This window comes from Micromonospora mirobrigensis (assembly GCF_900091555.1).
GTDB classification, from domain to species: Bacteria; Actinomycetota; Actinomycetes; order Mycobacteriales; family Micromonosporaceae; genus Micromonospora; species Micromonospora mirobrigensis.
Genome location: NZ_FMCX01000006.1, coordinates 93,116 through 439,981 on the forward strand (window position 1 = coordinate 93,116; position 346,866 = coordinate 439,981).

The 346,866-nt window shown below is 73.8% G+C and carries 325 protein-coding genes, 1 tRNA gene, 2 pseudogenes and 1 riboswitch; of the genes and pseudogenes, 191 read left to right on the forward strand and 137 right to left on the reverse strand.

What is annotated here, in order from left to right; genetic code table 11:
- A partial coding sequence (locus GA0070564_RS20155; protein ID WP_176730782.1) for a transglycosylase domain-containing protein occupies positions 1-966 on the reverse strand: 966 nt, incomplete at its 3' end.
- A gap of 402 nt (positions 967-1,368) precedes the next feature.
- Here GA0070564_RS20155 and GA0070564_RS20160 point away from each other — a divergent pair.
- On the forward strand, positions 1,369-1,689 hold the full coding sequence (locus tag GA0070564_RS20160) for a WhiB family transcriptional regulator (RefSeq protein ID WP_091610591.1): 321 nt from the start codon (positions 1,369-1,371) through the stop codon (positions 1,687-1,689).
- A gap of 6 nt (positions 1,690-1,695) precedes the next feature.
- On the opposite strand, the gene bagB is transcribed toward GA0070564_RS20160, so the two are convergent.
- From bagB to GA0070564_RS20175, 3 genes are read right to left on the reverse strand one after another with little or no spacing between them, the layout of a single operon-like run.
- Positions 1,696-2,847 (reverse strand): ArsA family ATPase, encoded by a 1,152-nt coding sequence (bagB, locus tag GA0070564_RS20165; protein WP_176730761.1) that lies wholly within the window; start codon positions 2,845-2,847, stop codon positions 1,696-1,698.
- Between the two features lie 54 nt (positions 2,848-2,901).
- Complete coding sequence (gene bagA / locus GA0070564_RS20170; RefSeq protein WP_091610596.1) at positions 2,902-3,879, reverse strand: ATPase BagA; 978 nt, start codon at positions 3,877-3,879, stop codon at positions 2,902-2,904.
- 26 nt (positions 3,880-3,905) lie between these two features.
- Entirely contained in the window at positions 3,906-4,415 is a 510-nt protein-coding gene (locus GA0070564_RS20175) for an Rv0361 family membrane protein (protein ID WP_176730762.1), read from the reverse strand.
- A 221-nt stretch (positions 4,416-4,636) separates the two neighbouring features.
- On the opposite strand from GA0070564_RS20175, the gene GA0070564_RS20180 reads away from it, so the two are divergent.
- From GA0070564_RS20180 to GA0070564_RS20210, 7 genes are all read left to right on the forward strand, one after another.
- The gene (locus tag GA0070564_RS20180; RefSeq protein WP_091610598.1) at positions 4,637-5,101 is read left to right on the forward strand and encodes a hypothetical protein; all 465 of its coding nucleotides are present in this window, start codon (positions 4,637-4,639) and stop codon (positions 5,099-5,101) included.
- Positions 5,102-5,146: 45 nt separating this feature from the next.
- On the forward strand, positions 5,147-5,302 hold the full coding sequence (sp36, locus tag GA0070564_RS20185; RefSeq protein WP_013289021.1) for a Sp36 family protein: 156 nt from the start codon (positions 5,147-5,149) through the stop codon (positions 5,300-5,302).
- Positions 5,303-5,310: 8 nt separating this feature from the next.
- Positions 5,311-5,772 carry a RidA family protein gene (locus GA0070564_RS20190; RefSeq protein WP_091610601.1) on the forward strand — a complete coding sequence of 154 codons (462 nt, stop codon included), beginning with the start codon at positions 5,311-5,313 and terminating at the stop codon, positions 5,770-5,772.
- 129 nt (positions 5,773-5,901) lie between these two features.
- The gene (locus GA0070564_RS20195; protein WP_091610603.1) at positions 5,902-6,684 is read left to right on the forward strand and encodes an MBL fold metallo-hydrolase; all 783 of its coding nucleotides are present in this window, start codon (positions 5,902-5,904) and stop codon (positions 6,682-6,684) included.
- On the forward strand, positions 6,681-10,301 hold the full coding sequence (locus GA0070564_RS20200) for an adenylate/guanylate cyclase domain-containing protein (protein WP_091610605.1): 3,621 nt from the start codon (positions 6,681-6,683) through the stop codon (positions 10,299-10,301). The genes GA0070564_RS20195 and GA0070564_RS20200 overlap by 4 nt, the downstream gene beginning before the upstream one ends.
- Before the next feature lie 136 nt (positions 10,302-10,437).
- Positions 10,438-10,953 (forward strand): hypothetical protein, encoded by a 516-nt coding sequence (locus GA0070564_RS20205; RefSeq protein WP_245670126.1) that lies wholly within the window; start codon positions 10,438-10,440, stop codon positions 10,951-10,953.
- 31 nt (positions 10,954-10,984) lie between these two features.
- Complete coding sequence (locus GA0070564_RS20210) at positions 10,985-12,610, forward strand: serine/threonine-protein kinase (protein ID WP_091610609.1); 1,626 nt, start codon at positions 10,985-10,987, stop codon at positions 12,608-12,610.
- On the opposite strand, the gene GA0070564_RS20215 is transcribed toward GA0070564_RS20210, so the two are convergent.
- Positions 12,597-12,917, reverse strand: coding sequence for a hypothetical protein (locus GA0070564_RS20215; protein WP_091610611.1), 321 nt, complete (start codon positions 12,915-12,917; stop codon positions 12,597-12,599). The two genes, GA0070564_RS20210 and GA0070564_RS20215, sit on opposite strands and share 14 nt — an antisense overlap.
- 232 nt (positions 12,918-13,149) lie before the next feature.
- Between GA0070564_RS20215 and GA0070564_RS20220 the strand changes: the two genes are divergently transcribed.
- Entirely contained in the window at positions 13,150-14,091 is a 942-nt protein-coding gene (locus tag GA0070564_RS20220) for a transporter substrate-binding domain-containing protein (RefSeq protein ID WP_091610614.1), read from the forward strand.
- The gene (locus tag GA0070564_RS20225; protein ID WP_091610617.1) at positions 14,088-15,119 is read left to right on the forward strand and encodes a hypothetical protein; all 1,032 of its coding nucleotides are present in this window, start codon (positions 14,088-14,090) and stop codon (positions 15,117-15,119) included. Before GA0070564_RS20220 ends, GA0070564_RS20225 begins: the two co-directional genes overlap by 4 nt.
- Before the next feature lie 22 nt (positions 15,120-15,141).
- On the opposite strand, the gene GA0070564_RS20230 is transcribed toward GA0070564_RS20225, so the two are convergent.
- The 9 genes from GA0070564_RS20230 to GA0070564_RS20270 form a co-directional block, all read right to left on the reverse strand.
- The gene (locus GA0070564_RS20230; protein ID WP_091610620.1) at positions 15,142-16,332 is read right to left on the reverse strand and encodes an acyl-CoA dehydrogenase family protein; all 1,191 of its coding nucleotides are present in this window, start codon (positions 16,330-16,332) and stop codon (positions 15,142-15,144) included.
- Positions 16,329-18,398: an ATP-binding protein gene (locus GA0070564_RS20235; protein ID WP_091610622.1), complete on the reverse strand. Its 2,070-nt coding sequence runs from the start codon at positions 18,396-18,398 to the stop codon at positions 16,329-16,331. Before GA0070564_RS20235 ends, GA0070564_RS20230 begins: the two co-directional genes overlap by 4 nt.
- A 118-nt stretch (positions 18,399-18,516) precedes the next feature.
- The gene (locus tag GA0070564_RS20240) at positions 18,517-20,118 is read right to left on the reverse strand and encodes an acyl-CoA carboxylase subunit beta (protein WP_091610625.1); all 1,602 of its coding nucleotides are present in this window, start codon (positions 20,116-20,118) and stop codon (positions 18,517-18,519) included.
- Positions 20,115-21,308 (reverse strand): acyl-CoA dehydrogenase family protein, encoded by a 1,194-nt coding sequence (locus tag GA0070564_RS20245; protein ID WP_091610627.1) that lies wholly within the window; start codon positions 21,306-21,308, stop codon positions 20,115-20,117. Before GA0070564_RS20245 ends, GA0070564_RS20240 begins: the two co-directional genes overlap by 4 nt.
- A complete protein-coding gene (locus GA0070564_RS20250) occupies positions 21,305-22,993 on the reverse strand; it encodes an acyclic terpene utilization AtuA family protein (RefSeq protein WP_091610629.1) in 1,689 nt (562 codons plus the stop codon). Before GA0070564_RS20250 ends, GA0070564_RS20245 begins: the two co-directional genes overlap by 4 nt.
- The gene (locus tag GA0070564_RS20255; protein ID WP_091610631.1) at positions 22,990-23,802 is read right to left on the reverse strand and encodes a TIGR03084 family metal-binding protein; all 813 of its coding nucleotides are present in this window, start codon (positions 23,800-23,802) and stop codon (positions 22,990-22,992) included. The genes GA0070564_RS20250 and GA0070564_RS20255 overlap by 4 nt, the downstream gene beginning before the upstream one ends.
- Positions 23,803-23,833: 31 nt before the next feature.
- Positions 23,834-24,454 (reverse strand): TetR/AcrR family transcriptional regulator, encoded by a 621-nt coding sequence (locus tag GA0070564_RS20260; RefSeq protein WP_091610634.1) that lies wholly within the window; start codon positions 24,452-24,454, stop codon positions 23,834-23,836.
- Between the two features lie 225 nt (positions 24,455-24,679).
- Entirely contained in the window at positions 24,680-25,051 is a 372-nt protein-coding gene (locus tag GA0070564_RS20265; RefSeq protein WP_245670127.1) for a metallophosphoesterase family protein, read from the reverse strand.
- Between the two features lie 140 nt (positions 25,052-25,191).
- Positions 25,192-25,869: a Crp/Fnr family transcriptional regulator gene (locus GA0070564_RS20270; protein WP_007466162.1), complete on the reverse strand. Its 678-nt coding sequence runs from the start codon at positions 25,867-25,869 to the stop codon at positions 25,192-25,194.
- A gap of 219 nt (positions 25,870-26,088) precedes the next feature.
- Between GA0070564_RS20270 and GA0070564_RS20275 the strand changes: the two genes are divergently transcribed.
- From GA0070564_RS20275 to GA0070564_RS20300, 6 genes are read left to right on the forward strand one after another with little or no spacing between them, the layout of a single operon-like run.
- On the forward strand, positions 26,089-26,751 hold the full coding sequence (locus GA0070564_RS20275) for an adenosylcobinamide amidohydrolase (protein ID WP_091610636.1): 663 nt from the start codon (positions 26,089-26,091) through the stop codon (positions 26,749-26,751).
- Positions 26,752-26,808: 57 nt separating this feature from the next.
- Entirely contained in the window at positions 26,809-27,981 is a 1,173-nt protein-coding gene (locus GA0070564_RS20280) for a CapA family protein (RefSeq protein ID WP_091610640.1), read from the forward strand.
- Positions 27,982-28,033: 52 nt separating this feature from the next.
- Positions 28,034-28,813, forward strand: a complete 780-nt coding sequence (gene nth / locus GA0070564_RS20285; RefSeq protein WP_091610645.1) for an endonuclease III — start codon at positions 28,034-28,036, stop codon at positions 28,811-28,813.
- On the forward strand, positions 28,810-29,547 hold the full coding sequence (locus GA0070564_RS20290) for a TlpA family protein disulfide reductase (RefSeq protein ID WP_091610648.1): 738 nt from the start codon (positions 28,810-28,812) through the stop codon (positions 29,545-29,547). The genes nth and GA0070564_RS20290 overlap by 4 nt, the downstream gene beginning before the upstream one ends.
- Complete coding sequence (locus GA0070564_RS20295) at positions 29,544-30,242, forward strand: NUDIX hydrolase (protein WP_091610651.1); 699 nt, start codon at positions 29,544-29,546, stop codon at positions 30,240-30,242. The genes GA0070564_RS20290 and GA0070564_RS20295 overlap by 4 nt, the downstream gene beginning before the upstream one ends.
- Before the next feature lie 58 nt (positions 30,243-30,300).
- A complete protein-coding gene (locus GA0070564_RS20300) occupies positions 30,301-31,479 on the forward strand; it encodes a MarP family serine protease (RefSeq protein WP_091610654.1) in 1,179 nt (392 codons plus the stop codon).
- 9 nt (positions 31,480-31,488) lie between these two features.
- Here GA0070564_RS20300 and GA0070564_RS20305 read toward each other — a convergent pair whose 3' ends face one another.
- The 4 genes from GA0070564_RS20305 to eccCa form a co-directional block, all read right to left on the reverse strand.
- Positions 31,489-32,217 carry a phosphatase PAP2 family protein gene (locus GA0070564_RS20305; RefSeq protein WP_091610657.1) on the reverse strand — a complete coding sequence of 243 codons (729 nt, stop codon included), beginning with the start codon at positions 32,215-32,217 and terminating at the stop codon, positions 31,489-31,491.
- A gap of 30 nt (positions 32,218-32,247) precedes the next feature.
- Positions 32,248-33,054 carry a phosphatase PAP2 family protein gene (locus tag GA0070564_RS20310; protein WP_091610660.1) on the reverse strand — a complete coding sequence of 269 codons (807 nt, stop codon included), beginning with the start codon at positions 33,052-33,054 and terminating at the stop codon, positions 32,248-32,250.
- 70 nt (positions 33,055-33,124) lie between these two features.
- Positions 33,125-34,483: a type VII secretion-associated serine protease mycosin gene (gene mycP, locus GA0070564_RS20315; protein WP_091610663.1), complete on the reverse strand. Its 1,359-nt coding sequence runs from the start codon at positions 34,481-34,483 to the stop codon at positions 33,125-33,127.
- Between the two features lie 73 nt (positions 34,484-34,556).
- Positions 34,557-38,504, reverse strand: coding sequence for a type VII secretion protein EccCa (eccCa, locus tag GA0070564_RS20320; RefSeq protein ID WP_091610666.1), 3,948 nt, complete (start codon positions 38,502-38,504; stop codon positions 34,557-34,559).
- A 102-nt stretch (positions 38,505-38,606) separates the two neighbouring features.
- On the opposite strand from eccCa, the gene eccD reads away from it, so the two are divergent.
- Positions 38,607-39,992, forward strand: a complete 1,386-nt coding sequence (gene eccD / locus GA0070564_RS20325; RefSeq protein WP_091610668.1) for a type VII secretion integral membrane protein EccD — start codon at positions 38,607-38,609, stop codon at positions 39,990-39,992.
- A 59-nt stretch (positions 39,993-40,051) separates the two neighbouring features.
- On the opposite strand, the gene GA0070564_RS20330 is transcribed toward eccD, so the two are convergent.
- Entirely contained in the window at positions 40,052-40,558 is a 507-nt protein-coding gene (locus GA0070564_RS20330) for an inorganic diphosphatase (protein ID WP_091610671.1), read from the reverse strand.
- A 547-nt stretch (positions 40,559-41,105) separates the two neighbouring features.
- On the opposite strand from GA0070564_RS20330, the gene dacB reads away from it, so the two are divergent.
- The 6 genes from dacB to GA0070564_RS20360 all read left to right on the forward strand — a co-directional run bounded on the left by dacB (position 41,106) and on the right by GA0070564_RS20360 (position 47,315).
- Complete coding sequence (dacB, locus tag GA0070564_RS20335; RefSeq protein WP_176730783.1) at positions 41,106-42,527, forward strand: D-alanyl-D-alanine carboxypeptidase/D-alanyl-D-alanine endopeptidase; 1,422 nt, start codon at positions 41,106-41,108, stop codon at positions 42,525-42,527.
- A gap of 66 nt (positions 42,528-42,593) precedes the next feature.
- Positions 42,594-43,661: a zinc-dependent metalloprotease gene (locus GA0070564_RS20340; RefSeq protein ID WP_091611602.1), complete on the forward strand. Its 1,068-nt coding sequence runs from the start codon at positions 42,594-42,596 to the stop codon at positions 43,659-43,661.
- A 10-nt stretch (positions 43,662-43,671) separates the two neighbouring features.
- Positions 43,672-44,655 carry a tRNA lysidine(34) synthetase TilS gene (tilS, locus tag GA0070564_RS20345; RefSeq protein WP_091610679.1) on the forward strand — a complete coding sequence of 328 codons (984 nt, stop codon included), beginning with the start codon at positions 43,672-43,674 and terminating at the stop codon, positions 44,653-44,655.
- 138 nt (positions 44,656-44,793) lie between these two features.
- Entirely contained in the window at positions 44,794-45,165 is a 372-nt protein-coding gene (locus GA0070564_RS20350; protein WP_091610683.1) for a VOC family protein, read from the forward strand.
- A gap of 12 nt (positions 45,166-45,177) precedes the next feature.
- The gene (locus GA0070564_RS20355) at positions 45,178-45,636 is read left to right on the forward strand and encodes a DNA glycosylase family protein (RefSeq protein WP_176730763.1); all 459 of its coding nucleotides are present in this window, start codon (positions 45,178-45,180) and stop codon (positions 45,634-45,636) included.
- Positions 45,637-45,686: 50 nt separating this feature from the next.
- Positions 45,687-47,315 (forward strand): gamma-glutamyltransferase family protein, encoded by a 1,629-nt coding sequence (locus GA0070564_RS20360; protein WP_091610687.1) that lies wholly within the window; start codon positions 45,687-45,689, stop codon positions 47,313-47,315.
- Here the strand turns inward: GA0070564_RS20360 and GA0070564_RS20365 are convergent.
- Positions 47,303-48,271: a GlxA family transcriptional regulator gene (locus GA0070564_RS20365; protein WP_091610692.1), complete on the reverse strand. Its 969-nt coding sequence runs from the start codon at positions 48,269-48,271 to the stop codon at positions 47,303-47,305. The two genes, GA0070564_RS20360 and GA0070564_RS20365, sit on opposite strands and share 13 nt — an antisense overlap.
- Positions 48,272-48,410: 139 nt before the next feature.
- Between GA0070564_RS20365 and GA0070564_RS29435 the strand changes: the two genes are divergently transcribed.
- From GA0070564_RS29435 to folE, 4 genes are all read left to right on the forward strand, one after another.
- Positions 48,411-48,560: a hypothetical protein gene (locus tag GA0070564_RS29435; protein ID WP_218104979.1), complete on the forward strand. Its 150-nt coding sequence runs from the start codon at positions 48,411-48,413 to the stop codon at positions 48,558-48,560.
- A gap of 100 nt (positions 48,561-48,660) precedes the next feature.
- On the forward strand, positions 48,661-49,236 hold the full coding sequence (gene hpt / locus GA0070564_RS20370; protein WP_088968799.1) for a hypoxanthine phosphoribosyltransferase: 576 nt from the start codon (positions 48,661-48,663) through the stop codon (positions 49,234-49,236).
- A 430-nt stretch (positions 49,237-49,666) separates the two neighbouring features.
- The gene (gene ftsH, locus GA0070564_RS20375; protein ID WP_091610695.1) at positions 49,667-51,673 is read left to right on the forward strand and encodes an ATP-dependent zinc metalloprotease FtsH; all 2,007 of its coding nucleotides are present in this window, start codon (positions 49,667-49,669) and stop codon (positions 51,671-51,673) included.
- Between the two features lie 35 nt (positions 51,674-51,708).
- Complete coding sequence (gene folE / locus GA0070564_RS20380) at positions 51,709-52,371, forward strand: GTP cyclohydrolase I FolE (protein ID WP_091610698.1); 663 nt, start codon at positions 51,709-51,711, stop codon at positions 52,369-52,371.
- A gap of 59 nt (positions 52,372-52,430) precedes the next feature.
- Here the strand turns inward: folE and GA0070564_RS20385 are convergent, their stop codons facing one another.
- From GA0070564_RS20385 to GA0070564_RS20395, 3 genes are all read right to left on the reverse strand, one after another.
- The gene (locus GA0070564_RS20385) at positions 52,431-53,129 is read right to left on the reverse strand and encodes a hypothetical protein (protein ID WP_091610703.1); all 699 of its coding nucleotides are present in this window, start codon (positions 53,127-53,129) and stop codon (positions 52,431-52,433) included.
- Positions 53,130-53,243: 114 nt separating this feature from the next.
- Positions 53,244-55,760 (reverse strand): FtsK/SpoIIIE domain-containing protein, encoded by a 2,517-nt coding sequence (locus tag GA0070564_RS20390; protein ID WP_176730785.1) that lies wholly within the window; start codon positions 55,758-55,760, stop codon positions 53,244-53,246.
- A gap of 94 nt (positions 55,761-55,854) precedes the next feature.
- Positions 55,855-56,853, reverse strand: a complete 999-nt coding sequence (locus GA0070564_RS20395; RefSeq protein ID WP_091610711.1) for a TrmB family transcriptional regulator — start codon at positions 56,851-56,853, stop codon at positions 55,855-55,857.
- A gap of 137 nt (positions 56,854-56,990) precedes the next feature.
- Here GA0070564_RS20395 and GA0070564_RS20400 point away from each other — a divergent pair, with 137 nt between their 5' ends.
- Positions 56,991-60,692: a S8 family serine peptidase gene (locus tag GA0070564_RS20400; RefSeq protein ID WP_176730765.1), complete on the forward strand. Its 3,702-nt coding sequence runs from the start codon at positions 56,991-56,993 to the stop codon at positions 60,690-60,692.
- Positions 60,693-60,822: 130 nt separating this feature from the next.
- Positions 60,823-61,383, forward strand: coding sequence for a hypothetical protein (locus tag GA0070564_RS20405; protein WP_425412504.1), 561 nt, complete (start codon positions 60,823-60,825; stop codon positions 61,381-61,383).
- Positions 61,384-61,386: 3 nt separating this feature from the next.
- Here GA0070564_RS20405 and GA0070564_RS20410 read toward each other — a convergent pair whose 3' ends face one another.
- Genes GA0070564_RS20410 through GA0070564_RS20440 form a run of 7 tightly spaced genes read right to left on the reverse strand, consistent with a single transcriptional unit; the run spans position 61,387 to position 69,926 of the window.
- Positions 61,387-61,989 carry a hypothetical protein gene (locus tag GA0070564_RS20410; protein WP_091611606.1) on the reverse strand — a complete coding sequence of 201 codons (603 nt, stop codon included), beginning with the start codon at positions 61,987-61,989 and terminating at the stop codon, positions 61,387-61,389.
- A gap of 13 nt (positions 61,990-62,002) precedes the next feature.
- A complete protein-coding gene (locus GA0070564_RS20415; protein ID WP_091610722.1) occupies positions 62,003-63,151 on the reverse strand; it encodes a M23 family metallopeptidase in 1,149 nt (382 codons plus the stop codon).
- The gene (locus tag GA0070564_RS20420) at positions 63,148-63,702 is read right to left on the reverse strand and encodes a hypothetical protein (RefSeq protein WP_091610725.1); all 555 of its coding nucleotides are present in this window, start codon (positions 63,700-63,702) and stop codon (positions 63,148-63,150) included. The genes GA0070564_RS20415 and GA0070564_RS20420 overlap by 4 nt, the downstream gene beginning before the upstream one ends.
- On the reverse strand, positions 63,699-65,666 hold the full coding sequence (locus GA0070564_RS20425) for a hypothetical protein (RefSeq protein WP_091610730.1): 1,968 nt from the start codon (positions 65,664-65,666) through the stop codon (positions 63,699-63,701). The genes GA0070564_RS20420 and GA0070564_RS20425 overlap by 4 nt, the downstream gene beginning before the upstream one ends.
- A gap of 1 nt (position 65,667) precedes the next feature.
- Entirely contained in the window at positions 65,668-69,186 is a 3,519-nt protein-coding gene (locus tag GA0070564_RS20430) for an ATP-binding protein (protein ID WP_091610734.1), read from the reverse strand.
- Between the two features lie 49 nt (positions 69,187-69,235).
- Positions 69,236-69,598, reverse strand: a complete 363-nt coding sequence (locus tag GA0070564_RS20435; protein ID WP_088968787.1) for a hypothetical protein — start codon at positions 69,596-69,598, stop codon at positions 69,236-69,238.
- Between the two features lie 13 nt (positions 69,599-69,611).
- Positions 69,612-69,926 (reverse strand): hypothetical protein, encoded by a 315-nt coding sequence (locus GA0070564_RS20440; protein ID WP_091610739.1) that lies wholly within the window; start codon positions 69,924-69,926, stop codon positions 69,612-69,614.
- Between the two features lie 358 nt (positions 69,927-70,284).
- Here GA0070564_RS20440 and folP point away from each other — a divergent pair, with 358 nt between their 5' ends.
- The 7 genes from folP (at position 70,285) to GA0070564_RS20475 (ending at position 74,952) form a co-directional block, all read left to right on the forward strand.
- Positions 70,285-71,175, forward strand: coding sequence for a dihydropteroate synthase (folP, locus tag GA0070564_RS20445; RefSeq protein WP_091610742.1), 891 nt, complete (start codon positions 70,285-70,287; stop codon positions 71,173-71,175).
- Positions 71,172-71,531, forward strand: coding sequence for a dihydroneopterin aldolase (gene folB, locus GA0070564_RS20450; RefSeq protein ID WP_091610747.1), 360 nt, complete (start codon positions 71,172-71,174; stop codon positions 71,529-71,531). The genes folP and folB overlap by 4 nt, the downstream gene beginning before the upstream one ends.
- The gene (gene folK / locus GA0070564_RS20455; protein WP_091610751.1) at positions 71,528-72,055 is read left to right on the forward strand and encodes a 2-amino-4-hydroxy-6-hydroxymethyldihydropteridine diphosphokinase; all 528 of its coding nucleotides are present in this window, start codon (positions 71,528-71,530) and stop codon (positions 72,053-72,055) included. The genes folB and folK overlap by 4 nt, the downstream gene beginning before the upstream one ends.
- A gap of 67 nt (positions 72,056-72,122) precedes the next feature.
- A complete protein-coding gene (locus GA0070564_RS20460; RefSeq protein ID WP_176730766.1) occupies positions 72,123-72,611 on the forward strand; it encodes a DUF3180 domain-containing protein in 489 nt (162 codons plus the stop codon).
- A gap of 112 nt (positions 72,612-72,723) precedes the next feature.
- Entirely contained in the window at positions 72,724-73,941 is a 1,218-nt protein-coding gene (locus GA0070564_RS20465; RefSeq protein ID WP_091610760.1) for an ABC transporter permease, read from the forward strand.
- 113 nt (positions 73,942-74,054) lie between these two features.
- Entirely contained in the window at positions 74,055-74,363 is a 309-nt protein-coding gene (locus GA0070564_RS20470) for a hypothetical protein (RefSeq protein WP_091611609.1), read from the forward strand.
- An 88-nt stretch (positions 74,364-74,451) separates the two neighbouring features.
- A complete protein-coding gene (locus GA0070564_RS20475) occupies positions 74,452-74,952 on the forward strand; it encodes a hypothetical protein (protein WP_091610763.1) in 501 nt (166 codons plus the stop codon).
- Positions 74,953-75,015: 63 nt separating this feature from the next.
- On the opposite strand, the gene GA0070564_RS20480 is transcribed toward GA0070564_RS20475, so the two are convergent.
- A complete protein-coding gene (locus tag GA0070564_RS20480; protein WP_091610766.1) occupies positions 75,016-76,014 on the reverse strand; it encodes an ABC transporter ATP-binding protein in 999 nt (332 codons plus the stop codon).
- Positions 76,015-76,016: 2 nt separating this feature from the next.
- On the opposite strand from GA0070564_RS20480, the gene GA0070564_RS20485 reads away from it, so the two are divergent.
- The 4 genes from GA0070564_RS20485 (at position 76,017) to GA0070564_RS20500 (ending at position 81,214) form a co-directional block, all read left to right on the forward strand.
- Positions 76,017-76,697 carry an ABC transporter permease gene (locus GA0070564_RS20485; RefSeq protein ID WP_088968777.1) on the forward strand — a complete coding sequence of 227 codons (681 nt, stop codon included), beginning with the start codon at positions 76,017-76,019 and terminating at the stop codon, positions 76,695-76,697.
- A 46-nt stretch (positions 76,698-76,743) separates the two neighbouring features.
- Positions 76,744-77,466, forward strand: a complete 723-nt coding sequence (locus tag GA0070564_RS20490; protein WP_091610769.1) for an ABC transporter permease — start codon at positions 76,744-76,746, stop codon at positions 77,464-77,466.
- Positions 77,467-77,641: 175 nt separating this feature from the next.
- Positions 77,642-78,646: a glycine betaine ABC transporter substrate-binding protein gene (locus GA0070564_RS20495; protein WP_091610773.1), complete on the forward strand. Its 1,005-nt coding sequence runs from the start codon at positions 77,642-77,644 to the stop codon at positions 78,644-78,646.
- 672 nt (positions 78,647-79,318) lie between these two features.
- On the forward strand, positions 79,319-81,214 hold the full coding sequence (locus GA0070564_RS20500; protein ID WP_141714826.1) for a hypothetical protein: 1,896 nt from the start codon (positions 79,319-79,321) through the stop codon (positions 81,212-81,214).
- A gap of 56 nt (positions 81,215-81,270) precedes the next feature.
- Here the strand turns inward: GA0070564_RS20500 and GA0070564_RS20505 are convergent, their stop codons facing one another.
- Both GA0070564_RS20505 and GA0070564_RS20510 read right to left on the reverse strand, forming a co-directional pair.
- The gene (locus GA0070564_RS20505) at positions 81,271-82,458 is read right to left on the reverse strand and encodes an NADH-quinone oxidoreductase subunit D (RefSeq protein ID WP_176730767.1); all 1,188 of its coding nucleotides are present in this window, start codon (positions 82,456-82,458) and stop codon (positions 81,271-81,273) included.
- Complete coding sequence (locus GA0070564_RS20510) at positions 82,446-83,636, reverse strand: SAM-dependent methyltransferase (RefSeq protein WP_091611615.1); 1,191 nt, start codon at positions 83,634-83,636, stop codon at positions 82,446-82,448. The genes GA0070564_RS20505 and GA0070564_RS20510 overlap by 13 nt, the downstream gene beginning before the upstream one ends.
- A 215-nt stretch (positions 83,637-83,851) precedes the next feature.
- On the opposite strand from GA0070564_RS20510, the gene GA0070564_RS20515 reads away from it, so the two are divergent.
- The 7 genes from GA0070564_RS20515 to GA0070564_RS20545 all read left to right on the forward strand — a co-directional run bounded on the left by GA0070564_RS20515 (position 83,852) and on the right by GA0070564_RS20545 (position 90,826).
- Positions 83,852-84,823: a Rossmann-like and DUF2520 domain-containing protein gene (locus GA0070564_RS20515; RefSeq protein WP_091610785.1), complete on the forward strand. Its 972-nt coding sequence runs from the start codon at positions 83,852-83,854 to the stop codon at positions 84,821-84,823.
- Between the two features lie 5 nt (positions 84,824-84,828).
- Positions 84,829-85,668: a pantoate--beta-alanine ligase gene (panC, locus tag GA0070564_RS20520; protein WP_091611619.1), complete on the forward strand. Its 840-nt coding sequence runs from the start codon at positions 84,829-84,831 to the stop codon at positions 85,666-85,668.
- 36 nt (positions 85,669-85,704) lie between these two features.
- A complete protein-coding gene (gene panD, locus GA0070564_RS20525) occupies positions 85,705-86,130 on the forward strand; it encodes an aspartate 1-decarboxylase (RefSeq protein ID WP_091610789.1) in 426 nt (141 codons plus the stop codon).
- Positions 86,131-86,282: 152 nt separating this feature from the next.
- Positions 86,283-87,173 (forward strand): septum formation family protein, encoded by an 891-nt coding sequence (locus GA0070564_RS20530; RefSeq protein ID WP_091610792.1) that lies wholly within the window; start codon positions 86,283-86,285, stop codon positions 87,171-87,173.
- Between the two features lie 61 nt (positions 87,174-87,234).
- Positions 87,235-88,929: an L-aspartate oxidase gene (locus GA0070564_RS20535; RefSeq protein WP_091610795.1), complete on the forward strand. Its 1,695-nt coding sequence runs from the start codon at positions 87,235-87,237 to the stop codon at positions 88,927-88,929.
- A 232-nt stretch (positions 88,930-89,161) separates the two neighbouring features.
- Positions 89,162-90,058: a carboxylating nicotinate-nucleotide diphosphorylase gene (gene nadC / locus GA0070564_RS20540; protein ID WP_091610799.1), complete on the forward strand. Its 897-nt coding sequence runs from the start codon at positions 89,162-89,164 to the stop codon at positions 90,056-90,058.
- 9 nt (positions 90,059-90,067) lie between these two features.
- Entirely contained in the window at positions 90,068-90,826 is a 759-nt protein-coding gene (locus GA0070564_RS20545; protein ID WP_091610802.1) for a type III pantothenate kinase, read from the forward strand.
- A gap of 39 nt (positions 90,827-90,865) precedes the next feature.
- On the opposite strand, the gene GA0070564_RS20550 is transcribed toward GA0070564_RS20545, so the two are convergent.
- Complete coding sequence (locus GA0070564_RS20550; protein ID WP_091610806.1) at positions 90,866-91,609, reverse strand: class I SAM-dependent methyltransferase; 744 nt, start codon at positions 91,607-91,609, stop codon at positions 90,866-90,868.
- Positions 91,610-91,701: 92 nt separating this feature from the next.
- Here GA0070564_RS20550 and lysS point away from each other — a divergent pair, with 92 nt between their 5' ends.
- From lysS to GA0070564_RS20565, 3 genes are all read left to right on the forward strand, one after another.
- Positions 91,702-93,210 (forward strand): lysine--tRNA ligase, encoded by a 1,509-nt coding sequence (gene lysS, locus GA0070564_RS20555; protein WP_091610811.1) that lies wholly within the window; start codon positions 91,702-91,704, stop codon positions 93,208-93,210.
- Between the two features lie 111 nt (positions 93,211-93,321).
- Complete coding sequence (locus GA0070564_RS20560; RefSeq protein WP_091611623.1) at positions 93,322-93,672, forward strand: histone-like nucleoid-structuring protein Lsr2; 351 nt, start codon at positions 93,322-93,324, stop codon at positions 93,670-93,672.
- A gap of 473 nt (positions 93,673-94,145) precedes the next feature.
- On the forward strand, positions 94,146-96,686 hold the full coding sequence (locus GA0070564_RS20565; RefSeq protein WP_091610814.1) for an ATP-dependent Clp protease ATP-binding subunit: 2,541 nt from the start codon (positions 94,146-94,148) through the stop codon (positions 96,684-96,686).
- A 63-nt stretch (positions 96,687-96,749) separates the two neighbouring features.
- On the opposite strand, the gene GA0070564_RS20570 is transcribed toward GA0070564_RS20565, so the two are convergent.
- A complete protein-coding gene (locus GA0070564_RS20570; RefSeq protein ID WP_091610817.1) occupies positions 96,750-97,655 on the reverse strand; it encodes an HhH-GPD family protein in 906 nt (301 codons plus the stop codon).
- Positions 97,656-97,751: 96 nt separating this feature from the next.
- Here GA0070564_RS20570 and GA0070564_RS20575 point away from each other — a divergent pair, with 96 nt between their 5' ends.
- From GA0070564_RS20575 to GA0070564_RS20585, 3 genes are all read left to right on the forward strand, one after another.
- On the forward strand, positions 97,752-98,264 hold the full coding sequence (locus GA0070564_RS20575) for a glycine cleavage system transcriptional repressor (RefSeq protein ID WP_091610823.1): 513 nt from the start codon (positions 97,752-97,754) through the stop codon (positions 98,262-98,264).
- A complete protein-coding gene (locus GA0070564_RS20580; RefSeq protein ID WP_091610827.1) occupies positions 98,261-98,824 on the forward strand; it encodes a peptide deformylase in 564 nt (187 codons plus the stop codon). Before GA0070564_RS20575 ends, GA0070564_RS20580 begins: the two co-directional genes overlap by 4 nt.
- A gap of 135 nt (positions 98,825-98,959) precedes the next feature.
- Positions 98,960-99,823: a hypothetical protein gene (locus GA0070564_RS20585; RefSeq protein WP_091611627.1), complete on the forward strand. Its 864-nt coding sequence runs from the start codon at positions 98,960-98,962 to the stop codon at positions 99,821-99,823.
- Positions 99,824-99,873: 50 nt separating this feature from the next.
- Here the strand turns inward: GA0070564_RS20585 and disA are convergent, their stop codons facing one another.
- The 4 genes from disA to GA0070564_RS20605 form a co-directional block, all read right to left on the reverse strand.
- Complete coding sequence (disA, locus tag GA0070564_RS20590) at positions 99,874-101,058, reverse strand: DNA integrity scanning diadenylate cyclase DisA (RefSeq protein WP_091611631.1); 1,185 nt, start codon at positions 101,056-101,058, stop codon at positions 99,874-99,876.
- A 140-nt stretch (positions 101,059-101,198) separates the two neighbouring features.
- Complete coding sequence (gene radA, locus GA0070564_RS20595) at positions 101,199-102,647, reverse strand: DNA repair protein RadA (RefSeq protein ID WP_091610831.1); 1,449 nt, start codon at positions 102,645-102,647, stop codon at positions 101,199-101,201.
- A 107-nt stretch (positions 102,648-102,754) separates the two neighbouring features.
- The gene (locus GA0070564_RS20600) at positions 102,755-103,567 is read right to left on the reverse strand and encodes a hypothetical protein (protein ID WP_091610834.1); all 813 of its coding nucleotides are present in this window, start codon (positions 103,565-103,567) and stop codon (positions 102,755-102,757) included.
- Between the two features lie 139 nt (positions 103,568-103,706).
- Positions 103,707-104,546 (reverse strand): UbiA family prenyltransferase, encoded by an 840-nt coding sequence (locus tag GA0070564_RS20605; RefSeq protein ID WP_091610837.1) that lies wholly within the window; start codon positions 104,544-104,546, stop codon positions 103,707-103,709.
- A gap of 45 nt (positions 104,547-104,591) precedes the next feature.
- Here GA0070564_RS20605 and GA0070564_RS20610 point away from each other — a divergent pair, with 45 nt between their 5' ends.
- From GA0070564_RS20610 to GA0070564_RS20620, 3 genes are all read left to right on the forward strand, one after another.
- Positions 104,592-105,350 carry a methyltransferase domain-containing protein gene (locus GA0070564_RS20610; protein ID WP_091610841.1) on the forward strand — a complete coding sequence of 253 codons (759 nt, stop codon included), beginning with the start codon at positions 104,592-104,594 and terminating at the stop codon, positions 105,348-105,350.
- A 275-nt stretch (positions 105,351-105,625) separates the two neighbouring features.
- Complete coding sequence (locus GA0070564_RS20615) at positions 105,626-106,681, forward strand: type III polyketide synthase (protein WP_091610844.1); 1,056 nt, start codon at positions 105,626-105,628, stop codon at positions 106,679-106,681.
- A gap of 91 nt (positions 106,682-106,772) precedes the next feature.
- Positions 106,773-107,360, forward strand: coding sequence for a hypothetical protein (locus GA0070564_RS20620; protein ID WP_091610847.1), 588 nt, complete (start codon positions 106,773-106,775; stop codon positions 107,358-107,360).
- A 64-nt stretch (positions 107,361-107,424) separates the two neighbouring features.
- On the opposite strand, the gene GA0070564_RS20625 is transcribed toward GA0070564_RS20620, so the two are convergent.
- Positions 107,425-108,156 (reverse strand): hypothetical protein, encoded by a 732-nt coding sequence (locus tag GA0070564_RS20625; protein WP_091610851.1) that lies wholly within the window; start codon positions 108,154-108,156, stop codon positions 107,425-107,427.
- 317 nt (positions 108,157-108,473) lie between these two features.
- Between GA0070564_RS20625 and GA0070564_RS20630 the strand changes: the two genes are divergently transcribed.
- The 5 genes from GA0070564_RS20630 (at position 108,474) to GA0070564_RS20650 (ending at position 112,381) form a co-directional block, all read left to right on the forward strand.
- A complete protein-coding gene (locus tag GA0070564_RS20630; RefSeq protein WP_091610855.1) occupies positions 108,474-108,959 on the forward strand; it encodes a CarD family transcriptional regulator in 486 nt (161 codons plus the stop codon).
- 54 nt (positions 108,960-109,013) lie between these two features.
- Positions 109,014-109,709 (forward strand): 2-C-methyl-D-erythritol 4-phosphate cytidylyltransferase, encoded by a 696-nt coding sequence (gene ispD, locus GA0070564_RS20635; protein WP_091610858.1) that lies wholly within the window; start codon positions 109,014-109,016, stop codon positions 109,707-109,709.
- Between the two features lie 13 nt (positions 109,710-109,722).
- Positions 109,723-110,208, forward strand: coding sequence for a 2-C-methyl-D-erythritol 2,4-cyclodiphosphate synthase (gene ispF, locus GA0070564_RS20640; protein ID WP_091611635.1), 486 nt, complete (start codon positions 109,723-109,725; stop codon positions 110,206-110,208).
- 9 nt (positions 110,209-110,217) lie between these two features.
- The gene (locus tag GA0070564_RS20645; protein WP_091610862.1) at positions 110,218-111,243 is read left to right on the forward strand and encodes a tetratricopeptide repeat protein; all 1,026 of its coding nucleotides are present in this window, start codon (positions 110,218-110,220) and stop codon (positions 111,241-111,243) included.
- Between the two features lie 97 nt (positions 111,244-111,340).
- Positions 111,341-112,381 (forward strand): NAD(P)-dependent alcohol dehydrogenase, encoded by a 1,041-nt coding sequence (locus GA0070564_RS20650; RefSeq protein WP_091610866.1) that lies wholly within the window; start codon positions 111,341-111,343, stop codon positions 112,379-112,381.
- Between the two features lie 51 nt (positions 112,382-112,432).
- On the opposite strand, the gene GA0070564_RS20655 is transcribed toward GA0070564_RS20650, so the two are convergent.
- Positions 112,433-113,599 carry a homogentisate 1,2-dioxygenase gene (locus tag GA0070564_RS20655; protein WP_091610870.1) on the reverse strand — a complete coding sequence of 389 codons (1,167 nt, stop codon included), beginning with the start codon at positions 113,597-113,599 and terminating at the stop codon, positions 112,433-112,435.
- Between the two features lie 94 nt (positions 113,600-113,693).
- Here GA0070564_RS20655 and GA0070564_RS20660 point away from each other — a divergent pair, with 94 nt between their 5' ends.
- The 9 genes from GA0070564_RS20660 (at position 113,694) to GA0070564_RS20700 (ending at position 121,190) form a co-directional block, all read left to right on the forward strand.
- Entirely contained in the window at positions 113,694-114,551 is an 858-nt protein-coding gene (locus GA0070564_RS20660) for a hypothetical protein (protein ID WP_091610873.1), read from the forward strand.
- 53 nt (positions 114,552-114,604) lie between these two features.
- Positions 114,605-115,801: a fumarylacetoacetase gene (gene fahA, locus GA0070564_RS20665; protein ID WP_091611638.1), complete on the forward strand. Its 1,197-nt coding sequence runs from the start codon at positions 114,605-114,607 to the stop codon at positions 115,799-115,801.
- A 157-nt stretch (positions 115,802-115,958) separates the two neighbouring features.
- The gene (locus tag GA0070564_RS20670; protein ID WP_091610877.1) at positions 115,959-116,159 is read left to right on the forward strand and encodes a DUF397 domain-containing protein; all 201 of its coding nucleotides are present in this window, start codon (positions 115,959-115,961) and stop codon (positions 116,157-116,159) included.
- Positions 116,160-116,244: 85 nt separating this feature from the next.
- Positions 116,245-116,727, forward strand: coding sequence for an SRPBCC family protein (locus tag GA0070564_RS20675; protein WP_091610881.1), 483 nt, complete (start codon positions 116,245-116,247; stop codon positions 116,725-116,727).
- An 86-nt stretch (positions 116,728-116,813) separates the two neighbouring features.
- Positions 116,814-118,064, forward strand: a complete 1,251-nt coding sequence (locus GA0070564_RS20680) for an outer membrane protein assembly factor BamB family protein (RefSeq protein WP_091610884.1) — start codon at positions 116,814-116,816, stop codon at positions 118,062-118,064.
- Between the two features lie 95 nt (positions 118,065-118,159).
- Positions 118,160-118,582 (forward strand): hypothetical protein, encoded by a 423-nt coding sequence (locus GA0070564_RS28980; protein ID WP_141714827.1) that lies wholly within the window; start codon positions 118,160-118,162, stop codon positions 118,580-118,582.
- Positions 118,583-119,144: 562 nt separating this feature from the next.
- Positions 119,145-119,486 (forward strand): hypothetical protein, encoded by a 342-nt coding sequence (locus tag GA0070564_RS29440; RefSeq protein ID WP_176730768.1) that lies wholly within the window; start codon positions 119,145-119,147, stop codon positions 119,484-119,486.
- A gap of 59 nt (positions 119,487-119,545) precedes the next feature.
- Positions 119,546-120,088, forward strand: a complete 543-nt coding sequence (locus GA0070564_RS20695; RefSeq protein ID WP_091610895.1) for a hypothetical protein — start codon at positions 119,546-119,548, stop codon at positions 120,086-120,088.
- Positions 120,089-120,113: 25 nt separating this feature from the next.
- The gene (locus tag GA0070564_RS20700; protein WP_091610898.1) at positions 120,114-121,190 is read left to right on the forward strand and encodes a hypothetical protein; all 1,077 of its coding nucleotides are present in this window, start codon (positions 120,114-120,116) and stop codon (positions 121,188-121,190) included.
- Between the two features lie 50 nt (positions 121,191-121,240).
- Here GA0070564_RS20700 and hisC read toward each other — a convergent pair whose 3' ends face one another.
- From hisC to hppD, 3 genes are all read right to left on the reverse strand, one after another.
- Entirely contained in the window at positions 121,241-122,344 is a 1,104-nt protein-coding gene (gene hisC, locus GA0070564_RS20705) for a histidinol-phosphate transaminase (RefSeq protein WP_091610902.1), read from the reverse strand.
- The gene (locus GA0070564_RS20710; RefSeq protein ID WP_091610906.1) at positions 122,341-123,345 is read right to left on the reverse strand and encodes an RDD family protein; all 1,005 of its coding nucleotides are present in this window, start codon (positions 123,343-123,345) and stop codon (positions 122,341-122,343) included. The genes hisC and GA0070564_RS20710 overlap by 4 nt, the downstream gene beginning before the upstream one ends.
- Positions 123,346-123,492: 147 nt before the next feature.
- Positions 123,493-124,698: a 4-hydroxyphenylpyruvate dioxygenase gene (hppD, locus tag GA0070564_RS20715; RefSeq protein WP_091610909.1), complete on the reverse strand. Its 1,206-nt coding sequence runs from the start codon at positions 124,696-124,698 to the stop codon at positions 123,493-123,495.
- Positions 124,699-124,838: 140 nt separating this feature from the next.
- On the opposite strand from hppD, the gene GA0070564_RS20720 reads away from it, so the two are divergent.
- The 7 genes from GA0070564_RS20720 (at position 124,839) to GA0070564_RS20750 (ending at position 134,170) form a co-directional block, all read left to right on the forward strand.
- Entirely contained in the window at positions 124,839-125,345 is a 507-nt protein-coding gene (locus tag GA0070564_RS20720; RefSeq protein WP_091610912.1) for an Lrp/AsnC family transcriptional regulator, read from the forward strand.
- Between the two features lie 103 nt (positions 125,346-125,448).
- Entirely contained in the window at positions 125,449-126,906 is a 1,458-nt protein-coding gene (locus GA0070564_RS20725; RefSeq protein WP_091611642.1) for an outer membrane protein assembly factor BamB family protein, read from the forward strand.
- A gap of 67 nt (positions 126,907-126,973) precedes the next feature.
- Complete coding sequence (locus tag GA0070564_RS20730; RefSeq protein ID WP_091610915.1) at positions 126,974-128,641, forward strand: fumarate hydratase; 1,668 nt, start codon at positions 126,974-126,976, stop codon at positions 128,639-128,641.
- A gap of 267 nt (positions 128,642-128,908) precedes the next feature.
- Positions 128,909-131,890, forward strand: coding sequence for an AfsR/SARP family transcriptional regulator (locus tag GA0070564_RS20735; protein ID WP_091610918.1), 2,982 nt, complete (start codon positions 128,909-128,911; stop codon positions 131,888-131,890).
- Positions 131,891-131,925: 35 nt separating this feature from the next.
- Complete coding sequence (locus GA0070564_RS20740) at positions 131,926-133,335, forward strand: class II fumarate hydratase (RefSeq protein ID WP_176730769.1); 1,410 nt, start codon at positions 131,926-131,928, stop codon at positions 133,333-133,335.
- A gap of 63 nt (positions 133,336-133,398) precedes the next feature.
- Entirely contained in the window at positions 133,399-133,557 is a 159-nt protein-coding gene (locus tag GA0070564_RS20745; protein WP_091610924.1) for a DUF397 domain-containing protein, read from the forward strand.
- Positions 133,558-133,597: 40 nt separating this feature from the next.
- Entirely contained in the window at positions 133,598-134,170 is a 573-nt protein-coding gene (locus GA0070564_RS20750) for a GNAT family N-acetyltransferase (protein ID WP_091610928.1), read from the forward strand.
- Here the strand turns inward: GA0070564_RS20750 and GA0070564_RS20755 are convergent.
- Positions 134,130-134,675 (reverse strand): CGNR zinc finger domain-containing protein, encoded by a 546-nt coding sequence (locus tag GA0070564_RS20755; protein ID WP_091610931.1) that lies wholly within the window; start codon positions 134,673-134,675, stop codon positions 134,130-134,132. The two genes, GA0070564_RS20750 and GA0070564_RS20755, sit on opposite strands and share 41 nt — an antisense overlap.
- Positions 134,676-134,755: 80 nt before the next feature.
- On the opposite strand from GA0070564_RS20755, the gene GA0070564_RS20760 reads away from it, so the two are divergent.
- Together GA0070564_RS20760 and GA0070564_RS20765 are read left to right on the forward strand one after the other, a co-directional pair.
- Positions 134,756-135,718, forward strand: a complete 963-nt coding sequence (locus GA0070564_RS20760) for an EamA family transporter (RefSeq protein WP_091610936.1) — start codon at positions 134,756-134,758, stop codon at positions 135,716-135,718.
- Between the two features lie 258 nt (positions 135,719-135,976).
- Positions 135,977-139,525 carry a hypothetical protein gene (locus tag GA0070564_RS20765; protein ID WP_091610939.1) on the forward strand — a complete coding sequence of 1,183 codons (3,549 nt, stop codon included), beginning with the start codon at positions 135,977-135,979 and terminating at the stop codon, positions 139,523-139,525.
- Between the two features lie 95 nt (positions 139,526-139,620).
- Here the strand turns inward: GA0070564_RS20765 and GA0070564_RS20770 are convergent, their stop codons facing one another.
- Together GA0070564_RS20770 and GA0070564_RS20775 are read right to left on the reverse strand one after the other, a co-directional pair.
- Positions 139,621-140,598 carry an endonuclease domain-containing protein gene (locus GA0070564_RS20770; RefSeq protein ID WP_091610942.1) on the reverse strand — a complete coding sequence of 326 codons (978 nt, stop codon included), beginning with the start codon at positions 140,596-140,598 and terminating at the stop codon, positions 139,621-139,623.
- Positions 140,599-140,720: 122 nt separating this feature from the next.
- Positions 140,721-141,404, reverse strand: coding sequence for an IclR family transcriptional regulator (locus tag GA0070564_RS20775; RefSeq protein WP_091610945.1), 684 nt, complete (start codon positions 141,402-141,404; stop codon positions 140,721-140,723).
- Positions 141,405-141,473: 69 nt separating this feature from the next.
- Here GA0070564_RS20775 and cysS point away from each other — a divergent pair, with 69 nt between their 5' ends.
- Both cysS and rlmB read left to right on the forward strand, forming a co-directional pair.
- Positions 141,474-142,889, forward strand: coding sequence for a cysteine--tRNA ligase (gene cysS / locus GA0070564_RS20780; protein ID WP_091610948.1), 1,416 nt, complete (start codon positions 141,474-141,476; stop codon positions 142,887-142,889).
- Entirely contained in the window at positions 142,889-144,016 is a 1,128-nt protein-coding gene (rlmB, locus tag GA0070564_RS20785; protein WP_091610951.1) for a 23S rRNA (guanosine(2251)-2'-O)-methyltransferase RlmB, read from the forward strand. The genes cysS and rlmB overlap by 1 nt, the downstream gene beginning before the upstream one ends.
- 143 nt (positions 144,017-144,159) lie before the next feature.
- On the opposite strand, the gene GA0070564_RS20790 is transcribed toward rlmB, so the two are convergent.
- Complete coding sequence (locus tag GA0070564_RS20790) at positions 144,160-145,251, reverse strand: ABC transporter ATP-binding protein (protein WP_091610956.1); 1,092 nt, start codon at positions 145,249-145,251, stop codon at positions 144,160-144,162.
- A 329-nt stretch (positions 145,252-145,580) separates the two neighbouring features.
- Between GA0070564_RS20790 and GA0070564_RS20795 the strand changes: the two genes are divergently transcribed.
- Positions 145,581-145,657, forward strand: a tRNA-Thr gene (locus GA0070564_RS20795).
- 84 nt (positions 145,658-145,741) lie between these two features.
- Entirely contained in the window at positions 145,742-146,113 is a 372-nt protein-coding gene (locus GA0070564_RS20800; protein ID WP_091610961.1) for a hypothetical protein, read from the forward strand.
- A 90-nt stretch (positions 146,114-146,203) separates the two neighbouring features.
- Here GA0070564_RS20800 and GA0070564_RS20805 read toward each other — a convergent pair whose 3' ends face one another.
- Positions 146,204-146,668, reverse strand: coding sequence for a carboxymuconolactone decarboxylase family protein (locus GA0070564_RS20805; protein ID WP_091610965.1), 465 nt, complete (start codon positions 146,666-146,668; stop codon positions 146,204-146,206).
- Positions 146,669-146,787: 119 nt separating this feature from the next.
- On the opposite strand from GA0070564_RS20805, the gene GA0070564_RS20810 reads away from it, so the two are divergent.
- The 4 genes from GA0070564_RS20810 (at position 146,788) to GA0070564_RS20825 (ending at position 149,183) form a co-directional block, all read left to right on the forward strand.
- Complete coding sequence (locus tag GA0070564_RS20810; protein ID WP_091610968.1) at positions 146,788-147,648, forward strand: sigma-70 family RNA polymerase sigma factor; 861 nt, start codon at positions 146,788-146,790, stop codon at positions 147,646-147,648.
- Positions 147,645-148,049: a helix-turn-helix domain-containing protein gene (locus GA0070564_RS20815; protein WP_176730770.1), complete on the forward strand. Its 405-nt coding sequence runs from the start codon at positions 147,645-147,647 to the stop codon at positions 148,047-148,049. Before GA0070564_RS20810 ends, GA0070564_RS20815 begins: the two co-directional genes overlap by 4 nt.
- Positions 148,050-148,083: 34 nt before the next feature.
- Positions 148,084-148,503 carry a VOC family protein gene (locus tag GA0070564_RS20820; RefSeq protein WP_091610973.1) on the forward strand — a complete coding sequence of 140 codons (420 nt, stop codon included), beginning with the start codon at positions 148,084-148,086 and terminating at the stop codon, positions 148,501-148,503.
- 65 nt (positions 148,504-148,568) lie between these two features.
- Positions 148,569-149,183, forward strand: coding sequence for a histidine phosphatase family protein (locus tag GA0070564_RS20825; protein ID WP_091610976.1), 615 nt, complete (start codon positions 148,569-148,571; stop codon positions 149,181-149,183).
- Here GA0070564_RS20825 and GA0070564_RS20830 read toward each other — a convergent pair.
- From GA0070564_RS20830 to GA0070564_RS20840, 3 genes are all read right to left on the reverse strand, one after another.
- Positions 149,180-149,749 (reverse strand): TetR/AcrR family transcriptional regulator, encoded by a 570-nt coding sequence (locus GA0070564_RS20830; RefSeq protein ID WP_091610981.1) that lies wholly within the window; start codon positions 149,747-149,749, stop codon positions 149,180-149,182. The genes GA0070564_RS20825 and GA0070564_RS20830 overlap by 4 nt on opposite strands.
- On the reverse strand, positions 149,746-151,341 hold the full coding sequence (locus GA0070564_RS20835) for a succinic semialdehyde dehydrogenase (protein WP_091610985.1): 1,596 nt from the start codon (positions 151,339-151,341) through the stop codon (positions 149,746-149,748). The genes GA0070564_RS20830 and GA0070564_RS20835 overlap by 4 nt, the downstream gene beginning before the upstream one ends.
- A 200-nt stretch (positions 151,342-151,541) precedes the next feature.
- Positions 151,542-152,204, reverse strand: a complete 663-nt coding sequence (locus GA0070564_RS20840) for a type 1 glutamine amidotransferase domain-containing protein (RefSeq protein WP_245670145.1) — start codon at positions 152,202-152,204, stop codon at positions 151,542-151,544.
- A 72-nt stretch (positions 152,205-152,276) separates the two neighbouring features.
- Between GA0070564_RS20840 and GA0070564_RS20845 the strand changes: the two genes are divergently transcribed.
- Positions 152,277-153,158 carry a LysR family transcriptional regulator gene (locus tag GA0070564_RS20845; RefSeq protein WP_091610991.1) on the forward strand — a complete coding sequence of 294 codons (882 nt, stop codon included), beginning with the start codon at positions 152,277-152,279 and terminating at the stop codon, positions 153,156-153,158.
- Between the two features lie 46 nt (positions 153,159-153,204).
- Here the strand turns inward: GA0070564_RS20845 and GA0070564_RS20850 are convergent, their stop codons facing one another.
- The gene (locus GA0070564_RS20850) at positions 153,205-153,753 is read right to left on the reverse strand and encodes a protealysin inhibitor emfourin (protein WP_091610995.1); all 549 of its coding nucleotides are present in this window, start codon (positions 153,751-153,753) and stop codon (positions 153,205-153,207) included.
- A 213-nt stretch (positions 153,754-153,966) separates the two neighbouring features.
- Here GA0070564_RS20850 and GA0070564_RS20855 point away from each other — a divergent pair, with 213 nt between their 5' ends.
- The 3 genes from GA0070564_RS20855 to GA0070564_RS20865 all read left to right on the forward strand — a co-directional run bounded on the left by GA0070564_RS20855 (position 153,967) and on the right by GA0070564_RS20865 (position 157,884).
- Positions 153,967-156,372 carry a M4 family metallopeptidase gene (locus GA0070564_RS20855; RefSeq protein ID WP_091610999.1) on the forward strand — a complete coding sequence of 802 codons (2,406 nt, stop codon included), beginning with the start codon at positions 153,967-153,969 and terminating at the stop codon, positions 156,370-156,372.
- A 96-nt stretch (positions 156,373-156,468) separates the two neighbouring features.
- Positions 156,469-157,236 (forward strand): enoyl-CoA hydratase/isomerase family protein, encoded by a 768-nt coding sequence (locus GA0070564_RS20860; protein WP_091611002.1) that lies wholly within the window; start codon positions 156,469-156,471, stop codon positions 157,234-157,236.
- A 66-nt stretch (positions 157,237-157,302) separates the two neighbouring features.
- A complete protein-coding gene (locus tag GA0070564_RS20865; RefSeq protein ID WP_176730771.1) occupies positions 157,303-157,884 on the forward strand; it encodes a hypothetical protein in 582 nt (193 codons plus the stop codon).
- 426 nt (positions 157,885-158,310) lie between these two features.
- On the opposite strand, the gene GA0070564_RS20870 is transcribed toward GA0070564_RS20865, so the two are convergent.
- The 6 genes from GA0070564_RS20870 to GA0070564_RS20895 form a co-directional block, all read right to left on the reverse strand.
- Positions 158,311-159,411 carry a hypothetical protein gene (locus tag GA0070564_RS20870; RefSeq protein WP_091611009.1) on the reverse strand — a complete coding sequence of 367 codons (1,101 nt, stop codon included), beginning with the start codon at positions 159,409-159,411 and terminating at the stop codon, positions 158,311-158,313.
- Between the two features lie 151 nt (positions 159,412-159,562).
- The gene (locus GA0070564_RS20875) at positions 159,563-161,089 is read right to left on the reverse strand and encodes a hydroxysqualene dehydroxylase (RefSeq protein ID WP_091611013.1); all 1,527 of its coding nucleotides are present in this window, start codon (positions 161,087-161,089) and stop codon (positions 159,563-159,565) included.
- Positions 161,090-161,200: 111 nt separating this feature from the next.
- On the reverse strand, positions 161,201-162,502 hold the full coding sequence (locus tag GA0070564_RS20880; protein WP_245670128.1) for an SGNH/GDSL hydrolase family protein: 1,302 nt from the start codon (positions 162,500-162,502) through the stop codon (positions 161,201-161,203).
- A 38-nt stretch (positions 162,503-162,540) separates the two neighbouring features.
- Positions 162,541-163,035 carry an SRPBCC domain-containing protein gene (locus GA0070564_RS20885; RefSeq protein ID WP_091611019.1) on the reverse strand — a complete coding sequence of 165 codons (495 nt, stop codon included), beginning with the start codon at positions 163,033-163,035 and terminating at the stop codon, positions 162,541-162,543.
- A gap of 126 nt (positions 163,036-163,161) precedes the next feature.
- On the reverse strand, positions 163,162-165,876 hold the full coding sequence (locus tag GA0070564_RS20890; protein WP_176730772.1) for an ATP-binding protein: 2,715 nt from the start codon (positions 165,874-165,876) through the stop codon (positions 163,162-163,164).
- Between the two features lie 78 nt (positions 165,877-165,954).
- Positions 165,955-166,434 carry an MSMEG_6728 family protein gene (locus GA0070564_RS20895; protein WP_091611025.1) on the reverse strand — a complete coding sequence of 160 codons (480 nt, stop codon included), beginning with the start codon at positions 166,432-166,434 and terminating at the stop codon, positions 165,955-165,957.
- 86 nt (positions 166,435-166,520) lie between these two features.
- Between GA0070564_RS20895 and GA0070564_RS20900 the strand changes: the two genes are divergently transcribed.
- On the forward strand, positions 166,521-168,296 hold the full coding sequence (locus GA0070564_RS20900; protein WP_091611028.1) for an NAD-binding protein: 1,776 nt from the start codon (positions 166,521-166,523) through the stop codon (positions 168,294-168,296).
- Positions 168,297-168,299: 3 nt separating this feature from the next.
- Here GA0070564_RS20900 and GA0070564_RS20905 read toward each other — a convergent pair whose 3' ends face one another.
- Both GA0070564_RS20905 and GA0070564_RS20910 read right to left on the reverse strand, forming a co-directional pair.
- The gene (locus GA0070564_RS20905) at positions 168,300-169,547 is read right to left on the reverse strand and encodes an APC family permease (RefSeq protein WP_091611031.1); all 1,248 of its coding nucleotides are present in this window, start codon (positions 169,545-169,547) and stop codon (positions 168,300-168,302) included.
- 9 nt (positions 169,548-169,556) lie between these two features.
- Entirely contained in the window at positions 169,557-170,384 is an 828-nt protein-coding gene (locus tag GA0070564_RS20910; RefSeq protein ID WP_176730773.1) for a phosphatase PAP2 family protein, read from the reverse strand.
- Between GA0070564_RS20910 and GA0070564_RS20915 the strand changes: the two genes are divergently transcribed.
- The gene (locus GA0070564_RS20915; RefSeq protein ID WP_176730774.1) at positions 170,373-171,638 is read left to right on the forward strand and encodes a DUF4032 domain-containing protein; all 1,266 of its coding nucleotides are present in this window, start codon (positions 170,373-170,375) and stop codon (positions 171,636-171,638) included. The two genes, GA0070564_RS20910 and GA0070564_RS20915, sit on opposite strands and share 12 nt — an antisense overlap.
- 11 nt (positions 171,639-171,649) lie before the next feature.
- On the opposite strand, the gene nagA is transcribed toward GA0070564_RS20915, so the two are convergent.
- The 3 genes from nagA to GA0070564_RS20930 are packed head-to-tail and all read right to left on the reverse strand — an operon-like array spanning position 171,650 to position 174,680.
- Entirely contained in the window at positions 171,650-172,759 is a 1,110-nt protein-coding gene (gene nagA / locus GA0070564_RS20920) for an N-acetylglucosamine-6-phosphate deacetylase (protein ID WP_091611039.1), read from the reverse strand.
- Positions 172,756-173,754, reverse strand: coding sequence for an ROK family protein (locus GA0070564_RS20925; RefSeq protein ID WP_281182181.1), 999 nt, complete (start codon positions 173,752-173,754; stop codon positions 172,756-172,758). The genes nagA and GA0070564_RS20925 overlap by 4 nt, the downstream gene beginning before the upstream one ends.
- Complete coding sequence (locus tag GA0070564_RS20930; protein ID WP_091611043.1) at positions 173,751-174,680, reverse strand: SIS domain-containing protein; 930 nt, start codon at positions 174,678-174,680, stop codon at positions 173,751-173,753. The genes GA0070564_RS20925 and GA0070564_RS20930 overlap by 4 nt, the downstream gene beginning before the upstream one ends.
- Positions 174,681-174,877: 197 nt before the next feature.
- Here GA0070564_RS20930 and GA0070564_RS20935 point away from each other — a divergent pair, with 197 nt between their 5' ends.
- The 4 genes from GA0070564_RS20935 (at position 174,878) to GA0070564_RS20950 (ending at position 178,318) form a co-directional block, all read left to right on the forward strand.
- The gene (locus tag GA0070564_RS20935; RefSeq protein WP_088968702.1) at positions 174,878-175,663 is read left to right on the forward strand and encodes a DeoR/GlpR family DNA-binding transcription regulator; all 786 of its coding nucleotides are present in this window, start codon (positions 174,878-174,880) and stop codon (positions 175,661-175,663) included.
- A gap of 143 nt (positions 175,664-175,806) precedes the next feature.
- Entirely contained in the window at positions 175,807-176,781 is a 975-nt protein-coding gene (locus GA0070564_RS20940; protein WP_281182185.1) for an ABC transporter ATP-binding protein, read from the forward strand.
- Entirely contained in the window at positions 176,778-177,797 is a 1,020-nt protein-coding gene (locus GA0070564_RS20945) for an ABC transporter permease subunit (RefSeq protein WP_091611656.1), read from the forward strand. The genes GA0070564_RS20940 and GA0070564_RS20945 overlap by 4 nt, the downstream gene beginning before the upstream one ends.
- Before the next feature lie 113 nt (positions 177,798-177,910).
- Positions 177,911-178,318: a DUF3263 domain-containing protein gene (locus GA0070564_RS20950; RefSeq protein ID WP_091611052.1), complete on the forward strand. Its 408-nt coding sequence runs from the start codon at positions 177,911-177,913 to the stop codon at positions 178,316-178,318.
- A gap of 4 nt (positions 178,319-178,322) precedes the next feature.
- Here the strand turns inward: GA0070564_RS20950 and GA0070564_RS20955 are convergent, their stop codons facing one another.
- A complete protein-coding gene (locus GA0070564_RS20955) occupies positions 178,323-178,538 on the reverse strand; it encodes a hypothetical protein (RefSeq protein ID WP_088968699.1) in 216 nt (71 codons plus the stop codon).
- 238 nt (positions 178,539-178,776) lie between these two features.
- Between GA0070564_RS20955 and GA0070564_RS20960 the strand changes: the two genes are divergently transcribed.
- From GA0070564_RS20960 to GA0070564_RS21015, 12 genes are all read left to right on the forward strand, one after another.
- Positions 178,777-179,601 (forward strand): hypothetical protein, encoded by an 825-nt coding sequence (locus GA0070564_RS20960; protein ID WP_245670146.1) that lies wholly within the window; start codon positions 178,777-178,779, stop codon positions 179,599-179,601.
- A gap of 150 nt (positions 179,602-179,751) precedes the next feature.
- Positions 179,752-180,261: a GNAT family N-acetyltransferase gene (locus tag GA0070564_RS20965; protein ID WP_091611060.1), complete on the forward strand. Its 510-nt coding sequence runs from the start codon at positions 179,752-179,754 to the stop codon at positions 180,259-180,261.
- A gap of 291 nt (positions 180,262-180,552) precedes the next feature.
- Positions 180,553-181,023 (forward strand): hypothetical protein, encoded by a 471-nt coding sequence (locus tag GA0070564_RS20970; RefSeq protein ID WP_091611063.1) that lies wholly within the window; start codon positions 180,553-180,555, stop codon positions 181,021-181,023.
- 2 nt (positions 181,024-181,025) lie between these two features.
- On the forward strand, positions 181,026-182,252 hold the full coding sequence (locus GA0070564_RS20975) for an SRPBCC family protein (RefSeq protein WP_091611067.1): 1,227 nt from the start codon (positions 181,026-181,028) through the stop codon (positions 182,250-182,252).
- Entirely contained in the window at positions 182,249-182,689 is a 441-nt protein-coding gene (gvpJ, locus tag GA0070564_RS30505; RefSeq protein ID WP_091611071.1) for a gas vesicle protein GvpJ, read from the forward strand. The genes GA0070564_RS20975 and gvpJ (GA0070564_RS30505) overlap by 4 nt, the downstream gene beginning before the upstream one ends.
- The gene (locus GA0070564_RS20985) at positions 182,686-183,447 is read left to right on the forward strand and encodes a GvpL/GvpF family gas vesicle protein (protein WP_091611074.1); all 762 of its coding nucleotides are present in this window, start codon (positions 182,686-182,688) and stop codon (positions 183,445-183,447) included. Before gvpJ (GA0070564_RS30505) ends, GA0070564_RS20985 begins: the two co-directional genes overlap by 4 nt.
- 3 nt (positions 183,448-183,450) lie before the next feature.
- Complete coding sequence (locus GA0070564_RS20990) at positions 183,451-183,855, forward strand: gas vesicle protein GvpG (RefSeq protein ID WP_091611077.1); 405 nt, start codon at positions 183,451-183,453, stop codon at positions 183,853-183,855.
- Positions 183,830-184,177: a gas vesicle protein GvpO gene (locus tag GA0070564_RS20995; protein ID WP_218104973.1), complete on the forward strand. Its 348-nt coding sequence runs from the start codon at positions 183,830-183,832 to the stop codon at positions 184,175-184,177. Before GA0070564_RS20990 ends, GA0070564_RS20995 begins: the two co-directional genes overlap by 26 nt.
- Position 184,178: 1 nt before the next feature.
- Complete coding sequence (gene gvpJ / locus GA0070564_RS21000) at positions 184,179-184,544, forward strand: gas vesicle protein GvpJ (RefSeq protein WP_091611080.1); 366 nt, start codon at positions 184,179-184,181, stop codon at positions 184,542-184,544.
- Positions 184,528-185,373: a GvpL/GvpF family gas vesicle protein gene (locus tag GA0070564_RS21005; protein ID WP_091611085.1), complete on the forward strand. Its 846-nt coding sequence runs from the start codon at positions 184,528-184,530 to the stop codon at positions 185,371-185,373. The genes gvpJ (GA0070564_RS21000) and GA0070564_RS21005 overlap by 17 nt, the downstream gene beginning before the upstream one ends.
- A complete protein-coding gene (locus tag GA0070564_RS21010) occupies positions 185,370-185,606 on the forward strand; it encodes a gas vesicle protein (protein WP_218104974.1) in 237 nt (78 codons plus the stop codon). Before GA0070564_RS21005 ends, GA0070564_RS21010 begins: the two co-directional genes overlap by 4 nt.
- Entirely contained in the window at positions 185,603-185,971 is a 369-nt protein-coding gene (locus GA0070564_RS21015) for a gas vesicle protein K (protein ID WP_091611088.1), read from the forward strand. The genes GA0070564_RS21010 and GA0070564_RS21015 overlap by 4 nt, the downstream gene beginning before the upstream one ends.
- Positions 185,972-185,974: 3 nt before the next feature.
- Here the strand turns inward: GA0070564_RS21015 and GA0070564_RS21020 are convergent, their stop codons facing one another.
- From GA0070564_RS21020 to GA0070564_RS21050, 7 genes are all read right to left on the reverse strand, one after another.
- Positions 185,975-188,305, reverse strand: coding sequence for an AAA family ATPase (locus GA0070564_RS21020; protein ID WP_091611091.1), 2,331 nt, complete (start codon positions 188,303-188,305; stop codon positions 185,975-185,977).
- A 146-nt stretch (positions 188,306-188,451) separates the two neighbouring features.
- Complete coding sequence (locus GA0070564_RS21025) at positions 188,452-189,048, reverse strand: hypothetical protein (RefSeq protein WP_091611096.1); 597 nt, start codon at positions 189,046-189,048, stop codon at positions 188,452-188,454.
- Positions 189,049-189,093: 45 nt separating this feature from the next.
- A complete protein-coding gene (locus tag GA0070564_RS21030; RefSeq protein ID WP_176730775.1) occupies positions 189,094-189,864 on the reverse strand; it encodes a GTP-binding protein in 771 nt (256 codons plus the stop codon).
- A complete protein-coding gene (locus tag GA0070564_RS21035; protein ID WP_091611099.1) occupies positions 189,842-190,297 on the reverse strand; it encodes a DUF742 domain-containing protein in 456 nt (151 codons plus the stop codon). Before GA0070564_RS21035 ends, GA0070564_RS21030 begins: the two co-directional genes overlap by 23 nt.
- Entirely contained in the window at positions 190,294-190,761 is a 468-nt protein-coding gene (locus tag GA0070564_RS21040) for a roadblock/LC7 domain-containing protein (RefSeq protein ID WP_091611103.1), read from the reverse strand. The genes GA0070564_RS21035 and GA0070564_RS21040 overlap by 4 nt, the downstream gene beginning before the upstream one ends.
- Positions 190,758-193,496, reverse strand: a complete 2,739-nt coding sequence (locus GA0070564_RS21045; protein ID WP_091611107.1) for a sensor histidine kinase — start codon at positions 193,494-193,496, stop codon at positions 190,758-190,760. Before GA0070564_RS21045 ends, GA0070564_RS21040 begins: the two co-directional genes overlap by 4 nt.
- Positions 193,486-194,691, reverse strand: a complete 1,206-nt coding sequence (locus GA0070564_RS21050; RefSeq protein WP_091611111.1) for a hypothetical protein — start codon at positions 194,689-194,691, stop codon at positions 193,486-193,488. Before GA0070564_RS21050 ends, GA0070564_RS21045 begins: the two co-directional genes overlap by 11 nt.
- A gap of 374 nt (positions 194,692-195,065) precedes the next feature.
- Between GA0070564_RS21050 and GA0070564_RS21055 the strand changes: the two genes are divergently transcribed.
- Both GA0070564_RS21055 and GA0070564_RS21060 read left to right on the forward strand, forming a co-directional pair.
- Positions 195,066-197,936 carry an alpha/beta fold hydrolase gene (locus GA0070564_RS21055; RefSeq protein WP_091611115.1) on the forward strand — a complete coding sequence of 957 codons (2,871 nt, stop codon included), beginning with the start codon at positions 195,066-195,068 and terminating at the stop codon, positions 197,934-197,936.
- Complete coding sequence (locus tag GA0070564_RS21060; protein WP_091611119.1) at positions 197,936-198,823, forward strand: ABC transporter permease; 888 nt, start codon at positions 197,936-197,938, stop codon at positions 198,821-198,823. The genes GA0070564_RS21055 and GA0070564_RS21060 overlap by 1 nt, the downstream gene beginning before the upstream one ends.
- A gap of 92 nt (positions 198,824-198,915) precedes the next feature.
- Here GA0070564_RS21060 and GA0070564_RS21065 read toward each other — a convergent pair whose 3' ends face one another.
- Complete coding sequence (locus GA0070564_RS21065; RefSeq protein ID WP_091611123.1) at positions 198,916-199,221, reverse strand: ArsR/SmtB family transcription factor; 306 nt, start codon at positions 199,219-199,221, stop codon at positions 198,916-198,918.
- 90 nt (positions 199,222-199,311) lie between these two features.
- Between GA0070564_RS21065 and GA0070564_RS21070 the strand changes: the two genes are divergently transcribed.
- From GA0070564_RS21070 to paaN, 3 genes are all read left to right on the forward strand, one after another.
- Complete coding sequence (locus GA0070564_RS21070) at positions 199,312-200,304, forward strand: DMT family transporter (RefSeq protein WP_091611126.1); 993 nt, start codon at positions 199,312-199,314, stop codon at positions 200,302-200,304.
- Between the two features lie 79 nt (positions 200,305-200,383).
- A riboswitch (SAM riboswitch) is annotated at positions 200,384-200,519 on the forward strand.
- Between the two features lie 10 nt (positions 200,520-200,529).
- Complete coding sequence (gene thrC, locus GA0070564_RS21075; RefSeq protein WP_091611131.1) at positions 200,530-201,816, forward strand: threonine synthase; 1,287 nt, start codon at positions 200,530-200,532, stop codon at positions 201,814-201,816.
- Positions 201,817-202,259: 443 nt separating this feature from the next.
- Positions 202,260-203,933: a phenylacetic acid degradation protein PaaN gene (paaN, locus tag GA0070564_RS21080; protein WP_176730776.1), complete on the forward strand. Its 1,674-nt coding sequence runs from the start codon at positions 202,260-202,262 to the stop codon at positions 203,931-203,933.
- A 104-nt stretch (positions 203,934-204,037) separates the two neighbouring features.
- Here the strand turns inward: paaN and GA0070564_RS21085 are convergent, their stop codons facing one another.
- Positions 204,038-204,493: a GNAT family N-acetyltransferase gene (locus GA0070564_RS21085; protein WP_245670147.1), complete on the reverse strand. Its 456-nt coding sequence runs from the start codon at positions 204,491-204,493 to the stop codon at positions 204,038-204,040.
- Positions 204,494-204,828: 335 nt separating this feature from the next.
- On the opposite strand from GA0070564_RS21085, the gene GA0070564_RS21090 reads away from it, so the two are divergent.
- From GA0070564_RS21090 to groL, 3 genes are all read left to right on the forward strand, one after another.
- Positions 204,829-205,032 (forward strand): cold-shock protein, encoded by a 204-nt coding sequence (locus tag GA0070564_RS21090; RefSeq protein WP_091611145.1) that lies wholly within the window; start codon positions 204,829-204,831, stop codon positions 205,030-205,032.
- Between the two features lie 139 nt (positions 205,033-205,171).
- A complete protein-coding gene (locus GA0070564_RS21095; protein ID WP_091611150.1) occupies positions 205,172-206,503 on the forward strand; it encodes a hypothetical protein in 1,332 nt (443 codons plus the stop codon).
- Positions 206,504-206,777: 274 nt separating this feature from the next.
- Complete coding sequence (gene groL, locus GA0070564_RS21100; protein WP_091611153.1) at positions 206,778-208,400, forward strand: chaperonin GroEL; 1,623 nt, start codon at positions 206,778-206,780, stop codon at positions 208,398-208,400.
- An 85-nt stretch (positions 208,401-208,485) separates the two neighbouring features.
- Here groL and GA0070564_RS21105 read toward each other — a convergent pair whose 3' ends face one another.
- The 3 genes from GA0070564_RS21105 to GA0070564_RS21115 form a co-directional block, all read right to left on the reverse strand.
- On the reverse strand, positions 208,486-208,686 hold the full coding sequence (locus GA0070564_RS21105) for a hypothetical protein (protein WP_091611157.1): 201 nt from the start codon (positions 208,684-208,686) through the stop codon (positions 208,486-208,488).
- A gap of 61 nt (positions 208,687-208,747) precedes the next feature.
- Positions 208,748-209,674 (reverse strand): GNAT family N-acetyltransferase, encoded by a 927-nt coding sequence (locus GA0070564_RS21110; protein ID WP_091611161.1) that lies wholly within the window; start codon positions 209,672-209,674, stop codon positions 208,748-208,750.
- A 46-nt stretch (positions 209,675-209,720) separates the two neighbouring features.
- Complete coding sequence (locus GA0070564_RS21115) at positions 209,721-212,123, reverse strand: S8 family serine peptidase (RefSeq protein WP_245670129.1); 2,403 nt, start codon at positions 212,121-212,123, stop codon at positions 209,721-209,723.
- Positions 212,124-212,230: 107 nt separating this feature from the next.
- Between GA0070564_RS21115 and GA0070564_RS21120 the strand changes: the two genes are divergently transcribed.
- Both GA0070564_RS21120 and GA0070564_RS21125 read left to right on the forward strand, forming a co-directional pair.
- A complete protein-coding gene (locus GA0070564_RS21120) occupies positions 212,231-214,063 on the forward strand; it encodes a glycerol-3-phosphate dehydrogenase/oxidase (RefSeq protein ID WP_091611677.1) in 1,833 nt (610 codons plus the stop codon).
- Positions 214,064-214,146: 83 nt separating this feature from the next.
- The gene (locus GA0070564_RS21125) at positions 214,147-214,659 is read left to right on the forward strand and encodes a hypothetical protein (protein WP_091611164.1); all 513 of its coding nucleotides are present in this window, start codon (positions 214,147-214,149) and stop codon (positions 214,657-214,659) included.
- A 22-nt stretch (positions 214,660-214,681) separates the two neighbouring features.
- Here GA0070564_RS21125 and GA0070564_RS21130 read toward each other — a convergent pair whose 3' ends face one another.
- Positions 214,682-216,082: an FAD-binding oxidoreductase gene (locus tag GA0070564_RS21130; protein ID WP_091611168.1), complete on the reverse strand. Its 1,401-nt coding sequence runs from the start codon at positions 216,080-216,082 to the stop codon at positions 214,682-214,684.
- Between the two features lie 146 nt (positions 216,083-216,228).
- Here GA0070564_RS21130 and GA0070564_RS21135 point away from each other — a divergent pair, with 146 nt between their 5' ends.
- The 3 genes from GA0070564_RS21135 (at position 216,229) to GA0070564_RS29445 (ending at position 219,246) form a co-directional block, all read left to right on the forward strand.
- Positions 216,229-217,446 (forward strand): FUSC family protein, encoded by a 1,218-nt coding sequence (locus GA0070564_RS21135; RefSeq protein ID WP_245670130.1) that lies wholly within the window; start codon positions 216,229-216,231, stop codon positions 217,444-217,446.
- 36 nt (positions 217,447-217,482) lie between these two features.
- Complete coding sequence (locus GA0070564_RS21140; RefSeq protein ID WP_091611176.1) at positions 217,483-218,997, forward strand: PrsW family intramembrane metalloprotease; 1,515 nt, start codon at positions 217,483-217,485, stop codon at positions 218,995-218,997.
- An 81-nt stretch (positions 218,998-219,078) separates the two neighbouring features.
- Complete coding sequence (locus GA0070564_RS29445; protein WP_172880295.1) at positions 219,079-219,246, forward strand: hypothetical protein; 168 nt, start codon at positions 219,079-219,081, stop codon at positions 219,244-219,246.
- Between the two features lie 31 nt (positions 219,247-219,277).
- Here the strand turns inward: GA0070564_RS29445 and GA0070564_RS21145 are convergent, their stop codons facing one another.
- Positions 219,278-219,616 (reverse strand): GroES family chaperonin, encoded by a 339-nt coding sequence (locus tag GA0070564_RS21145; protein WP_091611181.1) that lies wholly within the window; start codon positions 219,614-219,616, stop codon positions 219,278-219,280.
- Positions 219,617-219,717: 101 nt separating this feature from the next.
- On the opposite strand from GA0070564_RS21145, the gene GA0070564_RS21150 reads away from it, so the two are divergent.
- On the forward strand, positions 219,718-221,064 hold the full coding sequence (locus GA0070564_RS21150; protein WP_245670131.1) for an AI-2E family transporter: 1,347 nt from the start codon (positions 219,718-219,720) through the stop codon (positions 221,062-221,064).
- A gap of 53 nt (positions 221,065-221,117) precedes the next feature.
- Here the strand turns inward: GA0070564_RS21150 and GA0070564_RS21155 are convergent.
- A pseudogene (locus tag GA0070564_RS21155) lies at positions 221,118-223,316 on the reverse strand (ATP-dependent DNA helicase); the annotation flags it as partial.
- A gap of 89 nt (positions 223,317-223,405) precedes the next feature.
- Here GA0070564_RS21155 and GA0070564_RS21160 point away from each other — a divergent pair.
- Positions 223,406-223,912, forward strand: a complete 507-nt coding sequence (locus GA0070564_RS21160) for a DUF402 domain-containing protein (protein ID WP_091611192.1) — start codon at positions 223,406-223,408, stop codon at positions 223,910-223,912.
- 10 nt (positions 223,913-223,922) lie between these two features.
- Here the strand turns inward: GA0070564_RS21160 and sigJ (GA0070564_RS21165) are convergent, their stop codons facing one another.
- Positions 223,923-224,882, reverse strand: a complete 960-nt coding sequence (gene sigJ, locus GA0070564_RS21165; RefSeq protein WP_091611682.1) for an RNA polymerase sigma factor SigJ — start codon at positions 224,880-224,882, stop codon at positions 223,923-223,925.
- A 138-nt stretch (positions 224,883-225,020) separates the two neighbouring features.
- Between sigJ (GA0070564_RS21165) and GA0070564_RS21170 the strand changes: the two genes are divergently transcribed.
- The 3 genes from GA0070564_RS21170 (at position 225,021) to GA0070564_RS21180 (ending at position 227,774) form a co-directional block, all read left to right on the forward strand.
- Positions 225,021-226,019, forward strand: a complete 999-nt coding sequence (locus GA0070564_RS21170; protein WP_245670132.1) for a PPK2 family polyphosphate kinase — start codon at positions 225,021-225,023, stop codon at positions 226,017-226,019.
- Between the two features lie 119 nt (positions 226,020-226,138).
- Positions 226,139-226,765: a DUF47 domain-containing protein gene (locus GA0070564_RS21175; protein WP_091611201.1), complete on the forward strand. Its 627-nt coding sequence runs from the start codon at positions 226,139-226,141 to the stop codon at positions 226,763-226,765.
- Positions 226,766-226,769: 4 nt separating this feature from the next.
- Positions 226,770-227,774: an inorganic phosphate transporter gene (locus GA0070564_RS21180; RefSeq protein ID WP_091611205.1), complete on the forward strand. Its 1,005-nt coding sequence runs from the start codon at positions 226,770-226,772 to the stop codon at positions 227,772-227,774.
- 75 nt (positions 227,775-227,849) lie between these two features.
- Here the strand turns inward: GA0070564_RS21180 and GA0070564_RS21185 are convergent, their stop codons facing one another.
- Positions 227,850-228,818 carry a Gfo/Idh/MocA family protein gene (locus tag GA0070564_RS21185; protein WP_091611208.1) on the reverse strand — a complete coding sequence of 323 codons (969 nt, stop codon included), beginning with the start codon at positions 228,816-228,818 and terminating at the stop codon, positions 227,850-227,852.
- Positions 228,819-228,888: 70 nt separating this feature from the next.
- On the opposite strand from GA0070564_RS21185, the gene GA0070564_RS21190 reads away from it, so the two are divergent.
- Positions 228,889-229,722, forward strand: coding sequence for an NUDIX hydrolase (locus GA0070564_RS21190; protein WP_091611213.1), 834 nt, complete (start codon positions 228,889-228,891; stop codon positions 229,720-229,722).
- Positions 229,723-229,814: 92 nt separating this feature from the next.
- Here GA0070564_RS21190 and pstB read toward each other — a convergent pair whose 3' ends face one another.
- The 7 genes from pstB to GA0070564_RS21225 all read right to left on the reverse strand — a co-directional run bounded on the left by pstB (position 229,815) and on the right by GA0070564_RS21225 (position 236,953).
- Entirely contained in the window at positions 229,815-230,591 is a 777-nt protein-coding gene (gene pstB, locus GA0070564_RS21195; protein ID WP_091611216.1) for a phosphate ABC transporter ATP-binding protein PstB, read from the reverse strand.
- Positions 230,592-230,611: 20 nt separating this feature from the next.
- Complete coding sequence (pstA, locus tag GA0070564_RS21200; RefSeq protein WP_091611220.1) at positions 230,612-231,703, reverse strand: phosphate ABC transporter permease PstA; 1,092 nt, start codon at positions 231,701-231,703, stop codon at positions 230,612-230,614.
- Entirely contained in the window at positions 231,700-232,791 is a 1,092-nt protein-coding gene (pstC, locus tag GA0070564_RS21205) for a phosphate ABC transporter permease subunit PstC (protein WP_091611223.1), read from the reverse strand. The genes pstA and pstC overlap by 4 nt, the downstream gene beginning before the upstream one ends.
- 48 nt (positions 232,792-232,839) lie before the next feature.
- Entirely contained in the window at positions 232,840-233,952 is a 1,113-nt protein-coding gene (pstS, locus tag GA0070564_RS21210; protein WP_091611227.1) for a phosphate ABC transporter substrate-binding protein PstS, read from the reverse strand.
- A gap of 293 nt (positions 233,953-234,245) precedes the next feature.
- Positions 234,246-235,169 carry a mycothiol synthase gene (gene mshD / locus GA0070564_RS21215; protein WP_091611231.1) on the reverse strand — a complete coding sequence of 308 codons (924 nt, stop codon included), beginning with the start codon at positions 235,167-235,169 and terminating at the stop codon, positions 234,246-234,248.
- Positions 235,170-235,205: 36 nt separating this feature from the next.
- On the reverse strand, positions 235,206-236,084 hold the full coding sequence (locus tag GA0070564_RS21220) for a polysaccharide deacetylase family protein (protein ID WP_091611236.1): 879 nt from the start codon (positions 236,082-236,084) through the stop codon (positions 235,206-235,208).
- Between the two features lie 155 nt (positions 236,085-236,239).
- Positions 236,240-236,953 carry a winged helix-turn-helix transcriptional regulator gene (locus GA0070564_RS21225; RefSeq protein WP_091611239.1) on the reverse strand — a complete coding sequence of 238 codons (714 nt, stop codon included), beginning with the start codon at positions 236,951-236,953 and terminating at the stop codon, positions 236,240-236,242.
- Between the two features lie 248 nt (positions 236,954-237,201).
- Between GA0070564_RS21225 and GA0070564_RS21230 the strand changes: the two genes are divergently transcribed.
- The 6 genes from GA0070564_RS21230 (at position 237,202) to GA0070564_RS21250 (ending at position 241,816) form a co-directional block, all read left to right on the forward strand.
- On the forward strand, positions 237,202-238,254 hold the full coding sequence (locus GA0070564_RS21230) for a hypothetical protein (protein WP_091611243.1): 1,053 nt from the start codon (positions 237,202-237,204) through the stop codon (positions 238,252-238,254).
- Positions 238,255-238,395: 141 nt separating this feature from the next.
- Positions 238,396-239,184 carry an LmeA family phospholipid-binding protein gene (locus GA0070564_RS21235; protein WP_091611248.1) on the forward strand — a complete coding sequence of 263 codons (789 nt, stop codon included), beginning with the start codon at positions 238,396-238,398 and terminating at the stop codon, positions 239,182-239,184.
- 106 nt (positions 239,185-239,290) lie between these two features.
- Complete coding sequence (locus GA0070564_RS30380) at positions 239,291-239,368, forward strand: Ms5788A family Cys-rich leader peptide (RefSeq protein ID WP_323135737.1); 78 nt, start codon at positions 239,291-239,293, stop codon at positions 239,366-239,368.
- A 204-nt stretch (positions 239,369-239,572) separates the two neighbouring features.
- On the forward strand, positions 239,573-240,421 hold the full coding sequence (locus GA0070564_RS21240) for a sulfurtransferase (protein WP_091611252.1): 849 nt from the start codon (positions 239,573-239,575) through the stop codon (positions 240,419-240,421).
- A gap of 1 nt (position 240,422) precedes the next feature.
- On the forward strand, positions 240,423-240,746 hold the full coding sequence (locus GA0070564_RS21245) for a DUF1416 domain-containing protein (RefSeq protein WP_091611255.1): 324 nt from the start codon (positions 240,423-240,425) through the stop codon (positions 240,744-240,746).
- 209 nt (positions 240,747-240,955) lie between these two features.
- Complete coding sequence (locus GA0070564_RS21250) at positions 240,956-241,816, forward strand: hypothetical protein (RefSeq protein ID WP_091611258.1); 861 nt, start codon at positions 240,956-240,958, stop codon at positions 241,814-241,816.
- Between the two features lie 37 nt (positions 241,817-241,853).
- Here GA0070564_RS21250 and GA0070564_RS21255 read toward each other — a convergent pair whose 3' ends face one another.
- The 3 genes from GA0070564_RS21255 to GA0070564_RS21265 all read right to left on the reverse strand — a co-directional run bounded on the left by GA0070564_RS21255 (position 241,854) and on the right by GA0070564_RS21265 (position 244,754).
- Positions 241,854-243,893, reverse strand: a complete 2,040-nt coding sequence (locus GA0070564_RS21255) for an amylo-alpha-1,6-glucosidase (protein ID WP_091611261.1) — start codon at positions 243,891-243,893, stop codon at positions 241,854-241,856.
- A complete protein-coding gene (locus GA0070564_RS21260) occupies positions 243,890-244,288 on the reverse strand; it encodes an SCP2 sterol-binding domain-containing protein (RefSeq protein ID WP_091611265.1) in 399 nt (132 codons plus the stop codon). The genes GA0070564_RS21255 and GA0070564_RS21260 overlap by 4 nt, the downstream gene beginning before the upstream one ends.
- A gap of 91 nt (positions 244,289-244,379) precedes the next feature.
- Positions 244,380-244,754 carry a DsrE family protein gene (locus tag GA0070564_RS21265; RefSeq protein ID WP_088968641.1) on the reverse strand — a complete coding sequence of 125 codons (375 nt, stop codon included), beginning with the start codon at positions 244,752-244,754 and terminating at the stop codon, positions 244,380-244,382.
- 12 nt (positions 244,755-244,766) lie between these two features.
- Here GA0070564_RS21265 and mtfM point away from each other — a divergent pair, with 12 nt between their 5' ends.
- A complete protein-coding gene (gene mtfM, locus GA0070564_RS30260; RefSeq protein WP_046570768.1) occupies positions 244,767-244,871 on the forward strand; it encodes a small membrane protein MtfM in 105 nt (34 codons plus the stop codon).
- Positions 244,865-245,455, forward strand: a complete 591-nt coding sequence (locus GA0070564_RS21270) for a heme-binding beta-barrel domain-containing protein (protein ID WP_091611268.1) — start codon at positions 244,865-244,867, stop codon at positions 245,453-245,455. The genes mtfM and GA0070564_RS21270 overlap by 7 nt, the downstream gene beginning before the upstream one ends.
- Before the next feature lie 46 nt (positions 245,456-245,501).
- Here GA0070564_RS21270 and GA0070564_RS21275 read toward each other — a convergent pair whose 3' ends face one another.
- Entirely contained in the window at positions 245,502-246,359 is an 858-nt protein-coding gene (locus GA0070564_RS21275) for an aminotransferase class IV (RefSeq protein WP_091611272.1), read from the reverse strand.
- Positions 246,360-246,451: 92 nt separating this feature from the next.
- Here GA0070564_RS21275 and GA0070564_RS21280 point away from each other — a divergent pair, with 92 nt between their 5' ends.
- From GA0070564_RS21280 to GA0070564_RS21295, 4 genes are all read left to right on the forward strand, one after another.
- Positions 246,452-246,856, forward strand: a complete 405-nt coding sequence (locus tag GA0070564_RS21280) for a Fur family transcriptional regulator (RefSeq protein WP_091611276.1) — start codon at positions 246,452-246,454, stop codon at positions 246,854-246,856.
- Complete coding sequence (gene ygfZ, locus GA0070564_RS21285; RefSeq protein WP_091611279.1) at positions 246,853-247,965, forward strand: CAF17-like 4Fe-4S cluster assembly/insertion protein YgfZ; 1,113 nt, start codon at positions 246,853-246,855, stop codon at positions 247,963-247,965. Before GA0070564_RS21280 ends, ygfZ begins: the two co-directional genes overlap by 4 nt.
- A gap of 112 nt (positions 247,966-248,077) precedes the next feature.
- Entirely contained in the window at positions 248,078-248,905 is an 828-nt protein-coding gene (locus tag GA0070564_RS21290; RefSeq protein WP_091611282.1) for a beta-keto acid cleavage family enzyme, read from the forward strand.
- A 95-nt stretch (positions 248,906-249,000) separates the two neighbouring features.
- Entirely contained in the window at positions 249,001-249,960 is a 960-nt protein-coding gene (locus tag GA0070564_RS21295; RefSeq protein ID WP_091611286.1) for an asparaginase, read from the forward strand.
- A 122-nt stretch (positions 249,961-250,082) separates the two neighbouring features.
- Here the strand turns inward: GA0070564_RS21295 and GA0070564_RS21300 are convergent, their stop codons facing one another.
- Entirely contained in the window at positions 250,083-250,874 is a 792-nt protein-coding gene (locus GA0070564_RS21300; protein ID WP_091611685.1) for an alpha/beta fold hydrolase, read from the reverse strand.
- 116 nt (positions 250,875-250,990) lie between these two features.
- Here GA0070564_RS21300 and GA0070564_RS21305 point away from each other — a divergent pair, with 116 nt between their 5' ends.
- From GA0070564_RS21305 to GA0070564_RS21330, 6 genes are all read left to right on the forward strand, one after another.
- The gene (locus GA0070564_RS21305; RefSeq protein ID WP_091611289.1) at positions 250,991-251,599 is read left to right on the forward strand and encodes a helix-turn-helix domain-containing protein; all 609 of its coding nucleotides are present in this window, start codon (positions 250,991-250,993) and stop codon (positions 251,597-251,599) included.
- Positions 251,596-252,270: a superantigen-like protein SSL4 gene (locus GA0070564_RS21310; RefSeq protein ID WP_091611293.1), complete on the forward strand. Its 675-nt coding sequence runs from the start codon at positions 251,596-251,598 to the stop codon at positions 252,268-252,270. Before GA0070564_RS21305 ends, GA0070564_RS21310 begins: the two co-directional genes overlap by 4 nt.
- 73 nt (positions 252,271-252,343) lie before the next feature.
- Positions 252,344-252,658, forward strand: a complete 315-nt coding sequence (locus tag GA0070564_RS21315) for a DUF2516 family protein (protein ID WP_091611297.1) — start codon at positions 252,344-252,346, stop codon at positions 252,656-252,658.
- A complete protein-coding gene (locus GA0070564_RS21320; protein ID WP_091611301.1) occupies positions 252,655-253,542 on the forward strand; it encodes an alpha/beta fold hydrolase in 888 nt (295 codons plus the stop codon). The genes GA0070564_RS21315 and GA0070564_RS21320 overlap by 4 nt, the downstream gene beginning before the upstream one ends.
- 11 nt (positions 253,543-253,553) lie before the next feature.
- On the forward strand, positions 253,554-254,291 hold the full coding sequence (locus GA0070564_RS21325; RefSeq protein WP_091611306.1) for an alanyl-tRNA editing protein: 738 nt from the start codon (positions 253,554-253,556) through the stop codon (positions 254,289-254,291).
- 68 nt (positions 254,292-254,359) lie between these two features.
- Positions 254,360-255,280, forward strand: coding sequence for an SDR family oxidoreductase (locus GA0070564_RS21330; RefSeq protein ID WP_091611309.1), 921 nt, complete (start codon positions 254,360-254,362; stop codon positions 255,278-255,280).
- Here the strand turns inward: GA0070564_RS21330 and GA0070564_RS21335 are convergent.
- Positions 255,271-256,290: a helix-turn-helix transcriptional regulator gene (locus GA0070564_RS21335; protein WP_091611313.1), complete on the reverse strand. Its 1,020-nt coding sequence runs from the start codon at positions 256,288-256,290 to the stop codon at positions 255,271-255,273. The genes GA0070564_RS21330 and GA0070564_RS21335 overlap by 10 nt on opposite strands.
- Before the next feature lie 104 nt (positions 256,291-256,394).
- Between GA0070564_RS21335 and GA0070564_RS21340 the strand changes: the two genes are divergently transcribed.
- Together GA0070564_RS21340 and GA0070564_RS21345 are read left to right on the forward strand one after the other, a co-directional pair.
- Positions 256,395-257,186 (forward strand): EI24 domain-containing protein, encoded by a 792-nt coding sequence (locus GA0070564_RS21340; RefSeq protein ID WP_091611317.1) that lies wholly within the window; start codon positions 256,395-256,397, stop codon positions 257,184-257,186.
- 1 nt (position 257,187) lies between these two features.
- Positions 257,188-257,703 carry an O-acetyl-ADP-ribose deacetylase gene (locus GA0070564_RS21345; RefSeq protein ID WP_091611321.1) on the forward strand — a complete coding sequence of 172 codons (516 nt, stop codon included), beginning with the start codon at positions 257,188-257,190 and terminating at the stop codon, positions 257,701-257,703.
- Positions 257,704-257,710: 7 nt separating this feature from the next.
- Here the strand turns inward: GA0070564_RS21345 and GA0070564_RS21350 are convergent, their stop codons facing one another.
- The 8 genes from GA0070564_RS21350 to GA0070564_RS21385 all read right to left on the reverse strand — a co-directional run bounded on the left by GA0070564_RS21350 (position 257,711) and on the right by GA0070564_RS21385 (position 265,685).
- Complete coding sequence (locus tag GA0070564_RS21350; RefSeq protein ID WP_091611326.1) at positions 257,711-258,607, reverse strand: GNAT family N-acetyltransferase; 897 nt, start codon at positions 258,605-258,607, stop codon at positions 257,711-257,713.
- The gene (locus tag GA0070564_RS21355) at positions 258,608-259,021 is read right to left on the reverse strand and encodes a RidA family protein (RefSeq protein WP_091611329.1); all 414 of its coding nucleotides are present in this window, start codon (positions 259,019-259,021) and stop codon (positions 258,608-258,610) included.
- 95 nt (positions 259,022-259,116) lie between these two features.
- Entirely contained in the window at positions 259,117-260,124 is a 1,008-nt protein-coding gene (locus GA0070564_RS21360) for a LacI family DNA-binding transcriptional regulator (RefSeq protein ID WP_091611333.1), read from the reverse strand.
- Between the two features lie 19 nt (positions 260,125-260,143).
- Complete coding sequence (locus GA0070564_RS21365; RefSeq protein ID WP_091611336.1) at positions 260,144-261,523, reverse strand: GH1 family beta-glucosidase; 1,380 nt, start codon at positions 261,521-261,523, stop codon at positions 260,144-260,146.
- Positions 261,520-262,353 (reverse strand): carbohydrate ABC transporter permease, encoded by an 834-nt coding sequence (locus GA0070564_RS21370; RefSeq protein WP_088968624.1) that lies wholly within the window; start codon positions 262,351-262,353, stop codon positions 261,520-261,522. Before GA0070564_RS21370 ends, GA0070564_RS21365 begins: the two co-directional genes overlap by 4 nt.
- A complete protein-coding gene (locus tag GA0070564_RS21375) occupies positions 262,353-263,339 on the reverse strand; it encodes a carbohydrate ABC transporter permease (RefSeq protein ID WP_091611340.1) in 987 nt (328 codons plus the stop codon). Before GA0070564_RS21375 ends, GA0070564_RS21370 begins: the two co-directional genes overlap by 1 nt.
- Before the next feature lie 72 nt (positions 263,340-263,411).
- Positions 263,412-264,725 (reverse strand): ABC transporter substrate-binding protein, encoded by a 1,314-nt coding sequence (locus GA0070564_RS21380; protein WP_091611343.1) that lies wholly within the window; start codon positions 264,723-264,725, stop codon positions 263,412-263,414.
- Positions 264,726-264,929: 204 nt separating this feature from the next.
- Entirely contained in the window at positions 264,930-265,685 is a 756-nt protein-coding gene (locus GA0070564_RS21385; RefSeq protein ID WP_091611346.1) for a maleylpyruvate isomerase N-terminal domain-containing protein, read from the reverse strand.
- Between the two features lie 125 nt (positions 265,686-265,810).
- On the opposite strand from GA0070564_RS21385, the gene GA0070564_RS21390 reads away from it, so the two are divergent.
- Entirely contained in the window at positions 265,811-266,845 is a 1,035-nt protein-coding gene (locus GA0070564_RS21390; RefSeq protein WP_425412508.1) for a UDP-N-acetylmuramate dehydrogenase, read from the forward strand.
- Between the two features lie 79 nt (positions 266,846-266,924).
- On the opposite strand, the gene GA0070564_RS21395 is transcribed toward GA0070564_RS21390, so the two are convergent.
- Both GA0070564_RS21395 and GA0070564_RS21400 read right to left on the reverse strand, forming a co-directional pair.
- Entirely contained in the window at positions 266,925-267,713 is a 789-nt protein-coding gene (locus tag GA0070564_RS21395; protein WP_245670133.1) for a class I SAM-dependent methyltransferase, read from the reverse strand.
- Positions 267,714-267,735: 22 nt separating this feature from the next.
- Complete coding sequence (locus GA0070564_RS21400) at positions 267,736-268,503, reverse strand: SDR family NAD(P)-dependent oxidoreductase (protein ID WP_091611356.1); 768 nt, start codon at positions 268,501-268,503, stop codon at positions 267,736-267,738.
- 193 nt (positions 268,504-268,696) lie between these two features.
- Between GA0070564_RS21400 and mshA the strand changes: the two genes are divergently transcribed.
- From mshA to GA0070564_RS30385, 3 genes are all read left to right on the forward strand, one after another.
- A complete protein-coding gene (mshA, locus tag GA0070564_RS21405) occupies positions 268,697-270,061 on the forward strand; it encodes a D-inositol-3-phosphate glycosyltransferase (protein ID WP_091611361.1) in 1,365 nt (454 codons plus the stop codon).
- Positions 270,062-270,204: 143 nt separating this feature from the next.
- Positions 270,205-270,756 (forward strand): type III secretion system chaperone family protein, encoded by a 552-nt coding sequence (locus GA0070564_RS21410; RefSeq protein ID WP_091611365.1) that lies wholly within the window; start codon positions 270,205-270,207, stop codon positions 270,754-270,756.
- A 183-nt stretch (positions 270,757-270,939) separates the two neighbouring features.
- Positions 270,940-271,899 carry a hypothetical protein gene (locus GA0070564_RS30385; RefSeq protein WP_342672569.1) on the forward strand — a complete coding sequence of 320 codons (960 nt, stop codon included), beginning with the start codon at positions 270,940-270,942 and terminating at the stop codon, positions 271,897-271,899.
- 393 nt (positions 271,900-272,292) lie between these two features.
- On the opposite strand, the gene GA0070564_RS21420 is transcribed toward GA0070564_RS30385, so the two are convergent.
- Both GA0070564_RS21420 and GA0070564_RS21425 read right to left on the reverse strand, forming a co-directional pair.
- A complete protein-coding gene (locus GA0070564_RS21420) occupies positions 272,293-273,549 on the reverse strand; it encodes an MFS transporter (protein ID WP_091611371.1) in 1,257 nt (418 codons plus the stop codon).
- A gap of 111 nt (positions 273,550-273,660) precedes the next feature.
- Entirely contained in the window at positions 273,661-274,989 is a 1,329-nt protein-coding gene (locus GA0070564_RS21425; protein ID WP_091611374.1) for an MDR family MFS transporter, read from the reverse strand.
- A 151-nt stretch (positions 274,990-275,140) separates the two neighbouring features.
- Here GA0070564_RS21425 and GA0070564_RS21430 point away from each other — a divergent pair, with 151 nt between their 5' ends.
- A complete protein-coding gene (locus tag GA0070564_RS21430) occupies positions 275,141-275,908 on the forward strand; it encodes a phosphoglyceromutase (protein WP_091611376.1) in 768 nt (255 codons plus the stop codon).
- A gap of 53 nt (positions 275,909-275,961) precedes the next feature.
- On the opposite strand, the gene phoU is transcribed toward GA0070564_RS21430, so the two are convergent.
- Positions 275,962-276,603 (reverse strand): phosphate signaling complex protein PhoU, encoded by a 642-nt coding sequence (gene phoU / locus GA0070564_RS21435; RefSeq protein WP_091611689.1) that lies wholly within the window; start codon positions 276,601-276,603, stop codon positions 275,962-275,964.
- 295 nt (positions 276,604-276,898) lie between these two features.
- Here phoU and GA0070564_RS21440 point away from each other — a divergent pair, with 295 nt between their 5' ends.
- Entirely contained in the window at positions 276,899-278,119 is a 1,221-nt protein-coding gene (locus tag GA0070564_RS21440) for a sensor histidine kinase (protein WP_425412510.1), read from the forward strand.
- Positions 278,120-278,135: 16 nt separating this feature from the next.
- Positions 278,136-278,819 (forward strand): response regulator transcription factor, encoded by a 684-nt coding sequence (locus tag GA0070564_RS21445; protein ID WP_091611380.1) that lies wholly within the window; start codon positions 278,136-278,138, stop codon positions 278,817-278,819.
- A 64-nt stretch (positions 278,820-278,883) separates the two neighbouring features.
- Here the strand turns inward: GA0070564_RS21445 and GA0070564_RS21450 are convergent, their stop codons facing one another.
- The gene (locus GA0070564_RS21450; RefSeq protein WP_091611385.1) at positions 278,884-279,537 is read right to left on the reverse strand and encodes an NADPH-dependent F420 reductase; all 654 of its coding nucleotides are present in this window, start codon (positions 279,535-279,537) and stop codon (positions 278,884-278,886) included.
- A 163-nt stretch (positions 279,538-279,700) separates the two neighbouring features.
- Between GA0070564_RS21450 and GA0070564_RS21455 the strand changes: the two genes are divergently transcribed.
- Positions 279,701-280,279, forward strand: a complete 579-nt coding sequence (locus GA0070564_RS21455) for a TetR/AcrR family transcriptional regulator (RefSeq protein ID WP_091611389.1) — start codon at positions 279,701-279,703, stop codon at positions 280,277-280,279.
- Positions 280,280-280,336: 57 nt separating this feature from the next.
- Here GA0070564_RS21455 and GA0070564_RS21460 read toward each other — a convergent pair whose 3' ends face one another.
- Positions 280,337-281,143 carry a DUF3109 family protein gene (locus GA0070564_RS21460; protein ID WP_091611393.1) on the reverse strand — a complete coding sequence of 269 codons (807 nt, stop codon included), beginning with the start codon at positions 281,141-281,143 and terminating at the stop codon, positions 280,337-280,339.
- A gap of 74 nt (positions 281,144-281,217) precedes the next feature.
- Between GA0070564_RS21460 and GA0070564_RS21465 the strand changes: the two genes are divergently transcribed.
- Both GA0070564_RS21465 and GA0070564_RS21470 read left to right on the forward strand, forming a co-directional pair.
- A complete protein-coding gene (locus GA0070564_RS21465) occupies positions 281,218-282,162 on the forward strand; it encodes a Ppx/GppA phosphatase family protein (protein ID WP_091611397.1) in 945 nt (314 codons plus the stop codon).
- Positions 282,163-282,237: 75 nt separating this feature from the next.
- Positions 282,238-283,044, forward strand: coding sequence for a sugar phosphate isomerase/epimerase family protein (locus GA0070564_RS21470; protein WP_176730779.1), 807 nt, complete (start codon positions 282,238-282,240; stop codon positions 283,042-283,044).
- A 39-nt stretch (positions 283,045-283,083) separates the two neighbouring features.
- Here the strand turns inward: GA0070564_RS21470 and GA0070564_RS21475 are convergent, their stop codons facing one another.
- From GA0070564_RS21475 to GA0070564_RS21485, 3 genes are read right to left on the reverse strand one after another with little or no spacing between them, the layout of a single operon-like run.
- On the reverse strand, positions 283,084-283,626 hold the full coding sequence (locus GA0070564_RS21475) for a CGNR zinc finger domain-containing protein (protein ID WP_091611404.1): 543 nt from the start codon (positions 283,624-283,626) through the stop codon (positions 283,084-283,086).
- 19 nt (positions 283,627-283,645) lie between these two features.
- Positions 283,646-284,812, reverse strand: a complete 1,167-nt coding sequence (locus tag GA0070564_RS21480; RefSeq protein WP_091611407.1) for a glutathionylspermidine synthase family protein — start codon at positions 284,810-284,812, stop codon at positions 283,646-283,648.
- A gap of 2 nt (positions 284,813-284,814) precedes the next feature.
- A complete protein-coding gene (locus GA0070564_RS21485; protein ID WP_245670136.1) occupies positions 284,815-285,084 on the reverse strand; it encodes a hypothetical protein in 270 nt (89 codons plus the stop codon).
- Positions 285,085-285,249: 165 nt separating this feature from the next.
- Here GA0070564_RS21485 and GA0070564_RS21490 point away from each other — a divergent pair, with 165 nt between their 5' ends.
- The 11 genes from GA0070564_RS21490 (at position 285,250) to GA0070564_RS21540 (ending at position 294,483) form a co-directional block, all read left to right on the forward strand.
- A complete protein-coding gene (locus GA0070564_RS21490) occupies positions 285,250-286,170 on the forward strand; it encodes a proline dehydrogenase family protein (protein ID WP_091611414.1) in 921 nt (306 codons plus the stop codon).
- 107 nt (positions 286,171-286,277) lie between these two features.
- On the forward strand, positions 286,278-287,066 hold the full coding sequence (locus GA0070564_RS21495; RefSeq protein WP_091611419.1) for an alpha/beta fold hydrolase: 789 nt from the start codon (positions 286,278-286,280) through the stop codon (positions 287,064-287,066).
- Entirely contained in the window at positions 287,059-287,634 is a 576-nt protein-coding gene (locus GA0070564_RS21500; protein WP_091611421.1) for a TetR/AcrR family transcriptional regulator, read from the forward strand. The genes GA0070564_RS21495 and GA0070564_RS21500 overlap by 8 nt, the downstream gene beginning before the upstream one ends.
- Complete coding sequence (locus tag GA0070564_RS21505) at positions 287,631-287,966, forward strand: YrdB family protein (protein ID WP_091611424.1); 336 nt, start codon at positions 287,631-287,633, stop codon at positions 287,964-287,966. Before GA0070564_RS21500 ends, GA0070564_RS21505 begins: the two co-directional genes overlap by 4 nt.
- 101 nt (positions 287,967-288,067) lie before the next feature.
- Positions 288,068-289,456 (forward strand): efflux RND transporter periplasmic adaptor subunit, encoded by a 1,389-nt coding sequence (locus GA0070564_RS21510; RefSeq protein WP_091611426.1) that lies wholly within the window; start codon positions 288,068-288,070, stop codon positions 289,454-289,456.
- Positions 289,457-289,460: 4 nt separating this feature from the next.
- Positions 289,461-290,255, forward strand: a complete 795-nt coding sequence (locus GA0070564_RS21515; RefSeq protein WP_342672567.1) for an ABC transporter ATP-binding protein — start codon at positions 289,461-289,463, stop codon at positions 290,253-290,255.
- A complete protein-coding gene (locus tag GA0070564_RS21520; RefSeq protein WP_091611430.1) occupies positions 290,252-291,436 on the forward strand; it encodes an ABC transporter permease in 1,185 nt (394 codons plus the stop codon). Before GA0070564_RS21515 ends, GA0070564_RS21520 begins: the two co-directional genes overlap by 4 nt.
- A gap of 216 nt (positions 291,437-291,652) precedes the next feature.
- Entirely contained in the window at positions 291,653-291,862 is a 210-nt protein-coding gene (locus tag GA0070564_RS21525; protein ID WP_088968591.1) for a helix-turn-helix domain-containing protein, read from the forward strand.
- A gap of 222 nt (positions 291,863-292,084) precedes the next feature.
- Positions 292,085-292,186, forward strand: coding sequence for a 30S ribosomal protein bS22 (locus GA0070564_RS21530; RefSeq protein ID WP_007465623.1), 102 nt, complete (start codon positions 292,085-292,087; stop codon positions 292,184-292,186).
- 117 nt (positions 292,187-292,303) lie between these two features.
- Complete coding sequence (locus GA0070564_RS21535) at positions 292,304-293,377, forward strand: NAD-dependent epimerase/dehydratase family protein (protein ID WP_091611433.1); 1,074 nt, start codon at positions 292,304-292,306, stop codon at positions 293,375-293,377.
- 209 nt (positions 293,378-293,586) lie between these two features.
- Positions 293,587-294,483, forward strand: a complete 897-nt coding sequence (locus GA0070564_RS21540) for a lysophospholipid acyltransferase family protein (RefSeq protein ID WP_091611698.1) — start codon at positions 293,587-293,589, stop codon at positions 294,481-294,483.
- Positions 294,484-294,496: 13 nt separating this feature from the next.
- On the opposite strand, the gene GA0070564_RS21545 is transcribed toward GA0070564_RS21540, so the two are convergent.
- The 3 genes from GA0070564_RS21545 to GA0070564_RS21555 all read right to left on the reverse strand — a co-directional run bounded on the left by GA0070564_RS21545 (position 294,497) and on the right by GA0070564_RS21555 (position 297,855).
- The gene (locus tag GA0070564_RS21545; protein WP_091611435.1) at positions 294,497-295,372 is read right to left on the reverse strand and encodes an HAD family hydrolase; all 876 of its coding nucleotides are present in this window, start codon (positions 295,370-295,372) and stop codon (positions 294,497-294,499) included.
- A 120-nt stretch (positions 295,373-295,492) separates the two neighbouring features.
- Positions 295,493-296,377 carry a DUF5667 domain-containing protein gene (locus GA0070564_RS21550; protein ID WP_091611438.1) on the reverse strand — a complete coding sequence of 295 codons (885 nt, stop codon included), beginning with the start codon at positions 296,375-296,377 and terminating at the stop codon, positions 295,493-295,495.
- Positions 296,378-296,913: 536 nt separating this feature from the next.
- Positions 296,914-297,855: an ECF subfamily RNA polymerase sigma factor, BldN family gene (locus GA0070564_RS21555; protein ID WP_091611441.1), complete on the reverse strand. Its 942-nt coding sequence runs from the start codon at positions 297,853-297,855 to the stop codon at positions 296,914-296,916.
- Positions 297,856-298,290: 435 nt separating this feature from the next.
- Between GA0070564_RS21555 and GA0070564_RS21560 the strand changes: the two genes are divergently transcribed.
- The 3 genes from GA0070564_RS21560 to GA0070564_RS21570 are packed head-to-tail and all read left to right on the forward strand — an operon-like array spanning position 298,291 to position 300,832.
- Entirely contained in the window at positions 298,291-299,916 is a 1,626-nt protein-coding gene (locus tag GA0070564_RS21560) for an AMP-binding protein (protein ID WP_091611444.1), read from the forward strand.
- Entirely contained in the window at positions 299,906-300,160 is a 255-nt protein-coding gene (locus GA0070564_RS21565; protein WP_091611446.1) for a glutaredoxin family protein, read from the forward strand. The genes GA0070564_RS21560 and GA0070564_RS21565 overlap by 11 nt, the downstream gene beginning before the upstream one ends.
- Positions 300,161-300,181: 21 nt before the next feature.
- The gene (locus GA0070564_RS21570; RefSeq protein WP_091611449.1) at positions 300,182-300,832 is read left to right on the forward strand and encodes an HAD family hydrolase; all 651 of its coding nucleotides are present in this window, start codon (positions 300,182-300,184) and stop codon (positions 300,830-300,832) included.
- 18 nt (positions 300,833-300,850) lie between these two features.
- On the opposite strand, the gene GA0070564_RS21575 is transcribed toward GA0070564_RS21570, so the two are convergent.
- Entirely contained in the window at positions 300,851-301,516 is a 666-nt protein-coding gene (locus GA0070564_RS21575; RefSeq protein WP_091611452.1) for a LuxR C-terminal-related transcriptional regulator, read from the reverse strand.
- Positions 301,517-301,607: 91 nt separating this feature from the next.
- Positions 301,608-302,900 carry a sensor histidine kinase gene (locus GA0070564_RS21580; protein WP_091611454.1) on the reverse strand — a complete coding sequence of 431 codons (1,293 nt, stop codon included), beginning with the start codon at positions 302,898-302,900 and terminating at the stop codon, positions 301,608-301,610.
- 400 nt (positions 302,901-303,300) lie between these two features.
- Here GA0070564_RS21580 and GA0070564_RS21585 point away from each other — a divergent pair, with 400 nt between their 5' ends.
- From GA0070564_RS21585 to GA0070564_RS21610, 6 genes are all read left to right on the forward strand, one after another.
- Complete coding sequence (locus GA0070564_RS21585; RefSeq protein WP_091611457.1) at positions 303,301-304,071, forward strand: redox-sensing transcriptional repressor Rex; 771 nt, start codon at positions 303,301-303,303, stop codon at positions 304,069-304,071.
- The gene (locus tag GA0070564_RS21590; RefSeq protein ID WP_091611459.1) at positions 304,068-305,492 is read left to right on the forward strand and encodes a glutamyl-tRNA reductase; all 1,425 of its coding nucleotides are present in this window, start codon (positions 304,068-304,070) and stop codon (positions 305,490-305,492) included. Before GA0070564_RS21585 ends, GA0070564_RS21590 begins: the two co-directional genes overlap by 4 nt.
- The gene (gene hemC / locus GA0070564_RS21595) at positions 305,489-306,457 is read left to right on the forward strand and encodes a hydroxymethylbilane synthase (protein WP_091611462.1); all 969 of its coding nucleotides are present in this window, start codon (positions 305,489-305,491) and stop codon (positions 306,455-306,457) included. Before GA0070564_RS21590 ends, hemC begins: the two co-directional genes overlap by 4 nt.
- Positions 306,454-308,034 (forward strand): bifunctional uroporphyrinogen-III C-methyltransferase/uroporphyrinogen-III synthase, encoded by a 1,581-nt coding sequence (locus GA0070564_RS21600; protein ID WP_091611465.1) that lies wholly within the window; start codon positions 306,454-306,456, stop codon positions 308,032-308,034. The genes hemC and GA0070564_RS21600 overlap by 4 nt, the downstream gene beginning before the upstream one ends.
- A 20-nt stretch (positions 308,035-308,054) precedes the next feature.
- Entirely contained in the window at positions 308,055-309,038 is a 984-nt protein-coding gene (gene hemB / locus GA0070564_RS21605) for a porphobilinogen synthase (protein WP_091611469.1), read from the forward strand.
- Between the two features lie 260 nt (positions 309,039-309,298).
- Positions 309,299-309,832, forward strand: coding sequence for a helix-turn-helix domain-containing protein (locus tag GA0070564_RS21610; protein WP_176730780.1), 534 nt, complete (start codon positions 309,299-309,301; stop codon positions 309,830-309,832).
- 56 nt (positions 309,833-309,888) lie between these two features.
- Here GA0070564_RS21610 and GA0070564_RS21615 read toward each other — a convergent pair whose 3' ends face one another.
- The 3 genes from GA0070564_RS21615 to GA0070564_RS21625 all read right to left on the reverse strand — a co-directional run bounded on the left by GA0070564_RS21615 (position 309,889) and on the right by GA0070564_RS21625 (position 315,757).
- On the reverse strand, positions 309,889-313,155 hold the full coding sequence (locus tag GA0070564_RS21615; RefSeq protein ID WP_091611473.1) for a lamin tail domain-containing protein: 3,267 nt from the start codon (positions 313,153-313,155) through the stop codon (positions 309,889-309,891).
- A gap of 151 nt (positions 313,156-313,306) precedes the next feature.
- Positions 313,307-314,347, reverse strand: a complete 1,041-nt coding sequence (locus GA0070564_RS21620; protein ID WP_091611477.1) for a GNAT family N-acetyltransferase — start codon at positions 314,345-314,347, stop codon at positions 313,307-313,309.
- A gap of 72 nt (positions 314,348-314,419) precedes the next feature.
- Positions 314,420-315,757, reverse strand: a complete 1,338-nt coding sequence (locus tag GA0070564_RS21625; RefSeq protein WP_425412506.1) for a lytic transglycosylase domain-containing protein — start codon at positions 315,755-315,757, stop codon at positions 314,420-314,422.
- Between the two features lie 38 nt (positions 315,758-315,795).
- Here GA0070564_RS21625 and GA0070564_RS21630 point away from each other — a divergent pair, with 38 nt between their 5' ends.
- Together GA0070564_RS21630 and GA0070564_RS21635 are read left to right on the forward strand one after the other, a co-directional pair.
- Positions 315,796-316,008 (forward strand): FmdB family zinc ribbon protein, encoded by a 213-nt coding sequence (locus tag GA0070564_RS21630; protein ID WP_091611486.1) that lies wholly within the window; start codon positions 315,796-315,798, stop codon positions 316,006-316,008.
- A 148-nt stretch (positions 316,009-316,156) separates the two neighbouring features.
- Entirely contained in the window at positions 316,157-318,994 is a 2,838-nt protein-coding gene (locus GA0070564_RS21635; protein ID WP_091611491.1) for an ATP-binding protein, read from the forward strand.
- 89 nt (positions 318,995-319,083) lie between these two features.
- On the opposite strand, the gene GA0070564_RS21640 is transcribed toward GA0070564_RS21635, so the two are convergent.
- Positions 319,084-319,557, reverse strand: a complete 474-nt coding sequence (locus tag GA0070564_RS21640; protein WP_245670148.1) for a phospholipase — start codon at positions 319,555-319,557, stop codon at positions 319,084-319,086.
- A gap of 109 nt (positions 319,558-319,666) precedes the next feature.
- On the reverse strand, positions 319,667-321,319 hold the full coding sequence (locus GA0070564_RS21645) for a glycoside hydrolase family 10-like protein (protein ID WP_091611494.1): 1,653 nt from the start codon (positions 321,317-321,319) through the stop codon (positions 319,667-319,669).
- A gap of 286 nt (positions 321,320-321,605) precedes the next feature.
- On the opposite strand from GA0070564_RS21645, the gene GA0070564_RS21650 reads away from it, so the two are divergent.
- Positions 321,606-323,111 (forward strand): amino acid permease, encoded by a 1,506-nt coding sequence (locus GA0070564_RS21650; RefSeq protein ID WP_245670137.1) that lies wholly within the window; start codon positions 321,606-321,608, stop codon positions 323,109-323,111.
- Positions 323,112-323,533: 422 nt separating this feature from the next.
- On the opposite strand, the gene GA0070564_RS21655 is transcribed toward GA0070564_RS21650, so the two are convergent.
- From GA0070564_RS21655 to arfA, 5 genes are read right to left on the reverse strand one after another with little or no spacing between them, the layout of a single operon-like run.
- Entirely contained in the window at positions 323,534-324,556 is a 1,023-nt protein-coding gene (locus GA0070564_RS21655) for a glycoside hydrolase family 43 protein (RefSeq protein ID WP_091611498.1), read from the reverse strand.
- Positions 324,553-325,377 (reverse strand): carbohydrate ABC transporter permease, encoded by an 825-nt coding sequence (locus tag GA0070564_RS21660; protein ID WP_091611503.1) that lies wholly within the window; start codon positions 325,375-325,377, stop codon positions 324,553-324,555. Before GA0070564_RS21660 ends, GA0070564_RS21655 begins: the two co-directional genes overlap by 4 nt.
- Positions 325,378-325,387: 10 nt before the next feature.
- Positions 325,388-326,350 carry a carbohydrate ABC transporter permease gene (locus GA0070564_RS21665; protein ID WP_091611506.1) on the reverse strand — a complete coding sequence of 321 codons (963 nt, stop codon included), beginning with the start codon at positions 326,348-326,350 and terminating at the stop codon, positions 325,388-325,390.
- Positions 326,351-326,356: 6 nt separating this feature from the next.
- Positions 326,357-327,691 carry an ABC transporter substrate-binding protein gene (locus tag GA0070564_RS21670; RefSeq protein ID WP_091611509.1) on the reverse strand — a complete coding sequence of 445 codons (1,335 nt, stop codon included), beginning with the start codon at positions 327,689-327,691 and terminating at the stop codon, positions 326,357-326,359.
- Between the two features lie 42 nt (positions 327,692-327,733).
- On the reverse strand, positions 327,734-329,245 hold the full coding sequence (gene arfA, locus GA0070564_RS21675) for an arabinosylfuranosidase ArfA (protein WP_091611512.1): 1,512 nt from the start codon (positions 329,243-329,245) through the stop codon (positions 327,734-327,736).
- A 141-nt stretch (positions 329,246-329,386) separates the two neighbouring features.
- Between arfA and GA0070564_RS21680 the strand changes: the two genes are divergently transcribed.
- Positions 329,387-330,391 carry a LacI family DNA-binding transcriptional regulator gene (locus GA0070564_RS21680; protein WP_091611515.1) on the forward strand — a complete coding sequence of 335 codons (1,005 nt, stop codon included), beginning with the start codon at positions 329,387-329,389 and terminating at the stop codon, positions 330,389-330,391.
- A 121-nt stretch (positions 330,392-330,512) separates the two neighbouring features.
- Here the strand turns inward: GA0070564_RS21680 and GA0070564_RS21685 are convergent, their stop codons facing one another.
- From GA0070564_RS21685 to GA0070564_RS21700, 5 genes and pseudogenes are all read right to left on the reverse strand, one after another.
- On the reverse strand, positions 330,513-331,238 hold the full coding sequence (locus GA0070564_RS21685) for a methyltransferase domain-containing protein (RefSeq protein ID WP_091611712.1): 726 nt from the start codon (positions 331,236-331,238) through the stop codon (positions 330,513-330,515).
- A gap of 55 nt (positions 331,239-331,293) precedes the next feature.
- The gene (locus GA0070564_RS30510; protein WP_245670138.1) at positions 331,294-331,395 is read right to left on the reverse strand and encodes a VOC family protein; all 102 of its coding nucleotides are present in this window, start codon (positions 331,393-331,395) and stop codon (positions 331,294-331,296) included.
- 122 nt (positions 331,396-331,517) lie between these two features.
- Positions 331,518-331,832: pseudogene (locus GA0070564_RS29645) on the reverse strand (helix-turn-helix domain-containing protein); the annotation flags it as partial.
- 3 nt (positions 331,833-331,835) lie between these two features.
- Positions 331,836-332,156: a hypothetical protein gene (locus GA0070564_RS21695; protein ID WP_091611518.1), complete on the reverse strand. Its 321-nt coding sequence runs from the start codon at positions 332,154-332,156 to the stop codon at positions 331,836-331,838.
- Positions 332,157-332,194: 38 nt separating this feature from the next.
- Positions 332,195-333,832 carry an ABC-F family ATP-binding cassette domain-containing protein gene (locus GA0070564_RS21700; protein ID WP_091611521.1) on the reverse strand — a complete coding sequence of 546 codons (1,638 nt, stop codon included), beginning with the start codon at positions 333,830-333,832 and terminating at the stop codon, positions 332,195-332,197.
- A gap of 142 nt (positions 333,833-333,974) precedes the next feature.
- On the opposite strand from GA0070564_RS21700, the gene GA0070564_RS21705 reads away from it, so the two are divergent.
- The 3 genes from GA0070564_RS21705 (at position 333,975) to GA0070564_RS21715 (ending at position 335,543) form a co-directional block, all read left to right on the forward strand.
- Entirely contained in the window at positions 333,975-334,745 is a 771-nt protein-coding gene (locus tag GA0070564_RS21705; protein ID WP_091611524.1) for an ROK family protein, read from the forward strand.
- Between the two features lie 81 nt (positions 334,746-334,826).
- Positions 334,827-335,195: a tetratricopeptide repeat protein gene (locus GA0070564_RS21710; protein WP_091611528.1), complete on the forward strand. Its 369-nt coding sequence runs from the start codon at positions 334,827-334,829 to the stop codon at positions 335,193-335,195.
- A gap of 93 nt (positions 335,196-335,288) precedes the next feature.
- Positions 335,289-335,543, forward strand: coding sequence for a Smr/MutS family protein (locus GA0070564_RS21715; RefSeq protein ID WP_091611533.1), 255 nt, complete (start codon positions 335,289-335,291; stop codon positions 335,541-335,543).
- Positions 335,544-335,565: 22 nt separating this feature from the next.
- Here the strand turns inward: GA0070564_RS21715 and GA0070564_RS21720 are convergent, their stop codons facing one another.
- Together GA0070564_RS21720 and GA0070564_RS21725 are read right to left on the reverse strand one after the other, a co-directional pair.
- Positions 335,566-336,117, reverse strand: a complete 552-nt coding sequence (locus GA0070564_RS21720) for a hypothetical protein (protein ID WP_091611537.1) — start codon at positions 336,115-336,117, stop codon at positions 335,566-335,568.
- The gene (locus tag GA0070564_RS21725) at positions 336,114-336,677 is read right to left on the reverse strand and encodes an RNA polymerase sigma factor (RefSeq protein WP_245670139.1); all 564 of its coding nucleotides are present in this window, start codon (positions 336,675-336,677) and stop codon (positions 336,114-336,116) included. Before GA0070564_RS21725 ends, GA0070564_RS21720 begins: the two co-directional genes overlap by 4 nt.
- 99 nt (positions 336,678-336,776) lie before the next feature.
- On the opposite strand from GA0070564_RS21725, the gene GA0070564_RS21730 reads away from it, so the two are divergent.
- Positions 336,777-338,201, forward strand: coding sequence for an ATP-binding protein (locus GA0070564_RS21730; RefSeq protein ID WP_176730781.1), 1,425 nt, complete (start codon positions 336,777-336,779; stop codon positions 338,199-338,201).
- A 22-nt stretch (positions 338,202-338,223) separates the two neighbouring features.
- Here the strand turns inward: GA0070564_RS21730 and GA0070564_RS21735 are convergent, their stop codons facing one another.
- Positions 338,224-338,586 carry a hypothetical protein gene (locus tag GA0070564_RS21735; protein ID WP_091611546.1) on the reverse strand — a complete coding sequence of 121 codons (363 nt, stop codon included), beginning with the start codon at positions 338,584-338,586 and terminating at the stop codon, positions 338,224-338,226.
- A gap of 92 nt (positions 338,587-338,678) precedes the next feature.
- Here GA0070564_RS21735 and sigJ (GA0070564_RS21740) point away from each other — a divergent pair, with 92 nt between their 5' ends.
- A complete protein-coding gene (gene sigJ, locus GA0070564_RS21740; protein WP_091611549.1) occupies positions 338,679-339,569 on the forward strand; it encodes an RNA polymerase sigma factor SigJ in 891 nt (296 codons plus the stop codon).
- A gap of 3 nt (positions 339,570-339,572) precedes the next feature.
- On the opposite strand, the gene GA0070564_RS21745 is transcribed toward sigJ (GA0070564_RS21740), so the two are convergent.
- Complete coding sequence (locus GA0070564_RS21745; protein WP_091611552.1) at positions 339,573-341,972, reverse strand: M28 family peptidase; 2,400 nt, start codon at positions 341,970-341,972, stop codon at positions 339,573-339,575.
- Between the two features lie 309 nt (positions 341,973-342,281).
- Between GA0070564_RS21745 and GA0070564_RS21750 the strand changes: the two genes are divergently transcribed.
- From GA0070564_RS21750 to GA0070564_RS21765, 4 genes are read left to right on the forward strand one after another with little or no spacing between them, the layout of a single operon-like run.
- The gene (locus GA0070564_RS21750) at positions 342,282-343,487 is read left to right on the forward strand and encodes a PP2C family protein-serine/threonine phosphatase (RefSeq protein WP_091611724.1); all 1,206 of its coding nucleotides are present in this window, start codon (positions 342,282-342,284) and stop codon (positions 343,485-343,487) included.
- A 55-nt stretch (positions 343,488-343,542) separates the two neighbouring features.
- Complete coding sequence (locus GA0070564_RS21755; protein ID WP_091611556.1) at positions 343,543-345,309, forward strand: sensor histidine kinase; 1,767 nt, start codon at positions 343,543-343,545, stop codon at positions 345,307-345,309.
- Positions 345,306-345,758: a response regulator gene (locus GA0070564_RS21760; protein ID WP_091611558.1), complete on the forward strand. Its 453-nt coding sequence runs from the start codon at positions 345,306-345,308 to the stop codon at positions 345,756-345,758. The genes GA0070564_RS21755 and GA0070564_RS21760 overlap by 4 nt, the downstream gene beginning before the upstream one ends.
- Positions 345,751-346,560: an inositol monophosphatase family protein gene (locus GA0070564_RS21765; RefSeq protein WP_091611562.1), complete on the forward strand. Its 810-nt coding sequence runs from the start codon at positions 345,751-345,753 to the stop codon at positions 346,558-346,560. Before GA0070564_RS21760 ends, GA0070564_RS21765 begins: the two co-directional genes overlap by 8 nt.
- Positions 346,561-346,866: the final 306 nt, after the last annotated feature.

Sequence of the window (346,866 nt, forward strand, 5' to 3'; positions counted from 1 at the left end):
CTCCCGGTCGTAGGTGGTGGGACCGAAGGTCTCCTGCGCCATCCACCAGCGGTAGAAGTAGTCGCAGAAGAAGCCCCAGCCCTTCTTGTTGGTGGCGACGCAGCCGTTGGGGGTGCGCTTGTCCCTGACCACCAGCCTGGTGGCCTTGGCCGCGTCGGCCTGCCGCTGGTCGATCGCGCCGGTGGTGACCATGTTCTGCAGCACGTAGTCGCGCCGGTCGAGGGCGAGGGTGCGCCCGCTGCGGGTGGTGGGGTCGTTCTGGCTGGGCGCCTTGACCATGCCGGCCAGCATCGCGGCCTCCTCCAGCTTGAGCTTGCTGGGCGGCTTGCCGAAGTAGACCTGGCTGGCGGCGTAGATGCCGTACGCGCCGTTGCCGAACGAGGCGATGTTCAGGTAGCGCTCCAGGATCTCGTCCTTGGAGAGCTCCTTGTCGATCTGGAGGGCGTAGCGCATCTCGCGCAGCTTGCGGGCGCTGGTGTCCTCGGTGGCCGCGACCACGTCGGCCGGGTGGGTCGCCGAGTACGCGATGGCCAGCCGCACGTACTGCATGGTCAGCGTCGAGGCGCCCTGCCGGCCGGAGCTGCCGGCCTGGTTGTTGACGAACGCCCGGGCCACGCCGTTGAGGTCGACACCGTTGTGCTTGTAGAAGTCGTGGTCCTCGGCGGCGACGATCGCGTTGCGCATGTACGGCGAGATGGCGGCCAGCTTCACGTTGCGCCGGTTCTCGTCGTACATGGTCGCCAGGGGTGTCTTGCCGTCGTTGGCGAGCAGGTAGCTGATCTGCGGCGCCTGGGCGACGGTCAGCTCTCGGGGCAGCGCGGCGAACGTCTCCGCGCCCGCCTTGGCCGCCAGTCCGGACATCGCCACCGCGGGGAAGGCGGCCGCGGCGACCACCACACCGGCCAGCAGGCCACAGATCAGCAGCGATGCGGCGTTGGCAAAGATGTTGTGGTCACGTTTCCGCATCCAGGTCACCTCGACAGGGTACGCGAGTAGGGAACGAGGGGCGCTGGGGCGTTCTTTCCCCATTTCCCGCGCGCGCCGGCCTCGTTGTGCTAAACGCACGACCCCTGGTCCGTGGTTGCGTGTGACCTGCCGGCAAGTTTCCTCCGGACGGGGGGAGCCGCGCGGCGTTTTCACGGACTCCGAAGGGGTACCCGGCCGGCGAAGGCCCGGGAAGCCGGGAGTGTCCGGAATGATGGATTTCGCCGACAACGTTGCGTAATCAGGCGACTACAGAGCATGATGATGGCGGCGACAGAGCCAGCGTCGTCCGCGCCGCCCTGGGGAGGCCGGCCGGACGACCGGGGGGAGATCGACGGCTGGTCGCACGAGGTCGGTAGGTACTGCAAGGGGGGACGTGTACAGATGGGCATGATCACTGACTGGCCGTCGCTGGCGGCGTGTCAGAACGGGGACCCGGACGCGTTGTTCGTACAGGGCGCCGAACAGAACGTGGCGAAGAGGATCTGCCGGAGCTGCCCAGTTCGGTACGAGTGCCTGGCCGACGCGCTCGACAACCGCATCGAGTTCGGCGTGTGGGGTGGCATGACCGAACGCGAGCGCCGCGCCCTGCTGCGCCGGCACCCGCAGGTCACCAGCTGGCGCAAGATGTTCGAGGCGGCCATGAGGAAGAACGCCAAGGAGAAGGCCGGCGGCAAGGACAAGATCCTGGTGCCCACCGGCTGATCCGGTTCACGGCCGGCTGATCGCCGCGCCGATCGTCCGCAGCCCGTCGACGTCGTGCACGTCGGCGGGCTGCGCCGTCACCGACACCGCCGGCACCGCCGGGAACGCCTCGGTGAACCGGGCGGCCACCCGCTGCTCCCGGGCCGCCAGCTGCATCAGCTCGGCGTGCGCCCGCAGCGCCTCCGCCACAGCCTCGTGGTCGCCCAGCCCGTCGAGGCGCTCCGCGGCGGCGAGGCTCTCCGCCGCGTCCAACCCGGCCGCCGCCGGCTCGTGCACCCGGTTGAGCACCAGCCCGGCCAGCGGCATGTTCTCCTCGCGCAGCCGGCCGGCGAAGTACGCCGCCTCCCGGACCGCGTCCGGCTCCGGGGCCGCGACCAGCAGGAAGGCCGTCTCCCGGGCCTGGAGGATGCGGTACGTCTGCTCGGCCCGCTGCCGGAACCCGCCGAACATCGAGTCCAGCGCGGCGACGAAACCGGACAGGTCGGTGAGCAGCTGCGCGCCGATCACCTTCTGCACCACCTTCGAGAACATGCCGAACGAGGCGGTGACGAAGCTGAACATGCTCCGCCCGCCGGAGCGGTCCGGCGCGAGCAGCAGCCGCAGCATCCGGCCGTCCAGGAAGCGGGAGAGCCGGGCCGGCGCGTCCAGGAAGTCCAGCGCGGACCGCGAGGGCGGGGTGTCCACCACGATCAGGTCCCACTCGCCCCGGGCGTGCAGCTGACCCAGCTTTTCCATCGCCATGTATTCCTGGGTGCCGGCGAAGGTGGAGCTCATGGCCTGGTAGAAGGGGTTGGCGAAGATCTCCGCCGCCTTCGCCGGATCGGTGTGCTGGAGCACCACGTCGTCGAAGGTGCGCTTCATGTCCAGCATCATGGCGTGCAGCTCGCCGCCGACGGCCTCGACGTCGATCCCCTTGACCTGGCGGGGGGTGTTGTCCAGCTCGCTCAGCCCCAGCGACTGGGCCAGCCGGCGGGCCGGGTCGATGGTGAGCACCACCGTACGCCGGCCGTGTCGCTCGGCGGCGCGCAGCGCGAGCGCCGCGGCGGTGGTCGTCTTGCCCACCCCGCCCGCACCGCAGCACACCACGATGCGCACGCCGGGGTCGGCGAGGATCTGGTCGACGTCCAGCCGCGGCGCCGCGTCTTCGGAAGGCACCAATCGAGCGTATCGGGCCGCCCGGCGTCGCGCGCCCGAGCCGACCGCAGGTGTGAGTCAATCCGCCCGGACGAGGGCCTCCGCCAGCGTCGCCAACCCGGCCCGGTCGACCCCGTCCGGCAGTAGCGGCAGCTCGGTCACCGGCCGCCCCAGCTCGGTCAGGTCGCCCCGGAGCGTCTCCTCCAGCTCCCGGCGGACCGCCTGGTCCCGCGCCTCGGCGTGCAGGTCCCGCACGGTGGCCCGGTCGGCGGGCAGGCCGGCGGCGAGCAGGCCCCGCTCCAGCTCGTCGCGGGTGACCGCCCGGCCCGCCGGCAGCGGCTCCCGGGTCGCGTTGACGATCACCCGGCCGACCGGGAAACCCAGCGTGGTCAGCTCGGCGATCGCGTCGACGGTCTCCTGGACCGGCATCTCCTCCAGCAGCGTCACCACGTGCACGGCGGTCATCGGCGAGCGCAGCAGCGCCGAGACGCCCTCGCTCTGGCTCTTGATCGGGCCCACCTTGGCCAGCCGGGCCGTCTCGGCGGTGACGTTGAGGAATCGGCCGATCCGCCCGGTCGGCGGCGCGTCGAGCACCACCGCGTCGTACGCCCGGCGCTGGCCGGTCGTGCGGGTGGTGGCCTCCTTGACCTTGCCGGTGAGCAGCACGTCCCGCAGGCCGGGGGCGATCGTGGTGGCGAAGTCGATGGCGCCGAACTTGCGCAACGCCCGGCCGGCCGCGCCGAGCTTGTAGAACATGTCGAGGTATTCCAGGAGGGCCTCCTCGGCGTCCACCGCCAGGGCCCGTACCTCCCCGCCGCCCGGGGCGTCGGTGAGGTGCCGCTCCTCGTAGGGCAGCGGATCGACGCCGAAGAGCTGGGCGATGCCCTGCCGTCCCTCCACCTCGACCAGCAGGGTGCGCCGACCCCCGGCGGCCAGCGCCAGGGCCAGCGCCGCCGCCACGCTGGTCTTCCCGGTGCCGCCCTTGCCGGTCACCACGTGGAGGCGCGCCGGCCATCCCGTACCGGCCGGGTCGGCCGCCCGCTCAGCTGCTCGCACCCGTCGAGCCTATCCACCCCGGCGGGTCAGCCGACCTCGCAGACCCACCAACCGGTCTTCCGGACCACGGTGAACCGCAGGTCCTGGTCGGCGACCCGCTCGTCGGCGGTGGTCACGGTGACCTTGGTGGTGACGGTCGCCCGGTCGCCGGTCTCGTTGTCCACCTTCGGGGTGGTCCACCGGAACCGGGGCTCGCGGTAGGTGTCGACGTACCGCTGGACCTCGGCCACCTTGGCGGCGATCCGCTTGGAGTCCCGGCTCGACGAGCAGACCAGCGCGGTCGCCTTGGACACGCTGCGCTGCTGGTAGACGGCGGTGAGGAAGTCGTCGACGGCGACCGCCGGCTCGGCCGCCCCGGTGCCGTCCTCGGTGTCCCGCAGGGTCAGGAACGCCGCGGTGCCCCCGCCCCCGCAGAGCAGCAGGGCGGCGACGAGCGCGACGGAGGCGATCAGCCGGCCGCGGGGTCGGCGGCCGCGCGACGGCGTGGCGGTCGCGTGCTGCGCCGGCCCGGCGGCGCCGATCGGTGCGTGGCTCACGCGGGCAGCGTATCGGTCGATGGGCGGGACGCGGGGGGTGCCGATTCCCGCTCTCCTCCGCGCTCGACGATCTGTCGCATATGTGACTCGAAGTGATCGTTCGTGCGCGTCCTGTCCGGTCCTGTCGGGAATCGGACCTACATTCTGGGCCGGTGGGGGGACCGGTCCGGCGGCGAGCCGCTCCGGACGGCCAGTTTCAGGTACGACGCCGGAGGCAGCGCATGCGCGACGCGGACAACATCCCTCGAGCCCACTTCCCGTCCGGGGACCGCTCCCGGCGGGGCGCGGCCGCGACGGAGGGGCCCTTCAACGAACGGTCGTACCGGCGGTGCGCCGAGCCGGCCGCCGAGGTGCTGCGCGGGCTGCCCTGGACCGCCGGCCGCGGCCGGGACGACGAGGAGCCCGGGTACGTCATCCACCTCCAGATCCGGGTGGCCGACCTGGCCGCGGCGACCGCGCTGGCCGGCACGGTGGCGGTGTCGCTGGGTTTCCTGCCCGAACTCGACGCCGGCGAGACCACCGTCTCCACCGCCGACGACCAGAACAACCGGCACCGGGTCTTCTGCGACCTGCTGCTGCCCGACCGCTCCCGCTGCCCCCAGCCGTACGACCACGACGGCGGCTGCGGCGAGCTGCCGGTGCCGCCCGAGCAGCGTCCCGCACCCCGTCCCGCCACCGGACCGTAGGCTGTCGTCGGAACAGTCCACGTCAGGCAAGGGAGCCTTCCACCGATGCAGAAGTGGGAATACGCCACGGTCCCGCTGCTGGTCCACGCGACCAAGCAGATCCTCGACAACTGGGGCGAGGACGGCTGGGAGCTGGTCTCCGTGGTGCCCGGTCCGAACCCGGAGCAGCTGGTCGCCTACCTGAAGCGTCCGAAGGGCTGAGGGGCGGCATGAGCAACGGACCCCACGCGAAGCTGGCCGAGCTCGGCCTGACCCTGCCCGACGTGGTGCCCCCGGTGGCCAGCTACGTGCCGGCCGTGCAGTCCGGGCAGCACGTCTACGTCTCCGGTCAGCTGCCGATGGCCGAGGGCAAGCTGCTCGCCACCGGCAAGGTGGGCGCGGGCGTCTCCGCCGAGCAGGCCAAGGACCTGGCCCAGCGGTGCGCGCTGAACGCGCTGGCCGCGGTCGACTCGCTGGTCGGCCTGGAGAACGTGGTCAAGATCGTCAAGCTGACCGGCTTCGTGGCCAGCGCCCCCGGCTTCACCGGCCAGCCCGGCGTGATCAACGGCGCCTCCGACCTGTTCGGCGCGGTCTTCGGCGAGGCCGGCCGGCACGCCCGCAGTGCCGTCGGCGTCTCCGAGCTGCCGCTGGACTCCCCGGTCGAGGTCGAGGTCATCGTCGAGGTCGGCTGACCCGGCCGTCACCCTCAGTCCCCGCGATCTTGCACGCGGTGCCCCGACGAAAGCCCTGAACGGGCACGAATGCCGGGACGGTGGAGCAAGATCGCGGGGAGTGGCCGGCGGAGTCGTACGATCGCAGCCATGGGCGGGCATGTGACGGCGCCGGCGGCGGCACTCGCCGACGAGCTGCCGGGCTGGGTGACGCTGCTGCGGGCGCCGAATCCGGGTCCGATGACCCTCGACGGCACCAACACCTGGGTGCTGCGCGCACCCGGGGCGGAACACGCGGTCGTGGTCGACCCGGGGCCGGCCGACGAGGGGCACCTGGCCGCGATCGCGGCCCACGGGCCGGTCGGTTCCGTGCTCATCACCCACGGGCACCCCGACCACACCGAGGGCGTCCCCCGGCTCGGCGAGCTGCTCGGCGGCGTTCCCGTGCTCGCCGCCGACCCCGCCCACGGCGAACCCCCGGACGCGCACCTCGACCGCGCCGGGCTGGCCTTCCGCCGGCTCGACACCCCCGGGCACACCGCCGACTCGCTCTGTTTCCTGGTCGAGCACGGCGACGAGCGGGTCGTCCTCACCGGCGACACCATCCTCGGCCGGGGGACCACCGTGGTGGCCCACCCCGACGGCCACCTCGGCGACTACCTGACCAGCCTGGAACTGCTCTCGACGTACACCGGGATCCCGGCGCTGCCCGGGCACGGCCCGGCGCTGGCCGACTGCGCGGTGGCCGCCGACTACTACCTGGCGCACCGGCGGGCCCGGTTGGACCAGGTCCGGGCGGCGGTCGCGGCCGGCGCGACCAGCGCGCCCGAGGTGGTCGCCGTGGTCTACGCCGACGTCGACCGGTCGCTGTGGTGGGCCGCCGAGTGGTCCGTCCGAGCCCAACTGGCGTACCTCGGGGTGGAGCAACCGTGACCTGCCCGGTCTGCGGGACCGTCGCCGTGCCCGGCGCCCGGTTCTGCCACAACTGCGGGGCCGCGCTGCCGGCCGCCGCCAGCCTGCCCGCCGCCGAACGGCGGGTGGTCACCGTGCTCTTCGGCGACCTCTCCGACTTCACCTCCTGGTCGGAGGACCTCGACCCGGAACGGGTCGGCGCCGTCACCGACCGGGTGCTGGCCGCCCTGGCGGGTGCGGTCAAGACCTTCGGCGGGCACGTCGACAAGCTGACCGGCGACGGGATCATGGCCGTCTTCGGTGCGCCCGTCGCGCACGAGGACGACGCCGAACGGGCCGTCCGGGCGGCGCTGTCGATGCAGCGGGCGGTCCGCCGGGTGCTCGACGACGAGCGCGGCGGCGGCGCCCCGCTCGGCCTGCGGGTCGGGCTGAACACCGGCGACGTGATCGCCGGCATCCAGGCCGCCATCGAGTACACGGTCATCGGCGACACGGTCAACACCGCCGCCCGGCTCGCCGACGCCGCCGCCGTGGGCGCCGTCTACGCCGGGGCGCGGACCTCCGCCGCCACCCGGCACGTCGCCTCCTGGCGGGCGCTGCGCCCGCTGCGGCTCAAGGGCAAACGCGAGCCGGTCGAGGCGTACGAGCTGCTCGGCCTCCTGGACGCGCCGGGCACCCGCTCCGGGCTCGGCGACGAGGCGCCCTTCGTCGGCCGGGAGACCGAGATCGGCCGGGTCGCCGGTCGGCTCGCCGAGGTGATCGACCGGGGCGAGCCCCGGGTGCTGCTGATGACCGCCGAGGCCGGGATCGGCAAGTCCCGCTTCGCCGCCGAGGTGGAACGCCTCGCCGCCGGCTACGACGTCGGCGCCGGCAGGTACGCCGCGCACACCGGCGCCCGGGTGCTCTCCGTGCGCTGCGCCGCCTTCGGTGAGCGACGCCGGCTCGCCCCCCTCGCCGACCTGGTCCGGGCCGCCACCGGCCTGCCCAACGACCCGGCCACCGCGCTCACCCGACCCGCCGTCGAGGAACGGCTCCGCCGGCTGAGCCAGCGGCTGGGCCGGCTGCGCGGCGCACCCGTCCCGCTCGCCACCGACCAGCTGCTCGCCCTGCTCGGGTACGCCGAACTGCCCGCCGCGCACGGCACCGCCACGGACAACGGCGAGTGGAGCGCCGCCGCCACCCCGCCCGCCGACGCCGAGGCCGTGCCGAACGCCGTCGCCGCGCTCCTGAGCGACCTGGCCACCGAGGCGCCCCTGGTGATCGTCGTGGACGACCTGCACGACGCCACCGCCGAGACCATCCGGGCGCTCGGCGTCACCCTGTCCCGACTCTCCGGACCGGTGCTGGTGATGCTGCTGGGCCGGCCCGAGCTGGTGCGTACCGCCGGGGCGCTGACCCGGGTCGCCGACGCCGAGGTGCACGCCCTGCCGCCGCTGCGCGGCGCGGACGCCGCCCGGCTGCTCACCACCTACCTGGCCGGCGGGAAACTGCCCCAGGGCGACGCGGACCGGCTCCTCGCCACCGCCCAGGGAAACCCCTTCTACCTCGCCGAACTGGTCACCCTGCTGATGGAGCGCGGCGCGCTGACCGTCGGGCCCGGCCGGGGCGCCACCGGCGGATGGCGGCTCGCCCCCGGCTCCCTGGGCAGCCGACTGCTCTCCCGCGACCTGGCCGCCGTGCTCGCCGCCCGGATCGACGCGCTGCCGGCCGACGCCCGCTCGGTGCTCCGCGACGCCGCCGTGGTCGGCGACGCCGTGCCCAACGGCGCCCTGGAGGCGCTGCGTGAGCAGCGGAGCGGGCGGGACGGCCGGCCCGCGGCGGTGGCCGCCGTCGAGCTGGAACGCGCCGTCGAGGAGCTGCTGCAACGCCGGATGCTGCACCGCACCCGCAGCGGGTACGCCTTCGCCACCCCGCTGATGCGGGAGGCCGCGTACGCCGGGGTCAGCAAGGCCGAACTGGCCGAGCGGCACGCCGCGCTGGCCCGCTGGGCGGTCGGCCCCGGCGAGGCATCCGGTGGCGCCCCGGTTCCCGGCGCGGCGGGGCCGGGCGGCTTCACCGACGCCGCCCGGGACGACTTCGTCGCGGAGCACGTGGAGCGGGCCGCCGCGCTCGCCGACGCGGTCAAGCTGCGACCGGACGCCTCCGCCCGTACCGTCGCCCCGCTGGGCGTGGCCGCGCTCGGCCGGGCCGCCCGCCGGTCGCTCCAGGCCGGCGAACCGGCCCTGGCCATCGAGTACGCCGAACGCGCCGCCGAGCTGGCCCGCGACGGGGTGCCCCCGGCCGACCGGGTGGTGCACGCCCGCGCCCTGCTCCAGGTCGGTCGCCCCACCGACGCGCTCGCCTACGCCGAGAAGATCGCCGCCAACGCCGGCGACGAGGCGGCCACCCGGGTCAGCGCCCTGCTCCTCGCCGGCCAGGCCCACCAGGCGCTCGGCGACCAGATCCGCGCCGTGACCTGCTGGCAGGAGGCGTTGCAGGTGGCCACCGACGGCGAGCTGCCCACCCTGCGGGCCTCCGCGATGCGCCGGCTCGGCATGGCCGACTTCGTCGCCGGCCGGCTCGGCCAGGCCAGCAGCCGGCTCGCCGCCTCCTACCAGGTCAGCCTCGCCGCCCAGGATCCGCGCGGGCAGGCCTGGTCGTTGCAGAACCTGGCCTGGGTGACCACCACCCGGGGCGACTTCGCCGGCACCGACGCCGTGCTCGGCCGGGCCGCCCGGCTCTTCGCCGAACTGAAGGACCCGTACGGGCGGGCCTGGCTGCGCGGCACCACCGCCTTCGCCCGGCTGCTCGCCGGCCGGCTCCGCGAGGCGTGCCGGATGGCCGAGGTCTTCCTGCCCTTCGGCGAACGGGTCGGCGAGGCCTGGGCGGTGGGCACGCTGCGCGCCGTGAAGGCGTTCGCCACCGCCGAACTTGGTGAGCTGGGCGACGCCGACCGGGCGGCCCGCCGGGCGTACCGGGACTTCGCCGAGGTCTCCGACGACTGGGGGCGCGGCTTCGCCCTGGTCGTCCGCGGGGTGGTCGCGCGCGGGCTCGGCGAGCCGGAACACGCCGCGGACCTGCTCACCGACGCCCTGTCGTACGCGTCGCGCACCTCCCACCCGTTGCTCACCGGGATGGCCGGCACGCTGCGCGGCTTCGTGGCGCTGGACATGGGCGACTGCGAGACCGCCGAGCAGGCCGCCCGGGCCGTGCTGACCGCCGTCGAGCCGCACAACCCGCAGGCCCCCGCCCAGGTCGGCCCCCGGGTGCTGCTCGCCACCGCCCGACTGGCCGCCGGCGACCCGGCGACCGCCGTCGGTCTGCTCGCCCCGGTGGCCACCGCCGCCGCGAACACCCCGTCGCTGCTCTTCTCCCGCCGCCAGACCATGGCCCGGTACGCGTCCGCGTTGCTCGCCCACGGCCAGCACGAGCAGGCGCTGGACTGGGCGCGACGGGCCGTCGAGGCGCCGGCCGAGGACGTCCGCAGTCAGGTGATCGCGGCCGGCGTGCTGGCCGAGACGCTCGCCGCCGCCGGCCGGTCCGCGGAGGCGCTGGCCTGCGCCGAGGGGGCCGTCCGGCTGGCGTACGCCACCGAGCAGTCCAGCGAGCGGGCGGCCGCCGACGCGCTGCGCGCCCGCCTCGCCCCCGCCCCGGTCTGACCGCCCCGCGAGTCAGGGGCCGGAGGCGGGGGACAGGACTGGCGGTTTCGGGGATGTGGGTGTCGGGGGTGGCGGCTAGCGTGTCCCCTCGAGAGCGGCCGTCCACAGTGCGGGCCGGCTGGCGGGGGAGGAACGGATGAGGCTGCCGCGGTCCGGCGCGGGTTGGACGATCGCGGTCTTCGGCGTGCTGGCGGTGCTGCTCGGCGCGTTCGGACTGGTCTGGCCGGAGGCGCAGCTGCGCCTGCTCGGCTTCCAGGTGCCGGCCGAGCGCGGGCCGGGCGACTACACGGGCACGTTCCTGATGGCGTCCTCGATGGCGTCGTTCAACATGGGGGTCTACTACCTCCTGGCCACGGCCACCGAGTGGCGGTCCTTCTTCCGGTTCACCGTCTTCTTCCGCCTGGTGACGTTCACCGTGTTCAGCATCGCGGTGCTGGCGGGGGTGGCCCCGGGCCGGTTCTTCGGGGTGGCGCTCTGGGAGGGGCTGGGCGCTGTGGCGACCGCGGTCGGCCTGTGGTGGGACGCCCGCCGTCCGGCCGTCGGAGACCCGTCCGGCCCGACCACGAGCACGCCGCCCGTCGGGGTCGCCGGCGCACCGGACCGGCCCGCCGGCGGCACGGGGTCGACCCCGGCGACCGACGCGGTCGGATGACCCGCCCCACCCATTGGGTATTTTCGAAGCTGTGACCGACACCCCGCCCGGCGCCCTCCGGTTGCCCATCGTGCCCGGTCTGACCGATCTGGAGGTCTTTGCCCGGGGCGGTTACGCGACGGTGTACCGGGCCACGCAAATCTCCGTCGGGCGTGAGGTGGCGGTCAAGGTCGAGAACCGCACGCTGGACAGCGAGCGGGACCAGGCCCGCTTCCTTCGTGAGGCGCGGGCCGCCGGCCGGATGTCGTCGCATCCGCACGTGGTGGACCTCTTCGACGTCGGGGTCACCGTGGACCAGCACCCCTACCTGATCATGGAGTTGTGCGACGGGTCGTACGCGGAGCGGATGCGGACCTCGCCGTTGGACGCGGCGGAGGCCCGCGACCTCGGGGTGAAGATCGCCGACGCGCTCGCCCACTCGCACGCGGCCGGGGTGCTGCACCGCGACGTCAAGCCGGCCAACATCCTCCACTCGCACTTCAACCCGGCGGTGCTGGCCGACTTCGGGCTGGCCGTGCTCGCCGAGGTGCGCGACGCCTCGGTGACCCTGGAGGTGCTGACCCCGGCGTACGCGCCGCCGGAGATGTTCAGCCACAGCCCACCGTCGCCGGCCGTCGACGTCTACGCGCTCTGCGCGACGCTCTACGCGGTGATGCACGGCCGCCCGCCGCGCTGGCAGTCCGAGCGCAACCCCAGCCTGGTGACCGTGCTGGAGATGTTCCACCAGCCGATCCCGGGCCTGCCGGGGGTGCCGGAGGAGCTGGTCGACGTGCTCCGGGCGGGCATGGCGAACGATCCGGAGGACCGTCCCTCCGCCGTCGAGCTGCGTGACCTGCTGGCCGCCCTGCCGCTCGCCGGCCCGGCCCACCCGATCAGCGGCGCGCCGATCAGCGGCGTCCCCACCTCCGGCGGTCCGACGTTCCGGCCACCGACCTCCGGCGGCCCCACCCACGGTGCCCGGGCCCACGGCACCCCGGCCTCCGGCGCCACCCACGGCACCCGGACGTCCGGCTGGGCCGGGCCCCGGCCACCGGCCGAGGACGGGCACCCCACCGTGCCGACGTCCGGCGCCGGTGACCAGGATCGGCCGCCGGGTGAGCAGCGGCATCGCCGGTGGCGGCGGCGCTGGTTCCTCGGCACCGTCGGGGTGCTCGCGCTGGCCGCCTCCGCCAGCGCCGGAGCCTGGGTGGCCAGCCCGGCGCCGCCGGTCACCGCCCCCACCCCGACGGCCCGCGGCGCGGTCACCCCGTCGGCCGGTGCCGGTGGGCTGCCCGGTTGCGGGCCGGCCGCGGTGAAGCTGCCCGCCGGCGCCAGCTGCGCACCGGGGCTGGAGTGCTTCGGGCCGGTCCGGGTGCGCGGCACCCAGGCCGAGGCGGCCCGGCTTCCCTGTGACGGCCGGCACACCTGGGAGACCTACGCCGAGGGCGAGTTGTCGGCCGCGCTGGTGGGCGCCGCGCACGCCACGATCAGCGCAGACCCGACGGTACGTCGGGTGTGCAGCCCGGCCACCTTCCGGCTGACCAGCGGGATCGGCTATCCGACCGGATGGCGGCTGGAGGTGTTGCCGCCCAGCGGGACGGACACCGACCGCACCTACCGTTGCCTGGCCGGGCGGGGCGTCGACGCGCTGGAGTCGCCGACGCTCACCGGTCGCTGAGCCCGTCCAGCCGGCGGTGCCGCTCCCGCATGGCGCGGACGGCCTCCTCGTTGTCGAGGGTCTCCAGGGTGTCGGCGTCCACCCCGTACAGCCCGGTCCTCGGCTGACCGGCCGGGGTCGGCTCGACCGGGCCACGGTCGTCGCCGTGCCGGGCCGCCGTCACGGCCATGGCCGCGACCATGCCCAGCAGGACGCAGAGCATGGCCAGCGCCACCGCCAGGATGCCGCGCGGGCGGCCGGCGACGAGGGCCACCAGCAGCGCCGCCGCGCACAGGGCCGCGACGACCGCTCGCGTACGTGCCTTCATCGGGATTCGCCTCACCGGTCCAGCATTGCCCGACAGCGCAACGTGTCAACCCGCGCATCGGTGCGAGGCCCCCGCCGGAACGTCCGGGCGGTCCCGGCGGATGTCCGACAACGATCAGCCGTACACCTGCCTCCACGGTGGAGCGACCGGTGTGCGGCGGGTGGCCACGGAGATGGCCAGGACCGGCTACCCTCGGTGTCCCGCAGGCCGTGACCGTCAGCGAGGTAGCCCGATGAACGACGTCGCCTCCCGGCACCGGCTCCGGTCGGTCGCCACCACCCTCGCGGTGGCCCTGACCCTGACGCTGGCCGCGGCGGCCGGCTGCGACAACCGGCGGGATCCGCCGTTGCCGTCGGTGCTGGACAAGCTCCGCGAGTCGCACGTCGACGGCCAGGCGAAGATCAGGATCGGGGTGGCGACCACCGAGCCGTTGATGGGTGAGCTGCGCAACGGGGTGCACGTCGGGTTCGACGTGGAGATCGCCCGCTACATCGCCTCCTATCTGGGGTTCGCCGGGGACCAGCGGATCGAGTGGGTGTCGCTGGCCACCGAGGACCGGATCCCGGCGTTGCAGGGCGGCGTGGTCGACCTGGTGGTCTCCAGCTTCTCGATGACCGAGGACCGGGAGAAGCTGGTGAGCTTCGCCGGACCGTACTTCGTCACCACCCAGGAGGTGATGGTGCCGGCGCGGCTCAAGGACCGGATCCGCACCATCGAGGACCTGCGCCGGCCGGAGTACCGGATCTGCACCAGCGGCGGCTCCACCACCGAGGCCGAGCTGGCGAAGCACGACGTCAAGGCGTACGTGGTCAAGGAGGTGGGGGACTGCGTGAAGGGCATCCGGGCCGGCCGGTACGACGCGGTCAGCTCGGACGAGACGATCCTCGCCGGCTTCCTCTCCCAGTACCCGAAGGACTTCGAGATCGTCGACATGCCGTTCGGCACCAGCGAGCTGCTCGGTATCGGCGTGCCGATCGGGGATCCGGCCCTGCGCGACCTGGTCGCGTTCGCCCTGCAGAAGAGCTACCTCCAGGGGCGCAACGGGATCAGCAGTCCCTGGCTGACCGCGTACAACCGGACCCTCGGGCCGTGGTTGAAGGCGGACAAGTCGCAGCCGCAGCCGCTGGACGTACCGAAGCTGGTGGACTTCGACGACAAGGCGCCGACGAGATGAGCGCCGCCGTCACCGAGGAGGCCCGCCCGGCCGGCCCGGTGCCGGCGGTCCGGGACCCGGCGGAGCGCAAGGCCCGGGCGAGCCAGTCGTTCTGGACGGCGGTGGTCGGCGTGCCGGCCATCTTCTCGGTGCTGCGGCTCGGCGTGGAGGCGGGCGGGGAGCTCCAGACCACGCTGCTGCTGGTGGCGAACGTCGGCACGGTGAACCTGCTGGCCGGCTTCCTCACCACGGCGGCCCGGCTGCTCTCCACCGGGCTGGTGGCGACCTTCGCATTGGGTGCGGTGCTGCGGGTCAGCGTGGACCGGATGCCGCCGACCGTCCGCCGGCCGCTCTTCGCCCGGTGGGTGGACGTCACCCCGGCCTGGTTCGCGGTGGCCAGCTTCCTGCTCGCCCTGGTCACCTGGCAGCTGCTCTACCTGCCGCTGCTGGTCCCGGCGTTCGTGGCCGCCTTCCAGCTCACGCCGGCGCGGCTGCACGAGCAGCGGGTGCCCCGGGTCCTGCTGCTGGTCGGCCTCCTCGGCGGGTACGCGTGGCTGCTCGCGCCCACCCTGGCCGACGCCGTGGACCAGCGGGAGTGGCTGGCGCTGCTGCTGCTCTCCGCTCCGCCGCTGCTGGCCCTGGCGATCACCGGCCCGCTGCCGGGGGCGGTGGTCCGGCCGCTGGCCTCGGTCACGGAGGCGGCGGTGCTGGCCACCCTGGTCTGGGCGGCGCTGCCGGTGATCAGCACCCCGGTCCTGCCGTTGACCGTGACCACCGTCGAGTCGGCCCCCGGGGTCACCGAGGACATCCGCGGCCACGTGGTGACCACCGACGACGTGAGCATGGTGCTGCTCCAGGAGCGCGGCGGGGTGCGGTACGTGCCGACCGGTCAGGTACGCGCCCAGGTGCTCTGCCCGAGCGAGGAAGAGCTGCCCCGACACCGGCTGCGGATCCACGACTTCCACGTGGAGGACTCGCTGCTGGAGGGGCTGGGCCGGCGGGTACGCCCGGTGCACCGGATCGACGCGGCCTGCCGCGCGGTCCGTTGAGACCCGGGCGGCAGGCACGCCGTCAGTAGGACTTCTCCTGGCCGAGGATGTGCTGGGCGACGAAGTTCAGGATCATCTCCCGGCTGACCGGGGCGATCCGGCCGGCCCGGACTGCGCCGAGCAGCGTCGCCACCCCGTACTCGGTGGTCATGCCGGCCCCGCCGAGCGCCTGCACGGCGGTGTCCACGGCGAGCGCGGCGGCCTCGCCGGAGGCGTACTTGGCCATGTTGCCGGCGACCCCGGCCTCCAGGTCGCGGCCGGCGTCGTAGAGGGCGGCCGCCTTCTGGATCATCAGGCGGGCGAGTTCCACCTGGACCGCCGCGTGCGCGAGCGGGTGCGCCACGCCCTGGTGGGAGCCGATCGAGCGGCCGCCCCAGACCTTGCGCGTCGCCGTGTACTCCGACGCCCGCTCGATGGCGTACCGGCCGGTGCCGGCGCCCATCGCGGCGACCGTGATCCGCTCCGGGTTGAGCCCGGCGAACAGGGCCGGCAGGCCGGCGTCGAGCGACTCGCCGACCAGCGCGTCGGCGGGCAGCCGCACGTCGTCGAGGAAGAGCATGAACTGGTTCTCCGGGGAGAGGATCTCCATGTCCAACCTGGACTTCTCCAGGCCGGGCGCGTCGGTGGGCACGATGAACAGCGCCGGCTTGAGCTTCTGCGGAGCCGCGTCCCCTGAGCCGGCACTGCCGTCTCCGACGGCCACGCGCGCGACCACCAGCACGTGCCCGGCCTCGTCCACCCCCGAGATGTAGACCTTGCGACCGGAGAGGAGCCAGTCGTCGCCGTCCCGGCGGGCCACCGTGCCGAGCCGGTGGAAGTTCGAGCCGGCCTCCGGTTCGGTGATCGCGAAGACGATCTTCTGGGAGCCGTCGGCGAGGCCGGGCAGGTGCCGCTTGCGCTGCTCCTCGGTGCCGTGCTTGTTGATCACCGTGGCGGCGATGGCGGGGGAGACCACCAGCAGCAGCAGCGGGCAGCCGGCGGCGGCCAGCTCCTCGCAGACGATTGCCAGCTCGGTGATGCCGCCGCCCCCGCCGCCGTACTCGGTGGGGATGTTGACCCCGAGGTAGCCGAGCCGGCCGGCCTCGTGCCACAGCTCGTCGGTGTGCCCGCCGGACTTCGCCTTCTGCACGAAGTAGGAGTGGCCGTACTTCCGGCCGAGCGCCCGGACCGCGTCGCGGAGCTGGTCCTGCTCACCGGTGAGGTCGAAGTTCATGACGATGCCTCCTCGAGGGGGTTGACCACGGCCAGCACGGCGCCCGTCTCGACCTGGCCGCCGGTTGGCACGGGCAGCTCGGCGACCACGCCGTCGGCCGGAGCTAGCACGGGGTGTTCGAGCTTCATCGCTTCCAGGGTCAGCAGCAGGTCACCGGCGGCGACCCGCTGGCCGACCTCGACGTGCACCCGGCTCACCGCGCCGGGCAGCGGCGCGAGCAGCGACCCGGCCGCCAGCTCCGCGGTGGGCAGCGGGAAGCGCGGCAGCTCGGTGAGGCTCACCGCCCCGTCCGGGCCGTCCACGAAGACCTCCGACCCCACCCGGTGTACGCGGAACGCCCGCCGCACCCCGTCGACGTCCAGCACCACCCGGTCCGCGGCGGCCGACACCAGCTCCACCGCCGGCCCGGCGTCCCCGTCCTTCGGCGGCCCGGCGTCCCCGCCCGCCGCCGGATCACTGTTAAGAGGGGGCCCCTGCTCTACCGAATGCGTTAAGCGGGGGCCTTTCCTTTCCAGCGACCACTCGGCGAGCGCGCCGGCGCGGTCGAGCCGGTAGCGCACCTCGAGTTCGCCGCCGTCGGCTGCCGTGAAGCGGGTGACCTGCGGGAACGCCGGCACGTTGCGCCAGCCCGAGGGGAGGCCGGCGAGCACCCGAGCGGTCGACCGGCGGCCGGCCGCCGAGGCCAGCGCCGCCGCCAGCGCGACCTGGGGGAGCTGTTCGGCGGGCAGCAGCGGGGCGAAGACCGCCGGATGCCGATCCAGGAAGCCCGTGTCCACCTCCACCGCACCGAACTCCCGGCTGCGCAGCACCCGGACCAGCAGGTCCCGGTTGGTGGCCACGCCGTGCAGCTCGGCCCGGGCCAGCGCGCCGGCCAGCGCGCGGGCCGCCTCGGCCCGGGTGGGCGCCCAGGCGACCAGCTTCGCCAGCATCGAGTCGTAGTGCACGCTCACCGCCGAGCCGTCCACCACGCCGGAGTCCAGCCGGAGCCCGCGCAGCGGGGCGAACCCGCCGGCCACCCCGGGGATCGCGAACCGGTGCAGGGTGCCGGTGGCCGGGCGAAAGCCCTGGGCCGGGTCCTCGGCGCAGAGGCGTACCTCGATGGCGTGCCCGTCGACCGGTGGGGTGGCCGCCAGCGGCAGCGGCTCGCCCTCGGCGACCAGCAGTTGCAGCCGGACCAGGTCCAGGCCGGTGACCGCCTCGGTGACCGGGTGCTCCACCTGGAGCCGGGTGTTCATCTCCAGGAAGAAGAACTCCCCGTCCGGGGCGAGCAGGAACTCGACAGTGCCGGCGCCCACGTACTCGACCGCCCGGCCGGCGGCCACCGCCGCGGCGTGCAGCCGCTCCCGCAGGCCCGGGTCGAGGACCGCCGGGGCCTCCTCGACGATCTTCTGGTGCCGGCGCTGGATCGAGCAGTCCCGCTCGCCGAGGGCCAGCACCGTGCCGTGGGTGTCGCCGAAGATCTGCACCTCGACGTGGCGTCCACGCTCGACGTAGCGCTCGATGAAGACCGTGCCGTCGCCGAACGCCGCAGCCGCCTCGCGGCGCGCGGAGGCCACCGCCTCGGCCAGCCCGGTGGCGTCCCGGACCACCCGCATGCCGCGGCCACCGCCCCCGGCCGACGCCTTCACCAGCACCGGGTAGCCGGTGACCTGGTCGGCGTCGGTCCAGGTCGGCAGCATCGGCACGCCCGCGTCGGCCAGCAGCGCCTTGGCCGCCATCTTGTCGCCCATCGCGGCGATCGCCTTCGCCGACGGGCCCACCCAGGTCAGCCCGGCGTCGGCCACCGCCGCCGCGAACTCGGCGTTCTCGGCGAGGAAGCCGTAGCCCGGGTGCACGGCGTCCGCGCCGGCCTTCCGGGCCGCGTCCAGGATCGCCTCGATCCGCAGGTACGTCTCGGCGGGCGTGTTCCCGGGCAGCCGGACCGCCCGGTCGGCGTCGGCGACGAAGGGCGCGTCGGCGTCCGCGTCGGAGTGCACGGCGACGGTCTGCACGCCGAGCGCCCGGCAGGTGGCGAGGACCCGGCGGGCGATCTCCCCCCGGTTGGCGACCAATAGTCTCGTGATCACTGAGCCTGCCTCTCGTTCGCGACTGCGGGACTCCGCTCCGCTGCGTTCCTCGCGCTCACATGCTGAGCTGGCCTTTCGTTCGCGACTGCGGGACTCCGCTCCGCTGCGTTCCTCGCGCTCACATTCGGAAGACGCCGAAGCCGTCGGCGCCCCTCACCGGTCCGTTGTGGATCGCCGACAGGCAGAGCCCGAGGACGGTACGGGTGTCCCGCGGGTCGATCACCCCGTCGTCGTAGAGCCGGCCGGAGAGGAAGAGCGCCCCGGACTGGGACTCGATCTGCTGCTCGACCATCATCCGCATCGCGGCGTCGGAGTCCTCGTCGTAGTCCCGGCCCCGGGCGGCGGCGGCCTGCCGGGCCACGATCGACAGCACCCCGGCCAGCTGCGCCGGCCCCATCACCGCCGACTTGGCGTTCGGCCAGGTGAACAGGAACCTCGGCTCGTACGCCCGGCCGCACATGCCGTAGTTGCCGGCGCCGTAGGAGGCGCCCAGGTTGACCGTCAGGTGCGGCACCGTCGAGTTCGACACCGCGTTGATCATCAGGGCGCCGTGCTTGATGATGCCGCGCTGCTCGTACTCGGTGCCGACCATGTAGCCGGTGGTGTTCTGGAGGAAGACCAGCGGGGTGTCGGCGGCGTTGGCGAGCTGGATGAACTGGGTCGCCTTCTGCGCCTCCGCGCTGAACAGCACACCCCGGGCGTTGGCCAGCACGCCGACCGGATAGCCGTGCAGCTCGCCCCAGCCGGTGACCAGCGCGGTGCCGTAGTTCGGCTTGAACTCGTCGAACTCGCTGCCGTCGAGCACCCGGGCCAGCACCTCGCGCGGGTCGAAGGGCACCTTCAGGTCGGCGCTGGCGATCCCCAGCAGCTCCTCCGGGTCGTACTTGGGCGGCTGCGGCACCGGGTTGCGCGGCGGCGGGCCCTGCTTGCGCCAGTTCAGCCGGCGTACGCACTGCCGGGCCAGCCGGATGCCGTCCCGCTCGTCGGAGGCCAGGAAGTCGGCGAGACCCGACGTCGAGGCGTGCATGGCGGCGCCGCCGAGCGACTCGTCGTCGGTCACCTCGCCGGTGGCCATCTTCACCAGCGGCGGCCCGGCCAGGTACACCTGCGACCGATCCCGGATCATGATGGTGAAGTCCGACATCCCCGGCACGTACGCGCCACCCGCGGTGGCGTTGCCGAAGACCACGCTGACCGTGGGGATCCGCTCGGCGGAGAGCCGGGTCAGGTCGCGGAACACCCGGCCGCCCGGAATGAAGATCTCCGCCTGGGTGGGCAGGTCCGCGCCGGCCGACTCGACCAGGTTCACCATCGGCAGCCGGTTGGCCAGGGCGATCTCGCCGGCCCGCCGGGTCTTCGCCAGCGACCACGGGTTGATCGCCCCGCCGCGTACCGTCGGGTCGTTGGCGACGATCAGGCACTCCACGCCCTCGACCACCCCGATGCCGGTCACCGTGCTGGCCCCGACCGGGAAGTCCGTGCCGTACGCGGCCAGCGACGACAGCTCCAGGAACGGGCTGTCCTGGTCGAGCAGCAGCTCGATCCGCTCCCGGGGGAGCAGCTTGCCGCGCTTGTGGTGCCGGGCCACGTACTTCTCGCCGCCGCCCGCCCGGGCCCGGTCCAGCTCCGCCTCCAGCTCGGCCAGGCGCTCCAGCAGCGCCTCCCGGTTGGCGCGGAAGGTCGGCGCGGACGGATCGATCGCAGTGTCGATCGTGCTCATAGGCCCATGCCCTTCGCGATGATCTCGTTCATGATCTCGGTCGTGCCGCCGCCGATCCCGAGGATCCGGGCGTCCCGGTAGTGCCGCTCCACCTCGGCGTCGCGCAGGTAGCCGAAGCCGCCGTGCAGTTGCAGGGCTGCGTCGACCACGAAGTCGCAGGCGGCCACCGCGACGTTCTTCGCCATCGCCACCTCGGTCACCACCGGCTCGCCCACGGCCACCCGTTCGGCCACGTCGTGCACGTACGCCCGGGCCGCCTCGGCGCGGGTGTGCATCTCGGCCAGCCGGTGCCGGATCAGCTGCCGGCTGGCCAGCGGCCGGCCGAACGTGGACCGGTCCCGGCACCAGCGGGTGGCCAGCTCCACGCAGCGCTGCGCGGTCGCGTACGCGCTCGTGGCCAGGGAGAGCCGCTCGGTGGCGAAGTGCTGCATGATCGCCAGGAAGCCGGTGCTCTCCGCGCCGATCCGGTTCGCCACCGGCACCCGCACGTCGACGAAGGAGAGCTCGGCGGTGTCCGAGCAGTGCCAGCCGAGCTTCTCCAGCCGTCGGCCGACGGTGAAGCCGGGCGTACCCCTCTCGATCACCAGCAGGGTCAGCTCCCCGCTGCCCGGGAAGTCGGTGCAGACCGCGGTGGTCACGAAGTCCGCCCGGATCCCGCTGGTGATGTACGTCTTCGACCCGTTCACCACGTAGTGGTCGCCGTCGCGGCGGGCGGTGGTCCGGATCGAGGCGACGTCGGAGCCGCCGCCCGGCTCGGTGATCGCCAGCGCGCCGATCATCGTGCCGGCGAGCGTCGGGCGGACGTACCGGTCGATCAGGTCCTGGTCGAGGGGTGGCCCGGCGCCGAGCCGGCCGCCCAGCGAGCCGCCGAGGCGGGTGCCGGCCGCCGCGACCATGTGCGGCAGCGCGATGCCGTGCGTGAAGAGCGCCGCCACCAGGCCGGACGAGCCACCCGAGCGGATGATCTCCTCGGTGACCACGATCGAGTCGAGCAGGTCGCCGCCGCTGCCGCCCACCGACTCGGGGAAGCCGATGCCGAGCAGCCCGGTCTTCGCGGCGGTCTCGTGCAGCGACCGGGGCACCTCGCCGGCCCGTTCCCAGTCGTCCAGGTGCGGCAGCACCTCCCGGGTCACGAACGCCCGGGTCAGCTCGCGCAGCTGCCGCCGCTCCGGGGTGTCCACGATGCTCACCGTCCGCCCTCCCCGCCCGGCAGGTCGGCGGGCAGGTCGACCACGCGGGAGCGGAGCAGCTCGCCGAGCGCCTTGGCCTGCGGGTCGAACCGGGTGGAGGCGGCCACCCCCTGCCCGAGCAGCCCCCGGACGACGAAGTTGACCGCCCGCAGGTTCGGCAGCTCGTACCGCTCGACGCTCAGCGGCGCGGTCTCCGGCAGCAGCTCGGCGAGGCTTTCGACGGTGAGCCAGCCGCGCAGCCAGGCCCAGGTGTCGTCGGTGCGGGCCCAGACGCCGAGGTTGGCGTCGCCGCCCTTGTCCCCCGAACGCGCCCCGACCAGCTCACCCAACGCCCCCCGCCGGGTCGGACCCGGCGCCGGCCGGCCCGGCGGTTCCTGCGGGCCACGGGCCGCCGCCGACGAGGTCACCGGCGGCGCGGCGATCGTCACCCGCTCGCCCGAGGGGAGGACGGCCACGTGCTCGACCGCGTCCTGCGGGACGGTGTCGGCGGTGAAGACCCCGTACGGGGTGGCGTCGCCGGGCAGGGTGGTCAGCGTGCAGCCCGGGTAGGAGGCCAGGGCCAGCTCCACCGCGGCGGCCGAGAAGGCCCGCCCGGCCCGCGCCTTGTCACCGTCGCGCAGGTGTACGTGCAGCAGCGCGCTCGCCACCTCGGTGTCGGCCGCGTCGGCGTGGTCGGTCCGGGCCAGGGCGAACTCCAGGCCGTCGGCGCCGACCGCCTCCTCGATCTGCCCCCGGACCAGGGCCGCCTTGGCGGGGATGTCCAGCCCGCACAGGACGAACGTCATCGAGTTGCGGAACCCGCCCAGGTTGTTCACGCCCACCTTGAGGGTGTCCGGCGGCGGGGTGCCGCGGACCCCGCCGACCCGCACCCGGTCCGGGCCGTCGGCGGCCAACTCCACCGTGTCCAGTCGGGTCACCACGTCCGGGCCGAGGTAGTCGGGGCCACCCACCTCGTACAGCAGCTGGGCGGTGACCGTCTCCACGGTGACCGCGCCGCCGGTGCCGGGGTGCTTGGTGAGCACGCAGGAGCCGTCCGGGTGCAGCTCGGCGACGGGGAAGCCGGGACGGTGAGCGCCGTCCGGCAGCTCGGTGAAGAAGCTGAAGTTGCCGCCGGTGACCTGCGCCCCGCACTCGATCAGGTGCCCGGCGACGGTCGCCCCGGCCAGCGCGTCCAGGTCGTCGCGCCCCCAGCCGAACCGGGCGATCGCCGGCCCGACGGCCAGCGAGGCGTCGGTGACCCGGCCGGTGACCACGATGTCCGCCCCGGCGTCGAGGCAGGCCGCGATGCCGAACGCGCCCAGGTAGGCGTTGGCGGTCAACGCGTCGGGACGCTGGAGGGCGTCGCCCTCGACGTACCCGATGCGGGTGCGAAGGCCGAGCCGGTCGGCGAGCGAGCCGATCGTGGCGGCCAACCCGGAGGGGTTCAGGCCGCCGGCGTTGGTCACGATCGTCACGCCCCGGTCCAACGCGGTGCCGAGGATGCCTTCGAGCTGGCGGAGGAAGGTCTTCGCGTAGCCCAGCGACGGGTCGCGCAGCCGGTCCCGGCCCAGGATCAGCATGGTCAGCTCGGCCAGGTAGTCCCCGGTGAGCACGTCCAGCTCGCCACCGTCGAGCATCTCCCGCCAGGCGGCGGACCGGTCGCCGTAGAAGCCGGAGGCGTTGCCGACCCGCAGCACCCCGCTCACCGGGTCGCCCCGGCGCGCTCGTTCACCGCGGTGGCCGCCCGCTTCGCGCCCGGCGGACCGGCGAACGCCTGCGCCACGTCCAGCCACTCGTCGGCCACCGGCCCGGTCGCCACCAGGGCCAGGTCGGCGCGGTGCCGGCGCTGGGTGACCAGCAGGCAGAAGTCCAGCGCCGGCCCGCTGACCCGGTCGGCGGCGTCCGCCGGGCCGAAGGCCCAGACCTCCCCGCCGGGGCCCGGCGCGGCCAGCTCGACCCGGACCGGCGCCGTCGGCACGTCCCGACCGTGGGCGGTGAAGCCGTGCCCGAGGGTACGAAACCCGAGGTGCGCGACGTGCCGCAGCCGGACGGTCGGGGTACGCGTCAGGCCGAGCGCCTCGGCGACGTCCTCGCCGTGCGCCCAGGTCTCCATCAGTCGGGCGGTGGCCATCGAGGTGGGTGACATCCGGGTGCCGTACCAGGGCAGCTTCTCGCCGGGCGGCGCGGCGGCCAGGTCGGCGGCGAGGGTGGCCCGCCCGGTGCGCCAGCGCTCCAGCAGCTCGGCGGGCGGGGCGAGGAAGGACTCCGCGCCGTCGTCGACAAGCCGGGTCGGGTCGGGCGCCGAGGTGACCGAGGCGTAGAAGGCGTCGGCATCGGTGGCGGCGAGGTGCGCCACGTGGTCGGTCCAGGCCAGGTGGGCGATCTGGTGGGCGACCGTCCAGTTGGGAGCCGGAGTGGATCGGGCCCACCCTTGCGGAGGCAGCGGTGCGACGAGGGCGTCGAGCTGGTCGGACTCGGCGGCGAGGTCCGCGAGCAGGGCGGTCAGGTCGACCATGGTGCCTCCGGGTGGTGGGCCGGTCAGGGGATCAGTGCCGCTCGCCGTCGGGGGTGAGCAGGGTGACGAGCTGGCGTTTCCAGGTGCCGAGCAGGGCCGTGCGCCGGGCCGTGTCGTCGCTGAGCAGGTTGGCCACGCCGAGCCCGCGCAGCAGGTCCAGGGTGGCCTGCACGGCCTCCCGTACCCCCGGGCGGCGTTCGTCGACGCCGAGCAGCTCGACGGTGAGCCGGTGCATCTCCCGGCCGACCCGCGCCTCCAGGGGGACCAGCGCGTCGCGCAGCTCCGCGTCGGTGCGGGCCGCCACCCACAGCTCCAGCGCGGCGACGAAGAGCGGTCCGGTGAAGGCGGCGGCGAGCAGGTCGACCACCCGGTCGAGCCGGCGCGGACCGGCGGGCAGCGCGTCGGCCTCGGTGCGCAGCTCCACCGCCCGCCGCTCGGCCAGGTGGTCGACGGCGGCGGTGACCAGGGCGGCCTTGGTCGGGTAGTGGTGCAGCTGGGCGCCCCGGGACACCCCGGCCCGGGCGGCCACGACGGTGGTGGTGGTGCCGGACCAGCCGTGCTCGATCAGGCAGTCGACGGTCGCCTCCAGCAGCCGGGCCTGGGTGGCGCGGCTGCGCTGCTGTTGAGGGACGCGGGTCGATGCGGCGGGCACGGGGACAGCGTGCCGCCACCGAAACAAACAGTCAAGCCTGACTTTTTCCGGGTCGGCGGCGGCCGGCGGCGCTCCGCCCCCGCCGCGCGCCCGCGCCCTTCAAGATCCGCGCAACTTCGGCGGAGTTGTGGTCTCGGCCCTGCCCGAAGCAGCAATTTCGGAGAAGTTGTGCGGATCTTGTACTGGCGTCCGCGTCCGGCGCGGGGCGTGGGCGGCGCGTGGGGGTCAGCGGCCGTCGCGGGGGCCGAAGGCGGCCAGCGCGTCGAGGTCGCTGTGTCGGGAGCGGAGGTACTCGTCGGCCCAGGCGGCGGCCTCCGGGAAGCCCGACTCCGTGGCCACCCGGGCGCAGGCGGCGTCCACGTCGTACGCGGTCCGCCGCAGCTGCACGCCCGGCCCGAGCAGCGCCCACCACGCCCCGACCCCGCCGTACGGCATGCCGACGCTGCCCGGGTTCACCACCAGGCGGCGGTCGACGAGGCGGGCGTACGGCATGTGGGTGTGGCCGCAGACGACCGTGCCGACCTCGGGCGGGAGCCCGGCGAACACTGCCGGCAGCGCGCCGTGGATGTCGGAGAGGACGGCTACCCGTTCGAACATCGGCCCAGCCTGTGCGCCGACCGGCCGGTGGGTCCAGCGATTCTGCGCCGGGCAGACGAAGCGCCGCCCGGCGTGCCGGGAAACGGGACCGGCCCGGACCGCGCGGGGCGGTCCGGGCCGGGGAGATCGTGGAGGAGCTGTCAGACCCGCGCGCGGCGGGCCAGGCGCTCCGGGTCGAGGATGATGATGCTCTTGCCGTCCAGGCGCAGCCAGCCGCGCGAGGCGAAGTCGGCCAGCGCCTTGTTGACGGTCTCCCGGGAGGCGCCGACGAGCTGGGCGATCTCCTCCTGGGTGAGGTCGTGGGTCACCCGCAGCACGCCGCCGTCGCGGGTGCCGAACCGGCCGGCCATCTGGAGCAGGTTCTTGGCGACCCGGCCGGGCACGTCGGTGAAGATCAGGTCGGCCAGCGAGTCGTTGGTCCGGCGCAGCCGACGGGCCAGCACCCGCAGCAGCTGCTCGGCGATCTCGGGCCGGTTGTTCAGCCACGGCCGCAGCGCCTGCTTGCGCAGTCGCACCAGCCGGGTGTCGGTCACCGCGGTGGCCGTGGCCGTCCGCGGTCCGGGGTCGAAGAGCGACAGCTCGCCGACCATGTCCGACGGCCCCATCACGGCGATCAGGTTCTGCCGGCCGTCCGCCGCCCGGCGACCGACCTTGATCTTGCCGGACAGGAGGATGTAGAGACTGTCGCCGGGCTCACCCTCGTTGAAGACGATCTCGCCCTTGCGGACCTCGATCGTCTCCATCTCCTTGGCGAGCGCCTCGGCAGCCTCCGGGTCGACTCCCTGGAAGATCCCGCTGCGGGCCAGTACCTCGTCCATCGCGCACCTCCGCCTGCGCGTGCCGTCCGTCGGCCCGGGTCCGCCGTCCGCTGATCCCTCGCGCGTCGCCAAGTCTAGGCGCACGTGAGTGACAATCAGCGCCGCACCCCTGGAAACTTGATCGTTGGGCGTAACCTCCGGGACTTGATCTAGCAGTACCATCCCCCACCCGATCGGGTGGTGTCGGGCGTTTCCGGCCCCCGGCCGTAGGGTCGGTCCGTGCTCGACGACCCCCAGCTCACCACCCGCGCCGAGGACGGCCGCGACATCCCCCTGCTGGTCTGGCGCGCCAACCGGCCGCTGCTCGCCGTCAGCAGCGGCCCGCTCGGCGGCGGGATCGGCGTCCGGCGCTGGGTGCTCAACGCGACCGTGCCGATGTCGTACGACCGGGACGACCCGGCCGACCACCTGGCCGGGCTGGCCGACCGGCTCGGCCTGGTCGGGCCCGGGGTGGGCCTGCTCACCGGGGTCGACGTGGCCGAGGTGGTCACCCGCTCCGACGCCGGGGTCCGGGTCTGGGCGACCGTCGGGCTGGGCACCCCGATCCCGGCCGCCGCACCCGGGCCGGCGGCGCACGCGCAGCGGGTCGGCACCGTCAACATCATCGGGTACGTCCCAGCGCGGCTCGGCGACGCCGCCCTGGTCAACGCGGTGGCCACCGCCACCGAGGCGAAGGCGCAGGCGATCGCCGAGCTGGGCCTGCCCGGTACCGGCACCCCCACCGACGCGGTCACCCTGCTCTGTCCCGCCGACGGCCCGGCGGAGCCGTACGGCGGCCCCCGCTCGACCTGGGGCGCCCGGCTCGCCCGGGCCGTGCACGCGGCCGTCCGCGCAGGTGGCGCGGGCACCGTGGTGCCCTGGTCGGACCGGCAGGCCGGCTGAACATCCGGCCGTTCGGGCGTCGTCGGGGCTGGCACCTACCCGGTAGGGTCGCGGACGATGTCCGCTCCCGCCCGCCTCCGCTCCCGCCCGCGCCGACGGCTCACCGCCGCCCTCGGTCTCCTCCTCGTGACGCTGCTCGCCGCCGGCTGCGGCGACGACGCGCCGGACGCCGTCTGGCAGTCCGGGTCCGGCTCCACCGGATCGGCCGCGCCCGCCAAGCCCGGCAAACCGAGCGCCCGACCTCCCACGCCGGCCAGCGGCGAGGCGATCTCGCTGGCCGCGACGGGCGACATCATCATGGGCAACGCGCCGTCCCGGCTGCCCGCCAACGGCGGCAAGGGCTTCTTCGACCAGGTCGCCGGCGCCCTCAAGGCCGACCTGGTGATGGGCAACCTGGAGGAGCCGCTCACCGAGGACACCGGCGCCGGCAAGTGCGGCGCCAACACCACCAGCTGCTTCCAGTTCCGGGCGCCCCCGGAGTACGCCGCGCACCTGCGCGAGGCCGGCTTCGAGCTGCTCAACCAGGCGAACAACCACGGCTACGACTACGGCCCTGCGGGCTACGAGAACACCCAGCGGGCGCTGGACGAGCACGGCCTGAAGCACACCGGCGCCCCGGACCAGATCACCGTGGTCGACGTCGAGGGCGTCAAGGTCGCGGTGGCCGGCTTCTCCTCGTACGTCTGGTCCAACAGCCTGGTCGACATCGACGCCGCCACGAAGGTGATCAAGAAGGCGGCCACCATGGCCGACCTGGTCGTGGTCCAGGTGCACATGGGCGCCGAGGGGTCGGAGAAGACCCGGGTACGCCCCGGCACCGAGATGTTCCTCGGCGAGAACCGGGGCGACCCGATGAAGTTCTCGCACGCGATGATCGACGCCGGTGCCGACCTGGTGGTCGGACACGGGCCGCACGTGCTGCGCGGGATGGAGTTCTACCGGGGTCGGCTGATCGCGTACAGCCTCGGCAACTTCGCCGGCGGCGCCCGGTCGCTGAACCCGACCGGTCGGCTCGGCTGGGGCGGCGTGCTCAAGGTGTCGCTGCGTCCCGACGGCAGCTGGGCCGGCGGCTCGTTCACCTCCACCCGGATGAGTTCCGTCGGCCGGCCCGGGATGGACCCGGACGGCCAGGGGCTCGGGCTGATCCGCGAGGTCAGCGGCAAGGACTTCCCGTCCACCGGCCCCCGGTTCGGCGCGGACGGGAAGATCAGCCCGCCGGCGGCCGGCTGAGCCCGGGCGTGGGCCCGTCCGGTCGTCGGTCCCGCGACGTAGGCTGGCCGGCGTGACCACGAGCTCCCCCGAGACGGACCTCGGTCGTACCCGTCGTGCCCGGCGGATCGGTCGGGCGCTGACCGAGGCGCACCCCGACGCGCACTGTGAACTGGACCACTCCAACGCCCTGGAGCTGGCCGTGGCGACCATCCTCTCCGCCCAGTGCACCGACAAGAAGGTCAACGAGGTCACCCCGAAGCTCTTCGTCCGCTATCCGAGCGCCGCCGACTACGCGGGCGCGGACCGGACCGAGCTGGAGGAGCTGATCCGGCCGACCGGCTTCTACCGCAACAAGACCGACTCCCTGATCAAGCTCGGTCAGGCCCTGGTCGAGCGGTACGACGGCCAGGTCCCCGGCAAGCTCGCCGACCTGGTCACCCTGCCCGGCATCGGACGCAAGACGGCAAACGTCATCCTCGGCAACGCCTTCGACGTCCCGGGCATCACCGTCGACACCCACTTCCAGCGCCTCGTCCAGCGCTGGGGGCTGACCACGCAGACCGACCCGGTCAAGATCGAGCACGAGATCGGCGCGCTCTTCCCGAAGCGCGAGTGGACCATGCTCTCGCACCGGATCATCTTCCACGGCCGTCGGGTCTGCCACGCCCGCAAGCCCGCCTGCGGGGCGTGCACGCTGGCCAGGCTCTGCCCGTCGTACGGCACCGGGCCGACCGAGGCGGCCGCCTCGGCGAAGCTGCTCAAGGGCCCCCGGGCGCGGGACCTGGCCGTGGCGGCCGGCGTCGACCCGGCCCTGGTGCCGCAGCAGGCGGTCGTGGCGGAGGCGCCGTGAAGCGCCTGCTCGCCGCCCTGGCGATCCCGCTGCTGCTGGTCGCCGGCTGCACCGCCACCGAGAAGGAGCCGACCGAAACTCGGACCGCACGGGCGGAGCGGCCCTCGCCGTTCGCCGACTGCGCCGCACTGACCAGTCCGTTGCCGGGGCCCCCGCCCCCCGGCGCGACCGCCGATCCGTCCGCCCCGGCGCGGCGGCCGGCCGGTCCGGCACCCACCCGGCAGCCGGCCGAGCCCACTGCCACCGCGCCGGCCGAACCCACCGCCGGCCAGCGGCCGGCCGGGCGGGCGAGTGGGCCCGCGCCGGTCGGTGAACCGCTGCCCGACCTGAACTTCCCCTGCTTCACCGGCGGCACGCCGATCAGCCTGCGGAAGGTCACCGGCCCCGCCGTGATCAACGTCTGGGCGTCCTGGTGCCCGCCGTGCCGCAAGGAGCTGCCGGCCTTCCAGCGGCTCAGCGAGCGCACCGAGGGCCGGCTGCGGGTGGTCGGCGTCAACAGCCGGGACAGCCGCGGCGGCGCGCAGTCCATCGGCGAGGACTTCGGCGTACGGTTCCCGATGCTCGCCGACTCCGGCGACGCCCTCCAGCGGGAGTTGGGGCGCAACGCCATCCCGTTGACCGTGCTCGTCGGCGCCGACGGCCGGATCCGGCACGTCGACGCCTCCGGGGCGCTCGACGACGCCCGCCTGGCCGAGTTGGTGCGTACGCACCTCGGGATCGCGGTGGACGCGTGAGCCGTACCCTGCCCGCCTGGATCGAGCCGCTGCTGGGCCGGCTCGGCACCGCGCGCGTCGAGGACTTCACCCGGCTCGTCACCCCCGAACAGGGCGGCCGGGAGAGCGCCGTGCTGGTGCTGCTCGGCGAGGAGCCGGGGGTCGGCCCGGACCTGCTGGTCCTCCAGCGCGCCGCCACCCTGCGCAACCACGCCGGCCAGCCCGCCTTCCCCGGCGGCGCGGCCGACCCGGAGGACGCCGACGCCCCGGCCACCGCGCTGCGCGAGGCGAACGAGGAGGTCGGCCTCGACCCCTCCACCGTCACCGTCCTGGCCGAGCTGCCGAAACTCTGGATCCCGGTCAGCGACTTCGTGGTGACCCCGGTGCTGGCCTGGTGGCACGCCCCGCACCCGGTGCACCCCCGGGAGCCGGCCGAGGTCGCGCACGTCGCCCGGCTGCCCATCGCCGAGCTGGTGGACCCGGAGAACCGGATGCGGGTCCGCCACCCCAGCGGCTGGATCGGCCCGGCCTTCTCGGCCCGCGGCATGCTGGTCTGGGGCTTCACCGCCGGGGTCATCTCCACCCTGCTGGAGATGGGTGGCTGGGCCCGTCCCTGGCCGCGCGGACGGGTGGTCGACCTGCCACCGGAGGGTTCCGCCCCGGCCCCCTCCGCCGGCACCGACGACGTCGACGAGATGGCCGGCCCGCTGACCTGACGGTCACGTTCCGCAAGCGGCGGGGACCGCCCGGGCGCGCTGCCCGTACCCTTGACCCGTGTCCGCCGTGGATCTCGTTCTGCTCCTGCTCATGCTCGTGTTCGCGATCAGCGGATACCGTCAGGGCTTCGTCATCGGGGCGCTGTCGTTCTCGGGGTTCTTCCTGGGTGCGCTGCTCGGCCTCCAGGTGGGGCCGCTGCTCGCCCGCCAGTTCGCCGACAGCGGCACCCGGGTGCTGGTCTCCCTGGTCGCGGTCTTCGGGCTGGCGGTGCTGGGTCAGGCGTTGGCCGGGTGGCTCGGCTCCAACCTGCGCGCCGCGATCACCGGGCAGGCCGGGCGGCGGATCGACGACATCGGCGGCGCGTTCGTCTCGCTCTTCGCCGTCATGCTGGTGGCCTGGCTGGTCGCCGTGCCGCTGGGCTCCTCCTCGGTGCCCTGGCTGGCCGCCTCGGTCAAGAACAGCGCCCTGCTCAACGTGGTCGACCGGATCCTGCCCGACCAGGTCCAGGAGCTTTCCACCGCGCTGCGGGACACCGTCGACACCAACGGCTTCCCGGAGGTCTTCAACGGCCTGGGGCGTACCCAGGCGCGACAGGTCTCCCCGCCGGACCCGGCGCTCGTCGGCTCCCGGGTGGTGGCGAACAGCCAGCGCGCGGTGGTGAAGGTGCTCGGCTCCGCGCCGAGCTGCTCGCGCCGGATCGAGGGTTCCGGCTTCGTCTACGCCGACGACCGGGTGATGACCAACGCGCACGTGGTCGCCGGCACCCGCTCGGTCTCGGTGGAGCTGCGCGGCCAGCGGTACGACGGCGAGGTGGTCGTCTACGACCCCGACCGGGACCTGGCCGTGCTGCACGTGCCGGGGCTGCCCGGCCCGTCCCTGCGGTTCGCCGCCGGCCAGGCCGGCACCGGGGCGGACGCCATCGTGCTGGGCTTCCCCCTCGACGGCCCGTACGACGCCCGGCCGGCCCGGGTCCGGGACGTGGACCGGATCACCGGCCCGGACATCTACTCCTCCGGTGACGTCACCCGGGAGATCTACACGATCCGGGCGCTGGTCCGCAGCGGCAACTCCGGCGGACCGCTGGTCTCCTCCAACGGGCTGGTGCTCGGGGTGATCTTCGCGGCGGCGGCCGACGACCCGAACACCGGCTTCGCCGTCACCGCCGCCGAGGCCCGGCCGGTCGCGCAGGCCGGCGCGGAGCGTACCCGCGGGGTGGCCACCGGCGAGTGCACCTGAGGCGCGGGTTCAGCCGGCCGCCGGGGTGGGGGCCTCGACCACGTCGCCGCCGGGGCGGCCGATCGACGGGAGCTTCGCCCGACCCCACCGCAGGCTGCGGTCCAGCACCACCCGCGCCATGATCGCCACGCAGGTGCCGCCGTTGACGAACGAGGCGACCACGTCGCTGGGGTGGTGCATGCCCCGGTACATCCGGGTGACCGCCACCCCGATCGGCACCAGGATCAGCAGCGACCACCAGGCCACCTTGGCCGGGGTGCTCTTCGCCCGCAGGGCCAGCAGCACCGCGATGCCCACGTAGAGCGCCGTCGCCGCCGAGGTGTGCCCGGACGGGAAGCTGGAGGTCGGCGGGGAGACGTCCATGTGCTCGACCGCCGGCCGGTTCCGGTCGATGACGATCGTGGTCAGCAGGAAGACCAGCGCCTGGGCGCTGACCGCGGCGCAGAGGAAGAGCGGCTCCCGCCAGCGGTGCAGCACCAGCCGCAGCACCAGCGCCACCAGTACGGTCACCACGACGATCAGCTGGGTGCTGGCCAGCGTGCTGAAGACCAGCGACACGTCGTTCCAGCCGCCGGTACGGTCGGCGGCCAGCTCCCGGTTCACCGTGTCCTCCACGGTGAACGGCCAACTCCTGGCGAGGACCCTGGTCACCAGCAGACCCAGGCCCACCATGACGGACAGCAGCAGGGCCACCGGCAGCAGTACGCGGCGGGCGACCTGGATCGCGACATCGGACATGAGCCGCCCTTTACCCCGTGGGGTGTGGAACTACGCCACGTCCCGCTCGCCCGTACGGGTGGGCTCCTCCGCCAGCTCCGGCACCACGCCCTCCCGGGTCGGGTGCACCGGCCGTCGGGCGACCTGCTGCCGCCAGGTGGTGAACGCCGCGGCTGTCGCCGCCACCACCGCCGACCCGAGCAGCCAGCCGCCCACCACGTCGCTGGTCCAGTGCACGCCGAGCGCCACCCGGCTGACCCCGGTCACCACCGCGATCAGCAGCGCCACGGTCCACAGCACCACCCGCAGCACCGGCCGGTGCCGGGCGTACGGCAGGAAGACCAGCAGCAGCACCCCGGCGGCCAGGGCGGCGTTCAGGGCGTGCCCCGAGGGGAACGAGTAGCCGGTGGCCCGGGCCACCGGGTCGAGCAGCTCCGGGCGGTGCCGGCCGACCAGCAGCTTCAGCAGCCCGCCGAGCAGCCCGCCCACGGTCATCGTGGTCACCACCCAGAGCGCCAGCCTGCGGGCGTGCCGCCACAGCAGCCAGAGCACCACGACCAACGCCGCGAAGCGCAGCGGCATCGGCGCGAAGACGTCCGTCCACCAGCTCATCGCCCGCACCCAGCCCGGATGGTCCAGGGCGTAGCCGTGCAGCGCGTCGGTGACCGACTGGTCCAGGTCGTGCAGCGGCGGCCAGGCGGCGAGGATCAGCAGGAGCAGCAGGGCGAACGGCACCAGCACCAGGAAGGCGGCCGCCGCCGCCAGGGTGAGCCGCAGGCCGAGCGAGTGCTGCTGATCCAGCCGGCGCCGCCGCCAGGACGGTGCGGGAGCGGGACTACGGAAACCGGACGCGCGCATGTCGCAGTCCTACCCAGTCATGGCCCGGCTCAGCCCACCCGGACCGGGTCGGTTGGCGCCGGCACGCCGGTCAGCGGCCCGCCTGGCGGAACCGGCGGATGATCAGCGCTCCTCCGGTGACCAGGGCGACGAGGAGCGCCAGGCCGGTCCAGAGCCGTTCCGGGGCGGAGCCGTCGCGACCGCCGCCGCCCTGCGTCGACCAACCGGCCTGCTGGCGGGGCGCGGTGAAGCCGATCGGGTCCGACCCCGAGCCCGCGGCCTGGGCGTCCTGTGCCGCGCCGGGTGCCGCGCCGAAGCCGACCACCCCCGGGGTCTCGTTGTCGTCCAGCGGGTTGCGCCCGACCGGCGGCACGTCGGCCGTCAGCGCCGCCACCGGGTCGACCAGGCCGTACCCGAACCGGTCGTCCCGGCCCACCGGGCCCAGGTCACGGGCGGTGCTCAACAGCCGGTTGACCACGTCACCGGCGGACATCTGCGGATAGCGGGAGCGGACCAGCGCGGCGGTCGCGGCCACCAGTGGGGCGGCGAAGCTGGTGCCCTGCACCCGCCAGTAGCCGTCCGGGCGGGCGCCGAGCAGCGACGTCGCCGGGGCGGTCAGCACCGTCTCGTGCCCGGTGATCGAGCCCGACCAGAGGTTCTCACTGTTGCGTTCCAGGCCGGCGACCGCCAGCACCCCCGGCTCGCGGGCCGGATACCACACCTTGCTGCTGGTGGAGGTGGCGACGTTGCCGGTGCAGGCGACCACCACGACGTCCCGGGCGAACGCGTAGTCGATGGCCGCGGCGAGGGCCGGGCTGTCGCCGCTGCCGCCCAGCGACAGGTTGATCACCCGGGCGCCGTTGTCCACCGCCCAGCGGACCCCCTTTGCCACCACCATCGCGTCGTCGTAGCGGTTCTCCTCGTCCAGCACCCGGACCGGCAGGATCTTCGCGTCCGGTGCGAGGCCGACCACGCCCCGCTCGTCGTCGCGGCGGCCGGCGATCAGCCCCGCCACCGTGGTGCCGTGCCCCACCGGGTCCGGCTCGTCGGCGCCGCCGGGGGTGACCAGGTCTATGCCGGGCAGCACCTGACCGGCGAGGTCCGGATGCGAACCGTCGACCCCGGAGTCGATCACCGCCACGGTGACCCCCCGGCCGGTGGCCGTCCGCCAGGCCGTCTCGGCCCGCAACTCCTCGAGCTGCCACTGCTCGTCGCGTACCTGGTCCAACCGGCTCGGGGTGTCCACCGGGGCGAGCCGGACGGCCTCGAAGCGGCCCTGCCCGGTGGCGGCGGCCGCGGGCTCGGGGGCGTAGCGGTGCGGCGCGGCCTGCGCCGGGGCGGTCCCGCCGGCGACCGACACGGCGGCCACCGCGCCGAGCAGCGTCCGCGCGACGAACCGCCGGGGCGCCGTCGGGCGGCCGTGCCGAAGACTGGTCACATTCTCAGCCATTCATCGCGACAGAAACATGCCTGAGGGAGATTACCGGGTTTCCGGCCCCGTACGGGCGAATCCCGGAACACCGTCACGGCGGTGGCAGATGGGCCAGCTGGACGAGGCGTACGCCCTCCCGGCGGGTGACCAGCCGGCCACGGCCCGGCGGCAGCGGCCCGGGGCGGACCGAGCCGACCAGCTGCCCCTCGTCCGGGCTGCCGTCCATCACCAGCCCGGCGGTGGCCAGCTCCCGCAGCCGCTGCACGATCGGCTCGTACTGGGCGCGGCCCGCGCCGCCGGCCCGGCGGGCCAGCACCAGGTGCAGGCCCACGTCCCGGGCCTGGGGCAGGAACTCCTCCAGCGCGCGCAGCGGGTTCGCCGGGCCGCTGGCGACCAGGTCGTAGTCGTCGACCAGCACGAACAGCTCCGGACCGGACCACCAGGACCGCTCGCGCAGCTGGGCCGGGGTGACCTCCGGGCCGGCGATCCGGCGCTGGAGGTAGCCGGCCGCCGACTCGACCACGTCGGTGGTGTGCGCCGCCGCGCTGCCGTAGCCGATCACGTGCGGCAGGTCCTGCAACTCCATCATGCTGCGCCGGTAGTCCACCACGATCATCCGGGCCTGCTCGGGGGCGAACCGGGTGGCGATCGAGGTGGCCAGCGCCCGCAGGAAGGACGACTTGCCGCACTCCGCGTCCCCGAAGACCACGAAGTGCGGCTCGGTCGTGAAGTCCAGCACCACCGGGCGCAGGTCCGCCTCGGCGACCCCGACCGGCAGCCGCAGGCCGGTCGTCGCCGACAGGTCCAGCTCGGCGTAGGGCAGCACCGGCGGCAGCAGCCGCACCGGCGGCGCCACCGGACCGGACCAGGCCGCCGCCACCGCCTTGACCAGCCCGGCCGTCTCCCCGCCCAGGCCGACCGCCTGCGGCAGCGCGGTCAGGAAGTGCAGCTTCTCGGCGGTCACGCCGCGGCCCGGCGCGTCCGGAACGTTCGCCGCCACCTGCCGGTTGACCATCGAGTCGGAGGGGTCGCCGAGCCGCAGCTCGACCCGGGACCCGAACAGGTCCCGGATGCCCGGGCGGAAGTCCGTCCAGCGCACCGCGCTGGCCACCACGTGCACCCCGTACGACAGGCCGCGGGTGGCCAGGTCGGTGATCAGCGGTTCCAGGTCGTCGTACTCGTTGCGCAGGGTGGGCCAGCCGTCCACCACCAGGAAGACGTCCCCGTACGCGTCGACGGTCGGCTGCCCCGCCGCGGCCAGCGCCGCCCGCCGCTGCCGCCAGGCCGCCATCGACTCCACGCCCAGCTCCGCGAAGCGGCGCTCCCGCTCGGCGAGCACCGTCGAGACCTCCCCGACGGTACGGCGTACCGAGGTCGGATCGGCCCGACCGGTCACCCCGCCCACGTGCGGCAGGTCGCGCAGCGCCCCCAGCCCGCCGCCGCCGAAGTCCAGGCAGTACACCTGCGCCTCGATCGGGGTGTGGGTCAGCGCCAGCGCGCAGATCAGGGTGCGCAGCAGGGTGGACTTGCCGCGCTGCGGCGCCCCCACCACGGCGACGTGCCCGGCCGCTCCGTCCAGGGCCAGCCAGAGCAGGTCCCGACGCTGCTCGTACGGCTTGTCGACCAGGGCCACCGGCAGCTGGAGGGTGCCGTGCAGCTCCGGGTTGCCGACGGTCAGCCCGCGGGTCGGGTCGGCGGCCACCGGGCCGAGCAGCTCGTCGAGGGCCGGCGCCGGGCCGAGCGGCGGCAGCCAGACCTGGTGCGCGGGCGGCCCCTGCCCGGCCAGCCGGTCGACGAGCATGTCCAGCAGGCTCTCCGCGTCGGTGGCGGCGACGGTCAGCTCGGCCGGGCCGGCCGGCTCCGGCGGCGGGACGAAGTGGGTGGAGAAGGCGAGCAGTCGGGGCGTACCGGCCGGGCCGGCGCCGGCGCTCCCCGCCCGGCGGACCGGTCCGGAGACGTACGCGGCCTTGAACCGGACCAGCGGGTCGGTGCCGAAGCGCAGGTAACCGTGCCCGGGCGAGCGGGGCAGCTCGTACGCGTCGGGCACGCCGAGCACGGTGCGTGACTCCAGCGCGGAGAAGGTCCGCAACCCGATCCGGTACGACAGGTGGGTGTCGAGTCCCCGCAGCCGCCCCTCTTCCAGGCGCTGGCTGGCCAGCAGCAGGTGCACCCCGAGGGACCGTCCGAGCCGGCCGATCTGGACGAAGAGCTCGATGAAGTCCGGCTTGGCGGTCAGCAGCTCGGAGAACTCGTCGCAGACCAGCAGCAGCGACGGCAGCGGGGCGAGGGGGCTGCCGGCGGCCCGGGCCCGCTCGTAGTCCCGCAGGCTGGCGAAGTTGCCGGCCCGGCGCAGCAGCTCCTGGCGGCGGACCAGCTCGCCGTTGATCGCGTCGACCATCCGGTCCACCAGCGGCAGCGCGTCGGCCAGGTTGGTGATCACCGCGGCGGTGTGCGGCAGCCGGTCGAAGCTGGCGAAGGTGGCCCCGCCCTTGAAGTCCACCAGGACGAAGTTGAGCTGCTCGGAGCTGTGCGTGGCGGCCAGGCCGAGGACCAGGGTGCGCAGCAGCTCGGACTTGCCGGAGCCGGTCGCGCCGATCAGCAGCCCGTGCGGGCCCATGCCGTCCTGCGCGGACTCCTTGAGGTCCAGCTCGATGGCGCCGCCGTCGGCGCCCACCCCGATCGGCACCCGCAGCCGGTCCCGCGCCGAGCGGGGCCGCCAGCCCTGCTCGGCGGTGAAGCTCTCCGGGTCGCCGGTGCCGAGCAGTTCGGGCAGGCCCAGCTCGGCGCCGGGCGGGGCGTCACCGGCGCGTACGGCGGTCGCCAGCCGCAGCGGCGCGAGCCGGCGGGCCACCGCCTCGGCCTCGACCGGGTCGAGCCGGTCGGCGGTGCCCACCTCGGCGGGCCCGTCGGCGGAGGTCGAGTGCAGGCGGTCGCCGCGCAGCTCCAGCAGCAGGGCGTACCGGTCGAGCAGCCGGGGCGGCGGGGTGTCCAGGTCGATCACGGTGACCGCGTCGATGCCGCCGTCCCCGGTGAGGTCGGTCGCGCCGGTCAGGTCGCCGCCGTCGAGCAGCACCACCACGTGCGGACCGTCGGTGGCCGGGCCGGCCGGGCTGAACCGGGACCGGGTGGCGAGCACGTCGTCGAGGAGGCGTTCCAGCTCCACGCCCGAGCTGGTGACCAGCCGGACCGGGCCGAGGGCGTCGGTGCGGGTGGGGTGGTGGGCGTGCGGCAGCCACTTCACCCACTCCCAGAGCGCCCGCCGTTCCGGCCCGGCGCAGACCGCGACCAGCAGCTCGTCGGGGGCGTGGAAGACGGCCAGTTGGGTGAGCATCGCCCGGGCCAGCGCCTGGGCGGGCTCCGAGCCCCCGGCGGCCGGCCGGCCACCGGAGACGAAGACCCGGGCGAAGCTGCGCAGCGACAGCGCGACCGGCAGCTCCGGCACCACCGAGTACGCGTCGAGGAAGCGGCGCAGCGCGCCCGCGGTCATCGGCTCCAGCTCCTCCAGCGGCCGGGTGACCGGGGGGACCAGCGGGGTGGCCAGGGTCTGCGGCCCGACGCCCACCCGGACCACCGCGAAGTCGGGGTCGTCGGGCCGGCGTTCCCAGACCCGGTGACTGGCCGCCGTGGACCAGAGCCGTCCCGGGTCGGGGTGCCGGTAGTAGAGCCCGGCGCGCTGCTGCCCGGCGGTCTGCCGGACCCGACGGCGCAGCGCGGCGAGGTGGCGCAGGTACTCCCGGCGGGCCGCCATCATCTCCGACTTGCGCGGGGTCCCCGAGGCGCTGCCCCACGAGGTCACCAGCATCGCCACCGAGGAGAGGCCGAACATGCCGCCCACCACGTACGAGTAGGCGCCCCCGCCCCGGCCGAACATCATCGCCATGGCGACCGTGCCACCCAGCATGGGCAGCACCATCAGCGCCTGCTGCCACCGGCCGCCGGTGACCACCGGGATCTCCGGTGGCGCCTCCACGGGCAGCTCGCCGACCGGGATCTCCGGCGCCGGCCGGCGCGGCGGTCGCTTGATGACGACGGTGGACACGAGACCTCCCGGGTAGCGCTCGGTAACCCGAGCCTGGCTCATGGTAGGTAAAGTCCTGTCGTCCGCGCACCCACCGTCCACATTCGAGAGGCAGGCAGGTTGATGACGACCGGGCTGGCCCGGGTCACGATCAGCGCGCCGCAGCGGCGGGTGGACGTGGCCCTGCCGGAGCAGACGCCCCTGGCCGAGCTGCTGCCGGAGGTGCTGCGGCACGCCGGGGAGGGCCTCGCCGACGACGGCGAACGGCACGGCGGGTGGGTGCTGCGCCGGGCCGACGGCGAGGTGCTGGCCGCCGCCCAGGCGCTGCTCCCGCAGGGCGTCCGCGACGGCGAGGTGCTGCACCTGGTGCCGGCCCGCGCGCAGTGGCCGGAGCTGGAGTACGACGACGTGGTCGAGGCGATCGCCGACGGCGCCCGCCGCCGGGGCAGCGCCTGGTCGGCGTCGGCCACCCGGGCGGCCGCCCTGGCCGGAGCGGCCGTGCCGCTGGCCGTCGGGCTGGCCGCCGTGCTCGCCGCCGGGCCCCGGCAGGCCGCCGCGGCGCCCGTCGCGGGCGTGGTGGCGGTGCTGCTCACCCTCGCCGGCACGGCCGCCTCCCGGGCGTACGGCGACGGCCCGGCCGGCGCCACCCTGGGCGGGTACGCCCTGCCGTGGGCGGCGGCGGCCGGCGCCCTCGCGGTCGGCTCCGGGGACCGGGTCGGCCCGCTCGGCGTGCTGCCCTGGCTGGGCGCGCCGGAACTGCTCGCCGGATCGGTGGCGCTGCTGCTGGTCGCGGTGCTCGGGCTGGTCGGGGTGGCCAGCCGGGTACGAATCTTCGTGGCCGGCGCGACGGCCGGCCTGGCCGGGGCGCTCACCGCGGCCGGCGGGCTGGTCGGTGACCCGGCGGGGGTGGCGGCGGTGCTGCTCTGCGTGTTGATCTTCGCGCTCGGGGCGATGCCGTTGCTGGCCATCCGGCTGGGCAAGGTGCCGCTGCCCCCGGTGACCCTGCCGGACGGCAGCCCGGCCGGTGACCTGCCCGACCGGGGGCGGGTGCACGCCGCGGTCGCCCGGACCGAGGAGATGCTGACCGGGATGCTGCTCGGGCACGCCGTGCTCGCGGTCGCCGCGGCGGCGGTGCTGAGCGTCGCCGGGGGCGTCGCCGGTCGGCTGCTGGTCGCCGTCGGTTCGGCGGTGCTGCTGCTGCGCTCCCGGCTCTTCGTGGCGCTGCGGCACCGGGTGCCGCCGGTGACCGCCGGGCTGGCCGGGTTCGCCGTGCTCGGGGCGGTGCTCGCCACCGGCTCGGGCCCGGCCGGCCGACTCGCCCTGGCCGCCGGTGGGCTGCTGGCGGCGCTGGCCACCGTGGTGGCCGGCACCACGTACGCCCGGCGGCCGGTCTCGCCGTACGTCGGGCGGCTGGCCGACCTGGCGGACACCGCGCTGGTGGTCTCCGTCGTGCCGGTGGCCTGCGCGGTGCTGGACCTCTACGACTCCGCCCGCGGCCTGCTCGGCTGAGTCGACGAAAAGGCCCGGGGTCGCTCGCGTGGAGCGGTCCCGGGCCCGTCGACGTCAGCTCAGTGCGTGGTCTCGCCGCGCGCCTCGGCGTCCTTGGCCCGCTGGTACGAGGCGACGATCTCGGCCTCGGCCTCGACCCGGCCCACCCAGGTGGCGCCCTCGACCGACTTGCCCGGCTCAAGGTCCTTGTAGACCTCGAAGAAGTGCTGGATCTCCAGCCGGTCGAACTCGCCGAGGTGGTGGATGTCGCGCAGGTGCTCCTGGCGCGGGTCCTCGTAGGGAACGCAGAGGACCTTGTCGTCGCCGCCCTTCTCGTCCGTCATCCGGAACATGCCGATGGTGCGGCAACGGATCAGGCAGCCGGGGAAGGTCGGCTCGGGGACCAGCACCAGGGCGTCCAGCGGGTCGCCGTCCTCGCCCAGGGTGCCCTCGATGAAGCCGTAGTCGGCGGGGTACTGCGTGGAGGTGAAGAGGGTGCGGTCCAGCCGGATCCGGCCGGTCGCGTGGTCCACCTCGTACTTGTTCCGGTGACCCTTGGGGATCTCAACCGTGACGTCGAAATCCATCTTCCACGCTCCCTCGTTTGCCCACGCTGGCTAACGGAAACCAGTGGCGCCGCCCCGGACGGGTGAATGCTCACCCACCGGCTCCGGCCGCCACATAGTGTTCGGACGGAAGTAGTGTCACCCAGGACGCTTTTCGGCGGGGGAGGAGGGGGTCGTGGGGAGGGAAGATTCACACTACCGCCCGGACGGGGTTGACGGGCGGCGGTTCGGTGGATCCGGATCCGGCGGGGTGTACGGCAACGCGCGTGCCGTCCCGCCCGGCGGCGGCCACCCCGACCCCGGCCCGAACCACCCGTACAGCGCCGTGCCGGGCACGAACCACCCGTACAGCGCGGTCCCCGGCCCGGGTGTCGGGCAGCCGTACGGTGAGCGTGCCGGGGCCGCCGCGGGCGGGGTCTACGGCACCCGCGCCGAGCGGTCACCGCAGCTCGACCCGCCGACCCGACCGGTGGCCGGCCGGCCCGCCGCCAGCGGCACGGCGGTCGGCCCGCGCCCGGGCCCACCGGCGCCCCCACCGGCCCGCCGTCGTCGTGTCCTGCCCTTCGCCGTGCTCGCCACGGTCCTGCTGCTGGTGCTCGCCGGGGTCGGCGTCTTCGTGGCCCGCCCGGGGCCGGTCGCCGGCTGGCTTGGCGAGGACGAGCCGAAGCCCACCGCCACCGCCACGCCTCCCGAGCCGGACCCGGAGGCGGTCCTAGCCGGCCTCGACCCGAACGCGCCCGAGCCCACCCCGGACGGGGTACGCGCCGCCCTGGCCCCGCTGGTCGGTCAGCCGGAGCTGGGCAGCCGGGTGAACGTCTCGGTGGCCGACGTGGCGACCGGCACGTCGCTGTACGCCAAGGGCGCCGACGCACCCACCGTGCCGGCCTCGGTGACCAAGCTGGTGACCGCGGTGACCGTGCTGGAGGCCCGGGGTCCCGGCTACCGGATCCCCACCCGGGCGGTGGCCGGGGCGGCCCCCGGCGAGGTGGTGATCGTCGGCGGCGGCGACCCGACGCTGGCCGTGGACGGCAAGGGGTTCTATCCGGGCGCGGCCCGGCTGGACGACCTGGCCCGGCAGGTGAAGGCGGCGCTCGGCGGCACCGCGCCGACGAAGGTGACCGTCGACGCGACGCTCTTCCCGGGCCCGCGGGTGGCGGCGGGCTGGGACGGCGACATCCCAACCGGTGGTTTCGGGGCGCGGATCTCCGCGCTGATGACCGACGGCGCCCGCAGCGAGCCGGACAAGGCCCGGCGGACCTTCGAGGAGACCAACCACGCGGCGGAGCGGACGGCCGAGCCGGATCTGTTCGCCGGCCGGGCCTTCGCCCGGCTGCTCGGGCTGCCCGGTTCCGCGGTGGGCACCGGCCGGGCGCCCGCCGCCCCGGCCAGCCCCGCCGCCGGGGCCCCGGCGCCCGGCACCGAGCTGGGCAAGGTCCAGTCCCTGCCGGTCATCCGGCTGGTCGACATCATGATCAGTGACAGCGACAACGTGATCGCCGAGGCGCTGGCCCGGCAGGTGGCGCTGGCCCGCAAGCAGCCGGCGTCGTTCGTCGGGGCCGGCAGGGCGATGGACGTCGTGGCGGGCGAGCTCGGCCTGCCCGCCGACGAGCTGGACCTGGCCGACGGCAGCGGCCTGTCCCGGAACAACCGGATCAGCCCGTCCCTGCTGACCGACCTGCTCACCATCGCCGGCAACGGCCGGCACCCGGAGCTGGGCGCGATCTTCGGCGGCCTGCCGGTGGCGGCCTGGTCCGGCACGCTGAACGAGCGGTACCAGGTGGCGGCCACGAAGGCCGGCGCGGGCGTGGTCCGGGCCAAGACCGGCACGCTGACCGGGGTGCACGCGATCGCCGGCCTGGTCACCACCGCCGACGGCCGGCTGCTCACCTTCGCCGTGCTCACCGACCAGGCGCCGGCGGACTCGATGGACGGCACCCGCCAGGCCCTCGACCGGATCACCTCCGCCCTGGCCGTCTGCGGCTGCCGCTGACCGCCGCCCCCGGCGATGCCCGGTCGACGGCGGTTCGGGGTGTCGCGGCGCGGGTACGGTGGGGTGATGGCGCAGTTCGTGGACTGGGATCTGGCGGCCGCTACGGCGGGGGCGTTGAGCAAGTCGGGCCCCCGGGTGTCGTACGCCGAGGCCACCGACGTGGTCGCCGACCTGCGTCGGCTGACCGAGGAGGCGGCCGGGCACGTGGCCGACTACACCGGGCTGCGTTCGCAGGTGGCCCACCCGCCGGTGAAGGTGGTGGACCGGCGGGACTGGGCGGCGGCGAACATCGCCGGCCTGCGCGAGGTGATCACCCCGCTGGTCAGCCGGCTCTCGAAGGACAAGCAGCCCGGCCCGCTGACCGAGGCGATCGGCTCCCGGCTCACCGGCGTCCAGGCCGGCACCGTCCTGGCGTACCTCTCCGGCCGGGTCCTCGGCCAGTACGAGGTCTTCTCCGGTGACCCCGGCCAGCTGCTGCTGGTCGCCCCGAACATCGTCGAGGTGGAGCGGAAGCTCGGCGCCGACCCGCGGGACTTCCGGCTCTGGGTCTGCCTGCACGAGGTGACCCACCGGACGCAGTTCACCTCGGTGCCGTGGATGCGGGCGTACTTCCTCGGCGAGGTGCAGGCCTTCGTCGACGCCTCGCAGAACAGCGAGCACCTGCTGGAACGGCTGCGCCGGGGGGTGGCGACGCTCTCCGACGCGGTGAAGGACCCGGAGAGTCGCAGCAGCGTGCTGGACATCGTCCAGACGCCGGCCCAGCGGGCCGTGCTGGACCGGCTCACCGCCCTGATGACCCTGCTGGAGGGGCACGCCGAGTTCGTGATGGACGGCGTCGGCCCGCAGGTGATCCCCAGCGTCGAGTCGATCCGCGCCGCGTTCAACCGGCGCCGCGAGTCGGGCAACCCGCTGGAGAAGGCGATCCGCCGGCTGCTCGGCGTCGAGGTCAAGATGCGCCAGTACGCCGAGGGCCGCAAGTTCGTCCACGGGGTGGTGGAGCGGGTCGGGATGGCCGGCTTCAACAAGATCTTCAGCTCGCCGCTGACCCTGCCCCGGATCGAGGAGCTGGGCGACCCGGACGCCTGGGTGGCCCGCGTTCACGGGCCGGCCGGCGGCCTCCCGGTCGCCGACTGAGCCGTCCACCGTGGCCGCTCTCGCCCCGCCGGTCGCCGAGGTCCGGTCCGCTGTCCGTCGGTCGCTGACCGGGCTGCCGGCCGGCGCGACGGTGCTGGTCGCCTGCTCCGGCGGGGCGGACTCGCTGGCGCTGGCCGCCGCGACCGCCTTCGTGGCACCGCGGCTGGGGCTGCGTCCCGGCCTGGTCAGCGTCGACCACGGGCTGCAGCCCGGTTCCGCCGGGCGGGCCGCCGAGGTGGTGAAGTGGGCGGCCGACGCCGGGCTGGACCCGGCGCAGGCGGTGGGGGTGACCGTCGCCGGCCGGCCGGGTGGGCCGGAGGCCGCCGCCCGGGAGGCCCGTTACCGGGCGTTGGTGGAGTGCGCCCGGGAGCACCGGGCGGTCGCGCTGCTGACCGGCCACACCCGCGACGACCAGGCCGAGACGGTGCTGCTGGCGCTGGCCCGGGGCGCCGGCCCGCGCGGACTGGCCGGGATGCCGCAGCGGCGGGAGCTGTCCGGGGTGCCGCTGCTGCGCCCGCTGCTGGACGTCGGTCGGGAGCAGACCCGCGCGGCGTGCGCGGCGCTGGGCCTGACGCCCTGGGACGACCCGCACAACACCGACCCGGCGTACGCCCGGGCCCGGGTCCGGCACGACCTGCTGCCGGAGCTGGTCCGGGTGCTCGGCCGGGGGGTGGTGACGAACCTGGCCCGGACCGCCCGGCTGGTCGCCGAGGACACCGCCGCCCTCGACGACCTGGCGGCCGCCGCGCTGGCGGCTGCCCGGGTCGCGGACGGGCTCGCGGTGGCCGCCCTGACCGACCTGCCACCGGCGGTACGCACCCGGGTGCTGCACGCCTGGGCCCGGGAGTTGGGCGCGTCGGCGGCCGCCCTGTCGTACCGGCACGTGCTGGCGTTGGACGCGCTGGTGACGGCGTGGCACGGGCAGGGGCCGGTGCACCTGCCGGGCGGGCTGTGCGTGTCCCGGAGCGCGGGCCGGCTCACCCTGGCCGGCTGAGCCACGCCCGGCTCAGCGGGGGTCGTCGGGCCCGGCGACCCGGCCAACTCCCGGGAAGTTGCGGGCTCCGGGTGGTGGGAGGCAGCAACTTCCCCGAAGTTGCCAGCAGAAGTCAGCGGGGGGAGGAGAGGAACCACCATGACTGTCACCGGACCCGACTTCATCGCCCTCCAGGTGCGGGATCTCGAAGCCTCCGCCGCCTTCTACGAGCAGCGGCTCGGGTTGCGCCGATCGCCCGCCGCACCGCCGCAGGCGGTGGCCTTCGCCACCACGCCGGTGGCGTTCGCGGTCCGTGAGCCGCTGCCCGGCGTGGATCTCGACGCCGTCACGCCCCGGCTCGGCGCCGGCGTGGCGCTGTGGCTGAAGGCCGACGACGCCCAGACCCTGCACGACGACCTGGTCGCCGCCGGGGTGCCGATCGAGGCCGCCCCGGTCGACGGCCCGTTCGGCCGGACCTTCACCTTCCGGGATCCCGACGGCTACGCCGTCACCATCCACGACCAGGCCTGATACGACGAGCAGATGCGCACCCACACCACCACCCGCCGGGTCGCCGGCCCCTGGTCGCTGGCCACCTCCCGCGCCTTCTGGGAGGGCTTCGCCCCGGCCGCCCTGCCCGGACACGACGGGACGGACGCACTCCGGACCGCCTTCCTGGTCGACCGGGACTGGTCGCCGGCGACGGTGACGGTCGAGCAGCACGGCCGGACCGCCCGGATCGCGGTGGCGGGCCCCGGCGACCTGGACGCCGCGGTCGTCCAGACGGCACGGTTCCTCTCGCTCGACGTCGACGCCACCGGCTGGCCCGCCGTCGGCGAACGGGATCCGGTCGTCGGGGCGGCCCAACGGCAGTTGCCCGGGCTGCGGCCGTGCGGCTTCCACTCGCCGTACGAGGCCGCCTGCTGGGCGGTGCTGTCGCAGCGGATCCGCATCACCCAGGCCGCCCACCTGGGCGCGCTCGCGGAGCGGCCGGCCGGATAGTGGCCGCCGAGGGATCGACCGGGAGCCGCGGGACGCGGTAGACATGGCGGATGGCGTACCCCCGGATGCCGCTCTTCGCCCCCCACGGCGCGGTGGCGACCAGCCACCCGCTCGCCGCGGCCACCGGCCTGGCGGTGCTGCGGCGCGGCGGCAACGCCGTCGACGCGGCGCTGGCCACCGCGGTCGCGCTGACCGTGCTGCAACCGCCGTCGAACGACATCGGCGGCGACCTGTTCGCGATCGTCTGGGACGGGGAGCGGCTGCACGGGTTGAACGCCTCCGGACGGTCGCCGGCCGGGCTCACCCGGGAGGTGGTACTCGCCGCGTCGCAGCGGCGGGAGGTCGCGCCGGTCGACGCGCTCGGCGGCGCCCAGTCTCAGGGGGCGGCGATGCCGGCCCGGGGCTGGCTGCCGGTGACCGTGCCGGGGGCGCCGGCCGGCTGGCGCGACCTGCACGACCGGTTCGGCTCGCTGCCGTTCGCCGACCTCTTCACCGACGCGGTCGGGTACGCCGAGCACGGGCACCCGGTCTCCGCCGGGGTGGCGGCGGCCTGGGCGCGGGCCCTGGCCGGGGCCGACGATCCGCCGGCGGAGGAGTTCGCCGAGTTCCGCCGGGTGTTCACCGTCGACGGTCGGGCGCCCCGGCCCGGTGAGTGGTGGCGCAACCCGGACGCGGCGGAGACCCTGCGCCGGATCGCCGCCACCGGCGCGGCGGACTTCTACCGGGGGCGGACCGCTGCGGCGCTGGACGCCCACGCCGCCCGGACCGGCGGGCTGCTCACCGGCGACGACCTGACCCGGCACGGCTCGACGTGGGTGGACCCGTTGGCCGCCACCTATCGGGGCCACCAGGTGTGGGAGCTGCCGCCGAACGGCCAGGGGTTGGCCGCGCTGCTCGCGCTGAACGTGCTCGACGGGGTGGACCTCGCGGCGCTCGACCCGGTGTCCCGGCTGCACTGGCAGGTCGAGGCGGTGAAGCTCGGCTTCGCCGACGCGCACGCCCACGTCGCCGACCCGGAGCGGGCGGCGGTCCCGACGGCGGCCCTGCTCGACCCCGGGTACGCGGCGGCGCGGCGGGCCCTGGTGACCGACCGGGCCGGTACGCCGTCGGCCGGCGACCCGGAGCGCGGCGGCACCGTCTACCTCTGCACGGCCGACTCCGCCGGCATGATGGTCAGCCTGATCCAGTCCACCTACCTGGCCTTCGGGTCGCGGGTGGTGCTCCCCGGGCACGGCTTCGCCCTTCAGAACCGGGGGCTGGGCTTCCGGCTCGACCCGGCCCACCCGAACGCGGTGGGGCCGGCGAAGCGACCGTTCCACACCATCATCCCGGGTTTCCTCACCCGGGACGGCGCGCCCGTGGGGCCGTTCGGGGTGATGGGCGGCCACATGCAGCCGCAGGGGCACGTGCAGCTCGTCTCCGCGCTGCTGGACGCCGGGCGGGATCCGCAGGCGGCGCTGGACGCGCCGCGCTGGTACTGGCACGCCGGCCGGTCGCTGCTGGTCGAGCCGGGGCTGGACGGGGAACTGGTCGCCGGGCTGCGGGCCCGCGGGCACGAGGTGACCGTGGCGGCCGAGCCGGCGGTCTTCGGGTACGGCCAGGCGATCCTGCGGCTGCCCGGCGGCGGGTACGCGGTGGGCTCGGAGCCCCGGGTCGACGGCGGTGGCTACGGCTGGTGAGCCGCCACCCGGGCCCGGAAGGTGGCCCGGTAGCTGTGCGGGGTGGTGCCGACCCGCCGGGTGAAGTGGTGCCGCAGCCCGGCGGCGTCGCCGAAACCGGCCCGGCCGGCGACCTCCTCCACGCTCAGCCCGGTCTCCTCCAGCAGCCGCCGGGCCAGCAGCACCCGCTGGTTGGTCACCCAGTCGTGCGGGGTGGTGCCGGTCTCGGCGCGGAACCGGCGGGCGAAGGTACGCGGGGCCATGCCGGCCCGGCCGGCCAGGTCGTCCACGGTGACCGGTCGGTCCAGGTGGCCCATCAGCCACTCCAGCACCGGTTCGAGGGTGGGCGCCTCGGGCGTGGTGGGGATGGGCACCTCGACGTACTGGGCCTGACCGCCGTCGCGGTGCGGCGGGACGACCATCCGGCGGGCCAGTCGGGTGGCGACCGCCGAGCCGTGCTCCTGCCGGATCAGGTGCAGGCAGGCGTCGATGCCGGCGGCGGTGCCGGCGCTGGTGAGCAGTCGGCCGTCCTGGACGTAGAGCGAGTTGCAGCTGACCCGGGCCTGTGGGTGGCGGCGTTGCAGCTCGTCGACGTACCGCCAGTGGGTTGTGCAGTCCCGGCCGTCGAGCACGCCGGCCGCGCCGAGCACGAACGCACCGGAACAGACGCTGAACAGCCAGGCGCTCCGCTCGGCGGCCCGGCGCAGGGCGGCGAGCACCGGCTCGGGGACCGTGTAGCCGTCGGCGTGGGCGGGGACGGCCACCAGGTCGGCGTCCTCGATCGGGGTGAGGTCGGCATGCGGGACGAGCTGGAAGCCGGAGGCGGTACGGACCGGGCCACCGTCGGGGCTGCACACCGCGAAGCGGTAGTCGGGGAAGCCGTCGGCGGTGCGGTCGGTGCCGAAGACCTCGGCGAGCACCCCCAGCTCGAACACGGCGACCCGGTCGAGCGCGAGGACGGCCACCGATCGGAGCATGTGACGAGGGTAACCGAGGCGGTGGCAGAATATCGATGGCCAGTGTCATTTCTGCCGCTGTCCGTCGTGGTGGGTGGGGCGCAGACTGGGTCAAGTCCGGTGCGCACCGGCGGCGAAAACCACCCAGAACCACGCGAAAGTGAGCGCCGCCATGACCTTCTTCCTGCTCCCACTGCTGCTGCTCGCGCTGGCCGTCGCGTCGGCCGCCGGGCTCACCACGGACAGCCGCGACTCGGCCGACTGGAAGCCGACGACCGACGGCCGCCGCTGGCGGTCCCGCCCCTGCTGAGGTGATTTGCACCGTTGGCGGGAAAAATCCCGGCGGGGTCGTGGCGAAAACCGGCGGCCCCGCCGACGGAGGCCGCCGGGCGTACGGCAGGCTAGGAGTCATGGCTGACGGCTCCTGGTACGACGCCGACATCGACCACGTGATCATCTCCGAGGCGCAGATCCGCGAGAAGACAGCGGAGCTCGCCAAGCAGGTCTCCGCGGACTACGCGCACGTCGAGGACGGGCTGCTGCTCGTCTGCGTCCTCAAGGGCGCGGTCATGTTCATGGCCGACTTCGCCCGGGCGCTGGGCCGGCAGGGTCCCCCCGCCGAGCTGGAGTTCATGGCCGTCTCCTCGTACGGCCAGGGCACCACCTCCTCGGGCGTGGTCCGGATCCTCAAGGACCTGGACCGGGACATCGCCGGGCGGCACGTGGTGGTCGTCGAGGACATCGTCGACTCCGGTCTGACCCTCTCCTGGCTGCTGCGCTACCTGGAGTCGCGCTCGGCGGCCAGCGTCGAGGTGGTGGCCCTGTTCCGCAAGCCGGACGCGGTCAAGGTGCCGGTCCCGGTCAAGTACGTCGGCTTCGACATCCCCACCGAGTTCGTCGTCGGCTACGGCCTCGACTTCGGCGAGCGCTACCGCGAGGTGCCCTTCGTGGGCGTCCTGAAGCCCGAGGTCTACGCCCGCGCCTGAGGCGCGGCCCGAGGTCCACGCCCGCGCCTGGGGCGGGCCGCGCCGGCCGGATCCACCGTCGGTGCCGGTCTCGTCAAGCGGACGTTCAGCGGGCTCTCAGCTGAACGGACTACGGTATGGGTCGGTGACGTGGAGGCACTCTCCACGCCCGACCCCTTCAGCCGCACGACCGGGCGGCCCGGAGGACGGGCGCGGTGTCCACGTCACGCCGGCGCAAACCCCGGTTCGCCGTACGCGTAAGTGCTGGGCTCGCAAGCTCACATCCGGCACTGACGGTGTACCGTCGAATGACCGCGGCGCGGCAGTTTCACGCCTCGGGGGTCGAGCCGGCCCGCACGGCGGCTGCGGCCGCCGCCAACGGCGGCGACACCATTCAGTCGGTCAGGACGTCGATCAGGAGGATGCGGGCGTCTCGGCGCTCGACGACAGCATGGAACGTACGCGTTTCTTCCGCCGACCGGTGGTCTGGATCATCCTGGTCATCCTCGGCGCCGTTGTGCTCAGTCAGCTGTTCACCGCTGGACCCAGCTACCACCGGGTGGACACGTCCGTCGCGCTGGACCAGCTCAACAAGGGTGGCATCGACAAGGTCGTCTTCCAGGACAAGGAGCAGACGCTCCAGATCGACCTGAAGGACAAGGCCAAGTTCGGTGACACCAACACCGACCGCATCGAGGCCCAGTTCCCGTACGAGGTCGGCGGCCAGGTCTGGAACGAGGTCCTGGAGGCCAAGTCGGCCAACCGGATCACCGGTCCGGCCGACACCAAGGTCTCCTCGGACAGCATCTGGGTGAGCCTGCTGGTCAACCTGCTGCCGATCGCGCTGCTGGTGCTCCTGCTGCTGTTCTTCATGTCGCAGATGCAGGGCGGCGGCTCCCGGGTGCTCAACTTCGGCAAGTCCAAGGCGAAGATGATCACCAAGGACACGCCGAAGACCACCTTCGCGGACGTGGCCGGGGCCGAGGAGGCCGTCGAGGAGCTCCACGAGATCAAGGACTTCCTCCAGAACCCGGCGAAGTACCAGGCCCTGGGTGCCAAGATCCCGAAGGGCGTGCTGCTCTTCGGCCCGCCCGGAACCGGTAAGACGCTGCTCGCCCGGGCCGTCGCCGGCGAGGCCGGGGTGCCCTTCTACTCCATCTCCGGCTCCGACTTCGTCGAGATGTTCGTCGGTGTCGGCGCCAGCCGGGTCCGCGACCTCTTCGAGCAGGCCAAGGCGAACGCCCCGGCGATCGTCTTCGTCGACGAGATCGACGCCGTCGGCCGCCACCGCGGCGCCGGCATGGGCGGCGGTCACGACGAGCGCGAGCAGACCCTCAACCAGCTGCTCGTCGAGATGGACGGCTTCGACACCAAGGGTGGCGTCATCCTGATCGCCGCCACCAACCGGCCGGACATCCTCGACCCGGCGCTGCTGCGCCCGGGCCGCTTCGACCGGCAGATCCCGGTCGACGCCCCCGACATGGAGGGCCGCAAGGCGATCCTGCGGGTGCACGGCAAGGGCAAGCCGTTCACGCCCGACGTCGACCTCGACGCGGTAGCCCGGCGGACCCCGGGCTTCAGCGGCGCCGACCTGGCCAACGTGATCAACGAGTCGGCTCTGCTCACCGCCCGCAAGGACCAGCGGGCGATCACCAACGACTCGCTCGAGGAGTCGATCGACCGGGTGATCGCCGGTCCGCAGCGTCGGACCCGGGTGATGAGCGACCAGGAGAAGAAGATCACCGCGTACCACGAGGGTGGGCACGCGCTGGTCGCCTGGGCGCTGCCGCACGCGGCGCCGGTGCACAAGGTGACGATCCTGTCCCGCGGCCGGTCGCTGGGGCACACCCTGGTGCTCCCCACGGAGGACAAGTACACCCAGACCCGCGCCGAGATGATCGACACCCTGGCGTACGCGCTGGGCGGCCGGGCCGCCGAGGAGCTTGTCTTCCACGAGCCCACCACCGGTGCCGGCAACGACATCGAGAAGGCCACCCAGCTGGCCCGTGCGATGATCACGCAGTACGGCATGAGCTCCAAGCTCGGCGCGATCAAGTACGGCACCAGCGGGGACGAGCCGTTCCTCGGCCGCAACATGGGCCACGAGCGGGACTACTCCGACTCGGTGGCCGCCGAGATCGACGGCGAGATGCGGGCCCTGATCGAGCTGGCCCACGACGAGGCCTGGGAGATCCTGGTGGAATACCGGGACGTCCTGGACAGCATGGTCCTGGAGCTGATGGAGAAGGAGACCCTCTCCACCGCCGACATGGCCCGGATCTGCGCCCGGGTGGTGAAGCGTCCGCCGCTGGCGCCGTACAACGGCTTCGGCAAGCGGATGCCCTCCACCGAGCCGCCCGTGCTCACCCCCGCCGAGAAGGAGAAGCTCAAGGCGCAGGCCACGGCCGACGGCATCTCCGTCGGTGGCGCCTCGAACAACTCGGACGGCATCCACTGAACACCGACGACGCGGCCAGCCCCGAGGAATCGGGGCTGGCCGCCTCCGCAACCGAGCCCGGTGACGACGCGCTCGACTACGTCGCCGCCCGACTGATCAGCGGCAAGCTCAACGGCCGGCCGGTCGAGGAGACCATGGACCTCGCCCGGATCGAGAAGGCGGTCCGGGAGATCCTCGTCGCCGTCGGTGAGGACCCTGACCGGGACGGGCTCCAGCAGACCCCGGCCCGGGTCGCCCGCGCGTACGCGGAACTCTTCGCCGGCCTGCGGGTCGACCCCGCGCAGGTGCTCAGCACCACCTTCGAGGCCAACCACCAGGAGCTCGTCCTCGTCCGCGACATCGACGTGATGAGCCTCTGCGAGCACCACCTCCTCCCGTTCCGGGGCAGCGCGCACATCGGCTACATCCCAGGCCCGGACGGCCGGATCACCGGCCTGTCCAAGCTGGCCCGGCTGGTCGAGGTCTTCGCCCGTCGCCCCCAGGTCCAGGAGCGGCTCACCTCCCAGATCGCCGACCTGCTGATGACCAGGTTGGCCCCGGCCGGCGTCATCGTGGTGCTGGAGTGCGAGCACATGTGCATGGCGATGCGCGGTATCCAGAAGTCCGGCGCGAAGACCATCACCTCCGCCGTACGCGGCATCCACCAGGAGGATGCCAAGTCCCGCGCCGAGGCGATGTCGCTGATCCTGCACCGCTGAGCTGAGCTCAGCGGAACCGGCCGGCTGACGCGACTGCCGGCGTCGGCCGGTGACGGGCTTCAGCCGGCCAGCATCGCCAGCACGATCCCGGCGGTGGTCAGCACCGCCGGCACCAGGCAGACCAGCGCCCCGAAGCGGGGCGTCCGCTCCACCCGGCCGTCCGGCCCGGCCGGGAAGAGCCGGCCGGTGCCCAACCAGCCCACCATGAACGCCACCGCCGGCATCGGCAGCCCACAGAGCAGCGCGGCGATGCTCGCCGCACCGGTGCCGGTGGCCACGAACAGGATCACCTGGAGCACCGGGACGAGCAGCGCCACCGGCCCGTACACCAGCAGGTTGCGCGGCCCGGCCGCCCACGACGTGGGCCGCAGCCGGCTCCGCGCCTCCAGCACCCCGTCCGCGGCGTCCGCCCAGCCCCGCGCCGCGCGCAGCGCCGCCAGCACCGCCGTCGGGCCACCCGCCATCGACCGGGCCGCCTCGGTCAGTTCCGGCGGCGACGGCACCAGCGAGATCGCGGGTACGCCCAGCTCCCGCAGCCGCGTCTGCTGCGGCGCCAGCCGCGCGTGCACCTCGGACAGCTCCTCCCGGGCGGCCTGCACCGCGCGGGCCTGCTCACCGGCGGCGGTCGCGGCGGTCCGCCGGACCCCGTCCAGCTGTCGGGCCGCCGCCACGTAGTCCGCCCAGGCCGCCCCGGCCGGATCCGCCTCGCCGGCCGGGCGGGGGGCGGGCACCGCGGTCCCGGTGTCGACGTCGGTCACTGGTCGGCCTCTGTTCGCGGCTGCGGGGCTCGCAGGCCCGGCTCACTCCTCGCGCTCACCGGTCCGCCTCTGTTCGCGACTGCGGGGCTCGCAGGCCCGGCTCACTCCTCGCGCTCACTGGTCCGCCTCCCCGAAGGGCACCAGCACGGTGCCCCGCTCGCCGGGACCGTCCCAGAGGATCGCCCGGCCGGGCCGGGGACGCCACAGCACCGGCCGGTCGAAGAGCTGCTCCAACCGGGCGCCCGGCAGGTCCGTCACCACCACGGCGGTCAGCTTGTCCACCTCACCCGCCGGGCCCAGCAGCGCGGTCAGCGGTGCCGCCGACCGCCACCAGCCCAGCAGGTGCAGCCCCGCGGCCGGGCCGTCGAGCAGCACCGACCGCAACTGGTCGCCGGGCAGTTCCGCCTCGCCCACCGCGTCCAGCCCGAACACCACCAGGTAGCCGGGCTCGCCCGCCGCCATCGCCGCCCGCAGGCCGGCCGCGTCCACCGTCTCCACCGGGCACCCCACCAGCGCCCCGGCCAGTTCGTCCGCCGCGCCCACCGAACCCTCGACCAGCGGAGCCAGCACGAACCGGGCTCCCGGATGGTGGGCGGCCACGCTCCGGGCGGCGGTGACCAGCAGCCGTCGTGCCTCGTCGTCGCGACCCAGGACCGCCAGGTTCCGTCCCGCGGCCGGCCCGAGCGGCACCGTCACCGTGCTGCGGCGGACGTCCAGCGCCCGACCGAGCAGCGCGGCCGGCCCGTGCGCCCGACCCGCCGTCGCCGCCCGGTAGCGGGGGTCGTTCGCCAGCAGGGGCCGGGCGTAGCCGGCGAAGACCAGCGGCGACGGGGCGTCCCCGGAGCGGGCCGCCCAGAGCCGCTGCCGCAACGCGGCCAGCTCGTCCGGATCCTCGTGCGGGTCCGGGAAGCGGATCATCCGCTCGTGTCCCCGGGTCGCGCCCCGCGGGCCGCCCAGCCCGCCGGCGGTGTTCACCACCGCGCTGCCCACCGGCAGCCCGGCCGCCGAATCGTTCGCCGGCTCCAGCACCGCCGCCCCACCGGGCAGCGCCACCCGCACCGGGAACTGGCCGAGCAGCGGGTGGCGCGGGCCGCCGATGCCCAGGTCACCCTCCCCGGCCAGGACCAGGTGGATGCCGTACGCCCGCCCGCCGCGCGCCAGCGCATCCAGCCGGGCCAGCGTCTCGGCGGCCAGCCGGTCCCGCTCCCGCAACAGCAGGGGGAAGTTGTCGATCACGCAGACGATCCGGGGCAGGGCCTGGTGCTCACGTAGCTCCGGATAGCGCTGCCCGCCGGCCCGGCGACCCGCCTCCTCCCGGTGGCGCAGCTCCGTCTCCAGCTCACCGACCAGATCGGCCACGTACTCCCGGTCGGCGGCCATTCCCGCGGCCCGTACCTGGGGCACCCACGACCGGTCCAACTCGGTCTGGAGGAACTCGGCGAACGACTCGCCCTCGCCCAGGTCCGTCAGGTAGAGGGCCAGCTCGTCGGGGCCGTACCGGGCGCTCAAGCCGAACAGCACATTGGTCAGGAACGCCGACCGTCCCGCCCCGGAACGCCCGCTCACCAGCCAGTGCGGGGTCAGCTCGGTGAAACCGACGCTCACCGGCCGGCCGGCGGCGTCACCCACCATCGTGCTCAGACCCTCGGCGGAGGTCGACCCCCACAGCTCCCCGGCTGGCAGCAGGTCGGCCAGGGCGAGCCGGGAACCGTCCTCGATCTGCCGGGCCAGCCGGCGGCAGACCGCCGTCACCAGCTCGGCCGGGGGATCCGCGTCCACGAAGACCGGCGAGTTCAGGCCACCGGGGGACGCCGACCCGGGCGAGCTCAACGCCGCCTCCGGTGGATCCCCGACCAGCGCGTACGCGTTGCGTACCGCCAGCGGGGTGGCCCGGGGCAGCGGATCCCGTCGGGCCGGCCAACCGGCCAGCACCAGGTGCAACCCCGCCCGGGGGCCCTGGGCGGCCAGCTCCGCCAGCCGGTCCAGGTCGCTCGCGCCCGTTCCGGCCGGCAGCTCGGCCACCACCAGCAGCAGCGTACGGTCGTGCCGGCGCTGCCGGGTGGCGCCCGTGCCGACCCACTGCTCGGCCTCGTCGAGCACCGCCCGCAACCCGGCCACGTCGACCGCCGGCGGCGGCAGCAGGCCCGCGTCGGCCAGCGGCGCGAACCCGGCGAAGGTTTCCCCGGCGGCGTCCACCGCCCGCACCAGCAGCCCACCGGCCGGCGTGCCGGCCAGCAGCCGCAGCAGCACCGCCCGGAGCAGCCCGGCCACCCGCGGCTCGGTGGCGTCCCCGTCGACGCTGAGGTGACCGGCGCCGACCAGCGGCACCAGCGCCGGGAACCGGGCGTCGTCGAGCGGCGCGGCGGTGCCCACCCGGACGAACTGCGGTGGGGCGTCCCCCGGTGGGGTGGTCGCGGCCAGGCTCTCGAGCGGTTCGCCGGCCCAGCCGGGAGCGGCCAGCGTCGCCGCCGTCCGCAGCCGCTCCGCCAGCTCGTACTGTCGATGGTGGTCCGCGGGAGCGGGGCGGATCTCGTCGAGGATGCCGGCGGCGGCCGCCGCGGTCGCCGCGGCCCGCCGGTGCAGGGCGGCGGACCGGCCGGCTCGCGCCTTCGGACTGGCCACCGCGTCCACCTCTCTTCCCGAGGCCGACATCTGCTCCCCGAGCAGTGACCGTATCCCAGCCGGGGCCGCTCCCGGCGGATGCCGGTCGGCGCTGCGCCGGTCTTTACCCACCGCAGCGGCCCGGCTCACCTGGCAGCCAGCCGAGCCGGGCCGCCTGGTAGCCGAGCTGCATCCGGGTCTGCACCCGGGCCAGGTCCATCAGCCGCCGGACCCGTCGCTGCACGGTGCGCAGCGACGTGCGCAGGTGGCCGGCGACCGCCTGGTCGGTGAGTCCGGTGAGCAGCAGGGTGAGGATCTGCACGTCCAGATCGTCCACCCCGGTCCCGGCGAAGCCGTCCGGCGAGGTGGTCACCTCCATGGCCGCCGCCCACTCCAGTTCGAAGAGCGCGACGAGGGCGTCCAGCAGGCCGCTCTGGTGCACCAGCAGCGCCCCGGTGGTCGCCACGTCCGACGAGCTGATCAGCGGGACGATGGCGATCTCCCGGTCCACGATGAACAGCTTCAGCGGCAGGCTCTCGGTGATCCGGATCTCCTCGCCGGCGTCGTGGGCGGCCACGATCCCGTCGATGTCCACGTCCTCGTCGAGCATCGCCCGCTCCAGCAGCACCCGGTAGCGCACGCCGCGGGCCACGGCGGCGTCCTCCGCGGTGTTCTCCGCGCCACTGATGATCGCCACCGGCGCCTTGACGAACGTCATCACCTCGCTCCGTGCGCCGAGTTGGAGCTGCTCCAGGCGTTGCCGCAGGGCCGGTACCCCAATGATCACGTCGACCACCTCGGCCACGCCCCGGCCGGCGCTCGCCGCCCGGTAGAGCTCGGTCAGCGAGCCCAGCTCCAGTTCGGCCAGGCGCAGCTCGTTCTGCCGTTGCAGGAGCAGCGCGCCGAACGCGGTCGCCGGCGGAGAGGCCACGAACCGGCCGATGTCTCCGACGCTGCGCGCGGCCAGCCCCTTGCGTTCCAGCACGCCGAGCAGCTGCGCCGCCTCGCTCTCGTCCCGGCCGACCTCAGCGGCCAGCTCGGTGGGAGCGGCCGAGGCCATCGAGACCAGCGCCCGGTACGCCGCCCCTTCCTCGCTGCTCAGTCCCAGCACGTCCAGCACCATGTCATGCCTCCGCCGCCTCAATGGTGGCCAAGTGTGGCGGTTTTACGTCATGGAAGGAAGCCGCCGTGGCCAATCCGTTGCCCCGGCGGTGGCCCGCACCGGATCGTCTGGCCATCCCTTCATGGAAAGGTCATTCGATGCCACGAAGTACTCGTCGGCTGCTCGCCGTCACCGTCGCGGCGGCACTCGCCGCCGTACCCGGCTCTCCGGCCGCCGCCGGCGGCCCGGCGTCACCCGCGACCCCGCCACCGGGCACCACCGGCGTCACCGACACCGTCACCCTGGTCACCGGCGACGTCGTTCGGGTCACCCACACGGGTACGGGTTCCGACGTGGTCAGCGTCGACCGGCGCTCCGGATCCACCGGAGGGGTGCAGACCCAGACCGTGGGGGGCGACCTGTACGTCATCCCCGACGCGGTGCTGCCCTACCTCGCGGCCAACCGGGTCGACCGTGCACTGTTCAACGTCACCGACCTGATCGAGGACGGCTTCGACGACGGACACGCCGGCGAGTTGCCGCTGATCGCCACGTACCCGGGCAACGGCACCGCCCGCGGCGCGGCGCCCGCCGTGCCCGCGAAGGCCCGGAAGGTACGCGACCTGCGCAGCATCAGCGGCATGGCGCTCAGCACGGCCAAGAAGGACGCGGCGTCCTTCTGGCGGGCGCTGGCCCCGACCGGCGGGTCCGCCCGGTTCGCCGGCGGCGTCGGCAAGCTCTGGCTCGACGGCCGGGTGCAGGTCGACCTCGCGGACAGCGTCGCCCAGGTGGGCGCGCCACAGGCATGGGCCGCCGGCTCGGACGGCACCGGCAGCACGGTCGCGGTGCTCGACACCGGCGTCGACGCCACCCACCCCGACCTGGCCGGCAAGATCAAGGACGCGGTCTCCTTCGTGCCCGGCTCCGACACCGGCGACCGCCGTGGCCACGGGACCCACGTCGCGTCCACCGTCGCCGGCACCGGCGCGGCGTCCGGCGGCACCGAGAAGGGCGTCGCCCCCGGCGCTGACCTGCTCATCGGCAAGGTCCTCGACGACTCCGGCTCCGGACTGAACTCCTGGATCATCGCCGGCATGGAGTGGGCCGCGCACCACGCCAGAGTCGTCAACATGAGCCTCGGGTCCCAGGAGGCCAGCGACGGCACCGACCCGATGGCACAGGCGGTCGAGCGGCTCACCGCCGAGACCGGCACCCTCTTCGTGATCGCCGCCGGCAACACCTACGGCGAGTCGACCATCGGCAGCCCGGGGGCGGCCGACTCGGCCCTCACCGTCGCCGCCGTCGACGGCGGCGACGTCCGCGCCGCCTTCTCCAGCCAGGGCCCGCGCTTCGGCGACCAGGGCCTGAAGCCGGACATCTCCGCACCCGGCGTGCAGATCCTCGCCGCCCGTGCCGCGCAGAGCCCGGGGACCGGCAGCTACGTGAAGATGAGCGGCACGTCCATGGCCACCCCGCACGTGGCCGGCGCCGCCGCCATCGTCGCGGCGAGGCATCCGGACTGGTCCGCCGACCGGATCAAGGACGCCCTCATGTCGGCGTCGAAGACGCTCCCCGGCACCACGCCGTACCAGGTGGGCTCCGGGCGGCTCGACGTGCCCGCGGCCCTCGGTGACCTGCAGGCCACCGGCTCGGCCGACCTCGGCTTCCACGCCTGGCCGCACTCCGACGACCAGCCGGTCAGCCGGACCGTCACCTACCGCAACAGCGGAGCCGCCCCGGTCACCCTCGACCTCGCGCTGACCGTCCGCGGCCCGGACGGCACCCCCGTCGCCCTCGGCACGGTCTCGCCCCGGCAGGTCACCGTACCGGCGGGCGGCGCCGCCAGCGCCACCGTGACCGGCGACCCGACCGCCGTCGCCGGCACCGGCCGGTACACCGGCGCGCTGGTCGCCACCGACGGCACCGGTGCGGCCCGCGCGCACACCGCCGTCGCCCTGGTCAAGGAGGAGGAGCGCTACGGCCTCACCCTCAAGGGCACCGGCCGCGACGGCAAGCCGCTCGGCGGGTACGTGACCGTCTACCGCTACGGCGACGAGATGACCCGTACCGTGGCGCTCGACCCGGCCACCGGCACCGCGCCGACGCTGCGCCTGCCGCCCGGCGAGTACACCGTCACCGGCTTCCTGCCGGTCGCCGGCGACGGCGGGCCCGACTCGCTCGGCGCCGCCCTGCTCGGCAACCCGAGCCTCAAGCTCGACGCCGACCGGACCGTGGAGCTGGACGCCCGGCAGGCGCACAAGGTCACCGTCGCCACGCCCCGTCCCAGCGAGGACAGCTACCGCCGGGTCCAGTACTTCCGGGACTCCGGCATCGGCGGCCGGTACGCCGCCTTCAGCGCCCTCTACGAGGTCTCCCCGCAGGTCGACGACGTGTACGCGGCCCCCACCGGGCCGATCACCGGCGGCAGCTACGAGTTCGCCGCCCGGTGGGACCGGGGCGTGGCGCACCTGAAGCTCGCCGCGCACACCCCCGCCACCAGCCAGCTCGACCCGCTCTACCAGGCCGGCTCGACCCGGCTCGACGGCAAGGTCGAGTTGGCCGGCGTCTACGCCGGCACCGGCCGCGCCGAGGACTACCAGGGTGTCGACGCCAAGGGCAGGGCAGTCCTGGTGACCCGGGACGACACCGTGACGCCCGCCGCCCGGGCCCAGGCCGCACAGGCCGCCGGGGCCGCGCTCCTCGTGGTCGTCAACGACCGGCCGGGCGCCTACTACCAGCAGGCCGGCTTCACCGACGTGCCGGTGATCTCGCTGACCCGCGCGCAGGGGGAACCGCTGCTGGCCGCCGCCCGCGCCGGCACCCTCGTCCTGCGCGGCACCGCCGTGGCGTTCAGCCCGTACCAGTACCGCCTGGTCCGGGCCTGGAAGGGCGAGGTGCCGGTCGACCCGACGTACGCGCCGACCGAGGAGGAACTGGCCCGGGTGGACCAGACCATCCGTGCCGGCACCCCGTCGCTCGTCTTCGACCGGACCGGTGACTGCCGGGCGTACTACTGGCCGCCGTGCCAGGGCGTCTACGAGCCGTTCGCCGCGCCGTCGACCCGGGTCGACTACTTCTCCACCCAGTCGGGCACCGCCTGGTACGAGAGCGCCCAGACGCTGTCCGGCTGGGAGCAGCGGCACGACCGGATGGTCTACCAGCCCGGCCAGCAGCTGACCCGCAACTGGTTCAACCCGGTCACCCGGCCGCGGCTCGGCCCCGGCTACTGGCTGCCGTACCGGGACCGCGACTTCCTCGCGGTCAACGTGCCGCCGCACAGCGGTGACACCGACATGACCGGCTTCGACGACACGGCCACCCTGAAGTCCCAGCTCTACCAGAACGGCGTGCGGGTCGGCCGGGAGCAGCCGTCGCAGGCGGTGCAGACCAGCGTGCCCCCCACCGACGGCGCGGCCGAGTACCGCTTCGAACAGGAGAGCACCCTCCCGGAGGGCCCGTGGATCGCCCCCACCAGCACCCGGACGGCGTGGACCTTCCGCTCCGCGAAGCCGACGGTGGACGAGCGGGTGCTGCTGCCGCTGCTCCAGCTCGACTACCGGGTGGACACCGACCTGACCGGTTCGGTGAAGGCCGGCGGCCAGCAGAAGATCAGCGTCAGCGCCGTCCACGTCGGCGGGGTGACCGGCGCGGGCAAGCCGACCGGTGGCACCCTCAGCGTCTCCTACGACGACGGTGCCACCTGGCAGCCGGTGACCCTGACCGCCGACGGCACCGGCACCTGGTCGACGATGCTCAAGCACCCGTCGGCCGCCGGGTTCGTCTCGCTCAGGGCCACCGCCCGGGACGACGCCGGCAACAAGGTGGAGCAGGAGATCATCCGGGCGTACCGGATCCGCTGACCGCCGCCCGGCACGACCGCCCGGCACGGCCCGACCAGGCCGTGCCGGGCGGCGTCCCTTCCGGCGGTTCGCCACGATCCGCCAGATCCGAGGCATTGGGTACGCGGCGTCCAGCCGATAGCCTCAGGGGGTGGAATCAGTGCAGCCCCCCGCCGGTTCCCAGGTGTCCCGAGTACCGGCGCAGCGGACCCCGCCGGACCAGTCGGTGCCCCTTGCGCCGGCACCGGCGCCCGGCCGGCCGCCGCGCCGGCTGCGTACCGTCCTGACGGTGGTCGCGGGGGTGCTGGCGCTGCTGCTGGTCGGGGGTGCGGTGACCGCCTTCGTCCTGTACGACCGGGCCACGGCGCCTGATCGCAGCGCCCCGGACGTCGTTGTGGTCAACTACCTGCAATCTCTCCTTGTCGCCAGGGATGACAATCGCGCGACGCTCTTCACCTGCGCCGGGCCCCTGTCTTCGATGGATGAATTCCGGGAGGAGGTCACTAGCCGCGAGCAGGAGTTGAAAACGACGTTCTCCATTAATATCGAGAACGTGGTTGTTTCACAGGTGGATCCCACTAACGCCACGGTGGGCGCTGTCATCAGGAGAAGCGCAGTGATCGACGGCGTTCAGCAGAGCGTGACCGATGGTTGGCGATTCCAAGTCGCGGATCGAGGCGGTTGGAAGGTCTGCTCGGCTGAACCAGTTTGAGGATCACTCGATCCAGAGCAGGTGCACCGGGACCTCCAGGGTGGTGGGCGGCTGGCCGCGCCAGGCCCAGCGGTACCACTCCAGCTCCGAGGTGACCCGGACGCAGATGTCGCCCTCCGCCCCGGAGTAGGTCTCCGTGACGGCCCGCAGGTCCCGATGTTCGGTCCCGTCGACCACGTGCACCACCCGGCGCCCGCTCACCGCGTCGGCCTCGAAGACCGGCGTGGATGGGCGGTGCGAGGGCTGGTCCAGGGAGACCAACCGGGAACCGGCGGTGGGTGCCGTGCCGGTGCCGGGCGGCCGTTCGCCGACGGTCTCCACCCAGACCCGTTCGACCGGCACCAGCGGGGCGAACACCTCCACCTGCTCGGACTCCGCCCGGTACCACTCGTGCTCCGGGATGATCGGCACGTAGGTGCGGCTGTTCTGCACCACCCGGTCGTCGGCGCGCAGGTCGCCGCGCCAGCCGAGCCCGGGCAGGCCGACCAGGACGCGCCGGCCGCGCAGCTCGACCCGGCCGGTCGCCGGCACGATCTCGACGGGTCGGGGTGGCAGCGGGGCCCAGTCCGGCTGGCCGGCGAAGGGGTCGGGGAGGGGCCCGGTCATCTGCTGGGTGACCTCATGCCGTCCGGTCCACCGGGGCACCGCGTTCGCGCATGAACGGCACCGGGTTGATCGCCCCGGCCTTCGACCGGTCGCCGTCGACGTGGACCTCGAAGTGCAGGTGCGGGCCGGAGGAGTTGCCGCTGCTGCCGCTGCGGCCGATCTCCTCGCCGACGGTCACCAGCTGGCCCGGCTTCACCAACGGTCGCCGGATCATGTGGCAGTAGCGGGTGATGTAGCCCCCGGCGTGCAGGATGTCGACGAACCACCCGCAGCCGCCCTTGCCGGGGTAGCCGTCCACGTCGCAGTCCCGGCGTCCGCTGTGGTCGGGGTCGCAGCGGGCGACCAGGACCCGACCGCTGGCGGCGGCATGGATCGGGGTTTCCTTGTCGGCCGCGAGGTCCACCCCGTTGTGCGCCGGTCGGGCCGCGGTCCGGAAGCCGGAGACCACCCCGCCCGGAAGGGGCGCGGTCCAGCCGGAGGCGGCGATCCGGGCGCCGGCGGCCACGTTGCAGACCGCCTTGGCGCCCAGCTGCACGGTGCGGGCCGCCCCGCCGGCCAGCGCGTCGACGATCTGACCGGCCAGGTCCTCGTGCTTGGCGTACGCGTAGGGGAACGCGCTGACCTGGACCTTCTGGGCGGCCTCCCAGAGGCTGAGCCGTTCCCAGTCGGGAATGGTGAGCAGCTTCTGGTAGAACTTGCCCGCCGCGTACGCCGGGTCCTGCAACTGGGCCGGGGTGCCCCAGCCCTGGCTGGGGCGCTGCTGGAACAGGCCCACCGAGTCGTGGTCGTTGCGCCGGCCGAGGTGTCCGAGGTTGCGCAGGGCCGACTCCTGCATGGCGGTGGCGACGGCGATCACCCAGCCCCGGGCCGGCACCTTCATGTCCTGGCCGACCTTGATGATGACCGCGGCGTTGCGAATCTGGTCGTCGCCGTACTTCGTGAAGCGGGGCATGATGCCGGTGGACTTGACCGTGTGCGACGTGCCGCAGGTGAGCCCGGCGATGCTCGGATCGTCCTTCTGTTCGTCGCCGAGCTCGGTGAGCAGGAACGCGCCCGCGCCGCCGAGGCAGCAGAGCAGCGCGAGGAGCGCGGTCAGCGCGGCGGCGACCGCGCCGCGGCGCAGGGTACGGCGGGGCGTCGAAGATGCGGCGTCGTCGGTCATTCCCGCTCCCAGTCGACGGTGTCCACCAGCCATCGCCCGTCGGGCGAGACGAGGGTCAGCCGGAGCCGGCCGAAGTCGAGCGGCAGGGTGACCTCGGTGATGGTCTCGGTCCGCGGCTGCAGGGTGGGCTCCCCGGTGACCTGCGTCGCCGGCACTCCCGCCGGGTTCGCACCGCGCAGTTGCTCGATCAGGGTCGGGGTCGAGAAGGGACGCATCGCGTCCTGCCAGCGCTTCGCGTCGGGGCCACCGCCCAGCCAGGCCGCCGCGAACCGCTCGGCGGTGCGCTCCGGGGTCAACGCCCCGGCCCGGGTCCGCGGTGACGGCGGCTCCGGGGTGAGGTTCGCGCCGTCGTCACCGGTGTGTGGGTCCACCGTGGTGATCGGCTCGCGCGGTCGGGTGGTCAGTCCGGTCGCCGACTGGTCCGGCCCGGAGACCAGGCGCGCCGCGCCGATGATTCCGAAGACCACCACCGCGATGCCGAGCGCCACGCCGATCCTCGACCGCAGTGCCCGGGTGAAGAGGAACTCCAGCGCCCGTCGCATGACCGTCACCGTGCCTCGGACCGGACCCGGGACGTGGGCTGCGCGGGCTCCCGGTCGGCCGACCCGGGCCGATAGATGGCGAAGGAGGTGTTCTTCTCCGGCACGTCCGGCTCGGTCCAGGTGGCCGGGGCCCGGCGGCGGGGCTGCGGGGGGACCGGCCGCTCCGGGCGTCGCTGCTCGACCTCGGGTGCCTCGCCGGTGCTCTCCCGCCCGTCCGGGCGCTGCCGCTCGGCGGCCCCGGTCGTCTCCGGCCGGGTCGCCGAGTGCACCGGGTCCTCCCGGCGGGCCTCGGGGCGCAGGCTGACCTGCTCCGGCACCACGCCGCGGCGGCGACCCATCGCCGGATCGGTGGTGCCACCCGGCTCCACCACGTCCAGCCGCGCGGCCACCCGGACGTCGCGGAAGAAGCGGCGGTGCCACGAGCCGGCCGAGCTGACCGCCTCGCTGCCGTCCTTGCCGCCGAGCTGGGTGATGCGCCGGTAGGGGCGCAGCAGGAGCCAGCCGACCACGCCGCAGAGCCAGACCAGCACCACCTGGAGCCAGCCGGGCAGGGTCGGCGTACTCATGATCAGGTCGACCGCGAAGAGGTAGATGGCCGCGCCGGTGCCGAAGATGGCGATGTTGAAGACGGCGGCGACGACGGCGTTGCCCAGCCGGCGCAACCCGGCGCTCGCCGGCCGCATCAGGCCGATCGTGCCGAGGATCGGTGCCGAGATCACCGCCCACCGGAAGATCAGGAACCCCAGCAGGACCAACAGGGACGCGGTCAGGTCGAACATCGCGAAGAGTACCGAGGCGAGCACCGCGATGAAGCCTGCCCCGACCCGGTCCATGTCCCGCACGCCCTGGAGGTACTCGTACGCCTCCGGGTCCTCCGACTTGATCTGCTCGGCGACCTTCATCCACTGCTGCTGCTTCGCCTTGATGGTCGCTTCCCGCGTAGCTGGATTGGCGCGTATGGACTGAGCTTCGCCCCAAGTCAGTGCGCGAGCGTCGTAGAGTGCTGGGCCGTACTTCTTGGCTGTCTCGCTGTCGGCCGAGCCGAGTAGCCCTCGCAACCAGTTCCGGTAGAGCATCGAATCGGTCGCCGTATCGCTGGCTCGTACCGCTGGTGGACGAAGGTCCTTGCACCGGTTCGGATCCTTTGCAATGCAGCGTCCGGGCGCCGGGGCCTTTGCTTGCGGTCCGACGGCATCGTGCACAACACCCAGCGTAGCTACCAGGCCGCTATCCGCAATGTTGGCAGACTTAACTGGCCAAGCGGCCAAGGCGGTCACCGCAACCATCACCAGTAGCGCCCAACCTGCGGTGGTCATCGCGTTGCTCATATCCGCCTGTCGGGATCGCCAGAGCAGATACAAGCCAACTACGCAGAGGGTAACTATGCCGAAGACACTGAACACTTTCTTGTAGACGGCCTTGGTGGCCTGCTCCACAAGCGGATCGGCCCAGCCCCACATCGAGCCAGGATCCCAAGCTCGTTCTCGCAAGGCATTCGAGGCGCCGATGATTGCTGTGGCGATCATGAATTCGCCATTGGCCACGGTGTTGGTGAAGGTGTAGTCCGGGTGAAGCACCGAGGACGCGCATCCGCCGTCGACGTCATAAGTGGTGTAGCCGTATCCGCCGTACCCGTAGAGGGTGTAGCGGCCGGTCACACCGCTAGTAGAGGTGGCGGATGGCGCTGTTGCGAACCAACCAGCCAACCCGGCATCCGGAGTGCTGGAAGTCGGCGGCTTCAAGCATTCCGCACGGCTGGCAGAAACCTCCTGAAGTTTGGCGACGCAGGCACGGAAGTCGGTCTGCCACTCCTGGGTGCTGCACAGGTCGGCAGCGGCGGCGGCCCGGGTGACGGGCGCGGCCGGTGCGGCGTACGCCGGTGTGCCACCGACCAACGGCCAGCCGATGGTGGCCCCGGCGAGTACGCCGAGCGCGAGGAGGAGCGCCGCGATCCGTGCCCGGGCCCTCGCCATGTCACGCCTCCAGGTCGGGCAGGAGAGTCGGCAGTTGGCCGGCGGACTGGGCGACCGCCGCCGGAGTGGTGTCCAGGTGTTCGAGCAGTCCGTCGACGTACGAGACGTCGACGCGTACCTTCTGCACCCGCCCGTCGACGTCCCGCATGACGAACTCACGGAAGCCGAGGCGGGCGGAGGAGCCGGCGTCGGCGGCGGAGAGCGAGGCGAGGGTGGCCTCGTAGCCGTCGTTGACCGGCACCCGGAGCAGGCGCAGCGCCTCGGAGGCGATCTCGCTGTCCTCGGCGATCCGGCCGACGAAGACGGTGGAGACGAGGTTCTGCACGTCGAGGCCGAGGATGTCCTTCGGGTTCTGCGAGGCGACCAGCGCGGCGAGGTTCCACTTGCGGGAGTCGCGGGCGAGGCGGACCAGGAAGGACCGGCCGGAGCGCCAGCCCTCCATGAAGTGCGCCTCGTCCAGGCCGACCAGCTTCCGGGAGGACATCGCCCCGCCGTAGCAGCGCCGCACCGCGAGCCGGTGGGCGGTGTGCAGCATCGGCAGGGCGAGCGCCTCCTCGGCCGACCAGTACTCGCGCTCGATCTTGAGGTCGGGCAGCCGCAGCCCGGCCATGGTGATCACGGTGAGAGCCGCGTCGGCGCCGAGCAGCCCCTCGGGCGGCCGGCCGAAGAAGAGCATGGCCAGCGGCATCTCGGCGGTGTCGAGCAGCAGGTTGGCCAGCTCCCGCCCGGCATCGTCGTCGAGCCCCTGGAGGCAGCTCACCACGTCGTCCAGGGTGGACGTCTCCTCGGCCGGCACCTGGCGTACGGCGTGCCGGAACAGGGTGGCGGTGGAGGCCTCCCGGGCCACCTGCGGCGGCACCAGCATCATGCAGATGTCCTGCACCAGCATCCGGCGCTCGGCGCGGGCGTTGGAGACGGCGATCTCGAACTCCCGGTCGCCGGCCGCCCCCGAGGTGAACTCACTGCGCAGCGGCGTCGGGATGAGTGAGTACGGAGCGAGGGTGCCGTGCTCCGAGCCGGTCAGGTTGAGCACGCGCGAATACGGTCGCAGCTCGGGCATCGCGCAGAGCCGGGCCAGCGGGCCGGACGGGTCGAGCAGGGTCACCTGCACGCCGCGCCGGGCGGCCAGGTAGCCGAGCGCGCCGAGCAGGGTCGACTTGCCACCACCCGGCTCGGCGACGAAGACCGCGAGCCCGGAGCGTTCCCGGACCTCCATCGGAAAGTGCAGGTCGAGGAAGACCGGCCGGCGGCAGGTGCCGGCGGTACGGCCGATCAGGTCGCCGCGCCGGTCGCCGACGGTGGAGGCGGCCTGGGGCAGGGCAGCGGCGAGCAGCGGCACCGGCATCCGGCGGACGTATCCGGTGTTGGCGATCGGCTCGCCGGGGATGAACTCCCGGGCCAGCCAGTCCTGGTTCTTCGGGTGCTGGAGCGAGATCCGCAGCTCCCGGGAGTAGAGCTGGACCAGCCGGCGGGCCCGTTCCAGGCACTCTTCCCGGGTCCGGCCGCCGACGGCGATCCGGTGCCAGCCGTGTGCCCGGGCCGAGTCGACCGGCAGCCCGGTGGTCATCTCGTCGCCGATCACCAGCGCCCGCTTGGCGAGCCGCTCCAGTTCCGGCGGTGCGTCGATGCCGTGCTCGGCGTAGTCGAGCTGCTGGGAGCGGATCATCCGCAGCCGGTGTTCGAGGTTCCGGAAGGAGTCGCCGGAGCCGAGGATGTCGACCCGGGTGGAGATCTCCATCGGCCACGGCAGCCGCTCGTGGAAGTGCAGCCAGGGCTCGTGCCGCTCGGGGATCTCCAGCGGCTCCATCCGGCCGACGGCCAGCACCGCCACGTGCCGCTCCTCGCCGGTCATCCGGTTGACCAGCTTGACCGTGGAGCCGTACGGGGTGCGGTAGCGCTCGATCTGCTCGGTGAGGGCGAGCAGGTCACCGCGCTCCCACCGGCCGTCGGTCACCGGGGAGAGGGTGCCGGGCGGCGCCATGCAGAGCGCCACCGAGCGGTAGAGCAGCCACTCCAGCTCCTGGGCGGTGACCCGCCGGCCGCGCATGCCGAACGCGCCGAGCACCTCGTCGAACTGTTCGACGGTGCGGCCCAGCTTGCGGCGCTCGCCCTCGGCGGTGCCCCGCCCGAAGGCGCGCAGCAGCCGCTCGGTGAGCGAGTCGCCGAGGGACCGGCGGGCGAAGGTGACGCCCAGGTAGGTCTGCCCCTCGGCGTGGTTGACCGACATCAGGTGCCGTTGCGCGGCGACCAGGTGGTCGGCCCAGCCGGTGGTCCCCGGCACGTCGGGCAGCGGCGAGGCGGTGTGCGCGTCGACGGTGCGGGCCCACTCGTCGGCCGGGAACGGCCGGGTGGTGCGGCGCAGGTGCAGCCGGAAGCCGGCGAGGCCGGCGTACTGCTCGGAGATCGCGGCGAGCAGCGCCTCCCGCTCGGCGTCCGGGCGGAACGCCCAACGGACCTCGGGGAGCCAGTACCAGGCGGTGACCGTGTTCGGGGTGAAGGTGAGGTGCCCGGCGATCTCGGTGACGGCCAGCTCGACCGACGGGTCGCGGTCCCCGAACTTGATCTTCGGAGCCTTGATCCGGACCGGCCGGACCGGCTTGTCGTCGCGCTTCGCCGCGGCCCGCTGACGGGGCGGCGCCAACGCCCGCCCGGACGGTGACGCCAGGTCCTGCCCGGACGGTGACGCCAGGTCCTGCCCGGACGGGGTCGCCACCTCGTGACCGGGCGGAGCCGTCACCTCGCGGTCGACCGGCCGGACCTCCGGCTCCCGGTGGAACGCCCGCTGACGGTACGGGGACAGCTCCGGCCCGGTCGGCCGGACGTCGTGGACCTCGGTCGTCTCCGCGGGGAGCGGGCCCGACCGGGCGTCGGTGGTCGGGCGGAGCGCGGGAAGCCGGTCCCCGGGCTGGTGCGGCACCCGGCTGCGGGCCGCCGGCAGCGCACGGGCCGGCGGAGCCTCCAGGGCCGGCGCGGGCTCCGGGGTCGGCGGCAGCTCGACGGCCGACGACCGGCCGGCCAGTGGCACCGGCTCCGATACCGGTGGACGGGCGGTCGAGGGCGCGGCCTCGGCAGCCGGCTGCCGGCCGGCCGATTGGGTGGGGGTGCGGTGCCGGACGGCCGGGGCGGGCTCCACCTCGGACGGCGGGGGCTGGTGCGGGATGGCCGGCTGTTCGCGTTCGCCCCCGTGCGCAGGCGCGACCGTCGGTGACCGGTGGGCCGTGGGGGGCGCGGGCAGCGCGGCGCGGGCCGGGCCGGGGCGTGTGCCGCCGAAGAGGTCGAGGAAGGGCGAGTCGATGTCCGTACCGTCGCCGACCAGCGGCGGCGGGGCGGCCGGCTCGACCGCCCGCTGGTGGCTGGGGCGGGGGGGCTGGAAGACGCCGACCCGGCCGTGACCGGGGCTCGGCACCAGGGCGGCCTCGTCCACACCCTCTTCCTCGGCGTAGTCGAGTGACCGCGCACGGTTACCGTGCGGGCCGGCGTGCCGTCCGGCCGGGGAACCCGGCGTGGAGGAGCGGTTCATGCCACCGCCTCGCCCGTGTCGTGGGACCGCACCGTCGCAGTACGCCCGGTCATGCCAGTTCCTCCCGGATCCTGATCCGGCTCGCCACCAGGCGCGGGTCGCGCAGCTCGGCGGCCGGCTCCCGGGTACGGCGCCAGTCGGTCAGCGCGGTGCGGATCACCATGCGCGCAGGCCGGTCCGGGTCGACGTACCGGAAGATGAACGAGGTGGTCACGATGGCGAGCGCGATCTCCCAGGCGGGGAAGAGCTCGACGGTCATCGTGAACAGCCAGTGGATGAACACGTAGAGGGGAACGAGCAGCATGAACAGGCCGTACTGGGCGTACGGCAGGTGGACGGGCAGGGTGTAGCCGGGCGGCCCGAGGTAGACCAGGCGGGCCCGGTAGATGTCGTCGTCGGTGCGCAGCCGCATCTGTTGCCCGCGCCTACTCGAAGATCAGGTCGATCAGGTAGTCGCCGACGAAGAACAGGGTGGCCGCCCCGGCGATGAAGGCGAGGCCCACGATGGCGATCGCCGAGCTGGTGAGCACCTTGGAGATCTCGCCGCGGCTGGCCCGGCCGATGAAGATGACGCCGAGCACCGCGAGCAGGATCGGTGCGATCTTGCTGGCGAAGAAGGAGACGACACCGTTGGTGTCGATGCCCTTCGGGGCCGGCTCGGCGAGCGGGGTCGACGCCAGGGTGTGCAGCAGCTGGGTGACACCGGACGACGCCGTCTCCGCGAAGTCGATGGCGATCACTGGAAACCTCCCCATGTCGCGGCCCGGGGGAGCCGCGGTGGTGCAGTCGGGCGAACCTGGCGGGACGGTGTCTCTGTGCACAGCGCCGCTGACGCTGCGTCTGTCACCCCGCCACGGACGGTGGCGAGATTCGGGGGGATTCGTCCCGCTTGGGCCCTCCCTCCAGCCATCGCCCGCCCGCTGCTGGGCCATTCCAAAGCGTACGGGCCGCCCTCCTTTGCGACAACCCGCGAAGAGTCGACCCGATCCGACCCGGACGACCGATCGTACACCTGTTCCAATGCCCACGTCAGGGGCGTTCCGGCCGGTGGCCACCCGGGACGGCGGGCACCCAGCTCACGCCCGGTACCGTGCAGTCGTGACCGATCTGGTACGGGCGGCGGACCCGGTGGTGATTGGCGTCCTCAACGTCACGCCCGACTCCTTCTCCGACGGCGGCCGGTACGCCGACCTCGACGCCGCCGTCGCACACGGCGTGCGACTGCGTGCCGAGGGGGCCGGGCTGGTCGACGTGGGGGGCGAGTCCACCCGACCCGGCGCCGACCGGGTGGACGCGGAGACCGAGGCCGCCCGGGTGCTGCCGGTGATCCGCGAGCTGCGCGCCGCCGGTGTGCCGGTCAGCATCGACACCAGCCGGGCCCGGGTGGCCGAGGCGGCCCTCGCCGCCGGCGCCGACGTGGTCAACGACGTCTCCGGCGGCCTCGCCGACCCGGACATGGCCCGGGTGGTCCGGGACGCCGGCTGCCCCTGGGTGCTGATGCACTGGCGGGGGCACTCCCGCGGCATGCGCGAGCTGGCCAGCTACACCGACGTGGTCGCCGACGTCCGCGGCGAGCTGGCACAGCGGGTCGACGAGGCGCTTCGGGCCGGCGTCCCCGCCGACCGGATCATCGTCGACCCGGGGCTGGGCTTCGCCAAGACCGCCGCGCACAACTGGGAACTCAGCGCCCGCCTGCCGGAGCTGCTGGCGCTGGGCTTCCCGCTGCTCTTCGGAGCCAGCCGCAAGTCCTACCTCGGCCGGCTGCTGGCCGGCCCGGACGGCGAGGCCCGCCCCACCGCCGGCCGGGAGACGGCCACCGCCGCCACCAGCCTGCTCGCCGTGGCCGCCGGCGCCTGGGGGGTACGCGTGCACGACGTCCGCGGCACCGCCGACGCGCTCGCCGTCTGGGCCGCCACCGGCCGCCCCCGGCTGGTCGCCGACCCGCAGCGCTCCGGCGCCGGGGACCGACAGGCAGAAGGAGCCCGATGACCGACCGGATCGAACTGACCGGCCTGCGCGCCCGTGGCCGGCACGGCGTCTACGACTTCGAACGCGCCAACGGGCAGGAGTTCGTGATCGACACCGTGCTCGAACTCGACCTGGCCCCGGCGGCCCGCTCCGACCGGGTCACCGACACCGTGCACTACGGCGAGCTGGCCGAGCGGCTGGTCGCGGTGGTCACCGGCGAACCGGTCGACCTGATCGAGACCCTCGCCGACCGGCTGCTCGCGGTCTGCCTGGCCGAGCCCCTGGTCAGCGCGGCCACGGTGACCGTGCACAAGCCGGAGGCCCCGATCCCGCACACCTTCGCCGACGTGGCCGTCACGATGCGGCGTACCCGGTGACCCGGGCCGTGCTGTCGATCGGCAGCAACCTGGGCGACCGGCTGGCCCACCTGCGCTCGGCGGTGGCCGGGCTGGGCGACGCCGTGCTGCTGGTCTCCGGCGTCTACGAGACTCCACCGTGGGGGGACGCCGACCAGCCCGCGTACCTGAACGCCGCGGTGATGGTCGCGGACCGGGCGGCGACCCCGCGCGACTGGCTGGAGCGGGCCCGGGCCGCCGAGGCGGCGGCCGGGCGGACCCGCGACCCCGGACGCCGGTTCGGGCCCCGGACCCTCGACGTGGACGTGATCGCCGTCTGGGACGATACGGGTGAGCCGGTACGCAGCGACGACCCCGAGCTGACCCTGCCGCACCCCCGTGCCCACCTGCGGGCCTTCGTGCTGCGACCGTGGATCGACATCGAGCCGCACGGCCGGCTCGTCGGGCACGGCTGGCTGACCGACCTGCTCAACGCCGAGCCGCTGGCCTCCGACGCCCTGGAACTGCGTCCGCGGCCCGATCTGGCGTTAGAGTCGGACACATGACCCACTGGAGCCGGCCGGCATGACCCCGGCGCAGTCCCCGCGCGGTGGCGACCCCGACCGTTTCCGGATGGGCCCCACCCGCATCTCGACCCTGGTGGTCGCGGCGCTGGCCGCCGCGGCGTTGGCCTGGCTGCTGGTCAGCGGCTTCTACTACGAGGCCGCGCCGAGCATGCCCTGGCTGCCGGTGGTCACGCTGGCCGGGCTGGCGCTGATCGAGGCGTACGCGGCGATCAACACCCGGGGGCGGATCGAGCGCAAGCCCGGCCGCGACCCGGTGAACCCGCTGCTGGTGGCCCGGTTCGTCGTGCTGGCGAAGGCGTCGGCGCTGGCCGGGGCGATCTTCCTCGGCTTCTACGCCGGGGTCACCGGGTGGCTCTTCCTGGAGGACACCAACGCCGCCGTCGAGGACCGGCCGGCCGCCGGCGCCGGGCTGCTCGCCGCGCTGGCGCTGGTCGCCGCCGCGCTCTGGCTGGAACGCTCCTGCCGGGTGCCGGAGCAGGAGGACGACGAGGACCGTACGCCCGGCGACCGGGAGAACCGCCCCGGCTACCGCTGATCAAGGGGTTACGCGGGGGCGTCCGCGCAGGTACCGTGCCTGGCGACCGAGAGCAACGGCCGCCCCCGGTCCCCCCGGGGTGGGCGGCCCGCCATCGCGGGAGGCGCGCGCCATGGGGTACGACGAACCGGGTCGGAGCACGACGGCGGAGCCGTCCTCCGGCGTGCCCGCGGCCGTGCTGGAGAACGTCTTCGACGACCCCGCGCACGGCGAGCCGGGCCGCGACCGGGTCGGCGTGCACGTGGTCTGGGAACTGATCCTCCTCGTCGCGCTGGTCACCCTGGCGGTGCTGCTGTGGCGGCGTGACCCGGCCGCGCTGCGCGGTGACGGGCTGCGGACCCTGCTGGTCGACATGGTCGCGCTCGGCCTGCTCACCCTCGCCGCCGGGCTCAGCCTGCGGACCGCCGCGGTGAACCTGGCGGTCGGTCCGGTAGCGGTCGCCGCGGGGCTGCACTTCGCCGAGCAGGGCGACCGGGGAGTGGCCGCCGCGACCGTCCCGGCCCTGCTCGTCGCCGCGCTGGGCGGCCTGGCGCTGGCGCTGGCCGTGGTGGTCCTGCACGTGCCCGGCTGGGCGGCCAGCCTGGCCGGCGCGGCCGGCGTGATCGTGTACATCGAGCGGCGCGCCGAGCCGGTCCTGGTGCAGGGGGAGTACGACCCCCACCGCACCGCCTGGTACCTCTTCGCCGGCTTCGCCGCCGCCGCCGTCTTCGGTGGCCTGTTCGGGGCGATCAGGTCGGTCCGCCGGCTGGTCGGCCGGTTCCGTCCGGTGGCCGACCCGGCCCGCCGGCGCGGCGTGCTGGCCGGCTTCGTGGCCGGGGGCGCGCTGGTCGGCTCCACCGTGCTGGCCGTGCTGGCCGGCATCCTGATCGCGGCGAACGGCTCCGGACCGGTGGCGCCCACCTCCGGACTGGACTGGACGGTGCTGGCCGTCGGCGTGGCGATGCTCGCCGGCACCAGCGCGTACGGCCGTCGGGGCGGCATCGTCGGCACCCTGCTCGCCGTCTGCCTGGCCGCGGTCTTCCTGTCCTGGTCGTCGGCGCAGGACTGGACGATCAGCCGGTGGGCGACCGGCGGGGTGGTCCTGGCCGGCGGTCTGGTGGTCACCCGGCTGGTGGAGGCGTTCGGGCGGCCGCGGTCGGCCCGAGAGGAGACCACCGAGCCGACCCCCGCCGGCGACGGCGCCATCAGCTCCGGCTGGACGCTTCCCCGGCCGACCCCGGTCGAGAGCTGGCCGCCGGTGATGCCCACGCAGCCCACCGAGCCGCCCGCCCAGTGGGAGGGCCCGCGCTGGGAGCCCGGGCCGAGCCGCTGGGACACCGGCGACCGCTGAGCGGGCCGCCCACCGGACCGCCTCCGGCCGGCGGACGCGACGGCCCCTCCTCCCGGAGCCGGCAGGCCGCGTCCGACGCGCCGAAGGTGATCTCGCCGGTTAGGCTCGGCGGCATGACCGACACACCTGCCACCGGCACCCACGGGCGTTCCTTCGAGGAGCTCGACGCGCTTCCCACGGAGGAGCTGCGGGAGCGGGCGTTCGCCCTGGCCCGGGAGCACCGCGACGTCGGCTTCTTCTGGTCGGTGCTGCGGCACCTGCCGAACGCGGACGAGGCCGCCGCCCTGGACGGCGCCCCCAACTCGGTCGGCCCGACCATCGACGAGGCGTCGGCGCTGTGGCGCGAGCTGACCGGGCACGGGTACGAGGAGTCGGCGCCGCTGCTGCGGGCCGCCTTCATCGACTACCTGATGAAGCACTGAGCGGGCGCGTACCCCGGTGACCGGGTCGGGTACCCGCCGGACGCGGTCCAGGTTTGCCCGGGGCCGTGGCCCGGGAACTGAGCGCCGCATGGCCCTGACCAACCGTCCCCGGACCGTCAGCGGGTACGGCACCGCGGCCGGCACCGGCACGTTCGCCGTGCTCATCCTGGTCGCCGTCTGCGGCAGCCCCTGGTACGTCGGCTGGGCGGCGGTGCACACCGATCCGGACGGCGCCGGTGGCTGGTTCCTGCGCCTGCTGGCCTGGCCGGCCTGGCGGTTCGGGGTGGGCGAGGGCGCCGACGGGATCTCCGGAACCGACCTGCGGGCGGTACTGCTGGTGGCGTTCGCCGCCGCGCTGCTCTACCTGCTGCCCGCCTCCCAGGTGGCCCGGGTGCCCGGCTCGCTGAGCCAGTTCTTCTCCGGCTGGTCGGCGTACGTGCTGGCAGCCGCCCTGGCCGCGCTCGTCGCGACCCTGCTCGGCACGGACGCGTCCCTGCTGGTGAGCTTCCAGTCGGCCGGCACCGGCGCCACGTACGGCTTCTTCGCCGGCTGGATCGTCGGGCTGGCCAGCCTGGGCGGCCGGGCCTGAGCCCAGCCGCCCGCTCGGCCGCCGTTCAGACCTCGGGCCGCCGTTCAGACCTCGGGCCGGCGCTCAGACCTCGGGCCGACCGAGGGCGAGCACCCGGTGCCGGCTCAGCACCCCGACCGGGCGGTCGTCCTCGGTGACCAGGGCGTGGTCGGTGGCCGAGGTGAGCATCACCGCCAGCGCGTCGTACGCGGAGTCGCCCAGTGCGACGGTCGGCAGGTCCCCGGCGTCGGCCGGCGCCGGCTCCAGCCCGTCCCGGGTGACCGGGGTGACCGCGAGCCGCCGGATGCCCCGGTCGGCGCCGACGAACTCCCGGACGAACGGCGAGGCGGGCGACCCGAGCAGGGCCGCCGGGGTGTCGTACTGCTCGAGCCGGCCGCCCTCGGAGAGCACCGCGATCCGGTCGCCCAGCCGGACCGCCTCGTCCAGGTCGTGGGTGACCAGCACGATCGTCTTGCGGACCTCGGCCTGGAGCCGCAGGAACTCCTCCTGCAACCGGGTCCGCACGATCGGGTCGACGGCCGAGAACGGCTCGTCCATCAGCAGCACCACCGGGTCGGCGGCGAGCGCCCGGGCCACCCCGACCCGTTGCCGCTGACCGCCGGAGAGCTCGTGCGGGTAGCGGCGGCCGAACTGCGCCGGGTCCAGACCCACCAGCTCCAGCAGCTCGCCGACCCGCTGCCGGGTGCGCTCCTTCGACCAGCCCAGCAGCCCGGGTACGGTGGCGACGTTGGCGCTGACCGTCTGGTGTGGAAAGAGGCCGACGTTCTGGATGACGTACCCGATCCGGCGCCGCAGCCGGACCGGGTCCACCCGGGTGACGTCGTCGTCGCCGAGCAGGATCCGCCCGCCGGTCGGCTCGATCAATCTGTTGATCATCCGCAGCACGGTCGACTTGCCGCAACCCGACGGGCCGATCAGCACCACCAGCTCGCCGGGCTTGACCTCCAGGCTCAGCTCGCGCACCGCCTCGGTGCCGTCCGGGTAGCGCTTGCGGATGCCGTCGAGGGTGATCGAGGCCGCGCTGTGCCCGGCGTCGTCGGGGATCCCCGGGGTAACGTCCACGTGTGTCCTTCCACCTGAGTTACCGGGCCGAGCCGGGCAACCCGTGGTTCTCCTGGCAGTACGTGCGGGACAACTCTGACACGATCCTCGCCGCCCTGCGCGAACACGCCTCGCTGACCGCCCGTGCCGTGTTGATCGCCGCCGTGGTGGCGCTGCCGCTCGCGGTGGCCGCGTACTGGTTCCGGTCGCTGTCCGGGCCGATCCTGGCCGTCACCGGCGTGCTCTACACGATCCCGTCGCTGGCCCTGTTCGCGTTCCTGGCGCCCTACCTCGGGATCGGCGCGATCACGGTACTGAGCGTGGTGGTCCTCTACGCGCTGCTGGTGATCGTCCGTAACGCGCTGGCCGGGCTCGGCCAGGTGCCGCCGGAGATCCGCGAGGCCGCCGAGGGCATGGGGTACGGCCGCTGGGGCCGGCTGTTCCGGGTGGAGCTGCCGCTGGCGCTGCCCGGCATCCTCACCGGCGTACGGTTGGCGACCGTCTCCACCGTCGCCCTGGTCACGGTGGGCGTGGTGGTCGGCCGGGGCGGCCTGGGCCAGCTGATCTTCGCCGGCTTCCAGAACAACTTCTACCGGGCCCAGATCATGACCGGTACGGTGCTCTGCGTCCTGCTGGCCCTGGTGCTGGACCTGCTGCTCGCCGGCGTGGGCCGGCTGCTCACCCCCTGGTTGCGGTCCCGGTGACTACGGCCCGGCGGAGCCCGGCGGTCGCGAACGGAGGGCTGGCACGGTGAACCCGATCGAGCAGGCGGTGGTCTGGCTCAACGATCCACTGAACTGGACGAACCCGGGCGGGGTGCTGGACCGGCTCGGCGAGCACCTCAGCATCTCGGTGGCGGCCGTCCTGCTGGGGTGCCTGGTGGCCTGGCCGCTGGGGCTCTGGCTCGGGCACACCGGGCGCGGCGGCGGCATGGTGGTGCTGGTCTCGAACGTCACCCTCGCCATCCCGACGCTGGCCCTGCTGACCATCCTGCCGCTGACCTTCCTCGGTTTCGGTCGGCCCGCGGTGGTGGTGGCGCTGGCCGTGTTCGCGGTGCCGCCGCTGCTGGCCAACGCGTACACCGGGGTGCGGCAGGTGGACCCGGAGGCCCGGGACGCGGCCCGCGGCATGGGGCTCTCCGGCGGCCAGGTGCTGCGCCGGGTCGAGCTGCCGCTGGCGGTGCCGTACCTCGCCGCGGGCTTCCGTACCGCCACCGTGCAGGTGATCGCCACGGCCGCACTGGCGTCGTTCGTCGACGGCGGCGGGCTGGGGCAGATCATCCGGGCCGGTTTCGGGCTGGACATCGCCGCCGGGGGTGGCCAGATCATCGCCGGCGGGGTGCTGGTGGCCGGGCTGGCGATCCTGGCGGAGCTGCTGCTGGCCGTGGTCGAGCGGCAGGTGACCCCCGGCCCGCTGCGCCCGGCCCGGCGCCGGGCCAACCGCCGGGCCGCGGACGCGACCGCCGGCGGCTGACCGGGATCGGTCAGCGCGCCGGCCCAGCGGTGACGATCCGGTGACAAAGAACGCCTCAGGTTGTCGGTCCGACGTGGAAGATGTTGGGTGGAGACGCGGGCGCCGCAGCAGGGCGCGCCCGTCGGACACGCGGCCGGCCCGGACGGGCCGCGCCGGGACACGGAAGGCGGGCTTGATGCGCGCACGTACTCGACTGGCCGTCGGCGCCACCGGCGTCCTCACCGCGGCCGGTCTGCTGACCGGTTGTGGCGGTGCCGGTTCGTCGGGCACCGACGCCCCCGACAAGGGCGCCTCCGGCGCCGGCTGCGCGCCGGAGAAGGGCGACCAGCTGGTCGTCCTGGCCGACGACAAGAAGCTCCAGAACACCGACAACATCATCCCGGCGGTCAACGCCGACGCGGCCAAGCCGGAGCTGATCGCCGCGCTTGACAAGGTCTCGGCGGCGCTCGACACCCCGAAGCTCATCGAGCTCAACAAGACCGTCGACGTCGACCGCAAGAGCCCGCAGGTGGCCGCGGCGGACTTCGCCTCGGCCAACAAGGTGACCGACGGCATCGCGAAGGGCCCGGGCGGCCAGATCGTGGTCGGCGCCGGCAACTTCAGTGAGAGCCAGACCCTCGCCGAGCTCTACAAGATCGCCCTCACCGCCGCCGGCTACCAGGTCAAGGTGCAGACGATCGGCAACCGGGAGCTCTACGAGCCGGCCCTGGAGAAGGGCGAGGTCCAGGTCGTCCCCGAGTACGCCGCCACCATGGCCGAGTTCCTCAACACCAAGGCGAACGGCAAGGACGCCCAGCCCGTCTCGTCGCCGGAGCTGGACAAGACCGTTGCCGCCCTCAAGGCGCAGGGCGACAAGGTGGGCATCACCTTCGGCGCCCCGGCCGCCGCGCAGGACCAGAACGCCTTCGCGGTCACCAAGGCCTTCTCCGACAAGTACGGCGTCAAGACCCTCTCCGAGCTGGCCAGCAAGTGCTCCGGCAGCGCGACGGTGCTCGCCGGCCCGCCGGAGTGCCCGCAGCGGCCGAAGTGCCAGGCCGGCCTGGTCGAGGTCTACAACTTTAAGTCTGGCTCGTTCAGCTCGCTGGACGCCGGTGGCCCGCAGACCAAGAACGCCCTGAAGCAGGGGCGGGCCAGCGTCGGCCTGGTCTTCTCCTCCGACGCCGCACTCGCCGGCAGCTGATCCGTTCCGGCCTCCCGCCGTCCCCGCCGTCCGCAGCTCGTGACGGTGGGGGCGGCGTCTGCCGTTCCGGGTCAGGCGCGACGAAGGGGCGATCCCGCGCTGGCTGGGGTCTTCCCGGTGCCTGTCGACCTGATGGCGTGAACGACTCGCCTGGTCAGGCGGCGGGGATTGGCTGCGGATCAGGCATCCGGTCGGCTGGGTGAGTCATCCGTTCTCGGCCTACCCGGACGCCTACGCGCAGTGGGAGCAGCAGGCCGCCGACCTGGTCGCCCAGCAATGGAACAACTGACGCGTGAACGAACGCTGGCCGGCACCCCGACGGGTGCCGGCCAGCGGCATGTCCCCGGTCAGAGACTCGCCGCACGCCGGGCCCCGGGCAGCAGACCTTGGACACTTACCGTTCACCACGAACAGAAACTGTCCAAGGTCTGAAACGGCCCACGCGGGCGTACCCGGAAAAGATGCGCGACCGACGGACGGCAGCCCGACCACGACGGGCTCGGGGGCGAGCGTCCCCGGTGCAGGGATCAAGCCTGACCGCCCGGAGCCGGGGACGCCCGCCCCCGAGCCTCACAAAGCCAACAAGACCCGCTGATCAAGCCCGGCCATGAGCGCCTTCAGGCCCGACCGACCCGTTCCCTGCCGGAGCGAGTCTCGGTAGGCTGCACACCCATGCCAGCCCCGGTTGCCCCCGCCGACAGGCGCAGTTCGTCGCTGCTGACCGTGCTCTTCTGGATCGGTGTGGCCTTCGCGCCCGTCGCGGCCCTGATACTGCTCTTCGCCGACGGGAACGGCCTGCTGCGCTTCGGCGCGGTTCTCGCCGTGCTGGCCGCGGTGCTGATCGGACTCTCCATCGCGCTGCGCGGCGACGGTGGCGGTGGGGCCGCCGCCGAGGAGTTGCGCGACGAGTTGGAACAGCTGCGCCGCGAGCTGCGGGCCGAGATCGTGGCCGCCGCCCAGCGCGGTAACCACGCACTCGACCAGGCTCAGCGGGCGCAGGACGGAACCGCGGCCCTGCGCGCCCGGATGGACGCGGTCGCGGTGGCCGTGGCCGGCGCCGTCGGGCCGGTGAGCCCGGAAGCACCGGGTACGGGCCGGGCCCGCGTCTCGGTGCCGGAGACCGACGAGGCCGCCGGCCGTGGCCACCGGCCCAACCCGGAGCGCGCCGCACACCGGCCCACCCACGACGATGCCGGCCACCGGCCCACCCCGGACGATGCCGCCCACCGGCCCACCCCGGACGATGCCGCCCACCGGCCCACCCCGGACGATGCCGGCCACCGGCCCACCCACGACAGTGCCGGCCAGTGGAACACCGACAACGCCGCCGGCCACGGCCACCGGGCCGGGGACGAGGCCGACGTCGGGCGGGGACACCAGGCTGCCCGCTCCGGCTGGGGGCGGGCCGCCGTGGCGCCGGACGACGAGCCGGAACCGTCCCGCCGGGCCACGGCCGCCGTGCCCGAACCCGATCGTTCCGCCCCCGGGTACGGCTCGGCGCAGCCCGGTGGCACGTACGGCGGCCGGGGCGGGGACCGGCCGGCGGCGGCCAGCGCGAGCGCTCGGGTCCCGGAGCCGGAGTCCCGGGCGACCGCCGCCGAGCAGCCGGGCCGGCCGAGCGTCTACCGGCACACCGAGACGGTGCACGTCACCCGGCACACGGTGGTGGACGGCGGCGACCCGGCCGGCGGCCGGTACGGCGGGTACGGCGAGGGCTGGTCCGTCCCGGCCAACGGCGACCGTCCCTGGGCGGGGTACGGGCCGGGGCAGCCGGACGGTGCCGGGTACCCGGCGGACCGACCCCGGGACGACCGCGGCTGGGCCGGGCCCAAGGCCGGCCAGGACGACCGGGGGCGGGGTGCCGACGACGGCTGGCGGGGTTACTCCGAGAACCGGGGGCACGCGCCCCGGCCCGACGCGGACCGGAACCCGGAGGCCCCGGACCAGCTCCGGAGCTGGGAGGCGTCGGCCGCGCCGGGTCGAGCCTGGGCGGAGCCGGCCCAGAACTCGGGCTGGGTGGCCCCGGATCCCGCCAGGGAGGCGCCGTACGACACCCGTGGCCGGGCCGACTCACCCGACGGCGGCCGGTACCCGGAGCGGTCCTGGACGCCCCAGGTGTCCGAGGACGGTGATCCCGCCGAAGGCGCCTACTGGTCGGCGATGAGCAGCGGGGACATCTGGGCCGAGGTACGCGAGGACGAGCGGGGCCGGGAGCTGCGGGTGGGTGAGCGTCGCGCCGAGGTGCACGCCGACGGCGGCGGCTACCGGGTGCGGGACCGGTGGGCGTCGGTCCGCCGCGAGCACGACGAGCCGGCGCGCGGGTACGGCCGGCCGGAGTCCGAGGACCGCCCGGCGTTGCCGGTCGGCGGGGTACCGGTGCCGCAGGAGTGGCGTACCCCGACGCAGTGGGCGGCCGAGCCGGAGCGGCCCGGGCGGTGGGACGCGGCCGAGCCGGAGCCGGTGGCGCGCGGCCGGCGTCAGCGGGCCGACGAGGAACGCTACGGCTACCCGCCGCGGGACGACGTCCCCCGGGCCGGCGGCGCCCGCGACACCGACCACTGGCGCTGACCGCGGCGCAGCCGCCGAACGGGAGCCGCCGGATCAGAGCCCCCGGACGGGAGCCGCTACTTGTCGATGTCGCCGACCACGAAGAACATCGAGCCGAGGACGGCGATCAGGTCCGGCACCAGGCAGCCGGGGAGCAGGGTGGCCAGCGCCTGCACGTTCGCGTACGACGCGGTGCGCAGCTTGAGCCGCCACGGGGTCTTCTCGCCCCGCGACACCAGGTAGTAGCCGTTGATGCCGAGCGGGTTCTCGGTCCAGGCGTAGGTGTGCCCCTCGGGTGCCTTGAGCACCTTCGGCAGTCGGGTGTTGACCGGGCCGGTGAGCTGGTCGACCCGGTGCAGGCACTGCTCGGCGAGGTCCAGTGAGGCGTACACCTGGTCGAGCAGCACCTCGAAGCGGGCGTGGCAGTCCCCGGCGGTCTTGGTGACCACGGGGACGTCCAGCTCCCCGTACGCCAGGTAGGGCTCGTCGCGGCGCAGGTCCAGGTCGAGGCCGGAGGCCCGGGCGACCGGCCCGGAGGCGCCGAACGCGGCGGCGTCGGCGGCCGACAGCACGCCGACCCCGACGGTGCGGGCCAGGAAGATCTCGTTGCGGCGGATCAGGTTGTCCAGGTCGGGCATCCGGCGACGGACCTCGCCGATCGCCGCCCGGGCCCGGGCGGTCCAGCCGGCCGGCACCTCCTCCTTGAGGCCGCCGACCCGGTTGAACATGTAGTGGATCCGGCCGCCGGAGACCTCCTCCATCACCGCCTGGATGGTCTCCCGCTCCCGGAAGGCGTAGAAGACCGGGGTGATCGCGCCGATCTCCAGCGGGTACGAGCCGAGGAACATCAGGTGGTTGAGCACCCGGTTCAGCTCGGCCAGCGCCATCCGCAGCCAGGTGGCCCGCTCGGGCACCTCCATGCCCATCAGCCGCTCCACGGCGAGCACGACACCCAGCTCGTTGGAGAACGCCGACAGCCAGTCGTGCCGGTTGGCGAGCACGATGATCTGTCGGTAGTCGCGTACCTCGAAGAGCTTCTCCGCGCCCCGGTGCATGTAGCCGACGATCGGTTCGGCGGAGACCACCCGCTCCCCGTCGAGGACCAGCTTGAGCCGGAGCACGCCGTGCGTGGAGGGGTGCTGGGGGCCGATGTTGAGCACCATGTCGGCGCCGACCCGCTCGTCGGGGGTGCCGGCGACCAGCCCGGCCCCGGTGCCGACGGTCAGCTCGCGGAGGTCCCCGGCGTCCGTGGTCATGCCCGCCATCGTGCCATGACCGGCAGCGCGCCGATGCCGACCGGTTGCAGCAGCCACCGGTGCCCGCCGAGCCCGGCCGGGTCGGTCAGCTCGGCGACCGTCGAGGCCGCGGCCAGCGCCCGCACGTATCCGGCCGGGTCACGGCCCGCCAGGGCGATCGGTGGCCGCCCTCCGTCGGCCCCGAGCGCCCGCAGCGCCTCCCGCTGGAAGACCAGGGAGTACGCACACCGGGCGACCCGCTCACCGGCGGAGGCCGCCGAGTCCATGGCGACGTGCGCGGTCACGTCGCACGACCCGTCGGGCACCGGCGCCACCTGCCGCCCGGCCCGGTACCCGGTCAACGTCCCGTCGAACGGCCGGGAATCCCGCAGGTGCCCGTAGTCCACCGCCACCGCCAGCCCTCGCTCCACCCTGCCGACCGCCCCGGCCCACGCCTCGTCGCGGGTCCTGCCGATCTCTGCCCCGAACCCCGACGTGGTGGGGCCGGTCGCGTCGCTGCCGGCTGAGTCGTCCGGCGTGGCCGCGCTGCTGCCGGCTGCGCCCGACGGCCACCACCGGGTGAGCCAGTGGGCGTCCCCGGTGCTCAGGGGCTCGCCGGTCGACTCCTCGCCTGTCGTCGGGTCGACCAGGAGGTAGCGCCAGCCGTCGGCGGTGTGGGCGGCCAGGTCGAGGGGGACGTTGTCGAGCCATTCGGTGGCGATCAGCAGGCCGGTGATCCGGTCGGGGATCTCGGCCAGCCAGTCGATCTCCGGTGGGAGGTCGTCGGGGCGGGGGGCCTTCTCGACGGCGACCAGGCGTACCCGATCGGCCAGCGGAAGCCCGGCGGCCGTGACCGGCTCGGGGGAGGGCGCCGTCCCGACGGCGGCCGTGGTGGTCGGGGTTTCCGGGGAGCCCGCCCGCGCAGGGATCAAGCCTGACCGCCCGGAGCGGGCGGGCTCCCCGGAAACCCCCACGACCTGGAGTTCTCCCACGGCCGAGAGCAACCCGCGCAGCAGTTCCCCCCGACCCGCTCCCACGTCGACCACGGAGAGCACCGGGGGATGACCGAGCGCCGCGTCGAGCTCGGAGAGCAGCCGAAGGATGCAGGCTGCGAGGACGGGAGCGGCGTGGGCGGTGGTGCGGAAGTGGGCGGCCGGCCCGGCGCCGGCGACGAAGAAGCCCTCGGGCCCGTAGAGCGCCCGCTCCATCGCGACCCGCCAGGGCAGCGGGCCGGGGATGCCGTTATCGTCCGCTGCGCCCCGTTCCGTCACAGGCGGCACTGTAACCGGGGGGCACCGTTCCCGCCGCCGCACGGGCCGGTCCGGCCGACCGGTGAAGGTTTTCACACACCCTTGTTTCGGCTCCGTAACCGCAGCGCATACTTGCGATCGACCGGTACCCCCTCAAGGACTGGATCGTTGCCATGAGCGCACCGCTGCGCCCGCGTCCGGCCACCCCGCACGGGGTCGCCGCGGCCTCGGGCGGCGCCCCCTCCGGCGCCCCGCTCGTCTTCCCCCGCACCCTGACCGTCGGCGTGATCGGCGCCGGCCGGGTCGGTGCCGTGCTGGGTTCGGCGCTCGCCGCCGCGGGCCACCGGGTGGTCGCCGCGTCGGGCGTGTCGGGTGCCGCGAAGGCCCGGATCGCCCTGCTGCTCCCCGGCACCCGCAACCGCTCCGCCACCTCCGTGGCCCGCGCCGCCACCGACCTGCTGATCGTCGCCGTCCCGGACGACGCGCTGGCCGCCGTGGTGGCCGGGCTGGCCGAGACCGGGGCGCTGCGCCCCGGCCAGGTGGTCGCGCACACCTCCGGCGCGCACGGGCTGGCCGTGCTGGCCCCGGCCGCCGCGGTGGGGGCCCGTCCGCTGGCCCTGCACCCCGCGATGACCTTCACCGGTACGCCGGACGACCTGTCCCGCCTGCCCGGCATCTCGTACGGGGTGACCGCCCCGGCGGAGCTGCGCGCGTTCGCCGCCCGGCTGGTGGCCGACCTGGGCGGCGTGCCGGAGTGGGTGGGTGAGGCGGACCGCCCGCTCTACCACGCGGCGCTGGCGCACGGCGCGAACCACCTGGTGACCCTGGTCAACGAGGCGGCCGACCGGCTGCGCGACGCGGGGGTGGACCGGCCGGAGAAGGTGCTCGCCCCGCTGCTGCGGGCGGCGCTGGAGAACGCGCTGTCCCTCGGCGACGACGCGCTGACCGGCCCGGTGTCCCGGGGCGACGCGGGCACCGTACGCCGGCACCTGGAGCGGCTGGCGGCGACGGCGCCGGAATCCGTCGCCCCCTACCTGGCGTTGGCCCGACGGACGGCGGACCGGGCGATCGCCGCGGGCCGGCTGCGGCCGGTGGACGCGGAGTCGCTGCTGGACGCGCTCGCAGGCATGGAGGTGGCAGCGTGAGCGGGATCGACGTGGTGCACAGCCGGGCGGAGTTGGCGAAGGCGCGGGCCGGGCTGACCGGCACGGTCGGCGTGGTGATGACCATGGGCGCGCTGCACGCCGGGCACGAGACGCTGCTGCGGGCCGCCCGGGAGCAGGCCGACCACGTCGTCGTGACGATCTTCGTCAATCCGCTCCAGTTCGGCCCGAACGAGGACTTCGACAGGTATCCGCGCACCCTGGAGACGGACCTGGAGATCTGCCGGCGGGCGGGCGCGGACCTGGTCTTCGCTCCCTCGGTCGCCGACATGTACCCGAACGGGCAGCCGACGGTCCGGCTGCACCCGGGCCCGCTGGGCGAGGACCTGGAGGGGCTGAGCCGTCCCGGGTTCTTCCACGGGGTGCTCACCGTGGTCATGAAGCTGCTCCAGCTCACCCGCCCCGACCTGGCGTTCTTCGGGGAGAAGGACTACCAGCAGCTGACCCTGGTCCGGCGGATGGTCCGCGACCTCGACGTGCCGGTGGAGATCGTCGGGGTGCCGACCGTACGCGAGCCGGACGGGTTGGCGCTCTCCAGCCGCAACCGCTACCTGTCGCCCGCCGAGCGGCAGGTGGCGCTGACCCTCTCCGCCGCGCTGCGGGCCGGCGCGTCGGCCGCCGCGCGGGGGGAGGACGCCGGCGCGGTGCTGGCCGCCGCCCACCGGGCCTTCGACTCGCCCGGCGCCCGCCTGGACTACCTGGTGCTCACCGACGCCGACCTGGAACCGGGCCCGGTCGCCGGGCCGGCGCGGCTGCTGGTCGCCGCCTGGGTCGGCGACACCCGGCTGATCGACAACATCGGGCTGGAACTCGCCCCGCACGCCTGACCGTCCACCACCACTTCCCCGCTGAGAGGCATCCCGATGTTCCGCACCATGCTCAAGTCGAAGATCCACCGGGCCACGGTGACCCAGGCCGACCTGCACTACGTCGGTTCGGTGACCGTGGACCAGGACCTGCTCGACGCGGCTGACCTGCTCCCCGGCGAGCAGGTGGCGATCGTGGACGTCACCAACGGGGCCCGGCTGGAGACGTACGTGATCCCGGGCGTACGCGGCAGCGGCGTGATCGGCATCAACGGCGCTGCGGCGCACCTGGTACACCCCGGTGACCTGGTCATCCTCATCTCGTACGGGCAGATGGACGACGCCGAGGCCCGCTCGTACCAGCCCCGGGTGGTGCACGTCGACGCCGACAACCGGATCGTGGAGCTGAACGCCGACCCGGCCACCGCCGCCCCCGACACCGCCGGCGAACCCATCCCCAACCCCTTCGCCGCCGTCGGCTGAGGTGCAAGGAAGGGCCCCTTCTTAACGCCTGCGGTAGAGCAGGGGCCCCTTCTTAACGCCTCGCGCGCCGAATCCGGTCTGTCACCGGAAGGTCATTTCCGGTTACCCTGGGGTCGCCGTCGGGTGACGGTCGCTGGCTGGGGGAGGCCGCGATGCGCCGTGTGATCGGATCACTGGCCACGGTGGTCGTCGCGGTCCTGCTGGCCGGCTGTGCCGCCGCGAGCGGCCTGGACGGCGACCTGACCGACGACTGGGCCGCCCTGCCGGCGGCGGCGCCGTTCACCCCGGCCGCCGAGGTGTGCCAGGTGGCCGACTTCGCCGGCACCGTCACCCTGGCCGACTACCGGCCGGTGGACTGCGCGGTGCCGCACCGGGTGGAGACCGTGCACGTCGGGACGTTCCCGGCCGCCCGGCCGACCCCGCCGACCAACGGTTCCGCGGAGCTGCGCGGGGCGTTCGCCGAGTGCGACACCAGGGCCTCCGGATACGTGGGCGACGACTGGCGGGCCGGCCGGCTCCGACTCGCGGTGGCCCTGCCCTCCCGGCCCGGCTGGACGGCGGGTTCCCGCTGGTACCGCTGCGACCTGACCGAGCTGAGCACGGTGGAGGCGTCGGCGACCGTGCTGGTCCGTACCGGCAGCCTCCGCGGGACGCTGAAGGGCGCCTCCCCGCTGCGGTTGGGCTGCCAGCAGGCCCGGGCCGCCGGTGGGCGGGTGGAGCGGCTGCTGCCGGTGCCGTGCGGCACCCGGCACGACGCCGAGTTCGTCGGGGTGTGGCGGGCGCCGGACCGCCCGTACCCGGTCCGGCAGGAGGACTGGCTGCCGCTCTACGCCGGCTGCAACACGGCGCTGGCGCGCTACGCCGGGGTGCCGGACGACGTGCAGCTGCGGATCCGCAGCGCGGTGGTGGTCCGCCCGCCGGGGCCGGGCCGCTGGGCGGTCGGCGACCGAGGGGTCCGCTGCTACCTCTGGCTCAGCGACCGTACGGTGACCGCCTCGCTCAAGGGCGCCGGACCGGCCGGTCTGCCGTTGCGGACGAGGTAGCCGAAACCACTCGTCCCGCCCCCGCCGCCCGTGGTGAGGGGCGTTCGGGTTGACTGTGGGCATGGACCTGTCGACCGTCGAGCTGCCCGAACTGCCGAGGCTGCTGGCCGCGCCCGCGCCGGGCTGGGTGGAGACCACCGACGTGATCGTGGTCGGGTCCGGCGTCGCCGGGCTCACCGCCGCGCTGCACCTGCGCGAGGCGGGGCTGCACGTCACCGTGGTCACCAAGGTCAACATCGATGACGGGTCGACCCGCTGGGCGCAGGGTGGCATCGCGGCCGTGCTCGACCCGGGGGACAGCCCGACCGCGCACGCGTACGACACCGAGGTGGCCGGGGTCGGGCTCTGCGACCCGGCGGCGGTGCGGGCGCTGGTGGAGGAGGGCCCGAGCCGGCTGCGCGAGCTGATGCGGATCGGTGCGGAGTTCGACCGCAACCCGGACGGCTCGCTGATGCTGACCCGCGAGGGCGGCCATCGGGCCGACCGGATCGTGCACGCCGGCGGCGACGCCACCGGGGCGGAGGTGCAGCGGGCGTTGCACGCGGCGGTCCGCCGCGACCCGTGGATCCGGCTGGTCGAGCACGCCCTGGTGCTGGACCTGCTGCGGGCGCCCGGCGACGGCCCGGACGGGCTCGGCCCGGCCTGTGGGATCACCCTGCACGTGCTCGGCGAGGGCAGCGAGGACGGCGTCGGAGCGCTGCTGGCCCGGGCGGTGGTGCTCGCCACCGGCGGGATGGGGCAGGTCTTCGCGGCCACCACCAACCCGGCGGTCTCCACCGGCGACGGGGTGGCGCTGGCGATGCGGGCCGGCGCGGTGGTGACCGACGTGGAGTTCGTCCAGTTCCACCCGACGGCGCTGATCGTGCCCGAGGCGGCCCGGGTGCCGGGCGCGGGCCTGGCCCAGCAGCCGCTGGTCTCCGAGGCGCTGCGTGGCGAGGGCGCCCACCTGGTCGACGGCGACGGCAAGCGGTTCATGGTGGGCCAGCACGAGCTGGCCGAGCTGGCCCCCCGGGACGTGGTGGCCAAGGGCATCCACCGGGTGCTGCTGGCCAGCGGCGCGGACCATGTCTTCCTGGACGCCCGGCACCTGGGCGGCGACTTCCTGGCCGGGCGGTTCCCCACCATCGTGGCGTCCTGCCTGGCCATCGGGGTCGATCCGGCCACCGACCTGATCCCGGTCGCCCCGGCCGCGCACTACGCCTCCGGCGGGGTCCGCACCGACCTGCACGGCCGCACCTCCATTCCCGGCCTGTACGCCTGCGGCGAGGTCGCCTGCACCGGCGTGCACGGCGCGAACCGGCTGGCCAGCAACTCGCTGCTGGAGGGGCTGGTCTTCTCCCGCCGGATCGCCGACGACATCGCGGCCGGGCTGCCCGAGCAGGCGAAGCCGGCGGAGACCGGGGCCTGGGTGGGCGGTGCCGGCTGGGTGGTGCCGGCGTCCGGCACGGCGGCCCTGCAACGGGCGATGACCCGGGGTGCGGGGGTGCTCCGGTCGGCGCAGACGCTGGCCGCGACAGCCGCCACGCTGACCGGGGTGGGGGCGGCGCGGGGCACCCCGCGGACCGCCGACTGGGAGGCGACGAACCTGATCACCGTGGCGTCGGCGCTGGTCGCGGCCGCGTACGCGCGCCGGGAGACCCGGGGTTGCCACTGGCGGGAGGACTTCCCGGCGGCCGACGAGCGGTGGCTGGGCCACCTCGTCGAGGGGGTCGGGGCGCAGGGTCGGATGACGCAGCACTGGGAGGGACACCGGTGAGTGCGAGGAGTGAGCCGGTTTTGCGAGCCCCGCAGTCACGAACAGAGGAGACACGGTGAGTGCGAGGAGTGAGCCGGTTTTGCGAGCCCCGCAGTCACGAACAGAGGAGACACGGTGAGTGCGAGGAGTGAGCCGGTTTTGCGAGCCCCGCAGTCACGAACAGAGGAGACACGGTGAGTGCGAGGAGTGAGCCGGTTTTGCGAGCCCCGCAGTCACGAACAGAGGAGACACAGTGATCGAGTCGACGGAGCGGGCGCTGGCGGCGGCTGGGCTGGACCCGGCACGGGTACGGCGGGTGATCGTCGACGCGCTGACCGAGGACCTCGGGCCGGAGTTCCGCGACGTCACCAGCGTCGCGACGATTCCCGCCGAGCAGACCGACACCGCCGACCTGGTCGCCCGCGCCGACGGTGTGGTGGCCGGGCTGGCCGTGGCGGCGGCCGTGTTCGAGCTGGTCGGCGAGGTGACCGGCGCGGAGCGTACGGTCGAGGTGTCTCTGGTCGCCCACGACGGGCAGCGGGTGGCGCGCGGCGACGTGCTGGCCACGGTGACCGGCCCGACCCGGCTGCTGCTCACCGCGGAGCGGACGGCGCTGAACCTGCTCTGCCGGATGTCCGGGGTGGCCACCCACACCCGGTCCTGGGCGGACGCCCTGGCCGGCACGAAGGCGATGGTGCTGGACACCCGGAAGACCACGCCGGGCCTGCGGATGTTGGAGAAGTACGCGGTCCGCGCCGGCGGGGGCACCAACAAGCGGATGGGCCTGCACGACGTCGCGATGGTCAAGGACAACCACAAGTTGGCGGCCGGCGGCGTTGCGCCCGCCTACCGGCGGGTCCGCCAGGCGTTCCCGGACGTGCCGGTGCAGGTGGAGGTGGACACCCTGGCCGAGGCGGTGGAGGCGGTCGAGGCGGGCGCCGACTTCCTGCTGCTGGACAACATGACTCCGGCGCAGCTGCGCGAGGTGGTCGCGGCGGTGGGTGACCGGGCGGAGTTGGAGGCGACCGGCGGGCTGACCCTGCCGGTGGCCGCCGAGTACGGCGCGACCGGCGTCGACTTCATCTCGGTCGGCGCGTTGACCCACTCCTCGCCGATCCTGGACATCGCCCTCGATCTGCGCTCCGAATAGGCTGCGGCTGTGCTGCTCTGCATCGACATCGGAAACACCAACACCGTGCTGGCGACCTTCGACGGTGACAAGCTGGTGCACTCGTGGCGGATCAAGACCGACGCCCGTTCCACCGCGGACGAGCTGGGGCTGATGTTCCGTGGGCTGCTGGCCGGTGACGCCGTGGAGATCACCGGGGTGGCCGCCTGCTCGACCGTGCCGGCCGCGCTGCGCTCGCTGCGCACCATGCTGTCCCGGTACTACGCGGACCTGCCCAGCGTGATCGTCGAGCCGGGGGTACGCACCGGCGTGCAGCTGGCCATCGACAACCCGAAGGAGGTCGGCTCCGACCGGGTGGTGAACACGCTGGCGGCGTACACCCTCTACGGCGGGCCGTCGATCGTGGTCGACTTCGGCACCACCACCAACTTCGATGTGATCAGCGGTCGGGGCGAGTTCCTCGGCGGGGCGTTCGCGCCGGGCATCGAGATCTCCTTCGACGCGCTCGCCGCCCGGGCCGCCCAGCTGCGCAAGGTGGAGGCGACGAAGCCGCGGTCGGTGATCGGCAAGAACACCGTGGAGTGCCTCCAGTCCGGGCTCTACTTCGGGTTCGCCGGGCAGGTGGACCGGATCGTCGAGCGGATGACCGAGGAGTTGGGCGAGGTCAAGGCGGTGATCGCGACCGGGGGGTTGGCGTCGTTGGTGATCAACGAGTGTCGGACGATCACGCATCACGAGCCGATGATCACGCTCATTGGCCTGCGAATGGTCTATGAACGCAACGTCTGAGTGTGGGGGTTTCCGGGCTGCCCGGAAACCTTCGGTGGCTCAGGTTCGTCGGGTGGCTCTGAGGACGATCGTCCGGTAGGGGAGATCCACCCCCTGCTTGTCGGCCAGGTCGGGGTGGGTCCGGAAGAGGTCCGCCAGCTCGTGGTCGATTCGTTGTTGCTCGCTCGGGGTGGCGGTGAGCCAGTAGGAGCGGGTGTGGAGCATGGCGATCACCTCGGTGGGGGTGAGGGTGGTCCTGTGCTCGAATTCCCCCACCTCCGGCGGCTCGAAGTCGGGGCCGAAGTCGGTGTACCTGTCGACGACGCTGGCGGCGTTGTCGCCGAGGTGGGCGATGCGGGTCAGCTCGGCGACCCAGGAGATCCGCTCGTCGCGGAGGTTCCAGACCGGGGCGAAGGTGCCGCCGGGGCGCAGCACGCGGGCGATCTCGGGGTGGGCCTTCTCGCGGTCGAACCAGTGGCAGGCCTGACCGACCAGCACGGCGTCCGCCGCCCCGTCCGGCAGCGGCACCGACTCGGCGCTGCCGGCCAGCGCCGCCGTACCGAACGTGGCGGCCGCCAGTTGCGCCCGCATCCCCGGGTCCGGTTCCACGGGTACGACCTGGTGTCCGAGTTCGAGCACGCCCCGGGTCAGGATTCCGGTGCCCGCCCCGAGGTCCACCACCCGGGCCGGCGCGGGCCGGCCGTCGAGCGCCCAGCGCAGCGCCGCGCGCGGATAGCGGGGCCGGAACCTGTCGTACTCGGCGGCGGCGACCCCGAAGGAAAGGGCCTGAGTGGGGTCGGTCATGGGCCGGAGGTTATCCCGTAACGGCAACCTGACCACTTGAGTACGCTCATACGCTGACCCGCCCAATTCGCCACAGCCTGAGGAAGCGTGCCGTGACCGAGCAGAACGCCGTGCCAGTGGACCCCGCCGACGACCTTCCCGAGCAGATGAAGGTCCGCCGGGAGAAGCGGGACCGGATGCTCGCCGACGGCGTCGAGCCGTACCCGGTCGGTTTCGCCCGGACCAGCACGCTGGCCGAGATCCGCGAGCGCTACGCCGAGCTGCCGACGGACACCGCGACCGGCGACGAGGTGTCGGTCACCGGGCGGGTGATCTTCGTGCGGAACACCGGCAAGCTCTGCTTCGCCACCCTGCGCGACGGCGACGGCACCGAGTTGCAGGCCATGCTCTCGCTGGACCGGGTGGGTGCCGAGCGGCTGGACGACTGGAAGCGGCTGGTCGACCTGGGTGACCTGGTCGGGGTCACCGGCGAGGTGATCACCAGCCGCCGGGGCGAGCTCTCCGTGCTGGCCCGGGAGTGGGCGGTCACCGCCAAGGCGCTGCGCCCGTTGCCGGTGGCGCACAAGCCGCTGGGCGAGGAGGCCCGGGTCCGGCAGCGGTACGTGGACCTGATCGTGCGCCCGCAGGCCCGGCAGATGGTGCGGACCCGGGCGGCCGCGGTGCGCAGTCTGCGGGACTCGTTGCACGGCGCGGGATTCATCGAGGTCGAGACCCCGATGTTGCAGTTGCTGCACGGTGGCGCGGCGGCCCGCCCATTCGTGACCCACAGCAATGCGCTCGACACCGATCTGTATCTGCGAATCGCGCCGGAGCTTTTCCTGAAGCGCACCGTGGTCGGCGGCGTCGAGCGGGTCTTCGAGATCAACCGCAACTTCCGTAATGAGGGCATCGACTCGACGCACTCCGCGGAGTTCGCGATGCTGGAGGCGTACCAGGCGTACGGCGACTACGACACGATGGCCGAGCTGACCCGCAATCTGGTGCAGCAGGCGGCGATCGCGGTCAGCGGCTCGACGGTGGTCACGCACGCCGACGGCACCGAGTTCGATCTGGGTGGCGAGTGGCGATCGGTGACGCTGTTCGGTGTCCTTTCCGAGGCGCTCGGCGAGGAGGTCACGGTCCGCACCGACCGCACCCGGCTGGTCGAGTACGCCGACAAGGTCGGGCTCTCCGTCGACCCGAAGTGGGGGCCCGGCAAGCTGGCCGAGGAGCTCTTCGAGGAGTTGGTGGTGCCGTCCCTCCAGGCGCCCACCTTCGTGCGGGACTACCCCGAGGAGACCAGCCCGTTGACCCGGGCGCACCGCAGCGAGCCGGGGCTGACCGAGAAGTGGGACCTGTACGTCCGCGGCTTCGAGCTGGGCACCGCGTACTCCGAGCTGGTCGACCCGGTGGTGCAGCGGGATCGGCTGGTGAAGCAGGCGCAGCTGGCCGCCCGCGGCGACGACGAGGCCATGCCGCTGGACGAGGACTTTCTCCGCGCCATGGAGTACGGAATGCCGCCGGCCGGCGGTATGGGAATGGGAATCGACCGCTTGCTGATGGCGCTGACCGGCCTCGGAATTCGGGAAACGATCCTCTTCCCCATGGTCCGCCCGGAGTAGCCGCCGCGTCAGTCGTCCCCGGCTCGTTACCGCATCCTATTGACGGAGCAAGCATCGGGCACGCTATCGTGCTCCTATTGCAGGACTCCCTGCTCGAAAGGAATGTGGGACGTGGCCAAGCAGATCATTCACAAGCTGGTCGATGACCTGGACGGCGGGGACGCGGACGAGACCGTCAAGTTCGCCCTCGACGGCGTTCAGTACGAGATCGACCTGTCGGCCAAGAACGCCGAGAAATTGCGTGACGTATTCGCGCAGTACATCGCGCACGGCACCAAGGTCGGGCGGGGCGGCGTGGTGGTCGGCGGTCGCGCGGCCCGGGGCCGCGGCGGCGCCACCGCCGACCGTGAGCAGAACAAGGCGATCCGGGAGTGGGCCAAGAAGTCCGGCCGGGACATCTCCGACCGGGGGCGCATCCCGCAGGAGATCGTCGACGAGTACCACTCGAAGGCGGGTCACTGAGCGGATCCCCGCACGGGGCGACATCGACGCCGGGCCGGAGCACCTCTCTCCGGGCCGGCGTCGCCCCATCCGGTCTGTCCCGTTTCGCGCTACCTGTCGCGTCTGTCGTTCCCGGCGCGGGCGGGAAGAACCCGGTCGGGTCAGGCGTTGTCCACAGGCAGTGGAGAGCCCGTCCACACCCTGTGGATGACCTACGGCGGGCACCGGTTCCGGCCGTACGCGGCCCGGCGGCCCCTTCACCGGTGGTTCGAATTTCGCTCTGCGCGTACAGGCGGGGTCCAGGAACACCTCCTGAGCGCGGATGGTTGGTCAAAACGACGCGTACACGGCTTTTGGCGGGGACACACGACCTCAGCGGAGTCGGTCAGCGGCGATAGAGTAATGAGGCACGGACGCCCGTCCCGGACGTCCGCGCACCGGCCCCGCCAAGATCTTGACCATCAAGGCGCACGGCACGTGAGGAGCACGAGGGCATGTTCGAGCGGTTCACCGACCGAGCGCGACGGGTTGTCGTCCTGGCCCAAGAAGAGGCCCGGATGCTCAACCACAACTACATCGGTACGGAGCACATCCTGCTGGGCCTCATCCACGAGGGTGAAGGCGTCGCGGCAAAGGCCCTGGAGAGCCTCGGCATCTCCCTCGAGGGCGTCCGCCAGCAGGTCGAGGAGATCATCGGCCAGGGCCAGCAGGCGCCGAGCGGGCACATCCCGTTCACGCCGCGGGCCAAGAAGGTGCTGGAGCTGTCGCTGCGCGAGGCGCTTCAGCTCGGCCACAACTACATCGGCACCGAGCACATCCTGCTCGGCCTGATCCGTGAGGGTGAGGGCGTCGCCGCCCAGGTGCTGGTCAAGCTCGGCGCCGACCTCAACCGGGTCCGCCAGCAGGTGATCCAGCTGCTCTCCGGCTACCAGGGCAAGGAGCCGGCCGCCGCCGGCGCCGCCCCGGGTGAGGCCGCGCCGTCGACCAGCCTCGTGCTGGACCAGTTCGGCCGCAACCTGACCCAGGCCGCCCGCGAGGGCAAGCTCGACCCGGTGATCGGGCGCGAGAAGGAAATCGAGCGGGTCATGCAGGTGCTCTCCCGCCGTACCAAGAACAACCCGGTCCTGATCGGTGAGCCCGGCGTCGGTAAGACCGCCGTGGTGGAGGGGCTGTCCCAGAAGATCATCAAGGGCGAGGTGCCCGAGACCCTCAAGGACAAGCAGCTCTACACGCTCGACCTCGGTGCGCTGGTCGCCGGTTCCCGCTACCGCGGTGACTTCGAGGAGCGCCTGAAGAAGGTCCTCAAGGAGATCCGCACCCGCGGCGACATCATCCTGTTCATCGACGAGATCCACACCCTGGTGGGTGCGGGTGCCGCCGAGGGCGCGATCGACGCCGCCAGCATCCTCAAGCCGATGCTGGCCCGGGGTGAGCTCCAGACCATCGGCGCCACCACCCTCGACGAGTACCGCAAGCACCTGGAGAAGGACGCCGCCCTCGAGCGCCGCTTCCAGCCGATCCAGGTGGGTGAGCCGTCGCTGGCCCACACCATCGAGATCCTCAAGGGCCTGCGCGACCGCTACGAGGCGCACCACCGCGTCAGCATCACCGACGCCGCCCTGGTTGCTGCCGCAACCCTGGCCGACCGGTACATCTCCGACCGGTTCCTGCCGGACAAGGCGATCGACCTGATCGACGAGGCCGGCGCCCGGATGCGCATCCGCCGGATGACCGCGCCGCCAGACCTGCGTGACTTCGACGAGCGCATCGCCCAGGTGCGCAAGGACAAGGAGTCCGCGATCGACGCGCAGGACTTCGAGCGTGCTGCCCAGCTCCGCGACAAGGAGAAGCAGCTGCTCGGCCAGAAGGCCCAGCGCGAGAAGGAGTGGAAGGCCGGTGACCTGGACGTCGTCAGCGAGGTCGACGACGAGCAGATCGCCGAGGTGCTCGGCAACTGGACCGGCATCCCGGTCTACAAGCTGACCGAGGAGGAGACCTCGCGCCTGCTGCGCATGGAGGACGAGCTGCACAAGCGCGTCATCGGCCAGGAGGACGCGGTCAAGGCGGTCTCGAAGGCGATCCGGCGTACCCGGGCCGGCCTGAAGGACCCGAAGCGCCCGTCCGGCTCGTTCATCTTCGCCGGCCCGTCCGGTGTCGGTAAGACCGAGCTCTCCAAGGCGCTCGCCGAGTTCCTCTTCGGCAGCGAGGACGCCCTCATCCAACTGGACATGTCCGAGTTCCACGACCGGTACACGGTGTCCCGGCTCGTCGGTGCCCCTCCCGGCTACGTCGGCTACGACGAGGGCGGGCAGCTGACCGAGAAGGTGCGGCGTCGGCCGTTCTCGGTGGTCCTCTTCGACGAGATCGAGAAGGCCCACCCGGACGTGTTCAACACGCTCCTCCAGATCCTGGAGGACGGGCGGCTCACCGACGGTCAGGGCCGGATCGTGGACTTCAAGAACACGGTCATCATCCTGACCACCAACCTCGGCACCCGTGACGTGGCCAAGGCCGTGTCGCTGGGCTTCCAGGCGTCGGAGGACTCCGAGTCCAACTACGACCGGATGAAGCAGAAGGTCAACGACGAGCTGAAGCAGCACTTCCGGCCCGAGTTCCTGAACCGGATCGACGACACCATCGTCTTCCACCAGCTGCGGCAGAACGAGATCCTCTCGATCGTGGACATCATGATCCAGCGGATCGAGGGCCAGCTGCGCAACAAGGACATGGGCCTGGAGCTGACCGACAACGCCAAGAAGTACCTGGCGAAGAAGGGCTTCGACCCGGTGCTGGGTGCCCGTCCGCTGCGTCGCACGATCCAGCGCGACATCGAGGACAACCTCTCGGAGCGGATCCTCTTCAACGAGCTGACCCCGGGTCAGATCGTGGTGGTGGACTGCGAGGGCGACCCGGAGGACATCGACAAGTCCAAGCTCGTGTTCCGGGGCGCCGAGAAGCCGGTCGACGTGCCGGACGCCGTCCCGGCCGACCTGGGCGGCACCGCCGCCACGGGTGCGGACGACACGGCGGCGTAACGCCGGACGGAAGTGACAGGGCGACGGCCCCGGTAGGCGAGAGCCACCGGGGCCGTCGCCTTTTCAGTAGGTGGGGACCGGGGCCGGTGGTCCGTCGCCGAGGAGGCGGAAGGCGTCCTCACCAACCGGTTCCACGAGGCCGTCGGTGACCAGCCCGGCCAGTGCCCTGGCCCGTTGCACGTCGTCCGACCACACCTGGTCGAGGCGCTGGTGCGGCACCGGGCCGGTGGCCTCCCGGAGCACCGCGAGCAGCAGGCCGCGTACCTGACGGTCGGTGCCGGCGTACCGCTGGGGGCGGCGGGTCGGGCCGGCGGGCGCCTCCTGGCCGGAGGCCCGCCACGCGCAGGTCGACTCGACCGGGCACTGCGGGCAGCGGGGGGAGCGGGCGGTGCAGACGATCGCCCCGAGTTCCATGAAGGCGGCGCTGGCCAGCGCGGCGGCGGCCGGTTCGGCGGGGAGCAGCTCCTCGCAGGCGACCAGGTCGGCGGGGCGGGTGGTCGGGCCGGCGTCCGGTTCCCCGGCGATGGCGCGGCAGACCACCCGGCGGACGTTCGTGTCTACCACCGGGTGCCGCTGCCCGTACGCGAACGCCGCCACCGCCCGCGCGGTGTACGTGCCGACGCCGGGCAGGGCAAGCAGCTGGTCGAGGCGGTCCGGCACCTCGCCGCCGTGTCGTTCGACGATCGCCACCGCGCAGTCGCGCAGGCGTACCGCCCGGCGGGGGTAGCCGAGCCGGCCCCACATCCGGATCGCCTCGGCGGGGGTGTCGGCGGCCAGCGCGGCGGGAGTGGGCCAGCGGGTCAGCCAGGCGTGCCAGGCGGGCAGCACCCGGACGACGGGGGTCTGCTGGAGCATGACCTCGCTGACCAGGATCGCCCAGGCGCCGACGCCGGGCTCCCGCCAGGGCAGGTCGCGGGCGTTCTGCTCGTACCACCGGGTGACCTGGGTGGCGAAAGTGGGCTCAGACATCGCGCCGACGATGATGTCACGGGTGGCTTTCCCGCAGGATGGGCGGGCCGGGCGGGCCGGCGTGGCTCCGCCCGGGGCGCGGGGCAGAATGTCCGGATGAACGAGCTCGCGATCACCGTCATCGGCCGGGACCGGCCGGGCATCGTGGCCGACGTCGCGGAGGTGCTCGCCCGACTCGGGGCGAACCTCACCGACTCGACGATGACCCGGCTGCGGGGACACTTCGCCATGACGCTGATCTGCGTCGGACCGGCCGCCGCCGACGTCGAGGCCGCGCTGGCGCCGCTCGCCGCCGACGGCCAGCTCCTGGCGACCGTACGCGCGGTCACGCCGGACGGCGCGGCGGCGCCGAGCGGCGAGCCGTACGTCATGTCGGTGCACGGCGCGGACCGGATGGGGATCGTCGCGGCGATGACCCGGGTGCTGGCCGACGGGGGCGGCAACGTCAGCGACCTGAGCACCCGGCTGACCGGTTCGCTGTACGTGGTGGTCGCCGAGGTGGAGGTGCCGCCGGGCAGCGCGGACGAGCTGGCCGGCCGGCTGACCCGGGCCGCCGCGGAACTGGGCGTCGGGGTGTCGCTGCGCCCGGCGGACTCGGATCTGCTGTGAGCGACCCGGACTACGTGGGCCTCGGCGGTTGGACCCCGGCGGAGCTGGCCGTTCCCGGCGAGGTGCGGCCGGTGGTGACCGCCCCGGACGGGGTGCTGAGCCGACCCGGGCCGGAGGTCGACCCCACCTCGGACGAGGTGGTGCGCCTCGCCGCCGACCTGGTCGCCACGATGCGGGTGTCGCCGGGCTGTGTCGGCCTGGCCGCGCCGCAGGTGGGGGTCTCCGCGCAGGTCTTCGCGGTCGACGTCACCGGCCATCCGAAGGCGCTGACGGTGCACGGGGTCTTCGTGCTCTGCAACGCCCGGGTGGTGGAGGCGAGCCGGTGGAAGGCCGGCCGGGAGGGCTGCATGTCGGTGCCGGACCTGACCGGTGACGTGAAGCGGGCCGGCCGGCTGGTGGTCGAGGGGGCCCTGCCGGGCAGTGGCCGGCCGGTACGGCTGGTGACGGACGGCTTCGAGGCGCGGGCGTTGCAGCACGAGATCGACCACTGCGCGGGGTTGCTCTTCCTGGACCGGGTGGCGGGCGCGCACGCGGTCTACCAACGCAAGGTCTACCTGTGAGCCGAGTGGCGCTGACTCAGGGTTGCGGTCGGTGGGGTTCGGTTGTCGTGAGTGGAGAGTCGCGCCGGTGACCCGGTCACTGTCCGGCGCGTCGCGCCCGGTGTGTGGTCGGTACGCCGCTACGGTGGGGGCATCATGCGGATGACGGTCGGCCCCCTGCCACCCGCCGTTTACTGGCGGCGTCGAGCCGTCGTATTCGGAGCGGGGATTCTGTTCCTGATTGTCCTGCTCAACTCCTGCCAGGGTTCCGACCGTGGCGGGACGCCGGAGGGCCGGTCGACACCGACGGCGGGGCCCGCCGGCACGGTTTCACCGTTTCCCGATCCGAGTGGTTCGGTGCTTACGCCGCAGAGCGGCGCGCCGGGCGGCTCGGGCAACTCCGGCGGCTCGGGTGACTCCGGCTCCGGCACCTCGGGGAACCCCGCGGGCCCGGGCGGTGGCAACACCGGGAGCAACGGCAACACCGGCGGGACCGGCGACGGCAGCGGCACGGGCACCGGCACCTCCGGCTCGGGGACGAACGGCTCCGGGACGAACGGGTCGGGGACGAACGGCGGGCAGGTCGGCCCGGGCTCCGGCGCCGCCCCGGTCGTCGACGACGGGACCTGCACGGACGCCGAGATCCTGGTGACCGCGGTGGCGGTGCCGACGGAGCTGGCGCAGGGCGGCCGGTCGGACCTCACCCTCAAGATCAAGAACGTTTCCCAGCGTACGTGCAGCCGTGACGTCGGGGCCGACCTCCAGGAACTCTTCGTCAAGTCCGGTGCGGAGAAGGTCTGGTCCTCCGACACCTGCGGCACCGGCAAGGGTTCGGACGTGCAGTCGTTCATCCCGAACTTCGAGCGGTCCTACACGATCGGCTGGAACGGACGGGACACCACGCGCTGCGCGAACGGCGTGGCGGCTGGCCCGTCCGCGCCGGCCGGGACGTACCAGGTCTTCGCCCGGGTCGGGACGAAGCTCAGCGACCCGGCGAAGCTGACGGTCACGGCCAGCTGACCGGCCGGTGCCCGCCCCGCCGACGCGGCGCGGCACCGGCGGCCCGGAAATCAGACGTACCGCTCCAGGATCGACGCCTCGGCCAGCCGGGACAGCCCCTCGCGGACCCCCCGGGCCCGGGCGTCGCCGACGCCCTCGACGGCCTGGAGGTCCTCGACGGTCGCCCCGAGCAGCCGCTGGAGGCTGCCGAAGTGCACGACCAGCCGGTCGACCACCGCCGCGGGCAGCCGGGGCACCTTGGCCAGCAGCCGGAAGCCGCGGGGGCTGACCGCCGCGTCCAGCGCGTCGGAGGCCGACGGGTAACCGATCGCCTTGGCGACGGCGACCAGGTCGATCAGCTCGGTGGCGCCGAGCAGGTCCAGCTCGACGAGCGCCTCGTCCAGCGTGCGGGGCTTGCGGCCGGCGGGGAGGTAGTCCCGGATGACCAGGGTGCGGTCGGCGTCCACGCCGGCCATCAGCTCGTCGAGTTGCAGGGCGAGCAGGCGGCCGTCGGTGCCCAGCTCCACCACGTAACCGGCGATCTCGTCGGCGATCCGGCGGACCATCTCCAGCCGCTGCACCACGGCCACCGCGTCCCGCACGGTGACCAGGTCCTCGATCTCCAGCGCGGAGAGGGTGCCGGAGACCTCGTCGAGGCGGAGCTTGTAACGCTCCAGGGTGGCCAGCGCCTGGTTGGCCCGGGAGAGGATCGCCGCGGAGTCGTCGAGCACGTGACGCTGCCCGTTGACGTAGAGGCTGATGATCCGCATCGACTGGCTGACCGAGATCACCGGGTAGCCGGCCTGCCGGGCCACCCGCTCCGCGGTGCGGTGCCGGGTGCCGGACTCCTCGGTGGGGATGGACGGGTCGGGCATCAGGTGCACCGCCGCCCGCACGATGCGGGTGCCGTCGCTGGAGAGGACGACGGCGCCGTCCATCTTGCACAGCTCACGGACCCGGGTGGCGGAGAACTCCACGTCGAGCGGGAAGCCGCCGGTGCAGATCTGCTCGACCACCTTGTCGTAGCCGAGGACGATCAGCGCCCCGGTGCGCCCGCGCAGGATCCGCTCGAGACCGTCGCGGAGCGCGGTGCCCGGCGCCATCAGCGCCAGGTTGGCGCGCAGCGGATCGCCGCTGGCGCCGCCGACGCCGCCGGTCACGCTGACGCTGATCGGACGGGCGGGCGAACCCACGGCAGCGGTGCGGGCGTGCGGCGTCGCGCCGGCAGGCTTGGTGGCATCGCGGTCGATCGGCACCGCCACAGTCTACGGACTGCCCTGCGGTGGGTGCTGTCGTGGTTACTGTGATGTGTCACGATGTCCTCTCCCGCCGGCCCGGACCGGGGGCTCCGCTGTCCGTTATCGCCCGGCCGATCCGGCCAAATCGTCACAGTCGGTCACTCCGCCGATGCGCGGGCGGCAGCCTGGAGCGCCGACCGGACGTCCGTGACCTCGATCACCCGCATGTTGGCCGGGGCGACCCCGGTGGTGTCCGGGGCGCAGCCGGTCGGCACCAGCGCCAGCCGGAAACCGAGCCGGGCGGCCTCCGCCAGCCGCCGGGGCACCGCGCCCACCCGGCGCACCTCCCCGGTGAGCCCGACCTCGCCGATCGCCACCAGCTGTGGGGCGATGGCCAGGTTGAGCCCGCCCGACGCGACCGCCAGGGCGACGGCCAGGTCGGCGGCCGGCTCGACCACCCGGATGCCACCCACGGTGGCGGCGAAGACCTCCCGGTCGTGCAGGGTCAGCCGCTCGGTGCGCCGTTGGAGCACGGCCAGCACCATCGCCAGCCGGGCCCCGTCGAGCCCGGACACCGTGCGCCGGGGCGAACCGGCCACGGTCGCCCCGATCAGCGCCTGGACCTCGGTCACCAGCGCCCGGCGGCCCTCCATCGCCACCGTGACGCAGGTGCCCGGCACCGGCTCCGAGTAGCGGGTGAGGAAGAGGCCGGACGGGTCGGCCAGGCTGCTGATGCCACCCTCGTGCATCTCGAAGCAGCCGACCTCGTCGGCGGCGCCGAACCGGTTCTTGACCCCCCGGACCATCCGCAGCGACGAGTGCTTGTCGCCCTCGAAGTGCAGCACCACGTCGACCAGGTGCTCCAGCACCCGGGGGCCGGCGACCTGGCCGTCCTTGGTGACGTGACCGACCAGGACGGTGGCGATGCCGCGCTCCTTGGCCACCGAGACCAGGGCGGCGGTGACCGCGCGGACCTGGGTCACCCCGCCCGGCACCCCCTCGGTCCCGGTGGTGGAGATGGTCTGCACCGAGTCGAGCACCAGCAGCCCCGGCTTGACCGCGTCGAGGTGGCCGAGGACGGCGCTCAGGTCACTCTCGGCGGCGAGGTAGAGCTGGTCGTGCAGGGCGCCCATCCGCTCGGCCCGCAGCCGCACCTGGCTGACCGACTCCTCGCCGCTGACCACCAGTGACGGGCTGCCGGCGCCCGCAGCCCACTGTTGGGCCACGTCGAGCAGGAGCGTCGACTTGCCGACCCCGGGCTCGCCGGCGAGCAGCACCACCGCGCCCGGCACCAGGCCGCCGCCGAGCACCCGGTCGAGCTCGCTGACCCCGGTGGGTCGGGCCCGGGCCGGTGCGGCGCTGATGGTGGCGATCGGTCTGGCCGGCTCGGCGGGGAGCCGGGAGCTGACCACCTTGCCGGAGACCAGCGGACCGGTGACGGTGCACTCGACGACGGAGCCCCACTCGCCGCACTCCGGGCAGCGTCCGACCCACTTCGGCGGCTGGTGGCCGCAGGCGTCGCACTCGTAGGCCGGCCGCGGTTCGCGGGCGGTGGCCCGGCCCCGGCCGGAACCGGCGCGGGCGGGCGTGGATCGGGAGGTGGTCACCCCAGGACGCTATCCGGCCGGTACGACAGGTTCCCACTCCGAAACGGCGACACCGCCGGCGCGGTTCTCACCAGGCCGGCGGTGCCGTCGAACGATTCGCGCGGTGCTCAGCCGCTGTGGCCCCCGCCGCCCTCGCCGCCACCCTCGGCCCCACCCTCACGGGTGATGATCGGGGAGGCCTTGGGGCCCGGGGTCAGCGGGACGCCGACCGGGGCGCCGGTGGAGACGGTCCTGCCGTTGCCGAAGTCGAAGGTCAGGTTGATCTCCTGGCCGGAGAGCAGGGCCTCGTTCAGCCCGACCAGCTCCAGCTGGCGACCGCCGCTGGCGGGGATGAACTGGGCGTACCCGAGGGCCGGGATCTCGATCCGGGCCGGCTCGCCGGCCGGGGCGTTCGCGGAGGCCGACGGGCTCGCGGAGGCGGAGGCACTCGAGGAGGCGGAGGCGCTCGCGGAGGCGGAGGCCGACGGGCTGGCCGACGCGGACTCCACCGGGCCGACCGACTGGCTCGGCGAGGCGCTCGGGTCACTCGGGCTGGGCGACCCCGACATCGGCTCGGTCGGCGACTCGCTCGGGCTGGCCTGCGCGCCGCTCGGTGCGGAGCCGGTGAGCGCGACCTGCCGTGCGCCGTCCGTGGTGACGGTCACCGTCACCGGCTCGCGGCTGTCGTTGTAGAGCACCACGTTCAGCGGGGCGTTCGCGCCCGCCTGGTAGCCCTCGACGCCGGGGTACTGGATGTAGAGGCCGCGCACCTTGTACAGGTTGTCGGAGGTCTGGACGTTGATGCCCTGCACCGAGGGGATCTTGTTGGAGGTCTCGGCCACCTGGCCGGCCCCGCACCCGGACAGCAGCAGGCTCGCCGCCGCCGCCGTACCGGCCAGCAGCAGGGCCGCCCGCCCGGAACCCCAGATCGAGCGCGTCACGTCGGTCCTCCTCGTCACGATCCCCACCCGGAGCCACGCCGGGCGCGGTGGCCATACCCGCGCAGACCGCGCTCCAGGGTAGTTGCCGCTGATCGACCCCCGCACGGCGACCCGGCAATGCCACCTGCCCGGGTGCCGGTCAGACCACCCGACCGGCCGCCAGCAGCAGGGCCACGTCGATCAGGGCCACCAGCATCACCGCCCGGAACGCCGCCACCTGCCGTTCTCCGGTGCGGGCCGCCGCGCGGCCGGCGTACCAACCGACGAGCGGGACCACGACGGCCGCCGCGACGGCCGACAGGCCGGCCCACGACGGCGGCCCGGCCGGCCCCAGGACCAGGGTGGCGGTCGCCGCCAGCAGCAGCCCGGCGGCGGCCAGCCGGCTGCCCGCCGCCCCGATCCGGTGCGGCAGTCCGTGCACTCCCGTCCGGGCGTCGTCGGCCAGGTCGGGCAGCACGTTCGCGAAGTGCGCGCCGGCACCCAGGAGCGCCGCCGCCGCGACCAGCCAGCCGGGCGGCGCCGGCGCGCCGGGCAGCGCGAGCACCACGAAGGCCGGCAGCGCGCCGAACGAGACCGCGTAGGGCAGCACCGACAGCGGGGTCGACTTCAGCGGCCAGTCGTAGAGCAACGCGGCGACCAGCCCCACGGTGGCCCAGAGCGCCGCCACCGGGTTCGTCGCCAGCGCCAGCACCGGGGTGGCCAGGCCGGCCGCGACCGCGCCCAGGGCCACGGTCCGCCGCCGGACCGCACCGGCGGCGACCGGCTTGTCGGTACGCCCCACCGCGGCGTCCCGGTCCGCGTCGAGCGCGTCGTTGCTCCAGCCCACCGCGAGCTGGCTGGCCAGCACGGTGAGCACGACGGCGACGACGCCGGCCGGCCGGTGCCCGACCCCCCACGCGAGCAGCCCGGCGACCGCGGTGACCGCGACCGTCGGTTCCGGATGGCTCGCCCTGACCAGCCCTAACACCGAAGACGACATAAGGGAAGTCTGGTCGTTACCGAGGAGTCGTGCCACGCTCGGTCCATGCGAGACGCGGCCCCGGTGTCCACCCCGCCCCGGGTGCTGCCCCCCAACGACCCCCGCCAGTACGACGACCTCGCCGACGAGTGGTGGCGGCCGGACGGCGCGTTCGCCATGCTGCACTGGCTCGCGCGGGCCCGCGCCGACCTGGTCCCGCCGGCGGGCCGCCCCGACGCGCTCCTGGTCGACCTGGGCTGCGGCGCCGGCCTGCTCGCCCCGCACCTGACCGGCAAGGGCTACCGGCACGTCGGGGTGGACCTGACCCGCTCGGCGCTGGCCCAGGCCGCGGCGCACGGCGTACGGGTGGTCAACGGCAATGCCACGGCGGTCCCGCTGGCCGACGGCTGCGCCGACGTGGTGGCCGCCGGTGAGCTGTTGGAGCACGTGCCGGACTGGCGGCGGGTGGTCGCCGAGGCGGCCCGGCTGCTGCGCCCGGGCGGCCTGCTGGTGCTGGACACCCTCAACGACACGCTGCTCAGCCGGGTGGTGGCGGTCCACATCGGTGAGCGGTTGCCGACGGTGCCCCGGGGCATCCACGATCCACGGCTCTTCGTGGACGCCGGTGAGCTGGTCGCCGAGTGCGCCCGGCACGGCATCGACCTGCGGCTCCGGGGCGTACGGCCGCAGGTGCGCGGGACGCTGGCCTGGCTGGCGCGACGGGCCCGGGGCGGCGCGGGCCCGGTCACCGGCGCCGATCCCCGGATCGTGCCGACCTGGTCCACCGCCGTGCTCTACCAGGGTCGTGGTCGCCGGCAGGGGTAGCAGTCGCCGGGCAGGGTAGAGAGACGCCGAGGAGGGGGCAGGATGACGGTGCACGCGCTGGAGGCGGCCCGCCGGTTGACGCCCCGGTACGCCGCGTCCGTCCACCCCGGACGTCCGCGCCGACCGGTCGGGCATCGCCGCTCTCGGCGGCGACCCGGACCGCGACGGGTCGGTACCGCGTTGGTGAGTACGGGTCCGTCCGGTACCGGGACGGGCCGGGGCGGTCGGCCCGGGTGGGCGGCCGTGGGTGCAGTGCCGATCGGGAGGTTGGGGACATGGCGGTGCCGGTGATCGCGGGGTTCGGTACGGCGCAGCCGCCGGGCGCCAGGCAGGACGAGCTCTGGGACGGCTTCTTCTCGAAGCACTACTCGGGCACCACGCGTGCCCTGGCCCAGCGGATCTTCGCCAACTCCGGGGTGTCCCGGCGACAGGCGGCGGTGAACCCGCTGCTGGAGGACGTGTCGGACTGGCCGACCGAGCGCCGGATGCGGCGCTACCAGGTGGAGGCGCTGCCGCTGGGCAAGGAGGCGGTGGGCCGGGCGCTGACCGCCGCCGGCCTGGACGCCGGGGACGTGGGCCTCTTCGTGGTCTGCTCGTGCACCGGGTACGCAACCCCGGGGCTGGACATCCTGCTGGCCCGGGACCTGGGCATGTCGCCGCAGACGCAGCGGATGTTCGTCGGGCACATGGGCTGCTACGCGGCCCTGCCGGGGCTGGGGGCGGCGAGCGACTTCGTGACCGCCCGGGGCCGTCCGGCGCTGCTGCTCTGTGCGGAGCTGACCAGCCTGCACATCCAGCCCTCGTCGGCCCGGGTGGACACCCAGCAGATCGTCTCGCACGCGCTCTTCTCCGACGCGGCGGTGGCCGTGGTGCTCGTGCCCGGTGACCGGTCCGGCGGGTACGCGGTCCGCGAGCTCACCGCGGTCACCGACACCTCGACCGCGGACCACATGACCTGGGAGGTGACCGACACCGGCTTCCGGATGGGCCTGTCGCCGAAGGTGCCGCAGGTGCTCTCCGCGCACGTGCGGGGGCTGGTCGACGACCTGCTGGCCCGGCACGGCAGTTCCCGGTCCGAGGTGGACGGGTGGGCGGTGCACCCGGGCGGTCCGCGGATCCTGAACGTGGTGGAGCGGGAGCTGGAGCTGCCGCCGGAGGGGCTGGCCGCGTCCCGGGCGGTGCTGGCCGAGCACGGCAACTGTTCGTCGCCGACGGTGCTGCTGATCGTGGACCGGCTGCGCCGGGCCGCCGTTCCACCGCGGCGGATCGTGATGCTGGCCTTCGGCCCGGGGCTGACCCTGTACGCGGCCCTGCTGGAACGGACCGACTGACGGCTGCGCCGGGGGAAGGGCCGGCTCACGTGGGGCGGATCGGTCGACGCGGCGGGCGGTGTCGGATGCGCCGGCCCGATACGCTCGGCGCGTGGACGCCGACGGGGAGGACCGGCTGCGGGCCGGGGTGCTGGCCGGGTTGACCGTGGCGGCGCTGGTCGCGGGGGGACTGTGGTGGCGGGCCGCCGCCCCGCAGACCGGTCCGGTCGCCGGGACGGACCCCGCCGGGCTGATGGTGGGGGTGGAGCCGACCTCGCCGGCCGGGTCGGAATCGGCGGCCTACCGGAGCAGCCTGCGGGTGACCCTCGCACCCGAGGGGGCGGTCGGCTCGGTCGAGGTCGGCCCGACCGTGGACCGGCCCGCCGACTTCCCGTTGCCCGGGGCGATCTGGTCGGTGGCGCGCGAGGGGATCGGCCCGGAGGCCGGACTGAACGCGGAGGTCCAGCCGGCCGAGGGTGTCCGCTACCGGTTGCGGTTGCGGTGGCGGTGCACGGGTCCGGGACAGCTGGTCGTGGCGGTCTCCGGTGCGTTGTCGGGGGAGCGGCAGCCGTCGACCGCCTGCGACGGTCGGGTCCGGTCGGCGGAGCTGATCGGGGCGGGCGTGCCCGCCCGGATCATGCTGTCGACGGTGGACATGGCGCCGGTCGAGGTGGACGCCGAGTTGATGGTGGCGTCCTGAGGGTGGTCCACCGGGCCGTCGGGCGCGCGGCCGGTCACGTCGCCCGGTGCGGCGCGTCGCCGGCTCAGCCGGCGAGCCGGTCCAGCTCGACCCGGTAGTCCTCGACGGTGCCGACCTGCGGGACCACCTCGGTGAGGGTGCCGTAGCGGTCCACCAGCAGCGCGGTGGCCCTGCCGGTGGGCACGGGCAGGCGCAGGAAGGCGCGCAGGCCCCCGGCCGGGTCGGCCAGCGCGAGAACGGGCGGCCCGGGGGCCGTCGGGGTGGGCCCGGCTGCGTGCTTCCCGACGACGGTGACGACGGTCACGCCGGCCGGTGCGGCGACGGCCGCCTCGGTGACCCGTTCCGCGCAGGCGCAGCCGTCGACGAGGAGGATCACGGCGGGCAGCAGCCCGCGCAGCGGCACCGGGCGTTGGTCGGGGCCGACGAGGTCCAGCGCGGGCAGTGGCCGACCGACCAGGTCGCCGGCGGTGGCCTGGGGGAGGACGGTCGGACGGGCACCGCCGCGCGGTGAGCGGGGCCAGGTGACCGCGGCCAGGCCGGCCACGGTGGTGAGCACCGCCACCAGCAGGACCAGCAGCGACAGCCGCAGCGGCAGCCGGCCGTCGGGGCCGGGCCGCAGGCCGAGCAACCGGCGTCGACGCCGGACGGCCGCCTGTCGGCGCAGCTCGCGGCGGAGCTGCGCGGCCTCGGCGGCCAGCGCGGAGGCGTCGTCCGGCACGACCACCCGGCCCCACTCGGGTGGCAGGTCGGGCAGCCCGTCGGGCGGGCCGTGTCCCTCGGCGTCACGCATGCCCATCGGACCCCCTGAAACCGTCTCGGTGAGCGGACCTCAAGCGTCCCGCACCGGCCCGCGTACCGCTACACCCGGACGGGACGGGCGACGGCGGGATACCATGGGAGGAGCGCATCGCCCGAGAAATCCACGCTCCGCTCATCCGTACCGGGCTGTCATGCCTTCGTAACGGAGCGTGTGCGAACCATTGGTTTGACCGCCTGTCAAGCCGAAGAAATACCTCTCACAGGGCCCCTGAGCTGCGCCAACGGTCAGGACAGCGGTGGGACATCGGTGCCTGAGCGTGTTACCCTAGACACAGCGAAAGGGGTTTCGAACCTATGGTTTTCAGTGTCGGCGAGACCGTTGTTTACCCCCACCACGGGGCCGCACTCATCGAGGCAATCGAGACTCGGGTCATCAAGGGCGAGCCCAGGGAGTACCTCGTCCTGAGGGTCGCGCAGGGTGACCTGACGGTCCGGGTGCCCGCCGAGAACGCCGAGATCGTGGGCGTGCGCGAGGTGGTCGGCGAAGAGGGCCTCGGCAAGGTCTTCGACGTGCTCCGTGCACCGCACACCGAGGAGCCGACCAACTGGTCGCGGCGTTACAAGGCGAATCTGGAGAAGCTGGCCTCCGGCAACCCGCTGAAGGTCGCCGAGGTCGTCCGGGACCTGTGGCGCCGGGAGCGGGAGCGGGGTCTGTCCGCGGGTGAGAAGCGCATGCTCGCCAAGGCCCGCGACATTCTCGTCGGCGAGGTCGCGCTGGCCGAGAAGAGCACCAAGGACGAGGCGGAGTCGCTGCTAGACAAGGTGCTGACCGAGGCCTGATCCACCCGGCATCGTCGTACCCACCCCGCAGCAAAGAAATCCGAGGACCGCGACGTGACCGCGCAGCTCAATCCGCGCGGTGACGTCGCGGTCCTTGTTCCTGCCGCCGGTGCCGGGGTACGTCTCGGACCGGGCGCTCCCAAGGCCCTGCGCCTGCTCGGCGGGGAGCCCCTGCTGGTGCACGCGGTCCGCCGGATCGCCGCCGCCCCGTCGGTGCACACCGTCGTGGTGGCCGCCCCGGCCGCCGACGTCGACGCGGTCCGCGCCCTGCTGGCGCCGGTCGCCCCGGTGACCGTGGTGCCCGGCGGCGCGGAGCGGCAGGCCTCGGTGGCCGCCGCCCTGGCCGCCGTCCCGGCCGGTCCGGAGATCGTCCTGGTGCACGACGCGGCCCGGGCGTTGACCCCGCCCGACCTGGTGGAGTCGGTGGCCGCCGCCGTCCGCTCCGGCCATGACGCGGTGATCCCCGTCCTGCCGGTGGTCGACACGATCAAGGAGGTCGACGCCGGCGAGTGGGTGCTCGGCACGGTCGACCGGTCGGCGTTGCGGGCGGTGCAGACCCCGCAGGGCTTCCGCCGGGCGGTGCTGGCCGCCGCGCACGCCGCCGCCGGTGACCCGCTGACCGACGATGCCGGCCTGGTCGAGAAGCAGGGCGTCCCGGTGCTCTGCGTGCCGGGCTCGGAGCACGCCCTCAAGATCACCCGACCGTTCGACCTGGCGCTGGCCGAGTACCTGCTGGCCGCCGGCGCCTGACCGCTACCCTCGGCTGATGATCGTTCCTCGGGTGGCCATCGGCACCGACGTGCACGCCTTCGCGCCTGGCCGGCCGTGCTGGGTGGCCGGGCTGCACTGGCCGGGGCAGGACGGGCTGGCCGGGCACTCGGACGCGGACGTGGCCGCCCACGCCGCCTGCAACGCCCTGCTCTCCGCGGCGGGCCTGGGCGACCTGGGCGCCAACTTCGGCGTCGACCAGCCGGAGTGGGCGGGCGCACCCGGGGTGGCGCTGCTCACCGAGAGCGCCCGGCGGGTCCGGGCGGCCGGCTTCCGGATCGGCAACGTCTCGGTGCAGGTCGTCGGCAACCGACCCAAGATCGGCCCCCGCCGGATCGAGGCCGAGCGGGTGCTCTCCGAGGCGGTGGGCGCCCCGGTGACGCTCTCCGCGGCCACCACCGACGGCCTGGGCTTCACCGGGCGCGGTGAGGGGCTGGCCGGGGTGGCGGTGGCCCTGGTCTACGAGGCGCCGGCCGCCTAGGCTCGCCCGATGTCCAGCGACACCACCCCCGAGCGGTCAGCCGCGGACGGCTACCTCCAGCGCGCCCAGCTCCTCGCCGAGCTGGGCCGGTACGACGAGGCCGCCGCCGAGCTGGGCTACGCCGTGGCGCTGGAGCCGGCGAACGCCGACGTGCTGACCGTGCTGGCCCGGGTGCACCTGGCCGCCGGACGGCCCGCCGAGGCGCTCACCGCCGCGGACGCGGCCGTCGCCGCCGCCCCGGGCGCCGTGCCGCCGCTGGTCGCGCGGGGCCTGGCCCTGACCGACCTGGAGGCGTACCGGGCCGCCGCGGGGTGCGCCGACGAGATCCTGGCACTCGGCCCGACCGACGCGTACGCCCAGCGCAGCGCCGCGGCGATCCTGGCCGGCGCGCGCAACGGGCAGCCGGCGCTGAACGCGGCCTGGCGCGGGGTGGAGCTGGCGCCGGAGGAGCCGCAGGCGCACCTGGTGCTCGGCCTGGTCGCCGCCCGGCTGGACCTGTTCGACCTGGCCGAGCGGGCGTACCGGGAGGCGCTGCGGCTCGATCCGCAGCTGGCCGAGGCCCGGCACGACCTGGGGGTGCTCCGGCTGGAGCAGCGCCGGTGGAGCGAGGCGCTGGAGCACCTGGCCGACGCGGCCACCATCGGCGCGGGCCGGATCGACTCCGGTCGGACGATCTCCGCCGGGCTGCGGCAGCTCGTGCTCTTCGGTGCCGGCTGGTCGCTGCTGACCGCCGTGCTGATCGCCTGCCTGGCGGCCGGCAACCCGGGCCTGTCCCGGTTCGCGGCGGCGTTCGCGGCCCTCGGCGGTGGACTGCTGGTCTGGCGGTACGCGGCGAGGCTGCCCGACCTGGCCCGGACCGTGCTGCCCGGGCTGGTCCGCTCGGACCGGACGCTCGCCCTGGCGGTCTATGCGGTCGCCGCCGCGCCGGCGATGATCCTGCTGTACGCGCTGGTCGGCACCCCGTGGCCGCTGGTCCTCGCCATCGGGGTGGCCGCCCTGGCCGAGCTGGCCGTCCTCACCCGCACCTCCCGGTGAGACCCTGGCGGCGTGACGGAGGCGACGTGTCGGACGGGGTGGGAACCGGGTAGTAGTTGACGTTGCAACGAAAACGTCTGCAGGAAGCGGAGATATCGTGCTCACCGTCAACGCCTACGCGGCCCCGTCCGCGACCGAACCGCTCGTCCCGACCACCATCGAGCGACGCGACCTGGGCCCGCACGACGTCCTCATCGACATCAGGTTCTCCGGCATCTGCCACTCCGACATCCACACCGCGCGCAGCGAGTGGGGCCCCACGACGTACCCGATCGTGGTCGGCCACGAGATCGCCGGCGTGGTCCGCGAGGTCGGCCCCGAGGTGACGAAGTTCGCCGTCGGCGACCGGGTCGGCGTCGGCTGCATGGTCGACTCCTGCCGGGAGTGCGACAACTGCCGCAAGGGGCTGGAGCAGTACTGCCTCAAGGGCAACATCGGCACGTACGGGGCGGTCGGCCGGGACGGGCAGCCGACCCAGGGCGGCTACTCGCAGGCCATCGTGGTGGTCGACGACTTCGTGCTGCGCATCCCGGACGGCATCGAGCTGGACGCCGCCGCGCCGCTGCTCTGCGCCGGCATCACCACGTACTCGCCGTTGCGGCACTGGAACGCCGGCCCCGGCAAGCGGGTCGCGGTGGTCGGCATGGGCGGCCTGGGTCACATGGCCGTCAAGCTGGCCCACGCCATGGGCGCCGAGGTCACCGTGCTGTCGCAGTCGCTGAAGAAGCAGGAGGACGGGCTGCGGCTCGGCGCCGACCACTACTTCGCGACCTCCGACGAGGAGACCTTCACCAGGCTGGCCGGGTCGTTCGACCTGATCGTCAACACGGTCAGCGCCAAGATCGACCTGGACGCGTACCTGCGGCTGCTGGCCGTGGACGGGACGCTGGTCAACGTGGGCGCGCCGGAGGAGCCGCTGTCGGTGGCGGCGTTCTCGCTGATCCCGGCCCGCCGGTCGTTCGCCGGTTCGATGATCGGCGGCATCGCCGAGACCCAGGAGATGCTGGACTTCTGCGCCGAGAAGGGGATCGGCGCGGAGATCGAGGTCATCGGCGCCGAGAAGATCAACGAGGCGTACGAGCGGGTGCTCGCCTCGGACGTGCGCTACCGCTTCGTGATCGACGCCTCGACGTTCTGATCCGGGCACAGGCGAGGCCGCGTCCCCACCGGGGACGCGGCCTCGTCGCGTTCAGCCCTTGCGGGCCCAGGTCCAGGCGTACCCGTCGTCCTCGCACTCGGCGGCGGCCTCGCACAGGTCCAGCGGGCGGAACGTGTCGACCATGACGGCCAGCTCGTCGAAGTAGTCGACGCCGATCGACCGCTCGGCGGCGCCCGGCTGCGGGCCGTGGGTGAACCCGGAGGGGTGCAGCGAGATCGAGCCCTGCCCGATGCCGGAGCCGCGCCGGGCCTCGTAGTTGCCGCCGGTGTAGAAGAGCATCTCGTCGGAGTCGACGTTGTGGTGGTTGTACGGCACCGGGATGGCGTCCGGGTGGTAGTCCACCTTGCGCGGCACGAACGAGCAGATGACGAAGTTCGGGCCCTGGAAGGTCTGGTGCACCGGCGGCGGCTGGTGGATCCGCCCGGTGATCGGTTCGAAGTCGTGGATGGAGAACGCCCACGGGTAGAGGTGCCCGTCCCAGCCGACCACGTCGAACGGGTGGTTGGCGTACGTGTACCTCGTCCAGCCGCGCCGGTGTCTGACCAGCACCTCCACGTCCTCGCCGTCGACCAGCAGCGGCGTGTCCGGTCCCCGGACGTCCCGCTCGCAGTAGGGCGAGTGCTCCAGGAACTGGCCGCGTACCGAGAGGTAGCGCTTGGGCGGTCCGATGTGGCCGTTGGCCTCGACGGTGAGCAGCCGGGTCGGCCCGTCGCCGGTCGGCACCAGCCGGTGGATGGTCGAGGTGGGGATGACGACGTAGTCGCCGGCGACCGCGTCGAGCGCGCCGAAGGTGGACTCCACCCGCAGCCCGCCGGCCTCGACGTAGAGGCACTCGTCGCCGGTGGCGTTGCGGTAGAGCGGGGAGGGCCGGTCGGCCAGCACGTACCCGATCCGCACGTCGTCGTTGGCGAGCAGGTGCCGGCGGCCCAGGACCGGGTCGGCCCCGGCGCCGTCGAGCTTGTGGGTGCGCAGGTGGCGCGGCTTGAGCGGCAGGTTCGGCACCCGGGTGTACGCGGGCGGGGCGAACTCCTCGGCGGCCACGATCGCGGTCGGCGCGTGCCGGTGGTAGAGCAGGGACGAGTCGGAGGAGAAGCCCTCCTGGCCCATCAGCTCCTCGGCGTAGAGGGTGCCGTCCGGCTGGCGGAACTGGGTGTGCCGCTTGCGGGGCACCTCACCGACGCGGCGGTAGTAGGGCATCTCGCCTCCCGTTTCGTCCCGTTCTCCGGCCGATGGCGTCCGATAATCGGACGCTGTTGTCCGTTCCTTGTAGCGTCCCGTAGATTCTTGTCCCGTGTCAACGCAGGTGCCCCGACTCCTCGCCGGCCTCGTCGACGACGCCGCGGTCTTCCCGCCCGGCAGCGCGCCGCTGCCCGAGGCGGTCACCGCGCACCGCGACCACCGCGCCGCCTGGTACGCCGACCTGGTCGGCCCGCTCCTGGTGCCCGCCTCCGCGCTGCCCGCCCTGCCCGCCCTGCTCGGCGGCGACGAACGGCTGGCGGTCGGCGTCATCGGCGACCTACCCCGGGGGCAGCTCGACGCGGCCCTCGCCGCGGCCGACCCCCGGCTGGCCGTCCGCCAGGTGGAGGCCGCCGTCGCCAAGCGCGGCGAGGACCCGCAGCCCGGCCTGACCGAGCTGATCAAGCTCACCGAACGGCTCGACGACGTCAGGGTCTACGCGGAGATCCCGCTGACCCTCGGCCTGATGGCCGCCCTGGACACCCTCGCCGAGGCGCGCGCCACCGGCCTTCCGATCGCCGCCAAGTTCCGCACCGGCGGGCTGGCCGCCGAGCTCTTCCCCACCCCCGGCGAGCTGGCCGCGGTCATCTGCGCCTGCCGGGACCGGGAACTGCCGTTCAAGCTGACCGCCGGGCTGCACCACGCCGTCCGGCACCTCGACCCGGAGACCGGCTTCACCCACCACGGCTTCGGCAACGTGCTGGCGGCCACCCTGGCCGCCGCCGAGGGCGCCGAGGTGCCCGAGGTCGCCGTCCTGCTCGCCGCCATGGACCCGGTCCGGCTGGTCGAGCAGGCGCGGGAGCGCCGGGACGTGGGCCGCCCGCTCTGGATCGGGTACGGCTCCTGCAGCATCGTGGAACCACTGACCGATCTGATCCGGCTGGGGCTGGTGAACGGGGGATTCGAGGCATGAGCGAACGCGCCGAGCGAAGCGAGGGCCGTGAGGGCATGCCCGGCCAGCCCGGCATGACCTGGGTTGACGGTGCGAACGGTTCGCCGTACGGCGTGACGAACCTGCCGTACGGGGTGTTCCGCCAGGGTGGTCGCGAGCCGCGGATCGGCGTACGGATCGGGGAATTCGTGCTCGACCTGGCCGGCGCCGAGTCGGCCGACCTGGTGCTGGCCGGCGGAGCCCTCGGCCGCCCCACCCTCAACGACTTCATGGCGCTCGGCCGTCCGCAGTGGACGTCGGTACGGCAGCGGACCGTCGAACTGCTCACCGACGAGACGCACCGCCCGGCGGTGGAGCCCCTGCTGGTACCGCTGTCCCAGGTGGACATGGCGCTGCCGTTCGAGGTGGCCGACTACGTCGACTTCTACTCCTCGGAGCAGCACGCCTCCAACGTCGGGCAGATCTTCCGACCCGGCCAGCCGCCGCTGCTGCCGAACTGGAAGCACGTGCCGATCGGCTACCACGGCCGGGCCGGCACCGTGGTTGTCTCCGGCACCCCCGTGGTCCGTCCCACCGGCCAGCGCGCCACCCCGCAGGGCCCGACCACCGGCCCGTCGGTACGCCTCGACATCGAGGCGGAGGTCGGCTTCGTGGTCGGCACGCCGAGCGCCCTCGGTGACCGGGTGGCCGTCGACGACTTCGCCGACCACGTCTTCGGGGTGGTGCTGGTCAACGACTGGTCCGCCCGGGACATCCAGGCCTGGGAGTACCAGCCCCTCGGGCCGTTCCTCGGCAAGTCCTTCGCCACCTCGGTCTCGGCCTGGGTGACCCCGCTGGACGCGCTGGCCGACGCGTTCGTGCCCGCCCCGGACCAGGACCCGCCGGTCCAGGAGTACCTGCACGACACCCCGCACCTCGGGCTGGACCTGCGGCTGGCCGTGGAGTGGAACGGCGAGCGGGTGGCCGAGCCCCCGTTCGCCGGGATGTACTGGACCCCCGCCCAGCAGCTCGCCCACCTGACCGTCAACGGCGCGTCGCTGCGCACCGGCGACCTCTTCGCCTCCGGCACCGTCTCCGGGTCGGACCGTGGTCAGGTCGGCTCGTTCCTGGAACTGACCTGGGGCGGCACCGAGCCGGTCAAGGTCGGCGGCGCGGAGCGTACGTTCCTGGAGGACGGCGACACGGTCGTCATCTCGGCCACCGCCCCCGGCCCGGACGGCACCACCATCGCCCTCGGCGAGGTGACCGGCACCATCCGCCCCGCCCGCTGAGCCCTCGCCGCCCCGGCGTCGCCCGCCGATCCCCGGCCGCCCCGGCCCCGCCCGCCCGAGCGCGGACGGGGCCGGTCGCACAGCCGGTGCGATCGGAGATCCACGTTGCCGCGTTGATCGTCCCGGAATTCCTTCTCCGATCCGGAGGTGACGGGCAATGACAGATCTCGTGGGCGCCGTGTGGCGTACCAGCAGCCGCTCCAACGACCAGGGGCTCTGCGTGGAGGTCGCGGACAACCTGGTCGGCGTGGTCGGCGTACGCGACTCCAAGGACCCCGCCGGGCCGGCGCTCACGGTCAGCCCGCCGGGCTGGACGGCCTTCGTGCGCGCGCTGCGTGCGGGCCGGCTCCGACCCTGAATTCGGGGCGCCTGCGGTGGAAATCCCGCCGTGGGCCCCCCATTCCGCGCTCACCCGCCGTACGGTGGACGACACGGGAGGTGTCATGTCCACGGTGGCGGTCACGGAGTTCATCGACGCGTCGACCGCCGACGTGTGGCGGCTCCTGACCGACCTGGCCGCCCGGCCCGGCTGGCTCTCCACCGCCGACCAGGTGGAGGCCCTCACCCCCGGCCCGTTCGGCCCCGGCACCAGCTGGCGGGAGTGCCGCGAACGCCCCGACGGCGAGCTGCTCGTCGAGGAGTTCCTGGTGGTGGAGGCCGTCCCCCCACACCGGCTGGTGCTCAGCTCCGCCGGCGTCGGGGTGAACTACCGGATCACCTGGACACTGCGCACCGTGGAACGCCGCCGGCAGGCCCGCACGGCGGTCACCGTCGAGCAGGAGGCCGAGGTCACCGCCGCGTACGTCCGGTGGGTCACCTTCCTGCTCGGTGGGCTCGCCGCCCGCGCGGTGGAGAGCGCCCTGCGCCGTGACCTGGCCGACCTGGCCCGGGCGCTGCCCTCCACCGGCGCGCCCGCCGCCGCCTGACCGGCCCCGCACCGGCCCGGTCCGGTCCGCGGGTTGGCCGGGGATCGACCCGGCCGGCTGGGTAGGGTGCCGGGCGGAGGTGGGGCATGAGCGTGGTCGGGAGTCGCCGGCGGGTGGTGGTCGGCGCGGTGGCGCTGCTCGCCCTCGTGGCGTCCGCGCTCATCGGCTACCGGGTGCTCGCCCCCGCCGAGGTGGTCACCGTGGCCCGGACCGGCTGGCCGGCCCCCGCCACACCCCCGGTCGGGGTGCTCGGCCGGCTTCCGGCGGCCCCGCTGATCGTCGAGGGCCGGGTCCGGGTGTACGCGGCGGACCGTCAGGTCTACGCCGACCAGCCCGCCGACGCCCCCAACCGGGTCACCCCCTTCTGGTCCTACCGCCGCTGGCCGGCCCGACTCGACGGGGTGCTGGCCGAGGGGACCACGGTGGTCAGCCGCTGGTCCGACGGGCAGCTGGTGGCGCTGGACGCGCGTACCGGGCGGGTGGCCTGGCGCGCGGAGGGGCCGAGACCCCGCGCGGGTCAGGCCGCCCGGCGGACCGGGGCGGCCACCGTCTGGGACCCGCAGGGCGTCTGGGTGGCCCGTGGCGCCGACGGCCGCGCGGCGCTGGCCGTCTCCGGCGAGGGCCGGCTGACCGGGTACGCCCTGGGCGACGGCCGCCGGCTCTGGCAGGTCGACGGTGGCCGGGGCTGCCGCACCGACCTCGGCACGACGGCGACCCGGGTGATGTCGGTGGACGTCTGCGCCGGTTCGCCGGTGGTCGAGTTCCGCGACGCGGGCACCGGCGCGGTGGCCCTGCGCTGGCGGCCACCGGGCGCCTCGGTCGGGGTGACCGTCACCCCGCTCGGCTGTCTCACCCCCCGCTCGCGGTGCCGGGGGCTGCGCACCACCGGCCCCGGCGACGCGTCCGGGCGGGGTTGGCTGGTCGGCGCCGGTGAGCCGGTCCCCGCGCCCGCGCTGGACGCCGAGGGCACCCTCCTCGCCGGTGAGCTGGCGGTCGGGCCGAAGGGGCCGGTGCTGACCGGCTGGGAGCCGCGTACCGGCAAGGAACGCTGGCGCCGGGGCGACCTGGGGCCGGTGCGGATCCTCGCCGTCGAGCCGGGCCGGCTGCACGTGCTGACCGAGGACCGGGACGTGGTCACCCTGGACCCGGTGACCGGCGCCCAGCGGTCCCGCTTCCCGTTCACCCTGGGCCGGGACGGGCTCGCCTTCCGACCGGGCATGGCGTACGCCGTGGACGGCTATCTCGCGGTGGAGCGACTCCGCGAGGACGCCACCCCGGACGACGACGACCAGGGCTGGTTCCTCCAGGCCGAGCCGGTGCTGCTGGCTGCCAGCTGACCGCCCCGAACCGGTCCCAGGGGATGAACCGTCCACCGGGGCTGTCCGGAAAAGGTACTTTTCTCGGGATCGGGGTTTCCAGGAGAGGGGTCATCATGGCCGGAACGGCCGGTAGGTCGGGGCTCGTCGGGGGCGTGCTCGCCGCTGCCGCCGGCCTCGCGCTCGCGGTGTCGCCGATGTTCGTCCCGACTGTCGCGCGGCCCGACGCGGCAGCCGCCGCGCTGGCGGCGCCGTCGGCGGGAACCGACATCGCGTTCGAGGTGCTCCCGGCCTCGCCGACCGCCTCGCCGACCGCCTCGCCGACCGCCTCGCCGACCGCCTCGCCGACCGCCTCGCCGACCGCCTCGCCCACCAGATCGCCGACGGCGCGACCGACGAAGCCGACGCCGTGGCCGACGCACAGCCGCCTGCCGGTGACCGGTGGCGGCGGCGGGTCGGTGCGGTGGCTCGCCGGACTGGGGGTGGTGCTCCTGCTCGCCGGCGGGCTGATGGTGGCGCGGCGGTCCCGGCCGAGCTGACACCCGCGCGGCGGGAGCGGAGCGGTCCGCCCGGAGTGGGAACGGCTCAGCTGGTGGAGAACCGACAATAAGGATAATCAGAACTTATAGTCATAAGATGCTCATGCTAGCCGCCGTTCTCACCCCCTTGCTGGGTGCGAGCCTCTTCGCTCCGACTCCGGTGCCGACGACACCCTTCGTGCCACCGGCCCCCACCAGTTCTCCTGCGCCCGTCCCCGGTGGGCGGCTCCCGTCGACCATCGGGCCCGGCGTCTCCGGCGGCCCGACACGGGGTGGCCCCTCCTCGTCGCCGTCCCCGTCTCCGGTGTCGCCGTCGCCGTCTCCGGTGTCGCCGTCCCCGTCTCCGGTGTCGCCGCCCCCGTCTCCGGTGTCGCCGTCGCCGGAGCGTGGCCGAGCGTCCGGCGCCGCGCCGGCCCCGGACCCGAGCGGCCCGGGCAACGGTGGCGACCTGTTGCCGGACGCGCCACTGGCAGCTGGGCTGGACATCACGGTTGCCCCGGCCGCCAGCCTGGGGGCGGGCTTTCCGGGTGGTGTGCTGACGGGCTCTCTGGGCACCGTCGAGGTGACCGACTTCCGGGGTCCGCTGAACCCGAACACGTGGGTCGCCACCGTCACCTCGACCTCTTTCGTGACCGGAGCGGGTGGCCTCAACCGGACGGTCCCGAACTCGCTGGTGTCGTACTGGTCGGGGCCGGTCGTCAAGAGCACCGGCGGTGGAACCCTGGTCCCCGGTCAGCTCACCGCCGCCCAGGCGGTCGCCCTCAACGTGAGCCGAACCGCCTTCCGCAAGACGGGCGGCAACGGCAACAACACGGTCAGCTGGCGACCCACTCTGCGGATCAACCTGCCGACCGGCCTGGTCGCCGGGACCTACACGGGCACCGTCACCCATTCCGTCGCCTAATGAGTGATATGCCAGAAAAGGGTCTTTTGCAGACCTTTATGGCTTCTAGCGTCGCTTTCATGCGGAAAACACTTGTCATCCTGACCGCGTCGGCAGCCTCCGTGCTGGCCCTCGCCGCCCCGGCCGTGGCCGCGCCCACCGACGACACCGTCGTCACCTTCACGATCGGCACCGCGAACCTGGACATCACCGCTCCGCCAGCGGTCAACCTGGGCTCGGCGTTCGCCGGCCAAACCCTGACCGGCCAGATCGGTCCGGTGACCGTCAATGACCAGCGGGCGGCGCTTTCGGCCACCTGGACGGCCACGGTCACCAGCACCGCCTTCACCACCGGCGGTGCTGGCCCGGCCGAGACCATCATCCCCGGCCTGGTGGACTACTGGTCCGGTCCGGCGACCGCCACCACCGGCACCGGCACCTTCGTGCCCGGCCAGCTCACCTCCGCCCAGGCGGTGCCGTTGAACCTTCCCCGCACCGCCTTCTCCAAGACGAGCGGCAGCGGCAACAACACGGCGACCTGGAACCCGACGATCGACATCCAGATCCCGGACGCCGCCGTCGCCGGTACCTACGAGGGAGTGATCACCCATTCGGTGGCATGAACGAGTCGGCGTCCTCGCCCTGGCCGTGACCGCTCTGGTCACGGTCGGGGCGACCGCGCTGGTGACACCGCACGCGTCGGCCGCCCCGGCACCCGACCCATCGGTCGCCGACCAGCCGCCACCAGGCGGGGAAGGCAGTCCGGACGGGGAGGAACGCGCCTCACCCGACCCCACCGCCGGCCCGGACGCCGGGCCGGCCACCTCGGTCGGCATCCGCCTCCTGGACGCCCCGGTCGCGCGTCGTGACGACAGCCGGGCGCGCCGGTACATCGTCGACCATGTGCATCCCGGTACGACGATCAAGCGGCGGATCATCGTGCAGAACACGTCCGAGGTACGTCGTCCGGTGGCCGTCTACGCCGCCGCCGCCGACGTCACCAAGGAGGGCTTCATCCTCGCTCCGGACCGGACCGAGAACGAGCTGAGCAGTTGGATCCACGTCGACCACGGGGCACTGCGGCTCGACGCCGACGAGGAGGCCGAACTGCTGGTGACGATCGCCGTGCCGGCGAAGGCCGAACAGCGCGAGCGGTACGCGGTGATCTGGGCCGAGGTCTCCGGCGACGCTGGCCGGACGGTCCGCAACGTCGGCCGGGTCGGCATCCGGGTCTACCTCTCCGTCGGCCCCGGCGGCGAACCGGTCTCCGGTTTCGAGATCGGCCCGCTGACCGGATCGAGGAACCCGGACGGCACGCCCGTCGTCACCGCCGACGTGCGCAACACCGGCAAGCGGGCGCTGGATCTCGCCGGCGAGCTGCGGCTGCACGACGGTCCCGGCGGGCTCTCGATCGGGCCCGTCCGGTCCGAGGCGCAGACCCTCGCCCTGGGCGGCACCGCCACGATCCGGGTCGTCCTGGATCGTCGCGTCCCAGACGGGCCGTGGACCGGAAAGCTCGACCTGGCCAGCGGCTGGACCAAGCGCGGCGCCAGCGGACGGCTGACCTTCGGCGCCGTCCCCGCCGCGCCCGCCGCGGTCGGCGACGCCGGTGACCGGTCCGGTCGCCTCCTCATCGGGAGTCTGGTCGGCTCGGGACTGGTGCTGGTGCTCATCGTCCTCTACGGGTATCGGAAACGGCTGCGGAATCCGGTGCCAGCCACCTGACGCCACCCGGCGGGGCCGGGTCCGGGATCGGCCCGGACCCGACCTCACAGTCAGGCCAGCGCGGACTCCGCGGCGGCCAGGAAGGCGTCGTTCTCCTCCGGGGTGCCGATGGTGACCCGGACGCCGTCGCCCGGGAACGGCCGGACGATCACGCCGCGCGCCTCGCACGCCCTGCCGAACTCCACCGCCCGGTCGCCCAGCGGCAGCCAGACGAAGTTGGCCTGGCTGGGCGGCACGTCGGGGACCAGCTTGCGCAGCGCCTCGGCGACCCGCTCCCGCTCGGCGACGACCAGCGCGCAGCGCCGCTGGACCTCGTCGGCCTGGGCGAGCGCCGCCAGCGCGCCGGCCTGCGCCGCCATGCTGGTGGAGAAGGGGGTGACCACCTTGCGGACCGCCCCGGCCACCTCGGGCGCGGCGACCAGCCAACCGATCCGCAGGCCGGCCAGGCCCCACGCCTTGGACAGGGTGCGCAGCACGGCCACGTTCGGGCGGTCCAGGTAGGTCAGCCCGTCCGGCACGTCGGGGTCGGTGACGAACTCCCGGTACGCCTCGTCGATGACCACCAGCACGTCGTCCGGCACCGCGTCGAGGAACCGGTCCAGTTCCGCCCTGCGGACCGCCGTGCCGGTCGGGTTGTTCGGGTTGCAGACCAGGATCATCCGGGTCCGGTCGGTCACCGCCGCGGCCATGGCCGCCAGGTCGTGCCCGTGCCCGGCGTCGTTGGGCACCCGCACGCTGGTCGCGCCGCTGGTCGCCGCGATGATCGGGTACGCCTCGAACGACCGCCACGAGTAGAGCAGCTCGTCGCCGGGGAGGCAGGTGGCCCGGACCAGGTGCTCGGCCAGCGCCACCGAACCGCAGCCGGTGGCGATCCGGTCGGCGGCCACGCCGTAACGCTCGGCGAGGGCCTGACGCAGCGCCACCACGCCCATGTCCGGGTAGCGGTGCGAGCCGGCGACCGCCTCGGCGACCGCCTCCACCACGCCCGGCAGCGGGCCGTACGGCACCTCGTTGCTGGCCAGCTTGATCGCCTCCGGCAGGCCCAGCTCGCGGGCCAGGTCGGCGGGGCTGCGCCCGGGCACGTAGTTGGGCAGCGCGTCGAGGTCGGCGCGGGTCAGCCGCAGCGACGGCTGCTGGCTTCCGGTGTCGGTCATGGGGTGTCTCCCGGGGGGTCGGTACGGTCCTGCGGGGTGGGTTGGGGGGTGCCGCGGGGCACCTGGACCACCACGGTCTGGGCGCGCTTGTCGTGCAGCGCCTGCCGCAGCGGGTGGTCGAAGAGCGGGGAGAGCGCGTCGACGAGCTGGAGCAGCAGCCCGAAGCCGCAACAGAACCAGAGCAGCGTCGGCAGGCCGAGCGTGCTCCACCGGCGCAGCGCCCGACCCACGCCGAGCGGCTGGTCGGCCTCCACCGGCACCGCCCGGACGTTCATCACCCGCTTGCCGAAGCTCTGCCCGCGGCTGGCCATCGACGGCACCTCGTACGCGATCCAGAGCGCCACGGCGATCAGCAGGATCACCACCAGCAGGCCGTCGGTGCGCTGGCCGGGCGGGGGCAGCGGCTCGGTGCTCCGGTCGCCGGCATCGACCCGGCGGGCCGCCTCCCGCAGCAGCGGAGAGATCTCCTGCACGTACTGCCAGACGAACCAGCCGTTGACCAGGGCGTTGAGCAGGAAGACGATGCCGAGGTCGATCAGTCGGGCGACCAGCCGGGCGCCGAAGGAGGCCAGCGGCAGCCCGTGTGGGCGGGGCTCCGGCGGGCGTCCCGCCCACGGCGGGTAGGGCTGGCCGGGCAGCGGCGGGCCCCACCCCTGCGGTGGCGGGCCCCACCCCTGCGGCCCGGGACCGGGCTGGCCGGGACCGTGCGGCCGGGGACCGGGCTGGCCGGGGCCTGGCCACGGGCCGGGGCCGGGCTGCGGGGCGTACCCCGGCGGGTGGGGTGGTTGCCCGGGACGGCCGGGAGCGGCCGGCGGGCCCGGCGCGGTGGTGCCGCCGGCCGGCGGGGCGGACGCGGACGGCGGGGTCGGCTCGGGCGGCGGGGGACCGGCCGGCGGGGTGGCGTCGGCGGGGATCGGCGCGCCGATCCAGCCCTCGCCGTCCCAGTAACGCCGGGTGTCCCGGTCGGCGGGGTCGATGTACCAGCCCGGTTGCACACTCACCCGGACACCTTAGCGACGGCACCTGCGGGGAACCTGGCACACGGGGGACGTCCGACCCTGGTCGCGCCCAGAGCGGCGTGACGCCGCCGGCGGCGGGCGCGGGCCCACCGCCGGCGGCGTTGCGATACGTCGGTGGCGGCACGCGGATCAGAGGTTGCCGCGCTTCTCCTGCTCGCGCTCGATGGCCTCGAACAGGGCCTTGAAGTTGCCCTTGCCGAAGCCGAGCGAGCCGTGCCGCTCGATCAGCTCGAAGAAGACCGTCGGGCGGTCCTGCACCGGCTTGGTGAAGATCTGGAGCAGGTAGCCGTCCTCGTCCCGGTCGACCAGGATCTTGCGGGACTTCAGCTCCTCGATCGGCACCCGGACGTTGCCGATCCGGGCGCGCAGCTCCGGGTCCTCGTAGTACGAGTCCGGCGTGTCCAGGAACTCGACGCCGGCCGCGCGCATGGCGTCGACGCTGGCCAGGATGTCGTTGGTGGCCACGGCGATGTGCTGGGCGCCCGGACCCTGGTAGAACTCCAGGTACTCGTCGATCTGCGACTTCTTGCGGGCGATCGCCGGCTCGTTGAGCGGGAACTTCACCTTGCGGGTGCCGCTGGCGACGACCTTGCTCATCAGCGCCGAGTAGTCGGTGGCGATGTCGTCACCGATGAACTCGGCCATGTTGCTGAAGCCCATGACCCGCTTGTAGAACTCGACCCACTCGTCCATCCGGCCCAGCTCCACGTTGCCGACCACGTGGTCGACGGCCTGGAAGAAGCGCTTCGGCTGGAGGCCGGCGTCGATCATCGGCTGCCGGTCCACGATCGGCTTGCGGGCAACGAAGCCCGGCAGGAACGGCCCGGTGTAGCGGGACCGGTCGACCAGCGTGTGCCGGGTGTCGCCGTACGCGGCGATGGCGGCCATCCGGACGGTGCCGTGCTCGTCGCTGACGTCGTGCGGCTCGATCAGTCCGGTCGCGCCCTGCGCGGTGGCGTGGGCGTACGCGGCGTCGACGTCGGGGACCTCCAGCGCGATGTCGGAGATGCCGTCGCTGTGCTTCGCCACGTGCTCGGCGCCGTCGGCGTCCGGGCGGACCGCGCCGGTCAGCACGAACCGGGCCGAGCCGCTGGTCAGCACGTACTGGGCGTGGTCGCGGTAGCCCTGCTCCGGCCCCCGGTACGCGACACAGGTCATGCCGTAGGCGGTGGAGTAGTAGTGCGCCGCCTGCTTGGCGTTGCCCACCAGGAAGTGCAGGTGGTCGAGGCCCCTGACCGGGAACGGGTCGCGGGTGATGTCGTGGTCGACGGCGCCGACGAGCGCGTCGACGTCGACCTCCTCGGTCGACTGGGGTCGGTCGATCGCCTGGGTCATGGTGGCCTCCCTTGCGCACCGGCCGGCCTCGTGGGCCGCCGTTGGTGGATCGTTGTGGCGAGGATCGCCGGGCGACGCCGGGTTGGGCAATAGTTGCCGGAAATGCTGGTCAGCTTGCGCATTCGGTAAGGTGAAACCCCATGAGTGCTGGACAGGATGTGCAGCTGGACGAGCTGGACGCGCGGTTGATCGCGCTGCTCGCCGAGGAGCCCCGGATCGGGGTGCTGGAGTGCTCCCGCCGGCTCGGGGTGGCCCGGGGGACCGTCCAGGCCCGGCTGGACAAGCTGGTCGACCGGGGGGTGATCAACGGATTCGGCCCGGACGTCTCACCGGCCGCGATCGGGTTCGGGGTCACCAGCTTCGTCACCCTGGAGATCAGCCAGCGGCACGGGCACGACCCGGTCACCGCGCACCTGGCCGCCATCCCCGAGGTGCTGGAGGCGCACACCATCACCGGCTCCAGCGACCTGCTCTGCCGGATCGTGGCCCGCTCCAACACCGACCTGCAACGGGTGATCGACCAGATCGTCTCCTCGGAGGGGATCCGTCGGGCGTCGACGATCATCGCGCTGGCCGAGCAGATCCCCTACCGGGTGCTGCCGCTGGTCCGCTCCGCGGCCCAGCGGGAAGGAAGAGCCCCCTCTTAACGCCTTCTGCATAGCAGGGGCCCCCTCTTAACACGGGCCGCCGCCAAGAAAGCGTGGCGACACGGCGGCGCGGGGACCGGACGGAGCGGTGATCGTCGCTACCGTGTGCGGTGTGAGGGGCCTAGGCGTACGCGGCTGGTTGCTGCTCGGGCTCGTCACCGTGATCGTGCTCGCCGCCACCGGCGTGTGGAACCCGTTCCCGCGGCTGTGGGACTGGGTCGACCGGAGCCAGCCGATCTCCGAGCCGGACGTGGTCTGGCAGCAGCGGGTCGGCGGCACCCCGCGCAGCGTCACCTTCGCCGGCGACACCGTGGTCGTCGAGCAGCGTACCCGGGTGGAGGCCCGCAGCCTGGCCACCGGCGCGCAGCTCTGGGAGCGCAAGGCCGACTGGGCGGCGGTCGCCGGCGGCGGCCGGGACGCGGTCGTCGCGGTGGGCAAGCTGCTGGTCAAGGGGTACGACCTGATCGACCCGACGACCGGGGTGGTCCGCCGCCACGACGACGACGCGGTGGCGGTCTGGACATACCGGAACCTGCTGCTGGACGCCCGCTGCGTGGCCGCCACCGACTGCACGCTGCGCGCCTGGGACCCGCGCGGGACCCGGCCGCTCTGGACGGCGTTCCTGCCCGGGGTGAGCACCGGGCTGCTCGCCGACAACCCCAACCTGCTGGACAGCCGCCGGTTCACCGCCAACCGGATCGACGACGGGGTCGCCGGTCCCGAGGCGGCACCGCCGCTGCTGGGCTTCCCCGTCGACGGCCGGGTGCACGTGGTGGACACCGCCACCGGCCGGGTCGTGCAGGACGTCCAGCCGGGGCGGGACGAGCGACTCGCCGTGATCGGCGGCCGGCTGCTGCGGATCACCGCCACCGCCCGGGACGGCGCCTGCTACTTCGTCCTCTCCGCCCGCGACCCGGCCACCGGGCAGGAGGTGTGGCGGCGGACCGGGGTCAACCCGCGCACCTCCGACGATGGCGGCTGCGCCCAGCGGCAGGACCCGCTGGGTGCCCGCAACGTGCTGGTCGGCGTCGGCCCGGACGGCCGGGAGGCGGTCCTCGACGGGTACGACGGCCGGCTGCTCCTGGTCGACGCGGACGGCGAGAAGCTGCTCGCCGTCGACGACCGGTACGCGCTGGTCCGTTCCGCCGACAAGGAGTCGATCGCGGCCCGGGAGCTGGCCACCGGCCGGGGGCTGTGGAGCCGTCCGGTGCCCGGCAGGGCGGCCGCCGCGCTGACCCCGTACGCGGCCGTGCTGGTCACCGAGAAGCCGTCCCGGCTGGTGGCGCTCGACCCGCGTACCGGGCGGGAGCTGGCGGGGCTGCGCAGCTCGGCGAACGCGCTGGCGGTCGGGCCGAGCGGCATGATCATCGGTGAGGGGCGGGAGATCGGCTACGTCCGCTTCGGCGCCGGCGCGCCCGGCGACCCCGGTCCGCTCCCACCGGGCACCGACGGCGGCGGGGGCCCCGGCCCGGGCGGCTCCGACGGCGTACCCGGTCCCACGGGCAGCTGCGGCCCGAAGCGGGAGCTCTGCTACGAGCAGGACGACGACAAGGACCGGTGAGAGCGGCGTCCCACCACCCACCCGGCGGGTGCCACCGATCGACCGGTCTGCCCTAGGCTTTCCGCTCATGAGCAGTGCCGCCTCGTTCTCCTACGCTCCCCTGCTGCCGACGGGTCCGGACCAGACCGAGTACCGCCTGGTCACCGACGAGGGCGTGGACGTCGTCAACGGCCCCGGGGGCCGCCGGTTCCTCACCGTCGAGCCGGCCGCGCTGACCGCGCTGACCGCCGAGGCGATGCACGACATCGCGCACTTCCTGCGCCCCGCGCACCTGGCCCAGCTGCGGTCGATCATCGACGACCCGGCGGCCTCGCCGAACGACCGGTTCGTCGCGCTGGACCTGCTGCGCAACGCCAACATCGCCGCCGGTGGCGTGCTGCCGATGTGTCAGGACACCGGCACCGCGATCGTGATGGGCAAGCGCGGCCGGCACGTGCTGACCGACGGCGCCGACGCGGAGGCGATCTCCCGTGGCGTCTACCAGGCGTACACGAGGTTGAACCTGCGCTACTCCCAGCTCGCCCCACTGACCATGTGGGACGAGCGGAACACCGGCAGCAACCTGCCGGCGCAGGTGGAGATCTACGCCGAGGACCCGGACGGGCACCCGGACGCGTACAAGTTCCTCTTCATGGCCAAGGGCGGCGGCTCGGCGAACAAGTCGTACCTCTACCAGGAGACCAAGGCGCTGCTGAACCCGACGCGGATGATGCAGTTCCTGGAGGAGAAGCTCCGGCTGATCGGCACCGCGGCCTGCCCGCCGTACCACCTGGCCGTCGTCATCGGCGGCACCTCCGCCGAGTACGCCCTGAAGACCGCCAAGTACGCCTCCGCGAAGTACCTCGACGCGCTGCCGACGCAGGGTTCGATGAGCGCGCACGGCTTCCGGGACCTGGAGCTGGAGGCGGAGGTGCTGGAGCTGACCCGCAACTTCGGCATCGGCGCCCAGTTCGGCGGCCGATACTTCTGCCACGACGTGCGGGTGGTCCGGCTGCCCCGGCACGGCGCCTCCTGCCCGGTGGCGATCGCCGTCTCCTGCTCGGCGGACCGCCAGGCGGTTGCCAAGATCACCCCGTCGGGCGTGTGGCTGGAGCGGCTGGAGACCGACCCGGCGCGCTACCTGCCGGACGTCACCGACGAGACGCTGGACACCGAGCAGGTCGTCCGGGTCGACCTGAACCGGCCGATGGCCGAGATCCGGGCCGAGCTGTCGAAGTACCCGGTGAAGACCCGGCTGTCGCTGACCGGTCCGCTGGTGGTGGCCCGGGACATCGCGCACGCCAAGATCGCCGAGCGGCTGGACGCGGGCGAGCCGATGCCGCAGTACCTGCGCGACCACGCCGTCTACTACGCCGGCCCGGCCAAGACCCCCGAGGGGTACGCCTCCGGCTCGTTCGGCCCGACCACCGCCGGCCGGATGGACGCCTACGTGGAGAAGTTCCAGGCGGCCGGCGGCTCGATGGTGATGCTGGCCAAGGGGAACCGGTCCGGCCAGGTCACCCGCTCCTGCCACCAGCACGGCGGCTTCTACCTCGGCTCGATCGGCGGCCCGGCGGCCCGGCTGGCCCAGGACTGCATCAAGCACGTCGAGGTGCTCGAATATCCCGAGCTGGGCATGGAGGCGGTCTGGAAGATCGAGGTGGAGGACTTCCCCGCCTTCATCGTGGTCGACGACAAGGGCAACGACTTCTTCGCCGAGGTGACCAAGCCGGTGCTGACCGTCGGGCGGCGCTGAGCTCCGACGTACGCGAGAAGAGGCGTCGGGCTGCGGCCCGGCGCCTCTTCGTCATGTCGCGCATCGACATCGGTGCGCCCACCCCGGAGTGACCCGGAGGGGCGCACCGCCCCCGTCGGATGCCGTGACCGACAACCGGATCGAGTGTCCGACCCGCTGCCCCCGTTCCGCTATCGGATCGCTATCGCCTGAGCGGGTCCGCCGGGACGGTCCGGTCTACCCTGCGGGGGTACGTACAACGGGGGACACGGGGGACACGGGGAGCAGATGCGATTCGGGATACTGGGACCGCTGCGGGTCGGTGGGGGCGAGGCGACCATCACCGCAGGTAGGGACCGTGTCGTCCTGGCCATGCTGCTGTCCCGGGCCGGCCGCGTCGTCCCCGTCGAGGAGTTGATCGACGCGGTCTGGGAGGACCGGCCGCCGGCCACCGCCCGCGCCCAGCTCCAGAGTTGTGTGTCGCGTTTGCGACAACGCCTCACGTTGCTCGGCCTGCCCCCGGAAACCATCGTGACCGACCCGGTGGGCTACGGCGTACGGATCGAGCCGACCGACCTGGACTTCGAGGTCTTCACCCGGCGGGTCGAGGCGGCCCGCGCGGTTGCCGCCGCCGGGCAGCCCGCCGAGGCGCGCCGGCACTACCGCGAGGCGCTCGCCCTGTGGCGGGGCCCGGCGTTCGCCGGGATCGCCAGCCGGAGCATCCAACGGCGGGCGCAGGCCCTCGACGAGCAGCGACTGACCGCGCTGGAGGAGTGCGTCGACGTCGAACTGCGGCTCCGGCGGGCCGCCGACCTGGTGGACGAGCTGACCGAGAGCGTCGAGCGGCACCCGCTGCGGGAACGGCTCCGCGGGCAGTTGATGCTGGCCCTGTCGGCGCTCGGCCGGCAGGCCGACGCCCTCACCGTCTACCGGGAGGGCCGGCGCCTCTACGCCGAGGAGCTGGGCATCGAGCCGGGCGCGGCGTTGCAGGAGCTGCACCAGCGGATACTGGCCGGTGACCTGGCATCCGGGGGCGTCGACAGCCGTACGACGGGGCCGGTGCGCGCGCTGCCACGGGCGATCAACGACTTCACCGGGCGGCAGCAGACCATGGCCCGGCTGGTCAAGGAGATCGAGGAGGACGCCGCCCGGATCCAGCTGATCGACGGCATGGCGGGCAGCGGCAAGACGACCCTCGCGGTGCACGTGGCGACCGCGCTGGCCGACCGCTACCCGGACGCGCACCTCTTCATCGACCTGCACGGGCACAGTGAGCGCAGCCCGTTGCCGACCGGCGCGGCGGTGGCCACGCTGCTGCGCCAGCTCGGGGTGCCGGCGGAGCGGATGCCGTTGGAGCTGGACGAGCGGCTCGCCCTGTGGCGCAGCGAGCTGGCCGGCCGGCGGGCCCTGGTGGTGCTCGACAACGCCGCCAGCGCCGACCAGGTGGCGCCGATGCTGCCGAACGGGCCGGACTGCCTGGTGCTGATCACCAGCCGCCGCCGGCTGGTCGGCCTGGACGAGGGGCGACCGTCCTCGCTGCCGGTGCTGGACCCGGAGGAGGCCGTCGAGCTGCTCGGTCGGGTGGCCGGCGAGGAACGGGTCACCGCCGAGCCGGAGGCCGCCGCCGAGGTGGCCCGGCGCTGCGGCTACCTGCCGCTCGCCATCCGGCTGGCCGGCGCCCGGCTGGCCCACCGGCCCCGCTGGCGGGTCGCCGACCTGGCCGAGCGGCTGGCCGCCGGGGCGGGACCACTGGCCGAACTCGTCGCCGGCCAGCGCTCGGTCGGGCAGGCGTTCGCGCTGTCGTACGCCCAGGTGTCGCCGGACGCGCAGCGGATGTTCCGGCTGCTGGGCCTGCACCCGGGGGTACGGTTCGACAACCGGGTCGCCGCCGCGCTGGCCGAGCGTTCCCTGCCCGACACCCAGGACCTGCTCGACGAGCTGGTCGACGCGCACCTGGCGGAGGAGGCCGAGCCGGGCCGCTACCGGCTGCACGACCTGATCCGGGAGTACGCCCGCCTGCTGCTGGCCGAGCCCGGACACGCGGCCGAGCGCCGGGCCGCAGTGGACCGGCTGCTGGAATACCACCTCCAGGGTGCGGCGGAGTTGGAGCGGCGGACCCAGGGGGCCAGCAACCAGTTGGTGCTGCGACTGCCCGAGCCGGCGCGGCCGGACCTGGTCGCCGCCTGCGCGGCACAGGGGCGCGGCTGGTTCGACGAGAACCGGGCCACCCTGATCGCCCTGGCCCGCCTCGCGGAGGAGGAGGGCTTCCCCCGCTACTGCTGGCAGCTGGCCCGGGTCTGCTGGCGCGGCCAGTTCGACGGGGGTCACCTGGAGGACCTGATCGAGATGCACACGGTCGGCCGGCGGGCGGCCGAAGGAGCGGGCGACGAGGAGGCCGTCGCCACCATGCTCAACTACCTCGCGTCGGCGTACTACCGGTTGGCCCGCTTCTCCGAGGCGATCCGGCTGATGGAGACCGCTCTGGTGCTCTGGCGCGGGCTGGGCCTGGACCGGGAGGTGAGCAACACGCTGGGCAATCTCGGGAACGCGCACGCGGCCAACGGCGACATCCGGCGGGGCGAGGAATACTACGCCGCCTCGGCTCAGCTCTTCCGCCGTCCGGGTGAGCTGGGCCCGTTCACCAACCTGCTCAACAACCTCTCCTTCGCTCTGTTCTCCGCCGGGCGGTACGACGAGGCGCTGCGGATGAGCCGCCGGCACCTGCAGCTGGCCCGGCAGACCCAGGACATCCGCCAGGTGGGGCACGCGCTCGGGCACCTGGGGATGATCCGGCACCGGATGGGTGACGTGGGCCCGGCGCGTCGGCTGCTGCGGCTGGCCGTCACCCTCAAGCGGCGGTCCGGCAACCGTTACGGCGAGGCGGAGGCGCTCAACGAGATCGGCCTGATGGAACTTCAGGGTGGTCGTCCGGAGCGGGCCGCCGCCCTGCACCGGCAGGCGCTGGCGGCGATGGTGGAGGTTGGCGACCGGATCGGTCAGTGCGCCTCCCGCAATCTGCTGGCCCGGGCGATCCTGGACGGGGGAGATGTCACCAGCGCGCTTGACCTGCACCGCCGGGTGCTCGCCGACGCCACCCGGCTGGGCGCCCGGTACGAGCAGGCCCGGGCGCTGGACGGCATCGCCCGCTGCCTGCTGCCGACCGATCCCGCCGCGGCCCGCTCGCACTGGAAGCGGGCGCTGACGCTGTTCCGCCAGGTCGAGTCGCCGGACGGGCGTGAGGTGGAACGACTGCTGGCCGAGGTGGACTGAGCGATCATCTGCGGTCCGGCCGGAGGCGCGGCAGGATGGTACGCGTGACGACTCCAGAGGCGACCGGTTACCGGATCGAACGCGACTCGATGGGCGAGGTGGAGGTGCCCGCCGAGGCGCTGTGGCGGGCCCAGACGCAGCGGGCGGTGCAGAACTTTCCGATCTCCGGGCGGGGCATCGAACCGGCCCAGATCAAGGCGCTGGCCCAGATCAAGGGGGCGGCGGCGCAGGTCAACGGCGAGCTGGGAGTGATTGGCGCGGACGTGGCCGCCGCGATCGCCGCCGCCGCCGCGCACGTGGCCGACGGCGGGTACGACGACCAGTTCCCGATCGACGTGTTCCAGACCGGCTCGGGCACCTCGTCCAACATGAACACCAACGAGGTGATCGCCACCCTGGCCGGCCGGGAGCTGGGCCGCGACGTGCACCCGAACGACGACGTGAACGCCTCGCAGTCCAGCAACGACGTCTTCCCGTCCTCGATCCACCTGGCCGCCACCCAGTTCGTGGTGGAGGACCTGATCCCGTCGCTGAAGCACCTGGCCGGGGCGCTGGAGGAGAAGGCCGCCGAGTTCGAGACGGTGGTGAAGGCGGGGCGTACCCACCTGATGGACGCCACCCCGGTCACCCTGGGCCAGGAGTTCGGCGGGTACGCCGCCCAGGTCCGCTACGGCGTGCAGCGGCTGGAGTCGGCGCTGCCCCGGCTGGCCGAGCTGCCGCTGGGTGGCACCGCCGTGGGCACCGGCATCAACACCCCGCTCGGCTTCGCCGGGAAGGTGATCGAGCGGCTGCGGGAGTCCACCGGACTGCCGCTCACCGAGGCCCGCAACCACTTCGAGGCGCAGGGCGCCCGGGACGCGCTGGTGGAGACGTCCGGGCAGCTCCGCACCATCGCGGTCGGCCTCTACAAGGTGGCCAACGACATCCGCTGGATGGGCTCCGGCCCCCGCGCCGGCCTGCGGGAGCTGCGCATCCCCGACCTCCAGCCCGGCTCGTCGATCATGCCGGGGAAGGTGAACCCGGTGGTCGCCGAGGCGATGCGGCAGGTCTGCGCCCAGGTGATCGGCAACGACGCGGCGGTCGCCTTCGCCGGCACCCAGGGCGACTTCGAGCTGAACGTCATGCTGCCGGTGATGGGACGCAACCTGCTGGAGTCGATCAAGCTGCTGGCGGCGTCGAGCCGGCTCTTCGCCGACCGCCTGGTGGTCGGCCTGGTCGCGGACGCCGAGGTCTGCCTGGCGTACGCCGAGGGCTCGCCGTCGATCGTCACGCCGCTCAACCGCCACCTCGGGTACGACGAGGCTGCCTCGATCGCCAAGGAGGCGCTGGCGAAGCAGGTGTCGATCCGTGAGGTGGTCATCTCCCGGGGGCACGTCGACTCGGGCAAGCTGACCGAGACCCAGCTCGACGAGGCCCTCGACCTCCTCCGGATGACCCACCCCTGACCCGTTTCCGGGGCGACGGGTGGCCTCTTCGCCGGAACGCTTGGCCTCCGGGTTTGGGAGGCGATCCTCAGCGAGGCGTCGAACGACCAGTGCGTCGAGGTGGCGGACCTGGCCGGTGTGGTCGGGGTGCGGGACAGCAAGGACCCGGACGGACCCGTCCTGGCCTTCGAGGCGTACTCGTGGCGGCTCTTCGTGGCGGCGGTGCCGAGCGGGCGCGGTTAACCGGTCGCCCGGCGGGCGCCGGCCCGGCATCATCGACGGCGTGACCGGGGACGTGCTGCTGGAGACCGCGCGGCTGCGGCTGCGCCGGTTCACCGCCGACGACGTGGACCTGCTGGTCGACCTGGACGGCGACCCGGAGGTGATGGCCTTCCTCACCGGTGGGGCGCCGACCCCGGCTGCCGTGGTCCGGGACGAGCAGGTGCCGCGGATCGTCGCCGGCTACGACCGCCATCCGGGTCTCGGGCGGTGGGCCGCGCTCGACCGGGCGAGCGGGGAGTTTCTGGGCTGGTTCGCGCTGGACCCGTCCGACGACGGTACGGAGGCGGAGCTGGGCTACCGGCTGCGGCGGCCGGCGTGGGGCCGGGGCCTGGCCACCGAGGGGTCGCGGGCGCTGGTGCGGCACGCCTTCTCCTCGGCCGGGGTGCGGCGGGTGTGGGCGCAGACGATGGCGGTCAACGCGCGGTCCCGTTCGGTCCTGGCGAAGGCGGGCCTGCGACACGTGCGCACCTTCCACCTGCACTTCGACGACCCGATCCCGGGGACCGAGCACGGTGAGGTGGAGTACGAGCTGCTCAGGGGCGACTGGCGGCCTTCCGCGCCCGGTACGCGCTGACCGCGGCCCGGTTGCCGCAGGCGGCCTCGCAGAACCGCCGGGAGCGGTTCTTGGAGAGGTCGACCAGCACGCCGTCGCAGTCGGGGCGGGCGCAGCGACGCAGCCGGCCCAGCTCGCCGCTGCGGACCAGGTCGGCGAGGGCCATCGCCGCCTCGACCGCCATCCGGGTGGCCAGCGGGGCGTCGCGCGGCACCGCGTGCAGGTGGTACGGGTGCTCGTCGTGCCGGATCAGCTGGGGCAGCGCGGACGCGTCGCGGAGCAGGGCGTTGATGATCTCCACGGTCTCGTCCTCGTCCGCGTGCCAGATGCGGCGCAACCGGGGTCGCAGGGCGCGTATCGACCGCAGCTCGGCCTCGGTGTGCTCATGCCGGCCGCTCCAGTTGTGGGCGGTGAAGAACGCGTCCAGCGCGGCGACGTCGGGCAGCCCCTCGGCGTCGGCGCTGTCGGTGTTGACCAGCGCGGCGGCGGCGAGCAGCCCACATTCCGTGTCATGGGCAAAGAGCAACTTGACTCCTGTCGAGGCCGGCCTCTAGCGTCATCAGTGTAAGCCTAGTTCGGTCATGACAGCCTCGTCGAGGAGTGCCGATGCATCCACGTCCCGCCGCCGGTACCGGCCTGCTGTTGGCGTTGCTCTCGGCCGTCACCTTCGCGACCTCGGGCACCTTCGCCCGCTCGCTGATCGAGGCCGGCTGGTCCGCCGAGGCGGTGGTGGTCGCCCGGGTCGGCATCGCCGCCCTGGTGCTGCTCGGACCCGCCGCGGTGGCGCTGCGCGGCCGTTGGCACGTGTTGCGCCGCAACCTCGGCCCGGTCACCGTGTTCGGTCTGCTCGGGGTGGCGCTGGCCCAGGCCTGCTTCTTCAACGCCGTCCGCTACCTGCCGGTCGGCGTGGCCCTGCTGCTGGAATACCTCGGCATCATCCTCGTGGTGGGCTGGATGTGGGCGGTCCACGGCCACCGCCCGCGCCGGCTCACCGTGGTCGGATCGGTGGCGGCGCTGGCCGGGTTGGCGTTCGTGCTCGACCTGACCGGCGCCGGCCGGCTGGACCCGGTGGGCGTGTGCTGGGGGCTCGGCGCCGCGGTCGGCCTGGCCGGCTACTTCGTGCTCGCCGGCCGGGTCGACGAGAGGCTGCCCTCGGTGACCATGGCCGGCGGCGGCATGGCCGTCGGCGCTGCCGTGCTCGCCCTGCTCGGACTGGTCGGGGTGTTGCCGCTGCACGCCAGCTTCGGGGCGGTCACCTTCGCCGGGCGGCAGACCAGCTGGCTGGTGCCGATCGCCGGGCTCGCCCTGATCGCGGCGGTGGTCGCCTACCTGGCCGGGATCGCCGCCACCCGGGTCCTGGGCTCCCGGCTCGCGTCGTTCGTCGGGCTGACCGAGGTGATGTTCGCGGTGCTGATCGCCTGGGTGTTCCTCGGTGAACTGCCCACGGTCGTGCAGCTGCTCGGTGGCGCGCTGATCGTCGCCGGGGTGGCGCTGGTCCGCCTCGACGAGTTGCGCACGGCACCCACCAACCGGGTCGAGGAGCGCACCGACCAGCCCGCCCTGACCTGACCCGCGGCGCGGCCCGGCGTTCAATCCTCGACGCATGGGTTTCCTGGCGCTGCGATCCTCGCGCAGCGTAGTTTGCGTGGCTGCCGTGTCCACTTCGGGGGTTATGGCATTTCTGCTGCTCACGGGCGGTGTGCGGGTCGAAAGTCCCTGGCGCCCACGGCATCTTCGGAGTTGTCTTGCTACGAAGAGTCACATTGAGCGTGGACCGCTGCCCGGGGGGAGCCGGAAGGCCGTCGGTGCGCGCGGGGAGGAGCAGTCATGCCCGACGAAACCACCACCCGAGAGGCCGCCGTCCCGAAGCAGGCGACCGCCGACGAGGCGACGACGCTCGCCGCAGCCCCACCGGACTACTTCGGATCCGTCCCGAACTACGCCAACAGCCCGCTGCCGGTCGTGGTGGGCGGGGGCGTCCAGCCCGGCACCGGCATCCGCAAGTTCATCGACAGCCTGCCGGGCCTCGGCCCGGCGAAGGCCAACGACCTGGGCAACTACATCCCGGTCGCCACCCCGGACACCATCACCTACCCGGGCAGCGACTACTACGAGATCGGCATCCAGCAGTACACCCAGCAGACCAACCGGGACCTCCCGGCCACCCGGTTCCGCGGCTACAAGCAGCTCAACAACGGCACCGACCCCTCCGGGCACAACACGGTCACACCACCCGCCCGGCCCTACTACCTGGGGCCGGTGATCATCGCCCAGCGGAACCGGCCGGTCCGGTTCAAGCTGGTCAACCAGCTGCCCACCGGTGTGGCCGGCAACATCTTCCTGCCCGTGGACGTCACCATCGGCGGCGCCGGGACCGGCCCGCTCAGCCCCACCGAGCTGTACACCCAGAACCGGGCCGTCCTGCACATGCACGGCTCGGAGACGCCCTGGATCAGCGACGGGACGCCGTTGCAGTGGCTCACCCCGGCCGGTGAGGTCACGTCCTACCCGCGCGGGGCGAGCTACGCCAACGTCCCGGACATGCCCGATCCGGGGCCGGGAGCGGTGACCCTCCTCTTCCCGATGCAGCAGAGCGCCCGGATGATGTGGTTCCACGACCACACCGAGGGCACCACGCACCTGAACCCGTACAGCGGGCAGCTGAGCTTCCTGTTCCTGCGGGACCCGGTCGAGCAGAAGCTGATCGCCGACAAGGTGATCCCCGCCGACGAGATCCCGCTGGTCGTCCAGGACAAGACCTACGTACCGGACCCTGCGCAACTGGCCGCCCAGGACCCGACCTGGGACACCGCCAACTGGGGCGGCAAGGGCAGCCTCTGGATGCCGCACGTCTACATGCCGAACCAGAACCCGTACAACGCCGCCGGGGCCAACCCGATCGGCCGGTGGGACTACGGCCCGTGGTTCTGGCCGCCGTTCACCGGCATTGAGAACGGGCCCGTGCCCAACCCGTACTACGACCCCGTCACCCGGCCCTGGGAGCCGCCTCTGCAGCCGGGCACACCGACGCCCTCGATCACCCCCGAGGCGTTCATGGACACCCCGACCATCAACGGCTGCGACTACCCCGTCCTGACGGTGCAGCCCAAGGCCTACCGGTTCCGCATCCTCAACGCCTGCAACGACCGGGCGGTGAACCTCCAGCTCTACTACGCCGCCTCGAACGGCACGATGTGGAAGCCGAACGGCACGCTCAACGACGGGAACGCCGGCGAGGTGCACATGGTGGAGGCGTGCCCGAACCCGGACTTCCCGCCGACCTGGCCGACGGACGGACGCGAGGGCGGCGTACCCGACCCGAACGCGGTCGGCCCGGACTGGATCCAGATCGGCAACGAGGGTGGCCTGCTGCCGGGCGTCGCGGTGATCCCGCCGCAGCCCATCAACTACGAGTACGACCGCCGCTCGATCACCGTGCTCAACGTCTCCGACCACTCGTTGCTCCTCGGGCCGGCCGAGCGGGCGGACGTGATCGTCGACTTCTCCTCGGTACGGCCCGGAACCAACATCATCCTCTACAACGACGCCCCGGCCCCGATGCCCGCCTACGACACCCGGTACGACTACTACACCGGCGACCCCGATCAGACCGACTCCGGCGGCGCCCCGACCACCCAGCCCGGGTACGGCCCGAACACCCGCACGATCATGCAGATCCGGGTGGCCGGCGCGCCCTCGGCGCCGTTCAACCTGGCCCAGCTGGAGACCCGGCTGCCGCAGGCGTACGCGCAGAGCCAGCCGAAGCCGATCGTGCCGGAGGAGGCGTACAACACGGCGTTCGGCACCAGCTTCCCGAACACCTACGTCGCCATCCAGGACACCGAGATCACCTTCACCCCGATGGGCGGCAGCGGGCCGGTCACCCTGCCGTTGCAACCGAAGGCGATCGTCGAGGACTTCGACCCGGTCTACGGCCGGATCCTCACCAACCTCGGCGTCGAGCTGCCGCACACCACCGCCTTCACCCAGACCAGCATCCCGCTGCCGTACATCAACCCGCCCACCGAGATCCTCACCATGTCCAACCTGGCCACCCCGGTCGGCTCGGCGGGTGACGGCACCCAGCTGTGGAAGGTCACCCACAACGGGGTGGACACCCACTTCATCCACTTCCACTACTTCAACGTGCAGTTGGTCAACCGGGTCGGCTGGGACGGCGCGTACAAGCCGCCGGACGCCAACGAGGTGGGGTGGAAGGAAACCGTGCGGATGAACCCGCTCGAGGACTGCATCGTGGCGATGCGGCCGGCCATCCCCAACCCGCTGCCGTTCAAGATCGGTGACTCGGTCCGGCTGCTCGACCCCACCCAGGTTCCCGGTACGACCAGCGGGTTCGCCCAGGTCGACCCGGAGACCGGTGACCCGCAGACCGTCGCCAACGTCCCCTACAACTTCGGGTGGGAGTACGTCTGGCACTGCCACATGGTCGACCACGAGGACTTCGACATGATGCGGCCGATCAGCATCAAGGTCTCGCCCGACCCGCCGTTCGACCTGCGGGCGGAGCCGGCCCCCGGCTCGCCCACCATCCTGCCGGGAATCGCGGTGTACTGGAGCAACCCCGTCGACGGACCCCCGGCCACCTCCATCATCATCCAGCGGGCCACCGACCCGGGATTCACCACGGGACTGACCGTGCTCACGCCGGCGGTCACGGCCACCGGCTACACCGACCTCGCCGTGGTGCCCGGGGTGACGTACTACTACCGGGCCCGGCGGGAGAACACCGTCTCCTACTCCGCCTGGTCGAACACGGCCTCCGCCTCGGTCGGGCTGTTGCCCCCGACCAACCTGACCGCCGTCCAACTGGCCGGCGTGCCGTACCGGGCGGCCCTGAACTGGAACAACAGCTCGTACAACACCAGCGCGGAGCTCCAGCGGGCCACCAACCCGACGTTCACTGCCGGGCTGACCACCGTCGCCCTGGGCCCCAACAGCACCAGCTACATCGACACCACGGTGGCGGTGGGAACCACCTACTACTACCGGGTGCGCACCGCCTATCTGGGCGTCGCGTCGCCGTGGTCCAACACCGCGACGGTGACCATCAACGACGTTCCGGCCGTCCCTACCAACCTGGCCGGGACCGCGGTCGCGGTGGCGGGCGGCACGGCGACGGTGAACCTCACCTGGCAGGAGAGCGCGGCCAGCCAGGTCAGCGGATTTACCCTCCAGCGGGCCACCAACGTCACCTTCACCAGCGGCCTGGCGACCTTCACCCTGGCCCTCAACGCCCGGAGCTACAGCGACACCGGCCGAGCCCGGTCCACCACGTACTACTACCGGATCCAGGCCTTCAACTCGATCGGTCCCTCCGCGTTCAGTTCGGTCATCGCGGTCACCACACCCGCCTGACCCCGTACCCCGGAGGGGGTGGCTGCCGGCCCGGGCAGCCACCCCCTTCGGCCGTCCCGGGGTGTCCGGTGAGCGTCGTGGCGGCTGGTCCGCGGTCATGGCCGCCAGCCCCGGGAGAGCAGTGCGGCACGCACCTCCTGGACGACCGCCGGGAAGTCCTGGCGCAGCCGGCGGCTGGTCACGGGCAGCACGAGCCAGCCGGCGCCCACCAGCAGGTCGAGCCGCTGCCGGTCCCGGTGTAGCTGATCGAGGTCGCTGTGCCAGGGCCTGTCGTAGTCGACGGCGACCCGCAGCTCCGGCCATGCCAGGTCGGGGTGCAGCACGATCCCGGCGGGCAGCCGGACCGGATGCCGGGCGACGGGGCGGGGCAACCCGGCGAGCACCAACCGCACCCGCAACCGGGACTCGCCCGGTGACCGGGCGCCCGGATCGGCCAGGTCGAAGACCCACCGGGCACGCGAGGCGCCAGGCCGGTCGGCGTTCTCCTCCGCCGCGTCTGCGAGCCCGCCGCGGCTGGTCAGCCCCCGAGCCAGCAGGCTGTCCACGATGCTGACGGCCCGGACCGGCTCCAACCACGCCGCCGTCTCCCAGGCGGCCAGCGCCGGTTCGGACCGTGCGGGTGCGGGCAGCGCCGGGCCGGGCGCGACCGGCGACGGTGGTGCCTGATCAACCGACGGCGCCGCGGCAACCAGCACCCGGGTCGCACCGGCGAGGACGAGCGGAGGCTGGAGCAGGGAGGTGTGCACGCGCAGGCCGCGCCGGCTGCGCAACGGACTGCCGTGCGCCGCGCTGACGTGCACCTCGTCGTCGAAGCCGGCGGCGTGCTCGACGCCGTGCAGGAAGGCCGCCGACGGACCGGCGATCGGGACTCCCGGCGGGAGCCGGAGCGCCACGGCACGGCAGGCGAGCCCGTGGTCGCGTTCCAGCCGGGCGTCGGCGTACACGTCGTGGTGCAGGCGGGTCCAGGCGGAGCTGCGGAGCTGGTGGACGGTGAGCAGGCCCCGGCGGACCACGTCGGATCCCCGGAAGACCTGCCCCGTCAGGTCGGCTGGTCGGTGTGCGACAGGAGGCATGCGGCCAGCCTCACCGCCGCCGTGGCGCCCCGGTAACCCCTGTGGACAGCGGGACCCCTACCGGCGCCGCGTCCCTGTGGAGAACCCTTCGCCGCATCGACGACTGTGCTAGGGGTGCCCGGTCAGCCGAGGGCCTCGGCGATGGCGGTCGCGGCGGCCAGCACCCGGGCGCCCACCGTCTCGACGTCGAGCGGCGCCAGCGCCACCACCCCCACGCTCGCCTCCAGCCCCGGCACCCCGAGCACCGGCGCGGCCACCCCGTACGCCCCGGCCTGGAGCTCGCCGCTGGTGGCGACCGGCCCGGCGGCACCGGCCCGGCCGGCGAGGATGGCCCGCCCGGCGGCCCCCCGCTCCAGCGGGTGCCGGGCGCCGGTCCGGTACGCCACGTGGAACGACGTCCAGCTCGGCTCCACCACGGCCAGCGCCACCCCCTCGCCGCCCTCGACCACTGTCAGGTGGGCGGTGGCGCCGGCCAGTTCGGCGAGGTCGCGCAGCGCCGGCAGCGCCCCCTCGGCGAGCAGCGGCTGGGCCCGCCGGGCCAGGTGCAGCACGCCGGCACCGAGTCGCAGCCGACCGTCGGAGTCGCGGCGCAGCATCCCGTGCCCGGCCAGCGCGCCGACCAGCCGGTAGACGGCCGCCCTACCGATGCCGAGCCGGTTGGCGGCCTCGGTGACGGTGAGCCCGCCGGGCGCGTCCGCGACGAGGTGCAGCAGCCGCAGACCACGGTCCAGGGTCTGCGACGTCTCCCCGCCGCGGGCCACCGGTTGCCGCGCCTCGGGGACCTGCTCACCCGTACGTGCCGACATGTCCACAGCACGCAGCGTACGACCCGGCTCCGGAGGACCGGGAAAACTACGGACGGCTACCCTTGTGAGGTGACGCTACGCCTGTACGACACCGCCACCCGATCGGTGCGGGACTTCGTCCCGCGGGAAGCCGGCAAGGTGGGGGTCTACCTGTGTGGCCTCACCCTCCAGGCGCCGCCGCACATCGGTCACCTTCGCTCGGGCGTCAACTACGACGTCCTGCGTCGCTGGCTGCTCGCCAACGGCTTCGAGGTGCGCTTCATCCGCAACCTCACCGACATCGACGACAAGATCCTGGTCAAGGCGCAGGAGCAGGGCCGCCCGTTCTGGTCGATCGCGTACGCCAACGAGCAGATCCTCTCCGAGTCGTACCGCGCGTTGAACGTGCTGCCGCCGACGTACGAGCCGCGCGCCACCGGGCACGTCCCGGAGATGCACGAGCTGATCGCCCGGCTGATCGAGACCGGGCACGCCTACCCGGCGACCGACGGCTCCGGCGACGTCTACTTCGACGTGGCCTCCTGGCCGGCGTACGGCTCGCTGTCCGGGCAGGTGCCCGAGGACATGCTGCCCGCGGGGGACGCCCCGGACCGCGGCAAGCGGGACCCACGCGACTTCGCCCTGTGGAAGGGCGTGAAGCCGGAGGAGCCGGCCGACGCGTACTGGCCGTCGCCGTGGGGGCGGGGCCGGCCCGGCTGGCACATCGAGTGCTCGGCGATGTGCTGGCGCTACCTCGGGCCCGAGTTCGACATCCACGGCGGTGGGCTGGACCTGACCTTCCCGCACCATGAGAACGAGATCGCCCAGTCCCAGGCGGCGGACCTGCCGTTCGCCCGGTACTGGGTGCACCACGGGCTGTTGAGCATCGCCGGCGCGAAGATGGGCAAGTCGGCGGGGAACGCGCTCGACCTGGCGTACGTCGCCGAGCTGGGCGTCCGGCCGGTGGAGCTGCGCTACTACTACGCCGCCGCGCACTACCGGTCCCGGATCGACTACTCGGAGGACGCGCTCCGCGAGGCGGCCGTGGCGTACCGGCGGATCGAGGGCTTCGTGCAGCGGGCCGTCGAGCGGGTCGGCGCCGGGCAGCCCGGTGAGCTGCCGGCCGGCTTCGTGGCCGCGATGGACGACGACCTGAACACCTCCGCCGCCCTGGCCGTGTTGCACGAGGTCGTCCGGGACGGCAACACCGCGCTGGCCGCCGGCGACGATGTGACCGTCCGCACCACCCTGGCCGCCACCCGGGCGATGCTGGATATCCTCGGCGTCGACCCCCTCGACCCCGCCTGGACCGGCGGGGGCCGCGCGGACGACCTGCGCGGCGTGGTGGACTCGCTGGTCGCGCTGGCCCTGGAGCAGCGCGCCCAGGCCCGCGGCCGCAAGGACTGGGCCGCCGCCGACGCCGTCCGCGACCAGCTCAAGCAGGCCGGCGTGGTAGTCGAGGACACCCCCCAGGGCCCCCGTTGGACTATTGGAGAGCAGGACTGATGGCCGGCAACTCGCAGCGCCGTGGCCGGCGACTGACGTCGAAGGCAGGCGCCCCGAAGGGCTCCGGAGGCAAGAACAAGGACTCCCTCGCCGGCCGGGGCAAGACCCTGCCCGCTGACGAGCGCCCCTGGCACAAGGCGTACTCGGGCACCGAGAAGCTGCCCCAGCGCACCGCCTGGAAGCAGGACAAGGAGCGCCGGGTGGCGGCCGAGGAGGGGCGCGCCCCGAAGATCGGTCAGCCGGGCACCAAGGACACCACCTGGGGCAGGGGCACCAAGGGCGTCGGCCCGGCCCGCGGCGCCACCGGCGGCCGGGGCGGCAAGCCCACCGGCCGCGGCGGGCCCCGGGTCGCCCCGGGCCGCAAGTCCAACCCGTCGAAGGACAGCCCGGAGCTGCTGGTCGGCCGGAATCCGGTGCTGGAGTCGCTGCGCGCCCAGGTGCCGGCCACCGCGCTCTACACCGCGCAGGGCATCGACATGGACGACCGGGTCAAGGAGATCATCCGGACCGCCGCCGACCGGGGCATCGCCAACCTGGAGATCAGCCGGGCCGAGCTGGACCGGATGACCGGCGGGGTGCTGCACCAGGGCGTCGGACTCCAGGTGCCGCCGTTCGCGTACGAGCCCTTCGACGACCTGGTCGGCTCCGCGCTGGAGCAGGCCGCCCCGCTGCTGGTCGCGCTGGACGGGGTCACCGACCCGCGCAACCTCGGCGCGGTCATCCGGTCGGCCGCCGCCTTCGGCGCGCAGGGTGTCTTCGTACCCGAGCGGCGGGCGGCGGGGATCACCGCGACCGCCTGGCGGACCAGCGCCGGCGCGGCCGCGCGGGTGCCGGTGGCCCAGGTCACCAACCTGACCCGGTCGCTGAAGGCATGCAAGGACGCCGGCTTCATGGTGGTCGGCCTGGACGCCGACGGCGACACCGACCTGTACGACCTGGAGGCCGCCGTCGGTCCGCTGGTCGTGGTGGTCGGCTCGGAGGGCCGCGGCCTGTCCCGCCTGGTCGGCGAGACCTGCGACCTGACCGTGAGCATCCCGATGATCTCCGACGTGGAGTCGCTCAACGCCAGTGTCGCCGCCGCGGTCACCCTGGCCGAGGTGGCCCGCCGCCGTTCCGTGGAGGCCTGACCTCCGCACCGCACGCCGTCGACGGGCCGTCCCCAGCCGGGGGCGGCCCGTCGCGCGTCGGAGCCACCGGGTCCGGCCCATCCCCGGGTACGACGACAGGGGCGGCCCGCCGAAGCGGACCGCCCCTGTCAGGCGTTGCTACGTCAGATCCGGGCGCCGGAGGTGGCGTGGAAGAAGTGGTTCTGCCCGGTGCGCGGCTTGACGAACACGGTGTCACCCATGTTCGGCATGCTGCGGCGGTCGGTGCGGACCACGAACCGCTCGTTGACGCCCTCCAGGGCGGCGTGGCCGTAGACGTTCGCGTCCGAGCCGAGGTCCTCGACCAGCTCGACCACGACCGGCATGCCGCCCTCGGTCGGGCTGACCATGTCGCAGTCCTCCGGGCGGAAGCCCACGGTCACCTTGCCGTTGCCACCCTCGGCCTGGGCCGCGGCGACCTGCTCCCGGGTGAGCGGGATGTGCAGGTCGGCGAAGATCGCGCCCTGCTCGGTCAGCGGCACCGTCTTGATGTTCATGGCCGGGGAGCCGATGAAGCCGGCGACGAAGACGTTGGCCGGGGTGTCGTAGAGCGCCCGCGGGGTGTCCACCTGCTGGAGCACACCGTCGAGCATGACCGCCACCCGGTGACCCATGGTCATGGCCTCGACCTGGTCGTGGGTGACGTAGACGGTGGTGATGCCCAGCTTCGCCTGGAGCGAGGCGATCTGGGTACGGGTCTGCACGCGGAGCTTGGCGTCGAGGTTCGACAGCGGCTCGTCCATGAGGAAGACCTGCGGCTCCCGGACGATGGCGCGGCCCATCGCGACCCGCTGGCGCTGACCACCGGAGAGCGCCTTCGGCTTGCGGTTGAGGAACTCCTCCAGCTGGAGCAGCCCGGCCGCCTCCTTGACCCGCCGGTCGATCTCCGACTTCGAGGTCTTGCGCAGCTTGAGCGCGAACGCCATGTTCTCGTACACCGTCATGTGCGGGTAGAGGGCGTAGTTCTGGAAGACCATCGCGATGTCGCGGGCCTTCGGGGGCAGGTGGGTGACGTCGCGGTCGTCGATGTAGATCGCGCCCTCGTCGACGTCCTCCAGGCCGGCGAGCATGCGCAGGCTGGTGGACTTACCGCAGCCGGACGGGCCGACCAGGACGAGGAACTCGCCGTCGCCGATCTCCAGGTCGAGCTGGTTGACGGCGGGCCGCTCGGTGCCCGCGTAGATGCGGGACGCCTTCGAATAGGTGACCGAAGCCATGGGGGTGCTTCCTTTCACCGGCAGGAACGTGCCGGACGATCCGAGTGAAGGAGCGGCCGGCACCGAAGGTGCCAGCCCACGGACGGCGCCTCGGGCAGGCCGTGGTGTCGTCCGTGTCACTGCACGGTAGTGCGCTTTGCCGGCACTGCCAAGACGAGGGACAAGGGATGGGACGGGCGGCATGCGCATACCGGTCAGTCGGGCACGGGCGGGCATCAATCCCTCCGACTCGACCCCGTCGGTCGATACGAATCGACGTTTGCGGTGCTCCGGGGGCCTGCCGAGCGTGATTTCCGGGTCGCGGTCGCTATGCTGACGTCGACACATGCGCCCCTGTAGCTCAGCTGGCCAGAGCACTCGCCTTGTAAGCGAGATGTCGCCGGTTCGATCCCGGCCGGGGGCTCCAATTCCATCCGGCTTCTCGCGGCGCCGCCGGCCGTCGAACGAAGCGCTGATGGCAGGTCGTCGGTCCGGCTGCCACAGTGTCGACATGACAGACCTTCCGGCCGGGCATGTCACCACCACCGCCCCGCCCCGCGCGCTGCGGGTCCTGGTCACGGCGGTGGCGTCGCTGGTGGTCGGTCCGGTGCTGCTGCTCTACGGCTGGGTGCTCGCCTGGTTCAGCCCCGAGATCACCGGTGCCGGCCGGTGTCCCGGGGGAGTCGACGACGGCGCCCTGGTCTGGTCGGTGGCGGCCTCGACGACCGTGGCGGCGTTGCTCTGCTTCGCCGTCGCCCTGGTCCGCCTGCACCGGGGCGGGCGCTGGTGGCCGTGGCTGGCCGCCGCGCTGGTGTTCCTGGCCGTCGGTTTCCCGGTGCTGTCCGGGGTGCCGTCCGCCGCCTGGTGCCCACCGGCGTCCTGACCGGCCCGGTCGGGCCGGCCGGTGACCCCGGTCAGCGGTGGGCGGAAGAGGCGGCGCGGAGGACGGCACCCCGCGCCGCCCCGGGCCGGCTCAGCCCCAGTTCTGCGGGGCCGGCTGCCGGGTGGTGGCATTGATCCGGTTGAAGAAGTTGGTGGTGGCGATCCAGAGGACCAGCGCCGCCAGCTCCTTCTCGCCGAAGTGCCGGGCCGCCTCGTCCCACACCGCGTCGGGCACCGCGTCGCTCCGGTCGGCGAGCCGGGTGGCGGCCTCGGCCAGCGCGAGCGCCGCCCGTTCCGCCTCGGTGAAGTACGGGGTCTCCCGCCAGGCGGCGACCGCGAAGAGCCGCTCCTCGGTCTCGCCGGCCTTGCGGGCCCCACGCGCCCCCGAGTCGACGCAGGCGCTGCACCCGTTGATCTGGCTCGCCCGCAGGTGGACCAGTTCGAGGGTGGTGCCGGGTACGCCGGCCGAGTGGGCGGCCTTGTAGAGCAGGTTGACCGCCTGCACGGCGTCGGGGAGCAGCGCCGCCGGGTTCGGGATTCGTGCCTCGAGAGTCATGCCGTTCCGTCCTGTTAGGCTGGCCGGCGCCCGTCGCGCCGGCCCTCACCTGGTTGTCGAGGCGACGCCGGGCGGCGTGACAGATGTGACGACGGTCATTCGCGAGGGGTGGCGACGGGATGCCCGACACCGACCTGCTGGCCCGGCGCTTCGAGGAGCACCGTCCGCACCTGCGCGCGGTCGCCCACCGGATGCTCGGCTCCTCGGCGGAGGCCGACGACGCCGTGCAGGACACCTGGCTGCGGCTGAGCCGCGCCGACCACACCACCATCGAGAACCTCCCCGGCTGGCTGACCACCACCGTCGGCCGGGTCTGCCTGGACCGGCTCCGCTCCGGCAGCGCCCGCCACGAGCGCCCGGTGGACGAGGTGACCGACGAGCCGGCCGGGGTGGCCGACCCGGCTCAGGAGGCGGTGCACGCCGAGTCGGTGGGCCGGGCGCTCGAGGTGGTGCTGACCACCCTCGGCCCGACCGATCGTCTGGTCTTCGTGCTGCACGACATGTTCGCCGTCTCCTTCGAGGAGATCGCGCCGGTGGTGGACCGCAGCGTCGCCGCCGTCCGGCAGATCGCCGTCCGCGCCCGGCGGCGGGTGCAGAGCCGATCGGCCGATCCGCTCACCGACCCGGGCCGGCAGCGCCGGGTCGTCGAGGCGTTCCTCGCCGCCTCCCGGGAGGGCCGCTTCGAGGACCTGGTGAAGCTGCTCGACCCGTACGTCGTGCTGCGCTCCGACGCGACCGCGGTCGCGATGGGCGGCCGGGCGCAGGCGCGGGGCGCCGAGACGGTGGCCGCCTTCTTCAACGGCCGGGCGCGGGGCGCGCTGCCCGCGTACGTGGACGCGCTGCCCGGTGCGGTGGTCGTTCTCGACGGGCAGGTCCGGCTGGCGCTCAGCTTCACGGTCACCGACCGGATCATCGGGATCGAGGTGGTGGCCGATCCGGCCCGGCTCGCCGGGCTCGACCTGGTCAGGGACCCCGGGTGAGTCGGGCGGCCGAGGAGTCGAACCGGGCGATGCTGCGCGCCCGGGACGCGATGGACCGGGCGTACGCGTCCCCTTTGGACGTGCCGGCGCTGGCCCGGATCGCGCACGTCTCCCCGGCGCACTTCATCCGGACGTTCCGCGCCACCTTCGGCGAGACCCCGCACCGCTATCTGCAACGCCGCCGGATCGAGCGGGCGATGGCGCTGCTGGTGGAGACCGACCGGGACGTCACGGACATCTGCTACGCGGTCGGGTTCGGCAGCCTCGGCACGTTCAGCCGGACCTTCCGCGGCGTCGTCGGTGAGTCGACCAGCGACTTCCGGCGGCGTCGCCCGGCGGTGCCGGCGAACGTGCCGAGCTGCTTCGCCAAGGCCTGGACCAGACCCAGCAGTTTCGGATAAGCACCAGCTCAGGGCCTGCCATAGCGTGGTCGGCATGACGATGAACGCGGTCACCCGCTCCCAGATCTACGTGCTCGACCAGGACCAGGCGCTGGACTTCTACGTCGGGAAGCTCGGCTTCGAGGTGAACACCGACCAGGATCTCGGCTTCATGCGCTGGTTGACGGTCAACCTGCCCGGCCAGCCCGACCGGGAGATCCTGTTGGAGAAGCCGGGCCCGCCGGCGCTGGACCCGGCCACCGCCGAGCAGGTCCGTGAGCTGCTCACCAAGGGGGTGCTGGGCGGGTGGCTGAGCATCACCACCGACGACGCCCGCAAGACGTACGAGGATCTGGTCGGTAACGGCGTCGACATCACCGACGAGCCGACCGAGCGGCCCTACGGGATCGACTTCGGCATCCGGGACCCGTTCGGCAACCGGATCCGGATCGGCCAGATGTTCCCCCGCTCCTGACGGGACACCGCGGTCGGGGGGGGCGCGGGCTAGCATCGCGTCTCCCGAGGTGTGAGGAGAGGTTTTTGGCGGCTCGACTGCTCTACCTGGCCCGGAACGCCGAGCAGGACGGCGACCGGGAGACCACGCCGGTGGGACTCTCCGAGCGGGGGCGCCGGCAGGCCACGCTGCTCGGCGAGCGGCTGCGCGGCGTACCGTTCGCCGCCGTGCACCACGGCCCGCTGCCCCGGGCCGCGCAGACCGCCGAGCTGGTCGCCCGGTCCCTGCCGGGAACTCCGGTGTACGCCACCGAGCTGGCCGGCGACCACCTGCCGCACGACACCGACCCGGCCGGGCTGCCGCCGGCGTACGCGAACCTGCTGGGCGGCTACAGCGCGGCCGAGCGGGTCGACGGGCCGCGGGTGACCGCGGCGGCGGTGCGGCGGTTCGCCGCCCCGCCGGACGGTGACGAGGACGTGCGCGAGCTGGTGGTCACGCACAGTTTCCTGATCGCCTGGTTCGTGCGGCACGCCCTGGACGCCCCGCCGGCCCGGTGGCTCGGGCTGAACCAGCACAACGCCGGGCTGACCGTGATCCGGTTCGGTTCCGCCGGCCCGCCGAACCTGATCGCCCACAACGACGTCGCGCACCTGCCGCCGGAGCTGCGTGCCACCGGCCTGCCGCCCGACTACCGGGTCTAGCGGGGCAGACCGGCGAGGAGGGTGTCGACCAGAGTGTCGGCGTCGGCGCCCGACAGCGGCCGGCGGGTGACCACCGCCCGCAGCCAGACCGGGCCGAGCAGCAGGTCGGCCAGGAGCTCGTCGTCGACCGGGCCGGTGAGCTCGCCGCGGGCCCGGGCCCGTCCGGTCACCTCGGCCACGTGCGCGCAGTGCTCGCCGAGCAGTTCGTCGGCGAGGCGGGCGAGTTCGGTGTCCGCGCCGGTGTGGGCGAGCACGTCGGCGGCGAGCCGGCCCGGGCCGTCGGCGAAGAAGGCGGCCTTCGAGCGGACCAGGGCGACCAGGTCGCCGCGGAGCGTACCGGTGTCGGGCACCGGCAGGTCCCGGGCGATGGCGTGCCGGAAGGTGGCCGCCACCAGCGGTGGCTTCGACGGCCACCAGCGGTAGAGGGTGGTCTTGTTGATCCCGGAGCGGCGGGCCACCCCCTCGACGGTCAGGCCGACGTAGCCCTCCTCGGCGAGCAGGGCCAGCACGGCGGCGTGGATCGCCTCGGCGCCGCGTGGGCCGCGGGCCGGGCGTACCCCGGTCATCGGCCGGTGCGGCGCAGCAGGCGCAGCGCCGCCGTCATCCGGCGGGTCCAGGCCGCGGTCTCGGCCGCCGGCCGGTGGTACGCGGGCGCCAGGGCCGGTCCCCGCTGCCGGGCGACGGTCTTGACCCGGGTGAACCGGAGCAGCCCGTCGGCGCCGTGCCGGCCACCGAGGCCGGAGTCCTTCCAGCCGCCCATCGGGGCGTCGACGCTGCCCCAGACGGCCGAGTAGCCGTCGTCGACGTTGACGCCACCCGCGTCGATCCGGGCGGCCACCGCCTCGCCCCGCCGGCCGGAGCCGCTGAACACGCTGGCGTTCAGCCCGTACGCGGTGTCGTTGGCCAGCGCGACGGCCTCGTCGTCGGTGCCGAACCGGTACACCGCGACCACCGGTCCGAAGGTCTCCTCGGCGAACATCCGCATCTGCGGCGTGACGCCGGTGAGCACGGTGGGTTCGAAGACGTACGGGCCGATGTCGGGTCGGTGCCGGCCGCCGGTGTGCAGGGTGGCGCCCCGGGCGACGGCGTCGGTGACGTGCGCGGTGACCGTGTCGAGCTGGCGGGCCGAGGCGAGCGAGCCCAGGTCGGCGTCGAAGTCCCCGCCGACGCCGAGGCGCAGCGCGCCGGTCCGGGCGACGAAGCGGCGCAGGAACTCGTCGTGCAGCTTGTCGGCGACGTACACCCGCTCGATGGAGACGCAGAGCTGCCCGGCGCTGGCGAAGCAGGCCCGGATGGCGCCCTCCACCGCCCGGTCCAGGTCGGCGTCGTCCAGCACCAGCAGCGGGTTCTTGCCGCCGAGCTCCAGCGAGGTCGGGACGAGCCGATGGGCGGCCCGGGCGGCGACCTCCCGGCCGACCCGGGTGGAGCCGGTGAAGCAGACCAGGTCGGCGCGGTCGGTGACCAGCGGACCGACGTCGGCGCCCTCCCCGGCGACGACCTGCCAGAGGGCGGCCGGCAGCCCGGCGGTGACCGCGAGGTCGCGGACCCAGAGCGCGGTGAGCATGGTGGCCGGGTCGGGGCGGTGCACCACGGCGTTGCCGGCGGCCAGGGCGGGCAGCACCTCGGCGACGGCCAGCGAGAGCGGATAGTTCCACGGCGAGATGACGCCCACCACGCCGACCGGGAAGCGCAGCTCGTGGGCGCGGGTGAGCACCGGCAGGGCGCCGGCCCGGCGGCGGGGGCGCAGCAGCTTCGCGGTGCGGCGGGCGTGGTAGCGGGCGTTGATCGCCACGTCGAGGATCTCCTCGACGGCGTGCCGCCGGGCCTTGCCGGCCTCCAACTGGATCAGGTCCAGCCCCTCGGCCTGCCGGTCCAGGACCAGGTCGTGCAGGCGGAGCAGGAACCGGGTCCGCCGGGAGGCGGGCAGCGTCGCCCAGGCCCGCTGTGCGGTCCGCGCGTCGGCGAAGGCCGCGTCGAGGTCGGCCGCCGTGCTCGACGGTACGTCCACGGTCCGCTCGCCGGTCAGCGGAGAGGTGGCGGTGAACGCGGGTCCGGTGCCTCGTACCTGCCCGACGAGGGCGGTCGCGGTGGCGGGCAGCGCGGGCGGCGTGCCGGCGACGGCGGGGTTGCCTTCGACGGGGGTGGCGGTGACGGTCATGCGGCCAACCGTAGCGCAACGCAACGGTGCGTTGCATTGTGAGCTGCGGCATGAGGCGACCCGCGCACGATCGTGCCCGAACATGGAAGTAGTGGCCTCCCTGCGTCGGCGAGGCCACTACTTCCTGGATCGAACGCGGTCATGGGCGGAGTGCGGGCGGGCCGGGGCCCGATGCGCGGTCTCCGGCCAGGTGGGGCGGGTCAGGCGGACTGGACGGTCTTGACGACGGCCTCGGCCAGGGCGCGGGCGGACTGCGGGTTCTGGCCGGTGACCAGGCGACCGTCGACCACCACGTGCTCGGTGAAGTTCGGCGCGGGCACGTGCGTGGCGCCGGCCTCGGTCAGCTTGTCGGCGAGCAGGAACGGCACCTCGGCACTGAGGCCGACGGCGTCCTCCTCGTCGTTGGTGAAGCCGGCCACCCGCTTGCCGGCGACCAGCTTCGCGCCGTCGGTGAGCTTCAGGTCGACCAGGGCGGCGGGGCCGTGGCAGACCGCCGACACCACGCCGCCGCGCTCGTAGATCGACGCGGCGATGCGGGCCAGATCCGGGTTGTCCGGGAAGTCCCACATCGCGCCGTGACCGCCCGCGAAGACGATCGCGTCGTATCCGGCCGGGTCGACGTCGGCGGCCTTCGGGGTGTTCTCGACACCGGCGGTGGCCAGGAAGTCGTTCTGGGTCTTGTCGTTCTCGTCGCGGCCGTCCTGCGGCGGCCGGCCACCGGCGACCGAGACCAGGTCGACGTCCCAGCCGGCGGCCCGGAAGACCTCCCACGGCTCGGCGGCCTCGCCGACGTAGAAGCCGGTCTCCCGGCCGGTGTTGCCGAGCTGGCGGTGGCTGGTCAGAGCGATCAGTGCACGAGTCATGGCACCCATGCTGGCGCGGAAAGCCATAGCCGACCAATAGGCGAATGCCACAGCCGCGATAGGTTTACTGATGTGAAGGTCTCGCTCGACCTGCTGCGCAGCTTCCTCGCCGTCCACCGGTCCGGTTCGATCACCGCCGCCGCCGAACTGCTCGGCCTGGCGCAGCCGACGGTGACCGCCCAGCTGCGCGCCCTGGAGGAGGCGGTCGGTCGTCCGCTGTTCGACAGGTTGCCCCGGGGCGTCCGGCCCACCCCCGCCGGGGACGAGCTGGCCCGCCGGGTCGCCGAACCGCTGGACCGGCTGGACACCGTGCTCGCCGACGACCGGGACGAGGCGTACCCCCGGACGGTGTTCCTGGGCGGACCCGCCGAGTTCCTGGCGGTCCGGGCGCTGCCCGCGCTGGCCGGCCTGGTCGCCGACGGGCTGGAGCTGCGGGTCACCGCCGGGCTGCCGGACGCGCTGCTGGACGACCTGGCCGTCGGGCGGCTCGACCTGGCCGTGACCAGTGTCCGACCCCGCCGCCGTGGGCTCACCGCCGAGCCGCTCTACGACGAGGAGTTCGTGCTGGTGGGCGCCCCGGTCTGGGCGGACCGGCTGGCCGGTCCGGTGACCCCGGCGGCGCTGCGGGACGTGCCGCTGCTGGCGTACGCGGAGGAGGCGCCGATCCTGCGCCGCTGGTGGCGGACGGTCTTCGACGCCCGGCTGACCCGGACGCCCAGCCTGGTGGTGGCCGACCTGCGGGCGGTGCTCGCCGCCGTGGTGGCCGGGGCGGGGGTGAGCGTGCTGCCCCGCTACCTGTGCCGGGACGAACTCGCGGCCGGGACCGTCCGCGCGCTGCTCACCCCGCCGGTGCCGCCGCTGAACACGCTCTTCCTCGCCGCCCGGCCGGTGGCGGCGGGGCGGCGGGAGGTGCAGGCGGTCCGCCGGGCCCTGTTGGCCGCCGCCCCCGACTGACAGCCCGGCCGGCGGCGTGGGGGTACGCCGCCGGCCGGGAGTGTCGTCAGGAGCCGGTGACCCGGACCAGCAGCTCCACCACGGCGGCCGTGGCCCCGGCCGAACCGTCCTCGCCGGGGCAGTCGACGTGGCCGGTCGTCCGCTGCCCGACGGTGAGCCGGTACTCGAACGCGTCGGCGCAGTTGGTCGGGGTGGCGGGGGCGTCGGCCTCGGTGGCCAGCCGGGGGTCGGCGAGCAGTTGCCGCAACCGGTCGAGATCCGCACCGGCGATCCTCCCGGTATGCCGCGATCCGGCCCCCTCGACGGTCCAGCTGCCGTCCGGTTGCACGGTCACCGTCTCCGCGCGGCCGGCGAAGCCGCCGGAGCGGGTGAGCACCACCCGCTCGGCGCTCGCCGGGAGGTCACCGGCCGGGGTCGGGGTGCCCGACGCCGGTCCGGTGGTGGGCGTCGACCCGGTGCCGGACGTCGGCGTGGGCGCGGCGGTGACGGTGGTCGGCGCGGTCGGTGCGGCGCTGCTCGTGGCGGGCGCGGACGGGGACTGCGCGGCTGGTCCGGCCGGTTCGTTCGCTGAGCAACCGCTCAGAATCATCGCCATCACAGCGATCTTGACAACTGTCCTGGGGGCTGGTGTCATGCCTCGTCGGACGTGCGACGCCCCGCTCCGGTTCCCGACAACCTGGGCCGCCTCGTCCGAACGGCCACTGTCGCCGACCAGAAGTGCTCCCCCCTCTTCTCTTTTCGTCGGTGTATCAGTATATCTACATGCGTGACTACCCCCGTCACACATTCCCCCCCTTCAGGAGGGCACGTGAAAAGACCCCTCGCCGCCGTCAGTGCAGCGCTGCTCACCAGTGGCGTGCTGACCTGCGTCGCCACCCCCGCGGCGCAAGCGGCAACCCCGAGCGCCCCCGCTCCCGCCTCGTCCGCCGCAGCACGCGCTGAGAGCCTCCTCGCCAGCAACCCCGGTGCCGTCCAGGGCGCCAGCGGTGAGGCCTACCAGGCGTACCGGACGAAGGTGGACGCGAACGGTGCGGCGCACACCCGCTACACCCGGACCTACCACGGCCTGCGCGTCTACGGCGGTGACTTCGTCATCCACACCGCCCCCAACGGCGCGTACGCCGGCACCTCGGTCGGTCTGTCCGCCCCGCTGACCCTCGGCACCGCCGCCAAGGTCACCTCGGCCGCCGCCAAGGAGACCGCCCGGAAGACCTTCAAGGGCTCGCTCGCCGCCGTGGGCGCCCCGGAGCTCTTCGTCGACGCCAGCTCGGGCAAGGGCCGGCTGGCCTGGGAGACCGTCGCCACGGGCTTCAAGGCCGACAAGCAGACCCCGTCGAAGCTGCACGTCATCACCGACGCCGTGACCGGCAGGGTGATCGGCTCGTACGACGAGATCGAGTCGGTCGCCGGCACCGGCAACAGCGTCTACTCCGGCACGGTCAGCGTGGACACCACGCTGTCGGGCAGCACCTACTCGATGGTGGACCCGTCGCACGGCAACGGCCGCACCTGCGACATGAACAACACCACCTCGGGCACCTGCACCACGTTCACCGACGCCGACAACACCTGGGGCACCGGTGCCGCCTCCAACCGGCAGTCCGCCGCGGTGGACGCGCACTTCGGCGCCGCGAAGACGTTCGACTACTTCAAGAACGTGCACGGCCGCAACGGCATCTTCGGCACCGGCGCCGGCGTTCCCAGCCGGGTGCACTACGGCAGCGCCTACGTCAACGCCTTCTGGGACGGCTCCCAGATGACCTACGGCGACGGCTCCGGCAACGCCAAGCCGCTGGTGTCGCTGGACGTGGCCGGCCACGAGATGAGCCACGGCGTCACCGAGAACGTGGTCTCCGGCGGCCTCACCTACTCCGGTGAGTCCGGTGGTCTCAACGAGGCGACCAGCGACATCTTCGGCACCTCCGTCGAGTTCTACGCCGCCGCCCCGGGTGACCCGGGCGACTACAAGATCGGCGAAGAGATCGACATCAACGGCAACGGCTCGCCGCTGCGCTACATGTACAACCCGTCGCTGGACGGCTCGTCCGACTCGTGCTGGACCACCAGCACGAAGAACAAGGACGTGCACTACTCGTCCGGTCCGGCCAACCACTTCTTCTTCAACCTCTCCGAGGGCACCGGCGCCACCTCCTGGGGCACCTCCCCGGTCTGCGGCTCCGCCCCGGCGGTGACCGGCATCGGCCGCGCCAAGGCCGAGAAGATCTGGTTCCGGGCGCTCGACGTGTACTTCACCTCCAACACGTCGTACGTCAACAACACCACCCCGTCGAACACCGCCCGGGCGTACTCCCTGCGGGCGGCGACCGACCTCTACGGCAACTGCTCCGCCGAGTACAAGGCCGTCCAGGCCGCGTGGACCGCCGTCGCGGTCTCCGGCTCCGACGCGCCCTGCTCGTCGACCGGTAACGACTTCTCCGTCTCGCTCTCCCCGACCTCCGGCTCGGTGACCGCGGGCGGTTCCGTCTCCACCACCGTGTCGACCGCGACCACCTCGGGCACCGCGCAGACCGTGTCGCTCTCCGCGTCCGGCCTGCCGAGCGGCGCGACCGCGTCGTTCAGCCCCTCCTCGGTGACCTCGGGCGGCTCGTCCACCCTCACCATCAGCACCTCGTCGGCCACCCCGACCGGCACCTACTCGGTGACCGTCACCGGCACCGGCGCCGTGACCCACACGGCCGGCTACACGCTGACCGTCAACGGCACCGGCGGCGGCTGCACCGGCGCCGGCCAGAAGATCGGCAACCCGGGCTTCGAGTCCGGCAGCACGGCGTGGACGGCCAGCTCCGGCGTCATCGGCCAGCCCGGCGCCAGCCAGCCGGCCCGCTCCGGCACCTGGAACGCCTGGATGGACGGGTACGGCAGCAGCCACACCGACACCCTGTCCCAGTCGGTGAGCCTGCCGGCCGGCTGCACCTCGTACAACTTCTCCTTCTACCTGCACATCGACACGGCCGAGACGACCACCAGCACCGCGTACGACACGGTCAGGGTGCAGGTGCTCAACTCGTCCGGCACGGTGCTGGCGACGCTGGGCACGTACTCCAACCTGAACAAGGCCGCCGGGTACACCCTGCGCTCGTTCTCGCTGGCCTCGTACGCCGGCCAGACCGTCACCCTGAAGTTCACCGCCACCGAGGACGCCTCGCTCCAGACCTCCTTCGTGGTCGACGACACCGCGGTCAACGTCTCCTGACCTGATCCGATGCCGGCGGGCCCGGCGACCACCCACCCGGGTGGTCGTCGGGCCCGCGCCGTTATGGTCGGGCCCGGGACCAACCAGGGGGAGCGCATGTCGGACGCGGAGCTGACCGTCACGGTGACCGGGCCGGTGGCGACGGTGACCATCCACAACCCGGCCCGGCGCAACGCGATGACCGCCGCGATGTGGCGGCAGCTGCCGGTCCTGCTGGACGGGCTGGCGGCCGACCCGGCGGTCCGGGCGCTGGTGCTCACCGGCGCGGGCGGCACCTTCTGCGCCGGGGCCGACCTCGGTGACCTGGACGAACTGCTGGACGCCGGTGACGCCAGCATCGCGGTGACCGCGGAGGAACGGCTGGCCGGCTTCGCCAAGCCCACCGTCGCCGCGATCGAGGGGGCCTGCGTGGGCGGTGGCTGCCAGCTCGCCGTCGCCTGCGACCTGCGGATCGCCGCCGAGGGCGCCCGGTTCGGTGTGCCGCCGGCCCGGCTGGGGCTGGTCTATCCGGCGCCGACCACCCGACGGCTGGCCCGGCTGGTCGGCCCGGCCACCGCCAAGTACCTGCTCTTCACCGGCGAGCTGATCGACGCCGAGCGGGCGCTGCGGGTCGGCCTGGTCGACGAGCTGCTGCCGGTCGACCGGCTCGCCGAGCGGGTCGACGCGATCACCGCCGTCGTCGCGGCCCGCTCGCAGCTCACCGTGGCCGCCGCCAAGGAGATCGTCGACGACCGGGCCGACGACGCGCGGATCGACTGGTGGCACCGGCAGGTCCGGGAGAGCGGCGAGGCCCGCGAGGGGGTGGCGGCGGCCAACGAGCGCCGCCCGCCGCGCTTCGGCTGGGCGCCGCCCGGCCGTCCCTGACCGCCGTTTGCCCGACCCCCGTCGATGGGTACGTCCGTCGACGGCGAACGGGGGTCCATGGTGGACATGGCGGATGTGGAGCGGGACCGGATCACCCGCGGGCGACGGCGCTTCCGGTTGCTGGCGGTCGGCGCGGTGGTCGTCCTGGCGATCGCCGGGTTCGTGATCGGGGCGATCACCGGCGGGGACGAGCTGCCGAGCTGGCGCGGGAACCCGCCCGGCTGGGCAGAGAACGCCGGCCTGGCCCTGGTGGGGCTCGGGCTGCTCGGAGAGGCAGGCTGGTTCGTCTACGGCTATCGCAGCGGCCGGTTCAAGGCCAACCGGGAGTCCCGCATCTGGGCGGTGAGCTGGTCCCGGCGGCGGGAGCTGGCCAAGCAGGTCCGCCGCGACGAGCCGGCTGCCGGCGAGGACCCGGCGGTGCTGCGCAACGTCGCCGAGCAGATGGCCGGTGGCCGCTGGCTGCTCGGGCTGTACGCCTGCATGATGCTCTTCTTCGCGGGGCAGGCGCTGTCCCGGTACTCCTGGTTCTGGACGGTGCTGCTGTTGGTGATGGCCGCGCTCTTCGTCGTCGCCGCGGTCTCGATCTTCCGGGACGCCCGCCGGGCCGAGGCGTTCCTGCGTCACCGTCCGGTCGGCGGGGGCGACTAGATTTCCCCCATGACTGGTTGGTCGGCGGTGGGCGCGACCCTCAGCGGAGTCGCGATCACCGCGCTGTTCGGGCTGCTCACCGCTTACCTGACCCACCGTTGGCAACGCGAGCGGGTCCAGCAGGAGCAGACGTTCGCCTCGCGGCGGGAGTTGCGTGCGGCCCGTCGTGAGACGTACACGAGGTATCTCGTGTCCGCCCAGCGGGCGTTCGACGCGGCGAACCGGTTGCACGCCGCCAACCGGGACCGGCCGGTCGACCCGGACGCGTTCCGTGGTGGCGGCGATGCACGCCGAGATCAGCGACGAGGCGCTACGGCCAACCTCGATGACCCGCGCCAACCAGGCCTCCTGACAGCGGCCGGTACCGGAGGTGGCGAGGGCTGGCCTGCGCGATCGCCGGGAGGGGCGGCAGCGCATCTGGTGCCGCTACCGCCGCGCCCCGGCCCGCCACAGCGGTTCGGTCACCCGGTCGACCATCTGGACGATCAGTTCGGCGTCCAGCAGCGGCCGGTTGACCTGGCCGGCGACGGCGAGCGCGGGCCGGGAGACCGACCGCCAGATCGCGGCGAGACCGCCGCCGAGGCCGACCAGCGCGATCGCGGCCCGGGTGGTGGGCGAGCCGCTGGCCGCCAGGGCGCTCACCCCGACCACGGCGAGCAGGGCGGCCAGCAGCGGGACCAGCACCGGCCGGAAGATGCCGCGGACCGCCTCCACGACCAGCCGCCGGTCCCGGATGATCAGGCGCTGCGCCACCACGGCGTAGTCGTCCTCGTCGAGCAGGTCGCGGGGGTCCAGCTCACCGGTCAGGACGCCGCGCCACAGCTCGCCCTGATCGCGTACGGCGGCGGCCAGCCCCCGGACCGTCGGCGTGCCGGACCACGGCTCGACGGTGTTCGCGGCGTCGACGGCTGTCGTCCAGGCCCGCAGGGAGCCGCGGACCACCTCGGCGGAGAACGGCGGCAGCGCGCCGGCCAGTGCCCGCAGCCAGCGGGAGAGCTGTTCCTGTCGGCCGTTGAAGCGCGGCGGCAGCGGCTCCAGCTCGCAGTTGCGGACGGTGTCGGCCAGCGACCGGCCCAGCCGGTACGCCAGCCCGACCCGGTGGTCGGTCGCCATGGTCCAGCGCAGCACGTCCATGTTCAGCTCGTCGATCGTCGACAGCAGCTCCGCGGCGTCCTCGGCCCACGGCGGTCCGGCCCGGTCGAGGTGGGACCGGGCCGCCGCCGTGCTCGGCCGCTGCCGACCGTCGGCGGTCGACGCGGCGATCCGGGTCAGCGCGACGTCCACCCCGTCGAGGTACATCCGCAGCCGGCGGGCCACCGGCATCTCGGTGAAGTTCGCCAGCTTGCGGGGCGGCTCCGGCGACGAGCCGTCCCCCGCCTCCGGCGACCAGGCGTGCGGGTGCAGCACGGTGTGGAAGGCGTCGGCGAGCCACCAGCCCAGGTGCAGCGCGGTCACCACGGCTGATCGCCCGTCCCGGTCCTCGCCGTCGGACGGGGCCTCCCACTGCAGTTGGTCGGCTGGCTGCACGGACCTCCCTCACCTGACCGGCCGCCCGGTTCGACTGGACGGACCCCATCGGCAGATCCGGGCAATTGTAACTAAAACGGTATGTTGCCGAGGGTGGTAAGGAGGGAACGAGCGTGATGCGCCGCCGATGGTGTGAGGAGGCGGGGCGGGGTCAGTGGCGGGCGAGCAGACCCCGGGGGCGGATGGAGCGGACCGGCTCCGCGGCGCCACCCTCGGTCCGCAGGATGTGGTTGGCCGCCAGGATCCCGGTGGCCGCCGAGCGTTCCATCAACGCGCTCGGGAACTCCGTCCGGATGCCGTCGCCGGCCAGGTAGAGCCCGTCGGCCTCGGTGCGTACCCCCGGTCGCCAGCGGTCGCTGCCCGGGGTGAACGCCGGGGCCTGGGCCTCCACCCGGGCGCGCAGCTCGCGGACCCGCAGCCCCGCCGCCTCCGGCCACAACCCGACCAGCTCGGCGCGCATCCGCTCGGCCAACTCCTCGGCCGGCACATCCGGCTCGCAGGCGTACGCGTGCAGCTCCACCACCGAGCCGCCGGTGCGCTCGGCCCAGCGGCGGGACTCGTTCTCCAGCCGGTGGTAGAGGGTCACCGAGTCGAGGGTGGCCTGCCGGGACACCCCGCTGAACACCGCCCGGTCGGAGCGCACGTCCCCGTCCATCCAGTAGCGGGCCACCGCGTACGGCGGGCCGGCCGTGCCGAACGCGGACATCCGCTCCACCAGCTGCGGCGCGGCCCCGGCGAGCACCGGGGAGGCGCCGACCAGCCGGGCCAGCGCGGGCGGGTCGACGGCGAGCACCACGTGCCCGGCCGGGTACGACGTGCCGTCGCCGGTGGTCACCCGCCAGCCGCCCGGGGTGCGGTCCAGCCGGGTGGCCGGGGCGTCGGTCAGCACCCGGCCGCCGTGCGACTCGACGTGCCGGCGCAGCGGCCCCCAGATCGCCGTGGCGTAGTCCTCGTCCGGGCAGTCGAAGGCCAACCCCTCCGGGTTGCCCAGCAGATAGAAGTGGAACTGGGCGATCATCTCCGCCGCCGACATCTCGGCCTCGTGGTTGAAGAACGAGTGGGAGAAGACCTCGAAGAGCATCGCCCGGGCCCGGTCCGGCAGCCGCAGCGAGGTGAGCAGCTCGTCGGCGGTGGTGTCGTCGAACTCGGCGTACGTGCGTTCCGGGTGGTAGGTGAGCAGCGGCAGCGCGGCGTCCCGGTCCATCGACCGCAGGTCGGCCAGGCGCAGGCTGGGACTGCGCAGCAGCAGCGCCAGCAGGTTGAACGGCGGCGCCGGCGGCAGCTTGCCGAACTCCTCGGTGGGCCACTGGGACGAGAGGATCGGATAGCCGGGGATCGGCTTGAGGAAGTCCAGCCTCGGGTCGACCCGGCGCAGGATGGACCGCCAGTTGTAGTACTGCCGGAAGAACGCGTGGAAGCCGTGCTCGTTCATCTGGTCGCCGTCGGGCAGCGCCTCCGGCCACGCGCCGAGCCGGCCGCCGAGGGTGGGCGCCGCCTCCAGCACCGTCACCCGGACACCCCGCTCGGCGAGCACCACCGCCGCGGACATGCCCGCGATGCCGCCGCCGACCACCACCGCCTCGGCCGGGCCCGGCACCCGGGGCGCGCCACCGCCGCCCGGATCCACCACGTGCTCCCGTACGCCGATGAGCCGACCGACCGCCTGCGACAGCGTCATGTGCACCCTTCCCCGCCCCGACTAAGCCTCCAGTCTGCCCGAGGAACGCAGCGGGGGCCCCTGGCACCGCTCGGCGTCGTGCCGGGGCCCCCGGGTCGGCTGCGTCGACCCTCAGCCGTGGCGGCTGATCAGGGGAGCGACCACCGCCGCGATCGCGGCGGCACCCGCGTCGTTGGGGTGCAGGTGGTCGCCGGAGTCGTAGGCCGGCCGCAGGGCGTTCCGATCGGCCGGGTCGGCGAGGGCCCGGTCCAGGTCGGCCACGGCGTCGTACTCGCCGCCGTGCCGGATCCAGGCGTTCACGGCGTCGCGGACCGCCTCATTGGCGGGAGTGTCGTAGCCGAACGCCCCCTTCACGGGCAGGGTGGTGGCTCCGACGACCCGGACGCCCCGCGCGTGTGCCGCCCGGATCAACCGCCGATGCCCGTCGATCACCTGCGCCGCGGTCACCACCGGTGAGGCGCCACAGCCGAAGTCGGGGAATCCTCCGCCGCCGATGTCGTTGATGCCGGCGAGGATGATCACGGAATCGACGCCGGGCTGGCCCAGCGCGTCCCGACCGAACCGGGACACTCCCGCCTCGCCGAAGCAGGTCGAGTCGGCGAGCAGCTTGTTGCCGTTGATGCCGGCGTTCACCACGCTCGCCGGTCGGGGACCTGTCCGCAGCAGTTCAGCCAGTTGGTCCGGGTACCGGTTGTCGGCGTCGACCGTCGTGCCGTACCCGTCGGTGATCGAGTCCCCGAAGGCCACGACCACCCGGTGTTCCCGTCCGGGTCGGCCGGCCGTGTCGACGCCGGTGAGGAAGTACCAGGATCGGCTGGTGTCGGTGAACACGTCGGTCCGGTCGGCGAACCGCTGGTCACCGGCCGCCCGGTAGGTGGTGGCGGTCGCGTTCTCGTGTCCGGTGGCCGGGCCGGTGGCACCGGCGAAGAACAGCGTCACCGCGAGCGGATCGAGGGCCCGCGTCGGCAGCGGCGCCGGGTCGGAGGCGAGTTCCGCTCCCGCCGGGACGACCGCCGACGTCGAGCCGCCGAAGGTCAACGGGCGCAGGCTCCCCCGGCGGACGGCCGGCCCACGGGTGGCGTGCCCGACGGTCGCGCCGGCCACCCGCAGCGGCCGGTCCCCGAAGCGGTTGGACAGCCGGATCCGGACCCTCGAGCCGCCGACGCCCACCCGGACCACCTGCCGCAACGACTGGTCGGCGAAACCGGTGACCGACCAGTTCGGTGCGCCGAAGCCGGGGAAGGGGTGGTGGGGCGATGCGGCCCAGGCCGATCGCCAGCGGTCCGGGTCGGACACGCCGACCTGGGCGGACCGGTGCGCCGTAGTCGGCGACGCGGTCACGGCCTCGGCGGGCGCCAGGAGCGCCACGGCCAGCGCGGTGCCGAGGGCGAGCAGGCGTCGCGGCGACGGCACCGGCGCACCTCCCGTCCGGGTGTCGGTTGGTGGGACGTTCATCCGGCGACGCCCGAGCCGGTCTCCAGCAGCGACTTCAGGTCGCTGAGCACGAACGCCCAGCCACCGCCGGTTCCGGGCACGGAGCCGCTGACCAGCGCCGCGGTCTGGGGTGCCCCGGTGAGGTCGTGGGTGACGGTGAGGGTGGTGATGCCGCGCTCGTCCTGGCCGATCTCGTAGGTCAGCCGGGTGGGCCCCTCGGCGGCCATGGCGGGATCGGCGGTCATCCGCCAGGTCATGGCGAGCCGGCGGAGGGGTTCGACCGCGGTGATCTCACCCTCGACGATGACGATGTCGACGCCGCTGCCGACCATGGCCTCACTGGCGTAGCCGCGGTAGGAGCCACCGGGGCGCAGGTCGATGTCGATGGCGCCGGCGTACCCGTAACGCCTGGTGAGTTCCGACCGGGTGAGCGCGGCCCAGACCTGCTCCGGGTCGGCCTTGAGATAGCTGCGGTGCACCAGTACGTCGGTGCGCTGCGCGGTGTCCGTCATCGTTGCTCCCTGCTGATCCGACGCCGGCGGCGTCTCGGTCCGATCAGCCTCCGCCCGACGGCCCGCCGGCACATCCGTGCTCACCACGGATCCGGCCACGGAGAACACGTCGGTAGGTGGTGCCGGTCAGCCGTCGGGGGCCGCCATGCCCAGCGACCGCAGCTCGGCGCGGGCCTCTTCCTCGCGGCCGGGCAGCAGCGCCAGGGTGCAGGCGTACTCGGCGCACGCGCCGATCCGCTGCCAGCCGGTCAGGGCCGCCACGAGTGCCTCGGGATCGGCAGCCGACCGCCACCGGGCCCGCGCCAGACCCGCGGCGGCCCACGCATTGTCGGCGACATCGGCCTCGGCCGCCGCGAGACGGCGGACCGCGTCCGGCAACCCGGCGGCGACCGCCAGTTCCGCGCCGGCCGCCCTGGCGTACGCCTCGTAGCGGAAACCGGAGAAGGCGGCGAACGCCCGCTCGACGAGCCGGGACGCGTCGGCGAAGTCGCCCAGGTGCAGGGCGAGGCGGCAGTCGGCGAACACCGCCGACGGCAGGTTGGCGAGGGAAACGCCGGCACCGGCCGCGCTGGTCGTCAGCCGCTCCCGCCAGAGCGGCAGGCTGCCCCGGTCGCCGCGGAACCCGCACGCCAGCACGGCGAAGGCCATGGCACCCACCAGCTGCCCGCTGGGTGGCCGGTCGGCCCGCTGCCAGCCCTGCCACAGCGCCTCCGCCTGCGCCAACGACTCGTGGAGCCTGCCGCGGAGCGCGAGGGCGGGCACCAGGGTGGTCAGCGAATGGGTGCGGTCACCGGCCAGCTGGTCGGTGGCCATCCGGCGGGCTACGCCGAGTGCCGCGGGCAGGTCGCCGGCCCGGATCGCCACCGTGGCCATCCCGTGGACGATGTCGCCGATCTCGGGTGCCGCCCGCGGGTCGGTGGAGTCGAGCGTACCCAGCAGTTCGAACCGCTCCCTGGCGATGCGCTGCGCAGCCGCCGCTCGTCCGGCCTGCGCGTGTGCCGTTCCCAGCACGTCCAGGCCCGCGCTGACCAGTGTCGGCACGCCGCAGCGCCGGGCCGCCGCCGCGGCGACGGCGGCGAGTTCCTGGTCCGGACGGTTCGGCCTGCCGCCGGCGTGCCAGGCCGCGGCGATGGCGACGGCGGCGGCCACCGCGGGATCGGCCGGATCTCCCGTGGCCCGGGCCCGCTCCAGCAACCCGGTCAGCCGCTCCCGCGTCAGGTCGCTGGCGAGGCGGCCGTCGAACCGGTCGACCAGCTCCACCACCCGGGTCAGGGCGAGCGCCTGGGCGTTGCCGTCGCCGGCCGCCTCCGCCAACTCGGCGCAGGTCAGCAGAAGGTCGAGCACCTGCCTGCCGGTGGCGGTGCCGACCAGTGCGCAGTCCGCCGCGGCGCGTAGATCCGCGACCGCCTCGGCGGGGTCGGGCGCCCGCGCCGCGGCTTGCCGGTAGCAGTCCAGGGCCGCGGCCACGAACCCACGGGCGTACGAGAGTCGACCGAGCGCCCGGGCCAGCCGGTGCGGCGCCGGCCGGGCGCCGTAACGATGAGCGAGCAGCGCGGCCCGCAGGTCGTCGGCGGCGAGGTCGAAGTCGTCACGCCACTCGCCGCCCAGCCGGTCGACGAGGTCGCTCGCCGTCGAGGTGGCCCACTCGAGATACCGGTCGAAGACCTGGCCCCGGGCCGGGTCGGTGCCGAGGTGTTCCCCGGCGAACGCCCGGACGGTGCCCAGCATCCGCCAGCGGTCGGCGCCACGCTCGCGTGTCACCAGACTCTTCTCGACCAGCCGGCCGAGCAGGTCGGCGGTCTCGGCCACGTCGCCGTGCGGCGCCACTCGGGCCGCGCCGGCCAGGTCGAACCCGCCCACGAACACGGACAGCCGCCGGAACAGCGTCTGCTCGTCGGCGTCCAGCAGTCCGTAGCTCCAGTCCAGCACCCCGCGCAGCGAGCGGTGCCGCCGGTCGGCCCGGCGGCCGCCGGTCAGCACCCGCAGCGGATCGGTGAGCGCGGCCAGGAGGCCCGCCGCCCCCAACGAGGCACTGCGCGCGGCGGCGAGTTCGATCGCCAGCGGCACGTTGTCGAGCCGAGCGCAGAGTTCGTCGACGGTCGCCGTGTCGTCGGTCAGCCGCGCCCCGGCCGACCGGGCCCGGTCGAGGAAGAGGGCCCGTCCGTCCGACCCGGGCAGTGGCAGCACCGGCAGGACCAGCTCACCGGGCACCCCCAGCCGTTCCCGGCCGGTGGTGAGCAGCGTGACGCCCGGGCATGCGGTGAGCAGCCGGTCGGCGAAGGCGGCCACCGCGTCCAGCAGATGCTCGCAGTTGTCCAGCACCAGCAACGAGCGATCGGCGCCGAGGCCGTCACTGATCGCCTCCGACAGTGGCTGCCGTGGGCCCGGGGTGACGCCGAGCGTGGCAGCCACCGCCTGCGCCACCGACCCGTCCCGCACCGGAACCAGGTCGACGAAGGCGCTGGGCGGCCACCGCGCCGCGAACTCGACGGCCAGCCGGGTCTTGCCCACCCCGCCGACGCCCACCAGGCTCACCAGCCGGGCGTCGTCGACCGCCCGGGCCAGCGTCTCCAGTTCCGCTTCGCGGCCGAAGAAGGCAGTCCGCGGTGCGGGGGGCCCGGTCGGCGCGGCGCCGGCCGGACATGGCCGCGTCGCCGCCGCCGGCAGGACCGCAGACAGCGCCCGCCGATCGGCGACGCCGTACTTGCGCAGCAGGGACGAGACGTGGCTCTCGACGGTGCGGACGGAGATGAAGAGGCGCTCCGCGATCTCGGCGTTGGTACGCCGTTCCGCCAGCAGGCTCAGCACCTCGGCCTCCCGGGCCGAGACCGTCACCTCCACCGCGACCGCCCCCGCATCGTCCCATCGTCGCCGAAGCCGGCCGATCCGTCACGCCCGCCCAGCCGATGGGAAGGAGTTTCAGGGCAGGCAGCGGCGGGGGCGGTCGGAGGCGGGCCAGACGTACTCCACGTCGGGCGGGACGTCACCGAACAGCGGCCGGTAGTGCTCGGGCGCCTTGCGGACCAGCGACGAGCGGTGGCTCAGGTGCAGGTCCTCGCGGCCGAGCCAGGGCGGCAGCTCACCGGCGTCGGCCAGCTCGGCCTGGCCGCGGATCCGGGTCAGGCCGCAGGCGGTGGCCAGGTCGGTGGTCATGGTGGCGGCGCAGGTGTCCGCCCGGCCCGGCTCGCACCAGACGGCGCAGACGTCCAGCCCGTACCGGACCAGCGCCTCCTCGTAGCCGGCCCACATCCTCACCGCCGGGTGGTTGCGCCAGCCGTAGTCCGGCCGGGTCAACCCGCGCAGCACCTGGATGGCCTCCACCCGCTGCTTGCCCAGCCGCTTCTGGTCCAGCGTCCGCGCGCTGGCCAGGAAGTCCGGGTACGGGAGGAACGTCTGCATGCCGCTGCACTACCCGGCCCGACGGCGGGCATGCGTCCAAGATCAGGGGGCTGCGCCCGCTGCGATCGGCTGACTACCATCCGGACATGGCCGAACCCCTGCGCGACCGGGCCCGCCGTGCGACCGGTTGGCGGCTGCGCGGCAACGGCGACCCCCGGCCGCACTACGTGGTCTGCGGTTCCGACCCGCTCGCCTACTGGGTGGTCCGGGCGCTGCTCGGCAACGGTCCGGCGGCCGGCCGGATCCGGGTCACCCTGGTGGTCCCGGAGCGGCGCCGCTCGGAGGGGCCGGACGGGCGGGACATCGAGGGCATCCAGGTGGTCCGGGCCGACCGGCTCGACGAGTCCACCTTCCGCCGGGCCGGGCTGGCCGGTGCGGACGGGCTGGCGCTGCTGCATCAGGACGACGTGGGCAACATGCACGCCACGCTCTGCGCCCAGGAGGTCGAGCCCCGGCTGCGCCTGGTGGTACGCATGTTCAACACCAGCCTCGCCGACGGCCTGCGGCAGCTCTTCCCCGACTCGGCGGTGCTCTCCGACGCCTCGATGGCCGCGCCGGCCTTCGTGGCTGCCGCCCTCGGCGAGGTCGCCCCCACCCACTTCCGGCACGCCGGCCGCACCCTCTACGTGGCGCGGCGGGCCGACGTACGCCCCGACGACGTCGTCTGCGGCCTGGCCGTCACCACGGACCCGGACCTGATCCGGGTCCTCCCGGCGGACGAGGAGTCCGCCGACGTGGTGCTCGCCGAGGCGACCGGCCAACCGGCCGGCACCGAGCTGGCGGCCCGCCGCCTGGTCCGGGCCCGCCGCCGCCGGCAGCCGTTCGCCGTGCTGGTCCGGGCCGTGCGCAGCTTCGCCACCCGCAAGATCGGCATCGCGGTGCTCCTGCTGCTCGGGATGATCGCCGTCCTCGGCTGGCTCAACGCCCGGGCCGCGCACGTCGACTGGGCCGACGCGCTCTATCTCACCCTGGTCACCACCCTCAGCGGCCAGGACCCGGACCTGGCCAAGCCGGCCGCCGCCCAGGTGATGCAGGTGGTGCTCAACCTGGCCGGGCTGGCCCTGATCCCGCTGATCACCGCCGTGGTGGTCGACGGGATCGTCAACGCCCGGCTGGCCCTGCACTCCGGCCGGATCCAGCCGGACCGGACCGGCCACGTGGTGGTGGTCGGGCTGGGCAACATCGGCACCCGGGTGATGGCCCAACTGCACGACTTCGGGGTCGAGGTGGTGGCCATCGACCGGAACCCGGACGCCCGGGGCGCGGCGCTGGCCCACCGGCTCGGCGTGCCCCTGATCGTCGGCGACGCCGGGCTGGAGGAAACGCTGCGCGCCGCCTCCGTCCCCACCTGCCAGGCCCTGGTGGTGGTCTCCACCGACGACGGCACCAACCTGCGGGCCGCGCTGAACGCCCGGGCGCTCGACGCCGACCTGCGGGTGGTGCTGCGGCTCTTCGACGGCGACTTCGCCGAGCGGATCCAGAGGGCCTTCGGCATCGGCATCTCCCGCAGCGTGTCTTACCTGGCCGCGCCGGCGTTCGCGGTGGCGCTGCTGGACCGCGCGGTAGTCGCCACCATCCCGGTCGGCCGGCACGCGCTGCTGGTCACCGAGGTCCCGGTGGTGGCCGGCTCCCCGCTGGACGGCCGCCCGCTCGCCGCGGTGGCCCGCCCCGGGGAGGTACGCCTGCTCGCCCACAGCCGCCCCGGCCGCAAGGCCGACTGGTCCACCGATCCCCGGGTGGTGATCCAGGCGGGGGACCGACTGACCGTGGTGGCCCGCCGGGCCGGACTGAGCGCCCTGCTCCGGGAGACCACACCGCTGCCACCGCCCGTGCCGCCGGCGCCCCGGGAGGCGCCCGAGTGAGGGTCAGCGGGCGGTGGGGCGGAGCCGGTGGCGCAGGGCGTACCCGGCGGCGCCGAGGGCGAGCACGGCGAGACCGGCGAGCACGCTGCTCACCGGCAGGCTGACCACCAGCACCACACAGCCGACGAGCCCCAGCGCGGCGATCAGCTGCACCGGCAGCTTCCGCCCCGGCTCCCGGCCGAGGGTGAGCGCCGAGGCGTTGGCGATCGCGTAGTAGACCAGCACCGTGCAGCTGGAGAAGCCGATCGCGCCACGTACGTCGCCCAGCGCCACCACGACGATCACCACGGCGGCGACCGCCAGCTCCGCCCGGTGCGGCACCTGGTACCGGGGGTGCACGGTGGCCAGCGCGCCGGGCAGGTCGCGGCGGCGGGCCATCGCCAGGGTGGTCCGGCCCACCCCGGCCAGCAGGGAGAGCAGCACCCCGACCACGGCCACGGTGGCGCCGACCCGGACCAGCCCGGCCAGGCCGGGCAGCCCGGCGGCGCTGACCACCTCGGCCAGCGGGGCGCTGGCGGCGGCCAGCCGCTGCTCGCCGAGCACCCCGAGGGCGACCACGGCCAGGGTCAGGTAGATCGCCAGCACGACGCCCAGGGCCAGCGGCACCGCCCGGGGGATGGTCCGCTCCGGTTCGCGTACCTCCTCGCCGAGGGTGGCGATCCGGGCGTACCCGGCGAAGGCGAAGAAGAGCAGCCCGGCGGCGGTGAGCACGCCCCGGTCGCCGGTGCCGGCCAGCCCGTCCAGCTGGTCGGGGGCGACGTGCGGGGCGCCGGTCACCGCGACCACGGCCAGCACGGCGAGGGTGACCGTCACCAGCACCCGGGTCGCCGCCGCGGTCTTGCCGATGCCGCGCAGGTTCACCGCGGTCACCGCCACCACGGCCGTCGCCGCCACCTCCCGGGCCCGCTCCGGCCAGGCGTACGCGCCGATGGTCAGCGCCATCGCCGCGCAGCTCGCCGTCTTGCCGACCACGAAACCCCAACCGGCGAGGAAGCCGGCGAACGGGCCGAGCCGTTCCCGGCCGTACACGTAGGTGCCGCCGGACTCGGGGTAGCGGGCGGCCAGCCGCGCGGAGCTGGTCGCGTTGCAGAAGGCGACGAAGCCGGCCAGGGCCACCGCGATCAGCAGCCCCGCGCCGCCGGCCGCGGCGGCGGCCGGCGCGAAGACCACGAAGACCCCCGCGCCGAGCATGGAGCCGAGGCCGATCACCACCGCGTCGGCCACGCCCAGCCGGCGCGCGAGTCGTTCCACGAGGCAACCCTAGGGGTACGACGTGAACGGCCGGTCGTGTTGGCGCAGCCGGCCGGGCAACGGCAGGTCGTCCCAGGGCACCCGGCGCAGCAGCCGGTCGAGCAGGAACGCGAGGGCCAGCCCGGCCACCGAGTCGGTCAGCCAGTGCCAGCCGAGATAGATCGTGGTGCAGAAGACCACCAGCGGCGGCACCACCCGGACCGCGGTGACCAGTCGGGGTGGCATCCGGCGGCCGTAGGTGGTCAGCAGGGGCGCCAGCAGCAGGGCGATCACGCCGTACCAGACGATGGCGTTGGCGACGTGCCCCGACGGGTACGACTGGGCGTAGCGGACCGGCAGGTCGTGCTGGAACAGCGGCAGCGTCTGCTCCGGCGGCAGGAAGGGTTCCTTACTGCTGGCGCTGGGCGCCGGCCGGGCGGTCCAGACCTTGAGCGGGCCGATGGTGAGGTAGGTCAGCACGAACGCGGTGACCGGCGGCAGCAGCGGGCGGACCGAGCGCAGCCGGACGGCCAGCAGCACGCCGAGGCCCGCGGCGATCAGCGTCAGCGGGGTGCCCTGGCCCAGGTAGTTGAGGGTCATCGCGGTCCACCGGGCCACCGTGGGCCGGTGCGTGTCCGCCCAGTCGGCGACCGCCCGGTCGACCCCGAAGAGCCGGTCGGCGGCGAGCGCGACGGTCAGCGCGACGAGCCCGACGAGCAGCAGCGCGTCGAGCCACCACCCGGGCGGGCGGACCGCCCGGAGCTGGACCTTCCGCCGTACCGTCGTGGGCTCGCGCACCCGGACCACGCTACCGGCCGGCGGCGACGGCACGGCACCGGTGGCTGTGTGCCGAACCACGAAGGGAAGCGCTCGGCGGGGACAGCCGTCACACTTGTCCCCGTGCGGATCACCTCTGCCCTCGTGGACCCGGCGCTGCTCGACCTTCCCTGGTCGACCCCGCTGGAGGAGTGGCCTGCCCAGCACCTGGTGGCCCTGCCCCAGGGCATCTCCCGGCACATCGTCCGGTTCGTCCGGCTCGGCGACTTCGTGTACGCGTTCAAGGAGACCCGGGAGCGCATCGCCGAGCGGGAGTACGACCTGCTGCGGGCGCTGGAGCGGATCGACTTCCCCTCGGTGGAGGGGGTGGCGATCGTCGCCGACCGGCAGACCGACGACGGGGAGCCGCTGGAGTCGGTGTTGATCACCCGGCACCTCCAGTTCTCGCTGCCCTACCGGGCCCTGTTCTCGCACACCCTGCGCCCGGAGACCATGGGCCGGCTGCTCGACGCGCTGGCCGCGCTGCTGGTCCGGATGCACCTGACCGGCTTCTTCTGGGGCGACTGCTCGCTCTCCAACACCCTGTTCCGGCGGGACGCCGGGGCGTTCGCCGCCTACCTGGTGGACGCCGAGACGGGGGCGCTCCACAACTCCCTCTCCAACGGGCAGCGCGGCGAGGACCTGGAGATCGCCCGGGTGAACATCTTCGGCGAGGCGCTGGACCTCCAGGCCGCCGGGCTGCTGCACGAGTCGATCGACCCGGAGGTGGTCTGCGAGGAGGTCGTGCAGCGCTACGAGCGGCTCTGGCACGAGATCACCTACGAGCAGCAGATCGAGCGGGAGGCCCGGCACGACGTCGAGGGTCGGATCCGCCGCCTCAACGACCTGGGCTTCGACGTGGCCGAGGTGGCCATGTCGACGGTCGACAACGGGCGCTACCTGATCCGTCCCAAGGTGGTCGACGCCGGCTACCACACCCGGCGGCTGCTCCGGCTGACCGGCCTGGACGCCGAGGAGAACCAGGCCCGGCGGCTCCTCAACGACCTGGACGCGTACCGGGTGGAGAGCGACCTGACCGACGAGCAGCAGGCCGCGCACCGCTGGCTGACCGAGGTCTTCGAGCCGGTCGTCCGGGCGGTGCCGGCGCACCTGCGCCGCAAGCTGGAGCCCCAGGAGCTCTTCGCGCAGATCATCGAGCACAAGTGGCTGCTCTCCGAGCGGGCCGGCCGGGACGTGGGGATGGGCCCCGCCGTGCAGTCGTTCCTCTCCGAGGTGCTGGTGCACCGCCCCGACGAGCAGGCCGTCCTCGGCGTCGAGGTCCCCACCGCCAACTGACGGCGCCGGGGTCACTCCACCCAGGCGCCGCCGCGCATCACCCGGACCACGTTCAGGTCGTCGTCGAGGACCACCAGGTCGGCGCGGAGGCCGACCTGGAGCGCACCTACCCGGTCGCCGAGGCCGATCGCCCGGGCCGGGGTGGTGGCCACCATCCGGACGGCGTCGGGCATCGGGATGCCCGCCGCCACGGCGTGCCGAAGGGCGGCGTCCATGGTGAGGGTGCTGCCGGCGATCGCGCCGTCGCGGGCCAGCCGGGCCACCCCGTCGGCCACGGCGACGGCCTGGCCGCCCAGCTCGTACTCGCCGTCGGGCATGCCGGCGGCGGCCATCGCGTCGGTGATCAGGGCGGCCCGGTCCGGGCCGGCCGTCGAGGTGGCGAAGGTGAGCATGCCGTCGTGCAGGTGCACCCCGTCGGCGACCAGCTCGCAGACCACGTTCGGCGCCTCCAGCAGGGCCACCACCGGGCCGGGCTCGCGGTGGTGCAGCGGGCGCATCCCGTTGAACAGGTGGGTGGCGACGCTCGCGCCGGCCGCCACCGCGGCGCGGGTCTGGTCGTACGTGGCATCGGTGTGGCCGACCGCGGCGACCACCCGGTGCGCGGTGAGCAGCTTGATCGCCTCCTGCGCGCCGTCCCGCTCCGGGGCGAGGGTGACCATGCGTACCGCGCCACCGCCCAGCTCGACCAGCTCGCTCAGCTCCTCGGTGGACGGGTCGCGCAGGAACTCCGGGTTCTGCGCCCCGCAGCGCGCCGCCGACAGGTACGGCCCCTCGAAGTGGACACCGGCCAGCACCCCCTCGCGGACCAGCGGCGCGAAGGCCGAGGTGGCCTGTCGCATCAGCTCGAACGGGGAGCTGACCAGGCTGGCCAGCAGGCTGGTGGTGCCGTGTGCGAGGTGGAACTCGGCGGCCCGGCGGGCGGATTCGGCGTCGCCGGTGGTGAAGGTGTGGCCGCCACCGCCGTGGGTGTGCATGTCCACGAAGCCCGGCACGATCCAGTGCCCGTCGCGCACCGACGGGTACTCGGCGACTGCGGTGATCCGGTCGCCGGTCAGCTCCACGCAACCCTGCCGGACCACGCCGGTCGGGGTCACCACCTTGCCGTTCACCCGCAGGGTCATTGCGTCTCCAGGTCGTTCAGGGCCGGCACGCCGTCGAGGGTCGACAGGTCGTCGAGGGCCGGCCGGGCGTCGAGGGCGAGCAGGGCGGCGCCGAGGCAGCCCGCCTCGTCGCCGAGGGCCGCCGGCACGAGCCGCGGCTCCCGGTGGAAGGTGAGCCGCTCCTTCAGCGCCACCCGCAGCGGGTCGAACAGCCGCGGGCCGGCCTGCGCCAGCCCGCCGCCGAGCACCACGGTGGTCACGTCGAAGAGCGCCTGCCCGGTGGCCAGGCCGTCGGCGAGCGCCTCGACGGCCTCCTGCCAGACCCGGCCGGCCAGCGGCTCGCCGGCCGCCGCCCGCTCGGCCACCCCGGCCGCGGTCACCGGCGGGCCGCCCGCGTCGGTGAGTTCGGCGTAGCGGCGGGCGACCGCCGAGGCCGAGGCGACCGCCTCCAGGCAGCCGGGACGGCCGCAGCCGCAGCGCGGGCCGCCGGGGCGTACCAGGATGTGGCCGATCTCCCCGGCGGCGCCGTGCGCGCCGGTGGCCGCGACGCCGTCGACCACGTGGGTGGCGGCGATCCCGGTGCCGATCGCCACGAAGAGGACGTGGCCGGCGCCGCGCCCGGCGCCGAGCCGGGCCTCCGCCAGGCCGCCGGCCCGCACGTCGTGGCCGAGCACCGTGGGCAGGCCGGTCCGCGCCCGGACCAGCTCCCGCAGCGGTACGTCCCGGAAGCCCACGTTCGCCGACCAGACCGCCACTCCGGCGGCCTCGTCCACCACTCCGGGGATCACGACGCCGCAGGCCACCGGGGTGAGCCCGGCGCGGCGGGCCCGTTCGGTGAGTCCCTCGGCGACGGTCAGCACCGTCTCCACCACGGCGGACGCGCCGCGCCCGGCGTCGGTGGGGTGCCGTTCGGTGTGCGCCACGGTGCCGTCCGGCCGGACCAGGGCGCATTTCATCCCGGTGCCGCCGACGTCCAGCGCGACGACGACGTCGGTCGGCGTCGCCGCACCGGTCACGCCAGCACCACGGAGCGGCTGAGGTGCCGGGGCGCGTCCGGGTCCAGGCCGCGGCTGGTGGCCAGCGCGACCGCGAAGCGCTGGGCCAGGATCAGGTCGGCCATCGGGTCGACCGGGGTACGCCCGGCCGCCCAGCTGGTCAGCACGGTGCGGCAGCCGTGGGTACGGCTGTGCACGAACGCCGCCCCGGTCGCCGCCACGTCCTCGGGCAGCCCCTCGGGCAGCGGCCCGAACGCCCAGACCAGCCGGCCCGGGGCGCCGATCGAGATCGGACCGTGCCGGTAGTCCATCGCCGGGTACGCCTCGGCCCAGAAGGTGGCCGCCTCCCGGCACTTCAGAGCGGCCTCCTGGGCCAGGCCGACCGTCCACCCCCGGCCGAGGAAGGTGGCCTGCTCGATCCGGGTGGGGTCGATGGGCAGCGGCGCGCGGACGGCCACCTCGGCGTCGGCGGCCAGCGCCTCGACATGGTGGCCGAGTTGGGCGCGGAGCAGGGCCAGCGTGGTGGTGGCGAAGCGGGTCTGCACCACCGCCCGCTCGTCGGCGAAGGGCAGGGTGACGGCGGCGTCGGCGAGCGCGACGGCGGGGGAGTCGGGGTCACCGACGATGACGGTGGTGGGGACCCGGCCGCGCAGCGCGGTGATCAGGTCCAGCACCTCGGTGGTGGTGCCGGAGCGGGTGATCGCCACCAGCCGGTCGTAGCGGCGGCCGGTGGGGAACTCGCTGGCCTGGAAGGCGTCGGTCTCGCCGTGGCCGGCCTGTTCGCGCAGCCCGGCGTACGCCATGGCCATGAACCACGAGGTGCCGCAACCGACCACGGCCACCCGCTCGCCGCGGGCCGGGAGGCGGTCGGCGACCGAGCCGGCGAGCTTCGCCGCCTCGCGCCAGCAGTCGGGTTGGCTCGCGATCTCCGCGTGCACGTGGGCCATGGGAACTCCTCGCCGGCGGGTGCTCTGCGCATTACGGCTCGTTTACACCGTCTTTCGCGCGTCATTCTGCGTGAACCCGGGTGACCCTGGCAACAACCCCCTCGATCGCGCAGGACCGGGTTTTGCGCACTCCGAGTTTCGCGCACTACTGTGCACGCAATCAATCACCGTTCGTGCAGAGTCAGTGGAGGTTCCCGGTGGACCGGTACGCCAGATGGAACGCCCTGCTCGAGATGCTCACCGACAGCGGACGGGTCACCGTCGAGGAGGCCGCGGAACGGCTGGACGTCTCCCAGGCGACCATCCGGCGCGACTTCGACCAGCTCGCCCAGCAGCAGATGATCACGCGTACCCGGGGCGGCGCGGTCGCCAACGGCGTCTCGTACGACCTTCCGCTGCGCTACAAGACCGCCAAGCACTCGGCCGAGAAGCAGCGGATCGGCGCGGCGGCCGCCGCCCTGGTCACCCCGGGGACCGTGGTGGGCCTCAACGGCGGCACCACCAGCACGGAGGTGGCCCGCGCCCTGGCCGTCCGCCCCGACCTGAACACCAGCGCCGAGGGCGCCCAGCTCACCGTGGTCACCAACGCGCTCAACATCGCCAACGAGCTGCTGGTCCGGTCCCGGATGAAGGTGGTGGTGGCCGGCGGCGTGGTGCGTCCGAAGTCGTTCGAGCTGGTCGGGCCGCTCGGCGGCGCGCTGCTGCGCGAGGTCACCCTGGACGTCGCCCTGCTCGGTGTCGACGCGATAGACCCGCAGCTCGGCGCCGCCGCCCACCACGAGGGGGAGGCGGCGATGAACAACCTGATGGTGGCCCGGGCGAAGCGGGTGGTGATCATCGCGGACTCGTCGAAGCTGGGCGGGCACGCCTTCGCCCGGATCTGCCCGGTGGACCGGGTGCAGACCCTGGTGACCGACTCCGGAGCTGCGCCCGAGGTGGTCGCGGCGTTCCGCGCCGCCGGCGTTCAGGTCGTCTGCGCCTGAGCCCGGGTCGCCCGCGCGGGAAATTCAGCCGAACCGCCGATGCATACCCCGTATTGCCGACGCTACATACCCAGTATGGTGACGGTCGTCATTCACACCATCGGGGGAGGCGCAGCTTGTCGGCTGTCCTGGAGATCGAAGGTCTGCGCAAGACCTACAAGAGTCGTCGGCGCGGCACCCGCAACGCGCTCGACGGCTTCGACATGCGGGTGGAGGCCGGCCAGGTGCACGGCTTCCTGGGGCCCAACGGCTCCGGCAAGACCACCACCCTGCGTACGCTGCTCGGGCTGATCCGGCCCGACGGCGGCCGGATGAGCGTGCTCGGGCACCAGGTGCCGGCGGCCCTGCCGCAGGTCGCCGGCCAGATCGGCGCCATCGTGGAGAGCCCGCAGTTCTTCCCGCACTTCACCGCCCGGGACACCCTGGACCTGTTGGCCGGGGCGGGCGAGGTGCCGCGCCACCGGGTCGACGAGGTGCTGGAGCTGGTCGGCCTGCGCGATCGGGCCGGCGACCGGGTGAAGACGTACTCGTTGGGCATGAAGCAGCGCCTGGCGGTGGCCTCGGCCCTGCTCAAGGACCCCAAGCTGCTGATCTTGGACGAGCCCGCCAACGGCCTCGACCCGGGCGGCATCCGGGAGATGCGCAGCCTGGTCCGCGACCTGGCCGCCAACGGGATGACCGTGCTGCTCTCCAGCCACATCCTCGGCGAGATCCAGCTCATCTGCGACGCGGTCACCATCATCTCGCTGGGCCGCCGGGTCGCCTTCGGCCCGGTGGACGAGGTGCTCGCCCAGCACTCGCACGGGACCGTCCGGGTCCGGCTGGAGGCGGTCGGCGACCTGCCCACCGCCGCCGACCTGCTGGACCGGGGCGGGATCCGGGTCACCGCCGAGCCGGACCACCTGATGCTCAGCGGCGTCGACAAGCCGGCCGTGGTCAGCCGGCTCCTCGCCGACCAGGGCCTGTACGTCAGCGAACTGGCGCCGGTCGCCGTCGACCTGGAGAGCGTCTTCCTCGAGCTGACCGCCACCGCGCCGGTCCCCGGACAGCATCGGCAGGTCGACCAGTCCACGAAGGTCGGTGGCCCGGAGGTCACCAGGGGAGGGTGGGGCGCGTGAGCCTCTATCGGACCGAGCTGCGTCGGCTCGGCAAGCGGCGCTTCACCAGGTACATGGCCCTGCTCGGCCTGCTGGTGCTGGGGGCCATCGTCGCCAGCGCGTTCGTCACCAACCAGAAGATCGGTGCCGAGCAGGTCGCCGCCGCCGAACGGGCGGCCCAGGCCCACTACCAGCAGGCGGTGCGGGACACCGACGGGTTCCGGGCCGAGTGCGAGAAGGCCAAGGCGGCCGGCGAGGCGCCCGGCCCCCGGGGCTTCCCGGACGACTGCTCCCAGATCAGCCCGCCGCCACCGGAGGCGTTCGACCCGAAGTGGTCGCTGCCGTCGACGTTCCGCTTCCACGACGACTTCGCGCCGACCCTGGAGACCTTCGCGGCGCTGCTGGCGGTCGTCGGCTTCGTGGTCGGCGCGTCGTACGTCGGTGCCGAGTGGAACACCGGCGGGATGATGAACCTGCTGCTCTGGCGGCCGAAGCGGCTCAACGTGCTGTTGACCAAGCTGGCGGCGCTGCTCACCGGGACGGCCGTGGTCACCGTGCTTGCGGTTGCCCTCTGGACCGCGGCGTTCTGGCTGGTCGGCCACTTCCGGGGGACGACCACGGAGATGACCGCGGGAGTGTGGCGGTCGTTCGGGCTGACCGAGCTGCGGGCGGTGGTGCTGGTGCTGGCCGTCACGGCGGTCGGCTTCGCGGTGGCCTCGCTCGGCCGGCACACCGCCTTCGCGCTCGGCGGGGCGATGGCCTTCTTCGTGGTCGCCCAGGTCGGATTGGCGATCGTGTTGCAACTGGCCGGCGTCCGCTTCCCGGACGCCTGGCTGCTGCCCACCTACGGGCTGGCCTGGATGCGCAAGGAGGTGACCCTGGAGAACTACGACGCGTGCAACGCCAGCCCGACGGGCGGCTGCCTGCCGGACCAGCTCTCCATCACCTGGCAGCAGTCGTCGGTGCTGCTCGCCGTCGGGCTGGTGCTCGCGCTCGGCGCGGCGCTCTGGACGATGCGCCGGCGGGACGTGGCCTGAGTCGCCACGGGTGCCCCGGGAGGTTCTCCGGGGCGCCCGTGGCGTCCACTGCGTTCCTGGTCGGCCCTGGTTAGGCTGGGGTCCCCGGTCCCACCCGCCCTGCGAGGAGCGCCATGTCCGCCGACGCCTCCGCGGCCGCCACCGGCCGGCCCGAGCCGTCCCCGGCGGCCGTCGCGCCCGGGCCCGCCGTCCCGCCCCCACGCTCCGCGCCCGAGGTGGAGTCCACCCCCGGGCCGGAGCCGGACCCGCCGACCGGCACCGAGAGCGGCCCGGCCGTCGCGCCGGCAGCCACCGGGCTGACCGAGCGGGAGCGGCGGATCCTCGACTTCGAGCAGCAGTGGTGGCGGCATGCCGGTGCCAAGGAGCAGGCCGTCCGGGAGACGTTCGGACTCTCCGCGACCCGCTACTACCAGCTGCTCAACGGCCTGCTGGACAATCCGGCGGCGCTGGCCGCCGAGCCGGTGCTGATCGCCCGGCTGCGCCGGTTGCGCTCCTCGCGGGCGCGCAACCGGCGGCGCTGACCGCTCAGCGCTTCTCGTACATCTGAAGGCCGTTGCCGATGGCGAAGAACGTCGGCGCCCACTCGCCGATGAAGATGCCCCAGCGGTCCGCCCGGGCCACGCCGGCCCGCTCCAGGTGCTTGGAGAGGAACCAGCTGGTGAACGAGAGGCCGATGCTGGCGAACCCGGCAAAGTACATGTGTTCCGACTTCAGTCCCGACTCGTGCAACCGTGCCAACATGCGATCCCCCTGTCGCCGTCGTACCGCTCTGCCGGCGCCGTGCCGGGCCGGCGAGCCCACCGCTGCCGACGCTACCGTCGGCGTCCGGGCGGCGGTGGCGAGTTGGTCGGATGGCCGGCATGTCCCGGGTACGGCCGGGTAGGCGGACGGCGACGGAGGGGGTACACGGATGGGGGCACCGGACCGGCGGTACGCGACCGGGAGCCGGCCGGCGTGGCCGGCGGCTGCGGCGCCGACGATGTGGGTGAGTTCCGCCTCGGCGGCCGCCCCTGGCCGGCCGGAGAACGAGGATCTGGTGTTCCGGTTCGGGCCGCTGGTGGGCGTGCTGGACGGGGCGACGGTGCCGGAGGGCTTCGACACCGGCTGTGCGCACGGACCGTCCTGGTACGTCCGGCACCTGGCGGCCCGGATCGGCCTGGCGCAGGCGACCCGGCCGGCGGCGACGCTGATGAGCAACCTGGCGGCGGCGATCCTCGCCGTACGCGCCGACCACGACGGCCGGTGCGACCTGGACCACCCGGGCACCCCGTCGTCGACGGTCTGCCTGCTGCGGGAGGGCGGCGACCAGGTCGACTACCTGGTGCTCTGCGACTCCCCGCTGGTGCTGGAGACCGGCGGCGAGGTGCGGGTGGTCACCGACGACCGGCTCGACGCGACCACCGCCGAGCTGCGTCGGGCGGTCGCCGCCGTACCGGCCGACGCGGCCGACCGGGCCACCCGGTTCCGGCTGGCGGTGACCGCCCAGCGGGAGCGGATGAACCGGACCCACGGCTACTGGGTGGCGGCGTCCGATCCGGACGCGGCGTACCACGCGGTGACCGGGACGCTGCCGCTGCGCGGGGCGGGCGCGCTGCGCCGGGCGGTGCTGCTCAGCGACGGCGCCTCGTGCGCGGTGGAGCAGTTCGGCCTCTTCGGCTGGCCGGGCCTGCTCGACCTGGTGGCGTCCGAGGGGCCGGGGGCACTGGTCGACCGAGTCCGGGCGGCCGAGCGGGACCACGCCGACCGGCTGCGCCGGTTCAAGCGGGCCGATGACGCCTCGGTGGTGCTCTGCGAGTTCGGGTGAGCGGCCGGGCGGCCGGAGTCCCGTCCACAGGACCACGGAGCGTGAGGCGGGACACGTCGGTGGCACGACCGGCCGAGACCTCCCGACGGACCGGCAGTACCCGCCCAAAGGGCTGGACTGAGCCGGTCCCGGGCGGCAGACTGCGGCACTGTGACGGGATCGGTACGGCTGGAGCCGGTGGACGAGCAGAACCTGGAGCCGTTGCTCTCCGTAGCGGTAGCCGAGGCCGAGCCGGCCGACGTGATGCCCCCGGTGGAGGCGCCGGCCGGTTGGTCCCAGGCTCGCCGGGACGCCTTCCGTGACTTCCACCGGGCCAGCTTCGGCGGTCTGGACGGCCCGACCCGGACCCTGATGTTCGCCGTCGTGGCCGGCGGTGAGGTGGTCGGCATGGTCCGGATGGCCCGCTGCGACACCCCGGGGGTGGTGGAGACCGGGATGTGGCTGGGCCGGTCGGCTCGCGGGCAGGGGTTGGGTGCGGCGGCACTGCGCGAATTGTTGAACCGCGCCGCCGCGGCCGGCATGCGTACCGTGGTGGCCGAGACGACACCGGACAACGCGGGTGCCGTTTCGGTGTTGCGGAAATGCGGTGCGAAATTGCGTGACGAGGGTGGGAAACTGCACGCGGAAATGTGTCTGGATTCCGCCCTGCCGATCCGCTGAACCACCTGCTTGTCATCGGGAAAGCATTTGTCCCCCGACCTGCTCAGAGCGATTATGATGTCCGCTTTGTAGCATTCGTGACGGCGGCTGCCCGGCAATCCCAATAGCTCTCCCAGCCATTCCCTGTGCGGCACAGAAAGGTTTTGTGGATGCCGCCTCGGGTACTGCCCGCCGGGTCCGCAAATACGGGACTCCCGATCGCAGGCCCTTCTCGCGCTGTTCCCCGGTAGCTGTTTTCCGGCCGCGAACCAATCGGGTGTCCGATTTTCCCGGGGAGTGAAGGAGCATGTGATGAAGACCGGAGCACGAGTCGCGCTCGCGATCGCCGCCGGCTACGTCCTGGGTCGGCGCAAGAAGATGCGTACCGCCCTCACCCTCGCCGCGGCCGTCGCCGCGGGTCGAGCCAGCCAGAAGCCGGGCGGGCTGATGAAGGCCGGCACCGACCTGCTGAACAACTCCCCCCAACTGGGCAACCTGAGCAAGCTCGGCGCCCCGCTGGCCACCGCCGGCAAGGCCGCCGCGAGCGCCGCCGCGGGCAGCGGCATCGACGCGCTCAGCGGCAAGCTGCGCGGCGGCGCGGACGCGCTGCGCCGCCGCTCCGGTGGCGGACAGCCCGACGAGGGCGCCGACCGGCAGGACGACCGACGCGACGACGACCGGTACGACGACGAGCAGGGCTCGGCCCCGGACGAGGAGCAGGAGCTCGACGAGCAGCCGGCGGCGGACGACCGGCGACCGATGACCCGCGGTCGGGGGCGATGAGGATGGCAGCGACCCAGAACCTCACCGACCGGGCCCGCGACCAGCTCGGCGGCGAGCTGCGCAACCTGGCCGGCGCGATCGGCGAACGCGCGGTGACCGTGGTGACCGAGCGGCTCACCGGCGCCACCGGCCGACTCAGCGAGTACGCGAAGTCCGGCGGCGGTCCGGGCCTGATCGCCGCGGCCACCGGCGCGCAGAAGCTCGCCGAGGGGCACTCCCCGGTCAGGGCCATGTTCCATGCCGGCCTGGCCGGCGGTAAGGAGAAGCTGATGGCGGCCTTCGGTGGCGGCGGCAAGGGCGGCAAGAGCGGTGGCAAGAAGCTGAAGGTCACCAACATCGTCGAGACCATCGAGGTCGGCGTGCCGGTCCGGGTGGCGTACAACCAGTGGACGACCTTCGGCGACTTCCCGAGCTTCATGAAGAAGGTCGAGCTCGCGGAGAACGCCGAAGACGAGAAGATGAACTGGAAGGCCCAGATCTTCTGGTCGCACCGCAGCTGGGAGTCGACCATCGTCCGGCAGATCCCGGACCGGTTGATCCACTGGCGGTCCAAGGGTGAGAAGGGCTCGGTCGACGGCACGGTCAGCTTCCACGAGGTCGGCCCGGAGCTGACCCGGATCCTGGTCGTCCTGGAGTACCACCCGAAGGGCCTCTTCGAGCACACCGGAAACCTGTGGCGGGCCCAGGGCCGGCGGGTCCGGCTGGAGCTGAAGCACTTCGTCCGGCACGTCATGACGGTGACCGTGCTCGACCCCGACTCGGTCGAGGGCTGGCGCGGCGAGATCCAGGACTCCGAGGTGGTCAAGGACCACGAGACCGCCCTCCAGGAGGAGCAGGAGGCCCGCGAGCAGGCCGAGCAGGGCCCGCAGGGCGAGGCGGAGGAGCCCGAGGAGGGCGAGGAGCAGGCGGAGGAGGAGCGCCGGCCCGCCGAGCGGGGCCGCCGCCGGCCGCCGCAGCGCCGCCGCCCGCCGGAGGAGGACGAGTACGACGCCTACGACGAGGGCGAGGACTACGACGAGGGGTACGACGAGGAGGAGCCGGAGGAGGAGCAGCCCCCGCCGCGCCGTAGGCAGCCGGAACGCGCCCGCCGTCCGCAGCCCCGCCCCGAACGGGAGCCCCGCGAGCCGCGGGAGGAGCCGCAGCGGCCCCGCCCGACGGCCCGCCGCGCCCCCGAGGCGCCCCGCCGGCCGGTGGTCCGCCGTCGCCGCGAGGAGCGTGACGACCGATGACCATCGCGACGACGAGCGGCGGCGCCCAGGGCGGTAGCGCCCTGGAACGCGGTGGCGGTGGTGGTGGCGGCGGCACCCTCGCCGACGTCGTGGAGACCGTGTTGGACAAGGGCGTGGTGATCGACGCCCAGGTGTCGGTCGCCGTGGTCGGCATCCAGCTGCTGGAGATCAACGCCCGGATCGTGATCGCCAGCGTCGAGACGTACCTGCGGTTCGCCGAGGCGGTCGACCGGATGAGCATCACCCCGAAGAACCAGAAGGGCCTGCCGGACCTGGTCGGGGACGCCGCCGGGGCGGCCACCAAGGGCAAGGCGATCTCCGGTCTGGGCAAGGCCGCCCAGGAGATCAGCGGCGCGGTGGCCGATTCGCTGAGCAACCGCGGCACCGACGAGGAACGCGAGCGGCCACGCCGCCGCCGGGACGGGGAGCGCAGATGACCGACCAGGCTGAGCTGGGACTCTTCATCTACGGCATCGTGCCGTCCGACGTGGAGCCGACCCCGGACGCCGCCGGGGTCGGCGACCCGCCGGGGGAGGTGGAAGCCGTCCGGCAGGGCGACCTCGCCGCGCTGGTCAGCGAGGTGGGACTGGAACAGCCGATGGGCCGGCCGGCCGACCTGACCGCGTACCAGACGCTGCTGGACGGGACGGCGGCCGTCGCGCCGGTGCTGCCGGTGCGGTTCGGCACCGTGGTCACCGGCCCGGACGCGGTGCAGGACCTGCTCTCCGCGCACCACGACCGGTTCGCCGAGGCGCTGGACGAGCTGGAGGACACCTTCCAGTACACGGTGCACGGACGGTACGACGAGCAGGAGCTGATCAGCGAGATCCTGGCCGAGAACCCGGACGCCGCCCAGCTGGCCGAGCAGGTGCGCGGCCGGCCCGAGCTGGAGAGCCGGGAGGCCCGGATCCGGCTCGGCGAGATCATCAGCCAGTCGGTGGAGCTGCGCCGGGAGGCGGAGAACAAGCAGCTCGTCGACGCCGTCGGCGGGTACGCCCGGCACACCGCGCCGCGGCAGCCGAGCAGCGAGCTGGACGCGGTCAACGTCGCCTTCCTGGTCGGGGCGGCCGACGAGGACGAGTTCGTCGCGGCGGTCGAGGAGTTCGCCGAGCAGCGCCGCGACCTGATCCGGATGCGGCTGCTCGGCCCGCTCGCCCCGTACGACTTCGTCAGTGCCCACCAGTTGGTGGAGTGAGCGGTGGACATCCTGTGGGCGCTGCTGACCTTCCCGTATGCCCCGGTACGGGGGCTGACCTCGGTGATGAAGGTGATTGCCCGGGAGGCGGAGGCGAAGCAGTACGACCCGGCGAACATCCGCCGGGAGCTGGAGGAGCTGGACCGGGCCGAGGCAGCCGGGGACATCACCGCCGCCGAGCGGGACGCCGGGCAGCAGCGGGTGCTGGACCGGCTGACCGGTACGGCCGGCTCCTCCGGCGCCCCGGCCGGGGACGGCCGGGCGGCCGGCTCCGGCGCGGCCCGGCCGGGCGCCGGCGCGACCCGGCGGACCGCCACCGGGCAACGGCGACGCGCCCGCGGCGGGCCGCCGCGACGACGAGCGGGCGAGGGAGGTGACCGCCGTGGCACCAGGGCTGATCCGCGGTGACGGTGAGCGGGGTGGCCGGCGTGAGCCGGCGGACCGGTACGAGGACGACGACGAGGAGCTGGAACCGATCTCGGCCGCCGAGGCGGCTCGCGAAGGGCTGCGCCAGGTGGTCGCGCTGACCGGCCGGGACCCGCTCGGCATCACCTCCATCCAGCCCACCGACGACGGCTGGCTGGTCGGGGTGGAGGTGGTGGAGGACCACCGGATCCCCGCCTCCACCGACCTGCTCGGGCTCTACGAGGTGGAGCTGGACCTCGACGGCGGCCTGCTGGGCTACCGACGGACGCGGCGCTACCAGCGCGGCAAGGGCGACGGAGGATGAGATGACCGGTCCGCGACCACCCGTGGTGCAGAACTCCGGGCAGGTGATGGGTGCCGGGCACGAGCCGGCGAACCTCGGGGACATCCTGGAACGGGTGCTGGACCGGGGCATCGTGATCGCCGGTGACATCCGGGTCAGCCTGCTCGACATCGAGCTGCTGACGTTGAAGCTGCGGCTGGTCATCGCCTCGGTCGACACCGCGCGGCAGATCGGCATCGACTGGTGGGAACACGACCCGTGGCTCAGCTCCCGGGCCCGGCCGCCGGTCGAGCCGGGCCCGCGCGACCCCGAGGAGGTTGAGGCCGAGCGCCGCCCGCGGGTGGAGCGGGTCGCGGCGAGGAGGGACATCGATGAGTACGACCGCTGACGTCGGCCCGGTCGCCACCGCGCGACCCGACACCGGCGCCTGGCTGCACGGCGTGGTCCGGGAGCTTCCGCCGGACACCCTCGCCGAGCTGGTCGGGATGGACGGCGCGGAGGTCCGGGCGGTGCGCTCCGGCGGCCTGGTCGCCGTGGTCAGCGCCGCGCCGCTGACCGAGTACGGCGAGGAGCCGCTGCGCCGGAAGCTTTCGGACCTGACCTGGTTGGAGTCGGCGGCGCGTACCCACCACGGGGTGGTGGCGGCGCTGTCCCGGACCGGGGCGGTGGTGCCGGCCCGGCTGGCCACCGTGCACCGGGACACCGACCGGGTCGCCGCGGTCCTCGCCGAGCGGCGCGCGGAGCTGACCGCCGCCCTGGACCGGCTGACCGGCCGCACCGAGTGGGGCGTCAAGGGATACGTGGTGCCCGGCGCGCTGCCGGCCGAGGCGGACGACGAACCGGCCGGCGGGGGCGGCGCGGGGGCGGCGTACCTGCGGCGGCGGCGGGCCCAGCTCACCGCGAAGGAGCAGGGGCAGCGGATCACCGCGGAGACCGCCGCCACCGTGCACGAGGCGCTCGCCCAGTACGCGGTGGCCGACCGCCGGCACGCCCCGCAGGACCGCCGGCTCTCCGGCGCGGCAACGGCGATGGTGCTCAACGGGGCGTACCTGGTGGACGTGGCCGCCCTCGACGGCTTCACCGAGCTGGTCCGGGCGCTCGCCGGCCGGCACCCGCAGGTCAGGCTGGAGCTGACCGGCCCGTGGCCGCCGTACTCGTTCGTGGCGGAGGCGCCGGCGCAGGAGGCGCACACCGTCCGGGACCCGGCGTCGTGGTGACCCAGACGCTGGCGGCGAGCAGCGCCGACGACCCGCTGGCGTACCGGCCGGTGGCCCTGGTGGACCTGCTGGACCGGGTGCTCGCCACCGGCGTGGTGATCAGCGGCGAGATCACCATCGCCATCGCCGACATCGACCTGGTGTACGTCTCGCTGCGGGCGTTGATCTCCTCGGTCGGCTCGCTCACCCCGCCCGAGCTGCGCCCCGCCCTGCCGCCCGGTGCCCCGGCATGACCGACCACCGGCCGGCACGGCGGGACGAGGCGGCCGAGCTGGTCGCCGCGCTGGGCGAACCGTCCTGGCAGCCACCCCGGGTGCGCCCGCTTGACCGGCGGGTCGCGGTGGACCGGGACTCCGTCGAGCGGGGACTGGGCAGCCTCGTGCTCACCGTCATCGAGCTGCTCCGGCAGCTGATGGAACGGCAGGCGCTGCGCCGGGTCGAGGTCGGCGACCTCACCGACGAGCAGATCGAACGGATGGGCGCCACCCTGATGGCCCTGGAGGAGCAGATGACGCTGCTCCGCGAGCACTTCGGCCTCTCCCCGGAGGACCTGAACCTCGACCTCGGCCCGCTCGGCCCACTGCTGCCCACCGACTGACCGTCAGCCGGCCCGTTTCTCCGCGTACGCGGCCAGCCAGGCCACCTGGCCCGGGTCGAGCGACGGGCGGACCCGCCGGCGGGCGGCCACCACGTGCGCGGCGGTGACCGTGGCGGCGGTCAACGACTCCCGCATCGCGGCCAGCGCCGCCTCCCGCACCAGCGCCGCGCAGTCCGCCGCCGAGAAGCCGTCGAGCTCCTCGCCCAGCCCGCCCAGGTCCACGTCCTCGGCGAGCGGGACGTTCCGCGCGGCGGCGCGCAGGATCTCCGCCCGGGCCGGCCCGTCCGGCGGCGGCACGTAGACCAGCCGTTCCAGCCGGCCGGGGCGCAGCAGCGCCGGGTCCACCAGGTCGGGCCGGTTGGTCGCGCCGACCACCACCACGTTACGCAGCGTCTCCACCCCGTCCAGCTCGGTCAGCAGGGCGGCGACCACCCGGTCGGTCGTACCCCCGTCGCTGGCCTGGCCGCGGACCGGCGCCAGAGCGTCCACCTCGTCCAGGAACACCAGCGTCGGCGCGGCCTCGCGCGCCCGGCGGAACAGCTCCCGGACGGCCCGCTCGCTCTCCCCGACCCACTTGGAGAGCAGCTCCGCGCCCTTCACCGAGAGCACGTTGGCCCGGCCGGACCCGGCCAGCGCGGTCACCAGGTAGGTCTTGCCGCAGCCGGGCGGGCCGTAGAGCAGCACCCCGCGGGGCGGCTGCACGCCCAGCCGGGCGAAGGTGTCCGGGTAGGTCAGCGGCCAGAGCACCGACTCGGTCAGGCTCTCCTTGACCTCGCCGAGCCCACCGACGTCGTCGAGGGTCACCGCCGCCAGCTCCAGGCTGGAGCCGGCCATCGTGGTCGGCCGGACCACCTCCAGCGCCGCCGAGAAGTCGGCCATCGCCACCGTCGGCGTCTCCGCCGACCGTTGGCGCAGGGCCGCGCGTACCCCGGCCTCGCGGACCAGCGCGGCCAGGTCGGCGAGGACGAACCCGGGGGTACGCCCCGCCACCTCGTCGAGCCGGACGTCCTCGGCCAGCGGAACCTGCCGGGTGAGCACGGTCAGCTGCTCCCGGCGCAGCGCGGCGTCGGGCAGCGGCACGGTGATCCGTACCGGCAGCAGGTCCGGGCCGGTCAGGGCGGGCTGGACCTCCTCGGGCCGGCCGGTGGTGCAGACCACCGCGGCGCCGGAGCGGACCAGCTCACCGACCAGCTGGCCGAAGACGGTGGCCAGCGGGCCGGCCTCGGTGGCCGGGGCGAGCGCCTCGACGTCGCTGACCAGCAGCACGGCCGGACCGTCGGCGCGGACCGCCGCGGCGGCCTCGCGCAGCCGGCGGGCGGCCGCGTCGTTGCTCAGCGCGGCCAGCTCCGGCGCCCAGACCGGGTGCACCCGCAGCCCCAGCGCCGCCGCGACGGCCCGGACCAGCGCCGCCTTGCCGGAACCGGCCGGGCCGCTGAGCAGCACCCCGAGCGACACCCCGGTGCCGAGCCGGTCCAGCACCTCCCGGTGGTGGAAGCCCAGGTCCAGCAGCTCGGTGAGCTGCTCGGCCTGGGCCCGCAACCCGGGCAGCTCGTCGACGCTGGGGGCCGGCTCCGCCACCCCACCTGCCGCTCCCGCGCGGTTCGCTGTTCCCGCTCCGCCGGCGGCTCCCGCGCGGTTCGCCGTTCCCGCGCCGTTCGCCCTTCCCGCCACGGCCGTTGCGGTGCCGCCGGCCGGTCCCGTGCCATCGGCGGTTCGCATGCCGTTCGCCGGCTCCGCGCCACCGGCCGAGCCGTGGGTCACCGGACCGTGCTCCCAGCCGACCTCGGTCTCCATGGTGACCAGCGCGCCGACCTCGGGCTCGGCCGCCGTGACGGTGAGCAGGGTGCTGGTCCAGGCGTAGCCGACCGTGTTGGACAGGCTCCGCCGGGCCGCCTCCACCAGGGCGCGGACCGACGCGTCCGGGAGGACGTCCTGCGGCAGCAGCGAGACGTCGTCCTCGGCCGTCACCACCTTGCCGAGCAACGCGAGCCGCAGCATCTCCGGCGAGACCGCGGCGACGATCTCCACCGGGCCGGTCAGCCGCAGCCGGCGGGCCGGGGTGACCGGGAGCGGAGTGACCGTCACCTGGCTGCCGGAGCGTACGCCCAGGTTGCCGAGGAGCAGGTCGTCGGCGTGCAGCAGGGTGGGCCCGGCCTCCGGCCCGGCCGGCGCGACGATCCCGCTTGTCACCCGGCGACCGGCGAGACGCACCGGGTCGCCGGGGCGCAGCGCCAACGCGGTGAGCACCTCCGGGTGCAGCCGTACCACGCCCCGTCGGGCGTCCAGCGCCGCGGGCCGCAGCAGCGCGGTCAGGGTCAGGTGGGGTTCCGCCACCGCCCGACCCTAGCGGGCGGGTGCCCGTCCCGCCCCCGCCGCGGACCCGCCGCCCGGGGCGGGCGGCGGGCAACTTCGCCGAAGATGCCGCCTCCACACCGGACGAGGCAGCATCTTCCGGGAAGAAGACCAGGTCCCGCAGGCGGTCAGTGGTCGGGGGCGGTGCCGTCCAGCAGGGACGGGTCGCGACGGATCAGGTCGGCCAGCCGGGCGGCCGGGTCCGCCGCCTCCCGGTGGCTCTCCCAGCCCGGCGACGCGGGGCCGGTCAGCGGCCACACCGGCGGCGGGGCCGGCGGATCCGCCCGCACCGACACGTCGCCGTCGGAGGGCGCGATCCGCAGCGGGTATGTCCGCCCGGCGTGCTCCACCCGGAGGGTCACCGTGACGTCGGGGTACGCCGCGAGCACCCGGCGTACCGCCTCGGCGACCTCCTCGACCGGGTCCGGACCGGCCTCGTGGCGTCCGGAGCGTGTCCCGCGCGCCTCGGCGAGGCCGGCGACCGATCCGCCGACGTCCGGCCCGCCGACGTCCGGCCCGCCGACGTCCGGCCCGCCGACGTCCCAGAGCGCTGCCTCCCGTGGGCCGACCGCGCGCGGTCCGGCGTTCGGTCGGGCGATCGCCGGTCGGACCTCCTCCGTCGGCCCGTCGTCCGGGCGTGCCGCGTCGTCGGGATCGCCGCGCCGCCGCAGCGCCTCCTGTCGTCTGGCCAGCCGGGCCAGCGTCTCGTCCAGGTCGCCTCGCATGTCGTACCCCCTCTTCCCCCTGCCGGTGGCGAGCCGTCGGTCGGCTCACGCCCCCCGGTCCCTGGTCGCCCGGTCCAGCGCCCGGTCCAGGACGACCAGCAGGGCGTCGCGGACCGAGAGCCGATCCCGGGCGTCGAACCGCACCAGCGGCACGTGCTCGCCGATGGCCAGCGCCCAGCGGATCGCTCCCAGGTCGTGCGCCAGCCGGCCGTCGAAGGCGTTCACCCCCACGACGAACGGCAGGCCGGCCCGCTCGAAGAAGTCGATCGCCGGATAGCAGTCGTCGAGCCGGGCGCTGTCCACCACGACCAGCGCGCCGAGCGCGCCCCGGGCCAGGTCGTCCCACATGAAGCCGAAGCGGGCCTGGCCGGGCGTGCCGAACAAATAGAGCTTGAGGCTGCGGTCGATGGTCACGCAACCGAAGTCCATCGCCACCGTGGTGGTGGTCTTCGCCGACCGTACGCCCGGGTCGTCGACGCCGATCCCGGCGCTGGTCATCTCCGCCTCGGTGGTCAGCGGGGCGATCTCGGAGATGGCGCCGACAGTGGTGGTCTTGCCGACCCCGAAGCCCCCGGCGACGAGGATCTTCACCGGGATCGGCGGGCTGGCCGGTGGCGTGGGTCGGACCCGGCGCACCGTGGCGGCCGGCGGCGGCACCACCGGCGGCCGGTACGCCGGCGTGGCGACCACCGGCGGCAGCCCGTACCCCGTCGCGGGGCCGGGGCCGGGCGGCTGGCCGTAGCGGGCGGTGGCGCTGTTGGCGGAGAGCCCACCCGGTGGGCTCGGCGGCCGGTCAGGAGATCGCACGGAGTCCATCGATCACTCGCAGGATGAGGTCGGGGTCAAGGGCGTCGGGGCGGTCGTCGACGTGGACGTCGAGGTGGCCGGCGGCGCGCAGGTCGCCGACCAGCACCCGGGTCACGCCGAAGTGCAGCCGGGTCCGGGCGGAGATCTCGGCCACCGAGATCGGCTCGCCGCAGAGCGCGACGATCGCCTGCAACTCGGGCGCCAGCGGGGCGGACCGGGCCGCCTCGGGGCGGGTGGTCACCTGGGTCTCCAGCCCGATCGCCGGATCGGCGCCGGCCACCCGTCCGGCGGTCAGCACGAAGGGGCGGGGGCCGCTGGGCCCCTCAGGCGCGGGTGGCACGGGCGTCGGGTCGCCGGCGCCGGTCGGGGACGTCCGCAGGTAGGGCCGGATCCGGACCGCCGGCTCCGGATCCGGTCCCTCACCGGCGACGTCGGGGGTCATTGCTGGACGGCGTTCTTCAGCTCGGCGATCAGGCGGGGGGTCAGCGCACCGCCGGCCCGGCCGGCGAAGAGCGTCATCTCGTACGCGACGGTGCCCAGGTTGGCCGAGCGGTCGGCGACCACACCCAGCACCGAGCCGCTGCTGATCGCGCTGATCAGCAGGTAGCCCTCGGCCATGTCGACGATGACCCGGTTGAGTCCGCCCAGCGCGTACCAGCTCGCGGCGCCACCGGCCAGGCTGGTCATCCCGGAGACCACGGCGGCCAGCCGCTCGGCGTTGGACCGGTCCTTGATCGCGGACATCGCCATCAGCAGCCCGTCGGACGAGACGGCGATCGCCTCCATCACCCCCGCGGTGCTGGAGGTGAACGAGTCGAGCAGCCAGTTGAAGGTGCGCGCCTCGGGACTGAGTTCCGGGGCGCCGTTCTGGTGGTCGAGGTTGTCGTGCAGGTACGGACTGGTCACCGTGATGATCCCTCTTCGTTCCGGGGGGCTGGACTGACTTCGCGCAGAGCACGGGCGACGCCCGCCTCGAACTCGGTGATGAGGTCCCGCACCTGGGCCGGGTCGCCCGGCCCGGAGCTGACCGGCGGCGGGGCCGCGTGCGGGCTGACGGCCAGGTTCGCCCCGGGCACCCGTCGGCTCAACCGGGGCCGGGTCGGGGCGGTGGCGGACGCGGTGACCAGGGGTGCCGCGACGACGGGCGGGGCCGCGGCGGGCGCCGGCGGCCAGCTGCCGGGGTGGCGCTGCTCCGCCCGGCGTACCCCGGACTGGAACTCCTCGACCAGGGCGCGGACGGCGGCCGGGTCGGCGGCGGTCCCGCCCACCGGCCGGGCGGCGGGGGTGGCCGGGGGCAGGCTGGCGCCGGGCACCCGCTGCCGGAACGCCGGGGCGGGACCGGCGGGGGCCGCCGGCGGGGTGGCCGGGGCGCCGATCTCCAGGAACGCGGCGGGGGCGGGGGTCAGCGGCACGGTGTCCCCCGGCGGCGCCGTCGCGGTGCGCCGGGGCAGCGGCTCGGCGGCCCCGCCCCGCGCGGGCCGGAACGGGTCGACCGATGCCGCGACGGGACCGGCCACTGGCGACCGGAGCGGGTCCACCGGCGCGGGCGCGGGGTCGGGGCGGCCGCCGGACCCGAAGGCGTTCCACGGCTGGCCGTCGGCCATGCTCCGGGTGGCCCGGTCGAGCAGGCCCGGGTCGAAGCCCGCCGGCAGCGCGACCTCGGCCGGCGAGCGGCGGTCCGGGGCCGCGGTGAGCGCCCGGCCCGGGCGGGCGGCGTCCAGCGCGATCGGTGACCGTCGGTCCCGGGCCGGCACGGCCGCCCGGGCCACCGTGGCGCCCTCCCGGTCCGCCTGGCGGATGACCAGCAGTGCCGCCGGGATCTCCAGCCGGGCGGTGACGCCACCCCCGGCGGTCGCCGCCAGCTCCACGGCCAGGCCGTGCCGGCGGGCCAGCCGGCCGACCACGAAGAGTCCCAGCACCTCGGACGGGGCCAGGTCGAGGCGTTCCCGCCGGGTCAGCCGGGCGTTCTCCTCGGCCACCCGTTCCTCGGTCATGCCGATGCCCCGGTCCACCACGGAGAGCCGGGCCCCGGTCCCGGTGAGCTCCCCGCCGACCACCACCCGGGTGTGCGGCGGCGAGAAGACGGTGGCGTTCTCCATCAGCTCGGCCAGCACCAGCACCAGGTCACCGGCGACCGCCGGCGCCGCCGAGACGCCCGGCGGGACCTGCACGTCCACCCGGGTGTAGTCCTCGATCTCGCCGAGCGCCAGCCGGACCACGTCGGCCAGCGGCACCGGGGCGACCGGGCCGTCCGCGCCGGCCGCTCCGGAGAGCACCACCAGGCTGCCCGCGTTACGTCGCAGCCGGCTGGAGACGTGGTCGAGCCGGTAGAGCTGCTCCAGCCGGGCCGGGTCGGTCTCCTGTCGTTCCAGCTGGTCGATCAGCGCGATCTGCCGGCCGACCAGGTTCTGCGTACGGCGGCCGACGTGCCCGAACATCTGGGCCACGTTGCGCCGCCCGGCGACCTGCCGTTCCACCAGCCGGGCGGCGGTGCTCTGCACCCGTTCGAAGGCGCGGGCCAGGTCGCCGATCTCGTCCCGGGCGCGGACGTCCACCGGGTCGAGGCGGACCGGTGGGGCGCTCTCGGTCTCGTCGTCGGCGACCCTGACCAGCTCCTCCTCGGCGACCCGGGCGACCCGGTCGGCGGAGCGGGTGAGCCGGGTCAGCGGGCGGGCGACCGTCCGGGCGACGGCCATGCTGAGGCCGACCACCAGCAGCAGGATCGCCACTGCGACGCCGCCGAGCAGCCAGGCGGCGGTGAGCGCCCGCCGCTGGTCGACGGTGACCTCGGCGATGACGTCCGCGACGATCTTCTTCTCCACGAACTGGCCGAGCGTGATCATCGAGCGGACGGACGGGAAGAGCGCGTCCAGCGGCACCGGGTCGATCGCGCCGACCGGGTCGCGCACGCTGTCGGTGAGGAAGGTGGGGCTGGTCCGGGCGGCGGTCGCCGCGTCGTCCAGCTGGGCCAGCTTGAACTGCTCCCGGGTGGTCAGGCTGCGGAACTTCGTGTTGTCCACCTGGAGGGCGGAGATACAGGCGATGTAGCCGGCCACCGCCTCCGGCGCCTTGGTGGCCTTGACCAGCACGATCAGGGTGGCGCAGGCGCTCAGCCCCTCGTCGGCGCGGAGCAGGTGGTCCAGGGCCAGCACCTGCTGGCCGGCGGAGGTGGCGGTGTCAACGTCGTACACCAGCCGCAGGGAGTCGATCAGCGCGGTGTGGACCGGGCCGTAGGTCTCCATGATCTGGCCGGGGGTGGCCGCGCCGGCCAGCACCGCGGTCCGCAGGTCGGCCAGCCTGCGTACGCCGTCCAGGGCGGTGGCGACCCGGCCGGGCAGCTCGTCGCCGAGCTCGGCGCGCAGGTCGGTGACCCGGTCGTCGACCGTGGCCGCCTTCTGGATCAGCTCGGTCCGGCTGACCCGGCCGAGCAGCAGCCCCACCGAGAGCAGCCGCTCCTGCTGGAGGTCCTGGACCAGGCTGCCGACCCGGCTGGCGATCCGGACGGTGTCGGCGATCGCGCCGGCCTGGCGGGCGGTGTCGATCCGGTCGACCACCACCGGCACGGCGAGCCCGGCCATGCTGAGCAGCGGAATGATCACCAGCAGGGCGAGCTTGCCCCGGATCCGGAGCCTAGCGAGCATCGAACGGCCCCCACGGCTCGGTCTCGCCGCCGCGGCTCGCGGCGGCCGGTTGCAGCGAGCGGGCCTCGGCGGGGTGCTGCGGGGAACGCCGTTGCAGCGGCGGCTGCCACCGGTCGGGCCCGGGCAGCGTCTCCGGGTCCGCCTCGGCCCGGGCCTCCTCGACGGCCCGGCGGCGGGCCCGACGGAACGCGGCGACCAGCGCGGCGGCCAGGAGCAGCAGCAGGACGACGGCGGCCCCGGCGGCGGCCAGCGCCTGCCACCGGTCCCGGTCCAGCCCGTCGATCCGCTCGCCGATCAGGCTGTCGAGTTCGTCGAGGATGACCGACTGGAGCTGCCTGGCGGCGGCCTGGGCGTTGCGCCGGGCCGCGCCGAGCTGACCCGGTTCGGCCGAGGTGGCGCCGGTCCGGCCGGCGGGCGCGGAGAGCGCGGCCAGCGTCTCGACGGCGCGCTGGTAGGTGTCGAGGGGGGTGAGCACGCTGGGGCCGAGGTCGGTGCTCTCCGAGCTGTCCACGGCTGCCCGCAGGTCGGCCACCAGGTCGGTGGCGGGCCCGAGGGCGGCGACCCGGACGGCGGCCAGTTCGGTGAGGCTGCGGACCCGCTCGGCGGCCGGCCGGCGGGCGGTCAGGGTGGCCAGGTCGGCGAGGCGGCCGGCCGCCACCATCGCCTCCGGCAGGTCCCCGGCTATGCCGTCCTGCAGGAAGAACGAGTCGGAGCGCGGGTCGCGGATCAGGCCGGAGCTCTCCCGGACCTTGCGGTGCAGGGCGAGGAGCAGGTCGGTGACCTCCCCGTACGCCAGGTAGGCCGCCTCCGGGTCGGTGAGGCTGCGGTCGGGCAGCGCCTCCAGCTTGGCCCGCAGCCCGGCCCAGCGTTCGTGGGTGCGCAGCTGGTCGCCGACCCGGGCGTCCACCGAGGCGGCGCCCTCCACGGCGTTGGTCAGCGAGTCGCGGGAGAGCGGCTGGCCGTTGACCGCCGCGGACTGCGCGTCGACCAGCGCCTCGGTGACCGGGCCGAGGGTGCGCAGGTACTGCACGCCGAGCCGTTCCCGGGCGGCCAGGTCCCGGTCGTCGTCGGTGAGCCGGGACGCCTGGACGAAGAGGAACGCCACCGGCGCCAGGAGCGCGGTGACGAGCAGCAGCGGGATCACCCGGCCCGGTACGGAGGGCCGCCGGCGGGCCCGCTGCGCGGGGACGGTCATGGTCGGTCTCCTCCGGCTCACGCGCGGGACGGGTGCGGTGCCGGGACGCCTGCGAACAGTCCCGCTCACCGGACCGGAAAGCTAACTCACCCTCGCGCACCGGGGGCCGGTCCCGCTCGGTCAGTTTTGCGTCACTTGGAGCGATGTGACGCCGCGATGATCACACCTGTACGGAGGGTGTCGGAGGGCGGGCGGGATGACGGGATGCGCGGCGATTTCCGCCGAAGATCGGAATTCACGTGATCCGAATTCAGTGCGCTGGGACGCGCTGGACGCCGCGCGGTCGATGACACCGGGGCACCGATCGGCCTTCCCGGACGGACGTACGGAGGATCCCAGGCAACACTCAGCTTCCGGGCCGTACCGTTCTCGGAATGAGGTCACCGCTGTCGGGCGCCGCCGTCCGGCGTGTCCTGTCCAACCGGCGGCGGGTCGTCGCCGCGTCGGTCGTGGTCGTGCTGCTGGCGGCGCTGCTGGTCTGGCTGGCCCGGCCCGAGGGGGCGGGGTTCCGTACCGAGTCGGCGCCGGTCACCGTCCGCTCCGGACCGGCCGGCGACGAGCCGGTCACCCTGGACACCACCTTCTACCTGCCCGACGGGGCCTCGGCCGGCGCGAAGGTGCCGGCGGTGCTGCTGGCGCACGGCTTCGGCGGCACCAAGGACTCGGTCCGCTCCGACGCCGAGGACCTGGTCGCTCGCGGCTACGCGGTGCTCACCTGGACCGCCCGCGGGTTCGGCCGCAGCGGCGGCCAGATCCACCTGGACAACCCGGACTACGAGATCCGCGACGGGCAGCGGCTGCTGGACTGGCTGGCCGCCCGCCCCGAGATCCGTACCGACTCGGCCGGTGACCCCCGGGTTGGCGTGGTCGGCGGCTCGTACGGCGGCGGGCTGGCGCTGCTGCTCGCCGCGCAGGACCCGCGGGTGGACGCCATCGTCCCGATGATCACCTGGAACGACCTGTCCCGCGCCTTCCTGCCGGAGAGCACCGGAAAGCCGGCCACCGAGGGCGTGTTCAAGAAGGGCTGGGCCGGGATCTTCTTCGGCGGCGGCGGGAACGCGGGCTCCGGCCCGGCCGGGCTCTCCGGCTCCACCGGCGCCGCCCAGCCCGAGCAGGCGCCCACGGCGGCCGGCGCGCCCAGCCCGCAACCCGGCGCCGGCCCGGGCAGCGGTCCGGGGCGCGGGCCGGCCGGGGCGGCCGACCCGTCCTGCGGCCGGTTCGCCGCCGACGTCTGCGCCGCGTACCTGCGGATCGCCACCACCGGCCGGGCCGACCAGGCCGCGGTGGACCTGCTGCGCCGGTCCAGCCCGGCCGGCGCGCTGGACCGGATCAAGTCGCCCACCCTGCTGGTGCAGGGCGAGGCGGACACCCTCTTCCCGCTCACCGAGGCGGACGCGAACGCCCGGGGCATCGCCGCCAACGGCACCCCGGTGCGGGTGGCCTGGTTCACCGGCGGCCACGACGGCGGCGAGGGCCCGAAGACCGACTCGGACCGGGTGAAGTTCCTGACCGCCCAGTGGCTGGACCACTACGTCAAGGGCGAGGGCGCGGCCCCCGGCGACGACTTCACCTTCTCCCGGATCGCCGGCTTCGACGCCCTGGACCGGGGCCTGGTGGCGACCGGCTACCGGACCACCGACTATCCGGGGGTGGCCGGCACCGGCCGGCGGGAGGTCACGGTGAGCGGGCCGGCGCAGCCGGTCGCCAACCCGCCGAACGGCAACCCGGCGGCGATCTCCTCGGTGCCGTTCGCCGGCGCCCTCGGCTCGCTGCTCGACGGGGTGGCCGGGGACATCCCCGGCCAGCACGCCCGCTTCGAGTCGGCGCCGCTGGACCGGGCGGTGGACGTGGTCGGCGCGCCGACGGTGCAGGTGCGGGCCGCTTCGCCGACCGGCGAGGCGGTGCTCTTCGTGAAGCTCTACGACGTCGACCCGAACGGCGCCGCCACCCTCCCCGACGGGCTGGTCGCCCCGGTCCGGCTGACCGGCCTGCCGAGGACGGTCGAGGCGGCCACGCCGGTCACCGTCACGCTGCCGGCGATCGTCCGGCGGGTCGAGGCCGGGCACCGGTTGCGCCTGGTGGTGGCCACCTCCGACCAGGCGTACACCACGCCGGCCGAGCCGACCGTCTACACCGTCGCGGCCGGCGACGCCCCGCTGGTCCTTCCCACGGTTACCGGGGAGCCGATCCCGACCGGCGCCGCGGTCTGGCGCTGGGTGCTGGCCGGCCTGCTGGCGGCCATCGCGGTCGGGCTCGTCGTGGTCGTCCTGCTCGCCCGCCGCCGGCACCGCCGCCAGGACAGCTCGATCCACCCGGAGTACGCGGGCGTCCCGCTCGCCGTCCGCGACCTGCGCAAGGAGTACGCGGACGGCTTCGTCGCCGTCTCCCACGTCGACTTCGAGGTGCACCCCGGCCAGGTGGTGGGCCTGCTCGGCCCGAACGGCGCCGGCAAGACCACCACCCTTCGGGTGCTGATGGGGCTGACCCAGCCGACGGCCGGCGAGATCTACGTCTTCGGGCACCGGCTGGTTCCCGGCTCGCCGGTGCTGTCCCGGATCGGCGCGCTGGTCGAGGGGCCCGGTTTCCTGCCGCACCTGTCGGGCCTTGAGAACCTGAAGGCGTACTGGCGGGCTACCGGGCGGCCGGAGGGCGACGCGCACTTCGAGCAGGCGCTGGAGATCGCCGGACTGGGCGACTCGGTGCACCGGAAGACCCGCAAGTACAGCCACGGCATGCGGCAGCGGCTGGCCATCGCGCAGGCCATGCTGGGCCTGCCGGAGCTGCTGGTGCTCGACGAGCCGACCGACGGGCTGGACCCGCCGCAGATCGCCGAGATGCGCCGGGTGCTCCAGCGCTACGCCACCGACGGCCGGGCGGTGCTGGTCTCCAGTCACCTGCTGGCCGAGGTGGAGCAGACCTGCACCCACGCGGTGGTGGTGAACAAGGGCCGGATCGTGGCCTCCGGGCCGGTCGCGGAGATCGTCGGCGAGTCGCCGAGCGTGCTCTTCGACGTCACCGACCCGGAGGCGGCGCGGGCCGTACTGGACCGGCTGGACGGCGTACGGGTGCTGCCCGACGGCGACGGCGGGCTGGTGGTGGACACCAACGGCACCGCCCGCAGCGAGGTGGTGGCCGAGCTGGTCCGGGCCGGCATCGGGGTGGACCGGGTGGTGCCGCGAAGGCGGCTGGAGGACGCGTTCCTCGCCCTGGTGGGCGAGAACTCTCGGGGAAGCGGGGACCGGTGATGGCGGGCTCTTCTGTCGACACGCGCGTCGGCCCGGCCGGGGCCGCCCCCGGCTACCGGCCGTCGGCGACCATGCCGTTCGTCGCGGAGTTCCGCCGGCAGGCGTCGCGGCGGCGTACCCAGTTGGCGCTGGGGTTCATGGTGCTGCTGCCGATCATCATCCTGATCGCCTTCCAGTTCGACTCCGGCGACGACGACCGCAACGGCGGGGGCGAGTTCGCCAGCCTGGCCGACCTGGCCACCTCGGGCGGGTTGAACTTCACCCTCTTCTCGCTGCTGGTGTCGGCGTCGTTCCTGCTGGTCGTGGTGGTGGCGCTGTTCTGCGGGGACACCGTGGCCAGCGAGGCGAGCTGGGGCAGCCTGCGCTACCTGCTGGCCGTGCCGGTGCCCCGGGCCCGGCTGCTCACGGTGAAGCTGGTGGTGGCGCTGGCGTACTCGCTGCTGGCCCTGCTGCTGCTCGCCGGCACCGCCCTGCTCGCCGGCACCCTGCGCTACGGCTGGTCGCCGCTGCGCAGCCAGGTCGCCGCGGAGCTGGCGCCGGGGCAGGGCCTGCTGCGGCTGCTCGCGGTGCTCGGCTACCTGGCGGTCGTACTCCTGGTGGTGGCCGGGCTGGCGTTCCTGCTGTCGGTGACGACGGACGCGGCGCTCGGCGCGGTGGGCGGTGCGGTGCTGCTCTGGATCCTCTCCAGCATCCTCGATCAGATCACCGCGCTGGGGGCGCTGCGGGACTTCCTGCCGACCCACTACAGCAGCGCCTGGCTGGGGCTGCTGTCCACGCCGATGCAGACCGACGACGTGGTCCGGGGAACGATCTCGGCGGTCGGCTACGCGACGCTCTTCTGGGGGCTGGCGTTCTGGCGTTTCACCCGCAAGGACGTGACGAGCTGAGATGCAAGGAGGGGCCCCCTGTTAACGCTTCCGGTATAGCAGGGGCCCCTTCTTAACGCCCGCCGCCCGCCCGGGGCCCGCCGCCCGGCGGGTCAGGCGTCGGCGCGGTCGGTGAGGACGGCGTCGAGCAGGCCCGGGTAACGGCGGTCGAGCTCGTCGCGGCGCAGCCGGATGTGCCGGCTGGTGCCCGCCACCCGGGTACGGGTCAAGCCGGCCTCGCGCAGCACCTTGAAGTGGTGGCTGCGGGTGGCCTTGGTGACGCCCAGCTCGAACGTGCCGCAGACCCGTTCGCCGTCCTCGGCGAGCGCCCGCACGATCCGGAGTCGGACGTCGTCGGCGAGGGCGGCCAGCACGGCGGTCACCGGTACGTCACTCAGGTCGGGTTCGTGCAGCTCCATGTGACCATCGTAACCGATGTTCGACATTCGTCGAACAAGCTCCTAGGGTCGGGAGCGTTGGTTCGATGGAACTCGAACATAGGAGCCGCGATGCCATCCCGACCCGCCGCCACCTTCCCGCTGATCGCCGTGCTCGGCTGGGGCGCGACCTTCCCCGTGCTGGCCAGCGCCCTGTCCCGGGTCGACGCGCTCAACCTGAGCGTGGCCCGCTACCTCCCCGCCACCGCCGTCTTCGTCGTCCTGCTGCTGCTTCGGGAGGGCCGGGCCGGGCTGCGTACCGGCGGCCGACTGGGCGAGGTCGTCACGCTGGGCATCGTCGGCTTCGCCGGGTTCAACGTGCTGGCCAACCTGGCCCTCGGCCACGCCGCCCCGCAACAGGTCGCGCTCTTCGTGGCGACCAGCCCGCTGCTGACCCAGCTGGTCCGTTGGGCCCGCGACGGCGTACGCCCCCGGCCGGCGCTGCTCGCGCTCTCCCTGGTCGCCCTGGTCGGGGTGGGGCTGGTGATCACCCGTGGCCGGCTCGACGGGCTCGGCCAGTTCGGCGTCGGCGGGCTGATGATGCTCCTCGGCGTGATCGGCTGGGCGGTCTACACGCACGGCGCCGGTCGGTTCGCCCAGTGGTCGCCGCTGCGCTACACCACGCTGACCGCGCTCACCGGCACCGCCGCCATGCTCGCCGTCAGCGTCGCCGCCGACCTGGTCGGTTGGCAGCACGCGCCGGCCGCCGCCGACCTCGTCGCGGTCGCCCCGCAGCTGGTGTACGCCGTACTGGCCGGCTCGGTGATCGCGGTGCTGGCCTGGAACACCGGGGTACGCCGGCTCGGCGCCGCCAACGCCGCCCTGTTCATGAACCTGGTCCCGGTGACCACCTTCGCCGTGCAGATCGCCCGCGGCTACCGGCCCGGTGGGGTGGAGCTGGTCGGGGCGGGACTCACCATCGCCGCCCTGGTCGCCGCGAACCTGGTCACCCGGACCCGGCCGGCGGTCGTACCCGTGGCGACCCGTGGTCACGCCGCACCGGCCGGTACGGCGGTGACCGACCGGGTCGCCGTCACCGACCCGGTGGCCGTGGTCGCCCGCTGACCCGGCGGGCGGCTCACACCGTGGGACGCCGGGTGGGCGTCCGGCCCAGGCCTGCCTAGACTCGGGGACACAACTGCATACCTCATCCAGAGGGGCTGAGGGATACGGCCCGACGACGCCCCGGCAACCACCCCGCACGACTCGCTGTCGAGTCGACGTGGGGCAGGTGCCAATTCCGTCCCCGCCGCAGGGTGCGACGCGGGGAAAGATGAGAGGACCCTCGACATGACGTCGACCCTTCCCGCCGCCGGCATCGACACCACGGCCAGCCCCGCCCGCGCCCTGGCCTGCCGCGCCTGCTCCGCCCGCTACCCGCTCGCCGCGCAGCACGCCTGCTACGAGTGTTTCGGGCCGCTCGAGGTGGACTACGACACCGCCGCGCTGGCCACCGTCACCCGGGAGCAGATCGAGGCCGGCCCGGCCAACATCTGGCGGTACGCGGCCCTGCTCCCCGCCGGTCAGGACCCGGCCACCCGGGTCAGCCTGGACCCGGGGCTCACCCCGCTGGTGGCCGCCCCGCACCTCGCCGCCGAGCTGGGCGTCACCGCGCCGCTCTGGGTCAAGGACGACAGCGCCAACCCCACCCACTCGTTCAAGGACCGGGTCGTCTCGGTGGCGCTGACCGCGGCCCGGGCGCTCGGCTTCACCCGCTTCGCCTGCGCCTCCACCGGCAACCTGGCCAACTCGGTGGCCGCGCACGGCGCCCGCGCCGGGGTGCCCTCGGTCGTCTTCATCCCGTCCGACCTGGAGCAGGGCAAGGTGATCACCACCGCCGTCTACGGCGGCGACCTGGTCGCCGTCGACGGCTCGTACGACGACGTGAACCGGCTCTGCGGTGAGCTGGTGGAGACCGACGAGTTCGAGGACACCGCGTTCGTCAACGTCAACGTCCGGCCGTACTACGCCGAGGGTTCCAAGACGCTCGGCTACGAGGTGGCCGAGCAGCTGGGCTGGCGGATCCCCGCCCAGGTGGTCATCCCGATGGCCTCCGGCGAGCTGCTCACCAAGATCGACAAGGCGTTCACCGAGCTGGTCGAGATCGGGCTGGTCGAGGCGCCGGCCGGCGGCTGGACGGTGTTCGGCGCCCAGTCGGCCGGTTGCAACCCGATCGCCACGGCCCTGCACGCCGACACCGACACGATCACCCCGGTCAAGCCCACCGGCATCGCCAAGTCGCTGAACATCGGCGACCCGGCCGCCGGCCTCTACGCCCTGGAGGCGGTCCGCCGCACCGGCGGCTGGATGGAGTACGCCGACGACGACGAGATCCGGGCGGGCATCCGGCTGCTGGCCCGTACCACCGGCGTCTTCGCCGAGACCGCCGGCGGCGTGACCGTGGCCGTGCTCCGCAAGCTCGTCGAGTCCGGCCGCCTCGACCCCGCCAAGGAGACGGTCGTCTTCAACACCGGCGAGGGACTGAAGACCCTCGACGCGGTGGCCGCCCAGGTCGGCCCCACCCACCGCATCAAGCCGTCGCTGCGCGCCGCCCGCGACGCCGGCCTCCTCTCCTGACTGCCCCGCTCTGCCCCCAGCCCCGACCCTCGTCGTTGATCAAGGAGTTTGCGTCGCCGGAAGGCCGGATCCCGACGCGAGATCCTTGGTCAACTCGGCCGGGGCGGGGCCGGGTGGGGGAGGGCGGATCGCCCGGGTGGGGGATGGGGGAGATCCGGTGGGTAACTGGCGATTCGCTGTGAGTGCGAAAAACCCACCGGTAGGGACTTGACGGCAGGATTCGGGCGGCGCAAGATGCTCCGTGCGGGAGGGCGTTTCGCCGAAGACTTTTGAAGTTCTTACGACCCAACGCCGGAGGCGTTGTGCGATCGTCCCTCCCGACCAACGTCCGATCGGGCCGGCGGAAATCCGCCGGCCCGATCGTCGTTCCGCAAGCCGGTCGACGATCTGACTTGTGACATGGCTCTACTGATCCTGACCCCTTCTGTTGCATGATGGCGGGCATGACGGAGACCCCGCACCCCCTCTACGACAGGCACGCCGACACCCTCAACCGTGCGCTGACCGCGATCACGGAGCGCGGGTACTGGTCCGCCTACCCGGAGTCGCCCAGCCCCCGGGTCTACGGCGAGACCGCCGCCGCCGACGGGAAGGCCGCCTTCGAGGCGTACCTGAACGGCGATTTCGTCCTGGACCAGGCCACGGACGGCGACACGGTCGCCACCGAGGACAGCCCGTTCGGGCTGGAGCTGAACGTCCGCTACCCGCACGCCGGCGCCGACCAACTGGTGGCCGCCGCGACCGCCGCCCTGCCGGCCTGGCGCGACGCCGGCCCCCAGGCCCGCGCCGGGGTCTGCCTGGAGATCCTCGACCGGCTGCACAAGAACATCTTCGAGCTGGCCAACGCGGTGCAGTTCACCAGCGGCCAGGCCTTCGTGATGGCCTTCCAGGCCGGCGGCGCGCACGCGCTGGACCGCGCCCTGGAGGCGATCGCCTACGCGTACGCGGAGATGACCCGCCACCCGGGGACGGCCGGCTGGGAGAAGGCCGCCGGCAAGGGCGACCCGCTGCGGATGACCAAGACCTTCCACGTCGTGCCGCGCGGCGTGGCCCTGGTGATCGGCTGCAACACCTTCCCGACCTGGAACTCGTACCCGGGGCTCTTCGCCTCCCTGGTCACCGGCAACCCGGTGGTGGTCAAGCCGCACCCGCGCGCCGTGCTGCCGCTCGCCATCACGGTGAAGTACGCCCGCCAGGTGCTCGCCGAGGCCGGCTTCGACCCGAACCTGATGCAACTCGCCCCCGAGGCGCCGGGCGAGAAGCTCGCCACCACCCTGGCCCTGCACCCGGCCGTGAAGGTCGTCGACTTCACCGGCTCCACCGAGTACGGCGACTGGCTGGAGGCGAACGCCCGGCAGGCCGCCGTCTACACCGAGAAGGCCGGGCTGAACACGGTCGTCATCGACTCCACCGACGACTTCGCCGGGATGTGCCGCAACCTGGGCTTCACCCTCACCCTCTACAGCGGCCAGATGTGCACCACCTCGCAGAACATCCTGATCCCCCGGGACGGCATCGCCACCGACCAGGGGCACAAGAGCTTCGACGAGGTGGCCGGCGGAATCGCCGCCGCGGTCGGCAAGCTCACCGCCGACCCGGCCCGTGGCGTCGAGCTGACCGGCGCGATCGTCAACGACGGGGTGCTCGAGCGGCTCGACGAGGTGACCAAGGTCGGCGAGCCGGTGCTGGAGTCGCGGACCGTCGAGCACCCGGCCTTCCCCGGCGCGGTCGTGCGTACGCCCACCGTGGTCAAGCTGGACGCCGGCGACACGGCGACCTACTCCAAGGAGTGGTTCGGGCCGATCTCGTTCGCCATCGCCACCGACTCCACGGAGCACAGCCTGCGGATCCTCCGCGAGACGGTGGGGGAGAAGGGCGCGCTCACGGCGGGCGTCTACTCCACCGACGAGGCGGTGCTGGACGAGGCCGAGAAGGCGGCGATCGACGCTGGTGTGCACCTGTCGGCGAACCTGACCGGCGGGGTGTTCGTCAACCAGTCGGCGGCGTTCTCGGACTTCCACGGGTCGGGGGCGAACGCCGCGGCGAACTCGGCGCTGACCGACGGGGCGTACGTCTCCAACCGGTTCCGGATCGTGCAGAGCCGCCGCCACGCCTGAGGTGTAAGGAGGGGCCCCTTCTTAACGCCTCCGGTATAGGAGGGGCCCCTTGTTAACACCTCGCAGCGCGGGGACTCCGGCGAGGGACGTGGAGCCGGGTCTGTTCAGGCGGGGCGGCGCATCTGGAGTTCCTGCAGGGCGGGGACGGTGGGGTGGGGGACGCGGACGCCGGTGTCGGTGAAGCCGAGCTTCCGGTACGCCCGGTGGGCGCGGTCGTTGCCGACCACCACCTCCAGCATCAGCTCCGGCCGGCCGCAGGACCGGGACCAGGCGGCCACCGCCTCCACCAGCTCACCGAGCAGGCCGGTGCCCCGGCGGGTCGGGGTGACGTAGACGGCGTACACGACGGTCAGGCCGGGCTCCTGCGGCACGGCGACGCCGCCGGCGTGCCCGACCAGCCGGCCGCCCGGGTCGGCGACGAACTGCGCGGTGTGGCAGCCCGCCGAGACCGCGGCGATCCGGGCGCAGTAGTCGGCGTGCGGCCGGGCGGCGGCGTCCGCGATCGTCTCCAGGAAGGCCAGCGGGGCGTCGGCCAGCATCTCCAGGCGCAGCGCCCGCATCCGCGCGCCGTCGGCGGGCCGCACCCGGCGGACGGCGGCCGGCCGGAGGCCGGGGTCGCCGGCGTCGCGGGGGAGCCGGTCCGGGGCGTCGACGGTCGGGGTACGGGTCATGGCGCATGCATACCGCAGCGACGGTCGACGATGCGTTGAGGGGCGGAGGCCGCCCTTTTTGCCCGCGTTTGTGGCCGTGCGCCGTCGTCACTCCTCGTGTAGCGTGCGATTTCGGTCACCGAATCAGCGGCCGTCGTCGATCGCTGGAACGGTGGCTCCCGGTACGCCGGCGCCGGCCGACGTCCCGGGGTTGGGGAACGCCGCGCAGAGTGAGGAAGTGCACCGTGGCACAGGGCACCGTGAAGTGGTTCAACTCCGAAAAGGGCTACGGCTTCATCGCCGTCGACGGCGGGCAGGACGTGTTCGTCCACTTCTCCGCGATCGAGATGGACGGCTACAAGGCACTCGACGACGGCCAGCGGGTCGAGTTCGAGATCTCCCAGGGCCAGAAGGGGCCGCAGGCCGAGCGGGTCCGCGTCATCGCCTGACCCGGGCCGGCGCCGACCGGAGGTGCGCCGGGTCGATGTGGCGGTTCGCCGGCGCGCCCGCCCCGAACGGGGGCTGCGCGGGCAAGCCGTACCAGGGAAGATCATGAGCCGTTCCAGCCCATGCCGCTGAGGAGGCTCCATGTCCGACCAGCCCCCACCCGGAGCCGATCCCGGCGAGCCGGACGACGCCGGTCGGCCGGCCGACCGGGAGGCCGGACGGTCCGATCCGACCGCACCCCTGCCGGCGGACCCGACCGCACCGCCGCCCGTCGACCCGACCGCGCCGCAGCCGACCGTGTTCCCGCCGACCGGCGTGCTGCCGGGGAACCCGTCGGCGCCCAGCGGATTCCCGCCCGGCTACCCGCCCTACCAGGGCCAGCCGCCCGGCCCGCCCTACGGCGGCTACCCGCCGGGCCAGCCGTACGGCGGCTACCCGCCGGGCCAGCCGTACGGCGGCTACCCGCCGGGCCAGCCCTACGGCGCCTACCCGCCCGGTGACCAGCCCTACGGCGCCTACCCGCCCGGCCAGCCCTACGGCGCCTATCCGCCCGGCCAGCCGTACGGTGACCCGCTGGGCGCGGCCGTGCCGCCGTACGGCCCCGGATGGCCGGGCGGTGCCCCCTGGGATCCGCACGACCCGCTGGTCAACCCGCCGAACGGGGGCCTGGAGGGCTGGTGGAACCGGGGCCTCGCCGCGCTGCGGCGCAGCTGGCGGGTGCTGGTGCTGGTGCTGGTGGTGACCCAGGTCCTGCCGGCGCTGGCGATCTCCGTGCTCTCGGTGGTGCTGCTCCCGGCCGACGAGCTGGCGACGGCGCCGTCCGCCGACGGCCAGGTCGCGCTCCCGGACGGCTTCTTCACCGACCTCGCCCTCTTCGGGGCCGTCATCGGCCTGGGCAGCCTGCTCTTCGGCCTGTTGCAGGCGGCCGGCTGGGCCGCCGGCACCTGGGCGGTGACCCGGCAGGCGCTGGGTGAGGCGGTGACCGCCGGCGGCGCGCTGCGCTACGGCTTCCGGCGGGCGCTCGGCCTCTGGGGCTGGACCCTGCTGACCGGCCTGCTGATGGCGGTCGGCTTCTGCTTCTGCATCCTGCCCGGCATCTACCTCGCCTTCGCGCTGAGCCTGGTCACCCCGATCTACCTCTACGAGCGGGAGAACCCGATCGGCCGGTCGTTCCGGATGTTCCACGACCGGCTGGGCATGGTGCTCGGCCGGATCAGCCTGGTGGGGATCGTGGTGATCCTCTTCAGCGTCGTCACCTCCGTGGTGGAGGAGATCGCCACGTCGGCAGCCGGCACCGACCCGTTCGCCTCGCCCGCCGCGGCGGCCGGGCTGTTCGTGGCGCTGGTCGTCGCCGCCCTGCTCTCCGTGCCGGCGTATCTGGTGCAGCAGGTCGGCCTGGTGGTGACGTACGCCGAGCAGCGCGGCCAGGAGGGGCCGGTGAACAGCGCCCGGCTGGCCGGGGAACTCGGCTGACCCGAGGCGATCGTGCTTGCACTCGGCAGGGGAGAGTGCTAAACAAGTCATTGGCACTCCCGTACGGTGAGTGCCAATGGTCGGGACGGTGGGGCCATGGTCGCGCCGGCGTTGGAGACGTCGGTTCGGCACACGGCCGGTCGTCGCGGGCTATCCGGCCCGGCCGAAGGACGTCGTCGTCGCCAGGTGGCGACGTCCCAAGGTGCGTACACCAGGCGGCCCATCCGGGACACACACTCGGGTGGCCCGTGAGTGTCCAGGAGGACAACGCCGTATGGCCAAGATGATCGCGTTCGACGAAGAGGCGCGCCGCGGCCTCGAGCGGGGCATGAACCAGCTCGCCGACGCCGTGAAGGTGACGCTCGGCCCCAAGGGCCGCAACGTCGTGCTCGAGAAGAAGTGGGGTGCCCCCACCATCACCAACGATGGTGTGAGCATCGCCAAGGAGATCGAGCTCGAGGACCCGTACGAGAAGATCGGCGCCGAGCTGGTCAAGGAGGTCGCCAAGAAGACCGACGACGTCGCCGGTGACGGCACGACGACGGCGACCGTCCTGGCCCAGGCCCTGGTCCGTGAGGGCCTGCGCAACGTGGCCGCCGGCGCCAACCCGATGGCCCTGAAGCGGGGCATCGAGGCCGCCGTGGCCAGCGTCTCGGAGGAGCTGCTCAAGCTCGCCAAGGACGTGGAGACCAAGGAGCAGATCGCCTCCACCGCCTCCATCTCCGCCGGTGACAACACCGTCGGTGAGATCATCGCCGAGGCGATGGACAAGGTCGGCAAGGAAGGCGTCATCACCGTCGAGGAGAGCAACACCTTCGGCCTGGAGCTTGAGCTCACCGAGGGTATGCGCTTCGACAAGGGCTACATCTCCGCGTACTTCATGACCGACCCGGAGCGCATGGAGGCCGTCTTCGACGACCCCTACCTGCTCATCGTCAACAGCAAGATCTCGTCGGTGAAGGACCTGCTCCCGATCCTCGAGAAGGTCATGCAGTCGGGCAAGCCGCTGCTGATCATCTCCGAGGACATCGAGGGCGAGGCCCTGGCCACCCTGGTCGTCAACAAGGTCCGGGGCACCTTCAAGTCGGTCGCCGTCAAGGCGCCGGGCTTCGGTGACCGCCGCAAGGCCATGCTGGCCGACATCGCCATCCTCACCGGTGGTCAGGTCATCAGCGAGGAGGTCGGCCTCAAGCTGGACGCCGTCAGCCTCGACATGCTGGGCCGCGCCCGCAAGGTCGTGGTGACCAAGGACGAGACCACCATCGTCGACGGTGCCGGTGACGCCGAGCAGATCCAGGGCCGGGTCAACCAGATCCGGGCCGAGATCGACAAGAGCGACTCCGACTACGACCGCGAGAAGCTGCAGGAGCGCCTGGCCAAGCTGGCCGGCGGTGTTGCGGTGATCAAGGTCGGCGCGGCCACCGAGGTCGAGCTCAAGGAGCGCAAGCACCGCATCGAGGACGCCGTCCGCAACGCGAAGGCCGCCGTCGAGGAGGGCATCGTCCCGGGTGGTGGCGTCGCGCTGGTGCAGGCCGGCAAGACCGCCTTCGACAAGCTGGACCTGAAGGGCGACGAGGCGACCGGCGCGCAGATCGTGAAGATCGCGCTGGACGCCCCGCTGCGGCAGATCGCCGTCAACGCCGGCCTCGAGGGTGGCGTCGTCGTCGAGCGGGTTCGCAACCTCGACGCCGGGCACGGCCTCAACGCCGCCTCCGGTGAGTACGTGGACCTGCTGGCCGCGGGCATCATCGACCCGGCCAAGGTGACCCGGTCGGCGCTGCAGAACGCCGCGTCCATCGCGGCGCTCTTCCTCACCACCGAGGCCGTCGTCGCGGACAAGCCGGAGAAGACCCCGGCCGCCCCGGCCGGCCCGGGTGGCGGGGACATGGACTTCTGAGTCCAGCCCCATCCAGTACGCCGAAAGGGGGCGGGCCGCGTCAGCGGTCCGCCCCCTTCCGTATGTCCGATCCGTGCCTGTCGACTCAGTCCGGCGGTGGGATCCGGACCGGCTCGTCGACCGCCAGCGGCTCGTCGCCGGCCGGCTCGTCGGTGCCGGTGAGCTCGGCCAACTGCTCGGCGTCGCCGTAGTCCCGCTGGTCGAACGGCAGCTTCGCCGGCCCGCCGCCGATCTCCGGCCAGGTGCCGCGCCGCCCCTCGTCGAGCTCTTCGTCGTCCGTGGCCATCGCCGCCTCCTCCTACCGAAACGGTAGGGGGTGCCGACGCCCGGCACGGGCGAAACCGGGGTTATCCGATCGTGCGGCGGTACAGCCAGAAGACCCGTTCGATCCGGGCCCCCGCGCTGCCCGAGTAGAACGACACCGGCCCCACCCAGCCGATCTGCGCCGACGACAGGCCGGCGGCCCGCTGGTCGCGCAGGCAGCGCCGCAACAGCACCCCGCCGATCCCCGAACCGGCCGCCTCCGGGGCGGTGCCCATCGGCCCGAACCAGCTCGGCCGGGCCGACCCGTACGCGGCGAAGCCGAGGATCCTCCCGTCCCGCTCGGCCAGGTGCGCTCCCGCGTCCGGGCGGCCCACCGAGCCGGCCAGCTCGCCGTCCCACGTCCCGCCGAAGACCGACCGGGCGAACGCGGTCAGCGCCGGCAGGTCCGCCGGCTCGGCCCGGCGTACGGCCACGCCGCGCTCGGCCAGCCGCCGCTCGGCGTCGTCGGTCGGGCGGAGCGCGGGGGAGCCGTCGGTCAGCTCGGCGGTCATGTTCCACGCCGTACGGTCCTGCCGGTGGCCGAGCGCCAGCGCCAGGCAGACCGCCGGGGTGTACCGGACGTCGATGCCGGGCCAGGCGTAGTACGGCGGGTTTCCGGCCAGCAGCAGCTCCGTCGCGCCCCGCTCGGCGAGCCGCCGTTCGACCGCCGCCAGCAGGGCCCGCCCGACGCCCCGACGGCGCCGGTCCGGGGCCACCGCCACCAGGTCCACGTGCCCGAGCCGCGGGTCCTCGGTCGAGAGCGAGCCGATCAGCACCCCGACCAGTTCCGTCCCCGCGTACGCCCCCAGCCCGACCACCGGGCGGGCGGCGGCGGCCCGGGTCCAGACGGTGTCCACGACGGCCGCCGCCTCGGTGGCGTCCTCCGGCAGGTCCAGCGCCCGTTGGCAGAGCGCGACCACGGCCGGCGCCTGCTCGACGGTCAGCTCGGCGACGGTGATCTCCGCGTCCATGGCAGCCGACCCTAGGCCATCCGGGCGCCCGGGCGACATCCCTCGGTCAGCGGGCCGTCCGCGCCGCCCGCACGGCCGCGTACGCGTCGACCAGGCCGGCGCCGGAGACGTCGCCGGTTCCTCCGCACCGGCCCTCGGTCGGCGGCGGGACCGGGGCGGCGGTGTTCCGCAGGATCGCCCGGGTCCGGGTCAGGTCCCCGACCAGCGCCGGGTTCGCCGACCACATCAGCGCCACCACCCCGGCCACCTGCGGCGTTGCCATCGAGGTGCCGTCCAGGGTGGCGTACCCGCCGCCCGGCATCGCGGAGAGCACCGCCGCGCCCGGGGCGACCAGGTCCGGCTTGCCGGCGCCACCCGCGGCCGGACCCCGGCTGGAGAAGTCGGTGACCCGGCGCTGCCGGTCCACCGCGCCCACGGTCAGCACATCCGGGTAGGGGGCGGGCGGCTCGGCGATGGTGCCGCAGCCCGGCCCGGAGTTGCCGGCGGCGGCGACCACCATGATCCCGGCGGACTCCAGCGCGGCGGTGGCCGGCCGCAGCGCCGAGGCGTCGCAGCCCTCGACCGGCGGACAGCCCCACGAGTTGGTGAGGACGTCCGGAGCCCGTCCGGGCCGGCCGTCGGTGAACGGGTTCCCGCCGGGCGGGAAGGGCGCCAGCATGAACTGGAGGCAGTCGAGGTAGTAGCCCGGGTTGCCGAGGTTGCGTTCCAGGTTGACGCAGCCCACCCAGCCGGCCCCGGGGGCCACCCCGATGCCGTCGCGCCCGACCGCGCTGCCCGTCGTGTGGGTGCCGTGCCCCTGCCGGTCGGTCGGGCGGCGGGTGTGCTCCCACGGGTCGTACCAGGAGTCGTCGCCGCCCCGGAAACCGGCGGCCAGCGCCGGGTGGCCGCCGTCCACCCCCGAGTCGGAGCTGCCCACCACCACCCCGGCGCCGGTCACCCCCAGCTCGGCCCAGACCCGGTCGGCGCCGATCAGCCGGATGTTCCACTCCGGGCCGGTGGGGGCGGGCCGGTCGCCCCGGGACGGCGGCGCGGGCGCCGGCAGCGGGCGGAGTCGCTGGCTGACCAGCACCCGGGACACCTCGGGGCGCCGTGACAGCCAGGCCCGTACCCCCGGCCCGCCGTCCACCTCGATGGCGTTGACCAGGTAGTACGGCCTCGGGTCGAGATGCAGCCGGGTGAGCTGCCGGCGCAGGTCCGCCTGGTTGCGGTCGGCGGTCTCCACCAGCCGCCGGTAGACCTCGGCGGCCCGGGCGTCCCGGCCGGCCCGTCCGGGCGTCCCGGCCGGCACGCCGCTCAGGTCGGCCTGCGCGCGCAGCACCACCAGCAGCCGTTCGCCGTACAGCCCGGGGTGGCCCGGCACGACGTCGACCAGGACCGCGGCGGCGAGCAGCACCAGCGCGGCCGTCGCGGCCACCCGCCGGGGCGGCACACCGGCCCGGCGGCGGGCGAGCAGCACGCCGTACCCGGCGGCGAGCAGCAGCCCGCCGGCGAGGCCGGCCCCGGTCGCCACGGCCGTCCAGTACGGCACGTCCCGCCCGGTGAGCAGCGGCAGCGAGATCTCCTCCGGGTCGGTGAAGGCCAGCGGCCCGAGCACGGCCAGCCCGACCGGCCAGCGGACCGCCGCGCGCCCGCCCCGGTCGCCGGCGCGCCGGGACGCGACGTGCAGAGCGGCCGCCACGAAACCGGCCGGCGGCACGGTGAGCAGGGCCGGCAGCTGCGCCCCGGACTGCCCGGTGCCGGCGGCGACGAGGAGCAGGGCCACCCCGGCGACCAGGCCGCCGAGCAGCACCGCCCGGGCCGGCCGGGGTGGCTCGCCGAGGGTGAACGCGGCCCAGAAGCCGGTGTCGAGCAGCGCCGCGGCGAGCGCGCCGACCGCGGCGGCGGCCAGCCCGGCGAGCACCGTCTCCAGCAGGCCGCCCAGCGCGCCGAGCCAGAGCCAGGGCAGCAGCAGGACCAGGCCGGCCGCCACGGCGAGCAGGGTCACCGCGCCCGGCCGCCGGCTGTCCGCCGCGACCACCGCCGGGGTACGCCGGCGGGCCAGCCGGGTCAGCACCAGCGCGCCCAGCGCGGCGGTGCCGGCCAGCCCGACCAGGTACGCCTCGTGGTGCACCGGCGGCAGCGCCCGCCACACCGCGAGCGCGCCCGAGGCCAGGACGGCGCCCAGCCACACCCGGCCGGTGGCCCGGACCGCCGCCGACCGGGGCAGCAGCGCCAGCAGCAGGGCCGGCAGGCCGACCAGCAGCACGGTGACCAGGGCGACCACCGGCCAGAGCCAGGCCGGGCGGCCACCACCCTGGCTCGCCACAATCTGCTCGACCAGCCAGCCGGCGACCTGCGGGAGCAGCACCACCGGGACGGTCCAGAGGCCGGCCAGCACGGCGGCCACCACGGGCCACGGCCCGGTCGGGCGGTTCTCGACGGTGGGCGGGGGCGGCGGCGTGGCGTACACCCCGAAACCGTACGACGGCCCGGGCCGGCGCGCGGGCGACCGGGAGTGCGGACCCGGTGGTCGGGCGGGGCGTGTCGCCGCCGGGCCCGGACGGTTACCGTGGACGGGTGCGCGACCCCAACGTGACCCGATCCGCCGCCGGCCAGCTCTCGCCGCAGCGTCGCTCCGCTGACCTGCGCAGACTCCGCACCGAGCAGTTCGACGTGCTGGTCATCGGGGGTGGGGTGACCGGGGCGGGGGCGGCCCTGGACGCCGCCTCCCGGGGGCTCAAGGTGGCCCTGGTGGAGGCCCGTGACTTCGCCGCCGGCACCTCCAGCCGGTCCAGCAAACTGATCCACGGCGGCCTGCGCTATCTGGAGCAGTTGGAGTTCCACCTGGTCCACGAGGCGTTGACCGAGCGGGGGCTGCTGGCCACCCGGCTCGCCCCGCACCTGGTCCGGCCGATCCCGTTCCTGGTCCCGCTCCCCGCCGGGGAGCGGTTGCGCGACCTGCCGGCCCGGCTGTTCCGCCGCTCCTACTACGGTGCCGGGGTCGCGGTCTACGACGCCTTCGCCGGGATCTTCGGTGGCGGTCGGGGCATGCCGCTGCACCGGCACCTGACCCGGGAGGGGGCCCGCCGGGCCTTCCCCAGCCTGCGCGGGGACACCCTGGCCGGCGCGATCCGCTACTACGACGGCCAGGTCGACGACGCCCGGCTGGTGGTCACCCTGGCCCGCACCGCGGCCAGCCTGGGCGCCACCGTGGTGACCAGCGCCCGGGCCGTCGGCCTGATCCGCCAGGCCCGGGAGGTGACCGGGGTCCGGGTCCGCGACCTGGAGGCGCCGGCCGGCTCCCCGGACGCCGAGTTCGAGGTACGCGCCCGCACGGTCATCGGCGCCACCGGCGTGTGGAGCGACGACATGTCGCGGATGCTCAACGACGTCGGGCTGCGCCCCGGCATCCGGGTGCGGGCCTCCAAGGGGGTGCACCTGGTGGTGCCCCGCTCGGCGATCACCGGCGAGACCGGGCTGATCCTGCGGACGGCCACCAGCGTGCTCTTCGTGATCCCGTGGGGCGGGCACTGGATCATCGGGACCACGGACACCGACTGGCAGCTGGACCGGTCCCACCCGTCGGCCACCGCCCGCGACATCCAATACCTGCTCGACCAGGTCAACGCGGTGCTGGACAAGCCGCTCACCACCGACGACATCGAGGGCGTCTACGCCGGGCTGCGCCCGCTGCTGGCCGGCGAGGCGGACTCCACCTCCAAGCTGTCCCGGGAGCACGCCGTCTTCGAGCCGATGCTCGGGCTGCTGCTGGTGGCCGGCGGCAAGTACACGACGTACCGGGTGATGGCCTCCGACGTGGTGGACCGGGCGGTCCGCCGGCTGGGCGGCGCCCGCCCGTCGCGGACCGCGGACCTGCCGCTGCTGGGCGCCGACGGGTACGCGGCGATGTGGCGGGACCGGGCCGACCTGGCCCGCCGGCACGGGGTGCCGGTCGGCGTGGTCGAGCACCTGCTGGAGCGGTACGGCACGCTCACCCTGGAACTGCTCGCCCTGATCGACGCCGAGCCGCTGCTGGCCGCGCCGCTGGCCGGGGCGCCGGAATACCTGGCGGCCGAGGTGACGTACGCGACCCGCGCGGAGGGGGCGCTGCACCTGGAGGACGTGCTCACCCGGCGTACCCGGATCTCGTTCGAGACCAGCCACCGTGGCCTGGAGTCGGCGGGGCACACCGCGGAGCTGATGGGGGCCGTGCTCGGCTGGGACGAGTCCACCCGGGAGCGTGAGGTGACCCACTACCGGGCGCGGGTGGCCGCGGAGCGGCAGTCGCAGTCCATGGTGGACGACGCGGCGGCGGACGCGGCGCGGCTCGGCGCCCCGGACGTACGGGGTTTCGCCGCCGACCGGGGTGGCGACGGCGACAGCGTCGAACTGCCCTCCTCGTCCCGCTGACCGATCCCGCCCGGCTGGCCGACGGAGGGCCCGAACCGGTCGGCCGCTACCCGCAATTCCCGCCGTACGGTAATTTTCGGCGCGTGGCTCACCCCTTCCGGTCGCGCGTCCTCCTCCTCTCCGTCGCCGTCCTGCTGGTCGCCACGACACTCACCGCCTGTTCACTCGTCCCCGGCCGGCGGATCGGTGCGGTCGCCGCGCCCGCGGCGAGCGGCACCGGGGAGGGCTCCGCGACCGACCGGGTCAGCCTGGTGCAGAAGCTCGGCTCCGACGGCCCGCTGCGGACCCTCGACGTCGCCGCCGACGGCCGCTGGGAGTGCGTCGACTGCGCCGGCGACGGGGTCTCCTCCACCGGCACCCTCGACCCGGAGCAGGTGCAGCGGCTGCACCGGCTGCTCGCCGACCCGCGGCTGGCCGGGGAGACCGACCAGGCGCGGCAGTACCGGGCCAGCTGCATCGACGCGCTGACCTCCAGCCTGGTCACCGCCGCCGGCCTGATCACCTCCCAGGACTGCCCGGGGGAGGAGCGGCCGCCGGTCGCCAACGAGATCCTGCTGCTGCTCACCCAGGCGACCCCCGCCGAACCCACCGCCTGAGCGGCGCGCGGGCCGTCGACCGTCAGAGCACCTTGCCGGGGTTGAACAGGCCCGTCGGGTCCAGGGCCGCCTTGATCGCCTGGTGCACCCGTACCCCGACCGGACCGATCTCCCGGGCCAGCCAGTCCCGCTTCAGCAGCCCCACCCCGTGCTCGCCGGTGCAGGTGCCACCCAGCTCCAGGCCGAGCCGCATGATCTCGTCGAAGGCCCGCCGGCCGCGTTCCACGCTCGCCGGATCGGCCCGGTCCACCACGATGTTCGGGTGCATGTTGCCGTCCCCGGCGTGACCCACCACCCCGATCGGCACGTCGCACTCCGCCGCGATCCGGGCCACCCCGTCGAGCAGGGCGGCCAGCGAACCCCGCGGCACCGCCACGTCGTCGATCACCAAACCGCCGTTGCCGTCCGGGAAGGCGTCCGCCGCGAACTTCTCCATCGCCGGGTGGGCCAGCCGGCGGGCCTGCAACAACGCCGCCGCCTCGACCGCGTCGGTGGCCGCGTACACCTCGCCCGCACCGGCCGCCGTGCAGACCTCGGCCAGCCGGGCCAGGTCCTCGCCGGCCCGGGCGCCGGTGTCGGCGGCGGCCAGCAGCAGCGCCTGCGCGTCGGTCCGCAGCCCCATCGGCCGGTACGCCTCGATCGCCACCAGGTGGGTGCGGTCCAGCAGCTCCAGCAGGCTCGGCGTCAGCCCCTTCGCCGCGATGTCCGCCACCGCCGCGCCGGCCGCCGCGGTGGAGTCGAAGACCGCCACCATGGTCAGCGACTCCTCGGGCGCCGGCCGCAGCGAGACGGTGATCTCGGTGATCACCCCGAGGGTGCCCTCCGAGCCGACGAAGAGCCGGGTCAGGTCGTACCCGGCGACGCCCTTGGCGGTCCGCCGGCCGGTCCGCAGCACCTCGCCGGAGGCGAGCACCACCTCCAGCCCGAGCACGTACTCGGTGGTCACGCCGTACTTGACGCAGCACATCCCGCCGGCGTTGGTGGAGACGTTGCCGCCGATGGTCGAGGACTCCCAGGAACCCGGGTCCGGCGGATAGTAGAGGCCCTGCTTCGCCACCGCCCCGGCCAGCTGCGCGTTGACCACGCCCGGCTGGACCACCGCGATCCGCCCCACCGGGTCGATCTCCCGGATCGCGTCCATCGCCACGGTGCTCAGCACCACCGCGCCGTCGACCGCGTTGGCGGCGCCGGCCAGGCCGGTCCGGGCGCCCTGCGGCACCACCGGCACGCCGTGCCGGGCGGCGGCGCGGACCACCGCCACCACCTCCTCGGTGCTGCGCGGTCGGGTCACCACCAGTGGCGTACCCGCCGCGCAGAGGTCGGCCTCGTCGCGGCTGTGCATCCGCAACAGGTCCGGGTCGGTGAGCACGGCGGCGTCACCCAGGGCGGCGCGCAGGTCGTCGAGGAGGGGGGATCCGGCCATGCGGGGAACGTTAGGTCGTCCCCCGCTGATCATCAACCGGGCACCGGCCGGTGGAGCGGCGCGAGGATTGTCCCCCGCCGGGGTGGGTAGTCCCCGCCATGGCCGTGGCAAGGGACCGACGACCGTCGCTGGTGCGGCGTGCCGGGATGCGCGACGGCCGACCCGACGTGGACTCCGCCCGGATCGCCGGGGCGGTGGCCGAGCTGCGCCACCGGAGCAAGGCCACCCTGCACGACCGGCTGCACCGGGTGCGGATGACGCTCGGCCTGGCCGTCCAGGCCGGACTGGCCGCCACGCTCGCCTGGATGGTGTCGCACCTGCTGCTCGGCAACCCGCAGCCGGTCTTCGCGCCGATCTCGGCGGTCGGCACGCTCGCCGCCTCGGTCGGCCAGCGGCTGCGGCGCACCGTGGAGCTGATCGTCGGGGTGGCGGTCGGGGTGTTCCTCGGCGACGGGCTGATCTACTTCCTCGGCACCGGCGGCTGGCAGCTCGGGCTGGTGGTGACCGCGGCGATCCTGCTGACCATCTTCTTCGGCGCCAGCGTGGCCATCGTCATCCAGGCGGCGGCCACCGCCGTGCTGATCGTCACCCTCAGCCCCTCCACCCAGAACCTGGAGGTGCCCCGCTTCGTCGACGCGTTCGTCGGCGGCGGCATCGCGCTGCTGGTGACGGCGATCCTGCTGCCGCTCAACCCACTGCGGGTGATCAACCGGGCCGCCCGCCCGGCCCTGGACCTGCTCGCCGGCCAGCTCGACGTCACCGCCGAGGCGCTGCGCAACCGGGACCGCGCCAGCGCCCAGCGGGCCCTGGAACGGCTCCGCGAGAACAAGGAGGAACTGGCCACCTTCACCGAGGCGATCGAGGGCGCCAAGGAGACCAGCACCCTCTCCCCGGCGCGCTGGCACCGGCGCAGCGAGCTGACCCACTACGCCGAGGCGGCCGACCCCATCGACCGGGCGATGCGCAACAGCGGCACCCTGATCCGCCGGTCGGTCACCATGATCGAGGACGAGGAGAGCATCCCCGGCCCGATGCCGGACGCGGTCGCGCACCTGGCCGAGGCGGTCCGGCTGCTGCGGCACGAGTTCGCCGTCGGCGCGGAGCCGGAACAGGCCCGCGAGCGGTCGCTGCGCGCGGTCAGCGAGGCCGGCCGGGCGTACGCGGAGGGGGTGGGCTTCTCCGGAAGTGTGGTGATCGCCCAGGTGCGGACCACGGCCAGTGACCTGCTGGTGGCCTCCGGCATCGACCAGGAGGAGGCGAACCGGCTGGTCCGGCAGTCCTTCGGCGATCCGGAGAAGGCCACCGGCCCCGCCGAGCAGCAGGACAGCACCCCGAAACCGCCCACGGCGCCGCCGGTCGGCTGAGCCGCCACCGCGGGCCGCCGCGGGTGCGGAGTGCCGATGCGGCCGGCCGGGGCGGTCCGGGATGACTACGCTGGCCGCATGGCCGACACCCCGCCGGGCGGTACGCCGCCGTCGCCGCCCGCGCCCGTCCCGCCGCCCTCCGCTCCGGAGTCGGTGCCGGTGCCCGGCGGGGCAGCACCGCGGATGCCGCTGCGCCGGCTGGGTTGGCGCCGGCTGGTCGTGCTGGCCGCGGTGGTGCTGCTGATCGCCGCCTGCGCGGTCTTCATGCTCATCCAGCTCGGGTCGAACCTGGGGCCGGAGGCGCTGCTGGTCGGCGTGGTCGCCGCCATCCTGCCGGTGCCGGTCCTGGTGGCCTGCTTCCTCTGGCTCGACCGGTACGAGCCGGAGCCCCTGCTCTACCTGGCCTTCTGCTTCGCCTGGGGGGCGGCCGTCGCCACCGCCGCGTCGCTGACCGTCAACGAGACCGCCGCCGGGCTGTTCAAGGACTGGGGGCTGCCGCAGGCGCTGACCGCCGTGCTGGTCGCCCCGTTCATCGAGGAGCTGACCAAGGCGCTCGGCCCGATCCTGCTGCTGATCTTCCGCCGCCGGGAGTTCTCCGGGATCACCGACGGGCTGGTCTACTGCGGGCTCTCCGCGATCGGCTTCGCCATGGTGGAGAACATCCTCTACCTCGGCGGGTACGGCTACCGGGTCGGCGTCGAGGAGTACGGCCCGGCCACCGGGGTCCGGCAGGTGATCGCCATCTTCATCGTCCGGATCCTGCTCTTCGGCTTCGCGCACCCGCTGTTCACCTCGATGACCGGCGTCGGGCTGGGCATCGCCGCCCGCACCGCCGACCGGCGGGTACGCTTCCTCGCCCCGGCCGCCGGCCTCCTGCTGGCGATGATGCTGCACGGCACGTGGAACCTGCTCCCCTCGCTGGTGGCCGCCACCGGTGAGGGTCTGATCGCGCTCTACGGCTATCTCGGCGTGATGGTGCCGATCTTCTTCGGCATGGTCGGCCTGGCCGTCTGGCTGCGGGCCTGGGAGGGGCGGCTCACCGAGCGCACCCTGCCGGACTACGTGCACGCCGGCTGGCTCACCCCGCCGGAGGTGGCCGCCCTGGGCAGCCTGGGCCGGCGGCACGCGGCGCGTACCTGGGCCCGGCGGGTGGCCGGCGACGGCGGCCTCAAGGCGATGCGCGGATACCAGTTCACCGCCACCCGGCTGGCGTTGCTGCGCGACGGGATGCGCCGGGGCCTGGACAGCCGCCCCGCCGACCGGGAACGGGCCGCCCGGGAGGAACGCGAGCTGCTGGACGCGATCAGCGCGTACCGGTCGTTCTTCGTCGGCCGGGACCCGCAGGCGCCGGTCGGCGTCTGGGACGGCCACCGTTACCACCTGCGGTTCCCCGACGGTTCCCGGCGGGCCGTGGAGGCGCCGGACGAGCCGGTGGTGCCGATCCCGGTGGTGCTCGCCCCGCCCCCGCCTCCTGCCTATCCGGCCGGTTACGGCCCGCCCGGCTGGTACGGCCCCGGCCCGGCCGCGCCCTGGCCCACCGGCCGCCCCTGACCCCACCGGTCGTTCCCGGTGCCGTTTGCGTCGCCCGGCGGCGGGAAGCCAGGCACGTCCGCGGGGCCCTGGGGAGGGACGATGCCGGTTTTCGTGAAGAAGCTGCTCCTCTGGGGCAGCGTCGCCTTCCTGATCTACTTCATGGCGTTCCGGCCGGACGGGGCGGCGCAGCTGTTCAGGGGGATCGGGGCGGCGCTGATGGCGATGGCCCAGGGGCTCGGCGACTTCCTCACCGGCCTGATGAGCTGACCCACTCCCGGGCCCCCGACCCGGGCCGACGTCAGAGGTAGAGGCCCGTGGCGTCCGGCTCGACCCGCTCGGCGGCGACCGCGTGCACGTCCCGTTCCCGCAGCAGCACATACCCGCGACCGTGCAGCTCGACCTCGGAGCGGTCGTCGGGGTCGAAGAGCACCCGGTCACCGGAGACGATCGAGCGGACGTTCGGCCCGACGCCGACCGCGGTGGCCCAGGCGAGCCGCTTGCCGACCGCGGCGGTCGCCGGGATGACGATTCCGGCGCTGGAGCGGCGCTCACCCTCGCTCCCGTCCACCTTCACCAGCACCCGGTCGTGCAGCAGGCGGATCGGCAGGCCGGAGTCGAGGTCCTGATCGCTGGTCACGCCGCAGACGGTACCGCCGACGGATGTCGGCGGTTACGCGCGGGTGCGGCTGGGCAATGTGTGGCGGATCTGCCCTACGGTGGCGCTGTCGGACGTACCCTGTGCGGACCCGTCGCCGTGCGGGCCGCCGTCATCGCCAGGAGGTGCGCTTGAGCCGCTTCGAGCGGGTACGCGGACGGCTGCGCCGTGCGTACGAGAACGGACGCGAGTCGGTGCGCGAGGCCAGGAGCCATCCGGCCGACCTGCCGGAGGAGGCACGGGTGGCCACGCCGGCCGCCCCGGGGCCGGTGGCCAAGCCGTCCGCCACCGTGGTGGGCGTGGAACAGCCCGCCGCGTTGCACAACTCCACCTCCAGCCGGGACGACGCCGACGTGCCGCACGCGCTGCGGATCGCCTCGGCCTGGTCGTGGCGGCTGATCGTGATCGGCGTGGTCACCTGGGCGCTGCTGCGGATCGTCGGGACGATCAGCGTCGTGATCATCCCGCTGGCGGTCGCGCTGCTGCTCTCCGCGCTGCTCGCGCCGGCGGTGGGCTGGCTGCTCAGGGCGCGCTTCCCGCGTTCGGCGGCGACGGCGGTGGTGCTGGTCGGCGGCCTGGCGGCGGTGATCGGCACGATGACCCTGGTGGTCAACGAGTTCATCCAGGGTGTGCCCGAGCTGAGCGAGAAGTCGTCGCAGGGCGTACGGCAGATCCAGGACTGGTTGAAGACCGGCCCGCTGCACCTGTCGGACAGCCAGCTCGACAGGTACATCAACGAGGCGCAGGGCTGGATCAACGGCAACACCGAGAAGTTCACCAGCGGGGCGTTGAGCACCGCGGCGACCCTCGCGGAGCTGCTCACCGGCACCATCCTGGTGCTCTTCGCCACCTTCTTCTTCCTGCGGGACGGCAACCGGATCTGGCGCTTCCTGGTCGGTCTGCTGCCGGTGGCGGCCCGGTGGAAGGTCGACGACGCGGGGCGGGCGTCGTGGTCGACGCTCGGTGCCTACGTCCGGGCCACCGTGCTGGTGGCGTTCATCGACGCGGTCGGCATCGGTATCTTCCTGGTCATCTTCGACATTCCGTTCGCCTTCCCGCTGGCCGCGCTGGTCTTCCTCGGCGCGTTCATCCCGATCGTCGGCGCCACCCTCTCCGGGGTGGTCGCGGTGCTGATCGCGCTGGTGGACAGCGGCCCGGCCATCGCGCTGGCCATCCTCGCCGTGGTGATCGGCGTGCAGCAGTTGGAGGGGCACATCCTCCAGCCCCTGATCATGGGTCGGGCGGTCGCCATCCACCCGCTCGCGGTGATCATCGGTATCGCGGCTGGCGTGGTGCTGGCCGGCATCACCGGCGCGGTGGTGGCGGTTCCACTGATCGCCGTGCTGAACACGGCGGTCCGCCGGCTGGCCGCCCGCTCGGTGCCGGAGACCCCACCGGACGCCGTGGTGGTGGCCTCCCAGGCCCCCTGACCAGACCTGCACCCGAGCCCGTCCCCGCCCACGCGGGGGCGGGCTCGCGTCGATCAGGACCGGGCGAGGCGTTCCAGGGCGCCGCGGGCGACCTCCGGTCGGGTGGTGTACCAGAACGGGGGCAGCGAGCGGCGCAGGAACGGCCCGTAGCCGCGGGCGGTCTCCAGCCGGGAGTCCAGCACCGCCACCACCCCCCGGTCGCCGGTGGCCCGGATCAGCCGACCCACGCCCTGGGCGAGGCGTACCGCGGCGATCGGCACGCTGACCGCGGCGAAGCCGGAGCCACCGCCGGCGTCGACGGCCGCCGCCCGAGCCGCGGCCAGGGGCTCGTCGGGGCGCGGGAAGGGCAGCCGGTCGATCACCACCAGCTGGCAGGCGTCGCCCGGCACGTCCACCCCCTGCCAGAGCGACATGACGCCGAACAGGCAGCTCTCCCGCTGCTCGCGGAACCTGCGGACCAGCAGCGGCAGCGCCTCCTCGCCCTGGAGCAGCACCGGCAGGTCGGTCCGCGCGCGGAGCAGCTCCGCCGCCTGCTGCGCGGCCCGCCGGGAGGAGAAGAGCCCGAGGGTACGCCCACCGAGCGCCGCGACCAGCCCGAGCAGCTCCTCGCCGGCCGCCTCGGGCAGGCCGGAGACGCTGGGGCGGGGCAGGTGCGCGGCGACGTACAGGATGCCCTGCCGGGCGTAGTCGAAGGGGGAGCCGACGTCCAGCGAACGCCACCCGGGGCCCTCGGTGGCCGGTACGGTGCCGGTGGCGGCCCGGCTGCCCGGCGCGGCGGCCACCGGGGCGGGGACGGCCGCGTCACCGCGCGCGGTGCTGGCGGCCAGCGCGGCGGCGGCCGGCGACGGCGGGGCGGGTGGCGGCGCGTCCAGTCCGAGCGCCCGGGCGACGGTGTCGAAGCGGCCGCCCAGCGCCAGGGTGGCCGAGGTGGCCACGACGGTGCGCTCGTCGTACAGGTGGGTGGCGAGGGTGCCGGCGACCGAGAGCGGCGCGACCACCAGGGCCCGGCGGGAGCCGTTGTCGGGCTTCTCCACCCAGGCGACGTCGTGGTCGCCCTCCTCCAGCAGCCGCTGGGCGGTGGTGGAGAGCTCGTCGAGCACCGCCTTGGCCTGCTGCTTGCGGACCGGGTCGGGGTCGTCGGCCTTGACGTCGCCGATCGCCTCGAGGGCGGCCCGGGTGGCGGCGTCGAGCAGGGTGCACGCCTCGCGCAGCGGCGCCGGCAGGCCGGCGGTGATCCGGCCGGCGGGCGCCTCGGCCAGCCCCACGGCGAGGGCGTCGCCGGCCTCGGTGAGCCGGTCGGCGACGTCGGGCCGCAGCAGCGGCCGGGCCCGCCGGGCGGCCCGGTCGATCAGCTCCGGGACCAGCTCGGCCTGGGCCGCCGAGGAGACCCGGTCGGCCAGCTCGTGCGCCTCGTCGACGATGAGCAGCTTGTGCGGGGGGACGATGTGCCGGCCGGCGAGCATGTCCACGGCGAGCAGGCTGTGGTTGGTCACCACGATGTCCGCCTCCCGGGCGCGGGCCCGGGACGCCTCGGCGAAGCACTCCTGCCCGAAGGGGCAGCGGCTGGCCCCGACGCACTCCCGGGCCGGCATGGAGACCAGCCGCCAGGCCTGGTCGTCGACGCCCGGGTCCAGCTCGTCGCGGTCGCCGGTGTCGGTCTTCTCGGCCCAGTCGCGCAGTCGCTGGATCTGCTTGCCGAGCCGGCCGGCCTCACCGAGCCACTTCGTCCCGCCGGCCGGGCGGGCGGGCGGGGCGTCGAAGAGGGTGTCCTCCGGCTCGTCCTCGGTCGAGTTGTCCAGCCGGGCCAGGCAGAGGTAGTGGTGCCGGCCCTTCAGCACGGCGAAGGTGGGGCGCCGGCCGAGCAGCGGCTCGACCGCGTCGGCGAGCCGGGGCAGGTCGTGGTCGACCAGCTGGGACTGCAACGCCAGGGTGGCGGTGGAGACCACCACGGGGCCGTCCACGGTGAGCGCCGGGGCCAGGTAGGCCAGGGACTTGCCGGTGCCGGTGCCGGCCTGCACGAGCAGGTGCTCGCGGGAGGTGACGCTCCGCTCGATCGCCTCGGTCATCTGCTGCTGGCCGGGGCGGGTGGCGCCACCGGGGACCGCGCCCACCGCGGCGGTGAGCAGCTCGGTCGCGCTGGGCCGGGCGCCCCGGCGCTTCCCGCGGGACAGGGCGGGGCCGGTGGCGGTGCGGGGCGGGGTCACCGTGCGACGGTACCCGCCGGGGGTGACAGGGGTGGCCGACCCCGCCGGTGGCGCGGTCACCGTGCGGAACCACGTACCCCGTTTCCGGTTACCTCCGTCGCAGCGTCGGATGGGCGGTATCGGTTAGGGTGCGACTCATGCCGAGCGACGTGGTCCGTGTGATCTACCGCAAGTACGACGGCAGCGCCCACCGCGACTACCCGGCCCGCCGCCTCGCCGAGGACGACCTCGGTGTCTGGCTCGGCGTGTCGATCGGCACCGAGTCGGTCTACCACGGTCGGCCCTCGGTGGAGCAGATCCCGTTCGTGCTGCTGGTGCCGCACCACGGCTGGTGGACGGGGATGTTCAACCCGCCGCCGCGGACCAGCGAGGTCTACTGCGACATCGCCACCCCGGCCCGCTGGGACGGGCAGGACACCGTCCACCTGGTCGACCTCGACCTGGACGTGGTGCGCCGGCGCGGCACCGGGCTGGTCGAGCTGCGCGACGAGGACGAGTTCGCCGAGCACCGGGAGCGCTTCGGCTACCCCGACGACGTGGTGGTCGAGGCGGAGGCGGCGGCGCGGTGGCTCTTCGGCGCGCTGGGCGACGGCACCGAGCCGTTCGCCACGTCGTACCGGAAGTGGCTGGCCCTGGTGGTCTGACCGGGAGCGGTCACCAGCGCGGCGGCCAGCCGGCGGATTCGGGCAGCGCCGGCAGGCCGGCCACCTTCTCCGGGTTGAGCTGGTTGAAGATGCCGGTGATCCGGCCGTCGGCCATGGCGAACGCGACGACCAGCCGCATCGGCCGGCCGTCGGTGTGCACGCCCTCGAACTGCAACCCGAGCGACCCGTCCACCAGCACCACCCCGGACCGGACCCGCTGGCCGCGCCGCGCGGCCTGGGCGAACAGGCCGAGGGTGAACCGGCCGACCGCGTCCGGGCCGGTGACCGGGCGGCGGGCGGCCGGGAAGCGACCGCCGCTGTCGCCGATCAGCACCACGTCGGGGGCGAGCACCCGGACCAGGGCGGCGAGGTCGCCGGACTCGGTGGCCGCCAGAAAGGCGGCCAGCACCCGCCGCTGCTCGGCCGGGTCGGCGGTGTGCCGGGGTACGTCGGCGGCGGTCACCGCCCGCCGGGCCCGGGAGGCGAGCTGCCGGGCCGCCTCGGGCGTGGTGTCCAGCGCCTCGGCGATCCGGGCGAACGGCACGGCGAACACGTCGTGCAGGACGAACGCCACCCGCTGTTCCGGGCCCAGCCGTTCCAGCACCACCTGGAGGGCGGTGCCGAGCTGGTCGCGGCGCAGCGCCCGTTCGGCCGGGTCGGGGGCGAACCCGTCGGCCGCCGGCGGGAGCGGGGCCACCAACGGCTCGGGCAGCCACTGCCCGGGGTACGTCTCCCGGCGTACCCGGGCCGAGCGGAGCACGTCCAGGCAGATCCGGGCGCAGGTGGTGGTGAGCCAGGCGCGCAGGTGGCGTACCTCGGCACGGGCGGCGGGGTCACCGAGGGCCGTGGAATATCGCAGCCAGGTCTCCTGGACGGCGTCCTCGGCCTCGCCGCGGCTGCCGAGCATCCGGTACGCCACCGCGGTCAGCCGCCCGCGCTCGGCCTCGAACTCCGCCGCCGTCGTCTCCACCGTCATCCCGGCCTCCCCGCACAGATTCTGCCCGTCCCATGGACGTCCCGGCGCCCCGGAACGTGACCCGGCGGGGTGCCCCGGCGTGGCCGGCGCGCTCGGGAGGCGGATGGTGGCCGGGTGGGTGAGGATCGGGGGATGGGCTCTGATGACGTGACGGAGATCGTGCCGCCCGAGGGCGGCGCGATGCGGGACCTGCTGCGGGTCCCGTCGGACGGCACCCCGGTCGACCTGGACGCGATCGGTCCCCGGTCCACCCCCGGGCTGCCCGGGGCCGCGGGGTCCGGCGGCGCGCGCAAGGCGTGGGCCCGCCAACAGGTCGAGGCGATCGGCGGTGAGCTGGGGCGGCAGCAGGAGATGCTCTTCGCCACGGCGAAGGCGGCGGCCGACTCGGCCGCGCCCACCTCGGCCCCGACCACCGGCGGCCCGGAGCTGGGCCCGGGTCGGCCCGGCCGGGTGCTGCTGGTGCTCCAGGCGATGGACTGCGGTGGCAAGGACGGGACGATCAAGCGGGTGGCCGGCGCGATGAACCCGCTCGGCCTGCATATCCGGTCGTTCGGCCCGCCGACGCCGGAGGAGTTGCGGCACGACTTCCTGTGGCGGATCCGGCGCTCCCTGCCACCACCCGGGTACGTCGGGATCTTCAACCGCTCGCACTACGAGGACGTGCTGGTGGCCCGGGTGGACGGGCTGGTGCCCGAGGCCACCTGGCGGGCCCGGTACGACGAGATCAACGACTTCGAGCGGGAGCTGACCTCCGGTGGGGTGACCCTGGTCAAGGTGATGTTGCACATCTCCCGGGCCGAGCAGGGCGAGCGGCTCTCGGAGCGGCTGACCGACCCGCGCAAGTACTGGAAGTACAACCCGGGTGACATCGACGCCCGGGCCCGGTGGGACGACTACCGGGCGGCGTACGCCGAGGCGCTGGCGCGGTGCGGCTCGGACGCCGCGCCCTGGTTCGTGGTGCCGGCGGACCGGAAGTGGTACAGGGACTGGGCGGTGGCCCAGCTGCTGCGGGAGACGTTCGACGGACTGGATCTCGGGTATCCGCCGGCGGACTTCGACGTGGCCACCGAGCGGGCCCGGCTGGGGGAGGTTCAAGCGGCAGAAGGTGAACGGCAGGTTAACGAAGCGTGAACCGGGCCTGACCAGGGGTGGGCCGGGAATTTCCCGGCTCAGCCGTTCCCTAGCATTCCCATGGCAGGCACCCCCGGTGGCACCGCGCCACCCTCCACCGACACCACGAGGTCCGTGCTGTGAAGTTTTCCTTCCGCCCCACCGAGGGCGCCTTCTACGAGCTCTTCACCAGGGCCGCGCAGAACCTGGTGAAGGGCACCGAGCTGCTCAACGAGCTGGGGCTGCCCGGCGCGGACGTGCAGTCGGTCAGCGAGCGGCTCACCGAGGTCGAGCACGACAGCGACCAGATCACCCACGAGCTGTACAAGAAGATCAACTCTACCTTCATCACCCCGTTCGACCGGGAGGACATCTACCGGCTGGGCTCGCTGCTCGACGACGTGATGGACCACCTGGAGGCGGTCGGCGACCTGCTCTACCTCTACGGCCTGACCGAGCTGCCGGCGCTGCCCCGCGAGCTGCACGAGATGGTCAACGTGCTCGACCAGCAGGCCAAGCTGACCGCCGAGGCGATGCCCCGGCTGCGGTCGATGAAGAACCTCGAGGACTACTGGATCGAGTGCAACCGGCTGGAGAACGAGGGTGACCGGATCAACCGGCAGCTGCTGGTCCGGCTCTTCTCCGGCGAGTACGACGCGCTGACCGTGCTGAAGATGAAGGAGGTCGCCGACGAGCTGGAGGCCGCCTGCGACGCCTTCGAGCACGTGGCGAACACCGTCGAGACCATCGCGGTCAAGGAGTCCTGATCCTGTGACCCCCGAACTCATCGCCGTGCTGGCGGTGATCGTCGCCGCCATGGCGTTCGACTACACGAACGGCTTCCATGACGCGGCGAACGCCATCGCCACCAGCATCTCGACCCGGGCGCTGACACCCAGGATCGCCCTGGCGCTGGCCGCCGTCGGCAACTTCGTCGGCGCGCACTTCGGCGCCGGGGTGGCCAAGACCGTCGGTGACGGCCTGGTGACCCTGCCGACCGGGGTGGGCAGCCTCGGGGTGGTCTTCGCCGGGGTGCTCGGCGCCATCGCCTGGAACCTGATCACCTGGTACTTCGGGCTGCCGTCGTCGTCCTCGCACGCCCTCTTCGGCGGCCTGGTCGGGGCGACCCTGCTGGCCACCGGCGGCGTGGTGCAGTGGGCGAACATCGGCGAGAAGGTCATCCTGCCGATGATCCTGTCGCCGATCGTCGGCCTTACCCTGGGCTACCTGCTGATGCTGGCCATCCTCTGGGCGTTCCGCAAGGGTCAGCCGGGCAAGCTGAACCGGGGCTTCCGCTGGGCGCAGACCGCCTCCGCGGCCGCCATGTCCGTCGGCCACGGCATGCAGGACGCCGCCAAGACCATGGGCATCGTCGTGCTGGCCCTCTACACCGGTGGTTACCAGTCCGACAAGACGCACATCCCGCAGTGGGTCTTCTGGACCTCGGCGACGATGCTCGCCCTGGGCACGTACTCCGGCGGTTGGCGGATCATCCGCACCCTGGGCCGGAAGATCATCGACCTGGGTCCGCCGGAGGGCTTCGCCGCCGAGACCGTGGCCAGCGCCGTGCTCTACTTCAACGCCCTGGTGCTGAAGGCCCCGATCTCCACCACCCACACGATCACCTCGGCGATCATGGGTGTCGGCGCGACCAAGCGGCTCTCCGCCGTGCGCTGGAACGTGGCCGGCAACATCGTGATCGCCTGGATCATCACGTTCCCGGCGGCCGCGCTGATCGCCTGCCTGACCTACCTCCTGGTCCGCCCGCTCTTCTGACGTTGGTGCAAGGAGGGGCCCCTTGTTAACAGACGTCTGTTAACAAGGGGCCCCTCCTAACATCGGGCCCTGCCGTCACGCGTAGTCGACGCCGATCAGGGCGCGGACGTCGTCCAGCAGGCCCATCACCTCCAGCGTGGCGGCGTGCGGCACCAGCGGGCTCTCCGGCAGGCCGGCGGCCAGGCAGCGCTGCACCTCGGCCGCCTCGTACTGGTAGCCGCCGCCGACCAGCTCCACGTCGATCGTCTCCGGCGCGGCGTCGCCCCGGTGCACGGTCAGCGCGCCGGGCCGGAAGAACGGGTCGGCCAGGTCGATCCGGCCGGTGGTGCCGGTGACCGAGGCGGTCAGCGGGGTGGCCCCGACCATCCCGCAGCTCAGCGTGGCCACCGCGCCCGAGTCGTAGCCGAGGACCATCCCGGTGTTCTCGTCCACCCCCTCCGGGCCGAGCTTCGCCCAGGCCCGCAGGTGCTGCGGCACCCCGAGCAGCAGGTGGGCCAGGCTCACCGGATAGACGCCCAGGTCGAGCAGGGCCCCACCGCCGAGCGCCCGGGCTCGCATCCGGTGCTCGGGCGGGAACGGCCCCGCCGCGCCGAAGTCCGCGCGTACGCCGGTCACCGCGCCGATCGCGCCCTGCCCGATCAGCTCCACCATCCGCAGGATCGCCGGGTTCGTCCGCATCCACATGGCCTCCATCAGGAACAGGCCACGCGACCGGGCGGTCTCGACCAACTCGGCCGCGCCGGCCCGGTCCAGGGTGATCGGCTTCTCCACCAGCACCGCCTTGCCCCCGTCCAGGCAGGCCATGGCGGCCTCGTGGTGGGCGGCGTGCGGGGTGGCCACGTAGACGACGTCCAGGTCCGGGTCCGCGGCCAGTTCCGCCCAGGAGGCGTACGCCCGCTCGATGCCGTGCCGGGCGGCGAACCGCTCGGCGGTGTCCCGGCTGCGGGAACCGACGGCGACCAGTTCGGCGTCCGGGACCAGCCGCAGGTCCTCGGCGAAGCGGCCGGCGATGTGTCCGGTGGCCAGGATTCCCCAACGCGTCATGCCGGCAGGCTATCCCGGGGCGTGCGGCGGCCGGGACGATGATCCACCGGCCGGGAACTAGGCTCGCGGGATGACGACCGACAGCGACGGTTTCCCGCCCCCGCCGGCCCTGGTCGAGCACGCCCGCCGGTTCTACGCCGAGGGCGGGACCCCGGCCGTGCCCCGGGTCGCGGCGACCGTGCTGCTGCTCCGACCGGCCGGCGACGACTTCGAGGTGTACGTCATCCGCCGGGTCGCCGCGATGGCCTTCGGCGGCGTGTACGCGTTCCCCGGCGGGGGCGTCGACCCGTCGGACTCGCAGACCCACCTGGACTGGGCCGGACCGGCCCCGGCGGCCTGGGGCGAGCGGGTGGCCCTGTCGCCGGCGGCCGCCCAGGCCGTGGTCTGCGCCGCCGCCCGGGAGGTCTTCGAGGAGGCCGGGGTGCTGCTGGCCGGCCCGGACGCGGACACGGTGGTGGGCGACGTCAGCGGGGACGACTGGGAGGCGGCCCGACAGGACCTGGTGGCCCGCCGGGTGGGCTTCGCGGACCTGCTCGCCTCGCGTGGGCTGACGCTCCGTTCGGACCTGCTGCTGCCGTGGAGCCGGTGGGTCACCCCGGAGTTCGAGCCGCGCCGCTTCGACACGTACTTCTTCGTGGCTCTGCTGCCCGTGGGACAGCGGACCCGGGACGTCTCCGGCGAGGCCGACCACACCATGTGGATCCGCCCGACGGACGCCCTGGCCCGGGCGGAGGCCGGGGAGATCGCCATGCTCCCGCCCACGATGATCAACCTGGCCGAGGTGCTCGCCGCCGGTGACCTCGCCGGGGTGGCCCGCGCCGCCGCCGGCCGCGACGTGGTCGCCCCGATCACCCCGCGCCTGACCGGCCTGGACGGCGACGACCCGCGCTTCCTGCTGCCCTGACTGCCCCTGCCCGGCCTCCGGCGCGGGTCGGGGGCGTTAAGAGGGGCCCCTTCCTATGCAGAATGCGATAAGAAGGGGCCCCTCCTTGCACCTCAGCCGAAGCGGCCGGTGATGTAGTCCTCGGTCTTCTTCACGCTCGGGTTGCTGAAGATCTTCTGGGTGTTGTCGTACTCGATCAGGCGGCCCGGGTCGCCGGTCTTCTCGATGGAGAAGAAGGCGGTCCGGTCGGACACCCGGGCGGCCTGCTGCATGTTGTGCGTCACGATGATGATCGTGAACTTGTCCTTGAGCTGGAACATCAGGTCCTCGATCGCCAGGGTGGAGATCGGGTCCAGCGCCGAGCAGGGCTCGTCCATCAGCACCACCTGCGGCTCGACCGCGATGGTCCGGGCGATGCAGAGCCGCTGCTGCTGACCGCCGGAGAGACCGGCGCCCGGCTTGCCCAGCCGGTCCTTGACCTCGTCCCAGAGGTTCGCCGAGCGGAGCGCCTTCTCGGCCGACTCCGCCAGGACCGACTTCTTCTTGACGCCGTTGAGCCGCAGCCCGGCCACCACGTTGTCGAAGATGCTCATGGTGGGGAACGGGTTCGGGCGCTGGAAGACCATGCCGATCATGCGGCGGACCGCGGTGACGTCCACGTCCCGGTCGTAGATGTCCTGACCGTCGATGGTCAGGCTGCCCTCGACCCGGGCGCCCGGCAGCACCTCGTGCATCCGGTTGATCGACCGCAGGAACGTCGACTTGCCGCAGCCGGAGGGGCCGATCAGGGCGGTCACCGTCTTCGGCTCGACGGTCAGGTTGATGTCCTCGATCGCCTTGAAGGCGCCGTAGTAGGCGGTGACGTTCGAGGCGTCGATGCGCTTGGCCATGGTGGTGGTACCTCCGGGGTTCATCGGCCGAGCCGGTTGCGACGGGCCAGCAGCTTCGCGGCGATCGTCAGGACCAGCACGAGGGCGACCAGGGTCAGCGCCGCGGTCCAGGCCCGGGCCGGCGCGTACTTCGACGCGTCACCGGCCTGTTGGTAGACGAAGAGGGCCAGCGACGACTGGTTGTTCTCGAACGGGTTGAAGTTGATCGCGGCGCCACCGCCGGCGACCAGGAGCACCGGCGCCGTCTCACCGGCCGCGCGGGCGATGGCGAGCATCACGCCGGTGACGATGCCGGGCAGCGCCGTGGGCAGCACCACCCGCAGGATGGTCTTCCACTTCGGCACACCCAGGGCGTACGCGCCCTCGCGCAGCGGCGCGGGCACCAGGCGCAGCATCTCCTCGGTGGACCGCACGACGGTCGGCAGCATCAGCACCGACAGCGCCAGCGCGGCGGCGAAGCCGGAGAACCCGGGCCGCCCGTCGTTGAACACCGGCGAGACCACCAGCACCCAGAAGGCCAGCACGAACAGGCCGGTGACGATCGACGGGATGCCGGTCATCACGTCCACGAAGAACCGGATCGCGAAGGCGAACCGGCCGCGGCCGTACTCGACCACGTAGATGGCGCAGAGCAGGCCCAGCGGGACGGTGATCAGCGTGGCGATGCCGACCTGCTCCAGGGTGCCGATGATCGCGTGGTACGCGCCGCCGTTGGCGTCCCGGGCCCCGATGTTGTTCATCGAGGTGCCGAAGAAGTTGCCGTCCAGCCGCTCGGCGCCCTTGCTGACCAGCGTCCAGACCACCGAGGCCAGCGGCAGGACGGCCAGCACGAAGGCCGAGTGGATCAGGGCGCTCCAGGTCCGGTTGCGGGCCGACCGGCGTCCCTCCACGGCGTTGGCCGCGGCGAAGAGCCCGGCCAGGTAGAGGAGGGCGCCGAGGACCACCACCAGGACCGGGCCGCCGATGCCGGCGCCGTACACGACGGCGGCGGCGATCAACAGGGCCGCCACGCCGATCGCCGGGGCGACCCAGCGGGGCAGGCGGCGGGTCCGCAGGGTGGCCGGCTGGGCCGGCGGGCGCGGCCGGTGGGAGGTGAGCGTCGAGGTCGTCATGCGGCGGACTCCGTGAACTCGCGGCGGCGGTAGATGATCGCGCGGGCCGCGATGTTGACCAGCAGCGTGATCGCGAAGAGCACCAGGCCGGAGGCGATCAGCGCGCCCCGCCCGGTGTCGTTCGCCTCGGCGAACCGGTTGGCGATGTTCGCGGCGATGGTGTTGCCGCCGCTCTCCAGGATGTTGAACGAGATCGCGTACGTGGAGCCGAGGGTCAGCGCCAGGGCGATGGTCTCGCCGAGCGCGCGGCCCAGGCCGAGCATCACCGCCGCGATCACACCGGGCCGGCCGTACGGCAGGACGGCGGTGCGGATCATCTCCCACCGGGTCGCCCCGAGGGCCAGGGCGGCCTCCTCGTTGGCGGTCGGGGTCTGCAGGAACACCTCGCGGGTGAGCGAGGTGATGATCGGCAGCGCCATGATCGCCAGTACCAGCGAGCCGAGCAGGATCGAGTTCCCGTACGGGCCGTCGCCGCCGAAGATCGGGATCCAGCCGAAGTACGTGTTCAGCCAGACCGAGAGGTCGGTGACCGGGCCGACCAGGTAGTCCCGGCCCCACAGGCCGAAGACCACGCTCGGCACGGCGGCGAGCAGGTCGATCAGGAAGCCGAGGGCGTTGCCGAGCCGCCGCGGCGCGTAGTGCGACAGGAACAGCGCGATGCCCAGGGCCACCGGCACCGCCATCAGCAGGGCCAGCGCGGCGGTCAGCACGGTGCCGAAGGCGAGCGCGGCGATGCCGAACTTGGGCGGGTTGTCGTTGGGGAACCAGCCCTCGTACGTCCAGAAGCTCTCGCTGTTCGCCTGGAGCGCCGGGACGGCCTTGGCGATCAGGAAGGCCGCGATGGCCACGATGATCACCAGGACCAGCGCGCCCGCCGCCAGCGTGAGACCGCGGAAGGCCCGCTCGGTGCCGAAGGCCTGACGGCGCGGCAGGCCGCCGCCACCGCCGAGACCGTCCCCGCCCGGGGTACGGCCGCTGACAGGGGTCTCGGCCACACGCGCCGAGGCACCGGCGGGCCACTGGTGACTCGAGGTCACGGTGTGCCCGCCGGTGCCGGCGTCGGCCGAGCGGTGAGGGGTTTCACCCATCTGCTCGCTCGCTTCGAGTTGAGGAAGGGGTTCTTCCGGTCAGATCGGTCAGGAGAGGTTCTTGACCGCGGCCTCGACCTTGGTGCGGACCTCGTCCGGCAGCGGCGCGTAGCCGAGCTCGGTCAGCTCGGACTGGCCCTCGCTGCTGGCGGCGTGGCCGAGCAGGCCCTTGATCAGGCCCAGCTTCTCGGCCGGGGTGCCCTTGGTGCAGACGATCTCGTAGGTCACCAGGACGATCGGGTAGGCCCCGGCCTCCTTGGTGTTGTAGTCGATCGACATCTTCAGGTCGTCGCCCTGGCCCTCGATCTTGGCCCCGGCGATGGTCTTGCCGGCCGCCTCGGCGGTCAGCTCGGTGAACTCACCGGCGCCGTTGGCGACCTTGGCCTTGCTCAGGCCGGCGTTCTCGGCGTACGACCACTCGACGTAGCTGATCGTGCCCTCGGTGCTCTTGACCTTGCTGGCCACACCGTCGGACTTCGGGGCGGCCACGCCGCCCGGGGCCTTCCACGCCTTGGCGTGGTCGAAGGTCCAGTCCGCCTCGGCGGTCTTGGAGAGGTACTTGGTGAAGTTGTCGGTGGTGCCCGACTCGTCGGCGCGGTGGACGGCCTGGATGGCGGTCGACGGCAGCTTGGCGTCCGGGTTGTCGGCCTTGATGGCCGGGTCGTCCCACTTGGTCACCTTGCCGGCGAAGATCTTGGCGATGGTGGCCGGCTTGAGCTGGAGGTTGTCGACGCCGCTCACGTTGTAGACGACCGCGACCGGGCCGATGACCATCGGCAGGTTGATCGCCTGGCCGCCGGCGCACTTGGCGTCGGCCTTCGGCTGCTCCTCCTCCTTGAGGGCGGAGTCCGAGCCGGCGAAGTCGGCGGTGCCGGCGATGAACGCCTGGATGCCGGCGCCCGAGCCGCTGGGCTCGTAGTTGATCTTCGCGTCGGTGCACTTCTGCTGGTACGCCTTGATCCACTCGTCCATCGCGTTCTTCTGGGCGGACGAGCCCTGCGCGTTGATCGTGCCCGAGGCGCAGTCGACGGCGGCGGTGGCGCCGGCGGAGCCGGAGGCCGAGGGGTTCGCCGGCTCGTTGTTGTCCGAGCCGCAAGCACTGAGACCGAGCACCGCAGCAAGAGCGAGGCAGGCGATGGTGCCGTGCCGCTGGAGCTTCACCTGAGGGGTTTCCCTTCACGTCCTTGATCAGGTCACCCGGAGGGGGCCCGGGCTGCCGGCGCGTTGACCGGCTGAAGGGAAAGGTAGGAGCGCCAGGTGGACGGTTCCTCGGTCGGAAGTTAACGGAGAATGAACAAGCTCGGCAGCGACGGTGGCCGTCGGCTGATGACCGGCTGTCGTTTGGGTGAACGACAGTCGCATCATCCGTTTATGTGGCACATGTCCGGCTCGCTGTTATCCGGCCTACACCTTGCCGTGACGGCGCCGTTACCCCTTCGGGGTGGGCCGGCCGCTCAGCCCAGGTGGTAGTTGACGTGGCCGGACCAGCGGGCGAAGCCGAGCCGCTCGTACAGCGCCACGGCGGCGGTGTTCGACTCGTCGACGTAGAGCATCACCCGGTCCAGGCCGCGCCGGTCCCGCAGGTATGCCAGGCCGGCTGTGGTCAGCGCCCGACCCAGCCCGCCCCGGTGGGTGGCCGGATCCACCCCCAGCACGTACACCTCGCCGATCCGGGCCGAGCCGGCGCGCTCGTGCACCTTGGTCCAGTGGAAGCCGACCAGCCGGCCGGAGCCCGACTCGACGGCCAGCAGGAAGCCCTCCGGGTCGAACCACGGCTCCGCCAGCCGGAGCCGCAGGTCCTCGGCGGTCCACCGGCCCTGCTCGGGGTGCTCGGCGAAGGCCCGGGCGTTGAGCGCCAGCCAGGCGTCGTCGTCGGCGCCGGGGCGGAAGGCCCGCAGCGTGACGCCCTCGGGCAGCCGGGGCTCGCCGAGCGGCGCGGTGAGCGGGCGGCGCAGCTGCCAGAGCACCCGGGCCCGGTTGAAGCCCAGGTCGACCGCGAGCGCGGCGGCGGACGGGTGGTCCCCGTGCGCCCAGGCGCGCAGCGGCCCGGTGGCTGCCGCGAGCACTCCCCGGGCCAACGCCCGGCCGGTGCCCCGCCGCCGGTACGCCGGATGCACCACCAGTTCGACGCCGACCCCGCCCGGGTCGGTGGTGTCCAGGTGCGCGTAACCGCTGAGGGTGCCGTCGGCGGCCCGGGCGGCGAGGTGCACCGCCGCGGCCCGCGGGTCGCGCAGCCGCAGCAGCGTGTGCTCGTCGAACGGGTCGGCGCCGTCGGTGTCGCCGGCGGCGCGGGCCAGGGCGAGCACCTCGGTCACCTCGTCGGGGGCCAGTCGGTCGGCCCGGGTCACCTGGTCCACGGTCGGCTCGGCGTTGCTCACCCCGTCACCGTAGTCGCCCCGGCCGACACCGGCGCCTCATGTCGTACCGGTGGGGAGGGGTTCCAGCCCGTACCGGTTCTGCAGCTCCGGCAGCAGGGTGTACAGCGCCTCGACGGTGCCCCGGCGGTCACCCCCGGCGTCGTGCATGAGCACGACCGAGCCGGGACCGGTCGCGGTCAGCACCGAGTTGATGATCTTCGTGCTGCCCGGGGCCTGCCAGTCCGACGGGTCGACCGACCAGTGCAGCGGGGTCAGCCCCAACTCCTGGCAGACGGAGACCAGCGGGTAGGTCCAGTTGCCACCCGGCTGCCGGAAGTAGGCGATCCGCGCGTCCGGCACGGCGGCCCGGATCGCCTCGCTGGTCCGCGACAGGTCGGCCCGGATCTGGTCGGGGGACCGCTTGCCGAGCAGCAGGTCGTGGCTCCAGGAGTGGTTGCACAGGGTGTGCCCGTCGGCGACGATCTGCTGCACCAGGTCGGGGTGGTCCTGCGCGTTCTGCCCGACCAGGCAGAACGTGGCCCGGACGTGGTACGCCCGCAGCAGTTCCAGCACCTGCGGGGTCCACTGCGGGTCCGGCCCGTCGTCGAAGGTGAGCGCCACCTGGGGCGAGCCGGTGCTGATCCGGCTGCCGAACGGGCCGTCCCCGTCGGCCGCCGGCGGCTCGGCGGTCGGCGCCTCGTCCTGGCTGGCCTGCGGCAGGCCGGGTGACTCCGACGTCCGCCCCCAGCGGTCGTCGGCGCTCGGCTCCGGCGGCTGGTCGGCGTAGTGCGCCCCGTCGACGCTGGTGGCCACGCCGCTGTCCCGGCGGGGTGGATCGGGCACCAGGCTGCGGCCGAGGCCGTAGGCCGAGCCGAGCAGCGCCACGGCGACCAGGGTGAGCACCGCCGCCACGCGGCCCGTCGTACGCGCCGGCATCAGCGCGGCCGTCCGGTCGGTGTGCGGAGCGCCGCCGCCGTCGTCCCCGTGGTCACTGCGCGCACCGTCCGCCCCCTCTACCGCCGAACCCGGCAGTCAGAATAAGACGAACAGAACTAGCAAAACGGGCTAATCGGAAATGTTGGGCAGATCGGTCAGACCGGGAGGGGTGCCGGCTCCGCGTCCGGCAGCGACCGCGACGGAGGTACGACGAACTTGTAGCCCACCTGCCGCACGGTGCCGATCATCGACTCGTACTCCGAGCCGAGCTTCGCCCGCAGCCGCCGCACGTGCACGTCGACCGTCCGGGTCCCGCCGAAGTAGTCGTAGCCCCACACCTCGCGCAGCAACTGGTCCCGGGTGAAGACCCGGCCCGGGTGCTGGGCCAGGAACTTCAGCAGCTCGAACTCCTTGTAGGTCAGGTCGAGCGGCCGGCCCTTCAACTTCGCCGCGTACGTGTCGGGGTCGATCATCAGCTCGCCGGCCCGGACGGAGCCGCCGGCCCCGGCCGTGGCGTTGCTGAGCCGGCCGACCGCCAGCCGCAACCGGGCCTCCACCTCGGCGGGGCCCGCCCCGGCCAGGATGACGTCGTCCACGCCCCAGTCGGCGTTGAGCGCGATCAGCCCGGCCTCGGTGACCACCGCGACCAGGGGGACCCCGAGCCCGGTGGCGTGCAGCATCCGGCAGGTGGCGCGGGCCTCGCTCAGCTCGGAGCGGGCGTCCACCAGGACGGCGTCCGGGCTCGGGCCGGAGACCAGGGTGCGGACGTCACGGGGCGCGGTGCGAACCGGGTGCGGCAGCAGGTCGAGTGCCGGCAGCACCGCGGATGGTTCGCCTGCGCGTGCGGTCACCAGCAGCAGGAGCTCCACACGATCACCTCCGTCCCGGCGGCCTGGGCCGCGCGCGACCAGCGGAACCCGGAGGGCGCCCGCTGAGAACTTTCGTGGGCCCCGGCGTCGCTGACGGGCGATGTAACGGGTTGAGCCTAACTGATCCCCCGGACGGCCCCTCGACGGTCTTTACCCTTTGCCCGAGATGCCCTTCATGGCGGCCCAGGTTTTAACGTTGCCGAAACCGTGACCTCCGCCGACGCCGCCCGGTCTGGCACGATCGGGTCGTGTATCCCTCCACCTCGCCCGAGACCGGCCGCGACCCGTGGGCCGACGGTCCCCGACCGGCGCCGGCCGGCCAGCCCCGTGGCTACCCGCCCGGCCCGCGTACCGGCCCGGCGGTCGAGGAGACCGGCGAGCTGCGCAAGCGCGGCCCGCGCCGGGCGCGCAAAGGCGGAGAGCCGGCCCGGCGCCCCGACGACGAGGTCGTCGAGCCGGAGGAGGAGGCCGTCCCGCCGGTGCCGGTCCACCGGCCGCTCGCGCTGACCGTCGCCGGCTTCGCCGCGCTGCTCGGCGTCGGCCTGGTGCTCGGCGCTCAGACCGCCGGACCGGGGCACCGGCTGCCCTTCGCCGGCATCATCCTCGGCGTCCAGCTGCTCTACGTGCTCGCCTGGACGATGGCCATGCGCCCACCGGCCCTCGCGGTGGTCGCGCTGGTCAGCGCGGGCGTCGCGGTGGCCGCCGACGCCGCCGCCGTCCGCTCGGAGATCGCCGCCCTGGCCCCCCTCGGGTACGTCGCCGCCGGCGGACTCCTGCTCGGCGTGCTCGGCCAGCTGGTCCGCCGGGTGGACCGGGCCCGGGTCACCGAGTCGCTCGGCGCCACCCTGCTGATCGTGATCGGCGTGGTGGCCTTCGCCACCCTGATCGTGCTGGGCCGGATCCCGGCCGGTACGCAGGCGATCACCGTCTGCCTCACCGCCACCGGTGTCGCCCTCACCGTCGCCCGGCTCACCGACGCCGTGGCGCCCTGGCCGCGGCTCGCGCCGCAGGTGCCCCGCGGAGCGGCCGGCGTGGTGGTCGGCGCGATGCTGGGCACCCTGGTCAGCGCGGTGCTCGGCAGCTACCTGGTCGGCTTCACCCCGACCAGCGGCGCGCTGATCGGCCTGGTCACCGCGGGCACCGCGGTCCTCGCCGACCTGGCCGTCGGATACGCCGAGGCCGGCCGGCTGATGGCCGGTGAGCCGCCCACCATGTGGATCGCCCGGCACCTCCAGGGGCCGCTCGGCGGTTTCGCCCTGGCCGCACCGGCCGCGTACGCGATGTGCACGCTCTTCCTCTGAGGCAACGGTTGAGTTCATTTCGCATCGGGTAATCGAGGGGCGCCGCCGCGTCCACGGCCCCGGCCGACGTGCCGGCGCCCGCCGGGGCGGGTATCAGGTGGTGGGAGCGTCGCGACGCGGCGCCCGGAGTCAGGAGGCGGCGTGGCGGAGGCCCAACCGGCGTACGAGAAGCGACCGCGGCGCCGCGGTCGCAAGGTGCTCGTCTCGCTCTTCGTCCTGCTCCTGGTGCTGGCCGGTCTGCTGGTGATCGCCGACCGGGTCGCCGCCGGGGTGGCCGAGCGGGCGATCGCCAAGCAGGTCGGCGACGAGCTCGCCAAGCAGAACGCCCGGGCGTCGACCCCGAAGGTCGACGTCGCCGGCTTCCCCTTCCTCACCCAGGTGGCCGAGGGGAAGTACGAGCACATCTCCATCGCGCTGCGCGACGTGCAGGGCTCCGTGCAGGGTGACGCGGTCAGCCTGCCGAAGCTCGACGTGGACGCCCGGGACGTGCGAGCCTCGCTGGACACCATCCGCTCCGGCCAGGGCGACGTGGTCGCCGACCGGGTCCACGGCACCGGCACGATCAGCTACGACAGCCTGGCCAAGCTGCTCGACCGGCCGGGGCTCAAGCTCGGCGAGCAGAACGGCCGACTGGCCGTGACCGCGCCGGTGGACATCCTCGGCGTGCAGCTGACCGTCAACGGCACCGCCGACGTGACGGTCAGCGAGCAGGGCAAGGTGGCGTTGAAGTTCAACGACCTGGACGCCGAGGGCCTGCCGGCGCTGCCGCTGGCCCGGACGCTGCTCAGCAACTACGCCAAGGGCATCTCCGTGGACGTACCCCTGCCCGAGCTGCCCTTCCAGCTCGCGGTGCGCAATGTCGAGCCGCAGCCCGACGGGCTCGCGGTGACCGCCGACGCGACGAACGTGCCGATCAACTCGGTCAGCTGAACCAGTCCGGCCCGTGCCCGCGACCCCCTGGTCGCGGGCACGTCCGCGTCCCGGATGCTGGTCGGTGGGATGGCAGCGGCCGCGACGGCTGGTAGTCTCCGTGGCCATGGGGACGCACCTCACCAAACGGCGCGCGGTCGACCTGTGCCGCGTGGCCACCTGCCTGTGTCGCTCCGTCATCTGACGGCGGGGCTGTCTCCGGTCGCCTAGCGACCATCCGGCACCAGGGGTCCTCACCCTCCCGGAGTTCTCCCTCCGAAACGCCCGGCAGCGGCGCCGTCGCACAAACCCGTGATCCCAACCCCAATGGGTCGCGCGCGTGGTGCGACATCACCATCTCGAACCGCACGCGCCGACTCACCGTCCATCCTCACCAGGGAGTGATCAGATGAGTCGCGACACCGCACTCGTCTCGGCCGAATGGGCCGAGAAGAACATCGACGCCCCGGGCGTCGTCTTCGTCGAGGTCGACGAGGACACCTCGGCGTACGACACCGGCCACATCGCCGGTGCGATCAAGCTCGACTGGAAGACCGACCTCCAGGACCCGATCCGCCGGGACTTCGTCAACAAGACCCAGTTCGAGGCGCTGCTGTCCGAGCGGGGCATCGCCAACGACGACGCCGTGATCCTCTACGGCGGCAACAACAACTGGTTCGCCGCGTACGCGTACTGGTACTTCAAGCTCTACGGCCACCGCGACGTCAAGCTGCTCGACGGCGGTCGCAAGAAGTGGGAGCTGGACGCCCGCCCGCTGGTCACCGACAAGGTGGAGCGCCCCCGCACGCAGTACGTCGCGCAGGAGCCGGACACCTCGATCCGGGCGTTCCGCGACGAGGTGGTCGACGCGATCGGCACCAAGAACCTGGTCGACGTGCGCAGCCCCGACGAGTTCGCCGGCCGCCTGCTCGCCCCCGCCCACCTGCCGCAGGAGCAGGCCCAGCGGGCCGGTCACATCCCCACCGCGATCAGCGTCCCGTGGTCCAAGGCGGCCAACGAGGACGGCACCTTCAAGTCCGACGACGAGCTGCGCAAGATCTACGCCGCGGCCGGGCTGGACGACGGCAAGGAGACCATCGCGTACTGCCGGATCGGCGAGCGCTCCTCGCACACCTGGTTCGTGCTCCAGGAGCTGCTCGGTCACCGCAACGTGAAGAACTACGACGGATCCTGGACCGAGTACGGCTCGCTGGTCGGCGTGCCGGTGGCGCTCGGCGACGAGCCTGGGGAGGCCTGAGATGACTGCTCCTACCGCTGCCGGGTGCGCCGCGCCCGACCAGGCCGCCCCGCTGCCGGCCAGCCTGGACCTGGAGAAGGAAACCGTGATCACCGGTGTCGTGCAGGCCGCCTCCGGCGAGGCCGTGCCCGGCGCGTACGTCCGGCTGCTCGACTCGGCCGGTGAGTTCACCGCCGAGGTGGTCACCTCGCCGGCCGGTCAGTTCCGCTTCTTCGCCGCCCCGGGCGCCTGGACGCTGCGGGCGCTGTCCCGGCTCGGCAACGGCGACACCGCCGTGACCGCCGAGCGCGGCATCAACCAGGTCGCCGTCACGGTCGCCGCGTAAGGAAGGGCCCCCTCTTAACGCCTCCGGCATAGGAAGGGCCCCCTGTTAACGCGCCTCGGCGTGGCAGGACTCGGTCCGGGCCGGTCACCCCGTCCAGGGGTGGCCGGCCCGAGCCGTTTCCAGCCGTCGGCCGCCGGGTGAAGGCGGCGGCCCAGGGCTGGACCGCCCGGGTGACATCCGGGGTCGGCGGTGCGTGACACGATGGGCCGGTGAGTGGTGCTGCCCCGGCGGGATACGCCCCGCCGACCGGTCCCGGCGAGCGCACGCCGTCGCACCGGGCGTCTCGTTGGCTGGTCGCGCTGACCACGGTCTGGGCCGTGCTGCTGGGCGTGCTCGTCTGGGTCTCGGTGCGGGACGACCCGCCCACGGTCCGGGAGCAGCGGGACCTGGCGCAGGCCGGGCCGGTGGTCGACCGGGCGGTCGGCGAGCTGCTGGCCGCGGTGGGTGACGCGGGCGCGGTGGTGCTGACCCCGGAGCGGGTCACCCGCGGCTGCCGGATCACCCCGATGGAGGACGGCGCCGTGCTGGAACGCGGGGTCGCCGTCGACCTCGCCGGTGACGACGTACGCGGGCTGCTGGAACGGGTCGCGGCCCGGCTGCCGGCGGACTGGTGGGCGAGGGTCCGGGCCACCGACGAGGGGGTCCGGCTGCGGGCCGACGCGGGCGGGTTCGTCGCCGTGGAGGGCCGCCCGGCCGGCCCCGGGCGGGCGCTGCTCACCGCCGACACCGGCTGCCGCCCGGTGGGCGCCGGCTACCGGCCGCCGACCGCCGCGCCCGGGCCGGAGGGCGCCGCGCTGGCCGCCGCCCTGCGCGCGCTGGGCCTGCCGGCCGCGCCGCAGCCGACCCCGAGCGCCGCCCCCTGCCCCGCCGGCGGGGGGACGAACACCCGCACCGTCCGCGCCACCGGGCCCGCCCCGGCCACCCTGGCCGCGCTCGCGCCGCTGGCCGGCGGCTCACCGGTGCGGGAGACCCCCGAGGTGTACGCCTGGCGCAGCGGCCCGGTCAGCGTCGTGGTGGAGCGGGCCGGCGACGAGGTCCGCCTCGCCGCCTCCGCCGGCTGCCCCGCCTGACGTCCGGCCGGCTGGAGCACCCGGGACCGCCCGGCGGTCAGCTGGTCTCGTCGCGGCTGCGGCCCAGGGCGTCCACCCGCCCCCACCGGCCGGGGATGTCCAGCAGCTCGATCCGGCCCATGCCGGGCGGCACCAGCGGATCGATGATCAGGTGTTCACCCTGCGGTTCGAGGCCGAGCAGGACCCGCAGCATCAGCAGCGGCGTCCCCGCCGACCAGGCCTGCGGGCTGCACGCGGTGGGGTACTCCACCGGATAGTCGGTCAGCGACCGGTCGTAGCCGGCGAACGCCTCGGGCAGCCGGCCGCCGAAGTACTTCGCCGCTTCGATCATCGCCCGGCAGACCCGGCCCGCCTCGTCCCGCAGCCCGTACCGCCACAGGCCCCAGGCGATGATCGAGTTGTCGAACGGCCAGACCGTGCCCACGTGGTAGCCGATCGGGTTGTAGCGGCCCTGCCCCTCGGCCATGGTCCGCACCCCCCACCCGGAGAAGAGGTCGGGTCCGAGCAGGTGCCCGGCGATCCTCCCGGCCCGCTCCGGGTCGACGATGCCGCTCCAGAGCAGGTGACCGATGTTGGAGGTGAGCGCGTCCACCGGCCGCCCCTCCGGGTCCAGGGCCAGCGCGTAGTACTCCCGCTCGGGCAGCCAGAAGTCCCGGTTGAACCGTTCCTTCAGCTCGGCGGCCTCGCGTTCCAGCCGGTCGGCGTACGCCGGGTCGTTCCAGAACTTCCGGGCCATCCGCGCGGCGCGCAGCTTCGCGTCGTACGCGTAGCCCTGCATCTCACAGGTGGCGCGGGGGAACGCCGGCAGGGCGCCGTCCCGGAACGAGATCGAGTCCAGCGAGTCCTTCCAGCACTGGTTCGGCAGGCCGGTGTCCGGGTTGCGGGTCTCGTACCAGATGTAGCCGGTGCCCAGCAGGTCCCCGTACGTGTCGACCCAGTCCAGCGCCTTACGGACGTGGTCCTCCAGGGCGACGATCAGTTGGACGTCGCCGGTCCAGCGTTCGTACTCGTCGACCAGGATGACGAAGAGCGGCGTCGAGTCGGCCGACCCGTAGTAGGGGCTGTGCGGCTGCTCCTCGAAGCCGGCCGTCTCGCCGTAGCGCAGCTCGTGCAGGATCTTGCCGGGCTCCTCGTCGCGGAAGTCGTCCAGCCGGGTGCCCTGGAGGCCGGCGAGCAGGTTGATCGTCGGCCGCACCAGGTCGGGGAGGAAGGGCAGCACCTGAAGCGCGGTGAAGATGCTGTCCCGGCCGAAGAGCGTCATGAACCAGGGCAGGCCGGCGGCGAGCAGCCGGCTGCCGAAGGTGATCGACTCGTACCGCAGCGACGCGAGGTCCCGCAGGCTGCGGTTGTACGCCGTGGCCAGCGGCTCGCAGTCGCAGCCGAGCTTCGGCGCGCGGGAGATCAGCTCGTCCTGTTCCACTTGGATGGAGCCGACCGACCGGGTGCCGCCCAGCGGGGTGGTGGCCCGGAAGTCCTCGCCGCGGGCACCGAAGATCAGCGTGGCGACGTGCAGCCGGGTGGTCCACTCCCCGTGCGGCGGGATCCGGACCCGGAAGGTCATCCCGGCCTCGTCGACCTCGGCGGCGGCGCTGCTGCTGATCGTCGCCTCGCGGTGGAAGTGCTCCCGCCGGTAGGTCAGCCGCAGCGTGTTCGGCTCGACGGTGGCCTCGGTCCGGCCCTTCTTCCGCAGCACGGCCTTGATCTCGAAGATGTCGGCGAAGTCGGCGCCCATCTCCACCCGGACGATGAACTCGGCCTCCTCCTTGGCGTGGTTGAGCACGGTGAGCTGTTCGTCGAAGCTGCCGCCGATGGTCCGGGTCCGCAGCACCGACACCCGGGCGTCCAGGTAGTGCGTCGGCTCACCGGGGGCCAGGAAGAACCGGGTCCGGTACGACTCCGAGTCGTCGATGGAGAGCGCGTGCAACCGGTCCCCGTCGACGGTCAGCAGCCAGGTCGACAGGAAACGGGTGTCGAACGAGAAGAGCCCGGTGGGCCGGTCGTGTGACGGCTCGATGTCCCCCCGGCGGTCGCTGACCAGGAAGGTGTTGCCGTCCAGGATGCTGACGAGCTCCTTCACCTCGGTCGTCCGTTCCGCTCCCGGGCCCGCTGGCGGGGATCGCGGGTGCCCGGCGGGTCGGGGAAGAACCGGCGGAACATCAGCCACAGCAGGACGTTGCCGCTGAGCGTGGCCTCGTTGCGCAGCACCGCCGCGAGGGCCTGCGTCTCACCGGTGACCAGCCGGTCGAACAGCCGAGGGTTGCTGGTCCACCGGGCGTCGGCCTCACCGTCGGCCCGGGTCACCTCGGCTTGGCCCGGTGCCATGGCGACCCGCCAGTGGTCGGTGGTCGGCCCCTCGACCAGGTCGATCTGGAGGGTGCCGGTCAGCACGGGGCGCAGCAGCACGGAGTTGCGCAGGGCGACCGGTGCACGGGAGGGCAGCGACGCGAAGAACCGCTCGGTCGCCTCAGTCACATCCGAATCGTAGGCAGCGGCCGGTCCGGCGGGGCCGGTATCGACACACCCGCCCGACCGGCCGCCGGCCCGTCGGGGCCGGGGCGTCCGGCTAGTAGACCAACGCCTTCGCGTCGTCGGCCATGGCCTCCTCGACGAAGACCGCCGCACCGGCGATGCGTACGCCCGGCAGCACGTCGTCCGGACCGATGTCCCGGCGGGCGGCGCACTGGGTGCAGGCGGTGACCCGACCGGTGGTCAGCACGACGTGCAGCAGTTCGGCCAGCGGCGCGGAGTGCGGCAGCTCGAACTGCTGCGCCCGGCCGGGCAGGGCGAACCAGGTGGACTCGCCGGTCAGCCAGAGCGAGACGTCCACCCCGGCTGCGGCCGCGGTGGCGGCGACGGTGAAGGCCTGGGCGCACCGCTCGGGGGCGTCCGCCCCCGCGGTGACCTTGACGACGAGGGAGCGGGCCATGGGGCCCAGCATAGGATGGCCGGGATGGTTACCGAGATCGGGTTCGTCAGCCTGCTGGTCGCCGGCCTCGGCGCGCTCGCCGGCGGCCTGGTCTACCTCGCTGTTCGTATCTCGAGAGGAAAATGGTGAGTGAGAATCCGCTTCAGCCACCGTGGCTGAACGCGCCGCCGGTCGACCCGTACCCGTACGAGGAGAGCCACGACCTGCGGGTCGGCCCGAAGCTGCACCCGGCGCTGGACGGCCTGCTGCCGTACGTCGGGGTGTGGCGGGGCCGCGGCCGGGGCGGCTTCCCCGACATCGAGGACTTCGACTTCGCCCAGGAGATCCGGATCAGCCACGACGGCCGGCCGTTCCTGTTCTACGAGTCGCGGGCGTGGATCCTGGACGAGCAGAGCCGGCCGGTGCGTCCCGCCGGCCGGGAGATCGGCTGGTGGCGGCCGGTGATGGCCGGCGACCGGGCCACCGACGAGATCGAGGCGCTGATGACCGTGCCGACCGGGGTCATGGAGCTGCACATCGGCAAGCGCAAGGGCACCCAGATCGAGTTCACCACCGACGCGGTGGTCCGGACGGCGACCGCCAAGGAGGTCACCGCCGGCGCCCGGCTCTTCGGCATCGTCGAGGGCGCGCTGCTCTACGCCCAGGAGATGGCCGCCATGGGGCACGCGCTGAGCCCGCACCTCTCCGCCCGGCTGGTCCGGGTCGGCGGCTGACGCCGACACCCACCCCCGGCCCGGGCCGGGCCGACGCTCCGCCGGCTCAGCCCAGCGGGTCGACCGGGAAGCCGAGCAGGGCCTGGAGGGTGGCCGTGTGCGGGGAGCGGGGGACCGGGTGGCCGTCCAGCGAGCGGAACTCGGTCAGGCCGCGGACGGACGAGGTGAACCAGAGCCCGTCCGCGGCGTGCAGCTCCCCGGGGGTGACCATCCGCTCGTCCGCCGCGCAGCCGGCCTCGGCGGCGTGGGCGAGCAGCCAGGCGGCGGTGGTGCCGGGAAGGATCCCCGTGGTGGCGGCCGGTACGCCGCAGAGGGTGTCCCCGGCCAGCCACACCACGTTGGCGCCCGGCCCCTCCAGCACGTACCCGTCGCTGGAGACCCAGAGCACGTCGTCCACCCCGTGCCGGACCGCCCAGCGCCGGGCCGCCGTGCTCGCCCCGTACGACGTGGACTTGATCCCGGCGGGGAGCCAGTCCAGCTCCGGTCGGGTGGCGGCGGGCACCCCCAGCGGGAGGGTGGCCACGGTCACCCCGTCGCGGCGGGCCCGGCGGGACGACAGCGCCACCTCGTTGAGGGTCGCGTACACGGTGGGCAGGCCGCCGCCCTCCGGTCCCCGGGTGCAGACCAGCCGCAGCGCGCCCTCCACCTCCGCCGGCCACCCCGCGGCGACGGCCTCCAACAGCTCCACCAGCGCCTGGTCGGCGGGGAGCGGCAACTCCACCGCTGCCGCGCCCCGGCGCAGCCGGGCCAGGTGCTCGTCGCGCAGCCAGGGCCGCCCACCGCGCAGGTGCATGGTCTCGAAGAGCCCGTCGCCGCGCAGCACGCCCAGGTCGTCGCCGCGCAGCACGGTCGCACCGGCCGGAACGACGCCCTGCCCGAGCAGAGCGATTCTCGATGCCGTCATGACCGCCGAGCGTAGCGGCGGGCGGCGCGACCCTGAGGTCCGGCGGACGGCCGAACTATGATCGGACGGTGTCCGAATCCTCCCTCGCGGAAATGCTCCGCGCCCGTGGGCTGCGGCTGACGGCGCAGCGGCAGCTGATCCTCCAGGCGGTGCTGGACCTTGGGCACGCCACCCCGGAGCAGGTCCACACGGCGGTCCGTGAGGTCGCCGCCGGGGTGAACATCACCACCATCTACCGGACGCTGGAGCTGCTGGAACGGCTCGGCCTGGTGACCCACACCCACCTGTCGCACGGCTCGCCGACCTACCACGCGGCGGGCGAGCACCAGCACGTGCACCTGGTCTGCCGGGAGTGCGGCGCGATCGACGAGATCGACCGGGAGCTGCTCGGCCCGCTCGCCGACCGGTTGGCGGCCCAGCGCGGGTTCCGGGTGGACATCGGGCACGTGGCGCTCTTCGGCGTCTGCGGCAAGTGCGAGGACGGGGAAGCCAAATGATCGACATCGCGGGCGCGGTGACCACCGAGGCCATCGACGAACAGACCCGGGACCAGCCCGAGCCGGCACACCGCGCTGCGGGGGTGCGGTCGGTGGCCGCCCACTACGGCGACCCGATGCGGGAGCAGCGCACCCTGAGCACCGCCGTCGGCCTGGTCGACCGCTCGCACCGCGGCGTCGTCGCCGTGCCGGGCGAGGAGCGGATCGGCTGGCTGCACACCCTGACCAGCCAGCACCTCGCCACGCTGCACGCCGGCCAGGGCACCGAGCTGCTGGTGCTCTCCCCGCACGGGCACGTCGAGCAGCACGCCATGGTCGCCGAGGACGGCACGACCACCTGGCTGGACACCGAGCCGCAGGCGACCGCCGGGCTGCTGGCGTACCTGGAGCGGATGCGGTTCTTCAGCAAGGTCGAGCCGCGCGACGCCACCGCCGACCACGCGCTGCTGTCGCTGGTCGGGCCGGAGGCGGCCGCCGCCGTCGGCACGCTCGGCGTCGCCGACCTGGCAGCCCCGGACATGGCCGCCGTGCCCGGCCCGAAGTTCCGCGCCGGCGAGCTGCCGGCACGCCCCACCGTCGTGTACGACGTCCGGCCGCTGCCCGCCGGCGGCTGGGCCCGTCGGGTCGAGCTCGGGGTGGACCTGCTGGTCCCCCGACAGGCGCTGACCGAGGTGGTGGAGCGGCTGCGGGGCGCCGGGGTGCCGGTGGCCGGGCTGTGGGCGTACGAGGCGGTGCGGGTGGCCGCCCGCCGGGCCCGGGTCGGGGTGGACACCGACCACCGGACCATCCCCGCCGAGGTGGACCTGATCGCCCCGGCCGTGCACCTGGACAAGGGTTGCTACCGGGGCCAGGAGACGGTGGCCCGGGTGCACAACATGGGCCGGCCGCCCCGTCGGCTCGTACTCCTGCACCTGGACGGGGTGACCACCGACCAGCCGCCGGCCGCCGGCACGCCGGTGACCCTCGACGGCCGGGCGGTTGGTTTCGTGGGCACGGCCGTGCACCACCACGAGCTGGGCCAGATCGCGTTGGCGGTGGTCAAGCGCAACGTGGCCGACGACGCGCACCTGCTGGTCGGCGAGAGCGCCGCCGCCATCAACCCGATGTAAGGAAGGGCCCCTTCTTAACGCCTCCGGTAGAGGAAGGGTCCCTTCTTAACACGCCCCACACCGGAAGACTTCCTGTCGACCGGTGCCCGGGTGGCCGTCTAGGATCCCGGACATGACGACAGGGACGTTGATCACGGTTGCCCCCACCGGTGCGGAGTCGGCCAAGGCCGAGGTCCCGGCGCTGCCGGTGACCCTCGACGAGCTGGTGCTCACCGCCAAGGAGTGTGAGGCGCTCGGCGCCGCCGTGGTCCACGTCCACATCCGTGACGACGAGGCGAAGCCGACCCTCGACCAGGGGCGGCTGCGGGAGACCGTCGCCGCGCTGCGGGACGGCACCGACCTGATCGTCCAGCTCTCCTCCGGCGGCGCGGTCACCGACCCGGAGTCCGCCCGGCTGGCGGTGCTCGACGCCGCCCCCGACATGGCGTCCTGCACCATGGGCACGGTCAACTTCGGCGACGACGTCTTCCTCAACCGCTGGGAGTTCATCGTCGACCTGCACACCCGGATGCAGGAGAAGGGCGTCGTCCCCGAGTACGAGATCTTCGACCTCGGCCACCTCACCGCGCTCCAGCGCCTGCTCGGCAAGCACGGCCTGCCGCACGGCGGGCACGTCCACGTCGACTTCGTGATGGGCGTGCCGGGCGGCATGCCGGGCACCACCGCGACCCTGGTCGCCGCCGAGCAGATGCTGCGCGACCTGCCCGAGGGGACCACCTTCTCGGCCACCGGCATCGGCCGCAGCACCATCCCGGTGATGCTGGCGTCGCTGTCGGCCGGCGGTCACCTGCGCGTCGGCATGGAGGACACGGTCACCTACGCCAAGGGCCGGCCGGTGGAGTCCAACATGCAGCTGGTCGCCCGCGCGGTCGGCTTCGCCCAGCTCGCCCAGCGTCCGCCGCTGACCACCGCCGAGGCCCGTACGCTGCTCGGCCTGTAAGCCACGCACCCGGCCGGCGCCCCTGTACGGCGCCGGCCCCCGCCGCTGGTCACCCCGGTGCCGGGGCCGCCGGCGTCCTCGGTACCTTCCACCTCGTGGGAAAGACGTACGAGGGCGGCGCGCCGCTCGCCGAGGTGGTCCGGTCCGGCTTCGTGGAAGGCTTCCACCGTGGCTCGGTGGTGGTGTTGGACGCCGGTGGGGCACCGGTGGCCAGCGCCGGTGACGTCGCGTCGCCGGTCTTCCCCCGCTCGTCCAACAAGCCGATGCAGGCGGTCGGGATGCTCAGCGCCGGCCTGTCGCTGACCGAGCCGGCCGACGTCGCGCTGATCTCGGCGAGCCACGCCGGCGAGGAGTTCCACACCGAACGGGTCGCCGCGCTGCTGGGCTCCGCCGGCCTGGAACCCTCCGCGCTGCACTGCCCGCCCGAGCTGCCGGTGGGGGAGTTGGCCCGGGAGGCGGTGCTGCGGGCCGGTGGCGGTCCGACCCGGATCCAGATGAACTGCTCCGGCAAGCACACCGGGATGCTGCTCACCTGCCTGGCCAACGGCTGGCCGCTGGACGGCTACTGGCGGCCGGAACACCCGTTGCAGCAGCGGCTGACGGCCGCCGTCGAGGAGTTCACCGGCGAGCGGGCGGCCGCCGTCGGGGTGGACGGTTGCGGCGCGCCGGTGCTCGCCGGGTCGCTGACCGGCCTGGCCCGGGCGTTCCTGCGGCTGGTCTCCGCCGAGCCGGGGACCGAAGCGCGGACCGTGGCCGACGCCATGCGCGCGTACCCGGAGATCGTCGGGGGCACCCAGGCCGAGGACACCCGGGTGATGCGCGGCGTGCCCGGCCTGCTGGCCAAGGTCGGCGCGGAGGGGGTGATCGCGGTGGCCCTGCCGGGCGTCGGCGCGGTCGCGCTCAAGATCGACGACGGCGCGTCCCGCGCCCGGATGCCCGTGCTGGTCTCGGCGCTGCGCCGGCTCGGCGTCGACGCCCCGGTGCTCACCGAGTACGCCGAGATCCCGCTGCTCGGCGGCGGCGTCCCGGTGGGAGCCGTCCGCCCCCTCTGGTGACCCCGGCCCGCGTCGCCGCTATCCGGCGCGGCGCGGTCCTTCGGGCGCGCAGCGCCGCGCCGGCCACGGTGTTAAGAAGGGGCCCCTGCTATACCGGAGGCGTTAACAGGGGGCCCCTGCTTTCACGCCAGGAAGTCGAGCAGGGCGGCGTTGACCGGCTCCGGGCGTTCCAGCGGCAGCAGGTGGCCTGCGTCGGGCACGTCCGGCAGGCGGGTGCCGAGCGGGGCCTCGGCGGCGATCCGGTCGGCCAGCCGGCGGATGTCGGCCAGGTCGTCGGCGCCGGTCCCGACCAGCACGGGCATCCGCAGCTCCGACAGCCGGTCGATGGCCGGCGGGTCGAGCTCGCCGACCTCGACGGCGCTGAGCGCCAGCTCGGCGGCGAGGGCCCGGCGGTCCATCTCCTCGGCGAAGCTGATCAGCTCCGGGTCGACGTCGGCCGGCTTCCGGGTCGGGCCGACCACCCAGAACCGCACCTCACCGGCGGCGGTGGCGGCGAAGTCCTCCGGGTCGACGTCGCCGACCAGTTCCTCCCAGAGCTGCTCGGTCTCCTCGGACCACTCGTTGCCGGAGACCGGCGCCCCGAACAGGGCCAGCGCGGAGACCCGCTCCGGGTACGCCAGCGCGGCGTCCACCGCCACCCGGCCGCCGAACGAGCAGCCGACCAGGGCGGCCCGGTCGATGCCCAGCGCGTCGAGCAGGGCGACCAGGTCGTCGTGGTGGGCGAACGGGGCCGGGGGCAGTTCGGAGTCGCCGTACCCGCGCAGGTCCACGACGATCACCCGGTGCCGGGCGGCCAGGGCGTCCACCTGGCCGCGCCACATCCGCCGGTCGGCGATGCCGGCGTGCACCAGCACCACCGGGCTGCCGCTGCCGATCTCGTCGTACGCGAGCCGGGCGCCGTTCACCTCGATCATGGTCACGGCGCGACGGTACGGACCGGACAGCCGGTACGCAACGGCGATCTGAGACCTTGCTAACTCTGGTTAGCGATGTGCTTGCAGGAGCTAGCAGCGGGCGTTAGCGTCGGGGCATGGCCACTCCCAAGGACCTTCCCGACGTCGGCGGGTTCATTCGTGACCTGCGGCGTAACGCGAAGATCTCGCTCCGCCAGCTCGCCGAGCAGGCAGGTGTCAGCAACCCCTACCTGAGCCAGATCGAGCGCGGCCTGCGCAAGCCGAGCGCCGAGGTGCTCCAGCAGCTGGCCAGCGCCCTGCGGGTCTCCACCCCGGCGATGTACCTGCGCGCCGGGCTGCTGGACGACAAGGAGGGCCAGGGGGTGCTCGCGGCGATCGCCGTCGACCCCGACCTGACGATGGCGCAGAAGCAGTCGCTCACCCAGATCTACGAGACCTTCCGCCGGGAGAACACGCGCCTGGCCGAGGCGACCGCCGCGGCGGACCAGGCCACCGGCAGCACCACCACCGACGGCACCCCGGCGCCGAGCGCGCCGGCTGCGCCGAGCACCGCGGCGGCCACCGTCACCCCGGCCGCCACCGGCCCGACCACGCCGGACGGCACCCCGACCGAGGCCGTACTCGAGTCGGTCGCCGTCACCGAGGCGGGCCCGGCGCCGGCCCCCACCACCAGCACCCCCGACACCAGGGCCGCCGCGGCGGCCGAGGAGGAGAAGCAGTCATGACCCAGCCGAAGACCAACCGCATCCCGGCCCCGCTCTACGCCGCCGCCGGCGCCGGCGAGCTCGCCCTCCAGCAGCTGCGCAAGCTCCCCGCCGTGGTCACCGACCTCGGCGGCAAGGTGGTCGCCGACCTCGGCGGCAAGGCCGTCGTGACCGGCTTCGAGCTGCGCCAGAAGGCCACCGAGACGCTGCGCACCGCCAACCAGACCGCGACCGGCCTGCGCGAGAAGGCCGTCCCGGCCGCCGACCTGGACAAGCTCCGCGAAGCCGCCGACCTCAACAAGCTCCGTGAGGTCGCCGACCTGGACAAGCTCCGCGTGGTCGCCACCCGCAACGCCGCCGTCGTGCTGGCCGGCGCGCAGGCCGCCCAGGAGCGGGCGCTCGCCGCGTACGCCGAGCTGGTCGCCCGGGGCGAGCGGGTCGTCGGGGCCGGCGTGCTGGAGGCCGCCGACACGGTCAACGCCGACATCGAGGCGACCGAGGCGCCCGCCGTGGTGACCCCGGCCGCGACCGCCCCGGCCGTCGAGGCGCCCAGCCCGGCCGAGGTGGCCGAGATCGTCGAGGCCAAGCCGAAGGCCACCCGCCCGCGGGCGCCCCGGTCGACCGCGGTGAAGGCCACCCCGTCGGCGAAGCTGCCGAAGGCCACCAAGCGGACCCGCCCGGCCGCCGAGTAACCGAACCGCCCGTGCACGCCCCCGGATGCGTCCTGTCGGACGTTTCCGGGGGCGTCGGCATACCATTGCCGGCATGGCCTACGCCGCGCCGATCTTCTTCCTCGACGTCCGCTACGTGATCGAGCTGATCCTGCTCGTGTTCGCGCTGATCATCCAGGGCGTCGCGCTGGTGCATGCCATCACCCAGCGGGCCGACGCCTTCCCGGCGATCGGCACCCTGCCCAAGGGCGGCTGGATCGCCATCCTCGCGGTCTGCATGGTGCTCACCCTGCTCGGCTTCGGCCCGATCAGCCTCTTCGGGCTGGTCGGCATCGCGGCCGGCCTGATCTACCTGCTGGACGTCCGGGTCGGGCTGCGCGACCTGCACGACGGCAAAGGGTTCTGGTGAGGAGTTTCCGCTGGCCCCCGCCGCCGGACGGCGGACCCCGCACCTGGGGTCCCGGTCCCGGTGGGCCGCGGACCGGCCGGCCGGCGCTGCCCGAGCCGGAGACCGAGCTGGTCGCCACCCCGCACGGCGTACGGCTGGAGCGGCTGGTCACCGGCACCGGTGACCCGGTGACGGTGTTCGCGCACGGGCTGGGCAACGGCATCGCCACCACCCGCCCGTTCGGCAGCGGCGTCGCCGGCCGCAAGGTCTTCTTCCAGTTCCGTGGGCACGGCCGCTCCGACTCGCCGCCCGGCCCGTGGACCTATCTGGACCTGGCCCGGGACCTGCGGGCCGTCGCCGACCTCGGCGGCGCCACCCGGGCCTTCGGGGCCAGCCTCGGCGCCGGCGCGCTGTGCCGGCTGCTCGCCGAGAGCCCGGACCGCTTCGACAGGCTGGTGTTCTTCCTGCCGGCCGCACTCGCCACCCCGCGTACCGAGGTGGCCCGGCGGCGGATCACCGACCTGCTGGGCGCGGTGGAGAGCGGGGACGCCTCCCTCGTCGCCGACGTGGTCTCGGTGGAGCTGCCGCCCGCCGTGCGCAACACCCCGGCCGGCTGGGCGTACCTGCGCCAGCGGCTCGACCAGCTGCTCCGCGACGGGCTCGCCCCGGGCCTGGCCGGCCTGGCCGATCAGGTGCCGTTGGGCGACACCGCCACGCTGGCCAGGGTCACCGCCCCGGCGCTGGTGATCGGTTGCGCCGGGGACGACCTGCACCCGGCGGCCGTCGCCGAGGAGCTGGCCGCCGCGCTGCCGGACGCCACCCTGCACGTGTACGACCGGCCGGGCGTGCTCTGGTCGGAACGCGCCGACCTGCGGGAGCGGATCTCCGGCTTCCTCAACGGGTAACGTCGCCTGTCATGGGCGTCACACACCACGGACGTACGCACCGACTCGACCTCGCCGACCCCACCCTGCGGGAGTGGGAGTGCACAGTGCTGGCCGCCGACCCGGAGCAGGGCATCGTGCTGGACCGCTCGGCCTTCTATCCGGGCGGGGGCGGGCAGCCGCCGGACCACGGGGTGCTGCTCTGGCAGGGCGTGCAGACCCGGATCGTCGGCACCCGCAAGGGCGACGACCTCTACCTGATCCCGGCCGAGGGTGATCCGCTGCCGCCGGTCGGCACGGTGGTCGCCGGCGCGGTCGAGGACGAGCGGCGGACCCGGCTGATGCGGACCCACTCCGGGTTGCACGTGCTGTGCGGGGTGGTGTTCCGCGACTTCGGCGCGCTGGTCACCGGCAACTCGATGGAGCCCGGCGAGGCCCGGATGGACTTCAACCTCCCCGAGGTCCCGCCGGACTTCAAGACCCGGATCGAGGAGCTGGTCAACGCCGAGGTGGCGGCCGACCGGTCGGTCGCCGTCCGGGTGCTGCCGCGCGCCGAGGCGCTCGCGCTGCCGGACATCGTCCGGACCCAGTCCAACCTGATCCCGCCGGACGAGCAGGAGGTGCGGATCGTCGACATCGTCGGGTTGGACGTGCAGGCCGACGGCGGCACCCACGTCGCCTCGACCGCCCAGATCGGCAAGGTCCAGGTGGTCAAGGTGGAGAGCAAGGGCCGGGCCAACCGCCGGGTCCGGGTACGGATCGTCGACTGACCCGAGGCCCACGAAGTCGCGGCGGAAAACTGACACCGGTTGTCAGGTATCCCGGTCAAGCTGGTGCCATGACGACGACGACACCACTGACGGGCAAGGTCGCGCTGGTGGCCGGGGCGACGCGGGGCGCCGGCCGGCAGATCGCGATCCAGCTCGGCGCGGCCGGGGCCACCGTCTACGCCACCGGCCGCAGCACCCGCGCCAACCGCTCGGAGATGGACCGGCCGGAGACCATCGAGGAGACCGCCGAGCTGGTCACCGCGGCCGGCGGCACCGGCATCGCGGTCCAGGTCGACCATCTCGTCCCCGAGCAGGTCCGCGACCTGGTGGCCCGGATCGACGCCGAACAGGGCCGCCTCGACGTGCTGGTCAACGACGTGTGGGGCAGCGACCACCTGATCACCTGGGAGAAACCGGTCTGGGAGCAGCCCCTGGAGGCCGGCTTCCGCACCCTCCGGCTGGCCGTGGACACCCACATCATCACCAGCCACTTCGCGCTGCCACTGCTGATCCGCAACCCGGGCGGCCTGGTGGTGGAGATCGGCGACGGCACCAAGGCGTACAACGACACCAACTACCGGCTCTCCGTCTTCTACGACCTGGCCAAGGTGTCGGTGAACCGGCTCGCCTTCACCCAGGCGCACGAGCTGGAACCGCACGGCTGTACCGCCGTCGCGATCAGCCCCGGCTGGATCCGCTCCGAGTTGATGCTGGAGCACTTCGGGGTCACCGAGGCGAACTGGCGCGACGGCACCGCCAAGGACCCGCACTTCGCCATCTCGGAGACCCCGGCGTACGTCGGGCGGGCGGTCGCCGCCCTGGCCGCCGACCCGGACCGGGAGCGCTGGAACGGCCGCTCCACCGACTCCGGTGAACTGGCCACGGAGTACGGCTTCACCGACCTCGACGGCAGCCGGCCGCAGGGCTTCCGCTACATCGTGGAGGTGGTCGACGCCGGCCGCCCGGCGGACGTGACCGGCTACCGCTGAGCCGGGCCGGTATGCCGCTGAGCCGAGCCGGCCGGGCCCGGCCCGGCGTACAGGGCCGCCGACCGGCGGGCCGCCTCGGCGAAGCGCGCCCGCAACTCCGGCGGCTCCAGCACCTCCACCTCGGGGCCCAGCGCCAACAGCACGTCGTACGCCACCGGCACGGACTCGACGGGCAGCCGGGTGACCACCCAGCCCTGTCCGTCGGGTTCGCCGGCGGCGGCCACCGCCTCGGCGTACGCGAAGGGAGCCTCGGCGGTCCAGCGCAGCGCGCGCAGGCCGGCCGGGCTGAGCCGGACGGTGACCCGCTCGCGCAGCATGCCCCGGAGGAACCCCTCGGCCTGCTCCCGCCAGTAGGCGGCCAGGTCGAAGCCCTCGTCCCGGACGAAGGTCTCCCCGCCGGCCTCCACCCCGACCACCCGGTCCACCCGGTACGTCCGCACCGCGTCGCCGACCCGGCCGACCAGATACCAGACCCCGTTCTTCAGCACCAGCCCGTACGGCTCGACCCGGCGCTCGACCTCCCGCTCGCCGCGCCGGTAGCGCAGCCACACCACCCGGTCCCGCCACACCGCCCGGGCCAGCTCGGTCAGCCACGGCGGCGGCGTCGACTCCCGGAACCAGCCCGGCACGTCCAGGTGGAACCGCTGCCCGGCCCGGGCCGGCGCGTCCCGCAGGCTCGGCGGCAGCGCGGCGAGCACCTTCAGCTCGGCGGATGCCACCGCGTCGGCGAGCCCCATCTCCCCGGCGGGGCCGGGCAGGCCGGACAGGAAGAGCGCCTCCGCCTCGTCCCGGGTCAGCCCGGTGAGTCGGGTCCGGTAGCCGCCGACCAGCCGGTAGCCGCCGGCCCGGCCCCGGTCCGCGTACACCGGGATGCCGGCGGCGTGCAGCGCCAGCACGTCCCGGTAGACCGTCCGCTCGGAGACCTCCAGCTCGCGGGCCAGCTCGGCCGCGGTCATCGTCTCCCGGGATTGCAACAGCAGCAGCAACGAGATCAACCGGGCGGCCCGCACCCGCCCATTGTGCAAGGAAGGGCCCCCTGTTAACGCCTCCGGTATAGAAGGGAACCCTTCTCACCCCACGGCGGGGGTGCGGCCGACCGCTAGGCTCGGCGGTCGTGAACGCACCCCGCACCATCGCGCCGGTGGCCGGCGCCGCCCGCCGTTTCCTCGGCGGGGCCGGGCTCCTCCTGCGCGGCCTCGGCCTGTACGTCCGCAGCCCCGGCCTGATGCTGCTCGGCGTCGTCCCGGCGCTGATCTCCGGCGCGCTCTTCGTCACCGCGCTCGGCGCCCTGGTGTACTTCGCCGACGACCTCGCCGCCTGGGCCACCCCGTTCGCCGACGACTGGTCGGGCACCGCCCGCAACCTGGTCCGGGTGATCGCCGGGCTGGCCTTCGTCGGCGTCGGTGGACTGCTCGGCGTGGTCACCTTCACCGCGCTCACCCTGGCCATCGGCGACCCGTTCTACGAGAAGATCTCCGAGCGGGTGGAGGAACGGCTCGGCGGCACCCCGGGCGCGGTCGAGGTGCCGCTCTGGGCGTCGCTGCGGCGCAGCGTGGCCGACTCGCTGCGGCTGGTCGGGCTCTCCGTGCTGGTCGGCATCCCGCTCTTCGCCGCCGGGTTCATCCCGGTGGTCGGCCAGACGGTGGTGCCGGTGATCGGCGGCGCGGTGGGCGGCTGGCTGCTCGCCGTGGAGTTGGTCGGTGGGCCGTTCTCCCGGCGCGGCCTGCGGCTGCCCGACCGGCGTGCCAGGCTCAAGGCCGACCGGCCCACCGCCCTCGGCTTCGGGGTGGCGGTCTTCGTCTGCTTCCTGATCCCGCTCGGCGCGATCCTGGTCATGCCGGCCGCCGTGGCGGGCGCCACCCTGCTCACCCGCCGCTCGCTCGGCCAGCACATCGAGGAGCACTGACATGGAGATCACCCTGGTCGAGGGGGACATCACCGCCCAGTCGGTCGACGTGGTGGTGAACGCCGCCAACTCGTCGCTGCTCGGCGGCGGGGGAGTCGACGGCGCGATCCACCGCCGCGGCGGTCCGGCCATCCTCGAGCAGTGCCGGGCGCTGCGCGCCGACCGCTACCCGGGCGGCCTGCCGACCGGGCAGGCGGTCGCCACCACCGCCGGTGAGCTGCCGGCCCGCTGGGTGGTGCATACCGTCGGCCCGGTCTTCTCGGCCACCGAGGACCGGTCGGCGCTGCTGCGCGACTGCTACGCCAACAGCCTCGCCGTGGCCGACGAACTGGGCGCGGCCACGGTGGCGTTCCCGCTGATCTCCGCCGGGATCTACGGCTGGCCGGTCGCGGACGCGGTCCGCCAGGCGCTGACCGTGCTGCGCACGGCGGCCCCGGCCACTGTCACCGAGGTCCGGCTGGTGCTCTTCGGCGGCGGCACGTACGCCACCGCGCGCCGCGTGCTCGACGCGGGCTGACCTCCGGTCAGAGACCGTCCCGCAGGACGGTCCAGTGGGCGGCCACCGGCCGGTAGCCGAGCCGGACGTTCACCGCCAGCATCGGCTTGTTCTCCTCGTCGTTCGACGTGTACGCCACGGTGACCCCACCGGCGGCGGCCCGGTGCAGGGCGGCCCGCTTGGCCAGCGCGGCCAGGCCCCGACCCCGATGGCCCGGCACGGTGCCGGTGAACGCCGACCACATCCGATCCCCGTCCCGCTTGACCAGGCTGACCGCGGCCGGCTCCCCGTCGACCTCGACCAGGGTGGTGGCGTGCCGGTCCAGCCCCGGGTCCTCCCACACCTCGTAGCGCCAGAGGTCGAAGTCCATGCCGACCGGGGGGACGTCGCCCGGCTCGTCCACCGCCGCCGCGGCGTCCACCTCGTGGAGCAGGCGCGGGTCGACCTCGGCCGCCGACAGCAGGCGTACGCCGGGCGGCGGCACCGGCATCGGTGGGGCGGGCCGCAGGTCCAGCGCCGAGTAGCGCAGCTCCCGGCTGGCGGTGAACCCGTGCCGACGGGCGAACGGCAGCGACTCCGGCCGGCACGAGGTGAGCGCCCGCCGGGCGCCGATGGCGCGCAGGTGGTCCAGCGCCGCGTCGAGCAGTCCGGTGCCCAGTCCGCGTCGCCGGTGTTCCGGGTGGACGTGCAGGGTGGAGATCTCCCCGACGCCCGGCTCGGAGGTCTCGACGTTCCGGTACGCCGACGCCCAGCCGACCACCCGGCCGTCGACCTCGGCCACCCAGGCGGTCCAGTGCTCGCCGGGCGGCGGGTGGGCGATCATGTTCCGGGTCGACTCGACCCCGCGCAGCAGGTACGGGTGCACCAGGGCGCGCAGCGCGACCACCTCGGCGGCGTCCTCGGGCCGGCAGGTCCGGATCCGCACTCAGCCCACCTCCCGCACGGCGGCGACCGCGTCCACCTCGACGAGCTGGTCGGGATAGCCGAGCACGGTGACGCCGAGCAGGGTGCTGGGCGGTTCGTGGTCGCCGAAGGCATCGCGTACCACCTGCCAGGCGGCCACCAGGTCGGCTCGGTCGGCCGACGCGACGTACACCGTGGTCCTGACGACGTCGTCGAGCCCGGCCCCCGCGGCGGCCAGAGCGACCGCCAGGTTTGCCATCACCTGCCGGGCCTGCGCGGCGACGTCACCCGGCGCGACGGTACGGCCCTCGGCGTCGAGCGGGCAGGCGCCCGCGGTGAAGACCAGCCGGGCCGGCGCATCGACCGTTGCGGCGTACGCGTACTCGGCGACATCGGCGAGCTCGGGCACCGGGACCAGCCGGGCGGTTCCACTCATCGGGCGACCGTAGCGTCGGGCGCTCCTCGACGCGAGCTGTTAACAGGGGCCCCCTGCTATGCCGAATGCGTTAACAGGGGGCCCCTCCTTGCACCTCAGGCCGAGGCGCGGACCACCAGCTGGGTGGGAAGGATCGACGCCTCGTCGATCGGCTCGCCAGCCGCCATCCGGAGCAGCTGGCGGGTCATCGCCCGGCCCAGCTCGACGATCTCCCAGCGCACCGTGGTCAGCGGCGGATCGGTGTAGGCGGCCGTCTCGATGTCGTCGAAGCCGATCACCGCGACGTCCTCCGGCACCCGGCGTCCCGCCTCGCGGAGCGTCCGCAGGGCCGCGTGCGCCATCAGGTCCGACGCGGCGAAGACCGCGTCCAACCCGGGGTCGGCGGCGAGCAGTTCGCGCATCGCCGCCGCCCCGGACTCCCGGGTGAAGTCCCCGTACGCGACCAGCTCGCCGAGCCCGGCCGCGGCCACCGCCTGTCGGTAGCCGGCGAGCCGCTCGATGCCGGCGACCATGTCCTGCGGACCGGCGATGGTGGCGATCCGCCGGCGGCCATCGGCGATCAGGTGCCGCACCGCCCGGGTCACCCCGCCGACGTTGTCGACGTCGACGTAGGGCACCTGGGCGCCGTCCAGTGGCCGGCCGGCGCAGACCACCGGGATGCCCAGCCGGGACAGCGTGCCGGGCAGTGGGTCCTCGCCGTGCAGCGAGGCGAAGAGCACCCCGTCGACGTGCCGCCCGGTGGTGTACCGCTCGACCCGTTCGTGCCCGGCGGCCGACCCGGCCAGCATCAGCACCAGCTGCTTGTCGGCCGCCTCCAACTCCTGGCTGACCCCCCGGATGATGCCGGGGAAGACCTGGTCGTCGGAGAAGACGCGGGTGGCCTCCTCCGGCATGACCAGGGCCACCGAGTCGGTCCGCTGGGTGACCAGGCTGCGGGCGGCCAGGTTCGGCACGTACCCCAGCTCGGCGACCGCCCGCCGGACCGCCTCGCGGATCGGCTCGGCGACGGTGGTGGACCCGTTCACCACCCGGGACACGGTGGCCCGGGAGACCCCGGCGAGTCGGGCCACCGCCTCCAGCGTCGGCCGCTGCGCGGTCGTCATCCCCGTTACCACCACCTTGCTAGAGCCCGTTCCGGGCGATCACCTCCTGGTACCAGCGGGCGCTCTCCTTCGGTGTGCGCCGCTGGGTCAGGTAGTCGACGTGGACGATCCCGAACCGCTTGCGGTATCCCTCGGCCCATTCGAAGTTGTCCAGCAACGACCATACGAGATACCCGCGCAGATCGACCCCCCGGGCGATCGCCTCGTGCGCCGCGCGCAGGTGCCCGTCGAGGTACGCCACCCGGTCGGTGTCGGCCACCCAGCCGGTGTCGTCCGCCCCGTCGGCGGACGTCTTGTCGGGGAACGCCCCGCCGTTCTCGGTGATGATCAACGGCAGGCCGGGGTAGTCCCGGCCGATCCGCTCCAGCAGCCGGGTCAGCGCCGCCGGCTCGATCATCCAGCCCATGTCGGTGAGCGGACCCGTCGGCGGCAGGAACTCCACCGACCCCTCGGTGCCCGGGTAGGCGCTCGCCCCCGCGCCGCCGGGGCGGCCGGCGACGTAGGTGGGCGCGTAGAAGTTGATCCCCAGGACGTCGATCGGGGCAGCGATGATCTTCTCGTCCCCGTCCCGGACGAAGTCCGGCTCGACCAGCCGGGAGACGTGCTCCAGGACGTCCTGCGGGTAGCCGGCGCCGGTCAGCGGGTCGAGGAAGATCCGGTTGTGCAGGCCGTCGACGAGGCGTACCGCGGCGGCGTCCGCCGCGCTCTCCGGGTCCGCGGGGCGGACGTCCGCCGGGTTCAGGGTGACCCCGACGACCTCCGCGCCGGCCGCGCGCAGCGCCCGGGCGGCCAGGCCGTGACCGAGCAGCAGATGGTGTACGGCCCGGAAGGCCGCCCCCGCGTCCCGCTCACCGGGCGCGTGCAGCCCGTTGCCGTAGCCGAGGTACGCCGAGCACCACGGCTCGTTCAGCGTGGTCCAGGTGCGGATCCGGTCGCCGAGCCGGCCGTGCACCGCGACCGCGTAGTCGGCGAAGTGCTCGGCGGTCTCCCGGTCGGTCCAGCCACCGGTGTCCTGGAGCGTCTGCGGCAGGTCCCAGTGGTAGAGCGTCACGATCGGGTCGATGCCGTGCTGCAACAGGCAGTCGGTCAACCGGTCGTAGAAGTCCAGCCCACGGGGGTTGACCGGGCCGGTGCCGTCGGGGCGGATCCGGGGCCAGGCCACCGAGAACCGGTACGCCTTCAACCCCAGGTCCGCCATCATCGCCACGTCGGCGGCGTACCGGTGGTAGTGGTCGCAGGCGACGTCGCCGGTGTGCCCCTGGAAGACCTTTCCGGGCGTACGGCTGAAGGTATCCCAGATCGACGGGCCGCGACCGTCCTCGGCGGCGGCGCCCTCGATCTGGTACGCCGCGGTGGCCGCCCCCCAGACGAAGCCCTCCGGGAATTTCACGTCAGTCACGCCTTTACCGCACCTTCCATGATGCCGCCGATGATCTGGCGGCCGAACACGATGAAGACCAGCAACAGGGGCAGGGTGGCGATGGCCGTGCCGGTGAACACCTGCGACATGTCCTGGTAGTAGCCGTCCGACAGGGCCCGCAGCGACAGCTGCACGGTCGGGTTCTCCGGGTCGTTGAGCACCGCGTACGGCCAGAGGAAGTCGTTCCAGGTGGTCATGAAGGTGAGCAGGCCGAGCACGGCGGCGGCCGGGCGCAGCGCGGGCAGCACCACGTTCCAGTAGATCCGCGCGCTGTTGCAGCCGTCCATCCGGGCGGCCTCGATCAGCTCGGTGCTGACCGCCTGGCCGGCGTACTGGCGCATCATGAACACACCGAAGCCGGTGACCAGGGCGGGCACGATCACCGCCGGCAGCCGGTCGTTCCAGTTCAACTTGGTCATCAGCATGTAGAGCGGGATGACGCCGAGTTGGGTCGGCACCATCATGGTCGCCACGATCACCAGCAGCAGGGCGTTGCGGCCCCGGAAGCGCAGCTTGGCGAAGGCGAACCCGGCCAGGGTGGAGAAGAAGACCACCGACACGGTGACCGAGGTGGCCACGATCGCCGAGTTGATCAGACCGGTGAGGAAGTACGCGTCGGTGTTCTCGAACAGCCGGGCGATGTTCGCGCCGAGGTTGCCGCCGGGGGTGACCGGGGGCGGCACCTGGCCCATCGCGTCGCTGGTCCGGCTGGCCACCACGAACATCCAGTAGATCGGGAAGATCGACATGAGTGCTGTGATGGCCAGTGCCAGGTAGGTGAGCCGGCCGGCCGACCAGATCCGGGACATCAGGTGTCCTCCTTTCCGGCGCCGCCGCCGAGCCGGCGCAGCAGCAGCACGTTGACGGCGGCGACCACCGCGATCAGCGCGAAGAGCAGCCAGGCGACCGCCGAGCCGTAACCGAAGTTGTAGTTCGGGGCGAAGGCGTTCTCGAACATGTACATGGTCACCGTCTGCGACTCGCGCAGCGGCCCGCCGCGGATGGCGTTGGTGCCGGAGTTGAACAGCCGGGGCTCGGTGAAGAGCTGGAGGCCGCCGATGGTGGAGATGATGACCGCGAAGACGATGGTCGGCTTGAGCAGCGGCACGGTGATGGACCAGAACTGCCGGGACCGGTTGGCGCCGTCGATCGAGGCCGACTCGTACAGGTCGCGGGGGATGGCCTGCATGGCGGCCAGGAAGATCAGCGCGTTGTAGCCGGTCCACCGCCAGTCGACCATGGTGGAGATGGCCACCCAGGAGGCGAACCGGTTCGCCTTCCAGTTGATCGCGTCGATGCCGACGTGGTCGAGCAGCCAGTTGATCATGCCGAACTCGCGGCCGAAGAGCACCGCGAAGACGATCGCCACGGCGGCCGTCGAGGTGACGTTCGGGATCAGCACCGCCATCCGCCAGGTGGTCCGGGCGCGCAGCTGGCGGTTGAGCAGGTTCGCCAGCCAGAGCGCCAGGAGCAGCTGCGGGACGGTCGAGATGACGAAGATGCCGAGGGTGTTGACCACCGCGTGCCAGAAGTCGGGGTCGCCCATCAGCGCTGTGTAGTTGTCGAACCCGATGAAGGCCGGGTTGGTGCCGAGCAGGTCCCAGTCGTGCAGCGAGACCCAGAACGTGTAGATCAGCGGGTACAGCCCGAACACGCCGAAGAGCAGGAAGAACGGGGCGACGTAGAGGTAGGGCGAGTACTTCGTGTCGAACCGGCTGAGCCGGTGCCGCCGGGACGGGCGGGCGGTGCGGGGCGCCGGTGCGACCGGCGGCCGGGCGTCGAGTTGGACGGCCATGGCCCGGGACTCCTTTCCGCCGTGCGGGCGGCACCCCGTTGCCGGGGCCCGCCCGCACGCCTGGCTTCTCCGCTACTTGGCGGCGGCCTTCTTGGCGTTGGTCACCGCGTCGGTCCAACCCTGTTCGGGGCTGCGCTGCCCCAACTCGACGGTGCGGACGGCGTTCTCCACCTCGGTGCGTACGGCCTGGTTCTTCGGGCCCATGTAGACCGGCTTCAGGTCCTTGGCGCCGGCGGCGAAGATCTTGCCGACCGGGGCGCCGGAGAAGTACGCGTTCTGCGAGTCGACGATCGCCGGGTCCTGGAGCGCCTGCGGCGAGGACGGCAGCGCGCCCTTGGCCTTGAACGCCCCGATCTGGCCCTTGGCGCTGGTCAGGAACTTGACCAGCTCGATGGCCTCGGCCTGGTGCTTGCTCTGCTTCGGCACGGCGAGGAACGAGCCACCCCAGTTGCCGCCGTCACCGGGAACGTCGGCGACGTCCCACTTGCCCTTGCCGGCCGGGCCGGCGTTACCCTCGATGACCCCGGTCAGCCAGGCCGGGCAGGCGATGGTGGCGAACTTCGACTGCTTGAAGGCCGAGACCCACTCCTCCGACCAGGAGCCGTACTTGCCGGACAGCCCGGAGTCGATGATGTCCATGGTGGTGTCGTACGCCTGCTTGACCGCCGGGTTGCTGTCGACGACCAGGTTGTCGTTGGTGTCGTAGTAGCTGTAGCCGGAGGTGTTGCCGGCGGTCTGGAGCAGGATGGTGTTGAACGTGTTGGTGGCGGCGTCCAGGAACGAGGCCCCGGTGTTCTTCGCCTTGAACTGCTCGCCGACCTTGATGTAGTCCTGCCAGGTGGGCCAGAGCTTGGAGACCTGGTCCCGCTCGGTGGGCAGGCCGGCCTTGGCGAAGAGGTCCTTGCGGTAGCACATCGCCATGCCGCCGACGTCGGTGCCGAGGCCGATCAGCTGCTTGCCGTCGGCGGTCAGGCCCTGGTTCCACTTCCAGTCGAGGAAGTTGCCCTTGAGGTCGGCGGCGCCGTGGTCGAGCAGGTTCACGAAGTTCTGCGGGTTGGCCTTGTACTCGACCAGCAGACCCTCCTCGATCGCGACGATGTCGCCGGCGCCCTTCCCGGCCGCCAGCCACTGGGTCAGCTTCGGGGAGTACTCGTCGAGGTTGCTGCCGGTGCCCCGCTCGACGATCTTCACGTCGGGGTGGCTGGCCATGTATTCCTTGTAGAGCTCTTCGTAGCCGAACTGGCCGAACGTGTCGACGGTCAGCGTGACCGGACCGCCGGCGCCGGCATCGTCGTCGTCGCCACCGCCGCACGCGGTGGTGGAGAGCAGGGCGGTGGCCGCGACGAGGGCGACCGCCGCGAGGCGACGGCGCGAGAAGGTTGCCATCTCTTATCTGACCCCTCTGAGTCTGTGGGTGGTGGAGGTGGTGCCGCGAACTGAGAGAGCGCTCTCACGAAAGGGTGGTGGCTGCCTCCGGTTCTGTCAAGAGAGCGCTCTCAGACAGTTACCGAAGACCCCCGAACGCCTCCGGGGTGGCCCGCCGGTCAGGCGGGCCACCCCGGAGGCGGCGTCGAGCGGTACGGCGGCGGGTCAGCCCACCCGGAGCCCGTCGAGCAGGCCGCGGTCGCCGGCGACCCCGACCGTGTCGAAGCTGACCCGGCCCATCAGGGCGAGCAGCAGGTCGCTGGCCGTGCCGGTGACCTGCGCCCGGGCGTGGTGGTCGTCGTGGTCGAGGATGGTGGCGGTGTCCAGCAGCGCCACCCCCTCGCCGCGCAGCCGGAGGAACCAGTCCTGCGCGGCGTCCGTCGCGGTCAGCTGCACCACCCCGTGCCACTGCCCGGGCTTGACCCGTCGGCCGGCCGGCAGCCAGGTGTCCAGCACCTCGCTCACCCCGTCGGCGGCGAGCTTCGCCTCGATCGGCTCGCCCGCGGCGATGGCGAGCTGCGCGTCCCAACGGTGCACCGCGGTCTCCAGCGCCATCCGGCGGGGCCAGAAGCCAGCCCGCTTCGGCTGCGGCGCGAAGTTCCACGCCGGCGCCTCCGGGTCCAGCCCGTCGAAGAGCGCCATCAGCCGGTCGTACTCCTGGCGGTACCACTGCGCCGGGGTCAGTCCGGCCGGCAGCTCCGGGTCGTGCCGCTCCGGCCTGGTGGCGGTGCCCGCGTTCACCGCGGTCTGCGCCCACGTGTACGCCCGGGTGAGGTGCAGGGTGAGATCGGTGACCGTCCAGCCGGGACAGGAGAGCACCGGCGTCTCCGGCGGGGCCTCGGCCGCGGCGGCGGCGAACGCCGGGCCCTCCACCCGCAGCGCGCCGATCCAGAAGTCCTTGCTGCCCTGCAGTCTGCTCATCGCCATTCCTCCCGGGGGTGACCCGGCCACCAGTGGGTGCCGCGGCTGCCCCTCAGCCTAGGGTGAAAGGCGTGTCAGACGTCTACGCCCATCCGACAGCCGACGCCCGCCCGAACGGTGACCCGCTGGCCCGGTACACCACCCTGCGCCTGGGTGGACCGGCGGGCCGGCTGGTCACCGCCGCCAGCGCCGACGAAATCGTACACAAGGTGCGCCAGGCGCAGCAGCGGGACGAACCCGTCCTCATTCTCGCGGGGGGCAGCAACGTCGTGATCGGGGACCAGGGCTTCCCCGGCACGGTCGTGCTGGTCCGCTCCCGGGGCCTGCGGGTGGTCGCCGAGGACGCCGGGACCGTCACCGTACGCGTCGAGGCCGGCGAGCCGTGGGACGACCTGGTCGCCGCCACCGTCGCCAACGGCTGGTCCGGCGTGGAGTGCCTCTCCGGCATCCCCGGATCGGCCGGCGCCACCCCCATCCAGAACGTCGGCGCGTACGGCCAGGAGGTCGCCGAGACCATCGTCGGCGTCCAGGTGTACGACCGCACCGACGGCACCGTCGGCCGGATCGACGCGGCGGACTGCGGCTTCGCGTACCGGTCGAGCATCTTCAAGTACAGCGACCGGTGGGTGGTGCTCTCGGTCGACTTCCGGCTGGCCCGCTCGCCGCTCTCCGGCCCGGTCCGCTACGCCGAGCTGGCCCGGTCCCTCGGCGTCGAGGTCGGTGGCCGGGTGCCGCTGGCCGACGCCCGGGCCACCGTGCTGCGGCTGCGCGCCGGCAAGGGCATGGTGCTGGACGCCGCCGACCCGGACACCTGGTCGGTCGGCTCGTTCTTCACCAACCCGGTGCTGGACCGCGAGGCGTACGAGCTGCTCCGCGCGCGGGCCGCCGACATCGCCGAGCCGCCCTCCTGGCCCTGCCCCGGCGACCTGGTCAAGGTCAGCGCAGCCTGGCTGATCGACAAGGCCGGTTTCGCCAAGGGCCACCCCGGTCCGGAGGGGACCGCCATCTCCACCAAGCACACCCTGGCCCTGACCAACCGCGCCGGCGGCACCAGCACCGCCGCCCTGGTAACCCTGGCCAGGGAGATCAGAGACGGCGTCCACGCCCGCTTCGGCGTGACCCTCCACCCCGAACCCGTCCTCATCAACTGCACCATCTGACCCGCCCCACCCGGCCGAACCCCGTTGATCATGAAGTTAGCGGCGAAGTGGATCTCCAAAACTGCCGCTAACTTCATGATCAACGCGTCGAGGTGGGGATTACGGTGGGCCAGGGGAGGGTGAGTTCGCCGCGGCGCCAGTGGTGGGGGCGGCCCTCGATCGGCCAGCCGGACTGTTTGACGGCGGTGACCGTCGCCACCCAGCGGTGGCGGGGGCCGAAGGGGGCGTAGCCGGCGGCGGCCTGCCAGGCGTCGTCCAGGGCGCGGATCAGGTCGTGGATCCGCTCGCCGGGCACGTTGCGGTGGATCAGGGCCTTGGGCAGGCGTTCGGCCAGCTCGGCGGGGCTGGTCAGGGTGGTCAGCTTCGCGGCGAGGGTCAGGGTGCGCGGGCCCGCCGCGTCGAGCAGCACCCAGCTGCCGAGCCGGCCCAGTTCGTCGCAGGTCCCCTCGACCAGCACGCCACCGGGGGCCAGCCGGTCGGTGACGGTCGCCCAGGCGGCCGGGACCTCGCTCTCGTCGTACTGGCGCAGCACGTTGAACGCGCGGACCAGGGCGGGACGCAGACCGGTCAGCTCGAACCCGCCCCGGGCGAAGGTGAGCCGGGGCGGGTCGGCGACCGGTGCGGCGGCGGCCACCCGCGCCGGGTCGATCTCCAGGCCGACCAGCCGGACGTCGGGGCGTACCCGGGCGGCCAGCCGGGCCCGCAGCTCGACTGCGGTGACCGGGGTGGCGCCGTAGCCCAGGTCGACCACCAGCGGGTCGGCCGCGTCCCGGAGCCGGTCGCCGCAGGTACGCACGATCCAGTTGTCCACCCGCCGGAGCCGGTTCGGGTTGGTCGTGCCCCGGGTGACGACCCCCTGCGGTCTCACCGCCGGGCCCACTCCTCGCGCCTCACTGGCCGACCCGGTGCACCTTGTGCTGGGCGGCCTGGGCCAGCGGGCGGACCACCAGCCGGTCCACGTTGACGTGGTGCGGTCGGGTGGCGCACCAGGCGATGCAGTCCGCCACGTCGTCGGCGACCAGCGGCTCGGCGACCCCGGCGTAGACGGCCGCGGCCTTCTCCGCGTCGCCACCGAAGCGGACCAGGCCGAACTCGTCGGTCTTCACCATGCCGGGGTCGATCTCGATCACCCGCACCGGCCGGCCGGAGAGCTCCAGGCGCAGCGTGCCGGCCATGGCGGTCTGCGCGTGCTTGGCCGCGACGTAGCCGCCACCGCCCTCGTACGGGGTGAAGCCCGCCGTGGAGCTGACGATCACGATGGTGCCCGCGCCGGACGCCTCCAGCGCCGGCAGCAGCGCCTGGGTGACCCGGAGCGTGCCGAGCACGTTGACGTCGTACATCCACTGCCAGTCGCCGACCGCACCGGACTCGACCGGGTCCAGCCCGCGCGCGCCGCCGGCGTTGTTCACCAGCAGGGTGACCGGTCCGGGCGCGGCGGCCGCCGCGGCGGCCAGGCCGGCCACCGACTCGTCCGACGTGACGTCGCAGCCGACCGCGGTGGCGGTGCCGCCGGCCGCCTCGATCTCGGCGACCAGGCCGGTCAGCCGGTCGGTACGCCGCGCGGCGGCGAGCACGTGGAAGCCCTCGGCGGCGAGCCGGCGGGCGGTGGCCGCCCCGATCCCGCTGGAGGCGCCGGTGACGATCGCGACTGAGGTCATCGGACCATTCTCGCCCCCGCCCCGACCGTCCCGCGCGGCCGGTCCGGGCCCGCCCGGGATGAGGTCCGTCACGCCCGGCGCCCCGCCCGTGCGCATTTCCGAAGCCCGATGGGGAAGATGACATCCGGCGTAGAGGTTGACCGAGAAGCGCCGGTCGTGCGGGACGGCATCAACCGTGACAAGAGGAGCGGACGTGGCGGAACAGCACACCGGTGTCGGTCGTCAGCGAGGTGCCCTCCCGTGGCCCCGGCCCCGGCGCATCGCCACCCTGTCGGTGCACACCTCACCGCTGCACCAGCCGGGGACCGGCGACGCGGGCGGGATGAACGTCTACATCCTCGAGGTGGCCCGCCGGCTGGCCGAGGCCGACGTCGAGGTGGAGATCTTCACCCGGGCCACCTCCGGTGACCTGCCCCCGGTGGTCGAGATGGCGCCCGGCGTGCACGTCCGGCACATCACCTCCGGGCCCCTGGAGGGGCTGACCAAGGAGGAGCTGCCCGGCCAGCTCTGCGCCTTCACCGCCGGCGTGCTGCGCGCCGAGGCGGCCCGGCCGCCCGGCCACTACGACCTGATCCACTCGCACTACTGGCTCTCCGGCCAGGTCGGCTGGCTGGCCAAGGAGCGTTGGGGCGTGCCGCTGGTGCACACCGCGCACACCCTGGCCAAGGTGAAGAACAGCCAGCTCGCCGTCGGTGACCGGCCCGAACCGAAGGCCCGGGTGATCGGCGAGGAGCAGGTGGTCGCCGAGGCCGACCGGCTGGTCGCCAACACCCGGGTCGAGGCCCGCGACCTGCTCGACCGGTACGACGCCGACCCGGACCGGGTCGCGGTGGTGGAGCCCGGCGTCGACCTGGACCGGTTCCGCCCGCCCGCCGGGGACCGGCAGGCCGCGGCGCTCGCCGCCCGCCGCCGGCTGGGGCTGCCCACCGACGGGTACGTGGTGGCCTTCGTCGGCCGGATCCAACCGCTCAAGGCCCCCGACGTGCTGATCCGGGCGGTGGCCGCGCTGCGGCGGCGCGACCCCCGGCTCGCCGACCAGGTGACCGTGGTGATCTGCGGCGGCCCCAGCGGCAGCGGCCTGGACCGGCCGACCGCCCTGATCGAGCTGGCCGCCTCGCTGGGCGTCACCGACCGGGTGTGTTTCCTGCCGCCGCGCACCGGCGACGACCTGCCGGCGCTGTACCGGGCCGCCGACGTGGTGGCGGTGCCCTCGCACAACGAGTCGTTCGGGCTGGTGGCGCTGGAGGCGCAGGCCTGCGGCACCCCGGTCGTCGCCGCCGCCCGCGGTGGCCTGGTCACCGCCGTCCGGGACGGGGTCAGCGGCGTGCTCGTCGACAGCCACGACCCGGACGACTGGGCCCGTACGCTCTCCCGGCTGCTGCCGGACCGGGGCCGCCGGGTCGAGCTGTCCCGGGGCGCCGAGCGGCATGCCCGCAACTTTTCCTGGCAGCGCACGGTCTCCGGGCTGCTCGCCGTCTACGGCGAGGCGATCGCCGAGCACCGGAGCCGGTTCGCCACCCAGCTGGCCGGCGACGCCGCCCTCTCCTGCTCCTGGTGAGGTGCAAGGAAGGGCCCCTTATTAACGCCTCCGGTATAGCAGGGGCCCCCTGTTAACACCGGTCGGCCGGCGACACCCGGCTGTCGGCCCCCGAGCCGCCGCACGTCGGGCGACGGGCGGGCGTCGACCGTAGAGTGGTCCGGATGAGCGCGAAGAGCGAAGTCGCGGCCCTGATCGAGTCGGTCTGCGCCGAGCGGGAGCTGGAGTGGGAGGCGACCGGCGAGGGGTCGTACGCGGTCACCCTGCCCGGCACCCACAAGCTGAAGACGGTCTGCAACCTGATCGTGGGTGAGCACGCACTGCGGGTCGAGGCGTTCGTGATGCGCCAGCCGGACGAGCGCCGCGAGGAGCTCTGGGCCTGGCTGCTCCAGCGCAACGCCCGGATGTACGGGGTGTCGTTCTCGATCGACGCCGTCGGCGACGTCTACCTCACTGGTCGGGTCAACCTGGGCGGGGTGGACGCCGACGAGCTGGATCGGCTGCTCGGAGCCGTGCTGACGTACGCCGACGAGTCGTTCGACACGATGCTGGAGATCGGCTTCGGCACGTCGATCCGGCGCGAGTGGGAGTGGCGGGTCAAGCGCGGGGAGTCCACCGCCAACCTCGCCGCGTTCGCGCACCTCTTCGAGCCCTCCGGCGCCGGCCCGCGGGCCGATCCGGCGCCCGCCGCCTCCGGTGGTTCGGACCCGTCCTGACGGGTATGCCGCACCGCGCGGTGCGGCACTGGGACCGACCGCGGCCGAGGACGGACTGTCGAGGAGCGTGACATGGCTCAGCGGAACAGCTCAGGTCGCGGCGCGACTGCGACCAGGACCAAACGGCAGGCGGGCAACCAGAGCCCGAACACCCCGGGCGTCTCCGAGTCGGAGATCTCCCGGATGCGGGTGGCCGACATCCGGGGCCAGCTGCGCCGCCGGGGGGTCTCCGGCATCTCGGCGCTGCGCAAGCCCGAGTTGGTGAAGACGCTGGCCCGGACGCTGCGTTCCGAGGGACGCCAGGGCGGCGCCGCCCGCAAGGCCACCGGGCCGGCGGGACGGGCGTCCGCGACCAGGAAGACGACGGGTACCGCGAAGCGTACGAGCGCGGCGCGGAAGAAGGCCGCTCCGGCTCCCACCCGGGCCAAGGCGACGACCAGCCGGGCGAAGGCGGCACCGTCGCGCGCGAAGTCGACGCCGTCCCGAGCCAAGGCGACTCCGTCGAAGGCGAAGGCCGCGCCGTCGAAGGCCAAGGCGACTCCGTCGCGGGCGAAGGCGGCGCCGTCCAGGGCCAAGGCTGCCCCGTCGAAGGCCAAGGCTGCGCCGTCGAAGGCGGCCGCGCCGAGTCGGGCCAGGACCGCACCGGTGCGGGCGACAGCGACTCCGCCCCCGGCTGCGGCAGCACCGTCCCGCGTCGAGCTTGCGCAGCCGGCGCAGCAGCCGAGCACCACGGTCGGCAGCGCGGCGCTCACGACGGCACCCACCCGAACCGGCGTGCGGACCGGGAGGTTGACGGCCCGTTCGGCGAGCTCCTCGCAGCAGATCACCTCGGTCGCGGACCAGCCGGAGCGGCCGGGCCGGAGCCTGGTGACGGCGAACCACGAGGTGATCCAGCGCTGGGCGCGGGCCCGCAGCGCCAGGCCGGCGACCATCGCCGGCACCGAGCGGGAAGGCCGGCCGGGGGTGCTGACCTTCAACATTCCGGGCTATCGGGAAAGCAGCCGGATCCGGGAGATCAGCTGGGACGACTGGTTCCGGACCTTCGACGCGCGCCGGCTGAACCTGATCTACCAGGAGCAGCTGCGCGACGGCCGGCAGAGCAATTTCTTCCGTACGGAGTCACCCGATCGGGCCGACGCCTGAGTGTTTGCGGGAATCCCCGACGGGTAGACGCTGTTGCCCGACGAGGATCCGGAGATGCCGGGAGCGTGATCCGGACGCCGGCGCTGTGACCGGCGAGACAGTGATCCAGGTTGAATCCGGAATCCGGGGCGAACTAACTTTATTGCACCGCGCCACGCTTGGAAACGTTCGGGGGAGCGGCGGATCGATCAGATCCGTGCACCAGGCGAGGCGCAAGGAACGGGTGGAGCACACCGTTGGGGGACGGTGCCACCCGTGGTACCGGCGGCGCGAGCGGGCGACGCTTACGGGGGTGAGTGTCGCCCGCCGCCGCCGGGTGTACCGGGCGAGCGTCCACCACGACGGGGGTCGGGGTGGGCGCTCGCCCGTTTCCGGCCAACGTCGTGGTGCCGGTCAGCTGCCCACCGGGGCGTCCGGAGTCCGTTCCGGGGCCGCCCGCAGCGTGGCGACCCGGCGTTCCCGAGCCGGCCCGGCGAGCAGATGACCGACCGCGGCAGTCAACCCCAGCGCGCCCACCACGAGCCAGTGCCCGTCGCCGAGGAGCTGGAGGCTGACCCCGCCCAGTGCGGGCGCGACGAACGAGGCCGCCGGGAAGGTCAGGTAGAAGACCGCCTGGTAACGCCCGCGCAGTCCGGGCGGCGCGAGGTCGGCGTTGATCTGCGCGTTGGGCGGCGCCGCGAGCATCGAACCGGCCGTCCACACCACCGCCGCCCCAAGGTACGCCCAGAGCCGGTCGGCCAACGTCAGGGCACCGAAACCCAGGGCCATCAGTGCGGTGGCCACGCTCAGCACGTGCGCCTGCCGGTACGGCGCGATCAGCCGGGGCACGAAGAGCTGCCCGAGCACGATCAACGCCCCGCCGAGGGCCACCACCAGCCCGTACGCCGAGGGCCGCAGCCCGTCCGCGCGCATCGCCAGCGGCATGATCGTCGAGGTCTGCATGGTGAGCACCGCGAGCAGGAACGTCAGCCCGACGAAGACCAGGAAGATCCGGTCGGTGAGCGCGGTGGCCAGCCCCGGTCGTCCACGGCCCCGGTCAGGCGCCGGGAGGCCGACCGGCCGAGCCAGCGTCTCCGGCACCTTCGCGGCGATCACCAGGGCGGCGGCCAGCGTGGCGGCGGCGTCGAGCAGGAACAGCGCCACGAAGCTCGCCTCGGCCAGCATCCCGGCCAGCAGCGAGGCGACCGCCATGCCGAGGTTGAACGCCCAGAACTGGAGGTTGAAGGCGTACGCGCGGCGGTCCTCGGGGACCACGTCGACGATCGCGGCGACGAAGGCCGGGCCCGGCATGGAGTGCGCCACCCCGAGCGAAGCCGCCAGGACGGCGATCACCGCCAGCTGTTCGCTGAACGCCAGCCCGACCATCAGGCCGGTGGCCGCGAGGTGGGCGGCGAGCAGGGTGGCCCGGCGCCCCCACCGGTCGGCCAGCACCCCGCCGAGCAGCACCCCGGCGGCCCCGCCCGCGCCGTACGCCCCCACCACCGCCCCCGCGGCCGCAGGTGAGGTGCCCCGAGCGTCGGTGAGGTAGAGCGACAGGAAGAGCACGGCGAACGCGCCGGCACGGTTGATCAGCAGGCCGGCCCAGAGGTACCAGAAGACGGCGGGGAGCCGCCCCGGGCCGCCGTGCAGCCGACCCCACGCGACCCGCACCCGACCCTCCGGAAAGTTTCCTAACTACTTCCCTTCGACCCTATGCCCAACCCGTCTCGCCCGCGACCAGACCCCGGGGCGCGGCAACTGGCGGCGCCCTGCGGGTCGTACTCAGGTGGTGGCGCGGACCTTGACCGGCTCGGCGGGTGCGATGGCGGCGGCCTCGGCCACCTCCGGGACCGGCGCCCGGCGGGCGGTGACCGGCTCGACCGGGGTGGCGGGGGTGCGGAGCCGGCTGGCCCGGCGTTCCCGGGCCGGGCCGGAGATCAGGTGGCCGGCGGCCATCAGCAGACCGATGACCAGGCAGCCCAGCCAGAGCGCGCGGTCGCCGGCGTGTTCCCGGACCAGGCCGCCGAGGATCGGGGCGGCGGCACCGGCGATCTGCCAGGAGAGGGAGAAGGCGCCCTGGTAGCGACCGCGCAGCTCGGCGGGGGAGAGCTCGGCGATCAGCGTGGCGTTCGACGGCGAGTTGAGCATCTCGCCGAGGGTCCAGATCAGCACGGTCAGGCCGTAGAACCAGGCGGTGTCGGCGAGCGCGGTCAGCCCGAAGCCGACGCCCATCACCACGGCCGCCAGGGCGAGCACGTGGGAGCGGCTGCGGCCGCGGATGAGCCGGGGCACGAAGAGCTGCCCGGCCACGATCAGCAGGCCGTTCAGCGCGATCACCGAGCCGTAGGTCGCCGGGGAGAGGCCGGCGTCGCTCATCGCGATCGGCAGCATCGAGATGTGCTGGAGGAAGACCAGCGCGCCGAAGAGGTTGAGCGCCACGAAGCCGAGGAAGACCCGGTCGGTGGCGATCACACGCAGCGCGCCGCCGCGGGCGGGGCCGACGGCGGGGGCGCCGGTCTGGACGGTCCGGGTCTCGCCCACCCGGAAGAAGATGATCAGAGCGGTGACCAGGGTGGTGGCCGCGTCGACCGCGAAGAGCAGCAGGTAGCCGGCCTGGGCGGCGAACCCGGCGAGGACGGCCGCGCAGGCGAACCCGAGGTTGATCGCCCAGTAGTTGAGCGAGAAGGCCCGCAACCGGTCGGACTCCGGCACCACGTCGATCATCATCGCGCCGAACGCCGGCCGGGCCGCCTCGGCGAACATGCCGAGCAGCAGCGCGCCCACGGCTACCGCCCAGAGCGGTCGGGCCAGACCGAGGGCCAGCATCATGGTGGCCGCGCCGAGGTGGGCGGTGAGCAGGGTGGGCCGCCGCCCCCAGCGGTCGGTGAGGGTGCCGCCGACGGTGGTGCCGACCGCCCCGCCGACGCCCCAGAGCCCGATCACCAGGCCGGCCTGGGCGGCGGAGAAGTGCCGCGCCTGGGTGAGGTAGATGGCCAGGAAGACCAGGACGAACGAGCCGAGCCGGTTGATCAGGGTGCCGGTCCACAGGTACCAGAAGGTCCTCGGCAGCCCGCCCGTGGTGTCCCGGAACCAACCCCGCATCGTCCGCACGCCGTGCCCCCGCTCCCCGTAATGACCGCTCAGGTTCGAGCACCTTACAACCTAGTGCCGGTGCCGCCGGCCGGTCATCGGGTTTTCCACGTGGTGGTCGTCACGACCACTGCCCGCGTGTCCGCAGGCCGGGTGCGGCAGGATGATCCGTATGACTGCGAGCGAAGGGCCCACCATCGGGACGCTGGTCCTGCTGCGGCACGGCGAGAGCGACTGGAACGCGAAGAACCTCTTCACCGGCTGGGTCGACGTCGACCTGACGGCCAAGGGGGAGACCGAGGCCCGGCGCGGCGGCGAGCTGCTGCGTGAGCACGGCCTGCTGCCGGACGTCGTGCACACCAGCGTGATGCGCCGGGCGATCCGCACCGCCGAACTGGCGCTCAACGCCGCCGACCGGCACTGGATCGCGGTGCGCCGGTCGTGGCGGCTCAACGAGCGGCACTACGGCGCCCTCCAGGGCAAGAACAAGAAGCAGACCCTCGACGAGTACGGCGAGGAGCAGTTCATGCTCTGGCGCCGGTCGTACGACACCCCGCCCCCGCCGATCGCCGACGACGACGAGTGGTCGCAGGTCGGCGACCCCCGGTACGCGCTGCTGCCGACCGAGCTGATGCCGCGCACCGAGTGCCTCAAGGACGTCGTCGAGCGGATGCTGCCCTACTGGTACGACTCGATCGTGCCGGACATCCTGGCCGGTCGGACGGTGCTGGTGGCCGCGCACGGCAACTCGCTGCGCGCCCTGGTCAAGCACCTCGACCAGATCTCCGACGAGGCGATCGCCAAGCTGAACATCCCCACCGGGATCCCGCTGCGCTACGACCTGAACCCGGACCTGCGCCCGCAGGTCCTCGGCGGGACGTACCTCGACCCGGAGGCCGCCAGGGCGGCCGCCGCCGCGGTCGCCAACCAGGGCCGCTGACCCGAAGCAGGAAGGGGCCCCTCGTCGCGTGGACGAGGGGCCCCTTCGTCGTCTCAGGCGGTCTCGCCGGTGATCAGGTAGACGACGTGCTCGCCGGCGTTGACGGCGTGGTCGGCGAAGCGCTCGTAGAAGCGCCCCAACAGGGTCGCGTCGATCGCCGTCTCCACCCCGTACGGCCAGTCGTCGCTCAGCAGCACCCCGAACAGGCTCTTGTGCAGGTCGTCCATGGCGTCGTCGTCCCGGTCGAGCTCGGCGGCGAGGTCGGCGTCGGGCTTGGCCAGCACCCTGCCGATCTTCTCGGCCATCCGGTCGGCGATCCCCGCCATGTCGGTGAAGACGCCGCGCAGCTCGGCGGGGACCGCGGGGGAGGGGTGGCGGCGCAGCGCCGTCTTGGCGACGTGCTCGGCCAGGTCGCCCATCCGCTCGATGTCGGCGGCGACGTGCAACGCGGTGATCATGGCGCGCAGGTCGGAGGCGACCGGGGCCTGCCGGGCCAGCAGGTCGCAGACCCGCTCCTCGACGTGCCGGTAGAGCCCGTCGATCTCGGCGTCCTGCGCGATCACCGTCTCGGCGGCCTGCCGGTCGGCGGTGAGCAGGGCCCGGGTGGCGTGCCCCATGGCGGCGCGGACCCCCTCGGCCATGTCGACCAGCAGCTGGCTGACGATCTGGAGGTCGGCTCGGAACTCGTCGCGCATCATCACGTCCTGAACGTCGGTGGCCGCCGGCCCGACGGGTGCGGGTCCCGGCGCACGGGGGTTGAGCAGGTGCGCCGCCCACGGTAGGCCGGGGGAGCGGACCGAAGGTGAACGCGGGTGAACGACGCGGGGCCCGGAGGTGAACTTTCCCGGAAGTGGGAGTGGTTCGTCCCGTTCTGGCCGATCCCCAGGTTAACGATGACCCTACGATCGCCGGGTGGAATGGGCGGTGGCGGTCGTGGTGGCGGTTGCCCTGGTGACCGGCCTGGTCGTCGGGGGTCTGCTGGCCCGACCCGTGGGCACGTGGTGGCGCCGGAAGGCGTCGACGGGAGGCGGTGTCTCCCGGTTGGAGTCAGGGAGGGCCACCATCGCCGACGACCCGCAGGCCGGGCTCTCCGGAGTCGGCCGCAAGACGATCGACTCGCTGCGCGCCGGCGTGGTGGTGCTCGGCCCGGACGACGCGCCGGTGCTGGTCAACCCGGCGGCCCGGGCGATGGGGCTGCTGCGTACCGGTGCCGCGCCCGGATCCATCGCCGCCCACCCGTTGATCCGTACCCTCGCCGGGCAGGTGCGCCGCACCGGCGTGCGGCGCGAGATCGAGCTGGACCTGCCGCGGGGCCGCGACAGCGCCGGGGTGAACCCGCTCGGCGTGCACCTGCGGGCGATGGGGATCGGCGGCGGCTGCATCGCCGTCGAGGCGGCCGACGTGACCGAGTCGCACCGGCTGGCCCGGGTCCGTCGGGACTTCGTGGCGAACGTCAGCCACGAGCTGAAGACCCCGATCGGCGCGTTGCAGCTGCTCGCCGAGGCGCTGCTGGACGCCACCGAGCCGCCCGGCGGGACCCCCACCGACCTGCCCGAGGACCTGGTGGCCGCCCGGCGCTTCGCCGAGCGGATCCAGCACGAGTCGACCCGGCTGGGCCGGCTGGTGCAGGAGCTGCTGGAGCTGACCCGGTTGCAGGGCGCCGAGGAGCAGCCGCCGCCGGAGCCCGTCGCGGTCGACTGGGTGGTCGCCGAGGTGATCGACCGGACCCGGACCGCGGCCACCGCCCGCCGGGTGCAGCTCGCCGTCGAGGGTGACAAGGGCCTCACCGTGTACGGCAGCGACAGCCAGCTCGCCACGGCGGTGGCCAACCTGGTGGAGAACGCCATCAACTACTCGGGCGAGGACACCACCGTCCGGATCACCGCCCGCCCCACCGACGACCACGTCGAGATCTCCGTGGCCGACCAGGGCATCGGGATCGCCCCGAACGAGGTCGACCGGATCTTCGAGCGGTTCTACCGGGCCGACCAGGCCCGGTCCCGGGCGACCGGGGGTACCGGGCTCGGCCTGGCCATCGTGAAGCACATCGCGAGCAACCATGGCGGTCGGGTCGACGTGTCGAGCACTCTTGGTGGTGGTTCGACGTTCACCCTCCGGCTGCCCGCCAGTCCCCCGGACGACCTGGAGGCGACACTGGCGTCGGCTGGGATCGAGGCCGGCCCGGCCGAGCCCCGGCAGGACCGACCGTGATGGAAAGGAAGTCCCGTTGAGCCGCGTTCTGGTGGTCGAGGACGAGGAGTCGTTCTCCGACGCCCTGTCGTACATGCTCCGCAAGGAGGGATTCGAGGTCTCCGTCGCGGCGACGGGCACCGACGCCCTCACCGAGTTCGACCGGACCGGTGCGGACATCGTGCTGCTGGACCTGATGCTGCCGGAGATGTCCGGCACCGAGGTCTGCCGGCAGCTGCGGCAGCGCTCGCACGTGCCGATCATCATGGTCACCGCCCGGGACAGCGAGATCGACAAGGTGGTCGGGCTGGAGATCGGCGCCGACGACTACGTGACCAAGCCGTACTCCCCCCGGGAGCTGGTGGCCCGGATCCGGGCGGTGCTGCGCCGGCAGACCGCCGAGGCCGCCGAGTCGGGCGCCCCGACGCTGGCCGCCGGCCCGGTCCGGATGGACATCGAGCGGCACGTGGTGACCGTCGAGGGTGCCCAGGTGCAGCTGCCGCTGAAGGAGTTCGAGCTGCTGGAGCTGCTGCTGCGCAACGCCGGCCGGGTGCTCACCCGGGGGCAGCTGATCGACCGGGTCTGGGGGGCCGACTACGTCGGCGACACCAAGACCCTGGACGTGCACGTCAAGCGGCTGCGGTCGAAGGTGGAGCCGGAGCCGTCCGCGCCCCGCTTCATCGTCACCGTGCGCGGCCTGGGCTACAAGTTCGAGCCGTGAGGTGCAAGGAGGGGCCCCCTCTTAACGCATTCTGCATAGCAGGGGCCCCTTCTTAACGCACAGGTCAGCGGACGACCTTGATGTTGAAGATCGGGTTGCCGAGCCGGCCGTAGAGGCGCAGCCAGAGGGGCAGCAGCATCTCGGTGCCCCGGGCGGTGCCGATGTCGCCCAGGTCGATCACGTCGGTGTGGCCGAAGCTGGTCAGCAGCTCGGTGACCTGCTTCTTGGCGTCCGCGTCGTCGCCGGAGACGAAGACCGTGTGCGCGCCGTCGGCGAGCTGCCGGGGGTGCGTCATCAGGTCGGCGGTGAGGGTGTTGAGCGCCTTCACCACCCGGGTCCGCGGGAATTCCCGCTGGATCCGCTCGCCCAGCGAGTCGTCGTTGAGCACCGACAGGGTGGGCGGGAAGCCGTTGCTGAAGTCGAGCGGGTTGGCGATGTCGAGCAGCACCTTGCCGGCCAGGTTCTCCTCGCCGGCCGCGCCCAGCGCCGGCAGGGAGCCGTCGCCGCTGGTCGCGTTGACCACCAGCTCGGCGTCGGTGACGGCTCCGGCGTGGGTGGCCAGGGTGACGGTCGGGTGCGCGGCGGCCCAGTCGGACCAGTCGCCGCCCCGCGTGGCTGCCACGTCGCGGGTGCCGACGGTGACGTCGTGCCCCAGCTCGGCCGCGCGGGCCGCGATCGCCCGGCCGACCATGCCGGTGCCCAGTACCCCGATGCGCATGTCGTTCCGTCCTGTCGGTGGTCGCGCGGTGCCCCGTGCACAGCGCTCGATGAAGCCAAGCTAACAGACAGGTCTGTCTACCACCAGAGCTGGCGCTGCTGGCCTGGCGGGAAAAATAGACAGGCCGGTCTGTAGGCTCAGCCGCACCGACCGAGGAGGATCCATGCCCGCGCCGCGCACCCCTGCCGGCTCCGCCCGGGAGCGCATCCTGGAGACCGCCTTCCGGCTCTTCTACGCGTACGGGCCCAGGGGGGTGGGCGTCGACACGGTGATCGCCGAGTCGGGGGTGGCCAAGGCGACCCTCTACAAGCACTTCCCGCGCAAGGACGACCTCGTGCTGGCGTACCTGGACAAGGTCGACCAGGCGTGGTTCGGCGCGCTGCGGGCCGCCGCCCGGGCCGCCGGTGACGCCCCCCGCGACCAGCTCGTCGGCATGTACGACGCGCTCGCCGGCGCCTGCCGCCGGGAGGGCTACCACGGCTGCGCGTTCATCAACACCGCCGCCGAGTTCCCGACCGGCAGCGAGGTGCACGCCCGTACGGTCGAGCACAAGGACGTGGTCCGGGCCTGGGTGACCGACCTGGCCCGGCGGGCCGGCGCGGCCGAGCCGGAGCTGTTGGCCCGCCAGCTCACCCTGCTGCTCGACGGTGGCCTGGCCGCCGGCGTGCTCGACGGCGACCCGGCGGTCGCCGAGGCGGCGAAGCGCAGCGCCCGCGCCCTGGTCGACGCCGCGCTCGGCTGATCGGGCTGTTAACAGGGGGCCCCTGCTATACCGCAGGCGTTAAGAAGGGGCCCTTCCTTACGCGCTGGCCGGGTGGGGGGCGATCTGGCCCTGGCGCAGCCGGGCCGCGCACAGCTCGGCCAGCTTCGCGTACGCGGGCGCGCCGACCAGCGCGGTCAGCTCCGGCCCGTACGAGACGTACATCGGCTCGGCGCCGACGTGCGCGTCGGTGGAAGAGGTGCACCACCAGTCCAGGTCGTGCCCGCCGGCGCCCCAGCCCCGCCGGTCGAACTCGGCGAGCGTGGAGATCAGCACCTGCGTGTTGTCCGGTCGCTTGTGCCACTCCTGGTCCCGGCGGACCGGCAGCTGCCAGCAGACGTCCGGCTTGTATTCCAGCGGGTGCACCCCGTCGCGCAGCGCCTGGGCGTGCAGGGCGCAGCCGCCGCCGGCCGGGAAGTCGGCGTCGTTGAGGAAGACGCAGGGCGCGTCCTCGCTGCGGGTGGCGGTCCGTCGGGCCGGGTTCTTGCCGTCGACCGTGTCCTCCTCGGTCCAGTTCTTGAAGCCCTTGCGGAAGTGCTGCCAGGTCTGCGGGGTGAGCCGCTTGACCGCCGCCCGGACCCGCTTCTCGTCGTCGGCGTCGGTGAAGAACGCGCCGTGCGAGCAGCAGCCGTCGGCGGCGCGGCCGGCGACGATGCCGTGGCAGCCCTTGCCGAAGACGCAGGTCCAGCGGGACAGCAGCCAGGTCAGGTCGGCGCGGACCACGTGCCGCTCGTCGGCCGGGTCGACGAACTCGATCCACTCCCGGGGGAAGTCCAGCCCGACCTCCCGACTTCGCGGGTCGTCGGGGTCGTCCACCAGCACCCGCAGCTCCACCTGGCTCGTCACCCGGACCAGCGTACGCGGGGTGACCCGGGCCGGCCGGTGAGCCGACGAAACACATTGGCCCTAGTGTCGTTGCCATGCGACTGGGAGTCCTCGACGTCGGTTCCAACACCGTCCACCTGCTGGTGGTCGACGCCCACCACGGCGCCCACCCCTGGCCGGCCCACTCGGAGAAGGTGGTGCTGCGGCTGGCCGAACAGATCGGCCCGGACGGGGCACTGACCGAGGCCGGCGCGGAGAGCCTGGTCGAGGCGGTCGGGATGGCCCGGGCCGCGGCGACCGGGCACGGCGCGGAGGACCTGATCGCCTTCGCGACGTCCGCGGTCCGGGACGCCACCAACGCGGCCGAGGTGCTCGCCCGGGTCCGGGAGGCCACCGGCGTACGCCTGGAGGTGCTGCCCGGTGCGGACGAGGCGCGGATGACGTTCCTGGCGGTCCGGCGGTGGTTCGGCTGGTCCGCCGGCCGGCTGCTGGTGCTGGACATCGGCGGCGGCTCGCTGGAGCTGGCGGCCGGGATCGACGAGGACCCGGAGGTGGCCGAGTCGCTGCCGCTGGGCGCCGGCCGGCTCAGCCGGGAGCGGCTGCGGGTCGACCCGTCCGGCCTGGTGCCGCCGTCGGCCGAGGCCGTGCAGGAGCTGCGGGAGTACGTCGACGAGCTGCTCGACCCGGTGGTGGAGAAGCTGGCCGCGGTGGGCTGGGATCGGCCGGTGGCCACCTCGAAGACGTTCCGGACGTTGGCCCGGCTGGCCGGCGCGGCGCCCTCCGGTTCCGGGCTGTGGGCCCGGCGCAGCCTGACCCGGACCGGGCTGCGGCTGGTGACCGGCTTCGTCCGGCACATCCCGCCGGCCCAGCTGCCGGAGCTGGAGGGGGTGAGCCCGGGACGCGCCCACCAGTTGCTGGCCGGCGCCGTGGTCGCCGAGGCGGTGCTGCGTCGGCTGGACATCGAGTCGTTGGACATCTGCCCGTGGGCGCTGCGCGAGGGGGTCATCCTGCGCCGGCTGGACCAGCTCGAACCGAAGTGACGTGGTCGGCGGTTACGGGCGCTTTGCGGTGACTCGTCACGGTGTCCGTTCGCGACCCCGGTTACCCTGATGGATGTGACTTCCCACGTCCCGGTGCTCCTCTCCACGTCCTCGGTCTTCCCCGAGCGGACCGCGGCGGCCTTCCAGCTGGCCGCCGCGGTCGGCTACGACGGCATCGAGGTGATGGTCTGGACCGACGCGGTGAGCCAGGACGCCGGGGCGCTGCGCGGCCTCTCCGAGCACTACGGCATGCCGGTGCTCTCGGTGCACGCCCCCTGCCTGCTGGTCACCCAGCGGGTGTGGAGCCCCGACCCGTGGGAGCGGCTGCGCCGCTCGGCGGAGCTGGCCGAGACGCTGGGCGCGCCGACCGTGGTGGTGCACCCGCCGTTCACCTGGCAGCGCGACTACGCGCGGGGCTTCGCCGAGGGGCTGGCCGAGATCGAGGAGCGGTTCGGCGGGCTGCGCTTCGCCGTGGAGAACATGTACCCGGTGCGGATGGCCGGCCGGCAGTTCGTCCCGTACGTGCCTGGCTGGGACCCGACCGAGACCGGCTACTCCTCCTACACGCTGGACCTGTCGCACTGCGCCGCCTCGCACACCGACGCGCTGGCGATGGCCGACCGGATGGGCGACGCGCTGGCGCACGTCCACCTCGGTGACGGCACCGGCGAGGGCCGCGACGAGCACCTGGTCCCCGGCCGGGGCGGTCAGCCCTGCGCCGAGCTGCTCCGCTCGCTCGCCGGCCGCGGCTTCACCGGCTCGGTGGCCGTGGAGGTCACCACGAGAGGCGCCAAGAGCCGCGCCGTCCGCGAGGCCGACCTGCGCGAGTCCCTGCAGTTCGCCAGGGCCAACCTCACGGCCCCCTCCCCCCTCAACGCCTGACCCCCCGGCCCGCGCCGGCCCGGGGCGGGGTGGGGTGGGTCAGGCGGGGGTGGGGGTGAGGGTGGCGGCGCGTTTGCGGGCGCGGTGGGCGGCGACGTGGGAGCGGGTGGCGCAGCGCTCGGAGCAGAAGCGGCGGCAGCAGTTCGAGGACGTGTCCAGGTAGACGTTGCCGCAGCGCTCGTCGGCGCAGACCCCGAACCGGGCGCTGCCGTACTCGCAGAGCCAGACCGAGAGGCCCCAGGCCGCGCCGGCCAGGTATTCCGCGCTCACCGAGGAGCCCCGGCTGGTGACGTGCATGTGCCAGTCGCTGGAGTCGTGGCCGGAGATGCGCGGCTGGACCGGGTACGCCTCCAGCAGCGCGTTCAGCTCCGCCACCGCCTCGGCGTCCCGCCCCGAGGTGCCGTACTCGAAGATGTCGCGGAGGCGCTTCTGCGCCCGCCGGAACGTCGCCAGGTCGCGCTCCGCGACCTCGTCGCGCATCCACGCGTTCTCGTCGGGGAAGAGGGCCCGCAGGGCGTCGAGGTCGTCCAGCCGGGCGTTGACGAGGTCGACCCCGGTCCGGGCGTACGCGTCGAAGTTCACGACACCAACGGTAGACGACTCACGGGACACGCGGCGCGTCGATGTAGTGCGGCAGGAACCGGGCGTAACCGTCGGTGATCAGGCTCTCGCTCTCCCGCACCCCCAGCCCGGCCGCCTCCCCGCCGACGATCCAGCTGCCCAGCACCGTACGGTTCCCGGCGAACTCGGGCAGCGCCCGGAACTCCTGATAGCAGTAGCCCTCGTCGCCGTAGATCCCCGGATTGGTGATCTCGTCACCGTCGGTGACGATCCGGATCGAGCCGCCCTCCCGGCCCAGCAGCGGCTTGGCCACGTACGCGGTCATGCCCCGCGGCGAGTCCAGGTAGGCCGGCAGCAGGTACTCGTGCCCCGGGTACAGCTCCCAGAGCACGGCGAGCAGCGCCTTGTTCGACAGCAGCAGCTTCCAGGCCGGCTCGATCCAGGTGGTCGGGGTGCCCGGGTCGAGCGCCGGCGGCCCGTACGGCTCGGCCAGCATCCACTCCCACGGATAGAGCTTGAAGCAGGTGGTGACCGGCTGGTCCGCCGCGTCGACGAAGCGCCGCCCGTCCCAGCCGATCTCCTGGATCGGCAGCAGCTCGGCGGCCAGCCCCGCCTGGCGGGCGGTCTCGGCCAGGTAGCCGGCGGTCATCTGGTCCTCGCCGGACTCCTCCTCGTTCGACCAGGCCACGTGCACCCGCCGGTCGTGCAGGCCGGCGCCGATCTTCGCCCACGCGCCGACCAGCCGCTCGTGCAGGCTGTTCCACTGGTCGGCCTCCGGCCGGGTGTCCTCCAGCCAGAACCACTGCACGATGGCCGCCTCGACCAGCGAGGTCGGGGTGTCGGCGTTGTACTCCAGCAGCTTGGGCGGCCAGGAGCCGTCGTAGCGCAGGTCGAAGCGGCCGTACAGGCTTGGCGGGCCCTCCCGCAGCGAGCGCGCGACCGCCTCGGCGGCCCAGCCCGGGATGCCGAACTCGGCGTACCGGCCGCGGGCCACCACGTGCTCGGCGGCGGCCACGCACATCCGGTGCAGCTCCTCGGTCGCCTCCTCCAGTCGGAGCACCTCGTCGAGGTCGAACGCGTACGCCGCCGTCTCGTCCCAGTACGACATGATCCCGCCGTCGGGCAGCTCGGTGTCGACGTAGACCAGGCCCTGGGAGCGGATGGTGGCGTCCCAGTCCGGGCGGGGGGTGACCGCCTCGCGGCGCATCGTCAGCCGCCGCAGGAGGCGAGGTGGGTGCCGAACCCGCCGCGCTCGGGCAGGGCCGCGGCGACCGGCGTGGGAGTGTCCCGGGCGGCCGACGGCGCGGGGACCCGCAGCGCCAGCGCCACGGTGTCGCCGCCGCCCCCGGCCGGACCGAGCGCGCAGTCGTCATCGTCGTCGTCGGTCAGGTTGCAGCCGGAGAGCGCCAGCGCGAGGGCGGTCAGCGCGCCGAGCTGCACGGTGGCCGACCGGAGTCGGCGTCGGGGGTGTCGTTCCACGTGATCGTTGTAGCCGATCCGCGCTATCGGTGTGGGGTTAGGAGGGGCCCCCTGTTAACAGACGTCCGTTAACAGGGGGCCCCTCCTTCCGCCCGGGGCGCACGGTGCGTGACGTTGGTCGCCGCCGCCGGGCGGGGGGTCCGGGGCGGGCGTTACGCTCGGCTCATGCTCCGTTCCGTCATCCTCGCCGCCTCCCGGTCATCCCAGGTCGAGCGGCTCGTTGCGACGGCCCCGTTCACCCGGGACGTCGTCCGCCGGTTCGTCGCCGGCGCCGGCACCGACGACGCGTTGCGCGCGACCCGCGAGCTCGTCGCCGACGGCCAAGCGGTCACCCTCGACCACCTCGGCGAGGACACCGTCACCCCCGAGCAGGCGAACGCCACCCGCGACGAATACCTCAAGCTGCTGCGGCTGCTCGGCGCCGCCGGGCTCACCCCCGCCGCCGAGGTGAGCGTGAAGCTCTCCGCGCTGGGGCAGATGTTCGACGAGCAGCTCGCGTACGACAATGCCCGGGCGATCTGCGTGGCGGCCGACGCGGCGGGCACCACGGTCACCCTGGACATGGAGGACCACACCACCACCGACTCGACGCTGGACATCCTGGCCCGGCTGCGCAAGGACTTCCCGTCGACCGGGGCGGTGCTCCAGGCGTACCTGCGGCGGACCGAGTCGGACTGCCGGGAGCTGGCCGCGGCCGGTTCGCGGGTGCGGCTCTGCAAGGGGGCGTACAAGGAGCCCGAGTCGGTGGCGTACCAGTCGGCCCGCGAGGTGGACAAGTCGTACGTGCGCTGCCTGAACGTGCTGATGTCCGGTGACGGCTATCCGATGCTGGCCACCCACGACCCCCGGCTGATCGCGATCGGCGAGGACCGGGCCCGCTGGTTCGACCGCGGCCCGGACCGCTTCGAGTTCCAGATGCTGTACGGCATCCGCCCGGAGGAGCAGCAGCGCCTGGTGGGTGAGGGCTACACCGTGCGCACCTACGTCCCCTACGGCGACCAGTGGTACGGCTACCTGATGCGCCGGCTCGCCGAGCGCCCCGCCAACCTGGCCTTCTTCGGTCGGGCGCTGATCTCCAAGAAGTAGTCACCCCCTGCGGCCTCCACCGGCCCGCTCACCGTCCTCGGCGGTGCGCGGGCCGGTTACGTCTCCGGGTCTTGACGACAGAAGCTAATGGCATTAGCTTTATGGCTATGGAGATTAGCCAGGTGGTTCGGGACGGCGGGACGATCGCGTACGAGGTGCACGGCGAGGGGCCGCTGGTGGTCCTCTCCCATGCCATGGGGGAGTGGCGGGCCGCCTTCCGGCACCTGACGCCCCGACTGGTGGCCGCCGGTTACCGGGTGGCCTCCGTCGACGTACGCGGACACGGCGACTCCAGCCCGCACTGGCCCTCGTACACCCCGGCGGAGGTGGGGGCCGACCTGCTCGCCGTGGTCCGCCACCTCGACGGCGGGCCGGCCACCCTGGTCGGCAGCTCGTCCAGCGGCGCGGCCGTGGTCTTCGCCGCCAGCGAGGCGCTCGAACTGGTCAACGGCATCGTGCAGATCGGCCCGTTCGTCGCCCGGCCGAACCGCTTCCTGGTGGCGATCCAGGACCTGGTCCTGCGCAGCCCCCGGCTGTTCGGGATGTTCCACCGCACCCGCTTCGCCGACGTCCGGCCCGCCGACGACGCCGCGTACCGCAGGGAGCTGGTCGCCCGGCTGCGCGGCCGGATGGACGCGGTCCGCGGCGTGGTCGCGCCGGTCGAGCCGCACTGGACCGACCAGGCCCGCGCGGTGCGGCAGCCGGTCCTGGTCCTGATGGGCGCCAAGGACCCCGACTTCTCCGACCCGGGCGCGGAGGCGCGGGCCGCCCGCCGGCACTTCCCGGTCGCCGAGGCGCGCATGATCGCCGACGCCGGGCACTACCCGTACGCCGACCAGCCCGACGCCACCGCCGCCGACCTGATCGAGTTCCTGGGGGTGACCGCCCGTGCCTAGGGCCGGCCTGACCCCGCAGACCGTGGTCCGGTCCGCCGCCGAACTCGCCGACGAGGTCGGGTACGACAAGCTCACCCTGGCCGCGCTCGCCGGCCGGCTCGGCGTCGCCCTGCCCAGCCTCTACAAGCACGTGCGGGGCGCCGACGCGCTCGACCGGAAGCTCGCCGCGCTCGCCGTCGGCGAACTGGCCGACGCGACGACCACGGCGGCGGCCGGCCGGGCCGGGGCCGACGCGCTGCGGGCCGTCGCCGCGGCCTGGCGCGACTACGCCCGCCGGCACCCGGGTCGCTACCAGGCCGCCCAGCGGGTCCCGGACCACGCCGACCCGGACCACGTGGCGGCGGGGGAGCGGGCGCTGGCCCCGATCTACGCCATCCTGCGCGGCTACGGTCTCACCGGCGACGACGCCGTCGACGCGGCCCGCATCCTGCGCAGCGCCGTGCACGGCTTCGTCACCCTGGCCGCGGCCGGCGGCTTCGGCCTGCCGCGCGACCTGGACCGCTCCTTCGACCAACTGGTCGCCGTCCTGGACACCGCCCTTCGAGACTGGCCGGAGATGACCCGATGAAGGCTCTGCTGTTCACCGTCGCGTTCGTCGTCGAACTGGCGATGCTCGTCGCCGCCGGCTGGTGGGGGTTCACCCTGGACGCCGGGCTTGCGCTGCGGCTGCTCGCCGGGCTCGGCGCGCCGCTGCTGATCGCCGTGGTCTGGGGCGTCTTCTGCTCGCCCCGGGCGAGTGTCCGGCTGCCGGCGCCGGCGAAGCTGGCCGTCCAGGCGGCCTGCTTCGTCGTGGCCGGGCTGCTGCTGGCCCTGGCCGGCCACCCGGTGCTCGGCGGGCTGCTCGTCGCGGTCTGGGCCGTCGACCGGGCCGTGCTGAGTCACGGCGGCCACCCGGCCTGACCGGCGCGCCACGGGCCGGCCGGACGACCCGCGCGGGCCGGACCCGACGCCGACCGGCCGGCCCGGCGCGGGGCATCGACGCCCGGCGCTAAGGTGGGCTCGTGGTCCGCACCCACCCGCCGCGGCCCCGCACGGCCCCGCGGCCCCGCCTGCTCACCGCCCTGCTAGCCGTCGTCGCCCTCACCGGCTCCACCGCCGCCTCCTGCGGCGACAAGAAGTCCCCGCTCGCCTTGGCCCAGGTGACCCGCGCCCCGGTCAACGAGGTGATCGACGCCCCGGCGACCGTCACCGCCCGGGCTGCCGCCACCCTCACCGCCCCCGCCGACGGCACCCTGGTCAGCCTCCGCGTCCGCCCCGGGCAGCGGGTCCGCAAGGGACAGGTGCTCGCCGTGGTCGGCTCCCCGTCGGCCCAGGAGCGGCTGCGTCAGGCCACCGAGGCGCTGGACGCCGCGAACCAGGCCGGCGGCGCCGGAGGCGGCGGGCTGACCAGCCGGCGCCGGGGCACCGACAAGGCCGCCGCGCAGGCGTACGAGGCCGCGCGCACCGCCGCCAGCAAGATCAGTGACCCGCAACTGCGCGACGCGCTGCTGCTCCAGGTGCGCTCCGCGCAGCAGCAGTACGAGTCGGCCGCGCGTACCGCCGACGAGGCGGTCCGGGCCGTGCAGCGGGGCGTGCGCAACCTCAACTCGGCCGTCGACGCGCTGGCCAGCGCGCAGCAGCTCCAGGCGCGGCAGGCGTACGAGCTGGCCAGGGCGACCGTCGACGCGCTGACCCTGCGCGCGCCGATCGGCGGGGTGGTCCAGCCCGGCGGCACCGCCGCGGGTGGCGCCTCCGCCGCCGACCTGGCCGGTCTGCTCGGCGCGGCCGGGGGCAGCGCGGCGGCCGGGCTCGACCCGTCGGCGCTCGCCCCCGCCCAGCCCGGCCCGCCGCCCGGCGTGGACGGCGCGATCCCGGTCGGCGGCCGGGTCACCGCCGGCACGCCGGTGCTGACCGTGGTGGACGTCGGTGAGCTGGGCCTGCTCGCCGAGGTCGACGAGACCGACGTGCTGCTGGTCCGGGCCGGCGTGACCGCCACGGCGGAGCTGGACGCAGTGCCCGGCGCCAGCTACCGGGCGCGGGTCGGCTCGGTCGACGTCCTGCCGACCACCTCGGCCCGGGGCGGGGTGACCTACCGGGTGCGGCTGTCGCTGGAGCGCGGCCAGCAGGGCGAGGGCGAGCCCGCGCCGGCGCCCCGACCCGGCATGAACGCCCTGGTCCACCTCCGGGTACGCGAGGCCGCCGACGCGGTCACCGTGCCCGCCTCGGCGGTCTTCTCCGCCGACGGCCGGGACTCGGTCTGGGTGGTCCGCGACGGCCGCGCCGACCGGGCCGCCGTCACCGTCGGGGTGCAGGGGCAGGACCTGGTGCAGATCGTCAGCGGGGTGCAACCCGGCGACCGGGTGGTGGTCCGCGGCACCGACCAGGTCAGCGACGGCCAGGAAGTCCGGTAGCCGGATGGCGACGCCGGCGATCGAGGCGGTCGACGTGTCCCGGACGTACCAGCTCGACGGGGTGTCCGTGCCGGCGCTGCGCGGGGTGACGCTGACCGTGGCGGCCGGGGACTACGTGGCGGTGATCGGGCCGTCCGGCTCGGGCAAGTCCACCCTGATGCACCTGCTCGGTGGGCTGGACCGGCCGACCGGCGGGCGGTTGGTGCTCGGCGGCCGGGAGGTCGGCTCGCTCACCCCGCCCGAGCTGGCGACCCTGCGCAACGAGACCATCGGCTTCGTCTTCCAGGCGTTCCACCTGCTGCCCCGCACCTCGGCGGTGGACAACGTGGCGCTGCCCCTGGTCTACCGGGGAATCGGCGCCCGGCAGCGGCGGGAGCGGGCGGCGGCCGTGCTGGGCCGGGTCGGGCTGGGGCACCGGCTGCACCACCGGCCCAACCAGCTCTCCGGTGGCGAGCAGCAGCGGGTGGCGATCGCCCGGGCGCTGGTCACCGACCCGACGGTGCTGCTCGCCGACGAGCCGACCGGCAACCTGGACACCGTCAACGGTCAGGCGGTGCTGGCGCTGCTGGAGGAGCTGAACACCGAGTCCGGGGTGGCGCTGGTGATGGTCACCCACGACAACGAGGTGGCCGCCCGGGCCCGCCGTCGGATCACCATGCGCGACGGCGTGGTGGTCGCCGACAGCGCGGCCGACGATCCACCGGCCGACAGCGCTGCCGTACCCGACGGTCCGGCGGCCGGCGGGGACGCGGACCCGACGGCCGGCGACGGCACCGAGCGGGCGGAGGCGGCCCGGTGAGGTTCGCCGAGGCGTGGCGGGTGGCGCTGGACGCGCTGCGCGCCAACCGGATGCGCAGCGCCCTCACCATGCTCGGCGTGATCATCGGGGTGGCCTCGGTGGTGGTCCTGGTGGCCATCGGCACGGGCGCGAAGCGCGAGGTGGAACGGCAGGTAGAGGGGCTCGGGTCCAACCTGCTGGTGGTGGTCCCCGGCCGGATCGACATCGGCTCCGCGCCGGCCGTGTCCCGGCTCGACCTGGCCGATGTGGACGCGGTGTCCCGGGTGGTCGGCGACCCGTCGCGGGTCGCGGTCACCGTGGCCTCCGGCGAGACTGTACGCGCCGGCCGGCGCTCCGACTTCACCACCGTGCAGGGCGTGCTGGAGACCACCCCGGCGGTCTTCACCCGACGGCTCGGCCGGGGCAGCTACCTGACCGCCTCCGACGTGGACACCAGCCGACGGGTGGCCGTCCTCGGGGCGGCCGTGGCCGGGGCGCTCTTCGGAGACCGGGACCCGATCGGCCAGCAGGTCAGCATCGCCGGGGTGCGGTTCCGGGTGATCGGCGTCTTCGCCCCGCTGGGCCAGAGCCTCGGCGTGGACCGGGACGACGAGGTGCACATCCCGGTGACCGCGGCGCACCGGCTCTACGGCACCCAGCGGATCGACGGGATCGCGGTCAAGGCGCCGGACCGGGAGCGGATCGACGACCTGGGCGCCCGGATCGTCGCCGAGCTGACCCGGCGCCACCCGGACACCGAGTTCAGCGCCGTCACCCAGCAGCAGATCCTCGGCGTGCTCGGGGACATCCTCGGCGTACTCACCGGGGTGCTCGCCGCGATCGCCGGCATCTCGCTGCTGGTCGGCGGGGTGGGGGTCTCCAACATCATGCTGGTCTCGGTCCGCGAGCGGACCCGGGAGATCGGCCTGCGCAAGGCGGTCGGGGCGCGCCCCCGCGACATCGGCCTCCAGTTCCTGCTGGAGGCGGTGCTGCTCACCTCGATCGGCGGGGTGACCGGGATGGCCCTCGGGGTGGGTGCGGCGCTGACCGCCGACGCGCTCTCCCCGGTGCCCGCCGCGATCACCTGGTGGTCGCTGGCACTGGCCTTCGGCGTCTCGGCGGCGGTCGGCATCGTCTTCGGGGTGGTCCCGGCGCAGCGGGCCGGGCGGCTCGACCCGGTGGTGGCGCTGCGGGCGGAGTGAGCGCCCCCGGTCCCGGCAACGGGACGGCGGGCCCGAACGGGGCGAAAACCGCAGCTCACGGTCGGGTGAACGGGCCGTTCGGCATGATCAATCGCGGGAAGGGATCGCGCCGGTCACAGCCGTCCCGCTACCGTACTGGTAACACGCGCGTTGCCCGTCGGAGCGGGAGATCCGCCCCCGGTGGCACGCGCCGGGCATGGGATGGGTCGGTGAGCCATGGCCGGGTCGCAGTCCGACGGTCGGCTGTCGGATGTCAGGTTCCTCACCGTCGCCGAGGTGGCGGCGGTGATGCGGGTGTCCAAGATGACGGTCTACCGGCTGGTGCACAGCGGTGAACTCACCGCGGTACGGGTCGGCCGGTCGTTCCGGGTGCCCGAGCACGCGGTCCACGAATACCTGCGCGGCGCCTTCCAGGAAACCGCCTGAGGTGCCGCCGCACCCACCGCCGAGTGCGACGTAACGGGTATCGACGGGGGCGCGTTGGTCCTGCTGACGCACTCCGGCTACCCTGGGACCCGACCGTGACCGTGCAGTGGTGCGCCCCGACGCCCACAGGCCGGTCCGGTCCGTTGTCCGAAGCGTCCGTGCGCGCCGCCCCCGGTGGTGTCGTCACGGTCCGCCCCGAACGTTGCATCGAAAGGCTGTCGTATGGGCTCGGTGGTCAAGAAGCGCCGCAAGCGCATGGCTAAGAAGAAGCACCGCAAGCTGCTGCGCAAGACCCGCGTCCAGCGTCGCCGTCTCGGCAAGTGACCGGGGCCGGGCCTGGCCCGGCACCCCGGCACCTGCCAACTGTCGACCCTCGGAGGCTCAGGTGATCAGGCCGTGGACGATCCGGCTCGATCCCGCCTGCCGAGGTGGGAGCGCGACATGACCCCCGGTGGCACCTCCGGTGCCCCGGGGGTCGTCGTCGTCACCGGGGTCGGCCGCTACCTGGGCGCCCACGTGGCGGCCCGGCTCGCCACCGATCCCCGGATCGAGCGGGTGATCGGCGTCGACCCGACCACCCCGGGGCCCGAGGTGACCGACCTGCTCGACCGGGTGGAACGGGTCCGCCTCGACCTGGACTCGCTCGGCGGCCTCCTCGCCGACCTCGAGGTCGACGCCGTGGTGCACCTGGCACTGGTCAGCGCGCCCGATCCGCAGCACGGCGGCCGGTCGGCGATGAAGGACCAGAACGTCATCGGCACCATGCAGCTCCTCGCCGCCTGCCAGCGGGCGCCCCGGCTGCGCAAGCTCGTCGTCCGCTCCTCGACCGCCGCGTACGGCGCGTCGTTCCGCGACCCGGCAGTCTTCACCGAGGAGACCGAGCCGCGCGAGGTGCCGCGCGGCGGTTTCGGCCGCGACATCCTCGACATCGAGGGGTACGTCCGCGGCTTCCGCCGCCGCCGGCCCGACGTGACCGCCACCGTGCTGCGGTTCGCCCCGTTCATCGGCTCCACCGCCGACACCACCCTGACCCGCTACTTCTCCCAGCCGCTGGTGCCCACCGTCTTCGGTCGGGATCCCCGGTTGCAGTTCGTGCACTTCGACGACGCGCTGGAGGTGCTGCACCGGTCGATCGTCGAGGACCACCCGGGGACGTACAACGTGGCCGGTCCCGGGGTGCTCTCGCTCTCCCAGGCGATCCGCCGGGCCGGCCGGGTCGCCGTGCCGGTGCTCGAACCGGGCCTCTCCGGGGCCGCCGCGCTGGCCCGCAACCTGGGCTTCGGCCGCTACGGCCTGGACCAGGTCGACCTCTTCGTGCACGGCCGGGTCGTCGACACCGGCCGGCTGGAGCGCGAGTACGGCTTCACGCCCCGCTCGACCGCCGCCGCGTTCGACGACTTCATCCGCGCCCACCACGGTGGATCGCTGGTGAGCCGGGACCAGTTGGCCGCCGCCGAGCAGCTGGTCCTGGAGGGCATCCGACAGGTGCGCTCGGCCGTGGAGGAGCGGCAGTGAGCGACCCGGACGAGCGGCGGGACACCGGCCGGTACGACGTACCCCTGCACCTGGCCGGACCGGACGCGGACCCGGCCCGGCGCAACGGTCACCGGCGTACCGCCCGGCCGGCCGTCGCCCCGGAGCCGGCGCCGGCCGACGAGCCGGCGCCGGCCGACGAGGTGGACCTCGCGGCGGCCGAGGAGCCGGCGTCGAGCGGTCGCCCGGCGGTGAACGGCGGTCGCGCCGCAGCCCCGGGCGGGCCGGCGGTGGCCGACCGACCGGGCGACGTCTGGGACCGGCGGGTCGCCTCCGGGCTGTCGTTCCTGCGGCGGCGGCTCTCCGGCGACTACGAGGTCGACGAGTTCGGCTTCGACCCGGAGCTGACCGGGGCGGTCTTCCACCCGATGCTGCGGCTGCTCTACCGGGACTGGTTCCGCACCGAGGTGGCCGGGCTGGAGCACGTGCCCGCCGAGGGCGCCGGCCTGGTGGTGGGCAACCACTCCGGCACGGTGGCGCTGGACGCGCTGATCCTCTCCACCGCCCTGCACGACCAGCATCCGGCCCGCCGCTACCTGCGGCTGCTCGGCGCGGACCTGGTCTTCCGGATGCCGGTGGTCTCCGAGATCGCCCGCAAGACCGGCGGCACGGTGGCCTGCAACCCGGACGCCGAGCGCCTGCTCAGCTCCGGTGAGCTGGTCGGCGTCTTCCCCGAGGGCTTCAAGGGCGTCGGCAAGCTCTACTCGGACCGGTACAAACTCCAGCGGTTCGGCCGGGGCGGGTTCGTCTCGGCGGCACTGCGTACCGGCACCCCGATCGTCCCGGTCGCCATCGTCGGCGGCGAGGAGATCTATCCGATGCTCGCCGACATCAAGCCGCTCGCCCGGCTGCTCAAGCTCCCGTACTTCCCCGTCACGCCGACCTTCCCCTGGCTCGGGCCGCTGGGCATGGTGCCGCTGCCGAGCAAGTGGCTGATCCAGTTCTGCCCGCCGATCCCGACGGCGCACCTCACCGACTCGGCCGACGACCCGCTGGTCGTGTTCAACCTCGCCGACCAGGTCCGGGAGACCATCCAGCACACCCTGCACGAACTGCTCGAGCGCCGGCCCGACCCGTTCGGCCCCTGACCCGCTCCACCGGTCAGGTGGCGCGGCGGCGGCGTTGCATCGCCAGGCCGGCGGTGACCGCGCCGGCCAGCAGCCCGGCCGCGGCGGTCGACGGTACGGCGATCCTGAACGCCCGTCGCCCGGTCCGGAAGTCACGGACCTCCCAGCCCCGCTCCCGGGCCTGGCGTAGCAGCGCGCCGTCCGGGTTGATCGCCACCGCCCGGCCGACCGTGGAGAGCATCGGCAGGTCGTTGGCCGAGTCGCTGTAGGCCACGCACCGGGTCAGGTCGAGCCCTTCCACGGCGGCCAGCTGGTTGACCGCGTCCGCCTTGGCCGGCCCGTGCATCAGCTCGCCGACCAGCCGGCCGGTGTACGCCCCGTCGACCACCTCGGCCACCGTGCCGATCGCGCCGGTCAGCCCCAGCCGGTCGGCGATCACCCGGCCGATCTCCACCGGCGCGGCGCTGACCAGCCAGACCCGCTCACCGGCGTCCAGGTGACGCTGCGCCAGCCGTCGGGTACCGGCCCAGATCCGCGGCGCCATCAGCTCGTCGAAGATCTCCTCGGCGAGCCGTTCCACCTCGTCCACCCGCCAGCCCTCGACGAAGGCCAGCGCGGCCTCGCGGGCCTGTGACATGTCGCCGGCGTGCTCGGTGGCCAGCAGCCGGAACCGCGCCTGCTGCCAGGCGAACCGGGCCAGGTCCCCGGTGGTGAAGTACTTGCGGGCGGCCAGCCCGCGGGCGAACCAGTAGATCGAGGCGCCCTGCATCATCGTGTTGTCGACGTCGAAGAAGGCCGCCGCGGTCGGGTCGGCCACGACCGGCGCCGGTGGCGCCTGCTCCGTCTCCGCCCAGCCGGTGGTGCGGCCCTGGCGGTCGGTGGCGACCGTGACCTTCCTGGTGCGGACCACGCGACCTCCTCCGCTCGTCGACCGGGACGCCGTCCTCCCGCGAGGGTAGCCGGACGAAGCGGGCGTCGGAGGGGTCGAACAGGCAACTGTGGCGTGCCTGGCTGCCCTGTCGCGCCGGCCTCAGCGGTCGCCCGGGCAGCTGCCCGGCACCGGGCCGAGGGCGTCGCTGGTGGCGGGTGTGGCGAGGTCGCAGGCGATCGCCGCACGCAGGCCGTCGGACCGCTTACGGATCGCGTCCAACAGCGCCAGTGACCGGCGGGTCCGGTCCCGTTCGCTCCGGGTCACCGTGTTGAGCAGGGCGGCGACCTCCCGTCGCTGCCCGGTGAGGAAGGCGTTGACGGCGTCCAGGCCGGCCGGTTCGGCCCGCCGGGCGGCCGTGGTGGTGAGCAGGCGTACGCCCTGGCGGGTGTCGGCGTCCATGTCGTCCAGGACGGCGGTGAACCCGGCCCGGTCGCCCCGCAGGGTGCCGGCCTCGTCGAGGCGGGTCCGGGCGAAGTCCAGGAAGAGCTGGCCGCGGCTGATGTCGGAGCTGGCCAGGGCGAGCTGGGCGCGTTCGGTGGAGCGCTTCATCCCGTACAGGGCGTCGCCGGGCACCGCGTTCTCGCTGGCGGCGGAGATGCCGGAGACGGCGATCGCGCCGGCCGCCACGCCGATCAGGATGGCGCCCCGGGCCCGGGCCCGCCGAGCGGTCACCGCCGGGAGGAAGGTACGCCCCGACGTGGTGGCCGGGGAGTGGCCGGTCGTCGTCGCCGGGCGTTCGGTGGGCGCGGCGCCGATGCCCTCCCGCTCGGCGGTCGCCACGAGCATCGCGCGCAGGCCGGTCCGGAACTCCGGGTCGACCGGCGCGGCCGGGCGGCTCGTCCGGAGCTGCTGGCCGATCGCGACGAGCTCGGTGAGCCGGTCGTCCGCCCGGGACCGGACGTGGTGTCGCCGGCCTCCGTCGGCTTCGTCGAGAAGCTGCGCGAACCGCTCCGCGCGCCGACGGGAGAAGAGGTTGCTGTCCACCGCAGGCACCTCCTCTCGCTGGTCACGGCGGATGCCGTGTAGATCACCAGCGACCGGCGAGGCGGAACGCCGACGGCCTGGGCCGCCTCGACCGCGTTTCCGAACCGGGTGGGCCGGGGGACGCCGGGCAACCACCGGTCGCACCCGGAGAAACGGAGCGCGCCGGGCACAAGTTACGGGGCGTTCAGGGCCGAAATCACGAAGAGTGATCGCCGTCACGGGTGCCGACGGTCGGCCGGTCGGATGCCCGACGGTCGGCCGGTCGGCCCGTCCCCCGCCACGCGCGACCCACTCTGGTGGTGGGCTGCCGGTCGTACGCCGGGTGCCGGCCATGGTGGTGCGGCCCGGCGGTGGTCAGCGTCGGGGCGGGGTGCGGCCGGCACCCGGGGCCGGACGGGACGGCGGCCGGGCGCCGGGGCGGCGGTGGCCGGGGCCGCGCGGCCCGGGCCGGCCGGTACGCGGACGGCGGGTGGCGGGTCGGCGGGGGCCCGACCCGCGGAGCCCGGAGACGGGGCGGGTCGGGCGGCGGAACCTGGTCAGGGCTGGAAGCCGTCCGGGAGCAGCCGGGCCAGCGCTCGCACCGCCCGGTACTGGAGAGCCTTGATGGCGCCCTCGTTCTTGCCCATCGCCCGGGCGGTCTCGGCCACCGAGAAGCCCTGGAGGAACCGCAGCACGATGCACTCCTGCTGTTCCGGGTTCAGCTGGGTGACCGCGGTGAGCAGGGCGACGTTGGTGATGTGCTCGACCACCGCCGCCTCCGGGCTGCCCTCCGGCCCGCGGTCCTCCCGGTCGGCGTCCAGCACGTCGCCGGTGGTCACCTCCAGCCGGTAGCGGCCGGACTTGAAGTGGTCGGCGACCAGGTTCCGGGCGATCGTCACCAGCCAGGCGCCGAGGTCCCGGCCCTGCCAGGTGAAGCTGCCGATCCGCTTGAGCGCCCGCAGGAACGTGTCGGAGGTGAGGTCCTCGGCGAGCTGCCGGTTGCCGACCCGGAAGTAGACGAACCGGAAGACGGTGTCGACGTACCGGTCGTAGATCAGGCCGAACGCCTCGGACTCACCGGCCTGGGCCCGCTCGACCAGCGTCCACACCTCGGTCGCCGGGTCGGACGGGTCGGGTCGGCTCGGATAGCCGGTCGCCGGGGCGGCCGGGGGCTCCGGGCGTACCGCGGGGAGCACCGCCGTCTCGGCGGCCGCCGGGTCGGGCGCCGGGGTCTCGGCGGACCGTCGGCCCTGCGAGGGCATCACCGGCCGGGCCGGTACGGCCACCCCGCCGGCCGGTCGGGCGTTGCCCCCGGGTACCGCCGGGCGGGCCGGCGCCTCGTTGGGGTGCGGCCGGCTGCGGGGCCGCCGGGAAGCGCCGTCGCCCTGCACGGCCAGCCCCCACCTGTCCTCGGTGGAACTCAACCGCTCGTTCACCGGTGTTCGGGGCGCCGGGCCGGTCAGGCCGGCCGGCTTGTCGGCGTAACCGAAGGTGGTCACCGTGCCTCCCCGCTCCGGTGGGCTGTCGGTCGCACCGCGCGCCACGGCACCGCCGGGACGTGACCGGGGCTGCCGTGGGGCAGGGCCGGTCCGGGACGTGCCGGCGGGCGGCAGATCCCCTTGAGGTGCTGGTCCAATGCGCTCACGGGCACGGGGGCCTCCTCGGGCTGAGGGGTGTCGACTCACGGCAAATGGGGTGAGCCGACCCGAGTGATGATAGGGCCAACGTCACCCATGCGTGGCAAGTCCGTTACACAGAGCGGAAGTATTTCCTCCGGCGACGCACAGATGGCGGACCGGTTGTCCGTCGTGTGCGATTGACTTTCCCAACCGGACCGGTTCGTGAAGGAAACTCCTGGTCGGACGGGGTGGGCGGGGGTCCGGCGTAGGTGAGGCGTGGCCCGGCCGCCGTCCGCTGTGCCAGACTCAGCCACCGTGCAGGACGCAGCAGAAGGCTCCGCGCCGAACCTCGCCGACCGGCTCCGCCGGGTGGCCGCCGAGCGCGGTGAGCATCCCGCCCTGATCGGACGGGACCGGACCCTCACCTGGTCCGAACTGGACGCGGCGGTGGACGCCGTCGCCGCCGCGCTGGCCCCGACCGGCCCCACCGACACGCCGGGCCGGGTCGCCATCGCGCTGCCCAACTCCGTCGACTTCGTCCTCGGCTACCTCGGGGCGCTGCGGGCCGGGCTGGTCGCCGTGCCGGTCAACCCCGGGCTCACCGCGCCGGAACTGCGGCACGTGCTGGCCGACTCCGGCGCCGCCACCCTGATCTGCGCGCCGGCGGTGCGGGACCGGGTGGCCGGGATCGCCGCCGAACTGCCGGCGCTGACCGCAGTGCACACCACCCCGCCGGCCGCCCCCGGCGACCGGTCCCGCCCGTTCCCGCGGCGGGGCGGGGAGGACCTGGCGGTGCTGCTCTACACCTCCGGCACCGAGGGGCACGCCAAGGGCGCCATGCTGTCGCACCGGGCGCTGACCGCCAACCACGAGCAGATCGCGCGGATCACCCCGCCGGTGGTCGGGCCGGACGACACCGTGCTGCTCGCCCTGCCGCTGTTCCACGCGTACGGGCTGAACTCGGGGCTCGGTGCGGTGCTGCACCACGGGGCGACCGGGGTGCTGGTCGACGAGCCGGGCGCGGGTGGGGCGCTGGACCTGCTCGTCCGGCACCCGGTGAGCGTGCTGGTCGGCGTACCGTCGATGTTCCTGGCCTGGTCGACGGCGGAGGCGGGCGCGCTCGGCGCGGCGATGCGGTCGGTGCGGGTCGCGGTCTGCGGCGCGGCGCCGCTGGCGCCGGCGGTCGCGGCCCGGTTCACCGAGGCGACCGGCCATCCGGTGCACGTCGGGTACGGCCTCACCGAGACCGCCCCGGTGCTCACCTCCACCCTGGTCGACGGCGAGCCGAGGCCCGGCTCGATCGGCCGGCCGCTGCCGGGGGTGGAGCTGCGCCTGGTCGGCCCGGACGGGGTGGACCTGTGGCGCGACGGCGTGCCGGAGCCGGACGACGACGCCGACGAGCTGGACCTGACCGACGACTCGCCGGGCACCGACCCGGGCGAGATCGTGGTGCGCGGCGCGAACCTCTTCTCCGGCTACTGGCCGGACGGGCGGGGCGGCCCGGACGCCGACGGCTGGTGGGCCACCCGCGACGTGGCCTACGCCGACTCCGACGGGGAGCTGTTCCTGGTCGACCGGCTCGGCGAGCTGATCCTGGTCAACGGCTTCAACGTCTACCCGCACGAGGTGGAGCTGGTGCTCCAGGCGCACCCGGCGGTGGCCGAGTCGGCCGTCCTCGGCGTGCCGCACCCGCGGACCGGCGAGACTGTCCGGGCGTACGTGGTGGCGGCGGCGGACCGGCCGGTGACCGAGGCGGAGCTGCTCGCCCACTGCGCCCGCAACCTGGCCCGTTTCAAGTGCCCGACCGGCGTCGAGTTCGTCGACACGCTGCCGTACTCGGCGATCGGCAAGGTACGCAAGATCCAGCTGCGCCCGGCTCCGGCCGGCGCCCGCCCGCCGGCTGCGGCCGACCGCTCCACGGAGGTACCCGATGTCCACTGACGCCCGGCTCGCCCTGATCACCCGGCCCGGCTGCCACCTGTGCGAGGACGCGCGCGAGGCGATGGACCGGGTGGTGGCGGTCACCGGCGACCGGTGGATCGAGAAGGACGTCACCGACGACGTCGAGCTGGAACGCGAGTACGGCGACCGGCTGCCCGTGGTGCTGCTCGACGGCAAGGAGCACGGCTACTGGCGGGTGGAGGAGGACCGGCTGCTGCGCGACCTCACCACCCCGCAGCTCTGAGGAGCCGATTATGGTGCACGGATGACCCCTGCGCGGCACCACCTGGTGTGGGACTGGAACGGCACCCTGCTCAACGACCTGGACCTGGTGGTCCAGGCGACCAACACGGCGTTCGCCAGCGCCGGTGGTCCGGCCGTGACCGCCGACGAGCACCGGATCCGGTTCCGCCGGCCGATCGCCGACTACTACGCCGAGATGCTGGGCCGGGCGGTCGACGCGGAGGCGTTCGGGGCGCTGGACCGGATCTTCCACGACGCGTACCGGGCGGGGCTGACCAGTTGCGCACTGGCCGACGACGCGACGGCGGCGATCGCCGCGTGGCCGGGTAGCCAGTCGCTGCTGTCCATGTGGTTCCACGAGGAGCTGGTGCCGACCGTGCACACGTACGGGTTGACCCCGCACTTCGCCCGGATCGACGGGCTGCGCGCCACCGTCGGCGGCGGCCCGAAGGCCGAGTGGCTGGCGAAGCACCTCGCCGAGCTGGGCCTGGCCGGCCACGAGGTGGTGTTGATCGGTGACTCGGTCGACGACGCCGACGCGGCGCTCTCGGTCGGCGCCCGCTGCGTCCTCTACACCGGCGGTCTCTCCCACCCGGAAACCCTCCGCGCCACCCCCCACCCGGTCGCCGACACCCTCACCCAGGCGGTGACCCTGGCCCAGACCCTCCCCTGACCCTCGGGGGCCGGTCGGTCAGGGGTGGGGGTGGAGGTAGGTGAGGACGGCCTGGACCCGGCGGTGGTGGGTGGTGGGGTCGGGGGGCAGGTCGAGCTTGGTGAAGATGTTGCGGACGTGCTTCTCCACGGCGCCGTCGCTGACCACCAGCGCCCGCGCGATGTTGGTGTTGGAGCGGCCCTCGGCCATCAGGGCCAGCACCTCGCGCTCGCGCGGGGTCAGCGCCGCCAGCGGGTCGTCGCGGCGCCGGCGGACCAGCAGCTGGGCGACCACCTCCGGGTCGAGCACGGTGCCGCCGGCGGCCACCCGGGCCAGCGCGTCCAGGAACTCGTCGATCGCGGCCACCCGGTCCTTGAGCAGGTAGCCGATCCCGCCGCCGCCCGCGCCGCCGGTGGTGGCGAGCAGGTCCTCGGCGTACGACACCTCGACGTACTGGGAGAGCACCAGGACCGGCGTACGCGGCACCAGCCGGCGGGCCGCCACCGCCGCCCGCAGCCCCTCGTCGGTGTGCGTCGGTGGCATCCGGACGTCCACCAGCGACACGTCCGGCCGGTGTTCCACCACCGCCGCCACCAGGGCGTCACCGTCGCCGACGGCGGCCACCACCCGGTGCCCGAACTCGGTCAGCAGCCGGATCAGCCCCTCCCGGAGCAGTACGGCGTCGTCCGCGATCACCACCCGCATACCCACGGTGTCTACCACCTCGGGCCGCTGAGCCCGCCGCAGTCCGGGTCGGGTGGGCGTGGCATCCGCCGCCCGGCCGGCCCGCGCCCGCTCACCGGGGCAGCTCGACGCGCAGCCCGGTCGGGCCGCCGGCCGGGCTGGCCAGGTCCAGCGTGCCCCCGACCGCCCGGACCCGGTCGGCGAGCCCGGCCAGGCCGTGCCCCTTGGCCAGGTGCGCGCCACCCATCCCGTCGTCGGTGACCTCGACCTCCAGCCGGCCCACCCGGCGGGTGACAGTGACCCGCCCGGTGGTCGCGCCGCTGTGCTTGGCGACGTTGGTGAGCGCCTCGGCGACCACGAAGTAGGCGGTGTTCTCCACCGCCGGGTCGAGCCGCCCGGCGGGCGTGCCGAGCTCCGGGTCGACGGCCAGGTCGACCGGGACCAGGGAGCGGCCGGCGAGGGCGGCCAGCGCGCTGGGCAGGCCGCGGTCGACGAGGATCGGCGGGGCGATGCCCCGGGACAGGGCGCGCAGCTCGTCGAGGGTCTCCCGGGCCTGGGTGACGGCCTCGTCGAGGGTGCGGCCGGCCGCCTCCGGGTCGGCGGCGAGCTGGTGGCGGGCCCGGCTCAGGTCCATGGCGAGGCGGACCAGCCGCTGCTGCGGGCCGTCGTGGATGTCGCGTTCCAGCCGGCGCAGGGCGGTCGCCTCGGCGGAGGCGGCGGCCCGCTTCTGCTCCTCCAGGGTGCTGATCCGGTTGCGTACCTCGGCCACCCCGGTGAGCAGGGCCCGGGCGAAGGACGCCTGGAGCAGGGCGCAGCCGCGGGCCATCAGCGGCAGCGTGAGCAGCGCGAAGAGGCCGAGCGCGGTGTTCAGCCCGATCCGGGCGGTGGCCCCGTCGCCCATCCCGAGCAGCTGGCTCAGGTCCTGGTCGTCGGGCCCGCGGGGGATGGCCCAGTCGTACGCCCAGTAGAGGGTGCCGGTGAGCGCGAGCGCCCACCAGACCACCAGCAGGACGAAGGTGAGCAGCGCCACCGGCAGCTTGACCAGCGCGTGGGCGAGGTCGAGCCAGGACTGTGCGTCGCGCATCGGGGTGAAGATCCGGTGCCAGTAGCCGCCACCGGGTCGGGGGGTGAGGTAGGCGGGGCGTACCCGGGGCTGGCGCAGCACGGCGGGGAGCCGGAACCGCTCGACGTCGGCCAGCGCGCGGGCCACGTAGAGGGCGCCGGCGAGGACGGGCAGGCCCAGGGTGGTGACCAGCAGGCCGGCGCTGAGTGAGATTCCCACCACGAAGGCGGCGAAGCCGGCGACCGCGAGCGGCAGGCCGAGCAGCACGTATCCGGAGTCGCGAAGGAGTTGGCGGGCCGTTGCGCGCAGCGGCGCCGCAGCGGTCAGGGGTACGGCGGTCATGTGCTCAGGCTAGGAGCGATGTCCGTTTCGGCCCATCCGGTGCGCCGGTGTATCGGGGGTGGGGTTCTCCCTACCCCCGGCCGGCGTCGGCGGTCGCCCCGGCCTCCGGCCGCCGGTCACTCTCCGCGACCACGCGCGCGCGATTGGTCAGAGAAGTCGTAATTGAGCAATAATCGCCGAGCGGCGCCGGCGGAGGCCGCCGGATCGATCTTGTGGAATGGAGGAGCTGGTGGAGGGGCGTCGCGGATCAGCAAGATCGCGATTTGTGCACGTCTTCACAAGCGCCTACTCTGTAGTTCCGACGCGCCCCGCTAGCACGACCGACAACCTCGGTCGCGAGCGGGGGTCCCGAAATGGCCGGGCACCGGAGCTGGCCGAGGATCGCACCGCACGGAGTCTCATGAGTCAGCACCGTCACCCTGGCGCGCCCGGCCGCGCCGGTGCCGTACCGGCGCTTCCGGACCTGCCGGAGGCGACCGTCGCGCGGCTTCCGGAATACCTCCGAGCCCTGCACAACCTCGCCGAGGTCGGGCACGAGACGGTCTCCAGCGAGGGGCTCGCCGGCGCCGCCGGGGTCAACTCCGCCAAGCTCCGCAAGGACCTCTCCCAGCTCGGCTCGTACGGCACCCGGGGCGTCGGTTATGACGTCGCGCTGCTGATCGAGCAGATCGAGTACGTCCTCGGCCTGACCCAGCGCCGGGCCGTGGCCCTCGTCGGCGTGGGTAATCTCGGTCACGCCCTGGCCGGCTACGACGGCTTCGCCAGCCGTGGCTTCCGGATCGCCGCCCTCCTCGACGCCGACCGCTCCCGGGTCGGCGAGGTCATCAACGGGCTGGTCGTACGGCATGTCGACGAGCTGCCCCGGGTCGCCGCCGAGGAGTCGATCGCGATCGGCGTGATCGCCACCCCGGCCGCCGCCGCCCAGGCCGTCGCCGACCAGCTCGTCACCGTCGGCGTGACGAGCATCCTCAACTTCGCGCCGTGCGTACTCTCGGTTCCGGAGGGGGTCGACGTGCGCAAGGTCGACCTCGCCATCGAGTTGCAGATCCTGTCCTTCCACGAGCACCGCAAGGCGTCGCTGACCGCGCTCCCCGCCACCGGCGGATCCGGCCTCACCGCCCTGCCCGGCGGACTCGCGGCCACCGACACCCAGGAGGCGATCGGCACGTGAAACTGCTCGTCGTCGGCGCGTCCTACCGCACCGCCCCGGTCGCCACCCTGGAGCGGCTGGCGGTGGCCCCCGCCGACCTCACCCGCACCCTGGACCGCCTGGTCGCCCAGCCGTACGTCGCCGAGGCCGTGCTCGTCTCCACCTGCAACCGGGTGGAGGTCTACGCCGCCGTCTCCGGCTTCCACGGGGGCCTCGGCGACATCTGCGCGGTCCTCGCCGAGCAGGCCGGCGCCCCGCCGGCCGCGCTGGCCAGCCACCTCTACGTGCACTACGACGCCGCCGCGGTCGACCACGTCTTCCGGGTCGCCGCCGGCCTGGACTCGATGGTGGTCGGCGAGGCGCAGATCCTCGGCCAGCTGCGCGACGCGTACCACTGGGCCGCCGGGGCCGACTCGGCCGGCCGGCTGGTCCACGAGCTGATGCAGCAGGCCCTGCGGGTCGGCAAGCGGGCGCACGCCGAGACCAACATCGACCGGGCCGGCCAGAGCGTGGTCAGCGCCGCGCTCGACCTGGCCGCCGGTCACCTCGACGGCGACCTCGCGGGCCGGCCGGCCATGGTGGTCGGGGCCGGCGCGATGGGCTCCCTCGGCGTGGCGACGCTCTCCCGGCTCGGCGCCGGGCCGCTCACCGTCACCAACCGCGGCGCCGACCGGGCCGTGCGCCTCGCCGAGTCGTACGGGGCGAACGCCGTGCCGATGAGCGAACTCGCCGACGCGCTCGCCACAGTGGACATCGTGGTGGCCGCCACCGCCGCCACCGAACCGGTCCTCGACCTCGACGTGGTGACCCGGGCGCTGGGCCGGCGCGAGGCCGGGCGTGGCCCGCTGGTCCTGCTCGACCTGGCCGTGCCGCGCGACGTCGCCGACGGCGTGGCCGACCTGCCCGGCGTCGAGGTGATCGACATCGACCGGATGGCCGCCATCCTCGCCGACGGACCGGCCGCCGCCGACGCCGCCGAGGTCACCCGGATCGTCACGGCCGAGGTCGAGGCGTTCCTGTCCTGGCTGCGCGGCGCCGACGTGGCGCCCACCGTGGCCGCCCTGCGCGGGCGCGCCGACGACGTGGTCACCGCCGAGCTGCGCCGGCTCGCCCAGCGCCGCCCCGACTTCACCGACGAGCAGCGGGCCGACGTCGCCCGGACGGTGCACCGGGTGGTGCAGCGGCTGCTGCACCAGCCCACCGTGCGGGTCCGCCAGCTCGCCGCCGAGCCCGGCGGCGACCAGTACGCCGCGCTGCTGCGTGAACTGTTCGACCTTCAGGTGCCGCAGACCTCCCCGGTCGACACCGTCCCCGACGTCGTCGAGGCCGAGGGTGTCCCGGGCGTGGAGGCCACCGGCCGGCCGTCCTTCGGGGTGGCCGAGGTCCCGGCCGCCGCGCCGGTCGACGGCACCGACGTCCCGTCCACCGGAGGTGAGCGATGAGCACCCCCCTGCGCCTGGGTACCCGGGGCAGCACCCTGGCGATGGCCCAGTCCGGCCAGGTCGCCGACGCGCTGACCGCCGCCACCGGGCGTCCCGTCGAGCTGGTCGAGGTGGTGACCGCCGGCGACCGTTCCTCGGCCCCGGTGCACCGGCTCGGCGTCGGCGTCTTCGTGTCCGCCCTGCGTGACGCGCTGACCGCCGGCACCATCGACCTCGCGGTGCACTCGTACAAGGACCTGCCCACCGCGGACGCGCCCGACCTGCACATCGCGGCGGTGCCGCCCCGACAGGACCCGCGGGACGCGCTGATCGCCCGGGACGGCCGGACGCTGGCCGAGCTGCCCCCCGGGTCGCGGATCGGCACCGGCGCGCTGCGGCGCATCGCCCAACTGCACGCCCTCGGCCTCCAGCTGGAGGTCACGCCGATCCGGGGCAACATCGACACCCGCCTCGGGCGGGTCGTCGGCCCGGACGCCGACCTGGACGCCGTCGTCCTGGCCCGGGCCGGCCTGGTCCGGATCGGCCGGGCCGACGTGATCACCGAGACGCTCGACCCGATGCTCATGCTGCCCGCGCCCGCCCAGGGCGCGCTGGCGGTGGAATGCCGCAGCGACGACCACGAACTGGTCGAACTGCTCGCGGTGCTCGACCACGCACCGTCCCGGGCCGCGGTCGTCGCGGAACGGGCGCTGCTGGCCACCCTGGAGGCCGGGTGCTCCGCACCCGTGGCCGCCTACGCCGAACTCGCCGAAGGTGAGACCGGTGACGAGATCTACCTGCGCGGGGCGGTGATCAGCCCGGACGGTTCCCGAGACCTCCGGCTGTCCCGCACCGGTACGCCCGCCGACGCGGCGGAGATCGGCAAGGCACTCGCCGCCGAACTCCTCGAACTCGGCGCCGACTCGATCCTCGGCCAAGAAGGACACGCCGGCCCGGGGACCCAGCAATTTGGGAGCACAGAATGACCCGCACCCGTAAGCCCGTAGGCCGCATCGCGTTCGTCGGGGCCGGCCCCGGCGACCCGGGCCTGCTGACCCGCCGGGCGCACGACGCCCTGGTCGACGCCGACCAGGTGGTCTACGACCGGGGCGTACCGGAGACCCTGCTCGACGCCGTGCGTGCCGAGGCCCGCGAGGACGCCCAGTTCACCCCGGCCGAGGGCGCCCCGGGCGACGTGGCGAAGGTGCTCATCTCCGCCGCCCGGTCCGGCCTGAACGCGGTGCACCTGGTCGCCGGTGACCCGTTCGGCCACGACTCGGTGGTCAAGGAGGTGCAGGCGGTGGCGCGTACCGCCGCGCACTTCGAGGTGGTGCCCGGTGTCGGGCAGGCCGAGGGTGTGGCCACCTACGCTGGTGTCCCGCTGCCGGGCGTACGCACCGCCGCCGACGTCGAGGACGTCAGCGTGCTGGACTTCGACGCGCTGGCCGCCGCGGTCGGCCGGGGCTCGCTGGCGCTGGCCATCGACGCCGGCGACCTGGCCGCGGTCCGGGACGGCCTGCTGGCCGCCGGGGTCGACGGTGGCACGGGCGTCGGGGTGACCGGCGACGGCACCGGCGAGACGCAGTACACCACCACGTCGACCGTCGACTCCTTCGTCGCGGCGGCGCTCGGCTTCACCGGCCGGGTGGTGCTCACCGTCGGCGCCGGCGTCGGCGAGCGGGACAAGCTGAGCTGGTGGGAGAACCGCCCGCTGTACGGCTGGAAGGTGCTGGTGCCCCGCACCAAGGAGCAGGCCGGCGCGATGAGCGCGCGGCTGCGCGCGTACGGGGCGATCCCGTGCGAGGTGCCGACCATCGCGGTCGAGCCGCCGCGTACCCCCGCCCAGATGGAGCGGGCGGTCAAGGGCCTGGTCGACGGCCGGTACGCCTGGGTGATCTTCACCTCGGTGAACGCGGTCCGCGCGGTCTGGGAGAAGTTCGCCGAGCACGGCCTGGACGCCCGGCACTTCGGCGGCGTCAAGATCGCCTGCATCGGTGAGGCCACCGCCGACGCCGTGCGCGCCTTCGGCATCCAGCCGGAGCTGGTGCCCGCGGGCGAGCAGTCCTCCGAGGGCCTGCTGGCCGAGTTCTCGCCGCACGACGAGATCCTCGACCCGGTGGGCCGGGTGCTGCTGCCGCGCGCCGACATCGCCACCGAGACCCTGGCCGCCGGGCTCACCGAGCGCGGCTGGGAGGTAGACGACGTGACCGCGTACCGGACCGTCCGGGCGGCCCCGCCGCCCGCCGAGATCCGCGACGCGATCAAGTCGGGCGGGTTCGACGCGGTGCTGTTCACCTCGTCCTCCACCGTCCGGAACCTGGTCGGCATCGCCGGGAAGCCGCACGCCCGCACCGTTGTTGCAGTCATCGGGCCCAAGACGGCGGAGACCGCGACGGAGTTCGGCCTGCGGGTCGACGTCCAGCCTCAGCACGCCTCGGTGCCCGACCTGGTGGAGGCGCTCGCCGCCTACGCCGTCGAGCTGCGCGAGAAGCTGGCCGCCATGCCGGCCAAGCAGCGCCGTGGTTCGAAGGTGCAGGGGCCGACCGCCCTCCGCTTCCGCTGATCGTCCCCGGGAGGCCCCGCATGCCGTACCCCGAGATCCGGCCCCGCCGGCTGCGTCGCAACGCGGCCGTGCGGCGGCTGGTCGCCGAGACCCGCGTCGACCCGGCCGAGCTGGTCGTGCCGATGTTCGTCAAGGAGGGGCTGACCGAGCCGCGGCAGATTGCGTCGCTCCCGGGGGTGCTCCAGCACTCCCGGGACTCGCTGCGCAAGGCCGCCGCGGAGGCGGTGCAGGCCGGGGTCGGTGGGATCATGCTCTTCGGGGTGCCGGAGTCCCGGGACGAGACCGGCTCGGGCGGGATCGACCCGGCGGGCATCCTCAACGTCGCCATCCGCGACGTCGTCGCCGAGGTGGGTGACGCCACCGTCGTGATGAGCGACCTCTGCCTGGACGAGTTCACCTCGCACGGGCACTGCGGGGTGCTCACCCCGGGCGGCGAGGTGGACAACGACGCCACGCTGGCCGCGTACGCCGAGATGGCGGTGGCCCAGGCCAACGCCGGGGTCCACGTGGTCGGGCCGTCCGGGATGATGGACGGCCAGGTGGGCGTGGTCCGCCGGGCCCTGGACGCCGCGGGTCACCAGGACGTCGCCGTGCTGGCGTACGCCGCGAAGTACGCCTCCGCGTTCTTCGGTCCGTTCCGGGACGCGGTGGAGTCGTGCCTGGAGGGCGACCGGCGCAGCTACCAGCAGGACCCGGCGAACCTGCGGGAGTCGCTGCGCGAGGTCGAGCTGGACGTGGCCGAGGGCGCCGACATGGTGATGGTCAAGCCGGCCCTGCCCTACCTCGACGTGGTGTCGGCGGTCCGGGCCGCGGTGGACGTCCCGGTCGCCGCCTACCAGGTCTCCGGCGAGTACGCGATGGTCGAGGCGGCCGCCGCGAACGGCTGGATCGACCGGGAGCGGGTGATCCTGGAGACGCTCACCTCGATCCGGCGGGCCGGCGCGCAGATCATCCTCACCTACTGGGCCGTCGAGGCCGCCCAGCTCCTCCACCAGCGTTACTGACGCGCTGCGGCGCCCGCCGCGCCGCGCCGCGCCGCGCCCGCCGGCCCGGCCCGCCACCTTGCCGTCCGGCCCCTTTGCTCTGCTGCAGTCCACGCAACGCAGAGGTGCTCCCACCGTTGCGTCCGCTGCAGCAGAGCAAAGGGGCGGCGGGAGATGCGGCGGGGCCGGCGCACCCCTGCGCTGTGGATGCCGGACCCGTTGTCCACAGCTTTGTCCACAGGGATTGCCGCTTCGACGGTGCCGCCGGCATGGTCGGCGGCATGAGTTCGACCTCCGACTGCGGCCCGAGCGGCGACGGACCCACCGGGCCGGGACCGGACGAACCGACGATCGGCCCGTTCCCGATCCCCGGGCTGGTCCGGCGGGCCCGGCGGATCGCCTGCCTGGGGCAGCGGCAGATGGCCCGGTTCGCCAAGGTGGCCCCCTCGACGGTGGCGCGGGTCGAGACCGGTGAGCTGACCCCGAGTCTCGCCGTCCTCGAACGTCTCCTCGGCGCGGCGGGGCTGTACCTCGCCGTGGTCGACCAGGACGGGCGGGTGATCCAGCCCATGCGGGACCGGGACGACATGCGGGACGGCGCCAACCGCCGCTACCCGTCGCACCTGAACGTCATCCTCGACCCCGAGCCGGGCGAATGGTGGGCGGACATCTACGGGCTGGCCCGGCCACCCGAGACGTTCCACCGCTGTCCGGCCGACCGGGAGGCGCGTCGCCGGCTCAGCCAGTGGGAGGTGCGGGTGGCGAAGTACCGTTCCGCGCCCCGCCCACCCGACCCGCGCCGGTGGGACTACTGAGACGGCCCGCCGTCCAGCCGGTGAGCTGGACGACGGGCCGCCGTCGGGTGGAACCGTCAGTCGTCGTTGGCGATCGTGCCCACGGCGAGCGGGTCGGTCAGCAGAAGGCCGGGCACGCCGGCCACCAGCAGGGTCAGCTTCTCGTCGGGCTCGACCCGCCGGTCACCGCGCACGGTCACCGGGAAGGTCAGCGAGGTCTGGCCGGCGGCCAGGGTCCTGCAACCGACGTACGCGTCGTAGTCCTGGCCGGCCTGCGCCGTGGTGCCGTACGTGCCGGCGCAGATCGTGGCCGGCGCGGAGAGCGGCCGGGACACCGTCACCGTGAAGGTCATCGGCTTCGTGCCCTGGTCGCCCTCGGCCACCGTGACGTCCCCGACGCTCAGCGACGCCCGGGAGCGGAACCGGGCGACCTGCGGGTCGTGGTCGCTGGCCCCCCGGTCACCGAGCCCGTCGGTGTCGGCCGGGTAGTCGGAGTTGATGTGCGCCACCCGGGCCTGCACCAGGTCACCGTGCAGCTCGTCGTTGACGAACACGTTGTCCAGCGTCTGCGCCTGCCCCGAGTAGGTGTACGAGTAGGCCGCCGCCGGCACCTGCGCGACGATGTCGTCCCACAGGTTGTGCATCCCGGCGGAGTAGAGCGGGGCGAGCTGGTCCGACGGGGTCGGGTTCTCGGCCGTCGCGATCGGGTCGTCCGGGCGGGGGTAGACGTTCAGGTCCCCGCCGTAGACCACCCGGGCCCGCGCGTCGCTCGCCTCGATGGCCTGGACCACGGCCGCCCCGTACGCGGCCTGCTCGCGCCGCTGCGCCACCCGACGGTCCGGGCCGGACGAGAAGTGGTTGGCGATCGCCCAGAGGGTGAGGTGCTCGCTCGCCCCCGGGGCCGCCGCCACGGTGAACTTCCCGACCTGCGGGGCCCGGGTGTAGACGTTCCTGCCGTCGGTGTCGCCCACCACGTCGGCCGGGAGCACCGCGTTGAGCGCCTTCGGGTTCTGCACGTCGGTGTTCGACGGCAGCGCCGCCGAGCGGTACTGCACGGTGGGGGCGGCGCCGAGCAGCGGGTCACCGGCGGTCGCCCCCGCCAGCGCCAGCCGGTCCGTGCGGTAGAGGAACGCCGAGGTGATGCCCCGGGCGTCCGCGCCGGTCCGGTCGTAGGCCGCGGCGTAGGCCGGGCCGCCGTTGGCGGCGATGGTGAGGGCGAGTTCCTGGACGGTGTCCGGGGCGCCGTCGGCGTTGTCGGTGGCGCCGCAGGTCAGCGCGCCGTCGACGACCGAGCAGATGTCCTGGTCCTCGGCCTCCTGGATCATCAGCAGATCGGGGCTGTGCAGGTCGTTGATGATCTGCCGGGCCTCCTTGCCGAGCCGGGTGGTGTACGCCGCCTCGTCCGCCGGCACGTAGTCGAACGGCGGGCTCACCCCGGGGCAGCCGGAGTTGCCGGCGAAGTCGCAGCCGTCGAACGGGTCGTCCCGGTAGTCGTACAGGTTCTCGACGTTGTAGGTGCCCACCGCGACCTCCCGGTCCCGGTTCGCCGCCCGGGGCGGGTTGTTCGCCGCCGGTTCGGCGCCGGCGGCGAAGGAGACCGCCGTCGGCTGGACGGTGTACTTGCTGAAGCCGTACGCGACGGCGCCGACGGCGTCCTCGGCGAGCGTGTCGAAGGTACGGACGGCCGGCAGCAGCGCGGCGTTGTCACCGGCGGCGGCCTTGACCCCGCCGGCGCCGATCAGGATCCGCTGCGGGTTGCCGTTGTCGAACAGCTGGCCCGGGATGTCGTCCAGCGGGTGCGCGTCGCGGAAGGACCGGCGGGCGTACGGGTCGGTCCGCTTCATCAGCGGGTCCTCCCGGTCCAGCACCTGGATCTCCGAGTCGAGGGAGGAGGCGAAGACGTACCGGGGCGCGGTGGTCCCGCTGCCCGCGCGGACCCGCACCAGGGCGCCCTCGTGCCGCTCCCAGAACCGGGCGACCTCGGCCGGGTCGGCCGACGGGGTGGCGTCGTCCACCTGGACGGCGGTGTCCACGTCGAGGCCGGAGTCCAGCTTGCGCACCAGCGACGCGCCGGAGAGCTGGGTCTGGCTGAAGTACTCCGACACCCGGCCGCGCAGCACCACCTCGTCGCCGACGGTCGGCTCGTAGCCGCCGATCAGCGTCTTGAACGAGCCGGTGAAGACGTAGACGCCGTCGGAGGTCAGCGGATCGCCGTCCTCGGCGCCCTTGCGGCTCTGCAGGTAGAAGCCCCACTGGTCGGCCCCGGCGGAGGTACGCAGGAGCGACTTCTGGGTGATCACACCGCGCACGTCGTACAGGGTGGCGCTGGTGCCGTTGCCGCTGGCCGGGGCGAGCGGCGACCGGTCCGTGGCGCCGTCCTCGTCGTCGCCGGTGCGGCCCTGCACCTCGCCGACCGTCAGCACGCTGGTGGCCTGCACGGTGAGGGTGCAGGTGGCGGTGCCACCGTCGGCGTCCGTCGCGGTCACGGTGACCGTGTACGCGCCGCCGGGCAACCCGGCCGCGGTCAGCGTCGCGGTGGCGGTGCCGCCGGCCGCGGTGGCCGGGGTGAGGGCGGTACGGCTGATCGAGCCGGTGGCCGGGGTCGGGGTGACCGCGGTGACGGCCAGGTCGACGATGGTGTCGTCGGCGTCGGTGGCGGTCACCTCCCGGGTCGCCGTGGCGCCCGCCTCGACGGTCAGGGCGCCGCCGCAGGTCAGCACGGCCGGGGCGTCCACCGGGCCGCCGCCGTCGACGCTGTGGCTGCCCAGCCCGTCGAAGGTGTCGGTGGCGAAGCCGGCCCACTGGACGGCCGGGTCGAAGGCGTCCGACGGGTCGGTGTCGCCGGAGCTGATCGTCGGCAGTCGGCGCAGCGTGTTGTCGGCGGTGCTGGTGAGGCCGGTGCCCCACTCGGTGCCCGGGTCGACGCCCACTTGACCGATCGAGTCGAGCACCGTCGAGCCCTTGCGCAGCACGATCGCGTCGTCACCGTTGAACAGCGAGGAGCCGTAGGTCTGGTCGGCCTGGGCGAGGATCGCCGGCGCGGCGCTGGAGGCGGCGAGGACGAAGACGTCCCCGGCGGCCACCGTGCCGGTCAGGGCGACGTTCGTCGACGTGGTCGCGCCGTTGAAGAAGAGCTGGAGCTGGTAGCCGCCGGCGGCCAGGTCGACCGGGGCGCCGGTGCCGTTGTAGAGCTCGATCGCCTTGTTGTTGGACGAGCCCTCGACGTACTCGGAGATGAACAGGTCGGTGGGCGCGGCGCTTGCCACGCCGGGCGCCGCGCCGATCACCGGAAGGGTGACGGCGGCGGCGGTAGCGAGCGCGGCGTATCTGCGGCGCGGGCGCATGAGGCCTCCACGAAGGGGGAACGTGAACTAACGCACGTTAAGTGCAGGTGCTGGCCGCCGTCCATCCCCCGGGCAGCGCTTTGGTGAATTCCACCCGTCGCGCGCCGGTCACCGACCGGGGGTGCTGCTGTGGACGCCGGCCACGGCCCGGTCAGTGCGCCGGACCGTCCGATCGGGTCGCCGGCGGGTCCAGCCGGTGCACCAACTCGGCGACGTCCACGCTGTATTCACACCAGTCCCGGTCGGGTCGGTAGCCCAGCTCGGCGTTGACCTTCAGCATCGCCTCGTTGGCCTGCGCGTTCCAGGTCTGCACCTCGACCAGGCCGGGCTCGGCCGAACGCAGCTCCATCAGCATCCGCGCCTTGATCGCCCGGTCGATGCCGTAGCCGCGGTGGTCCTGCACGACGATGGTGTCGTACTGGTCGGCGCGGGTCGGGTGCTGTGCCGGCACCACCACCTCGGTCAGCCCGGCCACCTCACCGGACTGCTCGTGCAGGGCCAGCACGATGTACGGCTGCATGCCGCGCCGGTGCAGCGTGTCGAGGCTGTCCCGCAGCCGCTGGGGGTCGTACGAGCTGGGGCGCAGTTCGCCGTCGTCGACGTCGCGCACCTCCGCCTTGGCCCGCGCGTACGCCTCGATCAGCTCGTCCGGCGGGCCGCCGGGCCAGAACTCCAGGTGGTAGCCCGCGCCGACGCCGGTGGCCATCTCGGCCAGCGCCGGCCACTCCACCGTGGTCAGGTCGAGCACGCTGCGGGTCTCGACGTACTCCCGGGTGAAGCCCAGCGACTCGTAGAACGCGACGGCCGGGGTGTCACCGACCACCTCGACGCCGATCGACTGGAAGCCCTCGTCCCAGACCCGGCGGGCGGCCAGCCGGACCAGGGTGCGGCCCAGCCCGGTGCGCCGCGCCGACGGGTGCACCAGCACCTCCAGCACGCCGATGCCGCCCAGCAGCAGCACCTGGACATGCCCGACGACCTCGCCCGGCGTCCCGTCGTCGCCCGGCTCGGCCTGGGCGATCCAGGAGATCCGCCGCTCGCCGGGCATCACCTCGGAGAGGTATTCGCGCAGGGAACTCTCCCGCCACGGCGGGTCCTGCGGGAGGTCGGCCGCGAGGACCGCGTTCAGCGTGCCCAGCAACGACGTGATCTCGTCGGACGACGCCGTCCGGGGATCCCACTCGCGCACCATCACCCGTCTAGCTTGCCGTCAACGGCAGCCTGGGGGAAGTGTCCAGTTCTCCAATGTATGCGGACGATCACGTCACGTACGGCTGGCCAGTCCGTATTCGTTGGCCTTGTCGTAGACGTCCTGGGCGTACCGGCGGACGTCGTTGTAGGACAGGATCGCCCCCCACCAGTCGCCGGCGATGGTCATGTTCCGGCCGCCCTGGCAGAGGTAACGGCCGGCGGCCAGCGCGGCGTCGTCGAGGTCGTGCGGGTCGACCTTGCCGTCGTTGTCGGCGTCCGCGCCCACCTGCTGCCAGGTGGTGGGGATGAACTGCATCGGACCGAGGGCCCGGTCGTGGACGGGGTCACCGTCGATCACGCCCCGGTCGGTGTCCCGGATCAGCGAGCGCCCGCCCTGGCCGTCGAGCGGATCACCGATGATCTCCGGCTCGGCCCGGCCGTTCGGTTGCAGGGTGGCGCCGTTGGCCTGGCCGTGCCGGGACTCGACGTACCCGATAGCGGCCAGCGTGGTCCAGCTCAGCTGGCAGCTGCGGTGCGTCTGGGCCAGCACCAGCTCCGCGTAGCCGTACGCCTGCATGGCCACCGGGGAGATGCCGACCCGGGCGCCGGTGAGCCGGGCCCAGTCGGCCAGCGCGTCCGCCGGCCGGCCCGGCTGCGCGCCCACGGTCGGCGTGGCGCCGGGCTGGCCGGTCACGCCGGGGAGCGCGGCGCCGCCGGGCGGTGCCGTCGCGCCGGGGAACACGGTGGCGCCCGGCAGCGCCGTGGCGTCGGGCAGCGGGGTGACGCCGGGCAGGCCGGGGCCGTTGGGGGCGGGCCACGCCGGTGAGGCGGCGGCTCCCGACGGCGCCGGCACGCCGGGCGGGACGCCCTCCTGGGGTACGCCGGAACCCGGCGCCGCCGAGGTGGCGTCCACCGCCACCGGGCGCGGGTCACCTGCGGTCGCCGGAATCACGATCGCTCCCGCCGCCGCCGTGGCGGCGACCAGGCCGAGCAGGAAGAGCCCGGAGAGGGCCAGCCGGCCCGCCGGTCGGCGGGACCAGTCGCGGGTGGCCCGGGACGCGCCCATCAGGCGGCCGGGCGGGCGAGAGCGGACCGCGTGCGCGAACGGCACCCGACGGCGCCGGGGGACCGCGACGACCTTCGCCACCTCACCGGCCGGATCGACGTCGTCGGCGGCCTTCTCGTCGTCGTCGGCCTTCTGGTCGGCGGCGGTGGCCTCGGCCGGCTCGGCGGCGGTGGCCTTCTCGTCGTCGGCGGGCGGCTTCGACCAGGGGCGACGGGGCCGGGGCAGGGAGGTCGGGTCGGGTGCCGCGCCGGAGCCCGCGAGCGGCCCGTCGGGCGGCGTGGCCGGTCGCAGGGGCCGTACCGTCGATCGCTGCTCGCCGTCCGCCACCCGTCGAGTATCACCCATGTCCGCACCGGCGTCAGGACCGGTCGTACCCTGGACACATGCCCCGGTACGAGTTCCGCTGCCGCGCCTGCGGCGACACCTTCGAGGTCAACCGGCCGATGGCCGAGGCCGGCAACCCGACGCCCTGCCCGCAGGGGCACGGCGACACGGTCAAGCTGCTCTCCGCGGTGGCGGTCACCGGCCGGGGCGGCGCCGCCCCGTCGGCGCCCACCGGGGGCGGCGGTTGCTGCGGTGGCGCCTGCGGCTGCTGAACCCGACCGAAGCCGACCGGGCCGGATCCAGGCCCAGCTCGGGACCGGTGGGACCGTGGGACGGGGTCGCACCCGACCGTTCTCACGATGCGTGACGGCGTGCACATAGGGCAGCATTGACCCGACGTCAGGGGCGGAGGTTCCACGCATGTCGCCACGGATCCACCTGCCGACCGGGTGGGTGACCTTCGTGTTCACCGACATCGAGGGGTCGACGCGGTTGGCCCAGATGCTCGGGGTGAACTACCCGCCGGTGCTGGCCGAGCACCGCCGGTTGCTGCGCCGGACGCTGGCCGCCACCGGGGGCGCCGAACTGCTGACCGAGGGGGACTCCTTCTTCCTCGCGTTCCCCGACGCCTCCGCCGCGCTGACCGCCTGCCTGACCGGCCAGCGGGCGCTGGCCGACCACGACTGGCCGACCCCGGAGGGCACCCCGCGGGTGCGGATGGGGCTGCACACCGGCTGGGCGGAGCCGCGCGACGGCGAGTACGCCAGCCCCGAGGTGCACCGGGCGGCCCGGATCGCGGCGGCCGCCCACGGTGGTCAGGTGCTCTGTTCGGCGGCCACCGCCCGGCACGCCGACCCGCTGCCGGCCGGGGCGTCCCTGTTGGACCTGGGGCTGCACCGGCTGCGCGGCTTCGACGACCGGGAACGACTGTTCCAGCTGGTCGCCCCCGGCCTGGAGCGGCAGTTCCCGCGGCCGCGTACCGCCGACGCGGTGGCGCACAACCTGCCCACCCAGGTCACCTCGTTCGTCGGGCGGCAGACCGAGCGGGTCGAGCTGCGGGCGTTGATCGAGTCGCACCGGCTGGTGACCGTGCTCGGCGCGGGCGGCACCGGCAAGACCCGGCTCGCCGTGGAGCTCGCCGGCGGCGTGGTCGAGGCGTACCCGGACGGGGTGTGGTTCGTCGACGTCGCCACGGTGACCGACCCCGGCCTGGTGGCGTTCGCGGTGGCCGCCGTGCTCGGGCTGCGTCCGGAGCCGGGACGTCCGATGGTGGACACCCTGGTCGAGTACGCCGCCGCCCGGCGGATGCTGATCCTGCTGGACACCTGCGACGCCCAGCCGGCCGCCTCCGGTGAGGTGATCTCCCGGCTGCTGGCCGGCGGCCGGGGCGTGCGGGTGCTCGCCACCAGCCGGGAGTCGTTCGGGCTCCCCGGTGAGGTGGTGTGGCGGATCCCGCCGCTGGCCGTCGATCCGGGGCCGGGTGGCCGGGAGAGCGACGCGGTGGCGCTGCTGCTGGACCGGACGGCCGCCGCCCGGGGTGGCCGCCGGCCGGACCAGGCCGAGCAGGCCGACCTGCGCCGGGTGGTACGCCGGCTGGACGGGGTGCCGCTCGCCATCGAGCTGGCCGCCGCCCGGCTGCGGGTGCTCTCGGTGGGCCAGCTCGCCGCCCGCCTCGACGACGTGCTCGGCACCCTGGACGCCGGCCGGGACGCGCCGGAGCCGCCCCCGGCGGAGAACGGGTACACCGGCAACCAGCAGGACACCGTCGACCTGGCCGCAGCGGCCGTGGGGACCACCCCGCCCACCCCGGCACACCGGGCGGTGCAGCGCTCGGCCACCGAACGGCACCTCACCATGCAGGCCACCGTCACCTGGTCGTACCGGACGCTCGGGCCGCGCGCGTCCCGGCTGCTGCGCTGGATGGCCGTCTTCGCCGGACCGGTCGAGCTGTCCACCGTGGAGTGGCTGCTCGGGGAGGACCCGCTCGACGCGCTCTCCGTCCTGGTCGACAAGTCTATGGTGCTGGCCGAGCCGCGTGCCTCGGGCAGCACCTACCGGATGCTCGACCCGATCCGGGCGTACGCCGGCCGCCGGCTGGCCGAGGCCGGTGAGGAACAGGCGGCCCGCGACCGGCACGTCGCCTGGTCGAGCCACGCGCTGGAACGCGCCCGCCTGGGCCCGGACGGTCGCCCGGTGACGCTGTCGCTGTACGCGCTGGACCCGCTCGCCGACGAGCTGCGGGCGGCGCTGCGCTGGTGCGCGACCGGGGGCAGCGCCCGGGCCGGGCTGCGGCTGGCCGGCGGGCTGGACCACTGGTGGCGGGAGCGCGGGCTGGCCCGGGAGGGGCGGCTGTGGTTGTTCCGGCTCTACGGCCGGATCGCCGAGAACGGGGAGTCGATCCCGGAGGCCGAGCTGGCGGCGGCGTACCACATGCATTCGCTGCACGCCGGGGCCGACGGGGAGTTCGCCGAGGAGCTGCGCTTCTCCCAGCGCGCGGAGGCGGCCGCCCGGCAGGCCGGCGACACCGGCCTGCTGGCCCGGGTGCTGGCCGGCCGGGCCGCCCCGCTGATCGACCTCGGGCAGTTGGACGAGGCGGAGCGGATCTGCCGGGAGGTCATCGACTGGGCGGCGGAGCAGGACGTCCTCCCCGACGCCCTCTTCGCCGTGTTCAACCTGGCCGAGCTGCTCTGGCGGCGGGGTGCCCTGGACGAGGCGGCGGAGCTGCTCGGTGCGGCCCGGCCGGTGGAGGCGGCCCGCCCGCTGGAACGGGGACGCCGCTCGGTGGACATGCTGCTCGGCATGGTGGCGTTGGCCCGCGGTGACCTGGTCGCGGCGCACGAGCACCTGGCGGTGGCGCTGCGGTCCCGGATGAGCCACGGCTACCACGGCCGGGCCTGCGACACGGTCAACGCGATCGCGGTGCGGTGCGTGGCGAGCGGGGACCTGCTGACCGCCGCCCGGCTCTTCGGCGCGGCCCAGGCGGTCCGGGCGAGCATGCGCTCCACCCCGGGGCTGTACGGCGCGTACTGGTCGGAGCGGCAGGTGGAGCTGCGCCGGATCCTCGGCGACGCGACCTTCGACGCCGCGTACGCCGAGGGCGGTGAGCTGGGCCTGGAGGAGGCCGCGGCGTTGGCCCTGGCGGTCGAGCACCCCGACCTGGCCGTCACCTCCGCCCGCTTCGCGCCCGGCGCCACCCCCTCCCCCCGCCAACCGGCCCCCCACCCCTTGGGCGCGCCCCACCCCGGCCTGCATGGTTGATCATGAAGTTAGCGGCAGTAGAAGAGATCGAACTCGCCGCTAACTTCATGATCAACGAGTGCCGCCGGCGGTGGAGGTGGGCGGATGGGTCAGGGGGTGGGGAGGAGGCGGGCGGCGCGGTCGAGGTCGGACTGGCGGACGGCGGCGGTCGAGCCGAAGACGTTGACCGCCTCGTAGTAGGTCCAGGCCAGGCTGTAGCAGGCGGGGCGGACCAGGTAGCTGTACGTCGCGCAGACCCGCTTCAGGTCGGCGTAGAAGGCGCTGTCCAGCCGGGACTTGTTGGCGGAGAACAGGCTCGTCGCCTTGTAGTTCCGGTAGCCGAAGTCGTGCCGGTAGCAGGAGAGGCTGAACCGGAATCCCAGCGGGTTGTCCGGGCTGGACGAGCAGTAGTCGGTCGACCAGTCGAAGGCGTACTCGGACCAGGCGGCCTTGTCGTGCCGGCCGGCGTTCCAGGCGCTGTAGCTGCTGGCGCTGGTCTGGGTCCAGCTGGACAGGACACTGAGCTTCTGTTCGGTGCTGACCGCGGCGGCCGCCGGGGAGGCGAGCCCCAGCGCGGTGAGCAGGGCGACGGCGGTGACGACGACGCCCGGGACTCGACACGAGTCCCGGGCGTCGGCTGTGTTAACAGGGGGCCCCTGCTATACCGGAGGCGTTAACCGGGGGCCCCTCCTTTCACCGGACGAAGCGCGGCGGGCTGGCCGGTCCCTCGTTCCAGACCCGGTCCAGCGCCGTCACGTGGTACGTGTACGCCGTCCCGGCCCGGGCCGTGGTGTCCACCCAGGACTGCACGTCCCCGGCGGTGCCCCGGACCGTCGCCACCAGGTTGGACGCGTCGACGAGGTCGCAGTCGCCGGCGCGACCCGCGCCGTCCAGCCGGTAGATCGCGTACGAGGTGGCGGTGCCGAACGGGCCGGCGCCGTCGGCAGGCTGCCGCCAGCTCAGCCGGACACCCTCGGCCTGCCGCCGCACGTCGGTGACGACCGGGGCGAGCAGGGGCGCCGACGGCAGGTGCGGCATCGCCGGCACCAGCGCCGGGCGGGAGTAGTGCTCGGCGGCGTAGATGTCGGTGGCGCCGAGCCGGTTCGCCTTCACCTGTACGGCGGAGAAGTGCACGTTGCCGAGCACCTCCGGGTACGACCGGTTGAGCGTCAGGTGGTCCGACAGCTCGTTCGGGTTCATCCAGTACGGCCCGTACGCCGGGTCACCGCTCTTGTAGTCGGCCTGGCCGATGTAGAGCTGCACCCGGGTGCCCCGGACGGTCTCCGCCCACCACGGCACCAGTCGGGCGTAGTCGGCGGCCGGGTACTGGCCGATGTACCAGTACAGCTGCGGCACCACGTAGTCGATCCACTCGTTCTTGATCCACTTACGGGTGTCGGCGGAGATGATGTCGTACGACTGGGAGCCGGTGGTGTCCGAGCCGTTCGGGTCGGCGGTCCTGTTGCGCCAGATGCCGAACGGGCTGACCCCGAACTTCACCCACGGCTTGGCCGCCTTGATCTTCGCGTTCATCTCCTGGACCAGCAGGTTGATGTTGTCCCGCCGCCAGTCGGCCTTGTCGGTGAAGCCGCGGTCGAACTCGGCGAAGGTGGCGTCGTCGGGCACCTGCCAGGTTCCGCTGGGGTAGGGGTAGAAGTAGTCGTCGAAGTGCACGCCGTCGATGTCGTACCGGCTGACCGCGTCCATCATCGCGGTCTGGACGAACTCACGGACGGCGGGGATGCCGGGGTTGTAGTAGAGCCGGCTGCCGGCGACCCCGGCCGGCGGGTACGCGAAGACCCAGTCCGGGTGCTGCCGGGCCGGGTGGTCCGGGGCCAGCTTCGAGATGTCCGCGCCCGCTCCACCCGGGGCCGGCATGGAGACCCGGTACGGGTTGAACCAGGCGTGGAACTCCAGGTTCCGCTTGTGCGACTCGGCGACCAGGAAGGCCAGCGGGTCCCAGCCGGGGTCCTGCCCGCGCACCCCGGTCAGGTACTCCGACCAGGGCTCGTACGCCGATGGCCAGAACGCGTCGGCGGTGGGGCGGACCTGCACGACGACGGCGTTGTGGTGGAGCTGCTGCGCCAGGTCGAGCCAGCCGCGGTACTCGGCCTGCTGGGCGGCGATCCGGTCGGGAGCGGTCTGCGACGCCTTGGTCGGCCAGTCGATGTTCACCACCGACGAGATCCACATGGCCCGGAACTGGCGTTTCGGGGTGGCCGGGTCGGTGACGCAGGTGGCGCTCTCCGGCGCCGCCTCGGGTGCGGCGCTGGCGGGGGCGACGGCGACCAGCGCGCCGAGCAGTGCCGCGGCCAGCCCGGCGGTGGCGAGCCGAGATGCCTTCATGCGGTGGGTCCCTTCGTCGGGCTGCCGGTGGGGGAGCGGCCGGTAGGCACAATTCGCCGTCAACGATCGACCGCTGGTAGGAAAGTTTCACATCCGGCGGGCTCCGCGCAAGGTCGGGGCAGGATTCGGCCCCGATCGATGCCGAGAGCGCCGCCACATGGCCGGGCGTGATCCGCTCCACACGCCGGGTGATGGCCGGATTGGCCGGGAAGTGACGGTTGGCGAGGGTGCGTACTGGGTAGCATCGCCCCGCGCTGGCCACCATCCGGGCGGCCACGGGGAGGGGGTGACCGCGGTGTCCGTGCTGCGTACCAAGCCGATCAAGGACGTGATAGCCCAGGGGGACGCCGACGGTGCCGACGGCGGTCCCGGTCTCAAGCGTCGCCTCGGCGCGATCGACCTCACCGGCTTCGGCATCGGCATCGTGATCGGTACCGGCATCTTCACGCTGACCGGTATCGAGGCCAAGAACCACGCCGGTCCGGGCGTGGTGATCTCCTTCGCGATCGCCGGCGTGGTGGCCCTGCTCGCCGCGCTCTGCTACGCCGAGCTGGCGTCCAGCGTGCCGACCGCCGGCAGCGCCTACACCTACGCGTACGCCACCATGGGCGAGATCGTCGCCTGGATCATCGGGTGGGACCTGCTGCTGGAGTTCGCGCTCGGCGCGGCCGTGGTCGCCCGCGGCTGGTCCGGCTACCTCGGTGACCTGCTCGGCCTGCCGACCACCTGGTTCGGCGAGGAGGGCAGCATCGTCAACATCGGCGCGATCGCGATCGTGCTGATCCTCGGCGTGGTCGCCATCATCGGCGTCCGCGAGTCCGCCCGGGTCACCAACCTGCTGGTCCTGGTCAAGGTGGCCATCTGCGTCTTCATCATGGTGGCCGGCCTGTTCTTCGTGAAGGCGGCCAACCTCAGCCCGTTCATCCCGGCCACCGAGCCGGCGTCGGGTGGCGAGGACGGCATCCGGCAACCGGTCACCCAGGCCATCTTCGGGATGGAACCCTCCGTCTTCGGCTTCGCCGGCGTGCTCACCGCCGCCGCGGTGGTCTTCTTCGCGTACACCGGCTTCGAGGCGGTGGCCAACATGGGCGAGGAGACGAAGAAGCCCAAGCGGGACCTGCCGCTGGGTCTGCTCGGCACGCTGCTCATCTCGACCGTGCTGTACATCGGTGTCTCGCTGGTCGTGGTCGGCATGGTGCCGTACGCCGAGATCGACGAGGGCGCCCCGATCGCCTCGGCCTTCAAGTCGGCCGGCGCCGGCTGGGCGGCCATCCTGGTCTCCATCGCGGCCGTCGCCGGCCTGACCAGCGTGATCCTGGTCGACCTGGTGGCCATGGGCCGGATCGGCTTCGCCATCGCCCGGGACGGGCTGATCCCACCGTCGATCGCCAAGGTGCACCCGCGCTGGGGCACCCCGTACCGGATCTCCGCGATCATGACAGTGGCGGTCGCGCTGCTCGCCGGCTTCCTGCCGCTCTCCGCGCTGGCCGACCTGGTCAGCATCGGCGCGCTCTGCGCGTTCGTGCTGGTCTCGCTGGCGGTGCCGATCCTGCGGCGCAAGCGCCCCGACCTGGAGCGGTCGTTCCGGGTGCCGTTCTCCCCGGTGCTGCCGATCATCTCCGCGCTGGCCTGCCTCTACCTGATGCTGAACCTCTCCGTGGAGACCTGGATCCGGTTCCTGGTCTGGATGGTGCTCGGCGCGGTGATCTACTTCGGCTACGGCCACCGCCGCAACCGCCTGGCCCGCCGCGAGCACGGCGAACCGGTGCCCACCCAGCGGACCCCGGCCTGACCCACCACCCACGCGACGCCGGGCGGCACCGTCGCCCGGCGTCGCGGCACGTCCGCCGCACACCCCGCGTCTGCCCCGCGCCGCTTGGGCCGCGGGCGCTCACTGCGCCCGCCGTGCCTCCAAGCTGGCCGGTCGTCGGTGACCGATGGTGACAAGCCTCCCAGCCACACCGCCACCACCCTCAGCCTTTGCTCTGCTGCACCCCACGCGACAGTCACCGTTCGTGATGGCGCCAGCGGCACCCGCCGCGACGCCCGACGAAAACGCGCAGGTCAGCTCTCATGTTGCGCGGGGTGCAGCAGAGCAAAGGCGGCGAGTGGGTTCCCGCCATCGAGCGCACCGATCACCGTGCGCGACGGGTGTGAGCTGTCACCCACGGTGATCGCGTGGTGCGGTGGTGCGGTGGTGCGGTGGTGCGGCGCTCAGGGGCGTCGTTGCGGCCCGCCGGTCGGGCCCTTGACGACCGGCTTGCCGTCGGTCCAGACCACCTCGTCCAGCCAGACCTGGCGGCCCGGGTCGGTGGCGCCCTCCTGGCCGGGCGGCCAGGCGTGGTAGACCAGCCAGGTCCGCCCGTCGGACTCCACCATCGAGGCGTGGCCGGGGCCGGAGGCCACCTGGTTGGTCTTCAGGATCGGGTTCTCCGGCGCCTTGCGGCACGGCCCCGCCGGGCCGTCGCAGACCGCGTAGCCCTCGGCGTACGTCTCCTTGTCGTAGGCGTTGGCGGCGAAGAAGAGGAAGAGCCTGCCGTCCCGCCGGTGGAAGAACGGCCCTTCGATCAGGGTGCCCTCCCACGGCTCGGTCTGCTTCAGCAGCTTCGTCGGCTCGCCGACCAGGCTCAGCCCGTCCGGGGAGAGCCGCTGTGACCAGAGCCAGGTGTCGACCCCGATGGCGTTGCCGTCGTTCTTCCACAGCAGCCAGAGCGTGCCGTCGGTGTCCCGGAACGGGCTGGCGTCGATCGCGCCACCCAGCTCCGCCTGGCAGATGAACGGCTCGGTCGACTCGTCCCGGTACGGGCCCTGCGGCTCGCTCGCCACCGCCCGGCCCACGCACTGCCGGCCGGACTCGCGGCCGGCGACGGTGTAGTAGAGCACGAACCGGTCCGGCGCGAGCTGGATCGCCTCCGGCGCCCAGGTCTTGCCCGGGTCCGCCCAGGCGGGCAGCTCGGGCAGGGCCTCCTCGGGCTCGGACCACTCGACCAGGTCGGCGGAGCGCCGCACCGGTACGTTCCGGCCGGCGGCGTTGGTGTGGAACATCCACCAGGCGTCCCCGGCCCGGGTGACGAACGGGTCGGGGGCGTCGGCACGGACCACGGGGTTGGTGAACATGTTCGGGTCGCTCCGCGTACTCGATGGGGTGGGGGCGGCGTCCTCGCCGCAGCCGGCGACGACCAGTGCGGCGGCGAGGACCGCCGCCGCACCACGTCGCCGGAGTCTGCGGGCCGTCATCCCTTCAGACCGCTGCGGGACACACCCTGGATGATGTGCCGCTGGGCCGCCACGAAGAGGATCAGCACCGGCACGCTGGCCAGCACCGCACCGGCCATGATCACCGGATAGTCGGTGACGTAGGCGCCCTGGAGCAGGCCCAGGCCCGGCGGCAGGGTCAGCCGCTCCGGGCTGAACAGCACGTAGATCGGCCAGAGGAAGTCGTTCCAGTTGGTCAGGAACGACAGCACCGCGAGGGTGGCCAGGGCCGGCTTGGAGAGCGGCAGCAGCACCTTCGAGAAGATCTGCCAGTGGTTCGCCCCGTCCAGCACCGCCGCCTCCTCCAGCTCGGCCGGGATGGAGAGGAAGAACTGGCGCAGGAAGAACACGCCGAACGCGCTGGCCGCGCCGGGCACGACCACCACGGTCAGGGTGTCCAGCCAGCCGAGCCGGTCGGCGATCACGAAGTTCGGGATGATCAGCGAGGTCGGCGGGATGAACAGCGTGCCCACGATCAGCGCGAAGCCCACGCCCCGGCCGCGGAACCGCAGCCGGGCCAGCGCGTACGCGGCCATCGAGGCGGTCGCCAGCACCAGCAGCGCGTGCAGGGTGGCGGCCAGCATGCTGTTGAGGAACCAGCGCAGCACCGGGTTGGCGGTGTTGCCGAGGATCTGCTCGTAGCCGTAGGTGGAGAACGGCTTCGGCACGAAGGTCGGCGGGATCTTCTGCGCCTCGCCGTAGGTCTTCACCGAGGTGATGAGCATCCAGACCAGCGGGGTCAGGAAGATCAGGGCGAGGAGCACCAGCAGCCCGTAGCGCGCGGAACGGCGGAGAGTCGTCATCGGGTGCCCCTCAGTCTTCCCGGTACCGGAAGAACCGGAAGTTGATCAGGCTGATCACGGTGAGCGCCAGCGCGAAGACGATGCTCATCGCGGCCGCCCGGCCGGCGTCGTTGTCCCGCAGCCCCTCGTCGACGATCCGCCAGACCACCGTCCTGGTCTCCTCACCGGGCGCGCCCTGGGTGATCAGGAAGGACTGGCCGAAGACGTTCGCCGAGGCGAGGATCGTGGTGGTCAGCACGAAGAGCAGGACCGGGCGCAGCCCCGGGACGGTGACGTTGCGGAACCGCTGCCAGGCGTTCGCGCCGTCCATCCGGGACGCCTCGTAGAGCTCCGGCGAGATGTCCTGGAGGCCGGCCAGGTAGATCACCGCGTTGAAGCCGGAGGTCCACCAGACGGTCACCCCGACCAGCGACACCCAGGCCCACGGCACGTCGGTCACCCACGGGGTGTCCGCGGGCAGCCCCACCGCGCCGAGCAGCCGGTTGACCAGGCCCAGGTTGGCGTCGAGCAGGAAGCGCCAGAGCAGGCCGATCACCGCGACCCCGAGGACGTACGGGGCGAAGTACACCGCCCGGAAGAACGTGCGGCCGGGGAACGACTTGTTGAGCAGCAGCGCCAGCCCGAGCGGGATGACCACCAGCAGCGGCACCGAGAAGACGGTGAAGATCGCGGTGGCCTTCACGCTCGACCACCAGTCGCCGTAGATCGCCGACTCGCTGTCGAACAGGTCCTTGTAGTTGTCCAGCCCGACGAAGGGCCGGTTGGGCAGTTGCAGATCCCACTGGTGCACGCTCAGCCAGACCCCGAAGAGGATCGGCAGCAGGCCGAAGGTGAGGAAGAGCAGCAGGTACGGCGCGAGGAAGAGGTACGGGGTCGCGCGGCTGCCCCGCTCCGTCACGCCCCGGCGGCCCTTCCCGCCCGCCGGGGGCGGCGCGTCCTTGCGCGCCGCCCCGACCTCGATCACATCCGCCATGGGGAATCAGTTCCCGTACTTCTTGCGGTTGTCCTCGAGCTGCTTGTTGGCCTTGGCGACCCCGTCGTCGAGGGCCTGCTTCGGCGACTTCTTGTTCAGCGCCGCCTCGTTGAAGGAGTTGTAGAAGGTCAGCAGCACCTCGCCGAGACCCGGCGTGGCCGGCGGGAAGGCCGCGTACTCCAGCTCGGGGGCGAGGGTGGAGACGTCCTTGATCGCCTTGAACTCGGCGCTCTCCCGGACCGCCTTGCGGGCCGGGACCTGGCCGCCCTTGGCCCAGTCCAGTGAGTGCTCGCTCAGCCAGTTGATGAAGACCTTGGCGCCGGAGATCTTGTTGTTGTCGGCGCCGCGCTGCTTCACGATGGTGAAGTTGTGCGAGTTCGCCCAGACGGCCTTCTGGGTGCCGAGCTGCGGCACCTCGGCGACGCCGATCTGCGCGGCCGGGTCCTTGGCGATGTCGTTGATCTGCCAGATGCCGTTGAAGTTGAACGCGTTCTTGCCGGCCTTGAGGGCCAGGTAGTCGGCGTCCTGGCCGACGTTGGCCGGGGAGTAGCCCTGCTTGATCATGTCGACCAGCCAGGTGCAGGCCTCGACCGCCGGGTCCGAGTTGAAGGTGGCCTTCTGGACCTGGTCGTCGAAGAGGGTGCCGCCCCACTGGTGCAGCAGGGAGTAGAAGGTCATGCCGCCGGTGAACTGGAACGGGCTGACCCAGAAGCCCTGGATGCCCGACTTCTTCAGCTCGACCAGCGCGGCGGTGAACTCCTCCTTGTTCGTCGGCGGCTTGTTCGGGTCCAGGCCGGCCTTCTGCATGACGGCCTTGTTGTAGTAGAAGCCCAGCGGGTGCATGTCCAGCGGGATGCCGTACCGCTTGTCGTTGTAGATGCCGCCCGTCCAGACGGTCGGGGCGAAGTCGCCCTCGTTGAGCTCCAGCGCCTTGGACACGTCGTCCAGCTCGGTGATCACGCCGCGGGCGGCGAAGGTGGCCAGCTGGTCCATGTGCATGACCGCGATGTCCGGGCCGTTGCCGCTGGAGACCGCGCCGGGCAGCTTGCTGTAGTAGTCCTCCCACTGGTACGTGGTGACCGCCACCGCGATGTTCTGGTGCTCGCTGTTGAACTGCTGCACCAGCTTCTTGAAGATGTCGCCGTCACCGCCGGTGAAGCCGTTCCACAGCTTCAGGTCGACCTTCGGGCCGGTGTAGTCCTTGCCGCCGTTGCCCGCGGCGGGGCCGCCCGACTTGGTGGCGCTGCCGCCACCGCAACCGGCCAGGGTCAGCGAGGCGGCCGTGCCGAGACCGACGCCGAGCCCGAGCAGGCGCCGCCGGCTCATTTCGTTCTGGATCATGCGGTTATCTCCTTGGGGGACGGGGTGAAGGATATTCCCTGGTCAGGGCCGGGTGCCAAAGCGCAGCACGTTCCAGGAGACCGCCGGCAGGCGTACGGAGCAGCGACCGCCGTCGGAGGTGGGGGTGGGCAGTGCCCGGGGCGTCACCCGGTCGGGTTCGGCCTCGGTGTTGATCGCCTCCGGGTCGTCCCCGGCGGCCAGGGTGAGGTGTTCCACACCACGCAGGCCGGGCAGCCCGCGCAGGTCCAGGTCGAGCGGGAGGTCCTCCTCGCTCCGGTTCACCGCGAAGACGACGAGCTCACCGCTCTCCTCGTCGTGCAGCGCGACGGTGTCCAGCACCGGCACGTCGCCGTAGCGCCTGGTCTCGTAGCTGGGGGAGACCGGTTCGGTACGCAGCACGGTGCCGCGGGCGTACCGGGCGGTGAGGGCGAACGGGTGGAAGATGCTCTGCCGCCAGGCCGGCCCGCCGTTGCGGGTCCGGATCGGGGCGATCACGTTCGCCAGCTGCGCCTGGCAGGCCACGCCGACCCGGTCGGCGTGCCGGAGCAGGGTGATCAGCAGGTCGCCGACGACCACCGCGTCGACCGCGGTGAAGTCGTCCTCGATCAGGGCGGGCGCCTCCACCCAGCCGCGCCGGTCCAGGTCGGCCTTGAGGCGCGACTCGTACCAGACGTTCCACTCGTCGAAGGAGATCTTGAGCTTGCGCTTCTGCCGCAGCTTGGCGGCCACGTGGTCGGCGGTGGCCACCACGTCGTTGATGAAGCCGTCCATGTCGATCGCGGAGGCCAGGATGCTGGCCCGGTCGCCGTCGGACGGGTCGTAGTAGGTGTGCGCGGAGATGTAGTCGACGTGCTCGTAGGTGTGCTCCAGCACGGTCGCCTCCCAGGAGGCGAAGGTGGGCATCCGGCTGTTGGAGCTGCCGCAGGCCACCAGGCTGATCGACGGGTCGATCAGCTTCATCGCCCGGGCGGTCTCGGCGGCGAGCCGGCCGTACTCGTCGGCGGTCTTGTGGCCGACCTGCCACGGCCCGTCCAGCTCGTTGCCCAGGCACCAGAGCTTGACCCCGTACGGGTCCTCGACGCCGTGCTTGCGGCGCAGGTCCGACAGCTGGGTGCCGCCCGGGTGGTTGGTGTATTCGAGCAGGTCGCAGGCCTCCTGGACGCCCCGGGTGCCGAGGTTGACCGCCATCATGGTCTCGACGCCGGCCTGGTCGGCCCAGGTCATGAACTCGTTGAGGCCGAAGGCGTTGGTCTCGATGGTCTTCCAGGCCAGGTCGAGCCGGCGGGGCCGGTCGCCGACCGGGCCGACGCCGTCCTCCCAGCGGTAGCCGGAGACGAAGTTGCCGCCCGGGTAGCGGACCACGGAGACGCCAAGCTCGCGGGTCAGGTCGAGCACGTCGCGGCGCAGGCCGAGCGGGTCGGCGGTGGCGTGGCCCGGCTCGTACACCCCGCCGTAGACGCAGCGCCCCATGTGCTCGACGAAGGAACCGAAGAGCCGTCGGTCGGCGGGGCCGATCGCGAAGGCCGGGTCGATGGTCAGCTGCGCGCCATGCAAGGGGGTACCGCCTTTCCTCACCTGTGCCGGGTGACTGCAGTCACCCGTACCTCAGGCTTTCTACAACGTTGTAAGCAACGTTGTAAAGGCTCTGTTACACGATAGAGTCCTGAGCGGTAACCCGCAGGGGAGGACGAGGTCGTGCGACACAGACTGAAGGACGTGGCCGAACGGGCCGGAGTCTCGGTCAAGACCGTCTCCAACGTGGTCAACGGCTACCTGCACGTGAAGCCGGACACCCGGGCCCGGGTCGAGGAGGCGATCGCCGAGCTGAACTACCGGCCCAACCTCTCGGCGCGAAACCTGCGCAAGGGACGTACCGGGGTGATCGCCCTGGCCGTGCCGGAACTGGACATCCCCTACTTCGCCGAGCTGGCCCGGCACGTGGTGGCCGCCGCCGCCGACCACGGCTGGACGGTGCTGATCGACCAGACCGGCGGCCGGCGGGAGCAGGAGCGGGTGGCCGCCGCCGGGATCGGCGACCACATGATCGACGGGTTGATCTTCAGTCCGCTGGCGCTCACCGCCGACGACCTCGCCGCCCTGGACGGGCTGCCCACGGTGCTGCTCGGCGAGCGGGTCGACCACGGCCCCGCCGACCACGTGGCCATCGACAACGTCACCGCCGCTCGGGAGATGACCGCCCACCTGATCGGCCTCGGCCGGCGCCGGATCGCCGCCATCGGCGACCAGCGCACCCCTGAGGGGGCCAGCGCGCGGCTCCGCCTCGCCGGCTACGCCGCCGCGCTGGCCGACGCCGGCATCGACTACGACGAGCGGCTGGTGGCGCCCGCGCCGGTCTGGCACCGCGCGGACGGCGCCGCCGCGATGCGCCAGCTCCTGGCCTCCGGCGTACGCCCCGACGCCGTCTTCTGCTTCAACGACACCCTGGCCCTCGGCGCGCTACGGGCGCTGCACGAGGCCGGCCTCAAGGTGCCCGACGACGTGGCGGTGGCCGGTTTCGACGACATCGAGGACGGCCGGTTCAGCGTCCCCACCCTCACCACCGTCTCCCCCGACAAGGAGCAGATCGCCCGCCTCGCGGTCGAACTCCTCGCCGGCCGCCTGGCCGGTGATCGGGAAGCTCCCCCCAGGGAACTCACCGCCCCCCACCACCTGACCCCAAGGGAATCCACCCACCCCTGACCCACCCCATCCCGCCCGCCTCCACCCCGCGCTCCGCACCGTTGATCATGAAGTTAGCGCCATTCTCACCGGCGTGTCGTGCCGCTAACTTCATGATCAACGCGCGTTGCTCCCGAAGGGGTCAGTCGAAGAAGCGGGCCTGGTGGCTGCGGGTGGGCGGGGGTGCGTCGGGGGAGAGGGGCGTCAGGTCGGCGAAGATGCTGGCGCCGTCGCAGCCGGCGTGCAGCGGGTGCCAGCGGGGGGTGCCGGGCGGGCGCTGACCGCAGACGCCCTTGATCGTCTGTACGTCGAGGAAGCGGACGTGGGTCGGGTCGGCCACCGCGTTGACGTGCCGCCACCACGGGCTCATCACGTGCAGGACGCCACCCGGCCGCAGCACCCGGTGGCACTCGTCCACCAGCGGCAGGAAGTCGATCAGGTGCTCCAGGATGTGCACCGCGAAGAGCACGTCCACCGAGTCGTCGGCCAACGGCAGCGAGCCGGACAGGTCGGCCACGGCGTCCACCCCGGGCGCCCGGCAGATGTCCAGGCCCAGGTTGCCCGGCCACTGCTTCTGGCCGCCGCAGCCCAGGTCCACCACCACCGGGTCCCGGCCGGCGACCCGGACCCGGCACCAGACCGCGTAGACCCCGGCCAGCCGCCCCACCAGGTCGCGGACCAGCCGCAGCTGGGCCGGCTCGTCGACCTCCCCGTCGACGTGGGCCACCCCGCCGTCGAAGCGCACCTGGACGGCGAGCCCGCGCAGCCGCTCGTCGTGCCGGGCCTGCTCGGCCCACGCCTCGGTGAGGAAACCGTCGACCGCCCGCAGCCGATCGGCCGAGGGCGGATTCGGTGCCATCGCGACCATGCGGGCCACCTCCCGGCCGGCCGTTACCCGCATTCGGACCCGCTATGCCCGCCGGTCAGACCTTGGTCTGGGTGAGCCGCCAGTGGTTGCCGAACGGGTCGCGGAAGCCGCAGTCGATGCCGTAGAAGCGCTCCGACGGCTCCTCGGTGAACTCCACGCCCTTCGCCGAGAGCTCCCGGTAGGTCGCCCAGCAGTCGTCGGTGGCCAGCGCCCCCGGACCGAGCAGGCCGGCAGCCGGGCCAGCTCCGCGTGCCGCGCCACCGCCCCGGCCCGGTACCCACTGGGGCTCTCCCCGACGAAGCGGCGGAACTGGGTGCTGAACGAGCCCAGGCTGGTGAAGCCGACCGCCAGGCAGACCTCGGTGACCGTGAGGTCCCCGTCGCGCAGCAGCGCCTTGGCCCGTTCCAGCCGCCGGGTGAGCAGGTAGCGGTGCGGGGTCACCCCGAAGGCGGCGACGAAGCTGCGGGTGAAGTGCGCCCGGGACACGTGGGCGCGGCGAGCCAGCGCCGGGACGTCCAGCGGCTCGGCGTACGACCGGTCGATGTGGTCGCGGACCCGCAGCAGGTGCCGGGCGAGCGGCGTGGACGGGCCCACGGCTCAGCCGGAGACGGTCCGCCGGACGGTACGCCCACCGGGCCGCATCCGCTGGCGGGGCTGCGGGGTGGGCGCCTTGGGCCGCTTGAGGTGGTAACGGTGCAGCTCGTTGTTGCCGGGCAGGGACGGGTCCTCGCTCATCGACACCAGCTCCCAGCCCTGGTCACCGGCCCGGTTCAGGTGGGCCAGCGCGGTGTCGCCGTAGGGCGTGACGTCGACCATCGACCCGTCGGGGCCGTACCAGATGAAGACGATCTCCCAGCCGATGTCGGTGCTCGCGGCCTGGCGGCGGCGGACCAGCAGCGCGTACTCCCACTTGAGCATGGCGTCATTCTCACCCGGCGCGACCCGGCCGGCACGGATCAGTGCTCGGCGATCCGTCCGGCGTCGACCCGCAGCCGCCGGTCCACCTCGACCGCGTCCAGCATCCGGCGGTCGTGGGTGACCAGCAGCAGGGTGCCGCGGTAGGAGGCCAGCGCCGACTCCAGCTGCTCGATGGCGGCCAGGTCCAGGTGGTTGGTGGGCTCGTCGAGCACCAGCAGGTTCACCCCGCGGCCCTGCAGAAGGGCCAGGGCCGCCCGGGTCCGTTCGCCGGGGGAGAGGGTCGCCGCCGGCCGCAGCACGTGACCGGCGCGGAGGCCGAACTTGGCCAGCAGCGTCCGCACGTCCGCCGGCGACAGCTCCGGTACGGCGGCGCCGAACGCGTCGAGCAGCGGCTGGTCGCCGAGGAAGAGCCCGCGGGCCTGGTCTACCTCGCCGACCACCACCCCCGGACCGAGCGCGGCGTGCCCGGCGTCCAGCGGCAGCCGGCCGAGCAGGGCGGCGAGCAGGGTGGACTTGCCGGAGCCGTTCGCCCCGGTGATCGCCACCCGGTCGGCCCAGTCGATCTGGAGGTCGACGGGGCCGAGGGTGAAGCCGCCCCGGTGGACCACCGCGCCGCGCAGCGAGGCCACCACCGCGCCGGCCCGGGGGGCGGCGGCGATCTCCATCCGCAGCTCCCACTCCTTGCGCGGCTCCTCGACCTCGTCCAGCCGCTCGATCAGCCGGCCGGTCTGCTTGGCCTTGGCGGCCTGCTTCTCGGTGGACTCGGTGCGGAACTTGCGGCCGATCTTGTCGTTGTCGGTGGCCTTGCGGCGGGCGTTCTTGACGCCCTTCTCCATCCAGGCGCGCTGGGTGCGGGCCCGGGCCTCCAGGGCCGCCCGGGTGTCGGCGTACTCCTCGTAGTCGGCGCGGGCGTGCCGGCGGGCCACCTCCCGCTCCTCCAGGTACGCCGCGTAGCCGCCGCCGTAGTGCCGGACCTGCTGCTGGGCCAGGTCCAGCTCCAGCACCCGGGTGACCGTACGGGTGAGGAACTCCCGGTCGTGGCTGACCAGCACGGTGCCGGCGCGCAGTCCGGTGACGAAGCGTTCCAGCCGTTCCAGGCCGGCCAGGTCCAGGTCGTTGGTGGGCTCGTCGAGCAGGAAGACGTCGTACCGGCTGAGCAGCAGCGAGGCCAGGCCGGCGCGGGCCGCCTGGCCGCCGGAGAGCGCGGTCATCGGATGGTCCAGGTCGACCCCGAGGCCCAGTTCGGCGGCCACCTGCTCGGCCCGCTCGTCCAGGTCGGCGCCGCCCAGGTCGAGCCAGCGCTCCAGCGCCCCGGCGTACGCGTCGTCCGCGCCGGGCGAACCGGCGGTGAGCGCCTCGGTGGCGGCGTCCAGCGCGGCCTGCGCTGCCGTGACGCCGGTGCGCCGGGCCAGGAAGTCGCGGACGGTCTCGCCCGGCCGCCGCTCCGGCTCCTGCGGCAGGTAGCCGACGCTGGCCGTGGGCGGGCTCAGCGAGACGGCTCCCAGCTCCACCGGCTGAAGCCCGGCGAGGGTACGCAGCAGCGTCGACTTGCCGGCCCCGTTCACCCCGACCAGCCCCACCACGTCCCCGGGCGCCACGACCAGATCGAGGTCGGCGAAGAGCACCCGCTCCCCGTGCCCCGCCGCCAGCCCCTTGACCACCATCGTCGCGCTCATCGCCGCCGACCCTATCGGGTGCAAGGAGGGGCCCCTTCTTAACGCCTGGCGTTGTAAAGGGGCCCCTTCTTAACAGCGGGTCCGCGACCTCAACGCCGGGTCCGCGGCACCGGCCTCCGGAACACGAGGCAGACTCACTCAGGTGGTGACGACTTTGGCGATCGACTGCGGGGGCGGGGGGATCAAGGCCTCCGTGCTCGATGCGGCGGGGACGATGCGCGCCCGGCCGCTGCGGGTGCCCACGCCGTACCCGCTGCCGCCGACGCTCTTCGTGAAGACGCTGGTGGAGCTCGGTGGGCGGCTCCCGGCGGCGGACCGGGTGACGGTCGGCATGCCGGGCATGATCCGGCACGGGGTGGTGGTGGCGACGCCGCACTACGTGACCCGCTCCGGTCCGCGCAGCAAGGTCGACCCGGAGCTGGTGGCCGAGTGGTCCGGGTACGACGCCCGCAGCGCGCTCGCCGACGCGTTCGGGGCGCCGGCGCTGGTCCTCAACGACGCCGAGGTACACGGCGCCGGGGTGGTCGCCGGGACGGGCTGCGAGCTGGTGCTGACCCTCGGCACCGGGCTGGGCAGCGCACTCTTCGACGGCGGGGTCCTCGCACCGCACCTGGAGCTGTCGCACGCCCCGGTGCGCTGGAACACCACCTACGACACGTACGTCGGGGAGCCGGAGCGGCGCCGGCTCGGCGACGCGTTCTGGTCCCGGCGGATCCGGCAGGTGGTGGAGGGGTTGCGGCCGGTGTTCCGCTGGGACCGGCTCTACCTGGGCGGCGGGAACTCCCGGCTGATCCGGCCGGAGCAGCTGGCCCGGATGGGCGACGACGTGGTGGTCGTACCGAACACGGCCGGGATCGTCGGCGGTGTCCGGGCCTGGGACCTGGTCGGCGACCGGTACGACCCCACCCACTGACGCCACCGGGAACACTCGCGGTACGGCTGATGTTGTGCCAGCGTCGGTGAAGTGGCGGCGCGGAACGAGGGGGTGGGTCGGATGGATCTTCTGGCGGAGTACCGGCGGGCGACCATGTTCTTCGAGGCGGGTGACGCGACCGGAGCGGCCCGGCTGCTCGAGCCGATCGTCGAGGCCGAGCCCGGCAACTCCTCGGTACGGCAGCTGCTGGCCCGGGCGTACTTCCAGTCCGCCCAGCTCAACCGGGCGGAGGAGCAGCTGCGCGAGCTGGTCGACCGGGACCCGAGCGACCACTACGCGCACCACGTGCTGGGGCGGACGCTGGAGCGGATGAACCGGCACGCCGACGCGCTGCGGCACCTGCGGATCGCCGCGGCGATGTACTCGACAAACGACGACTACACGACCGCGCTGCGCCGGGTGGAGACCCGGGTCGGCCTCGGTCGCTGACGAACCACCCGTACGGTACGGCGAAGGGCGGCCCCCAGGGGCTGCCCTTCGCCGTGTCCGGGCCCGGCGGCCCGGCGTGCCTACGATGGGTGGGTGAAGCTCAAGCTGGATCTCCACGACATCTACAACAAGGGCCACGACATCGACCGCGCGCTGCGCGGGATCATGGACGAGGCGGTGGCGAAGAAGGCCACCCTGGTGGAGATCATCCCTGGCAAGGGATCCGGCGCGCTCAAGAAGAAGGTGCTGCGCTTCCTCGACCAGAAGGACGTCAGGCAGCTCTACCACCGGGTGGAGAAGGACTCGAAGAACTTCGGCCGCCTCTTCGTCCACTTCCGCCACAAGTAGGACCCGCCGTGCCCGGCCCTGGTCAGGACGCTGTGGGTCGGCAGTCCCGGACGGGTCCGGCCGCGATGCCGACCTGCGCGCGGACGCCGTCGGGGATGCGGGAGGCCGCGATGACGACCGTGTTGCCTCCTTCGAGGTCGCGCCGGTCGATGTCGAGGGAGATGCCGTTCGTGGCGACCCTGAACACGGTCGTGCTTCCGGGCGCGGAGGGGGCGGGTCGGTAGCGGTCCGGGGCGCACATGGTGTCGTCGCCGAGGTACCGGACGTCGGCGGCCACCCCGTGGCGTTCCAGGGCGGCCTCGAGTCCCGAGGCGTCCTCCAGGCGGTTGACCTCGACGTGGACGGTGCCGTGCGGGCCGGTCGTGACCCCGTACGCGGGTTCCGGCCGCAGGCCCGGAAGCACCGTGACCGCCACCGCGGACGCGGCCAGGCCCGCTCCGAGGACGACCATTCGTTGCTGCCACCTGGGTCGCCGCACAGGCGGGGCCGGGGCGGCGGACGGCGCGCGGGACGTCACCAGGCTGCTCAGCTCCGCGAGCAGTTCCGTCTCGAACGAGTCCAGTCGGCCGGTCATGACGTCGCCTCCTCGGTGAGTGCGGATACCGCTTGGAGCGTTGCGCCGCTCGCCAGCTGTCGGCGGGCCCGGTGCAGGCGTACGCGGGCCGTCCCCGGGCTGATCTGCAGGGCGGCGGCGGCCTCCTTGAGGCTGAGCTGGTCCACCGCCACCAGTTCGAGCACCGCTCGCAGCGTCGGCGGCAGGTCCCGTAATCGCTGGTGCAGGCGTCGGGCCTCGCGCTCGGCGTCGATGCGTTCCCGGGCGCGCTCCAGGGCATCCGACTCCAGCACCCGCCGTCCGCCCGCCCGGGCGACTGCGGCGGCGTGCCGCCCCCGGCGCCGGTACTCCATCGAGACGACGTTCCGGGCGATGCCGAAGATCCACGCCTGGGGTGTCCCCGACGAGGGCGAGTAGCTCGTGGCGGACTGGATCGCCGCGAGGAAGATGTCGGCGGTCAGATCCGCCGCCGTGTGGGGGTCGTCGAACCGCCGCGCCACGAATCGCTGCACCGCTTCGATGTGCGCCCGGTAGAACGCCTCGAGGATGTCCGGATCGGTGCCGAGCTGGCTTACGTTCACAACCACTCTTTGCCGAAGTGCGGTTCGGCGTTACCGTGTCGTCCAGCGGATACACTCAAAGATGATAGTTCCAATTCTGGGTGTATCGGGGCTGGTGGGGTGGACGGATTCGTCGGGCGTACCCGGGAACTGACCGTGCTCGACGGCATGCTGCGCCGGGTCGAGCGGGGCGGGCGCGGTGGCCGGCCGGGACGCGCCCTGTTGATGCGCGGGCGACGCCGGGTCGGCAAGTCCCGGCTGGTGGAGGAGTTCGTCGAGCGGGCGGCCGTACCGCATCTGTTCTTCACCGCCTCGGCGCAGCCCACCGTGGCCGCCGACATCGCCCTGTTCGTCGAGGCGGCGGCGTCGTCGACCCTGCCGGGCGCGCACCTGTTCGAGGCGCAGCGACCCACCACCTGGGACGCCGCGCTCGCGCTGCTCGCCGCAGCCCTGCCCACCGACGGTCCGAGCGTCGTCGTGCTCGACGAGATGCCGTACCTGATCGGCACGGACCCGGGCTTCGAAGGGACGCTGCAGAAGGTCTTCGACCGCGAGCTGTCCCGTCGGCCGGTACTGGTGATCTGCGTGGGATCCGATCTCGCCATGATGGAAGCGCTCAACGACTACGGTCGGCCGTTCCATCAGCGCGCCACCGAGATGGTCGTCCCACCGCTCAACCCGGCCGACGTGGGGGAACTGCTCGGCCTGCCCGCCGCCGAGGCGTTCGACGCGTACCTCGTCACGGGCGGTCTGCCGCTGATCCTGGACGAGTGGCCGGCCGGCGCCTCGCTCACCGACTACCTCGCGGAGGCGGTCGTCGATCCCACCTCGGCCCTCCTGGTCAGCGGGGAGCGGGCCCTCGCCGCCGAGTTCCCGCCGCAGTCCCAGGCGGGCCTCGTCCTGCGCGCCATCGGCTCCGGTGAGCGCACTTTCTCGCTCATCTCGCGGGCCTCCGGCGACATGCCACAGGCGTCGCTGACCCGGGCGCTGCGCCTGCTGGCCGCCAAGCGGACGGTGGAGGTCGTCCTGCCGCTCTCCACCCGGCCGTCCCGCGAGACCCGCTACCTGGTCGCGGATCCCTACCTGCGGTTCTGGCTGTCCTTCCTCGGTCCGTACCTGCCCGAGATCGAGCGCGGTCGGGGAGACCTGACTCTGTCCCGGATCACCACGTCCTGGACGTCCTGGCGAGGTCGGGTGATCGAGCCGGTGGTGCGTGAGGCGATGCGGAGGCTGCCCGGTGACCACCTGCCACCGGGCACCAACGTGATCGGTGGGTACTGGACCCGCACCAACGATCCGGAGATCGATCTGGTCGGCGCGGACCGCGAGCCGGTCGCCGGGCGGATCACCTTCCTGGGGTCGGTGAAGTGGCTGGAGAAGCGACCGTTCGACGCGCACGACCTGGCGCGGCTGCTGCACCACCGTTCGCGCCTACCGGGCGCCGACGAGACGACCGAGCCGCTCGCCGTGTCGCGCAGCGGGCTGGCCACCGACGGGGTACGAGGGCTGTCGCCGGAGGACCTGCTGACCGCGTACCGGGGCTGAGTCACCGGCGGCGCGCCCGGGCTCACCGTCGGGCCAGCGCCAGCACGCTCAGCCCGAACATCAGCACCCCCAGCGGGAGGTGCACCGCCGGCACGTGCGCGATGCCGAGCACGACCTGCACCGAGGCGAGGGCGAGAAACCCGCCCGCCTGCCAGACGGGCCGGACCGGGCCGCCGCCCGGCTTCCAGGCCAGCACCGCCGCCAGCAGGTAGAGCATCGACGCCGCGTACATCACCCGGGCTCCGACGCTGTGCAGGGTCTCGCCGTAGTGCGCGGTCAGCAGCAGCCCGGCGGAGGTCGCCTGGAGGAAGATCGTCAGGGTCTGCAGGGCGATCGCGACATGCAGGAACGAGAAGCGGCGGGGCGCCGTCGCCGGGATGGCCATGTCACGGTCCTCTTTTCCGCCCGGGGGCGGTAGCTGGTTAGGGTCTCACCAGCCCGACGACGTGGGCCCGCGAAAGGTAAGGCGGGGGGAGCATGCGTACGGCTGGGAACGCCGGTGCGGAGGCCGGCGAGCGACGCCAACTGGTCAACGTCGCCTACCGGCTGCTCGGTTCGCTGGCGGAGGCCGAGGACGCCGTGCAGGAGGCCTACGCGCGTTGGTACGCGCTGCCGCCGGAGCGGCGGGCCGAGGTCCGGTCCCCGGGGGCCTGGCTGACGACGGTGACCGGCCGGATCTGCCTGGACGTGCTCGGCTCGGCGCGGGCCCGGCGGGAACGCTACGTCGGGGCGTGGCTGCCCGAGCCGCTGCCCGACCACGCCGAGTGGGACGGTGGCCGCGGCGGTGACCCGGCCGACCAGATCGTCCTGGACGAGTCGGTGAGCATGGCCTTCCTCGTCGTGCTGGAGTCCATGACGCCCGCCGAGCGGGTGGCGCTCGTCCTGCACGACGTCTTCCGGTACCCGTTCGCCGAGATCGCCGGCATCCTGGGCCGGACCCCGGCGGCCTGCAAGCAGCTCGCGGCCGCCGCCCGGCGGCGGGTGCCCGGGCCCCGGTCCCCGCTGGCGGCGGCCGACCAGGCCGACGCGGTGCGGCAGGTCAGGAAGGCGTGGGAGAGCCGGGACATCCAGGCCCTCGTCGACCTCCTCGACCCGAGCGCCGTGATGACGGCGGACGGCGGCGGCGTGGTCGGCACCGCCCTGCACCCGGTCGAGGGCGCCGCGAGCATCGCGAAGTACCTGGTCGGCATCGCCGACCTGGTTGCCGGGTTGGAACTCCTGGAGCGGTCGGTCAACGGCGTGCCGGGCCTGGTGGCCCGGCACGCCGGCGCGGTGGTGACCGTGGCCGCGTTCGACGTCGTCGACGGCCGGGTCACCCGGATCTGGGCGGTCCGCAACCCGGAGAAGCTGCGGCTCTGGCTGCGCTGACCGTCAGAACTGGTACGTCCTCGCCACCGCCAGCATCTCCGAGGTGTGCGACCCGACCACCCCGACGTCGGCCGGCCGGGCGCGGAAGCCCGGCACCCCGGCGAGCCCGTCGCTGGCGTCCATCGCCCGCAACGCCACCTTCGGCCCCTTCTGCACCACGGTCAGGGTGATCTCCAGGCCCTCCGGCGGAGGCGCGTGGAAGACCAGACCGAAGCTCCACCGGCTGCCGGACGTCTGCGGCGCGATCGGCAGCTCGCGACCGGCGGCGACCGCGCGCTTGACCGTGGCCGAGTCGGCCGCGACGTGCAGCGAGGCGAGCCGTACCGGCCGCTGCGGGGTCAGCCGCAGACGCAGGGTGCGCTCCCCGCCGCTGGTCGTGTCGGCGAGCACCTGGACCGTCGGGGCGGGCAGGTCCGCCTTCGGAGCCTCCCCCGTGAGCAGCGGTTCGTCGCCGAGGGTGGGGAACCAGGCCTCGGGCGACTCCGGTTCCCTCCGCTCGACGTACTGCGCCGTCCAGGGCTGGGGGTCCTCCTCCCGGGTGTACCAGCGGGCCGGGGTGTCGACGCCGGGGTCGGCGTCGAGGGCGTACATCAGGTGGGTGGGCACCGGGTGCGCGGCGTCGAAGCGGTCGACGACCAGGCCGACCACCGCGAGCACCATGGCGGCGAGCCCGGCGGCGACGGCCGGCAGCGCGCCGGCCCGGCGGGCCCGCAGCGCGACCATCCCGCGCTGCCCGCCGGCGGCCGGGTGCAGCAGGTCGAGCACGGGCAGCGCCGCGAGCCCGAGCAGCACCGCGAAGAGCGCCGCCACCCCGCCCATCCCCATGCCGAGCGCCGGGAAGAGCAGCACCACCGTGGGCAGCAGGATGAGTACGCCGACCACGCCGGCCAGGGTCACCGCGACCACCGGCCACGGGCCGTCGACCCGGGTGGCCAGGGCGGCCAGCCCGGCGAGCGCGCCGGCCAGGGCGGGCAGGGTGGCCAGGTACGCCCCGCCGGGCACCAGCACGGCCAGCAGCACCCCGAGTACGGCCAGCCAGGCCAGCCCGCCGAAGGCCAGCGCGGCCGGGCCGAACCGGCGGCGGGACAGGGCGTACCAGGCGAGCAGGATCGTCGCGGCGAGCGCCACCACGGCGAGCCGGTACCAGGTCGGCCGGTACGGGTCGAGCAGTTCGGCGTAGCCCGGGCGGATCGTGGTGATCCCGGCCCAGAGCAGTTGGGCGGCGATCGGGGCGAGCAGGATCGGCGCCAGCGCCAGCCCGAAGCCGGCGGCGAGCCGGCCGGTGCCGGCCACGCCACGGCGCCGCAGCAGCCAGCCCAGCAGGCCGACCAGCACCAGCGCGAGCAGTGCCAGCGGCAGCGTCAACCAGCCCGGGTAGCGGACCAGCCCACCGGGGACCGGGAAGTAGGTGGCGTCGTGCCCGGAGCGCAGCGCCTTGAGGTCGGTGCGGCCGAACTCGCGGGCCAGCCCGAGGGCGTTGTCGCCGTGCATCTGGAGGCTGCCCCGGTCCATCGCGGCGGGGGTGTCCAGCGGGGTGTGGTAGATCGCGCCGCCGTCGATGTAGGCGGAGTTGAGCCCGACGAAGCCGTGGTCGAGGAAGGCGGTGAAGTCGGTGTCGTTGGGCAGCGCCCGGTAGATCTCCACCGCGAAGGAGGTGCCCACCGGGTGTGGCGCGGCCCGGCCGAAGACGTCCACCAGGGCGGCGTTGTTCCGCGACGTCTCGAACATGATCACCGGGCCGGTGGCGCCGCGCGCCTCCAGGTTGAGCACCACCCCGCCGTCGGCGGCGAGCGGGTCGTCACCGGCGAACGCGGACGCGCCGCAGAGGCACGCCTCCTCGGCGTCGGTGAGCACGAACACCACGTCGTTGCGGGGGCGCGGCCCGGCGGCCAGCGCCCGGGCCACCTCCAGGATGGTCGAGGTGCCGGCCGCGTCGTCGTTGCCGCCCGGCCCGGACTGCACCGAGTCGTGGTGGGCGACCAGGAACACCCGGCCGGTGGGGTCGGTGCCGGGGAGCCGGGCCACCACATTGCGGACGCGGGCCAGGGTCGCGCCGCCGGCCGCGCCGCTGAGCTGCCCCGCCTCCGGGGCCACCGTGTCCTGGACGGTGGTCTCCAGCCCCAGGCCGCGCAGCACCCCCTCGACGTGCGCGCGGACCTGGTCGCCCGCCGGGCTGCCGGCCACGTGCGGCCGCGCCGCGATCACCTTGACGTTCTGGTACGCGCGCCCGGCGCTGAACTCGCCCGCCGGCGCGTCCGCCGGGCGGGGTGTCGGGGTGCCCAGGTCGACCAGGACGGCGGCGCCGACGGCGAGCAGCGCGGCGAGCGCGGCTACGGCGGCGAGCGCGCGCCGGCGCGGGCGGCTGAACGCCCGGTCGGCGGCGCGGGTGGGGGGTGCGCCCACGGGGACTCCTCGGGGGTGGTGCGGGGGTGGGGATCATCCTGCCCGCCGAATGGGCGGCGTGGCAGCACCGACCGGTGATCGGGGCGGAACCGTAACGACCCGCCGGACGGGGACGCTCACCGGGTGACGGCCCGGTCCGATCGCCCGGGTCACCTACGCCGGTGCCGGCGCCGTCGTGTTGTGTGCGACCGTTGTCTAATACAGGATCAGCAGGGCACTCGGAAGGAGCCCGACATCAGCAGCGAACTACCGCGACTCGCGGCGGTGACCCGGCCGAATCGGGGGACCGGTCTGACCGGTTCCTCCGTCGTGCCCCGCGCCGTCGCGCGCAGCGAGGTCGCGCACCGCACCGGCCTGCCGCCCGGCGAGCGGCTGCGGGTCCTGCTGGTGGAGGACGACGAGGGCGACGCCTTCCTGGTCGGCGAGTTGCTCGCCGAGACCAACTCGATGATCGACCTGCTCGTCGCCACCAGCCTCAGCGAGGCCCGGCAGCGGGTGATGGGCGTGGACTGCGTCCTGCTCGACCTGGGCCTGCCCGACGCCCAGGGGCTGGACGGGCTGCGCCAGGTGCTGGAGATGTCCAGCGGTGCGGCGGTCTGCGTGCTCACCGGCCGCTCCGACGAGCACCTGGGCATCGTCGCGGTTGCCGAGGGCGCCCAGGACTACCTGGTCAAGGGCCAGGTCGACGGGGTGCTGCTGACCCGGGCGCTGCGGTACGCCGTGGAGCGCAAGCGGGCCGACGAGAACGCCCGCCGGCTGCGCGAGGTGGAGCTGCGCCAGGCCGAGTCGGCCCGACTGGAGCGCGGCCTGCTGCCCCAGCCCTTGATGAGCACCGACGAGGTGTCGGTGCACACCTTCTACCGCCCCGGCCGGCACGCCGCCCTGATCGGTGGCGACTTCTACGACGTGGTGCAGACCCGGCCGGACCGGGTGGACCTGATCGTCGGCGACGTCTGCGGGCACGGGGTGGACGAGGCGGCGCTCGGCGTCGAGCTGCGGGTCGCCTGGCGGGCGCTGATCCTGGCCGGGGTGCCGGACGACGAGGTGCTGCCCGCCCTGGAGCAGGTGCTGATGAGCGAGCGGCGGCTCCAGGAGATCTTCGCCACGGTGGCCACCGCCCGGCTGCACCTGGCCGCCAACCGGGCCACCGTCCGGCTGGCGGGCCACCCGCCACCGCTGCTGCTCTCCGCGGGTAAGGTCTCGCCGGTGCCCGCGCGGGGCGGGCTGCTGCTCGGCGTACGGCCACGCCGGCCCGTCGCCTTCGACCTGGAGTTCGCCACCGATGACTGGTCCCTGTTGATGTACACCGACGGCCTGATCGAGGGGCGGGTGGGCGACGGCGACGAGCGGCTCGACGTGCCGGGGCTGGCCGGTCTGCTGGCCGAGCCGGCGAACCGTGCCGTGCCGCTGCCCGAGCTGCCCGCCTGGCTGGTCGGTCGGGCCGAGCAGATCAACGGCGGCCCGCTCGCCGACGACGTGGCGATGCTGCTGGTCACCCGGGGCACCGGCCGGTGAGCGCGAGGAGTGAGCCGGTTTTGCGAGCCCCGCAGTCGCGAACGAAGGTGGTGCTGTGAACACCTACCGCGAGGGGTGGACCCTGCGCCGGCGGGTGCTCGCGCTGCTGACCGTGGTCGGCGTGCTGCTGCTCGGGCTGGCCGTGGCCGAGGCGACGGTGGCCGCCAAGAACCGGCAGTACACCGACGCGGTGCTGACCAGGACGGGGCCGCTGCGGGTGCAGGGGCAGGAGCTGCTCAACGCGCTGCTCGACCAGGAGACCGGCGTCCGGGGGTACGCGGTCAGCGGCAACCCGGCCGACCTGACCCCGTACCAGAACGGGCTCGCCAAGGAGCGGGACACCGTCGCGAAGATCGAGGAACTGGGCGCCGGGTATCCGGGGATCGTCACCGACCTGCGGGTCGTCCGGCAGCGGTCGGACGCCTGGCGGCAGTCGGTCGCCGAGCCGGTGATCAGCACCACCGGGCGCAGCGGCACGGCCGCCGGGCAGGCGCTGATCACCGACCAGGCCCGGCAGCAGTTCGACCAGGTCCGGGCGAGCGTGGGTGACCTCCAGGCGCAGATCCTGCGCGAGCGGGAGAAGAGCGCCCGGGACATCGAGCGGACCGGCAACCTGCTGGTCGTTCTGCTGATCATCGCGGCCGCGGTGGTGGTGGTGACCGGCGTGGCCCTGGTGCTGGCGCTGCAACGGATGGTGATCGGGCCGCTGACCGGGCTGGCGCTCCAGGTGCGGGAGGTCGCCGAGGGCGACTACCAGCACCACATCGACGGCAGCGGCCCGCCGGAGTTCCAACGGCTCGCGGTGGACGTGGACGCCATGCGGCAGAAGATCGCCCGGGACCTGGCCGAGGTACGCGAGGCCCGGGAGCGGATCGAGTGGGTCAACAGCCAGCTCCAGAAGCAGGCCGAGGAGCTCACCCGCTCCAACCGTGACCTGGAGCAGTTCGCGTACGTCGCCTCGCACGACCTCCAGGAGCCGCTGCGCAAGGTGGCCAGCTTCTGCCAGCTGTTGCAGCGCCGCTACGCGGGGCAGCTCGACGAGCGGGCCGACCAGTACATCGCCTTCGCGGTGGACGGCGCGCAGCGGATGCAGCGGCTGATCAACGACCTGCTGGCGTTCTCCCGGATCGGCCGGCTCACCACCGGCTTCACCGAGGTCGACCTGAACAAGGTGATGGGCGACGTGGCCGGCCAGACCGAGGCGGCCCGCCAGTACGCCGACGCCGAGCTGACCTGGGACGAGCTGCCGGTGATCCGCGGCGAGGAGCCGTTGCTGACCAACCTGCTGGCCAACCTGGTCAGCAACGCGGTGAAGTTCCGCCGCCCCGACGTCACGCCCCGGGTGCACGTCTCGGCCCGGCTGGTGGGTGACGAGTGGGAGATCACCTGCCGGGACAACGGCATCGGGATCGAGCCGGAGTTCGCCGACAAGATCTTCGTGATCTTCCAGCGGCTGCACTCCAAGGACGCGTACCCGGGCACCGGCATCGGCCTGGCGATCGTCAAGAAGATCGTGGAATACCACGGCGGCCGGGTCTGGGTGGACACCGACGTCGAGGAGGGCACCGCGATCCGGTTCACCCTCCCGGCGCTGCCGGAGGACGTCGAGGCGGCCGAGGCCGCCGAGCGGGCCGCCGCCGGGGACGGGACCGACGAGCCGCCGGCCGGGGAGGCCACCGCGGCCGAGGGGGACGAGGCGGCGACCGGTACGGCCCTGCCGGAGCAACCGGCCGGGACCCCGGACGGGGTGTCGGCCGCAGATGACCAGGGACCGACGCCGCGGGGCGGTACAACGGGTGGCATGAAGGAGACGGTGGGATGACCGCGCCGGCGGACGGTAGGAGCCCGATCGAGGTCCTGCTCGTGGAGGACGACCCGGGTGACGTGTTGATGACCCAGGAGGCGTTCGAGGAGCACAAGCTCCGCAACCGGCTGACCGTCGTCTCCGACGGCGCCGAGGCGCTGGCCTACCTGCGGCGGGAGGGCGCGTACGCGGACGCGGTGACGCCGGACCTGATCCTGCTCGACCTCAACCTGCCCCGGCGTGACGGCCGGGAGGTGCTGGAGGAGATCAAGGAGGACGAGCAGCTGCGCCGGATCCCGGTGGTGGTGCTGACCACCTCGCAGGCCGACGAGGACATCCTGCGCAGTTACCAGCTGCACGCGAACGCGTACGTCACCAAGCCGGTGGACTTCGAGCGGTTCATCTCGGTGGTCCGGCAGATCGACGAGTTCTTCGTCAGCGTGGTCAAGCTGCCGCCCCGTGGCTGACACCCTGCTCGACGACGTCGCCTGCCTGCTGCACGAGGCCGCCGACGGCGTCGTCGTGCCGATGTTCCGCAAGCTGGACGAGGCGGACATCTCCGAGAAGGCCCCCGGCGAGCTGGTCACCGTCGCCGACCAGCGGGCCGAGGAGCTGATCTCCGCCGGCCTGCGCCGGCTGCGCCCCGGCTCGGTGGTGGTCGGCGAGGAGGCGGTGGCCGACGACCCCGACCTGCTGCGGCACCTGCGCGGCGGCGGCGACGTCTGGCTGGTCGACCCGATCGACGGCACCAACAACTTCGCGGCCGGGAAGCGGCCGTTCGCGCTGATGGTGGCGCTGCTGAGCGAGGGTGAGCCGGCCGCCGCCTGGATCCTCGACCCGCTCGCCGGGACGCTGGCCACCGCCCGCGCCGGCGAGGGCGTCGAGGTGGACGGGCGGCCGGTGCGGACCACCGACGCGGTGCCGCCGGTGGGCGAGCTGCGCGGCACCGCGATGACCCGGTTCCTGCCGCCGGCGGCCCGCTCGGCGGCTGAGGCGGGCGGCGAGCGGATCGGCGAGCTGCTCCCCGGGCAGCACTGCGCCGGCCGGGAATACCTGGACCTGCTCACCGGCGAGCAGCAGTTCGTGCTCTTCTGGCGCACCCTGCCCTGGGACCACGCGCCGGGCACCCTGCTGGTCCGGGAGGCCGGTGGGGTGGCCCGCCGGTTCGACGGCGCCGACTACCACCCGGCCGACGAGAGCCGGGGCCTGCTGGTGGCCGCCAACGAGGAGATCTGGGCCGAGGCCCGGGCCGCCCTGGTCGCCGACTGACAGTGAGGATGTAGGTGGGGTCACCCGGTCCGGTCTGACTCACCGACTGACCGACGTTGCTGTCCTGTTGAGCGATTCGTCGATCGGTTCCGGGTGACCCCGTCCTGCACGTCACTGGCAGGGGCGTCGTGACCTGATAGGAGCCTGTGCAAGAGGCCCCGTCACTGTCCTGTCCGCCCGTCCCGGCGGGTGCGTGCCGACCCTGTCGGTGCAAGCGAAAGGGACGACGGTTCCAGGATGACAGCCAAGAAGCGCCAGGTCACGGGTGGGGTTGATACCCACGGGAAGACGCATCACGCCGCTGCG

Bases quoted from the DNA above. Each gene is read 5' to 3' on its own strand.
- GA0070564_RS20160 (WP_091610591.1), top strand. From the start codon at position 1,369: ATGGGCATGATCACTGACTGGCCGTCGCTGGCGGCGTGTCAGAACGGG.
- GA0070564_RS20180 (WP_091610598.1), top strand. From the start codon at position 4,637: ATGCGCGACGCGGACAACATCCCTCGAGCCCACTTCCCGTCCGGGGAC.
- sp36 (WP_013289021.1), top strand. From the start codon at position 5,147: ATGCAGAAGTGGGAATACGCCACGGTCCCGCTGCTGGTCCACGCGACC.
- GA0070564_RS20190 (WP_091610601.1), top strand. From the start codon at position 5,311: ATGAGCAACGGACCCCACGCGAAGCTGGCCGAGCTCGGCCTGACCCTG.
- GA0070564_RS20195 (WP_091610603.1), top strand. From the start codon at position 5,902: ATGGGCGGGCATGTGACGGCGCCGGCGGCGGCACTCGCCGACGAGCTG.
- GA0070564_RS20205 (WP_245670126.1), top strand. From the start codon at position 10,438: ATGAGGCTGCCGCGGTCCGGCGCGGGTTGGACGATCGCGGTCTTCGGC.
- GA0070564_RS20215 (WP_091610611.1), bottom strand. From the start codon at position 12,917: ATGAAGGCACGTACGCGAGCGGTCGTCGCGGCCCTGTGCGCGGCGGCG.
- GA0070564_RS20220 (WP_091610614.1), top strand. From the start codon at position 13,150: ATGAACGACGTCGCCTCCCGGCACCGGCTCCGGTCGGTCGCCACCACC.
- GA0070564_RS20225 (WP_091610617.1), top strand. From the start codon at position 14,088: ATGAGCGCCGCCGTCACCGAGGAGGCCCGCCCGGCCGGCCCGGTGCCG.
- GA0070564_RS20230 (WP_091610620.1), bottom strand. From the start codon at position 16,332: ATGAACTTCGACCTCACCGGTGAGCAGGACCAGCTCCGCGACGCGGTC.
- GA0070564_RS20240 (WP_091610625.1), bottom strand. From the start codon at position 20,118: ATGAGCACGATCGACACTGCGATCGATCCGTCCGCGCCGACCTTCCGC.
- GA0070564_RS20255 (WP_091610631.1), bottom strand. From the start codon at position 23,802: ATGGTCGACCTGACCGCCCTGCTCGCGGACCTCGCCGCCGAGTCCGAC.
- GA0070564_RS20265 (WP_245670127.1), bottom strand. From the start codon at position 25,051: ATGTTCGAACGGGTAGCCGTCCTCTCCGACATCCACGGCGCGCTGCCG.
- GA0070564_RS20270 (WP_007466162.1), bottom strand. From the start codon at position 25,869: ATGGACGAGGTACTGGCCCGCAGCGGGATCTTCCAGGGAGTCGACCCG.
- GA0070564_RS20280 (WP_091610640.1), top strand. From the start codon at position 26,809: ATGTCCGCTCCCGCCCGCCTCCGCTCCCGCCCGCGCCGACGGCTCACC.
- GA0070564_RS20305 (WP_091610657.1), bottom strand. From the start codon at position 32,217: ATGTCCGATGTCGCGATCCAGGTCGCCCGCCGCGTACTGCTGCCGGTG.
- GA0070564_RS20310 (WP_091610660.1), bottom strand. From the start codon at position 33,054: ATGCGCGCGTCCGGTTTCCGTAGTCCCGCTCCCGCACCGTCCTGGCGG.
- mycP (WP_091610663.1), bottom strand. From the start codon at position 34,483: ATGGCTGAGAATGTGACCAGTCTTCGGCACGGCCGCCCGACGGCGCCC.
- eccD (WP_091610668.1), top strand. From the start codon at position 38,607: ATGACGACCGGGCTGGCCCGGGTCACGATCAGCGCGCCGCAGCGGCGG.
- GA0070564_RS20330 (WP_091610671.1), bottom strand. From the start codon at position 40,558: ATGGATTTCGACGTCACGGTTGAGATCCCCAAGGGTCACCGGAACAAG.
- GA0070564_RS20340 (WP_091611602.1), top strand. From the start codon at position 42,594: ATGGCGCAGTTCGTGGACTGGGATCTGGCGGCCGCTACGGCGGGGGCG.
- GA0070564_RS20350 (WP_091610683.1), top strand. From the start codon at position 44,794: ATGACTGTCACCGGACCCGACTTCATCGCCCTCCAGGTGCGGGATCTC.
- GA0070564_RS20355 (WP_176730763.1), top strand. From the start codon at position 45,178: ATGCGCACCCACACCACCACCCGCCGGGTCGCCGGCCCCTGGTCGCTG.
- GA0070564_RS20360 (WP_091610687.1), top strand. From the start codon at position 45,687: ATGGCGTACCCCCGGATGCCGCTCTTCGCCCCCCACGGCGCGGTGGCG.
- GA0070564_RS20365 (WP_091610692.1), bottom strand. From the start codon at position 48,271: ATGCTCCGATCGGTGGCCGTCCTCGCGCTCGACCGGGTCGCCGTGTTC.
- hpt (WP_088968799.1), top strand. From the start codon at position 48,661: ATGGCTGACGGCTCCTGGTACGACGCCGACATCGACCACGTGATCATC.
- ftsH (WP_091610695.1), top strand. From the start codon at position 49,667: ATGGAACGTACGCGTTTCTTCCGCCGACCGGTGGTCTGGATCATCCTG.
- GA0070564_RS20395 (WP_091610711.1), bottom strand. From the start codon at position 56,853: ATGGTGCTGGACGTGCTGGGACTGAGCAGCGAGGAAGGGGCGGCGTAC.
- GA0070564_RS20400 (WP_176730765.1), top strand. From the start codon at position 56,991: ATGCCACGAAGTACTCGTCGGCTGCTCGCCGTCACCGTCGCGGCGGCA.
- GA0070564_RS20410 (WP_091611606.1), bottom strand. From the start codon at position 61,989: ATGACCGGGCCCCTCCCCGACCCCTTCGCCGGCCAGCCGGACTGGGCC.
- GA0070564_RS20415 (WP_091610722.1), bottom strand. From the start codon at position 63,151: ATGACCGACGACGCCGCATCTTCGACGCCCCGCCGTACCCTGCGCCGC.
- GA0070564_RS20425 (WP_091610730.1), bottom strand. From the start codon at position 65,666: ATGGCGAGGGCCCGGGCACGGATCGCGGCGCTCCTCCTCGCGCTCGGC.
- GA0070564_RS20430 (WP_091610734.1), bottom strand. From the start codon at position 69,186: ATGAACCGCTCCTCCACGCCGGGTTCCCCGGCCGGACGGCACGCCGGC.
- GA0070564_RS20435 (WP_088968787.1), bottom strand. From the start codon at position 69,598: ATGCGGCTGCGCACCGACGACGACATCTACCGGGCCCGCCTGGTCTAC.
- folB (WP_091610747.1), top strand. From the start codon at position 71,172: ATGACCGACCGGATCGAACTGACCGGCCTGCGCGCCCGTGGCCGGCAC.
- GA0070564_RS20460 (WP_176730766.1), top strand. From the start codon at position 72,123: ATGGGCCCCACCCGCATCTCGACCCTGGTGGTCGCGGCGCTGGCCGCC.
- GA0070564_RS20465 (WP_091610760.1), top strand. From the start codon at position 72,724: ATGGGGTACGACGAACCGGGTCGGAGCACGACGGCGGAGCCGTCCTCC.
- GA0070564_RS20470 (WP_091611609.1), top strand. From the start codon at position 74,055: ATGACCGACACACCTGCCACCGGCACCCACGGGCGTTCCTTCGAGGAG.
- GA0070564_RS20475 (WP_091610763.1), top strand. From the start codon at position 74,452: ATGGCCCTGACCAACCGTCCCCGGACCGTCAGCGGGTACGGCACCGCG.
- GA0070564_RS20495 (WP_091610773.1), top strand. From the start codon at position 77,642: ATGCGCGCACGTACTCGACTGGCCGTCGGCGCCACCGGCGTCCTCACC.
- GA0070564_RS20500 (WP_141714826.1), top strand. From the start codon at position 79,319: ATGCCAGCCCCGGTTGCCCCCGCCGACAGGCGCAGTTCGTCGCTGCTG.
- GA0070564_RS20505 (WP_176730767.1), bottom strand. From the start codon at position 82,458: ATGGCGGGCATGACCACGGACGCCGGGGACCTCCGCGAGCTGACCGTC.
- GA0070564_RS20510 (WP_091611615.1), bottom strand. From the start codon at position 83,636: ATGGAGCGGGCGCTCTACGGGCCCGAGGGCTTCTTCGTCGCCGGCGCC.
- GA0070564_RS20515 (WP_091610785.1), top strand. From the start codon at position 83,852: ATGAGCGCACCGCTGCGCCCGCGTCCGGCCACCCCGCACGGGGTCGCC.
- panD (WP_091610789.1), top strand. From the start codon at position 85,705: ATGTTCCGCACCATGCTCAAGTCGAAGATCCACCGGGCCACGGTGACC.
- GA0070564_RS20530 (WP_091610792.1), top strand. From the start codon at position 86,283: ATGCGCCGTGTGATCGGATCACTGGCCACGGTGGTCGTCGCGGTCCTG.
- GA0070564_RS20535 (WP_091610795.1), top strand. From the start codon at position 87,235: ATGGACCTGTCGACCGTCGAGCTGCCCGAACTGCCGAGGCTGCTGGCC.
- GA0070564_RS20550 (WP_091610806.1), bottom strand. From the start codon at position 91,609: ATGACCGACCCCACTCAGGCCCTTTCCTTCGGGGTCGCCGCCGCCGAG.
- GA0070564_RS20565 (WP_091610814.1), top strand. From the start codon at position 94,146: ATGTTCGAGCGGTTCACCGACCGAGCGCGACGGGTTGTCGTCCTGGCC.
- GA0070564_RS20570 (WP_091610817.1), bottom strand. From the start codon at position 97,655: ATGTCTGAGCCCACTTTCGCCACCCAGGTCACCCGGTGGTACGAGCAG.
- GA0070564_RS20575 (WP_091610823.1), top strand. From the start codon at position 97,752: ATGAACGAGCTCGCGATCACCGTCATCGGCCGGGACCGGCCGGGCATC.
- GA0070564_RS20585 (WP_091611627.1), top strand. From the start codon at position 98,960: ATGCGGATGACGGTCGGCCCCCTGCCACCCGCCGTTTACTGGCGGCGT.
- GA0070564_RS20605 (WP_091610837.1), bottom strand. From the start codon at position 104,546: ATGTCGTCTTCGGTGTTAGGGCTGGTCAGGGCGAGCCATCCGGAACCG.
- GA0070564_RS20610 (WP_091610841.1), top strand. From the start codon at position 104,592: ATGCGAGACGCGGCCCCGGTGTCCACCCCGCCCCGGGTGCTGCCCCCC.
- GA0070564_RS20615 (WP_091610844.1), top strand. From the start codon at position 105,626: ATGGCGGTGCCGGTGATCGCGGGGTTCGGTACGGCGCAGCCGCCGGGC.
- GA0070564_RS20625 (WP_091610851.1), bottom strand. From the start codon at position 108,156: ATGGGCATGCGTGACGCCGAGGGACACGGCCCGCCCGACGGGCTGCCC.
- GA0070564_RS20630 (WP_091610855.1), top strand. From the start codon at position 108,474: ATGGTTTTCAGTGTCGGCGAGACCGTTGTTTACCCCCACCACGGGGCC.
- GA0070564_RS20645 (WP_091610862.1), top strand. From the start codon at position 110,218: ATGTCCAGCGACACCACCCCCGAGCGGTCAGCCGCGGACGGCTACCTC.
- GA0070564_RS20655 (WP_091610870.1), bottom strand. From the start codon at position 113,599: ATGCCCTACTACCGCCGCGTCGGTGAGGTGCCCCGCAAGCGGCACACC.
- fahA (WP_091611638.1), top strand. From the start codon at position 114,605: ATGACCTGGGTTGACGGTGCGAACGGTTCGCCGTACGGCGTGACGAAC.
- GA0070564_RS20670 (WP_091610877.1), top strand. From the start codon at position 115,959: ATGACAGATCTCGTGGGCGCCGTGTGGCGTACCAGCAGCCGCTCCAAC.
- GA0070564_RS20675 (WP_091610881.1), top strand. From the start codon at position 116,245: ATGTCCACGGTGGCGGTCACGGAGTTCATCGACGCGTCGACCGCCGAC.
- GA0070564_RS20680 (WP_091610884.1), top strand. From the start codon at position 116,814: ATGAGCGTGGTCGGGAGTCGCCGGCGGGTGGTGGTCGGCGCGGTGGCG.
- GA0070564_RS28980 (WP_141714827.1), top strand. From the start codon at position 118,160: ATGGCCGGAACGGCCGGTAGGTCGGGGCTCGTCGGGGGCGTGCTCGCC.
- GA0070564_RS20695 (WP_091610895.1), top strand. From the start codon at position 119,546: ATGCGGAAAACACTTGTCATCCTGACCGCGTCGGCAGCCTCCGTGCTG.
- hisC (WP_091610902.1), bottom strand. From the start codon at position 122,344: ATGACCGACACCGGAAGCCAGCAGCCGTCGCTGCGGCTGACCCGCGCC.
- hppD (WP_091610909.1), bottom strand. From the start codon at position 124,698: ATGACCCAGGCGATCGACCGACCCCAGTCGACCGAGGAGGTCGACGTC.
- GA0070564_RS20720 (WP_091610912.1), top strand. From the start codon at position 124,839: ATGAGTGCTGGACAGGATGTGCAGCTGGACGAGCTGGACGCGCGGTTG.
- GA0070564_RS20730 (WP_091610915.1), top strand. From the start codon at position 126,974: ATGAGCAGTGCCGCCTCGTTCTCCTACGCTCCCCTGCTGCCGACGGGT.
- GA0070564_RS20735 (WP_091610918.1), top strand. From the start codon at position 128,909: ATGCGATTCGGGATACTGGGACCGCTGCGGGTCGGTGGGGGCGAGGCG.
- GA0070564_RS20740 (WP_176730769.1), top strand. From the start codon at position 131,926: ATGGTACGCGTGACGACTCCAGAGGCGACCGGTTACCGGATCGAACGC.
- GA0070564_RS20760 (WP_091610936.1), top strand. From the start codon at position 134,756: ATGCATCCACGTCCCGCCGCCGGTACCGGCCTGCTGTTGGCGTTGCTC.
- GA0070564_RS20765 (WP_091610939.1), top strand. From the start codon at position 135,977: ATGCCCGACGAAACCACCACCCGAGAGGCCGCCGTCCCGAAGCAGGCG.
- GA0070564_RS20770 (WP_091610942.1), bottom strand. From the start codon at position 140,598: ATGCCTCCTGTCGCACACCGACCAGCCGACCTGACGGGGCAGGTCTTC.
- GA0070564_RS20775 (WP_091610945.1), bottom strand. From the start codon at position 141,404: ATGTCGGCACGTACGGGTGAGCAGGTCCCCGAGGCGCGGCAACCGGTG.
- rlmB (WP_091610951.1), top strand. From the start codon at position 142,889: ATGGCCGGCAACTCGCAGCGCCGTGGCCGGCGACTGACGTCGAAGGCA.
- GA0070564_RS20790 (WP_091610956.1), bottom strand. From the start codon at position 145,251: ATGGCTTCGGTCACCTATTCGAAGGCGTCCCGCATCTACGCGGGCACC.
- GA0070564_RS20800 (WP_091610961.1), top strand. From the start codon at position 145,742: ATGACAGACCTTCCGGCCGGGCATGTCACCACCACCGCCCCGCCCCGC.
- GA0070564_RS20805 (WP_091610965.1), bottom strand. From the start codon at position 146,668: ATGACTCTCGAGGCACGAATCCCGAACCCGGCGGCGCTGCTCCCCGAC.
- GA0070564_RS20810 (WP_091610968.1), top strand. From the start codon at position 146,788: ATGCCCGACACCGACCTGCTGGCCCGGCGCTTCGAGGAGCACCGTCCG.
- GA0070564_RS20820 (WP_091610973.1), top strand. From the start codon at position 148,084: ATGACGATGAACGCGGTCACCCGCTCCCAGATCTACGTGCTCGACCAG.
- GA0070564_RS20830 (WP_091610981.1), bottom strand. From the start codon at position 149,749: ATGACCGGGGTACGCCCGGCCCGCGGCCCACGCGGCGCCGAGGCGATC.
- GA0070564_RS20835 (WP_091610985.1), bottom strand. From the start codon at position 151,341: ATGACCGTCACCGCCACCCCCGTCGAAGGCAACCCCGCCGTCGCCGGC.
- GA0070564_RS20840 (WP_245670145.1), bottom strand. From the start codon at position 152,204: ATGACTCGTGCACTGATCGCTCTGACCAGCCACCGCCAGCTCGGCAAC.
- GA0070564_RS20850 (WP_091610995.1), bottom strand. From the start codon at position 153,753: ATGGCGATGATTCTGAGCGGTTGCTCAGCGAACGAACCGGCCGGACCA.
- GA0070564_RS20860 (WP_091611002.1), top strand. From the start codon at position 156,469: ATGTCGGACGCGGAGCTGACCGTCACGGTGACCGGGCCGGTGGCGACG.
- GA0070564_RS20865 (WP_176730771.1), top strand. From the start codon at position 157,303: ATGGCGGATGTGGAGCGGGACCGGATCACCCGCGGGCGACGGCGCTTC.
- GA0070564_RS20875 (WP_091611013.1), bottom strand. From the start codon at position 161,089: ATGACGCTGTCGCAGGCGGTCGGTCGGCTCATCGGCGTACGGGAGCAC.
- GA0070564_RS20885 (WP_091611019.1), bottom strand. From the start codon at position 163,035: ATGACGGACACCGCGCAGCGCACCGACGTACTGGTGCACCGCAGCTAT.
- GA0070564_RS20895 (WP_091611025.1), bottom strand. From the start codon at position 166,434: ATGCAGACGTTCCTCCCGTACCCGGACTTCCTGGCCAGCGCGCGGACG.
- GA0070564_RS20900 (WP_091611028.1), top strand. From the start codon at position 166,521: ATGGCCGAACCCCTGCGCGACCGGGCCCGCCGTGCGACCGGTTGGCGG.
- nagA (WP_091611039.1), bottom strand. From the start codon at position 172,759: ATGACCCTGCGGGTGAACGGCAAGGTGGTGACCCCGACCGGCGTGGTC.
- GA0070564_RS20930 (WP_091611043.1), bottom strand. From the start codon at position 174,680: ATGGCCCACGTGCACGCGGAGATCGCGAGCCAACCCGACTGCTGGCGC.
- GA0070564_RS20950 (WP_091611052.1), top strand. From the start codon at position 177,911: ATGTCCGCCGACGCCTCCGCGGCCGCCACCGGCCGGCCCGAGCCGTCC.
- GA0070564_RS20955 (WP_088968699.1), bottom strand. From the start codon at position 178,538: ATGTTGGCACGGTTGCACGAGTCGGGACTGAAGTCGGAACACATGTAC.
- GA0070564_RS20960 (WP_245670146.1), top strand. From the start codon at position 178,777: ATGTGGGTGAGTTCCGCCTCGGCGGCCGCCCCTGGCCGGCCGGAGAAC.
- GA0070564_RS20970 (WP_091611063.1), top strand. From the start codon at position 180,553: ATGAAGACCGGAGCACGAGTCGCGCTCGCGATCGCCGCCGGCTACGTC.
- GA0070564_RS20975 (WP_091611067.1), top strand. From the start codon at position 181,026: ATGGCAGCGACCCAGAACCTCACCGACCGGGCCCGCGACCAGCTCGGC.
- gvpJ (WP_091611071.1), top strand. From the start codon at position 182,249: ATGACCATCGCGACGACGAGCGGCGGCGCCCAGGGCGGTAGCGCCCTG.
- GA0070564_RS20985 (WP_091611074.1), top strand. From the start codon at position 182,686: ATGACCGACCAGGCTGAGCTGGGACTCTTCATCTACGGCATCGTGCCG.
- gvpJ (WP_091611080.1), top strand. From the start codon at position 184,179: ATGACCGGTCCGCGACCACCCGTGGTGCAGAACTCCGGGCAGGTGATG.
- GA0070564_RS21005 (WP_091611085.1), top strand. From the start codon at position 184,528: ATGAGTACGACCGCTGACGTCGGCCCGGTCGCCACCGCGCGACCCGAC.
- GA0070564_RS21015 (WP_091611088.1), top strand. From the start codon at position 185,603: ATGACCGACCACCGGCCGGCACGGCGGGACGAGGCGGCCGAGCTGGTC.
- GA0070564_RS21025 (WP_091611096.1), bottom strand. From the start codon at position 189,048: ATGCGAGGCGACCTGGACGAGACGCTGGCCCGGCTGGCCAGACGACAG.
- GA0070564_RS21030 (WP_176730775.1), bottom strand. From the start codon at position 189,864: ATGGACTCCGTGCGATCTCCTGACCGGCCGCCGAGCCCACCGGGTGGG.
- GA0070564_RS21035 (WP_091611099.1), bottom strand. From the start codon at position 190,297: ATGACCCCCGACGTCGCCGGTGAGGGACCGGATCCGGAGCCGGCGGTC.
- GA0070564_RS21045 (WP_091611107.1), bottom strand. From the start codon at position 193,496: ATGCTCGCTAGGCTCCGGATCCGGGGCAAGCTCGCCCTGCTGGTGATC.
- GA0070564_RS21050 (WP_091611111.1), bottom strand. From the start codon at position 194,691: ATGACCGTCCCCGCGCAGCGGGCCCGCCGGCGGCCCTCCGTACCGGGC.
- GA0070564_RS21055 (WP_091611115.1), top strand. From the start codon at position 195,066: ATGAGGTCACCGCTGTCGGGCGCCGCCGTCCGGCGTGTCCTGTCCAAC.
- GA0070564_RS21060 (WP_091611119.1), top strand. From the start codon at position 197,936: ATGGCGGGCTCTTCTGTCGACACGCGCGTCGGCCCGGCCGGGGCCGCC.
- GA0070564_RS21065 (WP_091611123.1), bottom strand. From the start codon at position 199,221: ATGGAGCTGCACGAACCCGACCTGAGTGACGTACCGGTGACCGCCGTG.
- GA0070564_RS21070 (WP_091611126.1), top strand. From the start codon at position 199,312: ATGCCATCCCGACCCGCCGCCACCTTCCCGCTGATCGCCGTGCTCGGC.
- thrC (WP_091611131.1), top strand. From the start codon at position 200,530: ATGACGTCGACCCTTCCCGCCGCCGGCATCGACACCACGGCCAGCCCC.
- paaN (WP_176730776.1), top strand. From the start codon at position 202,260: ATGACGGAGACCCCGCACCCCCTCTACGACAGGCACGCCGACACCCTC.
- GA0070564_RS21085 (WP_245670147.1), bottom strand. From the start codon at position 204,493: ATGCGGGCGCTGCGCCTGGAGATGCTGGCCGACGCCCCGCTGGCCTTC.
- GA0070564_RS21095 (WP_091611150.1), top strand. From the start codon at position 205,172: ATGTCCGACCAGCCCCCACCCGGAGCCGATCCCGGCGAGCCGGACGAC.
- groL (WP_091611153.1), top strand. From the start codon at position 206,778: ATGGCCAAGATGATCGCGTTCGACGAAGAGGCGCGCCGCGGCCTCGAG.
- GA0070564_RS21105 (WP_091611157.1), bottom strand. From the start codon at position 208,686: ATGGCCACGGACGACGAAGAGCTCGACGAGGGGCGGCGCGGCACCTGG.
- GA0070564_RS21110 (WP_091611161.1), bottom strand. From the start codon at position 209,674: ATGGACGCGGAGATCACCGTCGCCGAGCTGACCGTCGAGCAGGCGCCG.
- GA0070564_RS21130 (WP_091611168.1), bottom strand. From the start codon at position 216,082: ATGGCCGGATCCCCCCTCCTCGACGACCTGCGCGCCGCCCTGGGTGAC.
- GA0070564_RS21135 (WP_245670130.1), top strand. From the start codon at position 216,229: ATGCGCGACGGCCGACCCGACGTGGACTCCGCCCGGATCGCCGGGGCG.
- GA0070564_RS21140 (WP_091611176.1), top strand. From the start codon at position 217,483: ATGCGGCCGGCCGGGGCGGTCCGGGATGACTACGCTGGCCGCATGGCC.
- GA0070564_RS29445 (WP_172880295.1), top strand. From the start codon at position 219,079: ATGCCGGTTTTCGTGAAGAAGCTGCTCCTCTGGGGCAGCGTCGCCTTC.
- GA0070564_RS21160 (WP_091611192.1), top strand. From the start codon at position 223,406: ATGCCGAGCGACGTGGTCCGTGTGATCTACCGCAAGTACGACGGCAGC.
- GA0070564_RS21170 (WP_245670132.1), top strand. From the start codon at position 225,021: ATGGGCTCTGATGACGTGACGGAGATCGTGCCGCCCGAGGGCGGCGCG.
- GA0070564_RS21185 (WP_091611208.1), bottom strand. From the start codon at position 228,818: ATGACGCGTTGGGGAATCCTGGCCACCGGACACATCGCCGGCCGCTTC.
- GA0070564_RS21190 (WP_091611213.1), top strand. From the start codon at position 228,889: ATGACGACCGACAGCGACGGTTTCCCGCCCCCGCCGGCCCTGGTCGAG.
- pstB (WP_091611216.1), bottom strand. From the start codon at position 230,591: ATGGCCAAGCGCATCGACGCCTCGAACGTCACCGCCTACTACGGCGCC.
- pstA (WP_091611220.1), bottom strand. From the start codon at position 231,703: ATGACGACCTCGACGCTCACCTCCCACCGGCCGCGCCCGCCGGCCCAG.
- pstC (WP_091611223.1), bottom strand. From the start codon at position 232,791: ATGGGTGAAACCCCTCACCGCTCGGCCGACGCCGGCACCGGCGGGCAC.
- GA0070564_RS21220 (WP_091611236.1), bottom strand. From the start codon at position 236,084: ATGCCGGCGCGTACGACGGGCCGCGTGGCGGCGGTGCTCACCCTGGTC.
- GA0070564_RS30380 (WP_323135737.1), top strand. From the start codon at position 239,291: ATGGGGACGCACCTCACCAAACGGCGCGCGGTCGACCTGTGCCGCGTG.
- GA0070564_RS21240 (WP_091611252.1), top strand. From the start codon at position 239,573: ATGAGTCGCGACACCGCACTCGTCTCGGCCGAATGGGCCGAGAAGAAC.
- GA0070564_RS21245 (WP_091611255.1), top strand. From the start codon at position 240,423: ATGACTGCTCCTACCGCTGCCGGGTGCGCCGCGCCCGACCAGGCCGCC.
- GA0070564_RS21265 (WP_088968641.1), bottom strand. From the start codon at position 244,754: ATGCTGGGCCCCATGGCCCGCTCCCTCGTCGTCAAGGTCACCGCGGGG.
- mtfM (WP_046570768.1), top strand. From the start codon at position 244,767: ATGGTTACCGAGATCGGGTTCGTCAGCCTGCTGGTCGCCGGCCTCGGC.
- GA0070564_RS21270 (WP_091611268.1), top strand. From the start codon at position 244,865: ATGGTGAGTGAGAATCCGCTTCAGCCACCGTGGCTGAACGCGCCGCCG.
- GA0070564_RS21275 (WP_091611272.1), bottom strand. From the start codon at position 246,359: ATGACGGCATCGAGAATCGCTCTGCTCGGGCAGGGCGTCGTTCCGGCC.
- GA0070564_RS21280 (WP_091611276.1), top strand. From the start codon at position 246,452: ATGCTCCGCGCCCGTGGGCTGCGGCTGACGGCGCAGCGGCAGCTGATC.
- ygfZ (WP_091611279.1), top strand. From the start codon at position 246,853: ATGATCGACATCGCGGGCGCGGTGACCACCGAGGCCATCGACGAACAG.
- GA0070564_RS21290 (WP_091611282.1), top strand. From the start codon at position 248,078: ATGACGACAGGGACGTTGATCACGGTTGCCCCCACCGGTGCGGAGTCG.
- GA0070564_RS21300 (WP_091611685.1), bottom strand. From the start codon at position 250,874: ATGATCGAGGTGAACGGCGCCCGGCTCGCGTACGACGAGATCGGCAGC.
- GA0070564_RS21305 (WP_091611289.1), top strand. From the start codon at position 250,991: ATGGCCACTCCCAAGGACCTTCCCGACGTCGGCGGGTTCATTCGTGAC.
- GA0070564_RS21310 (WP_091611293.1), top strand. From the start codon at position 251,596: ATGACCCAGCCGAAGACCAACCGCATCCCGGCCCCGCTCTACGCCGCC.
- GA0070564_RS21315 (WP_091611297.1), top strand. From the start codon at position 252,344: ATGGCCTACGCCGCGCCGATCTTCTTCCTCGACGTCCGCTACGTGATC.
- GA0070564_RS21325 (WP_091611306.1), top strand. From the start codon at position 253,554: ATGGGCGTCACACACCACGGACGTACGCACCGACTCGACCTCGCCGAC.
- GA0070564_RS21330 (WP_091611309.1), top strand. From the start codon at position 254,360: ATGACGACGACGACACCACTGACGGGCAAGGTCGCGCTGGTGGCCGGG.
- GA0070564_RS21345 (WP_091611321.1), top strand. From the start codon at position 257,188: ATGGAGATCACCCTGGTCGAGGGGGACATCACCGCCCAGTCGGTCGAC.
- GA0070564_RS21355 (WP_091611329.1), bottom strand. From the start codon at position 259,021: ATGAGTGGAACCGCCCGGCTGGTCCCGGTGCCCGAGCTCGCCGATGTC.
- GA0070564_RS21360 (WP_091611333.1), bottom strand. From the start codon at position 260,124: ATGACGACCGCGCAGCGGCCGACGCTGGAGGCGGTGGCCCGACTCGCC.
- GA0070564_RS21370 (WP_088968624.1), bottom strand. From the start codon at position 262,353: ATGTCCCGGATCTGGTCGGCCGGCCGGCTCACCTACCTGGCACTGGCC.
- GA0070564_RS21375 (WP_091611340.1), bottom strand. From the start codon at position 263,339: ATGGCCGTCCAACTCGACGCCCGGCCGCCGGTCGCACCGGCGCCCCGC.
- GA0070564_RS21380 (WP_091611343.1), bottom strand. From the start codon at position 264,725: ATGGCAACCTTCTCGCGCCGTCGCCTCGCGGCGGTCGCCCTCGTCGCG.
- GA0070564_RS21385 (WP_091611346.1), bottom strand. From the start codon at position 265,685: ATGAGCAGACTGCAGGGCAGCAAGGACTTCTGGATCGGCGCGCTGCGG.
- GA0070564_RS21400 (WP_091611356.1), bottom strand. From the start codon at position 268,503: ATGACCTCAGTCGCGATCGTCACCGGCGCCTCCAGCGGGATCGGGGCG.
- GA0070564_RS21410 (WP_091611365.1), top strand. From the start codon at position 270,205: ATGAGCGCGAAGAGCGAAGTCGCGGCCCTGATCGAGTCGGTCTGCGCC.
- GA0070564_RS30385 (WP_342672569.1), top strand. From the start codon at position 270,940: ATGCGGGTGGCCGACATCCGGGGCCAGCTGCGCCGCCGGGGGGTCTCC.
- GA0070564_RS21430 (WP_091611376.1), top strand. From the start codon at position 275,141: ATGACTGCGAGCGAAGGGCCCACCATCGGGACGCTGGTCCTGCTGCGG.
- phoU (WP_091611689.1), bottom strand. From the start codon at position 276,603: ATGCGCGACGAGTTCCGAGCCGACCTCCAGATCGTCAGCCAGCTGCTG.
- GA0070564_RS21450 (WP_091611385.1), bottom strand. From the start codon at position 279,537: ATGCGCATCGGGGTACTGGGCACCGGCATGGTCGGCCGGGCGATCGCG.
- GA0070564_RS21455 (WP_091611389.1), top strand. From the start codon at position 279,701: ATGCCCGCGCCGCGCACCCCTGCCGGCTCCGCCCGGGAGCGCATCCTG.
- GA0070564_RS21465 (WP_091611397.1), top strand. From the start codon at position 281,218: ATGCGACTGGGAGTCCTCGACGTCGGTTCCAACACCGTCCACCTGCTG.
- GA0070564_RS21480 (WP_091611407.1), bottom strand. From the start codon at position 284,812: ATGCGCCGCGAGGCGGTCACCCCCCGCCCGGACTGGGACGCCACCATC.
- GA0070564_RS21490 (WP_091611414.1), top strand. From the start codon at position 285,250: ATGCTCCGTTCCGTCATCCTCGCCGCCTCCCGGTCATCCCAGGTCGAG.
- GA0070564_RS21495 (WP_091611419.1), top strand. From the start codon at position 286,278: ATGGAGATTAGCCAGGTGGTTCGGGACGGCGGGACGATCGCGTACGAG.
- GA0070564_RS21505 (WP_091611424.1), top strand. From the start codon at position 287,631: ATGAAGGCTCTGCTGTTCACCGTCGCGTTCGTCGTCGAACTGGCGATG.
- GA0070564_RS21515 (WP_342672567.1), top strand. From the start codon at position 289,461: ATGGCGACGCCGGCGATCGAGGCGGTCGACGTGTCCCGGACGTACCAG.
- GA0070564_RS21525 (WP_088968591.1), top strand. From the start codon at position 291,653: ATGGCCGGGTCGCAGTCCGACGGTCGGCTGTCGGATGTCAGGTTCCTC.
- GA0070564_RS21530 (WP_007465623.1), top strand. From the start codon at position 292,085: ATGGGCTCGGTGGTCAAGAAGCGCCGCAAGCGCATGGCTAAGAAGAAG.
- GA0070564_RS21535 (WP_091611433.1), top strand. From the start codon at position 292,304: ATGACCCCCGGTGGCACCTCCGGTGCCCCGGGGGTCGTCGTCGTCACC.
- GA0070564_RS21565 (WP_091611446.1), top strand. From the start codon at position 299,906: ATGTCCACTGACGCCCGGCTCGCCCTGATCACCCGGCCCGGCTGCCAC.
- GA0070564_RS21570 (WP_091611449.1), top strand. From the start codon at position 300,182: ATGACCCCTGCGCGGCACCACCTGGTGTGGGACTGGAACGGCACCCTG.
- GA0070564_RS21575 (WP_091611452.1), bottom strand. From the start codon at position 301,516: ATGCGGGTGGTGATCGCGGACGACGCCGTACTGCTCCGGGAGGGGCTG.
- GA0070564_RS21580 (WP_091611454.1), bottom strand. From the start codon at position 302,900: ATGACCGCCGTACCCCTGACCGCTGCGGCGCCGCTGCGCGCAACGGCC.
- GA0070564_RS21585 (WP_091611457.1), top strand. From the start codon at position 303,301: ATGAGTCAGCACCGTCACCCTGGCGCGCCCGGCCGCGCCGGTGCCGTA.
- hemC (WP_091611462.1), top strand. From the start codon at position 305,489: ATGAGCACCCCCCTGCGCCTGGGTACCCGGGGCAGCACCCTGGCGATG.
- GA0070564_RS21600 (WP_091611465.1), top strand. From the start codon at position 306,454: ATGACCCGCACCCGTAAGCCCGTAGGCCGCATCGCGTTCGTCGGGGCC.
- hemB (WP_091611469.1), top strand. From the start codon at position 308,055: ATGCCGTACCCCGAGATCCGGCCCCGCCGGCTGCGTCGCAACGCGGCC.
- GA0070564_RS21610 (WP_176730780.1), top strand. From the start codon at position 309,299: ATGAGTTCGACCTCCGACTGCGGCCCGAGCGGCGACGGACCCACCGGG.
- GA0070564_RS21615 (WP_091611473.1), bottom strand. From the start codon at position 313,155: ATGCGCCCGCGCCGCAGATACGCCGCGCTCGCTACCGCCGCCGCCGTC.
- GA0070564_RS21620 (WP_091611477.1), bottom strand. From the start codon at position 314,347: ATGGTGCGCGAGTGGGATCCCCGGACGGCGTCGTCCGACGAGATCACG.
- GA0070564_RS21625 (WP_425412506.1), bottom strand. From the start codon at position 315,757: ATGGGTGATACTCGACGGGTGGCGGACGGCGAGCAGCGATCGACGGTA.
- GA0070564_RS21630 (WP_091611486.1), top strand. From the start codon at position 315,796: ATGCCCCGGTACGAGTTCCGCTGCCGCGCCTGCGGCGACACCTTCGAG.
- GA0070564_RS21635 (WP_091611491.1), top strand. From the start codon at position 316,157: ATGTCGCCACGGATCCACCTGCCGACCGGGTGGGTGACCTTCGTGTTC.
- GA0070564_RS21645 (WP_091611494.1), bottom strand. From the start codon at position 321,319: ATGAAGGCATCTCGGCTCGCCACCGCCGGGCTGGCCGCGGCACTGCTC.
- GA0070564_RS21655 (WP_091611498.1), bottom strand. From the start codon at position 324,556: ATGACGGCCCGCAGACTCCGGCGACGTGGTGCGGCGGCGGTCCTCGCC.
- GA0070564_RS21660 (WP_091611503.1), bottom strand. From the start codon at position 325,377: ATGACGACTCTCCGCCGTTCCGCGCGCTACGGGCTGCTGGTGCTCCTC.
- GA0070564_RS21665 (WP_091611506.1), bottom strand. From the start codon at position 326,350: ATGGCGGATGTGATCGAGGTCGGGGCGGCGCGCAAGGACGCGCCGCCC.
- GA0070564_RS21670 (WP_091611509.1), bottom strand. From the start codon at position 327,691: ATGATCCAGAACGAAATGAGCCGGCGGCGCCTGCTCGGGCTCGGCGTC.
- GA0070564_RS21685 (WP_091611712.1), bottom strand. From the start codon at position 331,238: ATGGTCGCGATGGCACCGAATCCGCCCTCGGCCGATCGGCTGCGGGCG.
- GA0070564_RS21695 (WP_091611518.1), bottom strand. From the start codon at position 332,156: ATGCTCAAGTGGGAGTACGCGCTGCTGGTCCGCCGCCGCCAGGCCGCG.
- GA0070564_RS21700 (WP_091611521.1), bottom strand. From the start codon at position 333,832: ATGAGCGCGACGATGGTGGTCAAGGGGCTGGCGGCGGGGCACGGGGAG.
- GA0070564_RS21710 (WP_091611528.1), top strand. From the start codon at position 334,827: ATGGATCTTCTGGCGGAGTACCGGCGGGCGACCATGTTCTTCGAGGCG.
- GA0070564_RS21720 (WP_091611537.1), bottom strand. From the start codon at position 336,117: ATGACCGGCCGACTGGACTCGTTCGAGACGGAACTGCTCGCGGAGCTG.
- GA0070564_RS21735 (WP_091611546.1), bottom strand. From the start codon at position 338,586: ATGGCCATCCCGGCGACGGCGCCCCGCCGCTTCTCGTTCCTGCATGTC.
- sigJ (WP_091611549.1), top strand. From the start codon at position 338,679: ATGCGTACGGCTGGGAACGCCGGTGCGGAGGCCGGCGAGCGACGCCAA.
- GA0070564_RS21760 (WP_091611558.1), top strand. From the start codon at position 345,306: ATGACCGCGCCGGCGGACGGTAGGAGCCCGATCGAGGTCCTGCTCGTG.